Source organism: Microbacterium maritypicum (assembly GCF_008868125.1).
Classification (GTDB): domain Bacteria; phylum Actinomycetota; class Actinomycetes; order Actinomycetales; family Microbacteriaceae; genus Microbacterium; species Microbacterium maritypicum.
Genome location: NZ_WAAQ01000001.1, coordinates 110676 through 558742 on the forward strand (window position 1 = coordinate 110676; position 448067 = coordinate 558742).

Sequence of the window (448067 nt, forward strand, 5' to 3'; positions counted from 1 at the left end):
GACTTCCAGCGGGCCACACAGCCGCTGTCCGGGATGCTGGAGGCACTGCTTCGAGGGTCGGACAAGTACCAGGTGACCGAAGAGCTGCAGCGGTATCTGCGCGACGTGCTGGATCACACCCTGCGCGTGAGCGACCGCGCGACGACGTTCCGCACCGTGCTCGACAACGCGCTCACCGTCGAATCGACCATCGTCGCACGCCGCCAGAACGAGGAGATGCGGCGGATGACGGAGCTCAGCATCCGTCAGAACGACGAGGTCAAGAAGATCTCGGGATGGGCGGCGATCCTGTTCGCGCCGACGCTGGTCGGCACCATCTACGGCATGAACTTCGACCACATGCCGGAGCTGCACTGGCTGCTCGGCTACCCCATGGCGGTCGGCATGATGATCGCGCTGGGCTTCGGCCTGTACGCCGCGTTCAAACGCAAGGGCTGGCTCTAGGTCTGTCCGGATCCCTGCGGTCGTCGGCAGTGTGCGGTCTTGTCCGCGTCCGCGAGGGCGGGCACGATGAGCGCATGACCTCTTCTTCCGACACCGCCCTGCTCGTCATCGATGCGCAGGAGTCCTTCCGCCGGCGTGTCGACGACTGGGCGGCCACGGCGAATCCTGCCGTGATCGACAACATCGCGCTCCTCGTCGCCCACGCGCGAGAGGTCGGCGACCCGGTCGTGTGGATCACGCACTCCGAGCCGGGGAGCGGAGGTGTGTTCGACCCCGCATCGGGCTTCGTGCGTGTGATCGAGGACCTCGATCCGCGCGAATCCGAAGCAGCCCTCACCAAGACGACGGTCAACTCGTTCGGCTCGACGGACCTCCATGACAGGTTGCAGGGGGCGGGGGTGCGTCGCGTCGTGATCTGCGGCATCCGCACCGAGCAGTGCTGCGAGACGACGGCCCGCGTCGCCGCCGACCTCGGCTACGAGGTGGAGTTCGTCACCGATGCGACCACGACCTCGGCGATTCCGGCGCACGGCGGGCTGGCCGCCGTGTCGGGGGAGGACATCATGCGCCGTACGGAGAGCATCCTGGCGGCCCGCGGATTCGCGACCATCGCGAGCACGAGCGAACGGATCGGAGCGGTCCGGGCGCCCGGTCTCCCCTAGAAGCGCCGCCCGGATTCCCCACGACGTCGGCGCCCACCGACAGATTCCGTCGCGATGCTCGTTGTCCGGAAGGGGCGTTCCCGCGGGGAGATGCGCGGCGTGCCATCGCGTAATCTCATCAGTAGCGGAGGGGGGCGCACTCAGGGGAGTGGGCAATGGGCGAAGCAACGGACCAGGTCGATCGGCGTGTCGTCGATGATCGACGGGCCCGAGAGGCGAACGCGGGGGACCGTGGTGCGGCCGGGGAGTACCTCGCCGAGAATCTCCCGTACCTGTTGTCGATAGCGCGACGGATCTCCAATGGCGTGCTCGATCCCGACGACCTCGCCGCGGACGCCATCGCCGCCCTCCTCGCGCTGTGGGCCGAGGGTAGGGGACCGACCTCGAACCCCAACGCCTATCTCTCGCGAGCGATGAGGAACCGTCTGATCGACGAGTACCGTTCACCGCGCTCCCGCGTCGGCGGCATCCTCGATGCCGATGAGGAGCTCCAGCCGCACTTCGACTCGACCAGGCGCACCGATCTTCACCGCGAGTACGCGTATGTCGCCGCCGCTCTGCAGTCCCTCCCGCCGGATCAGCAGCTGGTGCTGAAAGCCGTCGTCGTCGATGGGCGCAAGCCGGGAGACCTCGAGGGAGAACTGGCGCGGCGGGCGCCGGCGATCTCGTCCCTGCTGCGGCGCGCCAAGCTCAGCCTGCGCCGGGCGACGCTGCGGGTGGTCCTCGAAGAAGACGCGCCAGCGGACTGCCGTCGCGCCGCCGGTGACCTCCCGGAGTCGGTCGCGGTGCAGATGGAGGATGTCCCTCGATCGCGCGGCATGGCGCACATCCGCACGTGCGATCGGTGCAGGGCCGCCTGGGGCCGGTTCGGCGCCCTCACCTCCGCGCTCGGCACGGTCGCGCTCCTCGTCGCCGGAAGCGTGCTCAGCCCGTCCGGCTCTGCCGAGGCCGATGATCGTCCGCGGGGGACGCCGACCGCGCCACCGTCGGTGGCCCGACGGCTCTCCGGCGCGCGACGGATCTCCCTGGTGCCGCAGATCATGGCGATCGCCTCGGTCGTGGTGGGGGTGCTCCTGATCGCGCTGGCTCTTCCTGCGGTGCAGAACCTCCTCTCGGGAGGGCCGGTCGGTGGGCTCCAACTCGCCGTCGCCTCACGAGCGCTTCCGGCCGAGCGTGCCGAGATCGACGTGGACCTGCGGCTGGGAGACACCGAGGACGTCGTGGTCGAGCTCCTTCTTCCGCCCGGACTGAGCGTTCTGAGCACTCCCGAGGCATGGGACTGCTCGCCCTCCTCGACGGGTGCCATCTGCCGGGGGGATGCGACCTCCCGCGTCACCTTCGCCCTCGTCGACTCCCGCCCTGATGAGGCCGGCGGATACCGGCTCCTGCTGGCCGGGCATCGCGGGGACCGCGCGGTCAGCGGTGTCGCCGAGGGGCAGGTGCGTTCCGAGACGCAGACCGTCACGGCGACGGTCGGCTGACACCGACAGATTCCTTCGGCTCGCTCGTTTGTACCTCCGAGGGGTCACGCCGGCTGGCGTGCCTGCGAATTCGCACTATCCACGTAATGGAAAGCGCCCGAACGGAGTCTCTCCTTTCGGGTGTGTCGCGGGGACAACGCCCGAAGATGCTGGGGGTCAGCAATGTCTACTGGGAACACACACGTCCGTCGTCGCCTGGCAGGTGCCGTGGTCATCGGCGTCGCCGCGGCTCTCGCGGTTCCGACCGCGGGGTGGGCCGCGCCCACACCCGACTCCGGCCCGGTCGCCGGAGGAACCACGGTTCTCATCGAATGCGCGGACGTCTCGCCGATCGAGATGTTCGCCGCAGGCGGGATGAACGCCATGATTGTCACGAAGGAGGAGAAGGTCCTCACCTGGGGCGCGTGGCAGTACGGATCCAACGGGAACGGCGGGGGATCAGGCCCCGGGCAGATCTCGCAGGGGGCGATCCCCGCGGATGCCGACATCGTCGACGCCGACTACGACCAGTACGCCGGCTACGTGGTCGCCGCCGACGGTGCGATCTACGCCTGGGGCATGAACTCCTCCGGCCAACTCGGCATCGGCGGTTTCAACCCGCAGGAATCGGCGACGCCCGTGAAGGTGAACCAGGGGCAGATCCCGGCGGGAGTGAAACCGGTGTCGATCGCCGCCGGCTCGGGGCGTGCCGCCGTGCTCGCCGACAACGGCTGGGTGTACAGCTGGGGCGAGCCGTCGAACGGAGAGGGCACGAACAACTGGCGTCCCGAGCCCGTCGCGCTGGCGCAGGGGCAGATCCCCGCAGGTGTCACCCTCACCCAGCTCGCCAACGGCAACGGCAACACCTACGCGCTCGGCAGCGACGGCTGGATCTACTCCTGGGGCGGCAGCTTCATGGGCGGCAACGGCGATGGCAACGTCGGTGGAGCCGACCGGCTCGCCCCGGTGCGGATCGCACAGGGGGCGGTTCCCGCCGGCGTCACGTTCACCCAGGTCGCTGCCGGCTCGTATGTGGGCTACGGGCTCGGCACCGACGGAAAGATCTACTCCTGGGGGTACAACGGCAACGGCCGCCTCGGCATCGGTGACACCGGTGTGACCGCCGTCGGAGCCCCCGTGCTCGTCTCCGCGGGCGACATGCCCGCAGGCCTCAGCATCAAGAAGATCGTCGCGAGCGAGTTCCACGTTCTCGTGCTCGCCGACGACGGGACCATGTACAGCTGGGGCTACAACCCCGACGGTCAGCTCGGCATCAACTCGGTCGTCGACGCGGCGGCGCCCGTCAAGGTCGACACCAGCGACATCCCCGCCGGTGTCATCGCCACGGATGTCGAGATCGGGCTGCAGGCGTCGTTCGCGCTGGGTTCGGACGGTCGTCTCTACAGCTGGGGAGGAATGCGTCCGACCTGGGGCAGCATCTCCGGTCCCGCACAGCTCGGCAGCTACGCGAGCGAGGGGCGGATGCGGCCGGGCCTCGCGCTCAGCTTCGGGGTGACCGAGGTCACCTTCGACGGCATCCCCGGCACCGACCTCGACGCGTCGGGGTGCCCGATCAGCGTCGTGACCCCGCCGCACGTTCACGGTCCCGTCGACGTCGTCGTCCGCACGGGCCTGATCGCGGGGACCACCGCCACGCCGTATCAGTCCGCGACGACCTACCCCGGCGGGTTCACGTACCTCGAGCCGCCGGTCATCGTCACCTCCTCCCTCCCGGACGGGACGGTCGGGACCATCTACACCGCGACGGTCGAGGCGACGGGACCGGGGCCGATCACGCTCGCGGTCACCACGGGCTCGCTGCCCCCGGGGCTCGTCCTGGATCCGGCCACGGGGGCGCTCACGGGCACCCCGACGACCGCGGGCACCTACACGTTCACGGTGACGGCGACGAATCAGTACGGGACCGACACCCAGGAGTACGTGGTCGTGATCCGCGAGCGGACGGTGATCCCGACGATCGATCCGATCGATCCGACCGACCCGACCGGCGCGCCTCGCGGAGGAAGCACGTCCGGCGGCAGCGCCTCGCTCGCCGTCACCGGCGGCACCGCTGCGTTCGCGGCGTACGCGGCCGGGGCCGGAGCGCTCCTGATCGTCGGCGGCAGCGGCTATCTGCTGTTCACCAGGAGCCGTCGACGGGTGTGACGCGTCGGCGCTGCAGGCGCCGACAGATTCCGCCCGGACATCCGTTGTTCTAGATGAGTCCTCCCCGGGCTCGGTGACACCTCCCCGTCACCTGGTGCACAGCACCTCCCCAACAGGGGCGGCACACCCCCACGTGCCGCCCCTACCTCCTTCCGGCTCGGCCCGAGCCCGACCGGATGCGTCAGTCCTCGGAATCGGCCTCGGGCATTCCCGGGCCGGGTCCCGGACGCACAGGCGCCTCCGAGGCGATGTCGATGCGGGTGTTCCCGTCGTGCTCACTGACCTCGATGCGGGGCGCGGCATCGGCCTCGGTGGCCTCCGGCGCCGCCGTCAGCTGGTCGTGTCGCTTCTGCGCGCTCGTCATCTCTTCGTCGGATGCGTGCTCAGGCGTGCTCATGGTTCTCCTTCGGGTTGCCGACGGTGTCGCCGCCGGAAGTGTCGTTCCTCTTCCCGGTGTGCTTCCTGCCCCACAGCGCCAGCAGGTAGAGCACACCACCGACGGCGAGCAGGATCCCGCCGAAGAGCCAGACGGCCGGACGCTGCTGGGTGAGCAGCAGGATGCAGGAGCCGATGCCGAGCACAGGGACGAAGGTCCACACGCGGAAGTGATCGTTCTCGACGCGGTCCCGACGCAGCACCAGCACGGACACGTTGACGCTGAGGAAGACGACCAGAAGCAGCAGCACGACGGTCTCGGCGAGCGTCGCCAGATCCCCGACGAGGGTCAGGCCCATCGCCACGAGGGTGGTGGCGAGGATCGCGACCCAGGGAGTCCGCCTCTTCGGGAGCACGCGGCCGAGGGTGGCGGGCAGGAGGTTCTGCTCGGCCATGCCGTAGGTCAGGCGGCTGACCATGATCATCGTCAGCAGTGCGCCGTTGGCGACGGCGACGAGCGCGATGAGGCTGAACAGCCAGGAGGGGATGCTGGCGCCGGTGGCCTCCACGACGGCGAGCAGGGGTCCGCTCGACTCCTGCAGTGCTGCGGGCGGGAGCGCGATCGCGCTCGCCAACCCGACCAGCACGTACACCGCTCCGGCGGTGAACAGAGCGCCGAAGAGGGCGCGGGGGTACGTGCGGCGCGGATCCTTCACCTCTTCGATCATGTTCGCGGAGGTCTCGAACCCGACGAACGAGTAGTAGGCGATGACGGCGCCCGACAGCACCGCGATCGCAGCATTCGTGCCCTCCGGCACCTCGGTGACACGGGAGAGGTCACCGCCACCACCGCCGACGAAGATCGCGACCACGGCGACGACGATGACGAGGCCGCTGAGCTCGATCGCCGTCATCACGAGATTGGCTCCCATGGACTCCCGGATGCCGCGGGCGTTCAGGAGGCCGACGAGGGCGAGGAACGCGATGGCGACCGGGATCGTCGGCAGGTCGAGGAACGTGCCCAGGTAGTCGCCCGCGAACGCGATGGCGAGTCCGGCCGCGCTCGTGACGCCCGCCGCGAGCATGCTGAATCCGACCAGGAACGACACCAGGGGGCTGTGGAAGGCGCGCTCGGCGAAGACCGCTGCACCACCGGCACGAGGGTACTTGGTGACGAGCTCGGCGTACGAGCCTGCGGTGAGCATCGCGAGAAGCAGCGCCAGGAGCAGGGGCGCCCACAGCATCCCGCCGACCTTCTCGGAGAGCACGCCCATCAGCGCGTAGATGCCGGCGCCCAGCACGTCGCCCAGAATGAATGCGAACAGGAGAGGCCCGGTGATCGCCCTCCGCAGCCGGGGCGAGGTCTCGGCGGCGGGCGCGGTCTCGGTCGTCATCCTCGAAAGCTACGGGGGAGAGGCGACAGCGGCCACGGGGTTGACATCCCGGCGCCGTGGCCTCCTCGCCGACCGACCGCTCGCGGATCGTCGTCCGTTTCCAGGCTCAGCGAATTCACAGAAAGTCCGCGCGGCTCCCGGAATTCCGCGGGATCCGGCGATAGCGTCAGTGCCGCAAGAGGCTCGGTCGACCGGAGTATGCGGGCAGGACGGGCTTCCTCTCTCTCGAATCTCCGATACAAAGGGCACTCTCATGACCGGTACGGCACGCAAGGCGCTCGCAGAGGCGCTCGCCACCTTCCTCTTCGTCCTCGCGATCATCGCGGCAGTGAACAGCGGCAGCCCGCTGACTCCGCTCGCGATCGGCTTCACCCTGATGGTGCTCGTGTTCTCGACGGGCCACATCTCGGGTGCACACCTCAACCCGGCCGTCTCGGTCGGCGTGTTCCTGCGCGGCGGCCTCAGCGTCGCCGACTTCATCTCCTACCTCATCGCCCAGTTCGTCGGTGGCGCACTGGCCGCGCTCGTCAGCATGTCCGTGTGGCCCGTCGGCGAGAAGGCCATGATCGTCGAGGTCGGCCCTGCGTTCCTCGTCGAGGCGCTCTTCACGCTGATCCTCGTGTGGGTCGTGCTCAACACCGCCACGTCGAAGGACACCGCGGGCAACTCGTTCTACGGTCTCGCCATCGGTGCGACCGTGTTCGTGGGCGCGGCGACCGTCGGCTCGATCTCGGGTGGCGGCTTCAACCCGGCCGTCGCGCTCGGTCTCTCGGTCAGCGGTCACTTCGCCTGGAGCTCGCTGTGGCTCTACCTCGTCGCCCCCGTCGTCGGAGCCGTGATCGCGGCGATCCTGTTCCGGGTGCTCAACACGGACGACGCCAAGAAGATCGCCGCAGCGGAGTAGTCCTCCCGCGTGCCCGAAGCGCCGCATCCTCCTCGGAAGGTGCGGCGCTTCTGCGTGCGGAAGCGACGATCATCACGACGCGATTCCGGGGCTGATCGAAACGGATGTACGGTCTTTCCGTGACCACCCCCTCCCGCACGCTCCTCGTCGGCTCCGGCAAGATCGCCGCCCGCCTCGCACCGCTGATCCTCGCGCACGGCGAGGTGTTCGCGCTGCGCAGGAGCGACGCCGAGCCGCCCGCCGGCGTGACCGGGATCCGCGCCGACCTTGCGGCGCCGCTCGCCTCGCGACTTCCCGCGGTCGACGCGATGGTCGTCACGCTTCCGCCCGGCGAGGGCGTGTCGGCCTACCGCACGGCGTTGACGCATCTCGCCGAGGCTCTGCCCGCGATCCCGGCCCGCACCGTGTTCGTGTCGTCGACCGGGGTGTTCGACGGTCCAGGGGCCGCGCGGCCGATCACCGAGCAGGACGATCCGGAACCGACGAGCGCGCGCTCGCGAGGACTGCGCGACGGCGAGCGGGCGGCCGTCGAGATCTTCGATGCGGTCGTGGTGAGGCCGGCCGGCATCTACGGACCCGGCCGCGACTTCCTGCTGCGGAAGGTGCGCGAAGGCGCGGCGGTCGAACACGCGCGGCGCACGAACCGCATCCACGAGACCGACCTGGTGCGCACCCTCGAACTGCTGCTGCGGACGCCCGCCCCTCCACGGCTCGTGCACGCCGTCGACGAGAGCCCGGCACCGCTGGGAGAGGTCGTCGGGTTCATCGCGCGCGAGCTCGGTGTCGATGTGCCTCCCGACATCGACTCTGCGGACCCGGGCGGCTTCGTGTACGACGGGTCGTTGCTGCGGTCGCTGCTCGGCACCCTCGAGTATCCGACCTATCGCGAGGGATACGCCGAGATGATCGCGGGCCCCACCGCGAGCTGAGGCGCCGTCGTCGGCAGCGCCGCGTAGCCTGGGGCCATGACGAGCACAGCTGCGCGCACCGCCATCGAGGTCGTCGACTGGCGGCGCCGGGTCTTCGCCCTGTACGACGCCGTGCGGATCGCGGACTCCCCGGAGGAGGCGCACGAACTCTGGCGGATCGAGCGGGACGACCTGATGCTCCACCACCCGGCCACTCCGTTGCTGCCCGAGGACAGGGCGCTGTTCGAGGGGCTCCCGATCGCCTCGTACGACCCGCAGTGGCGCTTCGAACTGCCGGTCCTCCCCGCAGATCCCGGCGGCTTCGAGTTCGCGACCGGCACCGACGGCATCGTCCCGTTCGAGCGGATCGGCCGTGTGGAGATCCCGGATGCCGGATCGCTCGACGTCTGGCGGCTGGCCTCCTACGGTGGCGGTCTCTTCATCCCGGTGCGTGATGCGCTGGCCGGCCGCCCCGGCGGAACCTACGGCGGCGGACGCTACCTGATCGACACGGTCAAGGGCGCCGACCTCGGATCCGACGCCCGGCGCGGCACGATCGTGCTCGACTTCAACTTCGCCTACAACCCCTCGTGCGCCTACGACCCGGCGTGGGCCTGCCCACTCGCGCAACCGGGGAACGTACTCACGACCGCCGTCCCGGTCGGGGAGATGTACGGGGTCGGGAGCGCCTGAGCGCCTGGTCTTCCGGGCTCCTGCACGGATCCGGAACGACTTTGTGACGAATCGACGTGCGCGCACGTCCTATCTCCGAGCGAGCATTTCGCTCCCGGCGGGAGTCTCACACGGGACCCGCGTCCGGTCTTCAGATCGAGATGGGACACCTCATGGCAAACCAGGACCAGAACACCCCCGCTCCGGCCGAGAAGGAGCTCGCTCAGGCTGCTCCGAAGGCTGCCGGCGCCTCCGCGTCGCGCGTCGACCGGTCGAGCGGATTCTCCGCTTCGCGCGTCCCCGCCGACGAGAACGCCGCGGGTAAGACGACCATCGCTGACGGTGTGGTGGCCAAGGTCGCCGGCATCGCCGCGCGTGAGGTCCCCGGCGTCTACGCGCTCGGCGGCGGCGGAGCCCGCGCCTTCGGCGCCATCCGCGACGTCATCAACGCCACCGACCTCGCTCAGGGCGTCAAGGTCGAGGTCGGCGACACGCAGGCTGCAGCCGACCTGACCATCGTCGTCGAGTACCCGGCACCCATCCAGGATGTCGCGAACAACGTCCGTGCTGCTGTCGCCGGTGCGATCAGCCGCCTGGTCGGCCTCGAGGTCGTCGAGGTCAACGTCGAGGTCAACGACGTGCACGTGCCCGGCGACGACAACGACGACGAGGAGTCGCGCGTCTCATGAGCGCCACAACGGTCGGCGCCCTGATCGGCGCTCTGCTGGCCCTCGCCGCCCTGCTGTTCGGGTTCTGGGGGTTCCTCCTCATGGCCGTGTTCGCGGGCATCGGGGCGCTCGTGGGCCGAATCGCCTCCGGCAAGCTCGACGTCCGCGGTCTCGCAGACGTCTTCACCGGGCGGCGCACCTCCTGATGCGTGCCGACCAGCACATCGCCGGCGGCGACGCTCTCTCGGGAGTCGCCGCCGGCGGGGCCGCCCTCCGCGGTCGCGTCGAGGTGAAGGAGCGTGTCTATCGCACGGTCACCGAGAAGGCGTCCGCGACGTTGATCGGGGTGCCTCGCAGCGACGTGAAGGTCGATGTCGCGGAGCACCCCAGGGGGATCACGGTGCGCATCGCCGCGCCTCTTCCCGTCCCCCGCCTGGATGACACGGCCGCGATCGCTCAGACCCTGCCTGTTCTCGAGCGGGCGCGGGATCTGCAGGAGCAGTTGCAGCAGCACCTGAGCGCGATCCTCGGACGCAACGTCATCCGCATCAACCTCACCGTCACCGGTGCCACCATCCCGGAAAGGAGACGAGTGCAATGAGCACCCCGGTTCTGCGCCGCGTCATCCGACGCGAGACGCACTCGCCGCGGACCGTCGCGATGTTCGTCGCGGTGATCCTGCTCATCCTGGCCCTCGCATACATCGGGCTCGAGATCGTGTTGAGCCTCGCCGCGCAGCCCGCGCTCCTGATCGGTCCGGCCGCAGCCGGAGGGTGGCTCATCGGGCTTCCCACCGCGCAGCCCGCCGGGCTCGTGATCGCCGGCAGCGTCGTCCTCGCCCTCATCGGCGTGATCTTCATCGTGCTGGCCATCACCCCGGGGCGGCTCTCGAGGCATGTCCTGGACGGGGGTGGACGGGCCGTGGTCGTGGACAACGGTGTGATCGCCAGCGCGCTGGCCCAGCACCTCGCAGAGGAGACCGGCCTCGCCCGCGACAGCATCACCGTCGGCGTCGGTCATCGCACCGTCGACGTGACCGTGCGCCCCGGCATCGGCATCCCGCTCGACAAGGCCGACGTGGCCTCGGCCGCCGAGGCGGAGCTGCAGACCTACCGGCTGGCCCACCGGGTCCGCACCCGGGTGCGCATCGAGCGACCCGCCGAGAAGGAGGACGAACTGTGAACAACACCAATCGTGCGTTGAATCGCACCCTGCTCCTGATCATCGGGGTGCTGTTCCTCGGGCTCGGCGCCCTCGGCATCGCCATCATGAGCTGGCCGACGGCGTCGGACATCTGGGCCGCAGGTGGCGAGGACGCGCAGTCCTGGCTCGACCAGGCGATCGCCGCGACCGCGATCGCCGGTGGCGGCCTGTCATGGATCGGCATCGGCGCTGTCGTGGCGATCGTGGTCGTCATCGTCCTGCTGATCCTCGCGCTCACGAGCATCGCGGGTCGCCGCTCGAAGACCGTGCTCCGCTCGACGGGAGCACAGAACCCTCTGGGCCGCGTGACCGTCAACGAATCGTTCGTGTCGGATGCGGTGAAGAACTCCCTCACCACTCGGGACGAGGTCCTCTCGGCGCAGGTCACGGCCAACGACGTGCGCCGCCGGCCGGTGCTGCACGTGTCGGTCACCCCGCGGCAGAACACCGATCCGCGCGAGCTCGTCGACCATGTCGACCGACTGCTCGCCAACCTCGCGGTCCTGACCGGCCGCGACACCGAGACGTTCGTCTCGGTCCACACGAGCCTTCGGGCCCGCCTCGCGCACGACCAGCGTCGACTCTCCTGAGCGCGCGGGTCGCCGCACCTCCGCAGAAAGCAGGCATCATGCGCAACAAGATCCTCCTCGTCGTCGGCGTCGCCTTCGTCGCATACGTCCTCGGCAGTCGGTCGGCGACCGTGCAGATCAACAAGGGCGAGTCGGTGAGGCATCAGCTGGTGCGGATGTGGAACGACCCGAAGGCCAGGAAGCAGCGCCACAAGGCCGCCGAGAAGGCGGCCAAGAAGGCGCGCAAGGCACTTCGCGGCTGACCGAGGCGCCGTCGCCTCAGACGACGTGCGTGTTCGGCAGCGGGCTCACCGTCGGGCGGGCGTAGGTGCGACGTCGGGCAGAGACGTCGGTGGGCCGGGCCGCGCGCGGCACGCCGCGGTCGACCGCGATCACCTCGAACTCCTGGATCTGCGCTGGCCGCACCGGGGTGAGGTGGATCATGCAGATCAGCTCGCCCCGCTCGGCGGGGATTGACCACGTGATGTCGGCCGGAGTCGCCGAGGAGACGATCTCCGGTGCTCCTGCATCCTGGCGCAGCGGACCCACCTGGGCGATGAGCTCATCGATCGCGGCGCGGCGCTGAGGAAGCGGACGATCGAAGTCGATGTTGTCGGCGAAGATCTCGGCGGCCGCATCGTCATCCCAGGAGCGGACCAGCGCGTCTGCTGCCGCCATCAGTCGCCGCGTCTCCGGCCACGGCCGCACGGTCCGGGCGGGGGTGTCGTGCACGGCGAGGGCGCGGAACAGCGCATCCTCCGACAGAGACACGGGGTTGCCCCGGTGGCTGTTGGTGAGCACGACCACACCGGTACCGGAATCGGCGTGCCACACCATGTTCAGGATGAACCCGGGAAGACCGCCGCTGTGCGTGACGATCCGGCCGCGGTGCAGGTCTTCACGCACGAAGAGGCCGAGCGCGTAGCCGCCCGTGACGAACTTCCAGGTGCCATCGGGTCGCGCCTGGAGGGAGGGGATGTCGACCTGATGGATGCGCTGCAGCTCGCGCCGTGAGGCCCGGCTGACGACCGCGTCGCCATCGTCCGCACTGGCCGTGGCTGGTCGGGTGGCCGCGGCGAGGAAGCGCACCCAGACGCTCAGGTCGGTGATCGTCGACTGCATGCCTCCTGCCGCGGCCATGGCGTCGGACACGGCCGGAGGGAACCCCGCCCATTCGCCCTCGGTGTTCAGCGAGTAGCCGACCGCCCGGAGAGTGCCGCCCTCCGGGGCGCGGTTGTCGAACCACGTGCTGTTCATCCCGAGCGGCCGCAGGATCTCGTCGGTGACCCAGTCCTCCACGCGCCGACCGACGGCCTTGCCCACCGCGAGCCCCGCCATCGTGAAGCCGATGTTCGAGTACTCGAAGGCGCTGCCGGGGTGGTTGCTGTAGTTGAAGCCCGGTCGGATCCGCTCGACGAGCTCCGCTTCGGACAGGCCCAGGAACGGGTCGACCCACGAGTTGTCCTCGGTGAGACCGCCGCCCATGCTGAGCAGCTGCCGCAGGGTCGGGGCGACAGCAGGCTCCTCGCCCACGGTGCCGTGCCACTGCGGATAGAAATCGGTGATGGGGGCGTTCAGGTCGAGGAGTCCGCGGTCGCGGGCGAGCAGCGCGCCGAGCGCCACGAAGCTCTTGGTCATCGACGCGATCGGGAAGACCGTGTCGGCGTCGGGGGCGTTGCCCTGGTCGTCGGCGGTCCCGAACCCCCGGGTGTGCTCGAGGCCGTCAGCCCCGACGAGTCCGTACACGAGTCCCGGTGACTGGCCCGCCGCCGTGTACTGGCCGAAGAAGGCATCGAGCTGATCGATGAGCGGCACCACGAGGGTTTCGCTGGACATGGAGACTCCCTTGTTCTGGGGTGGCAGGAACGCCGGTTCGTCTCCAGCCTCTCGTGCCCCGCGCATGAAGTCATGTCCGCGGGAACCGAGTGTCGCGACCGGATGTGTGCGGGGTCACGAAGGCGGCTGCGCGCTGCGGGGCCGGTACCTCGGCGGCGCTTCTCTCCACGACGCCGCGGGGTTCACGGCGCACGCAGAGGCGCCGCGAACCCCGCGTCGGGCTCACGCCATCTGGGCGGCGTACTTGGCGGGGTCCGAGTCGAAGGCCGGACCGCACCCGGCGCAGCAGAAGTAGTATCGCTCGCCCTCGTGGTCACGGTAGAGGCCGGCGGCCTCCGCGGCCGTCTTGCTGACCGGGTTGCCGACCATGACCGGGCAGGTGGTGAGGTCATCGCCTGCTGTGCTGGTCAACAGGTTCTCGCGGCCGTTGCCTGCGGCGGCGGGGTTGATGGCGCTGGTGCTGCAACAGCTGGGAGCGGCCTCGGTGTTGTTCGTCATGCGGGATGGTTCCTTTCTCGAGTGCTTCTGGTGGAGGGAGATGGTGCGTGTCATCACTTGGCGATGCTCTTGAACCCGCGCAGGCGCAGGCTGTTGCCGACGACGAAGACGCTGGAAAGCGCCATCGCCGCGCCGGCGAGCATGGGGTTGAGCATTCCGAGTGCGGCGACGGGGATCGCCGCGACGTTGTAGGCGAAGGCCCAGAACAGGTTGGTCTTGATCGTTCCGAGTGTCTTTCGCGACAGCCGGATCGCGTCGACCGCGCTGCGCAGATCGCCGCGCACCAGGGTGATGTCGGATGCTTCGATCGCGACATCCGCGCCGGTACCCATCGCGAGTCCGAGATCGGCCTGTGCGAGCGCGGGGGCGTCGTTGACGCCGTCGCCGATCATCGCGACCACCTTGCCTTCGCGCTGCAATCGGGTGACGACATCGACCTTGTCCTTCGGGAGGACTTCGGCGATGACTTCCTCGATACCCACCTCGGCCGCGATCTGCCGGGCCACGGCCTCGTTGTCTCCGGTGAGCAGGATGGGGGTCAACCCGATCGCCTTGAACTGAGCGATCGCTTCGGCGCTGCTCGGCTTCACGGTGTCGGCCACGACGAGAATGCCTCGGGCCTGACCGTCCCACCCCACGGCGACGACGGTCTTTCCCTCGCTCTCGGCGCGGGCCTTCGTCGACGCGAGTTCACGGCTCAGCTGCTGCGACCACTCGGCGAGGAGCGAATCGCGGCCGACGAGCACGGCGTGGCCGTCGACGATCCCCTGTACTCCCTTGCCCTCGATGTTCGCGAAGTCCGAGGGGGTCGGCAGAGAACCGACCTCCTGGGTCGCCCCCTTGGCGATCGCCTGTGCGATGGGGTGCTCCGAGGCATCCTCCAGGGCGCCGGCCAGCCGCAGCAGTTCTGCACGATCTGTGCGGTCCTCTGTGAAAACGCCGACGAGCGTCATCTTGCCGGTGGTGACGGTGCCGGTCTTGTCCAGCACGACGGTGTCGACCTTGCGGGTGGACTCCAGAACCTCCGGGCCCTTGATGAGCACGCCCATCTGCGCGCCGCGACCAGTGCCGACCAGAAGCGCCGTGGGGGTCGCCAGACCGAGCGCGCACGGGCAAGCGATCACGAGCACGGCGACCGCCGCCGTGAACGCCGCGGTCACGGGGAATCCTGCCCCGAGCCAGCCGCCGAGGGCCACGAAGGCGATCACGATCACGATCGGCACGAACACCCCGGAGATCCGGTCGGCGAGGCGCTGCACCTCGGCCTTCCCGGTCTGGGCGTCCTCGACCAGCTGTGCCATCTGTGCCAGTTGCGTGTCCGAGCCGATTCGCGTCGCACGGATCACGAGTCGGCCGCCGACGTTCGTCGTGGCACCGGTGACGGCGTCGCCCTCGGCCACCTCGACCGGGACGGCCTCTCCGGTGAGCATGGATGCGTCCACGGCCGAGGTGCCGGAGACGACCACACCGTCAGTGGCGATCTTCTCCCCGGGGCGCACGATGAACTCGTCGCCCACCTGGAGATCCTCGACGGGGATCTTCGTCTCCACACCGCCACGCAGGACGGCGACCTCTTTCGCGCCGAGTTCGAGGAGAGCGCGCAGGGCCGCGCCGGCCTGCTTCTTCGACCGCTTCTCGAAGTACCGCCCGGCGAGGATGAACATGGTCACCCCTGCGCCCACCTCGAGGTAGATGTTCGCCGCCCCGTCGGACGGGGCCAGCGCGAACTCGAACGGGTGCGTCATGCCTGGCGTGCCCGCTGTGCCGAAGAACAGTGCGTACAACGACCACAGGAACGCGGCCGAGGTGCCCATCGAGATGAGCGTGTCCATCGTGGCGGCGCCGTGCTTCAGGTTGGTCCATGCGGCCTTATGGAAGGGCCATGCCGCCCAGAGGATCACAGGAGCAGCCAGCGCGAGCGAGGCCCACTGCCAGTACGTGAACTGCAGCGCGGGGATCATCGCCATCGCGATCACGGGCACGGTCAGCACGATCGCGCCGATCAGTCGGTTGCGCAGTGACCGCAACTCAGGATCCGCGTCGTCGGCGTCACCGGCGGCCGCCCCGTCGTTCCTCTTCCCCTTCGGGGCGGGCAGGGCCGCGGAGTACCCCGTCTTCTCCACCTCGGCGATCAGCACCGCAGGGTCGTAGCCGTCAGGGACCGTGATCTTCGCCTTCTCGGTCGCGTAGTTCACGGTCGCCACGACACCCTCGAGCTTGTTCAGCTTCTTCTCGATCCGCATCGCGCACGACGCGCAGGTCATCCCGCCGATCTCCAACTCGACGCCTGACCCCATGCTCGGAGGTGCTGATGTACTCATGTGCTTTTCCTTCTGTCGGCTGTGTGTGCGGGTAGCAGCGCGGAGCTGCCGCAGGGCGATGCTCGTCGCTCAGTGCCCGTCGTCGTGGGAGTCGCCGTCGGACACGGCCGCGTCATCCCCCGAAGCGGCGTCGACCACGAACTCGGCGGTGTGCACCTGTCCGTCGACCTGGAAGTCGAGGTACAGGAAGTACCGGCCGGCGGTCGGCGCCTCGGCGGCGAACTCGATCTCGGGCCCTGAGGTCTCGCCGACCTCAGGCTCTTCCCCCTTGGCGTGCACGTGCAGGTAGGCGAGGTCGCCGTCGCGCAATGCGACGAGGTGGCCGAAAGCCCCCAGGTAGGGCTCCAGAGCGGTGACGGGCTTGCCGTCTCGCGTCACGGTGAGGGTGAGGTCTTTCGCTGTTCCCGCCGTGAGGTCGCCGTCGAGCGAGACCGTGAAGTCGCCGACCTGTGCGGTCTGCGTCGGCTGCGGCGCCACCGGGGTGAACTCGCCCGCCACCTGGACCGTGCGCGTGAGAGTGAGCGAAGGGGCATCCGTGCCGGCGGGGGTGAAGTCCGCGAAGACGCGATAGGTCCCGGCTTCCGTCCATTCCCACGGCAGTGACCACATGCCCGTGCTCTCATCCAGCGTCGGGTGGACGTGACGGAACAGGCTCCCGTCCGAGCGCACCACGATCAGGTGCAGGTCCTTGTCATGCGCGGTCGTGTAGTCCGTGACCGGGGTGCCTGCGGCGTCGAGGATCTGGAACTGCAGCTCGCCGGAGGTTGCGACGGCTCCCGGCGCCTCGACCGGCGACAGGACGTATCCTTCCAGGCCGAGCGAAAGGCCTTTCAGGCTGTCCGCAGCGACATTCGCAGACTCCTCCGCGGCCGTCGTGGCGGCATCGTGGCCGCCGTCGTGACTGTTCATCTCCGTACCTTCCTTCCACTCGCTGACAACGCTCGGGGGAACGATGGCGCTGGCGAGGCCGAAGGCCCCACCGAACGCCACCACCACGCCGATTCCGTAGATCGTGAGGCGCGCCCCGGCGTTCATACCGTCCGCACCGCCGAGTACCCCGCCTCCGCGACGGCAGCCAGAATCTGCGCATCGTCGAGGGAACCGGAGCCGGTGACGACGAGCGTGCCCGTCTGTGCGCTCACCTGGATGTCTTCGACACCCGGGACTTCGGAGACCTCTTCGCGGATCGACATCTCGCAGTGTCCGCAGGTCATGCCGGTCACCTGGAACTCGTTCGTGGTCATCGCGTTTCCTCTTCTCGTGGTCAGTACCCGTATGGGGTACTAGTCATAACCGTATACCCCGGTGGGGTATTCCTCAAGATCCTCGGAAGACGCGCAGAAAGACGTCGACGGCGCAGATCACGGTCGTGACCTGCGCCGTCGACGAGGAGGCGTTCGTGCCGGGCTACGGCGATGAGGTGCGCTGAGGGTCTATGCGGCCTTCTCGCGCACGGCCGGCCGCGTGAGCCGCGGGATCAGGGAGGGCGTGTTCTCGCGGTAGGCGATGTAGTCGGCGCGATCGCCCCACTTCTTCTCGGCGCGCGCCTCCAGCAGCGGGATGCCGCTGACCCGGGTGAGCAGCAGGATCACGAACAGCGGCGAGAGGAGTGCGACCCACTGCCATCCGGCGAGCACCGGGGCGGCGGTGACGAAAACGCCCACCCAGATGACGATCTCGCCGAAGTAGTTGGGGTGGCGCGACCGCGACCACAGGCCGGTGCGGATGAACTCGTCCCGGTTCTGCGGGTCTGCGCGGAACGCCGACTTCTGCGCGTCGGCGACGATCTCGATCGCCATGCCGATGACCCACACGATGATGCCCACGACGGTCAGCCACCCGATGGGGGCGCGGGCACCGGCATCCGTGCTGATCGCGATCCAGGCGGCGGCCGCGGTCAGCGACACCCACGCGCCCTGGATCACCCACACCTGGAGAAAGCGCAGCGGGGAGCCCTTGATCTCGTCGAAACGGCCGTCTGATCCGGCCTTGTGCACGCGCAGGGCCAGGAAGGATCCGAGGCGGGCGGCCCACAGCATCACCATCGCCGCGAGGATCCAGCTGCGCACGTCGGGCAGGGGCGACAGGAGGACGAGTGCGGCGGAGATCACGAGGAAGGTGAGGCTGCCGGTGAGATCGAAGAACCGCTCGGTCTGCAGGATCATCGCGGGGATGAAAGCGATGACCTGGATCGCGAAGGCCGCGGCGACGGCCAGGGCGAACAGCGGGATGCCGCCGAGCGTCGCACTGTTCTGGCTGCCGGCGAGCGCGACGAGTGCGCCGATCACGAGCGCGGCGATGATCGCGATGAGAGAGGAGCGGGAGGACTTGGGGGCTGTGGGTGCGGGGGAGGACATGGCGTGCTTTCTGTTTCTCAGAGGTACAGGTCTTCGACGGTGACGGCTGCGCGATCCAGCACGACGTTCCGCTTGAGTTTCATGGTCGGTGTGACGAGCCCGCGGTCGTCGAGGTCGGCGAAGACCACGCTGAACCGGCGGACCTGCTCGCTGCGCGCCACGAGGGCATTGGCGGCGTCGACGGCGCGCTGCAGGTGGGCGCGCAGCGCCGGGTCGTTCACCGCACGGATGTCGGACGGCGCGGCCACGGGGATGCTGGTGCCTTCCGCGGCGGCCCACGCCCTGGCCTGCTCCGGGTCGAGGACGAGCAGCGCGGAGAGGTACGGCTTGCCCTCGCCGACCATCACCGCGTGCGAGACGAGCGGATTCGCTTCGACCGCGCTCTCCCAGCGGGTCGGCACGATCGTCTTGCCGTTCGACGTCACGATCACGTCCTTGAGCCGGCCTTCGAGGATCAGCCTGCCCTGCTCGTCGAGTCGCCCGAGATCGCCGGTGCGGAAGAAGCCGTCGACGAAGGCGCCCTCGTCGTGGGCCGGGTTGCGATAGCCGCTGAAGACGCCGAGGCCGCGGGCCAGAACTTCGCCCTCATCGCTGATGCGAACGGTGAGCCCCGGCAGGGGCGAGCCGACGCTGCCCGAGGCGATGCGACCGGGCAGGTTGCCGGTGAGCGGCGCCGTCGTCTCGGTGAGGCCGTAGCCCTCGATGACGGGGACCCCGATGCCGCGGAAGAAGAGCGAGAGCTCGGTGTCGAGGGCCGCTCCGCCCGACAGGATGTACCCGACCCTCCCACCCATCACGGTGCGAAGACGCCGGTAGAAGAGGGCGTCGAAGACGCGGTGGCGCACGCGGAGGCCGCGGTTCCTGGCGATGCGCCTGCCGGCGTCGATCCGCTCGGCGCGGCGGCCCCACGCGATGGCCGTGGCCTCGGCCTTCGCCCAGACTCCCGCGAGGCCCTTGTCGGCGGCTTTGCCCGCGGCGGCCGCCCGGATCTTCTGCAGCACCCGCGGCACGACGACCAGGAAGGTCGGGCGCAGGGTGTCGAGGGTGGCGACGACCGTCGACGGGTCGGACAGGTGCGCGATGCGCATGCCGCTGGCCAGGCAGATCAGCTGAAGCCCGCGCGCCAGCACATGGGCGAGGGGCAGGAAGATGACGGTGTTGCCGTCTTCGTTCACGATCTCGCTGTACGCGGCGGCGATGTTGAGCACCTGACCGAGGAAGTTCCGGTGGCTGAGCACGACGCCCTTGGGCTCGCCCGTGGTGCCCGAGGTGTAGACGATCGTCGCAGGATCGTCCTGGGTGGCGGTCGTTCTGCGGGCCTCGAGTTCCTCGTCGGTGACGCCGACACCGCCCGCGACCAGATCGGCAAGGGTGCCGGTCGTCTCGGCATCCATCGTCCACGCGCCGAGCGTGACGGTGTTCGTCTTCGCGAGCGCGTCCCGCAGGAGCGCCGTGTGCTCCGCGGTGCCGCCGATCGCCAGACGCACATCGGCGTCCGCGACGATGGCGTTCACCTGTGAGGGCGAGGAGGTCTCGTAGATCGGCACGACGACGGCGCCGGCGAACCAGGCCGCGAGGTCGGCGACGGCCCACTCGTAGCGCGTGGGCGCCATGATCGCGATCGGGTCGCCTGCCTGGATGTCCTGGGCCATGAAGCCCTTCGCCAGAGCGCGCACCTCCTCTTCGAAACCACGCGTCGTGATCGGTCGCCACGAGCCGGTCGACGGGTCTTCGACCTCGAATGCCACGTGGCCCGGGGCGGCGGCGGCCCGCGCCACGAGCAGGTCGGTGACGTTGCGGTAGCCGTCGAGGGCGGCAAGCGGCGGGGTCGATGACTCGAGCATCGGGGCTCCTCTCGGTCGTGCGGGCGGCTCGGAGGGCGCGCGAGCATCGCCCATCCGCCCTTGTTCGGAACCGATGACGATTCGGATGGGATGTCCTGCCGGGCGCGAAGTGGTCGACCCGACGACAAAGCCCCCGGGGTCCGGGGGCTTCATGGATGTCACTTCCAGATGATACGGCTCGATCCACTGTCCGCCGACGATGGGCGTCGTGGGCAGGCCTCATACTCCCAGCGCTTCGAGCACGTGGAAGGTCAGGTAGACGGGCCAGACGGCTGCCTGGAGAAGGCCGAGGACGACATCCCAGAACGCCCCGCCGGAGCGTGAGATGAAGTAGATGGCAGCGCCCACGTAGGCAAGGAGGAAGAAGAACCCCCACGGGCCCGCCTTCTCGACGACTTTGATCGTGCTCCGTTCTTCACCCATGGAGCAATCGTCGGGCGGATTCGCTCGGGTCGTCGGGCCGAAGGTCCTGTTCATGCGCACTCGGATTCTCCGAGTGTGTCCATGTCCGTAGGACGTTCGCCCCTCGTTCCGGCTGTGAGCCGCCCAAGCTGGACGCATGACTATGACGGGTCCGGTAGACCGGCCTACGACGGCCTACACGGTTCATGCGAGCGTTACAGAAGCAGGGGCGGCCGTCATCGAGGCGGGGACACAGCGGATCGCCTTCGATGCCAGTTGGGGCCGCCCGCAGCCGGTAGCTCTCCCGGGGCCTGCGGATCTGCTCGCCTCCGCTCTGGCAGCGTGCCTGCTGAAGAATGTCGAGAGATGCTCCGCACTCCTTCCGTTTCGGTATGAACGCGCCGATGTGGTGGTCACGGCACATCGCCAGGACCGGCCACCGTCCTTCACGCGACTCTGGTACGAGCTCTCGCTGGTGACGGACGAGTCCCCGCGTCGCATCGAACTGCTGCACGAGAATCTGCGCCGCTACGGGACCGTGTACAACACGCTGGCCGTCGTGTGTGAGCTCGACGGGACCGTCGTCGCCGCCACCGAGCCGTCGGGGCACTGACGGAGCCCGGACGAGTTCCGCGAGATCGTGCGCGCCCTCGGCGACCCCACCTGAGGGACCCGCGGGACCTCTGGCCCTATGACCACCGTCCGGCATCGGAGCACACTGAGCGCGGCTCTTCGGGGCGGGCGATACCGATGGGAGCGTCGGTGCTTGTCTGTCCTGCGGCGGCGTCAGGCGGCGTCCGGGTGTGGGTCACTGAGAGGTCATGACATGCGCAACAGTTCTCGCACGGTGAGGCGAATCGCCCTTGCTCTCACGCTCGGAGTGCTCGTCATCGGAACCGGGGCAGGCGCTGTCGCCTCTCCTCGGGCGCCGGCGACAGCAGCGGATGTGGGCGTGCGCGCGGCTGCCGGCGACCAAGACGGGCCGCAGTTCTATTCCGGCGTGACGGTCGACGTCTCCGGAGTCGTGAACGGTGACGTCTACGCTGCCGGTCAGAGCGTCACGATCAGCGGGGACGTCACCGGAGACGTCATCGCCGCAGCGCAGACCATCACGATCACCGGGACGGTCGATGGAAATGTGCGGCTCTCCGGGCAGGCGGTCACGATCAGCGGCGAGGTGTCCCGCAGCGGGACGATCTTCGCAGCCGACGTGACGGTCACCGAGACCGGCTCCTTCGGCGATGATCTCGTGGGTGCCGCGGGCGACATGCGCGTCGCCGGCACCGTGGGCCGGGATCTGATGCTCAGTGTCGGAACCCTCACCATCGATGGAGCGGTCGGCGGAAGCCTGACCTATCACAGTGACCGGGAGGCGCGGATCGCGGAAGGGGCGGTCGCCGGCACCGTGCAACGCATCGCCCCGGCCGAATCGCCCCGAGTGGAGATCTCCCCGTGGGCTGTCGTCTTCGGGTGGTTCCTGGGCCTGCTCTATGCCCTGGTGGCCTTCAGTCTCGTCACGCTCGTGGCGGGTCTGGCGTTCCCGCGCTGGCTGGACCGCGTGACGGGCCATCTGCTCCCCTCGCCGTGGAAGGCGCTGCTCGTGGGCTTCGTCGCAGCGATCACCGTTCCCATCGTGCTCCTCTTCCTTCTCGTCACCGTCGTCGGCGCTCCGCTCGCACTCATCGGTGCCGTGGTGTGGCTGGCGATGACGCTCGCCGCATTCCCCTACGTCGCGCACTACGTCGGCCGGCTGGTCTTCCGAGACAGGCGGCGGCCCGTGGTCGAATCCCTGCTCGGCGGCCTCATCCTGATCGCGGCGCTGCAGGTTCCCTGGCTCAACATCGTGGTGTGGCTCGCGATGGTGTGCTTCGGCCTGGGCGCCCAGCTCTTGGAGATCCATCGCCAGAGGCCGTGGGCCGCGTCGAGGGACTCGGCCCAGGAGCGGTCGGAACGCCCCGGCCCGACGGAGGACACGTCTCCGGCGTCCGACTCGTGATCCGCCACGGCGGTCGAATCGTGCAGGGAGACGTCAGAGGATCAGCGACGGCATCGAAACAGGAGCAGGAAACATGGCTGAACGGCTGCGGAACACCGCCTTCTGGTCCCTGGTCGCGCTCGCCGGGTTTCAGGCAGCGTCAGCCATCAGCGGCGGGGTAGGCCTCATGGCCACCGCGGGGCTCGGGATGCCCTCGTCCTTCCTCGCGACCGGTCCGTTCTCGAACTTCATAGGGCCGGGTGTCATCCTGCTCGTCGTCGTCGGGGGCACTCAGGTGATCGCGATGGGGCTGCTGCTGGCTCGGAGGGAGGCGGGACTGTTCTGGTCCGCAGTCGCGGGTTTCGGAATGATCCTCTGGATCTACGTCGAGACGGGGATGATCAGAGGGACGTCCTGGCTTCAGGTGCTCTACCTCGCCACGGGCATCGCTCAGCTCATCCTCGTGATGGCTCTGCTCGGCGTCGCCGCCTGGCTCCCGCGCGCACCACTACCTGCCTCACGGTCTTCCCAGGACCGGCGGTAGAACACGCCGGACATTGCGCGCGGGACCTTCGGCTCTGATGACTGCTGCCGTTGAGGGTCGACTGGAGCCGACGGCCCGCTGACCGCATCGGCGAAAGACGTGTGAGGGGGTGGTGAGGATGACTCTCCCTGATGGCGTCCCCGCCGGGCGGAAAGCCGTGGGCGATCCCGCGGCCGAGGACCAAGAAGCGACGGCGGATGCCGTGGAGGCGGAACAGGAGACGGATGTCACGCTCGCGCGACTTCTCATCTGCCTGGAGAGCGCCGCGTACTGGTACGACAAGATGCCGGCGTATGCCGATGCAGAGAGACGGGCAGGCAATAGATGGGCCATCTGGGCGGGCGCCCTCGCGGCGTTGACCGGTCTTGCCATCTGGCCCCTGATCACCGAGCAGGCCCCGCCGCTGGTCGCCGGGATCGTCGTGTCGGGGGTGGCGTTCGCTTCGGCCATATGCGCACTCGTGTCGAAGGTCAACCGCTACACGGAAATGGCCGAACGCGGCCAGGAGCTGGCCGGACTCTACGGTCAATCATTGGGCCTGCTCATGGACCTGACCACTGCTGGCGGCGTGATCAAGCAGCCGAAGGCGCATGCAGCCGTCGTCCTGTTCCAGCAGACGAAGATCAGGAAGGACAAGCTCTACCGAAACCCGCCCCGTGGGGAGGGTGAGACGTCGAAGGTGACCGACTTCGTGAGCCGCCTCCGGACCGCACGCAAGATGGTGGAGATCGCTCGCCAGCAGGGAGCCGGGCAACAGGGAGACCCCGCCGGGCCTTCGGGAGTATCGTGAGCGCATGGTCGACAGCGCCGAGGAGAGCATGAACGAGCAGCACTGGTCCGGCGCAGGGACTCCGACGGACCCCTGGGTCCTGAAGACCGCGCCCTTGTCGTCCGAGTACACGATCTTTCGGGATGACGACACCGATCCGGCCCTCTTGGTCTGCCAGGTGGGGTCGACCAGGCTCACCTACCTCGCGCGCGCGATCGATGACCTCCACGCAGAACTGCTCCGACGCGGCGACTGGGTGACGCTGGGCGCCGCCGACGAGAAGAAGGAGCCGGCGCCGGACTCGGTCGAGGCATGGGGTCGCGCTGAGGACAACCCCGTGGGTGGCTGGTACGGCCAGCGGAAGGGGTATCGAGGCCGTTTCGGCATGTACCTGCCGCCTCTTCTCGAAGCCCTCGGCCTCGTCGAGCTCGAGCACAATGCTCGCAACAATCGCGTCAGGGCGATCGCGCGCGCATAGGGCCGCCGCCGGTGCAACCCGTCGTCGGCGACGGTTTCCTGCTTCGACGAACCCGGATCACCAGCGGCCCGCCGCGCTGCCCCTTCGCACCACAGCGGACCGCCGGCTACGCAGCGCTCCTGCACGCCCTCCCCGGGCAAGCAGTACCGACTGCGGCCAGCAACGCTAGACCCGCGCGACGCAGATGGTAAGGGGGTGTCCAAACCCCGCCGTCGGCGCTATGGGCCTGGATGGCCGGCTTCTTCATGAGGGAAGCTCTGTGTGGAGGGGCTGACGGGAATCGAACCCGCGCTATCTGCTTGGGAAGCAGAAGTTCTACCATTGAACTACAGCCCCGTACTCGCATCCGAGGAGCGAGCGAAGGCCAGCCTACCTGTACGCCGCCCGATGGCCAAAGCACGGGACGCGTCGGAGTGCCATCGCAGACGGTGGTCTGCGATGGCACCCCATGATCGCGTCGATCAGCGGTGGACGCCCCGTCGTCGGGCGAACGCCAGGCCGCCGGCCGCGAGCAGCAGCGCCGCGAGGGCCAGCGCCGAGGTGAGCCCGGCGGCGTCGAGTCCGGTGGAGGCCAGGCCGCCGACACCGGCGGCGCCGGAGCCGGTTCCGGTGGTGGTCCCTCCGCCGACTCCGCCGGTCCCCGGCTGTGCGGCCCGCACCGTCAGGGGCGCCCGCACCTCGGTGCCGTCGGCGCGCGTCATCACGACGTGGTGCTGTCCTGCGGCCACATCGGTCGGCACGCGCCAGGACAGCGTCCCGGCTCCGGATCCGTCCGCCGTGACGGTTCCCATGTCGATCGGGTCGGAGTGCAGCGCGAACGACACCACCTCATCGGGCGCCAGTCCGGCGACGTCGACGGTGATCCGGTCACCGGCCGTGATGGCATCCGCGGAGAGCGTGACCCGCGCAGGCTCCGGCGTCGTCGCCTCGTCGAGCGTCACCATGATCCAGCTCACCTGCACGTCGGCGTCGCGAGTCGGCTGCAGCACGAGTTCGATCTGGCCCTCGTCGCCCACGGCGATGTCGCCGTAGCTGCGCACCTCGTCGGCCGCGCCGTAATCGTGGTCCTGCTCGACGACGGTGCCGTTCACACTCACCTTCGCGCCGCGGTCGTCCCACTGGTCCCAGGGGTCCGCGTAGCCGACATGCACGCTGTACCGACCGGGCTCGAGGTCGCCGAACCGGTAGGCGATGTCGCGATCGTCGACCGCGTATCGCATGGTCGAGAAAATCGTTCCGTCGACGGTGCCCGCGCTCTTGCTGCCCTCGCTGACGTATCCCCACGACGCGCCGCTCGCGGCATCCTCGGCATACGCCTGATCGGCACGGCTGTTGAGCAGGTCGCCCTCGTCCTCGGCGGCGTCCCGCAGGGCCAACCAGTCCGCGGTCTGCTGTCCACCGGCGTTGACCGCGTAGCGCAGCCCCTCGGGAACGACCGCGATCGTGCGGGTGAACGTGCGTCCGCCGAACTCGGGGAGGGTGCCCGTCGCGGTGACGATCCCCGGTGCGTCGAACGAGCCGGCCATGCTCCAGGTCACGGGCTGCTCGGTCATCATGCCGTTCTGGGTGACGTTGACCACCGGTGTGTCGAGTGCGCCCCCGACCTGCACCGTCTCGGGCACGGCCGAGACATCCCACGCCGACCACTGGTCGAGCTGGTCGAGCGTCCACTCGTCGTGCACCTCGACCGCCAGCGAGTCGCCGCCTTCGCCCATGTTGATCGGCAGCCACACCATCTGCGCGTTCTTGAGGTCGCCGCCGCCGTTCCATCGGTCGCCCATGTAGATGTACTTGCCGTGCTCGCGATCCACCGGGATCACCGAGCTGGGCTGCGAGTTCCAGGAGTTGCTCTGCGCCCACCAGGGGAACGGGTCTCCCATCTCGGTCCACGCGCCCATGATGTCGCTGGAGCTCGCCCACCGTGAGGGGTTCGGGCTCCATCCCGTGGTGCCCGAGGTGATCAGGAAGTACCGCTCGTCGTGCTTGAAGATCGCCGGGGATTCCCTCGACTGGTTCACGAAGATGCGGTTGTAGTCCACGCCGAGCACGGCCTCATCGGCGGGAGTCGCCAGGTCGGTGTAGTCGTCGTTGAGCTTGGAGATGAACATGGTCGCGTTCTCCTCGCTCGAATAGATGATGTAGCCGGTGCCGTCGTCGTCGACGAACAGGTTCATGTCGCGCGCCATGCCACGGTTGTTCGGGGCGTGGTTGGTCGGTTCGGCATCGTCGGGTGCGTAGTGCAGCCGGTAGCTGTCGATGTACTTGAAGGGACCGAACGGCGAGTCCGCCACCGCGACCCCGGCGTTGGCCTTGGCGTACTGCGCGGACGACGTCGCCGACGGGCCGTCCATGTGCGCCCACATCACCCACTTGCCGGTCTTCTCGTTGAAGATCACCTTCGGACGTTCGATGATCGGCGGGGTCACGCCGTCGACGGGCACTGTGCCGAGATCGCGGTAGACGGCGTCCTGCTGGGCGGCGGAGTAGTCGCCGTACAGCGCCTCGAAGTAGGGATCGTCCTCGAACTGGTCCTTCGACGACAGCGCCCGCAGCGCCACTCCGCGGTCGTCCCAGTTGTACAGGTCGTACGAGCTGTAGACGTGCACGCCGGGAGCCGAGTGGTACCCGTTCGTGCGGTCTTCGCCGTAGAGGTAGTAGATGGTGCGACCGTCGGCATCCTTCGACGGCACGACCTGACCGCCGTGCGCCTGGATCACCTCGCCGTCGGAGTCGAGCCATTCCTGTCCTGGGCGGAAGCTCGCGTACGGGGCGATGTCGTCGCGTGCCGACTCGAGCCGCCACAGCTGGTTGGCGCCCCAGTTCGACTGCCACACCCCGACGCTCGCACCGACCGAGGTCGAGGAGCCCCCGACATCCAGCACGGCACCGCGTCCGGCGTTCAGCAGGCTGAACTCCGCGCCGTCGGTCGAGGTCATCATCCACAGCGAGGCCGTCCAGGTCTGCACGGGGATCAGCTCGGGATCCCTGGCGCTGCCGAGGAGGGCGCCGTCATCGGAGGCGGTCAGTGCATGCCCGCTCTGGACGCCGGTGATCGTGTAGGTCTCACCGTCGCGGAGCGCCGGTGCCTCGGCGGCGATGCCTTCGACGCCGGAGACGACGAAGGTGGTCACCGACTTCGCGGGAACCGTGAGCACGGCGGTCCCGTCTGCGCCGACCGCGACCGCTGTCCCGGTGCGCAGAGCGTTCGCCGTCGGGTCGGATGCCGGAGACTCCGTCGTCACGACGGGGGTCACCGTGGCGCCCTGATCGATGTCGCCGAACAGCGACAGGTCGATCGTGAGCGTGCGGGCCTGGTCGCTCTCGTTCGTGTGCACGAGCGTGGCGCCGGAGCCGTCGCCGTCGATGGCCGCCGTGGTGTCGTTGTCGGCGACCCGCACCAGCTGGTCGCCGGGTTCGATGTAGTGCGTGAAGTTGCGCAGGGTGTTGTACTTCGCGTTCGTGCGGACGTGGCATCCCGCGTCCGCGTCGCCGTCGGCCAGGCGACGGGCGGAGTCGCCCTCGGCGTTGCAGTCGAAGTCGATGAACACCGAGCCCCAGTTCTTCTTCTCGACCTTCTCCATGTTGTAGAGGTCTTCGACCGGTTGCCACAGCACCCAGGCCTCCGGCTCCAGCTCGCGCAGGTCGGAGCTGACGAGCTGGGCGATGCCGAGCCCGTTCTCGATGGCATCCGGGTTCCAGCTGTCGCCGCCCCAGTTGCCCTCGACCTCACTCATCCACAGCGGCTTGGCCGCGCTCTTCGCGATGTCACGAGCCAGGTGGCGGCCTCCCGTGGAGTAGGTGTGCACGTTCAGCTGGGCGACGGCGTCACGTGCCGCGGTGTCCCATCCGTTCCAGTCCTCCACGAATCGCTGCGGATTCGTCTCGTCGGGGCCGGAGATCACGGCGTCGGTCGTGGTGTCGGAGGCGGCCAGCTCAGCGGCGAGCGCCTTGATCACGTCAGCCTGCAGCGCGGGGCCGGCGTGGGCACCCTCCTGCCTGCTCGCGCTCGTGGGCCAGCCGTCGCCACCGATCGTGGTGCCCCAGTAGTTGGTGTTCGGCTCGTTCAGCGGGTCGATCGTGTCGAACGAGATGCCCTGGGTGTCTTCGACGTGCTCGACGACGGTCTTGAGGTACGTCGCGAACGTGTCGAGGGAGTCGCGGCGGATCTGGTCGGCCCAGGGGTCGGTACCGCCGCTGACGAAGCCGCTCTCGGTCATGAAGTAGGGCGGGGAGTTGCTGAAGGCCTCCCAGGTGTCGACCTGGTCCTTGATGGCCGAGACCCAGGCGAGCTGTGCGGCATCGGCCGAGAAGTCGTAGTCGCTCGCGTTCTCGCCCGTCCACGCGGCGCGGAAGCGGTCCCGGTCGGCGAAGCTCGACGTGATCGCGCCGTCGTCGTCGGTGAGCGGAGCATCCGGGTTCCACCACCCTGGGACCGCTCCGCCGGGGCGCAGGTAGTCGGGCACATCGGTCGCGTTGCCGCCGCCGATGTTGTAGCGCGCGATGTTGAGGTTCAGGCCCTCGTCGCCGAAGACCTTGTCGATGAGCTCATCGCGCAGCTCTGCCGGGTACGAGCCGGTCGCGTTCGCCATCCACACCAGACTCGAACCCCACCCCTTGAAGGGGGCGCCCGCATAGGCGGGATTGGGGGTCAGGGTGACATCGGATTCGGCAGCCGTGGCCGCCTGCGGGAAGGCGGCGAGACCGCTAGCGGTCGCGGCGAGCACCGCGGCCATGGCGAGTGCGCGCCGGGATGTGGTCGCTGTTCTTGCAGACATCGTTGTCCATTCAGATTGTGTTGACGTTAACATGTCGACGTCAACACAATCTAGCGGATCTTGATCGGCCGGACAAGTTCCCGCTCGCGACAACTAGGCTGGTGCCGTGCTTCTCAGCGACCGCGACATCAAGGCAGAACTCGCATCCGGCCGCATCGGCCTCGAGCCTCGCGAAGACGGGATGATCCAGCCGTCGAGCATCGACGTGCGCCTGGACCGGTACTTCCGGTTGTTCGACAACCACAAGTACCCGTTCATCGATCCCTCGGTCGACCAGCCCGAGCTCACGCGCCTGATCGAGGTCGACCCCGACGAGCCCTTCATCCTGCACCCCGGGGAGTTCGCACTCGGCGCCACGTTCGAGCAGGTCACGCTGTCCGACGACATCGCGGCGCGCCTCGAGGGCAAGTCGTCCCTGGGGCGCCTCGGGCTCATCACGCACTCCACCGCAGGGTTCATCGACCCGGGCTTCACGGGGCACGTGACGCTCGAGCTCGCGAACGTCGCGACCCTGCCCATCAAGCTGTGGCCGGGGATGAAGATCGGGCAGCTGTGCTTCTTCCGGCTCACGTCTCCCGCCGAGAACCCGTACGGCTCCGGCCCCTATGGCAACCGGTACCAGGGGCAGCGCGGACCGACGGCCTCGCGGTCGTTCCAGAACTTCCATCGAACGGATGTCGGCAGCACCGACATCGGAGCAGTCGGAGGCTGAGATGAGCGACGTCAGCGGCACACCGCCGGAAGAGCCCGTCGTCCCCGAGGGGGCGGACCTTCCCGACGCGCGGGAGGCCATGCCGGATGAGCCGCTGATCCCGCCCGCCGACGTCGTCATCCCGCCTCCGCCGCCCGAGATCCCGATTCCGGAGGGATTGCTGGCGGAGCCTGCGTCGGACATCCCCTCGGACGTGTCGTCCGTCGATGCGGTCGTCCCGCCGCCACCCGCGACGCGTCGTGGTTCCGACCGTGCACGCCCGACCCCCGCCATCCTCGAAGGAGAGCCGCCCGCCGCAGTGGCGGACGACTGGTCCCAGCCGTCGGTCGCGCCCGAGGCGCCGACATCCGGCGGCTATCGCGTGCTCACCGTCGTGATCTTCGCGTTCCTGTTCGTGCTCCTCGTCGCCGCGATCATCGTCGGGGTGTACCTGCTGAACACGACGACCTTCCCCTTCGCGGGTGCCGACGAGGCCGCCACGACGGCGATCACCTTCGCGCTGCGTTCCTGACCCTGGGCGCAGGCGAACTCAGGCGCGTGTGCGTCCCCGCCGACGCCGAAGCGCCGCCGATGCCACGGCGACGAGAGTGCCGATGGCCACGCCGATCACGGTCTCGATCGCGCGGTCCTGAAGGAGCATGTCGACGGGGGTGGGCGCGGCGAGGTGCACCATGAGCAGCGCGAGTGGGGTGATGAACACCATCGCGATGCCGTAGTTGCGGCCGACGAACAGCTCGGCGGCGGCCTGCAGCATGACCACGAGCGCGATGACGGCGAGCGGCGGCAGATCGATCGCGAGGATCGCCGCCGCGACGAGCACGCCGAGAAGGGTGCCGACGAGGCGCTGGATGCCGCGGATCACCCGGGCGTTCAGCTGCGGTCCGCTCACGGCGGCGACCGCGCCGACGGCTGCCCAGTACCAGTGGGAGTCCATGATCAGCAGGCCGGCGAAGCCTGCTCCCACGATCGCCACTCCGACCGATGCCGCCATCTCTCCGGCTATGGGGCCCACGGGTTGCCGGGACCTCGACGACGCATCGGCCGTGCTGCGCGTGAAGACGCCGATGAGGGCGGTGATGGCCAGCCCGAACAGCACGCTCGGACCGCCGACCAGCAGCACGTCGCCGAAGGAGGCGGTTGCCGCCGGGATCGTGGCGCATGCCCCGACCGCGAACACCGGGAACAGCGGCCCTGGAGGGTGCCACCGCATCGTGTAGGCGAGCAGGGTGACGGCGGATGCGATGACCGCGACGACGAGGATGCTGACCGGGGCGGGAGCGGCGAGGACCGACAGGGCGGTGCCGACGAGCATCGAGGCGAGGATCACCCCGCCGGCGGTGGCCTGCATCCGCAAGCGATCGCGGAACACGTCATGGCGCCCGTAGAGCGCGGCGAAGGCGCCGAAGCTCGCATAGATGCTGAGGTCGAGGCGCCCCAGCATCCAGAGCACGAGGAGGGGGACCGCGACGCTGATCGCGGCGCGGAGCGCGACCCGGTGGTCACCGCGGTGCGGTTCGACGCGCAGAACGCCCGTCCACACTCTGCCCCGCGAATCCGCTACCGATCCAGCCTACGTCCGAGCCCGGGCCTCCATCGCGGCTGGGCCTCCATCTCGGCCGGGCGGTCGCTCGATACACGAAACGCCCCACCCGGATGTCGGGAGAGGCGTTTCGAGGGTGGTGCGGATGTCAGGCGTCGCGGCCGCGGGTGAATCCCGCGTCGAAACCACGCTCGAACGCGTGCTGAGCGATCCGCTCTGCACGGTGCGCGCCGTGTCCGTGTCCGTGTCCGCCGTGTCCGTGTCCGTGTCCGCGGCCGTGACCGCGGTGACCGGCGCCGGGCTCGCCGTGGCGGCATCCGTTCTCGGCGTCCGTGTGCGGGCCGAAGCCGTGTCCGGGGCCGAAGCCGGGCTCACGGTCGTGTCCGAAGCCGTGCTCGGCCTCGCGCTCGGGGCCGCGGCCGAAGCCTCGGCCGAACGGGCGTCCGAAGCCGCGGGGAAAGCCGCGACCGTGGCGGGGGCCGCCGAAGCCGTGCCGACGTGCGCGGGGGAGAGGGGTCTCCTCGTCCCAGCCGAACGCACGGGCGATCTTCTCGAGTGAGGCCAGCGTGGTGGCCATGTCCTCGGGGGACACGGCCTCGGTGACCGTGGTGCGGATCTCGTCGACGAGGGTGCCGAGGCGTTCCTTCGCCGCGCGGCCGTCGTCGGTGAGCGTCCAGCCCTCTCCGTCGGGGGAGACCCAGCCGCGCTCGACGAGTCGATGCAGCTTGTGGCCGTTCAGCGGGCGGTCGGATGCGACGGTGCCGTCGACGATGTTGAGCAGGCGCCAGTCGCGGCGACTCGCGTGCTCGCTGTCGAACGCGGTGGCGAACTCGGCCGCCATGAGGCGGTCGGCGGCCTTCAGCCAGTAGCCGAAGGGGCGGGAGGTGTTTTCGGGGTTCTGTGATTCAGGGGTGTTCATGGGAAGTCCTTCGTGTCGGGGTGACTTTGTTGTCAGCGTGCATGTGTATGTCACAGTGCATGTACATGTAGTGTGACATGGACTCGCAATGCATGTCAAGTCGCATGTAAAATCGATCCGTGACCACCGAATCGAACGATGCCGCGAACGACGCCGCACCGGACGCGGCCCAGCGGGATTCCGCACAACCGGATTCCGCACAGCCGGACTCCGCCGAGGCCATCGCGCAGGCGCTGTCCCGTCTGCGGGGACGCCGACCGGGGGAGAGGGGCGCGGGCGAGCGGGGCCAGGGCGGCCGTGGTCATGGCGGACCGCGCGGATGGCACGGAGGGCCCCACGGCGTCGCGCCGGGGGAAGATCCTCGCGACCACTTCGAGCACCATCGCGGTCACCCCGTGATGCCGCCGTGGATGGCCGACCCCTCGGGTCGCCTCGGCGGCCCCGCCCGCATGCGGATGCTGGAGGCGCTGGCCGCGGCATCAGCGCCGCTGAGCGTGAGCGACCTCGGCGCCGCGATCGGGGTCGATCAGCCCCGCGCGTCACGGCTCGTGCAGCAGGGCGTCGAACGCGGTTACGTGCGCCGCGAGGCCGACCCCGATGACGCGAGGCGCACGCGTATCGCGCTGACGGACGAGGGGCGTCGCCTCGCCAGGGGCATGCGCGGCGAACGTCGCGAGATGCTGGCGACGGCGCTCACCTCCTTCACGGAAGAGGAGCGCGTCGAGCTCGCCCGGCTGCTGAACAAGCTCGCCGACAACTGGCAGCGCTGACCCGCGACCCCGGTCATGCCCTCATCCCGCGCCCGGCGGCCGGGCTCGGATCAGCGCGGCGCCTTCACCGGGAGCAGGAGCAGGAAACCGGCGATCAGGACGATCACGATGCCCAGGATGCCGAACGCGGTCTGGGCCGTCAGCACGATCAACAGGGTCCAGGCGCCGGAGGCCATCCAGCTCGCGGCCCGACCGGTCGTGGCGTACAGGCCGAAGATCTCGCCCTCGCGGCCGGCCGGGGTGACCCTGGCCAGGAACGACCGTGCCGCCGCCTGCGCGGGGCCGACGAACGCGCAGAGGATGAGTCCGCCGATCCAGAACACGATGGCGCCCGCGTCCCTCAGGAAGAAGACCGCGAGGCCGGCGACGATCATCGACCCGATCGAGGCGAGGATGATCCGCTTCGGCCCCAGGTAGTCGTCGAGTCGTCCGGCGGCGATCGTCGAGACCCCCGCGATCAGGTTCGCGGCGATGCCGAAGATGATGATCTCCTGCGTCTCGAACTTGAACACTGCTGTGCCGATGATCGCACCGAAGGCGAACACGCCACCGAGGCCGTCGCGGAACACGGCGCTCGCCAGCAGATACCAGAAGGTGGGCCGGGTCTCCGGGTCGCGGTACAGACCGGCGACGTCCTTCACCAGCAGCGGGTACGAGGCGAAGAATCCGACTCTGCGCTCGGGGCGTCCGAGTGAGGGTTCCGGCACGTTGAGGAAGATCGGGATGCTGAAGATGATCGCCCAAACCGCGCATCCGACCGCGATCAGCCGGTAGGCCAGGCCGTTGTCGGTCGACATGCCGAACCAGTCGAAGGTGTCCAGCACGACCACGATCACGAGGGCGATGATGCCGCCGAGGTAGCCGAAGCCCCAGCCGAGGCCCGAGATGCGACCGACGTTCTTCGGGTTCGCGATGCCGATGAGCATCGCGTTGGAGTTCACCGCCGCGATCTCCTGGAACACCGTCGCGGCCGAGATCAGGGCGACTCCCAGCCAGAACAGGCTCGGCGTGGGTTCGACGAACCACAGGCCCAGCATGCACATGACCAGTGCGCCGGTGCCGATTCCGAGCCACAGCTTCTGGCGCCCGGCGGCGTCCGCGCGCTGACCCAGCACGGGGGCCAGCAGCAGGATGCCGAAGGCAGCGATCGTCGACCCGAGGCCGAGACCGGCCGCGAGATCCGCCTCGGCGGCGAGTCGGACCGGGTCGTCCACATCGAGCGACGCGACCTCTGGTGGCAGGAAGCCCTCGCCGACGAGATACAGCGCCGTGAACACGAACGTCAGGATGACGGTGTTGAAGGGCTGCGTCGCCCAGTCCCACAGCGCCCAGGAGTACACCTGCTTCTTCGGCGCGGGTGTGTCGCCGCGCAGATCCAGGCCGACGACGGCCACGGCGCCGCTGTTCGCGGTCGCCACGGGCTCGGGAACGCCCTGGCGAGGTTCGGGTTCGCTCATGGGGGAAGTCTGGCGGGCCACGGTGAACGCCCGGTGACGGCGCGCCGCGCCAGGGGGCAGAGATCGGAGCCGCAGCGATGCTCAGGCGTAGAGCAGATCCGCCTCGACGGCCGCGGGCCAGTTCGGTACCGCGAGTGTCGCCGGGTCGTTCCAGCTCCCGTCGGCGATCTGGCGGAATGCGCCGCGCACGCCGAAGAGCTTCTCCAGCGGCGACCAGTTCGACTCTCCCGGCATCGGGATCAGCGACCGCTCGGCGAGGGACTCCGGGTACATCTCCGCCAGGAGTGACAGGAGGCGCACCCCGGTGTGCACCGGCCGCAGGGCCGCGGCATCGGTCACGTGCAGGATCACACCCTCGCACTGCGCGCCGGCATGGTCGCGCACGAGGGGGGTGAATCCGTAGGGGGAGGCGGTCACCCCGGGGAGATCGAGGTCGACCACCGCCTGCGCATAGTCCTCGGCGTCGATGAAGGGTGCCCCGATCACACGGAACGGCACCGCGGTGCTGCGCCCTTCGGAGACGTTCACGCCCTCGGCGAGGCACGTCCCGGGGTAGAGCAGGGCTGTCGCCGCGCTCGGCAGGTTCGGTGACGGCGGCATCCAGCGGAGCTCTTCGCGACCGATCGCGGTGTCCCCGCGTCGCCAGCCGTCGAGCTCGACGACGTCGAGCTCGACATCGATGCCGCGGGTGCGCACCCAGTGCCGAGCGAGTTCTCCGATGGTGAGTCCGTGACGGATCGGCATCGACCAGCGCCCGACCAGCGATTGCGCCGCCTCGTCGAGCATCGGACCCTCTGCCTGTTCGAGGAGACCGCCGAGCGGATTGGGGCGGTCGAGCACGATGACGGCGACCCCCGCATGCGCGCAGGCTTCGAGCATGTGGCTCATGGTCCAGATGTAGGTGTAGAAGCGTGCGCCGACATCCGGGAGATCCACCAGGACGACGTCGAGGTCGGCGAGGTCTTCCGCGGAGGGGCGCACGGAGGGGCCGTACAGGCTGCGCACGGGAACGCCCGTGACGCGGTCTCGCACGTCGTCGATGAGCGCTCCCTCTTTCGCCCGTCCGTCCATCCCGTGTTCCGGGCCGAAGAGCAGGTTCAGCGACCACCCCTCCGCCACGAGCGCGGCCCGCCCACGCGTGAGCTGCGACGTCAGCGCCAGGTCGTTGGTGAGCATCCCGATCCGCGCGGTGCGCAGCGTGGTCAGCAGGCGCGGGGGCAGGTCGTGCCGGAGGAGCCGGTCGATACCGAGGTGCATGGTCAGTCGATTCTGTGAGTGGTGACGGCGTCGAGGGTGCGCTGCAGGTTCGCCGAGATGGTGTCGTAGTCGGCCTGCGCGATGCGGGTGTAGAGGAAGTCGAGGATCGCGAGCTGCGCGATGCGGCTCGCCATCGCGCCGGAGCGGAACGTCGATTCCGACACCGCGGTGACGAGCACCAGGTCGCACGCTCTGGCCAGAGGCGACTTCGGGTTGTTCGTGATGGCGATCGTGGTCGCCCCGGCTCTGCCCGCGACCTGCGCCGCCTGCACGATCTCGAGCGTGCGTCCGGAATGGGAGATGGCGATCGCCACATCCCGCCCATCCAGCAGCGCGGCGCCCGTCAGCGCGAGATGGTGGTCGGTGCGGGCCTGGGCGACGAGTCCTGCGCGGTGCAGCTTCTGCTCCAGATCCTGGGCGGCGAGTCCGCTGGAGGCGGCACCGTAGATGTCGATGCGTCGCGCGTCTCGGACCTCGGCCACGCAGCGTTCGAGCTCGTCGAGATCGATCTGGCGGGCGGTGCGTTCGATCGCGGCGGCCTCCGCGAAGGCGATCTTGCGCACGGTCGTCGCGACGTCGTCGTAGCGGCTGACATCGCCCGCAGAAACCTGGAACCTCTCCTGGTCGGAGGCGCTGCGGCTGAGCTCGGTCGCGAGCGCCAATCGCATGTCCGGGTAGCCGCCGAAGCCGACGCTGCGGGTGAAGCGGGCGACGCTGGCGACGGAGACCTCGCACTCCTCGGCCAACCGGGTGATGGAGCTCTCCACGACGGCCTGGGGCTCGGCGAGGACGTACTCGGCGATACGGCGCTCGGTCGGGGTCAACTCGGAGAGACGCTGATGGATGGCTGTCACGACACTGTTCGGCACGTGCCCATGATGTCAGGCCGAAACCCACTTCGGAAGAAATTTTCAGATTTGCTTGCATTTCTGTAAGAGATTGCCCAAAGTGGGCATGTCGGCATCTCCCACAACCACGGGAGTGCCGCATGACATCGACGTCACGCGACGTGTCCTCAGCACCGAGGGCACTTCGAAGGGCGTTCCCCCCGAAGTAACGGCAGCCCACGACGTGCCAGGCAGCTGCCACCGTCCGAGAGGAACATCATGCGAAACCGCCCCGTCCGCCTCGCATCCACAGCAGGCATTCTCGTCGCTGGGCTCGCTGTCGCGGGCTGTGCCCCCGCCGCGTCCAGCGGTGAAGCCGAGAGCGATGTCACGCTCACGATCTGGTCGTGGCAGGCTTCCTCCTCGCCCAAGTGGGAGGCCGTCTTCGACAAGTACGAAGAGTCCCACCCCGGGGTCACGATCCAGTTCGAAGGCTTCCAGCCGACCGAGTACAACCAGATCCTGGCGACCGGTCTCGAGGGGAGCGATGGGCCGGACATCGCCATGCTCCGCGCGTACGGCGGCATCCAGCCGGCGATCCAGTCGGAGCAGATCGTGCCGATCGACGACATCGTCGACGGACTCGATCAGTTCGATCCGACCGTGCTGCGGGCAGCTCAGGGCAAGGACGACGGGAAGACCTATGGGGTCCCGTTCGCGTACCAGACGATGCAGATGTTCTACAACAAGACCATGTTCGACGAGATGGGTCTCGAGGAGCCCACCGACTGGGACGAGTTCATCGACCTGCAGGAGACCTTGCTGAAAGAGGGCGTGACCCCGATGGCACTCGGTGCCCGCGAGGACTGGGTGCTGCCGATGTTCCACGACATCATGGGCTCGGCGAACTACGGCGGATCCGAGTTCGAGGAGAAGGTGCTCGCCGGCGACATCGACTTCACCGACCCGACGTACGTGTCGTCGCTGCAGATCGTCAAGGACATGCAGAAGTACCTCGACAAGAACGTCAACGCGATCGCCGTCGCCGACGCCGTGCTGCAGTTCACCTCGGGGCAGGCGGCCCAGTGGCCCGGTGGATCGTTCGATCTGCCGACGTTCCAGAACTCCGCGCCCGACACGGAATGGGGCGTGTACGAGGTGCCCCCGGCCCCCGGCAGCGCTCTGGACCATGCGGTCACCCCGGGCTACGCCGACGGCAGCTTCGGCATCAACGCCTCCAGCGAGAACCAGGAGGCGGCGGCAGAGCTGCTGAACTGGATGACGACCTCGGAATTCGGTCAGCTCGTCGCCGATGAGGTGGACCAGTTCTCCGCCCTCCCCGGAGTGAAGTACTCCGACCCGCTCATGCAGGAGATGAACGAGCAGTACACCGCCAACCCGGCGCCGTACCTGCTGCTCGTCGACTTCCGCTACGGCGACCCGACCGGAACCGCGGTCCTGGGCCCGGACATCCAGGCGATGTTCCTCGGCGACAAGACGCCGGAGCAGCTCGGTGCCGACCTGCAGTCCGGGGTCTCCACCTGGTTCACCCCTGGTTCCTGATCCGAACACGAGGGGGCGTCGATCCGGCGCCCCCTCGCGGAGTGAAAGACACACCATGGCACTGACCATCCCCGTCCGGCGCGACCCCGCGAAGCGCGAGGGCACGAAGCGACGCACACGCGCAGGCATCGCCCTGTCCACCCCGACGGCCACCCTGTTCGTGCTGCCGGCCGCCGTGCTGTTCGCCGTGCTCATCCTCTATCCGATGCTCGCTGCGCTCAGCTATTCGTTCTTCGACTGGCAGGGCACGAAGCAGGGCGGTTTCGCAGGGGTCGCGAACTACATCACCCTCCTCACGAAGGAGCCCTACGCCTCCGAGCTGTGGAACGCCTTCGGGCACAACCTGCTGCTGTTCGCGGGTGCGCTGGTCTTCCAGAACTCGCTCGGCCTCGGTATCGCCACCCTGCTGCACCGCCGCAAGCGCACCAAGCGCTTCTTCCAGACGATCTTCGCGCTGCCCTACCTGGTGAGCCCCATGGTCATCGGCTACCTGTGGTCGCTCATGCTCTCGCCGCTGTTCGGCCCGGTGAATGCGATCCTCCGCGGTGTGGGCCTCGAGAGCCTCGCCCTTCCCTGGCTCGGCGACCCGCAGCTCGCGATCTGGGTGATCGTGCTCGTGAGCGCCTGGCAGTGGATCGGCTTCCCGATCCTGCTGTACGGCGCCGCCCTCGGCGGGATCCCGGAGGAGATCGAAGAGGCCGCCTCGCTCGACGGGGCGACCGCGGCGAAGCGTTTCCGCTACATCACGCTGCCCATGCTCACGCCCACGATCGGCATCATCACGGTGCTCACCTTCATCGGCAGCATGGAGGCGATGGCCATTCCATTCGCGCTCGCCGGCTCGAACGGGGCGCCCGCCGGGTCGACCGACGTCATGATGCTCCTCTTCTACCGGACCGCCTTCGAATCGGGGAACCCGAACTCGATCGGCGTCTCCTCCGCGCTCGCGACCGTCCTGTTCATCTTCATCATGGTGATCTCGGTCGTGATCACCTCGACGATGCGTCGCGCTGAACGAAAGCTGTTCTGATGAGCACTGCCCTCGACACCCGTCCGGAGCCCACCACCGAAGCGATCGTCTCCGGTCGTTCCTCCGCCTCACGCCGCCGCTCCAGCCGTACCGCCGATGCCCCGTTCATCGGGCGGTTGTTCGCGAACGTGTTCCTCTGGGGCTACGCGCTCGTCGCCATCGGCCCGCTGCTGCTGATGGTCAACAACTCGTTGCGCACACAGCAGCAGATCGCGACCGAGCCGCTCGGACTCCCGGTCCCGCCGACGTTCACGAGCTTCCAGAGCGCGTGGATCACCGCGTCGTTCGACACCTACTTCCTCAACTCGATCACCGTCACCGTCGGCTCGGTCATCGTCACGACCGTCGTCTCGGTGCTCGCCGCGTACGCGTTCGCGAGGGCTCGGGCGAAGTTCTTCCGTGGCATCGAGGCGGTCTTCCTGTCCGGGCTCATGCTGCCGGTGCACCTGGCGATCCTGCCGCTGTTCTACCTGCTCGACTCGCTCAAGATGACGAGCAACGTGTTCAGCCTGATCCTCGTCTACGGAGCCCTCGGCATTCCGTTCACGACGTTCGTGCTGACGGTCTTCTTCCGCGCGTTGCCGATCGAACTCGAAGAGGCGGCGCGCATCGACGGCGCCGGTCCGTTCCGCACCTTCGTGCAGATCCTGCTGCCGCTCGTGCGTCCGGCGCTCGCGACCGTGATCGTCTTCCGCTTCGTGCCGGTGTGGAACGACTTCTTCTACCCGCTGATCCTGCTGCGCGACCGGGACTCGTACACCCTTCCCGTCGGACTCACCCGCTTCTTCGGCGAGTACTCCACCGACTGGCCGCAGCTGTTCGCCGGGCTCACGATCGCGACGATCCCGCTCATCGTGCTGTTCCTGCTTGCGACCAAGCAGATCATCAACGGACTCACCTCCGGCATGAGCAAGTGACGGGAGAGCGGCCGTGGTGAACGGGGCGCCGGGGTCGGCGTGGGCCTCCCTGCGCACGACGCCGGGGCGGGGAGTCGACGAGCTGCTGATCCTCGGCACCGCGGCCCACGACGATCGGACGCCTCTGAACGAGCGGCACCTGTTCGATCTCGCGTCGCTCACGAAGGTCTTCACCGCAGTCGCCGCACTGCGGCTCGTCGACCAGGGCAGGGTCGACCCCGACGCGCCCGTCGCGCCGGTCCTGGATGCCGGTTCGGGTGAGGGCGCTGGACGCATCACCCTCCGCCACCTCCTCACGCACAGCTCAGGGCTGCCGGCCGAGGGACGCGAGTGGCGGGACGGGATCCGCGGCGATGAGTTGCGCGCGCGGGTGCTGCAGCGACCGCTCGGATATGAACCCGGTGGTGGTCACCTCTACTCCGACGTCGGGTTCATCGCCGCAGGGGAGTACCTGGAGCGCGTAGAGGGGAGACCCCTCGCCGAGCTGTGGGCGGAGGTGGCGACGGCCATCGGCGCGGGGTCGCTGACATCGTCGCCCGATCCGCGCGAGGCCGTGGCGACGGAGGATCAGCCGCACCGCGGTCCGGTGCGCGGAGACGTGCATGACGAGCTGGCGCACGCGCTCGAACGCCCGGCGGGTCACGCCGGGCTGTTCGGGTCGGTGCACGACGTCGCCGCATTGGCGCGGATGATCCGTGAGGACGGGCAGGGGCCGCGGGAGCGCGTGCTGTCCACGGACTCCACGCGCGCACTCCGCGTGCCGACCGTGCGTGCCGATGCCGGTTACGGCCAGGCGATCGGGTTGCGGGTACGGGACGAGTCGTGGATGTCCGGCATCGACGCGGTGGGGCATACCGGATTCACGGGCACATGCTTCGCCGTCCACACCGGTTCCGGCGGCTTCGGTGTGCTGCTCGTCAACCGCGTGCATCCATCGCGTGAAGACGCCGACATCGCCGCCGTCCGTCGCGCCTTCCTCGCACCGCTCGCGTCCTGAACCTCAGTCCGTGCGCAGTGGACGCAGCGTGCGCGCGTAGTCCTCCTTCAGCACGGCGAGGTGCAGCCAGGCCTCGATGCGCGTCACCCCCGGCAGCGCGCGCAGCCGCTCGAGGCTGGCGTACAGCGCCCCCGCCGAGGGCTCGACCAGCGTGGCCACGGCGTCGAACCGGCCGAGCGTGCGGGCGGCGAAGTCCACACCGCGCCCCCTTCGCAGTTCGTCGATCACGGCCTCGTCGTCGTCGCCGAGCGTCATGCCCACCCCCATCGACAGCTGCCGGTGGGCGAGCCCGCGCGCCTCGACCGCGCTGATCTTGATCACCCCGGCGTCGATCAGCCGCTGCACCCTGGTCGCGACGGCCGAGGGCGACAGGCGCACCTCCTCGCCGAGCGCGCGGAAGCTCTTGCGTCCGTCGGCCTGCAGCTGTTCGATCAGCGCCTCATCGATCGTGTCGAGGGTGACACCGCCGTGGTACTCCGAGACGAAGAAGCCCTTGATCACGGTCGAGTAGATGATCGTGCTGATGTCGAGCACGCCGTCGATCGCACGGATCAGGGCCAGCAGGTCGTGCAGCTCCGACATCGAGCCCACGCGCACCTCGGTGACCACGTCGTGCGCCCCGCCGACGGCCGACACCAGCACGGTCTCGCTCATGTCGCGCAGGTGCTCTGCTACGAGCTCGACCGAGCCGTCGGTGCGGATGGAGACGTGGGCGAGCACGTGCTGACCGAGAAAGACCGGGTCGACGGCGGCGACGACCCGCACCGTGCGGTCGGCGAGCATCGTGCGCAGCCGCGCGGCGACGGCGGCCCGAGACTGCCCGAGTCGCTGTGCCAGCGAGAGGATGCTGGCGCGACCGTCTTCCTGCAGCGCACGGATGAGTTCGGCGTCGAAATCCATGGTTCCGCTCGATTCGGTCAGTTTCCCGCGATCGCACGCTTCGTGGTGCGTAAAGCCAGTGTAGGAGCCTTCTCAGCGACCGGGTAGGCGCGCATTGCACGAATGCGCGATCATATATTCAGTGAATCCGCGTTATCACTGGAGTTCTGTGCTTGCTGGCCGGGCCGCACGTCCGTAGCATCCTTCGCTATCCGACATCTTCCGCAAAGGAGCGGGCACCCCATGACCACTACCCCCACCAGCGGCACCCACAGCCGGGCGCGACGCGCCGGCATCGCCGCCTTCGTCGGTACCACCATCGAGTGGTACGACTTCTACGTCTACGCGACCGCCGCGGCGCTCGTCTTCGGTCCGCTGTTCTTCCCGAGCGGCGACCGGCTGGCCGAGACCGCAGCGGCCTTCGCGACCTTCGCCGTCGCCTTCCTCGTCCGCCCGCTGGGTGGCATCATCTTCGGCCACATCGGCGACAAGCTCGGTCGGCGCACGTCGCTGGTCATCACGCTGGTGATGATGGGCGCGGCCACGGTTCTCGTCGGCTGCCTGCCGACCTACGAGAACATCGGCATCCTCGCCCCGATCCTGCTGATCCTGCTCCGTGCGGTGCAGGGGCTCGCCGTCGGCGGCGAGTGGGGCGGTGCGGTGCTCATGAGCGTCGAGCACGCCCCCGAGAAGTCCAAGACCTTCTACGGCGGCTTCACGCAGCTCGGCAACCCGGCCGGCGCGCTGCTCGCCTCTGGCATCTTCGCGATCATGACCCGCATGGGCGACGACTTCATCATCAACGGCGGCTGGCGCATCCCGTTCCTGCTGTCGATCGTGCTGGTCGGCGTCGGCTTCTGGGTGCGTTACCGCGTCGAGGAGACCCCTGTCTTCGAGGCGAAGGTCGAGGGGCGCAAGCAGTCGATGCCGTTGGCCTTCGCGCTGCGCACCAACTGGCGTCCGATCCTCCTCGGCATCGGCATCCTGCCCATCTCGACCGGCGGCTACTACCTGGCCACCACCTTCGCCACGGCGTACGCCACCGGTGACACGGTCGCCATCAGCGAGCAGGTGATCCTGGACGCCATGACGATCGCCTCCTTCGTGGAGTTCGTGGTGACCCTCCCCGTCGCCTGGCTGGGCGACAAGTGGGGCCGCAAGAACGTCATGTACATCGGTCTGATCACCTCGGTGCTGACCTTCGTGCCGTTCCTGCTGATCCTGCCGGGGCGCGTGGAACCGCTCATCTTCCTGTTCGCCTCGCTGGTGCGCATCGCGATGAGCGCGACGTACGCGCCGATCGCTGCTCTGCTCTCGCAGATGTTCCGCCCGCAGGCCCGCTACACCTCGATCGCGCTGTCCTACGGCGTCGGCGCGGCGGTCTGGGCCGGCTTCTCGCCCTGGTTCGCGACGCAGCTCATCGCCTGGACCGGAAGCATCTGGTCGGTGATCGCGATGTTCATCGGCATGGCCGTCATCGCCGGCATCTGCACGCGCCTCGCACCGCAGCACTCCGACGAGGCCCCCGTCACCGCCTCCTTCACCGCCCGCACCGACACGACCGCGAACAGGCTGCCATGAGAAAGCTCACCCCCTTCGACCGCTCGGCCCAGACGGCACCCGTCCTTCTGACCGCGCACACGATCCACACGGCGGATGCCGCCGCTACGACGGCCACGGCGATGCTGACCGACCGTGGGCGGATCCTCGCGATCGGCACCCCCGCCGAGTGCGAGGCGGCGGCCGAACGGGGTGGGCTCTCTCCGGAGCGCATCGACCTCGGCGACGCCGTCGTCGTCCCGGGCTTCGTCGACGCCCATGCGCATCCGCTCATGTTCGGGCAGATGATGAGCTGGGTCGACTGCGGGCCGGAGAAGGCCGGGAGCATCCCCGAGATCGTGGCCCTGCTGAAGGCGGCGGCCGCCGCCCTCCCTGAGGGGCGCCCCGTGCGCGGCTACGGCTACGAACAGCGCAACCTCGCCGAGAAGCGGCACCCCACCCGTTTCGAGCTCGACGAGGTCGCGGCCGATCGCGAGGTGTACCTCATGAACGCGTCGGGTCACGGCGGCGTCGTGAACTCGCACACCCTCACCGTCAACGGCGTCGATCGGGACACCCCGAACCCCGACGGCGGCGAGTTCTTCCGCGACGCGGAGGGCGAGCTGACCGGAGAGCTCTCGGATGCCGCGTGCAACATCCTCACGGGTGTGCACGGCGTGAAGATCGGTCACCACGGTCCGAACTTCCACTTGGCCGATGAGCCGGAGGAGCACCTGCGCCAGCTGGATGCGGCGACGCAGCGCTTCCTCGCAGGCGGGGTCACCTCGATCGGCGACGCCCAGGTCACGCGTCGGGAGTTCGACATGTACCTGCGCCTGGCCGAGGCCGGACGCCTGGAACTGCGCGTGTCGATGTACCTGCTCTCGCACCTGCTCGACGAGGCCCTCGAGATGGGACTCGTCGGCCAGTTCGGCAACGCCCACCTGAGCTTCGCGGGCATCAAGTTCTACGCCGACGGCACGCTCGGCGGCTGGACCGCGTACTTCCCCGACGGCTACGTGGGCGACCCGTGCCGCACCGGCCAGCTGTACCACGAGCCCGCGGAGTACGCCGGCCTCATCCGCAAGGCGCACGCCGCCGGTCTCCAGACCGCCACGCACGCGCAGTCGCCCACCGCGATCGAGATGGTCGTGTCGGCGATCGAGGCCGCGCTCGCCGAGCATCCGGATGCGGACGCCCGGCACCGCATCGAGCACTGCGGGCTGCCGACCCCCGAGCAGATCGGGCGGATGGCCGCCTCGGGCATCCGCCCGGTCAACCAGACCCAGCACTACTTCAACTGGGGCGAGGGCGTCGAGGAGGCCATCGGCACTCCGGGCGAGCGCTTCAACCCGCTGGGCGAGTTCGAGCGTGCGGGCGTGCCCTTCACGATCTCCTCCGACGCGCCGGTCGCCGAGCCCATCCCGCTCGAGGCCATCCAGACCGCCGTCACCCGCGTCACCCGCCGCGGGCACAAGCTCGGCCCCGACGATCTGCGCGTCTCCGCGCTCGCAGCCCTGCGCGCCCACACGATCGAGGGCGCCGTGTCGATCGGGCGCGAAGACGACCTGGGCTCGCTCGAGGTCGGCAAGTACGCCGACTTCGCGGTGCTCTCCGGCGACCCGCTGGCTGTTCCCGCCGAGGAGATCTCGGCGATCACGGTGCGCGAGACCTGGGTCGACGGCGTTCGCCGTCACCGGGTGTGAGGATGATCCGATGAACTCCGAGCAGTACACCGACACCGCCGGCCGCGCGGTGCTGGAGACGATCCGCGCCTACGGCGTGACCGCGATCTTCGGCATTCCCGGCACCCACAACCTCGAGCTCTACCGGCCGCTCGCCGACCTCGGCATCCGCGCGGTGACGAACCGCCACGAGCAGGGATCCGGCTACGGTGCCGACGGCTGGGCGCAGCAGACGGGTCTCCCCGGCGTCGTCATCACGACCTCAGGCCCCGGTCTGCAGAACGCGATGAGCGCGATCGGCACGGCGTTCTGCGAGTCGCGACCGCTCATCGTCCTCTCGCCCGGTGTGCCGCTCGGCGCGGAGTTCGCCGACGTGGGCACGCTGCACGAGACGAAGGATGCCACGGCCATGGTCGGCGCGATCGCCGAGTGGTCGCGCCGCGTGACCAGCGCCGCCGAGGCGGTCGATGCCGTGCACGATGCGTTCGCCCTGTTCCGCACCGGTCGCCCTCGTCCCGTGCACATCGAGATCCCCCTCGACGTGCTGGAGGCGCCGGCCGGGGTTCCCGCCGAGGCGCGGCGGCCGCGTCCGGTCCCCGCGCGGATCTCCGGCGATCCGCAGGCGCTGGCCGAGGCCGCACGCCTGTTGGCCGGAGCGAAGACCCCGGTGATCGTGGCGGGTGGCGGAGCGGTGGATGCCGCGCACGAGGTCACGGTCGTCGCCGAGCGCCTCGGCGCGCCGGTGCTGACGACCCTGAACGGCAAGGGCGTGGTGGATGAGCGGCATCCGCTCGCGCTCGGCTCGAACCTGCGTCTCGCCGCGGCGCGCACGGTCGCAGAGGACGCGGACGTGCTGCTCGTGGTCGGCTCGAAGCTCGGTGAGGCCGAGCTCTGGGCACCGCGACTCGAGGCGCGAGGATCCGTGATCCGCATCGACATCTCGCCGGCGCAGCGCGACAAGAACCTCGCAGCGACGGTCGGGATCGCCGGCGACGCGGCCGCGGTTCTGGAAGCGCTGCTCGCGCTCCTCCCCGCAGAGACCCGCCCGCCGCGTGAGCTGACCGCAGAACGCGCCGCGATCGCCGCCGAGATGCGGGAGACCGCCCCCGAGACGGTCGCGCTGGCCGAGATCATCGCCGACGCCCTGCCCGACGACGCGATCGTCGCCGGCGACTCGTCCCAGATCGTCTACATGGCGCTGGGCAGCGTGCTGGCGTCGGCGCATCCGCACTCCCTGCTCTACACCCCCACCTACGCGACCCTCGGCTACGGCCTGCCCGCGGCGATCGGCGCACGGGTCGCGCAGACCGAGCATCCGGTCGTGACCGTGATCGGCGACGGCGCGCTGATGTTCTGCGTGAACGAGCTGGTCACGGCGATCGAGCAGCGTCTCGACCTCACGATCGTGTGCGTCGACAACGGCGGCTACGCCGAGATCCGGCAGAACGAGCTCGACAGGGGGATGACCCCGATCGGCGTCGACCTGGTGCAGCCCGACTGGGCGGCCCTCGCCACGGCCTTCGGCGCGACCGGGCGGCGGGTGGAGAACCGCGATGACATCGCCTCCAGCATCCGCGCCGCGATCGCCGACGGGGGAGTGCAGCTGGTGCACCTCCCGCAGAACGCCCTCTGACCTCCAGCCGCTGGAACTCTCCCTCACCCCGACGAACAGGAACGAGCAATGACCGAGAACGTGGGCCCCATCGACGCGTCCGTGAACCCCCGCTACTCCGGCATCGCCACCTTCGCGCGCCTGCCGCGGATCGAAGACGTGCCGCGCGCCGACATCGCCGTCGTCGGCATCCCCTTCGACTCCGGCGTGAGCTACCGGCCGGGCACGCGGTTCGGTCCGTCGCATGTGCGCGAGTCGTCGCGACTGCTGCGCCCGTACAACCCTGCGCAGGACGTGTCGCCGTTCGCGATCGCGCAGGTGGTGGATGCCGGTGACATCCCGGTCAACCCGTTCGACCTCACCGAGGCCGTGAGCGAGGTCGAGCGCGCGGCACTGGCCCTCGGCGAGCAGGTGCAGCGCATCGTCACGATCGGTGGCGACCACACCGTCGCGCTGCCGCTGCTGCGGGCTGTCGCCGCGAAGCACGGCCCGGTCGCTGTGCTGCACTTCGACGCCCACCTCGACACGTGGGACACCTACTTCGGGGCGCCCATCACGCACGGCACACCCTTCCGTCGCGCGAGCGAGGAGGGGCTGATCGACCTCACCGCGAGCTGCCACGTCGGCACCCGCGGACCCCTGTACTCGAAGCAGGATCTCGAAGACGACGAGCGCCTCGGCTTCTCCATCGTGTCGAGCGAGTACATCGAGGAGCACGGCGTCGAGGCCGGTATCGCCCGCATCCTGCAGCGCATCGGCGACAAGCCGCTGTACGTGTCGATCGACATCGACGTGCTCGACCCCGCCCACGCGCCCGGCACCGGCACACCCGAAGCGGGCGGGCTGACCAGCCGCGAACTGCTGCGCATCCTGCGCGCCCTGTCCTCGCAGAACATCGTCGGCGCGGATGTGGTCGAGGTCTCGCCCGCCTACGACCACGCGCAGATGACCGGCATCGCCGCGAGCCACGTGGTCTACGAGCTCGTGTGCCTGCTGGCAGCCCGCGTGGGGTCTGACTCTCAGTAAAGCGCGGCGAGGAGCTCGGCGAACAGCTCCTCGGCGTCGCATTCGACACGGCGGCGGGTGAACCAGTCGCAGATGTTCACGCAGTCGCGATGCAGCAGATCGAGCCCCTGCGGGTTCGCGATGATGTCGACGATCTGCGGCAGGTCGATCACGCGCACCCGCCCCTCGTGCACGAGCAGGTTGTAGGCCGAGAGGTCGCCGTGGGCGAACCCCGCCGCCGCGAAGATGCGCATCAGGTCGACGACCTGCGCGTAGAACCCCTGCAGCTCGGTGCGGTCGCCGCGGGTCTGGGCGAGGCGGGGTGCGGCCGTGCCGTCGGCGTCGCCGAGGAACTCCATCAGCACCTCGGTGCCGTTGACCTGCACGGGATACGGCACCGGGGCCCCGAGCTCCCACATCCGGCACAGCGCCTCGAACTCGGCGAACGACCACTGCGCGGCGGCCACCTCCCGGCCGTGGTCCGACTTCTTGACGAGGGCGCGCGCGTCGCGGGTGTTCCGGATGCTGCGCCCCTCTGTGTAGACGGATGACCGGTGGAAGCTGCGATGCTCCGTGCTGCGATAGCGCTTCGCTGCGAGGAGGGTGTGCCGGCTCGGGTCGCCCGGCACGCCGCGTTCGAGCAGGAACACGTCGGCCTCCTTGCCGGTCTTGAGGATTCCGCGCTCGGTGTCGAGTGCGCCGGCCGAGGTCACCACCCATGCCGGCCACGGCTCGGGGCCGCGCTCGGACGGGGTGATCGCCGGCCACGTGGACCAGCGCTGGCCCTCGCCGGGGTCGACGTCGGCGAAGGCGAGCTCGGTTTCGAGGGAATCGAATGCGGCGGCGTCGAACGAGGGTGTGTCGAACGAGGGTGCGTCGAAGGACGCGGCTTCCGAGGAAGCGAAGGGATCAGACAAGATGTGGCTCCGGGAGCAGGAGGCCACACCAGGATCAGGAGCGGGTGGCCTCGAAGGGAAGGTGGTCGGCGGAGAGCGCGACAAAGACGGTGTTCATGTCCTCGGCTCCTTCCGCTCGGGCTTCCCGGGCCGGTCCCGGTGCGTCGTCGAGCCTAGGGCGTCGATGCGCCGCTGTCCACAGGCGGGGGTCAGCCTCCGACGGGCGGGGTGAGGCGGATGAGCACTCCGTCGCCCTCGCCGCCGGTCGCGACCACCCACGACCCACCCGTCCACGCGGCGGCGTTCGCGCCGCACAGGAACGGCAGCGGATGCTGTCCGGCGGCGTCGCCGAGACGGAGGGCGTCGTCGCGGCGGAGGATGTCACCGTTCGAGGTCTCGGCGCAGTGCAGGCGGCGTTCGACCGCCGTCCGCGCGTCGGGGGAGCCGCCGACGATCACACCCTGAACGTCGCTCTGCTCCAGCTCTCCGCCCCACCACAGCGCCGTGCCGTCGGGAGCGACGGCGACGAGGGGGTGCTCAGCGACCTGCCGATCCCGACTCAGCTCGGTGCCGTCGGCCGCGAGCACGATCCGTGCGGAGGGGGTCGCCAGATACACCCGTCCCGCGCTGTCGACGTCGATGCCGATCGGTGGGATGCCGGGTCGAGCGCTCGGCGCCTCGTCGAGTGCGACCGGGCCGCTGTGCAGCAGGGTCCGTGTCCCGCTCTCGAGATCCACGCGCAGCACCTCGTAGTCGAGGTAGGCGTCGGGAGGGCGCGGCTGGTAGCGCACCACGATGGCGTCGCCGTCGTGCACGGCCACATCGCCGAACTCGAAGTCCCCGTAGTCGAAGTCGCCCTGGTCGCCCACGACATCGCCCGGCAGGTCCCTCATCGTCATGGTGGTGGTGTCGAGCACCGAGATCATCGGCATCACGTGGGCGCGGTCGCCCTGCAGCACGACGAGCTCGGTGGCCGAGAGCGGAGCCATCGCCCCGATCCGCGAGACCGGGGCGCCGGGATCGGTGTCGAACCTCGCGAGCGTCTCGCCATCAGCGCCGACGTGCAGCCACGATCCGGAAGATGTGGCCCAGAACCCGCCTGCGCCGTCGGCCGACAGCACGTGCATCCCGTACGACAGGTCGGTCGGGGGCCCGGCGGGGGCGGCCTCCGGTCCGGAACCGACGAAGGAGCTCTGGAACGAGATCGGTTCGAGAGCCCAGTCGTCCGGGCCGGCGGCGCGCTGCCCGGTGCATCCGGAGGTGAGCACGACCGCCGCGACAGCGGCGGCACCGCACAGCAGGCGCGCCCGTCTCCGTCTCCGATCCCGCATACTGACACTCTGCAAGCTCGGGCTGGGAACCGACCGGGAGCACGTCGGACGAATGGTCGGATGCCGCGGACGACCGGTCGGGCGACGGCCTCCGGGTGCTGCGAACGTGGAACCATGACCACGACAGCGCCCGTTCCCACCATGCCGCCCTCCGCGGCGTCCCGCATCCGCTACGGCGGACTCATCGTGCTGATGCTGATGGGCTTCCTGCTGGTCACGGCCGAGTTCCTCCCCAACGGCGTGCTCACCGAGATGGCCGACGGGCTGGGGGTCACTCCGGGTCAGGCCGGACAGACCGTGACCGTGACGGCGCTGGTCGGACTCATCGTCGCGCCGACCGTCGGACTCATGTTCCCGCGGCTGGATCGGCGGTCGCTGCTGGTGTGGATGGCGCTCGCCGCCGCCGTGTCGAACCTGATCGTGGCGATCGCGCCGAACCTGATCATCGTGCTGCTGGCGCGGTTCCTGCTGGGTGCCGCCATCAGCGCCTTCTGGGCGATGTCGATCACGGTCGCTGCGCGCCTGGCGGGACCGGAGAATCTCGGACGCGGTGTCATGTTCACCTCGGCGGGAGTGTCGCTGGCGACCGTGGCCGGTGTGCCGTTGGGTGTCATGCTGAGCGAACTCGTCGACTGGCGGATGGTCTTCGCCATCGTGGGCGTGCTGATGGTCGTGCTCGCGGTGGTGCTGCGGTTCGCGCTGCCGTCGGTGCCGGCCGAGCGGGCGTCGAGCCTGCGCCTGCTCGTCGACACGCTGCGCCGCCCCGGCATCGGTCTCGGCATGGTCGGCCACGTGCTCGTCGTGCTCGGGCACTTCCTCGCCTACACGTACGTGCGGCTCGCGCTGGAGCGGATCCCCGAGGTCGACGCCTCGACCATCGTCGTGCTGCTCGCGCTGTTCGGCGTCGGCGGCCTCCTCGGCAACATCACGATCGGGCTCGTGATCGACCGCACGTTCGCCTTCTTCGCGGTGTTCGCGCCGCTCGTGATCGCCGTGTCCGTGATGTCGATGATCCTGTTCTCCGGGTCGATCGTGGGTGTCGGCATCGTCGTGCTGGTGTGGGGCTTCTTCTTCTCGTCCTGGCTGATCGTGGCGAACACGTGGGTCGGACACCGGATGCCGGATCGGCTCGAAGCCGGCGGCAGTCTCGTCGTCGTGGGGTTCCAGGGGGCGATCACCCTCGCGGCCGGCATCGGCGGACTGCTCGTGGACACCCTGAACGTCGAGCTGGTCTACGTGATCGGGGCGATCGCGCTGCTCGCCGGCGCGGTGCTGTTCGGCGCGTCCAACCGCGTCAGCAGCAGGGCCTGAAAGGCCGAGATCCTCAGGCCGAGATCCTCAGGCCGAGATCGGCGTGCGGTTCGCCAGACGCCACGACGAGGGGGTCTGCCCGGTGCGGCGGCGGAAGGCCCGGCTGAACCCCTCGTCGGAGGCGTAGCCCAGCTCGCGGGAGATGTCCGAGACGCTTCGCCCAGCCTCGAGCATCCGCTTGGCCGCGTCGACGCGCACCTCGGTGACGTAGTCGGCGGGGGAGCGGCCGACGGTGCTGCGGAACCGTTCGGCGAAGGTCGAGCGCGACATGGCGCCGATGCCGGCGAGGCGCTCCACCGTCCAGTCCCGACCCGGTTCCTCGCGGATGGCGTCGACGACGCGGTCGAGGAACGGGTCGTTCGACAGCGAGGGCCAGCCCGTCGGGGCACAGCCGTTCGCAGCCCAGGCGCGGATGACCGACAGCAGCACGGTCGTCGCCATCATGCGGCAGATGATGGGGTCGCCCTGGCGGGCGGGCATCACCGTGTCGCCGAGCACCCCCATGTTCAGCGCCAGGGCGGCGGCGGCGGGCTCCACGGCGTCGAACCCGGTGACGGTGAGGAACGGCGGCAGCAGGGCGGGCAGCGGCGAGGCCGCATCGGCGAGCTCGATGTCGGCGATCATCAGGCTCGTGTCGTCCCGCGCTTCGAGCACGAACGGCGAACGGCCGAGGGTCAGGAACGCGTCGCCCGCCACGAGCAGGTCATGGCGGGCCTTCGTGTCGACCCTGAGTCGCTGCGAGTCGGGATCGACGTCGAGGCGGCAGCCGTCTCCGAGCGGAGGATGCCCCTGCACAGCGCCCTCGGCGATGTAGACCAGGGTGATGGTGTCGGCGGGGATCGGCAGCAGCGCTCCCGCAGCTACCGAGGTGCGACGGCCGATGCCGACGCGCAGGTCGACCGCACCGAGCACGTTCGAGAGCGCGTCCGCATCCACTGTCACCATGCCTTCGGCAACGTCGTCGCGCGGCGTGCTATTCCGCCGTCGGCCCCGTCGATGTGCGAAACGGGTCGCGTCGTGCTGGCGGACTCAACCATTCGGTTGATTCGAAGGGGGTGACCGCCGGATACGGTGGAGGGACACCACCCGAGGAGTACCGTGTTCCGCACCCCCGACCGACTGTTCCGAGTTCTCGCGATCGCGGAGGCGATCACCTGGACGATCCTGATCGCCGCGATCATCGCCCGTGCCGTCGGCGCCCCCGGAGTCGTGGTGACCGTGGGTGGAGGCATCCACGGGTTCATCTTCCTGAGCTACGCGGCGACGGCGATCCTGGTCGCGCTGAACCAGCGCTGGCATGTCGGTGTAGGTGTTCTCGCCGTCGCCAGCGCCGTCATCCCGTACGCGACGATCCCGACCGAGATCTGGCTGCACCGCACCGGGCGGCTCACCGGGGCCTGGCGTCTCGAGGCGACCGACGACCCGCGCGATCGCCGCTGGTACGACCGGCTGATGCGGTGGTTCCTGCAGCGGCCGTGGGTTCTCGCGCTGCTTCTGGTCGTCGGCATCGTCGCGCTGTACGTCATCCTGCTGCTGGTGGGTCCTCCCGGCGGCAAGTGACGCCCGGCGGGGTCTGCTCCCTCGCCGGGTTCAGGGCGTGACGACGACCGCGTTCTCCTCGTTGATCGCAGCCAGCGTCGCCTCCGCATCCGCGGCGGTGCAGTCCACGACCACCGACAGGCCCACCCCGGTCTGCGTGAACGCACGCGCGGCCATGAGCCAGGTGCGGCTGCCGTCCACGCCGACGACCTGGCGCGTCTCGACGCCTCCGTTGCCGCCCGCCATGTAGCTGAACTCGCCGGTCGTGGCGAGCGGGGTGACCTCGCTGGTCGGAGTCTGCAGCAGCACACCGAGGATCGCGTCGGACGAGGCGCTGTCGTCTCCGGCGACCACGGGAACGTCGGTCGTGTACCCCTGCCAGAACCGTGCCGTGCAGGTGCCGTCGACCGTGCCGTACGTCCAGCCGCCGTTGCCGTCGTCGGGCGAGACGATCTTCCAGCCCTCGTCGACCACGAGCCCGTCGCCCCATTCGATGTAGGTGTCGCTCGCGAGGTCGAGGCCTTCGGCGAAGGTCAGGGTCGAGCCGGACCGCTCGTCGCTCGGCGCATCGGTCTCCGGGCTCGACGAGGGGGCGCCGGTGGGTGACCCCGCCGGGATCTGCGCGTACAGGCATCCGCTCAGTGACAGCACGGCCACAGCGGCGATCGCGGTGCTGGCCAGGCGCAGGGGGATCGAGAAGGAGGTGCGCGTCATGCCGGTCAGCCTAGTCCCGGACCGTCATCGTCTCCGGTCCACGGTTCCACCCCGGCCGACTGATCAGTGGGCGCTGACGACGCCGATCGAGTCGTGCACGATGACCGTCGCGACCCGAGCGCCGGCACCCGCCGCGACGATGAGCTGCTGCGGACCGGGTGTCGCGGCGTCGCCCGCGGCGTAGAGCCCCGGCACATCGGTGCGACCGGAGCGGTCCGTGCGCAGATGCCCGGCGTGATCAAGCGTGGGCGCGATCCCGTCGAGGAACGTCAGCGCGTTCTCCCACTCGGGCCGCACGAAACCGCCGTCGACCGGGACCGATGTGCCGTCGGCCAGACGGATGGCGTCGAGGCTTCCCCGCTCACCCACGAGCTCGACGATCGTCTCGCGACGCACGTCGATGCCGGAGGCGGCGAGCTCCGCCTCCTCGTCCGCGGTCACGACGTCCGCCCCGTGCGTGAACACGGTGAGGCTCTCGGTCCAGCGTCCGATGAGTCGCGCGCGGTCGGCGATGTCGGGCGTCTCGCCGATCAGGGCGAGGCGGCGGCCCTGCAGCTCCCACGCATCGCAGGTGGCGCAGCTGAACAGGCTCATGCCGTAGTACCCGCGCAGGTTCGGGACATCGGGGAGCGTCTCACGCAGCCCGGTGGCCAGCAGCACCGCCCTGGCCGTGACGGTGGTCTCGGTATCCCGCCGGCCGATGTCCGCCGCGAACACACCTCGATCGCCGTGCGGTCCCGTCCCCTCTCCGTCCGTCTGCCGGAGGGCGGTGACGCGCGTCCGCGATCGCACCTCCACGTTCGGATAGGCCGCGAGCTCTTCTCTGGCGAGGCGCCGCAGCTCGTGCGGCGGGATGCCGTCGCGGGTCAGGAACCCGTGCGATCGCAGCGTCGCCGCATTGCGCGGACGATCGGCGTCGATCACCAGCACGCGTGCGAGCGCGCGGCCGAGGTTGAGGGCGGCGGAGAGACCGGCCGGTCCGCCGCCCACGATGAGCACGTCGTAGTCGGCACGCTCGTTCATGTCCGCCATCGGTGATGTCATCCGCACGGTCCTTCCGAGAAAGGGGCGGATCCATCGCGCGGCGTCTGCCGGGGCGACACCGCCGGGCGGCCGCTAAGGCTCGCCTTACTCTCATTTTGCCACTGTTCGACGCTGTCTCGGTCGGTTCGACGGTGTCTCGGGCACCCGAGGCCAGGGACCCGTGCTCGCTAGGATCCCCCTATGCGGCTCCGTGCCATCGACCTCGTCGACGTCCTGATGTACCTGATCGTGCTCGGCACGTTCAGTCAGCTGTTCCCCGCGGTCATCTCCGAGACGTTCCTGCTGTCGCTTCTGACGGCGATCCTCCTGAAGATCGTCCTCGAGGCCGTCGTCTGGGTGAAGGGGAGGGCGATCGCCCACATCCGATCCGACGGCACGGCGGCCAGGCGAGCGGTCGGTGTCGTCGTGCTGCTGCTGATCCTCCCCGGCAGCAAGTTCCTCGTGCTGGAGCTGGTGGACGTCGTGTTCGGAGATGCCGTCCAACTCGGCGGGTTCTTCCTGGTGACCCTGCTGATCGTCGTCCTGATGCTCGCGCGCGGCGCCGCGCGACGGCTCCTCTCGCCAGCGCCGACCGTCGAGAGCGCCGCCTGAGCGCGAAGGGCTCGGTGCGCTCAGCTGCGACGGACGGGCTGCTGCAGCTCGGTGACCCAATCGGACTGGTCCTCGGAGACCGCGCGCACATACAGCTCGCGACACGGGCCGTCGTGCACCAGGCCCCGCGCGAAGATCTCGGTGTGGATCGCGTGCCAGCTCTCGGCGATGTGCTCCATCGATCCGAGATGGATGCCGCACACGGCCTCCGTCGCCGCGGGGAGCTCGACGATCTCGAAGCCCTCGCGCGCGGGGCCGCTGTACGTGTAGCCCGCGATGACCTGCAGCCCGTCGTCGAGAGTCTCGTACTGGGCGATCGGGGTGGCCAGGGAGTGCGTGTCGCCGATGATCTCGGCCACGGCGTCGAACGCGGGCCCGACCACTCCGGCGACGGCCGGCTGGTCGGCCACGACCGTGCGGATGGCAGCGAGGCGCACGGCGGGGAGGGGCTTGTCGATGATCTCGATCTGGGACATGTGCTTCTCTCTCTCGATGAGGTGGAGGCGCCTCTCCACGTCGACGAGTCTCTCCGCGGCGATCCGATGCTCCTGCTCGACTTCTGCGCGACGGATCCTCAGCAGGGCGGCGATGCGTTCGGCATCGACGCCGCGTTCGAGGATCGCCGAGACGTCATCGAGACCGAAACCCAGCTGGCGCAGGGCGACGATCCGGTGCAGCCGTTCCAGCTGCGAGGGATCGTAGGAGCGGTATCCGGTGAACTCGTCCACGTGGGCGGGCTCGAGCAGGCCGGCCGTGTCCCAATGCCGGAGCATCCGGTGGGTCACCTGGCCGATCTGCGCGAACGCTCCGATGGACAACATGTCTCAGTTCTCCCGTCTGCCACTGTGTCAGAGTCAAGTATCGCGTCGATGCGGGCGCCCTGCGGCGTCGCGCGCTGCCGGTCCGAGGAGCTCCCGAACGGAGTTCCGGTATATCGTTTTTAGGCTCTGATCTGGGCCTTTGAATGTCGGTGGCCCCAGGTTCACTGAAGGCATGACGGCACTGGCGGATGCGACTCGCGAGCAGGTGGCTGCGCTCGCTGCGCTCACCGAGATGCTCGTCGAGGTCGAGCGCACGATCAGCAGTCTGCAGGCCGCACGCGACGGCATCCTGGCGGTGGGCTCGCGGCTCGCACTCGAAGTCGCTGAGCAGGCGGAGCATCCCGATCAGGGGGAGATGTCTGCGCGCACCGTCGCCGCGGAGTTCGCCACAGCCCTGCGGGTGAGCGATCGGACGGTGCAGCGGCGGATGGCGGATGCGGCGTGGGTCGTAGAGCGCTTCCCGATGGTCTGGGAAGCGCAGGGCGCTGGTCGTATCAGCGCGGCGCATGCCCGCGTCGTGTGCGAAGCGGGCGAGCACCTCGACGATGCGGCGAGCCGCGATGCCTACGCGACGCAGATGATCGTCTTCGCCGAGACCGAGTCTCCCGCCCGCGTCGGCCGCATGGCTCGGCGGGTGGCCGAGCGGTTCCAGGCGCGGTCGATCGAGGAGCGGCATCTCGACGCGCGGGAGAAGAGAGCCGTGTGGGTGAAAGACGTCGGCGACGGTATGACACAGCTCGGGGTGCTCGGTCCCTCGGCGCTCGTTCACGGTGTCTTCGATCGCCTGACGCAGATGGCCGAGGCGATGCAGGAGCCAGAGTCCCCGGAGCCCGAGTCCCCGGAGCCCGATTCCCCGGAGCCCGATCGGCGCACCATCGCGCAGCTCCGCGCCGATCTCGCCCTCGACCTGCTCCTCACCGGTGCCCCGGTCGGGCACGACGGCTCGGAGGGGCCCCTCGCGGCGATCCGCGGAACGGTGTCGATCACTGTTCCCGTCATGACCCTGATCGCGGGCGACGCGACACCGGCCGAGCTGAACGGCCGCACCCCGATCGACCCCGTGACCGCCCGCCGGTTCGCCGGTGCGGCATCCGGATGGGACCGTGTCCTCACCCATCCCATCACCGGGACGGTCCTCGCGGTCGACCGTTATCGGCCGGGTTCGGATCTGAGGCGACATCTTCGCGCCAGGGATCAGCGCTGCAGATTCCCCACCTGCGGGTATCCGTCCACCGATTGCGACATCGATCATCATCGCGATGCCGTGCTCGGTGGCTCCACCGACGAGTCGAACCTCGGCCATCTGTGTCGACGCCATCATGTGCTCAAGCACCATTCGCCGTGGACGGTCGAGCCTCTGGGCGGTGGCCTCTACGCCTGGACGAGCCCGACCGGCAAGGTCTACATCGACCGGCCGCCTCCCCAGAACACCGTCACCTTCACCGAGGATCCCGAGGTCGCCCCGTTCTGAGTGATGCCGCTGAGCACCCGGAACAGCGCCGTATCTCAAAGTTGAGCCAATTCATATCAAGTTCATTTGACTCCTTCTCGACCCCTGGGTACACTTGAGTCATCGCGACTCAGGTTTTCCTGATCGCCGCAGATCTTCCGAACCACAACGAACTTCCAACAAAGGAGAGAACACATGGCACGTGCTGTCGGTATCGACCTCGGAACCACCAACTCCGTCGTCAGCGTCCTCGAGGGTGGCGAGCCCAAGGTCATCGCCAACGCCGAGGGCTTCCGCACGACCCCCTCGGTCGTGGCCTTCACCAAGGACGGGGAGGTGCTCGTCGGTGAGACCGCGAAGCGCCAGGCCGTCACCAACGTCGATCGGACGATCGCTTCCGTCAAGCGCCACATGGGCACCGACTGGAGCTTCGACGTCGACGGCAAGAAGTGGACGCCGCAGGAGATCTCCGCGCGCATCCTCATGAAGCTCAAGCGCGACGCCGAGGCGTACCTGGGTGACACGGTGACCGACGCGGTCATCACCGTCCCCGCGTACTTCAACGACGCCGAGCGTCAGGCCACCAAGGAGGCCGGCGAGATCTCGGGCCTCAACGTGCTGCGCATCATCAACGAGCCGACCGCGGCCGCGCTCGCCTACGGCCTCGACAAGGGCAAGGAAGACGAGCTCATCCTGGTCTTCGACCTGGGTGGCGGAACGTTCGACGTCTCGCTGCTCGAGGTGGGCAAGGACGACGACTTCTCCACGATCCAGGTGCGCTCGACCGCCGGTGACAACCGTCTCGGTGGAGACGACTGGGACCAGCGTCTCGTCGACTACCTGATCAAGCAGTTCAAGGAGACCACGGGCGTCGACGTCTCGGGTGACAAGATCGCCCTGCAGCGTCTCAAGGAGGCTGCGGAGCAGGCGAAGAAGGAGCTCTCCTCCTCGACGTCGACGAGCATCAACCTGCCCTACCTGTCGCTGACCGAGTCGGGCCCGGTGTCGCTTTCCGAGACCATCACCCGCGCGAAGTTCGAGGACCTCACGAAGGACCTTCTCGACCGCACCAAGAAGCCGTTCGAGGACGTCATCCGCGAAGCCGGCATCAAGGTGTCCGAGATCGACCACATCGTGCTCGTCGGTGGATCCACGCGTATGCCTGCGGTCGCCGAACTCGTCAAGCGCGAGACCGGCAAGGACGCGAACAAGGGCGTCAACCCGGATGAGGTCGTCGCCGTCGGCGCCGCGCTCCAGGCCGGTGTCCTCAAGGGTGAGCGCAAGGACGTTCTCCTCATCGACGTCACCCCGCTGAGCCTCGGTATCGAGACCAAGGGCGGCATGATGACCAAGCTCATCGAGCGCAACACGGCCATCCCGACCAAGCGCAGCGAGACCTTCACCACGGCAGACGACAACCAGCCGTCCGTCGCGATCCAGGTCTTCCAGGGCGAGCGTGACTTCACGCGCGACAACAAGCCGCTCGGCACGTTCGAGCTGACGGGTATCGCTCCGGCTCCCCGCGGCATCCCGCAGATCGAGGTCACCTTCGACATCGACGCCAACGGCATCGTGCACGTGTCCGCCAAGGACAAGGGCACCGGCACCGAGAAGTCGATCGTCATCTCCGGCGGCTCGTCGCTGTCGAAGGAAGACATCGAGCGCATGGTGCGCGAGGCCGAGGAGCACGCCGCTGAGGACAAGGCGCGCCGCGAGGCCGCAGAGGTCCGCAACCAGGCCGAGACGCTCGCGTACTCGATCGACAAGCTGATCACCGAGAACGACGACAAGCTGCCCGAAGACGTGAAGACCGAGGTCAAGGCCGACGTCGACGCGCTCAAGACGGCGCTGGCCGGCGAAGACGACGAGGCTGTGAAGACCGCGTTCGACAAGCTCAACCAGTCGCAGTCCAAGCTCGGCGAGGCCATCTACGCCTCCTCGCAGGCGGATGCCGCTGCCGGCGCTTCGGCTGACGGCGAGGCCCCGGCCGGTGACGCTCCCTCCTCCGAGGAAGACGTCATCGACGCCGAGGTCGTCGACGACGAGGACGAGAAGAAGTAATCATGACGGACAAGAACTTCGACGAGAACCAGTTTCCTGAGTCCGCCGAAGGTCGCAGCGAGGGGTCGGATGCTCAGGCATCCGGCCCCGTGCCGCAGAACCCGGACTCCACCGAGGCGAAGGCCGCCGAGGGGTCGGACGAGACTCCTGACGACGGCGCCGATGACCTCACGGTCGACGACATCCTCGGTGCCACGCAGACCGGTGAGGCCGCGGCGGAAGACGCCGTGCTCGCCGACCTCGAGTCCACGCTGCTGAACGACCTCAAGCGCCTCCAGGCCGAATACGCGAACTACCGTCGCCGCACCGAAGAGCAGCGTCAGGTCGAGATCGAGCGAGCGAAGGGCGAGGCCGCCAAGGGCCTGGTCCCCGTGCTCGATGACCTCGACCGCGCGGCTCAGCACGGTGATCTGGTGGAGGGCACGCCCTTCGCCGTGATCGCCGACAAGGTGCGCACGGTCGTGGAGCGTCTCGGAGTGGTCGCGTACGGCGCGAAGGGCGAGGAATTCGACCCGCAGCGCCACGAGGCCATCTTCCAGCAGCCGACCCCCGGCGCCGAGAAGACCACGATCCTCGAGGTCGTCGAGGTGGGCTACCGCCTCGGAGACGTCGAGCTGCGCCCCGCGAAGGTCGTCGTCGCTGTCCCTGCGGAGTAGGTGATCGATGGCCAGCCAGGATTGGTTCGACAAGGACTTCTACAAGACCCTCGGGGTCTCCAAGGACGTCAGTGATGCGGATCTGAAGAAGACGTATCGCAAGCTTGCGCGGAAGTACCACCCGGACTCCAATCAGGGTGATGCCAAAGCCGAAGCGAAGTTCAAGGAGATCAGCGAGGCCTACTCGGTGCTCTCCGACACCGAACAGCGCAAGGAATACGACGAGATCCGCGCCATGGGATCCGGCGCTCGCTTCACGGCGAGCGGTGCGGGTACCGGCGGCTTCGAAGACGTGTTCAGCCGGTTCGGACAGCAGGGCCGCGGACAGACGGCGGACTTCGAAGACATCTTCGCGATGTTCAACCAAGGGCAGGGCGCGAGCTTCGGCAACGGACGCTTCGGGCAGCCGAGCGGCGGATACCGCGGCTTCGGCGGCCCGCAGCGCGGAGCCGATGTCACGGCCCGCACCACGCTCGACTTCGTCACCGCCGTGCAGGGCGAGACCATCTCCCTGCAGGGCGAAGACGGCAAGCCCTTCAAGGTGAAGATCCCGGCGGGCGTCGCCGACGGACAGAAGATCCGTCTCCGCGGTCGCGGTCGTCCTTCGCCCGATGGGGGAGAGAGCGGCGACATCGTCGTGCAGATCGCGGTGCGCCCGCACCCGGTCTTCACGCGCGACGGACTCAACCTGCGCGTCGTGGTGCCTGTGACGTTCACCGAGGCGACTCTCGGTGCGACCATCGAGGTCCCGACCCTCGGCGGCGACGTGGTCAAGCTCCGCGTCGCACCCGGCACTCCCTCCGGGCGGGTGCTGCGGGTCAAGGGCCGAGGGGTTGCGACCTCGAAGGGCACGGGCGACCTGCTCGCCGAGCTCCAGGTCGCGGTGCCGACGCACCTCGACGACGCCGCGCGTGCGGCTCTGGAGAAGTTCCAGGAACTCGAGCCCGACGAGAACCCGCGGGCCGAGCTGATGGCGAAGGCGCGGCGATGACCGATCGTCGAAGCGGGCACCGGGGGCGGAGGCGTTCATGATGAATGCTGACACCCCGGTGTTCGCGATCGCGGCCGCCGCCGAGCTCTCCGGCCTTCATCCCCAGACGCTGCGGCAGTACGACCGCATCGGGCTCGTCGTCCCCGGACGCACTTCCGGCGGTTCGCGCCGGTACTCCCCCCGGAACATCGAGCAGCTGCGCGAGGTCGCCCAGCTCTCTTCCGAGGGCGTGAGCCTGCCCGCGATCGCCCGTCTGCTCGACCTCGAAGACGAGAACAGGGCGCTGCACAACCGCATCGCCGTGCTCGAGAGTGCGTTGCGCACCGAGCGCGAGAGTCGCCCCGGAGTCCGCGTGTTCGCCGCGGGTTCCGCCGGAGTCGTACCCATGCCGACCGGACGGCGCCTGCGTCGCTCGACGGAGGTCGTGCTCTGGGACCCGCGCGGGAGCGCCTAGGCCCAGGCGCCGCCGTGGTGTGTATCCTGTCAACTGTTAACAGGAGGTCACCATGACGCAGACCGTCACGCGCGGAGAATCCCTCGGCGCCCAGGTGGCGCGGGTGCTCCGCCAGCGCATCGTGCGCGGCGAGCTCGCCCCCGGCGCGCGCATCACCGAAGAGGCGCTCGCCGAGGAGTTCTCGGTCAGCCGCGGACCGGTGCGCGATGCCCTCACCCAGTTGAGTTTCGAGAAGCTCGTCGAGGTGCAGCGTCCGCGCGGGGTCTACATCGTGGGGCTCACGCATGACGACGTCGATCAGCTGTACAGCCTGCGCGGTGCCCTCGAACAGCTCGCCCTCTCGCGCGCCATGCGTGTCGACGACGATGCGCGCTGGGCGGCGATGGCTGCGGCGGTCGGACGCATGGGCGAGGCCGCGGATGCCGGTGACCACGCCGCTTTCGTGGCGGCCGACCTCGAGTTCCACTCGCAGATCTACGCGCTCGCCGACCATCCACGCCTCGAGGGGGCGTGGAACCAGTACCTCCCGACGTTCACGGCGCTCCTCGAGGTCACGATCAACCACGATGAAGATCTGCACGAGTCGTCCGGCGACCACGTGAAGCTCATGGACGTGATGCGCAGCGGTACGCCGACGCAGGCGGCGAAGGTGCTGTCGGAGCACCTCGACGGCGCCCGCGAGCGCATGCTGAGCGAGATCGCCACCCGCGCCTGAGCGGGGCGGTCCTCTGCCCGTCGGGGGAGGGGCGCACGTTTGTCAGTGTTGACTGTTAACAGTCAACACTGCTACGGTCGGGGAGTCGACAACAAGGTCGACCCACGTAGAGGAGCAAAGATGCCCCGCAAGCGCATCACCCGGGCGGCTGCCGCGATCGCCGCCCTCGCAGCCACCGCTCTCATCGTCTCGGCCTGCACCAAGGTCGAAGAGGGCGAGGAAGCCGGATCGGCGTTCCCCGAGAACGACATCCGACTCATCATCCAGGCCAACCCCGGCGGAGGATCCGACCTCTCGTCGCGCGCGCTCGCCACGGAGCTCGAGAAGATCCTCGGCGTCAGCGTCATCCCGGAGAACATGCCCGGTGCCGCTGGCGCCCTCGCGATGGAGTACGTGGGCGCGCAGGATGCCGACGGCTACGTCATCGGATTCGCGCCCGTCGAGATCGCGATGCTCAACACCACGCAGAGCGCGAACGTGCTGCCGGACGACTTCGACCTGCTCGGCCAGATCATGCTCGCCCCCGGGGTCGTCACGGTCGGCGCGAACAGCGGCATCGAGACGCTCGAAGACCTCGTCGCCCAGGCGAAGTCCGGCGCCGTCACGGTCGCCAACTCCGGTGCCGGCTCCATCTGGGAGGCGGCGACCCTCGGACTCGGCGCCGCGACCGACGCCGACTTCACCCCGGTCCCCTACGACGGCGGAGCGACAGCCGTCGCTGCAGCCGCATCCGGTGAGACCGTCGCGGCCGTCTCCGGCCTCGGCGAGGCCCTGGCGCAGGGCGAGGCCGTGCGCATCCTCGCCGTCATGAACGACGAGCGTCACCCCGACGCGGAAGACGTCGAGACGGTCGAAGAGGCCATCGGCGAAGACGTGGTCTTCGGTGGCTGGGGCGGCATCTATGCCCCCAAGGGTCTGCCCGACGACGTGAAGTCGACGCTCGAGGCCGCGGTCAAGGAAGCCGTCGAGTCCGACGGATACCAGAAGTTCCAGGCCGATGCCGGAAACCTCGTCGTGTACCGCGACTCCGCCGAATGGACGACGTTCGTCGACGAGCAGTTCGACCTCTTCAAGGATCTCCTGGGCTGAGAACACTGCGGGGCCGGTGCAGACCGGCCCCGCAGTCGTTCCCCTTCGACGAAGGAGAAGGAGCATGATGTCCACCCCCGACACCGCTGCAGAACCGGCAGGCCGCGACGAATCCGCCGGTGACGAGTACGAGGGCGCGCCCGCGTCGCGAACTCTCGAGATCGTGTTCGCCGTCGTCGCCCTGGCGTTCACCGCCGGATACCTGTTCCTCTCGACGCAGATCCCGCTGCGCCGTGAGGCAGCCCCCGGGCAGATCGACGCCCGCTTCTGGCCGCTCGTGATCGGGGTCACCGGAGTCGTCGTCGCCATCGCGCTGCTCGCCGTCGCGATCACCCGCCCGGCACCCACCCGCGAAGACCTCGAACGCATCCAGCCCGGCGGCTACCTCCGCGTCATCGCCACGCTCGCGATCACCGGCGCCTTCATCGTGCTGTGGTCGCTGGGCTCGGTCATCCTCTTCGGCTACCGCATCGAGGTCTTCCCGATCGCCGCAGCTCTGCTGATGGCCTCCCTCATGCTCCTCTACGGCCACCGCCGCTGGCTGAGCCTGATCATCTACTCCGCCTCCGTCACGGCGTTCGTCTACGTCGTGTTCGGGATGCTCCTGAGGATCCCCCTGTGAACGCGCTCATGGAGGGGCTGAACTCGCTCCTCGACATCTCGATCCTGCTCTACATGCTCGTCGGCCTCGTGCTCGGCTTCATGGTCGGCGCCTTTCCCGGCATCACCGCGACCATGGCGGTCGCGCTTGCCGCCGGCTTCACGATGACCCTCGAGCCCGTGCAGGGTCTCGCGGTGCTGCTGACGATCTACGTCGCCGCGAACTTCGGCGATCGGGTGCCCTCGATCCTCATCAACACCCCCGGCACTCCCGCGTCCATCGCGACGACGCTCGACGGCTATCCCATGGCCAAGCAGGGGCGGGCCGGTCTCGCCCTGACGATCTCCGCGATCGTCTCGGCCGTCGGCATCCTCGCCTCGCTCGTGCTCTTCGCGGTCGCAGCTGTGCCGATCGCCAGCTTCGCCCGCGACTACTTCAAATCCCCGGAACTGTTCGCCCTGGTGGTCTTCGGCATCTCGATCATGATCGGCATCTCGTCGAAGTCGATGCTCAAGGGCATCCTCGCCGGGCTCTTCGGGCTCATGCTCGGCAGCGTCGGCACGTATGCGGCGACGGCCGATCAGCGCTTCACCTTCGGAGTGCTCGAACTCGTCGAGGGCGTGAACTTCATCGCCGTGATCATCGGGCTCTTCGGCATCGCCGAACTCTTCGACCAGCTGCTCACGCACCGGAAGTCGCACGTGCGGCCCATCTCGAGCCTCGGCCGCTGGTGGCCGAACCGGGCCGAGCTGAAGCAGAGCGGTCGGGCCACGGCGGTCGGCGGTGCGGTCGGACTCGGTGTCGGGCTCATCCCCGCGGCCGGCGGCGACATCGCGGGACTCATCGGGTGGGAGCGGGCGCGCAAGGTGTCCAAGCACCCCGAGATGTTCGGCAAGGGATCGATCGAGGGCGTCGCGGCCTCCGACACCGCCTCGAGCGCGACGCTCGGTGGCTCGCTCACCACGACCATGGCGCTGGGCATCCCCGGCGACTCCGTGATGGCCGTGATGATCGGTTCGATGATCATCTGGGGCATCACGCCCGGTCCCACGCTGTTCACGAACCGCCCCGACCTGGTCGTCTCGATCGTGGGAATCATGCTGATCGCGACGATCCTGTCGCTCGTTCTGAGCCTGATCCGCATGAAGGGCATGGTCAAGCTGCTCGACGTGCCGCAGCCGTATCTGTGGAGCGGCATCCTGATCTTCTGCATCATCGGCACGTATGCCACCTCGAACAGCCTCTCCACCGTCGTGACGATGCTCGTCTTCGGTGTGATCGGAGTGATGCTCAAGCGCATGCAGGTGCCGGCGGGCCCCGTGGTGCTCGGGCTCCTGCTCGGACCGCTCGCTGAGGAGAACCTCGCCCGGACGCTGGCGATCCTGCCCACGCGTCCGTTCTTCGAGGTCGTCAGCCCCATCGCGCTCGTGCTCCTCGCCCTGGCCGTGCTGTCGATCGTGATGCCGGCGATCCGTGCCGCCCGTCGTCCCCGTGCCGAGCGCGCCTCGCTCGCGGACTCGATCCTGCACGACGACAGCATCCAGCAGATCGAGAAGGCGCACGACGAGCTCGCCGCGCAGCCGGACCTGCTCACCTCCACCGTCCGCAACGTCGACGCCCCGCGGCGTCGTTCCCGCAAGCCCCGCAAGAACTCCGAGGAGACCGAGAAGTGACCCGCTACGACATCCTGACCGCCGTGCCCACCGCGTTCCACCGCGACGGCGCCCTCGACATCGAGGGTTCGCGTGCGATCTTCCGATTCGTCGCCGACTCGGGGAACGAGGGAGCATTCGTGCTCGGCACGACGGGGGAGTTCCCCGCGGTGGATGCCGAGGAGTTCGCGGCCATTGTCGAAGCGGCGCTGGCCGAGCTGCAGGGGCGCATGCGCGTCGTCGTGCACGTCGGCCGCCCCAGCACGTTCGAGGCTGTGCGGCTGACCCGCATCGCCCGCGAACTGGGCGCCGTGGAGTTCGCCGCGCTGACGCCGTACTACCTGCGAGCCACCGACGACGCGATCTTCGACTACTACCGCGCGGTGTCGGATGCCGTCGGCGACGGTCGCCTGTACGTGTACATCTACCCGGCTCGCAGCGGCAACCCGGTCTCGCCGGAGCTTCTGGTGCGGCTCGCCGAACTGCCCAACGTCGTCGGTGCCAAGATCAGTGAACTCTCGCTCGACGACATCGCCGCGTACCGGGCCGTCGTGCCTGCCGACTTCGACCTCTACACCGGCGCCGATCGCGACCTGATCGCCGCCGTCGAGGTGGGCGCGCAGGGCGTCGTCTCCGGGGTGTCGTCGGTCACACCGAAGCCCTTCCGCGCGCTCGCCGACGCGGGCCGAGCGGGAGACGCGGCGGCCATCGTCGCCGCCCAGGCCGCCGTCGACGACGTCGTCGCGCTCATCGGGGGCGACATGGCGCGCATGAAGGAGGCGTACCGCGTGCTCGACGTCGTCGACACGCACTGCCGCATGGCCATCGCCGAGCCGAGCGCCGCCGAGCGCACCGCCGTCGCCGAGGTGGTCGCCGCGCACCGGTGACCCGGTCACAGGAGATGGAAATGTCGCCTTCCTAGCGTGGAAGCAGGGAACGACCCTGCTCCGCGCCTGGCGCGCGGGTGTCCTGCCACGAAGGAAGAACTCCTCATGACGAACACCAAAGCCCCATCCGCCGCACCCTCGCTGGGACTCCTGGTCCTCCGCGTGGTCGTCGGTGCGATCTTCGCCGCACACGGCGCACAGAAGATCTTCGAGTTCACGCTTCCCGGGACGATCGGCAGCTTCGCGGGCATGGGGGTCCCTCTGCCGGAGATCGCCGCTCCGGTCGTCGCCTTCGTCGAGCTCATCGGCGGCATCCTGCTGATCCTCGGGCTGCTCACCCGTCCGGTCGCCATCCTGCTGGCGATCGACATGATCGTCGCCCTCGTCGCCGTGCACCTTCCCGCCGGTCTCTGGATCGGTGACGGCGGCTACGAGTTCGTCGCGGTCCTCGGCGCGGCAGCTCTCGCCCTCGCGCTCACGGGTGCGGGGAGGTTCTCCCTCGACGGAGCGTTCCTGCGAGGACGCGCGCCGGCCTGGCTGAGCTGAAGAACCGCTGGCTGCACAGCGCACGCAGGACGGATGCCGCGACCGAGGGGTCGCGGCATCCGTCGCGTGGGCGGGTGAAGATGTGCGCGGCATCGATTTCACCGAGGCGCTGATCCTCGGCCACCGCGCGATACTGTTGCAGCACCCGCCGCGCTCGGCGGGAGCAGGAGTCCGCGGGGGAGCAGGGGAGCGCATGGCAACGATCTACGACGTCGCCGAGCTCGCGGGGGTCTCACCCGCGACGGTCTCGCGCGTCTTCAACGGCACGAGCGTCTCCGACGAGAAGGTGGCGGCCGTCCGTGCGGCCGCGGCGACGCTCGACTTCACCCCCAACCGCGCCGCCCGCTCGCTGCGTCGACAGAGTTCCGAGGTCATCGCCCTCGTGATCCCCGACATCGAGAACCCGTACTTCACCGAGATGGCGCGCGGGGTCGAGGACGTCGCCTCCGAAGCCGGATACTCCGTCGTGCTCTGCAACTCCGACGCGCAGGTGGAGAAAGAGGCGACGTATCTCCGCATCGCGATCGCCGAGAACATGTCCGGCGTCATCATCGCGACAGCCGACGAGCACTCCGACCTCGACGGCATCCTCGCCACCGGCCGGCCCGTCGTGGCCGTCGACCGCAGCACGGCCTACGACATCGACGGCGTCACGATGGCCAATCGCGCGGCGGGTACGTCGGCCACGCGGAGCCTGATCGATGCGGGCCACCGTCGCATCGCCTACATCGGCGGCCCCGCGCACATCGACACCGCCGCCGAGCGCGCCGCGGGGTGGCGCTCCGCGCTCACCACGGCCCACCCCGCCCTCGACCTCGACGGGCTCGAGCGCTTCACGACCTTCCGCGTCGACGGTGGCCGGTCGGCGATGGAGGAGCTGCTCGCGCTGCCCGAGCCGCCGGATGCGGTGGTGGCCGGCAACAACCTGATCGGGGTCGGCGCCATCCAGGTGCTCACGGAGCACGGGCGCACTCCGCCGGATGTCGGTGTCGCGGTGATCGGCTCCCTGCCGTTCACGACACTCTCGCCGACGGCCGTGACCGTGGTGCGACTGCCGGCGCGGCACATGGGCGTGACCGCGGCGCGGATGCTGCTGGATCGCATCAAGGGTGACACGCAGCCGGCGCGGACGGTCGTGCTGCGCAACGAGCTCCAGCCCGCGAGCGCGACGCGGAGCTGAGCGGGCGGTCGGGCGGGGCGTCGGGCGGACTACTGTGAGCGCCAGAACCGCGTCGCGAGGTTCGCCACCTCTTTGTCGAGGCTGTCGACCTTATGCTCCAGGGCGTCTATGCGGCCGGTGAGCCGGCCCTCGAGGCTCTCCAGCCGCCCGCTCAGATCGCCGCGCAACCCGCCGATCTCACCTCGCAGCTCGCCGCGCAGACCACCGATCTCGGCGCGGATCACGCGGCTGAACTGCATCGTCATGAGGGTCATGCCGCCGAGCATCATCGTCGTGAACACGCCGATCAGCGTCCATACCTGCGGGTCGTCCAAGCGCATGCCTCCAGTCTGATTCGGGGTGCCCAGAATGTCACGGTATTCCGGTGCTGGTCAGCCAGAAAGCCGCTCTCGGTGGGCAGATCACTCTCTGGCGCGAGTGGTGCAGGACTACTCGCGCCTTGCGGCATGAAATCGATTTCGCGTACAGTGGCGATCAGACCGAGGACTCCGTCGTCCCGGCACGAGGAGGACTCCATGCGCTGCACCCTGGGGGTGGACATCGGCACGTCCAGCAGCAAGGGCGTGCTGGTCGGTGCCGACGGCGGCATCCTGGCGACGGCGACCAGGGCGCATGACGTCGAACGCCCTCGCACGGGCTGGGTCGAGATGGACGCCGCGATCTGGTGGGACGAGTTCGTCGCGATCGCGCGCGAACTGCTCGCCGGAGTCCCCGATGCCGAGATCATCGGTGTGGGCGTCAGCGGCATGGGGCCCTGCATCCTGCTCGCCGACGAACGCGGCGAACCCGTGCGCCCGGCCATCCTCTACGGCGTCGACACCCGCTCGACCGCGCAGATCGAGCGCATGACCGCCGAGCTCGGCGTCGACGAGATCACGCGCATCGGCGGATCGACCTTGACCTCGCAGGCGGGCGGGCCGAAGATCGCCTGGATCGCGGAGGAGGAGCCCGAGGCGTGGGAGCGAGCTAGGCGGCTGTACATGCCCGCGTCCTGGCTCGTGCGCCGGCTCACCGGTGCGTACGTGCTCGATCACCAGTCCGCCAGTCAGGTCTCTCCCCTCTACGACATCGAGGGCGAGTGCTGGCACGACCCGTGGTGGGCGCGATACGCGGGCGAGATCGAGCGGCCGCGGCTGCACTGGGCGGGCGAGGTCGCCGGAGATGTCACGGCCGAGGCGGCAGCCCTCACCGGGATCCCCTCGGGCACGTCCGTGATCGCCGGGACGATCGATGCCTGGACCGAAGCCGTCAGCGTCGGCGCGCACGAGGTCGGCGACCTGATGCTGATGTACGGCACGACCATGTTCCTCGTGGCCACCGGCGAAGAGACCCTGCGGACGCCGTCGATGTGGACCACGGCCGGGGCCTTCGCCGGCACCCGCAACCTCGCCGGCGGCCTCTCGACGTCCGGCGCTCTCACCGCATGGCTCAAAGGCCTGACCGGTGCCGACTATCCCGAACTGCTCGCCGAGGCTGCCGCGTCGGGCGCCGGCGCGAACGGCCTCCTCGTCCTGCCCTACTTCGCGGGCGAGCGCACGCCGATCCAGGATCCGGACGCTCGGGGCGTGATCGCGGGCCTCACCCTCGCGCACACGCGCGGCGACCTGTACCGTGCGGCGCTGGAGGCGACCGCCCTGGGGGTGCGGCACAACGTCGAGACCATGCGGGCGGCAGGTGCCGACATCCGCCGCATCGTCGCGGTCGGCGGCGGAACGCAGGGGCGGTTGTGGCTGCAGATCGTCTCCGACGTCACCGGCCTCGTGCAGGAGGTGCCTGCGACGACGATCGGCGCGAGCTACGGCGCGGCCTTCCTGGCGGCGATCGCGACCGCTGCTCCGGGCGAGGTGCCGACGATCACCGCCTGGAACCCGATCTCGGAGCGCATCAGCCCGGATGAGGCGCTGAGGCCGCTCTACGACTCCCTGTTCGAGCGCTACGTGCGCCTCTATGAGGGATCGAGATCCGTCGTGCACGAACTGGCCGCCGCGCAGCGCGGTGCCGCCCCAACCGCCCCGACCACCACCCCCATAGCCCCGGAGGCATCATGACCACGTACACCCTGCCGACCGCGGCTCCCCGCCCCGCCACCGCGCCGAAGACCGCGTACATCATCACGTCCGGCGACCTGCGCGAGTCGGCGAACGTCGCCGGCTGGCCGACCCAGGTCGAGCTCGAGAGCGGCGTCGCCGGAGTGCTGAACGCGCTCGGCTGGGAGGTCATCCGTCCGTTCGGGGTGGACCCGCAGACCGGGCACGGCTTCATCTCGAGCCAGCGCATGGGCCTCGAGGTGTTCAAGGGCATCCCCGTCGATGCTCCTCTGATCGTCGCGATCGCCAACTGGCAGTACTCCCACCACGTGCTCGCCGGTCTCCGGTCGCATGAGGGGCCCATCCTCACGGTCGCGAACTTCGCGGGGGACTGGCCCGGCCTCGTCGGGCTGCTCGGTCTGAACGCGGGGCTCACCAAGATGGACAAGCCGTACGCGACGACCTGGTCGGTCGACTTCACCGACGAGTGGTTCACCGACGGGATCAGGGAGTGGACCGAGACCGGCGCCATCACGCACGACGCCTCGCACGTGCGGGCGCTGCCCGCGCTGCCGGACAGCCCCGAGAAGCAGCTGGGTGAGGCGCTCGCGGCAGAGCTGCTCGCCGAGAAGGCCATCATCGGCGTCTTCGACGAGGGTTGCATGGGCATGTACAACGCGATCTTCGACGACGAGCTGCTCAACCAGACCGGCATCTACAAGGAGCGCCTGTCGCAGTCGGCGCTGTACGCCGAGATGCTGAACGTCACCGAGGACGAGGCGGATGCCGCCTACGACTGGCTGATCGAGGCGGGCATGACCTTCCGGTACGGCGAGGACGCCGCCACCGAGCTCACGCGCGAGCAGGTGCAGTGGCAGTTGAAGATGTACATCGCTGCGCTCCGCATCGCCGACGACTTCGGGCTCGACGCGGTCGGCATCCAGTACCAGCAGGGGCTGAAGGACCTGGTGCCGGCATCCGACCTCGCCGAGGGCATCCTGAACTCCACCGAACGCCCGCCGGTGACCTCGCGCGACGGCTCGCGCGTGCTGCACGAGGGCCGCGCCTTCCCGCACTTCAACGAAGCAGACGAGGGCGTCGCGGTCGACGCGCTCGTCACCGACCGGGTGTGGCGCGCGATGGGTCTCGTGCCCGACAACACCCTGCACGACGTGCGCTGGGGCGAGGACTACGACGGTCGGTTCGTCTGGGTCTATGAGATCTCCGGCTCGGTGCCCGCCTCGCACCTGGGCGGGTGGCAGAACGCCGAGGGCTGGCGTCAGGGCCACGTGTTCTTCCCTGCGGGCGGTGCCACGATCAACGGTGTCTCGAAGCCCGGCGAGATCGTGCTGTCGCGCGTCTTCATCGCCGAGGGCATCCTGCAGGCCGACATCTTCCGGGCGTCGGTCGTGGAGCTGCCGGAGGAGGAGACGCAGCGCCGCAAGGACGCCACCAACCCAGAATGGCCGATCGCCCACGTGGTGCTGCACGGCATCTCGCGCGACCAGTTCATGGCCCGCCACAAGGCCAACCATGCGCAGCTGGTCTACGCCCCGGATGCGGAGACGGCGGACAAGGCCCTGATCGCGAAGGCCGCGATGTTCGCCGGGATGGGCATCAAGGTCAACCTGGTGGGAGATGTGACGGTCTGACCCGCCGGTGAGCCTCTCGGCTCGGGCCGTCTCAGTGAGAAACCGCTGCGGCATCCTGCCGCTCGATGAGCCGAGTGCTCCACGAGAAGTCGGACTCGTTGATGGTGTCGTCGCCGGGGACCTTGCCGTCGCGGTCCACGGCGTAGGAGAAGATGCCGGCCTTGGTCGCGCCCGTGGGCTGCCAGTCGGCGTACCGGGCGGCGCGGGAGGTGTCGAAGGGCTCCGTCGTGTCGCCCCAGTCCTGTCCGCGCTCCTCGTAGAACGAGAACCCGATCAGGTACTGGCACGCGTCGAAGTAGGGCGCGTAGCTCTCCCACGTCGATTGCAGACCGGAGACCGAGCGGCCGTAGGACTGCACGAGGACGTAGGAGACGTAGGGGGCGATCCCCGCCGTGAGCGGGTGGGTGCCCTCCTGGTTCGTGTCGTAGATGAAGAGCCGCTCAGTGCCGGACTGCGGTCCGAGGTGCTCTGACAGGGCCCGGAAGACTCCGGTCACGCGAGCGACCTGGGCGGCCGTGAGAGAGCGCTCCATGTCGACGTCGAGGCCGTCGAGGCCGTCGTCGGTGACGTATTCGGCGAGGATCTCGTCGGCTGCCGCGGCATAGGCGGCCGGGGTGTCGGCCGTGGGCGCGTCGAGGATCACACCGATGTCGATCGTGCGGACGACCCGGGTGCCCTGAGCATGCAGGTTCGGCACGTACTCGTTCTTCAGCACGTCCCAGAACCCGGAATCGTCGCTCACATAGGCGTTGAACACGAAGGCGACGTCCACGCCGTCGGGGAGATCGTCCATCCGCTGAGTGTTGTCCGCCGGGTTCTCCGGGTCGTTCTCGCTGCCCGGCCAAGATGCGTTCGCGTCACGCCACGTGCGGTAGTAGGCGAAGTACTGCGGGTCGGCTGCGCACGAGGCGGCGGATGCGCCGTCCGTCGAGGCAGTGTCTCCGGTTGCGGTAGCGGACGCGGGCGCGACGGCTACCAGCAAGGACGCGGCGAGCCCTACGGCTGCTGCGGCGGACCATGACTTCTTCATCTTCACACTCCAGACTTCGTCGTCGGATCGCAGTGATTAAGCGATTTAGTAGCACGGTAGCAGCGTTGGACTGTTGTGCACAGTCCAAGAACCGCCTCAGACCTGTATCGCTACAGTTGGGGCATGTCCAAAGCGAAGCGCGTGACCATCACGGACATCGCCCGGCTGGCAGGGGTGTCGCCGGGAGCCGTGTCCTTCGCGCTCAACGGCCGCCCGGGCGTCAGCGAGCAGACGCGGCAGCGCATCCTCGACATCGCCGAGGAGCACCAATGGCTCCCCAGCTCCGCCGCCAGGGCACTCGTGGGGGCCCGCGCCGGCGTCGTCGGATTCGCGGTCAACCGCCCGGCCGACACTCTCGGCACCGAAGCCTTCTTCACCGACCTGATCGCCGGAGCGCAGTCCGCTCTCGCCGCCAGACACATCGCGATGCAGATGGTGCTGGTCTCCTCGATCGAAGAGGAGGTGGCGACCTACAGGCGCTGGCGCAGTGCGAATCAGGTCGACGGAGTGATCGTGATCGACCCGCGGGACGACGATCCCCGCCTCCCCGTCCTGCGCGACCTGCCGCTCCCGGCGGTCGTGATCGGCAGTGACGCCTCGGAGGACGGGCACCCCGCGACGATCTGGCTGGATGACAGTCAGGTCGCCCACTCGCTCTTCGACTACCTCGTGGCCTTGGGGCACCGTTCGATCGCCTACGTCGCCGGGCCCGCAGAGTTCCAGCACACGCGTCTGCGCACCGATGTGCTCCACGGGCTGAGCGGCCGCGGCGTCACGGGCGAGACCATCGCCACCGACTTCTCGCCGGCCGCAGCCTCCGCCACCATGCGTCGTCTGCTGAGCCGTGCCGACCGGCCCACCGCCGTCGTGTTCGACAACGACGTGATGGCGATCGCCGGATTGCGCGTGGCTCAGGAGATGGGGCTGGCCGTGCCGTCCGATCTCTCCATCGCCTCGTTCGACGATTCCGTCGTCGCCGGACTCGTGCACCCTTCGATCACCTGCATCACCCGCGACACGTTCGGGCTCGGGGCGGATGCGGCGGAGTTCCTGCTCGAACAGATCGACGCCGCCGAGATGCTCCCCGATCGGGTGGCCGCAGTCCCGCAGCTCACGGTTCGCGAGAGCACGGCCGCGCCGCGCTGAGGGGGAGAGCTCAGACGACGGTGTTCCGTGAGGCGTACTCGGTGCGCTCGACGACAGGTCTGATCAGTTCGGTGATCCCGCGCGCGGCGAGCACCTCGGGCCGGGCAGCGTCGCTCGACGTGACGATGGCGGGGTCCGCGCCCGCTTCGCAGGCGTCGACCCAGGCCTGGAAGATCGTGCCGCCGGGGCTCATCGCGCCGCGGCTGACGGGCGTGTCGTTCTCATCGACCTCCACGACGATGCCGACGGGGCGGGCGGGGGCGGGTCTGCGCTCGCGCAGTTCGGGGATGAGCTCGGCGAAACGGCGGCCGATCGGCTTGGCCTCGCCGTTCTGATCCACGAGCCCGAGCGTGTACTCGAGCTCGGGGAAGTCGGCGAGACTGCGGCTCACGTCGTGCGAGCACCACCAGGTCACACCCCAGAGGTTCTCGGTGCGGGCGACCGAGCGCAGGGTCGCCTCGAGGAAGTCGGGGGTCTGCGCGGGCGTCAGGCAGTTCGACGGGGCGCCGACCTCCTGCAGCCAGATGGGTTTCGCGGGGTCGGTGGCGAATCCGCGGGCGAGCTCGATCATGTACTCGGCGTGGCGGTCGGACGCCACCGACCGCCCGCCGTACCTCTGCGCGGTGCCGTTGAAGATCCACGAGTGCACGGTCGTGATGTCGCCCAGGCGCGAGGCCAGTGCGGGGGTGAAGCCGTGTCCGTCCATGTACCAGGCGGCGTCGTATTCGCTGTGCACGTGCTGCTGCACGGGGGCCGCGGCGTGCGCGGCGGCCAGGAGCGTCGTGATCCAGTTCGCGGCCTCCGCCTCGGTGACCGGCCACGGGGAGGGATGCGTCTGCGCCGAGAACTGGTTGGTCTCGTTGCCGAGCGTGAAGCCCAGGAAGTTGGAGGCGCCTCCGAGTCTCTCGCCGAGGCGGGTGACGAGTTCGGCTTGGCCGCTGAGTGCATCCGGGTGCGTGAACATGTTCTTGTCATGCCACGTGAACAGCCACGACGGGATGAAGTCGAAGCTCGACAGGTGTCCCTGGATCACGTCGACGCTCGCATCCAGCCCGAACTCGGCAGCGACATCGACCACGGCCCGCACGTCGTCGACGGCCTCGTCGCGGATCAGCGTGCGGTTCGGCTGCAGAACGGTCCACAGGGGGAAGATGCGCAGGTGGTCGAGGCCCAGGTCGGCGAGGGCGGCGAAGTCGCGGCGCACCTCGTCGAGATCCAGCGACATCCACGCGTGCATCCACTGGGAGCGCGGGGTGTAGTTGGCGCCGAAGCGCAGCGGGGCGGCGGAGGTGGTCATCGCTGTCCTTTCCGGGACCGACGGTGGGGGAGCGGCGTGCGGCGGGGCTGGACCCCGAGCGCGCCGTTATGGCATGCTATGGTCACTATATCGTTTTAGTAGGGGTTGTCACAGCGACTCAACGAGACGCCGCAGCCTGGATCACTTCGAAGGAGAATGTCCATGAAGATCCGCACCAGTGTCGCCGCAGGCATCGCGGTGGCCACAGCATTCGCGCTCACGGCCTGCACGGGCGGGGCCTCGACCTCCGGCGGATCGGCCGCGGACGGGGAGGTGGGGGGAGAGATCTCCTTCCAGACCTGGTCGCTCAAGAACGACAAGTTCACCCCGTACTTCGAGGGCGTCATCGATGCCTTCGAGAAGGAGAACCCCGGCACCACGGTGAAGTGGATCGACCAGCCCGCCGACGGGTATGAGGACAAGATCCTGCAGCAGGCCGAGTCCGGCGAGCTGCCCGACGTCATCAACCTCCCGCCCGAGTATGCCTACTCGTTGGCCTCGGCGGACCAGCTGCTCGACCTGGGCAGCGCCTCGAAGGTCATCGGCGACTACGTCGACGGTGGTGTCGAGGCCTACACCTACGACGGCATCGACGGGTCGTTCGGCTTCCCGTGGTACCTCGGCACCGAGCTCAACTACTGGAACACGGCGCTGCTCGCGCAGGGAGGCGTCACCGCGACTCCGCAGACGTTCGAGGAGACGATGGATGCGGCCGAGCAGCTCGCCGCCGCCGGCATCCAGACCATCTCCGACGTGCCGAGCCCTAAATCGCTCCAGATCATGGTGTCCGACGGCGGGGGCACGCAGGATGTGTACAAGGACGGGAAGTTCGTCTTCAACACTCCCGAGGCCGTCGCGATCGTCGACCGCTATGCGGAGCTCTACAAGGCCGGCGCGATCTCGCCGGAGGCGCTGCAGAACGCCGGTACCGCGAATGCCAACATCAACAACTTCAACAAGGGCACGGTGGCCTGGGCGACCGCAGGCCCGAACTACATCGACAAGGACATCGCGGTCAACGCCCCGACACTGCTCCCCGACGTCGACGTGACCAACGGCTTCGGCAACCCGCCGCTGTTCGTGCAGGGCATCAGCGTCTCGGCGAACTCCGACAACGCCGCCACCGCTGTGGCCTTCGCCGAGTTCCTCACGAACACCGACAACCAGATCGAGTTCGTGAAGCTCGCCACCGGGTTCTTCCCCGGCACCAAGGCCGCGAACGAGGACCCGTCGGTGTTCGCCGAGACCGCCCAGAACGAGATGCAGGCCACGGCCAACGACCTCGCCGCCTCGCAGATGAACGACGCGCGGATGCTCGGCGCCCCGCAGTTCACCGAGGCCATGGAGACCTACGCCAAGCAGCAGATCGCTCTCGCGGTCAAGGGCGACATCACGGCGCAGGAGGCCCTGGACAAGGCGGTCGAGTACGCGGAGCAGAACGTCGTCGGCTGAGCCGATGACGCGGAGATGAAGGGGGTGGATGCCTCATGAGACGACAGCGCTGGTACACGCCGTACCTGCTCGTGCTCCCCGGTGTGATCTGGGTGTTCGTGTTCGCCCTCTGGCCGTTCCTGAACACGATCGCCCTCGCGTTCACGGATGCCCGCCCCCTTCGTCCCGCGCAGTTCGTGGGACTCGACAACTTCGAGAAGATGCTCGGCGACGACCGGTTCGGCTATGCGCTGACGACGTCGCTCGTCTACGTCGTGGTCTGCGTGCCGCTGCTGACGTTCCTCCCGCTGCTGCTCGCGCTCCTCGTGCACAGCAAGATCCCGGCGATCGGCTTCTTCCGCACCACGTTCTACTTCCCCGTGATCGCATCGGCGGTCGTCGTGGCGATCGTGTGGGAGTTCCTGTTCTCCGGAAGCGGCACGATCAACTCGGCGCTGAGCTTCTTCGGGCTGATCGATCGGCCCGTCGAGTTCCTCTCCGATCGGTGGCTCCTGATCGGCTGCGCCATCGGACTCACGGTCTGGAAGGGGCTCGGGTACTACATGGTCGTGTACCTCGCCGCGCTCGGAAACGTCGGACGTGAGCTGCATGAGGCCGCGGCGATGGACGGAGCCGGACGCTGGCGCCGCTTCTGGTCCGTCACCGTTCCGGGTGTGCGCGGTCCGATGATGCTCGTGTCGGTGCTGGTGTGCGTGGGGGCGATGCGGGTGTTCACCGAGCTGTACGTGCTCTCGGGCGGCTCCGGCGGCCCCGGCGGACAGGCGATGAGCATGGTCATGCTCATCCAATCGATGGGCAAGGGCCTCAACGGTCAGGTCGGCTACGCATCGGCCATCTCGCTCGTGCTGTTCCTGCTCACCCTGGTGCCCCTGGCGATCGTGGGCGTCGCGAACAACAGCGACACGATCAAGGAAGCCCTCGCCGGACGGCGCGCGGCCAAGGACGCGAAGCTCGCCAGACTCGCGGCGGCAGAGGAGGCCAGGCGATGACGACGACGCGAGCGATGGTCACCCAGGAGAGCACTCCGAAGGAGCGGCGTGACCGGCCCTACCGCACGCGCGGTTCCGCCGACATCATGAAGCCGTCGCTCGGCGGTCTGATCGGCAAGTACGCACTGCTCATCGGCGTGCTCGCCATCATGGTCTTCCCATTCCTGTGGCAGATGTCGACCTCGTTCAAGGGCGCGGCCGAGAACATCTACGACTTCCCGCCGTCGCTGATCCCGAGCGCGCCGACCCTGGACAACTACGCCGAGGTGTTCCGCACGATCCCGGTGCTCGACTACGCGTGGCACTCGCTCCTCGTGGGCGTCGGCACCGTGCTCACCAACGTGGTCTTCGCCACGATCGGCGGCTATGCGTTGGGCACCATGAAGTTCCGCGGCAAGTGGGTCGTGCTCGCGATCTTCTTCTCGACGCTGCTCCTGCCCGGCGAGGTCACGCTGACGAGCCAGTACCTCACGGTCAAGTCGCTCGGCCTCGCGAACACCCTGTGGGGCGTGTTCCTCCCCGGAGCCATCGCGGCGATCAACGTGTTGCTGATGATGGCCGCCTGCCGCATGATCCCCCCGGACACCCTGGATGCGGCGACCATCGACGGCGCCAACACGATGCAGCGTCTGCGCCACATCGTGTGGCCGAACGTCCGCGGCATGGTCTCGGTCGTCGCGCTGTTCGCCTTCATCGGCGCCTGGGACGACTTCCTCTGGCCGCTGGTCGTGCTGTCGGATCCCGCGAACTACACGCTGACCGTCGGCATGCAGTATCTGAGCTCGAACTTCGCCGCGAATCCGCGCGTGATCGCGGCGGGGACGATGATCGCGCTGGTGCCGATCATCCTGCTGTTCGCGGTACTGCAGCGGCAGTTCTTCAAGGGCGTCGAAGAGGGAAGCGTCAAGGGGTGACCGCACTGCACGACACCGGCCGCGCCGACAGCCCGCGTCCCTGGCTCGCGATCCCGCAGCCGACGACGGCGGAGCTGTCGAGCGGCGCATGGAGACCCTCCACGGTCAGGGTCGCGGCCGATGACCCGATGCTCGCTCGGGAGGCGGTGCGGTTGACCAGGGAGCTCGCAGCCCTCGGCATCCCGGACGGCGAAGGCCCTGTCGTGTGTCTGCGGAGAGACGACAGGCCCGATGAGTCGTTCGAGATCACGGTCGGCGAGGACATCGCGGTGTTCGCAGGCACCGCGGCCGGGGCGTTCCGGGCGACACGTCAGCTGCTGCACAACCTGCGGGCGCAGGGCCTCGTGCCGCACGGCCGTGTCTGCTCCGCGCCCGTGGTCGCGGAGCGCGGGTTCCACCTCGACGCCGCCCGCAAGCACTTCCCCGCGCCGTGGATCGTCGACCTGCTGCACGCGCTGGCCGACGTCGGCATCACGACCTTCCAATGGCACGTGTCCGAGAACGAGGGCTTCCGGATCGGCTCGGAGGCGTTCCCCGAGATCGTCTCGAGCGCTCATGTCACCCGCGCCGAGGCCCTGGTCGTGGCCGACACCGCCGCCGACCTGCACATCGACATCGTGCCCTCCCTCGACATGCCGGGCCACCTCCGCCACGCCCTCGCCGCGCATCCGGAGCTCCGCCTGCCGGACGCCGGCGGCCTGCCGACCGATCATGCGCTGGACATCACCCGCACCGCGGCGATCGACTTCGCCGCGGCGCTGATCGACGACGTCGCCGCGCTGTTCCCGCGCAGCACGCGCTGGCACCTCGGCGGCGACGAATTCGTCGACTTCGCGCGCATCGAGGAGTATCCCGCGCTGGCCGCCGCCGCCAGGGAGAAGCACGGGCCCCGCGCCACTGGCTTCGACCTGCTGACCGCGTTCGTGAACGCCATGTCGGCGCACCTCCGTGCACGCGGCCTCGTCCCGCGCGTCTGGAACGACGGGATGCTCCGCAGCGAGGTCGTCGCCCTCGACCCGGATCTCGTGCTGACGTGGTGGACGAACTGGCACGTCGAGATGCGGCCGCTCGCTGCCGCCGTCGACGCGGGGAACCCTCTCGTGAACTTCCACGACGCGCTGTTGTACTACGTCCTCGGAGAGAAGGCGGGCTACACGTATCCGACGAGCGCGCGCATCTGGGAGTCCGAGTGGCATCCGGGTCTGTTCCCTGCGCTCCCGGACCGCACCCGGCAGGAGATCCCGATGCCCTACCCCGCTCGGCTCCTCGGGGCCTCGTTCTCCGTCTGGTCCGACGACGCTTCGGCGCAGAACCCCGAAGAGGTCGCCGACGGGGTACGCAGGCCGCTGCGGGCGATGGCCGAGCGCGCGTGGAACGGCACCAGCGCACTCTCGCACGATCAGTTCTGCGAGATCGACGCGGCGATCGGTGTCGCGACCGCCCCGGGGCCGTGCGCCCGGTAGCGTCGAGCCGTCTGCACCGATCCGAGTCATCCCCGTTCAGAACCCCGTCCCCCACCCACCGTCGAGCCCGGAGACCCACCCATGCATGACGACACCTCGCTCACCGTCGGCCGCGTCAAGCGCGTGCTCGAGGAGCGCATCCGCCCCGCGATCCACTCCGCTTCCGTGCCGCTGGGCGTCGAGATCCACGAGCTGCCGGGTGAGCCGATCGCTCCTGCCGAGGGACTCGCGCTCGACTTCGAGCCCGGTGCGGTCGGCGCTCCCTGGGGGCCGGCCTGGGGCACCACCTGGTTCAAGCTCACCGGCCGCGTGCCGGCCGAGTGGGCGGGGCGTCGTGTCGAGGCTCTCATCGATCTCGGCTTCGACGTGAACATGACCGGCTTCCAGTGCGAGGCGCTGGCCTATCGCCGGGGCGCCACGGATTCCGATCCGATTCCCGTGAAGAGCATCAATCCGCGCAACCAGTGGGTGCCGATCGCCGAGGCCGCCGCGGGCGAAGAGCCCGTCGAGCTGTATCTCGAAGCGGCATCCAACCCGGTGCTGCTCGATTACCACCCCTTCCTGCCGACGCAGGAGGGCGACATCCTCACCTCCTCGAAGGAGCCGCTCTACCGCACGCGCCGGATGGATCTGGCGGTGTTCGAGGAGGAGGTCTTCGACCTCTCCCTCGACCTGGAGGTGCTGTTCGAGCTGCAGGCCGAGCTGCCGGCGACCTCGCCGCGGCGCATGCGCATCCTGCAGGCCATGGACGACGCGCTCGACGTGCTCGACCTGCAGCGCATCGTGGCTACCGCGCCCGCTGCCCGCGCCCGCCTCGCCGACGTGCTCGCCGCGCCCGCCGAGGCGAGTGCGCACCGCATCTCGGCCGTCGGACACGCGCATATCGACTCGGCGTGGCTGTGGCCGGTGCGGGAGACGATCCGCAAGGTCGCGCGCACCACGTCGTCGATGACGACGCTCATCGACGAGCATCCGCAGTTCCAGTACGGGATGTCGAGCGCGCAGCAGTACGCGTGGATCAAGGAGCACCGCCCCGAGGTGTGGGAGCGGGTCAAGGCCGCGGTTGCCGCGGGGCGCTTCCTGCCGCTCGGCGGCATGTGGGTCGAGTCCGACACCGTGATGCCGACGGGGGAGTCGCTCGTGCGGCAGTTCTCGCACGGGCAGCGGTTCTTCGAGCGCGAGTTCGGCATCCGCTCGAAGGGCGTCTGGCTGCCGGACAGCTTCGGGTACTCGCCGGCCCTGCCGCAGCTGATGCGCCGCGCCGGGTTCGAGTGGTTCTTCACGCAGAAGATCTCCTGGAACCAGCAGAACGTCTTCCCGCACCACTCCTTCCTGTGGGAGGGCATCGACGGTTCGCAGGTGTTCACGCACTTCCCCTCGATGGACACCTACAACTCGCAGCTCAGCGGCATGGAGGTCGCGAAGGCCGCTCGCCAGTTCAAGGAGAACCGCCTCAGCTCGCGGTCGATCGCCCCGGTCGGCTGGGGTGACGGCGGCGGTGGCACGACCCGCGAGATGACGGGCAAGGCCGAGCGCCTGCGCGACCTCGAGGGCAGCGCGCAGGTCGTGTGGGAGCACCCGGACGACTTCTTCGACGCCGCCAAGGCCGAGCTGCCGAACCCGGCGGTGTGGGTCGGCGAGCTGTACCTCGAGCTGCACCGCGGAACGCTCACCAGCCAGCACGCCACCAAGGCGCTGCACCGGTGGGCGGAGCACGCGCTGATCGAGGCCGAGCTGTGGGCCGCGACCGATGCCGTGCGCACCGGCGCCGCGTATCCCCAGGCCGAGTTCGACCGGCTGTGGCAGGCCGTGCTGCTGCACGAGTTCCACGACATCCTCCCCGGCACCTCGATCGCGTGGGTGCACCGCGAGGCTGTCGCGGTGCTGTCGGATGTGCTCTCGGACGCCCGCGACATCGCCGTCGCCGCCCGCCGTTCTCTCGCCGGCGAGGGTGATCGGGAGCTGCAGTTCGAGCCGACATCGGTCGGCCGCGGCCGCGCACTCGGGGCGGCCTTCGTGGCCGAGTCCACGGCGGCGCCGGTCTCGCTCACCGAGGAGGACGGCGGCTGGCGCCTGGAGAACGAGCTCGTCTCGGTGCTCGTCTCCGCCGATGGCCTGATCGTCTCGGCCGTCGACAAGGGCACCGGTCGCGATGCCGTCGCGCCGGGCAAGGCCGCGAACCTGTTCCAGCTGCACCAGGACTTCCCGAACATGTGGGATGCGTGGGACATCGACCGGTACTACCTGGGCAGCGTCGACGACCTCACGGCCGTCTCGTCGATCGAGGCCTCGATGGTCGGCGGCTCCGCCCGGATCGTGGTCGTGCGTCCGTTCTCGGAGTCGACCATCGAGCAGACGATCATCCTCCAGCCGGAGTCGCGCACCGTGCTGCTGCGCAACGAGATCGACTGGAACGAGACCGAGAAGCTGCTCAAGCTCGCCTTCCCGCTCGACGTGCAGGCCGCGCACACCGACGCCGAGACCCAGTTCGGCTATCAGTCGCGCGTCACGCACACGAACACCAGCTGGGAGGCGGCGAAGTTCGAGACGTCGATGCACCGCTTCGTGCTGGTGCGCGAGCAAGATTTCGGCGTGGCCCTGGTGAACGACTCGATCTACGGCTACGACACCTCGCGCGAGGTGTCCGACGACGCGGTCGTGACGACCGTGCGGCTCTCGCTGCTGCGGGCGCCGCGCTTCCCCGACCCCGACACCGACCACGGCCACCACGAGATCGAGGTCGGCTTCGTGGTCGGAGCGGATGCCGCGATCGCGACGGCCGAGGGCATCCGGATCAACGCGCTCCCGAGCGTCGTGCGCGGTGAGCGCGAGGTCGAGCCCCTCGTGTCGGTGGAGGGAGAGGGCATCGTGGTGTCGGCGGTCAAGTTGGCCGACGACGGCTCGGGCGACGTGATCGTGCGCGTGTACGAGGCGCTCGGACGGCGTGCGGCCGGCGAGGTCTCTGTCGGGTTCGAGCACCGCGAGGTACGCGAGGTGAGCCTGATCGAAGACGACATCGACGAGGCCCGGACCGGTGGCGAGTTGAAGCTGCGTCCGTTCGAGGTGCGGACGCTGCGCATCGTGCGCTGAGAGGGGCGTCCTGGTCGGGAGTCGTCAGAGGGACGCGCGGAAGGCCTCGTAGTCGGCGAGCGACACCGCGGCGTAGGCGCGGGCCCACTCGAGCAGCGCCTGCCCGAGCACCCGCCCGTTGCCGATGTAGCCGGCGACCTCGGTGGCGGTCAGCGACTGGCTGTGGGCGCGGGCGATGGTCGCGGCGCACGCCTGCCCGTACGTGATGAACGGCCCGTCGTCGAGGTCTTCGACGTCGATGCTGCCCTTCATGTCGTGGAACTGCCGCACGTAGAAGTCGGCGCTCGTGTTGCGCATGTGCCCGAGGAACGGGTCGGAGAGGGCCTGCAGGATGCGCTGCATCGCGACGACGCGCGCTCCTTCGCCGTCGGCGTCGATCACCTCCTGCAGCGCGGTCGGCTGGGGGATGCGGCCGTACTCCACCAGCACGCTCTGCGACGCCTGCTTCGGCTGCATCAGGATCGTGGCCCCCTCGCCATCCTGGAAGAGCACCAGGTAGCAGCGCGTGCCCACGCTGCCGACGCCGACCACGCGGCGTGCGACGTCGCTCACGGTGAAGTGGTCGAACAGCAGGGCGATGTCGGGGCTCGTGGTGCGGCGATACTGCGACAGCAGATCGTGCACGGCGTCGAGGAGTGCGGGGCCGACCGCGGTGGTGGTCGGTTCGTCGGGCACGAAGCGACGGCGGCCGTCGGCATCCTCCACCGTGAGCCGGCGCACCGCACGCTCGCCGGTGCGTCGCTCCGCCTGCTTCACCGCCCGGCGGATCGCCTTCTGCGAGGCCTTGTCGAGCATGGTCCGTGACGAGGCGACGTCGAAGTGCGTGAAGTAGCGGGCGGTCGGGCTCAGCTCGGTCGCGCGTGCGATGCCGCGGGCGTAGCCGGAGACGGCGGTGAGGACGGCGGTGTCGATGACCTCATCGGAGCGGCCGCTCGCCCTGCCTCCGACGACGATGCTCGCGACGAGCCTCTTCACATCCCACTCCCACGGCGCCCATGCGGCTTCATCGAAGTCGTTGAGGTCGAACATCAGTCGTCGTTCGGCCGAGGCGTAGAACCCGAAGTTCGACACGTGGGCGTCGCCGCAGGAGGCGACGAGGATGCCGCTGTGCGGCGCATCCGCGAGGTCGGCGGCCATCAGCGCCGCGGTACCGCGATAGAACGCGAAGGGACTCGTCGACATGCGTTCGGCCCGCAGGGGGAGCAGCTCGGGGATGCGGGAGCTGTTCTGTGCGGCCAGGATGCCGAGGGGATCGCGCGTGCCGCTCGCGAGTTCGGCGAGGGCTCGTCGTGGCGCGCGCTTTCGGGCCTCCTCGCCGCGTTCGACGAGTTCGCGATGCGACAGCGGGCGTGTCCAGGCGGGGCGCATGAGGACATTGTGGCAGGACCGCGGGCACCGAGCCCGGGTCCGCGCGCTCAGGCGGGATCGAGTCGCAGCACGTCGGGCGATTCCCCACCCGCGAGGTCGTCGGCGATGCGGAGGCTGCGCGCCAGGTCGTCGAGTGCACCGATCAGCGTGCCGAAGCGTTCCTTCTCGCTGCACACCGCCGTCAGGGTGACCAGGTGCGTTCCCGTGTCCCAGGTGTAGGTCGCGAAGGGCGGTGACGCCGGCGAGGGCGGCATCGGGACCAGCAGCTTCTCGCCCACCCCGAGCCGGGTGGGGAACGACTCGGTGTCGTCGTAGTCCATCGGCATGGATGCACGTGCGATGCGCACGTCCGGGGTCAGCACCTGCGCGGTCGCCATCGCCACGACCAGTTCGGGCTCCGCCTTCCACGTCCACACCAGCACGCGGCCGTCCGCCCGCTTCATGAGCATCGGCGCCGCCTGGCTCATCGCCCACGCGCCGAACTTCGACCCCGGCCGCTCGGTCGCACCCACGGCCGCGTTCACCTGGCCGAGCAGCATCCGGATCGCCGCCTTGCGGTGGCGGCGCCCCTTCCAGCCGAGCGAGTCCGTCACGGGAATCCACAGCTGGGGATCGGCCTCGGCAGTCAGTCGCATGGCTCCACGGTATCGGCTGCGCCTGGGCGATGGCCGGTACGCCTCGGCCGTGCGATCAGGCCCCTCGGGTAGAGTGGCCAGCGCCCGACCAGGGCTCTTCCTTGGCCGCCACATCGTAAGGCAGCATGTCTGTGACCTCCTCCGACGATCCGATCGATCCGTCGAGCGGCTCCGCCGCCGAATCCTCGCCCCGACCGTTGAAGATCGTGATCGGCTGCGACACCTTCTCGCCCGACATCAACGGCGCCGCCCGCTTCGCCGAGCGTCTCGCCGCCGGCCTGGTGCAGCGCGGCCACGACGTGCACGTCGTGGCCCCCAACCAGGCGTATCGGCGTACGCAGCCGCACACCGAGGTGATCGAGGGCGAGCCGATGACCCTGCACCGGCTGCCGTCGCTGCGCTGGGCTCCGCACGACTGGCTGCGGTTCGTGTGGCCGTGGCGCTCGAAGCACTACGCCCGCAAGGTTCTCGACCAGGTGCAGCCGGATGTCGTGCACATCCAGTCGCACATCGTGATCGGCCGCGGACTCGCGTACATCGCGAACGAACGCGGCATCCCGGTCATCGCGACCAATCACGTGATGGCCGAGAACATCCTCGACCACACGACGATGCCGAAGTTCATCGACGACCTGGTGCTCAAGTTCGCCTGGGCGGATGCGAAGCGCACGTTCGACATGACCCGCGCCATCACCACGCCCACGCGCCGCGCCGCCGACTTCCTCGAGAAGACCGTCGAGGTGGAGGGCGTCATCCCGGTCAGCTGCGGCATCGACCGCACGCAGTACACGCCGGTGATCGCCCCGCGCGAGAAGAACAGGATCATCTTCGTCGGCAGGCTCACCGCCGAGAAGCAGGTCGAGGTCATCCTCAAGGCGATGACGAAGCTCGACCCGGCACTCGCCACGACGTTCGACATCGTCGGCGGCGGCGATCAGCGCAAGCAGCTGGAGCATCTGACGGCGCAGCTCGGCCTGGCCGATCGCGTCACCTTCCATGGCCGCACGAGCGATGAGGAGCTTCGCGCGCTGCTCTCGCGAGCGAGCCTGTTCGTGATCGCCTCGATCGCCGAGCTGCAGTCGATCGCGACCATGGAGGCGATGGCCTCGGCTCTGCCGATCGTCGCCGCGGATGCCGTCGCCCTCCCGCACCTCGTGCACGACGGCGAGAACGGGTACCTGTTCGAACCCGGGAACGTCGATGAGCTCGCCGCACGTCTGACCGACGTGCTCACTGCGGAGCCTGCGGAGTACGAGCGGATGCAGCGGGCCTCGCTCGACGGCGTCGCGATCCACGACATCAACCGCACCCTCGACACGTTCGAGGCGCTGTACCGCGACGAGCCGCTGCCGGAGTAGCCCGCCATGCACATCGTCTTCTTCGGCGATCAGCACCTCGACTCCCTCGGCGGAGCGCAGGTGTCGATGCGACTCCAGCGCGAGTTCCTCGAGCGCGCCGGACACACCGTCACGGTCGTCGCTCCGAAGATGCACGGGTCGCGCTCCTCGTCCGGCTCGCACGGCGGGGCGTACGTCGATCTGCCCTCGATGCCGATCACGAGCGACCGCGAGTACTCGATGAGCTGGCCGGGTCGCGCGACCGACCGTTTCCTCGACAAGGCGATGACCCGCCGGCCGCCCGTGGAACTGGTGCATGTCCAGGCCGACTTCTGGGGCGCGTTCATCGGGCACCGCTACGCGCAGCGTCACGGCATCCCCGTCGTGCACACGATGCACAACCGGGTCGATGTCGGCATCGCGGCCGTCACTCCGCTGCATCGTCCGGTGCTCGCCGCATTGAACATGTGGCGCGGCATCGCGATGCGCGGCGTCGCCACGAGCAGCGGTCGCGACCGGGTGCGCGGCAGCGACGGGTGGGCGTTCCTGCGCGGCCTGGCCGCCGGGGCCTCCGCCGTCACGGCGCCGTCGACGCACTTCGCCCGACGCCTCGAACAGCACGACGTCTTCCCTCACGTCGACGTGATCTGGAACGGCATCGACGACGACCTGCGCGCGCAGACGCTGGCACAGGGCCCCGCCGAGCGTGCCCCCGGGCGTCCACGGTTCGTCTGGCTCGGTCGGATGAGCCCCGAGAAGCGGCTGCTGCCGTTCCTCGAGGCGTTCGTCGCCTCGGGGGTCGACGCCGACCTGGAGATCATCGGTGGCGGGGCCCAGCGTGCGGCCGCCGAGAAGATCGTCCGCGGACGCGACGGCGTGCACTTCGCCGGACGGCTCACCTACCCGCAGACCCTGGCGCGGATCGCCGCCGCCGACGCGCTGGTGCAGACGTCGATCGGCTTCGAGACCCAGGGGATGACCCCGTTCGAAGCCGCCACGCTGGGGACGCCGTCGGTGATCTGCGACCCCGACATCGCCGCCGAGCTGGGGGGCGGGCTCTGGGCTGTTCCTGATGCCGCCGGTGAAGACCGGCGGACCGCCGCGCTCGCCGAGACCCTGCGGCAGGCCGCATCCGACATCGCCGACGGCACGGCTCCGACGCCCCTTCCGGGGGTCGCCGAGGCGTTCCGGCAGTCATCGCGCACGGCGGCGATGGTCGAGGTCTACGAGCGGGTGCTCGCCGGCGGCTGACCCGGTGGCTTCCCGGAGCGGGCGCCGGCTCAGTAGTACTGGTACAGGGCGATCGTGAGACCGGTGAATGCGAGCCCGATGGCACCGGCTCCGGCCACCCCGATGGCGATCCCGGCGAGCAGTCGCGCGGAGGAACGGCGCACCGCCACCAGTGCCAGCACCAGCGCCACGACGTAGGTGAAGAAGCTGAGGATGCCGATGCCGTTGTCGAGGGCGAGCATGAACTCGAACCCTCCGTCGCCGCTGTAGACCAGCGGCCGGGCGACGGCACCGAACAGGTTGACGGCGAGAGTGGCCACCGCGATCACGAAGGCCGTGACGCCGAGCGGGTTGCCCTCACGGGCCTGAGGCCGGTACGCGAGGTGACCGGGGAACAGCGGGCTCGCGGGCGGGGAGGCCGGGGAACCGGGCGCGGGCGTCGGGTACGCGGTCGGGTGTGCCGTGGGAGGAGCCGGGGCTCCGGCAGCTGGGGCGGGGTGCTGCGCGGCGGTCGAATATGGCGGAGCGGTGGGGTGCGGGACCGCCGGGTACTGCGGCGCGGCGGGCAGATGCACGGCGGGCGGAACGGGAGGCTGCTGAGGCTCGCTCATGACGACGAGCGTAGCCCCGGGTGCTGTGTCGTGCACGGCGACGAGCGCCGGTGCGGTCTCAGCTCTTGGCGCCGCTGAGGGCGAGCGTGCCCCCGAGCCCGATCATCATCACGCCGCCGGTGCCGGACAGCGTGGACATGCGGCGGGGCGAGCGGGCGAACCAGGTGCGCGCGGTTCCGGCGGCGAGGGCCCACACGCTGTCGCAGACGAGCGCGAGCGCTTGGAAGAGGAGTCCGAGCAGCAGCAGCTGGGCCCACACCGGGCCGGTCGACGGGGAGACGAACTGCGGGAGCACCGCGACGAAGAAGGCGATGGTCTTGGGATTGGTGATCCCGACGATGAACCCCTGGCGCAACAGCCTTCCCGTCGAGGCCGGTGTGCGGTCCGCGTCCGTCGTGTGGGCATGGCGGTGGCGGATCGCCTGCACCCCGAGCCACACGAGGTACACGGCGCCGATGATCTTGATCACCGTGAACGCGACCACCGACGAGGCGACGATCGCACCGACTCCGAAGGCCACGGCGAGCACAGCGGGCACGGTGCCGAGGGCGTTGCCCACGACGCTGAGCACACCTGCGCGGCGACCGAGCGAGAGGGACCGACCGATCACGAACAGCACGCTCGGTCCGGGGATCGCGATGATCACGACGGAGGCGACGGCGAACGCGACGAGGTTGTCGAGCGGGATCATGAGCCGACGATACACCGCACAGCACCCGGAGCGTCCGGGTGCTGTGCCGGGGTGATCAGCGGTAGACGTGGCCCGATTCGGCCCGCTGGTCGATGTCGCGGCCGGCGACGCGCGTCCAATCGGTGGGGGTGCGTCGGTAGCCGTCGCGGCGCAGCTCGATGACGGTGGCGACGGTGGCCCACGCGGCGAGGATGAGGAGTGCGATGAGGAGTACCATGGCAGAAACGCTACGTTCGATGTCGAACCGCCACGAGTGGCAGGATTGACTATCAACGTCAGAAAACCGCCAACGGGAGTGTGAGTATGAAGACGGTCGCCTGCGTCATCCAAGACGGATTCGCACCCTTCGAGTTCGGCGTCGCCTGCGAGGCGTTCGGCCTGGACCGCGCCGATGACGGCGTGCCGAACTTCGACTTCCGCATCGTCGCTCCCCGTGCCGGGGTCGTGACCTCGAAGATCGGCTTCTCGGTCAACGTCGAGCACGATCTGGCCTTCGCGTACGAAGCCGACCTCGTGGTGTTCTGTCCCCTTCCTCGCGAGCGGTGGGGCGACATCGACCCGCTCCTGCTCGACGTCGCCAGGCACGCGGTCGACCGCGGCGCCTGGGTGATGAGCGTCTGCAGCGGCTCGTTCATCCTCGCCGCGGCAGGAGTGCTCGACGGTCGGCGCGCCACCACGCACTGGATGTACGCGCACGTCATGGCAGAGATGTACCCGGAGATCGACATCGACCCCGACGTGCTGTTCGTGCAGGACGGCAAGATCATCACGAGCGCGGGAACGGCCGCAGGGATCGACGCCTGCCTGCACCTGCTCCGGCAGGAGGTGGGCGCCGAGCTCACCAACCGCATCGCCCGCCGGATGGTCGTGCCGCCCCAGCGCGACGGTGGCCAGGCGCAGTTCATCGACCGTCCGATCCCGGTGGTACCGACCGACTCGCTCGCCGCCGTCGCCGACTGGGCGGTCGCGAACCTCCGCGACGACCTCGGCGTCGACCAGCTCGCGGCCAGGGCGTTGATGTCGCCGCGCACCTTCGCCCGCCGCTTCAAGGCCGAGTACGGTGCCACGCCCGCGGCCTGGCTCGCGCGTCAGCGCATCATCCACGCGCAGCGGATGCTGGAGCGCACCGACCTCCCGCTCGAGCACATCGCCGACGAGTGCGGATTCGGCTCGGCGGCCGTGCTCCGGCAGAACTTCGCCAGGGTGCTCGGCCTCACACCGACGGCCTACCGCGCGCGGTTCTCCTGCGCCGAGGAGTCGGCGGTGCCCGCAGCCTGAGTCCGGGTCGGGTCGGACGATCCGCAGGTCGCGCCGGCTATTCGGTCCAGTGCGCCGGGGTCGGGAGGGTGACGTCGCGCACCTCGACACCGTCGCCGGTGACCGTGGCGACGCAGTAGAGCAGTGACTGCGTCGGGTAGCCGTGCGGACGGTTGTCGCGGATGATCGCCCGGTCGTCCTCCGGGGCCAGGGCGGTCGAGGATGCGAGCAGCGCGGTCCACTCGGCCGTCCAGTCCGCGCTGTCAGCGGTCGGCCCGAGGGCGCGGAACTCCGGCAGCCAGGCCTCGATCCGCGGGGTCGTCACATCGTCGAGGTCGTCGTGAGCGATCATGTGCGTGCCCGGATCGATGGGTGTCTCACGCAGGTCGACGCCGTCCCACGACAGCACCCTGGCGCCCTCCGGCCGCACTTCGAGCAGATTGAAGCCATGCATCGACAGCGGTGCGACGGGGGAGCGGGCGCTGACCGACTCCAGCGCGAGGGCTCCGCGCGAGACGACGTGCGTCTCGGGGAGGCCCTCCACATCCGCGCGGTTCAGCAGTACGGCGAGGCGACGTTCGGCGGGGTTCACGGCGAGCCAGGCCCCACCGGCCCGACGGTCGCGGATCCCGATCACGCCGGGGTGCTCCTCGGGCCACCAGGCTCCGAGGGAGTCCCACGCCCGCAGCGGGTCTTCGTCCCGGACCGCGAGAAGTCGTGCGGAGCCGGCATTCTCGACATCGATCACGACCGTGCACACGGTGCCAAGTCTAGGTCGAGGACGCCGACGTCGGCCCACGACGGCGGATGCTGGGGCAGAATCGAGACGTGAACATCGTCGTCGGAGTCACAGGCGGCATCGCCGCGTACAAGACGGTGCACCTCGTGCGCCTGCTCACGAAGGGCGGGCACGACGTGACCGTGGTGCCCACCGAGGATGCACTGCGCTTCGTGGGTCTGCCCACGTGGGAGGCGATCAGCCGGCACCCGGTGACCACGAGCGTGCACGACGACGTGGCGAAGGTGCGGCACGTCGCCCTCGGCCAGGCCGCCGAACTCGTGATCGTCGCCCCGGCGACCGCGAACTCGATCGCGAAGATCACCGCGGGCCTCGCCGACGACCTCCTGGGAACGACGGTGCTCGCCACCGAGGCCCCGGTGCTGCTCGCCCCGGCGATGCACGCGGAGATGTGGCGGAACCGGGCGACGCAGGCGAACATCGCCACCCTGCGGGAGCGCGGGGTACATCTGGTCGGACCCGCCGACGGCGAGCTCGCCGGCGGCGACAGCGGTCCCGGCAGGATGTCGGAGCCGGAGGAGATCTTCGCCGCCGCGCAAGCGCTGCTGACTCCTGGCGACCTCGCCGGGGTGCGCGTCGTGGTCTCGGCCGGCGGCACGCGGGAACCGATCGATCCGGTGCGCTTCCTCGGCAATCGCTCCAGCGGAAGGCAGGGGGTGGCGCTCGCCGCCGAGGCCGCCGCCCGTGGGGCCGAGGTCACCCTGGTGTCGGCCCATATCTCCGGCGATGTGCTCGCCGAGGCGCGGCATCCGTCGATCCGCATCGTGCCCGTCGGCGCCGCCGCTGACCTCGCCGAGGCGATGACGCGTGAGTCCGAGGTCGCCGACGTCGTCGTGATGGCGGCGGCGGTCGCCGACTACCGACCGGTGCAGGTGTCGGAGCGCAAGCTCACGAAAGAGGGCGGCGGGGGGCCGGCCATCGAACTGATCGAGAACGAGGACATCGTGGCGGCTCTGGCCGCGGCGCGGCGACCGGGGCAGCTCGTCGTCGGCTTCGCCGCGGAGACTCCTGAGGATCAGGCCGAGATGCTCGCCCGTGCACGCGCCAAGCAGCAGCGCAAGGGTGTCGACCTCCTCGTGGTGAACGAGGTCGGGTGGGAGCGCGGCTTCGAGTCCGTCGAGAACGCGGTGCACATCCTCGGACCGGGCGGCGTGGAGGCGGGTGCGGCTTCGGGATCCAAGCGGGCGGTCGCCGCCGCGATCTGGGATGTCATCGCGGAGGAGCGCGTGCTAAACTTGAGTCAACAACACTCAACTTTGATCCCGTCTTCCGATCCGGCAGGCGGGAGACGACCAGAAGGAGCATCTCCAGGAGGAGCGCATGACCACCCCGCAGACCGGTAACCAGAATCAAGAGCAGCAGTCCGCCCTCGAGCAGTTCGGCATCAACCTCACCGACCGTGCCCGCGAGGGCAAGCTCGACCCCGTGATCGGACGCGACAGCGAGATCCGTCGCGTCAGCCAGGTGCTCACCCGCCGCACGAAGAACAACCCCGTGCTGATCGGTGAGCCGGGCGTCGGCAAGACCGCCGTCGTCGAAGGACTCGCCCAGCGCATCGTCGCGGGCGACGTCGCCGAGTCCCTCAAGGACAAGGAGCTGGTCACGCTCGACATCTCGGCACTCGTGGCCGGCGCCATGTACCGCGGGCAGTTCGAAGAGCGGCTGAAGCAGGTGCTCAAAGAGATCACCGAGTCCGACGGTCAGGTCATCACGTTCATCGACGAGCTGCACGTGCTCATGGGTGCGGGCGGCGGCGAGGGCTCCGTGGCTGCGTCGAACATGCTCAAGCCCATGCTGGCCCGCGGTGAGCTGCGCCTGATCGGTGCGACCACGCTCAACGAGTATCGCGAGTTCATCGAGAAGGACGCCGCTCTCGAGCGCCGCTTCCAGCAGGTGTACGTCGGCGAGCCGACGGTCGAGGACACGATCGCGATCCTCCGCGGCCTCAAGGGGCGGTACGAGGCGCATCACGGTGTCACGATCTCCGACAGTGCCCTGGTGGCCGCGGCTGCACTGTCGAGCCGGTACCTTCCTGCGCGCCAGCTTCCCGACAAGGCGATCGACCTGATCGACGAGTCGATGTCGCGGCTCAAGATGGAGATCGACTCGTCGCCGGTCGAGATCGACCAGCTCAAGCGCCAGGTCGACCGGATGAAGCTCGAGGAGCTCGCGCTGAAGCGGGAGAAGGACGCCGCCTCCAAGGAGCGCCTGAGCACTCTGCGTGAGCAGCTCGTGGGCATGGAGCGGCAGCTCGCCGAGCTCGAGGCCCGCTGGGCGCGCGAGCGTCAGGGGCTCAACAGGGTCGGTGAGCTGAAGAAGCAGCTCGACGACGCGATCACCCAGCGCGATCTCGCGATGCGCAACGCCGACTACACGAAGGCCTCGAAGCTGGAGTACGAGACCATCAAGCGGCTGGAGCGCGACATCGCCGAGGCCGAGCAGGCCGAGGCGGCGACCCCCGCCGAACCCCGCATGGTCAACGAGCAGGTGACCGATGAGGACATCGCCGCCGTGATCGCCGCGTGGACCGGCATCCCCGTCGGGCGTCTGCTTCAGGGCGAGAGCGAGAAGCTGCTGCACCTGGAGAACGAGCTCGGCAAGCGCCTGATCGGTCAGAAGGACGCCGTCAAGGCGGTGTCGGATGCGGTTCGACGCTCGCGCGCGGGCATCAGCGACCCCGGTCGCCCGACCGGTTCGTTCCTGTTCCTCGGACCGACCGGTGTGGGAAAGACCGAGCTGGCCAAGGCCCTGGCCGAGTTCCTCTTCGACGACGAGCACGCCATGGTGCGCATCGACATGTCGGAGTACGGCGAGAAGCACTCGGTCTCGCGGCTCGTCGGTGCCCCTCCCGGGTACGTCGGCTACGAGCAGGGCGGTCAGCTGACCGAGGCCGTGCGGCGTCGTCCGTACAGCGTGATCCTGCTCGACGAGGTCGAGAAGGCGCACCCCGAGGTGTTCGACGTGCTACTGCAGGTGCTCGACGACGGTCGACTGACCGACGGGCAGGGCCGCACGGTCGACTTCTCGAACGTGATCCTGATCCTGACATCGAACCTGGGATCGCCGATCCTCATCGACCCGGTGCTCGCACCCGATGAGAAGCGCGACCAGGTCATGGCCCTCGTGCGACAGGCGTTCCGTCCGGAGTTCCTGAACCGTCTCGACGACATCGTGATGTTCTCGGCTCTGAGCGAAGACGACCTCGCCCAGATCGTCGAGCTGTCGATCGATCAGCTGCACAAGCGTCTGAAGGATCGCCGGCTCACGCTCGCAGTCACCCCGGACGCCCGGTCGTGGCTCGCCGAGCGCGGGTACGACCCGATGTTCGGCGCCCGACCGCTGCGCCGCCTCATCCAGAGCGAGGTGCAGAACAAGCTGGCCACCGCGCTGCTCTCGGGCGGCGTGCACGACGGTGACACGGTGCGGGTGGATGTGGCCGCCGACGGGATGGGCCTCGTGCTCACCTCGACGACGCCCGAACCCGCGGCCGACGACGATGTGATCGAGGCCGAACTGCTCGAGGACTGAGCTGCTCGAGGACTGAGCATCACCCCCGTGCACAAGAGCGCCGCCCCGGATGAAACCGGGGCGGCGCTCTTGTCCGTGCGGTCTGCGCTCAGGCGCTGAGGATGACCGTCTCGGTGATGGGGCGACGCACGCGCGGGGCGACCTCGCGCTCCTGCAGCACCTCAGGAAGGGCTTCGATGTCGCCGAACTCGCCGACGGCGAAGACGGTGAAGGGCACGAATCGCTCTTCGAGGTCGGCGAACTCGCGGACGACCTCCGGGTCGAAGCCGCTCATCTGGTGAACCACCAGTCCGTCGTGGTGGGCCTGCACCGAGAAGTGCGCAACGGCCTGGCCGAGGTCGTAGAGGGCGTGGGTGATCGGGGTGCCGGAGGCGTCGGCCGTCTCGGCGATCGCGACCACGAGCACGGCGGCGTTGCCCGCCCATGCCTGGTTGAAACCCATCAGGGCGTCGACGACCTGCGCGTGCAGTGCCGTGCCACGGCGGGCGACGATGAAGCGCCAGGGCTGCGAGTTGTTGGCCGAAGGGCTCCAGCGGGCGGCCTCGAGGGCGGTGGCGAGCTTGGCCTCATCGATCGAGTTCTGCGCATCGAAGGCGCGGGGGCTCCAGCGACCGGCGAGTACGTCGAGGACGGGGTGCTCGGTCGGTGCGGTGCGGTCGATGACGGGAGTGCTCACAGAAGTGCCTTTCGAAAGGAGTGGATCGGACTCCTTCGTCCGGGTACACGGGTGTGAACAGATGCATGTGCATGCATATTCCCGCTGGGTGCCTCTGCGTCTGCTCAGACGGGCAGGTTGTGGGATGCCGCGTCGGCCAGCGCGCTGCGCACCGCGCGGATGGAGGGGGCGTCGGCCGACACCCGCCGCGCAGAGGAGAAGATCTCGCGGCGGGGCTCGTGGGGGAGCGGCGCCAGATCGACGGTCGGAGTGTCGCCCGCCCACACGAGTTCCGGCAGCAGCCCGACCGCGAGCCCGGCGTGGATCAGCCGCACGTGCGCGGTGAGGTCGGCGATCTCGAACCGCACGTCGGGTTCGAACCCCGCTGTGCGGCACAGCTGCTCGGCCCAGGCGCGCGAGGCGGTGCCTGCGGGCTCGAGCACCCAGGGCTCCTCCCGCGTCGACCACAGTGCAGCGAGGGCGTCGGCGTGCGCGGGGGTTCCGGGGCGTCGGGCGAGCGCGATCGCGTCGTGTGCGAGCACCACCCGGTCGAGGTCGGCGTGGATCGGACGTGTGCGGCCCGGGTACTGCTCGGCGAGGATCAGGTCGAAGTCGCGGCTGGACACCCCGACCAGTCCGGTCTCCGGGTCGCACTCGGTGACTTCGACCCGCAGCGCGGGGTGCCGGTCCTTGAGGGCTTCGAGCGCGCGGGGAAGCAGGGAGTGCGCCGTCGACTGGAACACCGCGATGCGCACGGTGCCGGTCACTTCGGTGAGCGATTCGGCGACGGCGACCTCGGCGTGCTCGAGCTGATCGAGGATGCCGATGGCCTCGGCCACGAGCACGTTCCCCTGCGGGGTGAACTGCACTCCGCGCCCCACCCGGCGCAGCAGCGGCACGCCCACATCGCGCTCCAGCGCGCTCAGCTGCTGCGACACCGAGGCCTTGCTGTACGACAGGGCGTCGGCGACGGCCGACAGCGTTCCGCGGCGCGAGAGCTCCACCAGCATCCGGAGTCGATTCACATCCAGCACGGCGGCATCCTTCGTTCAGCTTGAGTGAACAGAATCCACGCAAATCGGTTGATAGACGGAGCCTACCGAGCGGCAGGACAATGATCCAGCCCGCACACGAAATCCCGGTGTGCGCTCTCTTGGAAGGTCCCACCGATGCCTGTCGCCGCCGACACCACCACTCCCCGTACCGAAGACGTCGCCGCCCTGGTGCAGCGCTGGCTCGTCGAGAGCGAGACCCACCCCGTCGAGCCGGCCGCCCAGCGCCTGTCCGAAGTGCTCAAGGACCCGAACGGACTCGCGTTCACGGTCGGCTTCGTCGACGGCGTGATGCGTCCGGAAGACCTGCGCGTCGCCGGCCGCAAGCTCGCCGAGCTGAGCGACATCACCCCGGCGCTGCTGCCCGGCTACCTGCGGGCCGCGATCAAGACCGGCGGCTTCTGGGCGCCGAAGATCCCCGGCGTCGTCGTCCCGATCTCGCGTCGCGTGCTGCGCGCCATGGTCGGGCACCTCGTGCTGGATGCCACGCCCTCCAAGCTCGGCCCCGCGATCGCGAAGCTGCGCAAGAGCGGCAACCGCCTGAACCTCAACCTCCTCGGCGAGGCCGTGCTCGGCGAGCGCGAAGCGGGGCACCGTCTGCAGGGCACCCGCGACTTCCTCGCCCGCGACGACGTCGACTACGTCTCGATCAAGGTGTCCAGCGTCGTGAGCCAGCTGTCGATGTGGTCGTTCGACGAGGCGGTGGCCGATGTCGTCGAGAAGCTCACTCCTCTCTACGAGCTCGCCGCCCGAGCTGAAGCCCAGGGCAAGGCGAAGTTCATCAACCTCGACATGGAGGAGTACCGCGACCTCGACCTGACGATCGCGGCCTTCACGAGCATCCTCGACCAGCCCGGCCTGGAGGACCTCGAAGCCGGCATCGTGCTGCAGGCCTACCTCCCCGACGCCCTCGGCGCCATGCAGCACCTGCAGGAGTGGGCCGCCGCCCGCCGTGCGAAGGGCGGAGCCCCGATCAAGGTGCGCGTGGTCAAGGGCGCGAACCTCGCGATGGAAGAGGTCGACTCGAAGGTGCACGGCTGGCCGCTCGCGACCTACGGCACCAAGCAGGACTCCGACACGAACTACAAGCGCGTGCTGGACTGGGCGATGACGCCCGAGCGGCTCGACGCCGTGCGCATCGGCGTCGCGGGTCACAACCTGTTCGACATCGCCTACACCTGGCTGCTCGCGCAGGCGCGCGGTGTGGCCGACCCGACCGGCGCCGACCCCCTCGTCGAGTACGAGATGCTGCTGGGCATGGCGACGGGTCAGGCCGAGGCGGTCCGCAAGGATGTCGGACGCCTGCTGCTGTACACACCGGTGGTGAACCCGGCCGAGTTCGACGTCGCGATCGCGTACCTCGTGCGCCGCCTCGAGGAGAACGCCAGCCCCGAGAACTTCATGTCCGCGGTGTTCGAGCTGGCCTCGAACCCGACCCTGCTCACCCGCGAACGGGAGCGCTTCGAGCGCTCGCTGGCCGCGCTCGCGACCGATGAGGCGGGATTCGTCCCCGGCCCCCACCGCGTGCAGGACCGTACCGTCGAGGCTCCCTCCGGAACCACCACCGGCTTCGAGAACCAGGCTGACACCGACCCCGCCATCGCCGCGAACCGCGCCTGGGGTCGTGAGATCCTGAGCCGCTCGGTCGGCTCGACGCTCGGTCTCGACACCATCGCGCTCGCCAAGGTCGACACGGATGCCGAGCTCGACGGCATCTTTGCCGCAGCGACCGCCGCCGCCGAGAAGTGGGCCGCGTTGCCGGCCGCCGACCGCGCCGCCGTCTTGCACCGCGCCGGAGACGAGCTCGCCGCGCGCCGCGGTCAGCTCATCGAGATCATGGCGAACGAGGCGGGCAAGACCATCGCCGAGGCCGACCCCGAGATCAGCGAGGCCATCGACTTCGCGCACTACTACGCCGAGCGCGCGAAGGATCTCGAGACCGTCTCGGGTGCGGAGTTCGTGCCGTCGAAGGTGACCGTGGTCACCCCGCCGTGGAACTTCCCGGTCGCGATCCCCGCCGGCGGCGTGCTCGCGGGGCTGGCCTCCGGCTCCGCGGTCATCATCAAGCCGGCCAAGCTCACCCAGCGCTGCGGCGCCGTCATGGTCGAGGCGCTGTGGGCCGCCGGTGTGCCGCGCGACCTGCTGGCCCTCGTCGACCTGGCCTCGCGCGACCTCGGAAAGCGCCTGGTCGCCGGCCCCGCGGTGGACCGCGTGATCCTCACGGGAGCGTACGAGACGGCACAGCTGTTCCGCTCGTTCCGCTCCGACCTGCCACTGCTGGCCGAGACCAGTGGCAAGAACGCGATCATCGTCACCCCCTCCGCCGACCTCGACCTCGCGGCCGCCGATGTGGCGCGCAGCGCGTTCGGCCACGCGGGGCAGAAGTGCTCCGCCGCGTCGCTGGCGATCCTCGTCGGATCGGTCGCCGACTCGAAGCGGTTCGAGCGTCAGCTGGTGGATGCCGTGACCTCGATGCGCGTCGGCCTGCCCGATGACCCGGCCACGCAGATGGGTCCGATCATCGAGCCCGCGAACGGCAAGCTGCTCACGGCGCTCACGAAGCTCGAGAAGGGCGAGCGCTGGCTGGTCGAGCCGCGCAAGCTCGACGAAGACGGGAAGCAGTGGACGCCCGGCGTCAAGACCGGCGTGCGCGAGGGCTCGTACTTCCACCTGACCGAGTTCTTCGGCCCGGTGCTCGGCATCATGCACGCGAAGGACCTGGATGAGGCCCTGCGCCTGCAGAACGCGGTCGACTACGGCCTGACCGCCGGCATCCACTCGCTCGACTCCGAGGAGGTCGCCACCTGGCTCGATCGCGTCGAGGCCGGCAACCTGTACGTGAACCGCGGCATCACCGGGGCGATCGTGCAGCGTCAGCCGTTCGGCGGCTGGAAGCGCTCGGCTGTCGGAGCGGGTGCGAAGGCCGGTGGGCCGAACTACCTCTTCGGACTGGGCGAGTGGGCCCCGGCCGACCTTCCGGCTGCGGCGCCGAGTGCGGCCGTCGTACCCGTGGTCGCTGCGCTGCTGGATGCGGCCGGAGTCGAGGTCGACGCGGCAGAGGCCGAATGGCTGCACCGCGCCGCGGCGTCCGACGAACGGGCCTGGGTCGATGAGTTCGGCGCGGTGAGCGACAAGTCCGGGCTCGGGGTCGAGCGCAACCTCTTCCGCTACCGTCCGGTCGCGGTCGACGTGCGCATCGCCGAGAACTCCCCGCTCGTCGACGGCATCCGCGTGCTCGCCGCCGCCCTGCGCAGCGGCAGCCCGTTCACGGTGTCGGCGCAGGCGTTGCCCTCGCGCATCGAGAAGGCGCTGCGTGCGCACGGCGTGAGCGTGAAGCACGAGTCGGATGCGGCATGGACAAAGCGCTACGCGAAGGCGGCGAACTCCTGGCACCGCGTGCGTCTGGTCGGTGGCGACGCCGCCGCTCTCCACGAAGCGCTCGACGGAAGCCCCGACGTGGCGGTCTGGTCGCACGCCGTGACCGGTGCCGGTCGCGTCGAGATGCTGCCGTTCCTGCACGAGCAGGCCGTGTCGATCACGAACCACCGTTTCGGCAACCCGACGACCCTCGCCGACGGCGTGATCTGACCCGCGGGTCGCCGATCCGCTGAGACGAAGAAGCCCCCTGCCCCGCGCGATGCGGAGCAGGGGGCTTCTGTCGTCTGCAGCGTCAGCCGCGCAGCGCCTCGGAGAGCTTGACCCGGGATCCCATGCGCAGCAGCGAGTTCTCGTAGATCTTCGCGCCGATGACGATCGCGGCCACGCAGCTCGCGAGCAGGATGACCAGGCTCAGCAGCGGCTCCCACCACTGGGCCTCCCCGACGAAGAGGCGCATCGGCATGCCGACCGGGGCCGAGAACGGCACGTACGACATGATCGTCAGCACCAGCGGGTTGTCGTTGAACACGATCACCAGGATGTACGGCGCCATGATCAGCATCGTGATCGGGGTGGTCGTGGAGCCGATGTCCTCCTGGCGAGAGACCATGGAGGCCGCGGCCGCGAACATCGCCGCGAGCAGGATGAAGCCGAACAGGAAGAACACGGCGAACCAGATGATCGGCGCGCCCAGCGTGGTGAGCACCTCGCGCTGACCGGTGACGATCAGCCCGATCGTGGCCACGGCTGCCAGGGCGAGGATCTGCCCCATCGCCAGCACCGTGTTGCCGATGACCTTGCCCGCCAGCAGTGTGCGCGCCGGGATCGCCGACAGCAGCACCTCGACCACGCGGGTCTGCTTCTCTTCCACGACGCTCTGCGCGATCGTGCCGCCGAACGTCGCCGCGGCCATCATGAAGACCAGTCCGAACGCGATCGCGATGAAATACCGCAGCAGCGGGTTGGTGGTGGCCGGCTCCAGGATGACGACCTCGGGAGAGATCGACAGCGCGGACATGATCGAACCAGGGGCATCCTGCAAGGCGATGACCGTGTAGCCGGAGGGGCTGTCGCCCGGCAGCACTGCGGCGTCGACCTTGTCATCTCGTACGAGCTTCTCGGCCTCGGCCTGGTCGGCGACCGTGGTGACCTCGACGTTCGGGATGGCCGAGACGGCGGCCGCGGTCTCCGCCGTCGCGGCGATCGGCGTGGTGTCGGTGTTCTTGCTCGCGAAACCGCCGAACAGGATGCCGGCGAGCGCGAGGACCAGCAGGATGCCGGTGGAGATCAGGAACGCCTTGCTGCGCAGCTTCGATCCGATCTCGCGCTCGGCGACGAGCCAGATGCCGTTGGAGGCGCGGACGGGGGTGGGGGCGCTCACTGGATGACCTCCTTGAAGATCTGGGCGAGGGACGGATGCTTGGGGGCGAAGCTCGCGACATCGCCGCGCTGCACGGCGGACTGCAGCACGCGCTGCGCCGTCTCGGGGCCGTCCGCGTCGAACAGCGCGTAGCCGCCTTCGAAGTCGACGACCGTCACTCCGGGCTCGGTGCGCAGCCATCCGGCGTCGCCCGCGGAGACGAGCTCGTAGCGGTCCCTGGCGTGCTCGGAACGCAGCGCCTCGCGGGAACCGGACGCACGGATCGTGCCACCGGCGAGGATGACGAGGTCGTCGCACAGGCGCTCGACCACGTCGAGCTGATGGGAGGAGAACAGGATGGAGGCGCCCTTGGCGGCACTGGCCTGCAGGACTCCCGCGACCACGTCGACCGCGAGCGGGTCGAGGCCCGAGAATGGCTCGTCGAGGATGAGCACCTCGGGGTCGTGCACGAGAGAGGCGGCGATCTGCGCGCGCTGCTGGTTGCCGAGCGAGAGCGACTCGATCGTGTCGTTCAGCCGCTCGCCGAGTCCGAGCTCCGTGAGCAGGGCGCTCGCCCGCTCCGTGGCCTCCTGCTTGCTGAAGCCGTGCAGGCGGGCGAGATAGACGATCTGCTCGAGGACCTTCATCTTCGGGTAGAGCCCGCGCTCCTCGGGCATGTAGCCGAAGCGGCGGCGGTCCTCGGCGGTGAGGGCGGCACCGTCCAGGTCGACCGTGCCGCCGTCGGAGGACAGCAGGCCGAGGACGATGCGCATGGTGGTGGTCTTGCCGGCGCCGTTGCCGCCGACGAAGCCCGTCAGCCGCCCGGGGGCGACGGTGAAGGACACGTCATCGAGCACGCGCCGAGAGCCGTAGCTCTTGGTGATGCCGGAGAGTTCGAGCATTCCTGTGGTCATACCCTCACGCTACGGAGCGCAGGCATCGCGGGGCATCCCCCCTGCGACGGACGCGAGGGGATCACCCGTCAGGGGGAGGGGAGGATCAGCGGCGGCGGGTGTGCAGCACAGTGCGCACCAGGAGCCCTGCCACGAGGGCCCAGAACGCGGCGCTGACACCGAGGACGGCGATCCCGGATGCGGCCACCAGGAAGGTCACCACGGCGGGGATCCGCTCGTTCGGATCGTCGATCGCCTGCTGCACCGCCGAGCCGAACGCGGCGAACAGAGCCAGCCCCGCGACGGCGGGGATCACAGCGGCGGGCGCGAGCACCACGAGGGCGGCGAACGCGGCGGAGAACGCGGCGAGCACGAGGTACGACGCCCCGGTCGAGACCCCGGCGACCCACCGTCGCCTTGGGTCGGGATCGGCGTCCGGCGACGCGGCGAGTGCGGCGCTGATCGCGGCGAGGTTGATGGCGTGTCCGCCTGCCGTCGCTCCCAGGGCCGTGCCGATCCCGGTCACCAGCATGGCCGGACGCCACGGCACCTCATACCCGAAGCTGCGCATGATCGCGATGCCCGGCACGTTCTGGGAGGCCATCGTGACGATGAACAGCGGCAGCGCGAGGCCGACGAGCGCGCCGACCGTGAACGTCGGTGCCGTGAACTCGAGGCGCGGGAGGAGCAGTGCGGGGTCGAACGGTGCGCCTTCTCCGATCAGCGACACGGCAACCACGACGGCCGCGGCGACGAACGCGAACGGCACCGCCCAGCGCGGTGCGAGACGGGCGAAAAGCAGCCAGGTGAGCACGACCGGCACCACGCCCCAGGGGTTCGCGACGATACCGGTGATCGGTGCGAGACACAGCGGCAGCAGGACGCCGGCGAGCATCGCCTGCGCGATCGAGGGCGGGATGCGGGCGATCAGCGCACCGAGCGCCGGCCAGAGAGCGGTGAGCAGGATGAGGGCCGCGGTGATCAGGAAGGCGCCGACCGCTGCCGACCACCCGCCTTCGACAGCGCCGGTTGCCACGAGGAGGGCGGCACCGGGCGTCGACCAGGCGACCGTGATCGGCATCCGATACCGCCAGGCGAGCACCACGCAGGCCAGGCCCATCGTGAGACTGACGGCGAGGAGTCCGCTCGCCGCCTGCGCCGCGTTCGCCCCGACGGCGTCGAGCCCGGTCAACACGACCGCGAACGAGCTGGTGAAGCCGACCAGTGCCGTCACCACCCCCGCGAGGATCGGGCGGGACAGGGGTGCGGCGTCGGACATGGCTCCGAGGTTATCGCGGAGCGGGAGGTCGGCGCGGAGCCCGGGTGCGCCGCGCTACGCGAGCCCCATGCGATGAGCCAGCACCACCGCCTGCACGCGATCCCGGGCACCCAGCTTCTGCAGGACGCGCGAGACGTGCGTCTTCACGGTCGCCTCGCCGATGAACAGCGCCTGCGCGATCTCGGCGTTGCTGCGGGCATCGGCGAGCAGCGTGAGCACCTCGGCCTCACGGTCGGTGAGGGGCTCGGCGAGTGCGACTTTCGGGAGGGCGCCGCTCGTGGCCGATGCGGCGGCGGGAGCGGGTGTCGCGGCGAAGCGCGCCAACACGCGGCGGGTCACCTCGGGGGCGAGCATGCCGTCGCCCGCGGCCAGTGCCCGCACCGCCGCGATCAGATCCTCGGCGCCGGCGTTCTTGAGCAGGAACCCGCCGGCCCCCGCGTCCAGAGCCCGGTACAGGTAGTCGTCGCGGTCGAACGTGGTGACGATCGCGATGGCCGCGTCGACGCCCGGGTCGGCGACGATGCGCCTGGTGGCCTCGATGCCGTCCATGTCGGGCATCTGCACGTCCATCATGATGACGTCGGGATGCAGGGCCGCGGCCTGCGCCACCGCCTCGGCCCCGGAGGATGCCTCCCCGACCACGGCGATGTCGGTCTGCGTGTCGAGGATCGTGCGGAAGCCGGCGCGCAGCAGTGCGTGATCGTCGACGAGCAGCACGCGGATCGGGGCGGTCATCGGTTCACGCTCGATTCGCTCGTGAAGGGCAGGGGCACACGGGCGCGCACGCGCAGCCCGCCGAATGGTCGGGGGGTCACCTCGAGGGTGCCGCCGGAGGCCGCGGCACGCTCGCGCATCCCGAGCTGTCCGAGTCCTGGGCGCACCTGGGCGACCGGGCGCCCGGTGTTGACGATCTCGACCTCGACGCCGTCATCGTCGTAGCGCACGCGGAAGTCGGCGGTCGCATCGGGCCCGGCATGGCGGCGGGCGTTCGTCAGCGACTCCTGGGCGATGCGATACAGATTCACGGCGACGAGCGAAGGCACGGGCGTCGGGTCGCCGATCACCGTGTACGCCGTCGGCAGCCCCGCCTCGGTCGAGGCGTCGACGAGTTCGGGGATGTCGTCGAGGGCCAGGGTCGAGGCGGCATCCGTCGTCTCTCCTCCGGGGGTCCGCAGAGTCTCCAGCAGCTGGCGCAGCTCGTGGATGGCGTCACGCGCCGACCCCTCGATCCCGGTGAGGATGCGTGCGGACTCTGCCGGGTCCCGGTCGAGCACCAGGCGCGCGGCTCCCGCCTGCACGCCCATGACCGACACGTGGTGGGCGACCACGTCGTGCAGCTCCCTGGCGATGCGCACCCGGTCGAGGGCGACCGCCTGTGCCGCGGTGACCTCGCGTTCGCGCTCGAGCTCGGCCGTGCGCTGCTCGAGCACCGCGAGCTGTGTCGCTGCAGCCCATGACCGCTCGCCGAAGTAGTAGGCCCCGCCGAAGTAGAGCACGTTCAGCAGCAGCTGGATGAGCATAAAGGCCACGTAGGGAGACATGGCTCCGGCGATGACATCCGCCTTGTCGGCTTCGAGGATCGCATCGCGGTACATCGTGATCAGCAGCCACACGAACATGCTCACGATGATCCCGATGCGGACGATGACCGCGCGGCGACGATCGTTCATCCACGCCCCCGCCGTGTAGATCGCGATGAACATCGCGATGTTGCCGACGTAGATCTCGGGGACGCGGATCGTCACCGCGATGAAGTACGCCACGACCACGATGATGGCGACCGTGCCGGGCCAGCGGCGGCGGACCGCGAGAGGAGTGGTCACGACGACCGCGTACACGAGTGCGGTCCACAACGGAGCCTGTTCGTCGCCGTACACCTGGGCGATCGAGGAGAGCCCGGCGCTCAGCACGGCTCCCACGAACATGACCACGGCGAGGACGATGTCGCCGCGCCGTTCGCGCTCGGTCGGCGTGCGGAGGAACGGGACAGCAGGCATCCCTCCACCGTAGGGCGGGGCGTGACGGCGTCGCATCCCCCGTGCGGGGGATCGGGAGTCACTTGCTCTTGACAAGCGTGGTTGTCTTTTGCAAGCTACTCGCACGGGCTCACCGACCGATGAGCGCGCATCGACGGAGGAGTCATCATGACCAAGGTGTTCGTCAACCTGCCCACCAGCGACCTTGAGCGCGCGAAGGCGTTCTACACGGCGCTCGGCTGCGAGATCAATCCGCTGTTCACCGACGAGAATGCCGCGTGCGTCGTCTGGACGGAGGATATCTTCTTCATGCTCCTCACGCGCGAGTTCTTCGCCACGTTCACCGACAAGCCGATCGCCGACCCGAACGAGGTCGCCCAGGTGTCCGTCTCCTTCAGCCGCGATTCGCGCGAAGACGTCGACGACATCCTGGCCAAGGGGCTCGCGGCCGGTGGTGCCGAGCCCAAGCCGGCCCAGGACTACGGCTTCATGTACTCGCGCGACCTGGACGACCCCGACGGCAACTCGCTCGGCTTCCTGTTCATGACCGAGGAGGCCGCCGAGAACGGACCCGAGCACGTCGCGGAGCAGAGCGCCGGATCCTGACATGGCGGCGCGGAGCTACGGCCAGTACTGCGGTGTGACGACGGCCGTCGAACTGATCGGGGAACGGTGGGCGCTGCTCATCGTCCGCGATCTGCTCGTCGGTCCGCGTCGGTACACCGACCTCAGGCGGGGCCTGCCGCGCATCCCGACCAACATCCTCTCCACCCGGCTGAAGGAGCTGCAGGAGGGTGGGGTCGTGCGGCGGGTGCCGTTGTCGAACTGCGGCCTCGTGTACGAGCTCACCCCCTACGGCCGCTCGATCGAGCCGATCGTGCTCGCCCTCGGACGGTGGGGCTTCCAGGCGATGGGCGACCCAGAACCGGGGGACGTCATCACCGCGGACTCCCTCACGATGGCGCTGCACACGGCGTTCATGGCCGATCGTGCCGTGGACGCCGAGTACGAGCTGCACGTCGGCGACGTCGCCCTGCGCGCGTCGGTGCGCGAGGGGGAACTCCGGGTCGCGCAGATCGCACCGCCGGCCCCGCCGGTCGGCGGAAGTCTTCCCGACGCAGAGCCGGATGCGGTGATCGTCGCCGGTCCCGGCATCCGGCACCTGATCGGCGGCGAGGTCACGCCGGCAGAAGCGCTCGCCGCGGACATCGTCGCGGTCGTCCGCGGTGAGGCATCGCTGCTGGACTCGTTCGCCGAGACCTTCCACATCGCCGCGCCTGGCGTGGGAGGTGCGCGGGAGGCGCAGGAGGTCGGGGCGTTCGACTGATCACGACAGGGTAACTCCCGTGTATCGACTATTCCCTTCCTATGTCTTGCGCACGTAGGCTTCGAGGGATACGTTGCCGTGCGATCGGCACTGGCTCGAGGCCGACCGCGACTTGCTTCGCTGCGTCGTCCTCCTTCGGAGGGTGGGGACATGGCGCGACGACGCGCATTCATTCGTGCGGTGCTCGGGGGAGCGGCGGCACTCGCTCTCGCTCTCGGCGGTGTGACGGCGGCCGCGGCAGAAGATCCGGTCGTCGCCGGGTCGATCTCCGGGACGGTCGTCCGGGACGACGACGGAACACCCGTCGCCGGAGTCACGGTCTCCGCAGACGGACCGACGGGGGCTTCGGTCACCACGGATTCGACGGGGACCTACACGCTGCCGAACCTCGCCGCGGGCTCGTACATCGTGAGCTTCTTTCCCGAGGGGACCGACCTGAAGCGCGAGTACTGGAAGGACGCCTCCGACTACTCCCAGGCGATCCCGGTCGTCGTCGGTGAGGGGGAGGCGGTCTCAGCGATCGATGCTTCGCTCGTGCAAGGCGGTTCCATCCAGGGCATCGTGACCCGTGAAGACGACGGCTCCGCGATCGCCGGCGCCGAGGTGCAGGCTCTCGACAGCAACAATGAGATCGTGGCGGCGGCGACGGCAGGAGCGTCAGGCGAGTACATCCTTGGCGGCCTCCCCACCGGCTCGTACCGCGTGCGGTTCGCCTCGTCGGACGCCGAGCTGCTGCCCGAGTACTGGAAGGACGCCTACGGCTGGGACGCAGCGACGCTCATCGCCGTCACAGAGCCGCAGGGCATCACGGACATCGACGCCTCGCTTGCTGAGGTCGGCTACATCAGCGGCACGGTGACGCGAAGCGCCAGCGATGAGCCGCTGAGCGCGTCGGTGGCGTTCTATGCCGCCGGCACGGGACTCGACGTGTTCTTCGTCGACACGAACTCCGACGGCACGTTCCGCATTCCTGTCGTGGCGGGAACCTACCGGGTGCTCTTCCATTCGAACGAGCGCGGGATCATCGAGGAGTACTGGAAGGATGCTTTCCTGTGGGAGAACGCGACGCTGCTGACGGTCGCACCGGGTGAGGAGGTCGCCGGCATCGATGCGGCGCTCGGCAAGCCGGCCCAAATCACCGGCACCGTAACGATCGACTCCGATGCTGCGGACGACGTCCGCGTGGAGGCGTGGAGCAACGGCACGATGGTCAACGACACCCGCGCCGACCCCGTCACCGGCGCATACTCGCTGACGGTCCCCCATGGGACATACATTCTGAAGGCCAGCCCCACGTTCAGCGACGGTACGACGACCGCGAAGCCGCAGTTCTTCGACGGTGTTGCTACGGCAGCCGAGGCGACTCCGGTGTCAGTACTCGAGGGGGAGGCGATCTCCGGCATCGACTTCGCACTCACGGTCGACACAACACCTGAGGTGAAGCCGACACTGACTCTGTCCGCCGGCTCGATCCGCGCCGGCAAGGACATCACGATCTCGGGCACCGGATTCGCGCCGGGAGCGACGATCGCGTTCGAGCTGCACTCCGACCCGATCACACTCGGAACGCTGACGGCAGACGCTGATGGCGTGCTCCAGGGCACGCTGCGCATTCCGGCGAGTGCGCCCGCAGGTGCGCACACCCTGGTGGCGCTGTCGGGCACCAAGGTTCTCGCCAGCACGGCGTTGACCGTGACCGCGGCCGCCGGCACCGGGACCGGAAGCGGCGGTCAGACCGGTGGCGCCACAGCTCCGGGCGGCGGGCTGGCAAGCACCGGTGCCGATGCGCCGATCGCGATCGTCGCGATCGGCGTCCTCCTGGCCGTGATGGGCGGAATGCTCGTGCGTCGGCGCCGCGTGGAGAGCTGAGGCTTCACCGACTGGGGCTGGGTGCCCTGATCGTGAGAGAAGGGGCTCATCCCCACGTGCTGATCCTCAGCCGAGCAGCCGCTCGATCACCTGCGCCACACCGTCTTCGTCGTTCGACGCGGTCGTCTCGTCGGCCGCGTCGTGCACGAGCGGCTCGGCGTCGGCCATGGCGACCCCGTGCCCTGCCCAGCGGAGCATCTCGACGTCGTTGAGCGCGTCGCCGAAGGCCACGACGTCGGCGCGGTCGATGCCGAGGTGCTCGCACAGGCGGGCGAGACCCGTGGCCTTGGTGACGCCTTCGGCCATGACCTCGACGAACGGCGCACCCGAGAGCGTGACCTCGAAGCCGGTGAGCCCGAGCGAGCGCACCGTGTCGAACAGGGCGGCCGGGGCGAGCTCGGGGTGGCGGATCACGAACTTCAGGCTGGGGGCGGCGAGCACCTGCTCGAGCGGAACGCCGCCCATGGTGGCGGGGTCGCGCTTGTGGTCGGCGAGAGCGGCGATCGCGGCATAGCCGTGCTGGGCCACGAACGTCTCGCCGGCGTCGCGCACGCTCGCGAACAGCAGGTCGGGGATGCTCGCGCGGAGGGCCTCGGCCAGGGAGCGGATCGTCTCGGGCGGAAGCTCTTCGGCGAACAGCATCCGCCCGTCGTCGAGGCGCACGGCGTAGGCGCCGTTGCTGCACAGAGCCCAACCGTCGAAGCCCGCATCCGCCGCGATGGCACGCAGCCCGATCGGCTGACGCGCCGTGACCGGCACGACGTGGATTCCGCGCTCCCGGGCCGCGTCGAGGGCCGCACGGGTGCGTGCGGTGACGGCGGGCGTCGAGTCGAGAAGGGTGCCGTCGAGATCGGTGGCGATCAGCCGCACGCTCATGGGATCGGCACTCAGGAGAAGATCATCGGGAGGTCGTCGTCGTCATCGGCGCCACCGAAATCGAGGTCGACGACCACCGGGACGTGGTCGCTGGGCTGCTCGCCCTTGCGCTCGTCGCGGTGGATGGACGCGCCCTTCACCGCTTCTGCGAGAGTGCGCGAACCCAGCACGAAGTCGATGCGGACACCCTCGTTGCGGGGGAACTTCAGACGCTGGTAGTCCCAGTAGGTGAAGCCCTCGGGGATGAGCGGGCGCACGACGTCGGTGACCCCGGCGTCTTGGAACGCGAAGAACGCGTCGCGCTCCTGCGGGGAGACGTGGGTCGACCGACCGATCACGATGTCGGGGTCGCCGTTGTCGACATCGAACGGGATGATGTTGAAGTCGCCCACCAGAGCGAGCGGAAGGTCGGGGTTCGCCGACAGCTCGGCGGCCGTGGACTTCTTCAGCTGCTCCAGCCAGTGCAGCTTGTAGAGGTAGTGCGGGTCATCGAGTGCACGGCCGTTCGGCACGTACAGGCTCCACACCCGCACCCCCTCGACCATCACGCCGAGCGCGCGGGCCTCGAGCGGCGCATCCGGCCCCTCATGCCCCTTCGCGAAGCCCGGCATCCCGTCGAACGACGTGCGCACATCGGTGACCGGCAGTCGACTCGCGATCGCGACGCCGTTCCACTGATTCAGCCCGTGCACCTCGACGTGGTAGCCGGCCTCTTCGAACGGAGCGTAGGGGAACTGCTCGGGCTTGCACTTGATCTCCTGCATCGCCAGCACGTCGATGTCTTCTCGGACGGCGAACTCGACGGTGCGGGTGACGCGGGTGCGGATGGAGTTGACGTTCCAGGTGGCCAAGCGCATGCCTCAAGCCTAGGGCCCACCTCCTACACGGATCACCGCCGCACGAACGTCCCTCGCCGACATCTGCATGAGTGCTGGACGGGCGCATGAGCGGTGCGGCCTCGGTTCTCATGCATCCGGTCGGGCCTCATGCATCCGAAGGCTCGGATCCCGTCGACGCCGGCTTGCCTCCTACACTGGATGCCGTGACCGCACTCGACGCAGACCGCCAGACACTTCTCGACCTCATCAAGGCGGAGGCGGTGTTCCACGGCGACTTCACCCTCTCCAGCGGCAAGCAGGCGACGTACTACGTCGACATGCGAAAGCTCACCCTGGACCACCGCGCCGCTCCCGCGATCGGTCGCATCATGCTCGACCTGATCGGCGACCTCGATGTCGCGGCGGTCGGCGGCCTCACCCTCGGTGCGGACCCGATCGCGAACGCGGTGCTGCATGCGTCGGTCGCCACCGACACCCCGCTCGACGCCTTCGTCGTGCGCAAGGAGCCCAAGGACCACGGGCGTGGCCGTCAGATCGAAGGCGCAGACGTCAAGGGCAAGCGCGTCGTGGTGCTCGAAGACACCTCGACCACCGGACAGTCGGCGCTCAAGGCCGTCGAAGCCCTGCGCAAGGAAGGCGCCGAGATCGTCGCGGTCGCCGTGATCGTCGACCGCAAGACCGGCGCACAGACCGCGATCGAAGCCGAGGGCCTGGAATGGCGCGCGGCCTTCGACCTCGACGACCTCGGGCTCGACCCCCAGTGACGCGCTACGCGCTCGCCGTCGATGTGGGCGGCACGAAGATGGAGGCCGCGCTCGTCGCGGAGGACGGTCTGCTCGTCGAGGGCAGCAGGAGCCGGCAGGCGACCGGTCGCGAAGCCACGCTCGCGTCGCTCACCGCCTCGGTCGTCACCATCGTCGAGCACGCCCTCGCGGCTCTTCGCGCGGACGCCGAGCTCGTCGGAGCGGGAGTCGGCAGCGCCGGACCCATCGACCGCACAGCCGGCGCGATCATGCCGGTGAACATGCCCCTCGCCCGCGGCTTCGGCCTCGAAGAGGCCGTGCGTGCTGCGGCATCCACCGTCCTCGGACGCGACGTGCCCACCGTGCTCGGTCACGACGGCGGTGCACTCGCGCTCGCCGAGTCGTGGCTCGGTGCCACGCAGGGCGCCGGCGCCTCGCTGTCGATCGTCGTCTCCACCGGTGTCGGCGGCGGGTTCGTCGCCAACGGCGCCTATATCCCCGGTGCCACCGGCAACGCCGGCCATCTCGGTCAGGTGCGTCGTCACGGTGGCCTGACCCTCGAGGAGATCGCCTCGGGGCCCGCGAGTGCCGCCTGGGCGCAGCAGCAGGGCTGGACAGGAGCGACCGGCGAGGATCTGGCTCGCGATTCGGCTGCAGGCGACCCGGTCGCACGGGCGGCGATCGAGCGTTCGGCCCGCGAGGTGGGCGAGGCTCTCGCAGATGCTGCCACCCTCGTCGACCTCGACGTGGTAGCCATCGGCGGCGGATTCTCACGGGTGTCGGCGGACTACATCGACCTCGTGCAGCAGGCTCTCACCGCGAGCGCCGCGCATGAGTACTCGCGCCGAACCAGGGTCGTGCGCTCGGGGCTGGGCGACGAGGGGCCGCTCATCGGCGCCGCCGCCCTCGTGCTCCGGTAGGCGCTTCCACGCGCGCTGCTCAGCGGCGCGCGGTGAGCAGGTGCCGGGGCGGTCCTTCGAGCCGCGCCACGGAGATCTTGAGGTCGGTCACGTCGGCGGCGACAGCATCGATGCGGGCGGTCAGCTTCTCGTCGACGGCGTCGATGCGGGTGCTGAGTTTCTCGTCGACAGCGTCGATGCGGTCGTCGATGCGGCGCACCATCCAGGCCCCCGCGGCGAACAGGCTGGTGCCGAGGGTGAGCACGATGCCGATCGCGCTGATGACGATGGTGAGGGTTTCGGTAGTCACGGCGTCATCTCCTTCCCGCGGTGAGCAGGTGCCGGGGCGGTCCTTCGAGCCGCGCCACGGAGATCTTGAGGTCGGTCACGTCGGCGGCGACGGCGTCGATGCGGGTGCTGAGTTTCTCGTCGACAGCGTCGATGCGGTCGTCGATGCGGCGCACCATCCAGGCCCCCGCGGCGAACAGGCTGGTGCCGAGGGTGAGCACGATGCCGATCGCGCTGATGACGATGGTGAGGGTCTCGGTGGTCACGGTCTCATCCCCGTCCCGTCGTGAGCAGGTGCCGTGGTGGCCCTTCGAGTCGTGCGACGGAGATCTTGAGGTCAGTCAGGTCGGCGGCGACGGCGTCGATGCGGCGGACCATCCGGGCGGCGCCGACGAACATGCTCGTGCCGAGCGTCACCACGACGCCGAAGCCGCTGATGATGATCGCGAGGACCTCCGTGGACACGCGTACTCTCCTTGCTCGGATGGGTGTGTCGACGACGTTACGCCGCCCTCACCGGTGTGCGCGCCGGTATTCCAGCATCTGTGAAGAGGTCGTCGGCGGTGCGAGGTGTGGAGGAGGTGTCAGTTCACCGTCGAGGTCCGCTGCGGCGACCGCGCGGCGACCAGCACCATCGCCGGCACGAGCGCGCACAGAGCAGCGGACACCAGGAAGGTCGTGCTCGATGCCGGGTCCCGTCCGATCAGCAGGATCATGGTCGGCACGAACGTGCCGCCGACCGCACCGCAGGCGACGAGCGCGCCGGTCACCGCGGCGCTGCGAGCGGGATCGAGGCGGTCGAGGGCGAGTCCCAGGATGAGGCCGTAGCTGGGAGCGAGGAGCACGACCACGGCGGCCAGTGCGACGAGCGCGCCTACGGGAGCGGAGTCCACCAGCATCCCCGCGGCGGCCATCAGGAGGGCGGCGACGCTCGTGGCGCCGGCGAGGATCACGATCGGCGATACGGACAGTCGCCGCAGACCCGCTGCGCCGAAGCGGCCGATCGCCATGAGCGTCCAGAACGCCGAGGTTCCCAGTGCGGCGAGGCCGGGATCGACCGCGAGGATCCGCTCCGGGATCACCGCCGACCAACCGGACAGCACGGTCTCGACGCCCACGTACAGCGGCAGCGCCACGGCGAACGGCAGGAGGACGAGCAGCCCGCGCACGTCGCGCTGCGCGGGAACCTCGGCGCGGGAGGAAGGGGCTGCCGCTCCGGAGAGGATCGCGACGGTGAGAAGCGGCACGATCGCCAGGATGCCGAGCAGCGCACGTGCAGGCGACCCCACGGCGACGAGCAGCGGGGTGACGGCCGCGCAGACGGCGACCGTGCCGAGCAGGGCGCTGAGCAGTCCCGTCGCGCTGCCGGTGGCCAGGGACTTCGCGGCCACGGATCCGGAGGCCTCGACCAGTCCGAACCCGACCCCGGCGATCGCGGCCGCGACGATGAAGACCGCGGGAGTGCTGGAGAGTGCCACCACGACGACGGCGGCGGCCTGGAGGGCGCTGCCGAGCATCAGCGCGGTGCGCGGCGGCTGTCGCGTCAGCAGCGGGCCCGACGCCAGGACCCCGACCAGGAGCCCGGCGAAGAGTGCGGGCACGGCGGCGCTGAGGTCGGCGGTCATTGCGCGCTCGGCGGAGGGGAGGATCGCGGGTACGAAGGCAGCCGTGACCCCGAGGCCCGCGAATGCGGTGAACAGCCCCGCTCGCGCGCGTCGGGTGTCGTCGGTCACGCCCCCGCCGTACGCACGCGGTGCACGGCGGCGAAGGTGTCGCGCAGCGCCTCCATCGAACGGTCGTAGTTCGACTGGGCGACGCCGATGAAGATGCAGTCGACCACCATGAGCTGAGCGATCCGGCTGCCCAGTGCGCCCGAGCGAAAGCCGGTCTCGCGGGCGGCGGTCGTCAGCACGATGTCGGCTTGATCGGCCAGGGGAGCGCCCGCGTGGTTCGTGATCGCGATGGTGGTGGCTCCGGCCTGACGGGCGAGCAGCAGGAACTCGATCGTGTCGGTGGTGGCGCCGGTGTGCGACACCGCGATCGCGACGTTGCCGGGCCCGAGGGTCGCCGCCGACGTCCACGCGGCATGCGGGTCCGACCAGTCCAGAGCGGTGCGCCCGATGCGGGTGAGCTTGCGCTGCAGGTCGAGACCGACGATGGAGCTCGCGCCCACACCGAAGATGTCGACCCTGGTCGATGAGGTGATGGCGTCGACGGAGGCCCGCAGCGACTCGGTGTCGAGCACCTTGGCGGTGTCGGCGAGGGAGAGGGTCTCGGCGAGCGAGACCTTCGCGACGATGTCGGCCAGGGTGTCGTTGCGGTCGATGTCGCCGGAGACGGCGGGCAGCGCGGCCGTGTCGAACGTCTCGCGCTCGACGTCGCGCAGCACGTGGTTGCGGAGCTCCCGCACGTGCTCGTAGCCCAGGCGCTTGCAGAATCGCACGACCGAGGTGGTCGACGTGTCGCAGCGCTGGGCGAGTTCGGCGACGGACAGGCCAGCGGTCCCCGCGGGATCGGCGAGGAACAGGTCGGCGATGCGCTGCTCGCTCGGACGCAGTTCGGGGCGGATCGCACGCATGCGGACGAGCACGGGGTGTGCGCCGGCGTCGTCGCGGGCGGCTTCATGGGGCATGGGGTCTCCGATCGCTGTTCATAACAGTAGAGGAACTTCTGTTACATCAGTAGTGTCTGTCGTGTACTTTTAGTACCAACCAAGACCGACGATGTTCGCGGGGCGGCAGGCAACAGCGCCTGACCCGACGCCACGGCGACGCGTCCCAGCCAGGAGGAATCAGCAATGAGCACAGCACGGCGGGCGTCATTCGGCGCTCTCACTGCCACGGGTGTCGCTTTGGCGCTCGTGATCACAGGTTGTTCCGCACCCGCATCCGACCCCCAGCCGTCAGCGGGTGCTGCAGGCGGCGACCTCGTCATCGGCGTCACCAGCGACCCAGACACGCTCTTCCCCTGGAAGGCGACCCAGTTCCAGGCTGTCAACGTGCTGCAGAACCTGTACGGCACCCTGACCGAGTTTGACGAGGACCTCAACGTGGTCCCCGGCCTCGCCGAGTCCTGGGACGTCTCGGAAGACGGCCTCACCCTGACCTTCCACCTGCGGGAAGGCGTCACGTTCGCCGACGGCAGCACGTTCGGATCCGAAGACGTGAAGTACTCGCTCGATGCGATCGCGGCCGAGGCCACCGCCGCTGTGTCGCGCAGCTCTCTCGCCTCCGTCACCGCGGTCGAGGCCACCGACGAGAACACCGTCACCCTCACCCTCAGCGCTCCCGACGCCGCGCTTCCGGCGAACCTCGCCGTGATCAACATGGCGATGCTGTCCTCGGACGACACCGAAGAGGGGCTGAACACCACCCCGAACGGCACCGGTCCCTTCATCCTCGACGACCGCAAGGCGAGCCAGTCGATCACGCTCGCCAAGAACGAGGACTACTGGGGAGACACCGCGCTGCTCGACACCGTCGAGTTCCGCGTGATCCCCGACGAGTCCTCGATCGTCTCGGCGATGCAGTCCGGCAACGTGCAGCTGGCCGTGTTCGATGACCCGCTGGTCGCGCAGACCGCCGAAGGTGCGAACGTCGAGGTCGCCACGACCCCGCAGCTGAGCTACCACGCGCTGCAGCTGAACGCCACGCGCGGCGACCTCACCGACGTCAACGTGCGCCTCGCGATCCAGTGCGCGATCGACCGCCAGGAGGTGCTCGACACCGCAGCCCTCGGCGAGGGCGAGGTCACCGGTCCCATCACGTCTCCCGCGTACAAGTCCGACCCCGACGCACGCCCGTGCCCTGAGCGCGACCTCGACAAGGCGGCCGAGTACCTGAAGAAGGCGGGCAAGGAGGACGGCGTCACCATCAAGACGATCGTCTCCCAGGGCGAGTACGCGACCTCGGTCAACGAGGCGCAGAACCTGAAGGCGCAGCTGGCCGACGCGAACATCACGCTCGACCTCGAGGTGCTCGAGTCCGGTGCCTTCGTCGATCGCTGGATCGCGGCCGACTTCGACGCCGCTGTCGCCCTCAACGGCGGTCGTCCCGACCCCGACGGCATGTACGGCCGGTACTTCACCAGCACGGGCAACCTGAACAAGGTCGCCGGCTACTCCTCGCCCGAGCTCGACGCGCTGTTCGCCGAGGGCCGCCAGACGGCCGACCCGGAGAAGCGCAAGGACATCTACGCGCAGGTCTCCGAGAACCTCGAGGACAACGCCGCGTGGATCTGGCTGTTCACGAGCTACACCTACACGGCGACCGCGTCGAACGTCGACGGCTTCGTCCCGATGGTGAACGGCTCGCTGCAGTACCTGCGGACCACCTCCATCAAGTAGCGGATCGAGGGGGCGCGGCCACCCCGCGCCCCCTCCCTCCCCGACGACAGGCACCCACACACGCGCATGTTCAGACAGATCCTCCGCAACAGCGTGCTGCGACGCATCCTCGCAGCCCTCGGCACGCTCCTCGGCGTCGCCATCTTCGTCTTCCTGATGCTGCGCGCCATCCCCGGCGACCAGATCAGTTCCGGCCTTGGCACCGAGGCCGCCGCCCTCACGCCGTCGCAGCGCGCCGCCCTCGAGTCGTACTACGGTCTCGACCAGCCGCTCTTCGTGCAGTTCTTCTCGTGGTTGGGCAACATCTTCACCGGCAACCTCGGCTTCTCGTCGCGGGCGCAGACGAGCGTGCTCGATCTCACCGCCGCCGCCCTCCCCGTGACGTTCGAGCTCGCGATCTTCTCGATCGTGATCGCGCTGGCCATCGGCATCCCGCTCGGAATGCTCTCCGCCTCGAAGCCCGACTCGTTCCGCGACGGCGTCGGACAGGTGGTCGGCCTCGCCGGTCTCTCGATCCCCGCGTTCCTGCTCGGCACGGCGCTGCTGGCGATCCTCGCCTCGTCGTTCGGCTTCAACCCCAACGGCCAGGCCTACGCCACGCTGTTCGAGAACCCGCTGCTGAACCTCCAGCAGATGCTGCTGCCCTCGATCGTGCTCGGCTTCGGCATCGCCGCGCCGATCATGCGCACCACCCGCACGGCCGTGCTCGAGATCCGCTCCAACGACTTCATCCGCACCGCCAGGGCGAAGGGCGTCCCCCCGCGTCGCCTGCAGGTGCGCCACGTGCTCGGCAACGCGCTCGTGCCCATCGTCACCATGACCGGGTTGCAGTTCGGCTACCTCCTCGGCGGTGCCGTGGTGGTGGAGCAGATCTTCTCGCTCCCCGGCATCGGGCGTCAGGTGCTGCTGGGCATCCAGCAGAAGGAGTACGCGCTCGTGCAGAGCACCGTGCTCGTGATCGCGCTCGCCTTCGTCATCGTCAACCTGCTCACCGACCTGCTGTACCGGGTCATCGATCCTCGGGTGCGTGCCGCATGACCGACATCTCTCAGACCCCGGCCCTCGCCCCCGGCGGCGGGCGCACCATGGAGCGCGTGCGTCTCCTGCTGCGCAGCCGCAGCGGGCTCACGGGACTCATCATCGTCGCACTGCTCGCCGTGCTGAGCCTCGTCTCGGCGTTCGGGCTGCTGCCGTTCGACCCGCTCGCGCAGGATCCGCCCTCCCGCCTGCAGCCGCCGTCGGCCGTGCACTGGTTCGGCACCGACCAGTTCGGTCGCGACGTGTTCTCCCGCGTCGCCGCCGGCGTCGCCAACTCGGCGCTGATCTCGGTCGTCGCCGTGGCCTTCGCCACCGTGGTCGGCACCGTGTGCGGGCTCATCGCCGGCTTCTACCGCGGCTTCTCCGACGGCGCGATCACCGCGGTCACCAACGTGCTGTTCGCCTTCCCTCCGCTGCTGCTCGCGCTGTCGCTCGCCTCGGTGTTCGAACGCAACTGGTTCACCATCGCCGTGGCCATCGCGATCGTCTACGTGCCGATCTTCATCCGCGTCACCCGAGGGCCGGTGCTGTCGCTGCGCGAGGTCGAGTACGTCAAGGCCGCCAAGAGCACGGGTCAGAGCCGCATGGCGACCATGTTCCGGCACGTGCTGCCGAACATCACGTCGATCATCATCGTGCAGGTGACGCTCTCGCTGTCCTGGGCTGTGCTCACCGAGGCCTCGCTGAGCTTCCTCGGCCTCGGCACACCTCCGCCCGCGCCCTCGCTCGGCTCGATGATCTTCGAGGCGCGCACGCTCGTGACGATCGCCCCGTGGACCATGATCGCGCCCGGTGTGATCGTGGTGCTCCTCGTCGTGGGATTGAACCTGCTCGGCGATGGCCTGCGCGACAGCCTCGACCCCCGGAACAGAGGAAAGCGATGACCATGGAGGACCTCGGCGCACTGGCGACGGAGGCCAGCGATCCCCGCTACGCCGAACTCGACCTGATGAGCGTGGCGGAGCTCGCGCAGACCATGAACGAGGCGGATGCCACGGTGCCGGCCGCCGTGCAGCGCGCACTCGGGGAGATCGTTCCGGCGATCGAGGCCACGGCCGCCCGTATGGCGCAGGGCGGACGCCTGGTCTACGTCGGCGCGGGAACCCCCGGCCGCATCGGCGTGCTCGACGCCTCGGAGTGCCCTCCCACGTTCAGCACTCCGCCGGAGCTGGTGTTCGCGATCATGGCGGGCGGTCCCGGCGCGATCGTGAACCCCGTCGAGGGCGCGGAGGACGACGCGGAAGCGGGCGCTGCGGCCATCGACGCGGCGGGCATCGGCCCGCTCGACACCGTGATCGGCATCGCCTCGAGCGGACGCACGCCGTATGTGATCGCCGCCGTCCGCCGCGCGCGCGAGCTCGGAGCGCTCAGCATCGGCCTCTCGTGCAACGTCGGTACAGCTCTCAGCGCGGCGGCGGAACACGGGATCGAGGTCGAGGTCGGCCCCGAGGTGCTCTCCGGTTCGACCCGCCTCAAATCGGGCACGGCGCAGAAGCTCGTGCTCAACATGTTCTCGACCATCTCGATGGTGCGAAACGGCAAGGCCTACGGCAACCTGATGGTGGATGTGAAGGCCACCAACCACAAGCTGCGCGAGCGTGCGATCCGGATGGTGCAGACCATCGCCGAGGTCGACCGCGACGCGGCGGTGGCTGCGCTGGAGGCCGCCGCCTACGACGTGAAGCTCGCGTCGATCATGATCCGCCGCGGTGAGGATCTCGCCGCGGCGACCGCTCGACTGGGCGCCGCCGACGGTCGGCTGCGCACCGCACTGGAGGAGAACTGATGCGCGTCCTCGGACTGATCTCCGGCACCTCGCACGACGGGATCGATGCCGCCGTCGTCGACTTCACGACCAATGGCGGCTTCACCGCGCACGGGGTGGATCTGCACGGCACGGTGCTCGCCGCCACGAGCGTGCCCTACGCGCCCGAGCTGCGGGCGCGGCTGATCGCTGCGCTGCCACCGGCGCAGACCACCCTCGCCGAGGTGTGCGAGCTCGACACCCTCATCGGACAGGCGTTCGCCGAGGTCGCCGCCGACATCGCCGCAGAGGTGGGCGGTGTCGACGCTGTCTGCTCGCACGGGCAGACCGTGTACCACTGGGTCGACGGAGCGCACGCGCTGGGCACCCTGCAGATCGGGCAGCCCGCCTGGATCGCGGAGAAGGTCGGTGCCCCCGTGGTCTCCGACATCCGCATCCGCGACATCACGGTCGGCGGGCACGGTGCCCCGCTGGTGTCGTTCCTCGACGAGCTGCTGCTGCGCTCGCGCGCCGGAGTGTCGGCGGCCCTGAACCTGGGCGGCATCTCGAACATGACGGTGGTGCGGCAGGACGGCCTTGTCGCCTACGACATCGGCCCCGCGAACGCGCTGGTGGATGCGGTCATCGTGGAGCACGGCCTCAACCCGCTCGGCTATGACGACGACGCCGCGATCGCCCGCACCGGTCAGGTCGACGAGGCGCTGCTGGCCGCGCTGCTGGAGGACTCGTACTACGCCCTCACGCCGCCCAAGAGCACGGGCAAGGAGCACTTCCACCTCGGCTACGTGCAGGAGCACCTCGCCGCGCAGGGTCGCGAGATCGCCGTCGCGGATGTCGTGCGCACCCTGACCGAGCTCACGGTCCGCACGGTCGCGCGTGATGTGGAGGCTGCAGGTATCGGTTTCCTCGCCGTGTCGGGCGGCGGCTGCCGCAACCCGCTGATCCTCGACGGACTGCGCGCCGCGCTCCCTGCGACCGAGGTCGTGCTGGCCGACGAGCTGGGCGCGGCCGCCGACAGCAAGGAGGCGATCCTCCTCGCGCTGATCGGCTGGTCCACGATGCACGGTGTTCCCGCGATCGTCCCGGGGGGAACAGGTGCGCGCGAGTCGCGCATCCTGGGCACCATCACCCCGGGTGTCGGTCCTCTGCAGATGCCGGAGCCGGTCGCCGCCATCGACTCCCTCGTGCTCACGGAGGCCGCAGCATCGTGAGCCTCCAGGTGCGCCCCGCCACCCCGGACGACCTGTCCGGGGTGATCGAGGTGTTCCTCGCCTGCTGGCGGGAGAGCTACCGCGGCGTGCTGCCCGATGGGGCGATCGATGCCATGACCGACGAGCGCGCCGAGGCGCTGTGGCAGCGGGTGCTCGCCGATCCGGTGGGCGTCGTGCTCGTCGCGGAGCGCGATGGCGGGATCGTCGGACTCACCCGGTACGCCGCGACCGCAGGCAGCGAGGGGCGGATCGACGGTGCCGTGCACTCCCTGTACGTCTCGCCCCGTGCCCACGGCGGGGGAATCGGCGGCGCGCTGCTGGCACGGGCGACCGCTGACCTGCAGGAGGCCGGGGCCGAGGCCGCGACGCTGTGGGTGTTCGCGGCCAACGCGCCGTCGATCGGCTTCTACGAGGCGAAGGGCTGGCACCCCGATGGAGCCACCCGCACGCAGCCGGAGTTCGGAGAACCCGAACAGCGCATGCGCAGGGAGTGGACATGAGCGGGGTATCGCCATGAGCGCGGTGATGCGCCTGCGCGTGCTCCGGGTGCCGTCGCCCCTGGTGCGGCCGTTCATCACAGCCGTGCGCCGCACCGATCGCCTCGACGTCGTGCTCGTCGAGGCGACCGACGCCGACGGGCGCCGCGGATACGGTGAGGCCGCCACGAGCTGGCGCGTCACGGGGGAGAGCCCGCAGAGTGTCGCCGCCGCCGTCGCAGGTCCGCTCGCCGAGGCCGTACGCGGTCGCGACGCCGGCGACCCCGGGCTTGCTGTCGCCGTCGCGCGGTCGATCTGGGGAAACGCCGCCGCCCGCAGCGCGGTCGAGTGCGCCGTCGCGGACCTCGCCGCACAGCAGCAGGGGGTCTCGCTCGCGGCCGACCTGTCTCGCGCGCACGCCGTGCACGACTCCTCGAGGACGTCGCGCATCCGCACCGACATGACCCTGTCCGTGGGGGAGCCGGATGCGGTGGCAGCGCTTTCCGAGGAGTACGTCACCGCGGGGTTCGGGTGTCTCAAGCTCAAGGCCTCCGCTGTGCACGACACGGTCGCCGGACTCCGCGCCGTTCGTTCCGCGGTCGGGCCCGACGTCACGCTGCGGATCGACGCGAACCAGGCCTGGGACGCCGAGACCGCGATCCGCGTGATCCGTGCCGCCGAAGACGCAGGCCTCGGGATCGAACTCGTCGAGCAGCCCGTCGCCGCGCACGATCTCGATGCTCTCGCCGCCGTGACAGCGGCCGTCGACACCCCGATCATGGCCGATGAGTCGGTGCGCACGGCCCAGGACGTGCGCAGGGTCGCCGAGCGCGGAGCCGCCGATCTCGTGAACATCAAGCTCGCCAAGACGGGTGGACCGGCCGAGGCCCTCGCCGCCGCGGAAGCCGCACGAGAGGCGGGCCTGGGTGTCGTGATCGGCTGCATGATGGAGTCGCATGTCGGAGTGAGCGCCGCCGCCCACCTCGCAGCTGTCGTCGCCCCCGGTGTCGTGCACGACCTGGATGCGGCGTTCTGGCTGCAGCGGTCGCCGGTGATCGGCGGCGTCGTGCCGTCCGGAGACGTTCTGCTGCTGGAGGCGGACGCGGGTCTCGGCATCAGCGCCCTCGCCGCGGATGCGCACCCCGAGGTCCTGCTCGACCTCCCCGTCGGTGCGGAGGTGCGCGCATGACCGCCGCCGAAGCCGTCGGCGCCGTGCTCGCCATGGAATCCGCCCCTCGCGGCGTGGTCGCGGGTGTCGTCACCGATGCCGGGCGGGACATCGCCGCCGGCGGTCTGGTGGACCTCGCCGGAACGGCGATGACCACAGAGACTGCGTTCGACATCGCCTCGGTGTCGAAGGTCGCCGCGACCACCACCGCGATCCTGCGACTCGTGAGCCGGGGCGAGCTGGGCTTCGACGACCCGGTCGAGCGGTTCGTCCGCGGCACCGCGTGCGCGGCGGGAACCACCGTGCGCCACCTCCTGCAGCACCGCGCAGGACTCTGGGAATGGCAGCCGCTCTACCTCGATCGTGAGCACGCCGGCGACCCCGCCGCCGCGGTCGATGCGATCCCGCTGCGCTACGGCCTGGACGAAGGCCGCCACTACTCCGACCTCGGCTTCATGCTCCTCGGCCGCATCATCGCGGCCGTCACCGGCGCGCCGCTGGGTGCCGCCGTCCGCGAGCTCGTGACCGCACCCCTCGGCCTCGACCGCACCGGATACGGCCCGTTCGCCCCGCCCGTCGCCTCCTCCGCCGTCGGCGATGCCGCCGAGCGTCGCATGGTGGCCACGGGTGAGCCCTATCCGATCCTCACGACCGCGCGGGAGTTCGCTTGGCGCGACGACGAGATCGCCGGCGTCGTGAACGACGGCAACTGCTTCCACGCCCTCGGCGGCGTCGCAGGTCACGCCGGACTCTTCAGCACCGCCGGTGATCTGCTGACCCTCGGTGCTGCGCTGGCCGCGCCCGAGCGGCACCCTGAGCTGTGGGATCCGGATGCCGTCGCCGAGCTGTTCCGGGACGGACCGGACCCCGGACAGGCACTGGGCTGGCGCAGCGATGCGATCGCGGTCGCCGGTGGGCGGACCCGTCTGCTCTGGCACCCCGGCTACACAGGATGCGCGCTCGGACTCCTTCCGGGCACCGGCACGGCCGTGGTGCTGCTGAGCACCCGCCTCTTCGCCGCCGAGCCCGCACCGACCGAGGCGCTCTGGCGCACGGCACTCCCCGCGCTCGTGCCCGACGACAACGATCCCGACGACCACGATCCCGACGACAACGATCCCGACGACAACGAAGGAACGAGAACACCATGAGCACCACCGAGCCCGTGCTGAGCATCAGCGGCCTCGCCGTCGCCTTCCGGACCGGTTCCGAGCTGGTCACCGCGATCAGCGACGTCAACATCGACATCGCCGCCGGTGAGACCGTCGCGATCGTGGGGGAGTCGGGGTCGGGCAAGTCCACCACCGCGGCCGCGGTCAACCGTCTGCTCCCCGAGAACGGGGTGATCACGGCCGGCAGCATCCGCTTCGACGGGCGCGAGCTGACCGACCTCCCCGAGAACGCCATGATCTCGCTCCGCGGTGCCGGGATCGGCCTCGTGCCGCAGGACCCGATGTCGAACCTCAACCCGCTCATGCGCGTGGGCGAGCAGATCGGCGAGGCGCTCGAGGTGCACGGCCACACGCACGGCGACGCCACCAAGGCCCGAGTCGTCGAGCTTCTGGAGATGGTGGGGATCGCGGATGCCGCGCAGCGCGCCCACCAGTACCCGCACGAGTTCTCCGGCGGCATGCGCCAGCGCGTGCTGATCGCGATGGGCCTCGCCTGCAAGCCGCGCCTGCTGATCGCCGACGAGCCCACCTCCGCCCTCGACGTGACGGTGCAGCGCCGCATCCTCGACCAGCTCGACACGCTCACCGACGAGCTCGGCACCGCGGTCTTCCTGATCACGCACGACCTGGCCCTCGCCGCCGAGCGCGCAGATCGCATCGTCGTCATGTTCCGCGGTCGGGTGGTCGAGGAGGGCACCTCGGCGCAGGTGCTCGGTGCCCCGCAGCACGAGTACACCAAGCAGCTGCTCGCTGCGGCGCCCAGCCTCGCCTCGCGCCGCGATGTCCTGCCGCAGCGCGAGGCCGCCACGGGCACGCCGTTCGTCGAGATCCGCGACCTCCGCAAGGAGTTCGCCCTCCGCGCCCCCAAGGCCGGGGAGCCGCAGACGTTCACGGCGGTCGACGGCGTGAGCTTCGAGATCCGCCGCGGCACCACGGTGTCGATCGTGGGCGAGTCGGGCTCAGGCAAGTCGACCACGGCGAACATGGTGCTCGGACTCGAAGACGCCACGTCGGGGTCGATCCTGTTCGACGGGCTCGACCTGACCACGCTCCGCCGCAAGGAGCTGTTCGCCCTGCGCCGTCGCGTGCAGCCGGTGTTCCAGAACCCCTACGCCTCGCTCGATCCGCGCTACACGGTCGAGCAGTCGATCGCCGAGCCGCTGCGCGTGCACCGCATCGGCACCACGGCGTCGCGGCATGCCCGGGTGCTCGAGCTGCTGGAGCAGGTCGCGCTGCCCGCGGCGATGGCGGAGCGCCTACCGCACGAGCTGTCGGGTGGGCAGCGCCAGCGTGTCGCGATCGCCCGCGCCCTGGCGCTCGAACCCGAGCTCGTGGTGCTCGACGAGGCGGTGTCGGCGCTCGACGTGCTGGTGCAGGCGCAGATCCTCGACCTGCTCGCCGACCTGCAGAAGCGCCTGGGGCTGAGCTACCTCTTCATCAGTCACGACCTCGCCGTGGTGCGGATGATCTCCGACGAGGTGCACGTCATGCAGCGCGGCGTCGTGGTCGAGAGCGGCACGCCGGAGCGCATCTTCGACGCCCCGCAGCATCCCTACACGCGCGAGCTGCTCGCGGCGATCCCTGGAGCCTCGCTGGCGTCCTGAGCGAAGTTCTCCGGCGACCGCAGGCTCAGCGCCTGCGGTCGTCGTCGTCCCAGGGGCCTTCCCACCAGCCGGCGCGGCCGTCGTCCGAGCCGCCGCGTCCGCGGCGCGAGCGCACGAACTGCACGACGAACACCGTCAGCGAGCTGAGCAGGATCAGGAAGACGACGAGGAACAGCAGGTCGTTCTGGTTCATGGACGTTTCCCCTCCGCGGCATCCGCCACGATCTTCGCGATGCGGGCGGTCTTCGTCTCCGGCCGCTTGGCCATCGCGATCTGCGTGAGACCGAACTTCTTGATCGACTTCGGGAACGCATCCCAGTTCGCACGCGCGACGGGCACGGCATCGAGCGCGGCGGTGAACTCGTCGGGCTCGATCCCGGCCTCCGGTCCGTCGAGCAGCGTCCAGGAGCCGTTCGCCTTCGCCGCCTCGAGCACGCGGATGCCGGCCGGGGCGAGAAGCCCTGCTGCTTCGAGTTCGGCGATGCGCGCCTTGTTCGTCGCCGCCCACCCGCTGCCGGGGCGACGAGGGGAGAACCACTGCCCGGAGGCGCGGTCGTCCGTCCCGTCGTCGAACACACGCACGGGCCCGTCGATCCAACCGAAGCAGAGGGCGTGCCGCACGGCATCCTCGTAGCCGACGCCGTCGGAGGCGCCTCGCACGCTCAGCAGCCAGACGCCTCCCGTGCGCTCGTGGTTCTCGGCGAGCCAAGCGCGCCAGGCCGCGGCATCCGCCGCCCTGATCCGCTCGCCGTCGTCCAGTGCGCCCATGGGCTACTTCTTGGTCTTCACCGTCGTGATCGTCTCGGTGATCCGCGGCAGCAGGTCGGCCACCGACTGCACGATCTCGTCGGGGCGGAAGGGGTACTTCTCGATCTCGGCCTGGTCGCTGATGCCGGTCAGCACCAGCACGGTGTGCAGGCCCGCCTCGATGCCGGCCACGACGTCGGTGTCCATGCGGTCGCCGATCATGCCCGTGCGCTTCGAGTGCGCGCCGATCTTGTTCAGTGCAGAGCGGAACATCATCGGGTTCGGCTTGCCGACGACGTAGGGCTCCTTGCCCGTGGCCTTCGTGATGAGGGCGGCGATCGCGCCAGTGGCCGGGAGCGGTCCGTCGGTGCTCGGGCCCGTGGCGTCCGGGTTCGTGACGATGAAGCGCGCGCCGCCGATGATGAGGCGGATCGCCTTGGTGATCGCCTCGAACGAGTAGTTGCGCGTCTCGCCGACGACCACGAAGTCGGGGTTCGTCTCGGTCATGATGAAGCCGGCGTCGTGCAGCGCGGTGAGGATGCCGGCCTCTCCGATCACGAACGCCGAGCCTCCGGGAAGCTGCTGCTTCAGGAAATCGGCGGTCGCGAGCGCCGAGGTCCAGATGCGCTCCTCCGGCACGTGCAGTCCGCTGATGCGCAGGCGTGCCGACAGGTCGCGAGCGGTGAAGATCGAGTTGTTGGTGAGCACCAGGTACGGGATCCCCGCGCTCTCCCATCCGGCGAGCAGTTCGGACGCTCCGGGGATGGCGTCGTTCTCATGGACGAGCACGCCGTCCATGTCGGTGAGCCAGCATTCGATGTCATCACGTTGTGCCATGTGCACAGCCTAGAGGGCAGGGGTGACGCGCACCTGACCGTGTTGCAGAGGGAGCTAGGCGCTGAGCCAGACCACCTGTGCCGCCTCGTCGGGAAGCGCCGTCTCCGTGCCGTCGATCTCGACCCCGGATGCCGTGACCGTCACGGTCGATGCGACCGTCAGCCCGAGGGGCTCGAGGGCTCGAAGCAGCTCGGGGTCGCGGTCGTCGACCCGCAGCACGCGCCCCGTGTGCCCGACCGGCGCATCCGCGAGCAGCACGAACGGCTCGCGCTCGATGCGGCCGTCGGCGTCGGGGATCGCATCGCCGTGGGGGTCGAAGCGGGGGCGTCCCAGACGGGCGTCGATGCCCTCGAGCAGCCGGTCGCTGATGGTGTGCTCGAGCACCTCGGCCTCGTCGTGCACCTCGTCCCAGCCGTAGCCGAACTCCTGTACCAGCCAGGTCTCGACCAGCCGGTGCCGGCGCACCATGGCGAGGGCGCGGGCCGTGCCGGCCTCCGTCAGTCGCACCGCACCGTAGGGCACGTGCGACACGAGTCCGGCGGCGGCGAGCTTCTTCACCATTTCGGTGACCGACGACGGAGCGATGCCGAGCTTCGCGGCGAGCACCGAGGGAGTGATCGGTGCGTCCTGCCACTCGGTGTGCGCGTAGACGGTCTTCAGATAGTCGTCAGCTGCAGGGGATGCCACCGGACCAGCCTACGTGGTGCTCTCGCGTGCCCATGCGGTGAGTCCGTGGATGAGGGCGCGCACGCCGATCTCGAACGTGCGCCGGGCGGGATCCGTGCTGAGCCGCGCGCGGGCGGCCTCGGCCTCGGCGAAGGTGGGGAACTGCGCAGCGAGCGCGCCCGGAGCCATGTTGTCCGCCGGGGCGAGGGCATCCAGTGCGGAGCCGATGATGAACGACTCCAGGGCGACGATGGCGTCCACGATGGTGTCGGTCGGCCAGCTGTCGGCGGCGAGCAGTCGGGCGATCTGCTCGTAGTCGGCGAACGAGCCCTCGTCGGCGTCGATCGGCGAGGTCGCGAGCATGACCATGGCCTCCGGTGCGGCGATCGCGGCCTCACGGTAGCTGTGCGCCCAGGTGAGAAGCGCGTCTTCGACCGGCATCTCGTGGAGCACGGGGGAGACGAGTGCGCGGCTCACCTGCCCGCGCATCGCCCGGATCACGGCGTCCCGGTTCGCGAAGTGGTGGTAGAGCGCCGAGGTGCGGACACCCAGCGATTCGGCGAGTGCGGTCATCGTGAACTGGCGCGGAGTGCGCTGAGCGCTGAGCGCGAACGCGGCCTTCAGGATGCGCTCCTCGGTGAGCACCTGGGTCGACGGGCGACCGACTCTGCGCGGAGATTTCGTCATCGTGCTCGATTCTGCTCAGGCGTCTGGTATTTTATTGAAACTCTTTCAATACCGAACGATTCACCACGACGAAGGTACAGCCCATGACCGGTTTCGACGCCGACACCATTGTCACCGGCGCGCACGTGGTGACGATGGACCCGCGCCGCCCGCACGCCACAGCCTTCGCCGTGCGCGACGGCCGCTTCCTCGCCGTCGGCGACGACGACCTGGTGCGTGAACTGCGCGGACCCCACACCGTCGTCCACGATCTCGGCGGCGCAGCGGTGACCCCCGGACTCATCGATGCGCACCTGCATCCCATTCAGGGCATCGAGCTGACGGCGGGGATCGACCTCGGCGGCCTGACCACCGGCTCCGCTCTCCTCGCGGCGCTTCGAGCCGAAGCCGATCGCGCGCTCGCCGAGGACCCCGACCCGTGGGTGCGCGGCTGGAACCTCGACTACGACGTGTTCCACGAGCTGCCGATGACGGCGGCGGCGATCGAAGACGCGGTGCGCGGACTCCCGGCGCTGCTGATCGTGTTCGACGGGCACACCGCCCTCGCCAGTCGTGCGGGACTCGCGCGTGCGGGCATCACCGGCGCGCGCGCGTTCGAGGACTCGTCGTGCGTGGTCGTCGATGCCGATGGCCGCCCCACCGGGGAGCTGCGCGAGCTCGGCGCCTACGAGCCCGTGCGGCTGAGCGCCCCTGCGCTGACCCGCGATCAGACCCTCGCCGTCGGACACGAGCTGCTGCGTGGCCTGCGCGACTCCGGCCTCACCGGCGGCACGATCATGGACGGCGGCTTCGCCACGCTCGACCTGCTCGACGCCCTGGAGCAGGGGCCAGGACTGCCGATCCGCATCGTGTCGGCCATCGACCACGAACCCGGTTTCGACGACGAGCGCACGGTCGCCAACCTCGCCATGCGCGACCGGCGCGGCGACCGGTGGCGCGGCGGGGTGGTCAAGCTCTACGCCGACGGCGTGGTCGAGACCGGAACCGCCTGGCTCCACGAGCCGGATACCGCAGGGGCGGGCCTGGAGCCGTTCTGGAAGGATGCCGCCGCGTACGCCCGCACCGTGCGGCGATACGCCGAGGCCGGGTTCCAGGTGGCGACCCACGCGATCGGCGATCGTGCCGTCGGGGAAGTCGTCGACGCCTATCTCGCCGCCGGTGTGCGCAGCGCCGGTGGAGCCCCGCACCGCATCGAGCACCTCGAGACGACGACCGACCGCGACGTTGCACGCATCGCCGCTGCGGGGATCACCGCCTCCATGCAGCCTCTGCACATGCAGTGGCGCAAGGCCGACGGCTCGGATGACTGGTCGCACCGGTTGGGTCCCATTCGCGCCGCCCGCGCCTGGCGAGTGCGCGACTACTGGGAGGCCGGAGCACCCCTCGCCCTCGGATCCGATTGGCCCATCGCGCAGAACGACGCCCGCATCGGCCTCGCGTGGTCGATGCTGCGCCGGCGTCCCGGCGACCCCGACGCCCCGGTGTTCGAGCCCGCCCAGGCGCTCACCCCCTACCAGGCGCTGCACGGCTACACCGTGGGCGCCGCCCTGGCCCAGGGAGATGCCGACCTCGGCCGCATCGCCCCCGGGTTCCGCGCCGACTACGCCGTGTGGGCGGAGAACCCGCTGCACGTCGCCCCGGACGACCTCCCCGACCTTCCCGTACAGGGGACGGTCGTCGGCGGCGTCGAGCCCTGACCCCCGGCTCGACCGCACCACTCGCACGCTCTTCGCACCCGCATCCCTTCACACTGAGGTGACTCCCATGCCTGAATTCGGCGCACTCGCGCTCCTGCCCATCGTGGTGATCCTGATCGTCGCGGTCGCCACCCGCCGCACCCTGTTCGCCCTGTTCTGCGGCACCGTAGCCGGGGCGCTGATCCTCGGTGGCTGGGGTGGCTTCGACGTCTGGGTCGAGTACACGGGCAAAGCCCTCTCCAACGCCACGGCGCAGTGGCTGCTGCTGATCGTCGCGCTGTTCGGCATCCTGATGATGCTGTTCGAGAAGTCGGGCATCGTCACCGACTTCGCACGCTGGGCGGAGCGATTCGTCACCTCGCGGCGCAAGTCGACCGTGCTGACGTTCCTGCTCTCGGTCGTGCTGTTCGTCGACGACTACCTGAACGTGCTGACCACGGGTACCTCGATGAAGCCCGTGACCGATCGCTACCGGGTACCCCGCACCCAGCTCGGCGCGATCATGAAGATGACGGCCGCACCCATCGCCGTGCTCGTCCCCGTCTCGACGTGGGCGCTGTTCTTCTCCGGTCTGTTCGAGGCGCAGGGCGTCACGGTCGGCGGCACGGGGTTCGGCGCCTACCTGCAGGCGATCCCGTTCATCTTCTTCGGGTGGGCGGCACTCGCCGTCGCCCTGCTGATGAGCATCGGCTGGCTGCCGAAGCTCGGCGTGATCAAGCGCGACGCGATCCGAGCGGAGCGAGACGGCGACGTCTTCCCGCTCGGCACCACCGACGACGAGCGGCGGGCCGAGGGGGCCGCTCTCCTCGCCGAAATCAAGGCCGACGACCCCGACGGATCGACCGCGCAGCGGGTGGCCACCGCGCTCGCGACCTCTGCCGACACCGGGCGCAAGCCGCAGCCCTGGGGCTTCCTGATCGCGATGGCCGTGCTGGTCGGGGTGACGATCGCCACCAACGCGAACGTCGTGGCCGGCACGGCCGCGGCTCTCGCCGTCACTCTGGTGATCGTGCTCGTGCAGCGCCGACTCAGCATCCGCGGGGTGCTGGATGCCGCGCTCGAGGGTATCGAGAGCATGCTGTTCGTGATGATCCTCACGGTCCTCGCGTTCATGGTGCAGGAGATGAACATCACCCTGCAGCTCGCGGAGTTCGTGATCCAGGTCACCGAGCCGGTGCTCACCCCGGCACTGCTGCCGGCGATCGTGTTCGCAGTGTGCGGCATCTACGCGTACGCCACCGGATCGTTCTGGGACCTCGCCGCGGTGATCACCCCGGTCGTCCTGCCGCTGGCGCTCGCGCTCGGCGCCGACCCGATCCTCGCGGGCGCCGCGGTGTTCTCGGGAGCGGCGCTGGGCAGCACCACCTGCCTCTACGGCGACGGCATCATCCTCGCGTCGAGGTCGATCGGCATCAAGCCGATCAACCTCATGCTCGCGATCCTGCCGTACGCGGGCATCGCCGCAGGGCTGTCGTTCGTGCTCTACCTGGTCACGGGCTTCGTCACGGCGTAGTCCACGCCGACCCGATCCTCGCGCGGATCAGCCCAGTGTCGTCAGGATGATGAAGGCGGCCTGACCGGCGAAGAACAGGACGAGGAATCCGAGGAGGGCGGCGGCCAGTGACAGTCGGCCGTCGAACCCCTCGACCTCGGCCATGCCGATCTTGCGCGCACGGAATGCCATCACGAGCGTGGCGACGCCGAGCGCGACCTGCACCCAGGGGCTGGCGAGGCCGATGACCGTGGGGAAGGCGATCAGCAGGCCGCCGATCACGCCGGTCGCGAAGCCGATCCAGGTGAGGATGCGGACGTTGCGGCGGGCGCTCTCGGCAGACATGCATCGAGCCTATCCGGGCTCAGGCTCCCGTCAGCACCAGCCAGAGCAGGGCGCCGTTGAGCGCGATCAGCAGCATAGAGGCGAGGACCCCCGCCGCCGTCGTCCACCGTCGGTTGACCCAGGCGCCGAGGGTGCGTCGCTGCGCGGTGAGCACGACCAGGGGGATCAGCGCGAACGGGATGCCGAACGACAGCACCACCTGGCTGAGGACCAGGGCGAGCGTCGGGTCGAAGCCGATGCCGAGGATCACGAGCGCGGGGATCAGCGTCACCAGTCGACGCACGAGCAGCGGGATGCGCACATGCAGCAGGCCGTGCATGATCTCCGCCCCGGCGTAGGCGCCGACCGAGGTCGAGGCCAGGCCCGAGGCGAGCAGACCCACGGCGAAGAAGGTCGCCACGACCGGTCCGAGTCCGGCGGCGAGGGCGGCATGGGCCCCCTCCAGCGAGTCGGTGCCCTCGACACCGGCGAGGTTCGCTGCCGCGAGCAGGAGGATGCAGAGGTTGACGGAACCGGCGATCACCATGGCGATCGAGACATCCCAGCGGGTGGCCGTGAGCAGGCGGCGGATGCGCGAGGTCTCGGTGCGCACGGCCTCGTCGCCGGCGTGGGAGGTTGTCGCACCGAAACGGTCGCGGGCGAGCGAGGAGTGCGCGTAGATCGCGTGCGGCATGATGGTCGCCCCGAGGATGGACGCGGCCAGCAGGACCGAACCGGTGTCCTGGAAGCGGGGGACCATCCCGCCGATGACTCCTGCCGGGTCCGGTGGTGCGACGAAGACTCCGGCGACGAAGCCGATCGTGATGATGGCCATGAGCCCGATGATCACGAACTCGAACGGACGGGCGCCGCGCCGGCTCTGCACCGTGAGCAGGATCATCGAGACCGCACCGGTGATCAGGCCGCCGAGCAGCAGCGGCACGTCGAACAGCAGATTGAGGGCGACCGCGCCGCCGATGACCTCGGCCAGGTCGGTGGCCATCGCGACGAGCTCGGCCTGCAGCCAGTAGGCGCGGCGCGCCCAGGGCCGCTTCAGCCGTGCGCCCAGCACTTCGGGAAGGCTCTGCCCGGTGACGACCCCCAGCTTGGCGGAGAGGTACTGGATCAGCCACGCCATCACGTTGCCGGCGAGCACCACCCACACCAGCAGGTAGCCGTACTGCGCGCCTGCGGTCATGTTGCTGGCGACGTTGCCGGGGTCGAGGTAGGCGACGCCGGCGACGAGGGCGGGTCCGAGCAGCCACAGGCTCCGCGGAGCCCGGGCCGCGGGCGCGGCGGGAGCCGTCATCGGGAGTGAGGAATTTTTAGGCACACCGAAACCGTAGCGCATTTTTCGGTACACCTAAATATCTCGGGCGCTCATTGCTCGGGTCGCGTTCGCAGGGGCGAGGGCAGGCAGGAGTGCGCGGCGGCGATAGCCTGGCGGGATGGAAGACGCCGCGCCGGACAGCACGACCCCCGACGTTCCCGCGGACGCGGTGAGCACGGGTTCGATCGCCCAGCCCGGCTACGGCGTCGGCCCCTGGCCGGGGGGCGAGGATGCGTGGCCGGCCGGTGAGCAGTACGACCCCGAGCTCCTCGCTGCAGGAGACACCCGCAACGTGATCGACCGCTATCGCTACTGGCGGATGGAGGCGATCGTCGCCGACCTCGACACGCAGCGGCATCCGTTCCATGTCGCGATCGAGAACTGGCAGCACGACATGAACATCGGGTCGATCGTGCGCAGCGCCAACGCCTTCCTCGCCGACACCGTGCACATCATCGGTCGCCGTCGATGGAATAAGCGGGGGGCCATGGTCACCGACCGCTACCAGCACGTCGTGCACCACGAAGACGTCGAGACGTTCGCCGCCTGGGCCGCCTCCGAAGCGCTCCCGATCATCGCAGTCGACAACGTCGAGGGTGCGGTGCCGGTCGACAGAGCCGACCTGCTGCAGCGCTGCGTGCTGCTGTTCGGTCAGGAGGGACCGGGGCTCTCGCACGAGGCGCTCGCCGCTGCCTCCGCGCACATCGAGATCACCCAGTACGGCTCGACCCGTTCGATCAACGCCAGCGCGGCAGCCGCCGTGATCATGTACGAGTGGTGCCGGAGATACGCGGGCTGAGCCCGCGCAGAGACCCTCTCGACAGGGGGTGACCGCGGGCGTAGCGTGAGTGCCGATCGAGGAGGCCGACATGGCAGGCGTCACACCCATCCGTCCGTATCTCTGGTTCGTCGACAGTGCGCAGGAGGCGATGGACTACTACGTCTCGGTGTTCCCGAACTCGTCGATCGACAGCGTGACCCTCTACCCCGACGAGAACCTCAGCGAGCATTTCGAAGGGATGACCGGGAAGGTCATCAACGGCGAGTTCACCCTGAACGGCACGAGGTTCGGCTGCATCGACGGCGGGCCGAAGTTCGCCTTCAACGAGGCGATCTCGTTCGTGATCGAGTGCGCCGACCAGGCGGAGATCGACCACTACTGGCGGGCGCTGTCCGCGGTCCCCGAGTCGGAGGCGTGCGGGTGGTGCAAGGACCGGTTCGGTGTGAGCTGGCAGGTCATCCCCGCCGGGCTCGACCTTCTGCAGCAGCGGCCGGAGCAGATCCAGGCCCTGATGCACATGAAGAAGATCGTGATCGCGGAGCTCGAGATCGCCTGACCGGTCAGCGTCGCACGGCGTCACCCGCGGTCGATGCCGAACAGGTGACGGTAGATCGCGTTGACGTCGCGATCCAGGTGATCGATTCGCCCGTGCACCGCTCCGATCTCTGTCCGCACATTCGCGAACTCGCTCCGCATCTCGGTGCGTACGCTCGCGAACTCGTTCCGGAACTCGGTCCGCACGCTCGCGAACTCGTTCCGCATCTCCGTCCGCACGCCGTCGAACCCGTTCTGCATCGTGCGAAGGAACATCGTCGAGATCAGCGTGATGGTGCCGAACATCCCCGCGGCGAAGACGCCGATCAGTGTCCAGACCTGTGGTTCCGTCATCCCCAGCATCCCTTCAGTGTCACCCGATCATCGTCGAAGGCGCCAGGGGTCGGCGACGTAGTATTCCGCGGATTCCGGCGGTTGTGGAGAAGTGGTGAAGGTGCAGATCAGTGCAGCATGAGACCACTCGCCGTCAGGCCGCGGCGGCAAGCCAGCGCCCCGATCGCACGCGCCACCCCAGGGTGCCGAGCCGTGCGAGAAGGTAGACGCCGAAGAAGGCGAGCGCGAGCCAGACGAGACCGGCGGTGCCGTCGACCCCGGTCGCGGCCACGATCCAGAGCGCGGGCAGGAACGGCACCAGGTTGAGGCCACCAGCGATCGCGAGGTATCGGGCGTCGTTCGCCCCCATGAGCACCCCGTCGAGCACGAAGACGACACCGGCGATCGGCTGGGCGACTGCGAGCACGAGCAGCGCGGGCTGCACGAGCGCCGCGATCTCGGCATCGCCCGTGAAGACGATTCCGAGCACCCCGGAAGCTGCGGCGATCAGTCCGCCGACGATCACGCCGAACCAGGCTCCCCAGGCGACGGTGCGGGCGAGCACACGGTGCACCTGCTGCTCGTCTCCGGCTCCGAGCTCCTTGCCGATGAGCGCCTGGGCCGCGATCGCGAGCGCGTCGAGGGCGAAGGCCGCCGCCGAGAAGATCGTGAACACGATCTGCCATCCGGCGAGCTCGTCGGTGCCGATGCCGGTCGCCACACCCACGGTCGCGAGCAGGGCCACGCGCAGGCTCACGGTGCGCAGGAACAGCCATCCACCCGACGTCGCGGTGTTGCGCAGGCCCGCGCTCTGCGCGCGCAACGAGGCGCTGTGACGCGTGGCGAGGCGGCGGACGACCAGCACGTAGGCGGCGACCATCCCCCACTGCGCGGTCACGGTTCCGGCGGCGGATCCGGCGATGCCCCAGCCGAGTCCGTAGATGAACAGCCAATTGAGCAGGGCGTTCGCGCCGAAACCGAGTCCCGCGATCCACAGCGGCGTCATGGTGTCCTGCATGCCGCGCAGCAGTCCGGTCGCGGCGAACACGATGAGCATCGCCGGCAGGCCCCACATCGAGATCACCAGGTACTCGTTCGCCTGAGCGGCGACGGCTTCACCCGCACCGAACAGGGAGACCAGCCAGGGAGCGGAGACGGCGCCGATCACCGCGAGCACGGCGCCGAGCCCGAGCGCCAGCCACATGCCGTTGACGCCGACGGAGACGGCCTCGCCGGGCTGCCCCGCACCGAAGCGTCGAGCGACAGCGGGGGTGGTCGAATAGGCCAGGAAGACCATGAGCCCGACGATCGTCTGGAGCACGGCGCCCGCGATGCCGAGACCGGCGAGTGGGGTGGTTCCGAGGTGTCCGACGAGCGCGGCATCCACGATCAGGAACGCCGGCTCCGCGATCAGAGCGCCGAGGGCCGGGACGGCCAACCGCAGGATGTCTCGATTGAGGGAGGCACGCGCGGTCATCCTCCGAGCCTATGACCTGGGACCGACCCCGCCTTCCGTGCTGCCTCCGTCTGCGACCGCCGTCATAGGGTGGGAGGGAGCTCGGATGCACGGAGGTGCCTCATGACGGATCCCCGAGACGCGGCGGCGCGGTATCTCGCGAGCAGGCAGAACGGCGAGAGCGCCGACGGCGACGAGGAGTCGGGTACGCCGCCGGGGATCGCCGCGGCGGTCGATCGTGCCGCGTTCATCGAGACGGCCATCCAGGTGGCGATCCGCCGCGGAGAGTTCGACGACCTGCCCGGCGCGGGCAAACCCCTCGAAGGACTCGGCACCCACCACGACCCCGACTGGTGGATCCGCCGGAAGATCGAGACCGAGAACCTGACCGGTCTCGGGCCCCCGGCGATCCTGCTGCGCACGGAAGACCGGGAACTGAACGACCAGCTCGATCTGCTCGGTCGCGAGTCGGATGTGCGCACCGTCGTCGAAGACTTCAACCGGCGTGTGCGGGAAGCGCGCCGCCAGCTCCAGGGCGGTCCGCCTGTCGTCACGTCACCCCGCGACGTCGACGCCGAGGTGGCCGCCTGGGCGGAGCGTCGGGCGGCGCGGCCGAACGCCGCCCCCGCCGAGCAGCCGCGACGCCGACGCTTCCGCGTGCGGCGCCGCAGCTGACGGATTCACCCGGGTCTCCGCCCGGTCGCTCGCGACCGACGTGCACGAAACCATCCGTCCATCCCGAACCGTCCCGAACCGGGCAGGAGGAGGACGACCGCGGAGAGCACGACCATCGCCGGATACTGTGCGATCAGCTGATCGGCGCTCCAATAGAGCATCAGCGTCCCGATCGACACGAAGGCCGCGATCCTGGTCAGCGATCCCGCGACCAGCAGCACTCCGAGAACGACCTCGAGAGCGGGCATCACCACACCGAACAGAGCCGGCGCCGTCCCCATGACCGACCCGAGCGGCTCGAAGAACCACGGCACCCGAGGGTTCCCCTCCGTGCTCTGCGCCACCAACTCGATGTCGGCCGCCCCGAATCCGGCGCGGTACTTCAGGAAGCCCTCGATCATCCAGAGCACCCCGACCGCCACCCTGGCCCCGCCGCCGAGCAGCGACAGGGTCAGGGCGCCTGCGGGTCGCGATCCGGTCATGAGAGCTCGGCTGCTCCGAACACGGCCTTCGCCTTGTCGCAGTGGATCACGACATACGAGTACTTCGAGGTGTCGACACCGTCGAGCGTGAAGGTCTGCGTGGCGGTGTCGAACGAGACGGCGTCGACGAGCATGCCGGCGGAGACGGCGGCCTCATCGGTGCCGTCGGTGAGATAGACGTGCAGATCGGGACCCTCGTCGGACGAGAAGCCGGACAGGGTGATCGCGTCGTCGGTCACGGTGACGGTGCCGGACACCGTCTTCTCGTTCAGGCCCATGAACGCCCCGGTCTTCTCTGCCATCGTCATCGCGGCACCCGAGTCCGCGCTCTGCGACGCCGATGACGAGGGCGTGGTGTCCTCGGTCGCTGCGGGCGAGCTGCACGCCGACAGGGCGAGGGCGAGGGCGAGGGTGAGGGCCGCTGTGGCGGCGAGAGCGATCTTGCGCATGAGGTTCTCCTGTTCACTGTGTGTGCGACGGTGTGGCCGCGACGACGGATGCCGCGGCGGATCGCACTTCGAAGAACGCTATGAACGAGACGAGCGCCGCGGGGAAGACCTTTCGGGACCGTAAGGAACCGCACGATGGCGCGGATCGCGCGACTAGTGTCGACCCCATGCAGGAGGCAACCGAGGTCGTCGTGGTCGAAGACGACCCCACCGTCAGGGAGGCGGTGGGGGCGTACCTGCGGGCCAACGGCTACGCGGTCTCCAGCTTCGGTGACGGGGTCTCGGCGCGCACGGCGCTGCGTGACACCGTCCCCGATGTGGTGATCGTCGATCGAATGCTGCCCGGCATCAGCGGCGACGAGCTGTGCCGCGATCTGCGCTCGTTCTCCGACGTGCCCATCATGATGCTCACCGCGCTCGGGCAGGTGGATGACCGCATCGAGGGCTTCGAGTTCGGCGTCGACGACTACCTCGCGAAGCCGTTCTCGCTGCGGGAGCTTCTCCTGCGGGTCGGGGCGCTCGTGCGCCGCTCGCAGGTGGTGCAGGCCTCGGTCGGCGAGGTGCGCGCCGGCGTCTTCGTGATCGATCCCCTCCGGCGTCGGGTCTGGGTGCGCCAGGAGGAGGTCCCCCTCACCGCGCGCGAGTACGACCTGCTGCACTTCCTGGTGCGCAACCAGGGGCGCCCGCTCGGGCGCGACGAGATCCTCCGTGAGGCCTGGGGGTGGAGCTTCGGTGAGGCCTCGACGGTCACCGTGCACGTGCGCCGGCTGCGGGAGAAGATCGAGGTGGATCCTCGAGACCCCATCCACCTGCGCACGCAATGGGGCGTCGGCTATCGATTCTCGGCGGAGGGGGACCGCTCGTGATCATGCTCTCCGCAGCCGACGTGCTGCTGATCGTGCTGACGTGCCTGCTCGTCGCCGCGTGCGTCGCGGCGCTCACCCTCGTCCTGCTGCGGGTTCTGCGCCGCCGGTCGTTCCGTGCGCAGCTGATGCTGGTCGCGAGCGCGGGTGTCGTCGCGATGGCGGCATCCGTCGTCGCGATCTCGCTGGAGATGTACATCTCCACGCATGACCTGACCGTGCTCCTCGCCGTGATCGCGGTGTCCCTCATCCTGGGCCTCGCGACGGCCTGGGTCGTGGCCAGGGCGATGCGGTCGTCGTTCGATCGCCTGTCCGCATCGCTCGACGAGGTCGGCCGCGGCGGCGTGATCGTCGCCGAGCAGGGCGGGTCCCGCGAGCTGGACGACCTGTCGGCGCAGCTGGCCGAGGTGTCGGGGAAGGTGGACGCCGCGAGTGCCGAACTGGAGCGGCTGGACTCGGCGCGGCGGCGGTTCTTCGCCTGGATATCACACGATCTGCGCACTCCGTTGACGGCGGTACGCGCGCTCGCCGAGTCGATCGAGGAGGGGGCTGCCGATGCCCCTGAGCGCTTCGCGGGGCAGGTTCGGGTGCAGGTCGACACCATGAGCCGCATGGTCGACGACCTGTTCGAGCTGTCCACGTTGACCTCCGGAGCGGTGCAGCTGCAGACGCAGCAGGTCGACCTGCTCGATGTGGTCTCGGATGCCGTCGCGGATGTCGCGGCCGCCGCCGCCCGCCACGGCGTGCGCATCGTCGAGCGCGGGGTGGGCGCGCACGTGCTCTGGGCGGATCCGCATCAGCTCGGACGGATCATCGTGAACCTGCTGACCAATGCGATCCGGCACGCCCCACGCGGCACGGAGATCGTCATCTCGGCCACCGAGATCGACCGGAACCGTCTCGTGCTCGGCATCCTCGATCACGGCGCCGGGGTCGCGGTGGAGGATCTGGACCGCATGTTCGACGTCGGCTGGCGCGAGGATGCGGCGCGCACGGCTCCGACCGATCGCGACGGGGTGGCCTCCGGCGCGGGCCTCGGGCTGTCGATCGCGCGCGGTCTCGCACGTGCTCACGGCGGGGAGGTGTTCGCCGAGCGCACCGATGAGGGGTTCCGCATGAACGTGCTCCTGCCGTCCGGGGGAGGCGGGTCATAGGCTGGGGAGCATGACTGACGTTCTTCCCGTGGGCCTCGCCCTTGATGAGTTCAGCTCCGACATCCGCCCGCAGGACGACCTCTATCGTCACGTGAACGGCGCCTGGCTCGCCCGCACCGAGATCCCGGGCGACAAGGCGCGCTGGGGCTCGTTCCATCTTCTCGCCGAGCAGGCAGAGAAAGACGTGCGCGCGATCATCGAGGAGTCGCAGGATGCCCCGGAGGGCACTCTCGCCCGCAAGATCGGCGACCTGTTCGCGAGCTTCATGGACACCGCGCGCATCGATGCCGCCGGCGTCGCGCCGCTTGCCGACACGCTCGCCGAGATCGATGCGATCGCCGACGTTCCGACGTTCCTGCGCACGGTGGGCGCCTACGACCGCGACGGCCGTGCGTCGATCATCGGCCTGTACGTCGACGGCGATCCCGGCGACCCCGAGCGCTATGTTCCGGTGCTCGTGCAGGCCGGTCTGTCGCTGCCCGACGAGAGCTACTTCCGTCTCGACACCTTCGCCGACACCCGGGCCGCGTACCGTGCGCACCTCGAGCGTCTGCTCGGCCTCGCGGGCGTGGCCGATGCCGCCGTGAACGCCGACCGTGCGATCGCGCTCGAGACCGAGCTCGCCGGTCATCACTGGGACAACGTGCGCAGCCGCGATGCGGTGGCGACGTACAACCTCAAGACGTGGGAAGAGCTGCAGGCGCTCGCCGACATCGACCTGACTCCGTGGCGAGAGGCGGTCTCGCCGTCGAACCCCGCGGCCTTCGACGAGGTCGTCGTCTCGCAGCCCAGCTTCTTCGAAGGACTCGGGTCGCTGCTGACCGCCGAGCGCCTGGACGACTGGAAGGCATGGCTGCGCGCCAAGGCCGTGCACGCCGCGGCCCCGTACCTGACCGACGATCTCGTGCAGGAGAACTTCTCGTTCTACGGCACCGAGCTCACCGGCGTCCCCACCATCCGCGAGCGCTGGAAGCGCGGCGTCTCGCTCACCGAGGGTGCGCTCGGAGAGGCGATCGGCAAGGTGTACGTCGAGCGCCACTACCCGCCGACGGCGAAGGCCGCGATGGACGAGCTGGTCGCCCACCTCATCGAGGCGTACCGGCAGAGCATCACCGAGCTGGAGTGGATGACGGCCGAGACCCGCGAGCGCGCACTCGCCAAGCTCGACTCCTTCACCCCGAAGATCGGGCACCCCGAGGTCTGGCGCGACTATTCGAGCCTCGAGATCGACAGGGCCGACCTGTTCGGCAACGTGCGCCGCGCCTCGATCTTCGAGCACGACCGCAACATCGACAAGGTAGGCACGCCCATCGACCGCACCGAGTGGCACATGCCGCCGCAGATGGTCAACGCGTACTACAACCCGTCCATGAACGAGATCGTGTTCCCCGCGGCGATCCTGCAGTACCCGTTCTTCGACGCCGGTCGTGACGCGGCGGCGAACTACGGCGGCATCGGTGCGGTCATCGGCCACGAGATCGGCCACGGCTTCGACGACCAGGGCAGCCGCTACGACGGCGACGGACGCCTGCAGGACTGGTGGACGGATGCCGACCGGTCGGCGTTCGAGGAGCGCACCAAGGCGCTGATCGCCCAGTACGATGCGCTGGTGCCCGAGGGCCTCGACGCCGAGCACCACGTGAACGGCGCGCTCACGATCGGTGAGAACATCGGCGACCTCGGCGGCCTCGGGATCGCGCTCAAGGCCTATGAGCTCTCGCTCGGCGGCGCGGAGGCCCCGGTGATCGATGGATACACGGGCGTGCAGCGCCTGCTGCTCTCGTGGGCGCAGGTGTGGCAGCAGAAGAGTCGTGACGCCGAGACGCTGCGCCTGCTGACGATCGACCCGCACTCGCCGAACGAGTTCCGCTGCAACCAGATCGTTCGCAACATCGACGCGTTCTACGAGGCGTTCGGTGTGAGCGAGAACGACGCCCTCTGGCTGCCTGCGGCGTCGCGAGTGACCATCTGGTGACCAATCGTCACACTCTGTGAACCGTCCCCCGGCGGTGGGGTTACGATAGCCCTGCCGCTGGGGAGCGTCTCCCCTCGGTATCCCGCACATCCACCCCCCTAAGGATCAGCGTGGGCGCTCTCGAGCCTGGTGAAGGTCTCCGAAACTCCTCGGCCCCCGAGTCTCTCGGCGCTGCCCAGGAGGCCTCCGGTGCGGGTCGCCGCTCGCAGCGCACCAGTCGCCGGCTTCCCCGACGCGCCGCTGCCGGACGCCGGTCGTTCACCGCCACGCTGCGTTCGCTGGAGGGCCTGGTCGACTCCGGGGCGCAGGTCTCGGTGCACGTCGTCGACCTCGACAACCATGTGCACGTGCTCGCCGGCGACGACCATGTCACGATGCCGATCGCGGGTCTCGGAGTGGTGCCTCTGCTGATCGAGGTGGCTGCCGGCTTCCAGAGCGGTGCTCTCGATCCGTTCGAGATCGTCGAACGCGAAAGCCTCGAGCCGGTGGAGACCTCGGGTCTGTGGCGGCATCTGCACGCACCGGCCCTGCCGTTGGAAGACCTCGCCGTGATGGCGGCGACCGCGGGGGATCCCATCGCGGTGAACGCTCTGCTTCACAAGGTCGGCCACGACCGGGTGCGCGAGCGCATCGAGTCGCTGGGTCTGCGCCGCACGGCCCTTCTCGACCGCTTCCGCGACCGCCGCGGTCCTGACGACGCCCCGCAGGTGGCCGTGGGATCCGCACGCGAGCTCGCCGGACTCTTCTCCGCCCTCGTGAACTCGCAGGTGGTCGATGCCGCCGTCAGCGCACAGGTGTCGGAGTGGTTGAGCCTGAATCAGGACCTGAGCCTGGTCGCGGCATCCACGGGTCTCGATCCGTTCGCGCACGATCACGATGCCCACGGCCTGCTGTTCGTGAACAAGACCGGCCGCGATCGCGGGGTTCGGGCCGAGGCTGGTGTGCTGGCCGGGCCCCGCGCCGGCGTCGCCTACTCGCTCATCGTGTGCTTCGACGATCTCTCGATCACGCACCGCCTGCGTGCGCACGACGCCTTCCGGGTGCTCGGCGTCGAGCTCATGGAATACACGCACTGACGCCGTCGTCACGTCGCTAGCATCGAGGGATGCCACGACCTGACTGGACCCCGCACCGCCGCGACGACGGCGAACTGCTCGGATGGATCCACCCCGCCGGCGACGACTGGGTCGGCGTCGATGTGCTCGGGCGGCCCGTCACCGCAGCGACGGAGTGGCTCGAAGCCGAAGCGGCGCTGGAGGAGCACGGGATCGCCTGGCTTGCCGATCCGTGGATGCTGGAGGGCGAGGACGAGCGCCCCTTGCGGGTGCGCATCCTCGAGGTGACGCCCGACGAAGACGGTGCGCCGGGGCGGATCGTCGTCAAGATCGACGACTTCGGCGACATGACGCGGCCTGCGACGGCGCAGTTCATCCTGGCGTGGCCGATCCCTGACCGGCTGCGCACACCGCGCGACGACGACCCCGACCCGCGCACGATATCCCGCTGAACGCGCGAGGTGTCCTCACCCCGGCAGCGACGGATGCTGCTCGGACGCGCGCTGCTTCGGGATGAACAGCGACAGCACCATCGCGATCACCCCGGCGGCGATCGCGAGCCAGAAGCACACCTCGAAAGCGGCCCTGGTGGGCACGGCCACGCCGTCGATGTCGATGCTCATCGCGGCGAGCACGCCGCCCATCACGGCCGAGGCTCCCGACGTTCCGATCGAGCGGAACAGCGCGTTCAGGCCGTTCGATGCGCCGGTCTCGTTGGCCGGGACCGAGCGCATGATGATCATCGGCATCGCGGCGAACGTGAACCCGATGCCCACGCCGATCAGCAGGTTCGCGACGAGGACGTGCCACACCTCGGAAGACCACAGCAGCACGAAGACGTAGGCGAGCACGATCGCGGTGGCGCCGACCGTGAACAGCGGGCGCGGACCCACGGTGCGCTCCAGCCAGCCGGAGAGCGGCGAGATCACCATCATCACGAGGCCCGCAGGCATGATCACGAGCGACGCGGCGACCATGTCGAGGCCGAAGCCCCCGCCGATCGACGGAGCTTCGAGCAGCTGCGGGAACGTGACGTTCGAGGCGAAGAGCGCGAATCCCATGCCGATCGCAGCGATGTTCGTGAAGAGCACGGCGGGTCGCGCGGCGACCCGGAGGTCGAGCAGAGGATCCTTGGTGCGCAGCTGATACCAGCCCCACACCAGCAGTACCGCGAGTCCGCCGAGGATGCAGGCGAGGGTCAGCGGCGAGGTCCAGCCCCACTGCGCACCTCGGGAGACGAAGAGCAGGACGCCGGTGAGGCCGATCGCGAGGCCGATGGCGCCGATCACGTCGAGGCGGCCGGGGGAGCGCAGCACGTCTTCGGGGATCACCGCCAGCACGAGGACGAGGCCGACGACGCCGAGGGCTGCCGCGAGCCAGAAGAGCATGTGCCAGTCGGCGTTCTGGGCGAGGAGGGCGGCGACCGGCATGCCGATCGCTCCGCCGACACCCATGGTGGCGCTCATGAGGGCCACGGCGGTGCCGAGTCGTTCCGGAGGCAGCACGTCGCGCATGATGGCGATGCCGAGCGGGACGACCCCCGTCACCGCACCCTGGAGTGCGCGACCGATGATGACTCCGACGATCGAACCGGAGACCGCGGCGATCACGGAGCCGAGGATCAGGATCGCGAGCAGCGCGATCACGACCCGGCGCTTGCCGTACATATCGCCCAGCCGGCCCGAGATGGGGGTGGCGACGGCGGCGACGAGCAGCGTGATGGTGACGACCCAGGTGGTGTCCTCGCGGGAGGCGTTCAGCAGCTGCGGGAGCTCGGCCTGCAGCGGGACGACGAGCGTGAACATGAAAGAGGAGCACAGGCCCGCGAAGGCGAGCACGGCGACGATCGCCCACTTGGGTGGGGTCCGGGAGAGACGTTTCCTGGCTCTGTCCTCGCTCGCACCCACCGACTCAGGCTATCGGCGATCAGGTGGCGCGGGGTCGAACACCCGGGCTCGATCGACCGGGCGGCACGCGGTCCGTGATTGCATGGGGAGATGAGCGAAGACGCCACGATCGACCAGCATCCCGCCGATTCCGCGTTCCACCGCAGGCTCCCGATCGGCGAGGCACTCGACGCCTCTGCCGTCGCCGAGGGACTGCCGTGGGCCTTCGAGACGATCACGATGCGACCGCTCGAACCGATGCTGGTGCCGGAGAAGCCCCGCGGCGGCGAGCAGGACCCGGCCGAATGCGGACCCTGCGCCCCGAGCGAGTTCACGATCTGGCACGACGAGCACTGGCAGGTGCGCGCGGGGTGGGAGATCGGTGGGCTGCCGTTCATCGGCGCGATCGCCCCGCGTGAGCATTGGCTGCTCGAGAACGCGCCGGTCGAGGTGCTCGCGGCGCTCGGGCCCCTGATGCAGCGGGTCTCGCAGGCGGTCAAGAGCGTCCCCGGTGTCGCGCGGTGTCACTTCGGGCGGTGGAACGACGGCTCGGCGCATCTGCACCTGTGGGCGATGGGACGCCCCGCCGGCATGATGCAAGGGCGAGGTGCGGTGCTGTCGTTCTGGGACGGGATCCTGCCGCCGATCCCGCAGGAGATGGCCGAGGAGCACATCCGCATCGTCGCCGAGGCGCTCGCCGCGGGTGGGGGAGAGGCGTTCCCGATGCGGTGACATCGGGGTTCCGATTCCTCGAACGGGCCGAGGAGGGGCAGACTGGGTGCGTGCGAACCATCCGTGACCTCGACACCGTTGAACTCATCCTCGACGCCCAGGGCCTGCTCGACTCCATCCGGGGTCCGCAGCGCGTGGTGGATGCCGGAACCCTGCGCGCCCTGCAGCAGTCGGGCAACTACGTCGTCGGCTTCTTCGACGGCGAGGGTGACGAGGAGCGCATGGTCGGCGCGTCGATCGCGTTCTTCGGCGAGCCCGCCCGCCGTGCGATGCACTCCCATATCACCGCGCTGCTGCCCGAGTACCGCGGTCGCGGCTGGGGTCGCGAGCTCAAGGAGCACCAGCGGCAGTGGGCCTTCTCCCGAGACGTCGGCCGCATCACGTGGGTCTTCGATCCGCTCGTGGCACGCAACGCCCACTTCTTCTTCACCGTGCTGGGCGCCCGTGCGACCGGCTACTCGGTGAACCGCTACGGCATCTTCGGCGGCGGCGACGCGGGCGATGAGAGCGACCGACTCGATGTCGAGTGGGCGCTCGCCGACATCGCCAAGCCCCCGGCCGATGACGCGGTCGTGGAGACTCTGGCCATCCCCGCCGACATCGAGGCGCTGCGCGAGTCCGACCCGGCAGCCGCCCACGAGTGGCGTCTGCGTCTGCGGGCGCAGATGGAGGGCCTGCTCGGCAGCGGGTTGCGCATCGCCGGCTACGACACCGCGCGGGGCTACCTCTTCACCGCGTGAGCACGCTCTTCACGGCGTGATTCTCGTGGCCCGTGTGCTCAGCGCACTCCGCGCATGAGCTTCAACACGGGCTTGACGCTCAGCAGCAGTCCGATGCCGACCACGATGGCGATGCCCCCGAGGATCGAGAAGAACGGCACCTCGTCGGTCGGATCGTAGAACCGGACGAGCTCGCCCGAGATGGCGGTGCCGAGCGCGATCGACAGGAAGAAGAGCGCGACCATCTGCGTGCGGAACACCGTCGGTGCGAGCTTGGTGGCCGCCGACAGGCCGACCGGCGAGATGAGCAGCTCGGCGACCGTGAACACGAAGAGGATCCCGACGATGGCCAGCAGCGGCGTGGAGTTCGCCCCTCCGCCGGCGAACGGCAGGAAGAGCAGGAACGCCGATCCCATGATGATCGCCGCCAGAGCGAACTTCACGGGCGTCGAGGGCTGACGCTTTCCCAAGCGGGTCCAGATCGCCGCGAAGACGCCGGACAGGATGATGATGAACACCGGGTTGATCGACTGCACCCAGGACACCGGCATCTCCCATCCGAACAGATTCCGATCCAGGCGCTGGTCCGAGTAGATCGTCAGCACCGTGAACTGCTGCTGGTACAGCGACCAGAACGCGACGCTGGTGATGAACAGCGGCAGGAAGGCCCACACCCGCGATCGCTCGGTGGCGTCGATGCGACGGCTGCCGAGGATCACCGAGAAGTACGCGACCGCGGCGACGATCGTGACGACGATCACCAGGGTGGCCAGATTGTCTGCGCGGATCACACCGGTGAGCACCAGGACGGCGATGGCCACGATCGCGGCGCCGGCGATGAGCCCGACCAGGCCGTAGCGGGACTTCGGAAGCGGGTTGGGCACCTCCCGTGCCGAGGCGGGAAGGGCCTTGCGGCCGAACGAGTACTGGATGAGTCCCAGGGTCATGCCGATGGCGGCGAGCCCGAAGCCGTAGTGGAATCCGAGAGACGACTGCAGGATGCCGGTGAGGATCGGTCCGAGGAACGCGCCGAGGTTGATGCCCAGGTAGAAGAGCGAGAAGCCGGCATCCCGCCGGGGATCTTCCGCGCTGTAGAGGCTGCCGACGACCGAGGTCGCGTTCGCCTTGAGTCCGCCGGAGCCCAATGCGACGAGCACCAGACCGACGCCCACCCCGACGGCGCCAGGCAGGAACGCGAGAGCCAGGTGACCGGCCACGATCACCATCGCGCTGACGAACAGCACCCGCTCGGAGCCGAACAGTCGGTCGGCGAGCCAGGCGCCGAGGATCGTCGACAGGTAGACCGAGCCCCCGTAGGCACCGACGATGCCGCCCGCGACCGCCTCGGGGATGCCGAGGCCGCCCTGTGTGACCGAGTAGTACAGGTAGATGAGCAGGATGCCCTGCATGCCGTAGAAGCTGAAGCGCTCCCACATCTCCACGCCGAAGATGTGCACCAGGGCCCACGGTTGCCCGAAGAAACGGGTGTCGTCGTCGCGGGTCCGCGGTGTTCGCGCTGCAGTGCTCATCCCAAGGACGGTACTCTGACGCAGCCGCCGAGGCCAGGGAGCGCGCGGGAACCACGGATAGAATGAGGTGCCCGTGTTCACGGGTTTTTCCTCCCGCATCCGACCATTGGAGCCACCATGGCCGAACAGTCCCGCCTCGACAAGGTCATCGCCCTCGCCCGCCACCGCGGGTTCGTGTTCCAAGCGGGTGAGATCTACGGCGGTTCCCGGTCGGCCTGGGACTACGGCCCCCTCGGCACCGAGCTCAAGGAGAACATCCGCCGCCAGTGGTGGCAGACGTTCGTGCGCGGCCGCGGCGACATGGTGGGGCTGGACTCCAGCATCATCCTGCCCAAGCGCGTCTGGGAGGCGTCGGGTCACGTCGCGACCTTCACCGATCCGCTGGTCGAGTGCCTGCAGTGTCACAAGCGCTTCCGCGCCGACAACCTGATCGAGGACTTCGAGGCGCGCAAGGGCCGCAAGGCCGAGAACGGGCTCGCCGACATCCCCTGCCCGAACTGCGGCACCAAGGGGCAGTACACCGAGCCCAAGGCCTTCTCCGGTCTGGTGAAGACCTACCTCGGCGTCGTCGACGACGAGTCGGGCCTCTACTTCCTGCGCCCCGAGACCGCGCAGGGCATCTTCGTGAACTTCTCGAACGTGCTCACCGCCAGCCGCAAGAAGCCGCCGTTCGGCATCGGCCAGGTCGGCAAGGCGTTCCGCAACGAGATCACGCCGGGTAACTTCATCTTCCGCACCCGCGAGTTCGAGCAGATGGAGATCGAGTTCTTTACGCCGCCCGCCGAGGCGCAGGAGTGGTTCGAGCACTGGGTCGAGGCGTGCTGGAACTGGTTCATCGACCTGGGCATCGACCCCGAGAACATGCGCCAGTTCGACGTGCCGGAAGACGACCGCGCGCACTACTCGGCCGGCACGATCGACGTCGAGTACAAGTTCGGCTTCGCGGGCAAGGAGTGGGGCGAGCTGATGGGCGTCGCCAACCGCACCGACTACGACCTCTCCAGCCACAGCGAAGCGTCCGGCCAGAGCCTGACGTACTTCGACCAGGCCACCGGCGAGCGCTACACCCCGTACGTGATCGAGCCGTCGTTCGGTCTCACGCGCGCGATGATGGCTTTCCTCGTCGACGCGTACCGCGAGGAGCAGGTGCCCAACGCCAAGGGCGGCACCGACGTGCGCACCGTGCTCAAGCTCGACCCGCGCCTCGCTCCGGTCAAGGCCGCCGTGCTGCCGCTGTCGCGCAACGAGAACCTCTCGCCTCTCGCTCGCGAGGTCGCCGACACGCTCCGCAGCTCCTGGGCCGTCGACTTCGACGACGCGGGGGCGATCGGCCGCCGCTACCGTCGCCAGGACGAGATCGGCACCCCGTTCTGCGTCACGGTCGACTTCGACTCGCTCGACGACCGTGCCGTCACGGTGCGCGACCGCGACACCATGGCGCAGGAGCGCGTGTCGATCGACGAGTTGCACGCGTACCTCGCGGAGCGCCTGCGCGGCGCCTGAGCACCCTCAGTCATCGTCGAGACCCATCCTCATCGCCGAGACCCATCGTGGTCAGCGGGTGTGGGAGTGGGTCTCGACGGGGAGTGTGGGTTTCGACGTGCCTCATGATCTCGCCACGGCGCGCGCGTAGCGCTCGGAGAGCAGCTGCAGGCGGGGGAGCAGCTCGGGTGGGCTCTCGACCGTGAAGTCCATCATCAGCATGCCGATGTAGGCGGCGACGGTGTCGAGGCTGTCCGCACCCGTGACGAGGATGCAGTGCTCGTCGTCGACCGGCTCGACGATCCCGACCGCAGCGTGGATCCGGTCGAGCACGGCCGCAGCCGGCGCGTCGATGCGCAGCCGGGCATGCACGATCCACCCGCTCACGGCGATGGTCCGCATGGCGAAGGCCGTGTAGTCACCCCCGGGCAGCGGCTGCGGCGTGAAGGAGCGTCGCGTCGGCATCCGCAGCTGCATCCAGTCGACCCGGTACGTGCCCCATTCGTCGGTCTGCGGATCGCGTGCGACCAGGTACCAGCGCCGCACCCAGGTGAGCAGTCGGTACGGCTCGACCAGCACGGGTGCGCCCTCGTAGTCGAAGCGCAGCCACTCCTCGTCGCGGATCGCACGTGCGATGGCCTGCAGTGACGCGGCGTCGACCTCGGGGTCCGGGGCGTCGGTGTCGTTGTTCTCCGGGGCGCGGTCGACGCTCGAGCGGAGCGCATCGACCGTGGGGCGCAGGTGCGATGGCAATACCTGTTCGAGCTTGGCGAGCGCCCGTGCTCCGGCCTCCTCGACGCCGGCGATCCCGGCTGCGGCCCGCAGGCCCACGGTGACGGCCACGGCTTCCTCATCGTCGAGCAGCAGCGGAGGGAGCTTGCCACCGGCGCCGAGGCGGTAGCCGCCGACGGATCCTCGCGTGGCGTCGACGGGGTAGCCGAGGTCGCGCAGCCGCTCGACGTCGTGCCGCACCGTGCGGGAGGAGACGCCGAGCCGGGCGGCGAGGTCGCTTCCCGAGCGCTCGGGGCCGGTCTGCAGCAGAGCCAGCAGTGCGAGCAGTCGTGCGGTCGGATCGGCCATCGGAACTCCTCGAAAAGTCAGGCATCCATTAGGAAGGAATCTATCCTAATGCCCTCGTACCTTCGAGATATGGATAACACGACGCTCGCCTTCCGCCCCTTCACCGTCTCGGTCTCCGCCGCCGAGGTGGCCGATCTCCAGGATCGCCTCGCCCGCACCCGCCTTCCGCAGCCGTCGCCGACGGATGACTGGGATGCCGGCACTCCCAACTCCTACCTCCGCGAGGCCGTCGCCGCCTGGCGAGAGTTCGACTGGGCCGCAGCCCAGGAGCGGATCAACGCCGTCCCGCACTTCACCACCGAGATCGACGGCCAGACGATCCACTTCCTCCACGTGCGCTCGGCTCACGAGGGTGCGACGCCGCTGCTGCTCGCGCACACCTACCCCGGTTCGTCGGTCGACTACCTCGACGTGATCGATCGCCTCGTCGACCCCGTCGCGCACGGCGGCCGTGCCGAAGACGCGTTCGACGTCGTGATCCCGGATGCTCCGGGCTACGGCTTCTCGCAGCCGCTCGCCTCTGCCGGGTGGACAACGGCGCGGGTCGCGGCGGCCTATGACCGTCTGATGCGCGGGCTCGGCTACGACAGCTACGGCATCCACGGCTCGGACAACGGCGCCATGGTCGCGCGTGAGCTGGGCCTGCTCGAGCCTGCGGGCTTCCTCGGACTGCACGTGCTGCAGCTGTTCTCGTTCCCCTCGGGCGACCCGGCCGAGTTCGAGAAGCTCGAGCCCGCGGACTACGCCGGCCTCGAGCACATGCAGTGGTTCCAGTCGGTCGGCGGGTACAACACGATGAACTCTTCGCGCCCGCAGACCGTGTCGGTCGGGATCAGCGATTCCCCGGTCGGGCTGCTCGCCTACAGCGAGCTGTTCAACTCGTTCGGCAACGGCACCTCTCTGGTTCCGCTGGAGAAGATCCTGCTCGAGGTGAGTGTGAACTGGTTCGCGAACGCGGCATCCGGCATGAACCGCAGCTATCTGGAGAACGCCAGGGCCGACGCCGCGGCCGACGCCGCCGAGGATGCCGGGCCGCGGATCAACGCCGCACGCACGGGGGTCGCCGTGTTCGCGGACGACTTCCAGACGATCCGGGTCTTCGCCGAGCGCGACAACGCGAACATCGTGCACTGGAGCCGCTTCGATGAGGGCGGGCACTTTGCCGCTCTGGAGCGTCCCGACCTGCTCGCCGACGACATCCGGGCGTTCTTCGCCGACGTCCGCTGACTGTCGAACCCCACTCTGCTGCCCAGACCCACCCGTGCGTCCGTCGCACGGGTGGGTCTAGCATGTCGGCATGTTCGAGCCGTGGAGCGAGTTCAACGTCGCGATGGCGGGGGCGACGGCCGCGCTCGCCGGACTCGTGATCGTCGCCGCGAGTGTGAACATCGCCGAGATCGTCAAGTCCCGCACTCTGACAGCACGGCTCCTCGCCGGGATCGCCGCCCTGCTCCTGGCGCTCGCGGTGTCGGCGCTGGGGTTGATCCCCGACATCGACGGCCCCTGGTTCGGCGCGGCCGCCGTCGTCGCGTCGCTGCTGGCTGCCGTGTTCCAGGTGCACGCGACGCGCCTCATCGCGACCGATCCGAGCCCCGAGGATCGCGCCCGTCCGCTCAAGTACCTGGTCGGCTTCCTGCCGATCTTCGCCTATCTCGCCGCGGGCGTGCTGGTGTGGATTGGGCATCCGGCCGGGCTGTACCTCGCGGCGGCGGGCTGTCTGCTCGCGATCGTCTCGGCCGTGGTGGTGTCGTGGGTGGCGCTCGTCGAGGTCCTGCGCTGAGCGGGTACGCGGAGAGGGATCTCGCGCGTCAGCCCGTGACGGTGAGCTGCACCTCGGCGGTGCCGCCCGCCTCGACCCAGGCGAGTGAGCGTTCCAGGATGCCGCGCAGCACGTCGAGGTCGATCTGCTCCAGGTCCTTGATGTAGAGGCACCCGACGCCCGTGGTGTGCGGTCCGAGCTTCGCCAGGGCTTCGGTGTGCGCGCCGACCCCGTCGAGCAGATAGATCGTGGTCGCGGCCTTGAGTGGAGCGAAGCCGAGCAGTCCGCTGTCGCCTTCGGTCCCTGTCGGGTAGCGGTAGTGGCAGGAGCCGAACCCGATGATCGTGCCCCACGTCTGCGGTTCGCGTCCGGTGACCTCCTGCATGAGCGCGGTCAGCGTCTCGGCGTCCCTGCGGCGCACGGCGGGGGAGGAGCGGGCGATGAGCCCGGCGACGTCGTCTCCCGTGGGCTTCACTTCGGGGCCTTCGCCGCGGCCTTCATCGCCTTCTTGTGCTCGCGCACCTTCGCGAGCGAGTCGGGCGAGACGATGTCGGCGACGCTCCGGTACGAGCCGTCCTCGCCGTAGGGAGCGGATGCCTCGCGCCAGCCCGCGCCCGTGAAACCGTACTGCTTGCCGAGGAGGGCGAGGAAGATCTTCGCCTTCTGCTCGCCGAAGCCGGGGAGGGCCTTCAGTCGCTTCAGCACCTCGGGCCCCGACGGGTCCCCCTCGGTCCACAGGGCTGCGGCATCGCCGTCCCAGTCGTCGACGAGGGTCTGGCACAGCGTCTGCACGCGCGTCGCCATGGACCCGGGGAACCGGTGCACCGCGGGGGTCTGCTTGAACGCCTCGAGGAACTCGTCCGGTGCCATGTGGGCGATCGTCGCGGCGTCGGTCGCGCCGGTGCGCTGCTCGATCTTGAGCGGACCGGCGAACGCTGTCTCCATCGGAACCTGCTGGTCCAGCAGCATCCCCACCAGCAGGGCAAGCGGATTGTCGGTCAGCAGCTCGTCGGCGGCGGTGTCTCCGGTGATGTGAAGGGCCATGCCTCCAGTGTGCCACCGGTGAACGGAGCGTGTCAGGCGGTCGCGGCGTCGTCTGCAGCGTCGGCTTCGGGGGCGATGCCGTACAGGGCGGCGAGCGCCGCGGTGAACTCGTCGGCGCGGCCGGCCGCGGCGAGCTCGTGGGCGCGCACGGTCGGGGTGTGCAGGAGCACGCCGGAGAGGTGACGCAGGGCCTGCTCGACCTTGCCGTCCTCGTCGCCGCGCGCGCGGGCACGGTCGATCTCGCGTTCGAGGAGCTCGAAGATGTGCGACCGCAGCGCCACCACCGACGGCGTGACGCTCTGGCGGGCGCCCACGACGTGGAAGGTCTCGGCGGCTTCCCGGACCACGCTGCGCGCGGCATCCGTCGCCTGCAGCTCTTCGAGCGGTGCGTGCAGACGGATGGTCTCGAGATCGAGCAGGGCCACACCCTCGAGGCCGGCGATGGCGGGGTCGACGTTTCGCGGCATGCCCAGGTCGACGACGAGCTGACGGTGTGCGCCCACGGGGCAGCCCGCCGCGGCGGGGCCGGTCGGCAGCTGCAGGTGCTCGGGGCCGAGCACGGGCTCCGTCGCCGTGGTGCAGGTGATGAGCAGGCTCGACCGTGCCGCGGTGCGGGCGTACTCGTCGGCGGCGATCGGACGGATGCCGTGCTTCGCGGCGAACACCTCGGCGCGGCCGGAAGGTGAGTACACCGAGATGTTCACGGCACCGCGTTCGCGGAGCGTGGCGAGGGTGACCGCGGCGTAGGCACCGGTGCCGACCAGCAGCACGCGTTCGGCGGACCAGTCGGCGATGCGGCTGTCTGCCAGCTCGAGCGCGAGACGCACGAGCGAGCGGCCGGCGCGACCGAGGGCCGTGACGTTCTTGACCTTGCGCTGGGCCTGGCTGGCGCGCTGGAAGAGGCGCTCGAGCTCGGGCGAAGTGGTGCCGTCCTTGCGGGCGGACTTGAGAGCGCGGCGGACTTGCCCTGCGATCTCGCCCTCGCCGGAGACGACGGACTCGAGACCGGACGCGACGGAGAAGAGGTGCTCGGCGACGCGGCGCCCCGAGTGCACGGTGTAGGCGCCGTCGAGGTCGGCGGCCGAGATTCCGGTCGCGGACTCGACAGCTTCGATCACGGCTTCGACGCCGATGGCGCCGGCGGCGGTGACCGGTTCGTCCATTTCCACGTACGCCTCGAACCGGTTGCACGTCGCCAGCACGACCGCACCCTGCACGCACGGCGTCATGCCCACGATGGTGGGAGCGACGTCGTCGGGGGTGCGGCTCAGGCGTTCGAGCAATTCGAAGGAGGCGGTCTTGTGACTCGCCGTCACACACAGCAGCACACATCGATTGTACCGGAGGGTCTGCGGGGGAGGGTTCGACCGGTCGACTCGGCGGCTCCATAAGGGTCGGGTGGGAGGATGGACGCATGGCCCTCTCCGACGCCCCGCTCCTGCGCGCCCTCGCCGGCGACCGTCCCCCTCACGCCCCGGTGTGGTTCATGCGGCAGGCCGGCCGGTCGCTTCCCGAGTACCGCGACCTGCGCGTCGGGACCCGGATGCTCGACGCCTGCCTCACCCCCGATCTCGCCGCCGAGATCACCCTGCAGCCGGTGCGCCGCCACGGGGTCGACGCGGCCGTGTTCTTCAGCGACATCGTCATCCCGCTGCGCCTGGCCGGCGTCGAGGTGGAGATCGAGCCCGGTCGCGGCCCGGTGTTCGCGAACCCGGTGCGCACGGCGGCCGACGTCGACCGCATCACCGCCATCGACCCGGACGACCTGGACGGCACGGCGATCGCCGAGGCTGTGCGGCTCGTCACGGCCGAGCTCGGCGACACCCCGCTGATCGGATTCGCAGGAGCGCCCTTCACGCTCGCGGCCTACCTCGTCGAGGGCGGCCCCTCGAAGGAGCACCTGCGTGCGCGGGCGATGATGCACTCGGATCCGGCGTCCTGGAACCGGCTCGCCGGCTGGCTCGCCCAGGTCTCGCGCCGCTTCCTGGAGACCCAGCGCGATGCCGGGGCGTCCGTCGTCCAGCTCTTCGACAGCTGGGCCGGGTCCCTCAGCACCGCCGACTACCGCGCCTTCGTCGCCCCGCATTCGCACGCGGCGCTTGCGGGCATCGGACTGCCGACCATCCACTTCGGCGTCGGGACCGGACCGTTCCTCGCCGATATGCGCCTCGACGGTGTGGCCGATGGCGTCGGCGTCGACTGGCGCCAGCCGCTCGACGAAGCCGCCGCGATCCTCGGACCGGACGTGACGGTGCAGGGCAACATCGACCCCGCGCTGCTCTCAGCCCCCTGGTCGGTGCTGGAGGCGCACGTGCGCGACGTCGTCGAGCGCGGCCGTGCGGCGCGCGCCCACATCCTCAACCTCGGCCACGGCGTGCCCCCGGAGACCGACCCCGACCAGCTCACCCGCATCGTCGAGCTGGCGCACACGATCTGACGGTCAGGCCACGCGCCGAGAGCTATCTAGCGAAGGTGCTATATTGCAACCATGACTGACAGCGCGACGGACATCTTCGCGGCGCTGGCCCACCCCACACGACGTCAGATCCTGCAGGACCTGAAAGACGGTGAGCTCGCGGCCGGCGAGATCGCGTCGCGCTTCTCCGCGAGCGGCCCCACCATCTCCCGTCACCTGAGCGTGCTCCGCCAGGCGGGACTCATCAGCGAGCGGCGCGATGCCAACCGCATCCTCTACTCCCTCGTGGGTGAGCGGCTCGCGCTCTCGGTCGGCGACTTCCTCTCGACGGTGTGCCCCGAGCAGATCGTGCTGCGCGAGGTCCGCAAGCGCGGACGCGGAGCCTCCGAGCCCGTCGAGGCCTGAACCGCCCCGGTGCGAGAATTGAGGGCATGAGCCCCGAGCCCTCCTCCGCCGAGCCGTCCGACCTCGCCGCCCGCGCGGCGCACACGCATGTCGTCGTCGTGGGCGGTGGCATCGGGGGTCTCGTCGCTGCGCGGGAGTGCGCGAAGGTCGGAATGCGCGTCACCGTGCTCGAGGCGGAGGAGACGCTGGGCGGCTCGATCCGCCGGGTCGACCTCGACGGTGTCACCATCGACGCCGGGGCCGAGAGCTACGCCACCAGGGGTGGACTCGTGCGCGCCCTCGTGGAGGAGCTCGACCTGGCCGACCGCATCGTCTTCCCGAAGCCGGGCGGGGCATGGCTGGCCGGAATCCCCGGTGTGGGTGCGGCGCCGCTCCCTGTGGGCGGCATCCTCGGCATCCCCGCCAATCCGTTCCAGCCCGACGTCCGCCGCATCATCGGATGGGCGGGCGTCTGGCGCGCCTACCTCGACCGCGTGCGTCCGCCCCTCACGATCGGGCACCAGCTCAGCCTCGGAAAGCTCGTCGCATCGCGCATGGGGGTGAAGGTGCGGGATCGACTCGTCGCCCCCGTGACGACCGGCGTCTACTCGGCGTCTCCCGACGATGTCGACATCGACGTCGCAGCCCCAGGGCTCAACGCCGCACTGACCAGGGTGGGTTCCCTCTCCGGCGCGGTGCAGACGCTGCGCGATGACGCCGCGGAGAAGGCCTCGGAAGCACAGGCGGCGGCGAAGACACCGGGAGCGGCCGTCGAGGGGCTCTCGGGAGGCATGAGCACGCTGGTCGATGCCCTCGCCGCCGACCTCGTCCGCCTCGGTGCCGAGGTGCGCACGGGAGTGCGGGTGCGCACCGTGCGCAGGACCGGGGCGCGCTGGTCGGTCGAGGCCGAGGCTGAGGTCGCGGCTGAGGTCGAGGTGAGGGCGGAGGAAAGCGGCGAGAGCGCCGCAACGGATCCTCTGGAGCCGGTGGTCGAGGAGCTCGACGCTGACGCCGTCATCATCGCGACGCCCGAGTCGGCCGCACGGAAGCTCCTCGCCTCCGTGGTGCCGGCCCTCGCCACGACGGAGGCCGCGTCATCGCCCGAGATCGAGATCGTCACCCTCGTCCTCGACGCGCCGGAACTCGCCGCCGCCCCGAGGGGAACCGGCGTGCTGACCGTTCCGGGCAGCCACACCGCCAAGGCGCTCACCCACTCGACCGCCAAGTGGGGCTGGGTGCGCGACGCCGCGGGCGCCCGGCAGATCGTGCGGGTGTCGTTCGGCGCCCAGGGGGAACCCGCAGCGACCGCGGGCCTGGACGACGCCGCGGCGGCAGACCTCGCACGGCGCGAAGCCGCCGCCCTGCTGGGAGTCGCCATCGCCCCCGAGGCTGTCATCGCCTCGCATCGCGGCCGTTTCATCCAGTCGCAGCCCGCCTCGATCATCGGCTCAGGGGGGCGGCGTACCGCAGCACGCGCAGCGGTCGAGGCCGTGCCCGGTGTGGCCGCGGTCGGCGCCTGGCTCGCGGGGACCGGACTCGCCCAGGTTATCCCCGACGCACGGGACGAGGCCGACCGTCTGCGCCGCGCCCTGTTGTGGGACGGGGAGTCCTGAAGTGCGGGAGCGGTCTGTGTCAACCCTCTGACCCATAGATGCCGAATTCGGCATACGGGGTTACGCTGGGTACCTGGTCGCGGGGGGCGAATGCCTGCGGTCGGTCCCAACCGGGCGAATCTGGCCGGACTACCGGAACAAGGTGAGGAGACCCCATGAAGGGGAAGATCGGACTCGTCGTCGGGCTCGGCGTGGGCTACGTGCTCGGCACCCGTGCCGGACGTGAGCGCTACGAGCAGATCAAGACGCAGTGGCTCAAGGTGTGGCACCTCGACCCCGTGCAGGAGCAGGTCACCAAGGTCAAGGGTTTCGTCGGCGACAAGGCCGCGGCCGTTCCCGGTGCGCTCTGGACCGGTGTGGTGAAGGTCGCGAAGTCCGTCACCGGCTCGGGCACGCCCGGTCAGCGACTCGACTCCGCCATCGCCACCGGCCGTGAGGCGGCAGAAGATCTCGCCGAGGCGACCGAGGAAGCGGTCGAGGCTGCGAAGTCCACCGCGACGTCGACCAAGCCCGCTGCGAAGAAGCCCGCCGCGAAGAAGCCGGCGGCCAAGAAGCCGGCGGCCAAGAAGCCGGCTGCGAAGCCCGCCCCCAAGAAGTCCGGCGCCTGAGATGCCCCGCGGATACCGCGATCGCGCCGACGACAGCCTGCTGACTCTCCTCGGAGATCTGCCGGAACTCGTCACGAATCTGGTCAAGGCCGAGATCGACGCCGCCAAGGCGTGGGTCTCGCGCACCTCGAAGGATGCCGGCATCGGTTCCGTGTGGTTCCTCGTCGCGCTGTTTTTCCTGTTCTGGGCCGTGCCTGTCATCCTCGTCTTCGCGATCGCCGGGCTGTCGTCCTGGTGGCCGGTGTGGCTCTCGGCGATCGCGGTGTTCGGCATCCTGATCCTCGCGGTGCTGCTGTTCGCGTTGCTCGGGATCCTCAAGTTCCGCAAGGTGCTCGCGCGCCAGAACCCGGCGCAGGCCGTCGCCGAAGACATCCGACTCGTGAAGGAGGCCGGCGATGACGAGTTCTGAGTCGCTGCCGCGCACCGCCGTTCCCGGCGGGATCGTCGACCCCGTCGCTTCGGCCCGTGCCGAGCTGAAGGCCGCCCTCGCGGCGATCGAGGTCAAGGGGAACATCCCGCGCCGGGTCGAGAAGGCGTCGACACGTGCGGTGGCGAAGGCCCGCGTGTTCGCCGATCGGAACCCGATCGGCGCGATCGCCGCCGCCGTCGGAATCGCTGCCGCAGTCGGAGGCGCGGTCTGGGCGGTCGCGCGCTTCATCTCGCGCTGAGGCGCAGCATTCCGGGAAGCCGCGAGCAGCCCTCCGGGGTGATTAGCGGCTCCTGCGCAAACGAGGCAGACTGGGGAGCATGATGTCCGAAGAGCGCGATGAGAACCCGTCCGGCTTCACCCTCTGGGCTGTCTGGCGACGAAACCCCGACCTCCCCGTGACGGAGAACGACTCGACCGAGCTCGAGACGATCGTCTCCTACATTGAGGACTCGGGTGTCACCGTCCGCGGCTTCTACGACGTCTCCGGACTCAAGGCCGACGCCGACCTCATGGTGTGGCTGCACGGCGACACCGCCGAGGAGCTGCAGAAGGCGCTGCGTCGCCTGCGTCGCACCGAGCTGCTGCGTTCGCTCCTCCCGGTGTGGAACGTCATGGGCGTGCACCGCGATGCGGAGTTCAACCGCTCCCACGTCCCGGGCTTCCTGCGGGGTATGGACCCCAAGGACTGGCTGTGCCTGTACCCGTTCGTGCGCACACCGGAGTGGTACCTCGCCCCGGAGGAGGAGCGTCGCAAGATGCTCGCCGACCACGGACGCAAGGGCGCCGCGTTCACGGGCGTTCTCGCCAACACCGTCGCCTCTTTCGCTCTCGGCGACTACGAATGGCTGCTGCCGCTCGAAGCCGATGAGCTCACCGACCTCGTCGACATGATGCGCGATCTCCGCTACACCGACGCTCGCATGTACGTGAAGGAGGAGGTGCCCTTCTACACCGGGCGCAGGCTCCGGTTCGACGAGATCGCGGACGTGCTCCAGTAAGCCCATGAGTACCCCCATTCGTCTGGGCACCCGCCGCAGCGCGCTCGCGCAGGCGCAGTCGGGTCACGTCGCCGCAGCCCTCGAGAAGCTCTCGGGGCGCCGGGTCGAGCTCGTCCCGATCACCAGCGAGGGCGACACGAATCGTGCCTCGCTCTCCGAGATCGGCGGTCAGGGCATCTTCGCCACGCGTCTTCGCGAGGCTCTGTTCGCGGGCGAGTGCGACTTCCTCGTGCACTCCCTGAAGGATCTGCCGACCGCCGTCCCCGAGGGTCTCGTGATCGCGGCGACGCCGAAGCGCGAGGATCCGCGCGATGTGGTCCTCACCCGCGACGGCACCCCGCTGCACGAGCTGCGCTCCGGAAGCACGGTGGGCACAGGGTCGCCGCGTCGCATCGCGCAGGTGCATCGACGCGCGCCGAAGGCCGAGGTCGTCGACATCCGCGGGAATGTCGACTCCCGTCTCGCCCGGGTCACATCGGGTGAGCTGGATGCGGTCATCCTCGCGGCGGCAGGTCTCTCCAGGCTCGGCGCGGAGACGCCGCTACGGCGCGAGGAGCTCGGTCTCGCCGAATGGCCGACCGCGCCAGGGCAGGGCTCGCTCGCCGTCGAGACCCGCGCGGATGCGCCGGAGGAGCTGCTCGCGGCCCTTGCCGGTCTCGACGACACCGATACTCGTCTGGCCATCACGGTGGAGCGCGCGATCCTGCAGGGATTGGACGCAGGATGCCAGGCGCCGATGGCCGCGCATGCGGTGGTCGAAGGCTCCTCGATCCGGGTCAGGACGGTCGTCTATGCCGCCGACGGCGGGCGCCGGATCGGCCTCGACGTCACGGAAGACCTGAACGGGGAGTATATTCGTCGGAACGGCAGTGGCAATGGAGCGGATGCTGCCGATGGTGCAGACCCGATGCACGCAGCGCGCGAGCTCGGGTTCACTGTTGCCCGTCGGCTGCTCGATCAAGGGGCGGCCGGCCTCGTATCCCGAGAGCAATCCTCATGACCACTTCCGAAATCAAGCAGGACCGACCGTTGGACGGCTGGCGCATCCTCGTGCCCCGTGGCGGGCCGTGGGGCGACAGCGTCGCCGCGAGTCTGCGGGCGCTGGGCGCCGTGCCCGTCGTCGCACCACTGATCAACTTCGCCCCGACCACGGATCAGGCGACGCTCGACACCGCGCTGGCGCAGTTGGCCGCGGGCGAGTTCGACTGGCTGACGGTCACGAGCGCCACCACCGTCGACGTGCTCTTCGCCCACCGGGCGGCGGTGCCGCGGGAGACCAAGATCGCCGCCGTGGGGGAGACGACCGCGGCGGCGCTGCAGGCGGTCGGCTACGAGGTCACGCTGGTCCCCGAGCAGGACAACTCGGCAGAGGGTATGGCGCAGCAGCTCATCGCCCTCGAGAAGGAGCCGCGTCGCATCCTCGCCCTTCGCAGCGAGATCGCGAAGCCCGTGCTCAGCAGACTGCTCTCCGAGGCGGGGCATGACGTACATGGCGTCGTCGCCTATCGCACGGTCGGTGTGCCGGTCACGGAACGGATCCGCCGCGACGTCGAGAACGGCCGGATCAACGCGATCCTCATCACCAGCGGCTCTGTCGCCGAGCAGGTGCGCGAGCAGTTCCCGGAGATCCCCGATGACACGCTGCTCGCGGCGATCGGACCACGCACGGCGAATGACGCCCAGCGTGCCGGTCTGCCGGTGTCGGTCGTCGCCGACCGTCAGACCATCGACGCCCTGATCGATGCGGTCTCGCACTTCACGCTTCCGCACGCGGCCGACGAGTTCGCGCCGTGAGCTTTCCCGATGTCCGGCTGAGGCGAGTGCGTCAGTCTCGTGCGGTGCGCGACCTCGTGCGCGAGACCTCGCTGCAGCCGCGGCAGCTCGTGCTGCCCCTGTTCGTGCGCGAAGGCATCGCCGAACCCGTGCAGATCGGGTCGATGCCCGGTGTCGCTCAGCACTCGCTCGACTCGCTGCGCGCAGCCGCGGTCGAGGCCGCGGAGGCGGGGGTCGGCGGCGTGATGCTGTTCGGCGTGCCCGCGGTGCGCGATGCCGTCGGCTCCGGCGCCGATGATCCGCGAGGCATCCTGAACGTCGCGACGGAAGCGCTGGCCTCCGAGGTCGGCGACGCGCTCGTCGTGCAGACCGATCTGTGCCTGGACGAGTTCACCGATCACGGCCACTGCGGCGTGCTCGCCGGCGACGGGTCCGTCGACAACGACGCGACGCTCAAGCGGTACACCTCGATGGCGCTGGCGCAGGCCCGTGCCGGCTCTCAGCTGCTGGGGCTGTCCGGGATGATGGACGGCCAGGTCACGGTGATCCGCAGGGCGCTCGACGCCGAGGGTTTCACCGACACGCTTCTGCTCGCCTACGCCGCGAAGTACGCGAGCGCCTTCTACGGACCCTTCCGCGAGGCGGTCGACTCTCAGCTGAAGGGCGACCGTCGCACGTACCAACTCGATCCGGGCAACCGGCGCGAGGGCGTGCGCGAGGCTGTCGTCGATGAGGCCGAGGGCGCCGACATCGTCATGGTGAAACCGGCCATGGCCTTCCTCGACGTGCTGCGCGAGGTTCGCGACACGGTGAGTATTCCCGTGTGGGCATATCAGGTGTCCGGCGAGTACGCGATGATCGAAGCCGCCGGCGCGAACGGCTGGATCGACCGTCGTGCGGCCATCCTCGAATCCCTTCTCTCCATCCGCCGCGCCGGTGCGGATGCGGTGCTCACCTACTGGGCCACCGAAGCGGCCGGCTGGCTGCGCGACTGACTTCTCCGAGGAGCTCTCCTTCATGACCGACCGCAATGACGACCTGTTCTCCGCTGCCCGCGCGGTGATCCCCGGTGGGGTCAACTCGCCGGTGCGCGCCTACGGTTCGGTCGGCGGGACGCCGCGGTTCCTCGCCTCCGCGAAGGGGGCGCGGGTCACTGACGCGGCTGGTCGTGAGTACGTCGACCTCGTCGCTTCGTGGGGTCCTGCCCTGCTCGGTCACGCGCACCCTGAGATCGTCGCGGCGGTGCAGGAGGCGGCGTCCCGCGGCCTGTCCTTCGGCGCGCCGACCGAGGGCGAGGTCGAGCTCGCCACGCTGATCGCCGACCGCGTGCGGTTCGGCGAGGTCCGTCCTGTCGAGCGCGTGCGTCTGGTCTCCACCGGAACCGAGGCGACCATGACGGCGATACGCCTCGCGCGGGGCGCCACCGGTCGCGACCTGCTCGTGAAGTTCGCCGGGCACTACCACGGTCACTCCGACGGTCTTCTCGCCGAAGCGGGTTCGGGTGTCGCCACGCTCGCCCTTCCCGGTTCTGCCGGGGTTCCGGCGCCGATCGCGGCCCAGACTCTCGTGATCGGCTACAACGACCTGGATGCGCTGGCTGCGGTGTTCGCCGAGCATGGTCAGCGCATCGCCGCCGTCATCGTCGAGGCATCGGCGGCGAACATGGGCGTCGTCGCGCCGATGCCCGGGTTCAACCGGCTGATCGCCGAGACCGCCCACGCGCACGGTGCCCTGATGATCATCGACGAGGTGCTCACCGGATTCCGCGTGCACCCGGCAGGGTTCTGGGGTCTGCAGGCCGCAGCGGGCGAGGACTATCTGCCCGACATCTTCACCTTCGGCAAGGTCGTCGGCGGGGGGATGCCGTTGGCGGCGCTGGGTGGACGAGCCGAGATCATGGACCTGCTGGCTCCGCTCGGACCGGTGTACCAGGCAGGGACGCTGTCCGGGAACCCGCTCTCGGTCGCTGCGGGGCTCGCGACGCTGCGGCTCGCGACGCCCGAGGTCTACGCGACCGTCGACGCGGCGGCCGCACGGGTGTCCGCTGCTCTCGATGCCGCTCTCACATCAGCGGGTGTGACGCACGCGGTCGCCACCGCCGGCAACCTGTTCAACGCGTCCTTCCGGGCATCGGCGCCGAGGGACTACGCCGAGGCTCAGGCGCAGGAGTCGTACCGCTATGCGCCGTTCTTCCACTCGCTGCGTGAGCAGGGCGTGGCTCTTCCGCCGAGCGTGTTCGAGGCCTGGTTCCTCACCGCAGCGCACGGCGAGGAAGAGCTGCAGCAGATCGAGGCCGCCCTCCCCGCTGCTGCGGCTGCCGCGGCAGCTGCGCGCCCGTAACGCGACTCCGGTCAGAAGGACATCGGTCGGCGCCTCGCGCTGATCGGTGGCATTCGCGCACCCGGCAGTGAATCGAGTATGGTACATATGTTCGAATCACGGGGAAGAAATCATGATGACTGGTGCTGATCGACAAGGGATCGTTGCGTTCCTGTGAACAACTTCCAGACAACTGGCAGGACGGCGCTGGCAGACTGGGTGACATGGTGACGTTGTTGCTGGACCAGACGCAACTCGAGGTCGTTCTCTCGCCGATCGAACGTGCCGCCACCTTCCACCGCGACAACCTCCGGATCGCGCGCGACACCATCACCAAGGTGCAGCTGACAGAAGATGCCTGGACCTGGCTGCGTGGAGTCCCCAACCCCGGGACGCACATCCCCGGTGTGCTCGCTGCGGGCAGCTGGAAGGCCGCGGGCAGCCTCGACTTCGTGCTGATCCGCCGGCGTCGCCCGAGTGTCGTGATCGACCTCGAGGGCGATGAGCAGTACCGACGGCTGATCCTCACCACGAGTCACGGGCTCGCGCTCACGCAGGCACTACGCCTCGACGTGACCGACGAGCCGGCGAACGTCGAAGAGATCGTGGCGACCGCACCGGTGCCTGTCTCGAAGGGCCGCCGTCGGCCCGTCATCCGGCCCCGACCCGCCTGACCTGCAGCTTCGGGGCGCACGCCGGGTGCGGCGACCTCCTCTGAACGAAGAACGCCCTCCAGACCTGCGGGTCCGGAGGGCGTTCCATGTCAGCTGAAGCTCAGTTGTGGTGGTGCTCGTCGCCGTCGTGGTTGTCGTTGTCGGCATGGTTCTGATCGACATCGGCAGGGCCGGATTCCTCGGTGCCGGACTCCGGGTGCTCTGACGTGTCGTGACCGGCTTCGTCCGTCTCGGAGTGACTCGAGGACTCCGCGAGCGGCACGGTGTCGATGATGCCGGTGGATGCGACGGTCCAGTGCGCGCCCTCTGCGGGGGTGTCGTCGCTGCCCGCCGTCTCGCTCTCCGCGCTCAGCGGGTAGTCCTTGGGCTCGTCCTCGTAATACGCACGCGCCGCCGCGGCGAGCATCGAGCTCACCGCCGCAGAGCGGGGGTCTTCGTCGTCGACGTCGACAGGGGAGGAGTCGGCGTCGGCGTCGGACGCGGGGGCCTGGTCATCCTCGGATGCGTCGTGGAGATCGGCGAAGATCTCGACACCGCTGTGGTCCTCGTCGCCGTGCACCTCCTCGGATCCGGGGGCGTCGACCGATACGGCGGTAACGCCGTCGGCGTCCTCGGCAGAGGCGTCGTTCACCGCGGTCGGTGCTGCAGCACCGAACAGGATCTCATCGAACGACCGTTCCGGGGCCTCCTCGAAGGAGACCGCGTCGTCCTGAACGTCGTGACCCGGCTCGCCGTCGGTCTGCTCGCCGTCGGTCTGCTGGTCGTCAGTCTCCAGTCCGTCGACCACCGCGGCGTCCGCGGATGCGTCGCCTTCAGCAGCATCGCCCGCCTCTTCGGTCGCCGCGTCCACATCGGTATCCACGTCCACGTCGGCGGCAGGAGCGTCAGGCTCATCCGCGACCTGCTCGGTGTCGACCTGCTGGGTGTTTTCCTGTTCCGTGCGGTCGTGGTCCGTGTCGACGGATGCGGCGAGGTCGTCGGCCACGGCTGCGCCCGCAGGAGCGGCGGCGGCCTCGGCCGCCCACGCGGCAGCTGCGGCGACAGGGATGGCGACAACCGAATCGGCGGGAGCCGGTGCGGAAGCGTCTGCCGCTTCCTCGGAAGCACTCTCGTCGGCAGCGGCCTCTTCGGAGATCGCCTCCGAGGGTGCCGGCGCGGCGAGCTGCGGCGGGGTCGTCGCAGCGTTCGGTGCGAAACGGCCCCCGCGCATCAGATCGATGAAGACGTCTTCGAGCGTCGGTCCGCGCTGCACCAGGGTGCTCAGCGCGATGCCCGCTTCGGCGGCGACGGCGCCGACCGTGCCGGCATCCCCGCCACGCACCGTCAAGCCCGAACGCAGCACCTCGATGTCGAATCCGGCCGCCATGAGCGAAGCCGTCAGCGCGGCGCGATCAGCGGCGTCGACGATGACGGAGCCGCCCTTGGGGTCGGCGAGAGTCTCGATGCCGCTGGCAAGTACGAGCGTGCCCTTCGAGAGCACGAGCACGTTGTCGGCGACCTGCTCGACCTCGCTGAGGACGTGCGACGACACGAGCACGGTGCGTCCCTCGTCGGCGAGACGTCGCATCAGCAGGCGCATCCAGCGGATGCCCTCGGGGTCGAGCCCGTTGGCCGGCTCGTCGAAGACGAGGGCGCCGGGGTCGCCGAGGAGCGCGTGGGCGACGCTGAGCCGCTGACGCATGCCGAGGGAGAAGCCGCCGATGCGGGAGTCGCCCTCGCCCTCGAGGCCGACCAGCGAGAGCACCTCGCCGACGCGCGACAGGGGGATGCCGTTCGCCTTGGCGGCGATGGTCAGCTGGCGTTCGGCGGTGCGGCGAGGACGGTAGACCGTCTCCTCGAGCACCGCGCCGATCGTACGCAACGGCTGGCGGAGCTCGGCGTAGGTGGCGCCGCCGATGGTCGCCGTGCCGGATGTGGCGCGCACCTGACCGAGCAGGATGCGCAGCGTCGTGGTCTTGCCGGCTCCGTTCGGGCCGAGGAAGGCGGTGACGGCACCGGGCTCGACGCGCGCGGAGAAGTCCGAGACGGCGGTCACCTCATTGAAGCGCTTCGTCACGTGCGTGAACTCGAGCACCTGTCCTTCAGGCATCCGTGACCTCTCGTCGCATTTTGAACAGTTCCTCCCTATCCTGCCGGAAAAGCCTGTCGGATCCCGCATTTCGCGCGGAATACCGCCGTTTGCCGAAAGGGGTAGCCTGGCGAGCGTGACCGATTCTCACGCTGCATCCCGTGTCCTCGTCCGCACCGAAGGGGCGCTCGGGCGGCTCACGCTCAATCGCCCTGAGGCGATCAACGCCCTCGACGTCGAGATGATCCAGGCCCTCACCGCGGCGTTGAACGCCTGGCGCGACGACACCGACGTGCAGATCGTGCTGCTGGACGGGGCAGGCGGGCGTGGCATGTGCGCCGGCGGCGACGTGCGCGCACTGCACGCGCAGATCGTGGCAGGGCAGGCCGAGCAGACCGCCGAGTTCTTCCGCGCCGAGTACGCGTTGAACGCCATGATCGCCGAGTACCCCAAGCCGGTGGTGGCCCTCGCCGACGGCATCACGATGGGCGGCGGGATCGGGCTCGCCGGTCACGCGGCGATCCGCATCGTCACGGAGCGCTCCCAGCTCGCGATGCCCGAGACGCGGATCGGATTCACGCCGGATGTCGGCGGCACCTGGCTGCTCGGCCGTGCGCCCGGACGGCTCGGCGAGTACTTCGGCCTCACCGGGGCAGTGATGAATGGAGCGGATGCCGTCTATCTCGGGTTCGCCGATCACTACGTGCCGTCGGAGCGCCTCGAGGCGCTGAGCGAGGCTCTCGCGTTCCGCGCCGACCCGACGAGCCCCAGCGAGATCGTGCTGCTGTTCGACGAGACGCCCGAGCCCTCGCAGCTGCCCGCGTCGAGGGAGTGGATCGACGAGGCCTTCTCCGCTCCCACCGTGAGCGAGATCATCGAACGCCTGCAGGCGCAGGGCACGACGGATGCCGCCGCAACCGCGGATCTCCTCGAGGGTCTCGCGCCGACCGGCCTCACGGTCACGCTCGATGCCGTGCGCGAGGCACGCGACCTGCCGGGGCTTCGCGCGGCGCTGGAGGGCGAGTACCGCCGCGTGATGTGGTTCGTGAACGAGCACCCCGACCTCGTCGAGGGCATCCGCGCGCAGATCGTCGACAAGGATCGCAACCCGAAGTGGGACCCGGCGACCCTGGCCGAGCTCGCTCCGGACGCCGGTGCCCCTGCGCGCGCGTACGTTCCGCAGCCCGCCCTGTTCTGAGCCCGGGTTGTTCTGAGCCCGCCCTGTTCTGAGCGAGGGCGTGTTCACCTGTCGGGAGGATGCACGGTTGTCGGGCAGAACGGGCGGTTTCGTCACGCGAGACGCCGGAACTCCCGACGGACGAACTCCGGTGAGCTCGAGGTCGTACGTCACGGGGCCGGTTTGCCGGAAACTCGTTGTTCGTCCGAGTGGAGAAACCGCTGATCGGAGCGGGAGGCGGTTCGCTGTGAGCGAAGGTCCACCGTGAGGGGGATACGAATGTCCGTGGATCGTGGCACTCTGTCTTGTGGCCGATTGTCGGTCGGCATCCGTCTGCCGAGAAATCCGCCGCTTCATCCTTCCTAGAAAGTCCGCCTGTGCTGGGAAAAATCCTCCTCCGCTATCTCTCCCGATACCGATGGCTGCTGCTCGCGGTGCTGGTCTTCCAGCTCGCCAGCGTGGCGGCGACCCTCTACCTCCCGCGCCTGAACGCCGACATCATCGACAAGGGCGTCGCCCGCGGTGACACGGCGTACATCTGGAGCACCGGTCTGTTCATGCTCGCGGTCTCGCTGGGGCAGATCATCGCCTCCGTCACCGCGACCTACTTCGCCGCACGCGCCGCGATGGGCGCCGGCCGCGACATCCGTGCCGACGTGTTCGGCAAGGTCAGCGGCTTCTCCGAGCGCGAGGTGTCGCAGTTCGGCGCCGGCTCGCTCATCACCCGCAACACCAACGACGTGCAGCAGGTGCAGATGCTCGCCATGATGGGCGCCACCATGCTCGTCACGGCCCCGCTGCTCGCGATCGGCGGCATCATCTTCGCCGTGCAGACCAATGTCGGCCTGAGCTGGCTCATCGCCGTCTCGGTGCCGCTGCTGCTGATCCTGGCCGCCGTCGTGATCGGGCGCATGGTGCCGCTGTTCCGCAGCTACCAGGGCAAGCTCGACAACGTCAACCGCATCATGCGCGAGCAGCTCACGGGTGTCCGCGTCGTGCGCGCCTTCGTGCGCGAGCGCATCGAGGAGGAGCGCTTCCGCGGCGCCAACACCGACATCATGGTGGTCGGGCGCAAGGTCGGCTCGCTCTTCGTGCTGCTGTTCCCGCTGTTCATGCTCATCCTCAACGTCACCGTCGTCTCGGTCATCTGGTTCGGCGGCATCGAGGTCAACAACGGCACGGTGCAGGTGGGCACGCTGTTCGCCTTCATGCAGTACATCGGCCAGATCATGGGCGGCGTCATCATGGCCAGCTTCATGGCGATGATGATCCCGCGCGCCGCGGTCTCGGCCGAGCGCATCGGCGAGGTGCTCGACTCCGAGTCCACTCTGGTCCGCCCCGAGAACGGCGTCACGGAGTTCCCGGTCCCCGGTGCCGTCGCACTCGACGACGTCGAGTTCACCTACCCCGGAGCCGACTCCCCGGTGCTCACCGGCATCAGCTTCGCCGCGCAGCCGGGCGAGACGGTCGCGATCGTCGGATCCACCGGATCGGGCAAGACGACCCTCGTGTCGCTCATCCCGCGTCTGTTCGACGTCTCGGGTGGTGCCGTGCACGTCGGCGGCACCGATGTGCGCGAGGCCGACGTCGAGTCCCTCTGGGACAGCATCGGCCTGGTGCCGCAGCGTCCGTTCCTCTTCACCGGCACCGTCGCGTCGAACCTGCGCTACGGCCGCGAAGAGGCGACGGACGAAGAGCTCTGGCATGCGCTCGACATCGCTCAGGGCCGCGACTTCGTCGAAGAGATGCCCGACGGCCTCGAGTCCCGCATCGCCCAGGGCGGCACGAACGTCTCCGGCGGTCAGCGTCAGCGACTCGCGATCGCCCGTGCGATCGTGCACCAGCCGCAGATCCTCGTCTTCGACGACTCGTTCTCGGCCCTCGACCTCACGACGGATGCCCGGCTCCGCCAGGCACTGTGGCGGGAACTCCCGCACGTGACGAAGATCGTGGTCGCCCAGCGCATCTCCACGATCACGGATGCCGATCGCATCGTCGTCCTCGACGGCGGCACCATGGTCGGCGTCGGCACGCATGAGGAACTGCTCGAGACGAGCGACACCTACCGAGAGATCGTCGAGTCGCAGCTGGGGGTGGACGCATGAGCGCGCAGGACAACGACCAGGCCAAGGCCAAGCGCGGCCGCGGCAAGGCGGCACCCGCCGTGGCCGAGGTCGAGCTGAGCGCCGAGGAGAAGTACGAGGCCGAGCTCGCCGAGCAGGCGCGTCAGAACTCCGGCGATTGGGACAGTGTCGCACCCGGCAAGGCCGACAACTTCGGCCCCAGCTTCGCGCGCATGATCGGGCTGCTGAAGCCGTCGGCCATCTGGTTCGTCTTCGTGTCGATCCTGGGCGCGATCGGCGTGGTCCTGACGGTCGCGGCGCCCAAGGTGCTCGCCGAGGCGACGAACCTCGTCTACAAGGGCTTCATCTCGATCCAGCTCGGACAGCCGACCGACGGATTCCCCGGCTTCCCCGCCGGCACGTCGCAGGACGTCGTCGTCGAGGCCCTGCGAGCCGGCGGCCAAGACGACTTCGCGAACCAGGTCGGGGCGCTGGGTGACTTCACCGTCGGCCAGGGCGTCGACTTCGACGCGCTGCGGCTCGTCATCGCGGCGGTCCTCGGGATCTATGTGGCCGCGGCCTTCCTCACCTGGATCCAGGGCTACGTCATCAACGTGATCATGGTCCGCACCATGTGGCGACTGCGCGAGTCCGTCGAGGCGAAGATCAACCGCCTGCCGCTGGCCTACTTCGACAAGGTGCAGCGCGGCGAGCTGATCTCCCGCGTCACGAACGACATCGACAACATCACGCAGACGATGCAGCAGTCGCTCTCCGGTGCCCTCACCTCGGTGCTCACCGTGATCGGCGTGCTCGTCATGATGTTCTCGATCTCGTGGCAGCTCGCGCTCGTGGCCCTGGTCACGCTGCCGCTCATGGGAGTGATCTTCGGCATCATCGGACCGCGGTCGCAGAAGGCCTTCGGCATGCAGTGGCGCAAGGTCGGTCGACTGAACGCCCGTGTCGAGGAGGCATTCTCGGGCCACGCGCTGGTGAAGGTCTTCGGACGCGAGAAGGATGCGCTTGACCGGTTCCAGGTCGAGAACGAAGAGCTGTTCCAGGCGAGCTTCAAGGCGCAGTTCCTCTCCGGCATCATCATGCCGGCCATGATGTTCGTCGGGAATCTCAGCTACGTGGGCATCGCGGTGCTCGGCGGTCTGATGGTCGCGAACGGTCAGCTCCGTCTCGGTGACGTGCAGGCGTTCATCCAGTACTCGCAGCAGTTCACGCAGCCGCTGTCCGAGCTGGGTGGCATGGCCGCGGTCGTGCAGTCCGGAACGGCATCGGCAGAGCGTGTCTTCGAGCTGCTGGACGCCGACGAGCAGGAGGCCGATGACGCCGACGCTCCCGATCTGGTGGAGGGCAAGGGCGTGATCGAGTTCGAGAACGTCGCGTTCTCCTACACGCCGGAGCGTCCGCTCATCCGTGACCTGTCGTTCCGGGTCGAGCCCGGGCAGACGGTCGCCATCGTGGGGCCGACCGGGGCGGGGAAGACCACGCTCGTCAACCTGATCATGCGCTTCTACGAGCTCAGCGGCGGGCGGATCATGCTCGACGGCCAGGATATCGCCGAGGTCACCCGCGACGAGCTGCGCTCACGCACCGGCATGGTGCTGCAGGACCCGTGGCTGTTCGCCGGCAGCATCCGCGAGAACATCCGCTACGGACGCTCCACCGCGACCGATGACGAGGTTCTCGCCGCCGCCAGAGCGACGTACGTCGACCGCTTCGTGCACGCCCTCCCCGAGGGCTACGACACGGTGCTCGACGAGGATGCAGCGAACGTGTCAGCGGGTGAGCGCCAGCTCATCACCATCGCGCGAGCCTTCGTCGCGCAGCCGTCGATCCTCATCCTCGATGAGGCCACCTCGGCGGTCGACACCCGCACCGAGCTGCTGCTGCAGCACGCGATGGCCGCGCTCCGTGAAGGACGTACGTCGTTCGTGATCGCGCACCGTCTGTCGACGATCCGCGACGCCGACCTCATCCTGGTGATGGAGCACGGCGACATCGTGGAGAAGGGCACGCACGACGAGCTGATCGCCGCGCAGGGCGCCTACTGGCGTCTGTACCAGTCGCAGTTCGAGCAGGCGGCGACCGACATCGACGCCGACGACGCTCTCACCGGGGCGACCCCGGTCGTCGTCACGGGTGAGGCGACCGACTCCGAAGGCGCCGCTGCGGAGGCCGCTGCCGCCGTGGCCGGAGCCTCGGTGGGTGCCCAGGTGCCGGCCGCGGAGACGGCGGCCGCGCAGGCTCTGCTGGAAGACGGAGCGGACGGCTCCGCCCGCCGCTCCTGATCTGCGGGCACAGCACAGACGACGCCCCATTCCGCTCACGCGGGGTGGGGCGTCGTCCTGTGCTGGTCACGCGACCGGGAGGCGAACGACGCGCTCGGGAGATGCGTGAGCGGAGAGGGTGGTCAGGAGCGGTCGGTCGTGATGCCGAGCAGTTCCAGCGGGTGGGTCAGACGCCACCACGGGCTCGGGCCCTCGACGTCTTCGGCCAGCACCAGAGGCGTCGTGATGGTGTTGAGGGGGCCGGCTGTGGTGAGCGTCCCCACCGCGTCGTCCTGCTCACGCTCGTCGCCGAGGGCGAAGTCCGCCGTGGCCGTGGCGGTCGCTGCGTTCCAGAGCACCACGTCGGCGTCGGATTCGGTGATGACGTCGACCTTCTCGCCCCAGGGGGTCGTGACCTGACCGACGACCGTGTTCTTCGCGACGGCCGGGGCCTGAGCTTCCAGCGCGGCTTCCGCCTCGGTGAACAGGGAGCGGGTGAGGGCGAGTCGCTGGTCGTTGCCGGCCTGGTTCAGGGCCGCGGCGTAGAGATGCACGGTCGTGTCGCCGATGACCACATCCTTCGCGGTGAGCAGGTTCCAGCCCACGAGCGTGCCGGTCTTGATGCCCACGACACCGGGGTCGTCGAGCATTCCGTTCGTGTTCACGACGGTGCCGGCACCCGGAAGATCGACCGACCTGGTCCCCACGATCTCTGCGAACACCGGGTTCTGCATGGCGCGCTCACCGAGGGCGATCAGGGCCTCGGGAGTGGCGACGTTGCGTTCGTCGAAGCCCGACGGCGTCACCACGGTGATGCCGGTGAGCCCGCGTTCTCGCAGCCAGACCTCTGCGGCACGGGCGAACTCGCGATCGGAACCCCAGATCTCGGTTGCCAGGCGGTCGATGTAGTTGTTCGCCGAGCCCATGAGCGTGCCCTGCAGCAGCTGATACTCCGTCAGAACGCCGCCGATCGGCACATCGAGGGCGGACTGGTCGCTGCGGCGGTAGTCCCAATACTTCACGCTGTCGGCGCGGGTGAACGAGAACTCGGGGCCCTGCTCGCCGAGCGCGAGCGGCATCCGGTCGAGCACCATCAGGCTGCTCACCACCTTGGTGATGCTCGCGATGCTCACCGCATCGGGGACCGATGCCGCGGTGCCCATGCCGGCGATCCCCACGGCGCCGGCGCCCTCGGTCGGCCAGGTGACCGTGGCAGCGGCGGCGGGCGTCGTCGCAAAATCGACCGACTGCACCGTGGGCGGCACCTCGTGCAACGGCCACAGCAGCGTGGTGCCGGCGTACACGGCGACGATGCCGACGAGCGTGGCCAGAGGCGCCAGGATTCCGGGGCGGGCGATGGCCGGACGAAGACGCGCCCCCCGCAGCAGGCCGTCGGTCGGTTCGGCTTCCGACATCTCGTCGAGAGTCGCGGCATCGGTGCCGGCGGCGGCCGTCGCGGTGTCCACCCATGTCAGAGCTGTGGCGGTGGTGGTGTCATCCGCCCACCGGGGTGACGCGCCGTCCAGCAGGGCGAGGGCGTCGTCAGAGGTCTCTGCGGCGACGGGCTCGCGAGGAACGAAAGGCGGCTTGGTCAGGGCGGGGGTCGCCGGTTCCGGCGACACCACCGGCTCCGGCGGCACGACGGGATCCGGTACGAGGGGATCCTGCGCGACCACCGGCTCCGCGGCGAGCGCGGGTGTCGACGTCTGCTCGGCCGTCAGCACCGAACCGGCTGCCGCAGCATCGACAGGTCCGGAGGGGGAGGCGTTCGCCGGGCCGTCGTCGCCGACGACGCCCGTCGCCTCGTCGGCGGGATCTGAAGCGGTCACTCGTTTACGGTACCCAATCCCGGGCGAGTTCCGCGGTGCGCGGCCTTGTCGCCGTGCGGGTGTCGCCGGCGGTAGGATCGTCAGCACAACCACGGGAGTCCGGCGAGCCGGGCTGAGAGGGAGCGAATCGCGCTTCGACCGTCGAACCTGATCTGGGTCATGCCAGCGCAGGGAGGAGTTCAGATGAGTACGTCCACGTCCACGTCCACATCCGCGACCGCGAAGACGCAGGGGAACACCCCGGGCCGGAGCTACCTGCGCTGGCGGATCGTCGACATCGTCGTCGCCAGCGTCCTCGGAGTCGCAGCCGGCTTGATCTTCCTGGCCTGGAACGTCGGGTACCTCGGGCCGAAGGCCCTGCTCGAGCCGCTGCTCCCCGGCATCCAGGGCCTCCTCGACGGCCCGTGGCTCTTCGCCGGCGTGCTCGGCGGACTCATCATCCGCAAGGCCGGGGCGGCGATCTACGTCGAGCTGCTCGCGGCGGTCGTCTCGGCGCTCATCGGCAACCAGTGGGGCGGGTTCCTCACCCTCGAGGCCGGACTCGTGCAGGGGCTCGGCGCCGAGCTGGTCTTCCTGCTCTTCTTCTACCGCCGCTGGTCGCTGCCCGTCGCGATCCTCGCAGGGGCCGGCGCCGCCCTTGCCGGTGGCATCAACAATCTCGTGCTCTGGTACGCCGGTTCCGGTCCCGCCTTCACCACCATCTACCTGATCAGCACGGTCATCTCGGGTGCCGTCATCGCGGGTGCTCTGTCCTGGGTGCTGGCGCGCGGCATCGCCGCGACCGGGGCTCTGGACCGGTTCGGCTCCGGGCGCGAGGCGCGCGTCCGCGTCTGATGTCGGCCGATCAGACGGCCCCCGCCGCCGTCGAGGCCCGCGGCTGGGGGTGGCGTCACGCGAGTCGCCTCGCCTGGGCGCTGCGCGACATCTCCTTCCGCATCGAGCCCGGTGAGCGTGTGCTCGTGCTCGGTGCGTCGGGTGCGGGCAAGTCGACCCTGCTGCACGGCCTCGCCGGCGTGCTCGGGGGTGAGGAAGAGGGCGAGAGCGAGGGCACGCTGATCGTCGACGGTGCTCCTGCCGTGGCCACCCGCGGACGTGCGGGGCTCGTGCTGCAGGATCCCGACTCCCAGGTGATCCTCGCGCGAGTGGGCGATGACGTGGCGTTCGGCTGCGAGAACCTCGGAGTCCCGCGAGCGCAGATCTGGCCGCGGGTGGAGGCGGCCCTGGATGCCGTCGGCCTCGATGTGCCGCTCGGGCACCCGACCAAGGCCCTGTCCGGTGGGCAGAAGCAGCGGCTGGCGCTCGCCGGGGTGCTGGCGATGGGGCCGGGTCTGGTGCTGCTCGATGAACCGACGGCGAATCTCGATCCCGCCGGGGTCATCGAGGTGCGCGATGCCGTGGAGCGGATGTTGCAGGCTCAGCCGTCGACGCTCATCGTCGTCGAGCACCGCCTCGAGGTCTGGTTGCCGCTCATCACGCGCGTGATCGTGATCGGGAGCGGCGGTGTGGTCGCCGACGGGGCACCGGCGGAAGTTCTCGGAGTCCGTGGTGCGCAGCTGGCCGCGGACGGCGTCTGGGTGCCGGGGCATCCTCCCGCCGCGCCACCGCCCCCGCTCTGGCCGCCAGGGGCAGGGGAGACCCTGCTCTCGGCGCGCGACCTGGCCGTCGCCCGCGTCAAGGGGCGTCCTGTCGCCACCGGTATCGACCTCGATGTGCACGCGGGGGAGGCGCTCGCGATCACCGGACCCAACGGGGCGGGCAAGTCGACGCTCGGTCTGACCCTCGCCGGGCTCCTTCCTCCAGCGAGTGGCGCGGTCGAGGCATCCGCGCTCCTCGCGAACGGTGCGGAGTCCGCGCCGATCCGCTGGAGCTCGCGGGATCTGCTGACCCGCATCGGCATGGTGTTCCAGGAGCCGGAGCATCAGCTGCTCGCGAAGACCGTGCGCGAGGAACTGGCCGTCGGGCCACGGGCGCTCGGCATGACCGACGACGAGATCACCGCTCGCAGCGACGAGCTGCTCGCCCGTCTGCGCCTCGCCCACCTCGCCGCCGCCAACCCGTACACGCTCTCCGGCGGTGAGAAGCGCCGGCTCACGGTGGCTGCGGCCATCGCGACCAGACCGCGCGTGCTCGTGCTCGACGAGCCCACGTTCGGGCAGGATGCCCGCACCTGGGCCGAACTCGTCGCCATGCTCGCCGCGCTCCGGGACGAGGGAGCCGCCATCGTCACGATCACGCACGACCTCGAGGTCGTGCGCGCCCTGCACGCCGCACGGTTCGAGCTGGGGGGTGCGTCATGAGCCTTCTCGAGACACGGGCACGCACCGGAGCGCTCGCCACGGTCAACCCGGTGGCCAAACTCGGGGTGAGCGCGCTCATCGCGGTACCCCTGATCCTGACTCTCGATCCGGTCTCGGCCTCCGTCGCCCTCGCCCTGGAGTTCGTGCTGTTCCTGTTCGCCGGGATCGGCTGGCGCGAGTTCTGGGTGCGCACCTGGCCGGTGTGGCTCGCAGCGCCCCTCACCGGTCTCACGATCGCGCTCTACGGTCAGACCAGCGGCGTCGTCTACGTCGACTGGTTCGTGCTGCGCATCAGCGAGGGATCGCTCGCGCTGGCGCTCGCGACGATGCTGCGTGTGCTGGCGATCGCGCTGCCGTCGGTGGTGCTCTTCATCACCGTCGATCCGACCGACCTCGCCGACGGTCTCGGCCAGATCGTCCGTCTGCCCGCCCGATTCGTGCTCGGCGCACTCGCGGGCCTCCGGATGGTAGGCCTCTTCCTCGACGATTGGCGTGCGCTCGAGCTGGCGCGTCGGGCCAGGGGTGTGGCCGATCGCGGCCGCATCCGTCGCTTCCTGGGGATGGCCTTCGCCCTGCTCGTGCTCTCCATCCGTCGCGGCGCCAAACTGGCGACGGCCATGGAGGCGCGGGGTTTCGGGGCGCCTGGCCGGCGCACCTGGGCGCGAGAGTCACGCTTCGGGGCGGCCGAATGGCTGCTGCTCGCCGTGGGCGCGGCCATCTCCGGCATCGCGGTCGCTGCCGCCGTCGTCACCGGGGCGTGGAACTTCATCCTCGGTCCCTCGGCCTGAGTCAACGCAACTGCGCGAACCTCTCGACCTTCGTGGTCGGACCGACGACGAGCACGGTGTCTCCTTCGCCCAGCACGGTGTCGGCCTCGGCGTTTCGCCATTCCCCTCGTTCGGGTCGATACGCGGCCACCGTGATCCCGTGGGTGCTGCGCACGGCGGCCTCTCTCAAGGTGATGCCCTGCAGGTGCCGGGGTGCGACGGTCTTGACGATCGCGTAGCCGCGGTCGATCTCCAGGTAGTCGGCGGCGGCGCCGCGCACGAGGTGGGCGACGCGTCGGCCCATGTCCTTCTCCGGATAGATGACGCGATGCACGCCGAGCTGTTCGAGGACCGCCCCGTGCTGCTCGTCGACCGCCTTGGCCCAGATCACGGGTACCTGCAGCTGGAGCAGCAGGGACGCGGTGAGGATCGACGCGGTGATGTCGTTGCCGATCGCGAGGACGACACGATCGAACTCGCCGACCGCGAGCTGTCGGAGCACGTCGAGCCGCGTCGAGTCCGCTCTGACCACCTGCGTGAGCTCGCCGTTGAGGGACTGCACGATGTCCTCGTCGGCGTCGATGCCGAGGACCTCGGTGCCCGACGACATCAGTTCGAGCGCGAGGGAGGTCCCGAAGCGTCCGAGGCCGATCACCGCGACGGAATCGGCTTCGGCGATGCGCCGGGCGTCAGGGGTGAAGGAGAGGAACTTGGTCATGTGGTGTCCTTGTCGTCGAGCGATCGTGGGGGGAGACCGGTCAGCCGATCGCCGGGCGCTCCTTGGGCAGCTCGTACGCCGTCTGCCGTTGGCGCAGGGCCAGTGCGGAACCCAGCGTCAGCGGTCCGAGCCGGCCGAGGAACATCAGGAGAACGAGGATGAGCTGCGCGGCCGCCGGCAGATCGGCCGTGATGCCGGTAGACATGCCGACGGTACCGAACGCCGAGACGACTTCGAAGAGCACGCGATCGAGGTCGAGATCCGTCATCGCGAGTATCGCGATCACTGCGCTCATCACCGCGGCGAGGGCGACGATCACCACGGTGATGGCCTCCCTGTGCACAGACCGCGAGAGCCGCTTGCCGAACACGTTCACCGCGGTCCCGCCGCGGAACTCGGTCCACATGATGAACAACAGCACGGCGAAGGTCGTCACCTTGATGCCGCCGGCGGTGCCTGCCGGTCCGCCTCCGATGAACATCAGCACATCTGTGACGAGCCAGGTCTCATCGTGCATGAGCGAGGTGTCCACGGAGTTGAAGCCGGCCGTGCGGGCCTGCACCGAATGGAAGAACCCCGCCAGCATGCGGGAGGCGGGATCGAGCGGTCCCAGCGTGCCGGGATTGTTCCACTCCACGACCACCGTGAACCCCGTGCCGAGGGTGAGCAGGACGAGGGTGGCGACGAGCACGATCCGCGTGTTCATCGACCAGTGCAGCGGGTTCCTGAACTCCTTCCGGAGCTGTCGAAGCACGGGGAAGCCGAGCCCGCCGAGGATGATCGCGATGCAGATCGGGATGCAGATCCACGGGTCGGACACGAACCCGATCAGGCTGTCGGTGTACAGCGCGAACCCCGCGTTGTTGAAGGACGACACGGCGTGGAAGACGGCGTGCCAGGCGGCTCGGCCCACGTCGTAGTCGTAGCCGGTCCAGAAGCGGACGAACAGGACCGTCGCGACCGCCGCCTCGATGATCAAGGTCGTGATCAGGATGCCGATCGCGGTGCGCTTCATGTCGCCCACACCCGTGGACTTCGTCTCGGTGCCGGCGAAGATCCGTGAACGCACGCTGAGCTTGCGAGCGAGCGCGAAGCCGATCAGGGCCGCGAAGAGCATGATGCCGAGCCCGCCGAGCTGGATCAGGAGCAGGATCACGACTTTGCCGAACGGGCTCCAGTAGGTCGCGGTGTCGACCACGATGAGTCCCGTCACGCACACCGCAGAGGTGGAGGTGAAGAGCGCATCGACGAAGTTCGTCCAGACGCCGCTGCGCGACGAGAACGGGAGCATCAGAAGCGCGGTGCCGACGAGGATCGCCGCCCCGAAGCCGAGGGCGATCGCCTGGGCGGGGGCGAAGCCCCGCCGACGCGGGAGGCGACGCGCCGGAGCGGGGAGGGTCAACACGAGAAGTGACGTTACTCCTCGAGACGATCATCCGGGTGCCGCCGGGCGGACGGAGACGGTGCACGACGGCCTCGACGGCCGCCTCGGAGAGGTCCGGGTCAGGTCTCGTTCCAGAGCCGCCGGTAGTACGCGAGTCGGTCGCGGTCGGGGTCGACGCCGTACGCCTCGATGAGGGTGTCCTCCCATCCGGTGCCGAAGTTCCACATGGTGCTCATCGATGCCACGGCGATGTCGGCCCAGCGGTCGGCGACTCCGAGGGCGGCGAGATCGACGAAGGCGGTGGGGCGTCCGTCGGCGTCGAGAAGCGTGTTGGGCATGCAGGCGTCGCCGTGGCACACCACCGGCCGGTCGATCGGCGGTGCCTGGAGCAGGTCTTCGGCCACGATCGTGCCGCGCTCCGCGGCGTCGGCGATCCGCTGGTGCGTGCTCCATTCCCAGGGGCACTCGGCCACCGGAAGTGCATCGTGGAGCGCGCGAAGGCCGACGCCGACCGCTCGCACCGCGGTCTCCGGTTCGGCGGCCCAGCGAGGGTCGACGGCACTGCTCGCATCGATCGCGACCGTGACGAGCCACTCGTGCGCGTCATCCTGGCCCTGCTCGAGCACCTCGGGCACCGAGATCCAGGTACGCGCCCACCTCATGCGCTCGGCTTCGTCGCGCATGTTCGCCTCGTCGTCGAGCGGCCCCCACTTGATGTACCGGCCGTCGTCGGTGCGGAAGGTCAGCCCCCCGATCCCATTGAGCCAGACCGGTGTGAGCGCGGCGCCGCGGGCGAGCTCGCGAACCCGCACCGGGACGTCGACGGAGGTGGAGGGGATGCTCATCCGTCCATCCTGCCCGACCACGATGAGCGGGATCCTGCCATCGATCCAGGCGGTGTCGTAGGCTCGCTCTCGATGCAGTTCCCCCGGTCGTGGTGAAACCAAGAACCACGTAGGCTGATACTGCGTTCCATCAATGCATGTCGCACGACGACGTTCGAAGGAGAACATCAGATGCAGATCAGCGGACAGGGTGCACTCATCACCGGTGGGGCCTCGGGGCTCGGACTCGCCACGGCGCGTCGGCTGGTCGCCGCGGGAGCGCACGTCACGATCATCGACCTCGCCTCGTCGAAGGGTGCCGAGATCGCGGACGAGCTCGGCGGGCTCTTCGTCGCGGCGGATGTGACGAACGCCGATGAGGTGCAGGCGGCCGTCGCGGCCGCGCAGGCGGCAGCTCCGCTGCGCGTCGTCGTGAACTGTGCAGGGATCGCTCCGCCCGCGAAGGTGCTCGACCGCGAGGGCAATCCCGCCGTGCTCGCCGACTTCGAGCGCGTGATCCGCATCAACCTGGTCGGCACGTTCAACGTCATCTCGCAGGCCTCTGCCGTGATCGCCAAGAACGAGCTGCACGACGAGGAACGCGGCGTCATCGTGAACACCGCGAGCGTCGCCGCGTTCGACGGCCAGATCGGCCAGCCCGCCTACTCCGCATCCAAGGGCGGCGTGCACGCCATGACCCTCCCCGTGGCGCGCGAGCTCGCCCGCTACGGCATCCGGGTCTGCACGATCGCTCCCGGCATCATGGAGACGCCGATGCTGATGGGTCTCCCGCAGGCCGCTCAGGACTCCCTGGGCCAGCAGGTCCCCTTCCCGTCGCGGCTCGGTCGCCCCGACGAATACGCCGTGCTCGTGCAGCAGATCGTCGAGAACGGCTATCTCAACGGCGAGACCATCCGCCTCGACGGCGCCATCCGCATGGCGCCGCGCTGACCCCGCGGCTGCCTTTCCCTTCGCGATCGAGAACCCAGGAGAACCCATGTCCCTTGCAGGCAAGACCATCCTGATGTCGGGCGGCAGCCGCGGCATCGGCCTCGCGATAGCGCTGCGGGCTGCCGCAGACGGTGCGAACATCGCGATGCTCGCGAAGACCGACACCCCGCATCCGAAGCTCGAGGGCACGATCCACACCGCCGCCGAGCAGATCCGTGCGGCGGGTGGCCAGGCCCTGCCGATCGTCGGCGACGTGCGCGACGACGACGACATCACCGAGGCGGTCATGAAGACGCAGGGTGAGTTCGGCGGCATCGACATCGTGATCAACAACGCCAGCGTGATCGACCTGTCGCGCTCGCTCGACCTGAACGCCAAGAAGTACGACCTGATGCAGGATGTCAACGTGCGCGGAACATTCATGCTCTCGCGCGCGGCGGTGCCGATCCTGAAGGATGCCGAGAACCCGCACATCCTGTCGCTGTCGCCGCCCTTGAACCCCACCCCGAAGTGGCTCGGCGCGCACACCGGGTACACGCTCGCCAAGTTCGGCATGACCATGGTCACGCTCGGCCTCGCCGCCGAGTTCGCGCGCGACGGGATCGCCGCCAACACGCTCTGGCCGCGCACCACGATCGCGACCGCTGCGGTGCAGAACCTCCTCGGGGGCGACAAGGTCATGGCCGCCAGCCGCACGCCCGACATCTACGCCGATGCCGCCTACGCCGTGCTGCTCAAGCCCGCGGCGTCGTTCACCGGGCAGACGCTCATCGTCGAGGACGTGCTCGAAGCCGACGGCGTCACCGATTTCTCCGGCTACGCCGCGATCCCCGGCACCCCCGACGACGCGCTCTTCCCCGACATCTTCCTCGACTGAGACGCGGGGGATCTCCCTAGAACAGCAGGTACACGGCGCCGACGATCGTGAGGACGATCACGATGCGGTCGAACACCCGCTGATTCATCTTCCGCGCGACCCACAGGCCCAGGAGCGCACCGGCCACGACGAGCGGGGCGAGGACGGCATCCATCAGCAGCACGGGTGTCTCGAACAGACCCAGGCCTGCGAGGAACGGCACCTTGATCGCGTTGATGATGGCGAAGAACCATGCCGACGTGCCGAGGAACACCTGCACCGGGGTGCGTGTGGCCAGGAAGTACATCGACATGACCGGCCCCCCGGCGTTCGCGACCATGGTGGTGAAGCCGCCGAGCGTGCCGTAGGTACCGGCGAGCACGATGCCACCGGACGGCGGAGCCGCGGCGTCCGCCCTGCTCTGCCGCCACCGGCGCCACAGCGTCACCGCGATCATCAGCAGCAGGATCACCCCGATCGCGCGGCGGACGATGCCGTCGCCGGCGAGCGCGAGGAAGGCGAATCCGACCAGGAGGCCGGCGATGACCGCGGGGGCGAGGCGCAGCAGCGTGGGCCAATGCGCATGCCGACGGTAGGCGATGAGCGCGAACACGTCGCCGACCATGAGCAGCAGCAGCATCGCCGCCGTGGAGGTGTGTGCGGGCAGGACCGCCGCGAACAGCGCGATCGCGAGGATGCTGCCGCCGGGAAGCGCCGTCTTCGAGATGCCGATCGTCACCGCGGCCAGGGCGAGCGCCGACCAGGCCCACGGATCGAGCGCGATCACCTCTCGAGCTCGGCGACGATCGCGTCATAACCGCGCGCTGCGGCGAGCAGATCGCGGGTGGCGTCGATCACAGTGGCCTCCTGGGTCGGCGGGTGCGGGGCGATCAGTCTCGCGTGGCGGCGAGAGCCGCCGCGAACCGTGCAGCGCGCTGCTCGATGTCGGCCCAGTCGGCAGCCTTGATCGACGCGCCGTTCGCGAGGTCGCCCCCGGCGCCTACCGCTACCGCGCCGGCGGCGAACCACGCGGCGAGGTTGTCGGGGCTGACGCCGCCGGTGGGCATCAGTGGAGCGTCGGGGAACGGTCCGCGCAGGGCGCCGAGGTACGAAGGGCCGCCGAGGGAGGCCGGGAAGATCTTCACCACGTCGACGCCGAGCTCGAGTGCGGCCATGACCTCGGTGGGCGTCATGGCTCCGGTCATCACGACGCGACCCGTGTCGAGCATGCTGCGGGTGAGGTGGGGCAGCGTGCCGGGGCTCACCAGGAACTCGGCGCCCGCCTCGGCGGCCTGCTCCGCCTGCGCTGCCGTGGTCACGGTGCCGGCGCCGATGTGGGCGGCGTCGCCGTGGCGTGCGATGAGCTCGCGGATGACGGCGGGTGCATCGGGCGTGGAGAAGGTCACCTCGATGCCCGTGACACCGCCGCGGATGATCGCCTCGGAGGCCTCGAGCGCCAGTTCAGGGGAGGGGGCGCGGAGAACGGCGAGGATGCCGGTGGTGCGGGCGCGGTCGAGACGGTCGGGCATGGGGCTCCTTCATCGGGCGGGCTCGTCCATTCTCCCGGGCGCAGCCTGTAACGACAAGTTGGTCAGGAGGCGTGGGTGCGCGGCCAGGCCTCGATCAGTTCCTTCGACTCCTTGAGGCCGAGTCCGGTGTGTTGGCGCAGCGTCTTGATCGCGGCGATGGCGGAGTCGCCGGCGACCATCCTGTCGATCTCGGTGGCGACCGACGGCGGCAGCGACGCGCGCACAGACGACGGGGTCATGGCGGTCGGGGTGATCGAGGAGCGTGTGGCCGTGGCGTTCGACACGGCTGCGAGGTGCGGCGCCGTGGTGCTGACCGACCAGTGCTCTATGCGGTCCTTCGCCTCCTTGAGGCCGACGCCCGAGTGGTCGCGGTAGAGCTTGATCGCGTGGATCTTCTGCCCGGCTGAGACGAGCCGGTCGATCTCGGCGATCACGGTCGGCGTCAGACCGGAGACCGACGCCGACGCCGACGAGGCCGGAGCCGTGCGCGCGGTCGTGGGCGACGGGGTGAACACCTGCGGCTCCGGCAGCTTCGGGCGCATGCCGCGCAGTGCGACCGCGAGGATCGCGACGACCACGATCAGGCCGACGACGATCGCGATGATCCACAGCACGGCATCCATGGGCTCAGTCTAGAGAGGTCGCCTCCCGCGCCCCAGGGCGTTCCCATCCGCCACCGCGTACCCTGGAGGGTATGACCGAGACTCCCCGCACGCGCGAGACGCGCCCCGCAGCATCCGCGTCCGCCCCGCAGGGTCGGCCCGCCCAGGGCAAGGTCCGCGAGACGCGCACGGCGCAGGTGCGCCCCGCGACCGAGGGGTGGACCCAGCAGAAGGATGCCGAGGGGCGTCCGCTGCTGCAGTTCGCGAGCCCCAAGCGCGGCAAGCCGCCGGTGCACCTGGCCGACCTCACCCCGGCCGAGCGCACCGAGAAGGTCAAGGAGCTCGGGCTTCCGGGTTTCCGCGCGAAGCAGCTGTCGACGCACTACTTCCGTCACTACACGTCCGACCCCGAGCAGATGACCGACCTCCCGGCCGACACCCGGGAGCAGCTCGTCGCCGGCATGCTCCCGCCTCTGCTCACCGAGGTGCGACGCCTGGAGACCGACCGCGGCGACACGATCAAGTTCCTGTGGCGCCTGCACGACGGCGCGCTGGTCGAGTCGGTGCTCATGCGCTACCCCGGCCGCATCACGCTGTGCGTGTCGAGCCAGGCCGGCTGCGGCATGAACTGCCCGTTCTGCGCGACCGGACAGGCGGGGCTCACCCGCAACATGTCGACGGCCGAGATCATCGAGCAGATCGTCCGCGCCAACCGTCTGATCGCCGAAGGTGGGCTCGGCGGCAAGAAGGCCGATGACCACAGCATGGAGCGCGTCTCGAACATCGTCTTCATGGGCATGGGGGAGCCGCTTGCCAACTACAAGCGCGTGATGGATGCGGTGCGCTCGATGGTCGCCCCGCAGCCCGACGGCCTCGGCATGAGCGCGCGCGGCATCACGGTGTCGACCGTGGGCCTCGTGCCCGCGATCAAGAAGCTCGCCGACGAGAACATCCCGGTCACGTTCGCGCTGTCTCTGCACGCGCCCGACGACCACCTGCGCGACGAGCTCATCCCCGTGAACTCGCGGTGGAAGGTCGACGAGGCCCTCGATGCCGCCTACGAGTACTACGCCAAGACCGGTCGCCGCGTCTCGATCGAGTACGCACTCATCAAGGACATGAACGACCACGCCTGGCGTGCCGACCTGCTGGCCGAGAAGCTCAATCAGCGTGGCCGCGGCTGGGTGCACGTGAACCCGATCCCGCTGAACCCGACGCCCGGCTCGATCTGGACCTCGTCGGAGATCCCGGTGCAGAACGAGTTCGTGCGCAGGCTCAACGACGCCGGTATCCCCACGACCCTCCGCGACACCCGCGGCAAGGAGATCGACGGCGCCTGCGGTCAGCTCGTCGCCACGACCGAGGACGAGGCCGCTTCCGCTGCGATCGGCTGAGGCGCACCCGCTCGGCGTCCGTCCGCGGCGCCCAGCCGTTCGGCGCGGTCGAGCCACCGCGTGATGGTGGCATCGCTCGCGTCCTTCACACCGAGCATGCGGTGCGTGCGCACCGAGCGGATCCCGCAGAAGCGCATCGTCCCTCGGGCGACGTGGGTCTGCGCGGGCAATCCGGTGAACGGCACGAAGTACCAGGGTGTGTCCGCGAGCAGGAGCAGGCGGCCGTGGCGTGCCGGCAGCAGGCCCTCGACGAGACCGAGCTTCGTGTACCGGTACTCCTGCTGCGGCAGCAGGGCGCGGTCGAAGAAGCCCTTCAGCAGGGCGGGGACCGACCCCCACCACAGCGGCGTCGCGATGACGACCGTGTCGGCGCTCTGCAGTGCGCGCTTCGCCTCGACGAGGTCGGGCTCGAGCGTCATGCGCTCGCGGTAGCCGAAGCGCAGGTTCGGGTCGAAGTCGAGGTCGCGGAGGGCGAGCACGCGCGCGTCGCCGTGGGCTGCGGCGTAGCGCTGCGCGAGCGCGGCGGTCAGGGAGCGGGCATCGGGATGGCCGTCGAGCACGAGAGCGGACATGGCGGGATTCCTATCTGGACAGTGTCAAGCTGGTGGACACTGTCAAGATAGGAGAGGATGTTGCTCATGTCAAGTTCGAAGGACGGCTACCACCACGGCGATCTCGCCCGTGCGCTGGAAGACGCCGCGATGCAGCTGCTGGAGCGCATGCCCGCGGCGGAGATCAGCCTGCGCGAGGTCGCTCGGGCCGCGAACGTCAGCCACAACGCTCCCTATCACCACTTCTCGGACCGGCTCGGACTGCTGAAGGCGATCGCCGAGCGCAGCATGGCCGACCTCCTCGACCGGGTCCGCGCCGCCGCCGAGAACGCCCGCACCCCGCGGGCCGCGCTCACCGAGGGGGGATCCGCGTACATCCGTTTCGCGGTCGAGCATCCGCACGCGTTCGATGCGGTCTACGACCCGACCGTCTGCGTGCCCGGGGCTCCGACCCCGACGATGGCGCCTCTGATCGACGGGCTCGAGGCCGTGCTCGCCGAGAGCGCAGCCGCCGCGGGCCTGGACCGACCGACCGATGTCGTCGCGCTGTGGGGTCTGATCCACGGGCTCGGCACGCTGGCCGCCGCCGGGCACTTCACGCTCGACGACGGGCTCTCCGCCTATGCCGCCGCCCTCGATCGGCTTCTGCCGGCAACCTGATCCGCCCGGTTCCGCCGCCCAAGCTGTGAGTCGCTCAAAGCACTCTTCCACGCGATGCACAGGCGACCTTTCGTAGATTGTTCGGATGCCCTATTCCGCCCATCGACCGGGTCGCTACGACTCGCAGGGTCGGATCATCCTCGACAGCGACCCGAACGCCGTCACGGATGACCTCGACTTCCTGCGCGAATTCGAGCCCACCGGCACGGACAACGCCACCCGTGAGGCGTCCGCATCCGTGCCGTCGGAGGCGACTCCGATCGCCGATGCCCTCGTCTCAGAAGAGCCCGCCCCGGTGAAGCCCGCGCGTGAGCCGCGCGCGCGCCGGCCCCGCAAGACGCGCGCACCGCGCACTCCCGGTTCGCGCGCGCGGACCCTCGCGATCCTCGGAGGAGCGGAGGGCGAGATCCTCGACCGCGTCCCCGGCGAGACGCCGCGCTTCGTGCAGATGTTCTTCGTGCTCGCCGGCACCGCGCTCGTCTCGGCGATCTCGATGCTCTTCGCCCTCACCACCGGTGTGCAGGCGGCCATCTGGCTGGCCGTGCCGCTGGCGCTCGTGTGGGCGCTCATCATCTTCAACCTCGACCGCTTCCTCACATCGACCATGAGCTCGACGAGGAACGTCTGGCGCCTCATCGGCCTCGCGATCCCGCGTGTGATCATGGCCGCGATCATCGGCTTCGTCGTCGCCGAGCCGCTCGTGCTGCAGATCTTCCACAACGACATCGCCCGCGAGGTCGCCTCCACCAACATCACGCAGTCGCAAGCCGACCAGGAGGCTCTCGAATCGGGCCCGGAGAAGATCGCGCTCGACGCGGCATCCGCCAAGGTGGCCGAGCTCGAGAACCAGGCGGCGACCGGCATCGTCGCGGGAACGGATGCATCGTCGGCCACGGAGTCCGCCGCCCAGGCCACGGTCGATGACGTGACCGCGAAGATGACCGCTCAGCAGGCGGTGATCGACCAGGCTCGTGTGCTGTACCAGTGCGAACTGACGGGTGAGGGTGCCGGCACCGTTCCCGGCTGCACCGGCGTCAACGGCCAGGGTGCCAGCTCGAATGCCGCCAAGGCGCAGCTCGCCGAGGCCCAGCAGACCTACGACGCGCTCGCCGCGCAGCTGCGCACCGCGAACGAAGAGCTCGCCGCTGCGGGAACCGCCGCGAAGGAGAACACCTCGTCGTCGGAGGCGCAGAACCGCGAGCAGGCGAAGTCGCAGCTGCCGACCGCCCGCGACTCCTACGACCAGGCACTCGCCGCGTACAACGCGCGGGCCGACGCCGTGGCGCAGGGCAACGCCGGGGCCGTCGGGCTGCTCAGCCAGATCAGCGGACTCAACCGGCTGAGCGAGAAGGAGCCCTCTATCCTGTGGGCGCACATCCTGATCGCCGCGCTGTTCTTCATGATCGAGCTGCTGCCGGTGCTCGTGAAGGTGCTCACGAGCTACGGTGACCCGAGCCTCTACGAGAAGGCCGCGGCGATCCGCAAGCAGGTCGCACTCGATCGGGTGACGGCCGAGGGGTTCCGTGACCGCGCCAAGATCGTGACGGACCAGTCCCAGGAGGTACAGGCCGAGGCCGGCTCCGGTGAGCCGCAGACGCGTGCGGAACGCCGAGAGGCGGCCGAGGCGCAGGAGCGGGAACGGGCGGAGAAGCGCGCGCAGGCGCAGACGCTCGAGGAGCAGGAGCAGCTGGTTCGTCCGACGATCGGCTGAGCCGGGCACCGCGGTGCGGCGAGGCTCCGCGAGGCTCCGGTCAGGCGAGTTGAGGAATGCGCTCCGGCATCCGTGGCGCCTGCTGCGGGGAGAGCTCGCTGATCCGGATGCTTCCCCGCGCCGGGTCGTCGCGGACAGCGGCGGCGATCGAGCGGATCAACGCAACGGTGGACGGGGTGCGTGCCCAGCGCGCTCCGGTCAGCAGTGCCTCGATGCGGGCGAGCGGATGCTGAAGCGTCACATCGTGCTGGCGGACATCATCGCTGAGCCACTCCAGGAGCTGTGCGATGGTCCAATCGGGGTTGATTGGTCCAGGCTCTGAAGGACTGCTGGCGAAATGCGTGTTCATTGGTCCAGAATCGGTTCTCATGAGCGTGAAAGACAGGGCCAATGGCGGGCCAATGGATCAGGTATCGGCCATTGCTGCGGGACGAGCGGCATCTCTCGTGCACGCAGGTGACGTGTCGTCGGAGGCGCTCTCGGCACGGCTCGGCCGCTGGACACAGGGAGACGGCACTCTCGCCGCCCGGCTCTCGAGGGGCATCGAGAGCCTCATCGCGAGTGGCGAGCTGCGCCCGGGGGACCGGCTGCCCGCGGAGCGCGCACTGGCAGCCGCAGGCTCCGTCTCGCGCGGCACGGTCGTCGCCGCGTACGCCGACCTCGCCGAGCGCGGTCTCGTCGACCGGCGGCAGGGGAGCGGCACCCGCATCGCCGGGACAGCCGCAACCGCCGTGCCCGCCCAGCGACCGGGGCGAGGAGAAGCCCTGTTCTCCGCACTGCCGAACGCGATCGATCTCCTGCGCACCGTGCCGCAGATCTCCGACCTCGGGGTGCAGCTCATCCGCGATCACAAGCCGCGGCTCGACCTCGCTCTGCTGCCCGAGACCGACCCTGCGGGCCTGCCTGCCCTGCGCGCCCTCATCGCCGACATGTACACCGCGGAGGGGACCCCGACCACACCGGAGCAGATCCTCGTCACCCACGGCGCGCAGCAGGCCATCAGCCTCGTGGTGAATGCGCTCGTGGGGCCCGGCGACATCGTGCTCGCCGAGGAGATCACCTGGCCGGGAGTCACCGACTCGGTCGGACTGCGCGGTGGCACGGTGCACGGCGTCCCGATGGGGGACGACGGTCTCGACGTCGACGCGCTGGAGCAGGCGCTCGCCCGACTGCGCCCCGTGCTCGTCGCGCTGAACCCGCATCACCAGAATCCCACCGGGTCGCGCCTGCCTGCCCCCGCGAGACACCGGGTGGCCGAGCTCGCCGCGCAGTACGGCGTTCCCGTCATCGAAGACCGCGTGCTCGCGGGCATCTCCTTCGACGGGGTCGTGCCGCCCACGCTCGCGGCCGAGCGCGCGGATGCCCCCGTCATCGTGGTCGAGTCGGTGTCGAAGTGGGTGTGGGCGGGGCTGCGGATCGGCTGGTTGCGCGCCGACCCCGTGCTCGTGCGACGGCTGCGCGGTGCGCGCCAGCTCGCCGACCAGTCCACCAGCGTGCCGGCCCAGCTGCTCGCGCTCGACCTGATCGCCCGCGCCGACGACCTGCGCCGGGCGAACAGCCGCATCCACCAGGAACGGCTGAGACTGCTCCAGGCGCTCATGGCCGAGCACCTGCCCGACTGGACGGTCGAACCGCCCCGTGGCGGGCTCTCGCTGTGGGTGCGGTTGCCCGCGGGGTCGGCGGCGGCGCTCGCCAGGACGGCCGCAACGCACGGCGTCTCGGTCGCGGGGAGCGCGGCGTTCGCGGTATCCGCGTCGCCGGACGACCACATCCGCATCCCGTTCACCGCCCCCGACGACGTGCTGGCAGAGGGGATCCGCCGACTCGGAGCGGCCTGGCGCGAGTATCGGGAGACTCTCGGGATGTCCTCTTAGGCTGACCCGCATGACTCGGATGCAGCGTCGGACCATGCGGACGCAGACGCTGTGGATCTCGATCGTCGGCGTGCTCGCCGTCACGATCTATGCCGCGCTCGCCGCGGTGCAGATCCTGGTGTGGACGCCTCTCGCGTCCGCTCCCGGGCTCACCCTCGACCAGATCCGCGCTGAGCTGAGCGGAGCGGGTGAGTCGCTCAACGCGCCGACGGCCATCATGATTCTCGGGGTGGGAGTCGTGCTCGCCCTCGCCCTCGCTGTGATCGTGATGACGTCGAGGGCCGTTCCGATGATCGCGGCTGCCGGTTTCCTGAGTCTGCTCATGCTCGGAGCGCCGGGCTTCTTCATCGCCTCGTTCGGTCCTGGCATGGCGCTGGCCGATACCTTCATGATCTCGGCGGGCATCTATCTCCCCGGAGTGCGAGCGTTCTATATCACCAGCGCCTCCGCGGCAGCCCTGCTGGTGCTCGGCGGGGTGGTCGCCGTGCTCCGGGCACGCTCCGCTCCTGCGACCGCCTGACCTCTTCCCTCGCATCCGGCCCGGCCATAGGGGGCAGCCAGTAGCGTTGATCCATGGTCAACTATCGCTATCTCGGCAACAGCGGTCTCAAGGTCTCGGAGATCACCTACGGCAACTGGGTCACCCACGCCTCACAGGTCGGCGACGACGCCGCCGTGAAGACCGTGCATGCCGCCCTCGACGCCGGCATCACCACCTTCGACACCGCCGACACCTATGCCAACACGGCCGCGGAGGTCGTGCTCGGCAAGGCGCTGGAGGGTCAGCGCCGCGAGGGGCTGGAGATCTTCACGAAGGTCTACTTCCCGACCGGCCCCAAGGGACCGAACGACACCGGCCTGAGCCGCAAGCACATCTTCGAGTCGATCAACGGCTCGCTCACGCGCCTCGGCACCGACTACGTCGACCTGTACCAGGCGCACCGCTTCGACTACGAGACCCCGCTCGAGGAGACGTTCCAGGCCTTCGCCGACGTCGTCCGCCAGGGCAAGGCGCTCTACATCGGCGTCTCGGAGTGGACCGCGGAGCAGCTGCGCGAAGGGCATGCTCTCGCCAAGCAGCTCGGCATCCAGCTCATCTCGAACCAGCCCCAGTACTCGATGCTGTGGCGTGTCATCGAGGGCAAGGTCGTGCCGGCATCCGAAGAGCTCGGCATCTCGCAGATCGTCTGGTCGCCGATGGCGCAGGGCGTGCTCAGCGGCAAGTATCTCCCTGGTCAGCCGGTGCCGGAGGGTTCGCGCGCGACCGACCCCCACAGCGGCGCCGACTTCATCAAGAGCTTCCTGCAGGACGACATCCTCACCGCCGTCCAGCGCCTCAAGCCGATCGCCGAGCAGGCGGGCCTGTCGATGCCGCAGCTCGCGATCGCGTGGGTGCTGCAGAACCCGAACGTGGCAGCGGCCCTTGTCGGAGCCTCGCGTCCGGAGCAGCTCGCCGAGACCGTCAAGGCCTCTGGCGTGAAGCTCGACGTCGACACCATGACCGCGATCGACGAGGCCCTGGGTGACACGGTCAACCGCGACGCGGAGGCGACGTACTCGACCTCCCCGAAGACGCGCCTGGTCTGAGTGCCCTGATCTGACGCCGAGACCCATCGGTAGCGTCGAGGCCCACCCCCGCTGACGTATGCGCGGGTGGGTCTCGACGTTGGGCGTGGGTCTCGGCGCTCGTCTTACTCCTTGACGGCGCCGGCGGTCAGGCCCTGCACGATCCAGCGGCTCGCGAGAGCGAACATCGCCATGGTCGGCAGGATCGTCAACACCGCGGCGGCACTCATCGAGCCCCAGTCGATGTTGAAGGTGGAGATGAAGCCGTTCAGCGCGGAGGGCACGGTGCGGTTCGCGTCGGTGTTCATCAGCACGACCGACAGGAACAGCTCGTTCCAGCAGTTGACGAAGTTGAAGATGAACGCCGCGATGATGCCGGGGGTCATCACCGGGACGAGCACGCGGAACAGAGCGCCCAGGCGTGAGCATCCGTCGATCATCGCCGCCTCTTCGAGCGCATCCGGTACGTTCTCGAAGAAGCCCCGCAGCATGACGGTCGAGAACGGGATGCAGATCGCGATGTACACGAGGATGAGCCCCGGCTTGGTGTCGACCAGGCCGAGGTCGGTCATCATCGAGTAGAGGGGCCCGAGCGCGATGAACGCCGGGATCATCTGGGTCAGCAGGAACGCGATCAGGATCGCGCCCTTGCCGCGGAACTCGAACCGGGCCAGCACGTAGGCGCTCAACAGGGCGATGAGGGTGGCCACGGCACCGCCGACGACCGCGACCAGGGCGGAGTTGCCGAGGAAGACCCCGAACGAGCTCTTCTGGAACAGGCTGATGTAGTTCTCGAGCGACGGCTCGCTCGGCCAGTACTCGATCGGGAAGCGGTTGATCGTGTCCGGCGACTTGATCGACGTCAGCGCGATCCAGTACAGCGGGAACAGTGTGATCACGACCCAGAGCCCCAGGCCCACGACACGGACGATGCCGCCGATCGTGACGCGCGGCTTCGGGCGCGGTGCGGATGCCGGGTCGGGCACGGTGATGCGGCGGGTCTCGGTGATCGAGGAGCCCGTCCGCGAGGCGTCTGTCATGGTCATCGCTGCACTCTCCGCATCGCCATCAGGTAGAACGCGCAGAACACGAACAGGACCGCCATCACGATGAGGCCGATCGCGCTCGCGAAGCCGTAGTTGCCCTGTTGGGTGTAGTTGATCATCCAGGTCGTGATGATGTGCGTCTGGTTGGCGGGTCCGCCGTTGGTCATCGCGTAGATGATGTCCGGGAAGTTGAAGATCCAGATCACGCGCAGCAGGATCGTCAGCAGCAGCGTCATCGAGATGTACGGGATGATGATCGAGAACAGCTGACGGAACTTGCCGGCGCCGTCGAGGCTCGCCGCCTCCAGCATCTCGTCGGGGACCGACTGCAGGGCCGCGAGGATCATGATCGCGAAGAACGTCACCCCGTACCAGACGTTCGCGACGATCACCGCGAACATCGCGAGCTTCGGATCGGCCAGCCAGGGCAGCGGCGCATCGATCAGCCCGGCCTTCATGAGCAGGTCGTTGACCACGCCGAACTCGGCGTTGAACATCCAGCGGAACAGCATGCCGATGAGGAAGCCCGACACCGCCCACGGGAAGAACACGAGCGCCTGGTAGAGCCCGCGGAAGCGGAACCTCTTGCGCAGGGCGAGCGCGATCAGGAACCCGATCACGAGCTGCGGAACGAGCGAGCCGACGACCCACAGCACGGAGTTTCCCGCGACGGTCGGGAAGGCCGGATCGCGGAACACCGCGAGGAAGTTGTCGAAGCCCACGAACGGCGTCGACGTGAGATCCCACAGGTTCCAGTCGTGGAAGGCCATGCGCGCGCCCTGCAGCATCGGCCAGTAGGTGAACCAGCAGACGAAGACGATCGCCGGCGCGAGGAAGGCCAGCAGCGTCCATGCCTGGCGGCCGCGGAACGGGCGCCGGCGCGATGCCGGGGAGGCCCCGACGGCTGGCTGCTGCGAAGCAGTGCCGACGGAGCCTCCCTTCTGAGCGGTGCGGGCCACAGGTCAGCCCTTTTCCGCGGCGTACTTCTCGGTCCAGAACGCATCCCACGACGCCAGCAGGTCGCTGGTCGACATGTTGCCCAGCAGCACGTTCTGCACGTCCTGGTCGGACTTCTGGATCCACTCGGTCCACCAGCTGACCCCGCGCGGCTGACGCACGTTGACGTACGTCTCCGGGTCTTCCGTCATGGTGACGTAGCTGGTCCACGGGCCCGACGAGTAGAAGTCATCATCTGCCGCGGCCGTGATGATCGGCACCAGGCTGTTGGCCTGGGCGAACTCGGTGGCGGGCTCGGACGATGAGAGGAACTCGACCAGCTTGACGGCCGCCTCCTTGTTCTCGCTGTTCTCGGCCACACCCCAACCGGCGACGGCGAGCGGCTGGGCGGCCTTGCCCGACGGGCCGACGAGCAGCGGAGCGGTGTCCCACTGGTCCTCGGTCAGCGAGGAATCCTGCACGGTCGCGATGACCTCGGGGTCCTGCAGCAGGAAGGCGGTGGTGCCGTTCGTGAAGCCGGCGACCATCTCGGGGTAGCCCCACGAGACGGCGGAGGGCGGGGAGGCCTTCTTGAAGAGGTCGAAGTAGTCGTCGACGGCATCCTGCGCCTCGGGGGCGGCGAAGATCGTCGAGCCGTCCTCCATCAGGAACGCATCGTCGACGTCGAGTCCGTCGATCGTGTACGCCTCGATGGCCGCGACTACGTTGCTGTTGGCGTTCTGGCCGCCGCGGAAGGCGTAGCCGTAGATGTTGTTCGACGGGTCCTGGATCGCACTGGCCTGCTCGAGCAGGTCCTTCCAGCTGTGCGGCGGGCCGTCGAACCCGGCGTCCTTCACGAGGTCGGTGCGGTAGAACAGCGACAGCCCGTAGAAGCCGTAGGGAACGAAGTAGCTCTTGCCGTCGGCGGCGACCGAGGCGGACTGGGCGTTGTCGGTCAGGGCGTCCCAGCCGTCCCACTTCTCGAGGTCGGGGCCCAGGTCGTACAGCCAGCCGTTGTTCGCGAACGGTCCGACGGTGATGTCGCGCACCTCCAGCACGTCGACGCCCTTGCCGGACTGCAGCATCTGCTGGATCTTCGCGTCGGCCTGCTCGGTGGGAGGGGAGACCAGGTTGACCGTGATCTTCGGGTTCGCCTTCTCGAAGTCGTCGAGCAGCCCGCGCAGGAGCTCGGTGCGGGCGGGGTTGGTCAGGCTCTCGACCATCTGCAGGGTGACGGCGCCGTCGGCGGACGGGCCGGAACTTGCGGAACAGCCGGTGAGAGCGAGGACGGCGACGGTGCCGAATCCCGCTGCGGTCGTCAAGATCTTGTTCTTCACGATGTGCCTCTCGGTGGGGTGGGGGTGGATGTTGCGGTCGGGCGGGGGATGGACGCGGTCAGGGAAGGACGAGGGAGTCGGCGCGGCGGATGCCGGCACGGCTGAGGATCTGCGGGACGCAGCGCTCGACGAAGGCCTCGTAGTCGGCGGCCTCGTTGTAGAGGTGGGCGGAGAGTCGGAAGTAGCCGACGCCGCGGAAGCTGGTGAAGGCCGTCTCGACGCCCACCTCGTCGAGCAGGTCCATGCGCAGGGCATCGGCCTCTTCGCGGGTCGCGCCGAGCCCGAGCGGAAGGCGCACGAGTCGCATCGACGGCACGGGCGAGGGGAGCGGGGTGAGCGGGTCTTCGTCGCCGTAGGGGCGCAGGGCTTCGGCGATCACCGCGGCACCGGCATCCGCGATCTCCGCCATCGCCGTGCGCGCGGCCGCCCAGCCGAACTCGCTCTCGATGAAGTCGATCGCGGTCGGGGTCGCCAGGTAGGTCGTGGCGTCGATCGTGCCCTGGGTGTCGAAGCGGGTGGGATACGGCTCGCGCGCGGACCAGGAGTCGATGAGCGGCCAGAGCTCGTCGCGGTCGGGGGCGGTCGTGACGAGCAGGGCAGAGCCGCGCGGGGCGCAGGGCCACTTGTGCAGGTTGCCGAACCACCAGTCGCCCCCCGCGACCGCTGCCGCGTCGGGGATGAGGCCGGGGGCATGGGCGCCGTCGACGAGTGTGCGTACGCCGCGCTGGGACGCGGCGTCGGCGATGCGCCGCGTGGGCAGCAGCCGCGCGGTGGGGGAGGTGATCTGGTCGACGACGATCAGGCGGGTGCGGGGCGTGAGCGCATCGGTGAAGAGCTGCACGATCTCGTCGTCGGAGGCGAGCAGGGGCAGGGCGACGGTGCGGACCGTCGCACCGAACCGGCGGGCGAGGCGCTCGGCTCCCATCGTGATGGCCCCGTACCCCTGGTCGGTCACGAGGATCTCGTCACCGGTCTCGAGCTGCAGCGCGTTGTAGACCACGGTCGCCGCCGCGGAGGCGTTCGGCACGAAGGCGCTGTCCTCCGCACGCGCGCCCACGAACGGGGCGGTGCGCTCGCGAGCCTCCTGCACGCGTTCGGCGATGCGCGGGAACCACTCGACGGGGCTGAGATCGGCGCGGCGGCGCAGGGCGTCCTGATGCTCGACGACGACGGACGGGACCGCGCCGAAGGATCCGTGGTTGAGGTGGATCACTTCCCGGTCGAGGGGCCAGGCGTCGCGCGCTCGCATGCCGGAGTTCAGCGTGAGCGGTGCGGGGAACAGCGGTGCGGGCATCAGTCCTCATCGATGAGTCGGGCGAGTTGTTGCACAACTTTGCCACATGCCGTCGAAAACTGCCACGAAAAGGTGAAGATGAAACATAGTTGTCATACGAGTTCCCTGCGAAGGGGAGTTCCGACAGACTTCACGAGGGGCGGGGGAGTGTCAGAGAGGATGACGATGAGCGCACTCGACACGGCGCTGCACGGGCTGCGGGCACTGATCGCCGACGGCGCGCTGCGGCCCGGCGACCGGCTGCCGAGCGAAGGCGAGCTCTGCGAACGGCTCGGCGTCTCCCGGGGATCCCTGCGCGAAGCGATCCGGATGCTGGCCGCTCTCGGTGTGCTCGACACCCGTCACGGCTCCGGCAGCTACGTCAGCGAGCTGCGTGCCGCCGATCTGATCGGCAGCCTGTCACTCACCGTCGGACTGCTGCCGATGGCCGGAGTGCTGGAGCTGACCGAGCTGCGCCGCGTGCTCGAACCGCATGCCGCCGCGCTCGCCGCAGCCCGCATCGACGAGGACACGGTGGCGTCGCTGGACCGTGTGCTCGACGAGATCGAGGCGACCACCGACTTCGAGGCGCAGTCGCGGCTCGACCACGAGTTCCACATGGCGATCTCCGGCGTTGCGGGGAACGAGGCGCTGACCAGTCTGATCGACGTGCTGCGTTCGCGTTCGAGGGCCTATCGGATCTCCGACCCCGAGGACGCCGCCGAGCTGAAGGTGCACTCGGATGCCGGCCACCGTGCGATCCTGCGCGGACTCGCCGCCGCCGACCCCGTCGCCGCGAGTGCTGCGGCCTCGGCGCACGTGGCGTACACGGAGTACTGGGTGCGGAGGTACTCCGGCCTCGAGGACTGACGCGCGTCTCGTCTCCGACACCCACCTCCGACACCCATCGTCGTCGCCCAGACCCACGCCCAGCGGCGGCTTTTGCCGTGGGTCTCGACGAGGAGCGTGGGTCTCGGCGTCGCGAGAGGCTGGGGAGTACTTAGCCGAGGGTGATGTCGACCTGGATCTCGGCGGCGATGCGCTCGAGGTCGGCACGCAGGGCGTCGAGGTCGACGGAGGCCGGGACCTTCGCGGTGACCGATGCCTCGAACAGGCGCCCGCCGGCCATCGCGGCATCCCTGGTCTCGGTGGCGAGCTCCTCGATACTCAGGGCATGCGCGCTCAGCACGCCGGAGACTTCGCGCACGATGCCGGGGCGGTCGTTGCCGAGCACCTGGATCTCGAGCAGCTGATCGTCGTCTGCGGCGGCATCCGGGGTGCCGGTGAGCACGGCGAGCGTGAGGAGCCCCTGGCCCTGGAGGCCGCGCAGAGCGCTCTCGAGCTCCGCCGCCTGCTCGGTCGGCACGGAGACCTCGATGACGCCCGCGAACGTGCCGGCGAGCTCAGCCAGCGAGCTGTTCTCCCAGTTGCCGCCGTGCGCATCCACGACATCGGCGACGGCGGCCACGAGGCCAGGACGGTCTGCACCCGCGACGGTGAGGATCAGAGTAGTCATGCGGCCAGCGTAGCCCGCAGCCCTCACTCCACCCAGACGCCGGACTCCAGGAACCCGTCGAGTCGTGCCCGGTGCGGGGCGAGGTCCCAGCCTTGGGCCGCGACCCACTCGTCGGAGTAGTAGGTGCCGGCGTAGCGGACGCCGCTGTCGCAGATCAGGGTCACGACGCTGCCGGTCTCTCCCGCGGCCCGCATGCGGGCGATGAGCTGGAACGCGCCGTAGAGGTTCGTGCCCGTCGAGCCGCCGGCCCAGTGCAGGGTGCGTTCGCGCAGCAGGCGGATCGCGGCGATCGAGCCGGCATCCGGAACCTGGATCATCTCGTCGATCACGGTGGGCACGAACGAGGCCTCGACCCGGGGGCGGCCGATGCCCTCGATGCGGCTCGGCCGCCCGGCCGGCGGGTCCACGGTGCCGGCCCATCCGTCGTAGAAGGCCGAGCCCTCGGGATCGACGACCGCGACCTTGGTGTCATGCCGGCGGTACTTCACGTAGCGGCCGAACGTCGCGCTCGTGCCACCGGTGCCGGCGCCCGTGACGATCCAGGAGGGGATCGGATGCCGTTCCTGGGAGAGCTGGCTGAACACGCTCTCGGCGATGTTGTTGTTGCCGCGCCAGTCTGTCGCGCGCTCGGCGAAAGTGAACTGGTCGAGGTAGTGGCCGGTGCAGTCGGAGGCGAGGCGCTGGGCCTCGGGCGACATGTCCTCTGCCCGGTCGACGAAGTGGCAGGTGCCGCCGTAGAACTCGATGAGGTCGATCTTCTCCTGCACGGTCGAACGGGGAACGACCGTGATGAACGGCAGCCCCAGCATGCGCGCGAAGTACGCCTCGGAGACGGCGGTCGATCCGCTCGACGACTCCACCAGCATGGTGTCTTCGCGGATGCGTCCGTTGACCAGGCCGTAGAGGATCAGCGAGCGCGCGAGGCGATGCTTGAGGGAGCCCGTGGGGTGCACGGACTCGTCCTTCAGGTAGAGGTCGATGCCCCACTCCGAAGGCAGCGGGAACAGGTGCAGGTGGGTGTCGGCGCTGCGGTTGGCATCGGCTTCCAGCAGGGCGATCGCGGTGCTGGTCCAGTCACTCATGCCCTCGACATTACCGGCCGCTCAGCCGACCGTCCCGGCACGGGACGCCCCGCCTTCGCCATCGACGTGCAGCAGCGAGGCCTGCGACTGCTCCTGCTGCAGCTGGAACTCGAAGCGCGAGCGGTCGCCGCGGTGATACGCGATGAAGTACTCGATCGGCGTGCCGTCGGAGCTGCGGCTGATGCTGCGCAGACGCAGCAGGGCCGAGCCGGCGCTCACTCCCAGGTGCTGTGCCTGCTCGTGCGTGGCCACGGTCGCCTCTGCTGAGCGCACGCCGTGCGTCGCGACGATGCCGTTGTCGGCGAGCAGTCGGTACAGAGAGCCCTCGGTCAGGTCGGCGCCGAGCGTCACGGAGCCGACGGCCTCCGGCATCCAGGTCGTCGACAGCGACCACGGCTCGCCGTCGACATGGCGCAGACGCTCCAGCACCACGACGGGCGACCCCACGGGCACCTCCAGCGCCAGGGCGACCTCTTCATCCGCCGTCGTCTGCTCGTGCCGCAGCACGTCGCTGTGCACATGGCCGCCGCGGCGCTCGACATCGTCGTACAGACCGACCAGCGTGTGCACCAGGCTCTCGCTCGTGCGGGGACGGGAGACGAAGGTGCCCTTGCCCTTCACCCGCTCGACGAGTCCCTCGTGTTCGAGCTGGGCGAGCGCCTGGCGCACGACGGTGCGCGAGATGCCGTAGCGCTCGCACAGCCGATGCTCACCGGGCAGCGGGTCGCCGGGCTGCAACCCATCGCGCGCGATGCCGTCGATGATCAGCTGGCGCAGCTGGTCGTACATCGGCGCGGCGGAGTGCCGGTCGATCGCGTCGTCGACGAGGGCCATCAGTACGCCACCCCCGCGTGCAGGATCACGTTCGCGTAGGGGGTGAACTCCCCCGACCGCACGAATGCGCGGGCGCCGTGGCTGAGCTTCTTGAACTCGACGTGCGGGAGGAGTTCGATCTCGAATCCCATCCCGGCGAACCGCTCCCGCAGCGCGGCCAGCACCTCCGGGCTCTTCTCGGCGACCTCTGCCGAGACCGTCGCTCCCTCCACGACCAGCTCGGCGAGCACGGTGTCGAGCACGTCGAGGAAGGCCGGAGCCCCCGGCCGATACGCCAGGTCGATGCGCTCGGAGCCCGAGGGGATCGGCAGGCCCGCGTCGGTGACGACGAGCAGGTCGGTGTGGCCGGTCTCGCTGATCACGCGGGAGAGCGCGGGATTGATCGTGGTGGCTGTCTTGCGCATGTGGCTCCTCGGTGCTCCGCAGGTTCGGTTCGCGAGTTCAGTTCGCGACGGGTGCGGCCGAGCGCTCCGTCAGGAACGCATCGACCTCGGCGCGGTGGGGAAGGCTCGGCGACGCCCCCTGCTTGGTGACGGTGAGCGCGCCGGCCGCGGTGGCCAGGCGCACGGCATCCGCCAGGGTGCTGCCGTTCGCGAGCGCTGCACCGAGGTATCCGGCGTAGGCGTCGCCCGCCGCGGTCGTGTCGACGGCCTCGACCGGGAACGGAGGGATCACGGATGCGCCCTCGGCCGTGACGACGCACGACCCCTGGCCCGCGAGGGTGATCACGGCGGCGCCGACGCCCTGGGCGAGGAACCAGCGTCCGGCGCGTTCCGCCGATGCGGCATCCGTCACCTCGATGCCGCTGATCAGCGTCGCCTCGGTCTCGTTGGGGGTGACGATGTCGATGCTCCGCCAGATCTCCGCATCGAGCTCGGCGGCCGGTGCCGGGTCGAGGATCACCGTCATCCCGTGCTCGCGTCCGCGCGCAGTGATGTGCGCCGTGAGTGCCGACGGCGTCTCGAGCTGGGTGAGCAGCACCGAGGTCGTGGGGGCGAGAGCTGCGAACGCCTCGTCGATCTGCGCGGCGCTGAGGGCGGCGTTGGCGAGCGGCACCATCACGATGTCGTTCTGCGCCGAGGAGTCGACCCGGATGTGCGCGATGCCGGTCGGGCCGGGAACCGTGCGCAGGTGCGTGAGGTCGACGCCCGCTGCCGTGAGCCCGTCGACGACCAGGTCGTGGAAGAGGTCGTCTCCCACGCAGCCGACGAAGCTCGTGCGTGCACCGGAGCGACCGGCGGCGACGGCCTGATTCGCGCCCTTGCCCCCCAGCATGAGGGTGAACTCGTCGCCGAGGATCGTCTCGCCTCTGGCCGGCAGGCGCCCGGAGAAGGTGGTCACATCGGCCGTGACGCTGCCGACGATGACGACGCCGGTGCGGTCCTCGGGGTGTGCGGGGGTCATCTCGCTCCTGATCTTCCTCGACGGCAGGCATGGCCGTCGCTTTGACAGACCGCGATGGCTGTCATTACATTAGCCGAATCCGCACCTGTAACGACAGGTTGTCCGCGAGGAGACCCCGATGACCCCGATCGCGCCACGCCTGTACGTCGACAGCGCCGATGTCGACCGTGTCTCCCCGCTGCTCGCCGCGGGGGTGGTGCACGGCGTCACCACGAACCCGACCATCCTCGAACGCGGTGGCCGCACCGCCGCCGAGATCCCTGATCTCTACGCCCGCTGGGAGTCGGAGGGGGCGCGCGAGATCTTCTTCCAGACCTGGGGTGGCGACACCGCCTCGTTCCTCCGCAACGCCGAGGGCATCCGCGCGCTGGGTGACCGGGTGGCCGTGAAGGTGCCGGCGACGGCTGAGGGTTTCGCCGCCGCAGCCGCGCTCGTGCGCGAGGGGGCGACCGTGCTGGTCACCGCCGTGTACTCGGTCGCGCAGGCCCTGGCGTGCGCGTCGATCGGCGCGCAGTACATCGCCCCGTACCTCGGACGCATGCGCGATGCCGGGCTCGACGGCGACGCGACGATCGCCCGCATGCAGGAGGTGTGCGCGGGGAGTGCGTCGAACGTGCTCGCCGCATCCCTGCGCTCGCCGGATGACATCACGGGCCTGCGACTGGCGGGGATCCCCTACTTCACCGCGGCTCCCGATGTGCTGGACCGGCTGCTCTTCCATGAGGTGAGCGACAGCTCGGCGGCCGAGTTCGACGCCGCCATGGTGCGTCTGGGGGCGTGAGCGGCTGCTCCCGCCGGCGTCAGCTCGCTGCGGCCTGACGCAGCCAGCGCTCGACGCCCGCGATGTGCGCCGTGGCCAGAGAGGTCGCGAGGGCGGAGTCATGCTGGGCGATCGCGTCGGCGATGGCCCGGTGCTCCGACAGGGTGCGCTCGACAGCGCCGCCCTCGGTGAGGCCGCGCCAGACGCGGGCGCGGACGGTCTGGCTGCTCAGGTGCTCGATCAGGCTCGCGAGGTAGGCGTTGCCGGACATCGCGACGATCTCGCGGTGGAAACGGATGTCGTGGTCGACCAGGGACTCGATCGTGACCGCCGCATCGATGGAGTCGACCTCATCCTGCAGCTCGGCGATCTGCTCATCTGTACCGAGTGTCGCCGCGAGCCCGGTCGCCTGCGACTCCAGCATGCGCCGCACCGCGAAGATCTCGAGCATCGAATCGTCGTCGTGCATGTCGACCACGAACGAGATCGCCTCCAGCAGCAGATGTGGCTCGAGGCTCGTCACGTAGGTGCCGTCGCCGCGACGCACGTCGAGGACCCGGATGACCTCCAGCGCCTTGACCGCTTCGCGCATCGAGCTGCGGGACAGGCCGAGTCGTTCGGACAGCTCCTTCTCGGGGGGAAGCCGATCACCGGGGGAGAGCTCGCCCGCCACGATCATGGCCTTGATCTTCTCGATCGCCTCGTCGGTGACTGCCATGGCGTCATCCTAGCGATTGATCGGATGTCTCCGGCAGGATGGAGCCATGCGCGTTCTCGATTCACATCTGCACCTCTGGGATCCGGAGGTTCTGACGTACACCTGGCTCGAAGGGCCGATGGCCTATCGGTTCGCCGACCTCGAGCTCGAGCATGCCCGCCTGGGCCTGGCCGAACCGGAGAGGTCGGTCTTCGTGCAGGCGGAGACGATCGAAGACGACTTCCTCGCCGAGGTGGACTGGGTCGCAGGCCTCGCCCCCGCGCTCGGCATCGTCGGGATCGTCGCGGGCGTCCGCCTCGACAGGGGAACCGACACGGTCGCGCACCTGGAGGGACTCCTGGCCGAACCCCTCGTCGTGGGCGTGCGGCACAACCTGCAGGGTGAGCCGGACGGACTCGCGGTCTCGGCGGCGTTCGTGACCGGTGCCAGGGAGGTCGCCGCTCGTGACCTGAGCTTCGACGTCTGCGTGCGCGAGAACCAGCTGCCCGACATCGCCCGCCTCGCCGGAGCGATCCCCGAGCTGCGGCTCGTGCTCGATCACCTCGGAAAGCCCGCCGTCGGTACGGCGGCGTCCCCGCTCGCGCCGTCCGCGGAGTGGGCGCGCGACCTCACCGAGCTGGCGCGGCATGCGAACGCCTTCTGCAAGCTCTCGGGGCTGCCGGGAGAGGCGGGCGGCGACTGGAGCGCCGAGCAGCTCGAGCCGTTCCTCGACGTCGCGGCGGATGCCTTCGGCGTCGAGCGGCTGATGTGGGGGAGCGACTGGCCCGTCTCCGTGATCGGCCCGGCCGAGGACGGCGACCCGCATGCGCCGGAGGATGGGTCCGCCACCTACCAGGCGACGGCGCGATCGCGCTGGGCCGACACCGTGATCGCCTGGGCGCAATCGCGTGGGCACGACCTCGATGCGCTCCTGTGGCGCAACGCCGAGCACTTCTACCGCACCGATCGGCCGCGGCAGCTGCCGACGGACAAGACTCCGCGCTCTGGCCTCCGGGGCTGGCTCCGCGGCCACCGCGGCTGAGCGCCGTCTGACCGGCGTTCCGGTCGCAGTTGCTGCCATCCCCGCACGTCGGATGCGGCGTCAACTGCGACCGGAAGGAGGAAGCGGGGGCTACTCCGCGCGCAGGCGCAGCTGGGCCATGCCGCCGTCGACCTCGATGAAGGTTCCGGTGGTCGAGCCCGCAGCGGGGCTCACGAGGTAGGCGACAGCCGCGGCGACCTCGTCGGGGCTGACCAGTCGCCCGTGGGGCTGGCGTGCCTCGAGGGCTGCACGCTCGGCGGCGGGGTCGGTGGCCGAGTCGAGCAGGCGTCCCACCCACGGAGTGTCGGCCGTGCCCGGGTTGACCGCGTTCACACGGATCCCCTCGCGCAGGTGGTCGGCGGCCATCGCGCGGGTGAGAGCGGAGACGGCACCCTTCGACGCGCTGTAGAGCGCGCGCTGCGGCAGCCCGGTGGTCGATGCGATGGATGCCGTGTTGCACACCGCCGCCGACGGGGACTTCCGCAGCCACGGGAGAGCTGCCGAGGTGACACGGGCGATGCCGGTGACGTTGACGGAGAGCACTCGCGCCCACTCGTCGTCGTCGTTCGCGGCGATGTCGCCCTGCGCGCCGATGCCGGCGTTGTTGACGACGATGTCGATGCGCCCGAACCTCTCGGCCACGGCGGCCACCGCCTCGTCGACGCTCGCGCGGTCGGAGACGTCTGCGGTGAAGGCGGTGAAGGCGGGGTCGGCCGCTGCGGTGTCGCGGTCGAGCACCGCGATGGTCGCGCCGTCGGCGTGCAGGCGCTGCGCGATCGCCGCGCCGATTCCGGATGCTCCGCCGGTGACGATCGCCACCAGTCCGTTCAGTGCGCTCACTTCTGGGCCTCCCATGCCACGAACTCCTGTCGCTGACGGCCGAGGCCGTCGATCTCGATCTCGACCACGTCGCCCGCGGCGAGGTACGGGTACTTGCCCGAGAGGGCGACGCCCTGCGGGGTGCCGGTGAGGATCAGGTCGCCCGGCTCGAGCGTCACGTACTGCGACAGGTGGTGCACGATGTGCTCGACCGTGAAGATCATGTCGCTCGTGTTCGAGTCCTGCCGCGGCTCGCCGTTCACGAAGCTGCGAAGTCCGAGCGCATGGTGGTCGACCTCGTCGGGGGTGACGAGCCAGGGGCCGGTCGGGTTGAAGCCGGGCGCGATCTTCCCCTTGGACCACTGGCCGCCGGAGACCGTCATCTGGAAGTCGCGCTCGGAGACGTCGTTCGCGGCGACGAAGCCGGCGACGTGCGCGAGCGACTCCTCGGGACTGTCGAGATAGGCGGTGCGGGTGCCGATGACGATGCCGAGCTCGACCTCCCAGTCGGTCTTCTCGCTGCCCCGCGGGATCGTGACCGTGTCGTTCGGGCCGACGACCGTGTTCGGGGTCTTGAGGAAGAGGATCGGAATGGTGGGCGGCTCCGAGCCGGACTCGGCCGCGTGGGCCGCGTAGTTCATGCCGATGCAGATCACGGCGCTCGGGCGGGCGATCGGGGCGCCGATGCGCATCGACGCGGCGTCCGCGAGCTCGGGGAGCTCTCCGCCTTCACGCGCGGCCGTGACCCGGGCGACGAAGTCGCTCTCGAGGAAATCGCCGTTCACGTCGGATGTTACGGAGCGGAGGTCGAGGTATCGGTCGCCCTCCACGAGGACGGGGATCTCATTCCCGGGGGTGCCGAGCCGCGCGAACTTCATGTTTCTCCTGATCGGTCGGGAGGCCGCGATAAGGCGGCCGGTCTCGTTGACAGTATAGACATCCGATGTTTACACTCCAAGAGATCCGCACGGAAGAAATCACCCGTGCATGGAGAGGAATCCCGTGAGCCGTATCGTCGCCCTCGACACCACCGACATCCGCTTCCCCACGTCCCTGAGCCTGGACGGGTCGGACGCGATGAACCCCGACCCCGATTACTCGGCCGCGTACGTCATCGTGCGCACCGACGCCGACGACGACATCGAGGGGCACGCGTTCGTCTTCACGATCGGTCGAGGCAACGACGTGCAGGTCGCGGCGATCGACGCGCTCGCCGGGCACCTCGTCGGGCGCGAGATCGAGCCGCTGCTCGACGACATGGGCGGCACGTTCCGCGACATCATCGGCGACTCGCAGCTGCGCTGGCTCGGCCCCGAGAAGGGGGTCATGCACATGGCCATCGGCGCGGTCATCAACGCGCTGTGGGACATCAAGGCCAAGCGCGCGGGGCTTCCGCTCTGGCAGCTGCTCGCCCGTATGACGCCGGAGGAACTCGTCGACCTGGTCGACTTCCGCTACCTCACCAACGCCCTCAACCCCGAAGACGCCCTCGAGATCCTGCGCGCGGCCGAGCCCGGACGAGCTGAGCGCGAGCAGCAGCTGCTGGCCACCGGATACCCCGGCTACACCACGAGCCCCGGCTGGCTCGGCTACTCCGACGAGAAGCTCGAACGCCTCGCCCGCGAGGCCATGGCCGACGGCTTCACCCAGATCAAGCTCAAGGTCGGCGCCGACCTCGACGACGACATCCGCCGCTTCCGCAAGGCGCGGGAGGTGTGCGGACCCGACTTCCCCATCGCGATCGACGCCAACCAGCGCTGGGAGGTGTCGGAGGCGATCGAGTGGGTGAACGCGCTCGCCGAGTTCCATCCCGCCTGGATCGAGGAGCCCACGAGCCCCGACGACGTGCTCGGCCACGCCGAGATCGCCAGGGGCGTCGCGCCCATCCGCGTCGCGACGGGTGAGCACGCGCAGAACCGTGTCATCTTCAAGCAGCTGCTGCAGGCCGACGCCATCTCGGTCATGCAGATCGACGCCGTGCGCGTGGCCGGGGTGAACGAGAACATCGCGAACCTGCTGCTCGCCGCCAAGTTCGGCGTGCCCGTGTGCCCGCACGCCGGTGGTGTCGGCCTGTGCGAGGCCGTGCAGCACCTGTCTATGTTCGACTTCGTCGCGGTCACCGGCACCCGCGAGGGCCGCATGATCGAGTTCGTCGACCACCTGCACGAGCACTTCGTCGTGCCCACCGACATCCAGGGCGGCTCGTACATGGCGCCGACCGCGCCGGGAACGGGCATGGAGATGAAGGCCGACAGCATCGCGACCTACACCTGGACGGGTGCACATGTCGGTGCCTGATCGCGGGGGAGTGCGCGACCGCCTGGAGATTCCCGCCCTCGGGTACGGCGCCGCGAACGTGGGCAACCTGTTCCGTCCGCTCAGCGACGACGAGGCGTGGGCCGTGCTGGATGCCGCGTGGGAGAGCGGCATCCGCTTCTACGACACCGCGCCGCACTACGGTCTGGGCCTGTCGGAGCGCAGGCTCGGGGCGTTCCTGCAGACCAAGCCGCGCGACCAGTACGTGCTCTCGACCAAGGCCGGGCGCCTGCTGCGGCCGAACCCCGACCACTCCGGCGGCCTCGACACCGCGAACGACTTCCACGTGCCGGACGACCTGCAGCGCGTGTGGGACTTCTCGGAGGCGGGCATCCGCGCGAGCGTCGACGAGTCTCGCGAGAGGCTCGGCATCGAACGCATCGATCTGCTCTACCTGCACGACCCCGAGCGGCACGACCTCGACCTCGCGCTCGCCGAAGCCCTGCCCGCGATGGAGCAGCTGCGTGCCGACGGCGAGGTCACCGCGATCGGCATCGGCTCGATGGTGTCGGATGCTCTCGCCGCAGCCGTGCGTGCCGCCGACCTCGACCTGATCATGGTGGCCGGCCGGTACACGCTGCTCGAGCAGCCCGCCGCCGTCGACGTGCTGCCCGCCTGCCGTGAGACCGCGACCGGGATCGTGGCGGCGTCCGTCTTCAACTCGGGGCTGCTCGCATCGAGTGAGCCGCGCCGCGACGGACGCTACGAGTACGGACAGCTTCCCGACGAGCTGTGGGACAGGCTCGTGCGCATCGCCGCCGTGTGCGCCGATCACGGTGTGCCGCTGCCCGCTGCGGCCATCCAGTTCCCCCTGCAGTCCGACGTCGTGCGCTCCGTGGTGGTGGGCGGCAGCCGGCCGGCGCAGCTGCAGCAGAACGCGGAGTATGCCGCGCTCGAGATCCCGGCGGCGCTGTGGGAGAACCTGGCCGCGGAAGGGCTCATCCCGGCGGCCTGAATCCCCCGCCGTCTGCGGCAGGAAGTTGTCCACGGCGGCGGCGGGCCGAGACCGAGCGCCTCAGCGCCCGACGGTCGACTCCCGCACGATGAGCTCGGCGGGGAACGGGGTCGTCGCGGGCGGCGGTGCGCTGGGGTCGGCGAGCTGCTGCAGGAGCGCTGCTCCCGCGGCGCGGCCGATCTCGTAGCCGGGCTGCCGCACGCTCGTGAGCGGAACGACGCTCTGGTGCGCCTGGGCGACGTCGTCGAAGCCGACGAGCGCGATCTCCTCCGGCACCCTGATGCCGTGGCGCAGCAGCTGCGTGAGCACGCCGACCGCCACCATGTCGTTCGCCGCGAACACGGCGTCGGGGCGCTCGGCGGCGGGCATCGCGATGATCTGCTCACCGGCGAGGAGCCCGTCCTCCGTGGCCAGGTGCGGCACCTCGATCGTCGTCACGGTCGCCGCGGTCCCTGCGACCGCTTCCCGGAGCCCTGCCAGACGGTCGTTCGACTGGCTCACCGCCGGATTGCCGAGGAACAGGATGCGCCGTCGGCCGAGTGTCACGAGATGCTCTCCTGCGAGTCGCCCGCCGTCTCGGTCGTCGAACAGCACGGATGCGACCTTCGAGGAGTCGGGGATCGGGCCCACCACGACCGAGCGGATGCCGCGATCGGCCAGGGCTTCCAGGCGCGGCACCACGTCACCGAGCGGGTAGATGACGATGCCCTGCACCCGGTGCGCCTCGAACATGTCGAGGTTGCGCCGCTCCTGTGCGTCGTCGCGGTTGCTGTTGCTGAAGAACAGCGACCAGCCGCCCTCTCGGGCGACGTCTTCGACCCCGCGCGAGAGGTCGTGGAAGTAGGGCAGCCAGGCATCGAGCAGGATGAGGGCGAGCGCCTTGCTCGATCCCGCACGCAGCTGCCGAGCCGACTCGTTGGGCACGAAGCCGAGCTGCTCGATCGCCGACCGCACCCGTTCGCGGCTCGCGGCTCCGAGCACGTGCGGGTGGTTGAGGTAGTTCGAGACGGTGGAGGAGGAGACTCCGGCGAGGGCGGCGACGTCCTTGACGCTCGCGGGCATGGGACTCCTTGGTCGGGCCGCGTCGATCGGGGTTCCTGACGGCGTCGGCGGCATCAGGATATCGGAGGACTTGCAACGTGCCAAGAAAGTTCTTGACAGGGGTCGGTCGACCGACGTAGCGTGACTCGCACGCCGGAGTTGCAACGTGCCAACCCCGGGACGGCGACGGTGCCGCACACCCGCTGCGAGAGGTCTCATGAACATCGGCTGCCACGGGCTCGTCTGGACGGGGAACTTCGATGCCGAGGGCATCCGTCTGGCGGTGCACAAGACCAGGGAGGCGGGTTTCGACCTCATCGAGTTCCCGCTCATGGATCCGTTCACGTTCGACGTCTCCGTCGCGAAGGATGCGCTGGAGGAGTACGACCTCGCCGTCAGTGCTTCGCTCGGACTCTCCGAGGCGACCGATGTCACCAGCGCCGATCCGGCGATCGCGGCGGCGGGCGAAGCGCTCCTGGTCAAGGCTGTCGACGTGCTCGCCGACCTCGGTGGAGAGCATTTCTGCGGGGTGATCTACAGCGCCATGAAGAAGTACATGGAGCCCGTGACCCCTGAGGGTCTCGCGAGCAGCAAGGCCGCGATCGCCCGGGTCGCCGACCATGCGGCCGCGCGCGGGGTGTCGGTCTCGCTCGAGGTCGTGAATCGCTACGAGACGAACGTGCTCAACACCGCACGACAGGCCCTCGCCTACATCGCCGAGGTGGATCGCCCGAATCTCGGGATCCACATCGACACATATCACATGAACATCGAGGAGTCGGATATGTTCACGCCCGTCCTCGATGCGGCACCGGCGCTGCGCTATGTGCACATCGGGGAGAGCCACCGCGGCTATCTCGGCACCGGAACGGTGGACTTCGACACCTTCTTCAAGGCGCTCGGTCGCATCGGTTACGGCGGCCCCATCGTGTTCGAGTCGTTCTCGTCGGCGGTCGTCGCGCCTGACCTGAGTCGCATGCTCGGCATCTGGCGGAACCTCTGGAACGACAACGACGAGCTCGGCGCGCACGCCAACGCGTACATCCGCGACAAGCTCGTCGCGGTCGATTCGATCCGCCTCCACTGAGCGGAATCGCGGGGGAAGGAGAGCGGAAGATCAAGATGTCATTACAGGTCTTCCCAATCTCTCCGACCTTAGATACATTTAGATACAACTTGCGCTGGCCGTGGCGCAGGACGCAGAATTGATCCGATGTTTGCGGCGGAATGATCCGCCGACATCGAAGCAGAACCTTCAAGGAAGCAGGTGAGCGCATGAGTGGACCCATCCTCCGGGTCGAGGGGATCAGCAAGGGATTCCCCGGCGTGCAGGCGCTGAAGGACGTGCACCTCGAGGTGCACGCCGGCGAGGTGCTCGTGCTCGTGGGCGAGAACGGCGCGGGAAAGTCGACGCTGATGAAGATCCTCTCCGGGATCTACACCAAGGACGAGGGCACGATCACGTTCGAGGGTCAGGAGGTGGAGCTCACCAGCCCCCTCCAGGCGCAGGAGCTCGGCATCACGATCATCCATCAGGAGCTCAACCTGATGCCCGATCTGACCGTGGCGCAGAACATCTACGTGGGGCGAGAGCCCACCACCGGGCCGTTCCTGTCGGAGCGCAAGCTGAACGCGCAGACCGCGGAACTGCTGCAGCGCCTGGACATCCACCTGAACCCCCGGCAGCTCGTCGGCGAGCTCACGGTGGCCGAGCAGCAGATGGTCGAGATCGCCAAGGCGCTGTCGTTCAACGCCAAGGTGCTCATCATGGACGAGCCGACCTCCGCCCTCACCGACACCGAGGTCGAGACGCTCTTCGTGCTGATCGAGCAGCTCAAGGCGCGCGGCACCGGGATCGTCTACATCTCGCACCGCATGGACGAGCTGCGCCGTCTGGCCGACCGGGTGACCGTCCTCCGTGACGGCACATACATCGGATCACTCGACAGGTCCGAGATCACCATCCCAACCATCATCGAGATGATGGTCGGACGTGTGATCGACGAGGGTACCCGTCCGCAGGCCCGAGAGCACGCGAACGATCCCGTTGTCCTCGAGGTGCAGGGTCTGTCGACCAAGAACCTCCTGAAAGACGTCTCGTTCCAGCTGCACAAGGGCGAGATCCTCGGCTTCGCCGGGCTCATGGGCGCCGGGCGCACCGAGACCGCGCGTGCCGTGATCGGCGCCGATCACCGCGACAGCGGCACGATCGCGATCGACGGTCGCACGGTGCGGATCGCCCAGCCCGCCGACGCCGTGCAGCACGGCGTCGGATACCTCTCGGAGGACCGCAAGCTCCTCGGCCTCATGCTCGAGCAGGACGTGACGTTCAACACCGTGCTCGCCTCGCTCGGCTCCTACGCCAACGCGATCGGGTGGATGGGCGACAGCAAGGCGAAGAACCGCACCAAGGAGTACGTGCAGCAGCTGCGCGTGAAGACCCCCTCGGTCAACCAGGTCGTCAAGCTCCTCTCCGGAGGGAACCAGCAGAAGGTCGTCATCGCCCGCTGGCTGATGCGCGACTGCGACATCCTCATCTTCGACGAGCCGACCCGAGGGATCGACGTCGGCGCGAAGGAGGAGATCTACCGCCTCATGCAGCAGCTCGCTGATGCAGGCAAGTCCATCATCGTCATCTCATCCGAGCTCCCGGAGATCCTCCGTGTGGCGAACCGCATCGCGGTCTTCGCCAACGGCCGCATCACCGGGACGCTCCGCAACGAGGAAGCAAGCCAGGAGAAGATCATGCAACTCGCAGCCCACGGGGAGGAAGACTGATGAGCGCTCCGCAGCAGCCCGGATCGTCGACGACGACGATCATCCAGACCGCCGTGAACGAGAACACCGACAAGAGAGACGTCGGCGCGTTCCTGAAGCGGCAGTTCCAGCAGTCGCTGGCGTTCGGCACGCTCATCGTGCTGATCATCTTCTTCTCGATCGCCAGCCCCAACTTCTTCACCTTCAGCAACATCGCCACGGTGCTGCTGTCGACCGCCGTCATCGGCATCCTCGCCCTCGGCACGACCTTCGTCATCATCACCGGCGGCATCGACCTGTCGATCGGCACCGGCATGGCGCTGTGCGCCGTGATGACGGGTGTGTTCGTGACGAACATGGGGCTCCCGGTCTGGGTCGGCGTCATCGGCGGCATCCTCACCGGTGTGCTGATGGGCCTGATCAACGGTGTGAACATCACGTTCCTCCGGCTCCCGCCGTTCATCGCGACCCTGGCGATGATGATGATCGCCGGTGGCCTCGCCCTCGTGATCTCGGGTGTCGCGCCGATCTACTTCTCGACGTCGGCCCCCGACTTCAAGAAGATCGCCCTCGGCGTGATCATCCCCGGCATCCCGAACGCCGTTCTCGTCACCGCCGTGCTCGCGATCATCGCGTACCTCGTGCTGTCGAAGACGCTGCTCGGCCGGTACACCTTCGCGATCGGCTCGAACGAAGAGGCCACGCGCCTCTCGGGCGTCAACACGCGTCGCTGGACGATCCTGATCTACATGTTCGCCGGGGCGTTCACCGGCGTCGCGGGCATCGTCATCGCCTCCCGCCTCGACTCGGCGCAGCCGCAGATCGGCACCGGGTACGAGCTGCAGGCGATCGCCGCGGTCATCATCGGCGGAACCTCGCTGCTGGGCGGACGCGGCTCGATCCTCGGCACCGTGATCGGCGCCCTCATCATGAGCGTGCTCGTGAACGGTCTGCGCATCATGTCGATCCAGTCCGAATGGCAGAACATCGTCGTCGGCGTCGTCGTGCTGCTCGCGGTCTTCCTCGACTCGCTCCGCAACCGACAGCGCACCTGAGACCTGGACGGCGACGAAACCCGTGCCCGTCGTCGTCCTCCGGCCACGGCCGGCTTCCGCGGAGACATCCGCACAGGCACCTGGAATGTCCACAGCGCCGGCTCGTCCGGCATCCACACAGAACAAACCGAGTCGTACCCAAACAATGGAGTTTTCATGAAATTCGGGAAGAAGACCGCACTCGTGGCCCTCATGGCCGCATCCGCACTGGTGTTCGCCGGCTGTGCCGGTGGCGGCGACGTGATCGAGGAAGGCTCGAGCAGCGGGGGCAGCAGCGACGGCGAGATGTACATCGCCATGGTCTCGAAGGGCTTCCAGCACCAGTTCTGGCAGGCCGTGAAGAAGGGCGCCGAGGACAAGGCGAAGGAGCTCGGCGTGAAGATCACGTTCGAGGGTCCTGCCGCCGAGACCGAGATCGCCGCGCAGCTGGAGATGCTGACCGCAGCGATCGACAAGAACCCGAGTGCCATCGCCTACGCCGCCCTCGACCCCGAGGCGTGCGTCGCCCCGCTCGAGCAGGCCAAGGCGAAGGACATTCCCGTCGTCTACTTCGACGCCCCCTGCAACGGCGACGTCGGGCTCAGCCTGTCGGCCACCGACAGCAAGGTCGCCGGTGCGCTCGCCGCCGAGCACATGGCCGAACTGATCGGCGGCGAGGGCCAGGTCGCGATCGTCGGCCACTCGCAGATCAACTCCACCGGTGTCGAGCGTCGCGACGGCTTCGTCGACAAGATCAAGGCGGACTACCCCGACATCGAGATCGTCGACATCCAGTACGGTGACGGCGACCACCTCAAGTCGGCTGACATCGCCAAGACCCTGATCGCGGCCCACCCCGACCTCAAGGGCATCTACGGCACCAACGAAGGCTCCGCCATCGGTGTCGTGAACGCCGTGAACGAGCTGGGCCTCGAGAAGGGCAAGATCACGATCGTCGGCTTCGACTCCGGCGCCGCGCAGATCAACGCCATCAAGGACGGCACCATGGCCGGCGCGATCACGCAGGACCCGATCGGCATCGGCGCACAGGTCGTGCAGGCCGCGTACGACGCCGCCAACGGCAAGTCGGTCGAGAAGTTCTACGACACCGGCTCGTACTGGTACGACAAGACCAACATCGAAGACCCGAAGATCGCGGGCGTGCTCTACGAGTGACACCGCATCGTCGAAGAAGCCCCTCACCTTCGGGTGGGGGGCTTCTTCATGTGGGAGTGATGGTCGAAGGTCAGACGCGGCGGAGGAAGGTGAGCTGCGACGACGGTTCGACGATCAGCTCCTGCAGCGCCGCGTTGAAGGGGATGCCTGCGGGGGCGGCGATGTGCGCCTGGAAGGCCGCTTCGTCGCGATAGACCTCGTAGACGAAGAAGCGGTCGGGGTCGTCGACGAGCCGGGTCGCATCGAAGACGACGTTGCCCTCCTCGGCGCGCACGACCTCGGCGAAATCGCGCAACAGGGCCGCCACGCGGTCGCCCGTTCCGGGCTGGGCGGTGAAGGTGGCGTGCAGGATGATCGGCTCGGACACGGTGTCTCCTCGGGGATGTCGGGCGTGGAGTCGGATGCTCATGGTCATGCTCGTGCGCAGGGGGAGAAGATCACGGCGCGAGGGTCAGCAGGCGGGCCGGGGTGGTCACGAGCATCCGGTGCACGGCGTCGTCGCCGACGGCCGCGCGGAGGCGCGGGAGGTAGCGGTCGCCGAGGTAGGCGAGTCCGGGCATGCCGCCGTAGGCGATGTACCGCGTGCGCCGGGCGACGTCGCCGCCGAGCACGATCCGGTCGCCGGCCCCGCGCTCCACCACCGCGACCGTCAGGGCGAGCAGCTCGGCGTCGGAGCGGGTGCGCGGACGCGCGAAGCCGTCGTAGCCGAGGTGGGCTCCACGTTCGGCGAGCGACACGTGCAGCCCGGAGTCGGGGTCGCGGTCGGCGTGCGCGAGCACGACCCGATCGGCGGACACGCCCTCGGCGTCGAGCAGGTCGAGCACCTCATGGGCCGCGGTGCCGAACTCCAGATGCACCATGACCGCAGCGCCCGTCGCGCGGTGCGCCTCGGCCACGGCGATCAGGGTGGTGCGCTCGAACGCACTGATGCGCCAGTAGTCGGCGCCGCCCTTGAGCAGACCTGCGCGCACGGGTCCGCCATCGGGCGCGGCAGCGAGGGACACCTCGGGCGTCTCGAAGATCTCCCCGTCGTCGGCGGGCATCCCGCGCGTGATGTCGGCGATGAAGAGGGCGGCCAGACGCTCGGAGGCCCACACCTGCATCGGATGATCCGCGCCGTAGTGCGCCTCGCGGTGTCGGCCGGTCGTCGCGACGATGTGCAGTCCGGTCGTCGCACTGATCCGGGCCAGGGCTGCGGGGTCGCGGGCAAGGCCGAACGGTGTGGCATCCACCATCGCCTCGAACCCGCTCGCCTGCAGCAGGGCTGCTTCTTCGCCTGACGCCCGCTCGTCGTCGAGCTCGTCGCCCGGGAGCAGCGGCGACACCTGGAACAGGTGCTCGTGATAGTCCACCCGCCCGAGCAGCGCCGGGTCGATATCGCCGAGCACCGTGCGGACGAGGGCGGACATCAGCGCACCGACTCCGCGGCCTCGGCGAGCCGTTCGACGATCTCGGGCGTCAGGTCGAGATCGAACACATCGGCCACGACCTGCGACCAGCCGTGGATGAAATACCGCCAGCCGTCGACCACGTGCAGCCCGCGTGCGAACGCTTGCGCCTCGGCCTGGTGGAGGAACTCGAGCGAGCCGCGGTAGTTGAACTCCCATGCATACGCGCCCTCGGGGAACACCACCGCGTCGGTCAGAGGAGAGCCGGGCCGGTCCTTGCCGAGCCCCGTCGCGTTGGCGATCACCGATCCTGCGGGGGCGGCGGCCACCAGCGCGTCGGCATCTTCGGCGGAAGCGGTCACGACGTACTCGATCAGCCCCTCCCTGGTGCCGTGCTGGCGGTGCACATCGCGCAGGTGGTCGAGCTTGTCCTGTGTGCGGGCCGTCACCGTGATCTTCGCCGGGGCGTCTTCGCGTTCGGCCAGCGCCCAGCTCAGGGCGGTGCCCGAACCTCCGGCGCCGAGGATCACGACTGCGGCCCCGGTGCGGGCGAAGTGGTCGGCGGGAAGGAAGTCGTTCAGGGCGAGGGCGACCGTGATCGGGTCCTTCGCCCGCCCCGACAGGACCGCGCCCCGTTTGGAGATGCTGGAGATCTCGCAGCACGACACCGCGAACGGGTCGAGCTCGTCGAACAGGTCGGAGGCCGCGGCGTACACGTTCATCTTGTGCGTGGTCACGAGCGCCCCGCGGTGATGCGGGTCGTCGCGGATCTGCTCGACCATGGCGCGGTACTGCGCGGGCTCGGCATCCATCGGCAGGTCGTGGCCGAGCAGGGTGCGGGTCGGCAGGCCCAGGATGTCGGCCCAGAGCGGGAAGACCTTCATGATCGACGATGACGCGGTGGTCACCCCGACGAACCCCATGTAGTCGGCGGATGCCGTGGCCGGTGTCGCGGCCTCTGTGCGGACGGCGTCGATGGTCATCGGGTCTCCTCGGGGACGGGGACGGGGACGGGGGCGGGGATGGAGATGGAGGCGTTGGGCACGGGGTGGGCGGGCTCGGCGCCCGACAGCACGGCGATCACGTCGGCGAGCGAGAGGGAGCCCATGTTGTCGACGGCCTGCGTGGTCTGCGCGCCCAGGTGCGGGGTGACGATCACGCGATCGGCGAGTTCGGGCGCGAGCAGCGGACTGTCATGTGCGGCCGTGTCGCCGTCGAGGGTGTCGGCCGCGTAGCCGGCGAGGATACCGTCGTGCAGCGCCCGTGCCACGGAGGCTTCGTCGATCAGATCGCCACGGGCGGTGTTGACCAGCACGGTTCCCGGTCGCATGTCGGCCAGACGCTCGGCGTCGACCAGTCGCTGGCCCCCGGGGGCGTGCAGGGTGATGACGTCGGCTCGGCGGAACAGGTCGTCGAGCGCGACGGGTTCCGCACCGCGAGAGCGCACCACGTCGTCGGGCAGGAACGGGTCGGCGGCGAGCACGCGCGGCCCGAAGCCGCGCAGTCGCGCGGCGACCCCCTGGCCGATCCGTCCGAAGCCCACGATCCCGACCGTGGCGGCCCCGAGTTCCCGCCCGCGACGCACGGTCCAGTCGCCGGCGCGCACGCGGCGGTCGCCGTCGGGGACGAAGCGGAGGGCGGCGAGCATGAGCCCGACTGCGTGGTCGGCCACCGCATCGGCGTTGGCGCCCGGAGTGTTGGTCACCGGGATGCCGCGGTCTCGCGCCGCTGCCAGGTCGACCGACTCGGTGCCGACGCCGTACCGGGCGACGACCTTGAGCTTCGGAGCCGCGGCGAGATGCTCCTCGGTGATCGCGCCGGTGCCGGCGATCCACGCGTCGGCACCATGCAGCAGCGACCGCAACTCGTCGAGGTCGTGGTGCGCCGGACCGCGGAGGATGCGGTGTCCCGCCTGAGCGGCGCGTTCCACCAGATCCAGGTCGCCGTCCGAGAACGAGCGGCTGGTGACGAGGATGACGCCCATCAGCGCGGCCGTCCGGCGAACCACGGCGCGAGGGCCGTGTAGGCGTCGACGAAGCGGGCGTGCCGCTCGGCGTAGACGGCGTGGCGCCCGGCATCCGGGGTGAACTCGGCGGTGACCTCGCTCAGGGCGCGGGCGGCAGAGAAGTCGGTGAGTCCGAGCCCGACCGCGGCGGTGACCGCGGCACCGAGGCTGTTCGCCTCTTCCACGATCGTGCGTCGGCGCACCGGCACTCCCCACACATCGGCGAGCACCGAGAGGTACACGTCGCTCTGGGCTCCGCCGCCGACGGCATCGATGCGGTCGATCACGGCGCCTGATTCACGGAACGCCTGGATGCAGCTGAGCAGGTTGAACGCCGTGCCCTCCAGCACGGCCCGCACGAGGTGCGCCCTGCCATGGTGGCGGGCCAGCCCGAGGAACGCACCCCGGGCATCCGGGTCCCACATCGGGGAGCGTTCCCCGAGCAGGTAGGGGAGGAAGTAGAGGTCGTCGGTGTCGACGTCGACGGATGCCTCGGCCGTCAGGCGCGCGGTCTCGGGGTGCGCGGGGTCGGGCGAGAGCGCCTCGGCGATCCACTGCACGGAGGCGCCGCCGGCCTGCATGGTGGCGGTGGGCACGAACGAGCCGGGAACGACGTTGTCGAACGTGAACGTGCGCATCGCGGGGTCGTGCAGCGGGGCGTCGGCCGCGAACGAGATCCACGACGAGGTGCCCAGGCACACGTACGCGCCGTCTTCCGGGGCGACCACACCCGAGCCGACGGCGGCGAGCGGTCCGTCGCCGCCACCCATCACCACGCGCACTCCCGTGTGGAGTCCGAGAGCAGCGGCGGCGGCCTCGGTCAGTGCGCCGGCGATCTGCGTGGATTCCAGGATCTCGGGGAACAGTGCGGGGTCGAGGCGCGCGGCCTGCAGCACCTCGTCCGACCAGGTGCCGCGCGCCTGGTCGTAGGCGTTGGTGCCGGATGCATCGGAGCGGTCGGTCGCGAGGCGCCCGGTCAGACGCAGCACGATGAAGTCCTTCGCGACGCACACCCGACGCACGCGCGTCCAGGTGTCGGGCTCGTTGTCGCGCACCCACATGATCTTCTCGACCGAGTAGGTGGGGTTGAGGCGGTGGCCCAAGATGCCGTAGGCACGCTCGGCGCCGATCGCGGCCTCGAGCTCGCGTTGCTGGGCGCCGGCCCTGGTGTCGGCCCAGATGATCGCCGGACGGGCGGGTTCGCCGTCGGCATCGAGCAGCACGGCCCCCATCATCTGGCCGCTGACCACGAGTCCGGCGATGTCGGTCGCGGCCGTGCCGGTGCGCGCGATCAGGTCGCGCGTGGCGGCGACGACCGCGTTCCACCAGTCCGCAGGGTTCTGCTCGGCGACCCCGCCCGCGGCGAAGTGCGCGGGGTAGGGGACGGTGACCGAGGCGACGAGACGGCCGTCGTCATGATGCAGCGAGGCCTTGTTCCCGGTCGTACCCAGGTCGTGCGCGATGATCATGGCCGGAGCCTATTCCGCGTAGGGACGCAGGTCGACGCCGGAGGCTGCGCGATAGGCACGCGAGCCCATTCCGTGCTCCAGCACCCAGCCGTAGTCGTGCCCTGCTCCTCCCGGATACACCGCGAGGAAGGCGTAGGGCTCGTCGCCGGTGTTGACCGAGCGGTGCGCCCAGCCCGGCGGGATGTAGCCGATGGTGCCGGGGAGCATGTCGAGCCATTCGGTGCGCTCGCCGTCGAACATGAGCAGGCCGCCGCGGCCCTGCAACGCCAGGTAGATCTCGCCCTGGTGGTTCGGGTGCTGGTGCCCCTTGGTCATCCAGAGCTCGCCGCCGGTGTCGCCGGGCATGATCGTGGTGATCGACTGCGGCAGCTCGCGGTCGGCCTCGGGCACGGGGGAGCTCACGACCGTGTAGACGACGGGGTTCTCGCCGGCGGATGCTTCGGCCCAGGCCTCGGCGTCGAGGAAGAGCCCCTCGAGGTCGGACATCCGCCGGGTGAGGGTCGGCCCCTCGGGCGAGAGCGTCAGCTTCTCGGCATCGAAGGCGATCGCCATCGGAGAGATCGGCGGGGTGTGGAACTCGGGCATCGGTGCTCCTCGTAACGGTGCTGCGGCGCTGCGCAACCTGTAATGACAAGTTCACTGTACCTGTTATGACAGGTGGCGTCCAGAGGTGCATGCCTGTTGCCGCTTCGGTCGCCGTTGATGCCGCCCGATCGTGAAGAATCCGGCAGGAAGTGCGACCTGAGCGCGGAGGGGCCGTCGGCGTCAGTGCCGGGTCACTCGGCGGTGCGCCTCGCGCGGTACGCGGCGACGGCGTTGCGGTTCGCGCACGTCGTGGAGCAGTAGCGCTTCGAGCGGTTGCGCGAGAGGTCGAGCGCGATCGACTGGCAGGTGTCGTCGTCGCACACGGAGAGGCGCGAGCCCTCGTCGGCGCGGATGACGTCGATCAGGGCCATCGCGGTCTCGATCAGGATGCGCTCGGCGAAGGGCTGCTCATCGGCGACGGCGTGCAGGTGCCAGTCCAAGCCGTCATGGCGACGCAGCGCCGGGGTGAGCCGGGACTCCGCGAGCGCGTCGTTGACGTGCGCGGCCATCTCGTCACGCGGTGCCAGCAGCATGGCGCGCAGGCGCGGACGCAGATCGCGCAGCGAGGCGACCTCGACCTCATCGCGGTCGAGGCGCCCGGTGTAGGGGAACTCGCGGAGGAAGGCGTCTTCATCGTCGAGGTCGTTCAGCGTGTCCGGCTGTTCGGCGGAGTTCGCGAGCCAGACGGCGGAACGCAGCGCCTCCTCCGTGTCATCGGTGAAGATCATGTTGACATCTTACAGCGCGCGCGAGTAGCGTCATCGATCATGAGCAAGGTGAGAAGTGACACGGTGGTCTCCTCCGCACGAGACGTGCGCCTCGGACTGCCGCTCGCGCTCGCCGCGGCCTTCGCCTTCGGCATGTCGGGCGGGTGGGCGCGAGGGCTCATAGATGCCGGATGGACGCCCGGGGCTGCCGTGACCGCCCGCATCTGGGTGGCCGCTCTCGTGCTGCTGATCCCGACGATCCTGTCCCTCCGAGGGCGGTGGGTGCTGCTGCGGCGCAACGCCGGCATGATCCTCGCCTACGGACTGCTGGCTGTCGCCGCGACCCAGCTCTTCTACTTCCAGGCCGTGGCCGTCATGGACGTGGGTCTGGCTCTGCTCATCGAGTACACCGCCCCGGTCGCGGTGCTGCTGTGGCTGTGGCTGCGAAGGGGTGAACGGCCGACCCGCCGCAGCATCCTCGGCGCGGCCATCGCCTTCGTCGGGCTCGTGCTCATGCTCGACATCCTCACGGGGGCCGACGTGAACGTGGCCGGCATCCTGTGGGCACTCGGGGCGATGGTGGGCGCGGCGACCTACTTCGTGCTCTCGGCCAAGGTCGACACCGGGCTGCCGCCCATCGCCCTCGCCGGGAGCGGTCTGCTTCTCGGCGCGGTCGGGCTCACCGTGGCCGGTGCGATCGGCGTGCTGCCGATCGCGTGGACCACCGACGACATCGCGTACCGGTTCGGCAGCGTGCCCTGGTTCGTGCCGGTGCTGGCGATGGGGGTCGTGGCGACCGCGCTCGCCTACCTGCTCGGCATCGCCTCCACGCGGATGCTGGGTTCGCGGCTCGCCTCCTTCGTCGCACTCGCCGAGGTGGTGGCGGCCCTGCTGTTCGGCTGGCTGCTTCTCGGGCAGCTGCCCGACCTGCTGCAGGCGCTCGGCGGCGTGCTCGTGCTCGTGGGCGTCGTGGTCGTGAAGCTGGGTGAGCCCGTCGCGGCGAAATTCGTCGAGCCGATACCCGCGGGGGCGCCGGCGCTTCCTGCGAAGAATGTATACGAGAAGCCCGCTGAGAAAGAACTCTGACCCTTCAATCTCGGTTTATGTATACACTGAGGGCATGACCCTCGCCGTGGAACGCACCTCCGCGAGTGATCGCGCGTACGCGGCTCTGCTCGATGGCATCCAGTCGGGCACGCTCCCGGCCGGTTTCGTGCTCGGCGAGGTCGAACAGGCCGAGCGCCTGGGTGTGAGCCGCACCCCGATGCGTGAAGCGCTGCGTCGACTCATCGCGGATGGGCTCGTCGTGCAGCAGTCGCCGCGGGTCACCGTGGTCGCCGATCTGGATGCCGACGACATCCGCTCCCTCTTCGAGATCCGCCGCGCGCTCGAGGAGAGCTCAGCCCGCCTCGCCGCCACCAGGGGAGACGCCGCCCTGTTCGCCGCACTCGCCGACGAGTTCGCGCACGTCGACCTCGACGCCGTCGAAGGCCGTGACGCCTACTACGCGCTGATCGCCCGCTTCGACGTCGCGCTCGACGCGGCCGTCGCGAACGACTACATCGCCTCGGCGCTGCGCACCGTGCGCACCCACCTCGTGCGTGTCCGCCGGATGGCTCGCGACAAGCCCGCCCGGCTCGCCGCCTCCGCCGCCGAGCACCGCACCATCGCCGAGGCGCTCGCCGCCCGCGACGGCGACCTCGCCGCCCACGCCACGCACGTGCATCTGCACAACGCGCTCACCGGCATCCTCGATTCCCTCGAATCCCGCAACAGTGAAGGATAAGAAATGACCGTCACCCACCACGTCCGTGTGCACCGCAGCGACGAGAACCTCGCCAGGGAAGACCAGCTCGCCTGGAAGATCGCCGAGGTCGCCGCCGACCAGGTCGAGGTCGAGCAGGACGTCGTCGACATGATCATCAACCGCATCATCGACAACGCTTCGGTGGCTGCGGCCTCCCTCACCCGTGCGCCCATCAACGCGGCCAGGGCCCAGGCGTTCAGCCACCCCGTCTCGACCGGCGGCGTCGGTGCGAACCTGTTCGGTGCGGCGCTCGATCACCGCACCAGCCCCGAGTGGGCCGCCTGGGCGAACGGCGTGGCCGTGCGCGAGCTCGACTACCACGACACGTTCCTCGCCGCGGAGTACTCGCACCCCGGCGACAACATCCCGCCGATCCTCGCGGTCGCGCAGCACACCGGGAAGGACGGGCGGGCGCTCGTGCGCGGCATCGCCACCGGCTACGAGATCCAGATGGACCTGGTGCGCGCGATCTGCCTGCACAAGCACAAGATCGACCACGTCGCCCACCTCGGCCCGTCCGCCGCCGCCGGCATCGGCACCCTGCTCGGCCTCGACGTCGAGACCATCTACCAGGCCGTCGGGCAGGGCCTTCACACCACGACCGCCACGCGCCAGAGCCGCAAGGGCGAGATCTCGACCTGGAAGGCGCACGCTCCGGCCTTCGCCGGCAAGATGGCCGTCGAAGCCGTCGACCGGGCGATGCGCGGACAGACCAGCCCCGCCCCCATCTATGAAGGCGAAGACGGCGTGATCGCCTGGATGCTCGACGGCAAGGACACGTCGTACGACGTGCCGCTGCCCGCCGCCGGCGAGCCCAAGCGCGCGATCCTCGACTCGTACACGAAGGAGCACTCGGCCGAATACCAGGCGCAGGCGCTGATCGACCTCGCCCGCAAGCTCGGGATCGAGAACCCGGCGCTGCGCGACCCGGAGAACATCGATCAGATCGTGATCCACACCAGCCACCACACCCACAACGTGATCGGCTCCGGCGCGAACGACCCGCAGAAGTACGACCCGACCGCGTCGCGAGAGACGCTCGACCACTCGGTGCCGTACATCTTCGCGGTGGCCCTGCAGGACGGCGGGTGGCACCACGTCGACTCCTACGCCCCCGAGCGCGCGGGCCGTGCCGACACGGTCGCGCTGTGGCACAAGATCACCACGGCGGAGGATGCCGAGTGGACCCGCCGTTACCACTCCGAGGACCCGGCCGAGAAGGCGTTCGGCGGTCGTGTGGAGATCCGCCTCGCCGACGGCTCGACCGTGGTCGACGAGATCGCCGTGGCCGATGCGCACCCGCTGGGGGCTCGTCCGTTCGCCCGAGAGAACTACATCGCGAAGTTCCGTCTGCTGGCGGAGCCCGTGCTCGAGCCCGCCGAGATCGAGCGGTTCCTCGCCCTCGTGCAGCGCCTGCCCGAGCTGACGGCTGCCGAGGTCGGCGAGCTCTCGATCGTCGCGAAGCCCGGCCTGCTCGAGGCTGCTCCTGCTCCTGCGGGACTGTTCTGATGCTGTACTCCACCGTCACGCCCGCCGAGAAGCGCCGACTGTTCCGCGAGCGCCTCGCGAGCGGGGAGCTGCTGCGCTTCCCCGGTGCGTTCAACCCGCTGAGCGCGCGCCTGATCGAGCAGAAGGGCTTCGACGGCGTCTACATCTCCGGCGCCGTGCTCTCGGCTGACCTTGGCCTGCCCGACATCGGCCTCACGACGCTCACCGAGGTGGCCGGACGGGCGAAGCAGATCGCCCGCATGACCGACCTCCCCGCGATCGTCGACGCCGACACCGGCTTCGGCGAGCCGATGAACGTCGCCCGCACGATCCAGGAGCTCGAAGACGCGGGCCTCGCCGGCACGCACATCGAGGATCAGGTCAATCCGAAGCGCTGCGGCCACCTCGACGGCAAGGCCGTGGTCGACGAGAACACCGCGATCAAGCGCATCCGTGCCGCAGCCGACGCTCGTCGCGACGAGAACTTCCTCATCATGGCGCGCACCGACATCCGCGCGGTCGAGGGTCTCGACGCCGCGATCGACCGTGCCAAGGCGCTGGTCGACGCCGGTGCCGACGCGGTGTTCCCCGAGGCCATGCGCACTCTCGCCGAGTTCGAGGCCATGGCCGCGGCGCTCGACGTGCCGATCCTGGCGAACATGACGGAGTTCGGCAAGAGCGAGCTGTTCTCGGTCGACCAGCTGCGTGACGCGGGTGTGAACCTGGTGATCTGGCCCGTGTCGCTGCTGCGCATCTCGATGGGGGCCGCAGGCCGCGCACTGGATACTCTGAACGAAGAGGGGCACCTGACCTCCACGCTCAGCGAGATGCAGCACCGCGCCGATCTCTACGATCTGATCGACTACGAGTCGTACGACCACTTCGACTCTGGCGTCTTCAACTTCACCATCACGAAGGAGTGACCATGACCGAGCCGGACATCAAGAAGGGCCTCGCGGGCGTCGTCGTCGACACGACCGCGATCTCGAAGGTCAACCCCGAGACGAACAGCCTGCTGTACCGCGGCTACCCCGTGCAGGAGTTGGCGGACACGCAGCCGTTCGAGGCCGTCGCCTACCTGCTGTGGAACGGCGAGCTGCCCACTCCGGAGGAGCTCGCAGCCTTCCGGCTCGAGGAGCGCAAGCACCGGACGCTCGCCGACAACGTCAAGACCGCGATCGACTTGGTCCCGCTGGATGCGCACCCGATGGACGAGGTGCGTACCGCGGTCAGCCTGATCGGCGCCTCCGACCCCGGCGCCGGCGGCTCGGTGCTCGACGCGGGCGGCAGCCCCGAGCAGAACCTCGAGCGCAGTATCCGCCTGTTCGCCGCGCTTCCTGCGATCGTCGCCTACGGTCAGCGTCGTCGTCGCGGCCAGGAGATCATCGCTGCACGCTCCGACCTCGACTACTCCGCGAACTTCCTCTGGATGACGTTCGGCGAAGAGGCGGATGACGTCGTGGTGGATGCCTTCAACCGCTCGATGATCCTCTACGCCGAGCACTCCTTCAACGCCTCCACGTTCACCGCGCGCGTGATCACCTCGACCCTGAGCGACATCTACTCGGCGGTCGTCGGCGCGATCGGCGCGCTCAAGGGTCCGCTGCACGGTGGCGCCAACGAGGCCGTGCTGCACATCTTCGACGACATCGGCACGGCCGAGAACGTCGTGCCGTGGCTCGACAAAGCACTCGCCGAGAAGCGCAAGATCATGGGCTTCGGGCACCGCGTCTACAAGAAGGGCGACTCGCGTGTGCCGACCATGAAGGCCGCGCTCGACACCCTCGTGGAGCATTACGACCGCGCCGACGTCGCCGCTCTGTACGACGCTCTCGAGTCGGAGTTCGTGGCGCGCAAGGGCATCTACCCGAACCTCGACTACCCCTCGGGCCCGGCCTACAACCTGATCGGCTTCGACACGCTGACCTTCACGCCGCTGTTCGTGGCGGCGCGGGTGACGGGCTGGACCGCGCACGTGATCGAGCAGGCCGGATCCAACGCGCTGATCCGTCCGCTGTCGCACTACGACGGCCCGGACGAGCGGCACGTCGCGGTCTGAGCGTCGCGGTCAGCGGGTGAGCCAGCTCCGCAGGGACCGGGTCACGAACGGCAGCACCCAGTACGCCATGATCGGCGTGAGCACGAGGGTGGTGGCCAGCACCCGCGCCCAGATCGGCAGCTCGTTCCACCCCGGCACGGGGCTCATCGCGTAGGTGAACGCGAGGTTCACGGGGAAGAAGCCCAGCCAGATCGAGGTCGCCTGCTTCCACCGCGGGGGAGCGGGGGCGACGGTGACCGTCTCGGTCGTGCCGTCGGCGGACGGCAGCGTGATCGTGCCGGTGGTCGGCTCGTCGAACCAGCCCTCGATCCCGGTGCGGCGCTTGGAGCGCTCGCTGCGCACGAAGCCCTGGCCCATCGACAGCCACCAGGCCCGCTCTGCCGACTGCTCCCAGGCGGTGAGCGAGTCCTCGCTCGCGAACCGGTAGAGCATGTGCCACACCTGCGAGTCCTCGCCGGCGCGCACCCAGCCGGAGCCGAGGAAGCCCGGGTACTTCGTCGCGAGGTTCACCCCCGTCTGCACCCAGGCGGTCGCCTCGACGATGCGCTCGGGGTCGACTTCGCGGCGAATGGACACGGTGAGGGGTTCGGACATGGTGGGGTCCTCGGGGGAACGGGCGCCCGGGGTCGGGGCGTCGAAGCGGATGCGCCAAGGGTGGCGGCGCACCGTCGATTCTAATTCGGATGCGGCGTGCTCCCGGCCGCTCCCGCCTCCACGAGGAGGACCCCCGCCGACCCGATTCGGCGGGGGTCTCGCGGCGTGGAGCCGCGACGGGAGCGAGAGCGCTCACCGTGTGCGCGGTAGACGTGACACCCGATCCGGTCTGAGTCTCTGTCCGCGCACCTGCAGTTGTACCCGGGCGAGATGACGCGGCGGTGAACGCGGCGCGAACAACCTCGATCGACGCAGACGCAGCCGTGCGCGAGGAATACAAGGATGTCCTAGTAAATGTCCGGCCCTCCGAGTAAACTCCCCAATGTGCCAACGACGGCACGGAGGGATGTCACACAATGACTCGTACTATCCCGCACTTCGTGGGCGGATCGCTTCTCACTCCCGACTCCGGTCGGTTCGCCGACGTGTTCGATCCGAGCACCGGTGCCGTGCAGGCGCGCGTGCCGCTCGCCTCGGCCGACGAGGTGCGCCGCGTGATCGCGAACGCAGAAGAGGCGCAGGTCGCGTGGGCCGCGACCAACCCGCAGAAGCGCGCTCGCGTGCTGTTGCGGTTCCTCGACCTGGTGCAGCGTGAGATGACGTCACTGGCCGAGCTGCTCGCGAGCGAGCACGGCAAGACGGTCGACGATGCGAAGGGCGACATCCAGCGCGGCCTCGAGGTCATCGAGTTCGCAGCCGGCGCTCCGCACCTGCTCAAGGGCGAGTACTCCACCGGTGCGGGAACGGGCATCGACGTCTACTCGATGCGGCAGCCGCTCGGGGTCGTCGCCGCGATCACCCCGTTCAACTTCCCCGCCATGATCCCGCTGTGGAAGGCCGGCCCCGCGCTCGCCGCCGGCAACGCGGTGGTGCTCAAGCCCAGCGAGCGCGACCCCTCGGTGCCGGTGCGCATCGCGGAGCTCTTCCTCGAAGCGGGTCTCCCCGCGGGTGTCCTCAACGTCGTGCACGGCGACAAGGAGGCGGTCGACACGCTGCTCACCGACGAGCGCATCCGCGCCGTGGGCTTCGTCGGATCGACCCCGATCGCCGAGTACATCTATGCGACGGCCGCGGCGAACGGCAAGCGCGCGCAGTGCTTCGGCGGCGCGAAGAACCACATGATCGTGATGCCCGACGCCGACCTCGATCAGGCCGTCGACGCGCTGATCGGCTCGGGGTACGGCTCGGCGGGCGAGCGCTGCATGGCCATCTCGGTCGCTGTCCCGGTGGGACAGGAGACAGCCGACGCGCTGGCCGCCAAGCTCACCGAACGCGTCGCCCAGCTGCGGGTCGGCCCCTCTCTCGCGGCCGACGTCGACTACGGCCCGCTGGTCACACGGGCGGCCGTCGAGCGGGTCGAGGGCTACATCCAGCAGGGCATCGACGAGGGGGCGACACTCCTCGCCGACGGTCGCGGCTTCACCGTGGAAGGGCACGAGGAGGGCTTCTACCTCGGACCGACCCTGTTCGACCACGTCACCACCGACATGGCGATCTACCGAGAGGAGATCTTCGGCCCCGTGCTGGTCATCGCCCGCGCCGCCGACTACGAGGAGGCGCTGCGGATGGCCTCGGAGCACGAGTACGGCAACGGCGTCGCGATCTTCACGCGCGACGGCGACGCGGCCCGCGACTTCGCCGCCCGCGTCGAGGTGGGGATGGTCGGTGTGAACGTGCCGATCCCGGTCCCGATCGCGTACTACACGTTCGGCGGCTGGAAGCGCAGCGGATTCGGCGACCTCAATCAGCACGGAACCGACGCCTTCCGGTTCTACACGAAGACCAAGACGGTGACGAGCCGCTGGCCCGCAGCAGGCATCCGCGATGGTGCCAGCTTCGTCATCCCGACCATGCACTAGCCCCGGAAACCTCGCACAAGGAAACCACGATGACCATGACCACCGTCACCACCACCGCCGAGGAGCGCGAGGCGATCATCGGCGCCGTCCGCGAGTTCGCCGAGACCGAGCTCGCCCCGTACGCCGCCGAGCGCGACGAGAAGCACCTGTTCCCGCGGGAGTCGCTCAGCCGGGCCGGCGAGCTCGGGCTCGGCGGCATCTACGTCGACGAGGAGTTCGGCGGCAGCGGCCTCAGCCGTCTCGACACCGTCGCGATCTTCGAGGAGCTCGCGAAGGGCGACCCCGCGGTCGCGGCCTACATCTCCATCCACAACATGGTCGTCTGGATGATCGACACCTACGGCGACGACGCCCAGCGCGCGCACTGGCTGCCGATGCTGACGGCCATGTCGGAGTTCGGCGGCTACTGCCTCACCGAGCCGGGCGCAGGATCGGATGCCGCGAACATCGCGACCAGCGCCGTCCGCGACGGCGACGACTACGTGCTCACCGGAGTGAAGCAGTTCATCTCCGGAGCGGGCGAGGCTGCCGTCTACGTCGTCATGGCGCGCACGGGGGAGCCGGGCGCGCGCGGCATCAGCGCCTTCCTCGTCCCCGGCGACTCCGAGGCGTTGAGCTTCGGCGCCCCGGAGAAGAAGATGGGCTGGCACGCGCAGCCCACCCGCCAGGTGATCCTCGACGGTGTGCGGGTTCCCGCCTCCTCCATGCTCGGCGACGAGGGTCGCGGGTTCGCGATCGCGATGTCCGCGCTCAACGGAGGCCGTCTCAACATCGCCGCCTGCTCGCTCGGGGGCGCCCAGTGGGCACTCGATCAGGCCGTGAAGTACGTGCACGAGCGGATGGCGTTCGGCGAGCCGCTCGCCGAGAAGCAGTCCATCCTGTTCGCGATCGCCGACATGCGCACCGACCTGCACGCGGCACGACTCATGGTGCGCGACGGCGCGCAGGCGGTCGACGAGCACGCACCCGACGCGACGATGCGCTGCGCCATGGCCAAGCGCTTCGCGACCGACGCCGGCTTCGACGTCGCCAACAGGGCTCTGCAACTGCACGGCGGCTACGGCTATCTGCAGGACTACGGGATCGAGAAGGTCGTCCGCGACCTGCGCGTGCATCAGATCCTGGAGGGGACGAACGAGATCATGCGACTGATCGTCGGACGTGAGATGCTGCGGCCGGCGGGTTCCGCCTCCCTCCAGCGCAACGGCGGAGATCAGATGCGGAGCGGATCATGACGGCGCCGTCCTCCCCGGTGGTCGTCGCGTTCCTCGGCCTCGGGCACATGGGACTGCCGATGGCGAAGAACCTCCTCGCCGCGGGACATGAGGTGCACGGCTTCGATCTGGTCCCCGCGGCCATCGAAGCGGCGCAGACGGCCGGCATCCCGGTGGCGGCGAGCGGCGCGGATGCCGTGGCCGACGCGGATGTCGTCATCACCATGTTCCCCGCCGGAAAGCACGTGATCGAGGCCTATCGCACCGAACTGCTCGCGGCCGCCCGCCCCGGCACGCTCTTCATCGAGTCGTCGACCATCGCCGTCGATGAGGCTCGGGCCGCCCACGCTCTCGCGCTCGCCGCCGGGCACCGCAACGTCGACGCTCCGGTGTCGGGAGGCGTGGTCGGCGCGGAGAACGGCACCCTCGCCTTCATGGTCGGCGGGTCGGACGACGACTTCGCAGCCGCCCTCCCGCTGCTCGAGGTCATGGGAAAGCGCATCGTGCACTGCGGCGGTCCCGGCCTCGGGCAGGCGGCGAAGGTGTGCAACAACATGGTGCTCGCGGTCTCGCAGATCGCGGTGGCCGAGGCGTTCGTGCTAGGGGAGCGGCTCGGGCTCGAGCATCAGGCGCTGTTCGACGTCGTCTCGCAGGCCTCGGGCCAGTGCTGGTCGATCACGACCAACTGCCCCGTGCCCGGCCCTGTGCCCACGAGTCCTGCCAACCGCGACTATCAGCCGGGTTTCGCCGGGGCGTTGATGGCGAAGGATCTCGGCCTCGCGCTGCAGGCGATCGAGCAGACGTCGACGGATGCCAGGATGGGCCGTCTCGCGCAGGAGATCTATGCCGCGTTCGCGGCCGGCGACGGCGCGGGGCGCGATTTCTCCGGGATCATCACCGACATCCGCGACGACCGCGTGTGATGATCGGTATTTCGACGGAGAGGGTGACATGACCGAGTACGAGACGATCCTGGTCGAGCAGCGCGGACGAGTCGGGTGGATCACCCTGAACCGTCCGGAGGCGCTGAACGCGTTGAACAGCCGGCTCGCGGAAGAGGTCACCGCCGCGGCCGTGGCCTTCGACGCCGACGAGGGCGTCGGCGCGATCGTGGTGACCGGATCCGAGAAGGCCTTCGCCGCCGGCGCCGACATCAAGGAGATGGAGGGCATGTCCGCGGCGCAGATGCTCGAGACCGATCATTTCGGGGTCTGGCACGAGTTCGCCGCGGTGCGCACGCCCGTGATCGCCGCGGTCTCCGGCTTCGCCCTGGGCGGCGGATGCGAGCTGGCGATGATGTGCGACATCATCCTGGCCGCCGACAACGCGAAGTTCGGACAGCCCGAGATCAACCTCGGCGTCATCCCCGGCATGGGCGGAACCCAGCGACTGATCCGCGCGGTCGGCTACTACAAGGCGGCGGAGCTGGTGCTCTCCGGCCGATTCATGGGAGCGGAGGAGGCCGAGCGCTCCGGCCTCGTCTCCCGCGTCGTCGCGGCATCCGACCTCCTCGCCGAGGCGACGAAGCTGGCTGACACGATCGCGTCGAAGTCGCTGCCGTCGGTCTATGCCGCGAAGGCCGCGCTGGATGCGGCCATGGAGACGCCCCTGGCCGAGGGACTCGCGCACGAGAAGCGGGCCTTCGCCGCCCTGTTCGACACCGCGGATCAGAAGGAGGGCATGTCGGCCTTCCGCCAGAAGCGGTCGCCCGACTTCCAGAACCGCTAGCGCGTCGTGAACAACTCCTCGGAACAGAGTGCGCCTCGCCGGAAGCGGCTCTCAGCGCCGTGCCCGACGAGAATTCCTGCGGAGTCGTGCACCACCTCAGCCGCGGAGCGCGTCGACGATCTTCGCGATCCGGCGCTCGCGCGTCGCTTCCTGCTTGGCCTCGGCCACGCTGCGCGCGTGCTCCTTGCGCACGGTGTACGACAGGGCGTCGAAGGCCGCGCGCACAGCAGGGTCGGCATCGAGGGCCGCGGCGAGTCCCGGCGGTACCTCGACCGTGCGCTCGGCCGAATCCACCCGGATCACGGCGTCGACCTCCTGGCCGATCTCGAGCCCCAGGTCGGCACGCACGGCTTTGCTGAAGCCGATCATGTTCTCGCTGCCCATCCGCGCCAGGCGCAGGCGGGCGGTGCGTCCGCCGACGGTGACGGCCACGGGGAAGGCCTTGCCGGCACCGAGGGAGGCGACCTGCTCATCCGTGAGGAGGATCGCCGCAGCGGGGCCACGGCCGGTGAGGACGGTGTGCAGGCGCAGTTCGCTCATGCCGAAAGAGTACGCCCGGGACCCTCGAGTTCGGCGGTGAGAATCGCGTTGCGCTCCGTGATGAGGCGGCGCATGTACTCCCGCATGAACAGCGCGTCGACGAGCCGGCCGAGCGGGCCGAACGGCGAGCGGAAGGTCACCGTGTCGTGCATGAGCGTGCCGGACGGGTGCTCCTCGAACCGGTGCTCGTGCAGGAACGCCGCGAACGGGCCCGAGATCTGCCGGTCCGAGAATCCGTTCGGGGGATCGATGTCGAACACGATGGAGCGCAGCCGGAACGGGACGCCGAAGTGGCGTGCCCGCCAGGTCGCGGTCGTGCCCTCGGTGAAGACGCCGCCGGCCGGTGCCTCGATCATCGTCTCGCCGAATCGGGCCATGCTCTTCACGTGCAGTGCAGGGTCGAGCGAGGCGGCGAACACCTCGGCGGGGGCCGCACCGATGACCGTCTCGAGTGCGAACCGGGCCATGTCAGAGGGCTTCGGGCTGCGGACGCGGATCGGCGAAGTCGCCCGCGTCCTTGCGCAGCCTGGCCACGATCGCGACGAGTTCGGCCGCGTCGTCGCGGCTCAGACCGGGCTGGGCGAAGACATCGGCGTTGAGGGCATGGGTGGCGCGCTCGACCAGTTCCCGGCCGGACTCGGTCAGGACCAGGAGCGCGGCGCGTCCGTCGTGCGGGTGCGGTTCACGCGCGATCAGGCCGTCGCGCACCAGCCGCTCCGCCGTGCTCGTGACCGTGGTCGGGTGTACCTGCAGTCGGGCGACCACGCTCGAAAGCGGAAGGCTCCCCGCGCGGCTGAAGGCCAGCAGGCGCAGCACCTCGTAGCGGGCGAAGCTCAGAGCGAAGGGCTTGAGGGTCGCATCGACGCGGGCGAGCAGCAGCTGCTGGGCGCGCATGACGGAGGTGACCAGGGCCATGCCGTCGGCGGCATCCGTCCATCCGTGCGCGAGCCACTGCCGCTTCGCCTCGGCGAGCGGATCGATGGGGAGCGGACGGGGTCGGGCCATTTCTCTACGGTAGTGGCGGGAGGGTGGGGTGCGGCGACGGCGCGCGACGCATCCTTCGCTGTGGCCGCTGAGTCTCAGTCGCATGTGAGCTGGAACTCAGTATCGCGGTCTAGAATTGCAGCAGTCGTGAGGAGCAATCGATGAAGATCTTCGTCCTGGTCAAAGAGGTGCCGGACACCTATGGCGATCGCAAGCTGAATCTCGAGACCGGACTCGCTGATCGCGCGGCGGGGGATGTGGTCCTCGACGAGATCACCGAGCGCGCTCTCGAAGTCGCCCTCAGCTACGCCGACAAGAACGACGGCACCGAGGTGGTGGCCGTCTCGATGGCTCCGGAGGGCTCGACGGCCTCCCTTCGCCGGGCGCTCGCGATCGGTGCCGGCTCCGCCGTGCACATCGCCGACGAGCAGCTCGCCGGTGCCGACCTCGGCCTCACCGCCGAGGTGCTGGCCGCGGCGATCCGCCGCGGCGCCCCCGACCTCGTGATCACCGGCAACCTGTCTACCGACGGCTCCGGTGGTGTGATCCCCGCGATGATCGCCGAGCATCTCGGGTTCGCGCAGGTCACCGCCCTTTCCGCGGTGGAGATCACCGCAGACGGCGTCTCGGGAGTCCGAGGCGCGGACGCCGGCAGCCAGCCGGTCTCAGCGCCGCTGCCCGCCGTGATCTCGATCACCGAGGCGCTCCCCGACGCCCGATTCCCCAACTTCAAGGGGATCATGGCGGCGAAGAAGAAGCCGCTCGAAGTGCTCTCGCTCGCCGACCTCGATGTGTCGGCAGATCCGTCCGCCGCCCCGCGGACCATTATGACGACCGTGTCGGAGAAGCCCCCGCGGGCTGCCGGCGTGAAGATCACCGATGAGGGCGACGCGGCCGACAAGCTCGTCGACTACCTCGTGCAGAACAGGCTGGTGTGAGATGACTTCCTCCGAGAACCCGATCCTCGTCCTCATCGACGTCGATCCTTCCGGCTACGTCGCGAGCAGCACGGCGGCGCTCCTCGGCGCTGCTTCCACGATCGGCTCGCCCGTGGCTCTGATCGTCGGCGGGAGCCCCGCCGCGGTGGACCAGGCTGCCGCGGCAGGAGCATCCGTCGTGCTGACCGCCGACGGCGACCCCGCAGCGCTCACCGTGCCGATCGTGGACGCCCTGCAGGCCGCAGCCGCGCAGGTGCGCCCCGACGCCGTGCTGATCTCGAACTCCATCTCCGGTCGTGATGTGGCCGGACGCTTCGCTGTGCGCACGAAGAGCGCGCTGTCGGTCGACGCCGTCGGGGTCTCACGCGACGACGAGGGAGTGCTCGCGCATCACTCGGTCTACGGCGGGGCGTACCTCGTCGACTCGGCTCCCACCTTCGGCACCCCCGTGATCACGGTGCGTCAGGGCGCGGTGGATGCGCGTGCCGAGGCCGTGCCGTCGCACTCGGTCGAGGTGCTCGATGTCACGCCGTCCGGGGCCGTCGCGGCGACGGCAGGTCCGGTCGAGGCGGTCGAGGTCGCCTCCTCCCGTCCCGAGCTGCGCGGAGCGACGCGCGTCGTCTCCGGCGGTCGGGGCCTCGCGTCCAAGGAGAAGTTCGTGCTCGTCGAGGAGCTCGCCGACGCACTCGGCGCGGCCGTCGGCGCCTCCAGGGCAGCCGTCGACGCCGGGTACATCCCGCAATCGCACCAGGTCGGTCAGACCGGGGTGTCGGTGTCGCCGCAGCTGTACGTCGCGCTCGGCATCTCCGGAGCGATCCAGCACCGCGCGGGCATGCAGACGTCGAAGAACATCGTCGCGATCAACAAGGACCCCGAGGCGCCGATCTTCGACGTCGCGGACTTCGGCATCGTCGGCGACGTGTTCGCCGTGGTCCCGCAGGTGATCGCCGCCCTCGAGGCGCGGAAGAAGTAGCCATGGCGACGCGGATGCTGCGACGCGGTCTGCCGCGCGTGCCGGGTGGAGAGCCCTGGCCTCCCGCTGATGCGGTGGCCGTCGACGCGGCCGCAGCGGAACCGGAGGCCGGTGCGGCCCCGGAGCCGGTGGCGCACGCGGTGACGCCGGCTGCGGTCGCCGCGGTCGACACCGGGGTGACGACCGGTGCGGTGGATCCGGCACGGGCGGACGCTCCCGCGCCGCCCACGGAAGCCGCTTCTCCGGCGACCTCCGGAGCACTGCGCATCCGTCGCGGTCTGCCGCGGGTCTCGGGCGGCGAGCCCTGGCCGCCGTCGCAGACCCCCGCCGCCCTCGCTGCCGCGGCCCCCGCTCCGCACACGACGACGGCGGAACCGGCCGCAGAGGCAGCATCTCCCGTGTCGACGGCGATGGCGACCGCGCCGGAGGCGGCCGCCGCATCGACCGCCCCCTCGTCCGCAGTCGCCGAACCCGAGGCGCAGCCCGCCGCGGCCGGCGGTGTCCGTCGTGGCCTGCCCCGAGTGGTCGGTGGCGACCCCTGGCCGCCCGCGGACACTGTTCCGCTCGTGCGGACAGCCGCAGGATCCGCTCTTCTCGAGCCCGTCGCCTCCGAGAGCACGCCCGCTGCCGCCGTGGAAGCGACAGCCGTGGAAACGCCCGCAGCGGCCGCGACCGCCGTGGCCGTCGCCGGCTCTGCTCCGGCCATCGCCGACGTCTCGACGCCTCTGCCCTGGACCCGCACGGTGTGGAACGGGCGCGCACCGCGTCACATCCTTGCCGCACCGGCGCCGGCAACCGTCCGCCGTCGTCCGACCTGGACGCAGGCGATCGGCGTGCTGTTCGGCGCCGCCGCGCTCGGAGTGCTCGCAGGAGCGGCGATCGCCTTCGTGCGGACGCTCCTGAGCTTCCCGTTCATGCAGGACTTCCTCGCAGCCTTCCCTGGCGAGTACGAACCCGCGATCGCGGTCGAGCCCGGGTTCTCGCCCTGGATCGGCTGGCAGCACTTCTTCAACATGTTCCTGATGGTGCTGATCATCCGCTCGGGCCTGCAGGTGCGCACCGAGAAGCGGCCGACCGTGTTCTGGACGCCCCGGGGCAACCCCAAGGGGAAGATCAGCCTCAACCTCTGGTTCCACCAGTCGCTCGACATCCTGTGGCTCGTGAACGGCGTGATCTTCGTGGTCCTTCTGTTCGTCACCGGGCACTGGGTGCGCATCGTGCCGACGAGCTGGGAGGTGTTCCCGAACGCGCTGTCGGCGGCACTGCAGTACGTCTCGTTCGACTGGCCGCACGAGAACGGCTGGAACAACTACAACAGCCTGCAGCAGCTCGCCTACTTCGCGACCGTGTTCATCGCCGCACCGCTCGCGGCGATCACCGGGTTCCGCATGTCGGGGCTGTGGCCCAAGAAGGCCGAGAAGCTGTCGAAGGCGTACCCGGTCGAGTGGGCGCGGGCGCTGCACTTCCCGATCATGCTCTACTTCGTGGCGTTCATCATCGCCCACGTCGCGCTCGTGATGCTGACCGGATTCCTGCGCAACCTGAACCACATGTTCGCGGCGCAGGATGCGGTCACCTGGACCGGATTCTGGGTGTTCGTCCTCTCGCTCGTGGTGATCGCGATCGCGTGGGTGGCCGCCCGCCCGCTGGTGCTCGCCCCCATCGCGAAGGCGTTCGGGAAGGTCTCCGGACGCTGAGCCGGAGCTAGCCTGAGGGAGTGAGTGACAGCATCGACATCGAGACCTTCTGGCGACGGGCGAGGGCGGCTGATCCCCGCCTGCCCGAAGCGCAGCCGGAGGCGTGGGGTTTCGGTGCCACACCGCAGCAGGCCGACGAGCTTCTGGCGCTGGTGATCAGCGGAGTGAAGGTGGGTACCGCCTCCGCGCTGTGGGACTACGAACAGGCCGGGGAACCGCTGCCGCGCGTGGGCGAGCTGAGCATACTCCTCGACGGTGCCGAGGTGCCGCGAGCCGTGATCGAGACCGTCGCGGTCGAGGTCGTGCCGTTCGACGAGGTCGATGAAGAGCACGCTTTCGCCGAGGGCGAGGGCGACCGCACGCTCGCGCACTGGCGTGAGGTGCACGAGCGCTTCTGGCGACTGCACTCCGAGAACCCCCGCGGATACGAGCCGGACATGCCAGTGGTGTGCGAGCGATTCCACCTGCTCCTCCCGTCGGATGCCGCGACTGCACCCACACGGTGAAGGATCATTCTCGACGACGGAAGGAAGATCATGGCCGAGGCGTACATCATCGATGCGGTCCGCTCCCCGGTCGGACGGCGCGGCGGATCGCTCTCCGGCATCCATCCGGCTGATCTCGGCGCGCACAGCCTCCGCGCGCTGGTTGATCGGGTCGGGATCGACCCCGGGGTGATCGACGACGTGGTGCTGGGGGCGATCGACGCGATCGGCGGACAGGCGGGGAACGTGGCACGCACCGCCGCCCTGGTCGCCGGATTCCCCGAGCATGTGCCCGGTGTCACGATCGATCGCCAGTGCGGATCGAGCCAGCAGGCCGTGCACTTCGCGGCGCAGGCCGTGAAGAGCGGCGTGAACGACCTCGTGATCGCGGGCGGTCTGCAGAACATGTCGCAGGTGCCCCTGCTCGCTGCGGCCATCGTGGGGGAGGCCTACGGATTCACCACCCCGTATGCGGAGTCGCCGGGGTGGCGCGAGAGGTACGGCGACCAGGAGATCTCGCAGTTCGCTGGTGCGGAGCTGATCGCCGAGAAGTGGGACATCTCCCGCGAGGAGATGGAGCAGTTCGCCCTGGAGAGCCACCGCCGCGCGGCCGTCGCGCAGGACGAAGGTCGCTTCTCGAACGAGATCGCCCCGCTGAACGGTCTCGACCACGACGAAGGCGTGCGCCGGGACACGACCCTGGAGCGGATGGCACAGCTCGCGCCGCTCAGGGAAGGCGGACGGATCACGGCCGCCGTGTCGTCGCAGATCAGCGATGCCTCCAGCGCCGTGCTCATCGCGAGCGCACGGGCCGTGCGCGAACACGCACTCACGCCGCGCGCACGCATCCATCAGATGACGGTCCGCGGCGCCAGCCCCGTGCTCATGCTCACGGCGCCCATCCCGGCGACCAGGCACGCTCTGGAGCGTGCGGGGCTCGGCATCGGCGACATCGACCTGTTCGAGGTGAACGAGGCTTTCGCTCCCGTGGTCCTCGCCTGGATGCGCGAGCTCGACGCCCCCTACGAGAAGGTCAACGTCAACGGCGGCGGCATCGCGCTCGGCCACCCGATCGGTGCGACCGGCACGAGGCTGCTCGCGACCATGCTGAACGAACTCGAGCGCACCGGCGGACGCTACGGCCTGCAGGCGATGTGCGAGGGCGGTGGTGTCGCGAACGTGACGATCATCGAGCGCCTCTGACCTGCCGTCGCGCGAGCACCAGCGCAGACAGCGAGAGCGGGCCGCCTCCCCGGGGAGACGGCCCGCTCTCGCGTGTGCGATCGATCAGGGGCGGACGAAGCGGACCTCGGTCAGCGTCTCGCCCAGGAACGGCTCGGTGTGCGATGCGCCGTCGAGGCGGAAGCCGTTGCGCGCGTAGAACCGGTGCGCGCGGGGGTTGTCCTCGGCGACCCACAGATACAGCGGCTCGTCCTTCTCGACGGCCGCGTCGAACAGCTTCTGGCCGATGCCGGTGGAGTGCCACGCATCGAGCAGGTAGATGAAGTAGAGCTCGCGGAACGCGGGAGCGTCCTTGTCGCGCGCGGGACCGGAGCCGACGAAGCCGACGATCTCGCCGTCGACGAGCGCGGCGTTCATCGTGAACTCGGGGCCCTGCGAGGCCCAGTGCGTCCACAGCTCGGCCATGCGGCGGGGCGAGACCTTCTCCAGCGCCGCCTTGCTGATCAGGTGGTCGTAGGTCTCGTGCCAGCACTGCGCGTGCACGCGACCGAGGGCTTCCGCATCCACATCACGGACCGGACGGACGATGACTTCAGGCTGGGCTTCGGCGCTCATGTTCGTGACTCTACGCGCGGCGTCCACGAAGAGGAAATCGAGTGGATGTTCGATGACACCCGATGCGCGGGCATGGAGGGTTCGCACAACGATGTTCGCCGATCGTGCGCTCCTGGCTACGATCGATCCTCGTGAACGTGATCTGGCGGACCCTCCTGGTAATCCTCGGCGCTCGCCGCCGCGTGCGACGGGGGAAGACCCTCGATGCGTCGGCGGTCAGCAGCATCCGCCTGACCACGCTGCCGACCGACATCGATATCCTGCGCCACATGAACAACGGGCGCTACCTGTCGCTCTTCGACCTCGGACGCTGGGATCTGCTGATACGAACCGGGCTGTTCGACGCGATGAAGGAGCACGGCTGGTACGCGGTCGTGTCCAGCGAGACCGTGACGTTCCGCAAGTCGCTGCAGCTGTGGCAGCGCTTCGACGTGCAGTCGCGCTTCATCGGCCACGACGACAAGGCGGTGTTCCTCGAGCACAGGGCCGTCGTCGACGGAGAGATCTACGCGCGGGTGATCGTGCGCTCGCGCATGCTGCGCCGTACCGGGGGCACCGTCAGCAACGAAGAGCTGTTCGCCGCCGTGGGCAAGCCCGAAGGCGTGCCGGAGATCGATGCGTGGGTTCACGACTGGGCCGCGGCGTCCGCCCTCCCTCCCGTGCGGGTGAAGGCTCCGAGCGTCTGGGGGTGAAAGAAGCGACGGGGTAGCCGCCCCGGGACGGGCCTGTATACCGTGCAAACCAGAGCACGGACCTAGGCTGAAATCCATGGCTGACTCCCTGTCGGATGCCGTGGCATCCGCACCCCTCGCAGACCGTGCCGTCGAGCTCGCTCGTCGGTGGGCGATCGAGGCCGCGGCGATCGAACCCGACCCTGCCGCCGCCCGGCTCGCCGGGGTGCTGCAGGACGTCAACGGTCTGCCGTTCACGCTCGGCTTCGTCGACGGCGTCATGCGCCCGGAGAGCCTCACCGCCGCGGCCTCGCAGCTGCACCGGATCGCCCCGATCGTGCCTGAATTCCTGCCCTGGTACCTGCGCTCGGTGGTGCGTCTCGGCGGCGGTGTCGCGCAGATCCTGCCCTCGCCCGTGGTGCCGATCGCCCGCTGGGTGCTCCGCGACATGGTCGGCCACCTCGTCGTCGACGCGCGCCCAGCGAAACTCGGAGCGGCGATCGAGCGGATCAGGGCGAACGGCTCCCGTCTCAACCTCAACCTGCTCGGTGAGGCCGTGCTCGGCGAGACGGAGGCGCGGCGGCGGCTCGACGGCATCCACGCGCTCATCCAGCGCCCGGATGTGGACTACGTCTCGGTCAAGGTCTCGGCGATCATCAGCCACCTCTCGATGTGGGCGTTCGAGGAGGTCGTCGACGAGGTGGTCGCTCGCCTCCTGCCGCTGTACGTCACCGCAGCGGCCGACGGCACCTTCATCAACCTCGACATGGAGGAGTACCGCGACCTCGACCTCACGATCGCGGTCTTCACGCGCATCCTCGAAGACCCGCGCCTGACCGGGCTCGAGGCCGGGATCGTGCTGCAGGCCTACCTGCCCGACGCCCTGCCCGCCCTGCAGGAGCTCACCGCCTGGGCGCAGGACCGCGTCGCGCACGGCGGCGCCCGCATCAAGGTGCGACTCGTCAAGGGCGCCAACCTCGCGATGGAGCACGTCGAGGCGCGCATGCACGGCTGGACGCCCGCGACCTACGACACCAAGCTCGACACCGACGCCAACTACCTGCGCTGCCTGGACTGGGCGCTGCAGCCCGAGCGCGCCGCGGCCGTGAAGCTCGGCGTCGCGGGGCACAACCTCTTCGGCATCGCCTACGCGTGGCTGCTGGCGGGGGAACGGGGTGTGCGCGAGGCCGTCGAGTTCGAGATGCTCCTCGGCATGGCACAGGGACAGGTGCAGGCCGTCTCGCGCGAGGTCGGCCCGGTGCTGCTGTACGTGCCGGTCGTGGAGCCCGCCGAGTTCGACGTGGCCATCAGCTACCTGGTGCGCCGGCTCGAGGAGAACGCCTCGTCGGAGAACTTCCTCTCCGCCGCGTTCCGCCTCGGCGAGGACGAGTCGCTGTTCGTGCGGGAGCATGACCGCTTCCTCGATGCGCTCGACAGAGCGGGCGACCCCACGCTGCGTATCGGGCCGCGTCGCACGCAAGACCGCAGCGCGCCCGTGCACGAGTCCGTGCGGACGGCCCCCGCAGCCGCGATGCCCGAGACCGAACTCACCAAGGCGGTGCTCGGCATCTCGCGCGGCTCCGACGACGGAGGACGGGAGGCGTTCCTCGAGACCGCCGTGTACTCCGCCCGTGAGCTGGATCAGGATGCCGGCGGAGCGCCGGGCTTCTCGAACACCGCCGACAGCGACCCCGCCCTCCCTGCGAACCGCGAGTGGGCGCGTGAGGTGCGCGAGCGCATCCCCGCATCCGACCTCGGCGCCGCCACGATCACGGTCGCGCGGGTCTCGGATGCGGAGGATCTCGAACGGATCGTGCAGGGCGTGCATCGCGCGGCCCCGTCTTGGGGCGTGCGGCCCGCCGCCGAACGCGCCGAGGTGCTGCTGCGCGCTGCGGCCGCGCTCGAATCGCGCCGGGGGGATCTCATCGAGGTCGCGGCCTCCGAGACGGGCAAGGTCTTCGCCGAAGCCGACGTCGAGGTGAGCGAGGCGGTCGACTTCGCCCGCTACTACGCGGCCAAGGCGCGCGAGCTCGACGCGATCGCCGGAGCCGTGTTCGTCCCGGCGGCGGTCACCGTCGTCGCACCGCCCTGGAACTTCCCCCTCGCGATCCCCGCCGGTGGCGTGCTCGCCGCGCTCGCCGCAGGTTCCGGCGTCGTCTTCAAGCCCGCGCCGCAGGCCCGCCGCTGCGCTGCCGTGATCGCCGAGACCCTGTGGCAGGCGGGGGTGCCGCGCGACCTCCTCGCACTCGTCGACATCGAGGAGGGCGAGCTCGGGCGCGCGCTCATCACGAACGACGCCGTCGATCGCGTGATCCTCACCGGAGCGTGGGACACGGCCGCGCTGTTCCGTTCGTGGCGGCCCGACCTGCCGCTGCTCGCCGAGACCAGCGGCAAGAACGCCATGATCATCACCCCGTCGGCGGATCTCGACCTCGCCGTCGCCGACCTCGTCAAGAGCGCCTTCGGGCATGCCGGGCAGAAGTGCTCGGCGGCGTCGCTGGTGATCCTCGTGGGTCCGGTCGGACGCTCGGCTCGGTTCGCCCGCCAGCTGGCCGACGCCGTGCGCTCGCTGCACGTCGGGCAGCCGACCGATCCGTTGGCCGAGGTGGGCCCTGTGATCGAGCGGCCTCACGGCAAGCTCGCCTGGGCGCTGAGCGAGCTCGAAGGCGATGAGCAGTGGCTGATCGAGCCCGCGCTCGCACCGGGAGACGACGGCAGCGGGCGGCTGTGGCGGCCCGGCATCCGTGTCGGTGTGCAGCCGGGGTCGCGCTTTCACGCCGAGGAGTTCTTCGGACCGGTGCTGGGGGTGATGCACGCGCCGACGTTCGCGCGCGCCGTGGAGATGCAGAACGCCGTCGCCTACGGGCTCACCGCAGGTCTGCACACCCAGGACCCGGAGGAGCTGTCGTACTGGCTCGGACGGGTGCAGGCCGGCAACCTCTACGTGAACCGGGGCATCACCGGGGCGATCGTGCAGCGCCAGCCGTTCGGCGGGTGGAAACGTTCCTCGGTCGGTCCCGGTGCCAAGGCCGGTGGCCCGAACTACCTCATCGGCCTGGGGTCGTGGCGTTCGCAGCCGGGCGGACCGGCCTCCAGCACCCTGCATCTGCGGGGGCTCGACTCCCGCATCACGGCCCTGATCGAATCGGCCCAGTCGTCGCTCGCCTACGAGTCGTTCGAGTGGCTCCGGCGCTCCGCGCTGTCGGATGCGCTCGCCTGGGACCGGGAGTTCGGGCAGGTGCGCGACGTCTCGCGTCTGGGCGTGGAGCGAAACCTCTTCCGCTACCGGCCGGTGCCCGTCGAGGTTCGCGCGACCGACGATGCGGCTCTGCAGGACCTGCTGCGCGTCGTGATCGCCGGAGTGCGCTCGGGTGCGAAGTTCGTCATCTCGACACCGGTGGGGGTGCCCGCCGACGTGCGTCGAGCCCTCAGCGACCTCGATGCCCCGGTGTTCCTGGAGAGCGACGACGAGTGGCTGCAGCGGATGCTGGGGCAGGATGATGCCTCCGACGGCGTCGCGCTGCCGGCGAGCGATCGGGTGCGGCTGGTCGGCGGCCGTGACGGGGTCGCCGCTCTTCGCGCGAAGCTCGCCACCGCCTCGGCCGGTGATCCCGATCTCGCGGTGTACGACGGCGAGGTGACGGCCGCCGCGCGCATCGAGCTGCTGCCGTTCGTGCACGAGCAGTCGATCTCGATCACCGCGCACCGTTACGGCAACCTCGACCCGTGGAGCAGCGACGTGATCTGATCTTCGTGTAAAGAATTCTTGACACACCTCCGGCGTCGACGTACGCTGAGCGTGTCAACAATCTTTTACATCGGAGTCGTCATGGTCTTTGAAGAACGCAACGCCTGGGCCGGGCTGATCGTCAGCCCCATCGTGATGGTCGCGTACGTCGTGCTGGTGCTCCAGAACGCCGGGGGAGGCCCGCTCACCGACGTCGATTGGTTCCCGCTCATGCTGTGGGTGATCGGTGGGGGCATCGTCGCCACGATCGTGGTCAGCATCGGCTGGGGGCTCATCGCCGGGATCAAAGACCCCGACGGCGTCGGTCGCTCCGACATCCGCGACCGCGACATCAGCCGGATGGGCGGCCGTGTGGAACAGGGCTTCGTGGTGATCGCCGGACTCGGCGTCATCGCGCTGTGCGCGGTCGGCGCCGATGTCTTCTGGATCGCGAACACGATGTTCGCGGGCTTCGCGGTGTCGGCCTTCATCGGCTGCATCGCCCGGGTGATCGCCTACCGGCGGGGCCTCGTCTGATGGTCAAGCCCACCCGCGTCTCGAACACCATCCGCATGCATCGCGAACAGGCCGGACTCACCCAGGCCGAGCTCGCGCGCACGGTCGGCGTGACGCGCCAGACGCTCATCGCGATCGAACAGCAGAAGTACTCGCCGACGCTCGAACTCGCATTCCAGATCGCCCGCGCCTTCGGCGTCGGCCTCGACGACATCTTCGAATACCCCGACACGTCAGGAGCAGCATCATGAACCGATCGATGAAGGCGTGGAGCCGAGAGACCTACGGTTCGGCCGACGGCGTCGCGCTCGAGCGCATCCCGGTGCCCGTGCCCGGTCGCGGGGAGGTGCTGCTGCGAGTGCGCGCCACGGCCCTGAACGCGGGCGATGTGCGCCTCCTGCTCGGGGATCCTCTGCTGGTGCGGCCGGTGTTCGGCATGACCCGTCCCAAGTACCCCGTGCGCGGCATCGAGGTCGCCGGCACCGTGGTCGCCGTCGGTCCCGACGTCGTCGGCGCCGAGATCGGAGAGGAGGTCGTCGGCGAGCTGGTCGGCGGTGGCGGGCTCGGAGAGCACGTGACCGTACCCGCGTCGCGACTCGTGCCGATCCCCACCGGCGTCGAGCCGGAGGCCGCCGCATGCCTCCCCGTCGCGGGAGGAACCGCGTGGCAGGCGCTGGATCTCGCCGGGTTGGGCATCTCGGAGGGCGTTCGTTCCGGCGGTGCCACGCCGCGGGTCCTGATCATCGGCGCCTCCGGAGGCGTCGGCACGTTCGCGGTGCAGCTCGCGGCCCTTCGTGGCGCCGAGGTCTGGGCGAGCTGCCGTGACCGAAACGCTCCCCTGGTCGAGCAGCTGGGCGCCGTGCGCACGTTCGATCACCGGGTGTCGCCGCTGAGCGCGCTACCGGACGGGCGATTCGACGTGATCATCGACATCGCCGGAGGCATCCCGCTTCGAGAGCTGAAGCGCCTGGTGGTTCCCGGCGGCAACGTCGTGCTGGTCACGGGTGACGGCGGACACGTGCTCGGTCCTCTGCCGCGGATGCTGCGCGCCGTGTTCCTGTCTATCGGCTCGCGGAGCATCCGACCGCTCGCCGCGTCGCCCCGCGCCGAGGTGCTGGCGAAGCTCCTCGAGCTCGTCGCCGAAGGTCGCGTGGTGCCGGTGATCGAGCGCGAGTACCCCTTCGGCGAAGCATCCACCGCCCTCGCGCGGCTGGAGGCCGGTCACACCGTCGGCAAGGTCGTGGTCACCGGCTCCTGATCCCGCCCGGATGGGGGTGGCACCGCACGGCGCTCTGGCGGCGCACAGGGGGCGGGTGACACAATGGACCTCGGCGTGCCCGAGTCGCATCTTCCCCGAAGCCCGCTCTGAACGAGTGAAGGGTCGAAGGACCGCCGGGCCCCTGGACAGCGTCCGCCGCGCCCGTCCTCCGAGGAGAGCACCCATGTCGACGCCTGAAGCCGCCGTCTCCACCGCCCCCGCCCGCACCGCGCACCACCGCCGCTATCTCATGTGCAAGCCGGAGCACTTCACCGTCAACTACTCCATCAACCCGTGGATGGAGCCGACGAAGCCCACCGACACCGCCAACGCGGTGGCCCAGTGGCAGAAGCTCTACGACCTCTACATCGAGCTGGGCCACGAGGTCGAGCTCATCGAGCCGCTCGCCGGGTACCCCGACATGGTCTACACGGCCAACGGCGGTTTCCTCATCGACGGCCGCGCCTACGTGCCCGAGTTCCGCTTCGTCGAGCGCCAGGGCGAGTCGCCGGCCTTCGCCGAGTGGTTCCGCGCCGCGGGGTACGACACCGTGATGCCGAAGGAGGTCAACGAGGGCGAGGGAGACTTCCTGCTCGTCGGCGACGTGATCCTGGCCGGCACCGGTTTCCGCTCCACGGGCGACAGCCACCGCGAGGTCGGCGAGGTCTTCGGTCGCGAGGTCGTCTCGCTCAACCTGGTCGACCCGCGCTTCTACCACCTCGACACCGCGATCGCCGTGCTCGACCCGGTGCAGGGCACGGAGAACGGCGGCCCGGAGCGCGCGAACATCGCCTACCTCCCCGGTGCCTTCGACGACGCGAGCCGCGCCATCCTCGAGGAGCGCTTCCCCGACGCGATCCTGGTGTCGGACGAAGACGGTTCGGTGTTCGGCCTGAACTCGGCGAGCGACGGCTACAACGTGGTCATCTCGCCGCGTGCGAAGGGCTTCGAGAAGCAGCTGCGCGAGCGTGGATACAACCCCATCATGGTCGACCTGTCCGAGCTGCTGCTCGGCGGCGGCGGCATCAAGTGCTGCACACTCGAACTGCGGGGTGCGAAGTGACCGCGCTCGACGAGACCACCGCGACAGGCGCCGAGCCGCACGTCGCACACAACTACCACCCGCTGCCGGTGAACATCGCCCGCGCGGAGGGGGCATGGGTGACCGACGTCGAGGGCAAGCGCTACCTCGACCTGCTCGCGGCGTATTCGGCCGTGAACTTCGGCCACCGGCACCCGGCCCTCGTCGCGGCGCTCACCGAGCAGCTCGGACGGGTGACGCTCGTCAGCCGTGCGTTCCAGAGCGATCGGCTCGAACCGTTCGCCGCGGCGCTCGCCGAGCTTGCCGGCAAAGACCTCGTGCTGCCGATGAACACGGGAGCCGAGGCCGTCGAGACCGGCATCAAGGTCGCCCGCGCATGGGGCTACCGGGTCAAGGGCATCCCCGAGGGCAAGGCGCGCATCATCGTGGCTGCCGGTAACTTCCACGGCCGCACGACCACGATCGTCAGCTTCAGCGACGACGAGACGGCCCGCGACGACTTCGGCCCCTACACGCCGGGCTTCGACGTCGTGCCGTACGCAGACGCGGAGGCCATCGCCGCGGCCATCACCGACGAGACGGCGGCCGTGCTGGTCGAGCCGATCCAGGGCGAAGCCGGCGTCGTGATCCCGCCGGAGGGGTACCTGCGCCGCATCCGCGAGATCTGCGACGAGAAGAACGTGCTGTTCATCGCCGACGAGATCCAGGCCGGACTCGGGCGCGTGGGCGAGACGTTCGCCTGTGACCGCGAGGGCGTCGTGCCCGATCTCTACCTGCTCGGCAAGGCGCTCGGCGGCGGCATCCTCCCGGTCTCGGCCGTGGTCGGCGACGCCGATGTGCTCGGCGTCATCCGTCCGGGCGAGCACGGCTCTACCTTCGGCGGCAACCCGCTGGCTGCGGCCGTGGGCCTGCGCGTGGTCGAGATGCTGCAGACGGGCGAGTTCCAGGAGCGGGCGCGTGCACTCGGCGCCCATCTCGAGCAGGCGCTGCAGCCGCTGATCGGCCACGGCGTCACCGCGGTGCGCATCGCCGGGCTCTGGGCCGGTGTCGACGTCGATCCCGCCAAGGGCACGGGTCGCGAGATCGCCGAGAAGCTCCTCGAACGCGGCGTGCTCGTGAAGGACACGCACGGACAGACCATCCGCATCGCACCGCCGCTCGTGATCCGCGCGACCGAACTCGACTGGGCGGTGGAGCAGCTCAAGCTCGTGCTGGGCGCCTGATCAGGCGTATCCCGCCTCCGCGTACGCGGGCACGGGCAACGCCACCGCAGGGGAGGGCCGTGGCCTGGGGATGGCGACGGCTGGCGGTGGCGCTGCCCTCGTGCGTGCTCAGGCCGGCGGCGAGTCCGGGTCGAGCGTCTTGAGGGTGTCTTCTTCTGCTTCGTTGTCGGCGTCGAGCTGATCCTCGGTGGTCTCGTCGCCGCCGAGCGCCGCGCGGTGTCCCTGGCCTGCGTCGCCCTGGATGGCGCCGCCGGTCGACTCTCCGCGCGAGCTGTCTCCCTGGATCGCGCCGCCGGTGCCGTCGCCCTGACCGGAGTCCTCGTCGGCTCCTCCGACGCGGCGCGCGCCCTCGGCCGGATCCTGCGGGTGGGGGGTGCGTTCCGTGTTCTCGTCCATGCATCGACGGTACGTCGAGGCGTTCGTCTCGGAGAGGGCGTTGACAAACGCCCCGACGCGGGTCAGTTCTCGCGCTCGCTCTTCTTGGCGCTGCGGATCGGTGTGGTCACAGCCGCTTCGTCGCTGAACTCGATCGGGTCGACCTCGATCACGCGGAGGGGGCGGGTCTCGTCGAGCGTGAGCAGGAAGCGGCGATTCTCATCGCGCCGGAGGCGGCCAGAGGTCGCCACCCAGATCACGCCGATCGCGCACGCGACGAATCCCGCGGTGCCGCCGAGCATGATCGCGGCGCGCGGTCCGAAGGTGTCGGCGACCCATCCGGCGATCGGCGCTCCGACGGGTGTCGAACCCATGATGACCGCCATGTACAGGGCGAGCACACGTCCGCGCAGAGCGGGATCGGTGGTGATCTGCACGTAGCCGTTGGCGGTGGTGAGGAGGGTCACGATCATGAACCCGGTGAAGGTCAGGGTGACGGCGTAGGACGCGTATGTGGGCATGGCCGACGAGACGAAAGCGGCGATGCCGAACCCGCCGGCGGCGAGGATCACCACGCGCACGCGGGCTCGATCGCGTCGGGCGGCGAGCAGGGCTCCGATCAGCGAGCCGATCGCGAGGACCGAGCTGAGCACGCCGTACCCGTCGGCCCCGGCGCCGAACTCGAGAGCCATGGTGGAGGCGAAGATCGGGAAGTTCATGCCGAACGCGCCGATCAGGAACACCGTGACGAACACCACGCGCAGGTCGCTGCGCCCCCACACGTAGCGGAATCCGGCCGCGAGTCCGCCGCGGTTGCGGTTCTTCAGACGCGGAGCGAGCAGGCTCCGGCGCATCAGCATCAGTGCGAGCAGCATCGCCAGGAAGGTCGCCGCGTTCACGATGAAGACCCAGCCCGAGCCGATCGCCACGATCAGCAGGCCGCCGACGGCAGGCCCCACCATGCGGGCGAGGTTGAACGATGCCGAGTTGAGGGCCACCGCGTTGGAGGTGTCGCCGGTGGAGACCATGTCGGAGACGAACGCCTGCCGGGCCGGGGCGTCGAACGCGTTCACGATGCCGAACCCGAGGGCGAAGCCGAACATCATCGGCAGCGTCATGAGGTCGTTCAGCAGCAGTACGCCGACGGCGATGGCCAAGGCGAGCAGTGCCGACTGGGTGGCGAACAGGATGTGCCGTCGGTCGAAGCGGTCGGCCACCCACCCGGTCAGACTCACGAGCACGAGCGGAGGCCCGAACTGCAGGGCCATCGTCACGCCCATCGCGGTGGCGTCGTTGTCGGTCAGCTCGGTGAGCACCACCCAATCCTGAGCGGTGGCCTGCATCCATCCCCCGACGTTGGAGATCAGGGCGCCCGCGAACCAGATCCGGTAGTTGATGTTCGCGAAGGAGCGGAACATGGCGCTCATCGTTCGACCACCCGCCTCATCAGCGCGCTGGCTTCGCGCAGCGTGGTGAGCTCGGCCTCGGTGTATTCGACCTCGCGCAGCATGTCGGCGAGCAGCTCGTCGCGTCGACGGATGGTCTCGGCGACGATCTCGGTGCCTGCCGCGGTGATGGCGACCTGCACACGGCGGCGGTCGTCTTCATCGGGCGTGCGCACCACGTAGCCCTGCTCCTCGAGGCCGTTGATCGTGCTGGTCATCGAGGGGGCCGTGACGCGCTCGCGCTCGGCGAGGGTGGAGACCGTGCGGCGGCCGTTCATGCGCAGGTCGGCGAGCACCGCCAGCTGCGCGTCGCTCATCGAGTCGGCGGCGCGGGCGCAGCGGAGGCGGCGGGCCAGCCGGAACGTGGCCATGCGAAGGTCTGTGGCGGTGAGATGGAGTGATTCATCAGACGCAGACATTACTTAGATAGCCTATCTAATTTTTCGGATGCCGTCTCGGCAGCGGGCACAATGGAGGGGTGACCCGAACGCTCGCTCTCGAAATCGCCGTGCAGGACCCCGCTGGAGTGCGGATCGCCGCAGAAGTCGGCGCCGACCGCGTCGAGCTCGCCACGGCCCTCGCCCTCGGCGGGCTGACCCCGTCTCCCGCGACCCTCGAGCTCGCCGTCGAGGCGGCAGGTGCCGACGGCCCCGAGGTGCACGTGCTGATCCGGCCCCGCGCTGGCGGTTTCCACTACACCGAGGACGAGCTCGTCGTCTCCGAACGCGACGTCCGCCGCGCGGTCGCCGCCGGTGCCGCAGGTGTCGTCATCGGAGCCCTCGACGCCGAAGGGCGCCTCGACCTTGTCGCGATGGCCCGTCTGCGCGACGCCGCCGGGGGCGCGCCTGTCACCCTGCACCGCGCCATCGACGTGACAGCCGATCCTGTCGCGACGCTGCAGAGCGCCCGCGAGCTCGGCCTTCGCCGCGTGCTCACCTCGGGCGGGGCATCCGCCGCGATCGACGGCATCGAGACGCTGCGCGCTCTGGTCGCCGCCGCCGAGGGCGAGATCGAGATCATGGCCGGCAGCGGCGTCGACGTGACCAGTGCTCCGGTGCTGGCGGCGGCGGGCGTCGACGCCATCCACTTCTCCGCGAAGCGCGCTGTGACCGAGGACGGGGGCGTGCGCATGGGGTCCGCCTCCGACGGGGTCGGCGGCTACGAGGTCACCGACCGCGACATCGCCTTCGCGATCCGGGACGCCCTCGCGCGGTAGCCGCCCCCTCGCAGGGTGAGTAGGCTCGCACCGTGATGGATACCCGCGAGTTCACCGACGCCTATGGCGTCGACATCGTCTATGACGTCCATCCTGCGCACGGGACGCCCCGGGGAGTGGTGCAGCTGCTGCACGGCGTCGGCGAGCATGCCGGGAGGTACGGAGCGCTGATCGCCGCGCTCACCGGCGCCGGGTTCCACGTCTACGCCGACGACCACCGCGGGCACGGACGCACCGGCATCCGTCAGCACGGCGGACCCGAGAAGCTCGGACGCCTGGGCAAGGGCGGACTGCGCGCGGCCGAAGAGGCGGTCTGGCAGCTGACCGGCATCATCCGCGAGGAGAACCCCGATCTCCCGCTCGTGCTGCTCGGGCATTCCTGGGGCTCGTTCCTCGCGCAGATGCTCGTCAACGATCACCCGGAAGCCTGGGACGCCGTGATCCTCTCCGGATCTGCACTGCGGATGCCCGGTTCGCTGAACGCCGCGCCGCTCAACGCGCGCTGGGCAGGCGAGGGGGCCACGGGTCTCGAGTGGCTCAGCCGCGATCCTGCCGTGTGGGCCGCGTTCGACGAGGACCCGCTGACCACCGACGTGCCGCTGCTCAAGCTCTTCGGCCCGATCGAGGCCGCGAAGCTCTACGGCCGCCCGGCCAGAGACCTCGGATACGACATCCCGATGCTGCTGCTCGTGGGTCGGGACGACCCGGTGGGCGGACCCCGCAGCGTGCACAAGCTCGCCGACGAGTACCGCAACCGTTCCGGCCTCACCGACGTCACGACGCTCGTGTACCCGGATGCGCGTCACGAGATCTTCGCGGAGCTGCAGCAGGAAGAGGTGCGTGCCGACGTGCTCGCCTGGCTCGACACGCACATCCCCGCGCGCTGAGATTCGCGGCTTCATCGCCGAGACCCATGCTCCTCGCCCATACCCACGGTGGCGACCGCTTGTGACGGTGGGTCTCGGCGGGGACCGTGGGTGCGGGCGTGAGGTGTTCCCGGATGAGGCCGGTGTGACGCGGCGTTACGCGCGGTGAAGACGTGTGACGCTGCTGCCTCGACCGGCGCGGAGCCCCCGTAGATTCGGGGCAATATTCCGCGCATGAGCGAGGAGTGCCCCGTTCTGCGGTGCCCTCGCACGGGAGGGACCGCTCCGATGAGCTTCGTGAAGGACTGGCAGGACTGGCACGCGTCACGCGAGCGCTACGCGGGCTCGGAGTACGGTCCGTCGGCATTGGAGTCGACGAACTGGCTCATCACCGAGGCGGCGGCCGTCGACGGCATCCCCGGTCTCTGGGCGCTCACCGGTGACGGGGGCATCCGCGGCAGCGAGCTCGGTCGGGCGGGATCCACCGTCGTGCTGCGCGGCGGTGAGAGCATCCGCCTCGGACGCCGTGAGCTGCGCGTGTTCGAGCGCCACGGCACGCTCGCCCTGCGTGTGCTGAACCCGGCCCGTCCGCAGCGCGAGTGGTTCACGGCGATCGACGCCTACGCCCCCGACGAGCGCTGGCGGCTGCCGGCCGTGTTCGAGGAGACGCCCGGCGAGCAGATCGTGATCACGTCGGTCGACGGGGATGCGCGGGAGACGCCCGTCGCCGGTCGACTGCGGTTCGAGCTGGCAGGGGCCCCGCAGACGCTGACCGTGACCCGGAGCGCGCAGGGAGCGCTCGGCGCGGTCTTCGCCGACGGCACGAACGGGCTCGAGACGTACCGCTTCCGGTTCCTCCCGGTCGACGAACCCGCCGCCGGCGGCACGGCCGTGATCGACTTCAACCGCGCCTACCTGCCCCCGTGCGCGTTCTCGGACCAGTTCGTGTGCCCGCTCCCGCCCGTCGGCAACCGGTACTCGACGCCCATCCGCGCCGGGGAGCGCGTGGTGGTGCTCGGAGGCTGACCCGCCGGAACCGGGGCTGCGCGCCTTAAGCTGGAACCGTGCACGGTGAATACAAGGTCCCAGGTGGAAAACTCGTCGTCGTCGACCTCGAGATCGAGGACGATCGGATCGCCCGCTTCCGCCTCGCCGGCGACTTCTTCCTCGAGCCCGACTCGGCGCTGGACGACATCAACGCCGCCGTGAACGGACTGCCGGTCGAGTCGGACGCGACCGTGATCGCGAACGCCGTCCGTGGAGCTCTTCCCGACGGCGCCCAGCTGCTCGGCTTCAGCCCGGAGGCCGTGGGCACCGCGGTGCGCCGTGCGCTCGTGACCGCTCCGGGCTGGCGTGACTTCGACTGGGAGATCGTGCACGATGAGGCCGTCTCGCCGCGCATGAACCTCGCCCTCGACGAGGTTCTCACCTCGCGGGTGGGCGAGGGCCGCCGTCGACCCACCCTGCGCATCTGGGAGTGGAACGAGTCGGCCGTCGTGATCGGATCCTTCCAGTCGTACCGCAACGAGGTCGACCCCGAGGGAGCGGCGACGCACGGGTTCGACGTCGTCCGCCGCATCTCCGGTGGAGGGGCGATGCTGATGGCGGCCGGACAGATCATCACGTACTCGCTGTACGTGCCCGCATCGCTCGTCGCCGGCATGACCTTCGCCGACTCCTACGCGTTCCTCGACGACTGGGTGCTGCAGGCGCTGCGCTCGCTCGGTATCGACGCGGTGTACCAGCCGCTCAACGACATCGCGAGTCCGACCGGCAAGATCGGCGGTGCTGCCCAGAAGCGTCTCGCCAACGGGGGAGTGCTGCACCACGCGACCCTGTCGTACGACATCGACGGACAGGTGATGACCGAGGTCCTCCGCATCGGTCGCGAGAAGCTCAGCGACAAGGGCACGACCTCCGCCGCAAAGCGCGTCGATCCGCTGCGCAGTCAGACCGGGCTCGAGCGCGCCGAGATCATCGAGCGTTTCAAGGACACGTTCCGCTCGCTGACCGACGCCGAGACCGGATCGATCTCGGCCGACGAGTACGCCGATGCCGAAGCCCTCGTCGAGTCGAAGTTCGCCACCGAGGCGTGGCTGCATCGGGTGCCGTGACGGCGCCGGATCCCGACCTCTCCGCCGCAGCGGACCCGCCGGACGCCGCGCCGGCGATCGAGCCAGTCGTGCCCGAGCCGGTCGTGACTGATCCCGTCGTGCGCGGTGCGGTCACGATCGTCGAGGGCGACAACCTCGCCGTGGCCGCGACCCTGCCCTCCGGATCGTTCACGCTCGTGTACCTCGACCCGCCCTTCAACACCGGTCGCACGCAGGAGCGGCAGGTGGTCACCGCGCGGCGGACGTCCACAGCTCCTCGAGAGTCCGTACCGGACGTCGACCCAGCCCCGGAATCCGGCGACCGCTCGGGGGCGGCTGGCTCGGATCCGAGGAGTCCTGCACAGGGGACGCCCGAGCCCGAGACCGAGGTGCGGCACGGATTCCACGGCCACGCGTACGAGCGGGTGCGCGGGATGCTGCGCGCCTATGACGACCGCTTCGACGACTACGGCGCCTTCCTCATGCCCCGGCTCGAGGAGGCGTGGCGGCTGCTCGCCGACGACGGCACCCTCTATCTGCACCTCGACTATCGGGAGGCGCACTACGCGAAGGTCATGCTCGACGCGGTGTTCGGGCGGGACTGCTTCCTCAACGAGCTGATCTGGGCGTACGACTACGGCGCCAAGTCGCGCAGTCGCTGGCCCACCAAGCACGACACGATCCTGGTCTACGTCAAGAATCCGCGCGAGTACGTCTTCAACTCCGACGAGGTCGACCGCGAGCCCTACATGGCGCCGGGACTGGTCACCCCTGAGAAGGCCGCGCGCGGCAAGCTGCCCACCGACGTCTGGTGGCACACGATCGTGCCGACGACGGGGCGGGAGAAGACCGGCTATCCCACGCAGAAGCCGGAGGGGATCCTTCGCCGCATCGTGACGGCATCGAGTCGTCCCGGAGACCGTGTGCTCGACCTGTTCGCCGGGAGCGGCACGACGGGAGCGGTGGCCTCGGCGCTGGGCCGGGACGCCGTGCTCGTGGACGACAACCCCGAGGCGGTGCGGATCATGAGGGCGCGGATGCCGCACGCCGAGGCGACGACGCTCGACTGACGCGGGTCGTCAGGACGGACGCAGCAACACGAGGAACTGCTCGATCTCGGCGGCCATGTCGAGGGACGGATCGAGCATCCACGCGGCCTGGAGCCCATCGGCCAGGGCGTGCAGAGTGCGCACCACCCAGGCGGGGTCGAGGTCGTCGCGCATCCGGCCGGCCTTCTGATCCTCGGCGACCTGGGCACGGGTGAGGGACTCGACCCGCTCGGTGCGCTCGCGGAAGTAGGCGTGAGCGGGGTGCGAGGGGTCTCCCGCCTCGGCGGCCAGCTGCGCGTAGAGCTGCACGAGTCCGGGGACGGAGGTGTTGTGGCGCATGACCGCGAGGAAGGCACTGGAGGCGTCTTCGCCCGCGTACTCCTGCTCGTCGCGGTCGTCTCTGGCGCGGAGGATCGCGACGAAGAGCTCTTCCTTGCTGCCGAAGTAGTGCAACAGCCCCGCGGGGCTGAGGCCGGCGGCATCCGCGATCTCCCGCACAGAGGCCTTGCGGTATCCGTGCTCGGCGACGACGGCGAGAGCGGCTTCGAGGATCTCCTCGCGCTTGGCGACGCCCTTCGCATACGCCCCTCGTGTCGCCATGGCTCCAGGGTAACCGGCGCGACGAGATCACAAAAACCAAACAACGTTCGTGAATGGCTTGCGGGGATGACCTGCGATCTGCCAGCATGTCGGATGAATACCGAATAGCATTTGGTATTAACCTGATTCCGCTCGATGAGGAGCCGACATGTCCGTGTCACCGCTCGACCCCGCCGCCGAACTCGCCCCCACCGGCACGATCCGCTCGGCTCCGCCTCAAGCGGGGGAACCGGCGGCGAGTCCGCCCGCGAATCGGCGCCTGCTGCCCAGCCTGTTGATCGCCTCGCTCACCCTCTTCGCGACGTACGGCGGGCTCATCGCGATCCTCCTGCCGAGCCAGGTGCTGATGATCGACGAGGCGAACAAGGTCGCGAACCTCGCCGTCGTCACCACGATCTCCTTCGTGTTCACGCTGTTCGCCCAGCCGATCGTCGGGGCGCTGAGCGACCGTACACGGTCGCGTTTCGGCCGCCGCGTGCCGTGGATGGTGCTCGGTGCGATCATCGGCGGCATCTTCCTGTTCGGCATGGGGTCGCTCACCGACATCCTCTGGATCACGGTGTTCTGGGTGATCATCCAGGTCGCGCTGAACTTCTTCCAGGCACCTCTCACCGCCATCACCGCCGATAGGTTCCCCCGCGCGAAACGCGGTGGGGCGAGTGCGATGATCGGACTCGGCACGCAGGTCGGCATGACGGTCGGCATCATGCTCGCCGGCGCCTTCGCCGCGCAGATCGGCATCGGCTATGCGGTGTTCGGCGGCGCCGTGATCGTGGCGGCGCTGCTGTTCGCGCTCGTGAACCGCGACTGGTCGTCGAAGCAGGCCGCGGTCGACGCGTTCCGCTGGCGCGCGTTCTTCGCCGGCTTCTGGATCGATCCGCGCCGCCACCCCGACTTCGCCTGGGCGTTCGCCGCGCGGTTCCTGCTCATCCTCGGCTACTTCGTCGTCAGCGCCTACCAGCTGTACATGCTCACGGACTACATCGGCCTCCCGCTCGCGGACGCCCAGGGCGCGGTCGTCACCCTCACCCTCGTCGCCTTCGTCCCGACCCTGATCGCGATCGCCCTCTCCGGCTGGTGGAGCGACAGGGTCGGTCGTCGCAAGGTGTTCATCTACGCCGCATCCGTCGTCATGGTCGCAGGATTCGCCATGCCGCTGCTGCAGCCGAACATGACCGGCATGATCCTGATGAGCGTCATCAACGGCATCGGCTTCGGTCTGTACATGTCGGTGGATGCCGCGCTCATGACCGAGGTGCTGCCGGACGAAGGGGCCTCGGCGGGCAAGGACCTCGGAATCCTCAACGTCGCGACCAACGTGCCGCAGGCGCTGAGCCCCGCGATCGGCGGAATCATCATCACGTCCCTCGGCGGCTACGCGATGCTCTTCGTCTTCGCGATCGTGTTCGTGATCCTCGCCGCGGTCGCGACCGCGCCGATCAGGGGAGTGCGCTGATGACCAGGAACGACCGGGAGAATGCTGTCATGACCGATACCGACTTCGAGACGACCGCCGACTATGTCGAGGTGAGCACGAGCGCAGGACGGGTGCGCGGCCGCTGGCGTGCGACCACGGGAGGGCGCGGCAATCCGCGCTCGGCCGGCTTCCTCGGCATCCCGTTCGCCGAGGCGCCGATCGGAGAGCTGCGCTTCCAGGCGCCTGTGCCCAAGGCCCCGTGGGAGGGGGTGCGCGACGCGCTCGAGTTCGCCGCCACCGCGCAGCGCGGGGACCCCGGTGTGACGCTCATCCCCGAGCCGAGCATCGAGGGCGACTCCACTCTCAACGTGAACGTCTTCACCCCGGACCCGACCCGTGCCGAGCAGGGGACCGGTCTCCCGGTGCTGGTGTGGATCCACGGCGGCGGGTACTTCGCGGGCTCACCGGCGAGTTCCTGGTACGACGGACGCAACTTCAACCGCGACGGCGTCGTGACGGTGTCGCTGTCGTACCGCCTGGGCTTCGACGGCTTCGGCTGGATCGAAGACGCACCGTCCAATCGCGGTGTGCGCGACTGGCTGCTCGCCCTCGAATGGGTGCAGCAGAACATCGCGGACTTCGGCGGGGATCCGTCGCGGGTGACGATCGCCGGACAGTCCGCCGGCGGAGGCGCTGTGCTGACCCTGCTCGGGATGGAGAAGGCGCAGCACCTGTTCCAGGGCGTGTACGCGATCTCCGGTGCGCTCGCCGACGTGGCCCCCGCCCGCGCCGAGGCATTCGGGCGTGCACTCGCCGCAGCGGCGGGCGTCGAGCCGACCGTCGCGGGCTTCTCGTCTCTGAGCGAGGAGCGCATCCTCGAGCTGCAGAAGAAGGCGACCGCGCTCGGACCGGCTTCGCTCGGCAGCGTCGTTGAAGACGGCCTGCCGCTCGGGCCCGCCGTCGACGGCGACCTGCTGGCACGACCCACACGGGAGTCCCTCGCCGCGGGGGTCGGGGCCGACAAGCCGCTCGTGCTCGGTGCGACCGACGACGAGTTCACGATGGTGTTCGCAGGTTCCGAGAAGAAGCTGCGCTGGGTGCCGAGGTCGCTCCTGCTGAACAGGCTCGGGCTGCCGAAGAGCGTGCGACGGGAGTACCTCGCCGCCAACTCCGACATCACCGGGCTCGGCAACGCCAGGGTGGCCGGTCGGCTGTTGACGGACCGGATGTTCCGCTCGGCGCTGCTGAAGATCGTCGCCGACCGTGGCGATGCCCCCACCTGGCTGTACCGGTTCTCCTGGCCGTCGGGCCACTTCGGCTTCGCCGAGCACTGCCTCGATGTGCCGTTCTTCTTCGACTGCCTCGACGGTCCGGCCATGGAGCCGCTCGCCGGACCGCATCCGCCCCAGGAGCTGGCCGACGAGGTGCACGGCGCCGCTGTCGCCTTCATCACCGGAGGCGATCCCGGGTGGCCGCGCCATCAGGGGGCGAAGGGCGTCGCCCGGGTCTACGACGTGCCGACGCGCGACGTCGCCGACGCTTACGCCTCGGTGCGGCCGCTGCTGAGAACGTCGCCGTGACCACGGCCGTGGCGGTCGGGGACACCACCCGGCCGGTGGCGGTACTGCTGTGGTGGGCGTTCCTGCCGTGGCTGCGGCGCGATCAGGAGCGTCGGATCCGGTTCCTGCGGAAGGTGGATGCCGCGGGCTGAGGTCCCGGCACGATATCGAGAACGCCGGGAGCTCTCAGGGGCTCCCGGCGTTCTTCGCATCCGGCGTCAGCCCACGCGATGGGCGCGGTAGTGCACCGCGTGGGCCTGGCGCTGCGCGACCGCGATGAAGAGGCTGCGCTGGAGATCCGCGAGTGCAGGTGCAGCGGTCTCCACCTGCACTGTCGTGCGGAAGCAGTAGGAGCGGGGATCGACGTCCTCGCCACGGCCCAGCCTTTCGAGCACCTCGGGCGATCCCGTGCGCAGGCCTTTCGCATGCAGCAGCAGGAGCGCGCCCGATGCGGTGCGCGCCGAGTAGCGGCCGTCGATCTCGATCGTGCCGTCGGGGCGGACGAGCTGCCAGTCGGCGCCGCCGAGAAGGATCTCGGCCTCGACGGTGCCGGTGATGCGGCCGCCGAGGATCGGGACCACGCGGCGGTGCCCGGCACTGGTGGCGCCGTGGTCCTCCAGCACCCCGAGGTCGACGGAGACGTCGAAGGCGGCCTCGAGCGTCGGGGCGGGCAGCAGGTCATGCAGGGTGCTCACGGGGTGTCCTGACGGTTCGACGAAGTGGTGGCATCCGGCCCGGTGAGCGCGGCGCAGAGGCGTTCGAGTGCGGGGAGTGCGGCGTCGAGCGCAGCGCGATCCGCGTCGTCGAGTTCGCGGCCCACCCGTGCGACGAGGGCGGAGTTCACGGCATCGAAGCGGTCGAACAGGTCCAGCGCCCGGTCGGAGGCGCGCACCACGACTCGACGTCCGTCGGAAGGATCGGGGCCACGCTCGATCAGGCCATCCGCTTCCATCGAGCTGAGCAGGTTGCTCACCGTCGGTCGGCTCAGGCGCAGCTGCGCGGCGATCTCCGCCGGACCTCGGCTCGCACCCGTCGGAAGGGTGCGGAGGACATCGATCTGCGCTTCCGAGAGCTCGGGGAGACCGGCTTCCGCGCGCGTCGCGGCCAGCAGTGCGCGACGCAGCGGAGAGATGACGGCGGCGAGTCTGGCGGCGTCCAGCCCGGTCATCGGCGCGCCTGCGTCGGAGTCGACGAGCCAGCAGAGGGCGGGGTGAGCGACGGCCGGTCGTTGAGCAGCTCGGGCAGGAATCCGGCCGCGACCTTGTAGTCGGTCGCGATCTGTCGACGCTCGGCGAGGGAGATCACCTGCTCGATGTCGTCGAAGCCCTGGGGTGCGCGCTCGCGGGCGAGCTGCATCACCCGCTCGGGCCCGGTGGCCCTGGTGCCGGCTAGCAGCGCGGTCATCGCGGGGCGACGAGCGTCTTCATAGCGGGCGAGCGCCTCCTCGATGCCGGCGGCGGAGTCGTCGGAGGCGGCAAGGTGGAACGCCAGCGTGCGAGCGTCGAGGATCGCCTGTGAGCCGCCGTTCGACCCGTTCGGGTACATCGCGTGCGCGGCGTCGCCGAGCAGGGTGGTGCGCCCGTGGGTCCACTGCGGGAGGGGATCGCGGTCGACCATCGGATACTCGAGGATCTCTTCGGCACGCGCGATCGCAGCGGGGATGTCGAGCCAGTCGAAGCTCCACTCGCGGAACAGCTCGGCGATCGGCGCCGGGTCGACGGCGCGGTTCCAGTCCGCATCGCCGGTGCCGCCGACGCGGCGCTCGGCGATGAAGTTCACGAGCATGTCGCCCGCGGCATCCTTCTCGCTCAGGGGGTAGGCGACGAACTTCTGCTCGCCGTCGCCGGCCATGATCATGGTGCGGCCGTCGAGGAACGCGGGAATGCGGGTGATGCCGCGCCACAGCGTGAGACCGCTCCAGGGCGGTGCGCCCTCGTCGGGGTAGCTCAGGGCTCGCAGTGCGGAGTGGATGCCATCGGCGCCGATGATCACGTCTGCGGTCTCTTCGACCTCGCCGTCGTCGGTCGCGAAGCGCGCGGTCTCGGTGCCGTCGGCGTTCGATGCCGCGGCGATCAGGCGGTGGCCGAGGCGGATCGGCTCGGCCAGACGGGCCTCGGCGAGGTGGCGCAGGGCGAGCTGGAGACGGCCCCGGTGCACGGAGAGCTGCGGCCAGTGGTAGCCGGCGGCGAGTCCGCGCGGCTCGCTCCAGATCTCCTCGCCGCGGCGGGTGAAGTAGCTGAGTGTCGTGGGAGTGACGCCCTCGGCGGCGATCGAGTCGGCGACACCGAGTTCGGTGAGCTCGCGCATCGCGTGGGGGAGGAGGTTGATGCCGACGCCGAGCCCGCGGATGGTGCTGCTGCGTTCGAACACGGTCACGTCGCGCAACCCCGCCTCGTGCAGGCTGATCGCGGTGGCGAGTCCGCCGATGCCTGCGCCGACGATGATGATCCTCATCGATCTCTCCTGCTCTCCGCTCGCCGTGAGCGGTGAACATAGTTTTGTCACAAAACTATGTGGAGCGCAAGAGGTCAGCGTGTTCAGGCGGCGGCGGTGCGTCTGGCGGAGTCGATGATGAGGTCGACCCCGCTCAGGAAGAGGTCCCGGTCCTGCAGCTCCGAGAGCAGCAGGGAGTGCTGCGCGATGAGCGGGAACCTGCGCGGGTCGGCGAGCAGCGGAGTGTCGAGCCAGGAATCGCCATCGTCATCGCTCGTGTTCTCGGCCCGTGCCCGAGCGATGCCGGCGGCGAGCGAGAGCACGTGCGCGGCCAGCAGGGCGTAGTGCCGCACCAGTTCCTCGCCGTCGAGTCCGCAGCGCTGGAACGCGTCGAGCATCAGCTCGATGGCGGCGAGTTCGCCGGGTCCGTGTGTCGTGAGCGTCATCGCCTCTGCGCCGATCGCCGGGTGCCGGGTGAACAGGTCGAGTGTCGCAAGCGACAGTTCGCGCAGGCGCTCGTCCCACCGCTCCAGCGGCGTCTGCACTGATGCCGCTGCGCGGCCGTTGAGCTCATCCAGGAGCGCACCCATCAGGGCGTCTTTGCTCTGGAAGTGGCGGTAGATCGCGGTGGGGTCGGCACCGAGCCTGGAGCCGAGGTCGCGTACCGAGATCGTCGTGACGCCAGGTGCGCCGGAGAGTTCGAGGCCGGCCTCGACGATGAGGTCTCGATCCAGTCGGGCGCGCTTGGGCGGCTGGTCCTTCTTCGTGACCGCGCTCATCGCCGCCTCCTTCCGTCTCGTCCATCATCGCAGCCCGATCGGATTCCGAGCGTGACGCGACGTCTTCAATCTAGGTCGAGTCCCGAGTGTGGTCAACACTGTTGACACCGGTGTTGTCGGGAGCTAGCGTGATCGCAGTTCCCCCTTCGATGCTGCAGAGAGGCAGAACGATGTCATCCGAGTTCGTCTTCCATGGCGGTGCGGTCTTCACCGGCACCGGCACCCCGCTGACCGGTCACGCCGTGATCGTCCGCGGCAGGCGGATCGCCGCCGTCCTCCCCGACGCAGATGCTTCGGCGCGTGCGGCGGGGGATGCGACCTGGGTCGACCTCGCGGGCGCGCTGCTCAGCCCTGGTTTCCAGGATGCGCACATCCACCCCGTCGGCGGCGGCATCGAACTGCTGCAGTGCAACCTCACCGAGGCCGAGAACGCCGAGCAGACGGCATCCCTCATCCGCGCCTACGCCGAGGCGAACCCCGACGAGGAGTGGATCCTCGGCGGTGGGTGGGGGATGGATCACTTCCCCGGTGGCAACCCGCCCCGCGGCCTGCTCGACGAGGCGGCGGGCGGTCGGCCTGTGCTGCTGCAGAGCCGCGACCACCACAGCACCTGGGCGAGCACCGCGGCGATCGAGCGGGCCGGGCTCACGGCCGAGACGCCCGACCCGGAAGACGGCCGGATCGTGCGGGAGGCCGACGGCTTCCCGGCAGGGACCTTCCACGAGGGAGCGGGCGAGCTGTTCGCCACCGTGCGCCCCGCCACCTCCGACGACCTCGCGTATCAGGGACTCCTGCGTGCACAGGATGAGCTCATCGCCCTCGGCGTCACGGGATGGCAGGACGCGATGGTCGCAGCGAACTCCGGCGGCATCGCCGACCCGCTCCCCGCCTACGAGCGCGCCGCAGCCGAAGGGCGCCTGCTGGTGCACGTCGTCGGTGCGCAGTGGTGGGCGCGCGACGGGGGGATCGACCAGGTCGCGCGGATGGCGGACCGCCGTGCCCGCGCCGCCGCCGAGTACCCCGATCGTCGAATCGATCTCGGGACCACCAAGATCATGGTCGACGGCGTGGCCGAGAATCAGACCGCCGCGATGCTCACGCCGTACCGTGACGAGACGGGGCACGACACCTGCAACCACGGCCTCAGCTTCATCGAGCCGGAGAAGCTGCGCGAATACGTGACGGCGCTCGACGAAGCCGGTCAGCAGGTGCACATGCATGCGCTCGGAGACCGCGCCGTGCGTGAGGCGCTCGACGCCCTGCAGATCGCTCGCGACGCCAACGGCGACACCGATGGCCGGCACCACCTCGCGCACCTGCAGATCGTCGCAGCGGATGACGTCGCGCGCTTCGCGCCGCTCGACGCCGTCGCCAACATCCAGGCGCTGTGGGCCACGCACGAGGATCAGCTCGACGAGCTCACGCTGCCGTTCCTGCAGGATGGACAGGTCGACCGGCAGTATCCGTTCGGCGACTTCGTGCGCGAGAACGTGCGCCTGGCAGCGGGCAGCGACTGGCCGGTCTCCACGGCCGATCCCCTCGCCGCCATCCACGTCGCGGTGAACCGCACCTACCCGGGTTCCGCGCAACCGCCCCTCGGTGGTGAGCAGCAGCGACTCGACCTCGAAACCGCATTCGCCGCGTACACCTCAGGCACCGCATACGTGAACCGGCGCGACGACGACACCGGCAGCATCCAGGAGGGCTACCTCGCCAACCTCGTCGTGATCGAGCCGAACCCGTTCGGCATCCCGTCCGCCGAGCTCCACACGGCACGGGTCGCGTCGACATGGATCGAAGGGCGCCTCGTGTACGACGCCTCCGCATCCGACCCTGCTGTACCCGACACCCACCGCAAGGAGTCCTGATGAACCGCACGCTCCTCTCCCGCCCCCTCGTCCGTGGCAGCGCGGCAGCTCTCGCCGGCCTGCTCGCCATCACCGCGCTCGCCGGCTGCGGCCCCGCCGGCTCGACCGACGCCGGGTCCGACGAACCGATCGACTGGAAGCTGACCGAGACCACGGCCGCACCCAGCGGCGACATCGACTCGTTCACCTTCGCGAGCTACGCCGAGCCGTACTCTCTCGACTACGCGTACGCCTTCGATTACGCCGACAACTCCGTGCTCGCGAACGTCTGCGAATCGCTGCTGCGGTTGAACCCCGACTACTCGCTCAGCCCGGGACTTGCCGAGTCGTTCGAGCACCCGACGCCCGACACCTGGGTCTACACGATCCGCGAGGGCGTCACTTTCCACGACGGAACGCCGCTCACTGCCGCCGATGTGGTCGCGTCGATGAGCCGACACCTGGATCCCGCCGTGGGTTCGTTCTGGTTCTCGGTCTATCAGAACGTGAAGTCCATCGAGCAGACCGGCGACCGTCAGGTGACGGTCACGATGACCGGGCCCGACTCGCAGTTCAACCTCGGCATGGGCGGGTCGGCCGGCGTCATCGAGTCGGCGGCGACGCTCGCCGAGAAGGGCGCCGACTACGGCAACTCGACCGGTGGCGTGAACTGCACCGGCCCGTTCCAGCTGACCTCGTGGGACTCGGGGGAGTCGATCACGATGACCCGCTACGACGACTACTGGGACGCCGATCTCAAGGCCCGCTCGGGCGAGGTGAAGCTCGTCTTCATGACCGACCCGACCGCGCGGATCAACGCCCTGAAGTCGGGCAGCGTCGACGGGTCGTGGATGGTGCCGATGGAGGCCGTGCCCACCCTGCAGTCCGCGGGCAAGGGTGACGTGCTGTTCGGCATGAACACGGCGGTCGGCAACGTCGTCGTGAGCAACCTCGAGGGCCCGCTCGGCGACGTCCGCGTGCGCAAGGCGCTGCTGCTCGCGATGGACCGCGACGGGATCCTCCAGGCCGCGTATCGCGGGGTGGGCGCGACGACCGATGTGATGACCACCGAGTCGGTCTGGCAGGACGCCTCGGATGCGGCTCGCACGGCGGCGTTCGACGACATCGCCTCCTACGACCAGAACGTGGAGGAGGCGAAGAAGCTCATCGCCGAGGCCGGTGCCGAGGGCGCGGAGCTCACCTACGTCACCGCGCCCATCAGCAACGACTTCGCCGTCATCTCGCAGGCGACCGTCGCCGCGGCGCAGTCGATCGGTCTGAAGGTGAAGGTCGAGACCGTCACCCCGAACGCCTACACCGCGCTCTTCTCCGACCCGAGCGCCCGCGAAGGCGTCGACCTGTTCTACACGAGCTGGTACCTCTCCAGCCCGGATGCGCTCGAGATGTACTCGGTGCTGCGCACCGGCGACTTCAGCAACTACGGCGGCTGGTCGAACCCCGAGTTCGACGCGATCCTGCAGGAGGCCGTCACGATCGACGACCCGGCGGCGCGCGGCGAGCTGACCGCGAAGGCGCAGCAGATCGCCAACGAGGAGCTGCCGTGGCTGCCGCTGTACCAGGCGCCGATCTCGCTCTTCATGGGCGAGCGCATCACGGGCGTGCAGCCATCGATCGCTTTCATGTACTACCCCTGGGCCGCCACGATCGGCGCCCGCTGAGCGGCTGCGGCGGCCGCCCCGTAGCGGCCGCCGCACCCGTCACCCCCGGCATCGCCGGAACCTCGACCCCGGAGGAGACCACCCGATGACAGCCGCACGTCGCGTCGCCGGAAAGCTCGGCGGCCTGCTGCTGACGCTGTTCCTGGCGTCGCTGCTCGTCTTCTTCTCGCGCTTCCTGGTGCCGGGAGATCCCGTGAGCTTCCTGCTCCGCGGGCGCAAGCCCAGCCCGGAGGCGGTGGCGCAGGTCACCGCCCAGTACGGGCTCGACCTCCCACCGTGGGAGCAGTACTTCCGGTGGGTCCTCGGCCTGCTGCACGGCGACCTCGGCCGTTCGCTGCAGTATCGGCAGGACGTCACGGAGGTGATCGGCGACCGGCTTCCCGTGACGCTGATGCTCGTGACGATGTCGGGGGCGATCGTGCTCGTGGCCGGCGTCGTGCTCGGTGCCGTCGCCGCGCTGAACCGAGGGAAGGCCCTCGACCGGTTCGTGCTGATCGGACTCACGGTGCTCGGCGCGATCCCGTCGTTCGTCGGAGCGATCGTCCTCATCGCGCTGTTCTCGGTGCAGCTGGGCTGGTTCCCCTCATTCGGGGCCGGCGAGGGCTTCTTCGACATGGTCTATCACCTGACGTTGCCCTCGATTGCGCTCGCGCTGGTGTTCATCGTCCTGGTCGGCAAGGTGACCCGCTCGGCCATGGTCGATCAACTGGGCCGCGAGCATGTCGAGGTGTCGACGAGCCGCGGCGTACGACGCCCGGTGGTCGTGCGCCGGCATGTGCTGCGCAACGCCCTGGGTCCGATCCTGACCGTGAGCGGCGTGCTCGTGGCAGGGCTCATCGTGGCGAGCTCGATCGTCGAGGCCGCGTTCGGGCTGTCAGGCATCGGCTCGCTTCTCGTGCAGTCCGTCGACCGGCTCGACTTCCCGGTCGTGCAGGCCATCGTCCTCCTCGTCGTGATCGCGTTCGTCGTGATGAACGCCATCGTCGACATCCTCGAACCCTGGATCGACCCGCGATCCGCTGCCGGAGCTGGTGCCCGATGACCTCCTCGACCCCCACTCTCGCGATGCGGGTGCTGCGTGCGCCCCGCCGGAAGCGTCCGCGATTCCTGTACCTCGCCAGCGGCGTCGTGCTCGGGGCTGTCGTGCTGGCCGCGGTCTTCGCGCCCTTAATCGCACCCTACGACCCTGATGCGGTGGACTTCACCGCCTTCCTTGCTCCGCCCTCGGCCGCGCACTGGCTCGGCACCGACTCGCTCGGGCGCGACCTGCTCAGCCGGTTGATCTACGGCGGGCGCACGGCGCTCATCGGCCCGCTCCTCGTGGTCGTCTTCTCCACGGTCATCGGCATCCTCTTGGGGCTCTGGGCCGGATGGCGGGGTGGGTGGATCGACGCCGCACTCAGCCGGGTCTTCGACGTGCTGTTCGCATTCCCCTCGCTGCTGATCGCGATCATGGCGGTCGCCCTGTTCGGCAAGGGGCTGGTCGCACCGATTATCGCGATGAGCATCGCCTACGCCCCCTTCGTCGCTCGGCTCACCCGCTCGCTGGTCGCCGCGGAGCGCACCCGTCCGTATGTCTCGGCCTATCGGGTGCAGGGCTTCGGAGGATCGTGGATCGCCCTGCGCCGCGTGCTGCCGAATGTCACGCCGATCGTCGGAGCCCAGTCCACTCTGAACTTCGGCTACGTGCTCGCCGAGCTCGCGGGGCTGTCGTTCCTCGGCCTCGGCGTGCAGGCGCCGACCGCCGACTGGGGCGCGATGATCAACGAGGCGCAGTCGGGGGTGGCGGCAGGGCAGTTCCTGCCGGCGATCGCACCCGCCGTCGCCGTCGTGATCGTCGTCGTGTGCGTGAACATCATCGGTGAGGAACTCTCCGATCGGATCGGCGGAGGGATCCCCGCATGAGCACTCTTCTCGACATCCAGGACCTCACGCTCGACCTCCCGAACGGCACCCGTCTCCTGCACGGCATCTCGCTGCAGGTCGCGCCGGGCGAGACCGTCGGGCTGGTCGGCGAGTCCGGCTCCGGCAAATCGCTCACGGCGCGTTCGGTGCTCGGGCTGCTGCCCGACCGGGCGATCACGGGCGGCACCGTTGAGGTGAACGGGCGGTCCCCGCTCGCGGGTGCGGCCGGTCGGCAGGAGATCCGTCGACACGAGGCGGCGATGGTGTTCCAGGATCCGCGGGCCGGCATCAACCCCATGCGCACGATCGGCGACCACGTCTCGGAGGCGCTGCGACTGTGCGAGGGGTGGGCGAAGGATGCCGCGCACGCACGGGCCGTCGAGCTGCTCACGGCCGTGCGTCTGCCGGCGCCCGCCGACCATCTGTCGCAGCATCCGTACGAGCTGTCAGGCGGCATGCTGCAGCGCGTCATGATCGCCGGAGCGTTGAGCGCGTCGCCGAGCCTGCTGGTGTGCGACGAGCCGACCACCGCGCTCGACGTCACGACCCAGGCCGAGATCGTGCAGGTGCTGCGGGACCTGTGCGCGCAGAGCGGGATGGGGATGCTGTTCATCACGCACGACCTGAACCTCGCTGGCTCCCTGTGTGATCGCCTCGTGGTGATGAAAGGCGGCGCGATCGTCGAGGAGGGCACGGCGCGGGAGGTGCTCACGGCGCCTGCCGCCGAATACACGCGTCGTCTAGTCGCCGCGACTCCGCGCATCTCGGGGTCGATCACGCCGCCGACCGCGGCATCCGGTTCCGAACCGCAGCTCGTGGTGGCCGGAGTCGGCAAGACGTATCGGCGCCGAGGGAAGGATCCGGTCGCGGCCGTCGCCGATGCCGATCTCGTGATCGCCCGTGGCGGATCGCTGGCCGTGGTGGGCGAGTCGGGGTCGGGCAAGTCGACGCTCGCGCGGATGATCGTCGGGCTCGAGGAGCCTGACGCCGGGGAGATCCGCATCGGCGGACGCTCGATGTCGGGCATCCCGCGGTCGCGTGCGGAGCGTCTCGAGCGCGCGAAGAGCGTGCAGATGGTGTTCCAGGATCCGTATCTGTCGCTGGACCCGCGGATCCCTGCGGGGAGAGCGATCGAAGACGTGCTGAAGCTGCACACCGGGCGGACCGGGGCCGATGCCGCTGCCAGGGCGCTCGAGCTGATCACAGCAGTCGGGTTGGGAGAGGAGCATCTCGCCGCCCGACCCCGCACGCTGTCGGGCGGTCAGCGTCAGCGCGTCGCGATCGCCCGCGCACTCGCCGTGGAGCCGGAGCTGCTCGTGATGGACGAGGCGACCAGTGCGCTCGACGTCTCGGTGCAGGCGCAGGTGCTCGACCTCGTCGCCGGGATCCGTCGGGAGCAGGGTCTCACCCTGCTGTTCATCAGCCACGACCTCGCGGTCGTGCGCAAGGTGTGCGCCGAGACGATCGTGATGCGTCGAGGCGAGATCGTCGAGGCCGGTCCGACCGAGCAGCTGCTGGGCGACCCGCAGCACGAGTACACGCGACTGCTGATCGACTCGGTGCCGGTTCCGATCACCTGAGGGCTGTTCGAATCGCGCGAACGGCCCCGTCTCCTCTCGGGATGGGGCCATTCGCGCGATTCGAGCGCGGGGCGGCGGCGTCAGGCCACGTAGATCTTGCGGAGCGTCTCGGTGACGGTCCAAGTCGTGCGCATGCCCTCGGCGAGGCGCACCACCGAGCCGGGGCCGACCTGGAGGTCGGGGAGGCCGGATGAGGCGAACGCGATCGTGGCGCGGCCGGACAGCACGACGAACACCTCGTCGGCCTCGGTGTCGGTCGCGGTGCCCGGGGTCATCTCCCAGATGCCGACCTCGATCCCGCCGAGCGTCGCCAGCTCGTGCACGGCGGTCGTCGGCGAACCGGCGAGCACCTCTTCGGCAGGGAGCGGCTCGTGATCGAGTGCCAGGGCGCCGGCATCCACTCCCGCCCCTGCGGCGAGACCGTTCACGAGTCGAAGCCCATTCCGACGGCGTCGAGCGTCTTGAGGAACAGGTTGCGCTTGCCCTCGTTGTGGTCGGCCTGGTTCATGGCTGCGCGCACGAGGTTGACTCCGATCGAGGCGGCGGGTTCGGGAGGGAAGGGGATGGGCTTCTCGCGCACCATCCGCAACTGGGTGCGCTCGGTCTCCTCGCCGGCGAGCTTGTCGAGCATGACGTCGGCCGCGAAGCGCGCGGCGCCGACGCCGAGCCCGGTGAATCCGGTCGCGTAGGCGACGCGGCCCTTGCGGGCGGTGCCGAAGAAGGCGCAGAAGCGGCTCGACGAGTCGATCGCCCCGGCCCAGCGGTGGGTGAAGCGCAGACCCTCCAGCTGCGGGAAGGTGGTGAAGAAGTGCGAGGCGAGCCGGCGGTGGCTCTCGATGCGGTCCTCGTACTCCGGCCGCACCTTGCCGCCGAAATGATAGACCGCGTCGTAGCCGCCGAACAGGATGCGGTTGTCGCCCGTGAGCCGGTAGTAGTGGAACTGGTTCGCGCTGTCGGCGAGGCCCTGGCGGTTCGACCAGCCGATCGATGCCAGCTGTTCGGTGGTGAGCGGCTCGGTCATCAGCACGTAGTCGTACACGGGCACGGTCATCAGGCGGTTGCGCTTGAGGAGCGAGGGGAAGACGTTCGTGCCGAGGGCCACGGCATCGGCGACCACCCTGCCGTTCGGGGTCACCAGGGTGATCGGTCCCGATCCGTCGCCCTCGATCCCGCGCACCAGGCTGTGCTCGTAGATCTCCACCCCCAGGTCGGCGGCGACGCGGGCCAGCTCCACGCCGAGCTTGGCGGGGTGCACCATCGCGCAGCCGTCGCGGTCCCAGTCCCCGGCCAGGAAGGTGTCGGAGTGCACCTCGGCCTGCACGGCTTCTCGGTCGAGGAAGCCCGGCTCATCGCGGAACCACTCGACCTGGTGCGGCTCGACGGCGACGGCCAGCTGGCCCGTGCGCTCGAACTCCGCATCCATGCCGTACCGCTGGATCGTCTCGCCGATGCCATCGAGGTTCGCGTGGCCCAGCTCTTCGAGTCGGTCGATCTCCTCCGGCCAGCGGTTCACCCCGTTCTCGTGGCCGTGGGTGAGGCTCGACTCGCAGAAGCCGCCGTTGCGTCCGGACGCGGCCCAGGCGATGCGCGAGGCCTCGAGCAGCACGACACGGCGCTCGGGGTCGCGCTCCTTCGCGCGCACCGCCGTCCACAGGCCGGCGTACCCGCCGCCGACGATCGCGAGGTCGGCGCGGACCGTGCCGTTGAGGCGGGGGTGCGTCGGCCGATCCACGTCGTCGAGCCAGAACACCCGCAGGTCGGTGTCGCGGAGCGAGGCGTCGATGACGGACGGCGACGGCGGCTGGCGTTCGAAGACGGTGGTGCCCATGTTCTCTCCGTTGTGTGCGGGGCGCGCCTCAGCGCGTGCCCCAGTTGTAGAGGTCTTTGTAGAGGCCTGCGTAGAGCATGCTCTCGGTGTGGGTGATGCCCGGGATGGTGCGGATGCGGGTCGCGATGAGATCGATCAGGTGCTCGTCGTTCTCGCACACGGCCTCGACGAGGATGTCGAAGGTACCGAGCGTGACGACCACATACGCCAGCTCGGGGATCGTGGTGAGTTCCTCGGCGATCTCGCGCGGGTCGCCCGAGACGCGGATGCCGATCATCGACATGCGGTGGAAGCCGAGCTGCATGGGGTCGGTGACGGCGACGATCTGGATGATGCCGGCCTCGGTCATCCGCTGCACGCGCTGGCGAGCCGCTGCTTCGCTCAGCCCGACCTCGCGCGCGATCTCGGCGTAGGGGCGGCGGCCGTCTTCCTGCAGCAGTTCGACGATGCGCTTCGAGATGTCATCAAGGGCAGGCTGGGACGGCTTCGTGCTCATGTGTCGATATTGTCAGCCGGTTCTGCATTCTGCAACCGATTCAGTTGTTTCGTTTGATCAGATCTTCAGATTCCGTATGGATGTCGATACGATGACCCCATGTCCAGTCACCTCCTGAAGAACTCCGCGCGGCTGCAGAACTTCATCGGCGGCCGCTACGTGTCCGCGAGCGGCGCCGACCGCATGCCGCTCGTCGATCCTGTCACCGAAGAGACCTACGGGGAGCTCCCGGTATCGGACGGCAGCGACGTGGATGCCGCCTACGCCGCCGCATCCGCCGCCTTCCCGATCTGGCGCGACACCACGCCCGGCGAACGGCAGCTGGCGCTGTTCCGCATCGCCGACGAGATGGAGGCGCGAGCGGAGGAGTTCGCCGACCTCGAGTCGCAGGACACCGGCAAGCCGCGTGCCAGCCTCGTCGCGGACGAGATCATGCAGTCCGTCGATCAGCTGCGCTTCTTCGCGGGTGCGGCGCGAAGCCTCGAGGGCAGGGCTGCGGGGGAGTACCTCGCCGGTCACACCTCCTTCGTGCGGCGCGAACCCGTCGGCGTGATCGGCCAGGTCACGCCGTGGAACTACCCGCTGAACATGGCGGTGTGGAAGATCGCTCCCGCGCTCGCCGCCGGCAACACGGTCGTGCTGAAGCCCGCGGAGTCGACGCCGCTCACCACCCTGCTGCTCGCCGAGATCGTCGCGCTGCACACGCCGGCCGGCACGCTCAACGTGGTGCTCGGAGACAGGGACACGGGTGTCGCGCTCGTGGAGCACCCCACGCCGCAGATGGTCGCGATCACCGGTTCGGTGCGTGCGGGCATGGCGGTCGCGCGTTCGGCGGCCGACGACGTCAAGCGCGTGCACCTCGAGCTCGGCGGCAAGGCTCCGGCGATCGTGTTCGCCGATGCGTCGATCGACAAGGCCGTCGAGGGCATCATCACCGGCGCGTTCTTCAACGGCGGACAGGACTGCACCGCTGCCACCCGGGTGCTGGTGCACGCCTCGCGGCACGATGAGCTGATCGCCGCGCTGGTCGCCAGGGCGAAGACCCACGCCCGCACCGGCGGCCCGCGCGAGGAGGGGGTGCTGTACGGCCCGCTGAGCAGTGCGGCACAGCTCGCGCAGGTGCAGGGCTTCATCGATCGCCTGCCCGCGCACGCGACGATCGAGACCGGCGGACGCCGCCAGGGCGACCGCGGCTACTTCTGGGAGCCCACGATCGTGTCGGGCGTGCGACAGGACGACGAGGTCGTGCAGGGAGAGATCTTCGGACCGGTGCTCACGGTGCAGGCGTTCTCCGAGGACGCCGAGGCCCTGGAGATGGCCAACGACGTGCCCTACGCGCTCGCCGCGTCGGTGTGGACGACCGATCATGCCAGGGCGATGCGCTTCTCGCGTGATCTCGATTTCGGCTGCGTGTGGATCAACACCCACATCCCGTTCGTGTCGGACATGCCGCACGGCGGATTCAAGCACTCCGGCTACGGCAAGGATCTGTCGCAGTACGGTTTCGACGACTACACCCGCATCAAGCACGTGATGAGCGCACTCGACTGAGGCGGCGGCCGGCGGCGTGCCCTCAGGCGGTCAGGACCTTCACACGGGGAGTGTCTTCACGCGGCGGTGCTCGCGCAGGGTGAACTGAGGACGCTCCTCGATCTTGATCGCGCCGTCTTCGAGCCAGCCGTGACGGGCGTAGAAGGCGTCGGCGCGCTCGTTGCCGTCGAGCACCCACAGGTAGGCGCGGTCGTGACCGGCCTCGGTGATCCGCTGCTCGGCGGCTACGAGCAGGGCATGACCCGCGCCGGTGGACCAGGCGGAAGGGTCGGCGTAGATGCCGTACACCTCTCCGTCGGCGAGGCCGTCGGGGTCGCGGCCCGAGCCGAGTGACGCCCAGCCGATGAGGCGGTCGTCGCGCACGGCGACGAGCGTGCCCAGGCTCGTCGGCAGCGGCTCGGCGAGTATGCGCCGCCAGCCCGCGGCTCTCTCATCGACGGAGAGGCCGTCGAGCACGGACTGGTCGATGAGTCCTCGATAGGCGGCCTGCCACGAACGCACGTGCACGCCGGCGATGTCTTCGGCGTCTTCGGCGCGTGCGTCGCGGATCACCAGTGCACTCATCCCGCCACCCTACGGTGATCACAGAGGCGGCGTGGGGTCGTGCGGTGCCGGTCAGCTCACGTTCTTCTTGAGCCACGGAAGCGGGTCGACCGCCACCGTGTTGATGTGGACCTCGAAGTGCAGGCACGAACCGAACACGTACCCTGTCGAGCCGACGTCGCCGATGTACTGGCCTTCCTCGACGCAGTCTCCGACCTCGACCGCGCGACTGCCGTAGGTCATGTGCGAGTAGACGGTGCTCACGGCCTGCCCGTCGACGATGCTCTCGATCTGGATCGTGACGCCGTAACCCTGGTAGCTCTCGGTGGACCGCGAGACGCAGCCCTTCATCGCTGCGTTGATGGGGGTGCCGATGGGGGCGGCGAAGTCCTGGCCGAGGTGGGATCGGCCCGGCCGCGAGGCGCCGAAGCCATCGGTGAACGAGTAGGTCCCGTCTGCCATCGGCATCACGATGCGTCCGGCGAGAGGGATGTCCATCGCGCTGGAGAGAGGCATGCCGGCGGCGACGGCAGCGGCAGCGGCGCGGGAGCGGGTCTCCTTGATCTCCTCGGGCGTCGTCGCGGAGAAGTTCCCCCGGGGATCGATCTGGGCCCGGATTCCCGCCTTCGCCGTGTACGACTGCGCGGTTCCTTCGGCTGCGGTGGAGACGCTGGCGCTGGCGTTGGCGGCCTGGCCGCCGACGGGGTTGAGTGCGGGAAGAGCCGCGCCGGAGATCAGCACGCCGATCGCCAGTGTGGCACCAAGTGCCTTCGCCCTCGCCCACCGGCGCTTCTCCCGGCGCACCAGAGCTCGAGAAGTCGGCGCCGTCGGCGCAGCCAGGTGTCGCGGGCGCAGACGAGGATCCCAGGAGCGGGGAGCGCGGGGTGCCTGTGGGGTGGCCGGAGGGGCGTCGGAGGAAGGGGTGGGCGCTGCGGAGGAGGTGGGGGCTGCCTCGGGGGCGAGGGCCGCCTCTGGTGCGGGTGCTGCCTCGGGTGCTGGGGTGGGCAGTGCTGCCTCGGGCGTGGGTGCTGCCTCGGGTGTGGGAGTCGCCTCGGTTGCGGTTGCGGTTGCGGTTGCGGGGGCTGCCTCTGATGCCGGGGTGGGGTCAGCCGCGGAAGGGGTGTCGCGGGCGGAGGAGGCATCACCCGGAGTGGCTGCTTCGAGCGCAGAAGCAGCACGAACTGCATTCGCCCGGCGGGAACTCCGTGTATCCGCGGTGGCGGAGCGCCTCAGGTCGCGCCGCAAGAGCGGTCGCGTCGAGTCAGGGACTTGTGCGGGGGCTTCCGAGGCGTCGTGATCGCGCTCGGGTGGCAGGGAGTTCGTGACGGGGTCCTTCCGGGAGGCAGGTGTGCGCGGCGGGCGATCCCCCCGGATGCCACCGTTACCGATCTGTAATCTAATTCGCGAAGTCGAGAGCGTCAAATCGAGAGCGCATGGATCGAGATCACACGTCGCGGAGGGGTGCTCGGGCTTCGATCGACCTCGGTGCCTGTGTGTTGCGGAGGACGATGCACCGATTCTGCGCCGGGAGCCCGACGTCCGGGCGAGCCGTGGGGCACGATCTGCCGTACGTGGGGAAAGGCGGGAATCCGCCTCGCCTGTGGAGGAGTCGCGGACCTCGTATGAGTTCCGAAATATTGCTCTGAACTGGCCTTATCCGGCAGTGAATGTCGGTGGCCCCGGGTTGACTTGCGCGTATGACAACCCCGGTGGAGATGCTCGGTCAGACGGCCGCTGATCTGGACGCGCTGCTGCGCTCCGACGTGGTGGTGGGGTTGCCGGATGACGCGAAGATGCAGCTCTTGCGTGTGGCGGGGGAGGTGCTGCGGCGCGTGGAGGCGCTGGTCGTGGAGACGGTCGCGTCTGTCGATGCGCGCCCGGCCGGGTCGGGTGCGGTGGCATTCTGCGGTCGATTCGGGTGTCGGACGATGGGCGAGCTGCTGCAGAGGGTGCTGCGGACGGATGCCGCTGGCGCTGGTCGAGTGGTGAAGGCGGCGAAGGCCGTGCGTCGCGAGGTGGAGCTGTCGTCGGGGGTTCGCTTGCCGGCGCGGTGGCCGGCGATGCGGGCGGCGATGCTCGACGGGGCGGTGGGGGTGGCCGGGCTGCTGGCAGCGACAGGACCGGTGGAACACGCTGCGGTCCGGGTCGGTACAGCTGACCGGCTGCTCGCAGATGCGGAGCTTGCGGCGTATGCCCGCGGATGCGCGGTCGCTGCCCAGGGGGCGGACGACGGCCGTCGCGCCGACGCGGATGCGGCTGTCGACGGCGAAGAGGCACCACCGGCGACGCCGGAAGACCTCCGGATCCTGGCGCAGGTGATCGTGCAGTACCTCGACCCCGACGGCGCGGAGCCGGCAGACGACATCGCGATGCGCGCCCGAGGGATCATCCTGGGCCGGGCGAAAGACGGGGTGATCCCGATCCGGGGCGGGCTGCTGCCCGAGGTCGCGGGACAGCTGCAGCGAATCTTCGACGCCTATCTGAACCCGAGAGTCGACGGGCCATCCGCGCCCGGGGTCGTCGTCTTCCAGCCGTCCGTCCTGGTCGACCACGATGAGGCCGCCTTCACCGGGGCGGTGGGGGGGAACAGGCGACGATGCCCTTCCCTCCGACGATGCCCTTCCCTCCGACGATCCCGCCCGGATGGTCGACACCCGGTCCCGCGCACAGAAGCAGCACGACACCCTCGCCGCGGTGCTGGGGATCGCTGCGCGGCACGATGAGATGCCCCGTCTCGGTGGCGCCGCACCGACTCTGGTCGTGACCGTCACCGCCGACGACTACATCGCCGGGCGTGGGTGGGCGCACGTCGACGGTATCGACGTCCCCGTATCCGTGCGTACCGCCGCACACACCGCCTGCGCGGGTGGAGTGCAGCGGGTGCTGTTCGACCCGGCAGGGCGCATCATCGGAATCGACACCTCCGACCGGATCTTCAGCGCCCATCAACGCCGGGCGATCACTCTCCGTGACCGCGAATGCCTGGTCCGGCGGGAGCGCCTCCGCTTCGACGGATGTCACGGGTTAGCGTTTTTGCGATACTTGCGGCTTCCATGAGCCGATTAGCATCGACATCCATTTCCGCCGTGTGTGCGAGAGCAAGTTCTCGCGGAAACTCAATCGAGATTGGTGTTTTCATTGCAGAGAAGACCGGTAGCTCCGCAAGTACGGAACTACCGGTCAATCCTTTCGTTAGCTCATCGAGTAGAACTTGTTCTCGAATCCGCCCATCACGATGCCGCCAGCGATGGCACCGGCGAGTCCGATGGAGCTTGCGGCGGCGATGACGCCGCCCCGGACCTGCCACTTGATTTTCTGGTGGTACGAGTTCCGGAGTCCCGCGTAGTAGGCTCGTTCGCCTGCCACCTGTCCGGCACCGTAGAGCCCCCCGCCGGCCGCCATCGCCCCGGCGATGATTCCGACCACGGCGCCGACCCCGATTGCGCCGTCGATGTTGTCATCCTGACGCCCGGCCAGGCCGCTGACACATGCATGCTGTCCGCGACGCTGGAACAGATCCGCGTGCCGGTCGGACACGGGCGGCCACGCACTCGTCCGGACCGAGTGATGGCCGACAAGGGCTATCCGTCCCGGGCGAACCGGGCATGGCTGCGCGAGCGTGGCATCGCCGCGACGATTCCCGAGCGTGATGATCAGATCGCCCACCGCCGCAAGCGCCGCGGCCGCCCGATCGACTTCGGCGACGAACAACGGCACCGCTACCGCGGCCGCAACGTCGTCGAGCGCTGCTTCAACAAGCTCAAGCAATGGCGCGGCATCGCCATGCGATCAGACAAGCTCGCTCGCAACTACCACGCCGGCCTCTGCCTCGCCGCAACCCTCCATTGGCTCACCAGCACGAGCTGAGCTCAGAACTCCTGGAATGCGGGCGCTTGAGCGCGCTGCGTGGTCGTGGCCTGGACGTTCAAGCCAGTGCGCCAGTTCGGATACACCCGGAACCCACGCTTTCCTGGCCGCCTTCCTGACGTGATGCCGAGTGCAGTGAGACGCGCGCCAGTGAACCGGAACACCCCTCGTCGATCATGTTGCGCCACGAAGACAAGCAGCCCCGCAGCGGGATCGTCATCGCTGAACGGCGTCGTGTTCCCATCCGCGTGTCGTTGCCAGAACGCGACGAAGGCACCCGGCTCGGTCGGGATGTTACGCGCAGTCCGGATATGCCAGACCTCTTCACCGATCTGGACAATCCCGGACTCGTAGTCGCTGTTCTGCATCTCGGGAATCACTTCAGCGGTCACGACCACCTCAGCCGAATACGCCGCGAAGGCATTGAACCGCATGCAGCCACGATATCTTGCCGAGCCGTCAGGCACGGGCCAGCGACCCTGAGCTCCTTTAGCAACACGGCCTAGGACGGCATCCCCCGTTGCCGCGTGGACCCGGTGGATCTTGCCACCTCGTCTCCCCCTCAAACCGCGCCGACCTAGGGTATTGAAGCCGTAGCCCACGGTCTCATCATCATCCGCGTGGGCGAGGTCGCCTCAGGTAAGGCAGGCCACGAGACTCAGCTACGGAGATTCTCTGCGGGGCGAAGACGCGCCGCACGGATCGAGGCCAAGCCACCACCGCCTGCCCCGACAATCATGCCAACGGCGATGGCGAGGGGAAGGAGGACGACATCGAACACGGGCGCCCATCGTTGAGTCACGGTCACCACTAAAATTGCGGCCATACCGAGCAGGAGCCCGGCGACCCCTCCGACGAAGCCGATGTACGCAGACTCGAGAGTGATGAGCGCCCCGATCTGGCGATCCCGAGCCCCGAGCGCCTTGCGCATGCCAATCTCGCCTCGCCGTGCGTTGACGGCCAAGAGCGTCGCATTCATGAGAGCGGCGATAGCCACAATCAGGGCAAGTAGCGTGAACGCTATAAGCGTTGTCTGCACCCCTTGTTCCACTTGTCCTCTCAGCTGAGCAGAATCGGTCGGCGCGGCGACGACGATCTGCTCAGGCTGGAACGGGTTCAGCGCAGAGGGCAATTGCTTAGCGACCTGCTGTGCTGCGCCGGCAGACGTCACAGCCAGCATGGTCACATCGATGGGCCCTCCCGCCGTGAGGTCATCACGAGGTCCGACGACGACTTCGCCTCGCAGCAAGGGGAGTCGCGACGACTCGGTGATGATGCCTGCCACAACGTACGAGATCCCATCGACGAGGATGGTCGGCGCACTGTCGATGCTACTGAGTTGCAGATCCTTCGCGAGGAGGTCGCCAATATAGGCTTCGCCGGCCTCGAGCGGCCCCCGGTGCCATGGCGCCTCGTCGATGGAAAGACGTGCGGCGGCGGCGATATGTCCGATGGCGACATGCGGTTGGATCTGCCGTGATTCGGCGAAGGTCGAGACTGTGCTGGCACGGAGATCGATGACGGCAGCTGCCGCATCCACCCCACTCAGTTGTTCAACTCTCTCCGGGATCGTCTCAAGCGGGGGGGAGTTGGGGACTCCCGTCGACCACCGCGCGGAGACTTCGCGATTGAGATGTGCATCGAAAGTGGCTGAAACCTGTGCCCTGGCCGATGCGGAGAGCCCCAAGGTCGTGATTGTCAATGCCACCGCGATAGCGACAGCTAGACCCTGCCCTAGCGTCTGGAACTTTCGCGACACCACGGACGCCCATGCGTCGCGTAGCATGTCGACGAACCGAATGCGCCCCTTCGACTGAGCATCTTCCTCCTCGCGAGCCCGGGGAAAACGCGAACTGGCTGAGCCCTGAAGAGACTGACCGGCGGAGTCCGACTCCGAATTCGAGCCCGAACTCACCTGTTGCACATCCGAGACAAGTTTGCCGTCTGCGATGTGGATCACGCGACGAGCACGCTCCGCCACTTCGGTGGAATGAGTGACGACGATGACTGTCGCCCCCTCATGATTGATGCGTTGAAGCTCATCCAAGACTCGAGCCGCGTTAGCCGAATCAAGGTTCCCGGTCGGTTCATCGGCGAGGATCAGTTTCGCGTCGCCGGCGATGGCTCGGGCGATGGCAATACGCTGCCGCTGCCCGCCGGATAGCGTCGACGTGCTCTGAAATGCGCGGTCGCTGAGGCCAACCGAGTCAATTGCGCGTCGGACTTTCTCACGGCGCTCCGCGCGTCGCATTCCCCGGTACAACAGATTCAATTCGACGCTGTGCGCGGCCGGTCTGCCCTCAAGCAGGTGGAAGGCCTGGAATATGAAGCCAATCGTGCGAGCGCGTACGCTCGAGGAACGGCGACCATCGCTGGCCCGAGTATCCCCGCCGTCGAGAACGTAGGTTCCAGACGTCGCATCATCGAGCAGACCCAGAATGTTCATCAAGGTGGTCTTGCCCCCACCCGAAGGCCCGACGACGGCGACGAACTCGCCCTGGGTTATGTCGAGGTCGATACCGCGCAGCGCCTCGACATCAGGACTGCCTGGGGAAGAGTAGGTTCGACGCACTCCCCGCAGCCGAATCAATGCCACGTCAACCAACTCGAACCTTGTCGCCGACTTCGAGGGCACCTTCTTTTACCGACTCGACGGCGACCTCACCCTGCAAGGTACCTAGAACGGTAACAGGAACCTCGACGAGCGTCCCATCATCCTGCTGCTTCGTCAGAATGTTCTTGCCGGGCCCCCGATCTGACACCGCGACTATCGGGACAATCAACGCATCCTGCGCCACGACTTGCTGAATCACGGTCACCCGCGCCCGGCCAGTCGACACAGGCAGCGCGGTCTGAGGGACGACGGTGAAGGTGACCTCAGACACCCCGGCTTCTGCTCCACCGGTCGCCCCTTCTTCGCCTGACGACCCACCAGGGGGTGAATCTTCCGAGGCCTCGGTGGCTCCAGTTGAGCCTGGGAAACCAATATCTCCCACGGTGCCTTCCACGGTGACGCCGTCGATGGAGATCGTGGCCGCGTCTCCTGCGACGACGTCGCCAAGATCGGCGGCAGGTACTGTGATCGTGATGACGACATCCGCCGACCCGAGTATGAAATCGGGTTGGCCCTCGACCGCCAGCCTCTGTCCGACAAGCAAGCCTCGAACGATCTGTGCGGATGCGCTGGGCATCGCCAGAATCTCGGCGACAGGAACATACCCCTCGGCAGCCGGCGTCTTCGTGGCCGGCGTCTCCGTGCTGCTCTCCGCAGGCCTGTCGCCCTCCACCGGATCGGTTTTCTCCACCGCCGGCGCACTACGAGTAGGAGCCTCATACCCACTGTCCTGGTACCAGCGCTTGACCGCCGCAGCCGTCGCACTACCAAAGCGTCCATCGGGCACGACCTCGTATGACCGCGCCAACAGCGCGTTCTGTAACGCTTCGACGTCCGGCCCGTGGTCCCCGATGCCCATGTCGCGGTAAAAGGAGAAGGGGGATTGCACGCCGAACAGCGGACGCCCATTGACCTCGGTAAGCACCTGTCCAGCTGAAACGGCCGCCCCCACCTGCAGCGGATGCCCGGTAACCACTGCGAGTGACGCATCCGGAACGGGAAGCACCGTGACTGGAGTCTGCGCTGAGGGGCCTGCCAGACCGGTAAAACTCACCTCTCCCACGAGCGAACCCTGTGTCACCTCCGCAAAGACAGGACCGGCCGCGGGGGCTTTGGCATTCGCTTCCTGCTGCGCCGATGACTGGAACTGCGCGGCGAACCAGAAACCTGCGCAGATGATCGACCCCACCAACACCACAACGAGCACAACAATCCAACGAGATCGTCTGGACTTTTCGGGCACAGTCGGTTCGGTCATCGATCCCTCTTGCTTTCTGATCGCTAGGTCGCCGCAACCAAACTACCGCCTAGTGACGCGGGGGCTACGGGGCTGCTGGCGCGTTCTCCGCCACAATCGTCAGCAACTTCGATTTCCTCTCGGTGGCTTCCGAACGTATCCGGTCTAGTTTGTCCCGGTTCTCCGTGACGAGCCTCTGCTGCTCCTCCCAGGTCTTCTCATACTTGGCAGCGCTCAGCCCACTAGTCTCGCGACATTCCGCGTCGGCAACGGCGGCAGCGAGTTCCTCCACGGAGGGCGCCGGAGTCCCCCCCGTGCCGATCCCCCATTCCTGACCAACAGCCGAGGGAGGCATCTCTGTCCACGGGTCCAGAACCTTCGGAAGCGTGAAGGGCAATTGCGGTTCCAAGCACTCACGCCACTTAGCGGTCGCCTCCACGACGGACTCGTCCTGTAGCGCGACTTGCTCGGCCTGCATAGCCAGCCCCGCAAGATAGTTGACCCCATCGAAATTGACAAAGGAATCCTCATCCTGCTCGCGCACCTCATTCCTACAGTCAAGAAGCGCAGTGTCCAATTCCACGTTCGGGAAATAGGACTCCGTTGTAGCTATGAACTCTCCCCACAAATTCACGCTCTCTTCGTGGACCGGCGTCGCGAAATGGTATCCCCATTTTTTCGCTAATTCTGGCGTGAACAGACGCAATCCAACCGAGTTGAAGTCTTCGGCTAACGGAAACTCTGTGTCCTGCCATGGAACCGGCCATTCATAACCTTGGGAAGTAAGGCAGTCTGCGATGAGGAGTTGTTCGGCATAGTTGTCGAGCGCTACGGGGTACACATGGAACTCGTCCAGGGGCATTGCCCACGCGGCGCGATTCTTGTTCGTGGCCTCGGTTTCGTCGGGCCCCGAGCAGCCAACGACGCCTATAGAGAGGATCACCGCAAGTGCGGCCGCCCCGTAAGAGCGGCCGCACTTGCCCAAGCTGATCACAGGCATAGAGCCCCACCAGCGCTTGCCCGCGTCGTATCGAAGTACCCCGACTCAGCAGTGTCGTTGAAGCTCCGAGATCCGAGATCCGTAGTCCCTCTTCCCACGGCGAACGAGATAGGAGTGCCTGTCTTCGTCTGGCCCGGGTACAGGTACGACACTTGGGTGCGGCCATTGTTGAATGCGGATGATGCGACGTTATTGTACGTCCTCCAACCAATGGCCATATTGTCAGCGCAATTCAGAAACTTATGCGTGGAAGGCTGCTGCCAGGCGTCGTTGCCGTAGTTATAACCAGAATAGCTACAGTGATAGCCCAAACCGCAATCAGCTGGCGCAGCCGACGCAGGCGCCGCGAGCGCGAAGACCCCTGCACCAGAAAGCGCCAGTGCGAACAACGCGCCTGCCACTCTCTTCCGCCAAGACCCGTAGCGCGCTTGTTTTGAAGACATACTCAACCCCCGAAGAACGATTGGAACAAATCGAGACGACCGTCTCAAGTGAGTCTCCTCAGATTTATCAGGGTTTGTCAAGTCGATTTTATTAGATGGATTTCAGCTCAGGATCTTCGCAGCTGAGCATAGTAGGTCTGGACTGGTGGCACTGGCCCGTCGACGTCCAATCTATCTCTCACACACTCGGGCTGGGCGGAGTCGCAGACGCGTGCCGTCTGCGACTCGTTTTCTCTCCACCTGCAGCCGACGATAGATACTTTCGTCTATAGGCCGAAAGGGGGACAGACAGCGTCCCGGGTTCGGTCCTACACTGATTTTCGATCCATCCGTTTCGGCCGTCAGCAATCTTGTCCCCCGAACGGCCTACAACACAGAAGCCCCCAACGGTACGTTGCCCGAGCGGGTAAACCCCATTGTTGAGGATCTTTCCTGAAGCTCAAGATCAATGGTGTAGACCGCGAGAGGAAGAACACGAAACTACGAGCAGTCTTGTTGCCCCCTTGGCATAGTCGCTACGGCGGTCTTAGTTGGAGTGGCGGCACCCTGGACTGCTTCTGAGCCGGATTCCGAGCCAGGTGTCGCAACAACAATCTCGGAGGTTCCTCCCCCGGATGTTGAACGACGCCCTGATGGGCCGAACTGTCGGCGACGAGCTCATCACCTCCGGTGGCAAGTCTCGGACAACGTTCCCCTCTAGCACCGGTTCGATGCTGTCGGAGACGAACAGCACGGGGCACCAATGACGTCGCCGGTGTCAACTCCTTAGCGCCGGGCATCACCTGTCCTCGTGATCCACGAACCGACCACGTACGGCCTACTGTCTTTGCTAGCTCACGAGCGTCACGCCCAGGCATCGTGCTCGGCATCACGAGTCACCTCGTCGAGGTGTCCGTCGCAGAGGAGCTCGATGTTGTCTCGGTGAACTCGAGGGAGTCGAGATCAGCATCCGCGCCGCCGAGGAGAAGCTGGGACAAATGAGTCACATTGTCCGGCTGGCTCTTGAACGACGACGCCCGGGCGGCGCAAACCCTAAACCTTGAGCTCCTTTAGCAGCACGGCCTAGTCGGAAGCCGTCCGGCGTGTGCTCATCCAAGTGCCTGCTGCGATGGCGAAGAACGCCACCACCGCTGCTGACCATGAGAGCCAAAGCTGCCAACCACGGCTCCATAGATGGAGCCTGCCGCAAGGATTACGGTTACTACCGCTGTCACGACGACATGAGGAAGGGACTGCTGACGGTTTGGTTGACTCCAACGCTGTGACGATTTCGGTTCTCACGGAAGGATGGTCAACGTGCCGAAAGCACTCCCCAAAGAGTTCCGGAACGACGTCATCGCGGTCGCGCGTCGGGGCGACGCCCCGATCAGCCGGATCGCGAAAGACTTCGGTGTCTCCGAGTCGTGTCTGCAACGGTGGCTCAAGATCGCGGACGTCGAAGACGGCATCAAGCCCGGTGTGACCCAGGCCGACGCGACCGAGCTGCGCGAAGCCCGCAAACGCATCCGGTTGCTCGAGCAAGAGAACGAGATCCTCCGCCGAGCGGCCGCCTATCTGTCGCAGGCGTCACTCCCTAAATGATGTTCCCGCTGGTCCGCGAACTGGCCGCTGACCGAATTCCGGTCGCGGTGACCTGCCGGGTGCTGGGCTTCAGCAAGCAAGCATTCTTCCAGTGGCGTGCGAACCCCGTCTCGCAACGCGACGGGGACAACGCTCACCTCACAAACGCGGCCGTCGATCTTCACCGCGACGACCCGGCGTTCGGGTATCGGTTCATCGCCGACGAGATCGAAGCGGAGGCCGGGCTGGCAGCGTCCGAGCGGCGCGTGTGGCGGCTGTGCTCGGAACAGAAGCTCTGGTCGGTGATTTCGAAGAAGCGCGGCCTGAACCGAAAAGCGGGACCACCGGTGCATGACGATTTTGTGCTCCGCGACTTCACCGCGACAAGGCCGGACCAACTCTGGCTCACCGACATCACCGAACATTGGACCGACGAGGGCAAGCTGTATCTCTGGGCGATCAAAGACGTCCACTCGAACCGAATTGTGGGCTACTCGCTCGATTCGCGAATGACGGCTGAGCTGGCAGTCGCCGCGCTTCGCAACGCCGTCGCGCTGCGAGAGCCCACCGGAACGACCCTGCACTCGGACCGCGGATCGCAGTTCCGGTCGCGGAAGTTCGTCGAGCTGCTCCGCCAGAGCGGGATCACCGGATCGATGGGCCGCGTCGGTGCATGCGCGGACAACGCAGCGATGGAGTCGTTCTTCGCGCTGCTGCAGAAGAACGTCCTCAACAAGAAGAGGTGGCACTCGAGACAAGAACTCCGCCTCGAGATCGTGACCTGGATCGAGCGAACCTACCACCGCCGCAGGCGACAACGACGACTCGGAAGGCTCACGCCCATTGAGTTCGAGATAATCAACACACCGGCCGCTCACGCGGCGTGAAAAACCCCAAACAAGACGAGTCAACCAAACCGTCAGCAGTCCGGGCGTTGCGCCCGGCTCCGTGTCGGCATCGCGTCGGAACGACACCTGGCGCGGTACACGAAAACCAGACAGGCAACCCAGGGAACAGATGTCCAGACCACTCGCGGGACCGCAGGGCCTGCTGCGCACGCTCAACGGCCGCGCGATCCTGGAGGCGCTCGCTCGCAGCGGGCCGCAGACCCGCTCGGAGCTGATGTCCGCCACTGGTCTGTCACGCACCGCGGTCACGCAGGTGCTGCGGATGCTCGAGAACGCCGGAGCCGTCGCGTCGGCAGGCCTCGACCGGGACACGAGAGGCCCCGCCGCCGGACGGGTCGCCCTGCATCCGCGCCTCGGATTCGCCGTCGCCGTGCACGTCGATCACCATGCCGCCCACGTCGTGCTCGTCGACGCCGGCGGAACCGTGCGGGCGGAGGAGCACGCCCCGTTCACCGAGGCCGAAGATCGCGTGACCCACATCGTCTCCCTCGTCGAGCGGTGTCGCCGCACGGTGAAAGCGGCGAAGGGCGCCGTTCACCTGGCGGTCGTCGGAGTGCCCGGCATCGTCACGGCCGACGGCGGCATCCGCGACGACCTCGGCCCCGACGGCGGCGCATTCCGTGCGGCGCTGTCGACCGCCCTCGACTGTCCTGTGCGCATCGAGAACGATGTGAATCTCGCAGCCCTCGCCGAGCTCACCGCTGGAGAAGGAGCGGTCCTGGCCAGCTTCGCGCTGCTGCTCCTCGACGACGGGCTCGGGGCCGGCATCGTGATCGACGGCGCGCTGCACCGCGGCTTCTCCGGCGTCGCCGGCGAAGTCATGTACCTGCCGCAGACGCCCATCCCGATCGGTGCGCCCCTCGTGGGCGACGCGGTCGTGGGCGACCTGGCCCTCGGCGCCGGCCGCGATCCCGGGGCATCTTTCGCCGATCATCTGGAGGCGGCCGTCCGCGGAGACGCTGCGGCGTTACGGATCGTGTCCGAGATCGCTCGACGCATCGTTCTCGTGGCCGGCAGCGTGGGGCTGGTGCTCGATCCGGAAGCATTCATCCTCAGCGGCGAAGCAGCTCATCCGGCACTCGTCGCCGCGATCGTGCGGATCGCCGGCGAGTACGAGGCGCAGCTTCCCCTGCGGTTCCTCGTCTCCTCCTTCGGTCCGGAGGCTCCGCTGGTCGGCGCCGTCAACGAAGCGGCCGTTGCGCTCCGAGGCGAACTCTTCACCCGCATCCTCACGCCCGCCTCCCAGGCTGGCCGTTGAACACCACCCGTCCGAGCACCGCCGCTCGAATCACCCGACAGGATCCTCGATGACCGCACCTTCCGACCTCGCCGATCGACTCGGTCTCGCGCCCGGTGCGCGGGCGATCATCCTCAATGCGGATGATTTCGGCATGTGCCATGCGGCCAACACCGCCATCATCGACCTGCTCACAGCCGGACGCATCGACTCGACGACCGTGATGGTCCCGTGCTCGTGGTCACCGGCAGCGCTCGCCTTCGCGGCCTCCCGCACTGACCTCGACGTCGGCGTGCACCTCGTTCTCACCAGCGAATGGGCCCGCTACCGGTGGCGCCCGCTGACCGGTACCGCCACGAGCCTCGTCGACGCCGCGGGCTTCTTCCCGACCGACGTGCTGTCCGTCGAGCAGAACGCCACCGATGACGATGTCGCCGCCGAACTCGCCGCCCAGTTGCAGACCGCGCTCGACGCCGGTGTCGACGTGACGCACCTCGACAATCACATGGGCTCGGTCTACGGGCTCGTGACCGGCCGAGGCTTTCTCCGCCCGGTGTTCGAGCTCGCCGCACGACACGGTCTCCCGTTCCGGCTGCCGCGCAGCATGGACGGGGTCGGCGAGGATTCCGCGCTGCAGGCCCAGCTCGACGCTGCCGCGGCAGCCGCCGATGCAGCCGGCGTCGAGATCATCGACCGGCTGTGGTCGCACCCGTTCAAGCTCCTGCGCGAGGGTACACGGGATGAGGAGACGTACGAGCAGATGCGCGACGGCTTCATCGCGCTGCTGCGAGCGGTGCCGGCCGGAGTCACCGAGATCTACCTGCATCCGATGGTCGACGACGACGAGCTCCGCGCGGCTGTCGACTTCAGTGCGGCGAAGCGCGGCTACGAGCTGCGACTGCTGGGCGATCCGGCCGTGCTGCAGGCGATCGAGGACGAGGCGCTCGTGCGCATCGGCTGGCGCGACCTGCGCGACCTGCAAAGGGGAGACGCCCGGTGACGTCGCTGAGCGAGCGGGTGCGCGACCGACGTCTGGACGCGGCGCCGACCAGAGCGCAGACGATCGCGTTCGGAGCCTCCGGCTTCCCGACGCAGCTCATGGCGCAGACCTTCTCGGCCTTCGTCGTCTACTTCTACGTCTCTCACCTCGCCGTCCCCGCCGGGTGGGTGGCGGTCGCGATGATCGCCCACGGCATCCTGAACGCGGTGCTGAACCCCGTCGTGGGCACGGTGTCCGACCGGCTGCGCACACCGTGGGGCCGGCGCATCCCCTGGATCGGCGTGGGTATCGTGCCGCTCGTCGTCGCGTTCGCGCTGGTGTGGATGCCACCAGAGCTCCCCGTGAGCGGCCTCATCATCTGGTTCCTCGTCGTCGTCGCCGTGTACGACGTGGCCTTCGTGGTCGTGGTGCTGAACATCTCCGCCCTGTTCCCCGAGATCTTCCGCACCACCGAGGAGCGCGCCCGCGGCAACGTGCCACGACAAATCTTCGCGATCCTCGGCATGGTCCTCGGAACAGCCGGTGCGCCGGCGCTGTACAGCGCGCTCGGCTGGCCGGGCATGGCCCTGGTGCTCGGCGCCGTCTGCCTGGTGCTGCTCGTGTGGTCGTTCTTCGGGGGGATGATCGAGCGGCGGGTTCCGGAGGCGGCATCGGAGGCCATGCGCTGGGGCGACCAGCTGACGTACACCTTCCGCAACCGCGCGTTCGTCCCCTACGTGCTCGGGTCGCTGTTCGTACAGACCTCGATCGCCGTGATCCTGGCGGCGGTCCCCTTCTACGTCAGGTACTCCCTGCGCGCACCGGAGGGAGAGGGCAGCCTGCTGCTCGGGGTGATCTTCGTCACCGCGATCCCCTCGATCGTGTTGTGGAGCGCGGTCGTCCGCCGCACCTCCCCCCGCACCGCGCTGCTGTGGAGCGTCGCGGTCTTCGGCGCGGCCATGCTCGGCTACCTCGTGGCGGCAGACGTGCCCGGTGCGGTTCTGGTCGGTGTGGCGGTCGGCGTGGGCATCGGCGGCCTGCTGCAGCTGCTCGAGGTCGTGCTCGCGCAGATCATCGACGAGGATGCCGCGCGCACAGGTCATCGTCGGGAAGGCGCCTACTTCGGAGTGAACGGCTTCGTGGTGCGCGGCTCGGTCGTGCTGCAGGCGATCGTCGCCGCGGTGGTGCTGACGGCATCCGGCTTCGACGCCGCTCTCGGCGACGCACAGCCCGAGAGCGTCGACGGCGGTATCCGGCTGATGCTCGCGGTGATCCCGCTCGGGTTCACCGCGCTCGCCTGGTTCTGCTTCTGGCTCTATCCGATCAGGTCCCGCGACCTCTGACCGCTACGGACGAGCAGCCTGGCGCGCCTCCCACCCCGTGCGCACCATCTCGTCGACCGAGTACCGCATGGTCCAGTCGAGGTCGCGCGCTGCGAGCTCGCCCGTCGCCACGATGCGGTCGGGGTCGCCCGGCCGCCGCGGTCCGATCTCGGGGGTGAAGTCGATGCCGGTGACGCGGGCGACGGCGTCCATGATCTGCTTCACGCTGAGTCCGTCGCCGGAGCCGAGGTTGTAGGCGGCTTCGATCGGACGTCCGTCGGAGAGGCGCTGGGCTGCGGCGACGTGGGCTGCCGCGATATCGCCGACGTGCACGTAGTCGCGCACGTTCGTCCCGTCTTCGGTGGCGTAGTCGTCGCCGAAGATTTTGGGGGTCGTGCCCGCGAGCAGCGCCTCGAACACGATCGGGAAGAGGTTGTGCGGGCTGACGTCGTAGACCGTCGGGTCGGCGGAGCCCACCACATTGAAGTACCGCAGCGACGTGTGACGCAGCGGCCGCTCGGAGTCGGCCGTGGCGATGCCCTGGTCGCGCAGCAGCCACTCGCCGATCAGCTTCGATTCGCCGTAGGGGCTCGCAGGCTTCTTGGGCGTGTCCTCGACGACGAGCGCGGCGTCGGGGGTCCCGAACACCGCGGCGGACGACGAGAAGACGATGTTCGAGACGCCAGCGGCCTCCATGGCCTCCAGGACCACGCGCGTGCCCTCGACGTTCTGCGCATAGGTGTGCAGAGGGCGCTGCACCGAGACGCCGGCGTACTTGAATCCGGCGACGTGGATCACCCCCGCGGCGTCGTGATCGCGCAGCGTCTTCTCGACGAGTTCGCGGTCCAGGATGCTGCCCTGCACGAACGCCACCCCCTCGGGCACGAACGATGCGACGCCGCTGGACAGGTCATCCAGCACGACCGGGGTGAGCCCGGCATCGGCGAGGGCGCGCACCACGTGGGCGCCGATGTATCCGGCGCCGCCGGTGACGATCCAGGACATTGCGTTTCCTCTCCCGCCACGACGTCGTCGTGGCTCGATGGGTCATTCTGTCAGGCGTCGCGGCGGGGCCCGGCAGACGGGGTCACCGTGAACAGCAGGGGGGCCGCGAACCGGGAGGCCGCGAAGGCCGCGTTCACGGCATCCGCGACCGCCTCGACGGCATCCTGCTCGATCAGTGCGATCGCGGCTCCGCCGAATCCGCCGCCCGTCATCCGTGCGCCCAGGGCGCCGGCCGCCAGCGCGGTGTCGACCGCGGTGTCGAGTTCGGGGGTCGAGATCTCGAAGTCGTCGCGCATCGATGCGTGCGAGGCGAGCAGGAGATCGCCGATCGCGCGCACACCCTGTTCGCGCAGCACTCGCACCGTGTCGAGCACGCGCTGGTTCTCGGTGACGATGTGGCGTACGCGCCGGAAGGTGACGTCGTCCATCAGCTCCTGGGCGCGCGGCAGGTCGTCGATCGACACGTCGCGCAGCGCGGAAACCCCCATGATCGACGCACCGAGCTCGCACGAGGCCCGGCGTTCGCGGTAGCCGCCCGTGGAGTGCGCGTGCTTGACCCGTGTGTCGATCACGAGGATGGCGAGTCCGGCTTCGGCGACGGCGAGAGGTACGAGCTGGGTCTCCAGCGACCGGCAGTCGAGGAAGATCGCAGTGTCGGGGCGGCCGAGCATCGACGCCATCTGATCCATGATCCCGGTGGGAGCGCCGACGGCCTCGTTCTCGGCACGTCGTCCGATGCGGGCGAGGGTCGTGCCGTCGAGCCCGGTGCCCCACAGCTCGTTCAGAGCGGAAGCCGTGGCCCCTTCGATCGCGGCGGACGACGAGAGCCCCGCTCCCACCGGCACATCGGAGGCGATCGCGATGTCGAGTCCGCTGAACGGGCCGGCCTCCACCGCGGCCTGACGCAGCGCCCAGGCGACCCCGAGCGGATAGGCGGCCCATTCCGGGACTGCCGGATGCGAGCCGGGTGCGGTGGGGAACAGGCGGTCGAGTTCGTCGAGGGCGACCTCGACCGGCTCGTCCGCGAAGGTGGAGCCGACCAGGACGCGACCGCGGTCGTCGTCGCGCCGGCCGACCGCGGCGACCGTGCGTTGCGGGATGGCGAACGGCAGGACGAACCCGTCGTTGTAGTCGGTGTGCTCGCCGATGAGGTTCACGCGTCCCGGTGCCGACCAGAGCCCATCGGGTTCGCGGCCGGTGAGCCGGGTGAAGAGGGTGCGGGCGTCGTGGGCGGCGGTCATACGGATGCTCCGGGGTCGGTCTGGTCGTGCGAGGCGCGTTCGATCGCCTCGCGAAGTCGCGCGGCTCCGACCTCGGGCGGCACCTCGGCTGCCCATGCCCACATCGCGGCCTCGGAGCCGGCGAGGAACTTCAGCTTGTCGGCGGCGCGGCGGGGGCTCGTCAGCTGCAGGTGCAGGCGCACGGTGTCGCGACCGACGTGCACGGGTGCCTGGTGCCAGGCCGCGATGTAGGGGGTCGGGGAGTCGTAGAGCGCGTCGACACCGCGCAGCAGCCGCAGGTACAGCGGGGCGAGCTCGTCGCGCTCCGCCTGGGTGGTCTCGGCGAGGTCGGGCACGTGGCGGTGCGGCATCAGGTGCACCTCGAGCGGCCAGCGCGCGGCGAACGGCACGAAGGCGGTCCAGTGCTCGCCGCGGAACACCACGCGCTCGGACGCCTGCTCGGACTCGAGGATGTGCTGGAACAGGTCGGGGGCCGTGCGATCGATCGACTCCAGCACGCGGGTCGTGCGCGGAGTGACGTACGGGTACGCGTAGATCTGACCGTGCGGGTGGGGCAGGGTGACGCCGATCGCCTCACCACGGTTCTCGAACGGGAAGATCTGCTCGATGCCGGGCAGCGTCGACAGCGCCGCCGTGCGGTCGGCCCAGGCCTCGATGACGGTGCGGGCGCGGGTGACGGACTGCGTGCCGAAGGACCCCGCGTGCTCGGGGCTGAAGCAGACGACCTCGCAGCGTCCGACCGAGGTGCGTGTGCGGCCGAGGCCGAGGGCTGCGAGATCGTCGAGTCCGCGGGGCGCGTTGGATGCCACGGGTGCGGTGCCCACTGCTTCCGCGAGGGCGGGCCCGAACGCGGGCGAGCGGTTCTCGAACACCGCGACGTCGTAGCGCGAGGGCACTTCCGACGGATTGCCCGGAGTCTGCGGCGCGAGCGGGTCGGCGTCGGCGCCGGGCATCATCACGCGGTTCTGCCGGTTCGCGGCGACGGTGATCCAGTCGCCGGTGAGCACGTCGAGGCGCATCGTCGCGGTGTCAGGGCGGGGGTCGAGAACGCGCGCGTCGATGGCTCGATCGGGTCCGAGCGCGGTGCCGGGGTCGTCGTAGTAGATGAGGTCGCGGCCGTCGGCGAGGGTGGTGGCGCGTCGGACGACGCCGGCGCCGAGGGTGTCGGTGCGCAACTCAGGAAGTTCGGGCGTGTTCACGTAAACATGGTACGCACAGAGCCGTGATAACGTCAACATGCCGGAGTCGCGCACCAGCGGTCTGCCGGAGTGTCGAGACGGAGGATGCGGGTGGGCGAGAGCGGACGCGACCGTGTCGAGGAATCTGTCTCCCGCCGGAGGCGTCCGGCGTCCGGTCGCGTGTCGATGGCCATGGTCGCCGCCCGCGCGGGCGTCTCGGGGCAGACCGTCTCGCGCGTCGTCAACGGCAGCTCGCGGGTCGACCCCGACACCCGCGCTCGCGTGGAGCAGGCGATGACCGCACTCGGCTATCGTCCGCACCGCGCAGCGCGAGCCCTGCGCACCGGTCGCTCGCAGACGATCGGACTCGTGGTCACCACCCTGGCGACCGTCGGCAACTCGCGGATGCTGCAGGCGACGGCCGAAGCGGCGGCCGAACGCGGCTACGCGCTCACCCTCGTGACCGCCGCTCACGGGGTCGCCGAGGCCTTCGATCGACTCGCGGAGCAGGAGGTCGACGGCGCGATCGTGCTGAACGAGGCATCGGCCCTGGTCTCCGCCGCTCAGCGCCCCACGGGACTGCGGCTCGTGGTCGTCGACGCACCGACCGGCGCCGGGTTCACCTCGGTGCACAGCGACCACGCGGGCGGGGCCGCCGCCGCCACGCGTCGACTCCTCGGCCTCGGGCACACCACCGTGCACCTCCTCGCCGGTCCTGCCGACTCCTTCGCCGCCGTCGAGCGCGAACGAGGGTGGCGCGAGACCCTCGCCGCTGCCGGCATCCGTCCGCCCGCCGTCGTCCGCGGCGACTGGAGCGCCGACTCCGGGTACGCGGCTGGTCGAGAACTGGCCTCGGCCACTGCCGTCTTCTGCGCCAACGACCAGATGGCGCTCGGTCTTCTGCGGGCCGTCTCCGAGTCGGGTCGCCGGGTCCCGGATGATGTCAGCGTGATCGGCTTCGACGATGTGCCGGAGGCGGCGAACTACCGGCCACCGCTGACCACGATCCGTCAGGACTTCACCGCGCTCGCACAGCGCGCGGTCTCTGCGCTGGTCGATGCGATCGAGGGTATGCCGGAGGCAGAGGGCGCCGCCGTCATCCCGACCGATCTCCTCGAGCGTGCCAGCACCGCGGAGAGCGTGCGGTGACCAGGGTCCTGCTGGCCCCCGACAGCTTCAAGGGCACCATCACGGCAGTCGATGCCGCGGCCGCCCTCGCCGACGGCTGGGCATCGGTCGATCCGACCGCCGAGTTCGTGCATCGGCCGATGGCGGACGGCGGAGAGGGCAGCATGGCCGCGTTCGAAGCGGCCGTGCCCGGCGCCGTGCGGATGCCGCTCACGGTCGATGGTCCGGCGGGGCAGAGGGTCGACACCTGCTGGCTGCTGCTGCCCCCGACGGAGAGCGCCCCGGCGGGCACGGCCGTGGTCGATCTGGGTTCGACCTCCGGCATCGAGCTGCTGCACGAGTTGCGCCCGTGGGACGCCGACACCACCGGTCTCGGACAAGCCGTGGCCGCCGCCCTCGACCACGGTGTCTCGCGACTCGTCGTCGGCATCGGCTCCAGTGCGTCCACCGATGGGGGCACGGGGATGCTCACCGCGCTCGGCGCCCGCTTCCTCGACGCCGCGGGTGCACCTGTCGCACGGGGCGCGCGCGGTCTCGACGACATCGCCTCCGTCGATCTGAGCGCCTTGCGCGCGGCCCCCGAGGTGCGCGTCCTCACCGACGTCACCAATCCGCTCACCGGTCCGCGCGGTGCTGCCGCGGTGTTCGGCCCCCAGAAGGGGCTGCGCGCGGCCGAGGACATCGCTCTCGTCGACGACGGCCTGCGTCGCCTCGCCGACCTGTTGCACATCGACCCTGCCGGTCAGGGCCACGGAGCGGCAGGAGGCACGGGAGCCGCGTTCGCGGCGTGGGGTGGCGTGCTCGCTCCCGGCGCCGCAGAGGTGGCCGCGCTCATCGACCTCGCCGGCGCGATCGCCGACGCCGATGTCGTCATCACGGGGGAGGGGTCGTACGACGGGCAGTCGGGCGACGGCAAGGCACCCTCGTTCCTCGCCGGGCTCGCCGCAGCGGCGGGTGCCCGTGCGATGCTCGCCGCCGGGCGCATCACCGACGACGCCGACACCGCACCGTTCGCCGCGTGCGCTTCCCTCACCGCGCTCGCCGGCTCATCGGAGGCGGCGCTCGCCGAACCGGGGCGCTGGCTGCGCGAAGCGGGAGCCGCCTTGGCGCGCACCGTGGTCTGATCCCGCTCCTGCCGGAGACCCCGGCCACGCGCGGCCGGAGTCGTCGCTCGCTGCGCGGGAGGGGTCAGCCGCCCAGCGCGGCCGACACCACGGCACGGGCCTCGGCCTGCACCTCGGCGAGGTGCTCAGGGCCGCGCAGGCTCTCGGCGTAGAGCTTGTACACGTCTTCGGTACCGGACGGGCGGGCGGCGAACCAGGCGTGCTCCGTCTGCACCTTGAGCCCGCCGATCGCCGCGCCGTTGCCGGGCGCATGCGAGAGCTTCGCGGTGATGTCCTCACCGGCGAGCGTGGTCGCCGTCACGGCTTCGGGGGCGAGCTTGCCGAGGGTGGCCTTCTGCTCCGGCGTGGCCGGTGCGTCGACGCGCTGATAGGCCGAGGCTCCGAAAGCGGTCTCCAGCTCGCGATACCGCTCCGACGGGGTCTTGCCGGTGACGGCGATGATCTCGGCGGCCAGCAGGCACAGCAGGATGCCGTCCTTGTCGGTCGACCAGACCGAGCCGTCCTTGCGGAGGAACGAGGCGCCGGCCGACTCCTCGCCGCCGAACGCGACCGACCCGTCGAGGAGTCCGGGGACGAACCACTTGAATCCGACCGGCACCTCCAGCAGGCGCCGGCCGAGCGATTCGGCCACGCGGTCGATGATCATCGACGACACCAGCGTCTTGCCGATCGCGGCGTCGCGCGGCCAGCCCTCGCGGTGCGAGAAGAGGTAGTCGATGGCGACGGCGAGATAGTGGTTCGGGTTCATCAGCCCGGCGTCCGGGGTCACGATGCCGTGCCGGTCGGCGTCGGCGTCGTTGCCGGTGAGGACGTCGTAGGAGCCCTTCTTCGCCACCAGCGAGGCCATCGCGGAAGGCGACGACGGATCCATCCGGATCTTCTCGTCCCAGTCCAGAGTCATGAAGCGCCAGGTCGGGTCGACCTCGGGGTTCACGACCGTGAGGTCGAGGTCGTGCATCTCCGCGATCAGCGCCCAGTACTCGACGGAGGCTCCACCGAGCGGGTCGGCGCCGATGCTGACACCGGCCGAGCGGATGGCGTCGATGTCGATGATCGACGGCAGGTCGCGCACGTACGCGTCGCGGAAGTCGTAGCCGGTGAGGGAATCCCAGTCGATGTCGGCGAAGCGCTCCAGCTTCACACCCTCGAGGCCGGCGGCGATGAGGGCATTCGCGCGGTCGGCGATCCAGCCCGTGGCGTCGGTGTCGGCGGGTCCGCCGTGCGGCGGGTTGTACTTGAAGCCGCCGTCGCGCGGGGGGTTGTGCGAGGGGGTGACGACGATCCCGTCTGCGCGACTCGGGTCGTCGCCCGCCTTGCCGCGGTTGTACGTGAGGATCGCGTGGCTGAGCGCCGGCGTGGGCACCCACGAGTCGCGGGAGTCGACGCGCACGTCGATGCCGTTCGCGAGCAGCACCTCGATCGCACTGCGCTCGGCGGGAAGCGACAGCGCGTGGGTGTCGCGGCCGAGGAAGAGCGGACCGGTGATGCCCTGCGCATCGCGGTAGTCCACGATCGCCTGCGTCGTGGCGAGGATGTGGTTCTCGTTGAAGCTGTTCGACAGCGAGGATCCGCGATGGCCGCTGGTGCCGAAGACGACCCGTTCGGCCGCGACCTCGGGGTTCGGTGTGCGGTCGTAGTAGGCGGCGATCAGTTCATCGACGTCGATCAGGTCACTTTCCTCCGCGGGGAGGCCGGCACGGCTGGTCATCCCCTCAGTCTGCCCCCTGATCGGCCCGATCGCATCCGAGAAGTCACCAGGAAGAGCGGTCGGCCCGCCGAGGGCTAAGGTGAAACCCGTGACTGAACGCCGCACCTACAGCTATCTCGGCCCTGCCGGAACCTTCACGGAGGCGGCGCTCGATCAGGTGGCCGAGGCCCGCGGCCAGGACTGGCGCCCCGTGCACAACGTGGGTGAGGCTCTCGCCGACGTGCTCGAGGGCCGCAGCGACGCCGCGATGATCGCGATCGAGAACTCGATCGAGGGCGGCGTCTCCACCACGCAGGATGCTCTCGCGACGCTCCCAGGGCTCCGCATCATCGGCGAGTACCTGGTGCGGGTGAACTTCGTGCTGGTGGCCCCTCGGGGGACGACCCTCGATCAGGTCGAGGTGATCGCGGCGCATCCGGTGGCCTACGCCCAGTGCCATGGCTGGCTCGGCGCGAACCTGCCGTCGCACTCGCACGTGCCCGCATCGAGCAACGTCGCCTCCGCGATCGGCGTCCTCGACGGCACGCTGGCAGCGCAAGCCGCGATCGCCGCCCCCGGCATCGTGAATCACTACGACGTAGACGTCCTGGCAGAGGGCATCGGCGACAACGCGCAGGCCGTGACCCGCTTCGTCCTGGTCACCCGCACGACCCGCTCGCCCGAGCCGACCGGCGCCGACAAGACCTCCCTGATCGTCGAGCTCCCGCACGACCACCCGGGTTCGCTCCTCGAGATGCTCGAGCAGTTCTCCACCCGCGGCATCAACCTGTCGCTCATCGAGTCGCGGCCCATCGGTGACGAACTCGGCCGCTATCGGTTCGTGATCGACGCCGACGGCCACATCGAGCACGAGCGCATGGCCGACGCGCTGCTCGGCATCCGCCGCTTCAGCCCGCGTGTCGTCTTCCTCGGCTCGTATCCGCGCGCGGACCGGCAGATCGTGCAGTACCCGGACCGCTACTCCGACGACGTGTTCGTCGAGGCGCGCGATTGGTTGCGCGGCATCCTCTCCGGCGAGCCGGAGGCCTGACGCCGCCCGCCCCCGCCGCCCGGTGCGGCCGGGGCGTCGCGTGTCTCAGTGCTCCTGGAAACGCGGCCAGTCGCTGCCAGGGGCCATATGGGAGTGCAGGGCACCCTTCGCCGAGGCGAGGCTCGGGTACGTGCCCGTGGCCGCGTCGGATCCGACCATCGTGACCGTGTAGCCGTCTTCGTCGTGGCGGATGCTGCCGACGACGCCGTTGCGGCCGTAGGCGACCCAGAGGGCGAGAGTCTTGGTCGTGCTCATCGTCGAACTCCTTCTGCTGCTGCCGAGAGTGCGTTCGCCGAAGGCGCCGCGCCCCTGTCGACGGCACTGTTCGTGACGCTACGCCTGTGCCGCGGGGAATGCCAGGGGTTGACAGGCGCTCGACATCAGCGGTGCAGGGCGGCGGCGATGAGCTCCAGCGTCTGCGCGCGGCCGGTCGGGACATCGTTCGGCTCGGCGTCGTAGGCACCCGCGACAGGAGAGAGCATGACCTCGTCGACGCCGTAGCGGTCGGCGAAGGCGCGCACCTCGGCCGCGACGCTCTCGCCCGTGCCGACGAACCACCGCGAGCGGGCGGCCTGCACGACCTCGTCGGTCGCGGCGTCAGTCACGGCGGCCGCCGCCTGCTCGACGGTCTCGAGGGCGGCGAGGGGCTGGTTCAGGCGCAGGCGCGCCATCATCCGCAGCTGGGGGAGTGCGCGGGCCTCCGCCTCCTCCTGCGTGGGGGCGGCGACGGCGTTCACGGTCAGGAACGTGCGCGGCTCCGGGTGCTCCTCGCTCGGGCGGTAGCCGGTGCGGTAGAGATCCAGCGCGCGCTCGAGACCCTGCCCCGAGAAGTGGTTCGCGAAGACGTAGGGCAGTCCGTGCGAGGCAGCGAGCTGCGCGGAGTAGTCGCTCGACCCGAGCAGCCACACCTCGGGGGTGCCGGTCGCGGCCGGTGTCGCACGCACCGTGTACTCGCCGCCGGAGGTGAAGCGCACGGTGGCGCCGTCGCCCGAGAGCAGTGCGGCGATGTCCTGCACATGACGCGGGAACTGCTCCACGTCGCTGGTGGTTCCGGAGCCGCGCAGCAGCTGCGTGATCACCGGATCGCTGCCCGGTGCACGGCCGAGGCCCAGATCGATGCGTCCTGGCGCGATCGCCTCGAGGGCGGCGAACTGCTCGGCCACGATGAGCGGTGCGTGGTTGGGCAGCATCACGCCGCCAGAGCCCAGGCGCAGACGCGAGGTGCGGGTGGCCGCAGCGGCGATCAGCACGGGAGGAGTGGTGGATGCCACCGAGGGCATGTTGTGGTGCTCGGCGAACCAGTAGCGGCGATAGCCGAGGCGCTCGGCGGTCTCCGTGAGGGCGAGCGAGGCGGCGATGGCCTCGGCGCTGGTCTGGCCGGTGCGGACCGGAACGAGGTCGAGGACGGAGAGAGCTGTATCGGACATCATGGACCACAACGCGGGCCTGTGCGGCTCCATTCCCCCGCTACCGTGGGGGCATGGAAGCAGGCATCTTCTACGTCCTCGTCGGGTCGGTCGCCGTCGCCGCGTTCGCGCGCTGGCGCGGATGGCCGGCACCGCTGCTCGTGACGGTCGTGGCGCTCGCCGCATCCTTCCTGCCGTTCGTGCCGGAACTCGACATCGACGGGCACCTCCTCCTCAGCCTGGTGCTGCCGCCGCTGCTGTACTCGGCGGCGCTGGACGTGTCGTTCGTCGGATTCAAACGGAGCCTGCCGCAGATCCGCCGCCTCGGCATCTGGCTGGTGCTGCTCACGGCACTCGCCGTCGGTTTCGTCGCGTGGTGGATCCTGCCCTCCCTCACCCTTCCCGGCGCGCTGCTCCTCGGTGCGATCGTGGCCCCGCCGGACGCGGTGTCCGCCGCGGCGATCGGCCGCCGACTCGGGCTACCCCGCCGCATCATGACGGTGCTCTCAGGAGAGAGCCTGATCAACGATGCGACCTCGCTCACGCTGTATCGGGTCTTCGCCGCGATCCTCGCGGGCGCCACCGTCTCCGTGCTGGGCGGCATCGGGCAGTTCCTCCTCGCGGTCGGCGTCGGCGTGGCCGTCGGCCTCGTGTTCGGCATCGTCCTGCACCAGCTGCGCATGCGCATCAGCGATCCGGTCGTGATCGGCACGTTCGGGCTCCTCGCGCCGTTCGGGGCCTACGCGATCGCCGAGCATCTGCTCGGATCGGGAGTGCTCGCCGTCGTGGCGATGGGGCTCTACGTCGGCTACAACTCGCCGCGCACCGACTACACGACGCGTCAGCAGGAGAAGCCGCTGTGGCTCTCGGCCGATCTGCTGCTGGAGAGCTTCGTGTTCGCGTACATCGGCCTCCAGTTCCCGCGCGTGCTCAGCGACCTCGGGAGTGAATCGGTCGGGCAGATCCTGCTGCTCTCCGGGGCGGTTCTGCTCGTCGTCGTCATCGTGCGGCCCCTCTTCATCTACCCGACGAGTGCGTGGTCGAACTTCCAGGATCGCAAACGTCTCGAACGCTGGGATCGCGGTGTCGAATCCGGGGAGTTCGACAAGCGGCACCGCAGGTCCAGGCGCTGGGCGAAGTACACCGCCGACGAACTGCGCAGTCACATCGTGCGCGAGCAGATGGCAGGGCTCCAGCTCACCTGGAAGGACAGCGCCGTCATCTCCTGGGCGGGAATGCGCGGAGTGGTGACGCTGGCGATCGCGGTGGCGGCCGCCGACCTCGCGACCCTCGACACCGAGGCCTCGCACGCGATCGTCGTGGTGGCGTTCATCGTCACGGTGGGCACGCTGCTGATCCAGGGGCTGACGCTGCCGATGCTGATCCGCAGTCTCGGCATCGCCAGCGACGTGGATGAGGAGGAGGATGAGGCAGCCCTCGCCGAGGTCCGCGCGAAGAGCCGCGAGGCCGGGAAGAAGTACCTCGCCGAGAAGCGTATCGAGTGGGAGGGCAAGTACGGCGAGGTCGATCTCAGCGTCTTCGACGCCTTCACCAAGCGCATGACCCGGGTCGAGAGGGACACCGATGAGGCGCAGAAGGTGGAGGACGCCGCGAGCCGGCCTTCGTATGAAGACCTCGTTGCGCTGTCGAAGGGCTGGCTGCAGGTGCGTCGTGAGATCCTCCTCGCCGAGCGGGATGCGGGCAACCTCGACGAAGAGGTCATGCGCGAGCTGATCGCCGCGATGGATGCCGAGGAGCTCGCGCTCGACACCCGTGGAGCCACCCGCCAGCAGAGTCGGGCCTGAATCCCCGCACCCTTGAATCCTTGAACGGCAGAGCGCCTCGCCCCATGAAGGGACGAGGCGCTCTGGCGTCGCGGGGTGAGGTCAGCGGGCGCTGACCGGCTCCTTGTCGGTGGACGCATCCGCCTCGGGGGCGTCGTCGTCACCGGAGTCGTCGGCGAAGGGCAGCCCCTCGCGCGGCGCGTTGTAGAGGTCTTCGTTCAGGATGCCCTCGCGCTTGGCGACGATCGTCGGGATCAGCGCCTGGCCCGCCACGTTGACCGCGGTGCGGCCCATGTCGAGGATCGGGTCGATCGCGAGCAGCAGTCCCACGCCCTCGAGCGGCAGGCCCAGGGTCGACAGCGTCAGCGTGAGCATCACCACGGCACCGGTGGTGCCGGCGGTGGCAGCGGAGCCGACGACCGAGACGATCACGATCAGCAGGTACTGCACGAAGTTCAGCTCGATGCCGAAGAACTGCGCGACGAAGATCGCGGCGATGGCCGGGTAGATCGCGGCGCAGCCGTCCATCTTGGTGGTGGCGCCCAGAGGCACGGCGAACGACGCGTAGGAGCGGGGCACGCCGAGGTTGCGCTCGGTGACGCGCTCGGTGAGGGGCAGCGTTCCGATCGAGGAGCGGCTGACGAAGGCCAGCTGCACCGCGGGCCACACGCCCGAGAAGTACTGCTTGATCGACAGGCCGTGGGTGCGCACCAGGATCGGGTAGACCACGAACAGCACGAGCGCGAGCCCGATGTAGACCGCCGCGGCGAACCAGCCGAGGGAGGCCAGCTTCTCCCAGCCGTACTTGATCACGGCCGAGCCGATGAGGCCGAACGTGCCGAGCGGGGCGATGCGGATGATCCACCACAGCACGCGCTGGATGACCTTGAGCAGCGACTCGGTGAAGACGAGGAACGGCTCGGCCTTCTTGCCGGCCTTGAGCGCGGCGATGCCGACGACGGCGGCGACCACGATCACCTGCAGGATGTTGAAGCCGACGCTCGACGAGAAGGTCCCCTCGGCAGCACCGGGCGAGGTGTTGACGGTGAGGCCGAGGAAGTTCTGCGGGATGAGGCCCAGCAGGAAGTTCCACCAGGTGCCCACGGTGTACGGGTCACCGGGCTCGAGGCCTTCGCCGGCGCGGTTGCCGGGCTGGATCACGAGGCCGAGGACGATGCCGATGATGACGGCGATGAACGCGGTGATCGCGAACCACAGGATCGTCTGGCCGGCGAGGCGCGCGGCGTTCTGCACACGGCGCAGGTTCGAGATGCTGGCGACGATGGCCGTGAAGATCAGCGGCACGACGGCGGCGCGCAGCAGCGTCACGTACGAGTTGCCGATGGTGTCGAGCGTGGCCGACAGCCCTGTCGGGTTCTCGGCGGTGGCGCCGAGCTGGCGGCCGATCAGACCGGCGGCGATGCCGAGGACGAGGGCTGCGAGGATCTGGAAGCCGAACGAGGTCAGCAGCTTCCGGACCGGCCCGCGGGTGTCAGGCGCCTTCTGGGCGCGTGCGGTGGTGCTCATGAGGTGGGGACTCCAGAATCGCGGCGCGCCGAGTACGCGCCATGTGGCCCAACGCTATGGCTGCCTGAGAATTCCCTGGGTGGATATGACGAAGGATGACGCGCGAGCCGGGATCCGTTCGGTGGGGCCGGCGGGGGTTCCCCGTCAGCGCGGCGCGAGCACCAGCAGGTCGCCGACCTCGCACTCGAGCGCCTCGCAGATCGCCCGCAAGGTCGAGTAGCGGATGGCGCGGGCCCGGTCGTTCTTCAGCACCGACAGATTCACGATGCTCACCCCCACCGCGGCGCTCAGCTCCGTGAGCGTCATGCCCCGCTCGGCGAGCAGCTCGTCGAGTCGGCAGTGGATGCCGGTGAACTCGTCGTCGCTCTCGGCCGGGGTCATACCAGTCCTTCCGTTTCCTTCTCGAGCGCGAGCTTCTCGTTCTGCAGCCGGATGCCGCGGCGGAACGCCACCGCGATCAGGCCCACCGTCACCCCGGTGGCGAAGATCGGCGCGACGCTCCAGAACTCGATCGGATGCACCGGTTCCCCGTCGCCGATGCCGAGAGCGGAGGTGACGCCGTTGCGGCCCATCGTCTCGAGCATCACGATCAGGATCGGAGCGCCGACGAGCGTCCAGCCGATCACATCGAAGGCTCGCGCGTTCGGACGGACGAAGAAGCGTCCGCGCAGGAAGTTCCAGGCGACCAGCGTCACCGCCGCGATGACCGCGACGGCCGCGAGAGCCCACAGCGCGATGGCGGCGATGATGGCCGTGACCGAGGCCGCGTTCACCCCGTCGGCGATGACCATCGCCTCGTCCGCGAACCCCTCGATCGAGATGGCGCCGGAGTCGGTCGTGGCGGAGATCGGCTGCTGGTCGATGGGGACCGTCCAGGCGATCCCCGTTTCGCGGAAGGTGCCGGCGACGCGCAGGATCGTGGCGAATGCGACGGTGACGAGCGCCGCAGCCGCGTAGAGGATCACGGTTATGGCGTCCGCGGTCTCGGAGCGGGTGGCCGGGGAAGTCGTCTTCGTCATGGTCATCAGACCAATCCTTCCGTCTCGCGCTGCAGTCGATCGCCGATCACGAACGTGGTGCCGATGACCGAGATGATGAACGCGGCCAGGATGAAGGTGAACGGCTCGATGCTGATCACCGCATTGTCGACAGCGTTCTCGGTGACCGCGGAGACGGCGGCGTTGGCCAGCATGTTGTCGAAGAACCGCACGGCCGCGAAGCCGAGCAGGCCGACGATGCCGGCGACCATCACGAGTCGCGTGTTGCGTCGGCTGAACACCGTGCCGCTCAGGATGCTGCGCGCCAGCAGCATCAGGCATCCGATCACGACGATGATCGCGACGATCTGGGCGAGCTGTCCGATGACGCCCGCGCCGATCGCGATCCCCGGCAGGGTCGGGGCGGTGAGGATCGCCCTGTCCAGTTCGAGGGTGATGTTCGCACCACCTGCGCCGAGCGGAGCCTCGATCGGCTGATCCATGAACTCGACCATCACCGGGATCATCGTGCCGCTGAGCAGGGTGACGATGCGGATGATCGAGAAGACCGTGATGTACGCCGCGATCGCCACGCCGGCGATGCAGAAGGCGATGAGTGCAGCGGCGTCGCCGCGGGACAGCGTGCCCTGTTTCGTCGAGGTCATGATCGCTCCTTATCGATGATCGTTGTTAGCGATAAACGATAAGATAACGACAATCGATAAGCTCGTCAATCCCCGTCGCTTTCGACACCTCGTCACACCGCCTGCCATAGCCCCGGTATGCCCACGGCGAACACGGGCATACGTGCCCGATGTGGTGGTTACTCTCGATGTACAAGCGCTTCACGCGTCTTCGCCCCGTGCGAATAAGGAGTCACAGCATGTTCGAGAGATTCACGGACCGAGCCCGTCGAGTGGTCGTCCTCGCCCAAGAAGAGGCGAAGATGCTCAACCACAACTACATCGGAACCGAGCACATCCTGCTCGGTCTCATCCACGAGGGCGAAGGTGTCGCCGCCAAGGCGCTCGAAAGCCTCGGCATCTCCCTCGACGCCGTGCGCGAGCAGGTGCAGGACATCATCGGCCAGGGTCAGCAGCAGCCGACCGGGCACATCCCGTTCACCCCGCGCGCCAAGAAGGTGCTCGAGCTCAGCCTCCGCGAGGCCCTGCAGCTCGGCCACAACTACATCGGAACCGAGCACATCCTGCTCGGCCTCATCCGTGAGGGCGAGGGCGTCGCCGCCCAGGTGCTCGTCAAGCTCGGCGCCGACCTCAACAAGGTCCGCCAGCAGGTCATCCAGCTGCTCTCCGGCGCTCCCGGACGCGAGCCGGCCTCCGTCGGCGCGCAGACGAACGACTCGCAGGCCAGCGCCCAGGGCGGCTCCGCCGTGCTCGACCAGTTCGGTCGCAACCTCACGCAGGCCGCGCGCGACAACAAGCTCGACCCGGTCATCGGGCGCGAGAAGGAGGCGGAGCGGGTCATGCAGATCCTCTCCCGCCGCTCCAAGAACAACCCCGTCCTGATCGGCGAGCCCGGCGTCGGCAAGACCGCCGTCGTCGAGGGCCTGGCCCAGGCGATCGTCAAGGGCGATGTGCCCGAGACGCTGAAGGACAAGCAGCTCTACTCGCTCGACCTCGGCTCGCTCATCGCCGGGTCCCGCTACCGCGGTGACTTCGAGGAGCGCCTGAAGAAGGTCACCAAGGAGATCCGCACGCGCGGCGACATCATCGTCTTCATCGACGAGATCCACACCTTGGTGGGTGCGGGTGCCGCTGAGGGCGCGATCGACGCGGCCAGCATCCTGAAGCCGCTCCTCGCCCGTGGCGAGCTGCAGACGATCGGTGCCACCACGCTCGACGAGTACCGCAAGCACTTCGAGAAGGATGCAGCGCTCGAGCGCCGCTTCCAGCCGGTGCAGGTCAACGAGCCGACGCTGCCCCACGCGATCAACATCCTCAAGGGACTCCGCGACCGCTACGAGGCGCACCACAAGGTGCAGATCACCGACGGCGCTATCGTGGCCGCGGCGAACCTCGCCGACCGCTACGTCTCCGACCGGTTCCTCCCGGACAAGGCCATCGACCTGATCGACGAGGCCGGCGCACGTCTGCGTCTGTCGATCCTGTCGAGCCCGCCCGAGCTGCGCGAGTTCGACGAGAAGATCGCCGCCGTGCGTGAGCAGAAGGAGGTCGCCTCCGAGGAGCAGGACTTCGAGAAGGCCGCATCCCTGCGCGATGAGGAGAAGAGCCTCCTCGCCGAGCGTCTGCGTCTCGAGAAGCAGTGGCGTGCAGGCGACGTCGCGACCTCCGCGGTCGTCGACGAGGGGCTGATCGCCGAGGTGCTCGCACAGGCCACCGGCATCCCCGTCTTCAAGCTCACGGAGGAGGAGTCCAGCCGACTCGTCTTCATGGAGAAGGCCCTGCACCAGCGCGTCATCGGTCAGGAAGAGGCGATCGCCGCCCTCTCCAAGACGATCCGTCGTCAGCGTGCCGGTCTCAAGGACCCGAAGCGCCCCTCCGGCTCGTTCATCTTCGCCGGCCCCACGGGTGTCGGAAAGACCGAGCTCGCCAAGGCTCTCGCCGAGTTCCTGTTCGACGACGAGGCTGCGCTGATCTCGCTCGACATGAGCGAGTTCGGTGAGAAGCACACCGTCTCGCGTCTGTTCGGTGCCCCTCCCGGATTCGTCGGATTCGAAGAGGGCGGCCAGCTCACCGAGAAGGTGCGGCGCAAGCCGTTCAGCGTGGTGCTCTTCGACGAGATCGAGAAGGCCCACCCTGACATCTTCAACTCGCTGCTGCAGATCCTCGAAGAGGGTCGTCTCACCGACGGTCAGGGTCGGATCGTGGACTTCAAGAACACGGTCATCATCATGACCACCAACCTCGGTGCGCGCGACATCGCCGGCGGTCCTGTGGGCTTCCAGATCGAGGGCAACGACTCGACCAGCTACGACCGGATGAAGGGCAAGGTGAACGAAGAGCTCAAGCGGCACTTCAAGCCCGAGTTCCTGAACCGTGTCGACGACATCATCGTGTTCCCGCAGCTCTCCAAGAGCGAGCTGGTGCAGATCGTCGATCTGTTCACCAAGCGCCTCGGCGAGCGTCTGCTGGACCGCGACATGACGATCGAGCTGTCGCAGGCCGCCAAGGAGCGCCTCATCGAGATCGGATTCGACCCGGCGCTCGGCGCCCGACCGCTGCGTCGCGCGATGCAGCACGAGGTCGAGGACCGTCTGTCGGAGAAGATCCTGCACGGCGAGCTCAACTCCGGCGACCACGTGAAGGTCGATGCGAAGGACGGGCAGTTCCTGTTCGAGCACGGCCCGCGCGACGGCGGCCCCGTCGCGGTCGGCGTCAACACCGGCGGCGGCGCGATCTCCGGCACCCCCGACCTGGCGGTCGCCAGCGGGGAGTGACCTCGGTTGAATCATGAGAAGGGGCGGATGCTGCGGCATCCGCCCCTTTCCTGTGTCCGGCACAGGCGCCACCGGGTCACGGGTTCTAGGCTTGTGATGTGAGCGAGTACATCGTCCGGCCGGCGCGCAGCGCCGACATCGTCGGCATCCGTGACCTGCTGCAGCCGCTCGTGGAGCAGCGCATCCTGCTCGGCAAAGACCTGGCGGTGCTGTACGGCGCCGTGCAGGAGTTCGTCGTCGCGGAGGCCGACGGGGTGCTGATCGGATGCGGCGCCCTGCACGTGTTCTGGGAAGACCTCGGCGAGGTGCGCACCCTCCTGGTGCGCGACGACTGGCTGCACCACGGCGTCGGACGTGCGATCGTCGACCGCCTGGAGGAGAACGCCGCGACGCTCGGGCTGACCCGCCTGTTCTGTCTCACCTTCGAGGTCGACTTCTTCGGGCGCCGGGGCTACACGCCGATCGGCGAGCAGGTGGTCGACTCCGACGTGTACTCGCAGCTGCTGCGCAGCGGTGACGCGGGTGTCGAGGAGTTCCTCGACCTCGCCCACGTCAAGCCGAACACGCTCGGCAACACCCGCATGCTGAAGGTGCTCTGACTCCGCCTCCGCCCGTGCCGTGGGGCCTCCCAGGCTGAGAGCGGAGGATCGCTTAGCCTGGAGTCATGCCCCGTCGCTCCGCCGCCGTCTACCGTCGTCGGCGACTGGTCGTGATCGGAGGGCTCGTCCTGGCCGTCGCGGCCATCGGCATCGGCGCCTGGCTCCTGATCGCGCGCCCGTGGGCCGCCGCCGACACGGCATCGCCCGCGCCGGCGACGCCGTCGATGTCGCCCTCGCCGTCTGCCGATCCGTCCGCCGGGGGAGAGTCGCCCGCTCCAGAACCCTCAGCTGCGCAGACCCCGGCGATCGTGGCCTGCGAGGCGGCCGACATCGAGGTCACGGCAGTCACCGACTCCGACACGTACGCGGCCGGGGTGCTGCCGAAGCTCTCGATCTCGCTGACGAACAAGGGCGCCAAAGACTGCACGATCGATGTGGGGTCGACGACCCAGGTCTTCACGATCTCCAGCGGCGCCGATGTCTGGTGGCGTTCGACCGACTGCCAGGAGAACCCGAGCAGCATGATCGCCACGCTCACGGCGGGCACCACGGTCACGAGCAAAGACCCCGTCACCTGGGATCGCACTCGGTCGAGCGTCGAGACGTGCGCGCAGGAGAATCGACAGCGGGCACCGGGCGGAGGAGCTTCGTACCACGTGGAGGTTTCGATCGGCGGGTTCACGAGCCCTTCGAGCGCGCAGATCCTGCTCTACTGAGGCCCGCTGAGTTTCGAAGCGAACTCAGAAGACGCTCTTCGAAAATCGTCGCAAGTCGGGGCTGTTGCTACGAAATCGGGCGATGTTTGCCGCCGTCGGTACGCGGTGCTGACAACAGTGACTCTTTGGGATACCATAGAAGCGACTCTCCGCATCTGCGGCACCAAGCCATCCCCAGTGGCGTCGAACTACAGCGTCCCCAGCGCTTCGACACCGCCGCTCGAGAGTCCGAGGGCCCTCTCGAGTACCCCAGTCCCCAATGTGGGACTCGAGAGGGCCCCAATCGTCTCCACGGCCGAATCGGCGCTTCGCGCTTCGTGCCGTGAATAAGCTGGACACATGGCAGCGAAGAAGGCGAAGGCCGCGAAGAACAAGCCCGCACCCGAGGACTTCCGTTCGGATGCCCTGGCGCAGGCCCTGGAGAAGCAGGACGTCGCTGCGGTCGCTCTCGCCCTCCGCCACGGCACCACGGTCGTGCCGCTGATCAAGCCCGGCGCACGCGACAACCCGCTCGACAGCGGCGAGGTGTGGACCTACCGCGACCCGAAGACCGGCGACCTCGCGCTGCTGCTGTTCAGCGACGCGAAGAACAAGCCGGCCAACCTGCCCCCTGGCGTCGGCATCTACGGTGCCGACTGGCTGCGCAAGTTCCTCGCCGCACACCCGATCACGACGGTGTTCCTCGACATCGCCGGCCCTCACCCCATGCAGGCGGACCCTGCCGAGCTGCTCAAGGCGCTCGACGCCTGAGAGCCCCGACGGTTCCCGTCAGAACGGCGGGATGTCGCGATCGGAGCGGCGTGACGTGTTGCGTGCTCGCACATCGCCGAGCGCGGCGCGGAGTGTCTTCGAACGGTCGTCGACCACCTGCTCGTATCCCAGGCGTGCGGCCTCGGACCGTCGCTGCGCCGCCTGGGTGACCGGACGGATCTCGCCGGCGAGGCTCAGCTCGCCCACGGCGGCGACCGTGCGCGGGACCGAGATCTGCTGGATGGACCCTGCCACGGCGATCGCGATCGCGAGGTCGGCCGCCGGCTCGGTGAAGCGCACGCCACCGACCGTCGACACGTAGACGTCGAGACTGCCGGTGGGCACACCTGCGCGACGCTCGAGGATCGCCAGCACCATCGCCACCCGCGAGGAGTCGAGGCCGTGCACGATGCGGCGGGGGTTGGGGGCGTTGCTGGGCACCGTGAGCGCCTGCACCTCGACCGGAAGAGCACGCCGGCCTTCGAGCGAGATCGCGACGCAGGTGCCCGGCTCGGTGGCTCCCTGCGAGAGGAAGAGCCCCGAAGGGTCGGGCACCTCGGCGATGCCATCTCCGGTCATCTCGAAGCAGCCGACCTCGTCGGTCGGCCCGAAGCGGTTCTTGAGGGCGCGGATGAAGCGCAGGGACGTCTGCCTGTCGCCTTCGAAGTGGCACACGACGTCGACGAGGTGCTCGAGCACCCTGGGGCCTGCGACCTGTCCGTCTTTCGTGACGTGGCCGACGATGATGATCGGCAGGTCGCGGTCTTTCGCGATGCGGATCAGCGTCGCCGCGACCTCGCGCACCTGGCTCGGCTGCCCGGCAGCACCGTCGATCAACGACGATGAGACCGTCTGCACCGAGTCGACGATCACGAGCTGCGGCTTCACCTCGTCGATGTGACCGAGGATCGTCGCCAGGTCGGTCTCACTCGCCAGATAGAGCTCGTCGTGCAGCGCGCCCGTGCGCTCGGCACGCAGTCGCACCTGGCCGGGAGACTCCTCGGCGCTCGCGTAGAGCACACGGCGTCCGCCGCGAGCGGCCTGCGCTGCGACCTCGAGGAGGAGAGTCGACTTGCCGACGCCGGGTTCGCCGCTGAGCAGGATCGCCGCGCCCGGCACGATGCCCCCGCCGAGCACACGGTCGAACTCGCCGACGCCACTCGAGCGCCGAGGAGCATCCTGCGTCGTGATCTGGGTGATGGGCCGTGCGGCACGATCGGCCGTCGGTGCGACCGGGCCGACCCGTCGGAGGATGCCGGTCTGCGCCGCCTGTTCCTGGACGGTTCCCCACTGCTGGCACTCGCCGCAGCGCCCGACCCACTTCGCGGTCGTCCACCCGCATTCCGTGCACACGTACGCGGGTGGAGCGGGTTTCCGGGTGGCCATGCCCCCAGGCTATCGCCGGGATCAGACATCCCTATCGGCCAGGTGTTTATTCACGGCCCATCCTCTCTGCAAACTCGCAGTCTCGCGGGATACTGGGTTCATGGCCAACGGCGGGCCCGTTTGCGGGCCGATCTCGAGCTACTCCCGGGTGCAGATCCTGCACTTGCTCTTCGAAGCGGGAAGTTCGCAGACCCGAGGCGAGCTCTCGATCACCGAGCTGTGCGAGGCCACGGGGCTGCACCCCAACACGGTCCGCGAGCACCTGGGGCGCTTGATCGAGGGCGGCTACGTGATCCCGACGATCGAGCATCGCACCACGCGGGGCCGGCCGCGCACGCTGTACAGCGCCGCGACCGGAGCACCGGGCGCCTCCAGCCCCGTCGCCCGCGACAAGGCCAAGGCCGCTGCGCGCCGCGGAGACCTGATGCGGAGCATGCTTCCCGACGTGGCATCCGGTCTCGGCCGAGACGCCACGTACCAGCTCGACGCGCTCGTGGAGCACCTGGAGGAGAGCGGCTTCGAGCCCGTGCTCGACGACCAGCAGCTCACGGTCGACCTCAGCCCCTGCCCGCACGCCGCCGGACGCTCGGAAGATCGTCCGATGCTGTGCCGTGTGCACCTCGAACTCATGCAAGGCGTCCTCAACGAGGCAGGCGGACCACTCGAAGCCGAGTGCGTTCGCGATGCCGTCCTCGCCTCGGACTGCACCGTGCAGCTGCGCGACACCACCGCGTCGCTGATCGAGGGAACGGAGCCGCCGCGTCACCGCACGACGCCGCAGCACCACAGAACAGGAGTCGCGCATGGAATGGCTTGATCCGCTCGCTCTCGCCCGATGGCAATTCGGGCTGACGACCGTCTACCACTACCTCTTCGTGCCGTTGACGATCGGCATGGCGCTGGTCGCCGCGATCTTCCAGACCGCGTGGGTGCGCACCGCCAAGGTGCAGTACCTGCATCTGACCCGCTTCTTCGGCAAGATCTTCCTCATCAACTTCGCCATGGGCGTCGTCACCGGCATCGTGCAGGAGTTCCAGTTCGGCATGAACTGGTCGGACTACTCCCGCTTCGTCGGCGACGTGTTCGGCGCACCGCTCGCCTTCGAGGGCCTGCTGGCCTTCTTCTTCGAGGCGACCTTCATCGGGCTGTGGATCTTCGGCTGGGACAAGCTCCCGCAGAAGCTGCACCTCGCCACGATCTGGTGCGTCTCGATCGGCAGCATCCTGTCGGCGTACTTCATCATCGCCGCCAACGCGTTCATGCAGAACCCCGTGGGCTACACGTTCAACGAGGCGACTAACCGTGCGGAGCTGACCGACTTCTGGGCACTGCTGACCAACCCGGTCGCGCTCGCCGCGTTCCCGCACACGATCTTCGGCGCGTTCATGTTCGCGGCCGGTGTCGTGATCTCGGTCTCGGCCTGGCACCTCTCGCGCGGCCAGCACTTCGACACCATGCGCATCTCGCTCAAGTTCGGGCTGTGGGCCATGATCGTCTCGACCGCCGGCGTGGTGCTCACGGGCGACCAGCTCGGACTCGCGATGTACGCCGCGCAGCCGATGAAGATGGCCGCCGCCGAGGCGACGTTCAACACGGTGTGCGGGCCGGATGCCTCGTTCAGCATCTTCACGCTCGGCACACCGGACGGCAGCTCGGAGCTGTTCTCCATCCGCGTGCCGTATCTGCTCTCGCTGCTGTCGACCCACACGCTCGACGCGTGCGTGCACGGCATCAACGACCTGAACGCCGAGTACGCCCAGACGTACGCCTCCACCGGTCTGACCGACTTCGCCCCGATCCTGTGGATCACGTACTGGGCGTTCCGCTGGATGATCGGCCTCGGCATCGCCGCAGCGCTCGTGGCCGTCGCCGGTCTCTGGGTCACCCGCAAGGGCGCCAAGAAGCCTGTCGCCCCGTGGATGTGGAAGGTCGCGATCTGGTCGTTCCCGCTCGCGCTGGCCGCCAACATCATGGGCTGGGTCTTCACCGAGATGGGAAGGCAACCCTGGATCGTGTTCGGGCTGATGACCACGCAGGACGGTGTCTCGCCGGGCGTCAGCGGGCTCGAGGTGCTGATATCGCTCATCTCGTTCACCGCGATCTACGCGGCGCTCGCCGTCGTCGAGATCCGTCTCATCATCCGGGCCGCGCAGAAGGGGCCCGACACCGAAGAGAAGCCGCATGACGAGACGGCCCAGCTGCCGTCGGTCGTCTACTGAGAGGGAGGAGCATCATGGATCTCGCAACGCTCTGGTTCTTCATCGTCGCCTTCTTCTTCGTGGGCTACTTCGTCCTCGACGGGTTCGACTTCGGCGTCGGCATGTCACTGCCGTTCCTCGGCAAGGACGACGTCTCGCGCCGTCAGGTCATCAACACGATCGGTCCGGTCTGGGATCTCAACGAGACCTGGGTCATCGTCGCCGGCGCCGTGCTGTTCGCGTCGTTCCCCGAGTGGTACGCCACGCTGTTCAGCGGGTTCTACCTGCCGCTGCTGCTGATCCTGCTCGCACTGATCCTGCGCGGGGTGTCGTTCGAATACCGGCACCAGCGCGACAGCGTGAAGTGGAAGGCCGGCTTCGACCGGATGATCGTGATCGGCTCGGTCGTTCCCGCGCTGCTGTGGGGCGTGGCGTTCGGCAACATCGTGCAGGGTGTGGCGATCGATGAGAACCACATCTACGTGGGCGGCTTCTTCGCACTGCTGAACCCGTACGCGCTGCTGGTCGGCGTCACCACGCTGCTGCTGTTCTTCCTGCACGGCGTGCTGTTCGTGGCGCTCAAGACCGACGGGCAGGTTCACGAGGACGCACGGAACCTGGCGAAGAAGGCCGCGATTCCCACGATCCTCGTCGCTGCCGCAACCGTGATCTGGACGGTGTTCATCGCGATGGGCCGTGAGGCTCCGCTGCTCTGGCTGGTCATCGGCACCGGGGCACTCGCGGCGGTCAGCCTGATCGCGGCGGTCGGATTCTCGCTCGTCCGACGCGACGGGTGGGCGTTCTTCTCCGGCATCCTCACGGTGCTGTTCGCCGTGGTCATGCTGTTCTCCGCCCTGTTCCCGTACGTGATGCCCTCGACGATCGACCCGGCGTACAGCCTCACGATCGCGAATGCGTCGAGCACGCCGTATACGCTGCAGATCATGAGTTGGACGGCCCTGATCGCGATGCCGCTCGTGCTCGCGTACCAGGCCTGGACGTACTGGGTCTTCCGCAAGCGGGTCACCCGGAAGTCGATCGAGGGGGCTCCGGCGCACGCGTGAAACCCGTCGATCCGAGACTGCTGCGCTACGCGGGTGCCGCGAGGGTCTTCCTCGCGGCATCCGCGTTGATCGGCGTCATCCAGACGGCGGTCACGATCGCGTTCGCGTGGCTGCTGACCGACGCGATCACCGGTGCGATCGCGGGGCGCGACATCACCTCGTCGCTGCTCTGGCTGCTGCTGGCGGCGCTCCTGCGCGGACTGCTGATCGCCGCGTCCGACGCGGCAGGCACACGCGCCGCCGCGAAGACCGGGATGCAGCTGCGTTCGGCGCTCGTCGCGGCGGTCGGGAAGCTGGGCCCGGGGTGGCTGGCACAGCGGAATCAGACCGAGCTCGCGGTCACCGCAGGTCACGGGCTCGAGGCGCTCGACGCCTACTTCGCCCGGTACCTCCCGCAACTGGTGCTGACCGTGATCGCGACGCCGGTTCTGGTCGCGGTGATGTGGTGGCAGGACTGGCCGAGCGGTCTCACCGCGGTGATCACCTTGCCGCTGATCCCGATCTTCCTGATCCTGATCGGGATGGCGACGCGCACGGTGCAGACGCGCCAGTGGCAGACGCTCCAGCGCCTGGCCGCGCGCTTCGCCGACACGGTGCAGGGACTGTCGACGCTGCGACTGTTCGGACGCGATCGCCGCGCGGCCGATCGCATCGAGGTCACGGCCGACGAGTACCGCCGCGAGACCATGAAGGTGCTGCGGTTCTCGTTCCTGTCGGGCTTCGCGATGGAGCTGCTGGCCTCGATCGCCGTGGCGCTGATCGCGGTGTCGGTGGGGTTCAGACTTCTCTCCGGTGACCTGACGCTCGAGGTGGGGCTGTTCGTGCTGCTGCTCGCGCCTGAGGCGTTTTTGCCGATCCGACAGGTGGGCGTGCAGTTCCACGCGGCGTCCGAAGGAGTCGCCGCGACCGAGGACGTCTTCGACGTGCTCGACGCCGCGGGGGAGCGCACGGGGGAGCGCTCGGAGGAGAGCGCACGGATGCAGGAGCGTTCGACGGATGCAGGAGGAATCGCCGTCGGAACCTCCGACATCCGGGAATCGGTCCTGCATGTGGACCGCACGGATGAGGGAAGCCTCGTGGTCGCGGGGCTGCGCGTGCGCGATCTGCCGCCCGTGTCGTTCACGGCCGCGCCGGGGACCATCACCGTCATCGAAGGGCCGAGCGGGTCGGGGAAGTCGTCGCTGCTCGCGGCTCTCCGCGGCGCGGTCGAGTTCGAGGGGACGGCCGCCTTCGCGGGGAAGGACGTGCGGGGGCTCGCGCCGTCGGCATGGCTCGCGTGGGCGGGGCAGGCTCCCGGTCTGACCCGGGGGACCGTGGCGGCGAACGTCGCGCTCGGCGATCCGGTCCCCGACGCCGACCGGACCCGCGCCGCCCTCGACGACGCCTGCGCCGAGACCGTCGACGCCGATCTCGAGCTCGGTGTGCAGGGAGCGGGGCTCTCGGGCGGGCAGGCCCAGCGCGTGGCCGTGGCCAGGGCGCTGTACCGCCAGGCATCCGCCACCGATCGTGTGCTCGCGCTCGATGAGCCCTCGAGCGCGCTCGACCCCGAGACCGAGGACCGGCTGTGGCGCTCGCTGCGACGGAGGGCCGATGCCGGAGCCATGATCCTCCTCGTCTCGCACCGTCGCACCGCACGGGAGATCGCGGATCAGATCGTGGAGCTGGGGGTGAGCGCATGACCGCACGCCGCGCCGCAGCCGACGCCGTACACCCGCGCACCCACCGGGTCCGCGACATCCTCCGCCTCGCGCAGCCCCCTGTCGGGCGCTTCGTGCCCGGTCTCATCTGGGGTCTGCTCTCGGCCGCTGCCGCCGTGAGTCTGCTCGCGGTCAGCGGCTGGCTGATCGTGAGCGCCTCGATCGTCGACTCGCTCGTGCCGCTGTCGGTCGCCGTCGTGGGGGTGCGCTTCTTCGCGGTCTCGCGCGCAGTCACCCGCTACCTCGAGCGACTGAGCGGACACGATGCCGCGCTGCGTCAGCTCGCCTCGACCCGCGCCGACATGGTGCGCCGGTTGATCCCGCTGTCTCCGGCCGGCCTCGGCTCGACGGATCGTGGTCGGGTGCTCACGGCGCTCGTCGACGACGTCGAGAATCTGCAGAACCTTCCGCTGCGCGTGGTGCAGCCGCTCGGGGTCGCGGCCCTCGTCGCCGTCGGGGCCGTCGGTTTCGTGGCGTTCGTCTCGCCCCCGGCCGCGCTCACCCTTGCGGTGTGCCTGCTCATAGCTGCAGCCGCCGCGATCGGTCTCGGCTGGGTCTTCGGCTCCCGCGCCGAGGTGCTGGTCTCGGCGCGTCGCGCCGACCTCTCCGCCGCTCTCGTCGACTACTTCGGCAGCCTCGACGTGCTCATCGCGTACGGAGCAGAGGAGCAGGCTCGCGCGCGGATCAGCACAGCGGATGCCGCACTGAGAAAGGTCGTCGACCGCGCCTCGTTCGCGCAGGCGATCGCCGCCGGTGTGGTCTCCGCGGTCGCCGGGGCCGCCTCGGTCTGGGCGCTCGCAGCCGCGGCTCCCGGACTCGTCGACGGGTCGATCGACGGCCCGTGGCTGGCGGTGGCCGTGCTCGTGCCGATGGTGGTCTTCGAGATCTTCGGTGCGGTGCCGATCGCTGCCGCATCGTGGCGGAGCGTGCGCTCCAGCGCCGAGCGCATCGTCGACGTGCTGCCGGAGCGGATGCCGGACGAGCTGCGCTCCGACGCCGGCGACGACATCGAGATCGACGGCACCCCGGCCGTGCGTCTGCGCGGCGTCCGGGCGAACTGGCCCGGCGGTGCCCCGGCCCTGAAGGAGATCGATCTCGACCTCCGTCCCGGGGAGCGGGTGCTGGTCACCGGCCCCAGCGGAGCGGGCAAGAGCTCACTGGCCGCGGCCCTCGTCGGCTTCCTGCGCGTGGAGGGCGAGTATCTGATCGATGGGCGCGATGCCGCGGAGCTCTCGGGGCCGGCGCTGCGTCGGGTGATCGGGCTGTGCGAGCAGAGTCCGCAGCTGTTCGACGAGGACATCCGCCAGAACCTGCTCTTCGCCCGGGACAGCGCCACGGACGAGGAGCTGCTGGATGTGCTCGACCGGGTCGGTCTCGGCACCTGGGTGCGTGAGCGCGGAGGTCTGGACGAACGGGTCGGCGACCGCGGCGCGCTGGTGTCCGGCGGCCAGGCGCAGCGGATCTCCCTCGCCAGGGCGCTGCTGCGTGGGTTCCCCGTGCTGGTGCTCGATGAGCCTACGGCCGGGGTGGATCCGGAGGCGTCGGATGCGCTGCTGCGCGACCTGCTGCAGGCCGCCGGCGATCAGACGGTGCTGCTGATCTCGCACGTCGCGCCCCCGGCGGGAACCGTCGAACGCACGGTGCGGATCGAGGGCGGCCGCACGGTCTGAGGGGTGTACGCTTCTGCGACGCCTCAAGCGTTCATGTCGACGGGCGGTTCCATCACGATGCCCTGCGCTTCGAACGCGCGACGGCGCTCCTCGATGCGCCGGTGCAGCTCGACCTGGGCGGCGTCGACGAACTGCGCGTCGAGGTCAACCGTGGGCGGGTGCGGGTCGCCGTGGTTCGCGGCGATGTACGCGTCGAGCTCCGGGCCGCTGGTCCAGGACGTGATGAGCGCGTAGCGCGGCGCCGTGCCGCGGTGCCAGACCGCGTGCCAGAAGCGCTGGGTGTCGACGATGATGCGGGAGCCGGCGCGCAGGGGCAGGCGGATCTCGGTCGCCGGGTCGAAGCGGTCGGCGCGCAGGATCAGCATCGACTCGGTGTCGTCGGAGAGGTTGAAGAACCCGCGGACCACCCAGCCGGTGCCCTCTTCATTGAGGCGGTTGTTGTCGTCCTGGTGCAGGTTGTAGATCGCGTCGGCGTACTCGTTCGGCTGCAGCTCGATCACGCGGCAGCGACCGATGCCGGCACCAGGCTCCTGGGCGCGGCGCTGGAGGGTGGGGGCGATCGCGACCTGCGAGTCGACCCACACGCCATCCTTGTCGGCGCGCGGCGGCGTGTGATTCCAGAAGCCGTTGCAGTCCACGTCGCCCGCATAGCTGGTGAGCGGTGCGAAGCGCGTGACGCCGGAAGAGCGCCAGCCGACGTATTCGAGGGCGAGCCACTCGGCGGGATCGGCGGGACCGGTGTGGTCGTCGAGCACGACGTAGCCGGTCTCGGCCAGCGCGTCGGACGTGATGAAGCCCATGAAGATTGCCCTTCCCGTCATCGCTGCCCCCACAGGCGGCGGGTTATTAGGCCATCCTAACTCGAATGCCCCCGGTGTGAGCGGAGCCGTCGCCGGGGAAAAGTCCGTCGGGGTGCGTCGATATTCTGAGGACATGACTCAGCCCCAGGGCGTCCTTCTCGTGGGCAGCGTGAACTACGACGACGCCGAGACCACGATCCGTACCGCCGCGGACCTGCTCGGCACGCGACTGCGCCGCATCCCCGACGGCGAGGTCGGCAAGCGGTTCCACTGGATCATGTTCCAGCCAGACGTGATCGGCCGGGCCGAGGGCATCGAGCGCATCGGCGACGAACCCATCCCGTTCCCCGCCGGTATCGACGCCCGCGGTATACGCATCGGCGAAGGGGTGGATGTCGCGAGCATCGAGCTGCCTCCGCTCGGCTATGCCGCTGCCGCGATCGAGTCCTACGCGGTGTTCACGCGGCTCCGGGCCGAGGGCGCGGTGCCCGCCGGTGTGCGGTTCCAGGTGTCCTTGCCGACGCCGCTCGCCGTGATCTCCTCGTTCTTCCACGGCGATGACCGCGCGGCGATCGAGCCCGTCTACACCTCCGCGATCGTGCGCGAGCTCGACCGGATCCTGGCCGCCATCCCGCACGAAGACCTCGCGGTGCAGTGGGATGTCGCGAGCGAGATGGGCATCATCGAACGCGCGGCCGGCTACGGCTCCGTCATGGAGGCGTGGTGGCCCGGCGACCCGTTCGACGGTCTCGTCTCGCGCCTGGCCGTGCTGGTCGACGCGGTGCCTGCCGACGTCGAGGTGGGTGTGCACCTCTGCTACGGCGACGCGGGGGAGAAGCACTTCTTCGAGCCGCGGGATGCCGGGAATCTCGTCCGCTACGCGAACGCCGTGGTGGCCGCATCCGATCGTCCGCTCACCTGGCTGCACCTGCCGGTGCCGATCGACCATGACGACGAGGCGTACTTCGCCCCGCTCGCAGACCTCGCGCCGGTCGGCGAGCTCTACCTGGGCCTCGTGCACCGGGAGGACGGTGCGGAAGGTGCCGCCCGTCGCATCGCCGCCGCCGCCCCCTTCGCCCCCGAGTTCGGGGTCGCGACCGAGTGCGGCATCGGCCGCGCGCCCGCAGGATCGACCGAGGGCATCCTGCGCACGCACGCCGAGGTCGCCGCCGCCTGGTGACCTGCGGGTCTCGATTCGCGTGCAGGCCCCGCGTCGCGTAAGCTATTCCGCGGTGACGTGTCCGAGCGGCCGAAGGTGCAACTCTCGAAAAGTTGTGTAGGGTAACCCCCTACCGTGGGTTCAAATCCCACCGTCACCGCCATGGAAACCCCCTCCTCGTGAGGGGGTTTTTCCGTATCTGAGCGCCAGAGGGGGTGCAGGTTTCTGGCCCCTCGTTGTCGAGCGAGGTGGCGAGCACTTGCCGATCAACGCGATGATGCCGTTGTCGTCGCTCCGAAACGACAACGGCATCATCGCAGTGGTCATTCTTCACGTAGGGTGCGCCTACAGTCGAACGTTTACGACTGCTGTGCAAGCCCGCACGCCCGGAACGAGGCAGTAGAGCTTATAGAAGTCCTCGCTTGTATACGCAAGGGTGCCCTCCGAGTAGAGCGGCGACCACCAGAACTGGTGTACCGGCATCCGGTCGTGGGTGCCGTATAGATCCCATGACCGCGGGGTCAACGTCAACTTCATCTGGCCATCGATCGCCGCGGCAAACGGTTCCAGCGGGTTGGTCGCATGCGCGGTGAAGTTGATGGTCGTCGTTGACCCCGAGATCGTCCCCGTTACTGCGAGTTCGTTCAATGAGGCGGTTGTCGTGCCAACGAGCGAGCACTCCGTCGTCTGGCGGAAAAAGTTCGGCCCACAGTGCCAGCGCTTCGTTTCTCCCATGAACTTGGTGGGGAAGATCTGGGTGTCGCCGACATACGCGCGGATGTCGAACTTCGTATGAACATTGTTGACGTCCCACCACGCCCGGTTGGAGCCGTTGTAGACGATAACGGGCTTGAACGGGTCCAAGCTGTGGCCGGGCCCGACGACAACGGCCTCAGGAATGTACGCCTGGTAGGAAAAGACGAACTGAGAGCCGGTCGCTGCGGCTGCCACCGCGTCCGGGACAGCGGCCCCCATCGTCTCTGCGGCCCCTGACGTGCGTAGCGCAGAGCTTTCAGCGGCGGCCACTTCGGGGTGGAGCTCCTCGTAGGCGAGCCGTTGGCGAGCTGCGTCCGAAAGAGTCTGCCCCGGTCGGGGCAGGAACGGCTGCGTGCTCGCGTCGCCTTGGCGCGGTTGCTGCAGATCCTCCGTCCCTCGTACTCCGATTCGAGCCTGCGCCCACGGATCCTGCGTCAGGGGCAGGCTGACGGCGGCGACCGGGAGGCTGGTTCCAGCTATGGGCGTGCCCGACGTGGCTCCACACCCGGATCCCGTGAGTAGGGTCAAGTTGACGACTTCGTACGTCCACTGGACCTCTGGGTCCAATCCGGTCTCCGTGTAGCTCGTGGTGCAAGTGATCGCGACCGTCTGAGGTGGGATCGGCTCGTCACCCAGCATGGCGTAAGGGTCGAACATGGTCCGGACGATCTTCCTCGGCACGCCGGCCTCACCGAGAATGCGGAGGTTGGCTGTGCCGTTCTGAATCGTTCCGGTAATCACAGTTCCGCGATCTGCGGGCGCGTTGTACGTGTTGCTTCGGTAGTACATCCGATCGATTTCGGTGTTCGACGGGCCGAATGCCGCCAGCGTCATGTAGTCAGGTGTTCCGGGCAGAGTGATGGTGGTGCTGGTGGTGGTGGCGATGACGGAGTTGTCCCAATCGAGGACGCTGTACTTCGTCGCACCGGCCCGGGCGGTGAACGTGATCGTGTACGTGCCGGTGCCGAGAGTCGTGTTGGTGACGGTCCATGCCGGGGCGGACACTCTCGCGGTCGCAGATGGCCCTGCGGCGGCGGTGAGCTGCGCGTTGGTCGTAGCGGTGCCGACCAAAGTCAGACTCTTCAACTCCGACTTGAGCAGCTGCAGATGATAGTCGGCGGGGCTGTTCGTCGTGATGCTCGAAGCTGCACCGGCCGGAAGTGTCACTGACCCATCCGCCCGCCCAACGAGCGTGGCGAGTGCAAACGACGCAAGATCGCCGCCGGGCGCGATCGACACGCTGTTGGCGGCCCGGCCCTTTCCGTCGACGTGCAACTGCACGATGTTGTCGTAGGACGAATTCGTGGAGGTGGCGCTGTCCACGAGGAGCTCGCCGTAGTGGTCCGTGTCGTCGGTGTCGAGTTGATCGGAGACTCCGGGATCTCCGGCCAGCGTCACCTTCGGATCAGCGATCGGTGACAGGAAGTCTCTGATGGAGTTCGCCGGTTCCGCGCCAGTCATGACCAACAGGGCGCTGCTCGTCGCCGAACTATAGGAGAGAGCTGCTTCCATTGCGGGAATGTTCGAGCTCTTCGCGATGACGAAAGCGGTCGTGTCGGCGGGAGCGAGTAGCTTTGACCGCTCGAACGGGCTGTTGTTCAGGACCGCCAATTTTGCGGTCACGCGTGAATCGATTGCGTCCCGGTAGCTCTGAGGAAAATCGGTCGCGGACCCGATGAACGTCAGGCCAGTGATGTTCTTCTGCGCGACAACTGTGTTTACGGCCGCCGCGTCGGTGGCCGATGACGAGACGATCACTGCCGCACCCGAGACGTTGGCGAGTGCGGCCGCTTGCGCAATTGCTATTGGATCGCTGGCTGGGCTCACTATTCCCGTCGTGGCGTTGCCAGGATGCGTGATTGCTCGCACGTTGTCCGAAGTGATCGCGACCGTGGATCCTGTGACGAGTCGCGTGATGGGAGCGGCCTGTGCTGGCTCGGCTGATATGGTGTCTACCCCTGTGATCAATCCCGCCAGAAGAAGCACGGTGAGAATGGACGCCGAAGCTTTGCGCATAATGGACCTTTCGGACGAGAAGGCATAAGCCCTAGTCAGAGTGCTGGGATCTCGCAGCTCGTTTGGCTGCAATGCCGCGACCGCCACTTCGCTGAAGCTAGCAGAGAGCTGAAGCTCGTGTCTGTCCGCCAAACGGGGGACACCTCAGCGGTGATGATGCGTGTCCGAATGCGCTCCTGGCGTGTGTTTCTCCACCACGTGTGTATGTTGACCCTGTGAGGATTACTCGGTGGAGCGTGAGCGTTGCTGCAGCCGTCGTGTTGGCGTTGTGCCTCGCTGGTTGCCAGGCGGGCGGGGTCGAGGTTCCACCTGGCGCGGAGCAGCTTTCACCCTGCGAGATCTCAGAGATCCCCATTGACGAACTCGACGAGATGGGCACCCCCGAGTGTGACCTGGCCGGGTCATCACTGGTTCTTTCTGATGGCACACCCACGATCATGATCCCGGCAGTCGGTGCCGCATTCAGTCAAGGCGACGGCAACGGGCGTGAGTTCCGAATTGTCAACTGGGGAGTCCCCGGCGTCCACGTCGCTGCGATTGAAGGTGACCGACTGGTTGGTCTCTGGGCCAGTGGTCCCGAGGCTGAGGATCTCGCGTGGCAGCAATTGGCCGTCGAGAGAGTCGAGACGACTGAGTGGTGCGCTCAGAATTGCTAGGTTCCGGTGATAATTCGACAAGTACGTCCCAGCGAGTGATCTCGGCTCGGTGAGCGTGCTTCATCACGAACCCGCCGGTCGTGGCTACGCTGACTTCGATGAACGGTTCTGTGGAGTTCGACGGGATGATGACGCACCTCCCGGCAATATGCGGTGCCGTGAGCGGTGAGCAGGCGACGACGCGTGAGCAGCTCGTAGCCGAGCTCGCCGCCATCGGGCTGCACGAGGTGCGCTACGACGATGATGAAGACGAAGACGAGGAGGTCAGTCCGTACCTGTGGATTCACGCCCACATGACCGGAGTCGATGATGACGCGGCGGCGGAACGGCGGCTGCGGACAGCGATCTCCCGCCAAGCCGGCAAGACCATCGGATCCGACAAGCACTGGGACTTCGGCCCGTTCACGATGACCGCGCGGGTCATCGGCGGGGAGCTGGAGCTGCAGTTCACGTCGACGTACTCGCTGCGGGCGGTGCGTGCTGCAGCGAAGGACTTTCTGGACGGCGCAGACGGGAAGACCTGGCTGCTGACGCACGGGCTCATAGACGAGGGAGCCGTGCAGAACGACAAGGGATTCTGGCCGAAACCGGCAGGAGTCTCGCAGAATCCGACCGGTCGGATGTTCCCGGACGGTCGTGTGCGCGCCAGTTTGACCTTCCCCGCCAGTCGCCGGCCGCCGGGGCTGATCGCGAAGAGTGACGATGACGCGTACGTGGCGACCTTGACGTACTTGACCGAGGTGCTCGGTGAACGTGACGACCCGAGTCCGAGTCACACGCCGGTGTGGAGCCGGGGGCAGCGAAAGTTCACGTTCTACCGGATGAGTTCCTCATCCCGGTCCGTCACGTTCGAGGAGATCGCCGGGGCGCCCGAGACGGAGGACCCGGCCGGTGAATGATCTGAAGTCGGGCCTGTTCTCCTAGAGAGCTATTGATCGGCCGGAGGAGCTGCCCTTCTTCCGCATTGCACACGGGGGTACATACTCCGGTGTTCCGATCCAGATCGCCTCGGCCGGCGGAGGCCGAGTGCTCCTGGGCTCCAGCGACCGCGCCGCCGGTGAAGCGGGGTTCACGCGAGATGGCCGCAATGAGTGGCGCAAGACGGTCGACCGCTCCGACGCGAACCTGCGGATCGAGACGACGCGGACGCCGGTCCGCGCCCCTTGGCTCACATAGAGGGAGAAGCCTTCACCGCAGGGATTCCCGATCTCCGGCATCCTTGCCCGCGTGCGGCTCGGCGGGACGCTCGGCCTCGACGACCTCAGCCGAGCAGTTCCACCCCGAAGCCGGAGACGACGGTGCGCAGTTCGGCGAGGTAGCGCTGCGCCTGCTCGGTGAGGGGGATCGCCGAGTGGCCGATCCAGCCGATCTCGATCTGTTCGTCGATGTCGAGGGGGATGGCGACGATCTCGGGATCGAGGTCATCGCTGATGATGCCTGTCGAGATGGTGTATCCGTCGAGCCCGATCATCAGGTTGAAGATGGTGGCGCGGTCGGAGACGCGGATGTCCCGCGGGCTCGACAGGGTGGAGAGGATCTCCTCGGCGAAGTAGAAGGAGTTGTTGGCGCCCTGGTCGAAGGTGAGCCTGGGCACGTCGGCGAGATCGGCGAGGGTCACGCGCTCTCGAGCGGCGAGGGGGTTCTTGCGGGAGATGAAGATGTGCGGTTCCGCGACGAAGAGCGGATGGAACGCGAGACCGGAGTCGCGGAGCAGCTTGTCGATGACGTTGCGGTTGAAGTCGTTCCGGTAGAGGATCCCCAGCTCGCTGCGGAGGGTCCGGACGTCTTCGATGATGTCCCACGTGCGCGTCTCCCGCAGCGAGAACTCGTACTCCGCCGCCGAGGTCGCCTTCACCATCCGCACCAGCGCGTCGACCGCGAACGAGTAGTGCTGGGTCGACACTCCGAGCAGTCGTCGCGAAGGCGGTCGGCCGAGGTAGCGCTGTTCGAGGAGTGCCACCTGCTCAACGACCTGCCTGGCGTATCCGAGGAACTCCACGCCGTCGGTGGTGAGCGTCACGCCGCGGGCGGAGCGGAGCAGGAGCGTGCGCCCCACTCTGCTCTCGAGGTCCTTCATCGCGGCGGACATGGTGGGCTGGGCGACGTAGAGCAGGTCGGCGGCGGCGCTGATCGAGCCCTCCGCAGCGACCTCGATGTAGTACGTGAGGTGCTGCAGGGTGATGCCGCTCGAGCGCTTGGCCATAGCCCCAGACTATGTCACGGCATAGTCGCGGCGCATTACCCGATGGGGTCCCTCCGGCAGCACGATGGAGGGATCCCGTTTCGTGAGGCCGAGCCCGGCCGATCACCCTCCGATTGGCCCTCATGGCATCCGAATTCACCTTCCGCATCACGACCACCCGCTTCGACGAGGATTACTCGCCGTCGGACAACTCCCGGATCACCACGAACTTCGCCAACCTGGCGCGGGGGGAGCATCGTCAGCAGAATCTCCGCAACGCCCTGACGATGATCGACCGCCGATTCAACGATCTGGCGCACTGGGACAACCCGGACCGGGACCGCTACACCGTCGAACTCGAGATCGTCTCGGTGGCGGTGCAGTTCGCCGCGGAGGGTGAGGACCAGGAGTTCCCGCTGCTCGAGGTCCTGGACATCCATGTCCTCGACCGTCTCACCGGGTCGCGCAGCCACGGCATCGTGGGGAACAACTTCTCGTCCTACATCCGCGACTTCGACTTCAGCGTGCGACTGCCGGCGGCCAGCGAGGCCGCAGGAGGGTTCAGCGTTCCCGCCGACTTCGGCGAGCTGCACGGCAAGCTGTTCCAGCACTTCCTCGACTCGGAGGCCTATCAGGAGCGCTTCACCGTGTCGCCCGTGATCTGCATCAGCGTCTCGACGAGCAAGACCTACCGTCGCACCGAGAACCACCACCCGATCCTCGGCGTCGAGTACGAGCAGAAGGATCCCTCGCTGACCGACGAGTACTTCGGCAAGATGGGCCTCTCCGTCCGGTACTTCATGCCGCGCGGCAGCGTCGCGCCGTTGGCGTTCTACTTCCGCGGCGATCTGCTCGGCGACTACACGAACCTCCAGCTCATCGGCACGATCAGCACGATGGAGACGTTCCAGAAGATCTACCGGCCCGAGATCTACAACGCGAACTCGGAAGCCGCGAGCATCTACCGGCCGACCCTGGAGCAGCAGGATTACTCGGTGACCAAGATCGCCTACGACCGCGACGAGCGCAGTCGGCTCGCGACCGAGCAGGGGCAGTATGCCGACGCGCATCTCATGAAGCCGCACGGTGCCTTGCTCGAGCAGTGGGCCGCCGACTACTCCGACGCGTGCCTGGTCCCCGTCGGATGACCAACGGAGAATCACCGATCATGCACACACTCCTTCCCACCTCGATCGTCGGCAGTCTTCCGAAGCCGTCGTGGCTGGCCGAGCCGGAAACGCTCTGGTCTCCGTGGAAACTGCAGGGCGACGCCCTGGTTGAGGGCACGCAGGATGCGCTCCGCATCGCCGTTCAGGAGCAGCGCCAGGCCGGCATCGACATCATCAGCGACGGGGAGCAGACGCGCCAGCACTTCGTCACGACGTTCATCGAGCATCTCTCCGGCGTCGACTTCGACCAGCGGGAGACCGTGCGGATCCGCGACCGGTACGACGCCAGCGTGCCGACGGTCGTCGGCGCCGTGAGCCGAGAGAAGCCCGTGTTCGTCGAAGACGCGAAGTTCCTCCGCCAGCAGACTGATCAGCCCATCAAGTGGGCACTGCCCGGCCCGATGACGATGATCGACACCCTCTACGATCGCCACTACAAGAGCCGCGAGAAGCTGGCCTGGGAGTTCGCGACGATCCTCAATCAAGAGGCGAAGGAGCTCGAGGCGGCCGGGGTGGACATCATCCAGTTCGACGAGCCGGCGTTCAACGTCTTCTTCGACGACGTGCAGGACTGGGGCGTGGCAATGCTCGAGCGGGCGGCCGAGGGATTGCGCGCGGAGACCGTGGTGCACATCTGCTACGGCTACGGGATCAAGGCGAACACGGACTGGAAGGCGACTCTCGGCTCGGAATGGCGGCAGTACGAGAAGTCCTTCCCGCTGCTGCAGCAGTCCAGCATCGACATCGTCTCGCTGGAGAGCCACCACTCGCACGTTCCGCTGGACCTGATCGAGCTCATCCGGGGCAAGAAGGTCATGCTCGGAGCCATCGATGTGGCAAGCCACACGATCGAGACCCCGGAGGAGGTCGCCGACACCCTCAGGAACGCGCTCCGCTTCGTCGACGCCGACAAGCTCATCCCGAGCACGAACTGCGGCTTGGCGCCGTTGTCACGTGACCTCGCACGCGGCAAGCTGCGAGCGCTCAGCGCGGGCGCTGCTGTGCTTCGCGAGGAGCTCACCGCCGCCGGGGCCTGATCTACCGGGTCGGATCTCGACGGGTGCACGTCGATCCCCGATCGAGACCCGGCGCCGACACGAGATGCGGCACGCGGGAGCGCGTATTCTCAGACCATGGGAACTCTCGAGTACAACAGCTCTCGTCCTCCGATCGAGGTCGACGATGCGACGTTGGCGCACCTGAAGATCGTGATCGGCACGAAGCTCCGCCGTCACGAGAGCTTCATGATGACCTGGCTGCCCGAGGAGAAGAACCCCGCCGGCCGACTCACCATCTGGATGCATCCGGCGATTCCGCTGATCCTCGCGTTCGACGGCTCGAGGATGCCGGAGATCGACACGAAGCGGATCGAGCGCATGATGGAGAACCTCAACGCCCGCGGAGAACTCGTCCTCGACCAGCTCGGATAGGCGACATCAGCGAGGTGTCAGGGGTCTTCCGCGCGTCGGGGATCCGTCGTTCCCTCAGCCGATCCGCGCTCGCGCTCGTCGTCGGTCTCTTCGTCGGTGCCGCGAGCATCGCCGGCATCGCCGACGCCCCCGCGCTCGCCGCGGAACCCGCCCCCACGGTCACGGACATCTCGGTGGCTCCGTATGAGGCGTCGAATCCGCTGGTCCCCTCGGCTGCCCTGCCCTTTCTCGCCGTCACCCTCACTGTGGAGCGGGAACTCCCGAACGCCGGCGACACCTTCGAAGTGCGCGCGCCCGCCGGCGCCAGGGTCGTCTTGAGCGAAGACGCATCGATCGTGGATTCCTCGGGAGCGGCCCTCGTCGACGTCGTCGTGACCGCCCACGGCGCCGACGGCGACACGATGACCGGAACGTTCACCGAGGCCGCCGCGAACAGCAGGAAGATGAGCGGCACGTTCACGTTCTTCCTCCAGGTCGTCGGCAGCGGGATCCTCGCCGCCGAGGGAGGGATCTACCACGCCGAGTTCGCCGCTGACGGTGCGCGTCACACCGTCGACGTCGCCTACGGGGTGTCCATCGACCTGTTCCAGCACGTCGGTGGGCATTGGGTCCACGGTGCGACGCCTTCCTCGGCCGGGAGGTTCGTCGTCCAGACGAAGGCGGAAGGCGATTCCGCGCTCGCCGCACGGGGCGGACAGTGGGTGACCGCGAGCGCCGACCCGAGCGCTCCGTTCACTGGATCGACACCTGACTGCGACGCCGTGCAGCTGCGCGAGTTCGCCGCAGACCCCGGGCCCGTGAACATCCCCGTCAGCGGCGGCATCGTTCTCGTCGCCGGCTCCGACTACATCCTCGACTGCGACGATTCCCTCGATGGTGTCCCGGTCGTGAGCGCCACGATCCCGAACCCGATCGACGGTGCCTTCTATCTGCTCTCGTCCCCGCGCGAGGTCACGGGTGCCGTCACCTACCTCCCCGCCGACAACCCCGCGGTGCCGGAGGCCGGTCGGTTCGTGGGGCTGTTCAACACCATCGGCAGCGTCTCGGATGCACTCCACGATCCTTCGGGATCGACCCAGACGTCGACCCTGCTGATGTACACGGGGCCAAGCGCAGGCATCGGCGTCACCGAGGCGGCGTCGCCGCGACTCGACCTCGACACGACCGCATCGCCGGCTGAGGGCACGTCGCTGCGTCCGGGCGACCGGGTCGGCTACGAGTTCACGCTCACGAACAGCGGGAACGTACCGCTGACGGATGCGACCCTCACCGCCGATCTGGCATCGCTGCTGCGGGCGGCTCGCATCGATCGTCCGATCAGCGCGACCACCGGCGTCGCCGTTCTCGAGGGAGACGTGCTGCGCTGGACGGGAGCGATCGCGCCCGGAGACAGCGTGACCGTGTCGTTTTCCGCCCTGGTGATCACGGGCGGCGCAGCGATCGTCGTCGACGTGGAGGCCGCGAGCCCTGATGCTCGTGGCGGCGCCGTGCCGGTGGAGCGTCAGACGCTCACGCGCGAGGTCGTCGCTCTCCCGCCTCCGGCCGTCGCACAGGGCAACCAGGCACTTCCCGCAGAGCTCGCCCGCTCCGGCGGGGGCGGCCCCGGGGTCGTCGCGTTCGGAATCGCGCTCGCGTCGGCCGGTGCGATGCTCCTCGTCCGGAGGCGTGCGCGCCACCCGCTCGCCTGAGATCGGCGGGGACCGCCCTCCCTATAGTGGGGGCATGCACCGGCGCTCCGCTCTGATCCTCAGCCTTTCCGCCCTCCTCGTCTTGACGGGGTGCGCCACCGGCGCCGGTGACGATGCCGCAGCCCCGACCAGCGAACCCACCGCATCTCCGAGTGTCGAGACCTCAGGAGTCGATGCCGCCGCGGAGCAGCAGGCGCAGGCGTGGCTGGACGCGGCCGTGGTGCCACCGGGAGCCGTGCGCGTGGCGGACAGCCCCGCCTCGTTCAACTCGTATCAGGGGTGGCCGTGCCGGCCGGTCGCCGAGCTCGAGTGCTACTGGACCCTCGCCGACTCCACAGTCGCGGGGGCTGCCAACTGGCTGCGGGAGAACCCCACGGCAGACCTCGTCAGCACGGCGGGGGGCTCACCGTGGGAGGAGGACCCGAACCTCGACGGCGTGCTCGTGGGCTACATCCCGGCCGATGAGTCGCAGCAGGGCATCGTCTACACCGTCTCGAAGGCGGAGTCGGGCGTCGCGATCCGCGCAGAGGTCGCCGCCCTCAGCGCCTCCGCGACATGTCCGTCCCTCGCCCCCGGGGAGATGTGGGGAAAGCCCGGACAGGGCTGACCCGCCACTGCGTCTCCCGTCCGCGGACGGCTACGGCAGGTCGGCGACGTCGAGGCCTTCGTCGTCGTCGTCTTCCTCGTCGTCGTCGGAGTCATCGGTCGAGGGCATGTCGGGATCGATCCCCTCGGCCTCGACCTCGGTGGTGTCGCCGTCGTGGTTCTGCGGGTCTGACATCAGATTCTCCGATCGATGGATGTGGTGATCGATCAGTCTCGCCTCTGCGAGACGCACCCGCCTGCCCGTTGACAGGCCGGCGCGTCCACCCGGAGAATTCCGTCTGCGCGTGAACCTCCGTCAGGCGGTGGCGAGGGGTGGCAGGTGCGGGATCGGGATCGGACGACCCGCGCGGCGGGGCGCGTGGAAGCGCTGCACGTCTTCCAGCACATCGGCTGCGGACATGTAGGAGCTCGCGAGCGGGAGGTCGCGCAACCAGACGACCTCGACCTCGACGGCATCGACTTGATAGACGCAGGCGACCGTGCGCCGTGAGTCATCCTGGGCATAGCGGTGATCGAGGATCAGCCACTCGGTATCGGTGATCTTCCTCAGCTCGAATCGGGGATCGGGCATCGTGAACATCTCAACACTCCAATCGGTTGGCCGGTATCGGCGGCCGAGGAGCGCACCACCCCCGGGCGGTGCCGGTCGGGCATCCGCGCGGTCAACGGGCGCTCTTCAGCCCGCCAGAATTCAGCAGAATTGTACGTCGGAGCCGATATATTGCTCAACTCGTCCCGTGGTAGCGCAGCGATCGGGAACGCTATGCGGGAGGGATGCAGACCGACGTCGACGTCAAGTGGATCAGCCCATCGAGGCTCGAGGTGTCCTTGATGCCCACGCGTGCCACCGGAAGGCTCTCGCTGTAGCGGATGTCCTCCTGCATCGCCCGGTCCTTCGCATAGCCAGCCTGGTCCCACACCGCCAGAATCCGTTCCAGAGATCGGCTGTTGTCGTCGGTGCGGAACGCGATCTGCACTTCGCGCTGCGTGCCGGGGCCTTCCGGGCAGGGTGTCGACGACAACGGCAGCGAGGAAGAGTCCAGCGGCGCACCCGAGGCATCGACGACCGCTCCCGCAGCGGCGTCGAACGATGCGCCGATCATCTCCCTCATCGCGCCGTCGACGTTCTCCATCGTCAACTTCTCCGTTTCGGGGGAGGGGATCGGCGGGTACGGAGCCTGATCGGCGCTCCTCGCTGTGTGCAGCCCGCACTGCGGCGTGCGGTCGTCGAGAACCGGCAGCGAGAGCGACGTGCCGGAACCGGCCGTGACCCCCGCGCTCGCGACAGGGCGGTTGACGGCGTAGGAGACGGTCAGCATGCCGCGCTCTTCCGTCACGGCGTAGCCGCCCATCGAGAACGGCTGGTGCCCGTTGTCACCGGATGACCACCCGACCTGAGTGACGATGAACGCCCCGTCCTGCCGGTACACCGTGCCGCTCGATCCCATGAGGAACGAGCGCTCGACGACCACGTACCCGGTGTCGCAGCCCCTGTGCAGTACGGGCGTCACGTTCGCGTCGACCGTGAAGACCGCAGCGAGGGCAGCGAGGGCCCCGGCGCACGTGGCCAGCACGACGCCGATGACCTTCAGCGGCAGCATCCTCGGCGGCGCTTCGATGCTCCACAGGCCGACGCCGAGGGAGCCGAAAGCCAGGAGTACAGACAGAGTGAGAAGACTGAGCTCGTCGAGCGGTCCGATCAGGACGGATGCCGCCCCCGAGGAGGCAGAAGACACCGACACGACCCAGAACACGACGGCCGTGGCGCACGCGAAGACACCGCCGGCGATCCACGTGATGGTCCGCCGAGGGGGAGGCGGGGGTGGAGTCACGGGGGAAGCCTATGCGGCAACGGGCGTCGAGCACCGGAATCCCCAGCCGACTCTCGGCTCTCCGACTCTCGGCGGGGCGCCGCGGAACCGCTCCGGGTGGGGTCAGCGGCGCACGCGGGCGCGGGTCTTCGCGACGCTCGCGAGAGTGGCGCGCACCGGGGTGCCCAGGTACAGGCCGAGTGACGCGCCGGATGCCAGGCCGATGCCGATGACCGCGGCATCGATGAGCGACCCGCCGGCGAGCAGCATGCCGGTGGAGGTGCCGGCGGCGTGGACCATCTCGAGCAGTCCCTGGAACACGGCGACACCGGGAACGAGGGGCACGATCGCCGCGGTGGTCACCGCGACCGAGGGCACGTGGAGGTTGCGGGCGATCAGCATCCCGAGGAAGCTCGCGAGCAGGGCGCCGATCGCGCTCGCCGCAGCCGGGTGCAGGTTCAGCGCGACCGAGGCGGAGTAGCCCGCGAGAGTGACGGCGCTGAGCAGCGCACTGACCAGGATGATGCGGAGGCCAGCGCCGTTGAACACGGCCACGGCCACCGCGATGATGATCGCCCCTGCGAACTGGTTCACGAGCGGGCCGAACGGCGCAGGGTCGTCGGGCAGGCCCATGGTGAACCCCAGGACGCCGCCGAGCTCCAGGCCGACGAGGATGCCGATCACCACGCCGAGCGTCTGCATCGTCAGATCGAGGATGCGTCCGCCCGCGGTCAACGCGAAGCCGTCGATCGCATCCTGTGCCGCACCGACCACGGTGAGGCCGGCGAGCATCAGCACGATTCCCGAGGCGACGATGATCGAAGGGCGGATGCCGACGAACGGCTCTATCCCCGCGGTGCCGAGGGCGGAGACCACGACGGCCACGACGGTCGTCACGAACCCTCCGGCGATCTGGCTGAAGAACAGGGGCACGCGCAGTCGGGCGAGACCGGCCTGCGTGAGTGCGGCGCACAGGGCCGCGACGAAGGTGAGGCCGACGATGATCGGCGAGGCGCCCAGCATGATGCTCACGCCCACGGCGAGAAGTGCCCTGGCGACGATGACGACGGGCTGCTGGTAGCGGAACGGCATCCGTCGAATGGCACGGAACGTCGTGCGTGCGGATTCGAGGTCGAGTCCACCGTCGATGTCGGCGACCAGGGCCTGCACGCGCTGCAGCTTCGCGTGGTCGGGGGCGGTGACGCGCACGACGCGCACGAGCGTCTCGGGCCAGACCTCGCCGCTCAGATGGAACGACACCGTGATCGAGTTGTACGTGACGTCGACCTGCACGCCCCGCATCCCGTAGGCGTCGCACACCCGGGTGATGGCGAGCGTGACCTCGTGCGCCGAGGCCCCGACCGCGAACATCGATTCTCCGATGCGCGTGGCGAGATCGAGCACCCGGGGAACCGTGCGCTCGTCGATGACCGGCATGGCCTCGGTGTGCGCGACCGCCGAGGGATCGGTGTGCAGCAGGCGGCGCACGGAGGAGAGCAGCGGCCGGCGGGATCTCGCGGACATATCGTCCATTCTCCCGTCCATACCGTCGATCGGGGGGAAGACTGTCCGGTCCTCCGCGACCCGAACGCGGAGGACCGGCGAAATCGAGTGAGAAGCTGCGCATGCGCACCGACCCCCGGGCCGCATCCCAGACCCGAGAGAGAATCCGAATGCGCGCCGGTTCGACCGACTCAGAGCGCTGAAGCGACTCTTCGTGTCCTCCACGATACGCACGCACGAGGCGAGCGCTCCTATCGTCCGCCGTCCCTTGACGCACGGGCGGCGACGCTGCTATCGCGCGGACGCGAGGGGACTGGCGTCGTCGGCGCGGTGCGCGCCATCCCCTCGGGCGTCCCGCTCATCGACGTCGATCACGGGTCTCGCGCTTCGCTCGCCCGCGGGCTCAGTCCTGGGCGAAGATTTCGGGGTGCGCGCTGATGAGCTCGGCCTGCTCCCTCCACGAGAGCCCCACGATGCTGAGCACGACGCGCACGACGGTCGAGTCGGCGTCGGCAGTGGTGAGCCGCAGCTCGCGCAGCGTGGCTCGCGCCGTCTCCTCGATGAGGAAGGCGAGCAGCTCGGCGGGCATATCGCCGCGGAACGCCCCGGAGTCGACACCGGCCCGGGTCAGATCGCGGATGCGGTGACGCAGCGGCGCGAGGGCGAGCACGGTGTCGGTCAGATGTGCGTCGTCGAGGGCGATGTTGGCCGATGCGCGCACAGCGGAGGCCTCCCGCCACAGACGCGTCGCCATCCGTGCCAGGGTCACCCGGGGGTCGGACTCGTCGGTGGTCTCGGCGATCGCGTTGAAGCGCTGAGCACCCGCGGCGATCACCTCCCGCAGCAGGGTGTCGCGGTCGGCGAAGTGGCCGTAGACGGCTCGGCGGGTGAGACCTGCGGCCTGGGCGATCGCGTCGAGCGACGCCGTGGGGTTGCTCGCGAGCACCGACTGCGCCGCGCGCAGCAGGGCCTCGCGGTTGGCCAGGGCGTCGCGTCGACGCGGCGGATTCGGTGCGGTCACTTCGGGTCCTTTCGCGGAGTCGCGGGGATCAGGACATCAGCTTGGTCGAGGCGAGGGCTTCGACCAGCTTGCGGTTGTACGTCATCAGGGGGCGCCGCAGCACGAGCCCGAGGAGCAGTGCCGGGATGATGAACAGCGCGAGGGCACCCAGCGCCCACCAGAAGTCGGCCTGATAGACGCCGGCGATCGCCGACCTCACCATGTTCACCGCGTAGGTCGCGGGAAGGAACGGGCTGATGCTCTGGAACCAGTCGGGCAGCAGCTGCAGCGGGTACGCGCCGCCCGAGCCCGAGATCTGGATCACCAGGAGCAGTACCGAGAGCGCCTTGCCCGCATTGCCGAAAGCGACCACCGCGGTGTACACGATGAGTGTGAACACGGTCGAGATCGCCCACCCCGCCAGGATCAGCAGAAGCGGATGCGCGGGTTCGACCTGGACGAAGAGGATCAGCCCGAGGGTCAGCAACGTGCTCTGTGCGAGACCGACCAGACCGAAGATGCCGTAGCGGCCGAGGTACTTCTGCGTCGGCGTGAGTTCAGGGCGATCGGGAAGCGTCTCGGCGTTCACATCCACGCGGATCGTCACGGTCATCAGAAGCGCGCCCACCCAGAGGGCGAGGATCATGTACAGCGGCGCCATGGCCGCACCGAATCCCGCCACGGGGAAGACCGCGGTGCGGTCGAGGCGCACCGGCTCGGCGAGAGACGTGGCGAGCACACCGGGGTCGGCGCCGGTCAGTTCGCTGAGGTCGCCGGTGTCGGCGGCCTTCGCGATCGACTGCTGGACGGCGTCGAACCTGTCGGCCATCGTGTTCAGCGATGCCGACAGCTGCGTCGTGGCCTCCTGAGCGCGCGACAGCGTGGACAGCACGGAATCGGAGGCACCGGACAGGCCCGAGGTGATGCCGGACAGGTCGGAGCGGATCGCCGAGACATCGGACCCGATCTGGGAGAGAGTCGTCGACAGTGAACTCAGCTGCGCCTTCAGGCCGTTGTCGTAGGTGCTCCGTGCGTCGGCGAGCGCCTTCTTGGCCTCGGCGATGGCGGCGGAGATCTCCTGGTGGGAGCTCTGCGCCGCGTCGTTGCCGGCGGCGATGTCGGTCGCCGCCGTCTGGAGGCGATCCTGCAGAGCCTGCTGCCGCGCGATCGCCTCGTCGAGTCGGCTGATCAGGGCGTCGAAGTCGGATTGCGCGGATTCCGGCAGGTTCGGTCCGACCTCGGTCTCCAGCGTGTTCTTGAGCGCCGCGTACTGATCGGCCTGCTGCTGCACACGCTCGGCGATTGTGGTGATCGCCTGCACCTGGGCGCCGCTGAGAGTGTCGCCCGCGGCGTACAGCTCATCGATGCGCTGTCCCACGGCGTCGTAGCTGTTCGAGGTCGCCGCGAGGGCATCGGCGAGCGACTGTGCCGCCGTCTGCAGAGTGGACTTCAGCGTGTTCGCCGCGTCCACCCCGCTGCCGAGCGCGCCCGAGGTGTCCGTGAACGCGTCGCCGGCCGTGTCGACCAGGGCCGAGGCGCTGTCGAGCAGCGGCCGGCTCCCCTCTAGCAGAGCCGTGAAGGTGTCGGCCGTGTGCGCACCGGAGCGCAGCTGATCGCCCACACTCCCCAGGCGCGCCTCGACCCGGGTGAGTGCTGCCTGCGTGTCCTCATCCGTGAGGTAGTCCGACAACGACGAGACGAGGCCGAGCGCGACGTCGCCGAGCGTCTGGGCGAACGTGTCGCTGATCTCGGACGACACCCCTTCCGCGCCCTGTCCGGTGATCTTCGGCGCCAGCGCGTTCTTCTTCTCGTTCGTGTAGAGCGCGATGTGCGTGCGGTCGCCCCCATCGGCGTAGAAGGTCAGCATGTCCGCGCTGAAGGTTTCGGGCAGCACGATCGCGGCGTAGTACTCGCCCGACTTCGTCCCGTCGATCGCGTCGTGCTCATCGGTGATGACCCAGTCGAGCTGGTCGTTCCCGCGGAGCTGAGAGAGAACCTGCTCCCCGACGTTCACGCGGATCGGGACGAGGTCGCTCTCGTAGCCGGCATCGGTGCTCGCGACCGCGATCTTCAGGTCCTTCGTGTTCGCGAACGGATCCCAACTGGCGATCACGTTGAACCAGGTGAACAGGGAGGGGATGACGACGAGACCGAAAAGGACGATGCATGCCATCACGTTCTGGGTGGCGTGACGAACGTCGCGCAGTGTCAGGTGCAGGATGTCCTTCACGCGCGGTCCTCTCCTTCTGCTCGCTGGTGCTCGGCCGGTTCGTCCTCTTCCGGTTCGTCCTCTTCCGGTTCCGCCGTTCGTGTCGGTCCCTCGTCCTCCGGGGCGTCCACCGCCGCGGTCGTCTCGGGCTGCACGGGCTCGGCATCCGGTTCGGCGCCGGGGTCCGGTTCCGGGGCGGCGTCGGGCTGTGGTTCGGAAGCGAACCACTCCGTGAGCAGGGCGTCGGCTTCGATACCGGCGGCCGGTTCGTCCCGTTCGGACGTCGCATCCGTCACCGGGGCCTCGGCCGCGGTCGCGGCGATCGGGGCGGATGAGGTCGAAGGCAGCGGTTCGGCTGTCGTGACGGGCAGGACCGCTGCATGGCCGGCGGGGCCCGCGAGGGCGAGCTGACGCAGCTCCGCCTCGTCGAGAGCGGCGACCTCCTCGCCGTTCTGGAAACTGTGCTTGATGTACTCGATGGTCACGAGGAATCCGATGACCAGCAGGATCCAGAGGGTCCACAGTCCCAGCAGCAGTGCCTTCGACTCGGGAAGCGCCCAGGTGAGGACACCGAGCACGACGAGGCCCGCGGCTCCCGTGAGCACCGTCGCCTTCAACAGCGTCGGGTAGCGGCGGGTGAACGGCTCTGCCCGTCGAGCGAGGTCTTCGCGGTACTCGGCGCGGTTCGACAGCGCCCTGATGACGTCGGTGAGCCGGTATCCGCTGCCGACGACCTGCACCTTCTCGCCGATCAGGAGGTCGGTCGAGAGCACCTGGCGGTTGAAGAGCAGGGTGAAGTTGGCGAGACGGCGCCGCAGGACGAGCCCGACGAGGAACGCGAGAGCGACGAACACGGCGAGAGCGCCGAGGAAGCGCCAGTAGTGGCCGCCGTAGAAGCCCCCGATCGTCTCCCGCATCGCGTCGATGCCGTAGGAGAACGGCAGGAGCGGGTAGATCGCACGGAAGAACCCGGGCATCAGCTCGATCGGGTACAGGCCGGACGCGCCGGGGATCTGCATGATCACCAGCAGGATGCACAGGCCCCGGCCGACGTGGCCGAATGCGACGCAGAGCGCGTAGATGATGCTCACGTAGGCGAGGGCGATGAGCACACCGGTGCCGACGAAGGCCGCGGCGCTGACGGTCTGCACACCGATGATGAGGTTGCCGATGCACACGATCAGCGCCTGGCCGATGGCGAGCGTCGCGAAGAGGAAGAAGCGGCCGAAGTAGGCCTGGCGCACGGTGACGTCTTCGACGCCCTCGGTGTCGACCTCGACGCGGAAGATCACCATGAGCACGAAGGCGCCGATCCACAGCGACAGGTTCGTGAAGAGCGCGGCCATCGCCGACCCGTAGGTGTCGACGGGGAACACCAGATGCTCGTCGACCTCGACGGGGGAGGAGATGAACTGGGCGATCTGCTCGGGATCCAGATCGGTCAGGGTGCCGAGCAGACCCCACTCGGATGCGGCGTTGAGGGCGACGACGTCGGTGCGCGACGTCTGCAGTCCCTGCTCGATGCCCGCGAGGTCGTTGTCGAAGCTCTGCAGCGCCGCCGACGTGGCCACGAGCTGCGAGTCCAGCCCGGCGAGCAGCTGATCGGCCTGTGCGAGCACGCCCTTCTGCGCGTCCAGCGCCGCCGAGAACGATCCGACGCTCGCCGACAGCTGCGACATGGCGCTGTTGAGCGAGGGCACGGTGCGGGTGAGGATGTCGCGCATCGCCGCCGAGGCATCCCGGGTGTCCTGCATCGCCTGGTCCACGGCATCGGCCGCCGCCTGAACGGAAGCCACGGTGTCGGAGGCACCGGCCTTCAGGGTCTTCAGATCCGCGAGCAGCTGCTGGTCGGTGGCATTGCGCTGTTGGAGCGAGGCGATGACCTCGGTCAGGCGCTGCTTCGTGTCGTCGCTGAGGTCGGTGTTGTCGAGAAGCGTCTGCAGTCGGGCGGCCGCCGCCTCGTTCGCCTTCAGCACGTTCGAGACGTCGTCGATCCCGGCGTCGATGCGCACGCCCGCCTGTTCGAGGCTCTGGGTGAGACGGGTGATCGAGACGTTCGCCTTCGAGGAGGCGTCGGCGAGCAGGGTGGTGCCCTTCAGGAACGCCGTGGTGGCGCTGTCGGTGAAGGCGATCACCTCCTTCTGCGTCTCGGCGATGATCGACTGCGTCTGGACGAGCGACTTCTGCACGTCGCCGAGCGTCTTGTCGACATCGCCGAGCGTGCTCCGCGCTGACGAGAGGGTGCCGCGGGAGGATGTGAGCCCCTCCTGCGTCTCTGCGAGGTTCTCGCGCGCTGACGAGAGGGTCTGGGTCGCCTGGTCGAAGGCGTTGAGGGTGTTGTCCCTGGCGTTCAGCAGCCGCAGCTCCGTGGAGTCGCCGACGTCTTTGAGGGCGTTCGTCGCTGCGAGCGCCACCTGCTCCTTGAAGGCGGTCGTGACCTGCTTGTCGAGTTCAGAGGCGCCGACGTCGGTGATCTTCGGCGCGATCGCGCCGGCCTTCTCGTTGACGTAGTACTGCAGTGCTGGCTGGGTGAAGTCGCCGCTGGTGATGCTGAGCAGATCTTCACTGAACTGTGCGGGAATGACGATGACGGCGTAGACGTCTCCCTTCTTCACCGCCTCCTGGGCCTCGTCTTCGCCCATGAACTGCCAGCCGAGCTGGTCGTTGTCCTGGAGCTGCTCGGTCACCTGCTCGCCGATGTCGATGTGTCCGGTGAGGTCGGAGGTGGCGCCCTCGTCGAGATCGACCACCGCCACGCGGATGTTCGCGGTGTTGGCGTAAGGGTCCCAGAACGCGTTGATGTTGAACCACGCGTACAGGGCCGGGGTGATGAGCACCCCGATGATGATGATCCAGGCTTTGGGTACGAGGGAGAGTCTCTTGACGTCGCGCTTGTAGATCCGCCAGCTCTGTTTCACGGGACGAGTTTACACGTTACGTGCACACGAACGTGCAAGTTAGCTGAGGGGGTGTGCGCAGACATGGGTCAGCCCAGAGTCGTGACGGTCATCTCGTTCGTGGCGGTGTCGCACATGGTCAGCCGCCACGCGGGCGAGCCGTCTTCCATGACCCGTGCCATCTCGACGATGAGCGGACTCGGGTATTCCTCGCCCGAGAGCTGGGCCGCGCTGTAGGCGCTGCTGCCGTTCATCTGCTGCTCCGCCTCGGTGAGCTCGGTCTCGCCCGTCGTGATGACTTCGAGCGTGCGGACGTCGACTAGTGACTCCCTGCCGAAGGCCGGATCGTCGACCCGTTCGCCGAACATGTCGACCCGGGTGTCGGCGCTGCGCAGCCGCCACACGAAGTCGGAGTCGACCCACTCGAGGCGAAGGCCCACGATGGTGCCGCCGATCGCCTCCGATTCTCCGGGCAGGGACTCGAGGAAGTCGGAGGGCCAGGAGACTTCGGACGGCAGGCAGGTGCCGGGGAAGCCATCGCCGACAGCCGCCGGCGGGCTGGGCATCGCCGCGGAGCAACCGGCGCAGGCCAGCACTCCTGCGACCAGGAGCGCGCTTGCGCGCAGACGTACGGTGCTGGGCATCGGTGCCTCCATGATCGTCGCCGACATTCTGGGATCCTAGCCCGGAGCACCCCGCCGCCTCCGGGCGGCTCGTCGTAGAGTCACCTCATGAACGACATCGCACTGATCACCGGAACGTCATCGGGAATGGGACTCCACGCCGCCGTCGAGCTGGCACGACGCGGGCTGCACGTGGTCGCGACCATGCGCGACACGGCGAAAGCAGGCGCCTTGCGGGCTGCGGCCGGAGAAGCGGGGGTCGAGGTCGATGTGCGCGCTCTCGACGTGGTGGATCATGCCGCCGCGGCACGGCTGGTGGCGCAGATCGAGGCGGAGCTCGGGGGCATCCACGTACTCGTGAACAACGCCGGGCAAGGCAGCGTGGCGACGGCCGAGCAGTTGACGATGGAGGAGGTCCAGGCGCAACTCGACATCAACTACCTGGCGCCGGTCAACCTCACCAAACTCGTGCTGCCGGGCATGCGCGAGCGCGGCAGCGGGCGCATCCTCACCGTGACGAGCGTCGGCGGAGCCGTCGGCCAGCCGTTCGCCGACGCCTACTGCGGAGCGAAGTTCGCGGTGGAGGGTTTCATGCAGTCGCTGGCGGTGGTCGCGGAACGATTCGGCGTCGGGGTCAGTGTGATCGAGCCCGCCGCGGTCGCCAGCGCCTTCGTCGACAACGCCGTCCGGCCGGAGAGCGGTGGCCCCTACGGCTCCCTCCTGGACGCCTACATCTCCCGCACCGCAGGCGCGTTCGCGAATGCGCAGTCCGCCGAATCCGCGGGGGCGGCGATCGCAGACGCGGTCCTGTCCGACGAGTACCGGTTCCGCTGGCAGAGCTCCGAGGGTGCCACCAGGTTCGTCGGGGTCTCCCTCGCGGACACCGACGGCAGCGGGGTGCTTGGCTTCACGCGATCCTGGATCGCCGCCGGCTGATCGGCATCGACTGAAGTGCCCGACTCCAAGGGCGTGGTCCCGATCAGCGGACCTGGGGAGTTCGGCTCGGCGTCAGCCGAGCTCCCCCGAACCGTATGGGCGCACGGGTTGCTGCTTCTGGAATTCGTACTCGCCGCCCTGCCGCCCACCGAACGGGCGTCCGTGGTCGGCGAACTCCTCACGGTAGTAAGCCAGACGCCATGATCCGATCTCGATCCGTGAACCTGTGCGCAGGATCCTCGCGTCGTCGGAACTGTGCGGCAGGTTCGGCCGACCTCCACCGGTCGCGCCATACGAGTAGAGGACGTACTCGTCATCCTCGTTGCGACGCACCTCAGCGTGGATGGCCTTCAAGCCTTCGAGGCGGAGGTCGGCACTGGAATCGGAGCCGATCGTCGTCCGGTCGGGAAGCAGATCGAACTCTCGTGGTCTGCTGCGGTCCCAGTCGCCGTCACCGACGGCGAAGATCAATCGCGGCCTACCTGAACCCGGGAGATAGTGGGTCGTGGTCACTCGCCGCGGTACTCGCCGGTTCAGAGTGGGCACGAGAGGGAACAGTGTGGGTGGGGGAAGCGGGAGCTGGAAGCCATCACCGCGTTCCCGTTGCTTCGCCTCGGACAGCAACGTGGTGAGATGCCCGAGCCGGATGTGCGTGGAGCCCGAGATCGCCCGACCGACCGGACCGGACTTCACGTCGCCGAACTGAACCAAAGTCCCCTTCGGGCCCTCCACACGCACGCGGATACCTCGTCGGGCGAGCCCGTCGGCGAGTGGACCGAGCTGAGTGAGTTCGTGGCGTCCCATCCCTCCGAAGCCGGAGGAGGACTCGAAGGTGATGACGATCTCGCGGCCCGCAGCGTGCACCTCGAACCTCGTCGGAGGGCCGCCGTCCGCGGCGGCTTGCTCCACCTGCAGGTCGATATCGAGATGGATCATCGGCGTCGGTCTTCTCAGTCGGACCGAGATTCGCCCGAGGCGCTGTCGCTGGTGGTGACCCGAAGGGTGCCGTTGAACTTCCAGGTCGCCCGGGGCGCGTCAGGTCCGATGTCTCTGGGCACTTCCACCGTCATGTCCTCGAACGTGTAGTTGACAGCTGCCCCACGACCGGTGAGATAGGACCACATCTCCCGTCCGAGATCCGTCCAGTCGGTGATCGACGCACCGCTGGGACCTGAGGCTGAAGAGAACAGCCCCGAGTCTTCCGATTGGTCACTCATGGGAGCTCCTTCGCTGACGCCATGTCCTGTTGTTCAGATTATGCGCCCGAGAAGCGGGAATTACAATGCAGTCACACCCGTCTCCCGGGCTTCGAGCTATGCAGACGATCCCCGTGCGGAGCGCCCCACTGAGGCCCTCTCCTCAAGCGAGAGAGCAGCACACGATTACGTCGACGTGTTCTCACCGGAACAGCTCGTGGTGATCCACGACGTCATCACCCCCTCCACGTCTGATCGCGTGTGGAGGAGACCTCAGGGCGTGGTGTGGGCCGCGGCGACCTGGCGTCCGATCTCGGCGGACAGGATCACGCCGGGGTGGGCGATCGCCAGGTGGAGGCCGGGCATGGTCGGCACCGGGCCCACGAGCGGCTGTCCGTTCGCCGGCATCGGTCGGTCGGCGATCACGGCATGTTCGAGGCGGACGTCGTCGGCGTCGACGAAGGACCGGCGGATCGCGGCGAGAGTGGCCACGGCGAGCTCTCTCGGGTCACCGGAGAAACCTGCGGGAACGTCTTCCGCGGCGAGGAGCGTGGCGTCGTCCAGCTGGCGGACCTCGAACTCCGGGGCGGAGAGGATGCCCCGCACGAGCGGGCGGGGTGTGGAGAAGCGCAGCAGGCAACAGGGAGACCCCGCGACGTCGATATCGACTCCGACCGACGCGGCGAGGCCGGTCGACGCGGTGCCGGCCGCGAGGACGACGCTCTTCGCGGCGAGCACACCTCGGTCGGTCGCAACCCCACGAACGCGGCCGTCATCGTGAACGATCCGCAGGACGGTGGTGCCGGTGCGCACCTCCGCCCCGTGCTCCTGTGCGCTCTGCAGAAGGGCGCGCGTGAAGGCGACCGGATCGACCCCCACATCGTCGGGGGCGTATGCCACCACGTCTGGCACGTCGCGCAGGCTCGGCTCCCGCATCCGCGCCTCGTGCGCCGTTATCAGCTTCATCCGGTGCCCTGCAGCCTGGTGGTCGGAGACGAAGGAGCGAGTCCGCTCCTCGGACTCCTCCCACGTGAGAGCACCGAACGGACGAAGCCCGATGGGCGCGGTGATCTCGGTGAGGACGCGATCGAACTCCGGCCGCGCACGCTCGCGGAGCGAACCCGCATACGCGTCGGCGGGGCTCTTGGCGATGCCGACCCAGGCGAATGAAGCGGCTGTCACTCCCGTGCCCGGAGTTCCGCTGTCGAGCACGACCACCTCGCGTCCGGCGCGAGCCAGATGGTGAGCGATGGAGGCGCCGATCACACCGGCGCCGATCACGACGATGGGGGCGTTCGCGGGTGCTCGGAGGTCAGACATCGCCTCCAGCTTAAGGAGCGAGGGGATGCTCGTCCGTGCTCAGCACCGCCATGAGGATGGAGTCGACCCATTCGCCGTCCCAGAACATCGTGTCCCGTTGGCGGCCCTCGTACCGGAAACCCGCCTTCTCGTACCTATACCCCGTCGAAGACCGGGCTGAGGAAGCGGCGCTCGTAGCGGCGGATGCACCCGGTCCTGCGGGCGAAGTCGAATGCCTCGACGCACTCCGGGTCGGTCTTCGACGCGGTCCGATAGACCTCGTACTCCGCCAGGGAGGGGAAGGTGAACAGCGCGAAGGCCTCATCGCTGTCGCCTTCGCTCGGCAGGAAGTAGCCGTGGTGGGTGCCGCCATGCTTCTCCACGAGGCGTATCCAGGTGCGTCCGTACGCGGTGAAGTCGTCGAGCTTGTCCGGATCGATCTCGTAGCGCAGATGAACGGTGATCATGAGGATGATCCTTCCAGATCGGCCAGGGTGCCGGGGAACCCCGACACTACGCTGAGCACGTGACGAACTCGCGCGACATGGTTCACATCCCGGGTGGCACGTTTCTGATGGGTTCCGATGACTTCTACCCGGACGAGCGACCGGCCCATCAGCGCGAGGTCGCCCCGTTCTTCATCGATCGCTATGAGGTGACGAACGCGCAGTATGCCCAATTCGTCGAGGCGACCGGATACGTGACGGTCGCCGAGCGCGAGCTCGATCCCGCGGCCTTCCCCGGAGCCGACCCCGCGGACCTGGTGCCCGGTGCGATGGTGTTCACGCCGACGTCCGGCCCGACGGATCTGCGCGAATGGCGCAACTGGTGGCGCTGGCAGCCGGGGGCGTCCTGGCGCCGGCCGTTCGGACCCGACTCCTCGATCGACGATCTGCTGCAGCATCCGGTCGTGCACATCGCGTTCGAGGATGCGGTCGCCTACGCCGACTGGGTGGGGATGCGGCTGCCGACCGAGGCCGAGCACGAATACGCGGCACGCGGGGGAGTGGACGGCGCCCCCTTCGCCTGGGGTGACGAGGCGTACCCGGGCGGCATCGCCCAGGCGAACTCCTGGCTCGGACGCTTCCCCTACGACAACCAGGGCGTGGGCGGCACGGCCCCGGTCGGCTCGTACCCTCCGAACGGCTATGGCCTCTACGACATGATCGCGAACGTCTGGGAGTGGACGACCGATTTCTACACGCCGCGGCACCTCCGCCTCTCCGACGCCCCGGTCGACCCGGGCAAGCGCACGAACCTGCTCGCCGCCGCGAGCGCGCAGGAGGGGTTCCCCGACATTCCGCGTCGGGTGCTCAAGGGCGGATCGCACCTCTGCTCGCCCGACTACTGCCTGCGCTTCCGTCCGGCCGCGCGCTCGCCGCAGGCGGAGGACACCGGCATGTCGCACATCGGATTCCGCCTCACCCGTTCCGAGTGAGGCGCCTCTGGGCGCACCCGTGAGGGAGTGCTTGGCTTCGACGGAGGGCGATCGCCCCCGTTTCGCGGGTCTAGCAAGGAGTCGTCATGGCGGACAAGCCCAACATCCTCATCATCTGGGGCGATGACATCGGCATCAGCAACCTGAGCACGTACTCCGACGGCCTCATGGGCTACCGCACGCCGAACATCGATCGGATCGCCGACGAGGGCGTGAAGTTCACCGACTACTACGGCGAGCAGAGCTGCACCGCGGGGCGCGCGGCCTTCATCACCGGGCAGAACCCTTACCGCACCGGACTCACGAAGGTGGGGATGCCCGGCGCGAGACTGGGTCTTCAGCCGGAGGATCCCACGATCGCCGACGCCCTCAAGCACCACGGCTACGCGACCGGGCAGTTCGGCAAGAACCACCTCGGCGACCGCGACGAGCACCTGCCGACCGCACATGGCTTCGACGAGTTCTTCGGCAACCTCTATCACCTCAACGCCGAGGAGGAGCCCGAGCACCCCGACTACCCGACCGATGAGGAATTCCCCGGCTTCAGTGAGAAGTTCCGTCCCCGCGGCGTGCTCCACTCCTGGGCGAACGCCGACGGCACCCAGCGCATCGAAGACACCGGGCCGTTGACGAAGAAGCGGATGGAGACGGTCGACGAGGAGTTCCGCGATGCGGCCGCGGGCTTCATCCGCACCCAGGCGCAGGACGACATTCCCTTCTTCGTCTGGTTCAACTCGACGCACATGCACTTCCGCACCCACACCAAGGAAGAGAGCAAGGGGCGCGCCGGACGCTGGCAGTCGGATTACCACGACACGATGCTCGACCACGATGACATCGTGGGAAGCCTGCTCGACCTGATCGACGAGCTCGGGCTGGCCGAGAACACGATCGTCATGTACTCCACCGACAACGGCCCGCACATGAACAGCTGGCCGGACGCCGGGATGACGCCGTTCCGCAACGAGAAGAACTCCAATTGGGAGGGCGCCTACCGCGTGCCCGCGATGGTCCGCTGGCCGGGGCGCATTCCGGCGGGGACGACGCTCAACGGGATCGTCAGCCACAACGACTGGTTCATCACGCTGCTGGCCGCGGCCGGAGACGCGGACATCGCCGAGCGCCTGAAGGAAGGCACGGAGCTGCACGGCACGGATTTCAGAGTGCACCTCGACGGGAACAACCAGCTGGACTACATCACGGGTGCCGTCGAACACAGTCCGCGTCGCCACTTCTTCTACGTGTCGGACGACGGCGACCTCACGGCGCTGCGGTTCGAGAACTGGAAGGTGGTGTTCCTCGAGCAGCGCGCCGCCGGCACCCTGCTCGTCTGGCAGGAGCCCTATGTCGAGCTGCGCTTCCCGAAGCTGTTCAACCTCCGCACAGACCCCTACGAGCGGGCCGACATCACGTCGAACACCTACTGGGACTGGGTGCTCGACCACATCTTCCTGTTCGTGCCGGCGCAGGCGTATGTCGCGCGGATGCTGCAGAGTCTCGTGGAGTTCCCCGCGCGGCAGGAGTCGGCGTCGTTCACGATCAACCAGGTGATGGCGAAGCTGGATGCGACGGCCGGCAGCTCCTGACCCACGAGCCGCGCCGATCGTCATGTTCCCGCCCGAGGTCGCGCGTTTCGGCGCGCCGTTCATCCCCGGTGATATCGGCCGCAGGAGGCCGTCAGGTGGAGCCGCTACCCTCAGGCCATGCGCCGAATCGTGGTCCTTCCTCTCGTCCTCGCCGCCGGACTCACCGCCGGACTCCTCTCCGGCTGCTCGCAGGTCACGCAGATGGCGGGCGACGCGATCGGGGTCGACGTCCAGGCGACGTGCACGACGATCGACGACGCCTACGGGCAGTACCAGGCGCTGCTCGACCAGGGCGAGATCTCGGCCGAGCAGGCCGACGCGGCGCGCGACGAGCTCGTCGCATCGCTCGAGGGGCTCGCGGCGAACGTCGACGGACAGCTGGGCGACCTCATCCGCTCCGGCGCCACCCAGATCGGCGGCATGACAGACCTGCAGGCCCCGGAGACGGTCGAGGCGATCGAGCAGCTCAAGGACTCGGCCTCGGCCTTCTGCGGCTGACCCGGCGGCCTGTGAGACGATGCCGGAGATGAGCACTGCGGCTGATGAAGAGCTTCGCGCCCTCCGGGCCCGCGCCTATGGTCCGACGGCGGACATCGAGAGCGATCCTGCCGCCCTGCATCGCCTCCAGCAGCTGGAGGCGATGACGAAGCCGAGGGCATCCGCCGGTGACGCCGACGCCTTCGCGTCGGAGATCGAGCCCGTGCGGCAGCCCGAGCCGATTCGACCACCCGAGCCCCTTCGAAGGCAGGCGCGGCCGGAGCAGAGCGCGCAGGAAGCGGAGAAGGACGAACTCGACGTGTTCGCCGATGCCGCCGTCGATGCGACGGATCCGCTCGCGCCGAAACAGGAACCAGCCGAGAAGCTGGCGGCCTGGTTCACGGTGCGCACGACCAGGATCCTGTGGGTGGTCGCGATCGTGGCGGCGGCCGTGATGTCGGCGGCCGTCACCTTCGCACTCGTGAAGGTCACCCCCGTCGCCTCGTCTTCGGGGGCTCCGCAGATCACCACACTCGACGCGACATCGACCAGGGAGATCCCGGCCGGGTGGATGGGGGTGGGACCGAGCTCCGCCGTGTTCGACTTCTACGGGCTGGTTCTCGTGGAGAGCGCGGGCGGGTACTTCAACGGTTCCGTCGGAGAGGACTGCCTCACCGTCGCCCGCTGGGATCAGGTGCCCGACAAGGATGACTTCGACTCCTCCTCGGGATGGAGCTACGACGGGCCCACGTACACCGGGTGCGCCGTCGGCACGTTCCCCGCGACCGTCGAGGTGCCTTTCGACAGCAATGTCCCCAAGGAGCTGAGCGAGCGCTTCCCCTCAGCGACCGCGCTGCAGTTCGTGTACGACGGTGAACGGGTCGGGGTCTTCCTCGACAGCGAGTAGGCAGCGGACGAGCTCTCCGACGGGACCGCTCGGCGAGCGAAGCCCCCACCGTGGGAGCGGTCCAGCGCGATGTTACGATGGCCGCAGCAGCTGCGGGGGGAGTGACGACCCCCGGCCCTCAGGGGCAGGTGGCGGCTCGCGCGTCCGGCGTATCGACGAGAGGCCGATGAGCGATCGGCGAAGGTGTGGTGGCACCGCGATCTAGCCCCCGCCCGCACCTCCAGGGCTTTCGCCACCTGGAGGAATCATGTCGCCGACCGACCCCGCTCGCACTCTCGCCACTCAGCTTCCCGACACGCCCCCTGGCGTACGGATCACCCTCATGGGACACGTGCACCGGCGCAGGGAACTCGCCACCGTATCGTTCCTGATCCTGCGCGACCGCACAGGACTCGCGCAGATCGTGTTCCGACCCGAGCAGCTCCCGACGGCCGGTCTGCCCGGAGAGGAGACGGTCGTGCGCATCGAAGGCACCGCGACCGCGAACGCGCACGCCCCCGGTGGCATCGAGGTGACAGCACCCGAGATCACCCTGCTCTCGGAGCCCGCCCGCACCCCGGTGGTCGAGCTGTGGCGGCCCACTCTCGACGCCGCGCTTCCCACGGTGCTCGACCATGCGGCGGTGACCTGGCGGCATCCCGCTCAGCGTGCGAAGTGGGAGCTGGCTGCGGCGAGCCTGCGCGGATTCCGTCGCACGCTCGACGCCGAGGGATTCACCGAGATCCAGACGCCGAAGCTCGTCGACTCTGTGACGGAGTCGGGAGCGAACGTGTTCCCGGTCGACTACTTCGGCACGACCGCTTACCTCGCGCAGAGTCCGCAGTTCTTCAAGCAGCAGCTCGTCGGCGTCTTCGAGCGCGTCTACGAGACGGGCCCCGTGTTCCGCGCGGAACCGCACGACACGGTGCGTCATCTCGCCGAGTACGTCTCCCTCGACGCCGAGCTCGGCTTCATCCGCGACCACCGCGATGTGCTCGCGCTGCTGCACCGGGTGCTGCTCGGCATGATCGAGAGCATCCGCACCGAGAGCGGGGACGCGGTCGCGCGCCTCGGCCTCGCGCTTCCCGCGATCCCCGACGAGATCCCGGTGATCCACTTCCAGGACGCGCTGCGGCGGGTCGGAGCCCCGGATGACGAGCCCGACCTGGCACCGGCGCACGAGCGCGCCCTCGGCGAGTGGGCCCAGCAGCGGTACGGCAGCGACGTGATCGCGGTCGAGGGGTACCCGATGCGCAAGCGGCCCTTCTGCACGCACCCGCAGCCGGACGACCCGCGGTGGAGCAACAGCTTCGACCTGATCTTCCGCGGCCTCGAGCTCGTGACCGGTGGGCAGCGACGGCATCGGTACTCCGACTACGTCGCCGCCATCGAGGCGCGGGGCGAGTCGCCCGACGCGTACGCTTCCTACCTCTCGGCCTTCGCGCACGGCATGCCGCCGCACGGAGGGTTCGCGATCGGTCTGGAGCGCTGGGTGTCGCGACTCATCGGGGCGTCGAACATCCGGGAGGTGACGCTCTTCCCGCGCGACCTGCACCGGCTCACCCCGTGAGCCCGCGGTCGCGGTGCGCGATAGCATCTGTGGCATGAACTTCAACCGCTCCGCATGGTGGTGGCTGCGATAGCAGCCGGTTGAAGCATGTTCACGGGCTGCACGGCAGTTCGTGACAGCACCCGAGAACTCCGTGCGGCTCCCGATTCAGGGAGAGACAGATGGATTCGTTCACCGCGACCGCGCAGCGATCGACGGAGGTCGCCGACGCCGTGGCCCGGCACCCGGAGAGGTTCCGTGTGCTCACGGGCGAGCGCCCGACCGGGGCGCTTCACCTCGGGCACTATTTCGGGACCATCCGGGAGCGGGTGCGGCTGCAGGAGGCGGGGGTCGAGACGTTCCTCGTGCTCGCCGACTACCAGGTCATCACCGACCGGGATACGACGGCGCACGTGCGCGACAACGTGCACGGGGCCGTTCTCGACTACCTTGCAGCCGGGATCGACCCGGAGCGGACGACGGTCTTCACGCACTCGTCGGTCCCTGCGCTGAACCAGTTGCTGCTGCCGTTCCTCAGTCTCGTCACCGAGGCCGAGCTGCACCGCAACCCCACGGTCAAGTCGGAGCTCGAGGCCTCGGGGCGTGCGCTGAGCGGGCTGCTGCTGACCTATCCGGTGCATCAGGCCGCCGACATCCTGTTCTGCAAGGGCAACCTGGTGCCGGTGGGAAAGGACAATCTGCCGCACGTGGAGATGACGCGGGTGATCGCCCGACGGTTCAACGAGCGCTACGGCCCGATCTTCCCGGTTCCCGATGCGCTGATCACCGCGACCCCGGAGGTGCCGGGGCTCGACGGCCGGAAGATGTCGAAGAGCTACGGCAACGCGATCGCCCTGTCGATGACGGCGGACGAGACCGTCGCCGCGATCCGCCGTGCCCGAACGGATCAGGATCGGCGGATCACGTTCGATCCGGAGCATCGGCCGGGCGTCTCGGCGCTGCTGTCGACGACCGCGCTGTGCCTCGACGTCGCGCCGGAGGAGCTGGCGGATCGCATCGGCGACGGTGGCAGCAGCGAGTTGAAGACGCTCGCCGCCACCGCCGTGAACGAGTTCCTCGCGCCCCTGAGAGAACGGCGCCGAGGATTCGCTGCGGATCCCGACCTCGTGCGCTCCGTCCTCCGGCGCGGGAACGAGCGCGCCCGTGACATCGCCGACGCGACCCTCGACGAGGTGCGCGAGGCGATGGGGACCGTGTACTAGGCGGCCTGCGCGCCGGCGGCCGCCCGCGCGCTCGACATCCCAAGCACAGGCACCTTGTCGTCGCCGCTTCGGTCGATTGGTCTGATCTGCAACTTGGGCGTCTTCACATGTCTTTGGTATGCCATGCTTTGTTCAAGCGCTAGGACCGCCCGCGCCCGTGAGCTTTCAGTCCTCCGTCGCCACGATATCTCGACGGTGTTCCTTACTGTCGGACGCCTTGCATTCAAGGGGCCGGCTGTTTCTTATGACTGTGCCAGGTCTCGCCAGTATGTGAGAGGAAGCTAGTGAAGAAGCACCGTTGGGCAATTCCTGTCGTTCTCGGAGTAGCGGGACTTATCGCGTCGGCGGTAGCAGGACCCGCTTCCGCATCGCCCCTTTCTGGCGACTGCGCTGCGGGCAGCTCGATGTATGTTGTGGCGCATCAGGACGACACGCTCTTCTTCACCAATCCGCAGCTCGCTCATGATGTGGGGTCGAAGATGTGCGTGACGACCGTTTTCGTCACCGCAGGTGACGCGGGCAAGGGAAATGCATATGCGACGTCCCGAGAAAAAGGCGCCGAGGCGGGATACTCGGTGCTGAGCGGTGTTAGCAATAGCTGGACATATACGAATACAACGATCGGTGGCTCCACCCTTCGAAGAGCTACTCTCGATGAGAACCCGCGTGTCACGCTGACCTATCTCCGGTTACCCGACGGCGGCTTCCCCGACGGCCTTGGGTATCCCGTCACGGGAGATCAGAGCATCCGGAAGCTGTGGACGGGTGCCCAATCGACGATCACCGCGGTCGACGGCTCGGCGACGTACACGCGCGACACGCTCATTGCCAGCCTGTTGGCGCTGATGAATGAGGCGAAGCCCTCCGTGATCGCTACCCAAAATACGCAGGGTTCCTACGGTGGCCCCGATCACCCTGATCACCTCACGACCGCGTTCTTCACTCGACAAGCCCAGCTCGCGTACGCAGCACCTCACGTACTGCGCTCGTATCAGGGGTACGACGTCGTCGGCAAGCCTGCCAACGTGGGAGGCGGCGATCTTCTGGGCAAAGAGGCCGCGTACTACGCATACACGCCATACGACTCGAACACGTGCGGAACTCCGGCCGCGTGTGCCGCCGATGGCTCCGATCAGTGGCTGAGGCGGCAGTACACAACGAACAACTCAATCAGCGGCAATCTCGCGGAACTTGCCACGGTGACATCATCGTCGCAGAACACGGCAAGTGGCCAGAGCGCCGCAAACGTAGCCGACGGCGTCATCGGGGGATATCCGGCCGACCAATACGCCGAATGGGCTACCATCGGCGGAGCAGCTGGCAGCTGGGTGCAGATGTCGCTGCCGTCGGCATCAACGGTCAGCCGCGTGACTCTCTACGACAGACCGAATCCCAACGACAACGTTCTCTCGGGCACGCTTGCGTTCTCCGACGGATCGGTCGTCGCGGTGGGTGCGCTCCCCAACGATGGCTCGGCGTTCGGGGTGTCGTTTCCCGCACGGTCGACGACAAGCGTTCGGTTCACGATCAACTCGGTATCATCGACAACGCTGAATGTCGGGCTGTCCGAGTTCCAGCTATGGCAGGCGATGTCGCCCTCGCCGACGACTCTGGCAGGTAATGCGGCCACGGCGAGCGGCGCTGACTGGACCGGTCAGGACCTGAGCGTCGGGAGATACGTGGCGGTCGACAGCGGCACCGCTGGACACATCGAAGCCCAAATAGCGAACGCTGGCACGGGGCGCCTCAAGGCCGCGGTGTATTCGGATATCGCCGGATCTCCGGGGACCCTCCTGGCGCAGACATCAGAGCTCTCCGACTATGCCGCCGGCATCAACACATTGTCGTTGACCTCGGGCGTGGATCTGACTGTCGGGACCGCCTACTGGATCGCTATCTGGTCAGACTCGCCATCGCTGCGGGTGCTCGCGGATCCAGGAGGCAATGGGCGATATGTCGCAGTACCCTACGGGGCATGGCCGACTACGATGCCTGGAACTTCGACGAACGGCCATCTTTACAACCTCGGGCTCAAACCCTGATCGCGGGGGTGGGGTTCTCGAAGGGCACGGGAGCCTCGCCCAGTGGGTGCTCCCAGCCACGACCATCACCTTCGATGCCGCACAGAATCTCGCCCCGTGTCCGCGACCGGCACTCGATAATCCGGCTGGAATAGTCGTGGCTACATTGGCTCGACCCTATGGTCGTCTGATGCCAGAATCGTGTTCGACCAGGCTGTGCGCGCTGGTGCTCTCCGGCTAGAGCAGCCTGCGTAGGCGCTCTTCGGTTAGAGCAGACGTGAGCCTGTGCCTCGACATCGGCGACCATCCTCGCTCAATCGCCCGGCGAGGTCGTCCACGGTGGAGACTGTGTCTGAGTGCCGAGCCGTGCAGGGGAGGAGAACGATGACGACCGAGTTCCCGCGTTCCGTCTCCGTCGTCATCCCGGTGCGCGACGACGCCCGCCTGCTTGAGGTGTGTCTGAGCGCCCTCGCCCGGCAGACCCGGAAGGCCGACGAGATCGTGATCGTCGACAACGGCAGCAGCGATGACACGGCCGCCGTCGCCGAGCGGTTCGGCGCACGGGTCGTGAGCGAGCCGATCCGGGGGATTCCTCGCGCATCGGCGGCCGGCTACGACGCGGCGACGGGCGACATCATCGCCCGGCTCGACGCCGATTCCCGCCCGGGGCCGGATTGGATCGCGCGGATCGAGCGGACGTTCCGCACCCGCGGCGACGTCGACTTCGTCACGGGGGAGCCGCGCTTCTACGGTGCGACGCCCCTGGTGCACTGGATGGGGGCGCACCTCTACATCGGCGGCATGTACGCCGCGATGGGTCCGCTTCTCGGGCATGCGCCCCTCTACGGATCGAACATGGCGATGCGCGCCGCCGCCTGGCGGATGCTGAGCGGGGAGGTGCACCGCGAGGAGCAGAACATCCACGACGACTTCGACCTGTCGTTCCACGTGCGGCCGGGGATGACGGTGCTGCGCGATCGAAGCCTCGTGGTCGAGGTCTCGGCGCGGCCGTTCCAGGACTGGGCGTCGCTCCGACGGCGGTTGAGCTATGTGGTGCCCACCGTGCGGCTGCACCTGTCGGAAGAGCCTCTGCACCGGCGGCGCCAGGCTCGCCGCGAGGCCGAGCGCTCTTCGGTCGGCCGGTGACGCCGTCGGTGGCTCAGTCGCGAGCCCGCGCGTAGAGATCGAGCAGGTCGGCGGCGAGCTGATGCGGGGTGGTCTCGCTCGGGCTGTGGCCGGTCGCATACGAGCGGAACTCGGCGTCGATGTCGCGGGCGTACTGCTCGTGGGCGGCGAGGGGCCACAGGTCATGCGACCCGGCGACGACGAGCTTGGGCACGGGCAGATCCCGCACGCGGCTGCGCACATCGGGCGCGATCATCATGAGGCCGACGATCTCGTCGACGCTGCGCCTGCTCGTGAGCGCGAACCGTGAGCGCACGAACTCCAACCGTCGGGGTGGGACCCGGTTTTTGTTCGTCACGATCCCCCAGATCATGAGGCCGGCTCCGCGCCGTGGGCTCGCGATCGGGGCGAGGGGACCCAGCCACTTCATGCTCGCGAACACGTTGCCGGACCCCGGAGGTGTGGTGAGCAGCGCGAGGGAGAGCACGAGGTCCCGGCGGTGGACGGCGACCAGCTGAGCAACCGTGCCGGCGAACGAATACCCCAGCAGATGTGCGGGTGTGCCCGCTTCGAGGAATGCGACCAGGTCGCCGATGAACAGCCCGTAGGTGTAGGCGGAGTTCGCACCGGCGGCGTGCGACTCGTACTGCCCAGCGAGGTCGAACGACTGCACGAAGTAGCCGGCCTCCGCCAGCAGCGGCAGGATCAGAGCGAAGTCCTCCTTGGACCCCGTCGCCCCCGGCACCAGTACCACCCGCGGATGTCCCGGGTCGCCGATCGAGATCACGGACAGCTCACCGCTCGGGGCGGAGAACCGCGACCGCACCGACCCGGGGGGAGGCGTCGTCCAGTCGATGTCGCCGATGGCCGCGTCGAGGGAGGCCGGGGTGCGGGATGCCCGCTCGCTCCTCGAATCTGTCGACACGCTCACAAGCTACCCCTCGGCTCCCTCGTGCAGAAGCACATCGGGAGTGTCTCGCCTTTAGTTGCACTTTGGCAACTAAAGGCGTATGGTTGACCTCGATCAACTTTCTACGCAGGAGCGCCACCCCGTGACAGACACCCCATCCGCACCCCCTGAGACGACCCGTTCGGCCCGCGAGGTCTTCACCGCGATCTCCGGTCTCGTCGTCGGTATGTTCGTCGCCGTGCTCTCGGGCACGGTCGTGTCGACCTCGATGCCGGTCATCATCGCCGACCTCGGCGGCACGCAGTCCCAGTACACCTGGGTCATCACCGCGAGCCTTCTGGCCACCGCCGTCTCCACCCCGATCTGGGGCAAGCTCGCCGACCTGGTCGACCGCAAGGTCCTGGTCCAGATCTCCCTCATCCTCTTCACGGTCGGCACCGTGATCGCCGGCTTCTCGACCGATACGAACATGCTCATCGCTGTGCGCGTCGTCCAGGGCATCGGCGTCGGCGGCCTGATGTCGCTCGTCATGATCGCCGTGGCCCTCATCATCTCCCCGCGTGAGCGCGGCAAGTACATGGGCGTCGTCGGCGGCATCATGGCCCTGGGCACCATCGGCGGCCCTCTGCTCGGAGGACTCCTCACCGACGTATGGGGCTGGCGCTCCAACTTCTTCGTCGGCGTGCCCTTCGCGATCCTCGCCCTCGTGCTGCTGCAGTTCACGCTGCACCTGCCCAAGCCCCAGCGAGACACCAAGGTCTCGATCGACTACTTCGGCATCGTGCTCCTCGCCGTCGGCGTCTCGACCCTGCTCATCTGGGTCTCCATGGGCGGCAACCAGTTCGACTGGGACTCCTCGACGAGCATCATGCTTGTGGTCACCGCCGGCGTCGCGATCGCCGCGTTCATCACGGTGGAGTTCTTCGTCAAGGAACCGATCGTGCCGATGTCGCTGTTCCGCAACCGCACCTTCACCCTGTCGGTCATCGCTTCGATCGCCATCGGCGTCTCGATGTTCGCCACGTCGGTGTTCCTCGCGCAGTACTTCCAGCTCGCCCGTGGCGCCACGCCCACCGAGTCGGGCCTCATGACCATCCCGATGATCATCGGCCAGATGGGGGCGTCGATCATCATCGGCCAGCTCGTGAGTCGCTTCGGCAAGTGGAAGGGCTGGATGGTCACGGGCTCGATCCTCACGACGATCGGCGTCAGCCTGATGGCAACCCTGCGCTACGACACCCCGTTCCCGCTCGTGGCCGTGTACATGTTCGTGCTCGGCGCCGGCCTCGGCATGGTCATGCAGAACCTCACGCTCATCGTGCAGAACGACACCGCGCCGCAGCAGCTGGGTGCCGCCTCGTCGAACGTCAACTTCTTCCGCACGATCGCCGGCACCATCGGCGTCACCGTGATGGGTTCGCTGCTGTCGACCAGTGTCGCGAACTACATCACCGACGCCCTCGACGGCTTCGTGCCCTCCACGCCGGCCGAGATCGACGCGCTCGAGCACCTCGCCTCCGGCGACGTCCCGAAGGTCGGTCAGCTGCCCGATACGATCCGCGCGATCGTCGAGAGCGCCTACGGTCACGGCATCGCGGACTCCTTCATCATCGCGATTCCGCTCGCCGTGATCGCCATCATCGCGATCGCGTTCATCAAGAACAAGCCGCTGTCGACGAAGAACGCCGCCGAGCAGATGCTCGAGCAGGCCGAGGAGTCGGTGATCGAGGTCTCCGAGGCCGAGGTCGGAGCCTCGCTCTCCACCGGATCCATCCGGATTCAGGGCGCGAGCAGCGGGCCCACGACCGGTTCGGTCCGCGTTCTCGAGCGCGAAGACCGTGAACGCGAAGACCGGGACGGGGAGCGCTGAGGTCGTGGCCTCGGCAGCGGTCGCGCCGTCGGATGTCGACAGTGCTCTCGGCGACCTCCAGGCGCACCTGAACCTCATCTTCGCGAGGACCCGGTCGCTGTGGAGGGAATCCGCGGCCCGGGTCCATCCGGAGCTTCAGGTGGGCGGCTACAAGCTGCTCACGTTCATCGATCGGGCGGGCACCGCGAACGCGCATGAGCTCGCCGAGCGGTTCGAGATGGACAAGTCGGTGATCAGTCGTCAGGTGCGGATGCTCGAGGAGCTGGGGCTTCTCGAGTCCCGACCCGATGAGCGCGACGGGCGGCTCCGGGTGCTGAGCGCGACGGCCTCGGCCTGCAGCGCACTCGCCGAGGTGCGCCGCGACTACGGCTCCCGTCTCCAGGCCGTGATCGACGAGCTGACGCCCGAGGAGATCAGGGCGGCCTCCAAGGCCTTCCGGCTGCTCGCCGAGGTGTGACTCGAAGCCCCGCTGTCCCGATCGACAGCGGGGCTTCGCCGTACACTGGCGATCATGAGCGCCTCCTCCGACGCCCCCTCCGAGACCCCCGCATCCGCGTCAGCGCCGGGCCGCCTGGGAGACGACGACCTCGATCAGGCTGTCACCAGAGTGGAGCAGGAACTCGGACGGCTCTTCGCGCGGATCCGCATCGGCTGGCGGGAAGCCGCCGCCACCGTGCATCCCGACCTGCAGCCGCTCGGCTACCAGGTGCTGACCTCCATCGCGACGGGCAAGGCGACCTCGGCCGGCGCGATCATCGAACGGCTGCAGACCGACAAGTCGGCGGTGAGCCGCCAGGTGCGACAGCTCGAACAGCTGGGACTCGTCGAGAGCGTGCCCGACCCCGAGGACCGCAGGGCCCGCGTGCTCGTGGCCACAGAACTCGCCCAGGAGCGGGTGGCTCTCGCCCGCTCGCGCTATGAGGGTCGCATCGGTGAGAGGCTGCGCAACTGGACCGCCGCCGACCTCGACCACTTCGCCGACCTGCTCGCCGGCCTCGGCGGCTGACGGGAACCGACCGGGCGGAAGCAGCCGCGGGAATACGGCGCACCGCTCGCGCCTTACCTCCCTCTGTGAGTCTCTACGAACCGGCCGTCTTCGGCGCCCTGCAGCTGTCCAACCGCGTCGTGATGGCGCCTCTCACCCGCACCCGTGCCGACGACGACGGTGTTCCGACCACCACCATGGCGGAGTACTACCGCCAGCGTGCCGGGCAGGGACTCATCATCTCCGAGGGCACGTGGCCGGCGGTCGAGGGCAAGTCGTATCCCGGACAGCCGGGCATCGTGACACCCGCGCAGATCGAGGGGTGGAAGCCGATCACCGCGGCGGTCCACGATGCGGGCGGAACGATCGTCATGCAGCTCATGCACGGCGGCCGTGTGGGCCACCCCGCGATCTCGGGGGAGCCGCGGGTCGTCGCACCCAGCGCGCTCGCCGCGCCCGGACAGACGCGCACGCCCGAGGGCAAGGCAGACCTCCCCGTCGCACACGCGCTCACCCTCGACGAGATCCCCGAGGTGATCGAGCAGTTCGCCCAGGCGGCGCGCAACGCGATCGCGGCCGGGTTCGACGGCGTCGAGGTGCACGGTGCGAACGGCTATCTCGTGCACGAGTTCCTGTCTCCGGTGTCGAACATCCGTGATGACCGCTACGGCGGGTCGCCCGAGAACCGCGCCCGCTTCGCGATCGAGGTCACCGCGGCCGTCGCCGCGGCCGTCGGCGCCGACCGCACCGGCATCCGTCTCTCGCCGCAGCACAACATCCAGGGCGTGCTGGAGGAGGACGACGCGGATGTCCTCGCCACCTACACCGCCGTCGCCGAAGGGCTCGCGTCGCTCGGTCTCGCCTTCATCGACGTGCTCAACGCGCACCCTGCCGGTGAGCTCGTGCAGCACATCCGCCGTACAGGCGGCGCGCCTCTGATCGTCAACACCGGTTTCGCGACCGAAACCACCAAGGATGAGGCCGAGGCCCTCGTCGCCGACGGATGGGCGGATGCCGTCGCCGTCGGCCGACCCGTGATCGCCAACCCCGACCTGGTCGAGCGTTGGATCCAGGGGGCGGAGCTCAACGAGCCGCGGCCAGAGCTGTTCTACGGCCGGACGGCGGAGGGATACAGCGACTACCCGTCGCTGGAGTCGGTGCGCGCCGGAGTCTGAGGTCGCGCAGGACAGCGTGGCCGTTCTGTTCACGACCGCGTCCGTGAACCGGTCGTAGCGTGGGGGCATGACATTGAAACTCGGCTTCATCGGCATCGTGACCCACGACATGGCGGCCTCCCTCGCCTTCTACCGCGCCCTGGGCGTCGACATCGCGCAGGGCCAGGACGACGCTGCGCACGTAGACGCGAAGCTCGATGACGGCGTGACCCTCGCCTGGGACACGATCGAGACGATCCGTGGTTTCGACCCCGGCTTCGTGCCGGCGACCGGTGGGCATCGCATCGCCCTCGCCTTCGACAAGGGGACGGCGGCGGAGGTCGATGCCGCGTTCGCCGCTCTCGTGAGCGCCGGATACACGGCGCACGTCGAGCCCTGGGACGCGCACTGGGGTCAGCGCTACGCGACGCTTCTCGATCCCGACGGGAACTCGGTCGACCTCTATGCGGAGCTCGCCACGAACTGACCGGGACTGACACCGACCAGCCGTCGGAACTCGCGCGAGAGATGCGGCTGGTCGGCGAAACCGGCCTCGGCGGCGGCTGCGACGAGGGGTGCTCCTCGTCGCAGCAGCGCCTGTGCGCGGCGGGAGCGCTCGAGGCGCACGAGCGTGGCGTATCCGTAGCCGAAGGTCGAGAGCATCCGCCTCCGGAAGGAGCGCTCCGAGGTCCCGTATCCCGCGGCGGCACGGCCGGCCGGCTCGGCAGCCGCTGCCGAGCGGTGCACGGCGGCGGACCAGCGGCTCGATTCCGAGGCCTGCACTGCGAGTGAGGACAGCGCGCCCGTGGAGTGCGCGCCGTCGGCGAACGGCGCCATCGCCGCACGCAGGCGCTCGGCACGCCCGTGGGAGGTGAGGTCTTCGAGAGGGACGAGCTGGTCGGCGATCTCCTCGAGGTCGAGGCCGAGCAGGTGGCCGGCGCGCCCAGGGGGCAACCGGAACCCGAACGAGTCGCCAGCCCCATCGCCACCCGCCGTGATCCACCGCGTGGAGGGACCGGCCACCGAGACGCGACCGTCACGCAGTATCAGGTCCACGCAGCCGTCTGCAGGGATGGGGCCCCCACCCGCGCTGCCACGGGAGCGCCACAGCGCTGATCCGTGGGGAAGGCGTGTCTCGGAGTACATCACGTCATTGTCTCAGGCGTGGTCTCAGGGGTGGGTGACCGGCATCAGAGCACGATGTCGCCCGCCGAGTCGAGGGCCCGCCATGCGGTCTCGCGGGCGCCCGGCCGCATGAGCACGTCGGCCGTGATCATCGCGGCGAGGTCGATGCCGGTCAGCGCCGCGATGTCGGCGATCGGCACCTGGAACGTGCGGAAGCCGCCGAGCGGCGCGACGTCGAGCGTCCCCTCCCGTGTGTCGACCAGGGCGGACTGATCGAGCACGAAGCCGGCTGCGGCAAGGCCGTCGTGGCCGTGCCAGGCCGCGATCTTCCAGAACCGGAGCGGCACGCGGATGCCGCGGTAGCTCGGATCGTTCTCGGCGAGGACCGGGGCGGTGAACACCGACACGCGCTGCTCGGTGGTCTCGGCGTAGGCGAGCACGTGGTCTTCTAGGCCGAGCCAGAGCTGCTTCGACTGGTTGAAGCCGGCGGCCTGCGGTGCGGCGTTGGGATAGAAGAACGTCGCCTCGCTCGCCGCGCGCGCGGTCGCGACCGCTCCCCACCCCGGGTCGCGTCGACGCACGAGGTGCCCGCGATCGAGGTCGTTGCGGGCGTACACCTCGGGCCCCGCCTGCTCATCGGGCGGAAGGCGCTCGTCGAGTCGCCAGTCGCCGGTGCGCGGCAGGTTCTGCAGCGTGGAGCCGTCGATGTTCACGGCCGTCACCGCGGCGAGCCGCCGCTCGGGGTCGAGCAGCACCGTGAACCGGGGATACGGGAGTGTGCGCACGGTCTGGGCGGGGAGAGGGAGGGGGAGTCGCGTGCCGAGGAAGTCCACGTCGTAGCCGTCGGTCATGATCCCATCGTGCACGGTGCCTCCGACGCCTGCACCTGTCAGCGCGGATCGACGATGACGTCGAGGGCCACGCCAGCGCACGCCACGCGCGGCAGGTCGGCGAGTCCGCTGCCGCGGACCGAGTCGCCGGTTGCCCAGCGCGGATCGGTCGAGACCACGACGCGGCCGACGCCGTTGGTCAGGGTGACCTCGCACCCCAGGGCGGCGAAGCGGTGCGTCAGATCCTGTTCGACGCACGACACGAGCAGGTCGAGGCCGGCGACGCCGATGCGACGGCCGTCGACCTCGGCGGGGACGGCGATCGTGATCGTGTACTCGTCGCTGCAGAGGTAGTCGACGTAGGGTCCGGCGACGTGCGGTTCGCCGGTGGCCATCGGCACGCGGAACCACTCCAGGGCGCTGTAGTCGATGTTCTCCTTGTTCAGCGACTGCGAGGCGAGCACGAGCTGCCGGCGGTCCTCACCCTGCCACCACGCGAGATGGCTGTGGGCATCGGAGAGGAGGTCGATCGCGGCGATGAAGCCCGCGCCGTAGACCGGGACGCCGGGGAGGTCGAGTGTCCTCAACGCATGCGGTTCCACGAGCGCGTCGATCCTCGAGCGCGTGAGCGGCCCGGCTGCCCTGGCGTCGAAGACCTCCGCGGCGAACGGGTCCACCCAGTCGAGCAGGGTGCGCACGGGCGCCGTGAAGTAGTCCTCCACGATCGCGGCTGCTGCCTGGATGGCGGTGTCGGTTGCTGTGTTCATCGCGTCCTCCTGTGCACGTCGATGCTGGTCCTCTGATCTACCCGGTCGCTGCCTGGAGCCGGATCAGCGCGTCGATGGTCTCGGCGGCCATGAGCTCGGTCCTCGCCCCGGCGGCATCGGGATCCCCGGCCTCCACGGCGTCGATGACGGCGGCCAGGTGGGCTCCCTGGCGCCGAAGGTTCTCTGTCTCGTGCGCGACGAGACGCAGGAAGGGCGAGAGCTCTGCCTGCAGCTTCATCTGCTCGCGGGTGAGGCGCGCCGACTGGCTCAACGCGACGATCTCGATCTGCACGTCGTCGAGCAGACGGCGCTGCGCTTCCGGGTCGAGCTCCTCGATCCGCTCCAGCCGGCGACGCACCCGCTGCGTCTCGCTGGGGTCGGCGCGTCGCGCCGCGAGGCGCACGCAGGCTCCGGTGATGGCGGCGTAGTGGGCGCCGAGGTCGCGCAGGGCCAGGCGCGATGTGCGGCGCACGGCCTCTCTGGCGAAGGTGAGGGGATCGGCGTGCGCGGCGACGAAGCTGCCCCCGTTGCGCCCACGGCGGGTGACGACCAGGCCGCGTCCGCGGAGAGCCAGGAGTGCTTCGCGCACGGTCACCGGAGCGACGCCGAGACTCTTGCTGAGATCGGCTTCCGACGGGAGGCGCTCGCCGGCGCGGAGGTGTCCGCGGGTGATGGCGTCGACGAGGCGGCGCTCGACGAGCTCCGCCCGTCCCTCATCGCCGATGGGCTGGAACAGCGCGCCCTGAAGACGGTGCGGCTGCTCGTGCTCGGGTTCGTGCTCGAGTTCCAGGGAGCGCTCAGCGGAGGCGTGCGTCGGGTGCGTCGTCGAGCTCGATGCCATCCTGCGATTCTCCCTTCCGTGATCACGATACCCAAGAAGTTCCTGTTGACATATTACCTCTGGGTTTATATGTTTTGGTGAATCTTCCCCGTTCGACGACGATCCGAGGAGCGCAAGATGATCGCCACGGCCCCCGCAGCACCCGCAGCCCCCGAGGCCACCCGCCCGGACGGGACGGTGACACTGAGCAGCGTCACGAAATCCTTCGGCGAGTTCACCGCCGTCCGCGACCTCGACCTCGAGGTCGCCTCGGGGGAGTTCCTGTCGATGCTCGGGCCCTCGGGCTCGGGCAAGACGACGGTGCTGCGCATGATCGCCGGCTTCGAGGACGTCACCGGTGGCAGCATCCGCCTCTCCGGCGTGGACGTGACACGCACGCCGCCGCACGCACGTCCGGTGAACACGGTGTTCCAGGACTACGCACTCTTCCCGCACCTGACCATCGCCGACAACGTCGGCTACGGTCTCCGCGTCCGCGGTGAGGGGAAAGCCGCCCGCGCCGCCCGGGTGCAGACCTCGCTGGAGCAGGTGCGACTCGACCACGTGGCCGATCGCCTGCCGCACCAGCTCTCCGGCGGCCAGCGTCAACGCATAGCCCTGGCCCGCGCGCTCATCCTGCGTCCGCAGGTGCTGCTGCTCGACGAGCCGCTCGGCGCGCTCGACAAGCAGCTCCGCGAGCAGATGCAGATCGAGCTCAAGCAGATCCAGCGCGAGGTCGGCATCACCTTCATCTTCGTCACCCACGACCAGGAGGAGGCGCTCACACTGAGCGACCGGGTCGCGGTGTTCAACGGCGGTCGGATCGAGCAGATCGGCACCGCGCGCGACGTCTACGAGCGCCCGCAGACCGAGTTCGTCGCGCGCTTCCTCGGGCTCTCGAACCTCATCGGCGGAGACCTCGCCGAGCGCCTCACCGGCGACCGCCGAACCATGAGCGTGCGTCCGGAGCGGATGCGGCTGATCGATCGTGAGGGCACGCTCGCCGCGGGCGAGGTCGCTCTCGACGGGACGATCAGCGAAATCGTCTACACCGGCCCGGCCACCCGCTACCTGGTCGCGACCGATGCCGGGATCGACCTGATCGCCGAACGCCCCAACACCCGACACGGTGCCGATGACGATCTCGCTCGAGGACACCACGTCCGTGCCGCTTGGTCTCCCGGCCACGCGGCACGGCTTCCCTGAAACACCGCAACATCCCCACCCCCAGCACTGATCACAAAGGAGCGATCCATGCGTAAGAAGATCCTGGCCACCACGGCGATGGCGGCCGTCGCCGTCCTCGCCCTCTCCGGCTGCGCCACCGGAGGCGAGACGGCATCCGAGGGCTCCGGCGAACTCCAGATCGACGTTCCCGACATCGCCATGCAGGAGGAACTCGGCGACTACGAGGGCGAGGTGAACATCGTCGCCTGGAGCGGATTCGTCGAGCCGGCGTGGAGCGACGCGTTCACCGCCGAGACCGGATGCGTGGTGAACCGCCGCGTCGCCGGAACCAGCGATGAGATGGTGCAGCTCATGCGCACCGGCGACTACGACCTGGTCTCCGCCTCGGGCGACGCGAGTCTGCGCCTGATCGCGGGCGGCGACGTGCAGCCGCTCAACCTCGAGCTCATCCCGAACTTCGGCGACGACATCGTCGAGGGCATGAAGGGCCAGATCTACGACACCATCAACGGCAAGTCGTACGGCATCCCGATCGGCCGCGGCGCGAACATCCTGCAGTACAACAGCGACGTCGTCACCGAGGAGCCCACCAGTTGGGATGTCGCATGGGAGAAGGACAGCCCCTACGCGGGTAAGGTCATCGCCTACGATGCCCCGATCTACATCGCCGACGCCGCGGTGTACCTCATGGCGCACGAGCCCGACCTCGGCATCACGAACCCGTACGCGCTCGACGAGAAGCAGCTGAAGGCCGCCGTCGAGCTGCTCAAGCAGCAGAACGAGATCGTGTCGGAGTACTGGTCCGACCCCGCCGCGCAGATCACGTCGTTCGCGGGCGGCACCACGGTGCTCGGCACCTCATGGGAGGTGCTGCGCAAGCTCACGGAGGACGACAGGTTCAAGAGCGTGCTGCCCGAGGAGGGCTCGACCGGCTGGTCGGACGCCTGGATGCTGGCCGCCGAGTCGAAGAGCCCGAACTGCGCGTACGCATGGATGGACTACTCGTCCTCGCCGGAGGTGAACGGCGCGATCGCGATGAACTTCGGCATGGCCCCGGCCAACGCCGCGTTCTGCGACACCAGCGAGGAGGCGAAGGCGCACTGCGACTACTTCAACGCCACGGATGAGGAGTACTTCAAGAAGGTCTGGTTCTGGACGACGCCGATCGAGCAGTGCATCGACGGCCGCACCGACGTCACCTGCACCAACTTCCAGCAGTGGACGGACGCCTGGCTCTCGGTCAAGGGCTGAGCCGCATCGAGGGGGTGGGTCCTGCCGACCCGCCCCCTCACCCTCCCGCATCTTCCGCAACCACGAACGGGATCGACATGAAGCGCCGCCTCCGGATCGCCGGGCTCCTGGCCCTTCCGATGACCTGGCTCATCGGGATCTACATCTTCTCGCTGGTCATGCTCCTCGTGACCGCCTTCTGGATCACCGACCCCTTCACCTCCAAGGTGAAGCCGGGGTTCACGCTGCGCAACTTCGAGCAGCTCTTCGTCAACCCCGCCTATCTGTCGACGTCGATGCGCACGCTGGGCATCGCCCTCGCCGTGACGGTGCTCGCCATCCTCATCTCGGTGCCCCTCGGCATCTTCATGGCCAAGGTCGCGTCGCCGTGGCTGCGGGCGCTGTTGGCCGTGTCGATCACCCTGCCGCTGTGGGCCGGGTACCTGGTGAAGGTCCTCGCGATGCGGATCACGTTCACCGAGCAGGGGTTCGCGAACTGGCTGCTGGCGCCGTTCGGTCTCTCCGGACCGGGTTTCAGCGTGCTCACTGTCGTGCTCACCCTGACCTACCTGTGGCTGCCGTACATGGCCGTGCCGGTGTACACCGCGATCCGCCAGGTGCCGCCGAACCTCTTCGACGCTTCCGCCGACCTCGGTGCCGGGTCATGGCGAACGATCGCATCGGTGGTGCTGCCGATCATCAAGCCGGCCCTCATCGCCGGCTCCGTCTTCACGTTCTCCCTGAGCCTCGGGGACTATCTGGTCGCCCGGTTCGTCGGCGGAGACACCCAGATGATCGGCAGCGTGATCGCATCGAACATCAACCTGAACCCCCCGCTGGCGGCCGCGTACTCGCTGGTACCCATCGCGTTCGTCGTCATCTACCTGGTGAGCGTGCAGCGCACCGGCGCACTGGAAAGGATGTGAGTCGCGCATGCTGAGACTGTCCCGCACCTCCAAGATCGTCCTCGGGGTCATCGTCGCGATCGTCCTCGCGTTCATGTACATCCCGCTCGCGCTGGTCGTGCTCAACTCCTTCAACTCCGCGCGTATCGTCAGCTGGCCGGTGAGCGGGTTCTCCCTCGAATGGTGGGGCAAGGCGTTCACGAGCGAGCCTGTGCGCGCCGCGCTCCTGAACTCGGTACTCGTCGCATCCGGGGCGACCGTGATCGCCGTCATCCTCGGCACCCTCGTGGCGTTCGCGCTGCAGCGGTACTCGTTCTTCGGACAGCGCGCCGTGAACCTCCTGGTGGTGCTGCCGATCGCTCTCCCCGGCATCGTCACCGGCGTCGCCCTGAACAACACCTACAACCAGCTGCTGGAGCCGATCGGCATCCAGGTCGGCTTCTACGGCATGATCATCGCGCACGGCACCTTCTGCATCGTCATGGTCTTCAACAACGTGCTCGCGCGGCTTCGGCGGATGAACCCGAGCATCGAGGAGGCCTCGCAGGACCTCGGTGCGAGTCCGTGGCAGACCTTCCGGCTCGTCACGCTCCCGCAGTTCCGCAGTGCGCTGATCGCGGGGGCCATCCTCGCCTTCGCGCTCAGCTTCGACGAGGTCTACGTCACGATCTTCACCGCCCCGCCGGGCGTCGACACCCTGCCTCTGTGGATCATGAACCAGATGGCCAGGCCCAACGAGGCGAACGTGGTCAACGTGGTCGCGACGGTCGTCATCGTCGCCTCCTTCCTCCCGGTGTGGATCTCGCAACGGCTGGGGAAGGAGGTCGACGAGCGCGACTGACGCAGGGACACCGCTCAGTCGTCGGTGCGGAAGCCTGTCGCCTTGTGGGTGCCGTCGCAGAACGGCTTGAGGGCGGAGAGTCCGCATCGGCACAGGGCCACCGTGCGGCGGTGGGGTGCGATCGGCTCGCCCTCGGTCGTCTGCAGCTCCACGTCGCCGCGCACGAGCAACGGGCCGTCGGGGTACGGCGTGATCGTCGGGCGGTCGTGGCCGGCGCTCATGACGGCATCCGCGTGCGAAGCGAGGAAGTGCCCGTGGACCAGGCGTCCAGGATGTGCGCGCCTCCCCATCCGTCGACGGTCAGGCACGCGGCGGCACCGAACATGATGTCGGGCAGCAGCTCGGGGTGATCCTCGGCGAGGCTGCCGGCGAGGTCTCGCGCGGCGATCTGCTCGTGCACCGCGTCGGCTTCGACGTGCTCGTCGAAGTAGTCCGAGACGTCGGAGCCGAAGCCCAGACGACGCAGGCCGTCGGCATACAGACGGCACGGGATCGACGAGGTCATCTCGTAGGCGGCGAGGTGGCCGACGATCGAACCCACCAGGCGGCGGTTGAGGCCGAACATCGACATCATGTTGAGGGAGGCGAGAGTGACGGCGGGCAGGTCGTCGACATACGCACCGTAGGTGTCATCGAGACCTGCCGCCCGCATGGCGCGCGCGAAGAGCGCAGCGTGCACACGGTGCGGACGGCCACCGCCGTATTCGTCGGACTGGATCTCGACGAGCGCGGCCTTGGCGCGTCCGTCCAGTCGGGGGATAGCCCAGGAGTGCGGGTCCGCCTCGCGCAGCGTGTATGCCGAGCGCTGGATGAGCATCTCCTGCGCCTGCGTCGCGGTGGCCTTCTTGACGAAGTACCGGGAAAGGCTCGGCCCCGTGTCGGCCTCCGCGAGAGCGAAGAGCGACCGACCGACGGCATCGACGGTCGGCTCCGGCAGGCTCGGCATCGGCACGCCGGCACGCAGTTCGCGCTCGAACGCCGCCTCGAGGATGCGCCGGGTGGTCACAAGCGCGGGGTCCCATTCCAGATCGGGGTCGAGCTGCGGGAGTGACCCGTACGCGGAGGCGTAGAGCACGAACAGTGCCAGCTGGATGTCGTCGTCGCGGGCGATGTCGGCGCTCGCCGCGACGGCCTCCTCGGCGAGTGCCGCGTGGCCGGATCCCTCGCCGGAACCGGTGAGGTGCGCGATCACGGCGCGGCTCAGCGCCCCTCTGTCGGAGAACGCGAGAGGCGGGGTGGATGCCGGGGTGGATGCCGGGGCGGATGAGGTCATGTGTCGGGGTTCCCAATCGATGCGCACATCCGTATCCTGCGGGCGAGGAGCAGATCCGGCCAGGGACTTGACGGGCCGCGCCGCGCGGGGCATGCGCGCGGGTACCCGTCTCGGCGTCGGAGTCGGCGGCGGGCGCGGGGATAGGCTGACGTCGATGACGCAGCCGTCCTCCTGGTCCCACTACGCCGCACCGCGACATGCGATGCGGCGACTGCTGATCTCGTGCCACGGTGCGGGGGAGCAGTCGGGCCCGCAGCCGCCGTTTCGTCGACGGTCGCTTCCGACCCGCGGCCTGGTCTACATCTCCGAGGGGCACGGGGAATACGAGGAGTACGAACCGCACGGCCGGAAGGTGCCGGTCCTGGGGCCGGCGGTGATCTGGCTGACCCCCGGAACGCTCCACGGGTACGGCTCCGACGCCCGGGGATGGTCCGAGCACTGGGTGCTGTTCGAGGGCGAGTCGTTCGCGGCGTTCGAGGCGAGCGGACTGGGAGGACACCATCGCCCGGTGCAGGCGCTCGCGCGTCCGGTGGACGACGCGGACGAGATCTTCGATCAGCTGCGAGAGGCCGTGGGTGCGGTGGGTCCGCGAGCGGAGATCGCCGCCTCCGTCGCGACCCAGCGGCTTTTGCTCGCCATCCTCGAGGCCGCCGATCCGGTGGAGGGGACGACGGACGGCGCGAGCGTCATCGACCTCGTCAGCCGCGACGCCACCCGCACCCTGTCGGTCGCCGCGCGCGCCGCCGCGGTCGGGCTCTCCACCCGCGAGCTGGGGGTGCTCGTGCGGGCCGCGACCGGGCTCACCGTGAACGACTTCGTCATCGAGGTGCGCATCGCGCGGGCGCAGTCGCTCCTGGCGGAGACGGCTCTCGATGTCGGTCAGATCGCCGCGCAGGTCGGCTACGACGACGCTGCCTACTTCTCCCGCATCTTCCACCGCCGCACAGGAGCTGCGCCCTCGGCGTTCCGGCGACAGCAAGCCCGAGAACATATTGACGAGAATCGTCCAAGTCGTGCCGAGAGCGTCCCGGAAAATCCAATTATCTGACGAGAAAGTCCATGGACGGAAGTCCAGGTCTCCCTGATCCTGGAATCATGTTCACCTCCAACGGATACACGCTCGACGACTCGCCGTCTCGGCTCGGGTGGATCGAGCCCGTGCCGGACGCCATCCGCACCGACAAGCAGGCGCTGTGGAGCCGCCTGCGCAGGGACGGCTACCTGTTCCTGCCGCAGCAGCTCGATCCGCAGCTCGTCACCGCGTTCCGCGAGCACTACTTCACCGCGATGGCGGACACCGGGATCGTGGAGCCGGGCTCCGATCCCGCCGTCGGCGTCGGAGCGCAGGGAGCGATCGACAGGGCGAAGATCCGCGCGGTCCTGTTCGACGACATCGTTCCCGGTGAGCGGTACGCGGCGCTGACCGCACACCCCGACATCCGCGGATGGTTCGAGTGGTTCCTCGGCGACGACGTGCATCTGCACCGGCGCAAGATCATCCGCCACGTCCGTCCCGGCGAGTCGGGGATCGGCACGGCCACGCAGGCCCACTACGACCTCGTCTATCTGCGCGAGGGCAGCGAGCGCGTGCTCTCGATGTGGATCCCCCTGGGAGACTGCCCCGCCGAGCAGGGCGGCCTCACCTACCTCGAAGGCAGTCATCACTGGGCGCTCGCCGAAGAACGCGCGCGCGGCGACAGGCGCCCGGCCGCATCGATCACGGCCGACCTCCCCGCGCTCGCCGACGCGCGCGACGCCCGCTGGCTGATGGCGGACTATCGCGCGGGCGACGTGATGGTGCACTCCTCCTACATCGTGCACGCCAGCACCGACAACGTCGATCCGCAGGGGCGCATCCGCCTCTCCACCGACATCCGCTATCAGCGGGCGTCCGAGCCGATCGACTGGCGCTGGCAGGAGCACTGGCACGAGGATGACGGTCTGTGAGGAGAAGTGCCGCTCAGTCGCAGGTCTCGAACGCGTAGGCGTCGTCGTCGGGAGTGACGAGGTCACGGTCGCGGAGCACCATGGAATCCGGAGAGCTGTCGTCGGCGCACATCTCGGCGAAGGGGCGCGGAAGCTCGTCGGTGTACTCGATGTCGATCACATGGTCGGCGTAGACCGCGGTGTAGGCGCCGCACTCTTCATAGGCCGCGCACTCCTCGGTGACCGCGAAGTCGAAACCGGCCCGCTCGTGGAGCAGCGCCGCATCCTCTGCGGCGTTCTTCTGGCCGGCGGCGAGCCCCACGGCGTGCGCGGCATCGACGAGCAGCGCGGCCAGGGCCAGGTTGTCATCGAGCGAGAGGGAACCACCCGACCGCGAGTACGAGTCGAGATTGTCGAACTCGACCGCGTCGAAGCCGGCATCCGCGCAGCCCTCGATCCAGGGGATCACCGTGTCGGCGATCTTCTCCCGGTGCGCCGCACTCGAGGTGTCGATGAGTGCCTCATCGGGCCAATCCGGATCGAAGACGACCTCGCCGTCGCGCTGCAGCAGCAGCTCGCGGGGCCAGGCATCGAGTTCACCGGGCTGCGTCTGGAAGCCGTTGACGTAGCAGATCGAGTACACGCCGGGTGCGGGCTCCGCGCCCCGGTCGCGCCCCACGATGCCGACCTCTGGCGAAGGGTCGTAGGCGCCACCGAGCTGGTAGTCGGGCACGGCGCCCGAGGGCGGGAGGGCGATGGCGGGCGACGGAAGGATCGTCGATGCTGCGGAACACGCCGTGAGGACGAGCGCCACGACGCCGATCAGGACCGCGCGCCCCCACGCGCGAGTCTTCGATTCGACACGGTCAATGCGGGGCAGGATCGGTCGCCGCCGCGTCGACCGGCGCCGGCGCGGCCGGATTGCGACGGATGCCGATCCACGAGACCACGCCGCCGATCACGAGCAGCATCGCCGTGAACCACGCGGCGTTGTGGAAGCCGTCGAGGTCGAGCGTGCCGCCGACGATGGTCGACAGCATGGCCACGACGAGCAGACCGGCGACGCGGGAGACGGCGTTGTTCACGGCCGAGGCGATGCCCGAGTGGTTCTCATCGATCGCCCCCAGGATCGCGGCCGTCAGCGGGGCGACCGTGAGGGAGAGTCCGAGACCCATCACGATCATGGCCGGCAGCACCTGCCACCAGTAGTCGAAGTCGGTGGAGACGAGAAGCAGCATCAGGGCGCCGACGGCCATGAGCAGCGGCCCGACCGTCATGAAGATACGCGGTCCCCATCGGCCCGCCCACTGACCCGCGCGCGAGCTGACGAGGATCATCAGGATCGTCATGGGGAGGCTCGCCAGGCCCGCGGCGGTCGCGCTGAGCCCCGCGCCCTGCTGCAGGTAGACGCCGACCACGAAGCCGTTGAGCGACAGCGCGGCGTACACGAAGAACGTGGCGAGGTTGCCCCAGCCGAAGTCGCGCACGCGGAACAGCCACAGCGGCATGAGGGGCGACGCTGAGCGCTGCTGGCGCCACAGGAACAGCGCGAACAGGGCGGCGCCGGCCACCGCGGGGATCCAGATCGCGGGCGACTGCCATCCCAGGTTCGGCTGCTCGATGAGCGCGAAGACCACGGCGCCGAGACCGATCGCGCACAGCGCCCCGCTCCACCAGTCGACGGTGATGCCGCGGGGATGCTCGGGCAGACGCAGGCGGGAGAGCAGCAGGAGCGTGATCCCGATCGGGATGACGTTGATGAGGAACACGAATCGCCAGGAGAGGTAGTCGACGAAGAGCCCGCCCAGCAGCGGACCGACCAGTTGCGCACCGGTGGTGAAGGCGGTCCAGACTCCGATGGCCCGCGACTGCACGTCGGCGCGCATCGTGGCGGTGATCAGGGCGAGCGAGCTGGGCACCAGCAGCGCCCCCGCGGCTCCCTGGGCGGCGCGGGCGATGATCAGTGTGAGCGGATCGAACGCTGCGGCGACCGCGATGGAGGCGACGCCGAAGGCGATCAGTCCGATCCGCATCACGAGCACACGGCCGTAGGCGTCCGACACCGAACCGGCGAGCAGGATCAGAGCGCTCAGAGTGATGAGATACGCGTCGACGACCCACTGCTGGGTGGTGATGCCGCCGCCGAGCTCACGACTGATCGCGGGTAGCGCGACGTTCACGACCGTGCCGTCGAGGAAGGTCACGAATGACGCGAGCACCGCGATGGAGATGACGAGCCGCTGGAGCGGAGCGAAGGATGCCACAGGCCGACACTACCCCCGGCAGCCGACGTCGGGGCGGTTTGGCCAGGTCGGTCAGGGGTTCGGCGCGGTCACGCGCGGAGCTGCCGGCGGGGAGGCGGGGAACGGGGCCGGTGTCCCCGCGCGCAGGAGCTCGGCGAGTGCGGGCGCTCCACCGTCGTGGACGGCGCGGCGTTGCCGGTCGGCGCCGGTGCCGAGTGTGCGCAGGCGCTCGAAACCCTCCCACACTCGATCCTCGTCGCCGAGTTCGCGGAGGGCGGGGGCGATCGATGCCCGCATCCGGTCGGCCACGGTCCAGGCATCCTCGATCTCGCCCGTCGTCGGATCGATCAGGCGCGCACCCATGCCTCTGCGGGCCGCCGTCCACAGCGAGGCGTCGATGCCGTCCACTCCGATGTCGGCGAGGGGCTGATCGTCGGTGAGCACGATCGCTCGGGAGAGGAGAGCAGCGAACACCGCGTCCTCGGCCGTCAGCTGCGCATCGAAGACCCGCACCTCGACGGTGGGGTAGCGCTCCGAGATCCGTGCCGACCACGACAGCGATGCCGCATCGGCGAGGGCTCCGACGTCGACGAGGCGCTGTACACCTGCCCGGTACTCGTCGTAGTCGCGGAACCGCGGCGGCGCCCAAGACGAGGGCAGGCGACGGATCAGGATGCTGCGCCAGCTGGCGAAGGAGGAATCCCGTCCGTTCACGAAGGGGCTGTTGCCGGTGAGCGCCAGCAGCACGGGGAGCCAGCCGCGCACGCGATCGAGCGCGCGGACCCTGTCCTCGTCATCGGTGACCTCGACGTGCACGTGCAGCCCGTTGACCTCGTGATCGCGTGTGAGGTGTCCGAGCTGCTCGGCCACCTCGTCGTAGTGGGGCGAGGGCGACACGGTGGAGGAGCGGGTCGTCGCGAACGGCGTGCCGGTACCGGCGGCGATCGCGTGCTGCTCCCGGGCATGCCAGCCGATGAGCCCGCGCAGGTGCCTCAGCTGCGCCTCGGCATCCATCGCACTCGCGACCGGCTCGGTCAGGCACTCGATCTGCGAGGTCAGATACTCCGTGGTGACCTCTCCGCCCGTGCGGAGGCGCGTGATGCGCTCGCGAGTGCCGGAGGCGAGGGCCACGGGCACCAGCGAATGCTCATCGAGGAAGAGGAACTCCTCCTCGATGCCGAAGCGCGGCATCGGCGGCCTCAGTGATTCCTGAGCGCGGAGATCAACTCGGACTTCCGCTTGCCGCTGTAGCCGGTCAGCCCCAGCTCCTTCGCGCGCGCACGCAGCTGGGGAACGGTCCAGTCCTCATAGTCGCCGTGCTCGCCGCCGCGACGCCCCACGGCGCTGCGCCCCTCCTTCGCCGCGGCATTCGAGATGCGCGCAGCCTTCTCTTTGGAGGCCCCGTCTTTCCTGAGCTCTTCGTACAGCTCGGGATCCTTCAGCGCGTTGTCGCGTCTTCCTGGCATGTTCCCATCTCCTTCGCGCACTCGGAGGGCGGAAGTCAACCCCCTCGGACAGAACTCCCACCGCGGCTAACGTGGGGGCACCACAGTCGGGCGTTCGCGCCTGCCGAAAGAAGGGAAAGACCGATGAACATCCTCCTGATCATCGTCATCGTCATCGCAGTGATTCTTGCGATCACCGGAGGACTGGTGCAGTCGCTCCAGTTCCTCCTGTGGGTCGGGCTCGTCCTCCTCGCGATCGCCGTGATCGCCTGGTTGATCCGAGCGATCAGCGGCAGCCGCAAGGTCTGACGACACCACACGTCTGACCCATCGAGGTGAGGCCCGCCCTTCGGCGGACCTCACCTCTTCGGTGTGTGGGGCGTCTTACTTCTCGAACGCGTCCCGGACGCTGTCGCCGGCCTTGCCCGCGGCGTCCTTCACGTTCTCGCCGGCCTGCTTGGCGGAGGCCTTGACCTGATCCGCCTTGCCCTCGGCTTCGAGCTTCTCGTTGTCGGTGAGCTTTCCGACGCCTTCCTTGACCTTTCCGGCGGCCTTCTCGGCGGCGTTCTTGATGTCGTCTGCGGCACTCATGTGCGGCTCCTCTCGTAGGCGGATCGATTGCCTCCGACACTCTCACTCCTTCGGAGAAGCGGCCACGGGATTGACAATCCGCCCGGGCCGTGACAACGTTCGGTCGCCATCGACTCACGCCTCGCGAAGGACTAGCCTGGCGCCAGGCGGGTGGTCCTGCCCGCGGACCTCGACCAAGGAAGCGGTGTGCGATGGACTCGATGATGATGGGCGCCATGTCGAAGAGCATGGAGTCGATGCCCGACATGCAGATGATGGACATGTCCGTCATGCAGGCGTGCATGGATGCGTGCGCCGCATGCGAACAGGCCTGCACGGTGTGCTCGACGCAGATGATGGACTGCTCTCCCGCCTGCATGAACTGCGCCGACATGGCAGGCACCATGATGCGGTCGATGATGCGGATGCAGGGGATGACCCCGGCGTCGATGATGGCGATGCTCAACGCCTGCATCGCGATGTGCAAGACGTGCATGGACGCGTGTGCGCGGCATGCCGACGAGAGCGACGTGTGTCGGATGTGCGCTCAGGCGTGCCAGGCCTGCATGGACGCCTGCTCGGCCATGAAGGACATGCTGATGGCGAGCGCCTGAACCGGAGGCGGGCTCAGGAAGAACGATCAGACGGCGGCGACGTTGAACTGCGTGCCGCCGACGGCGAGCACTCCGTAGCGCGCGTGCAGCGCGACGGGGGTGCCGGGGGCGGCCTCGAGGGCGGCACCGGAACCGTTCCACAGCGCATGTGCTTCGCCCTCGAGCGTGCGCACCACGAGGTCACCGGAGCTGGCGTCGGCGGACTCGACGAGGGCGTCGATCCACCCGGCGGGCGTCGCCGAGGCGATGCGTGCCTGGATGAGGTGCAGAGCATGGCCGGGGGCGAAGGAGGAGCACCGGCCGCCGTGGCTGCACATGCACGCCGCACGCTCACGCACCGGGAGGGGCGAAAGGCGGTTCAGCGGCGTGGACACGGTGGTCTCCTTCTGGTCGGACGTTCCGGAAAGACTAAGACGCCCTTCGCGTGGTGCCCAGGCGGGCCGACATGGAGTGAAACAAACGGGTGTAGGCTCGCCGGGTGCTGTCGTCGATGAGCGCCCTCGGGGCGCAGAGCGGAGCTGCAGGCGCTTCCCGCGCCGCAGGCAGAGGCTGAGGACCCACCGGAGGCGGAACCCCCGTCCCCGGTGTCGCGACGTACCCGGCCACCGTGTCCGGGATCCTTCCTCTCATCGACCCGCCTTCGCGGCGACCACTCCGAAAGCACCACTCCCATGCGTCCCATCGACGAGCGCGCCATCCGCGCCTCCTTCCTCAACGCCTCCCGCAAAGAGGTCTCCGACCTGACCCTTCCGCCCGGATTCGCCGAGATCGACTTCGACCGGCTCGACTTCCTCGGGTGGGCCGACCCGAAGATGCCCCGCCGGGCCTACGTCGTCACCTGGATCGATGACGCCCCGGTCGGTGTCTTCCTGCAGCGCGCCGAGCAGCGCGTGATCGCCAGAGCGCAGTGCTCGTGGTGCGAAGACGTGACGCTCCGCAACGACGTGCAGCTGTATGTGGCGCGCAAGGCCGGACCGGCCGGGCGCAAGGGCGACAGCGTGGGTGTGCTCACCTGCGCCGAGTTCGGCTGCAACCACAACGTGCGGGTCCTGCCGCCGCTGGCCTACCAGGGGTTCGACCGCGAGTTCGCGCGCGACCTGCGAATCCTGCGACTGCAGGAGCACGTGGCGGGCTTCCTCGCCGAGGTCGCGGGGCGGGCGGGTTAGACGATCCGGGCGCGCACGTGCGCCCAGGCGGGTGCTGTCAGCGCCGCCGACCGGCGGGCGAACTCGTCGAAGCTGTCACGACCGGGCCAATCGGCCGGCAGCATCGACGGGGGAAGCCCCGGATCGGTGTACGGCAGCACCCGCCAGCGGTCGATCAGCTGCACGTACGCGGCGAACGGCTCCGCGGGCAGATCTGCGAGCGACGCCTGGAAGGCGAGGTGCTCGTCGCGCAGCGCATCCAGATCCCACCACTGCGCCGCAGCGTCGACGAGGCTGCCGGCGGGAACGGGGGCGGATGCCGGGAACAGCGTCGCCCACGGGCGCGCATCGAGTTCGTCGAGGATCTGCACCACCTCGTCCTGAAGGTGGCCGGGGCAGATCCACAGGGCGGGCGACACGACTCCCGCACCGATCCACTGCAGTCGTCGACGCAGCTGATGGCGCACGCTCCTCGCGCTCTCGGGGATCGAGAACGAGACCAGGCACCACGTGTCGGCGTCCGTCATCTCGCGCATCTCGAAGATGCGCCGATCGCCGCGTTCGAGCATCGGGATCGCTGCCGGGTTCAGCCGGTAGCCGATCTGCTTCTCACGGGCGGCGAGCAGCAGGCCCTTCTGCTTGAGGCGTGCGACACCGGTGCGCGCCGGGGCCGGTTCGATGCCGAGGTCGCCGGCGAGGGCGACCAGGTCGGCGGCGGAGATCCACCCGCCGAGCGGGCGCAGGAAGACGCCGATGAACGTCCGCAGCAACGATGCGGTGCTGCCGGGGCGCGCATCGATGTCGTCGAGGACGGGCGCGGCGGCACGGTCAGAAGTCACCGGACTCCAAGGCGTCGCGCACCGCGAGCACGCCGGTGATGGTCTCGACGTGCGAGGTGCTCAGCGGAGAGAGTCCGAGGCGGATGCCGTCGGGGAATCGGAAGTCCGGGATGATGCCGTCGGCCCACAGGCGACGTGTGACGTCGCGGAAGTCCGGATGCCCGATCGTCACGTGTCCGCCTCGCAGCTCGGCATCGCGAGGGCTGAGCAGTCGCACACCGAGAGGGGCGAGCACCTCGTCGTAGGCACGCACGGCGAGATCGGTCAACGACTGCGACTTGGCCCGCACGCCCTCGATCGTCGAGTGCTCGATGAGGTCGAGCATCCCCTGCATCGCGAGCATCGATGTCACCGGGGGAGTGCCGCTGAGCAGCTGGCGGATGTCGCCGGACGGTACGTACTCCGGCCCCATCGCGAAGATGTCGGCCGCGCTCCACCAGCCCTGGATCGGCTGGCGCAGCACACCCTGCAGTCCGTGTCGGAGGTAGGCGAAGGCGGGGGAGCCCGGCCCGCCGTTCAAGTACTTGTAGGTGCAGCCGACAGCCATGTCGACACCCCACTCGTCGAGCTGCATCGGCACGACGCCGGCCGAGTGGCACAGGTCCCACATCATCAGGGCGCCGGCCTCGCGTACCGTCGCGGTGATACCCGGCATGTCGGCCAGGGCTCCCGAGCGATAGTCGACATGGCTCAGCGACACCAGGGCGGTGCGTGTGGAGACGACGGCCTCGACATCGGCGATGGTCACCCCGTGCACCGGGTCGGGTTCGATCCACCGCAGCGTCATCCCCGTCTCGGCGGCCACGCCCTCGGCGAGGAACCGGTCGGTGGGGAAGTTGCCCGCCTCGATCACGAGCTCGGTGCGGTCCGGGTCGGCCGACGTGGCGGCGCGCATGAGCTTGTAGATCAGCACGCTGGTCGAATCGGCCACGACGGTCTGGCCGGGGGCGGCGCCGAGAGCGACCCGTCCGATGCGGTCGCCCAGCTCCATCGGCAGCGCCATCCACTGCTCGTCCCACGAGCGGATCAGCCGCGTGCCCCAGTCGTCCCGCACGAAGGCGGCGATCTTCTCGGGGACATCGCGCAGGGGACGCCCGAGCGAGTTGCCGTCGAGGTACGCGGTGACGCCAGGAGCCTCGGCGAAGGCATCGAGGTGGGCGCGCAGCGGGTCGGCCGCATCGAGAGCGCGGGCGAGTTCGAGGAGTGAGGAGTCGGGCGTCATGGTCATGTCACACCTTCAGGTCTGCGGGGGTGAGGGGGCGGGCGTCGAGAGGATCGGCGCTCGACGGGGTTCCGCCGTGGATGAGGAGGAGAGCGGAGTGGGGTTCGCGCGGGTCCACGGGGGCGAGAGCATGCAGCAGGGCGGCATCGTCGAGTCCTGCCTCGCGGAGAGCGGCGACCTCGTGCGGGTTCAGATCGACCGGCATCGGTCCGTTGCCCAGGTCGGTCCCGTAGAGCACGCTGCCGCCTGCGGTGCGGAAGCGGCGCACGTTGTCGATCGCGATCGCACGCTCGGGGTCGTCATGGATGGCGAGCGTCGAGATCCAGGAGGCGGAGGCGGCCTGGCGCGCGATCTCGTCATCGTCGAGTCGCTCCGTGAACGGGGCGTGGGCGAGCCGGGCGGCTCCGAGACCGACCACACGCCGCGCTTCGCCTGCCCCTTCGGCGTGGGCGACGACGGGGAGATGGCGAGCGGAAGCGAGCCGCACGATCGTGCGGAACAGATCGTCGGTGAGGACGGGTCCTGCGGCACTGTTGCTGGTGACCTTGATGCAGGTCGCGCCGGCGTCGGCCATCTCCGCGACGGCGTCGGCTGCGGCCGCGGCGTCGGCGATCTCGCGCACCGAGCCCTCCGGCGCCCAACCGCGGTCGGAGGGGTACCCGCCGGGGGTGGTCAGGAAGGCTCCGGCGAAGTGGACGGACACCGGTTCCGGCACGGCGATCAGACGCAGTGCCTCGGGGTTTCCGCCCAGGTCGACCACGCGGCCGAGGCGTGAATCTGCCAGCACGCCATGCTCGATGAGCTGGAGGTGCACGTGGTGGTCGGTGAATCCGCCCACGATCACACCATCGAGCCGGGGAGCTCCCGACGCGGGCACCGCATCGCGCAGCCGCAGGTGCCCGTCGACGAACTCGACGACGCCCTCGCGCCACTCGACTCCGTCGAAGAACGTCGCGGCGTGCATCAGCTGCCGATCTCGGTGCGCACGGTGTAGAGCTCGGGGAAGAAGGTCAGATCCAGCGCGCGCTGCAGGAAGCCGACGCCGCTGGAGCCGCCGGTGCCGACCTTCATGCCGATCGTGCGCGCGACGGTCTTGAGGTGTCGGAAGCGCCAGAACTGGAAGTTGTCCTCGAGGTCGACCAGGTCTTCGCACGCCTCGTACAGGTCCCAGTACCGGCTCGGGTCCTGGTAGATCTCGCGGATCGCGGGCACCAGCTCCGGGGTCTCCCGGTAGGGCTCGCGCACATCGCGCTGGAGGATCGAGCTCGGGATCGGCAGCCCGCGGCGGGCGGCGAAGCGGAGGAACTCGTCGTAGAGCGTCGGCTTCTCCCACTCGGCGGTGAGCAGAGCGAGGTTGGCGGGGTGGTCGGCGAAGACGCTCAGCATCTTCTCGTTCTTGTTGCCGAGGGCGAACTCCACCGCCCGGTACTGCACGGACTGGAAGCCCGACGAGTTGCCCAGTGCCCCGCGGAACTGCGCGTACTCGGTGGGGGTGAGGGTCGCGAGCACGGACCACTGCTGCGTCATCACGTCTTGGATGCGCTTGACCCTGGCGATGCGCTTCAGCGCCTCGCGGAGGTCGTCGCGGGCGAGCAGCTCACGCGCCGAGGACAGTTCATGCAGCAGCTGCTTGAGCCACAGCTCGGTGGTCTGGTGCTGGATGATGAACAGCATCTCGTCGTGGTGCTGCGGTTCGCTCACCGGATGCTGCGCGGTGAGCAGCTGGTCCAGCGCCAGGTAGGAGCCGTACGTCATCCGGCCGGAGAGGTCGGTGACGATGCCGGATTCCAGGGCGCGTTCGTTCTCGGTGTGCATGCGCCGAATATATCACTTTCGTGGCGAGCGTCACAGGAGTGATATGTTCTGCGTCGACGTCCCTCAGAGCGCGGGGGTGCGCGGCGGCGGCGTGCGACGCGTGCCAGGGCCGCATGTCGCTTCGAACGCCGCCGCGAGGCGCAGCAGACGCGTGTCGTCATATGCCCTACCTGCGAAGGTGAGGCCGATCGGCATGCCGATGTCGCTCATCACCCCCATCGGGACGGTGACGGTCGGGATGCCGAGGTGGCGCACGGCGAGGTTGCCGTTCGCGATCCAGACGCCGTTGCGCCAGCCGCGGTCGGCGGATTCGGGGTTCACGTCCATGTCAGCCGGACCCACATCCGCGACCGCCGGGAAGACCACGGCATCGAGCCGCAGCACATCCATCCACACCTCCAGGTCGCGACGACGGGTCTCCTCCAGGCCGCGCAGGCCGTCTTCGAGTTCGGGCATGTCCGTGAACGAGGCATCGGGGTGGCGGCGCACCCAGCCCGGATACTCGGCGATGTCGTCGTCGAAGCCCGTGTAGCGGTCGGGGAGTGCGCCCTGGGGGTGGGGGAAGATCGTGGCGCCGTCGACGTCGACGAGCGAGTGCAGAGCGGGGTCGGCGTTCGCCTGCAGGAAGTCCTCCCACGCCCACGCCGAGAGATCGACGATCTCGCGGCGCAGGTACTCCGGCGACACCAGGCCGCGGGTCGCGATGGTGTGCGCCCCCGGACGGTCGCCCTCGTAGTTGGACACCACGGGGAAATCGACCTCGATCACGGTCGCTCCGGCGGCGGTGAGGTCGCGGCGGGCGGCCTCCCAGCGCTCGATGATGCTCGCCCGTGTCTCGATGCGCCGGCCGGTGGGCCCGCCGATGCCGGGGTTCTCGGCAGTGCCGGCATCCGGGTCCGCATTGATGTACATCCGGGGGATCCCGATACGCGCGCCGACGAGGGCGAGGGGGCCGCCTGTCGCGAGTGCCGGATACGATTCCGGTCGCACCGTCGATGCCGCAGGCAACGCCACCCACGGCTGCGCGCGCCAGAAGTCGCCACGGGTCTCGGCGTCGTCGGCGACGATGACCTCGAGCACTTCGAGCAGGTCGGCCATCGAGCGGGTGTGCGGCACCACGACATCCATGGTCGGCACGAGAGGCCAGTTGCCGCGGGTCGAGATCACCCCGCGCGAGGGGGTGTAGGCGCACAGCGCGTTGTTGGTCGCCGGACCACGGCCGCTCGACCAGGTCTCCTCGCCGAGGCCGAAGGCGGCGAAGCTCGCCGCCGTCGCCGTGCCGGAGCCGTTCGACGAACCGGAGGCGAAGGGCGCCGTGAGGAAGGCCGCGTTGTAGGGACTCTCGGCGCGACCGTAGACGCCGCGCTGCATGCCGCCGTTCGCCATCGGGGGCATGTTCGTCAGTCCGAGGCAGATGGCGCCGCCCGCGCGCAGCCGCTCGATCGTGAAGGCATCGCGCTGGGCCACGAGCTCTGCGAAGGCGGGACTCCCCGCGGCGGCGGTGAGGCCGCGCACGAGGTAGCTGTCCTTCGCGGTGTACGGGATGCCGTCGAGGGGCCCGAGCGTCTCCCCGCGGGCGTGACGAGCGTCGGAAGCGGCGGCCTCACTCCGCGCGCGGGGATTGGCGACGACGACCGCGTTCAGGGCGGTCTCGGTGCCGGGGGCGTCGAAGGCGGAGATGCGCGCGAGGTATGCGTCGACCAGTTCGACGGCGGTCGTGTCTCCGGCGTCGAGGGCGCGCCGCAGATCGGCGATGGACGCCTCGACCACGTCGAACATCAGCGGCTTCCGCCGAGGGCGGGCTGCTGCTGGGTGATGCAGTGGATGCCGCCGCCGCGGGCGAACAGCGGGCGCGCATCGACCGTGACCACACGGCGTCCGGGGTAGGCATCGGCGAGGATCTCGCGCGCTGCGGCATCGGCCTTCTCGTCGCCGAAGCCGCAGGCCACGACGCCGTCGTTCGTGACGAGGTGGTTGACGTAGCTCCAGTCGACAGGGCCCTCATCGTCGGAGAGCGTCGAAGGAGCGGGCAACCCGATCACCTCGAAGCGGCGGCCGGCGGCGTCCGTCTGCTCCGCGAGCAGGCTGCGCAGCTCGCGCGTGACCGCGTGATCGGGGTGGTCGGGGTTCTGCTGGTCGTGCAGCAGCAGCCGCCCGGGCGACACGATGGTGGCGACGATGTCGACGTGACCGTTCGTCCCGAAGTCGTCGTAGTCGCGAGTGAGCCCACGGGGGAGCCAGATCGCCGTGGTCGCGCCGATCGTGCGGGTCATCTCGGCCTCGATCCGCTGCTTGTCGGCGTAGGGGTTGCGCCGGGGGTCCAACTGCACGGTCTCGGTGAGGAGCACGGTGCCCTCGCCGTCGACGTGGATGCCGCCGCCCTCGTTCACGAGCGTCGAACTCACGAGCTCGGCGCCGACGGCGTCCGCCACGATGCGTGCGTGCTGTGCGGCCTTGCGCCACTCGGCCCATTCCGGGGCGCCCCAGCCGTTGAAGATCCAGTCGACCGCGCCGAGCACGCCAGGACGCTCGTCGTCGACCACGAAGGTCGGCCCCGAATCGCGCATCCAGAACTCGTCCACGGGCGCGATCTCGATCTCGATGCTGCTGCTGAGCATGCGCCGGGCCCTGGCGGCCTCGCTCGGATCGACCAGCATCGACACGGGCTCGAACTCGGCGACGGCGTGGGCGACGGCGGTCCAGGTGGCGTAGCCCTCCTCGCGGGCGGCGTCGGTGTCACCGAGGGTCTCGCCCTCCGCGGGGAACGCCATCCAGGTGCGCTCGTGACGTGCGGTCTCGGTGGGCATGCGCCAGCTCATCGTGATCTCCTCGCTGCTGCCGGTTCGTCTATTGAACATGCGATCAACAGGTGTTACGGTAACCCCTGATGAAGACCACGTCAACAGGTACGTCCACTCGGCGGATGTCGCCGGAGGAGCGCGATCAGTCGATCCTCGACGGTGCGATCGGCCTTGCCCGCGAGAGCGGACTCGAGAGCCTCACCGTCCGCGCGGTCGCGGCTCGCGTCGGGGTCACCCCCGCACTCGTGGCGCACTACCGGCCGGGGATGGACACCTTCGTCGCCGACGTCTTCGGGCTGATCGTGGCGGCCGAGCGCGAAGAGGTGATCGCCGCGTTCGACGACACCGACGACCTGCGCGAGAGCCTGCTGCGACTCATCGAGACGCTCCTCGATGCCGACCGCGACGACGTCACCCTCATCTGGGTGCAGGCCTGGGCGCTCGGAGCCCGGAACGATGCGCTCGCCGCGCGCGTGCGGCAGGAGATGGACGGGTGGCAGAGTGCGCTCGAGCAGATCTTCGCCCGTGCCGCTGCGGCCGGAGCCATCGCCGCCGGTCGTGCCGACACCGCAGCCTGGCTGCTGCTCGCGATGGTCGACGGCATGAACGCGCACTCACTGGTGAAGTGGGCGCCCCGCGACCGTGCCGACCTCGCCAGGCGGGCGCTCGCTGCGGTGCTCGACAGCGCGACGCCCGAGGCCGAGGTCACCGGCTCGCGCGCCACCGTCTCGCATTCCCCCGACCCCCGACCCACGGACCCCCGATCCGATGACAAGTAAAGGAACGCCCATGGATGCTGTGCGCATGCACGCGGCCTCGCCCGAATCGACCGCGATCGTCGACGCCGTGCTCGACTATTCGCGCCGCCGCATGCTCGCCTCCGACGTGCCGCTGGACAAGCCCCAGTCCGAGGCGGAGCTGAACCGTCTGGTCGGGCCCACGATCACCGATGCGGGACTCGGCGCGGCGCGCGCCCTCAGCGTGTTCGAGCACGTCCTCGCTCCGGCCTGCCTGACCACGAGCCACCCGCTGTACCTGTCGTTCATCCCGACCGCGCCGACCATGGCCGCGATCGCGTTCGACCTGGTCGTTTCCGCGTCGGGGCTGTACGGCGGAAGCTGGCTCGAGGGCGCGGGGGCCGTGCACGCCGAGAACGAGGTGCTGTCGTGGCTCGCGAGCGAGTTCGGGCTGCCCGAGACCGCGGGCGGGGTGTTCGTGCAGGGTGGCACGATCGGGAACCTGTCGGCGCTGGTCGCGGCACGCGAGGCCGCGAAGGCCCGGCTGATCGCAGAAGGCAAAGAGCTGCCCACCCGGTGGAGGATCGTGTGCAGCGTCGAGGCGCACTCCTCCAACAAGTCGGCCGCGAAGATCATGGACGTCGACGTGCTGCTGGTCCCGGCAGGCGACGACGGCGTGCTCCGCGCCGATGGCGTGCGCGAGGCCCTCGTCGAGCACGGCGACGAGATCTGCGCGGTGGTCGCCACCGGCGGGTCGACCAACTTCGGCATCGTCGACGACATCAAGGGAATCGCCGCGCTCAAGGACGAGTTCGACTTCTGGCTGCACATCGACGGCGCCTACGGCCTCACCGCCATGCTGGCACCGGAGGCGCGACACATCTTCGAGGGCGTCGAGCGCGCCGACTCGGTCATCGTCGATCCGCACAAGTGGCTCTTCGCGCCGTTCGACTGCTGCGCTCTGATCTACCGCGATCCCGACAGCGGACGACGGGCGCACACGCAGCACGCCGAGTACCTCGACATCCTGACCGAGGTCGACGAGTTCAGCCCCTCGGACTACTCGATCCAGCTCACGCGCCGCCCGCGAGGCCTGCCGATGTGGTTCTCGGTCGCGACGTACGGCGTCACCGCCTACCGTGATGCCGTGAGTGCGGGACTCGCGCTGACCCGACGCATCGCCGACGAGATCGCCCGTCGCCCCGAGCTGCGACTGGTGCGCGATCCGCAGCTGTCGATCGTCGTGTTCGAGCGGGAAGGGTGGGAGCGCGCCGATTACGACCGGTGGTCGGCGGCGCTGCTCGATTCGCAGCGCGCGTTCGTGGTGCCGAGCTCGCACGCCGGGCGCCCGAACACGCGATTCGCGATCCTGAACCCGCTCACCACGTTCGAAGACCTCGTCGGCATCCTCGACACGATGAAGTAACCCCGCCGCCGCTGGTGCGCGCGCCGGTGGGGTCATGCCCGTGCCCGTTGCGGCTCAGCCGGCCATCCCGGCGGTGAGTCGACGCAGGCCGTACTCGAAAGCGCGGTCGACGTCGCCGCCGAGGCGGAACGCTCCGGACAGCTCCATCTGCAGGAACCCGGTCGCCCAGGCGGTGAACAGGCGGGCAGCGTCCAGCGCGTCCTCTTCGCCGACCAGGGCGGATGCTGCGCGGATCAGCGGAGCGGCCGAGCGCTCGAGGGCATCGTGCGGCGCGGCGATCGTGAACATGAGGCGGAAGCCCTCGGGGTGCTCCTGTGCGAAGCCGCGATAGGCGTGCGCGAGCGCACCGATGTCGTCGCCCGCAGCTTCGAGCCGCGCGGTGAGAGCGTCGATCGACGCGGTGGCGACGGCGGCGTGCAGGGCGTCCCGATCCCGCACCCGCTTGTAGAGCGAGGGGGCGCGGACGCCCACCCGATCCGCGACCGCCTGCATCGTGAGGCCCGAGGGGCCGGCGACCTCGAGGATCTCCCGCCCCGCCGCGACGATCTCCTCGGTGGACGTGCGTTCGGGTGTCGGCATCGGATCCTCCTGGATGGCTATTGACAATAGCCATCATAGCTACGTAACGTAGCCATCGCAATCATCCCGAGAGGATCCGTCATGAAGCTCGCACCCCGCCTGCACCGCCTGGGCAACGACATCGTCGCCTCGTACCTCATCGACCTGCCGGAGGGGATCACCCTGATCGATGCGGGCCTTCCCGGGCATTGGCGCGACCTCCAGCGCGAGCTCGAACTGATCGGTCGTCCGCTGTCCGATATCCGCGGCCTCGTCCTGACCCACGGCGACGGCGATCACATCGGCTTCGCCGAGCGGCTGCGCACCGAGGCGGAGGTGCCGGTGTACATCCACACGGCCGACGCGCATCGAGTCCGCACCGGAGAGAAGCCCAAGACCGCGATGGGACCGGCGAGGATCGGGCCCACGCTCGGCTTCTTCGCCTACGGCCTGCGCAAGAGCGCCCTGCGCACACCGCACGTGTCCGTCGTCACGGAAGTCGCCGACGGCGACGTGCTCGATCTGCCCGGTGCTCCGGTCGTCATCGGAATGCCCGGCCACTCGCCGGGGAGCATCGCGGTGCACGTGCCGGCCGTCGACGCGGTGTTCGTCGGCGATGCGCTGACCACCCGGCACGTGCTGACAGGGCGGACCGGGGCTCAGCCCGCGCCGTTCACCGACGAGCCGGAGCGGGCGCTCGCCTCCCTCGACAAACTGGCGGGAGTCTCAGCATCGTGGGTGCTTCCCGGCCACGGAGCGCCCTGGCACGGCTCCCCGGCCGACATCGCCGCCGCGGTGCGGGCCTCGGCCTGACGCTCGCGGTCAGGGGGTGCCGAGCACGGTATCGGTGTCGCTGACGATGATCTGCGGGGGATACAGCCCCATCACCTGCAGGGCGGCCGCATGGTTCTCGGCGCTCGATCCGGCGCACGCGTCGGCCGCGATCGTGACGTGAGCGCCGGCGTCGGCGGCGGCCAGTGCCGTCGAGATCACACAGCAGTCGGTCGAGACCCCGGCGAGCACGAGATGCCCTCCGCGTCCGACGATCGCCTCGAGCTCGGGCCCCCACTTGCCGAACGTCGGCAGGTCGATGCTCGGATGCGGGGAGAGGCCGGCGGCTTCGGGCACCAGGGCGAACAGCGGGTCGCTCGGCGGCTGGTCGGCGAACGGCCATGCCGCGAAGTAGTCACCCCACGAGGTGGACCGATCGGGCGTCGGCATCCAGCGGGTGACGAGCACACGGTCGCCGAACGCGTCCGCGAGGGCGCGGATGCGTGGCATCGCCTCGCCGAAGAACGGTGAACCCCACGCGGAGTCTGGCGCGGCGAAGATCGCCTGCGGATCGATCACCACGAGCCAGGTGTCCCCGGTCGCCGGAGCGCTCACACCGCCTCCTGGCGCCGGATCTTCGCCGCCCTGGCGAAGTAGGTCACGAGGAACGACAGCACCAGGGCGAAGAACACCCCGAGGTTCGCATACGCCCACTCGCCGTCCCTGCCGCCGATGAGGAACAGCAGGTAGCCCTGCCAGTTGTTCCACGCGGCATCCTCGGCGAAGTTGTTCACGACCAGGCCCCAGCCGATCACGCTCGTCACAACCAGGGTGCCGATCGAGGTCCAGTCCCACGCGCCGTAGCGACCGTTCTGATCGAACAGGGCCTCTTCGTCGTAGTCCTTCTTCCGGCGCAGGATGTCGGCGATCAGGATTCCGGCCCACGAGGCGAGCGGCACACCGAGCGTGATCAGGAAGCTCTGGAACGGACCGAGGAAATCGGTGGCGAAGAACACCACGAAGACGGTGCCGATCGTGAGGATCACGCCGTCGATCGCCGCGGCCGACGGACGGGGGATGCGGATGCCGAGGCTGAGCAGCGTCAACCCGGAGGAGTAGATGCCCAGCACCGCTCCCGAGACGAGCGCGAGCACGGCGGTGAGCAGGAAGGGCACGAGCACCCACGTCGGCAGGATGGAGGCGAGCGCGCCGATCGGATCCGCAGCGATCGCGTTCATGAGATCTTCGTCGGATCCGCCCAGCAGCAGACCGAACACCACGAGGATCACCGGTGCCACCGATCCTCCGATCGTGTTCCAGGCGACGATCGCTCCGTCGGATGCCGTGCGCTTCTGGTAGCGCGACCAGTCGGCGGCGATGTTGATCCAGCCGAGGCCGAATCCGGTCATCACCATCACGAGCGCCCCGATCACCTGGCCGATGCCGCCGTCGGGTCGGGCCAGCACGGCGGCGAGGTCGATCGCCGGTGCGGCGAGGATGATGTAGAGCACGGTCACGACGCCGGTGATCCACGTGAGCACCGACTGCAGCTTCATGATCGTGTGATAGCCGAGCACGGATGCCGTGACGATCAGTGCGGCGACGATCGCGGTCGCGACGACCTTGAGCCACACGCTGTCGCCGTCGCCTCCGAGCTGCGTGATGACGGTCGCGGTGGCGAGCACGGCCAGGATCGCGAGGAACGTCTCCCACCCGATCGAGGTCAGCCACGAGACGATGCCCGGCACCTTCTGGCCCTGCACGCCGAAGGCCGCGCGGGATAGCACCATGGTGGGCGCCGAGCCGCGCTTGCCGGCGATGGCGATGAGCCCGCAGAGCAGGAACGACACCACGATGCCGATGACCGAGACGATGGTCGCCTGCCAGAACGAGATGCCGAAGCCGAGCACGAACGACCCGTACGACATGCCGAACACCGACACGTTCGCGGCGAACCACGGCCAGAAGAGGTCGCGAGGCTTCGCGGTGCGCTCGGACTCGGGGATGATCTCGATGCCCGCACGCTCGATGAGGGCCGGCTTGATGTCCGTCATCCTCACATCCTGGCACTGCCGGGGAGCGGCCGGGTGGCTTTCGTGAGGGGGTGGATCCGCCGCCGGCGTCAGCCGGCGAAGAACGACTGCGCCGTGCGGGCCAGATCGTGAAGGTCGCTGACCCCGGCGAGCTCTCGTGCGGAGTGCATCGACAGGATCGGGATGCCCACGTCCACCGTGCGGATGCCGAGGCGGGTCGCCGTGATCGGGCCGATCGTCGAGCCGCACGGCACGCTGTTGTTCGACACGAACTCCTGCGTCGCGACGCCGGCGCGCTCGCACCAGGTCCGCCACGACGCCGTGCCGATCGCATCCGTCGCGTAGCGCTGGTTGGCGTTGATCTTCAGGATGGGGCCGGAGCCGAGCACCGGCTGCACCACGGGATCGTGCTTGGCGGCGTAGTTGGGGTGCACCGAGTGGCCGACGTCGCTCGACAGGCACCACGACGAGGCATAGGCCTGGCGCCGTGCGGATCCGTCGGCGCCGAGTCCCGCGTACAGGCGCTCGAGCACGTCTTCGAGGAAGGGGCCGGCGGCGCCCGAGCGCGATTCCGAGCCGAGCTCCTCGTGGTCGAAGGCGGCGAGCACGGCGATCGGCGCTCCGGGTGCCGGTTCCTGCGCCTCGAGGGCGACCACACCGGCATGCACCGAGGCGAGATCGTCGAGGCGGCCCGAGGCGAAGAACGCGCTGTCCTTGCCGAAGACCGCTCCGCGTGCGGAGTCGGCGGCGACCACGTCGTAGCCGCGGATCTCGGACGCGGAGACGTCCGCAGACGCGGCGAGTTCCGCGAGGATGTCGGCGTCTGTCGCCTCTCCCAGTCCCCACACCGGCTGCGTCTCGGTCTGCTTGTCCAGGGCCAGGCCGTTGTTCACGCCGCGGTCGAGGTGGATCGCCAGCTGCGGCAGTCGCAGCAGCGGACCGGTGTCCGCAAGCACGACACGGCCGTCCGCCAGGGCCAGTCGCCCGGCGAGGCGCAACTCGCGGTCGAGCCACGAGTTCAGCAGCGGGCCGCCATACACCTCGACGGCGGCCTGCAGCCAGCCGCGCGAACCGGTGGTCGGCTGCGGCTTGAGCTTGAAACCGGGGGAATCGGTGTGCGCACCGAAGATCTGCACGGGTGTGGTCGCCACGGCATCCGCGGGCACGACCCAGGCGATCGCCGCACCGTCGCGCACGACCACGTACCGACCGCCGGCCGGTGTCGGCCAGGCATCCTCTTCGCGCAGCCGCGTGAACCCTGCAGCTGCCAGCCGTCGAGCGACCTCCTCCGCCGCGTGGTAGCTCGAGGGCGACGCGGCGACGAAGTCGGCGAGATCCTCGGCGTGGGCGAGGGCTGCGGGGGTGACGGGCATGTCGTGACCTTCCTGAAGAGCGCGGTCCTTCGAGCGTAGTCGCGGTCTCCGTTCGGCAACGGCGCTATCGTTTTCGCGCCCGCCCGGGTTAGCCTTCCACTGGGGGAGACGCCGGTTCGGGGTCTCCGGTATTCGGGGAGAAGCTTTCACATGCGTGCGAACACACGTCTGTCCATCCGTCGTGCCGTCGCGGGGGCCACATCAGCACTGCTGCTGGCAGCAGGCCTCACCATCGTGACCGATGCGATCGCACCGACACCGGCCTCGGCCGCGCAGGACCCAACGAGCTGTCAGGGAACGGTGGCGCTGGTCAACGGCGGTTTCGAGGCGCCGGTGCTCCCGAACGCCTCGGTGTCGCTGACGTCGGCCCCACTGGTTCCCGGGTGGTCGACCACCGACAGCCTGAACCAGATCGAGCTCTGGAGCAGCGGTTTCAACGGCGTCACCGCGGCCGCGGGTCGGCAGTTCGCCGAGCTCAACGCCAACTCTCCGAGCAGGCTCTTCCAGGATGTCGCGACGACCCCGGGGCAGACGCTCTCCTGGTCGCTGAAGCACCGAGGCCGCAGCGGCACCGATGTGATGCGCGTCGTGATCGGGTCGCCCACCGGCACTCTCGTGCAGAACGGCCCCAACCTCTCCGACGGGAGCACGGCCTGGGGCTCCCACACCGGCACCTACACCGTTCCCGCAGGGCAGACGGTGACGCGCTTCGGCTTCCAGGCGGTCAGCTCGGCGGGGGGCGTCGCCTCCGTCGGCAACTTCCTCGACGACATCACCTTCGGAACCGGGCCGTGCCTGATCACGACCAAGTCGGTGACCAACCTCACGCGCGGGGGCACCACCGCCGAAGTGGGAGACACGCTGCGTTACACGGTCACGACGAACAACGGCGGCGGAAACCCGGCCCTGCAGTCGGTGTCGTCCGACGTGCTCGCCTCCGGGATCGACTTCGTGCCCGGCTCCCTCAAGATCATCAGCGGCGCGGGCACGGGCTCGCTCACCGATGCCACGGGCGACGACCGGGGCTCGTACACCTCGGGCAACCGCACGGTGCAGGTGCGTCTCGGCACCGGCGGCACCGCCACCGCCGGTGGATCCATCGGCGTGGGCGCGAGCACCAGCTACACCTTCGACGCCAAGGTCAACCTCTCGGCTGCGGCGAGCACCATCGTCAACGAGGCGCGGGTCGCCTTCCGCGACGACGTCGTGGGCCAGGACCGCACCTCTGTCAGCCCGGAGACCCAGACGCCCGTGGGCGCGGCGGCGGATCTCGCCATCACCAAGTCGCTCGACACCGATCCGCTCGTCGCCGGACAGCCGGTCACGTTCTCGATCGGTGTGACGAACAACGGTCCGCAGACGGCGACCGGGGTGACCGTGACGGACCCGATCCCCTCCGGTGTCACGAGCGTCTCCGCCACCTCTCCCGGCGCGACCTGCACGGTCGCGGCGACGGTCAGCTGCGCCGTCCCCGACATGGCCGTCGGGCAGAGCGTGCAGATCCAGGTGACGGGCACGCTCTCGCCGTCGAGCGATCCCGGAGCCTCGCTGTCGAACACGGCCACCGTCTCCGGCACCCGCACCGACCCGAACCTCGGCAACAACACCGCGAGCGTCATCGGCACGCTGACGACGGCGACCGACGTGTCGATCATCAAGGCGTTCTCCCCGTCGGACCCGGTTGCCGGCCAGAACGTGACCTACACCCTGTCCGTGTCCAACGCCGGGCCGTCCGAGGCGCGCAACGTCGTGATCTCCGACCCGCTCGACCCCGAGTCGACCTTCATCAGCGCCACTCCCGAACAGGGAGCGTGCACGGTGGACGCCTCGGTCGTCACGTGCCAGATCGGAACGCTCGCGCCGGGTGCGACGGCCGTCGAGACCGTGGTGGTGGTGCAGGTCGCCTCCGGTGCCACAGCCGTCCTCCAGAACACGGCGACGGTGACGACGAGCACGACCGACACGAACCCCGCGAACAACGTGTCGTCGACCAGCTTCGAGCCCGACATCATCGCGGACATGTCCGTCGTCAAGACGGCCTCCGCGGCGCAGGTCTCGGCGGGCGATGCGATCGACTTCACCCTCGCGGTGCGCAACCTCGGTTCCTCGGACGCCGTCAACGTCGTGCTCGCCGACACCATGCCGGACGGCTTCTCCGTGACCGGAGTGGATGCTCCTCCCGGCGCGACGTGCACGTCCACCGCGAGCTCGATCACGTGCAACTGGGCCTCGTTCCTCGTCGGAGGGCCGTCGAACGTCGTCGTGCACGCCGTCGTCGCCGCGGACGCCCCCATCGGCACCGTGACGAACACCGCGGCGGTCGCAGCCCCCGCCGACGACCGGGACACCACGAACAACGCCAGCTCCGTCGACGTCGAGGTCGTCCAGAGCGCCGACCTGAGCATCGTCAAGACGGCTCCGGCGACCGGCGAGCCCGGCAGCGCCTTCACCTACACGCTCACGGTCGCGAACGGCGGTCCATCCGTCGCCCGTGGCGCCTCGCTCACCGATACGCTGCCCGCCGGTTTCCTGGATGCCACCGTCAACGGCTCCGGGTGCTCGATCGTCGGCGGAACCGTCGGGTGCGAACTCGGCGACATCGCCCCTGGTGGGTCGGTGGTCGTCCAGGTCACCGGCACCTGGAGCACGACGGCCACCGGGATCGTCTCGAACACGGCGACGACCACATCGGCGACGCCCGACCCGAACACCGGCGACAACACCTCGACCGTCGACGTCACGCTCGCGCCGAACACCGATGTGCGCGTCGTCAAGACGACCTCGACCCCGTCCGTCCCGCTCGGCGGAACGGCCACGTTCGATGTGACCGTGACCAACGAGGGCCCGTCTGCCGCCTCCGGCGTCGTGCTGAACGAGCTCATGCCCGCGGGCTTCATGCTCACCGGGGCCACGCCGTCGGTCGGCGCCTGGTCGATGGAGGATGCGCGCTGGACGGTGGGGACGCTGCTTCCCGGAGAGTCGGCGTCGATCACCGTGACCGCGACCGTCCACGTGGAGGGGCAGCTGGTCAATACGGCCGTCGCGTCCTCGCAGACGCCGGATCCCGACACGTCGAACAACACCGGCACGGCGACCGTGACCGTCACGCCGTCCGCCGACCTCGCGATCGTGAAGACGATCTCGGCGAACCCTGCTCCGCTCAACGGCGCCGTGACCTACACGATCGTCGTGACCAACAACGGACCGAGCGTCGCCTCCGCCGTCACGGTCGCCGACGCGCTCCCCGCCGGGTTGCTGAACCCGTCGACCGCCACCTCCGGATGCACCGTCACGGGATCGCAGCTCGAGTGCACGCGGCCGACGCTCGCCGTCGATGCCACCTTCACGGTGACCGTGACCGGCACGGTCGACCCGTCGACCTCGGGCACGACGCTGTCGAACACCGCGACGGTCACCTCGAGCACGCCCGATCCCGACCCGAGCGACAACACCTCGACCGTGACCGTCCCCGTCTCCGGTGCGCCGCAGGTCGAGCTCGTGAAGAGCGCGGGCATCCCGACCGACACCAACGGGGATGCGCGCATCGGTGCCGGCGACACGGTCGCCTACACCTTCACGATCCGCAACACCGGTGATGTCACGCTCACCAGTGCGGCCATCACCGATCCGCTCCTCGGCGGCGCTGTGGCCTGCGCGGCGTTCTCCGCTCCGCTGCTGCCCGGCGGCTCGGTCACGTGTGCGCCGGTGTCGTACACGCTCACACAGGCGGACGCGGATGCCGGAACGGTGCGCAACACCGCGTCGGTGACCGCGCAGTCCGCCCAGGGGCCCGCGACCGACGATGCCGAGGCGAATGTCACCATCGCGGCGACCAACAGCATCAGCCTCGCCAAGGTCCCCTCGACCGTGGTCGACGTGGACGGCGACACGGCCGTCGGCGCGGGTGACACCGTGGACTACACGTTCACCGTGACGAACAACGGAACCACGACGTTGCGCGATGCCGCGATCACCGACGCGATGCTCGGCGGAACCGTCACGTGCCCCGAGCTGAGCGCAGTCGCACTCGCACCGGGGCAGTCGGTGTCGTGCACGCCGATCACCTACACGCTCACCCAGGAGGACGTCGACGGCGGCCTGGTGCACAACGAGGCCTCCGTCACCGCGAACGCCCCGATCGGCACGGTGACCGACACCGCGCAGGCCGACGTCGACATCACCGGCACGGCCACGATCGAGCTGCTCAAGAACGTCGGGCGCTTGCTCGACGTCAACGGCGACGGCTTCATCGGCGCGGGTGACACCGTCGATTACACCTTCTCGGTGCGCAACCGCGGCACCACGACCCTCAGCGATGTGGTGATCTCGGACCCGTTGCTGGGCGCCGGCACACTGTGCACGATCGGTACCCTCGCCGTGGGCGCAGCGGCCGACTGCGGTCCGCTCACGTACACGCTGACGCAGGCCGACGTGGAGGCCGAGATCGTGCGCAACACGGCGACGACGACGGGGACGAGCCCGCTCGGACCGGTCGCCGATGACGCCTCGGCGGATGTCGTGATCACGGGCACGAGCGCCATCGAGCTCACCAAGACGGCCGGAGCGATCGTGCTCGGAGCGGACGGCAGGGCGGGCGCCGGAGACACGGTCGGCTACACGTTCAGGATCCGCAACGCGGGCACCACGGTGCTCCGTGACATCGTGCTCGACGATGCGCTCCTCGGCGGTGCGGTCGACTGCGCCGCGCTCGACGGCCTCGCGTTGAACCCGGGCGACGAGGTCACCTGCGGACCGGTCGACTACACGCTCATGCAGCAGAACGTCGACGACGGGACCGTGCACAACGTGGCCACCGTGGAGGGGCAGTCGCGCAACGGCAGTGCCGATGACGAGGATGAGGTCGACGTGCGCGTCGCCGGCACCGACGACATCTCCCTGCTGAAGTCTGCCGCTGCCGTGGTCGACGCCAACGGCAACGGACGCACGGATGCCGGTGACACGATCGCCTACACGTTCACCGTGACGAACGCGGGAACCACGACCCTCACGGGCATCGCCGTCAGCGACCCGCGTCTCGCCGGGGTCATCACCTGCGATGCGACCGAGATCGCCCCGGGGGAATCGACCGTCTGCTCGGCAGGATCGCCCGCGGTGCTCACGCAGGCGGAGATCGATGCCGGGGAGATCGAGAACACGGCGACGGCGACGGGCACCGGCACCTCGGAGATCCCGCCGGTGGCCACCGACACCGTGGTGACGCCGCTCGTGGCGCAGCCGGCCATCGCCCTGACCAAGACCGGCGGCGACTACGTCGACGTCGATCGCAACGGGAAGATGAACGCCGGGGACACGATCGCGTTCCGGTTCTCCGTGACCAACACGGGAGCGGTGACCCTGACCGACGTGAAGATCGACGATCCGAAGCTGGGCGGCGCCCTCGATTGCGTGATCCCGGATCTCGCGCCCGGTGCGACCGCGAACTGCGGCCCGGTCACCTACCGCCTCACCACGGCCGACGTCGCGGCGAGCACGGTCGTGAACGTCGCCACAGCGAGCGCGACCGGCGGGGCGGTGACGGTCACTGCAGCCGCGACCGCCATGGTCGACCTGAACGGGCTGGCGGCCACGGGTGGCGTGATCACCGGGATCGGGTGGGCGCTCGCACTGCTGGCGGTCGGAGCCCTGGTGCTGCTGATCGCCCGTGTGCGTCGTCGCGAGATCGAGGTCTGATCCCGCACCATCCGCACGAAGCGCCCCGCCCGATGATCGAGCGGGGCGCTTCGTCGTTTCCCTGGCGTTCATCCTGGCGCGATAGGGTCGTCCCGATAGCGCCTAGGGTTCCGGGGGTCGCACCCGTCTGGTCCGAGCGGCGCCACGGCACTCCTCCGCAGGAGAGCCGTCATCTGACAGGACAAAAGCCCGGAGGACCCTGTTCGTCGCGCCGTGCGCCGGACGGAAGGGTCTCGTCATGTCCTCACTCGCATTCGTCCTGGTGTTCGGTGCGGCCATCGCCCACGCGGCATGGAACATCATCGCCCACGGCATCAGCAGGGCCGGCGCTCCGTTCCTGTGGTGGGGTGCTGTCGCCAGCACGGTCGTCTGGATCGGCGCCGTGCCGTTCACCGGCGGTCTCGGCGCCGACGATCTGTGGTCGTTCGCCCTCGGTGTCGTCGTCTCATCGGTGCTGCACGTCGGGTACATGGCCGTGCTGCAGCGCGGCTACCGCGAGGGCAACCTCTCCACGGTCTATGCCACCGCGCGGGGCACCGGACCGTTCCTCTCGGTGATCGTGGCGGTGCTGCTGCTCGGCGAGCGTCCGTCGTTGGTCGCTCTCGTCGGCGTCGCCGCCGTGATCGTGGGCGTCGTCGCCATCGGCCTCGTCGACAGGGGGAGAGGAGCGGGCGCACGCCGACTCGATCCCGGCATCGTGTTCGGTCTGCTCACCGGGGTCGCGATCGCGGTCTACACGATCTGGGATGCGCACGCCGTGCGCACCTGGAACCTCTCGCCGGTCGCCTTCATGGTCGGCACCACGCTGCTGCAGATCCCGTTCTACTCGATCGCGGTGCGCAGGCGCTGGAGTGCGATCCGCGCGCTCGGGCGCACGCAGTGGCGCCGCATCCTCGCCTTCGGCATCCTGTCGCCGCTGTCGTACATCCTGGTGCTGACGGCGATCCAGATCGCCCCGGTCGCGCTGGTGGCGCCGCTGCGCGAGGTCAGCGTCGTACTGGTGGGCCTGTTCGGGGTGTTCGTGCTGCGGGAATCGCGCCCGGCCTGGCGGATCGCGGCATCGCTCGTCGTGGTCGCCGGGATCGTGCTGCTCGCGTGGTGATCAGCGGAAGCTGACGAGACCGGCGTGCGCGGCGGTCACGAGGATCTGCACGCGGTCGCGCAGGTGCCACTTGGACATCATGCGTCCGAGGTGGGCTTTCACCGTGCCCTCGGAGACGATGAGCGCCTTGGCGATCTCGGCGTTCGACATGCCCTGTGCCAGGCAGTGCAGCACCTCGACCTCGCGCTCGGTGAGCGGCTCGAGTGCGGCGGCATCCGCCGCCACGGGGGTCGAGTCGCGCACGTGCTTGATGAGCATCGAGGCGATGCGAGGGGAGAGCGAGCTGGCACCGCTGTGTACCTCGCGGACGCCGGTGACGATGTCGTCGGCGCTGGAGTCCTTGAGCAGGTAGCCGGAGGCGCCGGCGCTCAGCATCGGAAGCACCGTGTCGCTGCCATCGAGCGTCGTGACGGCGAGCACACGAACGTGAGGCCAGCGTTCGGCGATCACACCGGTGGCTTCGATGCCGTCCATCTCGGGCATCTGCACGTCCATCATCACCACGTCGGGCTGCTCGCGTTCGACGGTGGCGATCGCCTCCACGCCGTCTTCCGCCTGTGCGACCACAGTGATCTCCGGGTCGCGCGACACGAAGTGCGACAACGCCGAACGGACCAGTGGATCATCGTCGACGATCACGACACGGATTTCCTGCATAGGGGGAAGCCTAACGGCGAGAGCGCCCGGACGACGTCATGTAGACCTTTGGCCAAAAACCTCTGGACGTGAGACAGATGTGCGCCACGCAGATCGCCGAGAAGATGAATACAGACATCGACAAACGACTACATAATGGAGGTGAATGTAATGACTTTCTGGCAGCAGGTTGGCAAGTTCTTCGGTCTTCACCGCTAGAGTACCTGGCGAAAAGGAGATAGTGAACCATGGCCTTCGACCAATCCACTCGAGGATCGGCGGATACGCTCCGCTTGACCCGCGGTGAGAAGCTCAGCGCGATCGAGCGCATCGTCGTCTTGGTCATCGTCACAATCACCGTCGCCACGGACCTCATAGGCTTCTTCACCACACCGGGTGTCAACCCGGTCGCACTGTTGGTGAGCGTTGCATCCACTGCAGCGTTCGTCCTCTACCTCTGGAAGCCGCTCATCGCGACATGTGCCCTCGGGGTCGTGTTCGCATCGTCTTTCCTCACCGGATCAGAGCTCCAGGTCCTGACAGCCGCCGCAGTCGCGGCCGGCTTCGTCATGAGACTGGGGTGGACATCGCTGATCCTCTCTTACACCGGCGTTTTCCTGGTCGCGGCGGCCATCGTGGCCAACGGCGACGCCGATTCCGGCGTCAACGTCGCGCTGTATCTCATCTTCGCCACCGTGGCAGGAGCCGTCGGGTTCGCCCTTCGGCTCGCCTTCGCCCGGGGGAGTCGTCTCGAGCGCGAGCTCGAGGAGAGAGCCGAGCAGGAACGTCAGGCCGTACTCGCCGAGCGGCGATGGATCGCCGGTGAGCTGCACGACAGCATCGCGCACCACCTCACGGTGGTGGCGCTGCACGTGCAGATGCTCGAAGACCCCGAGACCAGCAACGACTCGCAAGAAGCGATCCGCGTCGCCGCGCGCAAGGCGATGACAGATCTCCGCTTCGTGATCGAACTCGCGGACGACGGTCCGCAGTCCTCCAGTGTGCAGACCGGCGACCTCGCGGCAGCGATCGACGAGGCGCAGGGCGAGTTCGAATCGGCCGGTCACTCCGTGGCCCGCGAGGGAGACCCTCGCGACGAGCGCATCCCGCGTGCGGTCGAGATCGTCCTCGCGCGCATCGTGCGCGAGTCGGCCACCAACATCCTGAAATACGCAGGCCCCGGCGAGGTGCAGATCGACCTCGCCGTGGACGACGAGGTCGCGCACCTCACGCTGCGCAGCCCCCTCCCGACGACCCCACGCCGCGAGCTCTCCTCCAGTCGCACCGGCCTCGGCCGGATGGCGGAGCGGGTGATGGGAGCGAGCGGCGAGTTCAGCGCCGGCGAAGTCGACGGATTCTGGGTCGTGTCGGCCCGACTTCCCGTCGTCTGATGCTCTAGAGTGTGTGAGCACCCTTTCCGCGATCCGCGAGAACCTAGACGAAAGTCTAGAGAAGTCTCGACGTTCGACCCTGTGGAACGCGTTGCGATCAGCCGTAATCTGAAAGCTCCCCAGATAAAGCGTCCCCAGCGCTGCGATCGCGGGCGCGGTCTTTCTGGCTTCTGAAACACTTTGCGCGCTCGCGATCGCCTTCTGCGTTAAGGGCCGATTCTCCGGCCTCCCGCCACGGGGTTCCGCATGCCCGGCTAGCCGCCCACCGCTCGCATGTAGTGGCCGTCCGTGGAGATCCCCGAGGCTGCGACCGTGAAGCGCACCACCTCGCTGAGGTACCGATCCTCCGAAGCCTCGAAGATCCGTCCCTCCGCGTCGCGCGATGTGCGGGTGAGACGCAGGATGGGCGTGCCCCGGGGCACCCGCAGCAGCGCGGCATCCTGATCGTCGGCGGCCACGGCATCGATCACGTGCTGCAGGGTGACGATCGGATGCCCGACCGATGACAGGTACTCCGTGATGGAGACCTCGTCGAGGTTCACCTCGAACAGCCGGCGTCCGGCGACCTCCGTGTAATTGAGGCGCTCCAACATGGTGGGCCTGCCGTCGAGCAGGCGCAGCCGCACCACGCTCACGATCGTGTCGCTCGCGTCGACGCCCAGCGCCGCTCCCAGCTCGCCGGCACGGCGCAGGCTCAACTCCTGCGTCTGGGCGCCGGGGGTGACGCCCAGCTCGCGCGCCCACCGCGTGAACGGCACCGACACGTCGACGGCCTGGTTGGCTTTGCGGGCGACGACGCGAGCGGGTCTGCCGCGGCTCGTCTCGATCAGGCCCTCGCCGCGCAGCGCGGCCAGGGCGTTGCGGATCGGCCCGCGCGAGGTATGCCACCTCTCGGCGAGGTCGGCCTCGGTCGGGACGTCGTCGCCGGGACGCAGCGCGCCCGCAGCGATCTGCGCGCGAAGGTCATCGGCGATCTGGGTGTACACAGCTTCAGCCACATAGGTACATTACTTCGTCAGTTCGAGCGGCGCGACCGCGTTCCGGGAGTGTTCATCCAGAAGAATGCTCGGTAAACGAGCCCTGAACTCTTCCGAGTTAGGTACATATCTCGCCTCGGCACCTGAGAGAGTCTTCCGTGGATCACCCCTCACACCCTGAAAGGTCCTCATGAAGCTTCGCGCTCTCCCCGCCCTCGCCGGCGTCGCGCTCCTCGCCCTCGGCCTCGCCGCGTGCTCCGGCTCGGCAGATGCCGCCGGCACTCCCGGCGCCGACGAGTCGTCCTCCGCCAGCGGATTCGCCGTCGATGAGAACACGCTCGTCTTCGGCGTCGTGCCCGACTCGGTCGACACCGAGACCAACTACCAGCCGCTCATGGACTACATCGCCGAGATCACCGGCAAGACGGTCGAGTACCACGAGTCCACCGACTACGCCGCCCTGATCGAGGCCGCCGTCGCCGGCAAGGTCGATGTCGCGTCGTTCTCCGGCTTCACCTACGTCACCGCCACCAACAACGGCGCCAAGCTCACCCCCATCTCCTCGATCGTGACCGAAGAGGGCCAGGAGCCCGGTTACTACTCGCAGGCGATCGTGCCCGCGGGCAGCGACATCACGAGCATCGAGGACTTCAAGGGCAAGAAGGTCTGCTTCGTCGACCCGTCCTCGACCTCCGGCTACCTGTTCCCGTCGTACAACCTGCTCAAGGCCGGCATCGACCCCAAGACCGACATCACCCCGGTCTTCGCCGGCAAGCACGATGTCAGCGTCACCAAGGTCGGCGAGGGCGTCGAGTGCGAGGCGGGCTTCGCCGAGGACTCCGAGGTCGAGAAGTCGGACAAGGTCAAGGTCATCGACGAGACGATGGTCCCCGGTGCGCCGCTGGTCTACTCGTCCACTCTTCCCGACGACGTCTCGAAGAAGCTCATCGACGGTCTCTCCGAGATCACGATCGACGACATCATCGCCGCCGGGGTCGACGGCGCGGACACCGATGCCTTCCGCAGCGTCTTCTACGCCACGAAGCCGGTCGACGACGCGTACTACGACCTGATCCGCGACATCTGCAAGGAGACCGAAGCGGAGCAGTGCCAGGGCTGAGCCCGGCCTGACCCCTTCGCCATACCCGGCGCCCTCCGTCTCGTCCGCCTCTCGTGCGGGCGAGACGGAGGGCACCACCGCACGACTCACGACACCACAGGAGCTACGACATGACCGCCTCGGCATCCGACGCCCTCATCCGCCTCGACGGCGTGACGAAGACCTTCGGGACGACCACTGCACTCAAGGGGGCCTCTCTGGAGGTGTCCCGCGGCGAGATCGTCGTGCTCCTCGGCCTCTCCGGCTCGGGGAAGTCGACCCTGCTGCGCCACCTCGACGGCCTGGAGATCCCCACCTCCGGCTCGGTGGAGGTGCTGGGCTCCCAGGTCCCGACGCTGAAGGGGCGGGCGCTGCGCGACCTCCGCAGCCGCGTGGGCTTCATCTTCCAGCAGTTCGAGCTCGTGCCCTCCCTGACCGTGCTCGAGAACGTGCTCACCGGTTCGCTGTCGGGTGTGCGCGGGCCGCGCCTCGGCCTCTGGGGCTACTCGCGAGCAGCGAAGCTCACCGCACTCGAGCACCTCGACCGCGTCGGTCTGCTCGACCGCGCCTACCAGCGCAGCGACACCCTCTCGGGCGGGCAGCAGCAGCGCGTGGCCATCGCCCGCGCTCTCATGCAGAAGCCCGCGATCCTGCTCGCCGACGAGCCGGTCGCCTCGCTCGACCCCGAGTCGAGCGAACAGGTCATGGCCCTGATCCGCGAGGTCGCCGCCGATGAGGGGCTCACCGTGGTGTGCAGCCTGCACCAGGTCGACCTCGCCATCTCGTGGGCTGACCGCATCGTGGGGCTCCGCCACGGTGAAGTGGTGCTGGACACCCCGACCGGAGACCTCACCAAGGCCGAGGTCATGGAGATCTACGGTCGCGTGGCCACCACGACGGCCGAGATCCGCGCCGTGCAGGAGGAACTGGTCGAGGCAGCGGCGCAGGTGGCCGCATCATGACGGCGCTCGACGCGTCGACCGACTCCGCGACCCGCGGTGGCGGATCGTCCCACCAGGGGAGCGGGCCGACGGTCGCCGAACGCGCCCCCCGGCGCCCGATCTCGCCCGAGCGGATCGCCGCCTCCCTCACGCTCACAGCCCTCGTGGTGCTCGGGATCCTCGCCGTCCGCGACGTCGACATCTCGATCCCGGCGATGGTGCAGAGCTGGGGCAATGCCGAGAACTTCATGGCCCGCGTCGGCGGACTCAGCTTCCCGGCTCCCGGCGACCTCGCCTGGCTGATCGCGCTCACGGTGGGTCTCGTGCTCGTCGGCACACTGCTCGCGGCCGTGCTGTCGGTGCCGATCGCCTACCTCGCCGCCTCCAACACGACCCCGGGCAACGGATGGCGAGCCGCCGCGAGGTTCATCGGCGTGCTCACCCGGGCTCTGCCCGACGTGGTCCTCGCGATGGCGTTCGTGCTGATGTTCTCCCTCGGTACCCTTCCCGGCATCCTGGCCATCGGCATCCACTCCATCGGCATGATCTCGAAGATGTTCGCCGACGCGATCGAGCAGATCGACGAAGGACCGCGCCTCGCGATCCGTGCCGCCGGCGGTTCGAAGATGCAGGAGTTCACCTCCGGCATCCTGCCGCAGGTGCTGCCCAGCTGGGTGGCCACCGTGCTGCACCGCAACGACATCAACCTGCGGGGCAGTGTCGTGCTCGGCTACGTCGGCGTCGCCGGGCTCGGCCTCGAGATGTCGTACGCGTTCAAGTCGCTGAACTACGGCAAGGGCCTCGGCATCGCCCTGGTGATCTTCATCCTGTGCGTCGCGATGGAGATCGTCTCCAGCATGGTCCGCGGGGCGATGCTCGGGGAGCAGGCGCACACCCGGTCGTGGATCGACAGGATCCTGCATCCGCGCCTCGGCAGCCGGTCTGCGTCCGCAGCCGTCGGCCGCCCCGCCTGGGCCGCGAGCCCGCAGACGGCGGTGCGCCGGCCCTGGACCGCACAGCGCGTGCGCCACACCATCGCCGGTGTCGTCGCCGTGCTCGTGGTGATCGGCAGCGTGGTCGTCAGCCAGATCAACTGGATGGACCTCATCACCTTCTGGGCCAAGCTGCCCGAGGTCGCCGGGAAGTTCTGGCCCCCGTCGTTCGGCAACTATGACGCCAGCGCCATGTTCCAGGCGATGCGTGAGACCGTCGCGATCGCTCTCGCCGCCACCGTGCTCACCCTGCTCCCCTCGCTCCTGCTCGGCTCGCTCGCGGCGCGCAACGTCGCCCCGAGCTCTGGCGCCCGAGGGACGGCGCGACTCCTGCTCGTCGGCATCCGCGGGATCCCGGAGCTGATCCTCGCGATCGTGCTCGTGGTCATCACCGGTCTCGGGGCCCAGGCGGGTGTCATCGCCCTCGCGATCGGCGGTATCGGACTGCTGGGCAAGCTCATCGCCGACTCGTTCGAAGAGGTCGATCGCGGACCGGAGCGGGCGCTGCGCGCGGTGGGGGCGACACGTCTGCAGACCTACACCTCGGCCACCGTGCCGCAGGGGATGCAGGCGCTCATCGGTCACAGCTTCTACATGCTCGACACGAACATCCGCGCGGCGACGATCCTCGGCATCGTCGGCGGCGGCGGGGTCGGCTACTACCTCCTCAACGCCAGCCAGGGCTCCCGCTACGAGACCGTGACGGCGATCGTGCTGATGATCCTCGCCACCGTGCTCGTGGTCGAAGGACTCGCGATGTGGATGCGGAAGGTGTTCCGATGAACCGCCCTCTCGACACGGCGGATGTGGTCGTCGTCGGCTCCGGCATCGTCGGGCTCGGAGCGGCGTACGCGGCGGTCCGGCGCGGCCTGCGCGTGATCGTCGTCGATCGCACCGATGCCCCGGTCGGGGCGACGATCCGCAACTTCGGACACCTCTGCATCGGCGCGCAGGGCGGGCAGGCGCGGCACTACGCCGACGTGTCCCGCGAGCTGTGGCTGCGTCTCTCCCGGGACGCGGGCTTCTGGCTGCGCGAGTCGGGCACGCTGGTCGCCGCCCGGCACGATGACGAGCTCGCCGTGCTCGACGCCGCATCCCGCGAGGGCGGGATCCGGCTGCTGGAGGCGGACGAGCTGCGGCGCCTCGCTCCGCTGCGCGCCGAGGGCCTCGTCGGTGGAGCGCACATCGAGAGCGATCTGCAGACCGACCCCCGCACGGCCGCCGACGCGATCGTGCGCCACCTGGCGGGACTCGGCGTCGACTTCCGGTTCCGCACCGCGGTGACCGCAGTAGGGGAGGGGCACGTGGAGACGACGCGCGGTCAGATCACCTGCGGCAGCGTCGTCGTCGCCGTGAACCACGACATCGATCAGCTGCTCCCCGACGTCGCGGAGCGGCACGGGGTCGTGCGCTGCGCCCTCGACATGATGCGGGCTGCCGTGTCGTTCCGGCATCCGCTCGCAGCTCCCCTGCTCACCGGCTGGTCCCTCGTCCGGTACGGCCGTTTCGCCGACGGGCCGGAAGCCGGCGCCCTGCGCGAGCGCCTGCACGCCGAGCGCCCCGACCTCGCCGCGATCGACCTCAATCAGATGTACACGCAGCTTCCCGACGGGACGCTCATCATCGGCGACTCGCACTCCACCGCCACAGCCCCGGCGCCGTTCCAGCCCGAGGCCGCGTTCACCGCCTTCCTCGCGGAGGCCGAAGCGCTGTTCGACGCCCCGGCGCCGCGCGTGATCGAGCGCTGGCAGGGCGTGTACGCGAAGGGGCCGCAGGAGTTCCTGATCGATCGTGGCGACGACGGCGTGCTGGTGCTCGCCGCGACCACCGGCATCGGGATGACCACGGGCCTGGGACTTGCCGAAGAGAACCTCGCCGCCGCCTTCGGGTGGGCGGCAGCAATGGAAGGAACATCATGACCACTCCTCTCGAACTCGTCGTCCTCGACATGGCGGGAACCACAGTGCTCGACGACGGCGTCGTCGAGCAGGCGTTCCAGCGTGCCGCCGAGCGCACCGGCGTCGCGGACCGGATGCCGTGGGACGAGGCTCTGGACTACGTGCGCGTGACCATGGGGCAGTCGAAGATCGACGTCTTCACGCACCTCTCCGGCGGCGATGCCGAGGCGGCAGCACGGGCGACGGCCGCCTTCGAGGGCGCCTATGCCGAGATCGTGTCCGAGCAAGGCGTCTCCGAGATCCCCGGCGCCGCCGACGCGATCCAGGGGCTGAAGGACTCCGGGCTGAAGGTCGTGCTCACCACGGGTTTCGCTCCGGTGACCCGGGATGCCCTGCTCGACGGCCTCGGCTGGCGCCAGCTGATCGATCTCGCCCTGTCGCCGATCGATGCCGGTCGCGGGCGTCCCGCACCCGACCTCGTGCTGACGGCGCTGCTGCGCACGCAGACCTCGTCGGTGCACGCGGTCGCGGTCGCCGGCGACACCGTCAGCGACGTCGAGTCGGGACGTCGGGCCGGCGCCGGCTTCGTCGCGGGTGTGCTGACCGGCGCGCACGATCGCCCGGCTCTGAGCGCCGCGGGGGCGGATGCCGTGCTGAGCGACGTCACCGCTTTGCGCGGTGTGCTCGCCCAGCGCGACCTGCTCCCGCTCGTCGCGACCTCCTGAGAGGACTCGACATGGGAACGCTGCTGATCCGTCCTCCCGGCCATCGCCGGGACGTCGCGCTGCGCCCTGCCGCGACCGCGATGGTGTGGGTCGGCGAAGGCCATCCGCACGAGACGATCGCCGTGCCGGGCGTCGCGCTCGGTGACGGCGACGTGCTCGTGGCCGTCGAGATGTCGACGATCTGCGGCTCGGATGTGCACACCGTGCAGGGGCGCCGCTCGGCCCCGACTCCTCTGGTGCTCGGACACGAGAGCGTCGGACGGGTCATCGCGACCGGTGACGGCGGGGCGCACACGGTGGACGGCACTCCGCTGCGCATCGGCGACCGGGTGGTCTGGTCGGTGACGGTGTCGTGCGCGAGCTGCGACCGGTGCCTGCAGGGGATGCCGCAGAAGTGCCGCGACCTGGGGAAGTACGGGCACGACAGGGTCGGGGCGCACGGCGACCTCACCGGAGCCTTCGCGAGTCACGTGCAGCTGCGAGAGGGGACGGCCATCGTGCGGGTTCCCGAGGCGCTCCCCGCCTCCGTTCTCGCGCCCGCGTCCTGCGCCACGGCGACAGCCTGGGCTGCGGTGGCCAGGGCCGCGAAGGACCGCGATCTCGACGGAGCGCGTGTGCGGATCCACGGCGCGGGACTGGTCGGACTCTCCGCCGCGGCCATCGCCGCCGAGCAGGGTGCGACCGTGGAGGTGCTCGATCCCAACCCCGAGCGACGTGCCCTTGCCGCACGCTTCGGTGCGACCGGCCTCGACGGCGAGCCCGACGTCGTGATCGAAGCCTCGGGGCACGCGGTGGGCGAGGCTCTCTCGGGCGTCGCGGTCGGGGGAACCGTCGTGCTCGTCGGCAGTGTGTTCCCGGCCGATCCGGTGCCGTTCGACGCCGAGAGCATCGTGCGGCGCCTGGTCACCGTCGCCGGCATCCACAACTACACGGGGGCCGAACTCGCCGAAGCCGTGGCCTTCCTCGCCGGACGAGGGCGGGCGTACCCGTTCGCGGACGCGGTCGGCGCGGTGCGCGGACTCTTCGAGATCGACGCGGCGCTCGTGGAGGCGGCCTCCCCGGGGGCTCCGCTTCGGATCGGACTCGTTCCGGGGCAGTGACGCGCCCGGGACACAGGCCCTAGACGCCGTCGTCCTGCCCTCGTCGGGGGCCGAGTGGGCGCAGCCCTTCGGCGTGGAAGGCGAGCAGGCCGACGGCCGCATCGACGGTCGCGGCCAGGATCTCCTCGGGGTCGCCGACCAGGGCGAGCCTGCGGTGGCCCTGGTCCTCGGCGGTGGCCCAGCCCAGGAAGACGGTCCCTGCGGGATGCCCGCCCTGCGCGTCGGGGCCGCCGACGCCCGTGGTCGACACGGTGAGGTCGGCGTCGAACAGGCGACGTGCCCCCACGGCGAGCTGCTCGGCGCACGCCGCCGAGCACGGATCCGTCCCGGGCGTCAGCCCGAGAACGCGCTCCTTCACGGCGGTCATGTAGGCGACGATGCCGCCGGCGAACCACTCGGAGGCACCCTCGCCGGCGCCGATCGTGTGCGCGAGCATGCCCGAGGTGAGCGACTCCGCCACGGCGATGCGCAGCCCCCGGGCGGCGGCGAGTTCGCTCAACCGTGCGATGTGGCCGCGCGTATCGGGGCCGCTCATCGCCTCGGCGCCGGGGTCCTGCGAAGCATCGGGGGTGTCGTCGTGCAGGTTCACCGCGAGATGCTCTCCACGGTCTTGCCGGTCGTCGATGCGGACAGCGAGCGTGCGACGTCGGCCTGACTCACGATGCCGACCAGACGACGGTCGGTCATCACGGGCAGCCGTCGCACCTGGTTCTCCTGCATCCGGTCGAGGGCCACGCGGATGTCGTCATCCGCATCCACCGTGACCGGCTTGCCCTTAGCGAGCGCTGACGCCGGGGTGGTCTCCGGGTCCATGCCCAGGCCGATCGCACCCACCACGATGTCGCGGTCGGTGAGCATGCCCTTCAGCTTGCCGTCCTCGCCGCAGATCGGCAGGGCTCCGACATCCAGATCCGCCATGACCGAGGCGGCGATGCGCAAGGAATCGTTCACCCCGATGCAGCGCGGCCTCGGAGTCATGAGGTCGCGCGCGGTGGTCATCGCTCTTCGCCCTCGTCGTAGTCCGGACGCGGCGGCTGCAACGGCTGGTCGGAGTACTCCCCACCCGCACGGCCTCCGTACGGCCGTCCGTGATCGGCGAACTCCTCGCGTGCGAAGACCAGGGTCCACGGGCCCGCCGTGAAGTGCGCTCCGGTGCGCAGCGTCTCGGAGTTCTCGTCGGCGTGGGTCGCGTCAACGCCCAGGCTCGCGTTCGTCTCACCCTCGCCGTGCAGCGTCAGCACGTACTCGTCGCGGTCGTCGTGTGTGATCGTGGCATGCACGGGATCGGTGTCGGCCAGGCGCAGCTCGTTGTCCTCGGCGGAGCCGATCCGCACCACGTCGTCGCTCAGCGCGAACTCGGTTCGCTCGTCGTCCCTGGTGATGCGCAGTCGGGGGTTGCCCGCGCCCCAGGCGGCGTGCGTGGTCGTGGGCGTGTAGCCCTCGTCGGGACGGTCGTCGATGTGTCGGTCGTTCATGGCAGTGCCCTTCGAGTCGAGTGTCCCGAGGCTAGGCTCCGGGCGACGTCTCGCCGAGGGGGTTGACTTCGGGGCGTCGAGTGGGCATCGGGCGCGACCGCGGGGACAGGAGGTATCCGGCGGCGGAGTGCGCGAGAATGGAGCGAAGCCGTCGTCCCGGCCAGGCAACGACCAAGGAGCACCACCAATGGGAAAGTTCGTCTACGAAGGCGGCGTGAAGACCGAGATCGAGGACCGCGCCCTCACCCACCTGCAGCTCGTGATCACCGCGAAGCTGCGGCGCGGGGAGCCCTTCCCCTTCAGCTGGCGCGAAGACGCGAGCGTGGGTGGCGGGCGCACCACCGTGTGGATCCAGCCCGGCAGCTCTCTCGTGTTCAAGTACTTCGGCAGCCGTCAGCCCTCCATCAACCGGGCCTGGATCGAGGCGCTCGCGTTCACCGCGAACGCGCCCAGCGGTCTCTACCTCGTTCCCGAGCCCGCCGAGGCGGGCGAGGAGCCCGGCGCCGGCGAGGTCCCGGTCACCCCTCCTCTCTGACCTTCGGGCTCGCCTCGAGACCCACCTGCATCGTCGAAACCCACTCGTGGACGCGCGTCCACCGGTGGGTTTCGTCGTCGAGCATGGGTGTCGACGAGAGCTGGTCGGTCGGCCGGAGCTGTCAACCCCCTGACGGAGCACGAGACGATCGGAGAGGGTGGGACCCATGACCGACGACACCACCGACCCCCGCCACGCGCACCGCGAAGAGGGCTTTCCCGCACAGCACCAGAATCAGCCGGGCCTGACCGAACAGACCCGCCCGGAACCGGACCACGGCGAACGTACCTACGTCGGCCATGGTCGTCTGGAGGGACGCCGCGCACTCATCACGGGCGGAGACTCGGGCATCGGACGAGCCGTCGCGATCGCCTTCGCACGGGAGGGCGCCGACGTCGCCATCGCGCACATGCCCGAAGAGCAGGACGACGCGGAGGACACGCTCGCTCTGGTGCGCGAGACGGGGCGTGCAGGAGTGGGCTTCGCGGGTGACCTGCGCGACGAGACGTTCGCAACCGACATCGTCGCCCGGACGCGGCGCGAACTCGGCGGACTGGACGTGCTCGTGCTGAACGCCGGCTACCAGCACGACATCGACGGCTTCGAGACCCTGGAGACGGAGCGGATGCGCCGGGTGTTCGACACCAACCTGGCCGGCATGCTGTTCTCGGCACGGGCGGCCTATCCCGACCTCCCGCCGGGAGCGAGCATCATCGTGACGGCATCCGTCCAGGCCTACAACCCCTCACCGGGACTCATCGACTACGCCATGACGAAGGCCGCGCAGGTGGCGTTCGTGAAGGCCCTCGCGGAAGAGGCGGGCCCGCGGGGCATCCGCGTCAACGCCGTCGCACCCGGCCCGATCTGGACGCCGCTGATCCCGGCGACCGGATGGGATGCCGAACGGCTGGCGACCTTCGGCGCCGACACCCCGCTGGGGCGGGCGGGCCAACCCGCGGAGCTCGCCGGTACCTACGTGTACCTGGCGTCGGCGGAATCGTCGTACACCTCCGGATCTGTCATCGCGGTCACCGGCGGCAAGTCCCTCTGATCCGCGCCGAGGCGGCGGCCCGGATAGGGGCCGCCGCCTAAGCTTGTCTGGTGCAGAAGCCCGCCGCGTCCAGCCCCCTCGTGGGGGTCGCACTCGTCATCGGCTCCTGCCTCTCTCTTCCCTTCGGGGCCGCGGTCGCCGCTCAGCTGTTCCCGGTTCTGGGGCCCTGGGGTGTGACCTCGCTGCGCGTCGCGATCGCCGCGGTCCTGCTGGTCGTCATCGTGCGGCCGCGGCCGCGGAAGTGGACCCGCCCGCAGTGGTTGGCCGCCGTGCTCTTCGGCGTCTCCCTCGCCGCGATGAACGGCTTCTTCTACGCCGCGATCGATCGCATCCCCCTGGGGCCGGCCGTCGCGATCGAGTTCCTCGGGCCACTGGTGCTCGCCGCCGTGCTCACCCGGAAGCTCTCGGACTTCACCTGGGTCGGCGTGGCCCTGCTCGGCATGGTCGTGCTGGGCATCGACGGCCTGATCGGCGCCGAACCGCTCGACCCGCTCGGGGTGGTGTTCATCCTCATCGCCGCCGGCTTCTGGGCCATGTACATCCGGATGAGCGCCCGCGTCGGCGCGCTCATCCCCGGCAGCAGCGGCCTGGCCATGGGGCTCGTGGTCGCCGCGGTGCTGCTCATCCCGGTCGGCATCCCGGCCGCATCGACGGTGGCGATGGATCCGCAGCTCCTGCTGCTCGCGGCGATCACCGCGGTGCTGTCGTCGGTGATCCCCTACAGCTTCGAGCTCGCGGCGCTGCGCCGTCTGCCGCAACGGGTGTTCGGCGTGCTGCTGAGCCTCGAGCCCGCCTTCGCCACCCTCGCCGGATGGCTCATCCTCGGGCAGGATGCGACCCCGCTGCGACTGCTGGCCATCGCCCTCGTGATCGCCGCGAGCGTGGGGACCACGCTCGGTGTGCGGAGGGACCGCCGCGACGGAGGTCCCTCCGGCCCCTTCACCGCGCCGATACCGCTGCCCGACTGACCACCGGGGTCGGCAGCGGGAACCGCCGACGCAGGATGATGCGCTGCACGAGCGTCCAGACCACCGTGACGGTGAGGTACAGCGCGGCGGCGAGCGGCACGAACACGGCGAAGACCGCGGTCACGTAGTGCATCGCCGAGACGACGCGCAGCATGACGGGGGAGTTCAGCGGGGAATCGTCGGCGTCGACCGGTGTCGGGCGGAACATACGGCGGGTGACCTCTGCGGCCGCGATCATCACCGCCAGGAGCACCCCGAAGACGAGGAACGTGGCCGCAGTCGCCGTGCCGCCGAAGAGCGCCGCGATCAGACTCGTGCCCAGAGGTGCGCCGAACAGGTCGTGCGCGAGCAGCTCGTTCGCGTGTCCCGCGATCTCCGGGCGCAGGAACAGCGTGTACAGGATGCCGACGACGGGGGCCTGCGCCAGCACCGGGAGCATCCCCGCGAACGGCGAGGTGTTCTCGGCGCGGTACAGCGCCATCGTCTCCTTCTGCAGACGCTCGGGGTTCTTCTTGTGGCGGCGCTGGAGCTCGCGCAGCTTCGGCGCGAGGCGCGCCCTGGTCTGCTCGGCCTTGGCCTGGGAGATGCCGACGGGGATGAGCAGCGCCCGCACCAGCAGGGTGACGAGCATGACGGCGAGGGCGGCGGCCGAGGCTCCGGCGAGAGGGGTGAGCAGGTCGGAGAGTCCGGTCAGGGCGCCGTAGGCGGCGTCGAGGAGGGCGGCGAGAGGGGGAAAGGCGAAGATGTCCATGCAAGAGTCCGTTCGTGGCGTCGGGAAGGGTCGGCGAAGGCCGCGTGATCCCGTCGTGTGAACGGACTACGCGGCGCTCGCGACTCCCGGCGCCCGAGGCCGTGGGTGGCCTGCGGCATCAGGATCGCTCTGCGTGAGGAGGGTGCCGATGTCGATCGCCCGCAGCGGATGCGGGGCGTCTGCGGTGGCTTCGGGGCGCACGCTCAGCACGATCGCGAGCGTGAGGGCCGTGACCGCGAGCACCGCGATCGCGAGGCCGAGAGCTGCCGCATCGGGCATCGAGACGAGCCCGAGCGCGGTCGCGACGAAGCTCAGCATCTGCCCGAACCACTCGCTCATGTGCGCTCTCCCTCCTGCAGCGAGGGTATCACCGGGGTCTGCAGGTCGGACCCGTCACGGTCGACCCCGGGGGTGCGGCGCGGGCGTAACGTCGAAGCATGAGTGACCTTCGCGCCCTGCTCGGGATCGAGCATCCGATCATCCTCGGCCCGTTCGGCGGGCTCTCCTCGACCGCGCTCACCGCGGCGGTGAGCAACGCCGGCGGACTGGGCTCATTCGGCCTGTACGGCTACGAGGGCGACCGCATCCGCGCGACCGGAGCCGAGCTGCGTGCGGCGACCGATCGGCCGTTCGCGGTGAACATCTGGCTTCCCACGGGCGACGAGGTCGACCCCAACCCGCAGCACACGGTGTTCGCCCAGGCGCTGCAACCCTTCTACGAGGCCGTGGGTCTCGACGTGCCGAGCAGACCGGAGCGCTACACCCCCGCCCTGGAGGAGCAGCTCGACGCGATCTGGGAGATCGAGCCCACGGTGCTGAGCGTGGTGTTCGGGGTGCCGTCCGCCGATGTGGTCCGAGAGGCGCACCATCGCGGTATCCGGATCGTCGGCACGGCGACCACCGTGGCCGAGGCGGTCGCGCTCGCCGCAGCGGGAGTGGATGCCGTGGTCGCGACCGGGGCGGAGGCCGGCGGGCATCGGGTGTCCTTCCTGCGCCCTGCCGAGGAGTCGCTCGTCGGGACCTTCGCCCTGATCCCGCAGGTCGTCGATGCGGTGGACGTGCCCGTGATCGCGGCCGGAGGCATCGCCGATCGACGCGGTGTGGCCGCGGCGTTCGCTCTCGGGGCCGCGGGCGTGCAGGTCGGGACGGCCTTCCTCGCCGCCTCGGAGTCGGCGACCAACCAGGCGCACCGCGACGCGATCCGCTCGACCGCTGCCGACGAGACCGTGCTCACGCGGGCGATGAGCGGGCGTCTGGCCCGTGGCGCGCGCAACCGCGTCGTGCGCGCCATCGAAGCCAGCGGCACGATCGCGCCGTTCCCGATGCAGAACTGGCTCACGGGTCGGTTCCGCGCTGCGGCGGGGGAGCAGAACCTGGGCGCGCTGCAGTCGCTGTGGATGGGGCAGGGCGCGCCACTTGTGCGCCATGAGGCCGCCGCGGACGTGTTCGCCGAACTGGTCGCGGGGGCTCCAGTCGCTCCCTGATGCTCATCGACGAACGAGACGGGGAAGAGCCTTCCTGGTGGCGAAGTATCATCGAGTGCTACATAGCCAGGTTTCTGGCTAACATGGACATATGAGCAGTCACAATGTTCTCGACGCGCGCAACAGTCTCTCGAGGCTGATCGCGGACTCTCAGGCGGGCGAAGACGTCGTCATCACCAAGCGGGGGAAGCCGGTAGCGAAGCTCGTCCCGATCGGGCCGGTCGATCTCGTCCGCAGCGGGCGGCTCCTCGTCGAGTGGCTCGAGCGCGACCCGTTGCCCGGGCGGCTGGCCCGTTCGGCCGCCGAGCTCGACGCGCAGATCGCGGAAAGCCGAGACGCCTGGGAATGATCTACCTCGATTCCTGCATCCTGATCTACGCCATCGAAGACGACGGGCCTCGGGGTGACGCCGTCCGAAACGCACTCCGAGAAGTGGACGTCGCGGTGGCCTCGAGCCCTCTGGCGCTTCAGGAGTGCGTGGTCGGCCCGCTGCGCGGGCGCAATCCCGAGCTGCGCGACCGCTACCTCGCGATGTTCGAACACCTCGAAGAAGTAACGCTGGACGCGACGGTCTTCATCCGTTCCGCGGAACTCCGGGCGGATTTCGAGTTGAAGACGCCAGATGCCGTGCATCTCGCTGCGGCTCAGATCGCGGGCTGCACCGAACTGTGGACGAACGACAGACGCCTCGCAGCTGCTTCCCACGGGCTCGCGGTCGACGTGATCGGTGCCCGATCCTGACGCGGCCCCGCTGAGGATTCTCTGTGTTCGCGAGGCGGTACGCTCGCTCCTCTAGAGGATGACCGTGGACTTGCCGTGCACGATCACGCGATCCTCGGCATGCCACTGCACGGCGCGCGCGAGCACCAGACGCTCGACGTCGGCGCCGCGGCTCTGCAGCTCGGCGGCCGACTCGGAGTGGGTCACGCGCGTGACGTCCTGCTCGATGATCGGCCCCTCGTCGAGGTCGGCCGTCGCGTAGTGCGCGGTCGCACCGATCAGCTTGACGCCGCGATCCTTGGCCCGCGCATACGGGTTCGCACCGATGAACGCGGGCAGGAACGAGTGGTGGATGTTGATCACCGGGGCCTCGAGCCGGGTGATGAAGTCGTCGGTGAGGATCTGCATGTAGCGCGCGAGCACGACGAGATCGACGTTGCCGCGCAGCAGCTCCAGCTGGCGCTCCTCCATGGCGGCCTTGTCGCCGGAGGGGATGTGCACGAACGGCACGCCGAACGACCGGACGGCCTCGGCCAGGTCGGGGTGGTTGGAGACGACCATCGTGATGTCGATGTCGAGCTGCCCGCGCTGAGTGCGCCACAGCAGCTCCATCAGGCAGTGGTCGTACTTCGAGACGAAGATCGCGACGCGCTTGCGCCGGGCCACGTCGTGCAGCGACCACTCCATGCCGAAGCGCTCGGCGACGCCGGCGATGTCGGCTTCGAGCGCGGGGCGCGCGGCCGAGAGCCCGTCGAGGTGGATGACGGTGCGCTGGAAGAAGCGTCCGCCCTCGGAGTCCGTCGAGTGCTGGTCGAGGGAGATGATGTTCGCCCCGTGCTGAGCGAGCACGCCGGCGACGGCGGCGACGATGCCGGGCTGATCGTCGCAGGCGATAAGCAGGCGGGCGGTATCGGGCTGAGACATGGGGACTCCTCGAGGGTGTGCATCGATTCTGCCGTGGATGCGCCGAGCGGGCGAATCGCGAGAGCACCGCGCGATGCCCTGCACCCGCGCGACGGCCGCCTCACCTACCCTGAGAGCATGGAAGCGAGCGACCTCGGCCTGGTGCTGGTGCCCCTGCTGGCTGTCGCCGCACCCCTGCTCGCCCGTGGCGTGCGGCCGGTGGTCCGGGTGCCGATCGTGGTGTTCGAGCTCGTTCTCGGCATCCTCATCGGTCCCGCGGTTCTCGGCTGGGTCGAGACGGGACCGCTGCTGGAGAAGCTCAGCGACTTCGGCCTGGCGCTGCTGTTCTTCGTCGCGGGCACCGAGATCGACTTCACGAAGGTCGCGGGCAAGCCGCTCGCCCGGGCATCGCTCGGGTGGCTGCTCAGCGTGATGCTGGGCATCGGCCTGGGTTTCTTCTTCGCGCCGGGTGAGGGGATGGTGGTGATCGGGATCGCCCTCAGCTCGACGGCGCTGGGAACGCTGATGCCGATCCTGCGCGACGCCCGAGAGCTCGACTCGCCCTTCGGTCGTGCGATCAGCGCGATCGGTGCGGTCGGCGAGTTCCTGCCGCTCATCGCGATCTCGATCTTCCTGAGCACGCGGACCACTCCGATCGCCACCGCTGTGCTCCTGACCTTCGTCGTGCTCGCCGGTCTCGCCGTGCTGTTGGCCACGCGCGTGTCGCACGGACGGCTGCACCGTATCGTCCGCGCCACCCTGCACACCTCCGATCAGTTCGGCGTGCGCTTCGTGATCCTCCTCATCGCCGCCCTCGTGGGGCTCAGCGTCATGCTTGACCTCGACATGCTGCTGGGAGCGTTCGTGGCCGGCGCGATCTGGCGCATCATCATGGCGCGCGCGCCGAAGAAGGATGCGGAAGAGGTCGAGAGCAAGATCGAGGCGATCGCCTTCGGATTCCTCGTGCCGATCTTCTTCCTCTACACGGGTGTCACGTTCGACCTGCAGGCGCTGCTCACATCGCCGTCGGCGCTGGCTCTGGTGCCGATCTTCCTGATCGCCCTGCTCGTGATCCGCGGATCGGCGGCGCAGCTGTCGGCCCCGCCCGGAGCGAGTGCTCGCGATCGCGTGGCCCTCGGGCTCCTCGCCGCGACCGGTCTGCCGATCATCGTCGCCGTGACGGCGATCGGTGTCGACCAGGACATGATCGACAGCGGCACGGCCGCGGCGCTGGTCGGCGCCGGCATGCTGTCGGTGCTGCTGTATCCGCTCATCGGCATGACTCTCCGCGGCGACCGCGCGGAGGTCGTCGGGCCGGAGCGGGCCGCCGAGTCCACGCAGGGAGAACTGTGACCACCGCATCCGCACTCTTGACCCAGGCCGTGAAGGATCTGCAGGACACCCCGAAGGAGGGACTCGGCGAGCAGCGCGATTCCCGGTGGCGCGGGCGTCGCATCGTGCGGGTCGGAGACGCCTGGCACCTGGGCGTGCTGCTGCTGACAGAGACGCACGCGCTGGCGACGGCGGAGGTGCTGCGCGCGGCCGACCCCGGGCGCCGCGGCTACACCGCGGAGTCGGCCAGGGAGCGTGCCGAGCGCCGAGCCGAGGCACTGCGCGGTGGCTTCGGCGAGGGTGAGGTCGTGCACGTGGGGTGGAGCGTCATCGACGTCGACGGGGTGGATGCCGGAGGCTCCTCCGGGCCGCTCGCCCTGATCGACGGGGTGCCGTCCGTGCGCTGGAGCACCGCGGGCGGTTTCATGCCGCTGGAGGCATATCTGCGCGAGCGTGTGGCGCTGCTGCGGGACGCGACCGCGAGCTGACGCGGGTTCCCCGACTCAGGCGAAGGTCTCGGCGAAGCGGCGCAGGAGCGCTGCGCCCTCGGTCACCGATGCCGCGAGCACCTGCTGCTGCACCGCGTCGAACTCGTCGGGGTCGAAGTAGCCGGTGGTGCGGTAGAACGTCATGCGGTCGGCGAAGTCGCGCGGAGTGGGCTCGGGGTGGAACTGCGCCGCGTACAGGTGCGTGCCCACGCGGTAGGCCTGCACCGGACAGGTCTCGTTCGTCGCCAGCAGCACGGCACCGGGAGGGGTGCTCGCTGCGCTTTCCTTGTGCGCCGTGAAGACCGTGAGAGCCGAGCCGCTGGGGCCGAACACGGGGTCGGCTGCACCGGCTGCGGTCGTGTCGATCACGGTGGCGCTCGCGGGTTCAGGGGTGTCGGTCACGACCTCGCCCCCGAGCATGCGGGTGACCACGCCGATGCTGAAGCAGGTGAAGAACACCGCGATCTCGGCCGCCATCGCCGCGTCCGCCAGCGTGCGGAGGTCGGCTTCGACCCGCAGCTGCTCCGCGGACTTCACCGTGTCGGAGACGTTGAACGGCGAGCCCCCGACCACGACGCCGCGGTACCCCCGGAGACGCTCGATGTGCAGCGGCGTCTGCAGCAGATCGAGCCGGTCGACCACGTCGACACCGAGGGCCCGGCGGAAAGAGGCATGCTCGGCATCCGCCGCCCCGATCTCGGGCCGCACGCAGACGTAGAGAAGCGAGGCCATCAGGAGATTCTAACGATCGCGCGAGGCCGGGCCGACGCGGTCACCGCGAGGAGTTGGTCGTGCGACCGCGGACGATGCCGACGAAGGTCTCGACGTCGGGCGTGGTGCGCTCGCGCGGCCAGACCAGAGCGACCGTCGATGTCGGTCCGTCCGTGAGGACGCGGTGGTCGGCGTCTTTGCGGTGGTGCAGGCGGGCGAGGGACATCGGGACGACCACGATGCCGACTCCGGATGCCGCCGTCGCGACAGCCTCGCCGGTCGGCAGTGCGGCGAAGGTCGCCGGGAGGGTCCCGGGGAGATCGAGCGGGCCGAGCACGTCGTCGGTCAGCCCGATCAGGACTTCGCCCTCGAGGTCGGAGCCCGTGAGCTCAGCGGCCGCCATCAGGTGCGAATCGACCGCGGCGACGACGACGGGGAGCTCGTCGTACAGGGGGATGATGTGCAGAGCATCGTCGGTGAGCGGCAGACGCACCAGCGCCGCGTCGACCCCGTCGAGCGCGGCCCGCTGTGTAGCGGCCTCGATCGGAACGAGCTCGAGCGGCACTCGTGGCATCCGCTGCTTCCACGCATCGATCCACTTGCCGGGTGTCGCCCCTGGCACCGCGCCCAGACGGAAGGTGCGCGGCGCTTCCGGCTCCGGCTGAGGAGCGTCGAAGACGACCTTGGCGGTCGGCTTCTTCGGCTTCTGTGGGGGGAATCGCTCGGCGGGGGCGGCCTTGTTCCGGCGCACAGGCGTGCCCCTGCTTGCGCCCTTCGCGGGCCGTCTTCCCTGATTCGCCATGGGGTCAAGGTTACTCGGCGAGCGGTTCCGGCACCTCGTGCAGCGGCGCCGGTGCCGTGGCAGCGAGCGTGCGCTGGGCGCGGCGGATCAGCCCGACGGCTCCGCCGACGAGCAGCAGCACACCGATCGTCAACACGACGATCATGTTGACGGTGGTCGGGGTCAGGGCCAACAGCCCGTCTGCGAGGGTCTCGCGTCGGTCGTCGTCGGCGAGCATCCAGAGGGCGCTCGCCGCGACGGAGGAGAACAGGAGGCCCCAGATGATGGCGGCCCAGCGGGTGCGGGGCGGGGTGGCCGGTTCGATGATCGTGGGCGTGCTCATCACTGGTCTTCCTTCACGGGCTCGTAGATGGTGACGTTGATGGCACCACTGGTCTGATCGATGGTGACGGGCTGGACGGTGGTCGCAGACACACGGTCCGAGGAGATGTCCTGGACGATGACGGACTCGCCGCCGCGGTCCTCGAAGGACCAGACGCCGCTGTCGATGATGGTCGCGGTCTCACCCTCCACCCGCGTCCAGTGCGCCGTCCCGGTGTCGAGCGTCGCGCGAAGCTCGAGCTCCACTCCCGCATCGACGTAGATCTCGGTGGTGCCGGAACCCTTCTCGATCACGATCGGCCGGGGCGCGCCGTCATGCTGGTTCAGCGAGAGATAGAGGTCTCCGAACGGCTGACGGATGTGCTCCGCCCGGTTGTTGGAGATCGACGCCCAGCCGAGCGTGAAGCCCTGAAGGGTCGAGAATGCACCGGCCACCAGTCCGCCCATCAGCGTGAGCACGGTGACGAAGGCCAGGAAGCCGCTGCGGCGACGGAACGCTCCGGCGACGATCATGCCGAGCGCGAGGATGAGTGCGGCGGCGAGTAGTCCCAGCGCTCCGCCGAGGGACTCACCGCCGGTGACGAGACCGACGGCGGCACCCGTGATGATGGCGAGACCGATCATGGTCGCGGCGAAAGCGAAGCCCGCCCGCGGGTTCGATGCCCGGCGGATGCGACGGCGCTCGGCCGCCTCTGCGGCGAACACCGCGGCCTCGGCCTGGCGCTCGCGGCGCAGCTGGTCACGGGCAGCCCGTTCGACATCCTGCTGCTGGCGCCGCCATGCCTGGTCCTGCTCCTTCCAGGCGGCGTGCTGAGCGCGCCAGGCCTCGAGGGCCGCAGGGTCTTGAGAACCGGGCGGCAGCGGAACCGGCGGTGCGGGCGGGGTGAGGGCGAGCGAGGCATCCGGTGCCGCAGGCTCCGCGACGGTGTCGGCCGCGGCGTCTGCCTCGATCGGGAGAGTGGCATCCGCCCCCTCGGCGGTACCCGAACCGGCGAGGGGGGCGGATGCGGCCGGGGCCGCCTGATCTGCGGAAGCCACCGGCAGATCCGGCGCGGAAGCACCCGGGGTGCGGCTGGCAGCACGCACGATCAGGAAGAGCAGGCTGGCGACGAGCACGAGCCCGAGGATCCAGCTGATGAGGGAGAGAGCCGACCAGCCGTCGTATCCGAGTCCGAACAGGCGGCCCGCGAGCGGAGCCGTGGGGAACAGGCCGATGACGGCCATCGCCAGGATGCCCCACTGCACGGGCTGGTAGTCGCGGCGCAGCAGGTCGCGCACGTGCACCCGTCCGTCGACGTCGGGCAGCAGCGCCCAGGCGGCGGCGTAGAGGAAGATCACCGGCAATCCGAACAGTGCGGCGACCACGAGCACCCCCCGCACGATCAGCGGGTCGATGCGCAGGCGCGCGGCGATGCCAGCGGCGACCCCGCCCAGCCAGCCCTCGGAGCGGGCGACGCCGAGACCGGCGACCCAGAGCAGGAAGCGATCGGCGCCGCGCGGGATATCTGTGCCCTCAGCGCCACCGGCCGGAGCGGCGGGTTCGGCAGGGGGCGGGGGCGCAGTCGGAATCGTCATGCTTCGATCCTGGCGGCCGCAGGGGGATGCCTGCCATGGGGGGAACCCCTGAGCGGCCCCTGATTCTGGGCAGGGGAGCACCCCGAGCGGGCGCGCGGGTGATTGGATTGCCCCATGTCCTCTTCGGCGCACGCTCCTGCGCGGCCCCCGCGCGTGGCCGCTCCACCGCGCCCGCCGCTGACCCGGGATCGTGAGTGCCTGGTGGCCGGCGTCAGCACGGGGCTCGCCCGCCATCTCGGTGTGCGGGTGTCGTTGGTGCGGGCGCTGTTCATCGCCCTCACGCTGTGCGGCGGCGCCGGCATCCTCCTCTATGCATGGTGCTGGATGTTCACGCCCTGGGCGGAGGGCGAGAGCGCGCCGACCAGACGGATGCCGGTGGCCTGGCTGCTGCTCGCCCCTGCCGCGGTCGGGATGCTCGTCGTCCTCGTCTGGCGAGGAGGCAGCGACTGGCTAAGCGGATCGATCCCGCCCGGCACCGCGGCCGTCGTCGTCGGCGGCACCGTGGCCTTCGCGACGGGTGCCGGTCTCTGGGCCACGCTCATAGATCGCACCGACACCGCGCGCGGGCCCCGGCACACCCTGAGCATCCGGATCCTCTCGATCCTGCTGCTCGCCCTGCTGGTCACGGTTCTGCTGTCCTGGCCGGTGGCGCGGTCGGGTGTGGCGCTGGTGCTCCTCCCACTGGTCGGGCTCGCCGCCGTGGTGTCGTCGACGCTGATCCCGCGGTGGCGGGAGCTGTCGGGTGAGCGGGTGCGCCGCATCCGCGAGGAGCAGCGCAGTCAGATGGCCGCCCACCTGCACGACTCGGTGCTGCAGACACTGGCGCTGATCCAGAACAGGGCGGGGGCCTCCAGCGAAGCCGCGCGGCTTGCCAGGGCGCAGGAGCGCGAGCTGCGTGCCTGGTTGTACGACGGCGATGCCCCCGCCGACAGTGATCTTCCGACCGATCTGCGCGACTATGCGGGAGCGCTCGAACTCGACTACCCCGTGCGCATCGACGTCGTCTCGGCCGGGCTGTCGACCGAGCGGGCGAGCGGGGAGCTCGCCGCGGCGGCGCGGGAGGCGATCCTGAACGCGGCCCGGCACGCGGGTGGCGAGATCTCCGTGTACATCGAGGGAAGCGCCTCGGGGGTGGACGTTTTCATCCGCGATCGGGGGGCGGGATTCCGACTCGACGACGTGCCCAGCGATCGCCTGGGGGTGCGGGAGTCGATCATCGGCCGCATGCGCCGTGCGGGCGGCACCGGAGAGGTCCGCAGCGATGGGAACGGCACCGAGGTGCGCCTTCGCATCACCACGAGCGTGCTCCAGGATCGACCGGCGCCGCGCCCGACCTCTTCCCGGGAGGAGAACCATGGCTGACAGCATCCGGGTCGTGATCGTCGACGACCACTCGATCTTCCGCTCCGGGCTGCGCGCCGACCTCGACGCGAGCGTCGACGTGGTCGGAGAGGCCGCCGACGTGCCGTCCGCGATCGCGGTGATCGGCGAGACGCAGCCCGATGTCGTGCTCCTCGACGTGCACCTGCCAGGGGGTAGCGGAGACGATGCGGCCGGAGGCGAGGCCGTGATCCGCGGCTCGTCTCCCACCGCCGCCCGGTTCCTCGCCCTGAGCGTGTCGGACGCGGCGGCCGATGTCGTGCGCGTGATCCGCGCCGGCGCCAGGGGCTACATCACCAAGGGGTCGTCGGGTGTGGAGGTCAGCAGCGCGGTGCGCGCAGTGGCCGACGGGGATGCGGTGTTCTCTCCGCGGCTCGCCGGCTTCGTGCTGGACGCGTTCGGTGCGGTGGCCGGTGAGACAGCGACGGCGACCGACGAACTCGACCGGCTCTCGGCGCGCGAGCAGGAGGTCATGCGCCTCATCGCCCGCGGCTACGCGTACAAGGAGGTCGCATCCGAGCTGTTCATCTCGATCAAGACGGTCGAGACGCACGTGTCATCCGTGCTGCGGAAGCTGCAGCTGTCGTCGCGTCACGAGCTCACGGCCTGGGCCTCGGAGCGGCGCCTGCTGTGACCCGGCTCTGCGCTCGGATTCCTCAGGCGGCGAGCCACAGACCCTTCTGATCCGTCGCGATGGTGAGCCCGGCGGCAACCGTCTCGTCGTCGCCGATCCTCGCGCCGCGCACGATGCGCGCCCCGGCGCCGATGTCGGTGCGCACGCCCACGTAGGCGTGATCGCCAATCGCCGCGCCGTGGCCGACGTGCGCGTGCGCGTCCACGAACGCGCCCTCGCCGATCACTGCGTCTTCGTCGATCCAGGCGCCGCGCGCGATTGTCGCGCCGGCGCCGACGCGCGCTCCCGGTTCGATATAGGCACCCGCCTCGATATGCGCCTTCGGGTGCACCTTCGCGCCATGCGCGACGAGACCCCGGCCGTTCGCGTGCTTGCGGTACCGCAGCGTCGCGCCCTGGTCGTTCTCGATGTCGACGTAGTTCTTGCCCACGATTCCTCCCGTGCTCCGGAGTTCTCCGGATATACCAACAACCACGGCGAGGTCGGATTCATTCCCGCGGATGGATGTTGTCAGCGTTGACAGGACGGGCACCAGAAGGTGACGCGCTCTCGGGTCGGATCTGCGCCCTGCTCACCGCGCCTGATGAGGGTGCCGCAGCGTCGGCACGGGCGTCCGGCGCGGCCGTACACCCAGGTGGTCTGGCCGCCGCGATTGACGCCGGTGAACGTACGGTCGGCGCGATCGCGGTTCGCCCGGATCGTGCGCACGCCGAGGTCGAGGAGGGCGGCGACATCGACCTCCGGCGTCGGCGTCGTCGGCAGGATTCCCCGCAGGAACAGGAGTTCTGCGGCGTACTCGTTTCCGAATCCCGCGACGTTGCGCTGATCGAGGAGGGCGACATGGATGCTGCGGGTGTCGGCCCCGAGGCGCCGGACCGCCTCTGCCGCATCCCAGTCGGCGGCGAGGGGATCCGGACCCAGGTGGCCGACGAGCTGGTCTTCGTCCCGGGTGGGGACGACCTCGATCTCGGCGATGTCCACGCCGACGGCTTCGCGGTGCGCCGTGCCGACGATCGCGCGCACCTTGAAGGCCGGGTGACGCCACTTCTCGCCGGGTCGGTAGACGAACCAGGCCCCGTCCATGCGCAGATGCGAATGCAGTGTGCTGTCGCCCACACGCAGCAGCAGGTGCTTGCCGCGCGCGAGTGCACCGTGCACCGGCTGCCCGGTCAGATCGAGGGTCGCGAACCGGGGGACCCGGAGGTCGAATCGGGTGACCTCCGCACCCGACAGGGCCTCGTCGAGGCGCCGTGCGGTGCGGAAGACGGTGTCGCCCTCGGGCATCAGGGCGCTCCGAGGGGCGCGTGGGGCGGGTGCGGTGCCTGCGGTGCTGCGGGTGGTGGCGGGGTCGCCGGCAGGCTCGGTGCGGTGGCGCCCGTGCGGGCGAGCATGTCCCGCGCGAGCATGGTGCTGCCGGCGACGGCGGCGGGCATGATCGCGACCGCGCCGCCGGGGATCAGGAAGCAGAGCTGGGTCGCGACGCCGAAACCGAGGACCCGCGCCCGGCTGCCCGAGAACAGGGCGGCGCGATCGGCCGGGCTGAGCTCGCGCGCGTCGAAGGCGCGCCCCGTGAGCTCGCGGGCGAGCAGCCGACCGGTGAGCACCACACCGGAGATGGCGCCGAGGAACCCGCCGACCGCCGGGATGAGGCCGATCAGGAGCACGAGGATCGCGATCAGGATGCCGAGCAGGATCAGCCGGAGCCCCTCGCCGAGCGTTGTCCAGAAGCTGCCGCCGTCCGCCGGAGGCGCCTCGCCCAGGTCGACCTCGACCGCGTGCCAGATGCGCTGGTAGAAGGGGTCGCCGATGGTCAGGGTCAGGGCGCTGAAGACGACGCTGGCGAGCGCGAGTGCGGCCGCCACGATCACGAGGCCCACGGCGGCGCGCAGCAGACCCCTCCACGGCTCGAACCATCCCTCGGCGAACGGGGTCAGCCAGACGGACAGCGATGGCATGCTGAGCACCAGTGGGATGAGGGCGGCCGCGAGCACGACCACGGCGATGATCGCGGGGATCAGCCCGAGCATCATGAGACCGGGCCTGGTGCGCCACAGCCCGAACCCGCGCAGCAGGGTGCGGATGCCGGTCGCGAACTCTCGGATCATGGCTTCCAGCGTAGGTGCATCGCTCAGACGGCCTTGCGGAGCGTGTACCCGCGCGGAGTCGCCACGAAGCCGGCCTCCTGCAGGGCGAGGGCGAGTTCCGTGCCGTAGACGCCCACGCCGTTGATCTTCTCGACGGTCAGGGTGTCGAGGCGGCGACTGCGCGCGGTGGTCGCGAGGTCGGCGGCTGCGGCGCGCAGCACCTCGGGGTCGTCGCTGAACGACAGCACCGTGCGGCCGCCGCGTTCGAGGGAGAGCACGAGGGTGCCGTCGACGAGCACGACCAGAGCGCCCGCCTTGCGCCCGGGGCGGTGCGACACCCCGTCGAGCTTGGGCCAGCCGAGCGCGGCACCGTAGGGGTTCGCGGGATCGGTCGCCGCGAGGGTCACGGCCTTGCGGGGAGGCGGGTCGGCGAGTCCGGCGTAGGTGCGCAGACGATCGACCGTTCCGGAGGCGGCGAACTGCGCGGCTCCCAGCTTCTCGATCACGTAGCCGCGGCGGCAGTGGCCGGCTTCCTCGAAACCGGCGAGCACCCGGTAGGCCTGGGCGAAGCCACCGGGAACGCCCTCGGCCTGCACGGCGCCGCGGGTGACGACGCCGTAGCGGTCGAGCAGGAGCCCGGCGGTGACGGTCGCCCGGCGGGCGGGATCGGTCTCGAGTGCAGGCAGCAGCGACCAGCGCCCGCCGATCGAGGGCGGCCGGGGAGCTGCGGCACCCGTGAAGGACACGCCACGGTAGGTGCGGGCACGGGGAGCGCGGCGTTTGACCTTGTGCGCCTGCGAGCCGCCCGCGAGAAGGGAGCGGATCGGGGCGAACGTGTCGTTGGTGACGTGGCCCGACCACGTCAGCGACCACAGCGCCTCGAGCACGGACTGCTCGTTCTCGGCCGCCGCCATCTCTTTCAACTGCCCGGCGAAGTAGGCACCGCCCACGTCGAGGGCGACGAGGATGCGCGACTCCAGGGAATCGGACGCGATCTCGGCGTCGCGCTCCGGCAGGGTGAAGGGCGCGAGGTCTGCCGGATGCAGCGACACCCAGCCGTCGCGCCCCGGCAGCGTGCCGTGGCCTGACCAGATGACCTCTCCGGCGGCCGTCAGCTCGTCGAGCATCGCGGGCGAGTAGTCGCGCACCCGGGAGGGGAGCACGAGCGACTCCCACGCGCTCGCGGGGATCGGCACGCCCGCGAACTGCTCGATCACGGTGAGCACGCCGTCGACGCCTTCGAGCGGTCGTCCGATGTGCTGCCAGTCCGGCAGGAATCGGGCATAGGCCTCGGGGGAGACGGGCTCGACCGATCCGCGGATCGCGGCGAGCGAGCGCATCCGAAGGCGGCGCAGCACCTCGGCGTCGCACCATTCGATGGCGTCTGCGCTGCCGGCCGCCTCGGGCAGGAAGTACCCGCTCGTGATCCGGCCTGCGGTCTCGAGGCGTTGCAGCGTGTGCCGGGCGACGGCGGCGCCGAGTCCGAACCGCGTGGCGACGGCATCCGTGGTGAACGGGCCGTGCGTGCGGGCATGCCGGGCGACGAGGTCGCCGAGGGGATCGGCGACGGGTTCGAGGAACGCCACAGGGATGCCGGTGGGCAGCGCCGCTCCCAGCGCATCGCGCAGACGCCCCGCATCCTCGATCGCGGCGACGCGGCTCGTGCCGGCGATCGTGACGGGGATCGCCCGGCGCGCGGTGATCAGCTCGTCGAGCAGCGCTCCGGCCGAGGCGTCGGCCATCGACTCGGGGTCGAGGCGCGCGGCCACCTCGTCGGCGTCGAGCGGCCCGAGCATCCGCAGCAGGTCGGCGACGCCCTCGAGCCCGCGTGCCCGGCGATCGGGGTCGAGACGCTGGGCCTCGCGCTCGAACTGGGCGATCACATCGGGGTCGAGCAGTTCGCGCAGCTCGACCGTGCCCAGCAGCTCGCCCAGCAGCGCGGGGTCGACCGAGAGCGCGGCCGCTCGGCGCTCGGCGAGAGGGGAGTCGCCCTCGTACATGAACGCGCCCACGTAGCCGAACAGCAGGTCGCGGGCATAGGGCGACGGCTGCCCGGGCTCGGTCTCGACCAGGCGGATGCGGCGATCCGCGATCGACGTCGCGAGTGTGCGCAGCGAGGGGAGGTCGTAGACGTCCTGCAGCACCTCGCGCAGCGTCTCCAGGATCACCGGGAACGTCGGATGACGTCTGGCCACCTCGAGCAGTTGCGCCGACCGCTGCCGCTGCTGCCACAGCGGCGTGCGCTTGTTCGGGTTCATGCGCGGCATGAGCAGCGCGCGCGCCGCGCACTCGCGGAACCGGGAGGCGAACAGGGCGGAACCGCCCACCTCCTCGGTGACCAGGTGTTCCAGCTCGTCGGGGTCGAACACGAACAGCTCGGCGCCGGGCGGCTCGGCCTCGGCGTCGGGGATGCGCACGATGATGCCGTCGTCGCTCGCGACCGCCGACCCCTCGACGCCGAGACGCTCGCGCACCCGCGCGTTGATCGCCAGCGCCCAGGGGGCATGCACCTTCATCCCGTACGGGGAATGCAGGATGACGCGCCAGTCGCCGACCTCGTCGCGTCCCCGCTCGACCGTCAGGGTGCGGTCGGTGGGCAGCGTGCCCGTCGCCTCGCGCTGCTCGGTCAGGTGGGCCATGAGGTTCGCCCGTGCCTGCTCGTCGAGCCCGGCATCGATGAGTCGCTGCGCCGCCTTCTCGGGGGTGGCCGCCGACACCTCGCGGGAGAACGCGCCCAGCGCCTCGCCGAGTTCGAACGGTCGGCCGATGCCGTCGCCGTGCCAGAACGGCACCTTGCCCGGCTGGCCGTAGGCGGGGATCACGTTGACGCGGTCGTGGGTGATCTCAGCGATCCGCCAGCTCGTCGTGCCGAGCGTGAACACATCTCCCACCCGAGACTCGTAGACCATCTCCTCGTCGAGCTCGCCCACGCGTGCTCCGGTCGTCTCGCCGGCGACGAAGACCCCGAACAGGCCGCGGTCGGGGATCGTGCCGCCACTGGTCACCGCGATGCGCTGCGCACCGGGGCGTCCGGTCAAGGTGCCGGCGTCGCGATCCCACACCAGTCGCGGCCGCAGCTCCGCGAACTCGTCGGAGGGGAAGCGCCCGGCGAGCAGATCGAGAGTCGCCTCGTAGGCCGAACGCGGAAGGGCCTGGAAGGGCGCCGACCGGCGGACCGTCTCGAACCACTCCTCCACGCCGATGGCGCCGAGCGCGCTCGCCGCGACCGTCTGCTGGGCCAGGATGTCGAGCGGGTTGCGTGGCACCTGGATGGCCTCGATCTTGCCCGCCAGCATCCGCTCGGTCACGATCGCGGTGTGCAGCACGTCGCCGCGATGCTTCGGGAAGAGCGCGGCGCGACTGATCTCGCCCACCTGGTGCCCGGCGCGGCCGACGCGCTGCAGGCCCGAAGCGGCGGACGGGGGCGCCTCGACCTGGATCACGAGATCGACCGCACCCATGTCGATGCCGAGTTCGAGACTGCTCGTCGCCACGACGCAGCGCAGCACCCCCGACTTCAGCTCCTCTTCGACCTGAGCCCTCTGCTCCTTCGAGACCGACCCGTGGTGCGCCTTCGCGAGCACGGGATCGGCGCCCGCGGTGGCTCCGGCCTGCGCCATCATGGCGGCGGGTATGGTCGCCGCCGGCAGCTCGATGCCGATGCGCTCGGAGTAGATCTCGTTCAGTCGGCCCGTCAGGCGCTCGGCGAGCCGGCGGGAGTTGGCGAACACGATCGTCGAGTTGTTCTGCAGGATGCGGTCGACGATCGCCTCCTCGACATGCGGCCAGACGGATCCGGTGACCTCGGAGTATTCGGCATCGGCCGCGTCCCCCGGCACACCGGGAGGGGGCGGCGGGTTGGTCATGTCGTCCATCGGCACGACCACGCCGAGCTCGAAGGTCTTGGATGCGGGAGGTGCGACGATCTCGACCGGAGCCGACCCGCCGAGGAACCGCGCGACCTCGTCGATCGGACGCACCGTGGCCGAGAGCCCGATGCGCTGCGCCGGCTTCTCGATGCCGTTCGCGCGGCGCAGGGCGTCGAGACGCTCGAGACTCACGGCGAGGTGTGCGCCGCGCTTGGTGGCGGCGACGGCGTGCACCTCGTCGATGATCACGGTGTGCACCCCGCGCAGGGTCTCGCCCGCCCGGCTCGTGAGCATGAGGTAGAGCGACTCGGGGGTCGTGATGAGGATGTCGGGCGGATCTGACACGAGCTTGCGCCGGTCGCTCGAGGTCGTGTCGCCCGATCGCACGCCGACCGTCACCGCAGGCGAGGGCACTCCGAGCCGTCTCGCCGACTGCCCGATGCCGATGAGCGGGGAGCGGAGGTTGCGCTCGACGTCGACGCCGAGCGCCTTCAGCGGGGAGATGTAGAGGATGCGCGTGCGCGGCTCGCCCTTCGCAGGCGCGGAGGTCTCCGCCATGCGCTCGCGGAACACGCTGTCGATCGCCCACAGGAAGGCCGAGAGCGTCTTGCCCGAGCCGGTCGGGGCCACCACGAGGGCGTGCTTGCCTGCGGAGATCGCGTCCCACGCGCCCGCCTGAGCGGGAGTGGGCGCGGGAAAGGCACCCCGGAACCAGTCCTGCGTCGCGGGGGTGAAGCGGTCGAGCACATCGCTCATCCCTCCATCTTCGTGCAGGCCGGGGACATCGGGGTCGTGACGATGTCGGCGGAGGGCGACCTCGACACCTTCATCGAGGTCGCCGAGGTCTGTCCGGCAGAGCAGGCCACCTGCGCCGGGGCGTCGTACCGCAGTACGACGCCCCGGCGCAGTGGGCACTTCGGGCCGACGCGACGGGGCGGCCTGCGCTCATACCGTCTCCCTATGCCCACCGGAAACACCGTCTCCCATCCCGCAGGAACCGCGTTGCGCGTCATCGCCTCGATCGTCGGAAGCGTGCTCGTCGCCGTCGCGCTGAGCATCATCGGGATCGCCAGGTTGAGCATCGATCGGGTCCTGTACGTGAGTGGTCTCGGCGCAGACGGCGAGCCGACCGCCGGATGGTTCGAACTCGCGCTGCTCCTGCTCGTCGTCGGGGGCTTCGCTGTGGCCTGGGCCGCGCGCGGGCTGCGCTCCACGGTGCCGTGGCTGAGCGTCTGGTCGCCGTCGTTCTCGGTGGCGATGGCGTCGTCGCTGTTCCTGGTGGCCTCGCAGGTCACGTGCACGACCGGATGCCCGCTGCCGGTCGGGCCCGCGTTCACGTGGCAGGACCTCGTGCACACGACCGTCGCCGTTCTCGCCTTCGCGCTCACCGCCTTCGCGATGCTCCAGGTCTCGTTCGTGGAGGGTCGACGGCGGCTGCGGGTGCTTTCGCTCGGCGCCGGTGTCTCCACCGCAGCGATCGCGGCGGCCGGCGGCATCCTCTCGCTCCTGCAGTTCCGCACCGACATCGGGAGCATCCTCGAACTCGTCGCGACCACCATCGGGATGGGGTGGCTCGCGATCCTCGGAATGGACACCGCGGTCGCGCAGCGGCGGGTGCGGCGCAAGACATGGAAGCCGGTGCTGCAGGCCGTCGAAGTCCACAGGAGCACCGCGCGCAGCACGGGAACGATCTCTCTCGTCGCCGTCTCCCGCTGAGGGAGCCGCGAGTGCGGTGCGTAGAGTCGTCACATGCGAGAGTCAGCACCGGCCGGCGATGGAGGGGTCCGTGCGGTGGACCTGCCACGGCCACCGGGAGTGGTGCGGCGGTTCTGGGGGAGTCACCCCTGGCTCTTCGACGGGCTGCTCGCCTTCTTCTATCTCCTTCTGAGCGGGTTCTGGGTGCTGGTCACCCCGTTGTCGTCGGGAAAGTGGTCGCCGCTCCCACCGATTCTCATCCCGCTGATCCTCGCGCTCGTCGGCGCCGCGGGCCTGCTCGTCCGGCGCCATCGTCCCTGGATCACCTTCGCGGTGTTCGTCATCGTCGCGGTGATCACGATCGTGATCGACACCCCCGCCGACCCGATCGGCATCGCCCTGGCGCTGTACGCCGTGTTCGTCTATCGCTCGAACCGCAGTGGTTGGATCGCCTTCGGGATCACGGTCCTCGGCGGCATCCTCGTGTTCCCGCTGCTGGACGGCCTGCGGCGGGGCGACCTCGGCGGCTCGTTCTCCGTGGCGGTGAGCCTGCTCTTCCTCGTCGTGATGCTGATCGCCGCGCTCCTCGGAGTGACCGTGGGTGACCGGCGCCGCTACATCGGGGCGATCCTCGACCGCGCCAATCAGCTCGCGCGCGAACGTGACCAGCAGGCGAGGATCGCGACACTGGCCGAGCGTGCGAGGATCACCCGCGAGATCCACGATGTCGTGGCGCACAGCGTGTCGGTCATGGTGTCTCTCGCGGACGGTGCGAGCGCGCTGGCCGAAAAGGACCCGCAGCGGTCGCGGAGTGCCGTTCAGGAGATCGGCGAGGTCGGTCGGCAGTCTCTCATCGAGATGCGGCAGCTGCTGGGAGCCCTCGGAGACGACACCGTCGACGCGGACGAGCAGAGTCCGCTGCGCCCCAATCCCGGACTGAGCGAGCTCACCGTTCTGGTCGAGACCTTCCGCACGGCCGGGCTGCCGGTCACGGTGCGCACGCAGGGAGCGGCGCCCTCATCACCGGCTCTGCAGAACACGATCCACCGCATCGTGCAGGAGGCGCTCACGAACGCGCTGCGCTACGCGAAGGATCCGCGCGAGGTGCTCGTGAACCTCGACTTTCGTGGAGAGGTCCTGATGGTCGAGGTCTCGGATGACGGACGGCAGGGCCCACCGGCGGCATCCGTCGGGTCGGGACGCGGCCTCCTCGGAATCCGGGAGCGTGCACGACTCGCAGGCGGAACCGTGCAGGCGGGCCCCGCACCCGGCGGCGGATGGCGCGTGCGGGTGGAGATCCCCGAGCAGGAGGAACAGCGATGACCGAGGAACGAATCCGACTCCTCATCGTCGACGATCACGAGCTGATCCGGCGCGGTATGCGAATGGTGCTCGACGCCGAGGACGACATGCAGGTGGTGGGCGAGGCGGTTTCCGGTGCGGAGGCCGTGCACATGGCCGCGGATCTGCGACCCGATGTGATCCTGATGGACATCCGGATGCCGGAGATGGACGGCATCGAGGCGACCCGCCGCATCGTCAGAGGCACGCCGTCGAGCCGCGTGCTGGTGCTCACGACCTTCGACCTCGACGAGTATGCGTTCGGGAGCCTCCGCGCAGGAGCGAGCGGATTCCTGCTGAAGAATACGCCTCCCGGGCAGCTGACCACCGCTATCCGAGCGATCGCCGCGGGTGACGCCCTGGTCTCGCCGCGTGTGACCCGATCGATGCTCGACCTGTTCGCCACACGCCTGCCCCGGGAGTCCGAGACGGTGGATCCGCGGTTGGGGGTGCTGACCGAGCGGGAGCGCGAGGTGTTCCTCGCGATCGCCAAGGGCTACAACAACACCGAGATCAGCAAGAGCCTGTTCGTGTCCGAGTCGACCGTGAAGACCCACGTCGGCCGCATCCTGTTGAAGCTCGATCTGCGCGACCGCGTGCAGGCCGTCATCCTCGCCTACGAGGCCGGGGTGGTCTGACAGCACGGGTCCCGGGAAGGCGGGTGGGGGAAATCCCTCTCCTCCACACCCGCCTCTCCCGCGCGTCACGCTTCCAGCGAGACTTCCTGAAGAGCGCCCTCGGCATCGATCTCGAGTGTCAGGTCGAGATCCAGCCGCCGCAGGAACGCATCGTCATGACTCACGATGAGCACCGCGCCCCGGTACGCGCGGAGGGCCTCGACGAGCTGGTCGACCGTGTCGAGGTCGAGGTTGTTGGTCGGCTCGTCGAGCACCACGAGGTGCGGTGCGGGGTCGGCGAGCAGCAGCTTCGCCAGCGCGACGCGGAAGCGCTCGCCGCCGGAGAGGGCGGCGACCGGACGCTCCGCGGTGGCCCCGCGGATGAGGAACCGGGCGAGCCGGTTGCGCAGCTCCTTCTCCGGCACGTGCGGCGCCGCGGCGGCGATGTTCTCGAACACCGACCGCCGCTCGTCGAGGCCGTCCACCCGTTGCGGCAGGTAGCCGATCAGATCGGTGTGGGCTTCGGCATGCAAAGGCGGCCGCGCACGACCCAGGGCTTCCGTCCCGGATCCGACGCGCTCCGCCCCCTCTGGCCCGTCGGGAGCCGTTCCTTCCGAGTCGTGAACACCGGCGGCGATCAACCGCTCCAACAGCGTGGTCTTCCCGGCACCGTTCCGGCCGATCAGCGCGACACGCTCCGGCCCCTGGATCACCCAGGCCCGTTCGTGATCGCCGATCGTCGCGATACGGCGGCCGCGCGACACCTGCGGGTCGGGCAGTTCGATCTTCATCGAAGCGTCGGAGCGCACACGTCGCCCGGCCTCGTCGAGCACCGATCGCGCGGCATCCTCCTTCGCCCCGACCTCGGTGCGGAGCTTGCCCGCTGAAACCTCGGCGGCCATCTTGCGGCCGTGCGCCACGATCTTCGGGACGCGCTTCTCGATCTCCGCCTTCTTCGCGGTGCGGGTGCGGTGGGCGAGCTTCACCTCGGCCTCGATCCGCTGGCGCTTCTCCTTGCGGAACGCCTGGGCGGCGGTGACCTCGGCCTGCCTCGCAGCATCCTGCTCGGCGTCCAGCCAGGCGCGCCACTGCGAATAGGGGCCACCGAACACGCTCAGCGTCTGGGCGTACAGCTCGGCGGTGTCATCCATCAGCTCGAGCAACGACAGGTCGTGACTGACGACGATGAGCGTGCCCTTCCAGGCCTGCACCATCGCCGCGAGCTTCGTCCTGGCGTCGCGGTCGAGGTTGTTGGTCGGCTCGTCGAGGAGCGTGATCGGTGCACGGCGCAGGCGGATGCCGGCGATCGCGACGAGCACCGCCTCGCCGCCGGACAGCTCGCCGACCCTGCGGTCGAGGAACTCCGGAGCGAGCCCGGCCTCCGCCAGCGACGCCTCGGCGCGCGCCTCGATGTCCCAGTCGTCGCCGACCGCATCGAAGTGGACGGGGTCGACGTCGCCCGCGCTGATCGCCCGCACGGCGTCGAGTGCCGCGGACACGCCGAGGAGCTCGGCGACGCGGCGGTCGACGTCGAGAGTCAACTGCTGCGGAAGGTACGCGACCTCGCCGGATGCCGTGATGGCGCCCGATGTGGCTTCGAGCGAGCCTGCCATCAGCCGCAGCAGCGTGGATTTGCCCGCGCCGTTGCGACCTACGAGGCCGGTGCGTCCCGAGCCGAATGCGCCCGAGACGCCGTCGAGCGCGATCGAGCCGTCGGGCCAGGTGAAGGTGAGTCGGTCGAGCACGACCGATGGGTGAAGAGCGGTGGGGGTTGACATGAGTGTCTCCTGTCGAGTGCATGGGTGCACTGACACCGAGCCCTACCGGCTCGTGACACGCGTCACAGGATGCGGAGGGGAGGGTCTGCCGTGGAGTCGGCGATCGTCGGGTCAGCGCGCGGGAAGAAGAGCGCGGAGGCGACGGATCAGATCAAAGGACTTCCAGACACGGCGGACAGGACTCCCCGACGATACCCGGGCGTGTCGCATTCCCGCAACCCCGGGCGTGTCGGTTCGTGGCTCGGTCGTCGACCACGACGATGTGGCTAGCTCGCGGCGACCCCGTCGAGCCACTTCGTGAGGAACCGGTGCACGTCGGTGAGCTCCTCCTCGGAGATGCTGTGGGTGAGCCCGGTGTACACCCGGCCCGACAGCTCTGAGTGCGTGGGCAGCCACTGCGCGGTGTGATCGATCAGCGCGGGTGGGATGACGTCGTCGTGCGTTCCTCGGCCCCAGAACACGGGTGGGCGCAGCTCTTCCAGGGCCTCGTCGTTCGGAAGCTCTCCCGGGGACGCATAGCCGCTCAGCGCCACCACCGCGCCGAACCGCTCGGGTGCCAGCCGCAGGGCCTGCAGCGACACCGCCGCGCCCTGCGAGAAGCCGAGCAGCGCGATCGAGGGGGCCTCGGTCGCCGCCGTGTCGAGCCAGTGCAGGAAGGACTCCGCCGCGAGGGTGACGGCCGCGGAGTTGCGCCCGTCGAGTCCCTCGATCGGATACCACGAGCGCCCTGGCATCGGCCACGGGGGTGCGAGGGGCGCGGCGACGGATGCGACGGCGATGCCCTCGGGGAGGTAGGGGACGAGTCCGAACAGGTCGTGCTCGTCGGCACCGTAGCCGTGGAGCAGGACCAGCAGCGGCATCCCGCCGCGGTCGGGGGATGACCATCTGGTCGCGGTGTCGTCGATCGTCAGGTTCTCGCTCACATCGTCATCCTGCCAGGGGCGACCGACGTGCACACGGTGTCGGTTCAGGAAGGCGGCTGGTAGAAAGGACACATGGCGGTCCGCACACCTGATCCCGAGCCGGAGCCCGACGACGAAGGTCTCGGCGCTTTCCGGGAGTCGAACCCGCCCTCCCCGGATGCGAACCCCGGCTGGCTGAGCGAATTCGAGCTCGCAGAGGCGCGACGCCGTCTGCCGATGCTCTACGTCGAGGCGATTCCCGTGCGCACCGACGGCTCCGGCCAGGTGACCGAGATAGGCATCCTCCTGCGCTCCACGCCGATGGGGGAGATGACGCGCACGATCGTGTCGGGGCGCGTCCGCTTCGGGGAGACGGTGCGCGACGCCCTGTTCCGGCATGTCGAGAACGACCTCGGTCCGATGGCCTTCCCGTTGATGCCGCCGCAGCCGCTGCCCTTCACCGTCGCGGAGTACTTCCCGATGCCCGGCGTGAGCGCCTTCCATGACGACCGGCAGCACGCCGTGTCCCTGGCCTTCGTCGTGCCGGTCACCGGTACGTGCGAGCCGCGCCAGGATGCCCTCGAGGTCACCTGGTTCTCGCCGGAGGCCGCCGCATCCGATGCAGTCGCCGCCGAAATGGAGAACGGTCGCGGCACGCTCATCCGCCAGGCTCTCGCGAGCCTCGGCCTCCTGCGCTGACTTCTCCGGAAGCTCAGGCCGTGGTGAGGCGGGCGAGTTCGGCGACGAACGCGTCGACGTCGGCTTCCTCGGTGTCGAAGCCGCACATCCAGCGCACCTCCTTGCGCGCCGCGTCCCAGTCGTAGAAGCGGAACGAGTCGCGGAGCCGGTCGGCGACGCCGTCGGGGAGCGTGGCGAACACGCCGTTGGACTGGGTCGGCTGGGTGAATTCCACACCCCGGATGGATCCGTCGGCGATCCCGGCCTCGATCTCGGAGCGCAGGCGCGCCGCCATGGCATTGGCATGCCGGGCGTTGCGCAGCCAGAGGTCGCCCTCCAGCAGCGCGATCAGCTGGGCGGAGACGAAACGCATCTTCGAGGAGAGCTGCATGTTGAACTTGCGCGAGTAGGTGAGACCGTCGGCGGCTTCGGGGTTCAGTACGACGATCGCCTCGCCGAGCATGGCGCCGTTCTTGGTTCCGCCGAAGGTGAGCACGTCGACGCCGGCGTCGCGGGTGAATGCACGCAGCGGCAGATCGAGGGCGGCGGCGGCGTTCGACAGACGGGCGCCGTCGAGGTGCAGCTTCATGCCGCGCTCGTGCACGTGGTCGGCGATCGTGCGGATCTCCTCCGCCGTGTACAGCGTGCCGAGCTCCGTGGTCTGGGTGATCGAGACGACCAGCGGCTGCGCGCGGTGCTCGTCGCCCCAGCCCCACGCCTCGCGGTCGATCAGCTCCGGGGTGAGCTTGCCGTCGTCGGTGGGGACCGTGAGCAGCTTGAAGCCGCCGATCTTCTCGGGGGCCGCGGCCTCGTCGACGTTGATGTGCGCGGTGGAGGCGGCGATCACCGCGCCCCAGCGCGGCAGCATCGACTGCAGGCCGGTCACGTTGGCGCCGGTGCCGTTGAACACCGGGAACGCCTGCACGCCGTCACCGAAGTGCTCCTGGAACACCTCCTGGAGGCGCGCGGTGTACGCGTCCTCCCCGTAGGCGCTCTGGTGGCCGCCGTTCGCCGCGGCGATCGCCGCGAGGACCTCGGGGTGGATGCCGGAGTAGTTGTCACTGGCGAAGCCCCGGATCGCGGGGTCATGCTGGATGCTCACCTCCCCAGCCTAATTGTCCCGGCGCTGCTCTCGGTCCGGTGACCGCGCCTCCGACTCGGTGGGGACTTCCCAATGTCGGTGGGCGGTTCTACCCTCGAAACCATGGAGCGCACCTCAGCGAAGAGGGCTTTCGCCAACGTCCTCGTCAACACGCTCATCGCGAACGTGACGACGAGCTTCCTATGGTTCGCGCTCACGTTCTGGGTCTACATCGAGACGCGGTCGGTGCTGGCCACGGGCATCATCGGCGGCGCCTACATGCTCTTCGTCGCGTTCTTCGCGATGGCGTTCGGCACGATCGTCGACCGCAACCGCAAACACACCGTCATGGTGATCTCGAGCGTGATCTCCGCCGGCGCGTTCCTCGTGGCCGGAGCGCTCTACCTGTGGCAGCCCGAGGCCGCACTTCTCGATCTGGGAGGGCCCTGGTTCTGGCTGTTCTCGGGTGTCATCCTGTTCGGCGGTGTGATCGAGCAGCTGCGCAACATCGCGCTGTCGACGACGGTCACCCTGCTCATTCCTGAAGAGAAGCGCGCGAACGCCAACGGCCTGGTCGGCACGGTGCAGGGCATCGCCTTCTTGGTGACGAGCGTCTTCTCGGGGCTCTCGATCGGCTTCCTCGGCATGGGGTGGACGCTCGCGATCGCCATCGCGGCCATGGCGATGACGTTCGTGCATCTGCTGTTCGTGCGCATCCCCGAGGGGACTCCCGAACCCGACCCGAATGCCTCCAGCGCACTCGACTTCCGCGGAAGCGTGCGCGCCATCCGTCTGGCTCCCGGGCTCTTCGCGCTGATCATCTTCTCCACGTTCAACAACCTCATCGGCGGCGTCTACATGGCGTTGATGGATCCCTACGGACTGACCCTCTTCGACGCGCAGACGTGGGGCTTCGCGCTGGCGTTCGCCTCGACGGGATTCCTGGTCGGCGGCGGGCTGGTCGCCAAGTTCGGTCTGGGGCCCAGACCCATGCGCACGATGCTGCTCGTGGTCATCGCGATGGGGCTGCTCGGGTCGGTGTTCATGCTGCGGGAGTGGTGGCCGCTGTACGTGGTCGGCATGTGGGTGTACATGGCTCTGGTGCCGCCCGTCGAGGCCGCCGAGCAGACCGTGATCCAGAAGGTCGTGCCCTTCGAGCGGCAGGGCCGCGTCTTCGGCGTGGCTGCCGCGATGGAGGCCGCCGCCGCGCCGATCACGGCGTTCATGATCGCCCCGATCGCCGAGTTCCTGATCATCCCGTACATGAACACCGCCGAGGGGCAGCAGCAGTGGGGGTGGCTGCTCGGTGAGGGCGAGGCCCGGGGCATCGCCCTCATCTGCCTGTTCGCCGGACTGATCATGGTCGTCGCCGCCACGCTGGCGTTCTTCACCCGGTCGTACCGCAGGCTCACCGACCTCTATGCCGAGGCTCCGGAGCAGGTGGTCGAGGCGCCAGGGAACGAGAGCGCGGGCGAGACCACGGCCGCGCTCGACCGCGAGAACGGTCATTCCGCGACCAGGTACGCCGACGCTCCGCCCGTCGTCCCGGGGATGCCGCCCGAAACCCGATGACGGAGCAGGCGCACGAGGCCGTGATCACACCGGCGGCTCAGCCCAGATCGAACACCCGGTCGTTGAGCTCGGCGGCGTCCTCGGCCCACAGGGCGACGATCCGTGCGGCCAGGGCCTCGGGATCGAGTGCCTTCGCGCGGAACACGACGGATGCTGCGCGCAGCCGTTCTCCGGACTCGCGTGCGGCCTTGGCGTAGCCCTGAGCGACGGCTCTGGTCCAGGCCTCACTCGCGGCCTTGACGGCGGCATAGTTCGCCCCACCGGCTAGGGGACGTGCGACAGACGTCGACGACACGATCGCGAAGCGTCCGGCATCGGAGGCGCGCAGCGCGTCGTCGAAGGCCCGGCTTGTGGCGCGAACGGCGTGCAGGGCCGGCAGCAGGGCGGCGAAGTCCCCATCGGATTGCCCGGCCAGGCCCCCGCCTCCGCGCCAGCCTCCGACCAGCGGCACCACCGCGTCCACGGGCCCGATCCGGGAAGCCAGGGCGGTCATGTCCTCGAAGGAGGTCGCATCCGCGATTTCGATCTGAGCACCGGCGTCGGCGAGCTCCTGCAGTCGTTCGACCGAGCGACCGGTGGCGATGACGCGGGCGTTCGCAGCGATCAGCGCACGCGCGGTGGCGAGACCGGCCGCGCTGGTGGCTCCGGCGAGGACCACGGTGCGCGTGGAAGCCGTCGAGTCGGTGTGTTCAGCCATGTCTTCCACTCTTCCGGGTCGGAGGGGCTTCTGCGGCCGGAACCCGCGGAGGTATCCGCAGAACAGGTTCCGGCCGCAGTGCGGTGCGCCCCAGCGTCACACTCGGAACGCGCGCGGTGCGCGCGTGATCGTCAGTCGTCGGTGCCGCGGATGCCCACGGTCGACTCGATGATCGGCTTCATCTTCTTGTCGAGGGTCTCGAAGAACATCGACAGCGGGAACTCGTCGTCCATCACGGCATCCGTGTAGCCCTTCGGTGCGCCGGCGAGGATCTCGTCCAACAGGCCGCGGGCCCACTGCGATGCGGGGTGCGGGGTGAGAGTGCCCCGGACGAGCTCGTACGCGGCGAGCCAGTGCGCGACCTTGGGACGGTCGATCGAGTGCCAGTACAGATCGTCGATCGCATCGCCCAGAGCGACCACGGCGTCGGGCACGTTGTCCCAGTCGAACGCGAGAGCGGTGTCGGTCCAGTGCAGCACACCGCGCTGGTGCAGCCACGCGAACAGCAGCTGTCCGCCGACCGCGTCGTAGTTGCGCGTGCGGGTGCCCGTGATCGAGAAGCGGAAGATCCGGTCGAAGATCACCGCGTACTGCACGAGGTGCGCGTAGTCGTGCATCTCCTGCTCGGTCTCGGTGAGCTCTTCACCGGCGGCGATGCGGGCAGCGAGAGCGCGCTCGATCTTCACCGATTCCCGGAACGCCGTCATGTCGCAGCGCATCTCCTCCAGCGAGTAGAGGAAGAACGGCATCCGCTGCTTGATCATGAACGGGTCGAAAGGCAGGTCGCCGCGCATGTGGGTGCGGTCGTGGATGATGTCCCACATCACGAAGGTCTTCTCGGCCACCTGCTGGTCGTCGAGCATCGCGCTCGCGCGCTCCGGCAGGTCGAGGTTGGTGATCGCGGCAGCGGCGCGCGTGACGCGGCGGTACCGGGCGGCCTCGCGGTCCTGGAAGATCGCGCCCCACGTGAATGTCGGGATCTCGCGCATCGCGACGGTCTCGGGGAACAGCACAGCCGAGTTCGTGTCGTAGCCGGGCGTGAAGTCGACCAGGCGCAGCGAGACGAACAGCTTGTTGCCGTAGTCGCCGGCCTCGAGCGCCGCGATGAACTCCGGCCAGATCGTCTCGACGATCAGCGCCTCGACCAGGCGGTCGCTCGATCCGTTCTGCGTGTACATCGGGAAGACCACGAGGTGGCGGATGCCGTCGACACGGTGCTGCTGCGGCTGGAAGGCCATCAGCGAGTCGAGGAAGTCGGGCACCCCGAAGTCCGAGGCGGCCCAACGGTCGAAGTCGACCACGGATGCGGCGAGGTACTCGGCGTCGTGCGGGAAGGCGGGGGCCAGAGCGCGGATCGCGGCAGTGAGCGCACCGACCAGCTCACGGGCCGCGGCGTGGTGCGCGACGTCCGGGATCGAGCCGTCCTTGATCTGCATCTCGCGGATCGCGATCGCGGCGTCCTTGAGCTGCGCCCAGGCGGCGGACTGCTCGGCGATCGATGCGTCCTCGACGACCTCGGGTTCGCCGACGATGGCCTGGACAGCGGAACTGTTGGCGGAAAGAAGGGACATCGGGACCTCCGATCGGAGTTTTTGACGGAAAGATTCCTGTGCAAACGGAATCCTGACGATAATCTTACAGCTATGGATGACTCTGTCGACCGCGCGATCCTGACCGCCATCTCCCGCGACGGCCGCGCCACGCTCTCCCAGCTCTCGGACGCCGTCGGCCTGTCGGTCTCTGCGGTGCAGTCGCGCCTGCGCCGACTGGAGACGAGGGGGGTCATCTCCGGATATCAGGCGATCCTCGACCCCGAGCAGGTGGGCACCCCGCTCTCGGCGTTCATCGAGATCACGCCGCTCGACCCCGCCCAGCCGGACAACGCCCCCGAGCTGCTCGAGCACCTCGACGCGATCGAGGCCTGCCACTCCATCGCCGGCGACGCCAGCTACATGCTGTTCGTGCGGGTGCCGTCCCCCCGTGCGCTCGAAGAGCTGGTGCGCGATGTGAGACTCGCGGCGAACGTCAGCACCCGCACGACCGTGGTGCTGCAGACCTATTACGAGCACCGACCGATCATCCCGGTGGGCTCGACCGAGTAGGCGCCGGGAGTCAGAGCACCGCGCCCACCATCGCCTCACCCAGCGGGGTGCGCAGATGGAGCATCCTGGTGCCGTCGCGTTCGCTGGCGATCAGTCCTGCACCGCGCAGCACGGCCAGGTGATGCGAGGCGGTCGATATCGCGAGGCCGGCATCACGGGCGACCTGCGACGTCGTGCGGGCGGTGCCGGCGCGCAGCAGCATGCCCGCTCGTGCCGGACCCAGCAGGGCGCTGAGAGCGGCGGTGATGTCGGCGGCGTCGCGGGCCCAGCCGGCGGTGACGCCACGGGCCGGATAGAACAGGGTGGGCTGCGCTGGTGGCTCGGTGAGCACCATGCAGCCCCACGCCGACATGACCGAGGGGACGAGCACCAGGCCACCTCCCCGGCAGTCGACCTGTTCGCTGTGGCGTCGCAGCGAGACGCGGACCGCACCCGACCCCCAGGTCACCTGTCGGTGCAGATCACCGGCCATGCCCGCGATGCCCGTGCTCGCGATCGTGCGCGTGCGGACGGCGATGTCAGCACGCAACAGTCGTTCGAGCTGCGGCCACACCGGAGAGAGCACCGCTTCCCACACGGCGGCCCAGGCATCGGCGATCATCCCGCGAGCCCGCTCGGGGTGATCCTGCATCTCGCGCAGAGCCTGTTGCCTGGTTCCGCTCGATCGCACCACCATCTTCCGGAAATCGACGCGCATGGGGTCGAGAGGGGCGGTTCGCAGCTCGTCGAGCTCTACCTCGGGCGTCAGGTCCCAACGGGGTGCGGTCGTCAGAAAGTCGGGCAGATAGCCGTCGTCGCCGATCACGGTCGTGAGCAGCGCGAAGTCCTCGCGCGGCAGGCGGTCGCGCACGGCTCGCAGCCAGCCCCACTGCAGCGGATGCGCGGCGGGGCGTCGCAACACCCGAACGGCGTGGGCCAGCTCGTGCCCGGGCGAGATGCCGAACCGCACCGCCTCGACGTCGCCCGGGCTCAGATGGAACTCGACGCGATGGTCAGGGTGCTCGACGCCCTCGATCGGGCCGGAGTTTCGATCCACATCGAAACTTTAGGGGCTGCTCGCGAGGCTGTCGAGACTGGAATCATGAACAGCACATCACCTCATTCGGGGATCGTCGCCGGGAGTGACATCCGCATCGGCTCGGGGCGCAGCCGCAGGTTCGTCGGGGCCGAGCACGGTGCCGAGGTGTCGTACTTCTTCGTCGAGAACCAGCCGGGGGAGGGGCCGGGGCTGCACTGGCATCCCTATCCTGAGACCTGGGTCGTGATCGAGGGTGTTGCCTCCATCACAGTGGGCGAGGAGACTTTCGTGGCCGGAGCGGGAGACACCGCCACCGGCCCCGCTTTCATCCCGCACCGCTTCACCAACGTGGGGGACGGGGTTCTCACGATCATCGGCGTCCACGCCTCCGCCACCATCATCCAGACGTTCCTCGACGAGGACTGACCATCAGGAGCACACATGTCCTTCCAGGCATACCTCGACAACATCGAGACCAAGACCGGTCTCACCCCGCGGCAGTTCATCGAACTCGCCACCGAGAAGGGGTTCGACCAGACGACCAAGGCGACGCCGATCGTCGCCTGGCTGAAAGCGGACTACCAGCTGGGTCAGGGGCACGCGATGGCACTCGTGCACGTGATCACCAAGGGGCCGCAGATCAGCGACAAGCACGTGGGCAAGGGTGGCGCTCATGGCGATGCGTCCGACACCCTGTGGCTCGACGGCAAGGACAGCAACCCGAACGCCTGATCCGTCGTCCCGCTGAGGTCGGGCATGGGCCCGGCCAGTAGGATTCCCTGCGTGGCAGCATCCTCCCAGCGCAAGAAGAAGACCCCGACCGCGAAGCGCACGCCGGTCCGCACGAGCGGCAACCCGGCGAGGCGTCCGGCCGTCGAAGCAGGCCCGGTGACGGCTGCCGACTGGATCGGGGCGGCTCGTCTGCGCACCCTCCCTCTCGCGATCGCACCGGTCGTGATCGGCACGGGAGCCGCGCGCAGCACCGGCCCCGAGTTCCACTGGGTCATCGCGCTCGCCTGCCTCGCCGTCGCGGTGCTGCTGCAGATCGGCGTGAACTTCACGAACGACTACAGCGACGGCGTCCGCGGCACCGACGCACATCGGGTCGGTCCCGCGCGTCTCACCGCCTCCGGGCGGGTGAAGCCTCGCACGGTCCTGATCATCGGACTGGTGTTCTTCGCGCTTGCCGGCCTCGTGGGTCTGGCGATCGTGGTGCGCACCGGTCAGTGGTGGATGCTCGCGGTGGGCGCGGCCTGCATCGTCGCCGCATGGTTCTACACCGGCGGCAAGCGCCCCTACGGCTACGCCGGACTCGGCGAGGTCTTCGTTTTCGTCTTCTTCGGGCTCGTCGCCACGCTCGGCACGACCTGGGTGCAGATCTTCTCCCTGCCGCAGCAGGCCTGGCTCGGTGCGATCGCCGCGGGGCTGTTCGCCTGTGCGGTGCTGCTCGCGAACAACCTGCGCGACATCGACCAGGACCGCGAGGTCGGCAAGCGCACCCTGACGGTGCTGATCGGGCGCAGGGCGACCCAGGTGCTGTTCACGCTCTTCGTGCTCGCGCCGTTCGGCATCGCGGCCTTCCTGGCCCTGCTGTTCCCGATCGCGTGGATCTCGCTGCTGGCTCTGCTGGCGGGGCTCCCGGCGATCGCGATCGTCTGGTCCTACCGTCAGCCGAAGGAACTGGTCACCGCACTCGCACTCACGTCGCTGACGTCGCTGCTGTACGCAGGCGCCCTGTTCTGGGCGTTCGTGGGCTGAGCCGACCTCAGGCCTTGGCGTCGCCGTCGACGGGGTCGGTCGAGCCTTCGATCGCCTCGTCCTCGGCGTCCGCGTCGGCCTGGCCGCCGGAGGAACGGCTCTCGCGGCGCTCCTGCAGCCGGGCGGAGGCATCCGTCAGCGGCGTGCGCAGGAACAGCATCGAGATGCTCATGCCGATCAGTGCGGCGAAGATCGCGGCCAGCCACCAGAACTCTCGGAAGATCGGGAAGATCCAGAGGATGGCGAGCGGGACGAGGAACGCCAGCAGCCGCAGCACGGTGTAGACGAGGAAAGGCGCGGGCTTCTTCACCTCTCCAGTCTACGTTCGCCGCGAAGAGGCTCCGTCGCCGGTGCCGGAGGCGATGCCGAGACGGTTGAGCGGGATACCGCGCACCACGCGCCGCCACGGGTGCTCTCCGAGCGACCACAGCAGCCCGGCCTCGAGGTCGAGGGCCAGGTCCTCGCATCCCACCGGGAGCCGGACGGGATCCGGGGTCAGCGCGTCGCGCCGACCGCTCCACAGTGTGCCGGGGTGCAGGCGGTCGGACTGTGAGACGAAGTGGTGGTCCCCCCGGCGGACCGCGCCCTGCATCCGTTTGATGCCGGGGGTGAAGCGGTCCACCTCGGTGAATGCGTCGTCGACGTGCTCGGCGATCGAGAACTCACCGATCCGTCCGCTCTCATCCGTGCGGTGCTCGCCGATGAGCACGCGGGGGAGGGGGTTGCCGCCGTCGTCGAACACGCGGCCGATGTACGAGCAGCGCAGCGGGATCGGATGCACCCGGGTGCGCACCGCGATGAGCGCGGTGCCGCGACCGCCGCGACGACGGGCCCCGGCGAGCCGGTGGGCCCGTGCTCCCTGCACCTCGCGGATGTCGGAGAGGTCGAACTCCCAGATGCCGCGGCCGGTCGCCGCCGCGAACAGCCGATCCCCGAACCAGGCGAGCCCGCCGGCGTGGATCCGCGCCGGCTGGAGTTCGCCATCGTCGTCGATGACCGCGAGCAGGACGTCGAGATGACGGGAGCGCGCCAGGTCGATGAGGGTCACACGGGAGGCGAGATGCTCCCCCGAGAGCTCCTGTCGGAACCAGCTGACGGCCAGGGTGCGCCGCCCGCGCCATTCGCCGACGTCGATCCCCTGCGGGTACCAGCGTCTGGTCCAGGTCCTCGCGCTGAGCCATCGCAGATCGACGGTGTCGCGACGCCGCTGACGCACGGGGCGCCAGGTCGATCCGAAGGGCCAGAGCATGCTCCCCATCGTCGCCGATGCGGCGAGCGCGTGCGAACCGAACCGCCCACATCATTTCAGCGGGTATTATTTTACCGTGGCGCCGCGTTCGTCTTCTCGGAGTCGACGCGGCGACCACAACGGTCTCGGGGTCGCCTGATGGGGGTCAGGCGGCCGCGTGGCAGGCGGGATCGCATCTGCGCGATCCCGCATCCCGAACGTGTCACGTTCGGCAGTGCTGAGCACTGGAAGGTGTGGTCCCGTTCGGGTACGGGACCACACCGCAGTGCCGGCCCCGCGCATGTCTCGCGGACACTCGTCGTTCACCTGCGCGTCCCCATCCGGCAACGACCGCCTGGCACCATTCCCGGACACCGTCCGTCTCCGGGAGTCCTGTGCGCACACCCCTCGTCACCGTCATCCTGCCCGCGAAAGACGCCGGGGAGTACATCGGGACGACGCTCGAGACGCTCACCCGGCAGTTCGACGATGCCGCAGCCGTCAAGCTCGTCGCGATCGACGACGGATCCCGCGACGACACGGGTGCTCTCATGCAGCAGTATGCGCAGCGGTTTCCGCACGCCACGGTGCTGCGGAATCCGACGGCACGCGGGCTGGCGACGGCCCGCAACCAGGGGCTCGTGCACGTCGAGGGCGATGCCTTCTGCTTCCTCGACGGTGACGACTGGATGCAGCCGCGACGGCTCGAGGTGCTGGTGTCGCGGTTGCGCGAACTCGAGTGCGACTTCGTGCGCACCGATCACGTCACGGTCACCGGCGGCGAGCGGGCGCTCATCCGCGCACCGCACCCGTGGCGCGACCGGGTGACCTCGCCGCGAGACGCGATCCTGCCCGAGAACGAGTCGACCATGGTCGACTATCCCTATGCCTGGGCCGGGCTCTTCCACCGCAGGGTCATCGACAGCGGCTTGGCGGCATTCCCCGAGGGACTGTTCACGGCGGAGGACCGGCCCTGGATCTGGCGACTTCACCTGCAGGCCGAATCGTTCGCCGTGGTCGATGCGCCCGCCCTCCTCTACCGCCGTGGCGTCGCCACATCGCTCACACAGGTGCGTGACCGTCGGCAGCTCGACTTCGCCAGGGCGATGAACGAGGTCATCTCGGTGGTCGAGCAGGATGCGGAGGCCGAGCGCTTCCTGCCGAAGGTCGTCTGGACGGCGCTCGCCCTCAGCTCCCACCATCTCGTGCGGGCCCGCCGGATGAGCCCGCCGCTGCGCCGGGAGATGCGGGCCGCGATCCGCGACATGCTCGGTCGTCTGCCCGCTGACGACGTGTCCGCGGTGCTGGGACGCTTCGACGGGCCGCGCCGCCGCGTGCTCGCGCGCATCCTCCGGCAGACGGGCAGGGCGGCATGACGCAGATCTTCGCCCTGCACAGCGGCTACGGCCTCGCGACCGCCGCCGCCGCGATCGATTCCGGACTCCTCGATGCCGCGTCCTCCGTGTCCGCGGGCGAGCGCCTCCTGGTTCCCTTCACCTCCTCCCGTGTGCCCGAGACCGTCGTGGGGATCGCGGAGGACCCGGGGTTGCGCTCGCTGCGGGCGCGCTTCGACCGCATCGAGCCACTGGCGGACCTGCTCGGGCCGCTGCATCCGAGCTCCTGGGAACCGGTCGATGCCGACCTCCCCCTGCTGGAGCGGCTGTTCGCTCGCGCCTGGCACATCGACCCCCGTGACCTCGAGCTGTTCGTGCAGAGCCCGCAGGTCGCGCCGGCCCGCACCCTGATGGCGCTGTTCCCCCACGCGCGGATCACGATCGTCGGCGACGGCCTCATGACCTACTCGCCGATGCGCGTGCGGTTGCCGTACCCTGTCGCCGCGCGCATCGAGCGGGTCGTGCACGCCGACGTCGTGCCGGGAGTGCGACCCCTCCTCGGGTCTCCCCGTGCAGAGGTCGTGCCGGTGCCTCCGGCGTCGTTTGCCGCGGCCCTGCGGGAGACGGATGCCACCGCGTGCGATCCTGTCGACGACGGTGCCTCCACGGTGCTCGTGCTCGGCCAGTATCTGTCGGCCCTCGGGCTGATGACGGCGGCAGAGGAGATCGATCTGCAGAGGCTCCTGATCGACCGTGCCGCGCAGTGGGCACCGCAGCGCATCGTGTTCAAGCCGCATCCGGCCGCGCCGCCCCTGGTGACCGCAGCCGTCAGAGGGCGCGCGGCCGCGCACGGTATCGAATTCGTCGAGTACAGCGGGCCTCTCGCCGCCGAACTGCTCGCCGAGCGGCTGGACGCGGTGGCCGTCGTCGCGGGGTTCTCCACGGCGCTGCCGACCGTGCACACCCTCTTCGGACGGGCGATCGGCTCGGCGGGGAACGACACCGTCCTCGCCGCACTGACGCCGTTCGAGAACAGCAACCGGATTCCCGCGACCCTGGTCGACGCCCTCACGCGCGAGGGCTCTCCGTATGCCGATCCCGCGCGGCTGCAACTGCTGATCGACGCCGTCGGCTATGCCATGCAGCCGGAGATCGCCGGGCATCTGCGCGGTCGCGCCGAGGAACTGCTGCGCGGACTCGACCCGGATGAGCGCGATCGGTACTTCACGCCCCGACGGCTCGCCGAGCTGCGACTGCCCGGCGAGCCGATCGAGAACGCCGTGCGTCGTGCACTGCGTCCTGCTGGGGGAGTGGGCAGGATCGAGGAGTGGCGGCTCCACGCCCTCGGCGCGCGGCGACGCGCAGGGCGCGCCTGGCGGGCGATACGCGGACGATGACGACGACGATGACGACGACGAGGATGTGGACGATGGACGAGCAGAAGCCCCGCACGGTGGCGATCATTCCGGCGCGCGGAGGGTCGAAGCAGGTGCCGCGCAAGAACCTGCAGCGCGTCGGCGGGGTGCCGTTGGTCGAGCGCGCGGTTCGCGCCGCGGCCGCAGCTTCCGGCATCGACCTGGTCGTGGTCTCCACCGACGATGACGAGATCGCAGAGGTGGCGACGGCTGCGGGCGCCCGTGTCATCCGCCGCCCTGCCGAGCTCGCTGGAGACACGGCGACCTCGGAGAGCGCGCTCCTGCACGCGCTGGACGAGCTCGAGGCACGCGGAGACAGCGTCGGGATCGTGGCGTTCCTGCAGGCGACATCACCGTTCATCCCGAGCGACGCGCTCGCCGCGGCGGTGGAGGAGATCCGCGCAGACCGGGCCGACAGCGTGTTCGCCGCCCACGAGACGTACGGGTTCCTGTGGCGGGAGGATGACCGCGGTGACGCGGTGGCGATCAATCACGAGGCCGCGCACCGCCCGCGCCGACAGGACCGCGAGCCGCACCACCTCGAGACCGGCGCGTTCTACGTGTTCCGTGCGGCGGGCTTCCGCGAGAGCAGGCATCGCTTCTTCGGCAGGACCCGCATCGCCGCGGTGCCGGAATGGACAGCGATCGAGATCGATGATGCGGATCAGCTCCGCGCCGCCCGTGCACTCGCTTCGCTGCATGAGGTTCTCGGCCCCATCCCGGTCCGCGCCGTCGTGACCGACTTCGACGGCGTTCACACCGACGACACCGCGATCATCGACGCCGACGGTGGCGAGCGGGTGCGGGTGAGCCGTGAAGACGGCATGGGGGTGGCGCTGCTGCGCCGAGCGGGTGTGCCGCTGCTGATCCTGTCGACCGAGGTCAACCCGGTGGTCCGCGCCCGCGCCGACAAGCTCCGGGTGCCAGTGCTGCACGGCATCGACGACAAGGAGAAGGCGCTGCGCAACTGGGCGCGGGACAACGAGATGCCACTCGCCGACATCGCCTACCTCGGCAACGACGTCAACGACCTGCCGGCGATGCGGATCGTGGGGTGGCCGGTCGCGGTCGCGAACGCGCATCCGCTGGTGCTGGAGGAGGCCCGCGTCGTGCTGAGCCGTCGGGGTGGAGAAGGCGCCGTGCGGGAGCTGATCGAACGGGTGTTGTCGAGCTGACCGATCCCGGTAACCCGGTGGTCGCCCAGTGTTCATCCTCGGCCCGTACTCAGGAGGGAGGGGTTGCACCAACGCTCGAACACCGGAGGAATCATGACTGTCAGCATCGGCTCACGAGTGATCGGCGGCGGGCGTCCTGCCTACGTCATCGCGGAGATCGGCCTGAACCACAACGGTGACGTGGACATCGCCAAGAAGCTCATCGACGTCGCGGCTCGCGCCGGTGCCGACGCCGTGAAGTTCCAGAAGCGCACGCCGGAGATCTCCACTCCTGAGCACATGCGCGATGTCCCTCGCGAGACGCCGTGGGGCGTGATGAGCTACCTCGACTACCGCCGCCGGGTCGAGTTCGGCCGCGACGAGTACGTCGAGATCGGCGACCACGCCACGATGCTCGGCCTGGACTGGTTCGCCTCGCCGTGGGACGTGCCCAGCGTCGCCTTCCTCGAAGACCTGGGCGTCGTGGCGCACAAGGTCGCCTCGGCCAGCCTCACCGACACCGAGCTGCTGGTCGCCCTGCGCGAGACCGGAAAACCCGTCATCCTCTCCACGGGCATGTCGACCATCGAGCAGATCGACCGGGCGCTGGACACCCTCGGCACCGATCGCGTGGTCCTCATGCACGCCACCTCGACCTACCCGCTGGAGCCTGAGGAGGCGAACCTGCGGGTGATCGCCACACTGCGCGACCGTTACCCCGGTGTGCCCGTGGGCTACTCGGGGCACGAGCGCGGACTCCAGATCTCGCTCGCCGCCGTGGCCATCGGCGCCGTCGCCGTCGAACGCCACATCACGCTCGATCGCACCATGTGGGGCTCCGATCACGCGGCCTCGCTCGAGCCGACCGGCCTCGAGCACCTCGTGCGCGACATCCGCGTGATCGAGCGTGCGACCGGAGACGGGGTCAAGCGCGTGTTCGACAGCGAGCGCGCGCCGATGGCGAAGCTGCGCCGCATCTCGGTATGAGCGGTGCCACCGGCATCCGTGTCGTCGCGATCGCGGACGCCGACTCCTTCGTGAAGTGGGCCGCCGCCCTGCTCGGCTCCGTGCCGGGGCTGCGTCCGCACCTGCTGCTCGTGCGCACCCCGCTCACGGCCAGCGTCGAGCAGCAGCGCACCGCGCTCGCGGGTACGACGCTCGGGCCGCGGGACGTCACCCGCATCGGGTTCGCGCAGACGGCGGCCTGGCTGGCGGAACAGCGGCCCGACGTGGTGCTGCTCGCGGGGCGCGGACCGTTCGTGCGGCTGATGGGACGCGTGATCGACACGTTGGAGCATCGGCCGGTCACGGTCTCCGGGCTGCCCGGGATGGCGATCCCTGCCCAGCGCGGGGCACTCGACTATCGCCGCCACACCGACCTGCTGGTGGTGCACTCCCACCGTGAGGTGCGGGCCTTCGAGGACCTCGGCCGCAGGATCGGTGTGCAGACGCCGGTGGCGCTCGCAACCCTCCCGTTCGCCCGGCGGAGGGAGCGGATGCTGCGGCCCGAACGCATGAGGATCGACGCCGCGGCCGCGCGGCGCGGTGGTGTGGCGGTCGCCGAACGCCCTCCGCAGACCGCTCCGGTCAAGCCGCCGGCGACCGACATCGTCTTCGCCGCGCAGGCGCTCGTACCCGTCGCGAGGGAGGAGCGCGCCGAGATCGCGGCCATGCTCGTGCGGGCCGCCGAAGCGGAGCCAGGACGCCGCGTGGTGGTGAAGCTGCGGTCGCGGCCGGGGGAGTCGGAGACGCATCGGGAACGTGACCCGTACGCCGGGCTGCTGCCGTCGCGTGTTCCGAAGAACCTCGTCTACTCCTACGACTCGATGAGCACCGCGCTGGAGACGGCGGCGGGTCTGGTCACGGTGAGTTCCACGGCCGCGATCGAGGCCACGGCGCTCGGCGTGCCCGTGATCGCGCTCGACTCCTTCGGCGTGAGCAAGAGCCTGCTGAACACGGTGTTCGTGGGCAGTGGACTGCTCGGCGGCCGCAGCGAGGTCGTGGCCGGGCGCTTCCGGCATCCGCATCCCGACTGGCTTCGAGACAACTACTTCCACCCCGAGGGCGAGTCGACGTGGTGGGAGCGGGTCGAACGGCTCGTGGCGCTGCGGCGCTCCGGGGCTCTGCCGGCCCGTCGTGTGCCCGCGGCCCGCGGCGGCTCACTGCACGAGGCCTGGCATCGGGCGAGTGTGCTCGGTGCGGAAGACCCCACGGTGCAGGGGGCTCTGGCGCTCGCCGTGGGCTCTCCGGCGACCAGGGCACTCGCCGCGCTGCGTCGGCGCAGGCCGTCGTCGGACGGCGGCACCTGGGCCGACGCCTCGACCGACTACACGCTCGAGCCGAACCCGTTCGACGACTCCCTCCGGCGCTGAACCTTCGGCGCTGAACCTTCGGGGCGACGGTGCGCTCAGCCTCCGAGGTGCGCGCATCCTGCGCTCCGCGGATGTCCGGTGTCCGTCATCCACGGACTCATGGTGTTATCCCAGGCAATGATCCTGGCGGGAAAGATCACGGCCGGGTAACGTCGATCCCATCGCGGCGATCCGGGCGGTCCCGGGCCTCAGTTCATACCTGAAGGCGTTGCGGGTTCGACTCCCGCCGTCGCGTCCACTTCGACAGTCTCGGCCCCTGAGAAGTCAAGGTTTGCCGGGCTTCCTCGTCGCTACGGCGCCATCCGGTGACAACAGATTGGCGGCCTGCATAAGGATCTCCGCGCGACGTTGCTGGCATCTCGATAACTCGAATGTCCGCGGCCGCACCCCCGCGATCATCTACGACGTGCGCGCTCTCGACGGCGAGGGCGGGCATCTGAAGACCGCGAAGATGGCTCGCGGCCATGGAGGTGTGCTCAAGGTGCCTACATGAGTCATCGTCGACGTGCGCCAGGGGACGGAGCTGACCGTGCGTGAAGCCGGACCGGAATCGAGGGAACAGACGAACAAGAGGGACAGGCGATCCTCTGATGGCAGTGGGGCCAACCTGGCGGAACAGCAGAGAGTCGAATAGGGTTGGAACAAATGGATCGGGAATGCTCGATCGGCGTTCGGCCTCCGGGAATCTCGGAGGCCTTTCGCTTTTTACGGGTACACCTTGAGCCCGTATCCCTCTATATGCCCCTTGCTGGAGCGGACCAGCTTGGTGCTGATCAGATCCCATGCGCGATTCGGTTGCTCGGGGCGCATCACGTGAAGCCCGATCGGCCGCGCCGTCATGTCCGCGATCTGCAGACCGGAACAGCGCCAGCGGTATACAACGCTGGCATCCTCCGATGGCGAACGCCGGTTCACAACCCCAGTTGGTCCAGCCGCTCCTCGAAGCGCACCTGCACGTCTTCAGGCTCATCGCCGTCGGCATCGGCCCAGATCGCGTCCAGCTCCTTCTGCACGGAGTCGGGGAGCGCAGCGAACTTCTCGTCCCAGGCGGCGACCGGCGTCCAGTAGCCGACGACCTTGAAGCGGGTCGCGGGCAGACCGAGCTCCTTGCGCAGGTACTTGCGCACGTCGCGCAGTGCCACGGTCTCACCGGCTACCCACACATAACCCTCGTCGAGCGGGAGGCGGTCGTCGACGATGCCGCGCACGAGCGGACCGAGCGCGCTGGGGCCATGGCCGTTGCCGCCGACCACCCAGGTGACCTCGACATCCGCGCCCGTCGTGAGGGCGACGCGATCCGCCTCGCTCGGCACCTCGAGCACGACCCGGGTGCGCACGCCCTCCGGAGCCTCGGCGATGATGCGCGCCACGGCCGGAAGCCCGGTCAGATCGGCGACGAGCACCTGCCACGTGATGCCCTCCGGCGGTGAGTACAGGCCGGTCGGGGAGTTCAGCCCGAGCACGTGTCCCGGCTCCGCACGCGCGGCCCAGGGACCCGCGACACCCGCCTCATGGATCACGAAGTCGATGTCGAGCTCGCCGGCATCCGGGCGCACACCGCTGATCGTGTAGGTGCGCATCGGCGCCTCGGGGGCTCCCTCCGGCGTCTCCCACCAGTCACCCGCCGGCACGGGCAGCGACACATCCTTCGGGTCGTCACCGTGCGGGAAGAACACCCGCACGTACTCGTCGCCGATGCCGGTGCTGAGGAAGTCGGCGACCCCCTCGCCGCCGAGTGTGACGCGGACGAGGGTCGGGGTGAGGGTGGTCGTGCTGCTGACGATGCCGCGGTGGATGCTCACGGTGTCTCCGTCTCTGGGCCGGGGTTCTGACCCGTGGGGATGGGGGAAGGGGGGATAGGAGTGGTGCGGGTCTGGGCGAGCCAG

The 448067-nt window shown here is 69.2% G+C and carries 435 protein-coding genes, 3 tRNA genes and 1 riboswitch (2 of these 439 cut by a window edge); of the genes, 246 read left to right on the forward strand and 192 right to left on the reverse strand.

Annotated elements, in window-relative coordinates; genetic code table 11:
* The 4 genes from corA to F6W70_RS00565 all read left to right on the forward strand — a co-directional run.
* On the forward strand, nt 1–444 hold the end of the coding sequence (gene corA, locus F6W70_RS00550; protein ID WP_055866495.1) for a magnesium/cobalt transporter CorA. The gene continues 573 nt to the left of window position 1, outside the view; the window shows 444 of its 1017 coding nt (coding positions 574–1017); its start codon lies off the left edge, out of view; the stop codon is at nt 442–444.
* Between the two features lie 74 nt (nt 445–518).
* Nucleotides 519–1106, forward strand: coding sequence for a cysteine hydrolase family protein (locus tag F6W70_RS00555; protein ID WP_127483197.1), 588 nt, complete (start codon nt 519–521; stop codon nt 1104–1106).
* 155 nt (nt 1107–1261) lie between these two features.
* Nucleotides 1262–2587, forward strand: coding sequence for an RNA polymerase sigma factor (locus F6W70_RS00560; protein WP_151485630.1), 1326 nt, complete (start codon nt 1262–1264; stop codon nt 2585–2587).
* 162 nt (nt 2588–2749) lie between these two features.
* A complete protein-coding gene (locus F6W70_RS00565; RefSeq protein WP_151485631.1) occupies nt 2750–4732 on the forward strand; it encodes an RCC1 domain-containing protein in 1983 nt (660 codons plus the stop codon).
* A 181-nt stretch (nt 4733–4913) separates the two neighbouring features.
* On the opposite strand, the gene F6W70_RS00570 is transcribed toward F6W70_RS00565, so the two are convergent.
* Nucleotides 4914–5129: a multidrug transporter gene (locus F6W70_RS00570; protein ID WP_151485632.1), complete on the reverse strand. Its 216-nt coding sequence runs from the start codon at nt 5127–5129 to the stop codon at nt 4914–4916.
* A complete protein-coding gene (locus F6W70_RS00575) occupies nt 5116–6501 on the reverse strand; it encodes an APC family permease (protein ID WP_151485633.1) in 1386 nt (461 codons plus the stop codon). Before F6W70_RS00575 ends, F6W70_RS00570 begins: the two co-directional genes overlap by 14 nt.
* 253 nt (nt 6502–6754) lie before the next feature.
* Here F6W70_RS00575 and F6W70_RS00580 point away from each other — a divergent pair, with 253 nt between their 5' ends.
* From F6W70_RS00580 to F6W70_RS00620, 9 genes are all read left to right on the forward strand, one after another.
* A complete protein-coding gene (locus F6W70_RS00580) occupies nt 6755–7405 on the forward strand; it encodes an MIP/aquaporin family protein (RefSeq protein WP_017829708.1) in 651 nt (216 codons plus the stop codon).
* 119 nt (nt 7406–7524) lie between these two features.
* Complete coding sequence (locus tag F6W70_RS00585; RefSeq protein ID WP_318278764.1) at nt 7525–8334, forward strand: sugar nucleotide-binding protein; 810 nt, start codon at nt 7525–7527, stop codon at nt 8332–8334.
* 36 nt (nt 8335–8370) lie between these two features.
* Nucleotides 8371–9006 (forward strand): DUF1684 domain-containing protein, encoded by a 636-nt coding sequence (locus F6W70_RS00590; RefSeq protein ID WP_151485635.1) that lies wholly within the window; start codon nt 8371–8373, stop codon nt 9004–9006.
* Between the two features lie 152 nt (nt 9007–9158).
* A complete protein-coding gene (locus F6W70_RS00595) occupies nt 9159–9674 on the forward strand; it encodes an Asp23/Gls24 family envelope stress response protein (protein ID WP_151485636.1) in 516 nt (171 codons plus the stop codon).
* Nucleotides 9671–9859 (forward strand): DUF2273 domain-containing protein, encoded by a 189-nt coding sequence (locus F6W70_RS00600; protein WP_017829702.1) that lies wholly within the window; start codon nt 9671–9673, stop codon nt 9857–9859. The genes F6W70_RS00595 and F6W70_RS00600 overlap by 4 nt, the downstream gene beginning before the upstream one ends.
* Entirely contained in the window at nt 9859–10254 is a 396-nt protein-coding gene (locus F6W70_RS00605) for a hypothetical protein (protein ID WP_151485637.1), read from the forward strand. The genes F6W70_RS00600 and F6W70_RS00605 overlap by 1 nt, the downstream gene beginning before the upstream one ends.
* The gene (locus tag F6W70_RS00610; protein WP_151485638.1) at nt 10251–10835 is read left to right on the forward strand and encodes a DUF6286 domain-containing protein; all 585 of its coding nucleotides are present in this window, start codon (nt 10251–10253) and stop codon (nt 10833–10835) included. The genes F6W70_RS00605 and F6W70_RS00610 overlap by 4 nt, the downstream gene beginning before the upstream one ends.
* On the forward strand, nt 10832–11446 hold the full coding sequence (locus tag F6W70_RS00615) for a hypothetical protein (protein WP_055866412.1): 615 nt from the start codon (nt 10832–10834) through the stop codon (nt 11444–11446). Before F6W70_RS00610 ends, F6W70_RS00615 begins: the two co-directional genes overlap by 4 nt.
* Nucleotides 11447–11484: 38 nt before the next feature.
* Nucleotides 11485–11688 carry a hypothetical protein gene (locus tag F6W70_RS00620; protein ID WP_017829698.1) on the forward strand — a complete coding sequence of 68 codons (204 nt, stop codon included), beginning with the start codon at nt 11485–11487 and terminating at the stop codon, nt 11686–11688.
* A gap of 16 nt (nt 11689–11704) precedes the next feature.
* Here the strand turns inward: F6W70_RS00620 and F6W70_RS00625 are convergent, their stop codons facing one another.
* The 8 genes from F6W70_RS00625 to F6W70_RS00660 all read right to left on the reverse strand — a co-directional run bounded on the left by F6W70_RS00625 (nt 11705) and on the right by F6W70_RS00660 (nt 20704).
* Nucleotides 11705–13261, reverse strand: a complete 1557-nt coding sequence (locus F6W70_RS00625; protein WP_170287834.1) for a serine hydrolase domain-containing protein — start codon at nt 13259–13261, stop codon at nt 11705–11707.
* A 222-nt stretch (nt 13262–13483) separates the two neighbouring features.
* Nucleotides 13484–13759, reverse strand: coding sequence for a YHS domain-containing protein (locus F6W70_RS00630; protein ID WP_151485640.1), 276 nt, complete (start codon nt 13757–13759; stop codon nt 13484–13486).
* A gap of 53 nt (nt 13760–13812) precedes the next feature.
* Nucleotides 13813–16080 carry a heavy metal translocating P-type ATPase gene (locus F6W70_RS00635; protein WP_127483183.1) on the reverse strand — a complete coding sequence of 756 codons (2268 nt, stop codon included), beginning with the start codon at nt 16078–16080 and terminating at the stop codon, nt 13813–13815.
* Between the two features lie 69 nt (nt 16081–16149).
* Complete coding sequence (locus tag F6W70_RS00640; RefSeq protein ID WP_055874936.1) at nt 16150–17115, reverse strand: DUF8832 domain-containing protein; 966 nt, start codon at nt 17113–17115, stop codon at nt 16150–16152.
* The gene (locus tag F6W70_RS00645; RefSeq protein ID WP_055866402.1) at nt 17112–17324 is read right to left on the reverse strand and encodes a heavy-metal-associated domain-containing protein; all 213 of its coding nucleotides are present in this window, start codon (nt 17322–17324) and stop codon (nt 17112–17114) included. Before F6W70_RS00645 ends, F6W70_RS00640 begins: the two co-directional genes overlap by 4 nt.
* A gap of 189 nt (nt 17325–17513) precedes the next feature.
* Entirely contained in the window at nt 17514–18437 is a 924-nt protein-coding gene (locus F6W70_RS00650) for a DUF1295 domain-containing protein (RefSeq protein ID WP_151485641.1), read from the reverse strand.
* A 17-nt stretch (nt 18438–18454) separates the two neighbouring features.
* The gene (locus F6W70_RS00655) at nt 18455–20281 is read right to left on the reverse strand and encodes an AMP-dependent synthetase/ligase (protein WP_151485642.1); all 1827 of its coding nucleotides are present in this window, start codon (nt 20279–20281) and stop codon (nt 18455–18457) included.
* Between the two features lie 219 nt (nt 20282–20500).
* Entirely contained in the window at nt 20501–20704 is a 204-nt protein-coding gene (locus F6W70_RS00660) for a hypothetical protein (protein ID WP_151485643.1), read from the reverse strand.
* A gap of 142 nt (nt 20705–20846) precedes the next feature.
* On the opposite strand from F6W70_RS00660, the gene F6W70_RS00665 reads away from it, so the two are divergent.
* The 5 genes from F6W70_RS00665 to F6W70_RS00685 all read left to right on the forward strand — a co-directional run bounded on the left by F6W70_RS00665 (nt 20847) and on the right by F6W70_RS00685 (nt 24449).
* Nucleotides 20847–21296 (forward strand): OsmC family protein, encoded by a 450-nt coding sequence (locus F6W70_RS00665; RefSeq protein WP_288968557.1) that lies wholly within the window; start codon nt 20847–20849, stop codon nt 21294–21296.
* Between the two features lie 213 nt (nt 21297–21509).
* Nucleotides 21510–22679, forward strand: coding sequence for a bactofilin family protein (locus F6W70_RS00670; protein ID WP_151485645.1), 1170 nt, complete (start codon nt 21510–21512; stop codon nt 22677–22679).
* Between the two features lie 73 nt (nt 22680–22752).
* On the forward strand, nt 22753–23202 hold the full coding sequence (locus F6W70_RS00675; RefSeq protein ID WP_151485646.1) for a hypothetical protein: 450 nt from the start codon (nt 22753–22755) through the stop codon (nt 23200–23202).
* Between the two features lie 118 nt (nt 23203–23320).
* Nucleotides 23321–23992 (forward strand): hypothetical protein, encoded by a 672-nt coding sequence (locus F6W70_RS00680; protein WP_151485647.1) that lies wholly within the window; start codon nt 23321–23323, stop codon nt 23990–23992.
* 4 nt (nt 23993–23996) lie between these two features.
* The gene (locus F6W70_RS00685) at nt 23997–24449 is read left to right on the forward strand and encodes a DUF6855 family protein (RefSeq protein ID WP_151485648.1); all 453 of its coding nucleotides are present in this window, start codon (nt 23997–23999) and stop codon (nt 24447–24449) included.
* Nucleotides 24450–24711: 262 nt separating this feature from the next.
* Here the strand turns inward: F6W70_RS00685 and F6W70_RS00690 are convergent.
* Both F6W70_RS00690 and F6W70_RS00695 read right to left on the reverse strand, forming a co-directional pair.
* A tRNA-Gly gene (locus tag F6W70_RS00690) sits at nt 24712–24785 on the reverse strand.
* 125 nt (nt 24786–24910) lie between these two features.
* The gene (locus F6W70_RS00695) at nt 24911–29224 is read right to left on the reverse strand and encodes a glycoside hydrolase (protein ID WP_151485649.1); all 4314 of its coding nucleotides are present in this window, start codon (nt 29222–29224) and stop codon (nt 24911–24913) included.
* A 106-nt stretch (nt 29225–29330) separates the two neighbouring features.
* Between F6W70_RS00695 and dcd the strand changes: the two genes are divergently transcribed.
* Nucleotides 29331–29936: a dCTP deaminase gene (gene dcd / locus F6W70_RS00700; protein WP_055874903.1), complete on the forward strand. Its 606-nt coding sequence runs from the start codon at nt 29331–29333 to the stop codon at nt 29934–29936.
* Nucleotide 29937: 1 nt separating this feature from the next.
* A complete protein-coding gene (locus tag F6W70_RS00705; protein ID WP_151485650.1) occupies nt 29938–30447 on the forward strand; it encodes a hypothetical protein in 510 nt (169 codons plus the stop codon).
* 18 nt (nt 30448–30465) lie between these two features.
* On the opposite strand, the gene F6W70_RS00710 is transcribed toward F6W70_RS00705, so the two are convergent.
* Both F6W70_RS00710 and F6W70_RS00715 read right to left on the reverse strand, forming a co-directional pair.
* Entirely contained in the window at nt 30466–31476 is a 1011-nt protein-coding gene (locus F6W70_RS00710) for an FUSC family protein (protein ID WP_151485651.1), read from the reverse strand.
* Between the two features lie 148 nt (nt 31477–31624).
* On the reverse strand, nt 31625–32395 hold the full coding sequence (locus F6W70_RS00715) for a winged helix DNA-binding protein (RefSeq protein WP_151485652.1): 771 nt from the start codon (nt 32393–32395) through the stop codon (nt 31625–31627).
* A gap of 119 nt (nt 32396–32514) precedes the next feature.
* Between F6W70_RS00715 and F6W70_RS17915 the strand changes: the two genes are divergently transcribed.
* Entirely contained in the window at nt 32515–33165 is a 651-nt protein-coding gene (locus tag F6W70_RS17915; RefSeq protein WP_318278765.1) for a MarR family winged helix-turn-helix transcriptional regulator, read from the forward strand.
* A 50-nt stretch (nt 33166–33215) separates the two neighbouring features.
* Here F6W70_RS17915 and F6W70_RS00725 read toward each other — a convergent pair whose 3' ends face one another.
* The 3 genes from F6W70_RS00725 to F6W70_RS00735 form a co-directional block, all read right to left on the reverse strand.
* Nucleotides 33216–34622 carry an MFS transporter gene (locus tag F6W70_RS00725; RefSeq protein ID WP_164743723.1) on the reverse strand — a complete coding sequence of 469 codons (1407 nt, stop codon included), beginning with the start codon at nt 34620–34622 and terminating at the stop codon, nt 33216–33218.
* A gap of 81 nt (nt 34623–34703) precedes the next feature.
* A complete protein-coding gene (locus F6W70_RS00730) occupies nt 34704–35879 on the reverse strand; it encodes an exo-beta-N-acetylmuramidase NamZ family protein (RefSeq protein WP_151485653.1) in 1176 nt (391 codons plus the stop codon).
* Between the two features lie 2 nt (nt 35880–35881).
* A complete protein-coding gene (locus F6W70_RS00735; protein ID WP_051056561.1) occupies nt 35882–36748 on the reverse strand; it encodes a MurR/RpiR family transcriptional regulator in 867 nt (288 codons plus the stop codon).
* 237 nt (nt 36749–36985) lie between these two features.
* Between F6W70_RS00735 and F6W70_RS00740 the strand changes: the two genes are divergently transcribed.
* Genes F6W70_RS00740 through F6W70_RS00755 form a run of 4 tightly spaced genes read left to right on the forward strand, consistent with a single transcriptional unit; the run spans nt 36986 to nt 41213 of the window.
* The gene (locus F6W70_RS00740) at nt 36986–38269 is read left to right on the forward strand and encodes an ABC transporter substrate-binding protein (RefSeq protein ID WP_055866357.1); all 1284 of its coding nucleotides are present in this window, start codon (nt 36986–36988) and stop codon (nt 38267–38269) included.
* A gap of 55 nt (nt 38270–38324) precedes the next feature.
* Nucleotides 38325–39299, forward strand: coding sequence for a carbohydrate ABC transporter permease (locus F6W70_RS00745; RefSeq protein ID WP_055866355.1), 975 nt, complete (start codon nt 38325–38327; stop codon nt 39297–39299).
* On the forward strand, nt 39299–40216 hold the full coding sequence (locus F6W70_RS00750; protein ID WP_151485654.1) for a carbohydrate ABC transporter permease: 918 nt from the start codon (nt 39299–39301) through the stop codon (nt 40214–40216). Before F6W70_RS00745 ends, F6W70_RS00750 begins: the two co-directional genes overlap by 1 nt.
* Nucleotides 40217–40229: 13 nt before the next feature.
* Nucleotides 40230–41213 carry a serine hydrolase domain-containing protein gene (locus tag F6W70_RS00755; RefSeq protein WP_151485655.1) on the forward strand — a complete coding sequence of 328 codons (984 nt, stop codon included), beginning with the start codon at nt 40230–40232 and terminating at the stop codon, nt 41211–41213.
* Nucleotides 41214–41216: 3 nt separating this feature from the next.
* On the opposite strand, the gene F6W70_RS00760 is transcribed toward F6W70_RS00755, so the two are convergent.
* A complete protein-coding gene (locus tag F6W70_RS00760) occupies nt 41217–42113 on the reverse strand; it encodes an Lrp/AsnC family transcriptional regulator (protein WP_017829669.1) in 897 nt (298 codons plus the stop codon).
* A 222-nt stretch (nt 42114–42335) separates the two neighbouring features.
* Between F6W70_RS00760 and F6W70_RS00765 the strand changes: the two genes are divergently transcribed.
* Genes F6W70_RS00765 through speB form a run of 4 tightly spaced genes read left to right on the forward strand, consistent with a single transcriptional unit; the run spans nt 42336 to nt 47954 of the window.
* The gene (locus F6W70_RS00765) at nt 42336–43673 is read left to right on the forward strand and encodes an MFS transporter (RefSeq protein WP_055874885.1); all 1338 of its coding nucleotides are present in this window, start codon (nt 42336–42338) and stop codon (nt 43671–43673) included.
* Nucleotides 43670–45337: an amidohydrolase gene (locus F6W70_RS00770; RefSeq protein WP_055874882.1), complete on the forward strand. Its 1668-nt coding sequence runs from the start codon at nt 43670–43672 to the stop codon at nt 45335–45337. The genes F6W70_RS00765 and F6W70_RS00770 overlap by 4 nt, the downstream gene beginning before the upstream one ends.
* A gap of 10 nt (nt 45338–45347) precedes the next feature.
* Entirely contained in the window at nt 45348–46949 is a 1602-nt protein-coding gene (locus tag F6W70_RS00775; RefSeq protein ID WP_151485656.1) for a thiamine pyrophosphate-binding protein, read from the forward strand.
* 48 nt (nt 46950–46997) lie between these two features.
* Nucleotides 46998–47954, forward strand: a complete 957-nt coding sequence (speB, locus tag F6W70_RS00780; protein WP_017829665.1) for an agmatinase — start codon at nt 46998–47000, stop codon at nt 47952–47954.
* Here the strand turns inward: speB and F6W70_RS00785 are convergent.
* Nucleotides 47948–48850 (reverse strand): serine protein kinase RIO, encoded by a 903-nt coding sequence (locus F6W70_RS00785; RefSeq protein WP_151485657.1) that lies wholly within the window; start codon nt 48848–48850, stop codon nt 47948–47950. The genes speB and F6W70_RS00785 overlap by 7 nt on opposite strands.
* 188 nt (nt 48851–49038) lie before the next feature.
* A complete protein-coding gene (locus F6W70_RS00790) occupies nt 49039–50160 on the reverse strand; it encodes a hypothetical protein (RefSeq protein ID WP_151485658.1) in 1122 nt (373 codons plus the stop codon).
* Nucleotides 50161–50274: 114 nt separating this feature from the next.
* Here F6W70_RS00790 and F6W70_RS00795 point away from each other — a divergent pair, with 114 nt between their 5' ends.
* Entirely contained in the window at nt 50275–51471 is a 1197-nt protein-coding gene (locus F6W70_RS00795; protein WP_151485659.1) for an MFS transporter, read from the forward strand.
* Between the two features lie 27 nt (nt 51472–51498).
* Here the strand turns inward: F6W70_RS00795 and F6W70_RS00800 are convergent, their stop codons facing one another.
* Nucleotides 51499–52416, reverse strand: a complete 918-nt coding sequence (locus F6W70_RS00800; RefSeq protein WP_151485660.1) for a helix-turn-helix domain-containing protein — start codon at nt 52414–52416, stop codon at nt 51499–51501.
* Between the two features lie 153 nt (nt 52417–52569).
* Between F6W70_RS00800 and F6W70_RS00805 the strand changes: the two genes are divergently transcribed.
* Nucleotides 52570–53031 carry a DUF3817 domain-containing protein gene (locus F6W70_RS00805; RefSeq protein WP_017829660.1) on the forward strand — a complete coding sequence of 154 codons (462 nt, stop codon included), beginning with the start codon at nt 52570–52572 and terminating at the stop codon, nt 53029–53031.
* Nucleotides 53032–53061: 30 nt separating this feature from the next.
* On the opposite strand, the gene F6W70_RS00810 is transcribed toward F6W70_RS00805, so the two are convergent.
* Both F6W70_RS00810 and F6W70_RS00815 read right to left on the reverse strand, forming a co-directional pair.
* Nucleotides 53062–53724, reverse strand: a complete 663-nt coding sequence (locus F6W70_RS00810) for a hypothetical protein (RefSeq protein ID WP_151485661.1) — start codon at nt 53722–53724, stop codon at nt 53062–53064.
* 63 nt (nt 53725–53787) lie between these two features.
* Nucleotides 53788–54768, reverse strand: a complete 981-nt coding sequence (locus F6W70_RS00815; protein ID WP_318278766.1) for an NAD(P)/FAD-dependent oxidoreductase — start codon at nt 54766–54768, stop codon at nt 53788–53790.
* 180 nt (nt 54769–54948) lie between these two features.
* On the opposite strand from F6W70_RS00815, the gene F6W70_RS00820 reads away from it, so the two are divergent.
* A complete protein-coding gene (locus F6W70_RS00820; RefSeq protein WP_055866330.1) occupies nt 54949–55359 on the forward strand; it encodes a hypothetical protein in 411 nt (136 codons plus the stop codon).
* Between the two features lie 20 nt (nt 55360–55379).
* Here F6W70_RS00820 and F6W70_RS00825 read toward each other — a convergent pair whose 3' ends face one another.
* Entirely contained in the window at nt 55380–56180 is an 801-nt protein-coding gene (locus F6W70_RS00825) for a MerR family transcriptional regulator (protein ID WP_127483159.1), read from the reverse strand.
* A 172-nt stretch (nt 56181–56352) separates the two neighbouring features.
* On the opposite strand from F6W70_RS00825, the gene F6W70_RS00830 reads away from it, so the two are divergent.
* The 12 genes from F6W70_RS00830 (at nt 56353) to F6W70_RS00885 (ending at nt 68462) form a co-directional block, all read left to right on the forward strand.
* The gene (locus F6W70_RS00830) at nt 56353–57651 is read left to right on the forward strand and encodes an HNH endonuclease signature motif containing protein (protein WP_151485662.1); all 1299 of its coding nucleotides are present in this window, start codon (nt 56353–56355) and stop codon (nt 57649–57651) included.
* A gap of 174 nt (nt 57652–57825) precedes the next feature.
* Nucleotides 57826–59691 carry a molecular chaperone DnaK gene (dnaK, locus tag F6W70_RS00835; RefSeq protein WP_055866321.1) on the forward strand — a complete coding sequence of 622 codons (1866 nt, stop codon included), beginning with the start codon at nt 57826–57828 and terminating at the stop codon, nt 59689–59691.
* Between the two features lie 2 nt (nt 59692–59693).
* Nucleotides 59694–60347, forward strand: coding sequence for a nucleotide exchange factor GrpE (locus F6W70_RS00840; RefSeq protein ID WP_055866319.1), 654 nt, complete (start codon nt 59694–59696; stop codon nt 60345–60347).
* A 7-nt stretch (nt 60348–60354) separates the two neighbouring features.
* Nucleotides 60355–61338 (forward strand): DnaJ C-terminal domain-containing protein, encoded by a 984-nt coding sequence (locus tag F6W70_RS00845; protein ID WP_151485663.1) that lies wholly within the window; start codon nt 60355–60357, stop codon nt 61336–61338.
* 40 nt (nt 61339–61378) lie between these two features.
* A complete protein-coding gene (locus F6W70_RS00850; RefSeq protein ID WP_164743761.1) occupies nt 61379–61792 on the forward strand; it encodes a heat shock protein transcriptional repressor HspR in 414 nt (137 codons plus the stop codon).
* Nucleotides 61793–61844: 52 nt separating this feature from the next.
* Nucleotides 61845–62507, forward strand: a complete 663-nt coding sequence (locus F6W70_RS00855) for a GntR family transcriptional regulator (protein WP_055866313.1) — start codon at nt 61845–61847, stop codon at nt 62505–62507.
* A gap of 120 nt (nt 62508–62627) precedes the next feature.
* Complete coding sequence (locus F6W70_RS00860; RefSeq protein ID WP_055866310.1) at nt 62628–63596, forward strand: tripartite tricarboxylate transporter substrate binding protein; 969 nt, start codon at nt 62628–62630, stop codon at nt 63594–63596.
* 64 nt (nt 63597–63660) lie between these two features.
* Nucleotides 63661–64218, forward strand: a complete 558-nt coding sequence (locus tag F6W70_RS00865) for a tripartite tricarboxylate transporter TctB family protein (protein ID WP_017829648.1) — start codon at nt 63661–63663, stop codon at nt 64216–64218.
* Entirely contained in the window at nt 64215–65870 is a 1656-nt protein-coding gene (locus F6W70_RS00870) for a tripartite tricarboxylate transporter permease (RefSeq protein ID WP_055866307.1), read from the forward strand. Before F6W70_RS00865 ends, F6W70_RS00870 begins: the two co-directional genes overlap by 4 nt.
* Nucleotides 65867–66736, forward strand: a complete 870-nt coding sequence (locus F6W70_RS00875; protein WP_151485664.1) for a dihydrodipicolinate synthase family protein — start codon at nt 65867–65869, stop codon at nt 66734–66736. Before F6W70_RS00870 ends, F6W70_RS00875 begins: the two co-directional genes overlap by 4 nt.
* 105 nt (nt 66737–66841) lie before the next feature.
* Nucleotides 66842–67282 (forward strand): DoxX family protein, encoded by a 441-nt coding sequence (locus tag F6W70_RS00880; protein WP_151485665.1) that lies wholly within the window; start codon nt 66842–66844, stop codon nt 67280–67282.
* An 82-nt stretch (nt 67283–67364) separates the two neighbouring features.
* On the forward strand, nt 67365–68462 hold the full coding sequence (locus tag F6W70_RS00885) for a LacI family DNA-binding transcriptional regulator (RefSeq protein WP_318278767.1): 1098 nt from the start codon (nt 67365–67367) through the stop codon (nt 68460–68462).
* 29 nt (nt 68463–68491) lie between these two features.
* On the opposite strand, the gene F6W70_RS00890 is transcribed toward F6W70_RS00885, so the two are convergent.
* Entirely contained in the window at nt 68492–68782 is a 291-nt protein-coding gene (locus F6W70_RS00890) for a hypothetical protein (protein WP_017829636.1), read from the reverse strand.
* A gap of 195 nt (nt 68783–68977) precedes the next feature.
* Between F6W70_RS00890 and F6W70_RS00895 the strand changes: the two genes are divergently transcribed.
* Nucleotides 68978–70510, forward strand: coding sequence for an FGGY-family carbohydrate kinase (locus F6W70_RS00895; protein WP_151485666.1), 1533 nt, complete (start codon nt 68978–68980; stop codon nt 70508–70510).
* Complete coding sequence (locus tag F6W70_RS00900) at nt 70507–72141, forward strand: fucose isomerase (RefSeq protein ID WP_151485667.1); 1635 nt, start codon at nt 70507–70509, stop codon at nt 72139–72141. The genes F6W70_RS00895 and F6W70_RS00900 overlap by 4 nt, the downstream gene beginning before the upstream one ends.
* A 31-nt stretch (nt 72142–72172) precedes the next feature.
* On the opposite strand, the gene F6W70_RS17720 is transcribed toward F6W70_RS00900, so the two are convergent.
* A complete protein-coding gene (locus F6W70_RS17720; protein ID WP_170287835.1) occupies nt 72173–73171 on the reverse strand; it encodes an EndoS/ChiA family endoglycosidase in 999 nt (332 codons plus the stop codon).
* A 123-nt stretch (nt 73172–73294) separates the two neighbouring features.
* Here F6W70_RS17720 and F6W70_RS00910 point away from each other — a divergent pair, with 123 nt between their 5' ends.
* Nucleotides 73295–74317, forward strand: coding sequence for a LacI family DNA-binding transcriptional regulator (locus F6W70_RS00910; protein WP_151485668.1), 1023 nt, complete (start codon nt 73295–73297; stop codon nt 74315–74317).
* A gap of 10 nt (nt 74318–74327) precedes the next feature.
* Here F6W70_RS00910 and F6W70_RS00915 read toward each other — a convergent pair whose 3' ends face one another.
* Nucleotides 74328–75614: a glycoside hydrolase 5 family protein gene (locus tag F6W70_RS00915; RefSeq protein ID WP_151485669.1), complete on the reverse strand. Its 1287-nt coding sequence runs from the start codon at nt 75612–75614 to the stop codon at nt 74328–74330.
* A gap of 162 nt (nt 75615–75776) precedes the next feature.
* Here F6W70_RS00915 and F6W70_RS00920 point away from each other — a divergent pair, with 162 nt between their 5' ends.
* The 5 genes from F6W70_RS00920 (at nt 75777) to F6W70_RS00940 (ending at nt 83522) form a co-directional block, all read left to right on the forward strand.
* A complete protein-coding gene (locus F6W70_RS00920) occupies nt 75777–77066 on the forward strand; it encodes an ABC transporter substrate-binding protein (RefSeq protein ID WP_151485670.1) in 1290 nt (429 codons plus the stop codon).
* Between the two features lie 35 nt (nt 77067–77101).
* Nucleotides 77102–78055, forward strand: a complete 954-nt coding sequence (locus F6W70_RS00925) for a carbohydrate ABC transporter permease (RefSeq protein WP_055866286.1) — start codon at nt 77102–77104, stop codon at nt 78053–78055.
* Nucleotides 78052–78969 (forward strand): carbohydrate ABC transporter permease, encoded by a 918-nt coding sequence (locus F6W70_RS00930; RefSeq protein ID WP_151485671.1) that lies wholly within the window; start codon nt 78052–78054, stop codon nt 78967–78969. The genes F6W70_RS00925 and F6W70_RS00930 overlap by 4 nt, the downstream gene beginning before the upstream one ends.
* Complete coding sequence (locus tag F6W70_RS00935; protein ID WP_151485672.1) at nt 78966–80432, forward strand: family 20 glycosylhydrolase; 1467 nt, start codon at nt 78966–78968, stop codon at nt 80430–80432. Before F6W70_RS00930 ends, F6W70_RS00935 begins: the two co-directional genes overlap by 4 nt.
* Before the next feature lie 81 nt (nt 80433–80513).
* Nucleotides 80514–83522 (forward strand): alpha-mannosidase, encoded by a 3009-nt coding sequence (locus tag F6W70_RS00940; protein ID WP_151485673.1) that lies wholly within the window; start codon nt 80514–80516, stop codon nt 83520–83522.
* 24 nt (nt 83523–83546) lie between these two features.
* Here the strand turns inward: F6W70_RS00940 and F6W70_RS00945 are convergent, their stop codons facing one another.
* Complete coding sequence (locus F6W70_RS00945; protein ID WP_151485674.1) at nt 83547–84890, reverse strand: DUF2252 domain-containing protein; 1344 nt, start codon at nt 84888–84890, stop codon at nt 83547–83549.
* Nucleotides 84891–84937: 47 nt separating this feature from the next.
* On the reverse strand, nt 84938–85525 hold the full coding sequence (locus F6W70_RS00950) for a hypothetical protein (protein WP_151485675.1): 588 nt from the start codon (nt 85523–85525) through the stop codon (nt 84938–84940).
* Nucleotides 85526–85650: 125 nt separating this feature from the next.
* Between F6W70_RS00950 and F6W70_RS00955 the strand changes: the two genes are divergently transcribed.
* Together F6W70_RS00955 and F6W70_RS00960 are read left to right on the forward strand one after the other, a co-directional pair.
* A complete protein-coding gene (locus F6W70_RS00955) occupies nt 85651–86883 on the forward strand; it encodes a glycosyltransferase (RefSeq protein WP_017829618.1) in 1233 nt (410 codons plus the stop codon).
* 6 nt (nt 86884–86889) lie between these two features.
* Nucleotides 86890–88113, forward strand: a complete 1224-nt coding sequence (locus F6W70_RS00960; protein ID WP_151485676.1) for a glycosyltransferase — start codon at nt 86890–86892, stop codon at nt 88111–88113.
* Nucleotides 88114–88142: 29 nt separating this feature from the next.
* On the opposite strand, the gene F6W70_RS17725 is transcribed toward F6W70_RS00960, so the two are convergent.
* Genes F6W70_RS17725 through F6W70_RS17730 form a run of 3 tightly spaced genes read right to left on the reverse strand, consistent with a single transcriptional unit; the run spans nt 88143 to nt 89611 of the window.
* Nucleotides 88143–88703, reverse strand: a complete 561-nt coding sequence (locus F6W70_RS17725) for a hypothetical protein (RefSeq protein WP_170287836.1) — start codon at nt 88701–88703, stop codon at nt 88143–88145.
* 58 nt (nt 88704–88761) lie between these two features.
* Complete coding sequence (locus F6W70_RS00970) at nt 88762–89394, reverse strand: LysE family translocator (protein WP_151485677.1); 633 nt, start codon at nt 89392–89394, stop codon at nt 88762–88764.
* A 55-nt stretch (nt 89395–89449) separates the two neighbouring features.
* Nucleotides 89450–89611, reverse strand: coding sequence for a hypothetical protein (locus F6W70_RS17730; RefSeq protein ID WP_170287837.1), 162 nt, complete (start codon nt 89609–89611; stop codon nt 89450–89452).
* Between the two features lie 86 nt (nt 89612–89697).
* Between F6W70_RS17730 and F6W70_RS00975 the strand changes: the two genes are divergently transcribed.
* Entirely contained in the window at nt 89698–90672 is a 975-nt protein-coding gene (locus F6W70_RS00975) for a GlxA family transcriptional regulator (protein WP_151485678.1), read from the forward strand.
* A gap of 37 nt (nt 90673–90709) precedes the next feature.
* On the opposite strand, the gene F6W70_RS00980 is transcribed toward F6W70_RS00975, so the two are convergent.
* Complete coding sequence (locus F6W70_RS00980; protein WP_151485679.1) at nt 90710–91411, reverse strand: NRDE family protein; 702 nt, start codon at nt 91409–91411, stop codon at nt 90710–90712.
* Nucleotides 91412–91458: 47 nt separating this feature from the next.
* On the opposite strand from F6W70_RS00980, the gene coaBC reads away from it, so the two are divergent.
* A complete protein-coding gene (gene coaBC, locus F6W70_RS00985; protein ID WP_151485680.1) occupies nt 91459–92793 on the forward strand; it encodes a bifunctional phosphopantothenoylcysteine decarboxylase/phosphopantothenate--cysteine ligase CoaBC in 1335 nt (444 codons plus the stop codon).
* On the forward strand, nt 92771–94978 hold the full coding sequence (locus F6W70_RS00990; RefSeq protein ID WP_017829611.1) for an ATP-dependent Clp protease ATP-binding subunit: 2208 nt from the start codon (nt 92771–92773) through the stop codon (nt 94976–94978). Before coaBC ends, F6W70_RS00990 begins: the two co-directional genes overlap by 23 nt.
* Before the next feature lie 88 nt (nt 94979–95066).
* Here the strand turns inward: F6W70_RS00990 and F6W70_RS00995 are convergent, their stop codons facing one another.
* Both F6W70_RS00995 and F6W70_RS01000 read right to left on the reverse strand, forming a co-directional pair.
* Nucleotides 95067–95654, reverse strand: a complete 588-nt coding sequence (locus F6W70_RS00995; protein WP_151485681.1) for a nitroreductase family protein — start codon at nt 95652–95654, stop codon at nt 95067–95069.
* A gap of 104 nt (nt 95655–95758) precedes the next feature.
* On the reverse strand, nt 95759–96667 hold the full coding sequence (locus F6W70_RS01000; RefSeq protein WP_151485682.1) for a LysR substrate-binding domain-containing protein: 909 nt from the start codon (nt 96665–96667) through the stop codon (nt 95759–95761).
* Between the two features lie 135 nt (nt 96668–96802).
* Between F6W70_RS01000 and F6W70_RS01005 the strand changes: the two genes are divergently transcribed.
* A complete protein-coding gene (locus tag F6W70_RS01005; protein WP_151485683.1) occupies nt 96803–100273 on the forward strand; it encodes a proline dehydrogenase family protein in 3471 nt (1156 codons plus the stop codon).
* Nucleotides 100274–100355: 82 nt separating this feature from the next.
* On the opposite strand, the gene F6W70_RS01010 is transcribed toward F6W70_RS01005, so the two are convergent.
* The 5 genes from F6W70_RS01010 to F6W70_RS01030 all read right to left on the reverse strand — a co-directional run bounded on the left by F6W70_RS01010 (nt 100356) and on the right by F6W70_RS01030 (nt 105592).
* The gene (locus F6W70_RS01010) at nt 100356–101444 is read right to left on the reverse strand and encodes an ABC transporter permease (protein WP_127483139.1); all 1089 of its coding nucleotides are present in this window, start codon (nt 101442–101444) and stop codon (nt 100356–100358) included.
* Nucleotides 101441–102325 carry an ABC transporter ATP-binding protein gene (locus tag F6W70_RS01015; RefSeq protein ID WP_055874783.1) on the reverse strand — a complete coding sequence of 295 codons (885 nt, stop codon included), beginning with the start codon at nt 102323–102325 and terminating at the stop codon, nt 101441–101443. The genes F6W70_RS01010 and F6W70_RS01015 overlap by 4 nt, the downstream gene beginning before the upstream one ends.
* 97 nt (nt 102326–102422) lie before the next feature.
* Nucleotides 102423–103595, reverse strand: coding sequence for a benzoate/H(+) symporter BenE family transporter (locus tag F6W70_RS01020; RefSeq protein ID WP_151485684.1), 1173 nt, complete (start codon nt 103593–103595; stop codon nt 102423–102425).
* A gap of 54 nt (nt 103596–103649) precedes the next feature.
* Nucleotides 103650–104330, reverse strand: coding sequence for a response regulator (locus tag F6W70_RS01025; RefSeq protein WP_055866254.1), 681 nt, complete (start codon nt 104328–104330; stop codon nt 103650–103652).
* Nucleotides 104327–105592, reverse strand: coding sequence for a sensor histidine kinase (locus tag F6W70_RS01030; RefSeq protein ID WP_151485685.1), 1266 nt, complete (start codon nt 105590–105592; stop codon nt 104327–104329). The genes F6W70_RS01025 and F6W70_RS01030 overlap by 4 nt, the downstream gene beginning before the upstream one ends.
* 147 nt (nt 105593–105739) lie before the next feature.
* Between F6W70_RS01030 and F6W70_RS01035 the strand changes: the two genes are divergently transcribed.
* The 3 genes from F6W70_RS01035 (at nt 105740) to F6W70_RS01045 (ending at nt 108767) form a co-directional block, all read left to right on the forward strand.
* Complete coding sequence (locus tag F6W70_RS01035; RefSeq protein WP_318278769.1) at nt 105740–106177, forward strand: VOC family protein; 438 nt, start codon at nt 105740–105742, stop codon at nt 106175–106177.
* A gap of 1 nt (nt 106178) precedes the next feature.
* On the forward strand, nt 106179–106898 hold the full coding sequence (locus F6W70_RS01040) for a winged helix-turn-helix transcriptional regulator (RefSeq protein ID WP_151485687.1): 720 nt from the start codon (nt 106179–106181) through the stop codon (nt 106896–106898).
* 150 nt (nt 106899–107048) lie between these two features.
* On the forward strand, nt 107049–108767 hold the full coding sequence (locus F6W70_RS01045) for an MSCRAMM family protein (protein ID WP_151485688.1): 1719 nt from the start codon (nt 107049–107051) through the stop codon (nt 108765–108767).
* Nucleotides 108768–108833: 66 nt separating this feature from the next.
* Here the strand turns inward: F6W70_RS01045 and F6W70_RS01050 are convergent, their stop codons facing one another.
* Both F6W70_RS01050 and F6W70_RS01055 read right to left on the reverse strand, forming a co-directional pair.
* A complete protein-coding gene (locus F6W70_RS01050) occupies nt 108834–109643 on the reverse strand; it encodes a Cof-type HAD-IIB family hydrolase (RefSeq protein WP_151485689.1) in 810 nt (269 codons plus the stop codon).
* Between the two features lie 11 nt (nt 109644–109654).
* Complete coding sequence (locus F6W70_RS01055; protein WP_055866246.1) at nt 109655–110500, reverse strand: exodeoxyribonuclease III; 846 nt, start codon at nt 110498–110500, stop codon at nt 109655–109657.
* Nucleotides 110501–110685: 185 nt separating this feature from the next.
* Here F6W70_RS01055 and pyrE point away from each other — a divergent pair, with 185 nt between their 5' ends.
* The gene (pyrE, locus tag F6W70_RS01060) at nt 110686–111246 is read left to right on the forward strand and encodes an orotate phosphoribosyltransferase (RefSeq protein ID WP_151485690.1); all 561 of its coding nucleotides are present in this window, start codon (nt 110686–110688) and stop codon (nt 111244–111246) included.
* Nucleotides 111243–112145 (forward strand): ROK family protein, encoded by a 903-nt coding sequence (locus tag F6W70_RS01065; RefSeq protein WP_151485691.1) that lies wholly within the window; start codon nt 111243–111245, stop codon nt 112143–112145. Before pyrE ends, F6W70_RS01065 begins: the two co-directional genes overlap by 4 nt.
* 19 nt (nt 112146–112164) lie before the next feature.
* Here the strand turns inward: F6W70_RS01065 and F6W70_RS01070 are convergent, their stop codons facing one another.
* The 5 genes from F6W70_RS01070 to F6W70_RS01090 all read right to left on the reverse strand — a co-directional run bounded on the left by F6W70_RS01070 (nt 112165) and on the right by F6W70_RS01090 (nt 115044).
* Nucleotides 112165–112434, reverse strand: a complete 270-nt coding sequence (locus F6W70_RS01070; RefSeq protein WP_151485692.1) for a hypothetical protein — start codon at nt 112432–112434, stop codon at nt 112165–112167.
* A gap of 4 nt (nt 112435–112438) precedes the next feature.
* Nucleotides 112439–112678 (reverse strand): hypothetical protein, encoded by a 240-nt coding sequence (locus F6W70_RS01075; RefSeq protein ID WP_151485693.1) that lies wholly within the window; start codon nt 112676–112678, stop codon nt 112439–112441.
* A 4-nt stretch (nt 112679–112682) separates the two neighbouring features.
* Complete coding sequence (locus F6W70_RS01080; protein WP_151485694.1) at nt 112683–112877, reverse strand: hypothetical protein; 195 nt, start codon at nt 112875–112877, stop codon at nt 112683–112685.
* A gap of 119 nt (nt 112878–112996) precedes the next feature.
* The gene (locus F6W70_RS01085; RefSeq protein ID WP_151485695.1) at nt 112997–114145 is read right to left on the reverse strand and encodes an MFS transporter; all 1149 of its coding nucleotides are present in this window, start codon (nt 114143–114145) and stop codon (nt 112997–112999) included.
* Nucleotides 114142–115044 (reverse strand): MurR/RpiR family transcriptional regulator, encoded by a 903-nt coding sequence (locus F6W70_RS01090; protein WP_017829590.1) that lies wholly within the window; start codon nt 115042–115044, stop codon nt 114142–114144. Before F6W70_RS01090 ends, F6W70_RS01085 begins: the two co-directional genes overlap by 4 nt.
* 165 nt (nt 115045–115209) lie before the next feature.
* On the opposite strand from F6W70_RS01090, the gene F6W70_RS01095 reads away from it, so the two are divergent.
* The 9 genes from F6W70_RS01095 (at nt 115210) to F6W70_RS01135 (ending at nt 125191) form a co-directional block, all read left to right on the forward strand.
* On the forward strand, nt 115210–116757 hold the full coding sequence (locus tag F6W70_RS01095; RefSeq protein ID WP_017829589.1) for an ABC transporter substrate-binding protein: 1548 nt from the start codon (nt 115210–115212) through the stop codon (nt 116755–116757).
* 66 nt (nt 116758–116823) lie between these two features.
* A complete protein-coding gene (locus F6W70_RS01100) occupies nt 116824–117795 on the forward strand; it encodes an ABC transporter permease (protein WP_017829588.1) in 972 nt (323 codons plus the stop codon).
* On the forward strand, nt 117792–118679 hold the full coding sequence (locus tag F6W70_RS01105; protein WP_017829587.1) for an ABC transporter permease: 888 nt from the start codon (nt 117792–117794) through the stop codon (nt 118677–118679). The genes F6W70_RS01100 and F6W70_RS01105 overlap by 4 nt, the downstream gene beginning before the upstream one ends.
* Nucleotides 118676–119581, forward strand: coding sequence for an N-acetylmuramic acid 6-phosphate etherase (gene murQ, locus F6W70_RS01110; RefSeq protein WP_017829586.1), 906 nt, complete (start codon nt 118676–118678; stop codon nt 119579–119581). The genes F6W70_RS01105 and murQ overlap by 4 nt, the downstream gene beginning before the upstream one ends.
* Entirely contained in the window at nt 119581–120771 is a 1191-nt protein-coding gene (locus tag F6W70_RS01115) for an anhydro-N-acetylmuramic acid kinase (protein ID WP_151485696.1), read from the forward strand. The genes murQ and F6W70_RS01115 overlap by 1 nt, the downstream gene beginning before the upstream one ends.
* Nucleotides 120768–121271, forward strand: coding sequence for a GNAT family N-acetyltransferase (locus F6W70_RS01120; RefSeq protein ID WP_170287838.1), 504 nt, complete (start codon nt 120768–120770; stop codon nt 121269–121271). The genes F6W70_RS01115 and F6W70_RS01120 overlap by 4 nt, the downstream gene beginning before the upstream one ends.
* Before the next feature lie 13 nt (nt 121272–121284).
* Complete coding sequence (locus F6W70_RS01125) at nt 121285–122436, forward strand: mandelate racemase/muconate lactonizing enzyme family protein (RefSeq protein WP_170287839.1); 1152 nt, start codon at nt 121285–121287, stop codon at nt 122434–122436.
* Complete coding sequence (locus F6W70_RS01130; RefSeq protein ID WP_151485699.1) at nt 122433–123566, forward strand: serine hydrolase domain-containing protein; 1134 nt, start codon at nt 122433–122435, stop codon at nt 123564–123566. The genes F6W70_RS01125 and F6W70_RS01130 overlap by 4 nt, the downstream gene beginning before the upstream one ends.
* Complete coding sequence (locus F6W70_RS01135) at nt 123563–125191, forward strand: ABC transporter ATP-binding protein (RefSeq protein WP_151485700.1); 1629 nt, start codon at nt 123563–123565, stop codon at nt 125189–125191. The genes F6W70_RS01130 and F6W70_RS01135 overlap by 4 nt, the downstream gene beginning before the upstream one ends.
* 25 nt (nt 125192–125216) lie before the next feature.
* Here the strand turns inward: F6W70_RS01135 and F6W70_RS17735 are convergent, their stop codons facing one another.
* From F6W70_RS17735 to F6W70_RS01155, 5 genes are read right to left on the reverse strand one after another with little or no spacing between them, the layout of a single operon-like run.
* Nucleotides 125217–125384, reverse strand: coding sequence for a hypothetical protein (locus F6W70_RS17735; protein ID WP_167497469.1), 168 nt, complete (start codon nt 125382–125384; stop codon nt 125217–125219).
* Nucleotides 125381–125959: a YdeI/OmpD-associated family protein gene (locus F6W70_RS01140; protein WP_055866232.1), complete on the reverse strand. Its 579-nt coding sequence runs from the start codon at nt 125957–125959 to the stop codon at nt 125381–125383. Before F6W70_RS01140 ends, F6W70_RS17735 begins: the two co-directional genes overlap by 4 nt.
* Before the next feature lie 3 nt (nt 125960–125962).
* Complete coding sequence (locus F6W70_RS01145; RefSeq protein ID WP_021198233.1) at nt 125963–126775, reverse strand: HAD-IIA family hydrolase; 813 nt, start codon at nt 126773–126775, stop codon at nt 125963–125965.
* 54 nt (nt 126776–126829) lie between these two features.
* A complete protein-coding gene (locus tag F6W70_RS01150; protein ID WP_141388066.1) occupies nt 126830–127462 on the reverse strand; it encodes a metal-dependent transcriptional regulator in 633 nt (210 codons plus the stop codon).
* 9 nt (nt 127463–127471) lie between these two features.
* A complete protein-coding gene (locus F6W70_RS01155) occupies nt 127472–128128 on the reverse strand; it encodes a TetR/AcrR family transcriptional regulator (protein WP_151485701.1) in 657 nt (218 codons plus the stop codon).
* An 83-nt stretch (nt 128129–128211) separates the two neighbouring features.
* On the opposite strand from F6W70_RS01155, the gene F6W70_RS01160 reads away from it, so the two are divergent.
* Both F6W70_RS01160 and F6W70_RS01165 read left to right on the forward strand, forming a co-directional pair.
* Nucleotides 128212–129825, forward strand: a complete 1614-nt coding sequence (locus F6W70_RS01160) for an amidohydrolase (protein ID WP_151485702.1) — start codon at nt 128212–128214, stop codon at nt 129823–129825.
* A 67-nt stretch (nt 129826–129892) separates the two neighbouring features.
* Nucleotides 129893–131338, forward strand: coding sequence for a Na+/H+ antiporter NhaC family protein (locus tag F6W70_RS01165; RefSeq protein ID WP_151485703.1), 1446 nt, complete (start codon nt 129893–129895; stop codon nt 131336–131338).
* A 27-nt stretch (nt 131339–131365) separates the two neighbouring features.
* On the opposite strand, the gene F6W70_RS01170 is transcribed toward F6W70_RS01165, so the two are convergent.
* Entirely contained in the window at nt 131366–131662 is a 297-nt protein-coding gene (locus tag F6W70_RS01170) for a hypothetical protein (protein WP_017829573.1), read from the reverse strand.
* Nucleotides 131663–131681: 19 nt separating this feature from the next.
* Nucleotides 131682–132950 carry an Nramp family divalent metal transporter gene (locus F6W70_RS01175; protein WP_151485704.1) on the reverse strand — a complete coding sequence of 423 codons (1269 nt, stop codon included), beginning with the start codon at nt 132948–132950 and terminating at the stop codon, nt 131682–131684.
* A gap of 139 nt (nt 132951–133089) precedes the next feature.
* On the opposite strand from F6W70_RS01175, the gene F6W70_RS01180 reads away from it, so the two are divergent.
* Together F6W70_RS01180 and F6W70_RS01185 are read left to right on the forward strand one after the other, a co-directional pair.
* Nucleotides 133090–133770, forward strand: a complete 681-nt coding sequence (locus F6W70_RS01180; protein WP_318278770.1) for a TrmH family RNA methyltransferase — start codon at nt 133090–133092, stop codon at nt 133768–133770.
* Between the two features lie 70 nt (nt 133771–133840).
* Nucleotides 133841–134308, forward strand: coding sequence for a VOC family protein (locus F6W70_RS01185; RefSeq protein WP_151485705.1), 468 nt, complete (start codon nt 133841–133843; stop codon nt 134306–134308).
* A 20-nt stretch (nt 134309–134328) separates the two neighbouring features.
* On the opposite strand, the gene F6W70_RS01190 is transcribed toward F6W70_RS01185, so the two are convergent.
* The gene (locus F6W70_RS01190; protein ID WP_055866925.1) at nt 134329–134640 is read right to left on the reverse strand and encodes a hypothetical protein; all 312 of its coding nucleotides are present in this window, start codon (nt 134638–134640) and stop codon (nt 134329–134331) included.
* A gap of 133 nt (nt 134641–134773) precedes the next feature.
* Nucleotides 134774–136096: an MATE family efflux transporter gene (locus tag F6W70_RS01195; RefSeq protein ID WP_151485706.1), complete on the reverse strand. Its 1323-nt coding sequence runs from the start codon at nt 136094–136096 to the stop codon at nt 134774–134776.
* A gap of 102 nt (nt 136097–136198) precedes the next feature.
* Here F6W70_RS01195 and F6W70_RS01200 point away from each other — a divergent pair, with 102 nt between their 5' ends.
* Complete coding sequence (locus F6W70_RS01200) at nt 136199–136750, forward strand: DnaJ family domain-containing protein (RefSeq protein ID WP_151485707.1); 552 nt, start codon at nt 136199–136201, stop codon at nt 136748–136750.
* A 5-nt stretch (nt 136751–136755) separates the two neighbouring features.
* Here the strand turns inward: F6W70_RS01200 and F6W70_RS01205 are convergent, their stop codons facing one another.
* Both F6W70_RS01205 and F6W70_RS01210 read right to left on the reverse strand, forming a co-directional pair.
* Nucleotides 136756–137232 (reverse strand): DoxX family membrane protein, encoded by a 477-nt coding sequence (locus F6W70_RS01205; protein ID WP_151485708.1) that lies wholly within the window; start codon nt 137230–137232, stop codon nt 136756–136758.
* Nucleotides 137229–137681, reverse strand: a complete 453-nt coding sequence (locus F6W70_RS01210) for a DM13 domain-containing protein (RefSeq protein WP_151485709.1) — start codon at nt 137679–137681, stop codon at nt 137229–137231. The genes F6W70_RS01205 and F6W70_RS01210 overlap by 4 nt, the downstream gene beginning before the upstream one ends.
* Nucleotides 137682–137848: 167 nt before the next feature.
* On the opposite strand from F6W70_RS01210, the gene F6W70_RS01215 reads away from it, so the two are divergent.
* From F6W70_RS01215 to F6W70_RS01235, 5 genes are all read left to right on the forward strand, one after another.
* The gene (locus F6W70_RS01215) at nt 137849–138547 is read left to right on the forward strand and encodes a response regulator transcription factor (RefSeq protein ID WP_151485710.1); all 699 of its coding nucleotides are present in this window, start codon (nt 137849–137851) and stop codon (nt 138545–138547) included.
* Between the two features lie 2 nt (nt 138548–138549).
* Nucleotides 138550–139698: a sensor histidine kinase gene (locus F6W70_RS01220; RefSeq protein ID WP_151486602.1), complete on the forward strand. Its 1149-nt coding sequence runs from the start codon at nt 138550–138552 to the stop codon at nt 139696–139698.
* Between the two features lie 10 nt (nt 139699–139708).
* The gene (locus F6W70_RS01225; RefSeq protein WP_151485711.1) at nt 139709–141673 is read left to right on the forward strand and encodes a M13 family metallopeptidase; all 1965 of its coding nucleotides are present in this window, start codon (nt 139709–139711) and stop codon (nt 141671–141673) included.
* A gap of 110 nt (nt 141674–141783) precedes the next feature.
* The gene (locus F6W70_RS01230; RefSeq protein ID WP_017829562.1) at nt 141784–142749 is read left to right on the forward strand and encodes a serine hydrolase; all 966 of its coding nucleotides are present in this window, start codon (nt 141784–141786) and stop codon (nt 142747–142749) included.
* Between the two features lie 29 nt (nt 142750–142778).
* Entirely contained in the window at nt 142779–143180 is a 402-nt protein-coding gene (locus F6W70_RS01235) for a hypothetical protein (RefSeq protein WP_127483111.1), read from the forward strand.
* A gap of 15 nt (nt 143181–143195) precedes the next feature.
* On the opposite strand, the gene F6W70_RS01240 is transcribed toward F6W70_RS01235, so the two are convergent.
* Nucleotides 143196–144635, reverse strand: coding sequence for an MFS transporter (locus F6W70_RS01240; protein ID WP_082524284.1), 1440 nt, complete (start codon nt 144633–144635; stop codon nt 143196–143198).
* A gap of 90 nt (nt 144636–144725) precedes the next feature.
* On the opposite strand from F6W70_RS01240, the gene F6W70_RS01245 reads away from it, so the two are divergent.
* Nucleotides 144726–145346: a hypothetical protein gene (locus F6W70_RS01245; RefSeq protein WP_151485712.1), complete on the forward strand. Its 621-nt coding sequence runs from the start codon at nt 144726–144728 to the stop codon at nt 145344–145346.
* A gap of 50 nt (nt 145347–145396) precedes the next feature.
* Complete coding sequence (locus F6W70_RS01250) at nt 145397–146086, forward strand: GNAT family N-acetyltransferase (protein ID WP_055866209.1); 690 nt, start codon at nt 145397–145399, stop codon at nt 146084–146086.
* Nucleotides 146087–146124: 38 nt separating this feature from the next.
* On the opposite strand, the gene F6W70_RS01255 is transcribed toward F6W70_RS01250, so the two are convergent.
* Nucleotides 146125–147594, reverse strand: coding sequence for a peptide MFS transporter (locus F6W70_RS01255; protein ID WP_151485713.1), 1470 nt, complete (start codon nt 147592–147594; stop codon nt 146125–146127).
* A 117-nt stretch (nt 147595–147711) separates the two neighbouring features.
* On the opposite strand from F6W70_RS01255, the gene F6W70_RS01260 reads away from it, so the two are divergent.
* Nucleotides 147712–149097 (forward strand): glycine--tRNA ligase, encoded by a 1386-nt coding sequence (locus F6W70_RS01260; RefSeq protein ID WP_017829557.1) that lies wholly within the window; start codon nt 147712–147714, stop codon nt 149095–149097.
* A gap of 102 nt (nt 149098–149199) precedes the next feature.
* On the opposite strand, the gene F6W70_RS01265 is transcribed toward F6W70_RS01260, so the two are convergent.
* The gene (locus F6W70_RS01265) at nt 149200–150156 is read right to left on the reverse strand and encodes a helix-turn-helix transcriptional regulator (protein ID WP_055874696.1); all 957 of its coding nucleotides are present in this window, start codon (nt 150154–150156) and stop codon (nt 149200–149202) included.
* Nucleotides 150157–150225: 69 nt separating this feature from the next.
* Here F6W70_RS01265 and F6W70_RS01270 point away from each other — a divergent pair, with 69 nt between their 5' ends.
* The gene (locus F6W70_RS01270; RefSeq protein WP_055866205.1) at nt 150226–151383 is read left to right on the forward strand and encodes an epoxide hydrolase family protein; all 1158 of its coding nucleotides are present in this window, start codon (nt 150226–150228) and stop codon (nt 151381–151383) included.
* Nucleotides 151384–151453: 70 nt separating this feature from the next.
* A complete protein-coding gene (locus F6W70_RS01275; protein WP_017829554.1) occupies nt 151454–151936 on the forward strand; it encodes a hypothetical protein in 483 nt (160 codons plus the stop codon).
* A 28-nt stretch (nt 151937–151964) separates the two neighbouring features.
* Here the strand turns inward: F6W70_RS01275 and F6W70_RS01280 are convergent, their stop codons facing one another.
* From F6W70_RS01280 to F6W70_RS01290, 3 genes are read right to left on the reverse strand one after another with little or no spacing between them, the layout of a single operon-like run.
* Entirely contained in the window at nt 151965–152390 is a 426-nt protein-coding gene (locus tag F6W70_RS01280; protein WP_151485714.1) for a DUF1801 domain-containing protein, read from the reverse strand.
* Nucleotides 152387–152959, reverse strand: a complete 573-nt coding sequence (locus F6W70_RS01285) for an HhH-GPD-type base excision DNA repair protein (RefSeq protein ID WP_151485715.1) — start codon at nt 152957–152959, stop codon at nt 152387–152389. The genes F6W70_RS01280 and F6W70_RS01285 overlap by 4 nt, the downstream gene beginning before the upstream one ends.
* Nucleotides 152960–152991: 32 nt before the next feature.
* Entirely contained in the window at nt 152992–154287 is a 1296-nt protein-coding gene (locus F6W70_RS01290) for a glutamyl-tRNA reductase (protein WP_055874691.1), read from the reverse strand.
* An 86-nt stretch (nt 154288–154373) separates the two neighbouring features.
* On the opposite strand from F6W70_RS01290, the gene hemE reads away from it, so the two are divergent.
* The 12 genes from hemE to F6W70_RS01350 all read left to right on the forward strand — a co-directional run bounded on the left by hemE (nt 154374) and on the right by F6W70_RS01350 (nt 164174).
* Nucleotides 154374–155396, forward strand: coding sequence for a uroporphyrinogen decarboxylase (gene hemE / locus F6W70_RS01295; RefSeq protein ID WP_151485716.1), 1023 nt, complete (start codon nt 154374–154376; stop codon nt 155394–155396).
* A gap of 51 nt (nt 155397–155447) precedes the next feature.
* On the forward strand, nt 155448–155780 hold the full coding sequence (locus tag F6W70_RS01300; protein ID WP_017829549.1) for a metalloregulator ArsR/SmtB family transcription factor: 333 nt from the start codon (nt 155448–155450) through the stop codon (nt 155778–155780).
* 26 nt (nt 155781–155806) lie between these two features.
* Nucleotides 155807–157372 (forward strand): protoporphyrinogen/coproporphyrinogen oxidase, encoded by a 1566-nt coding sequence (locus F6W70_RS01305; protein ID WP_151485717.1) that lies wholly within the window; start codon nt 155807–155809, stop codon nt 157370–157372.
* A 155-nt stretch (nt 157373–157527) separates the two neighbouring features.
* Nucleotides 157528–157980, forward strand: coding sequence for a hypothetical protein (locus F6W70_RS01310; protein WP_151485718.1), 453 nt, complete (start codon nt 157528–157530; stop codon nt 157978–157980).
* A gap of 1 nt (nt 157981) precedes the next feature.
* A complete protein-coding gene (locus tag F6W70_RS01315; protein ID WP_017829546.1) occupies nt 157982–158389 on the forward strand; it encodes a phage holin family protein in 408 nt (135 codons plus the stop codon).
* Entirely contained in the window at nt 158376–158648 is a 273-nt protein-coding gene (locus tag F6W70_RS01320) for a hypothetical protein (protein ID WP_151485719.1), read from the forward strand. Before F6W70_RS01315 ends, F6W70_RS01320 begins: the two co-directional genes overlap by 14 nt.
* A gap of 79 nt (nt 158649–158727) precedes the next feature.
* A complete protein-coding gene (gene hemQ / locus F6W70_RS01325) occupies nt 158728–159408 on the forward strand; it encodes a hydrogen peroxide-dependent heme synthase (protein WP_017829544.1) in 681 nt (226 codons plus the stop codon).
* A gap of 4 nt (nt 159409–159412) precedes the next feature.
* On the forward strand, nt 159413–160408 hold the full coding sequence (gene hemC / locus F6W70_RS01330; protein WP_055866189.1) for a hydroxymethylbilane synthase: 996 nt from the start codon (nt 159413–159415) through the stop codon (nt 160406–160408).
* Entirely contained in the window at nt 160405–161202 is a 798-nt protein-coding gene (locus F6W70_RS01335) for a uroporphyrinogen-III synthase (RefSeq protein ID WP_017829542.1), read from the forward strand. The genes hemC and F6W70_RS01335 overlap by 4 nt, the downstream gene beginning before the upstream one ends.
* Nucleotides 161199–162176 (forward strand): porphobilinogen synthase, encoded by a 978-nt coding sequence (gene hemB, locus F6W70_RS01340; protein WP_151485720.1) that lies wholly within the window; start codon nt 161199–161201, stop codon nt 162174–162176. Before F6W70_RS01335 ends, hemB begins: the two co-directional genes overlap by 4 nt.
* A gap of 22 nt (nt 162177–162198) precedes the next feature.
* The gene (gene hemL, locus F6W70_RS01345; protein WP_151485721.1) at nt 162199–163521 is read left to right on the forward strand and encodes a glutamate-1-semialdehyde 2,1-aminomutase; all 1323 of its coding nucleotides are present in this window, start codon (nt 162199–162201) and stop codon (nt 163519–163521) included.
* 203 nt (nt 163522–163724) lie between these two features.
* Nucleotides 163725–164174 carry a hypothetical protein gene (locus F6W70_RS01350; RefSeq protein ID WP_017829539.1) on the forward strand — a complete coding sequence of 150 codons (450 nt, stop codon included), beginning with the start codon at nt 163725–163727 and terminating at the stop codon, nt 164172–164174.
* A 100-nt stretch (nt 164175–164274) separates the two neighbouring features.
* Here F6W70_RS01350 and F6W70_RS01355 read toward each other — a convergent pair whose 3' ends face one another.
* The gene (locus F6W70_RS01355; protein WP_151485722.1) at nt 164275–166263 is read right to left on the reverse strand and encodes an ATP-binding cassette domain-containing protein; all 1989 of its coding nucleotides are present in this window, start codon (nt 166261–166263) and stop codon (nt 164275–164277) included.
* Between the two features lie 115 nt (nt 166264–166378).
* Between F6W70_RS01355 and F6W70_RS01360 the strand changes: the two genes are divergently transcribed.
* The 3 genes from F6W70_RS01360 (at nt 166379) to F6W70_RS01370 (ending at nt 171782) form a co-directional block, all read left to right on the forward strand.
* Nucleotides 166379–167440 carry an enoyl-CoA hydratase/isomerase family protein gene (locus F6W70_RS01360; protein ID WP_151485723.1) on the forward strand — a complete coding sequence of 354 codons (1062 nt, stop codon included), beginning with the start codon at nt 166379–166381 and terminating at the stop codon, nt 167438–167440.
* A 356-nt stretch (nt 167441–167796) separates the two neighbouring features.
* Nucleotides 167797–169524 (forward strand): ABC transporter ATP-binding protein, encoded by a 1728-nt coding sequence (locus tag F6W70_RS01365; RefSeq protein ID WP_055866173.1) that lies wholly within the window; start codon nt 167797–167799, stop codon nt 169522–169524.
* Nucleotides 169521–171782 carry an ABC transporter ATP-binding protein gene (locus tag F6W70_RS01370; RefSeq protein WP_151485724.1) on the forward strand — a complete coding sequence of 754 codons (2262 nt, stop codon included), beginning with the start codon at nt 169521–169523 and terminating at the stop codon, nt 171780–171782. The genes F6W70_RS01365 and F6W70_RS01370 overlap by 4 nt, the downstream gene beginning before the upstream one ends.
* 122 nt (nt 171783–171904) lie before the next feature.
* Here the strand turns inward: F6W70_RS01370 and F6W70_RS01375 are convergent, their stop codons facing one another.
* Nucleotides 171905–173590, reverse strand: a complete 1686-nt coding sequence (locus F6W70_RS01375; RefSeq protein WP_151485725.1) for a D-alanyl-D-alanine carboxypeptidase family protein — start codon at nt 173588–173590, stop codon at nt 171905–171907.
* An 81-nt stretch (nt 173591–173671) separates the two neighbouring features.
* Nucleotides 173672–173783: riboswitch (TPP riboswitch) on the forward strand.
* Between F6W70_RS01375 and F6W70_RS01380 the strand changes: the two genes are divergently transcribed.
* The 3 genes from F6W70_RS01380 to F6W70_RS01390 all read left to right on the forward strand — a co-directional run bounded on the left by F6W70_RS01380 (nt 173774) and on the right by F6W70_RS01390 (nt 176675).
* Entirely contained in the window at nt 173774–174424 is a 651-nt protein-coding gene (locus F6W70_RS01380; RefSeq protein ID WP_055874660.1) for an ECF transporter S component, read from the forward strand. It overlaps the preceding riboswitch by 10 nt.
* The gene (locus F6W70_RS01385; RefSeq protein ID WP_318278771.1) at nt 174424–175887 is read left to right on the forward strand and encodes an ABC transporter ATP-binding protein; all 1464 of its coding nucleotides are present in this window, start codon (nt 174424–174426) and stop codon (nt 175885–175887) included. The genes F6W70_RS01380 and F6W70_RS01385 overlap by 1 nt, the downstream gene beginning before the upstream one ends.
* Complete coding sequence (locus tag F6W70_RS01390; RefSeq protein ID WP_055866164.1) at nt 175884–176675, forward strand: energy-coupling factor transporter transmembrane component T family protein; 792 nt, start codon at nt 175884–175886, stop codon at nt 176673–176675. Before F6W70_RS01385 ends, F6W70_RS01390 begins: the two co-directional genes overlap by 4 nt.
* A 1-nt stretch (nt 176676) precedes the next feature.
* Here F6W70_RS01390 and F6W70_RS01395 read toward each other — a convergent pair whose 3' ends face one another.
* The 3 genes from F6W70_RS01395 to F6W70_RS01405 all read right to left on the reverse strand — a co-directional run bounded on the left by F6W70_RS01395 (nt 176677) and on the right by F6W70_RS01405 (nt 179601).
* Nucleotides 176677–177372: a potassium channel family protein gene (locus tag F6W70_RS01395; RefSeq protein ID WP_082531386.1), complete on the reverse strand. Its 696-nt coding sequence runs from the start codon at nt 177370–177372 to the stop codon at nt 176677–176679.
* Between the two features lie 40 nt (nt 177373–177412).
* Nucleotides 177413–178777: a TrkH family potassium uptake protein gene (locus F6W70_RS01400; protein WP_055866162.1), complete on the reverse strand. Its 1365-nt coding sequence runs from the start codon at nt 178775–178777 to the stop codon at nt 177413–177415.
* A 98-nt stretch (nt 178778–178875) separates the two neighbouring features.
* Complete coding sequence (locus F6W70_RS01405; protein WP_055866159.1) at nt 178876–179601, reverse strand: aminoglycoside 3'-phosphotransferase; 726 nt, start codon at nt 179599–179601, stop codon at nt 178876–178878.
* Between the two features lie 171 nt (nt 179602–179772).
* Here F6W70_RS01405 and F6W70_RS01410 point away from each other — a divergent pair, with 171 nt between their 5' ends.
* Both F6W70_RS01410 and F6W70_RS01415 read left to right on the forward strand, forming a co-directional pair.
* Nucleotides 179773–180531, forward strand: a complete 759-nt coding sequence (locus F6W70_RS01410; protein WP_055874651.1) for an SDR family NAD(P)-dependent oxidoreductase — start codon at nt 179773–179775, stop codon at nt 180529–180531.
* A 46-nt stretch (nt 180532–180577) separates the two neighbouring features.
* Nucleotides 180578–181408: an SDR family oxidoreductase gene (locus tag F6W70_RS01415; RefSeq protein WP_017829524.1), complete on the forward strand. Its 831-nt coding sequence runs from the start codon at nt 180578–180580 to the stop codon at nt 181406–181408.
* Nucleotides 181409–181424: 16 nt separating this feature from the next.
* Here F6W70_RS01415 and F6W70_RS01420 read toward each other — a convergent pair whose 3' ends face one another.
* The 3 genes from F6W70_RS01420 to F6W70_RS01430 form a co-directional block, all read right to left on the reverse strand.
* A complete protein-coding gene (locus F6W70_RS01420) occupies nt 181425–182174 on the reverse strand; it encodes a sulfite exporter TauE/SafE family protein (protein ID WP_151485726.1) in 750 nt (249 codons plus the stop codon).
* A gap of 103 nt (nt 182175–182277) precedes the next feature.
* A complete protein-coding gene (locus F6W70_RS01425) occupies nt 182278–182916 on the reverse strand; it encodes a bifunctional 4-hydroxy-2-oxoglutarate aldolase/2-dehydro-3-deoxy-phosphogluconate aldolase (protein WP_055866152.1) in 639 nt (212 codons plus the stop codon).
* Between the two features lie 62 nt (nt 182917–182978).
* A complete protein-coding gene (locus F6W70_RS01430) occupies nt 182979–183539 on the reverse strand; it encodes a ribosomal protein L7/L12 (protein ID WP_055874643.1) in 561 nt (186 codons plus the stop codon).
* Between the two features lie 71 nt (nt 183540–183610).
* On the opposite strand from F6W70_RS01430, the gene rlmN reads away from it, so the two are divergent.
* On the forward strand, nt 183611–184912 hold the full coding sequence (gene rlmN / locus F6W70_RS01435; RefSeq protein ID WP_174799585.1) for a dual-specificity RNA methyltransferase RlmN: 1302 nt from the start codon (nt 183611–183613) through the stop codon (nt 184910–184912).
* Here rlmN and F6W70_RS01440 read toward each other — a convergent pair.
* A complete protein-coding gene (locus F6W70_RS01440; protein ID WP_151485727.1) occupies nt 184861–185484 on the reverse strand; it encodes an NAD(P)H-dependent oxidoreductase in 624 nt (207 codons plus the stop codon). The two genes, rlmN and F6W70_RS01440, sit on opposite strands and share 52 nt — an antisense overlap.
* 66 nt (nt 185485–185550) lie before the next feature.
* Here F6W70_RS01440 and F6W70_RS01445 point away from each other — a divergent pair, with 66 nt between their 5' ends.
* Nucleotides 185551–186123: a TetR/AcrR family transcriptional regulator gene (locus F6W70_RS01445; RefSeq protein WP_055876064.1), complete on the forward strand. Its 573-nt coding sequence runs from the start codon at nt 185551–185553 to the stop codon at nt 186121–186123.
* 85 nt (nt 186124–186208) lie between these two features.
* Nucleotides 186209–187834, forward strand: coding sequence for a DUF4407 domain-containing protein (locus tag F6W70_RS01450; protein WP_151485728.1), 1626 nt, complete (start codon nt 186209–186211; stop codon nt 187832–187834).
* A 40-nt stretch (nt 187835–187874) separates the two neighbouring features.
* On the opposite strand, the gene F6W70_RS01455 is transcribed toward F6W70_RS01450, so the two are convergent.
* On the reverse strand, nt 187875–188183 hold the full coding sequence (locus F6W70_RS01455) for a hypothetical protein (RefSeq protein ID WP_055874635.1): 309 nt from the start codon (nt 188181–188183) through the stop codon (nt 187875–187877).
* A gap of 52 nt (nt 188184–188235) precedes the next feature.
* On the opposite strand from F6W70_RS01455, the gene F6W70_RS01460 reads away from it, so the two are divergent.
* Genes F6W70_RS01460 through F6W70_RS01470 form a run of 3 tightly spaced genes read left to right on the forward strand, consistent with a single transcriptional unit; the run spans nt 188236 to nt 191295 of the window.
* Nucleotides 188236–189708, forward strand: a complete 1473-nt coding sequence (locus F6W70_RS01460; protein ID WP_318278772.1) for an aminotransferase-like domain-containing protein — start codon at nt 188236–188238, stop codon at nt 189706–189708.
* 10 nt (nt 189709–189718) lie between these two features.
* The gene (locus F6W70_RS01465) at nt 189719–190228 is read left to right on the forward strand and encodes a hypothetical protein (RefSeq protein WP_151485729.1); all 510 of its coding nucleotides are present in this window, start codon (nt 189719–189721) and stop codon (nt 190226–190228) included.
* A 53-nt stretch (nt 190229–190281) separates the two neighbouring features.
* Entirely contained in the window at nt 190282–191295 is a 1014-nt protein-coding gene (locus F6W70_RS01470) for an aldo/keto reductase family protein (RefSeq protein WP_151485730.1), read from the forward strand.
* A 104-nt stretch (nt 191296–191399) separates the two neighbouring features.
* On the opposite strand, the gene F6W70_RS01475 is transcribed toward F6W70_RS01470, so the two are convergent.
* From F6W70_RS01475 to F6W70_RS01490, 4 genes are read right to left on the reverse strand one after another with little or no spacing between them, the layout of a single operon-like run.
* Nucleotides 191400–192320 carry a carbohydrate ABC transporter permease gene (locus F6W70_RS01475; RefSeq protein WP_318278773.1) on the reverse strand — a complete coding sequence of 307 codons (921 nt, stop codon included), beginning with the start codon at nt 192318–192320 and terminating at the stop codon, nt 191400–191402.
* A complete protein-coding gene (locus F6W70_RS01480) occupies nt 192317–193279 on the reverse strand; it encodes a carbohydrate ABC transporter permease (RefSeq protein ID WP_055874626.1) in 963 nt (320 codons plus the stop codon). The genes F6W70_RS01475 and F6W70_RS01480 overlap by 4 nt, the downstream gene beginning before the upstream one ends.
* A 3-nt stretch (nt 193280–193282) precedes the next feature.
* Entirely contained in the window at nt 193283–194593 is a 1311-nt protein-coding gene (locus tag F6W70_RS01485; protein WP_151485731.1) for an ABC transporter substrate-binding protein, read from the reverse strand.
* A 58-nt stretch (nt 194594–194651) separates the two neighbouring features.
* The gene (locus F6W70_RS01490) at nt 194652–195887 is read right to left on the reverse strand and encodes an aminotransferase class V-fold PLP-dependent enzyme (RefSeq protein ID WP_055866133.1); all 1236 of its coding nucleotides are present in this window, start codon (nt 195885–195887) and stop codon (nt 194652–194654) included.
* A 165-nt stretch (nt 195888–196052) separates the two neighbouring features.
* On the opposite strand from F6W70_RS01490, the gene F6W70_RS01495 reads away from it, so the two are divergent.
* On the forward strand, nt 196053–196736 hold the full coding sequence (locus F6W70_RS01495; RefSeq protein WP_055866131.1) for a FadR/GntR family transcriptional regulator: 684 nt from the start codon (nt 196053–196055) through the stop codon (nt 196734–196736).
* A 130-nt stretch (nt 196737–196866) separates the two neighbouring features.
* Here the strand turns inward: F6W70_RS01495 and F6W70_RS01500 are convergent, their stop codons facing one another.
* Genes F6W70_RS01500 through F6W70_RS01520 form a run of 5 tightly spaced genes read right to left on the reverse strand, consistent with a single transcriptional unit; the run spans nt 196867 to nt 200702 of the window.
* On the reverse strand, nt 196867–197382 hold the full coding sequence (locus tag F6W70_RS01500; RefSeq protein WP_017829507.1) for a glycine cleavage system transcriptional repressor: 516 nt from the start codon (nt 197380–197382) through the stop codon (nt 196867–196869).
* A 23-nt stretch (nt 197383–197405) separates the two neighbouring features.
* On the reverse strand, nt 197406–198464 hold the full coding sequence (locus tag F6W70_RS01505) for a PLP-dependent cysteine synthase family protein (protein WP_151485732.1): 1059 nt from the start codon (nt 198462–198464) through the stop codon (nt 197406–197408).
* A 21-nt stretch (nt 198465–198485) separates the two neighbouring features.
* The gene (locus F6W70_RS01510) at nt 198486–199298 is read right to left on the reverse strand and encodes a GntR family transcriptional regulator (protein WP_151485733.1); all 813 of its coding nucleotides are present in this window, start codon (nt 199296–199298) and stop codon (nt 198486–198488) included.
* On the reverse strand, nt 199298–199702 hold the full coding sequence (gene rbsD / locus F6W70_RS01515; RefSeq protein WP_151485734.1) for a D-ribose pyranase: 405 nt from the start codon (nt 199700–199702) through the stop codon (nt 199298–199300). The genes F6W70_RS01510 and rbsD overlap by 1 nt, the downstream gene beginning before the upstream one ends.
* 37 nt (nt 199703–199739) lie before the next feature.
* Complete coding sequence (locus tag F6W70_RS01520; protein ID WP_151485735.1) at nt 199740–200702, reverse strand: ribokinase; 963 nt, start codon at nt 200700–200702, stop codon at nt 199740–199742.
* A 118-nt stretch (nt 200703–200820) separates the two neighbouring features.
* Between F6W70_RS01520 and F6W70_RS01525 the strand changes: the two genes are divergently transcribed.
* Nucleotides 200821–201483, forward strand: coding sequence for a transaldolase family protein (locus F6W70_RS01525; protein WP_151485736.1), 663 nt, complete (start codon nt 200821–200823; stop codon nt 201481–201483).
* A gap of 19 nt (nt 201484–201502) precedes the next feature.
* Here F6W70_RS01525 and F6W70_RS01530 read toward each other — a convergent pair whose 3' ends face one another.
* On the reverse strand, nt 201503–202180 hold the full coding sequence (locus tag F6W70_RS01530) for a FadR/GntR family transcriptional regulator (protein WP_017829501.1): 678 nt from the start codon (nt 202178–202180) through the stop codon (nt 201503–201505).
* A gap of 46 nt (nt 202181–202226) precedes the next feature.
* Here F6W70_RS01530 and F6W70_RS01535 point away from each other — a divergent pair, with 46 nt between their 5' ends.
* Nucleotides 202227–203201, forward strand: a complete 975-nt coding sequence (locus tag F6W70_RS01535; RefSeq protein ID WP_151485737.1) for an amidohydrolase family protein — start codon at nt 202227–202229, stop codon at nt 203199–203201.
* A gap of 90 nt (nt 203202–203291) precedes the next feature.
* Here F6W70_RS01535 and F6W70_RS01540 read toward each other — a convergent pair whose 3' ends face one another.
* Together F6W70_RS01540 and F6W70_RS01545 are read right to left on the reverse strand one after the other, a co-directional pair.
* Nucleotides 203292–204056: an SDR family NAD(P)-dependent oxidoreductase gene (locus tag F6W70_RS01540; protein ID WP_151485738.1), complete on the reverse strand. Its 765-nt coding sequence runs from the start codon at nt 204054–204056 to the stop codon at nt 203292–203294.
* On the reverse strand, nt 204038–204898 hold the full coding sequence (locus F6W70_RS01545) for a fumarylacetoacetate hydrolase family protein (RefSeq protein WP_017829498.1): 861 nt from the start codon (nt 204896–204898) through the stop codon (nt 204038–204040). The genes F6W70_RS01540 and F6W70_RS01545 overlap by 19 nt, the downstream gene beginning before the upstream one ends.
* Before the next feature lie 124 nt (nt 204899–205022).
* On the opposite strand from F6W70_RS01545, the gene F6W70_RS01550 reads away from it, so the two are divergent.
* Complete coding sequence (locus F6W70_RS01550) at nt 205023–206318, forward strand: L-fuconate dehydratase (RefSeq protein WP_151485739.1); 1296 nt, start codon at nt 205023–205025, stop codon at nt 206316–206318.
* Nucleotides 206305–207291, forward strand: a complete 987-nt coding sequence (locus tag F6W70_RS01555) for an aldo/keto reductase (RefSeq protein WP_151485740.1) — start codon at nt 206305–206307, stop codon at nt 207289–207291. The genes F6W70_RS01550 and F6W70_RS01555 overlap by 14 nt, the downstream gene beginning before the upstream one ends.
* A 60-nt stretch (nt 207292–207351) precedes the next feature.
* On the opposite strand, the gene F6W70_RS01560 is transcribed toward F6W70_RS01555, so the two are convergent.
* A complete protein-coding gene (locus tag F6W70_RS01560; RefSeq protein ID WP_151485741.1) occupies nt 207352–208353 on the reverse strand; it encodes a LacI family DNA-binding transcriptional regulator in 1002 nt (333 codons plus the stop codon).
* A 196-nt stretch (nt 208354–208549) separates the two neighbouring features.
* Here F6W70_RS01560 and F6W70_RS01565 point away from each other — a divergent pair, with 196 nt between their 5' ends.
* The 4 genes from F6W70_RS01565 (at nt 208550) to F6W70_RS01580 (ending at nt 213299) form a co-directional block, all read left to right on the forward strand.
* A complete protein-coding gene (locus tag F6W70_RS01565) occupies nt 208550–209419 on the forward strand; it encodes a sugar phosphate isomerase/epimerase family protein (protein WP_151485742.1) in 870 nt (289 codons plus the stop codon).
* A 188-nt stretch (nt 209420–209607) separates the two neighbouring features.
* Complete coding sequence (locus tag F6W70_RS01570) at nt 209608–211110, forward strand: sugar ABC transporter ATP-binding protein (protein ID WP_017829493.1); 1503 nt, start codon at nt 209608–209610, stop codon at nt 211108–211110.
* The gene (locus F6W70_RS01575; protein ID WP_318278774.1) at nt 211110–212144 is read left to right on the forward strand and encodes an ABC transporter permease; all 1035 of its coding nucleotides are present in this window, start codon (nt 211110–211112) and stop codon (nt 212142–212144) included. The genes F6W70_RS01570 and F6W70_RS01575 overlap by 1 nt, the downstream gene beginning before the upstream one ends.
* A gap of 156 nt (nt 212145–212300) precedes the next feature.
* Complete coding sequence (locus tag F6W70_RS01580; protein WP_151485743.1) at nt 212301–213299, forward strand: ABC transporter substrate-binding protein; 999 nt, start codon at nt 212301–212303, stop codon at nt 213297–213299.
* A gap of 70 nt (nt 213300–213369) precedes the next feature.
* On the opposite strand, the gene F6W70_RS01585 is transcribed toward F6W70_RS01580, so the two are convergent.
* From F6W70_RS01585 to F6W70_RS01615, 7 genes are all read right to left on the reverse strand, one after another.
* Complete coding sequence (locus F6W70_RS01585; protein ID WP_318278775.1) at nt 213370–213666, reverse strand: putative quinol monooxygenase; 297 nt, start codon at nt 213664–213666, stop codon at nt 213370–213372.
* A gap of 70 nt (nt 213667–213736) precedes the next feature.
* The gene (locus F6W70_RS01590; RefSeq protein ID WP_151485745.1) at nt 213737–214708 is read right to left on the reverse strand and encodes a phosphotriesterase family protein; all 972 of its coding nucleotides are present in this window, start codon (nt 214706–214708) and stop codon (nt 213737–213739) included.
* Nucleotides 214708–215670: a shikimate dehydrogenase family protein gene (locus F6W70_RS01595; RefSeq protein ID WP_151485746.1), complete on the reverse strand. Its 963-nt coding sequence runs from the start codon at nt 215668–215670 to the stop codon at nt 214708–214710. Before F6W70_RS01595 ends, F6W70_RS01590 begins: the two co-directional genes overlap by 1 nt.
* Complete coding sequence (locus tag F6W70_RS01600) at nt 215667–216695, reverse strand: phosphoglycerate dehydrogenase (protein ID WP_151485747.1); 1029 nt, start codon at nt 216693–216695, stop codon at nt 215667–215669. The genes F6W70_RS01595 and F6W70_RS01600 overlap by 4 nt, the downstream gene beginning before the upstream one ends.
* A complete protein-coding gene (gene xylB / locus F6W70_RS01605) occupies nt 216671–218161 on the reverse strand; it encodes a xylulokinase (RefSeq protein WP_151485748.1) in 1491 nt (496 codons plus the stop codon). The genes F6W70_RS01600 and xylB overlap by 25 nt, the downstream gene beginning before the upstream one ends.
* Before the next feature lie 9 nt (nt 218162–218170).
* Nucleotides 218171–218746 (reverse strand): glucose-6-phosphate isomerase family protein, encoded by a 576-nt coding sequence (locus tag F6W70_RS01610; RefSeq protein WP_017829485.1) that lies wholly within the window; start codon nt 218744–218746, stop codon nt 218171–218173.
* 191 nt (nt 218747–218937) lie between these two features.
* Nucleotides 218938–219474 (reverse strand): CGNR zinc finger domain-containing protein, encoded by a 537-nt coding sequence (locus F6W70_RS01615; RefSeq protein WP_127483074.1) that lies wholly within the window; start codon nt 219472–219474, stop codon nt 218938–218940.
* Nucleotides 219475–219513: 39 nt separating this feature from the next.
* On the opposite strand from F6W70_RS01615, the gene F6W70_RS01620 reads away from it, so the two are divergent.
* The 5 genes from F6W70_RS01620 to F6W70_RS01640 are packed head-to-tail and all read left to right on the forward strand — an operon-like array spanning nt 219514 to nt 224807.
* Nucleotides 219514–220539 carry an EamA family transporter gene (locus tag F6W70_RS01620; protein ID WP_151485749.1) on the forward strand — a complete coding sequence of 342 codons (1026 nt, stop codon included), beginning with the start codon at nt 219514–219516 and terminating at the stop codon, nt 220537–220539.
* 34 nt (nt 220540–220573) lie between these two features.
* A complete protein-coding gene (locus F6W70_RS01625; protein WP_151485750.1) occupies nt 220574–221239 on the forward strand; it encodes a GntR family transcriptional regulator in 666 nt (221 codons plus the stop codon).
* Nucleotides 221240–221242: 3 nt separating this feature from the next.
* On the forward strand, nt 221243–222769 hold the full coding sequence (locus F6W70_RS01630) for an MmgE/PrpD family protein (protein ID WP_151485751.1): 1527 nt from the start codon (nt 221243–221245) through the stop codon (nt 222767–222769).
* The gene (prpB, locus tag F6W70_RS01635; RefSeq protein WP_151485752.1) at nt 222769–223671 is read left to right on the forward strand and encodes a methylisocitrate lyase; all 903 of its coding nucleotides are present in this window, start codon (nt 222769–222771) and stop codon (nt 223669–223671) included. The genes F6W70_RS01630 and prpB overlap by 1 nt, the downstream gene beginning before the upstream one ends.
* Before the next feature lie 2 nt (nt 223672–223673).
* The gene (locus F6W70_RS01640; protein WP_151485753.1) at nt 223674–224807 is read left to right on the forward strand and encodes a bifunctional 2-methylcitrate synthase/citrate synthase; all 1134 of its coding nucleotides are present in this window, start codon (nt 223674–223676) and stop codon (nt 224805–224807) included.
* A 9-nt stretch (nt 224808–224816) separates the two neighbouring features.
* On the opposite strand, the gene F6W70_RS01645 is transcribed toward F6W70_RS01640, so the two are convergent.
* Nucleotides 224817–225401 carry an antibiotic biosynthesis monooxygenase gene (locus F6W70_RS01645; protein ID WP_055866086.1) on the reverse strand — a complete coding sequence of 195 codons (585 nt, stop codon included), beginning with the start codon at nt 225399–225401 and terminating at the stop codon, nt 224817–224819.
* Nucleotides 225402–225817: 416 nt separating this feature from the next.
* Here F6W70_RS01645 and F6W70_RS01650 point away from each other — a divergent pair, with 416 nt between their 5' ends.
* Genes F6W70_RS01650 through F6W70_RS01665 form a run of 4 tightly spaced genes read left to right on the forward strand, consistent with a single transcriptional unit; the run spans nt 225818 to nt 230262 of the window.
* Complete coding sequence (locus F6W70_RS01650) at nt 225818–227320, forward strand: CoA-acylating methylmalonate-semialdehyde dehydrogenase (protein WP_055866083.1); 1503 nt, start codon at nt 225818–225820, stop codon at nt 227318–227320.
* Nucleotides 227321–227349: 29 nt separating this feature from the next.
* Nucleotides 227350–228555, forward strand: coding sequence for an acyl-CoA dehydrogenase family protein (locus F6W70_RS01655; RefSeq protein ID WP_151485754.1), 1206 nt, complete (start codon nt 227350–227352; stop codon nt 228553–228555).
* A complete protein-coding gene (gene mmsB / locus F6W70_RS01660; RefSeq protein ID WP_151485755.1) occupies nt 228552–229457 on the forward strand; it encodes a 3-hydroxyisobutyrate dehydrogenase in 906 nt (301 codons plus the stop codon). The genes F6W70_RS01655 and mmsB overlap by 4 nt, the downstream gene beginning before the upstream one ends.
* Before the next feature lie 28 nt (nt 229458–229485).
* Nucleotides 229486–230262 (forward strand): enoyl-CoA hydratase-related protein, encoded by a 777-nt coding sequence (locus F6W70_RS01665; protein ID WP_127483066.1) that lies wholly within the window; start codon nt 229486–229488, stop codon nt 230260–230262.
* Between the two features lie 96 nt (nt 230263–230358).
* On the opposite strand, the gene F6W70_RS01670 is transcribed toward F6W70_RS01665, so the two are convergent.
* From F6W70_RS01670 to F6W70_RS01680, 3 genes are read right to left on the reverse strand one after another with little or no spacing between them, the layout of a single operon-like run.
* A complete protein-coding gene (locus tag F6W70_RS01670; RefSeq protein ID WP_055866074.1) occupies nt 230359–230802 on the reverse strand; it encodes a YdeI/OmpD-associated family protein in 444 nt (147 codons plus the stop codon).
* A complete protein-coding gene (locus F6W70_RS01675; RefSeq protein ID WP_151485756.1) occupies nt 230799–231269 on the reverse strand; it encodes an SRPBCC family protein in 471 nt (156 codons plus the stop codon). Before F6W70_RS01675 ends, F6W70_RS01670 begins: the two co-directional genes overlap by 4 nt.
* A gap of 1 nt (nt 231270) precedes the next feature.
* Nucleotides 231271–231807 carry a MarR family winged helix-turn-helix transcriptional regulator gene (locus tag F6W70_RS01680; RefSeq protein WP_151485757.1) on the reverse strand — a complete coding sequence of 179 codons (537 nt, stop codon included), beginning with the start codon at nt 231805–231807 and terminating at the stop codon, nt 231271–231273.
* Nucleotides 231808–231947: 140 nt separating this feature from the next.
* On the opposite strand from F6W70_RS01680, the gene F6W70_RS01685 reads away from it, so the two are divergent.
* The 5 genes from F6W70_RS01685 to F6W70_RS01705 are packed head-to-tail and all read left to right on the forward strand — an operon-like array spanning nt 231948 to nt 237082.
* On the forward strand, nt 231948–232724 hold the full coding sequence (locus tag F6W70_RS01685; RefSeq protein ID WP_017829470.1) for an electron transfer flavoprotein subunit beta/FixA family protein: 777 nt from the start codon (nt 231948–231950) through the stop codon (nt 232722–232724).
* 1 nt (nt 232725) lies between these two features.
* Entirely contained in the window at nt 232726–233697 is a 972-nt protein-coding gene (locus F6W70_RS01690; RefSeq protein WP_055866071.1) for an electron transfer flavoprotein subunit alpha/FixB family protein, read from the forward strand.
* A 2-nt stretch (nt 233698–233699) separates the two neighbouring features.
* The gene (locus F6W70_RS01695) at nt 233700–235394 is read left to right on the forward strand and encodes a cytochrome b/b6 domain-containing protein (RefSeq protein ID WP_151485758.1); all 1695 of its coding nucleotides are present in this window, start codon (nt 233700–233702) and stop codon (nt 235392–235394) included.
* 20 nt (nt 235395–235414) lie between these two features.
* Entirely contained in the window at nt 235415–235900 is a 486-nt protein-coding gene (locus F6W70_RS01700; RefSeq protein ID WP_151485759.1) for an ASCH domain-containing protein, read from the forward strand.
* Nucleotides 235901–235930: 30 nt separating this feature from the next.
* Nucleotides 235931–237082 (forward strand): acetyl-CoA C-acetyltransferase, encoded by a 1152-nt coding sequence (locus F6W70_RS01705; protein ID WP_151485760.1) that lies wholly within the window; start codon nt 235931–235933, stop codon nt 237080–237082.
* Between the two features lie 84 nt (nt 237083–237166).
* On the opposite strand, the gene F6W70_RS01710 is transcribed toward F6W70_RS01705, so the two are convergent.
* Nucleotides 237167–237676, reverse strand: coding sequence for a GNAT family N-acetyltransferase (locus F6W70_RS01710; protein WP_031205707.1), 510 nt, complete (start codon nt 237674–237676; stop codon nt 237167–237169).
* A gap of 131 nt (nt 237677–237807) precedes the next feature.
* On the opposite strand from F6W70_RS01710, the gene F6W70_RS01715 reads away from it, so the two are divergent.
* The 7 genes from F6W70_RS01715 (at nt 237808) to rocD (ending at nt 246113) form a co-directional block, all read left to right on the forward strand.
* Nucleotides 237808–238368: an acyl-CoA thioesterase gene (locus F6W70_RS01715; RefSeq protein ID WP_031205706.1), complete on the forward strand. Its 561-nt coding sequence runs from the start codon at nt 237808–237810 to the stop codon at nt 238366–238368.
* 76 nt (nt 238369–238444) lie between these two features.
* Nucleotides 238445–242095 (forward strand): proline dehydrogenase family protein, encoded by a 3651-nt coding sequence (locus F6W70_RS01720; protein WP_151485761.1) that lies wholly within the window; start codon nt 238445–238447, stop codon nt 242093–242095.
* Nucleotides 242096–242176: 81 nt separating this feature from the next.
* A complete protein-coding gene (locus tag F6W70_RS01725) occupies nt 242177–242611 on the forward strand; it encodes a hypothetical protein (RefSeq protein ID WP_055874546.1) in 435 nt (144 codons plus the stop codon).
* Nucleotides 242611–242841: a helix-turn-helix transcriptional regulator gene (locus F6W70_RS01730; RefSeq protein ID WP_055866058.1), complete on the forward strand. Its 231-nt coding sequence runs from the start codon at nt 242611–242613 to the stop codon at nt 242839–242841. The genes F6W70_RS01725 and F6W70_RS01730 overlap by 1 nt, the downstream gene beginning before the upstream one ends.
* Nucleotides 242838–243848 carry an NAD(P)-dependent alcohol dehydrogenase gene (locus F6W70_RS01735; protein WP_151485762.1) on the forward strand — a complete coding sequence of 337 codons (1011 nt, stop codon included), beginning with the start codon at nt 242838–242840 and terminating at the stop codon, nt 243846–243848. Before F6W70_RS01730 ends, F6W70_RS01735 begins: the two co-directional genes overlap by 4 nt.
* A 184-nt stretch (nt 243849–244032) precedes the next feature.
* Entirely contained in the window at nt 244033–244911 is an 879-nt protein-coding gene (gene ddaH, locus F6W70_RS01740) for a dimethylargininase (protein ID WP_127483051.1), read from the forward strand.
* Nucleotides 244908–246113, forward strand: coding sequence for an ornithine--oxo-acid transaminase (gene rocD / locus F6W70_RS01745; protein WP_151485763.1), 1206 nt, complete (start codon nt 244908–244910; stop codon nt 246111–246113). Before ddaH ends, rocD begins: the two co-directional genes overlap by 4 nt.
* Nucleotides 246114–246221: 108 nt before the next feature.
* Here rocD and F6W70_RS01750 read toward each other — a convergent pair whose 3' ends face one another.
* From F6W70_RS01750 to F6W70_RS01760, 3 genes are all read right to left on the reverse strand, one after another.
* Nucleotides 246222–246509 (reverse strand): hypothetical protein, encoded by a 288-nt coding sequence (locus F6W70_RS01750; protein WP_055866047.1) that lies wholly within the window; start codon nt 246507–246509, stop codon nt 246222–246224.
* Between the two features lie 62 nt (nt 246510–246571).
* The gene (locus F6W70_RS01755; RefSeq protein ID WP_082524278.1) at nt 246572–247906 is read right to left on the reverse strand and encodes an MFS transporter; all 1335 of its coding nucleotides are present in this window, start codon (nt 247904–247906) and stop codon (nt 246572–246574) included.
* Between the two features lie 5 nt (nt 247907–247911).
* Nucleotides 247912–248304 carry a MarR family winged helix-turn-helix transcriptional regulator gene (locus F6W70_RS01760; RefSeq protein ID WP_256934870.1) on the reverse strand — a complete coding sequence of 131 codons (393 nt, stop codon included), beginning with the start codon at nt 248302–248304 and terminating at the stop codon, nt 247912–247914.
* A gap of 107 nt (nt 248305–248411) precedes the next feature.
* On the opposite strand from F6W70_RS01760, the gene F6W70_RS01765 reads away from it, so the two are divergent.
* From F6W70_RS01765 to F6W70_RS01785, 5 genes are all read left to right on the forward strand, one after another.
* Nucleotides 248412–249149: a copper homeostasis protein CutC gene (locus tag F6W70_RS01765; protein WP_151485764.1), complete on the forward strand. Its 738-nt coding sequence runs from the start codon at nt 248412–248414 to the stop codon at nt 249147–249149.
* 35 nt (nt 249150–249184) lie between these two features.
* Nucleotides 249185–250036 carry an alpha/beta fold hydrolase gene (locus tag F6W70_RS01770; protein ID WP_141387140.1) on the forward strand — a complete coding sequence of 284 codons (852 nt, stop codon included), beginning with the start codon at nt 249185–249187 and terminating at the stop codon, nt 250034–250036.
* Between the two features lie 267 nt (nt 250037–250303).
* Entirely contained in the window at nt 250304–251041 is a 738-nt protein-coding gene (locus tag F6W70_RS01775) for a DUF1684 domain-containing protein (protein WP_151485765.1), read from the forward strand.
* 38 nt (nt 251042–251079) lie between these two features.
* Nucleotides 251080–252129, forward strand: a complete 1050-nt coding sequence (gene lplAB, locus F6W70_RS01780; RefSeq protein WP_055866034.1) for a lipoate-protein ligase LplAB — start codon at nt 251080–251082, stop codon at nt 252127–252129.
* Entirely contained in the window at nt 252108–253178 is a 1071-nt protein-coding gene (locus tag F6W70_RS01785; protein ID WP_373695288.1) for a DNA-methyltransferase, read from the forward strand. The genes lplAB and F6W70_RS01785 overlap by 22 nt, the downstream gene beginning before the upstream one ends.
* A gap of 9 nt (nt 253179–253187) precedes the next feature.
* On the opposite strand, the gene F6W70_RS01790 is transcribed toward F6W70_RS01785, so the two are convergent.
* Complete coding sequence (locus tag F6W70_RS01790) at nt 253188–253757, reverse strand: TetR/AcrR family transcriptional regulator (RefSeq protein WP_151485766.1); 570 nt, start codon at nt 253755–253757, stop codon at nt 253188–253190.
* A gap of 148 nt (nt 253758–253905) precedes the next feature.
* Between F6W70_RS01790 and F6W70_RS01795 the strand changes: the two genes are divergently transcribed.
* Genes F6W70_RS01795 through F6W70_RS17920 form a run of 3 tightly spaced genes read left to right on the forward strand, consistent with a single transcriptional unit; the run spans nt 253906 to nt 256885 of the window.
* Nucleotides 253906–255213, forward strand: coding sequence for an MFS transporter (locus F6W70_RS01795; protein WP_151485767.1), 1308 nt, complete (start codon nt 253906–253908; stop codon nt 255211–255213).
* A gap of 29 nt (nt 255214–255242) precedes the next feature.
* Nucleotides 255243–256754, forward strand: a complete 1512-nt coding sequence (locus F6W70_RS01800; protein ID WP_151485768.1) for a carboxylesterase/lipase family protein — start codon at nt 255243–255245, stop codon at nt 256752–256754.
* Nucleotides 256751–256885, forward strand: coding sequence for a hypothetical protein (locus F6W70_RS17920; protein ID WP_268775990.1), 135 nt, complete (start codon nt 256751–256753; stop codon nt 256883–256885). Before F6W70_RS01800 ends, F6W70_RS17920 begins: the two co-directional genes overlap by 4 nt.
* Nucleotides 256886–256951: 66 nt before the next feature.
* On the opposite strand, the gene F6W70_RS01805 is transcribed toward F6W70_RS17920, so the two are convergent.
* The 4 genes from F6W70_RS01805 to F6W70_RS01820 form a co-directional block, all read right to left on the reverse strand.
* Complete coding sequence (locus F6W70_RS01805; RefSeq protein WP_318278776.1) at nt 256952–257428, reverse strand: DUF3237 domain-containing protein; 477 nt, start codon at nt 257426–257428, stop codon at nt 256952–256954.
* On the reverse strand, nt 257425–257901 hold the full coding sequence (locus tag F6W70_RS01810) for a MarR family winged helix-turn-helix transcriptional regulator (protein ID WP_055866028.1): 477 nt from the start codon (nt 257899–257901) through the stop codon (nt 257425–257427). The genes F6W70_RS01805 and F6W70_RS01810 overlap by 4 nt, the downstream gene beginning before the upstream one ends.
* Nucleotides 257898–259187 (reverse strand): flavin-dependent oxidoreductase, encoded by a 1290-nt coding sequence (locus F6W70_RS01815; protein ID WP_055874512.1) that lies wholly within the window; start codon nt 259185–259187, stop codon nt 257898–257900. Before F6W70_RS01815 ends, F6W70_RS01810 begins: the two co-directional genes overlap by 4 nt.
* An 83-nt stretch (nt 259188–259270) precedes the next feature.
* Nucleotides 259271–259945: a TetR/AcrR family transcriptional regulator gene (locus F6W70_RS01820; RefSeq protein ID WP_055866024.1), complete on the reverse strand. Its 675-nt coding sequence runs from the start codon at nt 259943–259945 to the stop codon at nt 259271–259273.
* Nucleotides 259946–260115: 170 nt separating this feature from the next.
* Here F6W70_RS01820 and F6W70_RS01825 point away from each other — a divergent pair, with 170 nt between their 5' ends.
* The 5 genes from F6W70_RS01825 to F6W70_RS01845 all read left to right on the forward strand — a co-directional run bounded on the left by F6W70_RS01825 (nt 260116) and on the right by F6W70_RS01845 (nt 266956).
* Complete coding sequence (locus tag F6W70_RS01825; RefSeq protein WP_055866022.1) at nt 260116–261813, forward strand: amidohydrolase; 1698 nt, start codon at nt 260116–260118, stop codon at nt 261811–261813.
* A complete protein-coding gene (locus F6W70_RS01830) occupies nt 261813–263471 on the forward strand; it encodes an ABC transporter substrate-binding protein (protein ID WP_151485769.1) in 1659 nt (552 codons plus the stop codon). The genes F6W70_RS01825 and F6W70_RS01830 overlap by 1 nt, the downstream gene beginning before the upstream one ends.
* 85 nt (nt 263472–263556) lie before the next feature.
* Nucleotides 263557–264513 carry an ABC transporter permease gene (locus F6W70_RS01835; protein ID WP_055866018.1) on the forward strand — a complete coding sequence of 319 codons (957 nt, stop codon included), beginning with the start codon at nt 263557–263559 and terminating at the stop codon, nt 264511–264513.
* Nucleotides 264510–265376: an ABC transporter permease gene (locus tag F6W70_RS01840; RefSeq protein ID WP_151485770.1), complete on the forward strand. Its 867-nt coding sequence runs from the start codon at nt 264510–264512 to the stop codon at nt 265374–265376. Before F6W70_RS01835 ends, F6W70_RS01840 begins: the two co-directional genes overlap by 4 nt.
* Nucleotides 265373–266956: an ABC transporter ATP-binding protein gene (locus tag F6W70_RS01845; protein WP_151485771.1), complete on the forward strand. Its 1584-nt coding sequence runs from the start codon at nt 265373–265375 to the stop codon at nt 266954–266956. Before F6W70_RS01840 ends, F6W70_RS01845 begins: the two co-directional genes overlap by 4 nt.
* Nucleotides 266957–267036: 80 nt before the next feature.
* On the opposite strand, the gene F6W70_RS01850 is transcribed toward F6W70_RS01845, so the two are convergent.
* From F6W70_RS01850 to F6W70_RS01860, 3 genes are read right to left on the reverse strand one after another with little or no spacing between them, the layout of a single operon-like run.
* Nucleotides 267037–267384 carry a cupin domain-containing protein gene (locus F6W70_RS01850; RefSeq protein WP_151485772.1) on the reverse strand — a complete coding sequence of 116 codons (348 nt, stop codon included), beginning with the start codon at nt 267382–267384 and terminating at the stop codon, nt 267037–267039.
* Nucleotides 267381–268784 (reverse strand): NAD(P)/FAD-dependent oxidoreductase, encoded by a 1404-nt coding sequence (locus F6W70_RS01855; protein WP_151485773.1) that lies wholly within the window; start codon nt 268782–268784, stop codon nt 267381–267383. Before F6W70_RS01855 ends, F6W70_RS01850 begins: the two co-directional genes overlap by 4 nt.
* 28 nt (nt 268785–268812) lie before the next feature.
* Nucleotides 268813–269280 (reverse strand): Lrp/AsnC family transcriptional regulator, encoded by a 468-nt coding sequence (locus tag F6W70_RS01860; RefSeq protein WP_017829446.1) that lies wholly within the window; start codon nt 269278–269280, stop codon nt 268813–268815.
* Between the two features lie 99 nt (nt 269281–269379).
* Here F6W70_RS01860 and F6W70_RS01865 point away from each other — a divergent pair, with 99 nt between their 5' ends.
* Nucleotides 269380–270831 carry a gamma-aminobutyraldehyde dehydrogenase gene (locus F6W70_RS01865; protein ID WP_151485774.1) on the forward strand — a complete coding sequence of 484 codons (1452 nt, stop codon included), beginning with the start codon at nt 269380–269382 and terminating at the stop codon, nt 270829–270831.
* A gap of 39 nt (nt 270832–270870) precedes the next feature.
* On the opposite strand, the gene F6W70_RS01870 is transcribed toward F6W70_RS01865, so the two are convergent.
* Together F6W70_RS01870 and F6W70_RS01875 are read right to left on the reverse strand one after the other, a co-directional pair.
* Entirely contained in the window at nt 270871–271395 is a 525-nt protein-coding gene (locus tag F6W70_RS01870) for a GNAT family N-acetyltransferase (protein WP_151485775.1), read from the reverse strand.
* Between the two features lie 51 nt (nt 271396–271446).
* Nucleotides 271447–272178 (reverse strand): M23 family metallopeptidase, encoded by a 732-nt coding sequence (locus tag F6W70_RS01875; RefSeq protein WP_017829443.1) that lies wholly within the window; start codon nt 272176–272178, stop codon nt 271447–271449.
* Nucleotides 272179–273071: 893 nt separating this feature from the next.
* On the opposite strand from F6W70_RS01875, the gene F6W70_RS17740 reads away from it, so the two are divergent.
* On the forward strand, nt 273072–274097 hold the full coding sequence (locus F6W70_RS17740) for a DUF222 domain-containing protein (RefSeq protein WP_170287840.1): 1026 nt from the start codon (nt 273072–273074) through the stop codon (nt 274095–274097).
* Nucleotides 274018–274431, forward strand: a complete 414-nt coding sequence (locus tag F6W70_RS01885) for a DUF222 domain-containing protein (RefSeq protein WP_170287841.1) — start codon at nt 274018–274020, stop codon at nt 274429–274431. Before F6W70_RS17740 ends, F6W70_RS01885 begins: the two co-directional genes overlap by 80 nt.
* 135 nt (nt 274432–274566) lie before the next feature.
* On the opposite strand, the gene F6W70_RS17925 is transcribed toward F6W70_RS01885, so the two are convergent.
* A complete protein-coding gene (locus F6W70_RS17925) occupies nt 274567–274911 on the reverse strand; it encodes a hypothetical protein (protein ID WP_218026616.1) in 345 nt (114 codons plus the stop codon).
* On the opposite strand from F6W70_RS17925, the gene F6W70_RS17930 reads away from it, so the two are divergent.
* Nucleotides 274867–275241, forward strand: coding sequence for a transposase (locus tag F6W70_RS17930; RefSeq protein WP_141387019.1), 375 nt, complete (start codon nt 274867–274869; stop codon nt 275239–275241). The two genes, F6W70_RS17925 and F6W70_RS17930, sit on opposite strands and share 45 nt — an antisense overlap.
* 2 nt (nt 275242–275243) lie before the next feature.
* Here the strand turns inward: F6W70_RS17930 and F6W70_RS01900 are convergent, their stop codons facing one another.
* From F6W70_RS01900 to F6W70_RS01915, 4 genes are all read right to left on the reverse strand, one after another.
* On the reverse strand, nt 275244–275675 hold the full coding sequence (locus F6W70_RS01900) for a MepB family protein (RefSeq protein WP_141387017.1): 432 nt from the start codon (nt 275673–275675) through the stop codon (nt 275244–275246).
* A gap of 224 nt (nt 275676–275899) precedes the next feature.
* Nucleotides 275900–277837 carry an ABC transporter ATP-binding protein/permease gene (locus F6W70_RS01905; RefSeq protein WP_229779072.1) on the reverse strand — a complete coding sequence of 646 codons (1938 nt, stop codon included), beginning with the start codon at nt 277835–277837 and terminating at the stop codon, nt 275900–275902.
* Between the two features lies 1 nt (nt 277838).
* A complete protein-coding gene (locus F6W70_RS01910; protein ID WP_141388340.1) occupies nt 277839–279113 on the reverse strand; it encodes a peptidoglycan-binding domain-containing protein in 1275 nt (424 codons plus the stop codon).
* A 64-nt stretch (nt 279114–279177) separates the two neighbouring features.
* A complete protein-coding gene (locus F6W70_RS01915; protein ID WP_151485777.1) occupies nt 279178–280092 on the reverse strand; it encodes a hypothetical protein in 915 nt (304 codons plus the stop codon).
* 1739 nt (nt 280093–281831) lie between these two features.
* On the opposite strand from F6W70_RS01915, the gene F6W70_RS01925 reads away from it, so the two are divergent.
* The 4 genes from F6W70_RS01925 (at nt 281832) to F6W70_RS01940 (ending at nt 286562) form a co-directional block, all read left to right on the forward strand.
* A protein-coding gene (locus tag F6W70_RS01925) for an IS3 family transposase (protein ID WP_373695311.1) occupies nt 281832–282982 on the forward strand; the annotation gives its coding sequence in 2 pieces (ribosomal slippage) (nt 281832–282111 and nt 282111–282982; 1152 coding nt in all).
* A 130-nt stretch (nt 282983–283112) separates the two neighbouring features.
* Nucleotides 283113–284261, forward strand: a complete 1149-nt coding sequence (locus F6W70_RS01930; RefSeq protein ID WP_151485779.1) for an ROK family transcriptional regulator — start codon at nt 283113–283115, stop codon at nt 284259–284261.
* Nucleotides 284262–284310: 49 nt separating this feature from the next.
* The gene (locus F6W70_RS01935; protein ID WP_151485780.1) at nt 284311–285240 is read left to right on the forward strand and encodes a polysaccharide deacetylase family protein; all 930 of its coding nucleotides are present in this window, start codon (nt 284311–284313) and stop codon (nt 285238–285240) included.
* A complete protein-coding gene (locus F6W70_RS01940) occupies nt 285237–286562 on the forward strand; it encodes an MFS transporter (RefSeq protein ID WP_127483040.1) in 1326 nt (441 codons plus the stop codon). The genes F6W70_RS01935 and F6W70_RS01940 overlap by 4 nt, the downstream gene beginning before the upstream one ends.
* A gap of 3 nt (nt 286563–286565) precedes the next feature.
* Here F6W70_RS01940 and galE read toward each other — a convergent pair whose 3' ends face one another.
* From galE to galT, 3 genes are read right to left on the reverse strand one after another with little or no spacing between them, the layout of a single operon-like run.
* Nucleotides 286566–287546, reverse strand: coding sequence for a UDP-glucose 4-epimerase GalE (gene galE, locus F6W70_RS01945; protein ID WP_151485781.1), 981 nt, complete (start codon nt 287544–287546; stop codon nt 286566–286568).
* Nucleotides 287547–287596: 50 nt separating this feature from the next.
* Nucleotides 287597–288787, reverse strand: a complete 1191-nt coding sequence (gene galK / locus F6W70_RS01950; RefSeq protein WP_055874480.1) for a galactokinase — start codon at nt 288785–288787, stop codon at nt 287597–287599.
* Nucleotides 288784–289986, reverse strand: coding sequence for a galactose-1-phosphate uridylyltransferase (gene galT, locus F6W70_RS01955; RefSeq protein ID WP_127483038.1), 1203 nt, complete (start codon nt 289984–289986; stop codon nt 288784–288786). The genes galK and galT overlap by 4 nt, the downstream gene beginning before the upstream one ends.
* 165 nt (nt 289987–290151) lie before the next feature.
* Between galT and F6W70_RS01960 the strand changes: the two genes are divergently transcribed.
* Nucleotides 290152–291114, forward strand: coding sequence for a LacI family DNA-binding transcriptional regulator (locus F6W70_RS01960; protein ID WP_170287884.1), 963 nt, complete (start codon nt 290152–290154; stop codon nt 291112–291114).
* Nucleotides 291111–292217 (forward strand): glycerate kinase, encoded by a 1107-nt coding sequence (locus tag F6W70_RS01965; protein ID WP_151485783.1) that lies wholly within the window; start codon nt 291111–291113, stop codon nt 292215–292217. Before F6W70_RS01960 ends, F6W70_RS01965 begins: the two co-directional genes overlap by 4 nt.
* A 64-nt stretch (nt 292218–292281) precedes the next feature.
* Here the strand turns inward: F6W70_RS01965 and pgm are convergent, their stop codons facing one another.
* Complete coding sequence (gene pgm / locus F6W70_RS01970; RefSeq protein ID WP_151485784.1) at nt 292282–293925, reverse strand: phosphoglucomutase (alpha-D-glucose-1,6-bisphosphate-dependent); 1644 nt, start codon at nt 293923–293925, stop codon at nt 292282–292284.
* 79 nt (nt 293926–294004) lie between these two features.
* Here pgm and pheA point away from each other — a divergent pair, with 79 nt between their 5' ends.
* The gene (gene pheA / locus F6W70_RS01975) at nt 294005–294955 is read left to right on the forward strand and encodes a prephenate dehydratase (protein WP_017829431.1); all 951 of its coding nucleotides are present in this window, start codon (nt 294005–294007) and stop codon (nt 294953–294955) included.
* A gap of 45 nt (nt 294956–295000) precedes the next feature.
* On the opposite strand, the gene F6W70_RS01980 is transcribed toward pheA, so the two are convergent.
* Both F6W70_RS01980 and F6W70_RS01985 read right to left on the reverse strand, forming a co-directional pair.
* Nucleotides 295001–295210 (reverse strand): hypothetical protein, encoded by a 210-nt coding sequence (locus F6W70_RS01980; RefSeq protein ID WP_017829430.1) that lies wholly within the window; start codon nt 295208–295210, stop codon nt 295001–295003.
* 125 nt (nt 295211–295335) lie between these two features.
* Nucleotides 295336–296382 carry an LLM class flavin-dependent oxidoreductase gene (locus tag F6W70_RS01985; RefSeq protein ID WP_200942446.1) on the reverse strand — a complete coding sequence of 349 codons (1047 nt, stop codon included), beginning with the start codon at nt 296380–296382 and terminating at the stop codon, nt 295336–295338.
* A gap of 53 nt (nt 296383–296435) precedes the next feature.
* Between F6W70_RS01985 and F6W70_RS01990 the strand changes: the two genes are divergently transcribed.
* Nucleotides 296436–298166: a cation:proton antiporter gene (locus F6W70_RS01990; protein ID WP_151485785.1), complete on the forward strand. Its 1731-nt coding sequence runs from the start codon at nt 296436–296438 to the stop codon at nt 298164–298166.
* Nucleotides 298167–298247: 81 nt separating this feature from the next.
* On the opposite strand, the gene F6W70_RS01995 is transcribed toward F6W70_RS01990, so the two are convergent.
* The 4 genes from F6W70_RS01995 to F6W70_RS02010 all read right to left on the reverse strand — a co-directional run bounded on the left by F6W70_RS01995 (nt 298248) and on the right by F6W70_RS02010 (nt 301314).
* Nucleotides 298248–299672 (reverse strand): dicarboxylate/amino acid:cation symporter, encoded by a 1425-nt coding sequence (locus tag F6W70_RS01995; RefSeq protein ID WP_318278777.1) that lies wholly within the window; start codon nt 299670–299672, stop codon nt 298248–298250.
* Between the two features lie 144 nt (nt 299673–299816).
* Nucleotides 299817–300053: a helix-turn-helix domain-containing protein gene (locus tag F6W70_RS02000; protein WP_151485786.1), complete on the reverse strand. Its 237-nt coding sequence runs from the start codon at nt 300051–300053 to the stop codon at nt 299817–299819.
* Entirely contained in the window at nt 300050–300697 is a 648-nt protein-coding gene (locus F6W70_RS02005; protein ID WP_151485787.1) for a hypothetical protein, read from the reverse strand. The genes F6W70_RS02000 and F6W70_RS02005 overlap by 4 nt, the downstream gene beginning before the upstream one ends.
* Nucleotides 300697–301314 carry a DUF2975 domain-containing protein gene (locus tag F6W70_RS02010; protein ID WP_151485788.1) on the reverse strand — a complete coding sequence of 206 codons (618 nt, stop codon included), beginning with the start codon at nt 301312–301314 and terminating at the stop codon, nt 300697–300699. The genes F6W70_RS02005 and F6W70_RS02010 overlap by 1 nt, the downstream gene beginning before the upstream one ends.
* A gap of 218 nt (nt 301315–301532) precedes the next feature.
* Here F6W70_RS02010 and F6W70_RS02015 point away from each other — a divergent pair, with 218 nt between their 5' ends.
* The 4 genes from F6W70_RS02015 (at nt 301533) to F6W70_RS02030 (ending at nt 306132) form a co-directional block, all read left to right on the forward strand.
* Entirely contained in the window at nt 301533–304067 is a 2535-nt protein-coding gene (locus tag F6W70_RS02015) for an ATP-dependent Clp protease ATP-binding subunit (RefSeq protein WP_055865971.1), read from the forward strand.
* A gap of 98 nt (nt 304068–304165) precedes the next feature.
* Nucleotides 304166–304666: an amino-acid N-acetyltransferase gene (locus F6W70_RS02020; RefSeq protein ID WP_017829419.1), complete on the forward strand. Its 501-nt coding sequence runs from the start codon at nt 304166–304168 to the stop codon at nt 304664–304666.
* A gap of 65 nt (nt 304667–304731) precedes the next feature.
* The gene (locus F6W70_RS02025) at nt 304732–305382 is read left to right on the forward strand and encodes a hypothetical protein (protein ID WP_017829418.1); all 651 of its coding nucleotides are present in this window, start codon (nt 304732–304734) and stop codon (nt 305380–305382) included.
* A gap of 339 nt (nt 305383–305721) precedes the next feature.
* Nucleotides 305722–306132, forward strand: a complete 411-nt coding sequence (locus tag F6W70_RS02030) for a hypothetical protein (RefSeq protein WP_017829417.1) — start codon at nt 305722–305724, stop codon at nt 306130–306132.
* Nucleotides 306133–306150: 18 nt separating this feature from the next.
* Here the strand turns inward: F6W70_RS02030 and radA are convergent, their stop codons facing one another.
* A complete protein-coding gene (radA, locus tag F6W70_RS02035; protein WP_017829416.1) occupies nt 306151–307518 on the reverse strand; it encodes a DNA repair protein RadA in 1368 nt (455 codons plus the stop codon).
* Nucleotides 307519–307618: 100 nt separating this feature from the next.
* On the opposite strand from radA, the gene F6W70_RS02040 reads away from it, so the two are divergent.
* From F6W70_RS02040 to cydC, 5 genes are read left to right on the forward strand one after another with little or no spacing between them, the layout of a single operon-like run.
* Nucleotides 307619–308335: a helix-turn-helix transcriptional regulator gene (locus F6W70_RS02040; RefSeq protein ID WP_151485789.1), complete on the forward strand. Its 717-nt coding sequence runs from the start codon at nt 307619–307621 to the stop codon at nt 308333–308335.
* A complete protein-coding gene (locus F6W70_RS02045; RefSeq protein ID WP_055865967.1) occupies nt 308322–309737 on the forward strand; it encodes a cytochrome ubiquinol oxidase subunit I in 1416 nt (471 codons plus the stop codon). Before F6W70_RS02040 ends, F6W70_RS02045 begins: the two co-directional genes overlap by 14 nt.
* 14 nt (nt 309738–309751) lie before the next feature.
* Nucleotides 309752–310780, forward strand: coding sequence for a cytochrome d ubiquinol oxidase subunit II (gene cydB / locus F6W70_RS02050; RefSeq protein WP_127483027.1), 1029 nt, complete (start codon nt 309752–309754; stop codon nt 310778–310780).
* A complete protein-coding gene (gene cydD / locus F6W70_RS02055) occupies nt 310777–312459 on the forward strand; it encodes a thiol reductant ABC exporter subunit CydD (protein ID WP_151485790.1) in 1683 nt (560 codons plus the stop codon). The genes cydB and cydD overlap by 4 nt, the downstream gene beginning before the upstream one ends.
* Nucleotides 312456–314147 carry a thiol reductant ABC exporter subunit CydC gene (gene cydC / locus F6W70_RS02060; RefSeq protein ID WP_151485791.1) on the forward strand — a complete coding sequence of 564 codons (1692 nt, stop codon included), beginning with the start codon at nt 312456–312458 and terminating at the stop codon, nt 314145–314147. The genes cydD and cydC overlap by 4 nt, the downstream gene beginning before the upstream one ends.
* A 23-nt stretch (nt 314148–314170) precedes the next feature.
* Here cydC and F6W70_RS02065 read toward each other — a convergent pair whose 3' ends face one another.
* Entirely contained in the window at nt 314171–314947 is a 777-nt protein-coding gene (locus F6W70_RS02065; protein WP_055865960.1) for a hypothetical protein, read from the reverse strand.
* A gap of 133 nt (nt 314948–315080) precedes the next feature.
* Between F6W70_RS02065 and F6W70_RS02070 the strand changes: the two genes are divergently transcribed.
* Together F6W70_RS02070 and F6W70_RS02075 are read left to right on the forward strand one after the other, a co-directional pair.
* Nucleotides 315081–316127 carry a hypothetical protein gene (locus F6W70_RS02070; RefSeq protein ID WP_151485792.1) on the forward strand — a complete coding sequence of 349 codons (1047 nt, stop codon included), beginning with the start codon at nt 315081–315083 and terminating at the stop codon, nt 316125–316127.
* Nucleotides 316128–316178: 51 nt separating this feature from the next.
* Nucleotides 316179–316269, forward strand: a tRNA-Ser gene (locus F6W70_RS02075).
* A 182-nt stretch (nt 316270–316451) separates the two neighbouring features.
* Here the strand turns inward: F6W70_RS02075 and F6W70_RS02080 are convergent.
* Nucleotides 316452–318848 (reverse strand): hypothetical protein, encoded by a 2397-nt coding sequence (locus tag F6W70_RS02080; protein ID WP_151485793.1) that lies wholly within the window; start codon nt 318846–318848, stop codon nt 316452–316454.
* 266 nt (nt 318849–319114) lie between these two features.
* Between F6W70_RS02080 and F6W70_RS02085 the strand changes: the two genes are divergently transcribed.
* Nucleotides 319115–319534: a hypothetical protein gene (locus F6W70_RS02085; RefSeq protein WP_151485794.1), complete on the forward strand. Its 420-nt coding sequence runs from the start codon at nt 319115–319117 to the stop codon at nt 319532–319534.
* A gap of 98 nt (nt 319535–319632) precedes the next feature.
* Nucleotides 319633–320433: a hypothetical protein gene (locus tag F6W70_RS02090; RefSeq protein WP_151485795.1), complete on the forward strand. Its 801-nt coding sequence runs from the start codon at nt 319633–319635 to the stop codon at nt 320431–320433.
* A gap of 362 nt (nt 320434–320795) precedes the next feature.
* On the opposite strand, the gene F6W70_RS02095 is transcribed toward F6W70_RS02090, so the two are convergent.
* Nucleotides 320796–321737, reverse strand: a complete 942-nt coding sequence (locus tag F6W70_RS02095) for a LysR family transcriptional regulator (protein ID WP_055865946.1) — start codon at nt 321735–321737, stop codon at nt 320796–320798.
* Nucleotides 321738–321859: 122 nt separating this feature from the next.
* Between F6W70_RS02095 and F6W70_RS02100 the strand changes: the two genes are divergently transcribed.
* The 5 genes from F6W70_RS02100 to F6W70_RS02120 all read left to right on the forward strand — a co-directional run bounded on the left by F6W70_RS02100 (nt 321860) and on the right by F6W70_RS02120 (nt 326610).
* Nucleotides 321860–322864, forward strand: coding sequence for a DUF1852 domain-containing protein (locus tag F6W70_RS02100; RefSeq protein ID WP_055865944.1), 1005 nt, complete (start codon nt 321860–321862; stop codon nt 322862–322864).
* 20 nt (nt 322865–322884) lie between these two features.
* Complete coding sequence (locus F6W70_RS02105; protein WP_151485796.1) at nt 322885–323922, forward strand: methionine synthase; 1038 nt, start codon at nt 322885–322887, stop codon at nt 323920–323922.
* Between the two features lie 96 nt (nt 323923–324018).
* Nucleotides 324019–324315, forward strand: a complete 297-nt coding sequence (locus tag F6W70_RS02110) for a DUF7882 family protein (RefSeq protein WP_017829372.1) — start codon at nt 324019–324021, stop codon at nt 324313–324315.
* A 14-nt stretch (nt 324316–324329) separates the two neighbouring features.
* Nucleotides 324330–326003, forward strand: a complete 1674-nt coding sequence (locus F6W70_RS02115) for a DUF7927 domain-containing protein (RefSeq protein ID WP_151485797.1) — start codon at nt 324330–324332, stop codon at nt 326001–326003.
* Nucleotides 326004–326037: 34 nt separating this feature from the next.
* Entirely contained in the window at nt 326038–326610 is a 573-nt protein-coding gene (locus F6W70_RS02120; protein WP_151485798.1) for a hypothetical protein, read from the forward strand.
* Between the two features lie 30 nt (nt 326611–326640).
* Here the strand turns inward: F6W70_RS02120 and F6W70_RS17750 are convergent, their stop codons facing one another.
* From F6W70_RS17750 to F6W70_RS02155, 8 genes are all read right to left on the reverse strand, one after another.
* Nucleotides 326641–326784 (reverse strand): hypothetical protein, encoded by a 144-nt coding sequence (locus F6W70_RS17750; protein ID WP_170287843.1) that lies wholly within the window; start codon nt 326782–326784, stop codon nt 326641–326643.
* A 120-nt stretch (nt 326785–326904) separates the two neighbouring features.
* On the reverse strand, nt 326905–327180 hold the full coding sequence (locus F6W70_RS02125) for a hypothetical protein (protein ID WP_314473027.1): 276 nt from the start codon (nt 327178–327180) through the stop codon (nt 326905–326907).
* 190 nt (nt 327181–327370) lie between these two features.
* Nucleotides 327371–328441 carry a hypothetical protein gene (locus F6W70_RS02130; RefSeq protein ID WP_151485799.1) on the reverse strand — a complete coding sequence of 357 codons (1071 nt, stop codon included), beginning with the start codon at nt 328439–328441 and terminating at the stop codon, nt 327371–327373.
* A 102-nt stretch (nt 328442–328543) separates the two neighbouring features.
* A complete protein-coding gene (locus tag F6W70_RS02135; protein WP_127483012.1) occupies nt 328544–329944 on the reverse strand; it encodes a threonine/serine exporter family protein in 1401 nt (466 codons plus the stop codon).
* 382 nt (nt 329945–330326) lie between these two features.
* On the reverse strand, nt 330327–330944 hold the full coding sequence (locus F6W70_RS02140) for a TetR/AcrR family transcriptional regulator (RefSeq protein WP_055865929.1): 618 nt from the start codon (nt 330942–330944) through the stop codon (nt 330327–330329).
* Between the two features lie 28 nt (nt 330945–330972).
* A complete protein-coding gene (locus F6W70_RS02145) occupies nt 330973–333153 on the reverse strand; it encodes a YhgE/Pip domain-containing protein (protein WP_151485800.1) in 2181 nt (726 codons plus the stop codon).
* The gene (locus F6W70_RS02150; RefSeq protein WP_151485801.1) at nt 333150–336050 is read right to left on the reverse strand and encodes a YhgE/Pip family protein; all 2901 of its coding nucleotides are present in this window, start codon (nt 336048–336050) and stop codon (nt 333150–333152) included. Before F6W70_RS02150 ends, F6W70_RS02145 begins: the two co-directional genes overlap by 4 nt.
* Nucleotides 336051–336118: 68 nt before the next feature.
* On the reverse strand, nt 336119–336673 hold the full coding sequence (locus F6W70_RS02155; RefSeq protein WP_151485802.1) for a hypothetical protein: 555 nt from the start codon (nt 336671–336673) through the stop codon (nt 336119–336121).
* An 87-nt stretch (nt 336674–336760) separates the two neighbouring features.
* On the opposite strand from F6W70_RS02155, the gene F6W70_RS02160 reads away from it, so the two are divergent.
* Nucleotides 336761–337588: an SDR family NAD(P)-dependent oxidoreductase gene (locus F6W70_RS02160; protein ID WP_055865919.1), complete on the forward strand. Its 828-nt coding sequence runs from the start codon at nt 336761–336763 to the stop codon at nt 337586–337588.
* Between the two features lie 72 nt (nt 337589–337660).
* On the opposite strand, the gene F6W70_RS02165 is transcribed toward F6W70_RS02160, so the two are convergent.
* From F6W70_RS02165 to F6W70_RS02185, 4 genes are all read right to left on the reverse strand, one after another.
* Nucleotides 337661–338524: an FHA domain-containing protein gene (locus F6W70_RS02165; RefSeq protein ID WP_055865917.1), complete on the reverse strand. Its 864-nt coding sequence runs from the start codon at nt 338522–338524 to the stop codon at nt 337661–337663.
* 14 nt (nt 338525–338538) lie between these two features.
* Complete coding sequence (locus F6W70_RS02170; RefSeq protein ID WP_055865915.1) at nt 338539–338805, reverse strand: hypothetical protein; 267 nt, start codon at nt 338803–338805, stop codon at nt 338539–338541.
* 252 nt (nt 338806–339057) lie between these two features.
* Nucleotides 339058–340104 (reverse strand): NAD(P)/FAD-dependent oxidoreductase, encoded by a 1047-nt coding sequence (locus tag F6W70_RS02175; protein WP_151485803.1) that lies wholly within the window; start codon nt 340102–340104, stop codon nt 339058–339060.
* A 134-nt stretch (nt 340105–340238) separates the two neighbouring features.
* Nucleotides 340239–340550, reverse strand: coding sequence for an NIPSNAP family protein (locus F6W70_RS02185; RefSeq protein ID WP_151485804.1), 312 nt, complete (start codon nt 340548–340550; stop codon nt 340239–340241).
* Nucleotides 340551–340609: 59 nt separating this feature from the next.
* Between F6W70_RS02185 and F6W70_RS02190 the strand changes: the two genes are divergently transcribed.
* The 8 genes from F6W70_RS02190 to F6W70_RS02225 all read left to right on the forward strand — a co-directional run bounded on the left by F6W70_RS02190 (nt 340610) and on the right by F6W70_RS02225 (nt 350409).
* Nucleotides 340610–341521 (forward strand): formylglycine-generating enzyme family protein, encoded by a 912-nt coding sequence (locus F6W70_RS02190; RefSeq protein WP_507236964.1) that lies wholly within the window; start codon nt 340610–340612, stop codon nt 341519–341521.
* Between the two features lie 86 nt (nt 341522–341607).
* A complete protein-coding gene (locus F6W70_RS02195) occupies nt 341608–343107 on the forward strand; it encodes an arylsulfatase (protein ID WP_151485805.1) in 1500 nt (499 codons plus the stop codon).
* A gap of 117 nt (nt 343108–343224) precedes the next feature.
* The gene (locus F6W70_RS02200) at nt 343225–343605 is read left to right on the forward strand and encodes a hypothetical protein (RefSeq protein ID WP_055874389.1); all 381 of its coding nucleotides are present in this window, start codon (nt 343225–343227) and stop codon (nt 343603–343605) included.
* A gap of 28 nt (nt 343606–343633) precedes the next feature.
* Nucleotides 343634–344491 (forward strand): hypothetical protein, encoded by an 858-nt coding sequence (locus F6W70_RS02205; RefSeq protein WP_151485806.1) that lies wholly within the window; start codon nt 343634–343636, stop codon nt 344489–344491.
* A 247-nt stretch (nt 344492–344738) separates the two neighbouring features.
* Nucleotides 344739–346040 (forward strand): aspartate--tRNA(Asn) ligase, encoded by a 1302-nt coding sequence (gene aspS, locus F6W70_RS02210; protein WP_151485807.1) that lies wholly within the window; start codon nt 344739–344741, stop codon nt 346038–346040.
* A 161-nt stretch (nt 346041–346201) separates the two neighbouring features.
* Nucleotides 346202–347242 (forward strand): tryptophan--tRNA ligase, encoded by a 1041-nt coding sequence (gene trpS, locus F6W70_RS02215; RefSeq protein WP_151485808.1) that lies wholly within the window; start codon nt 346202–346204, stop codon nt 347240–347242.
* Nucleotides 347243–347526: 284 nt separating this feature from the next.
* Entirely contained in the window at nt 347527–349284 is a 1758-nt protein-coding gene (locus tag F6W70_RS02220; protein ID WP_151485809.1) for a PIG-L family deacetylase, read from the forward strand.
* A 363-nt stretch (nt 349285–349647) separates the two neighbouring features.
* Nucleotides 349648–350409 (forward strand): glycosyltransferase family 2 protein, encoded by a 762-nt coding sequence (locus F6W70_RS02225; protein ID WP_151485810.1) that lies wholly within the window; start codon nt 349648–349650, stop codon nt 350407–350409.
* 13 nt (nt 350410–350422) lie between these two features.
* Here F6W70_RS02225 and F6W70_RS02230 read toward each other — a convergent pair whose 3' ends face one another.
* A complete protein-coding gene (locus tag F6W70_RS02230; RefSeq protein ID WP_151485811.1) occupies nt 350423–351319 on the reverse strand; it encodes an alpha/beta fold hydrolase in 897 nt (298 codons plus the stop codon).
* A gap of 121 nt (nt 351320–351440) precedes the next feature.
* Between F6W70_RS02230 and F6W70_RS02235 the strand changes: the two genes are divergently transcribed.
* From F6W70_RS02235 to F6W70_RS02255, 5 genes are all read left to right on the forward strand, one after another.
* Entirely contained in the window at nt 351441–353168 is a 1728-nt protein-coding gene (locus F6W70_RS02235; protein ID WP_082524276.1) for a DHA2 family efflux MFS transporter permease subunit, read from the forward strand.
* Nucleotides 353137–353625 carry a MarR family winged helix-turn-helix transcriptional regulator gene (locus tag F6W70_RS02240; protein WP_055874372.1) on the forward strand — a complete coding sequence of 163 codons (489 nt, stop codon included), beginning with the start codon at nt 353137–353139 and terminating at the stop codon, nt 353623–353625. Before F6W70_RS02235 ends, F6W70_RS02240 begins: the two co-directional genes overlap by 32 nt.
* A 54-nt stretch (nt 353626–353679) precedes the next feature.
* On the forward strand, nt 353680–354174 hold the full coding sequence (locus F6W70_RS02245) for a MarR family winged helix-turn-helix transcriptional regulator (RefSeq protein WP_017829344.1): 495 nt from the start codon (nt 353680–353682) through the stop codon (nt 354172–354174).
* A gap of 65 nt (nt 354175–354239) precedes the next feature.
* On the forward strand, nt 354240–355328 hold the full coding sequence (locus tag F6W70_RS02250; protein ID WP_151485812.1) for an alkene reductase: 1089 nt from the start codon (nt 354240–354242) through the stop codon (nt 355326–355328).
* A gap of 67 nt (nt 355329–355395) precedes the next feature.
* Nucleotides 355396–355794, forward strand: a complete 399-nt coding sequence (locus F6W70_RS02255) for a VOC family protein (RefSeq protein ID WP_151485813.1) — start codon at nt 355396–355398, stop codon at nt 355792–355794.
* On the opposite strand, the gene F6W70_RS02260 is transcribed toward F6W70_RS02255, so the two are convergent.
* From F6W70_RS02260 to F6W70_RS02275, 4 genes are read right to left on the reverse strand one after another with little or no spacing between them, the layout of a single operon-like run.
* Nucleotides 355770–356453 carry a helix-turn-helix domain-containing protein gene (locus tag F6W70_RS02260; RefSeq protein WP_151485814.1) on the reverse strand — a complete coding sequence of 228 codons (684 nt, stop codon included), beginning with the start codon at nt 356451–356453 and terminating at the stop codon, nt 355770–355772. The genes F6W70_RS02255 and F6W70_RS02260 overlap by 25 nt on opposite strands.
* Before the next feature lie 44 nt (nt 356454–356497).
* Nucleotides 356498–357283, reverse strand: coding sequence for a DNA/RNA non-specific endonuclease (locus tag F6W70_RS02265; RefSeq protein WP_151485815.1), 786 nt, complete (start codon nt 357281–357283; stop codon nt 356498–356500).
* 38 nt (nt 357284–357321) lie between these two features.
* On the reverse strand, nt 357322–358029 hold the full coding sequence (locus F6W70_RS02270) for a cache domain-containing protein (RefSeq protein WP_151485816.1): 708 nt from the start codon (nt 358027–358029) through the stop codon (nt 357322–357324).
* 37 nt (nt 358030–358066) lie between these two features.
* The gene (locus tag F6W70_RS02275; RefSeq protein ID WP_055874353.1) at nt 358067–358870 is read right to left on the reverse strand and encodes a FadR/GntR family transcriptional regulator; all 804 of its coding nucleotides are present in this window, start codon (nt 358868–358870) and stop codon (nt 358067–358069) included.
* A gap of 117 nt (nt 358871–358987) precedes the next feature.
* Between F6W70_RS02275 and F6W70_RS02280 the strand changes: the two genes are divergently transcribed.
* From F6W70_RS02280 to F6W70_RS02295, 4 genes are all read left to right on the forward strand, one after another.
* A complete protein-coding gene (locus F6W70_RS02280; RefSeq protein WP_055865853.1) occupies nt 358988–360055 on the forward strand; it encodes an ABC transporter ATP-binding protein in 1068 nt (355 codons plus the stop codon).
* A 48-nt stretch (nt 360056–360103) separates the two neighbouring features.
* Nucleotides 360104–361288: an extracellular solute-binding protein gene (locus F6W70_RS02285; protein WP_055865850.1), complete on the forward strand. Its 1185-nt coding sequence runs from the start codon at nt 360104–360106 to the stop codon at nt 361286–361288.
* A gap of 77 nt (nt 361289–361365) precedes the next feature.
* Nucleotides 361366–362193 (forward strand): ABC transporter permease, encoded by an 828-nt coding sequence (locus F6W70_RS02290; RefSeq protein WP_017829335.1) that lies wholly within the window; start codon nt 361366–361368, stop codon nt 362191–362193.
* Between the two features lie 7 nt (nt 362194–362200).
* Nucleotides 362201–363013 (forward strand): ABC transporter permease, encoded by an 813-nt coding sequence (locus F6W70_RS02295; RefSeq protein ID WP_055874351.1) that lies wholly within the window; start codon nt 362201–362203, stop codon nt 363011–363013.
* Between the two features lie 14 nt (nt 363014–363027).
* Here the strand turns inward: F6W70_RS02295 and F6W70_RS02300 are convergent, their stop codons facing one another.
* Complete coding sequence (locus F6W70_RS02300) at nt 363028–363234, reverse strand: CDGSH iron-sulfur domain-containing protein (protein ID WP_055865842.1); 207 nt, start codon at nt 363232–363234, stop codon at nt 363028–363030.
* Nucleotides 363231–364286 (reverse strand): iron-containing redox enzyme family protein, encoded by a 1056-nt coding sequence (locus F6W70_RS02305; protein WP_151485817.1) that lies wholly within the window; start codon nt 364284–364286, stop codon nt 363231–363233. Before F6W70_RS02305 ends, F6W70_RS02300 begins: the two co-directional genes overlap by 4 nt.
* A 154-nt stretch (nt 364287–364440) precedes the next feature.
* Here F6W70_RS02305 and F6W70_RS02310 point away from each other — a divergent pair, with 154 nt between their 5' ends.
* Together F6W70_RS02310 and F6W70_RS02315 are read left to right on the forward strand one after the other, a co-directional pair.
* The gene (locus F6W70_RS02310; RefSeq protein WP_170287844.1) at nt 364441–365334 is read left to right on the forward strand and encodes a helix-turn-helix domain-containing protein; all 894 of its coding nucleotides are present in this window, start codon (nt 364441–364443) and stop codon (nt 365332–365334) included.
* A gap of 47 nt (nt 365335–365381) precedes the next feature.
* Complete coding sequence (locus F6W70_RS02315) at nt 365382–366233, forward strand: phytanoyl-CoA dioxygenase family protein (RefSeq protein WP_151485819.1); 852 nt, start codon at nt 365382–365384, stop codon at nt 366231–366233.
* A gap of 13 nt (nt 366234–366246) precedes the next feature.
* On the opposite strand, the gene F6W70_RS02320 is transcribed toward F6W70_RS02315, so the two are convergent.
* From F6W70_RS02320 to F6W70_RS02335, 4 genes are read right to left on the reverse strand one after another with little or no spacing between them, the layout of a single operon-like run.
* The gene (locus F6W70_RS02320) at nt 366247–367026 is read right to left on the reverse strand and encodes an endo alpha-1,4 polygalactosaminidase (RefSeq protein WP_318278778.1); all 780 of its coding nucleotides are present in this window, start codon (nt 367024–367026) and stop codon (nt 366247–366249) included.
* Nucleotides 367027–367078: 52 nt separating this feature from the next.
* A complete protein-coding gene (locus tag F6W70_RS02325; RefSeq protein WP_151485821.1) occupies nt 367079–368476 on the reverse strand; it encodes an MFS transporter in 1398 nt (465 codons plus the stop codon).
* Nucleotides 368477–368527: 51 nt separating this feature from the next.
* Nucleotides 368528–369646 carry a carboxylate-amine ligase gene (locus tag F6W70_RS02330; protein WP_151485822.1) on the reverse strand — a complete coding sequence of 373 codons (1119 nt, stop codon included), beginning with the start codon at nt 369644–369646 and terminating at the stop codon, nt 368528–368530.
* Nucleotides 369647–369654: 8 nt separating this feature from the next.
* A complete protein-coding gene (locus F6W70_RS02335) occupies nt 369655–369921 on the reverse strand; it encodes a DUF7218 family protein (protein WP_017829326.1) in 267 nt (88 codons plus the stop codon).
* 123 nt (nt 369922–370044) lie between these two features.
* On the opposite strand from F6W70_RS02335, the gene F6W70_RS17755 reads away from it, so the two are divergent.
* A complete protein-coding gene (locus F6W70_RS17755) occupies nt 370045–370209 on the forward strand; it encodes a hypothetical protein (protein WP_017829325.1) in 165 nt (54 codons plus the stop codon).
* Between the two features lie 75 nt (nt 370210–370284).
* On the opposite strand, the gene F6W70_RS02340 is transcribed toward F6W70_RS17755, so the two are convergent.
* Nucleotides 370285–370491, reverse strand: coding sequence for a CsbD family protein (locus F6W70_RS02340; RefSeq protein ID WP_017829324.1), 207 nt, complete (start codon nt 370489–370491; stop codon nt 370285–370287).
* A gap of 236 nt (nt 370492–370727) precedes the next feature.
* Here F6W70_RS02340 and F6W70_RS02345 point away from each other — a divergent pair, with 236 nt between their 5' ends.
* Nucleotides 370728–371084 (forward strand): four-helix bundle copper-binding protein, encoded by a 357-nt coding sequence (locus F6W70_RS02345; RefSeq protein WP_167497454.1) that lies wholly within the window; start codon nt 370728–370730, stop codon nt 371082–371084.
* 26 nt (nt 371085–371110) lie between these two features.
* Here F6W70_RS02345 and F6W70_RS02350 read toward each other — a convergent pair whose 3' ends face one another.
* Entirely contained in the window at nt 371111–371458 is a 348-nt protein-coding gene (locus F6W70_RS02350; RefSeq protein WP_055865820.1) for a hypothetical protein, read from the reverse strand.
* Nucleotides 371459–371755: 297 nt separating this feature from the next.
* Between F6W70_RS02350 and F6W70_RS02355 the strand changes: the two genes are divergently transcribed.
* Nucleotides 371756–372250, forward strand: coding sequence for an FBP domain-containing protein (locus tag F6W70_RS02355; RefSeq protein ID WP_055865818.1), 495 nt, complete (start codon nt 371756–371758; stop codon nt 372248–372250).
* On the opposite strand, the gene F6W70_RS02360 is transcribed toward F6W70_RS02355, so the two are convergent.
* The 6 genes from F6W70_RS02360 to F6W70_RS02385 all read right to left on the reverse strand — a co-directional run bounded on the left by F6W70_RS02360 (nt 372247) and on the right by F6W70_RS02385 (nt 378924).
* The gene (locus tag F6W70_RS02360; RefSeq protein ID WP_055865816.1) at nt 372247–373068 is read right to left on the reverse strand and encodes a PaaX family transcriptional regulator; all 822 of its coding nucleotides are present in this window, start codon (nt 373066–373068) and stop codon (nt 372247–372249) included. The two genes, F6W70_RS02355 and F6W70_RS02360, sit on opposite strands and share 4 nt — an antisense overlap.
* Entirely contained in the window at nt 373058–374296 is a 1239-nt protein-coding gene (locus F6W70_RS02365; protein ID WP_318278779.1) for a kynureninase, read from the reverse strand. Before F6W70_RS02365 ends, F6W70_RS02360 begins: the two co-directional genes overlap by 11 nt.
* Before the next feature lies 1 nt (nt 374297).
* The gene (locus F6W70_RS02370) at nt 374298–375254 is read right to left on the reverse strand and encodes an amidohydrolase family protein (protein ID WP_151485823.1); all 957 of its coding nucleotides are present in this window, start codon (nt 375252–375254) and stop codon (nt 374298–374300) included.
* Nucleotides 375254–376105 carry a tryptophan 2,3-dioxygenase gene (locus F6W70_RS02375; RefSeq protein WP_055865810.1) on the reverse strand — a complete coding sequence of 284 codons (852 nt, stop codon included), beginning with the start codon at nt 376103–376105 and terminating at the stop codon, nt 375254–375256. The genes F6W70_RS02370 and F6W70_RS02375 overlap by 1 nt, the downstream gene beginning before the upstream one ends.
* A gap of 63 nt (nt 376106–376168) precedes the next feature.
* Nucleotides 376169–377884, reverse strand: coding sequence for an amidase (locus F6W70_RS02380; protein WP_151485824.1), 1716 nt, complete (start codon nt 377882–377884; stop codon nt 376169–376171).
* Complete coding sequence (locus F6W70_RS02385; RefSeq protein ID WP_151485825.1) at nt 377884–378924, reverse strand: agmatine deiminase family protein; 1041 nt, start codon at nt 378922–378924, stop codon at nt 377884–377886. Before F6W70_RS02385 ends, F6W70_RS02380 begins: the two co-directional genes overlap by 1 nt.
* A 68-nt stretch (nt 378925–378992) precedes the next feature.
* Between F6W70_RS02385 and F6W70_RS02390 the strand changes: the two genes are divergently transcribed.
* Both F6W70_RS02390 and F6W70_RS02395 read left to right on the forward strand, forming a co-directional pair.
* Complete coding sequence (locus F6W70_RS02390; RefSeq protein WP_151485826.1) at nt 378993–379685, forward strand: TetR/AcrR family transcriptional regulator; 693 nt, start codon at nt 378993–378995, stop codon at nt 379683–379685.
* A gap of 10 nt (nt 379686–379695) precedes the next feature.
* Complete coding sequence (locus F6W70_RS02395; RefSeq protein ID WP_151485827.1) at nt 379696–381069, forward strand: pyridoxal phosphate-dependent decarboxylase family protein; 1374 nt, start codon at nt 379696–379698, stop codon at nt 381067–381069.
* Nucleotides 381070–381123: 54 nt separating this feature from the next.
* Here F6W70_RS02395 and F6W70_RS02400 read toward each other — a convergent pair whose 3' ends face one another.
* On the reverse strand, nt 381124–381648 hold the full coding sequence (locus tag F6W70_RS02400) for a TetR/AcrR family transcriptional regulator (protein WP_127482984.1): 525 nt from the start codon (nt 381646–381648) through the stop codon (nt 381124–381126).
* Between the two features lie 81 nt (nt 381649–381729).
* Here F6W70_RS02400 and F6W70_RS02405 point away from each other — a divergent pair, with 81 nt between their 5' ends.
* Complete coding sequence (locus F6W70_RS02405; RefSeq protein ID WP_055874317.1) at nt 381730–382440, forward strand: MBL fold metallo-hydrolase; 711 nt, start codon at nt 381730–381732, stop codon at nt 382438–382440.
* A 9-nt stretch (nt 382441–382449) separates the two neighbouring features.
* Here F6W70_RS02405 and F6W70_RS02410 read toward each other — a convergent pair whose 3' ends face one another.
* From F6W70_RS02410 to F6W70_RS02420, 3 genes are all read right to left on the reverse strand, one after another.
* Nucleotides 382450–383013, reverse strand: a complete 564-nt coding sequence (locus F6W70_RS02410) for a cysteine hydrolase family protein (RefSeq protein WP_151485828.1) — start codon at nt 383011–383013, stop codon at nt 382450–382452.
* Entirely contained in the window at nt 383010–384452 is a 1443-nt protein-coding gene (locus F6W70_RS02415) for a purine-cytosine permease family protein (RefSeq protein WP_055865793.1), read from the reverse strand. Before F6W70_RS02415 ends, F6W70_RS02410 begins: the two co-directional genes overlap by 4 nt.
* A 68-nt stretch (nt 384453–384520) precedes the next feature.
* Nucleotides 384521–385804 (reverse strand): M18 family aminopeptidase, encoded by a 1284-nt coding sequence (locus tag F6W70_RS02420; protein ID WP_151485829.1) that lies wholly within the window; start codon nt 385802–385804, stop codon nt 384521–384523.
* Between the two features lie 150 nt (nt 385805–385954).
* On the opposite strand from F6W70_RS02420, the gene F6W70_RS02425 reads away from it, so the two are divergent.
* A complete protein-coding gene (locus F6W70_RS02425) occupies nt 385955–391495 on the forward strand; it encodes a CLIPPER-2 domain-containing protein (protein WP_151485830.1) in 5541 nt (1846 codons plus the stop codon).
* A gap of 238 nt (nt 391496–391733) precedes the next feature.
* Nucleotides 391734–392597 (forward strand): EamA family transporter, encoded by an 864-nt coding sequence (locus F6W70_RS02430; protein ID WP_151485831.1) that lies wholly within the window; start codon nt 391734–391736, stop codon nt 392595–392597.
* Here the strand turns inward: F6W70_RS02430 and F6W70_RS02435 are convergent, their stop codons facing one another.
* Nucleotides 392598–393254, reverse strand: coding sequence for a response regulator (locus tag F6W70_RS02435; protein WP_031205669.1), 657 nt, complete (start codon nt 393252–393254; stop codon nt 392598–392600).
* 272 nt (nt 393255–393526) lie between these two features.
* On the opposite strand from F6W70_RS02435, the gene F6W70_RS02440 reads away from it, so the two are divergent.
* Nucleotides 393527–394624, forward strand: a complete 1098-nt coding sequence (locus F6W70_RS02440) for a sensor histidine kinase (protein ID WP_235562458.1) — start codon at nt 393527–393529, stop codon at nt 394622–394624.
* Nucleotides 394625–394878: 254 nt separating this feature from the next.
* On the opposite strand, the gene F6W70_RS02445 is transcribed toward F6W70_RS02440, so the two are convergent.
* Nucleotides 394879–395622: a GntR family transcriptional regulator gene (locus F6W70_RS02445; RefSeq protein WP_031205666.1), complete on the reverse strand. Its 744-nt coding sequence runs from the start codon at nt 395620–395622 to the stop codon at nt 394879–394881.
* Nucleotides 395623–395791: 169 nt separating this feature from the next.
* Here F6W70_RS02445 and F6W70_RS02450 point away from each other — a divergent pair, with 169 nt between their 5' ends.
* The 6 genes from F6W70_RS02450 (at nt 395792) to F6W70_RS02475 (ending at nt 402356) form a co-directional block, all read left to right on the forward strand.
* Nucleotides 395792–396721: a phosphate/phosphite/phosphonate ABC transporter substrate-binding protein gene (locus F6W70_RS02450; protein WP_055865779.1), complete on the forward strand. Its 930-nt coding sequence runs from the start codon at nt 395792–395794 to the stop codon at nt 396719–396721.
* Between the two features lie 110 nt (nt 396722–396831).
* The gene (phnC, locus tag F6W70_RS02455; RefSeq protein ID WP_151485832.1) at nt 396832–397662 is read left to right on the forward strand and encodes a phosphonate ABC transporter ATP-binding protein; all 831 of its coding nucleotides are present in this window, start codon (nt 396832–396834) and stop codon (nt 397660–397662) included.
* A complete protein-coding gene (gene phnE, locus F6W70_RS02460) occupies nt 397659–399416 on the forward strand; it encodes a phosphonate ABC transporter, permease protein PhnE (RefSeq protein WP_151485833.1) in 1758 nt (585 codons plus the stop codon). Before phnC ends, phnE begins: the two co-directional genes overlap by 4 nt.
* Nucleotides 399413–400552, forward strand: a complete 1140-nt coding sequence (locus F6W70_RS02465; RefSeq protein WP_151485834.1) for a TIGR03364 family FAD-dependent oxidoreductase — start codon at nt 399413–399415, stop codon at nt 400550–400552. Before phnE ends, F6W70_RS02465 begins: the two co-directional genes overlap by 4 nt.
* Nucleotides 400549–401256 (forward strand): phosphonatase-like hydrolase, encoded by a 708-nt coding sequence (locus F6W70_RS02470; protein ID WP_151485835.1) that lies wholly within the window; start codon nt 400549–400551, stop codon nt 401254–401256. The genes F6W70_RS02465 and F6W70_RS02470 overlap by 4 nt, the downstream gene beginning before the upstream one ends.
* Nucleotides 401257–401267: 11 nt before the next feature.
* On the forward strand, nt 401268–402356 hold the full coding sequence (locus F6W70_RS02475) for an alcohol dehydrogenase catalytic domain-containing protein (RefSeq protein WP_151485836.1): 1089 nt from the start codon (nt 401268–401270) through the stop codon (nt 402354–402356).
* 19 nt (nt 402357–402375) lie between these two features.
* Here the strand turns inward: F6W70_RS02475 and F6W70_RS02480 are convergent, their stop codons facing one another.
* The 3 genes from F6W70_RS02480 to F6W70_RS02490 are packed head-to-tail and all read right to left on the reverse strand — an operon-like array spanning nt 402376 to nt 403831.
* A complete protein-coding gene (locus tag F6W70_RS02480) occupies nt 402376–402945 on the reverse strand; it encodes a CinA family protein (RefSeq protein WP_151485837.1) in 570 nt (189 codons plus the stop codon).
* A complete protein-coding gene (locus F6W70_RS02485; protein ID WP_151485838.1) occupies nt 402942–403355 on the reverse strand; it encodes a CBS domain-containing protein in 414 nt (137 codons plus the stop codon). Before F6W70_RS02485 ends, F6W70_RS02480 begins: the two co-directional genes overlap by 4 nt.
* Nucleotides 403352–403831 (reverse strand): FHA domain-containing protein, encoded by a 480-nt coding sequence (locus F6W70_RS02490; protein ID WP_055874289.1) that lies wholly within the window; start codon nt 403829–403831, stop codon nt 403352–403354. The genes F6W70_RS02485 and F6W70_RS02490 overlap by 4 nt, the downstream gene beginning before the upstream one ends.
* A 187-nt stretch (nt 403832–404018) precedes the next feature.
* Here F6W70_RS02490 and F6W70_RS02495 point away from each other — a divergent pair, with 187 nt between their 5' ends.
* The 3 genes from F6W70_RS02495 to F6W70_RS02505 all read left to right on the forward strand — a co-directional run bounded on the left by F6W70_RS02495 (nt 404019) and on the right by F6W70_RS02505 (nt 406385).
* On the forward strand, nt 404019–404366 hold the full coding sequence (locus tag F6W70_RS02495) for a DUF7882 family protein (RefSeq protein ID WP_017829293.1): 348 nt from the start codon (nt 404019–404021) through the stop codon (nt 404364–404366).
* A 166-nt stretch (nt 404367–404532) separates the two neighbouring features.
* Nucleotides 404533–405417 carry an SDR family oxidoreductase gene (locus F6W70_RS02500; protein ID WP_055865759.1) on the forward strand — a complete coding sequence of 295 codons (885 nt, stop codon included), beginning with the start codon at nt 404533–404535 and terminating at the stop codon, nt 405415–405417.
* Between the two features lie 50 nt (nt 405418–405467).
* On the forward strand, nt 405468–406385 hold the full coding sequence (locus F6W70_RS02505; RefSeq protein ID WP_055865756.1) for an EamA family transporter: 918 nt from the start codon (nt 405468–405470) through the stop codon (nt 406383–406385).
* Here the strand turns inward: F6W70_RS02505 and F6W70_RS02510 are convergent.
* A complete protein-coding gene (locus F6W70_RS02510; RefSeq protein WP_151485839.1) occupies nt 406357–407136 on the reverse strand; it encodes a YidC/Oxa1 family membrane protein insertase in 780 nt (259 codons plus the stop codon). The genes F6W70_RS02505 and F6W70_RS02510 overlap by 29 nt on opposite strands.
* A gap of 66 nt (nt 407137–407202) precedes the next feature.
* The gene (locus F6W70_RS02515; protein WP_055874279.1) at nt 407203–407475 is read right to left on the reverse strand and encodes a DUF6412 domain-containing protein; all 273 of its coding nucleotides are present in this window, start codon (nt 407473–407475) and stop codon (nt 407203–407205) included.
* Nucleotides 407476–407573: 98 nt separating this feature from the next.
* Between F6W70_RS02515 and F6W70_RS02520 the strand changes: the two genes are divergently transcribed.
* The 3 genes from F6W70_RS02520 (at nt 407574) to F6W70_RS02530 (ending at nt 409361) form a co-directional block, all read left to right on the forward strand.
* Nucleotides 407574–408620 carry an NAD(P)H-dependent flavin oxidoreductase gene (locus F6W70_RS02520; RefSeq protein WP_151485840.1) on the forward strand — a complete coding sequence of 349 codons (1047 nt, stop codon included), beginning with the start codon at nt 407574–407576 and terminating at the stop codon, nt 408618–408620.
* A 91-nt stretch (nt 408621–408711) separates the two neighbouring features.
* Nucleotides 408712–408969 (forward strand): type II toxin-antitoxin system Phd/YefM family antitoxin, encoded by a 258-nt coding sequence (locus F6W70_RS02525; protein ID WP_017829287.1) that lies wholly within the window; start codon nt 408712–408714, stop codon nt 408967–408969.
* Complete coding sequence (locus tag F6W70_RS02530; RefSeq protein WP_151485841.1) at nt 408966–409361, forward strand: type II toxin-antitoxin system VapC family toxin; 396 nt, start codon at nt 408966–408968, stop codon at nt 409359–409361. Before F6W70_RS02525 ends, F6W70_RS02530 begins: the two co-directional genes overlap by 4 nt.
* 51 nt (nt 409362–409412) lie before the next feature.
* Here F6W70_RS02530 and purU read toward each other — a convergent pair whose 3' ends face one another.
* Complete coding sequence (gene purU, locus F6W70_RS02535; protein ID WP_017829285.1) at nt 409413–410264, reverse strand: formyltetrahydrofolate deformylase; 852 nt, start codon at nt 410262–410264, stop codon at nt 409413–409415.
* A gap of 117 nt (nt 410265–410381) precedes the next feature.
* Here purU and F6W70_RS02540 point away from each other — a divergent pair, with 117 nt between their 5' ends.
* Both F6W70_RS02540 and F6W70_RS02545 read left to right on the forward strand, forming a co-directional pair.
* Nucleotides 410382–411596, forward strand: a complete 1215-nt coding sequence (locus tag F6W70_RS02540) for a cation:proton antiporter (protein ID WP_151485842.1) — start codon at nt 410382–410384, stop codon at nt 411594–411596.
* Nucleotides 411593–412063, forward strand: a complete 471-nt coding sequence (locus F6W70_RS02545) for a glutaminase (RefSeq protein WP_151485843.1) — start codon at nt 411593–411595, stop codon at nt 412061–412063. The genes F6W70_RS02540 and F6W70_RS02545 overlap by 4 nt, the downstream gene beginning before the upstream one ends.
* Nucleotides 412064–412078: 15 nt before the next feature.
* Here F6W70_RS02545 and F6W70_RS02550 read toward each other — a convergent pair whose 3' ends face one another.
* The 4 genes from F6W70_RS02550 to F6W70_RS02565 all read right to left on the reverse strand — a co-directional run bounded on the left by F6W70_RS02550 (nt 412079) and on the right by F6W70_RS02565 (nt 415472).
* A complete protein-coding gene (locus F6W70_RS02550) occupies nt 412079–412795 on the reverse strand; it encodes a glutamine amidotransferase-related protein (protein WP_055865736.1) in 717 nt (238 codons plus the stop codon).
* 40 nt (nt 412796–412835) lie between these two features.
* A complete protein-coding gene (locus F6W70_RS02555) occupies nt 412836–413525 on the reverse strand; it encodes a substrate-binding domain-containing protein (protein ID WP_151485844.1) in 690 nt (229 codons plus the stop codon).
* Nucleotides 413526–413586: 61 nt separating this feature from the next.
* On the reverse strand, nt 413587–413898 hold the full coding sequence (locus F6W70_RS02560) for a hypothetical protein (RefSeq protein WP_055874257.1): 312 nt from the start codon (nt 413896–413898) through the stop codon (nt 413587–413589).
* Nucleotides 413898–415472, reverse strand: a complete 1575-nt coding sequence (locus F6W70_RS02565) for a PspC domain-containing protein (RefSeq protein ID WP_170287845.1) — start codon at nt 415470–415472, stop codon at nt 413898–413900. Before F6W70_RS02565 ends, F6W70_RS02560 begins: the two co-directional genes overlap by 1 nt.
* Nucleotides 415473–415586: 114 nt before the next feature.
* On the opposite strand from F6W70_RS02565, the gene F6W70_RS02570 reads away from it, so the two are divergent.
* Together F6W70_RS02570 and F6W70_RS02575 are read left to right on the forward strand one after the other, a co-directional pair.
* A complete protein-coding gene (locus F6W70_RS02570; protein WP_151485846.1) occupies nt 415587–416834 on the forward strand; it encodes an ATP-binding protein in 1248 nt (415 codons plus the stop codon).
* Complete coding sequence (locus F6W70_RS02575) at nt 416827–417486, forward strand: LuxR C-terminal-related transcriptional regulator (RefSeq protein WP_055865721.1); 660 nt, start codon at nt 416827–416829, stop codon at nt 417484–417486. The genes F6W70_RS02570 and F6W70_RS02575 overlap by 8 nt, the downstream gene beginning before the upstream one ends.
* 22 nt (nt 417487–417508) lie before the next feature.
* On the opposite strand, the gene F6W70_RS02580 is transcribed toward F6W70_RS02575, so the two are convergent.
* The 4 genes from F6W70_RS02580 to F6W70_RS02595 all read right to left on the reverse strand — a co-directional run bounded on the left by F6W70_RS02580 (nt 417509) and on the right by F6W70_RS02595 (nt 424195).
* Nucleotides 417509–417916: a DapH/DapD/GlmU-related protein gene (locus F6W70_RS02580; protein WP_017829277.1), complete on the reverse strand. Its 408-nt coding sequence runs from the start codon at nt 417914–417916 to the stop codon at nt 417509–417511.
* 80 nt (nt 417917–417996) lie between these two features.
* Nucleotides 417997–418770: a DNA-formamidopyrimidine glycosylase family protein gene (locus F6W70_RS02585; protein ID WP_151485847.1), complete on the reverse strand. Its 774-nt coding sequence runs from the start codon at nt 418768–418770 to the stop codon at nt 417997–417999.
* Complete coding sequence (locus tag F6W70_RS02590; protein ID WP_151485848.1) at nt 418770–419591, reverse strand: EI24 domain-containing protein; 822 nt, start codon at nt 419589–419591, stop codon at nt 418770–418772. The genes F6W70_RS02585 and F6W70_RS02590 overlap by 1 nt, the downstream gene beginning before the upstream one ends.
* Nucleotides 419592–419614: 23 nt before the next feature.
* The gene (locus F6W70_RS02595; RefSeq protein WP_151485849.1) at nt 419615–424195 is read right to left on the reverse strand and encodes an ATP-dependent helicase; all 4581 of its coding nucleotides are present in this window, start codon (nt 424193–424195) and stop codon (nt 419615–419617) included.
* Between the two features lie 204 nt (nt 424196–424399).
* Here F6W70_RS02595 and F6W70_RS02600 point away from each other — a divergent pair, with 204 nt between their 5' ends.
* The 3 genes from F6W70_RS02600 to F6W70_RS02610 are packed head-to-tail and all read left to right on the forward strand — an operon-like array spanning nt 424400 to nt 427113.
* Nucleotides 424400–425155: a DUF998 domain-containing protein gene (locus tag F6W70_RS02600; protein WP_318278780.1), complete on the forward strand. Its 756-nt coding sequence runs from the start codon at nt 424400–424402 to the stop codon at nt 425153–425155.
* A 33-nt stretch (nt 425156–425188) separates the two neighbouring features.
* Entirely contained in the window at nt 425189–426457 is a 1269-nt protein-coding gene (locus F6W70_RS02605; protein ID WP_151485850.1) for a sensor histidine kinase, read from the forward strand.
* A complete protein-coding gene (locus tag F6W70_RS02610) occupies nt 426454–427113 on the forward strand; it encodes a response regulator (protein ID WP_055865708.1) in 660 nt (219 codons plus the stop codon). The genes F6W70_RS02605 and F6W70_RS02610 overlap by 4 nt, the downstream gene beginning before the upstream one ends.
* Before the next feature lie 65 nt (nt 427114–427178).
* Here F6W70_RS02610 and F6W70_RS02615 read toward each other — a convergent pair whose 3' ends face one another.
* Both F6W70_RS02615 and F6W70_RS02620 read right to left on the reverse strand, forming a co-directional pair.
* Nucleotides 427179–428870 carry an ABC-F family ATP-binding cassette domain-containing protein gene (locus F6W70_RS02615; protein WP_151485851.1) on the reverse strand — a complete coding sequence of 564 codons (1692 nt, stop codon included), beginning with the start codon at nt 428868–428870 and terminating at the stop codon, nt 427179–427181.
* A 266-nt stretch (nt 428871–429136) separates the two neighbouring features.
* On the reverse strand, nt 429137–429793 hold the full coding sequence (locus tag F6W70_RS02620; protein ID WP_318278781.1) for an alpha/beta hydrolase: 657 nt from the start codon (nt 429791–429793) through the stop codon (nt 429137–429139).
* A 72-nt stretch (nt 429794–429865) separates the two neighbouring features.
* Here F6W70_RS02620 and F6W70_RS02625 point away from each other — a divergent pair, with 72 nt between their 5' ends.
* Nucleotides 429866–430471, forward strand: a complete 606-nt coding sequence (locus tag F6W70_RS02625) for an NUDIX hydrolase family protein (protein WP_017829271.1) — start codon at nt 429866–429868, stop codon at nt 430469–430471.
* Nucleotides 430472–430484: 13 nt separating this feature from the next.
* Here F6W70_RS02625 and F6W70_RS02630 read toward each other — a convergent pair whose 3' ends face one another.
* Nucleotides 430485–431552 (reverse strand): threonine aldolase family protein, encoded by a 1068-nt coding sequence (locus F6W70_RS02630; RefSeq protein ID WP_151485852.1) that lies wholly within the window; start codon nt 431550–431552, stop codon nt 430485–430487.
* 102 nt (nt 431553–431654) lie between these two features.
* Here F6W70_RS02630 and F6W70_RS02635 point away from each other — a divergent pair, with 102 nt between their 5' ends.
* A complete protein-coding gene (locus F6W70_RS02635) occupies nt 431655–433103 on the forward strand; it encodes an MFS transporter (RefSeq protein WP_151485853.1) in 1449 nt (482 codons plus the stop codon).
* 37 nt (nt 433104–433140) lie between these two features.
* Here F6W70_RS02635 and F6W70_RS02640 read toward each other — a convergent pair whose 3' ends face one another.
* A complete protein-coding gene (locus F6W70_RS02640; protein ID WP_151485854.1) occupies nt 433141–433800 on the reverse strand; it encodes an SDR family NAD(P)-dependent oxidoreductase in 660 nt (219 codons plus the stop codon).
* Between the two features lie 131 nt (nt 433801–433931).
* Nucleotides 433932–435371 (reverse strand): DUF6421 family protein, encoded by a 1440-nt coding sequence (locus F6W70_RS02645; protein ID WP_151485855.1) that lies wholly within the window; start codon nt 435369–435371, stop codon nt 433932–433934.
* A 72-nt stretch (nt 435372–435443) separates the two neighbouring features.
* On the opposite strand from F6W70_RS02645, the gene F6W70_RS02650 reads away from it, so the two are divergent.
* A complete protein-coding gene (locus F6W70_RS02650; protein ID WP_017829260.1) occupies nt 435444–435902 on the forward strand; it encodes an Lrp/AsnC family transcriptional regulator in 459 nt (152 codons plus the stop codon).
* A 10-nt stretch (nt 435903–435912) separates the two neighbouring features.
* Here the strand turns inward: F6W70_RS02650 and F6W70_RS02655 are convergent, their stop codons facing one another.
* On the reverse strand, nt 435913–436938 hold the full coding sequence (locus tag F6W70_RS02655) for an ArsR/SmtB family transcription factor (protein WP_082524270.1): 1026 nt from the start codon (nt 436936–436938) through the stop codon (nt 435913–435915).
* Between the two features lie 45 nt (nt 436939–436983).
* Between F6W70_RS02655 and F6W70_RS02660 the strand changes: the two genes are divergently transcribed.
* Genes F6W70_RS02660 through F6W70_RS02670 form a run of 3 tightly spaced genes read left to right on the forward strand, consistent with a single transcriptional unit; the run spans nt 436984 to nt 438678 of the window.
* On the forward strand, nt 436984–437346 hold the full coding sequence (locus F6W70_RS02660; protein WP_017829258.1) for a cupin domain-containing protein: 363 nt from the start codon (nt 436984–436986) through the stop codon (nt 437344–437346).
* 15 nt (nt 437347–437361) lie between these two features.
* A complete protein-coding gene (locus F6W70_RS02665; RefSeq protein ID WP_151485856.1) occupies nt 437362–437652 on the forward strand; it encodes a DUF4287 domain-containing protein in 291 nt (96 codons plus the stop codon).
* 51 nt (nt 437653–437703) lie between these two features.
* Nucleotides 437704–438678, forward strand: coding sequence for a 1,4-dihydroxy-2-naphthoate polyprenyltransferase (locus F6W70_RS02670; RefSeq protein ID WP_017829256.1), 975 nt, complete (start codon nt 437704–437706; stop codon nt 438676–438678).
* Between the two features lie 7 nt (nt 438679–438685).
* On the opposite strand, the gene F6W70_RS02675 is transcribed toward F6W70_RS02670, so the two are convergent.
* A complete protein-coding gene (locus F6W70_RS02675; RefSeq protein WP_055865688.1) occupies nt 438686–438988 on the reverse strand; it encodes a DUF4229 domain-containing protein in 303 nt (100 codons plus the stop codon).
* A gap of 9 nt (nt 438989–438997) precedes the next feature.
* Complete coding sequence (locus F6W70_RS02680; protein WP_151485857.1) at nt 438998–439927, reverse strand: hypothetical protein; 930 nt, start codon at nt 439925–439927, stop codon at nt 438998–439000.
* A gap of 374 nt (nt 439928–440301) precedes the next feature.
* Here F6W70_RS02680 and F6W70_RS02685 point away from each other — a divergent pair, with 374 nt between their 5' ends.
* The 6 genes from F6W70_RS02685 to F6W70_RS02710 all read left to right on the forward strand — a co-directional run bounded on the left by F6W70_RS02685 (nt 440302) and on the right by F6W70_RS02710 (nt 446419).
* Nucleotides 440302–441282: a glycosyltransferase family 2 protein gene (locus F6W70_RS02685; protein ID WP_151485858.1), complete on the forward strand. Its 981-nt coding sequence runs from the start codon at nt 440302–440304 to the stop codon at nt 441280–441282.
* Complete coding sequence (locus F6W70_RS02690; RefSeq protein ID WP_151485859.1) at nt 441279–442637, forward strand: polysialyltransferase family glycosyltransferase; 1359 nt, start codon at nt 441279–441281, stop codon at nt 442635–442637. Before F6W70_RS02685 ends, F6W70_RS02690 begins: the two co-directional genes overlap by 4 nt.
* 32 nt (nt 442638–442669) lie before the next feature.
* The gene (locus F6W70_RS02695; protein ID WP_151485860.1) at nt 442670–443830 is read left to right on the forward strand and encodes an acylneuraminate cytidylyltransferase; all 1161 of its coding nucleotides are present in this window, start codon (nt 442670–442672) and stop codon (nt 443828–443830) included.
* 93 nt (nt 443831–443923) lie between these two features.
* Entirely contained in the window at nt 443924–444796 is an 873-nt protein-coding gene (locus F6W70_RS02700) for an N-acetylneuraminate synthase family protein (RefSeq protein ID WP_017829251.1), read from the forward strand.
* Nucleotides 444793–446181: a DUF6716 putative glycosyltransferase gene (locus F6W70_RS02705; protein ID WP_151485861.1), complete on the forward strand. Its 1389-nt coding sequence runs from the start codon at nt 444793–444795 to the stop codon at nt 446179–446181. The genes F6W70_RS02700 and F6W70_RS02705 overlap by 4 nt, the downstream gene beginning before the upstream one ends.
* Nucleotides 446182–446343: 162 nt before the next feature.
* Nucleotides 446344–446419 (forward strand) — tRNA-Met (locus F6W70_RS02710).
* 673 nt (nt 446420–447092) lie between these two features.
* Here the strand turns inward: F6W70_RS02710 and F6W70_RS02720 are convergent.
* Together F6W70_RS02720 and F6W70_RS02725 are read right to left on the reverse strand one after the other, a co-directional pair.
* On the reverse strand, nt 447093–447983 hold the full coding sequence (locus F6W70_RS02720; RefSeq protein ID WP_127482939.1) for a siderophore-interacting protein: 891 nt from the start codon (nt 447981–447983) through the stop codon (nt 447093–447095).
* Nucleotides 447980–448067 carry the final stretch of an ABC transporter ATP-binding protein gene (locus F6W70_RS02725; RefSeq protein ID WP_151485862.1) on the reverse strand. 1727 nt of this gene lie beyond the right edge of the window, so the window shows 88 of its 1815 coding nt (coding positions 1728–1815); its start codon lies beyond the right edge, outside the window — the gene reads right to left on this strand; its stop codon occupies nt 447980–447982. The genes F6W70_RS02720 and F6W70_RS02725 overlap by 4 nt, the downstream gene beginning before the upstream one ends.

Coding starts and splice junctions, on each gene's coding strand:
- F6W70_RS02490 (WP_055874289.1), bottom strand. CDS start 403,831: ATGAACGACCGACACATCGACGACCGTCCCGACGAGGGCTACACGCCC.
- F6W70_RS02300 (WP_055865842.1), bottom strand. CDS start 363,234: ATGAGCGCCGGCCACGACCGCCCGACGATCACGCCGTACCCCGACGGC.
- F6W70_RS01645 (WP_055866086.1), bottom strand. CDS start 225,401: ATGTCCGAACCCCTCACCGTGTCCATTCGCCGCGAAGTCGACCCCGAG.
- F6W70_RS00575 (WP_151485633.1), bottom strand. CDS start 6,501: ATGACGACCGAGACCGCGCCCGCCGCCGAGACCTCGCCCCGGCTGCGG.
- F6W70_RS01650 (WP_055866083.1), top strand. CDS start 225,818: ATGACTCGTACTATCCCGCACTTCGTGGGCGGATCGCTTCTCACTCCC.
- F6W70_RS01505 (WP_151485732.1), bottom strand. CDS start 198,464: ATGAGTGACTGGACCAGCACCGCGATCGCCCTGCTGGAAGCCGATGCC.
- F6W70_RS01380 (WP_055874660.1), top strand. CDS start 173,774: ATGAGTACGTCCACGTCCACGTCCACATCCGCGACCGCGAAGACGCAG.
- F6W70_RS01210 (WP_151485709.1), bottom strand. CDS start 137,681: ATGCGCAAGATCGCTCTCGCCGCCACAGCGGCCCTCACCCTCGCCCTC.
- hemC (WP_055866189.1), top strand. CDS start 159,413: ATGAGTACCCCCATTCGTCTGGGCACCCGCCGCAGCGCGCTCGCGCAG.
- F6W70_RS02270 (WP_151485816.1), bottom strand. CDS start 358,029: ATGAACACAGCAACCGACACCGCCATCCAGGCAGCAGCCGCGATCGTG.
- F6W70_RS17730 (WP_170287837.1), bottom strand. CDS start 89,611: ATGGTACTCCTCATCGCACTCCTCATCCTCGCCGCGTGGGCCACCGTC.
- F6W70_RS02530 (WP_151485841.1), top strand. CDS start 408,966: ATGATCTACCTCGATTCCTGCATCCTGATCTACGCCATCGAAGACGAC.
- F6W70_RS01840 (WP_151485770.1), top strand. CDS start 264,510: ATGACCTCCTCGACCCCCACTCTCGCGATGCGGGTGCTGCGTGCGCCC.
- F6W70_RS00890 (WP_017829636.1), bottom strand. CDS start 68,782: ATGCGCTTGGACGACCCGCAGGTATGGACGCTGATCGGCGTGTTCACG.
- F6W70_RS01405 (WP_055866159.1), bottom strand. CDS start 179,601: ATGAGCATCCCCTCCACCTCCGTCGACGTCCCGGTGCGGGTTCGCGAG.
- F6W70_RS00920 (WP_151485670.1), top strand. CDS start 75,777: ATGAAGATCCGCACCAGTGTCGCCGCAGGCATCGCGGTGGCCACAGCA.
- F6W70_RS01160 (WP_151485702.1), top strand. CDS start 128,212: ATGACCGGTTTCGACGCCGACACCATTGTCACCGGCGCGCACGTGGTG.
- F6W70_RS02065 (WP_055865960.1), bottom strand. CDS start 314,947: ATGGGCTTCATCACGTCCGACGCGCTGGCCGAGACCGGCTACGTCGTG.
- F6W70_RS01440 (WP_151485727.1), bottom strand. CDS start 185,484: ATGTCCGCTCTCGTGCTCGACGGCCATCCCGATGCCCGCTCCCTGACC.
- F6W70_RS01190 (WP_055866925.1), bottom strand. CDS start 134,640: ATGACGGAACCACAGGTCTGGACACTGATCGGCGTCTTCGCCGCGGGG.
- F6W70_RS02430 (WP_151485831.1), top strand. CDS start 391,734: ATGTCCTCACTCGCATTCGTCCTGGTGTTCGGTGCGGCCATCGCCCAC.
- F6W70_RS00555 (WP_127483197.1), top strand. CDS start 519: ATGACCTCTTCTTCCGACACCGCCCTGCTCGTCATCGATGCGCAGGAG.
- murQ (WP_017829586.1), top strand. CDS start 118,676: ATGACCATGGAGGACCTCGGCGCACTGGCGACGGAGGCCAGCGATCCC.
- F6W70_RS00620 (WP_017829698.1), top strand. CDS start 11,485: ATGCGCAACAAGATCCTCCTCGTCGTCGGCGTCGCCTTCGTCGCATAC.
- F6W70_RS02265 (WP_151485815.1), bottom strand. CDS start 357,283: ATGACCGACGGCTACGACGTGGACTTCCTCGGCACGCGACTCCCCCTC.
- F6W70_RS00960 (WP_151485676.1), top strand. CDS start 86,890: ATGCACATCGTCTTCTTCGGCGATCAGCACCTCGACTCCCTCGGCGGA.
- F6W70_RS00560 (WP_151485630.1), top strand. CDS start 1,262: ATGGGCGAAGCAACGGACCAGGTCGATCGGCGTGTCGTCGATGATCGA.
- F6W70_RS01855 (WP_151485773.1), bottom strand. CDS start 268,784: ATGGGCACCACCGTCTTCGAACGCCAGCCGCCGTCGCCGTCCGTCATC.
- F6W70_RS02205 (WP_151485806.1), top strand. CDS start 343,634: ATGAGCACTGCGGCTGATGAAGAGCTTCGCGCCCTCCGGGCCCGCGCC.
- F6W70_RS01680 (WP_151485757.1), bottom strand. CDS start 231,807: ATGGCCCGACCCCGTCCGCTCCCCATCGATCCGCTCGCCGAGGCGAAG.
- F6W70_RS02595 (WP_151485849.1), bottom strand. CDS start 424,195: ATGAGCGATGTGCTCGACCGCTTCACCCCCGCGACGCAGGACTGGTTC.
- F6W70_RS01625 (WP_151485750.1), top strand. CDS start 220,574: ATGACCCTCGCCGTGGAACGCACCTCCGCGAGTGATCGCGCGTACGCG.
- F6W70_RS02660 (WP_017829258.1), top strand. CDS start 436,984: ATGAACAGCACATCACCTCATTCGGGGATCGTCGCCGGGAGTGACATC.
- F6W70_RS02515 (WP_055874279.1), bottom strand. CDS start 407,475: ATGAGCGAGTGGTTCGGGCAGATGCTGAGCTTCGTCGCGACCGCGCTC.
- F6W70_RS01355 (WP_151485722.1), bottom strand. CDS start 166,263: ATGCCTGAAGGACAGGTGCTCGAGTTCACGCACGTGACGAAGCGCTTC.
- trpS (WP_151485808.1), top strand. CDS start 346,202: ATGGATTCGTTCACCGCGACCGCGCAGCGATCGACGGAGGTCGCCGAC.
- F6W70_RS00840 (WP_055866319.1), top strand. CDS start 59,694: ATGACGGACAAGAACTTCGACGAGAACCAGTTTCCTGAGTCCGCCGAA.
- F6W70_RS01770 (WP_141387140.1), top strand. CDS start 249,185: ATGGATACCCGCGAGTTCACCGACGCCTATGGCGTCGACATCGTCTAT.
- F6W70_RS02700 (WP_017829251.1), top strand. CDS start 443,924: ATGACTGTCAGCATCGGCTCACGAGTGATCGGCGGCGGGCGTCCTGCC.
- F6W70_RS02585 (WP_151485847.1), bottom strand. CDS start 418,770: ATGCCCGAGGGCGACACCGTCTTCCGCACCGCACGGCGCCTCGACGAG.
- F6W70_RS02340 (WP_017829324.1), bottom strand. CDS start 370,491: ATGAGTGCCGCAGACGACATCAAGAACGCCGCCGAGAAGGCCGCCGGA.
- F6W70_RS01175 (WP_151485704.1), bottom strand. CDS start 132,950: ATGACGGCTCCCGCCGCGCCCGCGGCCCGGGCTCCGCGGAGCCTGTGG.
- F6W70_RS01025 (WP_055866254.1), bottom strand. CDS start 104,330: ATGACCGCCCCGATCCGCGTGCTGCTCGTCGACGATCACGCACTGCTG.
- radA (WP_017829416.1), bottom strand. CDS start 307,518: ATGGCCACCCGGAAACCCGCTCCACCCGCGTACGTGTGCACGGAATGC.
- F6W70_RS00775 (WP_151485656.1), top strand. CDS start 45,348: ATGAACTCCGAGCAGTACACCGACACCGCCGGCCGCGCGGTGCTGGAG.
- F6W70_RS02165 (WP_055865917.1), bottom strand. CDS start 338,524: ATGATCCATCTCGATATCGACCTGCAGGTGGAGCAAGCCGCCGCGGAC.
- F6W70_RS02625 (WP_017829271.1), top strand. CDS start 429,866: ATGGCGGTCCGCACACCTGATCCCGAGCCGGAGCCCGACGACGAAGGT.
- F6W70_RS00970 (WP_151485677.1), bottom strand. CDS start 89,394: ATGATCCCGCTCGACAACCTCGTCGCGTTCGCCGTCGCCTCCGTCGTG.
- F6W70_RS00850 (WP_164743761.1), top strand. CDS start 61,379: ATGAATGCTGACACCCCGGTGTTCGCGATCGCGGCCGCCGCCGAGCTC.
- rbsD (WP_151485734.1), bottom strand. CDS start 199,702: ATGCGCAAGACAGCCACCACGATCAATCCCGCGCTCTCCCGCGTGATC.
- F6W70_RS02105 (WP_151485796.1), top strand. CDS start 322,885: ATGCACACACTCCTTCCCACCTCGATCGTCGGCAGTCTTCCGAAGCCG.
- F6W70_RS01885 (WP_170287841.1), top strand. CDS start 274,018: ATGGTCGACACCCGGTCCCGCGCACAGAAGCAGCACGACACCCTCGCC.
- F6W70_RS01155 (WP_151485701.1), bottom strand. CDS start 128,128: ATGACGAAATCTCCGCGCAGAGTCGGTCGCCCGTCGACCCAGGTGCTC.
- aspS (WP_151485807.1), top strand. CDS start 344,739: ATGTCGCCGACCGACCCCGCTCGCACTCTCGCCACTCAGCTTCCCGAC.
- F6W70_RS01335 (WP_017829542.1), top strand. CDS start 160,405: ATGACCACTTCCGAAATCAAGCAGGACCGACCGTTGGACGGCTGGCGC.
- F6W70_RS02570 (WP_151485846.1), top strand. CDS start 415,587: ATGTCCTCTTCGGCGCACGCTCCTGCGCGGCCCCCGCGCGTGGCCGCT.
- speB (WP_017829665.1), top strand. CDS start 46,998: ATGACCGAGAACGTGGGCCCCATCGACGCGTCCGTGAACCCCCGCTAC.
- F6W70_RS02380 (WP_151485824.1), bottom strand. CDS start 377,884: ATGTTCGACGTGGTCGAGGCGTCCATCGCCGATCTGCGGCGCGCCCTC.
- F6W70_RS02295 (WP_055874351.1), top strand. CDS start 362,201: ATGCTGAGACTGTCCCGCACCTCCAAGATCGTCCTCGGGGTCATCGTC.
- F6W70_RS01960 (WP_170287884.1), top strand. CDS start 290,152: ATGGCCATGGTCGCCGCCCGCGCGGGCGTCTCGGGGCAGACCGTCTCG.
- F6W70_RS01260 (WP_017829557.1), top strand. CDS start 147,712: ATGGCCGAACAGTCCCGCCTCGACAAGGTCATCGCCCTCGCCCGCCAC.
- F6W70_RS01425 (WP_055866152.1), bottom strand. CDS start 182,916: ATGCCCGACCGTCTCGACCGCGCCCGCACCACCGGCATCCTCGCCGTT.
- F6W70_RS00800 (WP_151485660.1), bottom strand. CDS start 52,416: ATGGTGACAGTGGATGCGGACGCGCTCTCGAACGTGCTCGGTGCGGTC.
- F6W70_RS01570 (WP_017829493.1), top strand. CDS start 209,608: ATGAGTGGACCCATCCTCCGGGTCGAGGGGATCAGCAAGGGATTCCCC.
- F6W70_RS01540 (WP_151485738.1), bottom strand. CDS start 204,056: ATGGGAGGCCCAGAAGTGAGCGCACTGAACGGACTGGTGGCGATCGTC.
- F6W70_RS01675 (WP_151485756.1), bottom strand. CDS start 231,269: ATGGCCCGGTTCGCACTCGAGACGGTCATCGGTGCGGCCCCCGCCGAG.
- F6W70_RS02315 (WP_151485819.1), top strand. CDS start 365,382: ATGTTCACCTCCAACGGATACACGCTCGACGACTCGCCGTCTCGGCTC.
- rlmN (WP_174799585.1), top strand. CDS start 183,611: ATGACCGAGACTCCCCGCACGCGCGAGACGCGCCCCGCAGCATCCGCG.
- F6W70_RS00795 (WP_151485659.1), top strand. CDS start 50,275: ATGACCACGACAGCGCCCGTTCCCACCATGCCGCCCTCCGCGGCGTCC.
- F6W70_RS02125 (WP_314473027.1), bottom strand. CDS start 327,180: ATGCCCGATCCCCGATTCGAGCTGAGGAAGATCACCGATACCGAGTGG.
- F6W70_RS01055 (WP_055866246.1), bottom strand. CDS start 110,500: ATGCGCTTGGCCACCTGGAACGTCAACTCCATCCGCACCCGCGTCACC.
- F6W70_RS01105 (WP_017829587.1), top strand. CDS start 117,792: ATGACCGACATCTCTCAGACCCCGGCCCTCGCCCCCGGCGGCGGGCGC.
- F6W70_RS02400 (WP_127482984.1), bottom strand. CDS start 381,648: ATGCCGACACCCGAACGCACGTCCACCGAGGAGATCGTCGCGGCGGGG.
- F6W70_RS01285 (WP_151485715.1), bottom strand. CDS start 152,959: ATGGCCCTTCACATCACCGGAGACACCGCCGCCGACGAGCTGCTGACC.
- F6W70_RS02375 (WP_055865810.1), bottom strand. CDS start 376,105: ATGCACACCGAGAACGAACGCGCCCTGGAATCCGGCATCGTCACCGAC.
- F6W70_RS02370 (WP_151485823.1), bottom strand. CDS start 375,254: ATGCACGCCGCGACGTTCTTCGACGGAGTCGAGTGGCGCGAGGGCGTC.
- F6W70_RS00760 (WP_017829669.1), bottom strand. CDS start 42,113: ATGGATTTCGACGCCGAACTCATCCGTGCGCTGCAGGAAGACGGTCGC.
- F6W70_RS02405 (WP_055874317.1), top strand. CDS start 381,730: ATGAAGCTCGCACCCCGCCTGCACCGCCTGGGCAACGACATCGTCGCC.
- F6W70_RS01760 (WP_256934870.1), bottom strand. CDS start 248,304: ATGGCCACGTTCCGGCTGGCCCGCCGCCTCCGCTGCGCCCGCGCCGCC.
- F6W70_RS01390 (WP_055866164.1), top strand. CDS start 175,884: ATGAGCCTTCTCGAGACACGGGCACGCACCGGAGCGCTCGCCACGGTC.
- F6W70_RS01865 (WP_151485774.1), top strand. CDS start 269,380: ATGTCCAGTCACCTCCTGAAGAACTCCGCGCGGCTGCAGAACTTCATC.
- F6W70_RS00825 (WP_127483159.1), bottom strand. CDS start 56,180: ATGTTGTCCATCGGAGCGTTCGCGCAGATCGGCCAGGTGACCCACCGG.
- F6W70_RS00645 (WP_055866402.1), bottom strand. CDS start 17,324: ATGACCACGAACGAGTTCCAGGTGACCGGCATGACCTGCGGACACTGC.
- F6W70_RS02665 (WP_151485856.1), top strand. CDS start 437,362: ATGTCCTTCCAGGCATACCTCGACAACATCGAGACCAAGACCGGTCTC.
- F6W70_RS00725 (WP_164743723.1), bottom strand. CDS start 34,622: ATGAGCGAACCCGAACCTCGCCAGGGCGTTCCCGAGCCCGTGGCGACC.
- F6W70_RS00860 (WP_055866310.1), top strand. CDS start 62,628: ATGCCCCGCAAGCGCATCACCCGGGCGGCTGCCGCGATCGCCGCCCTC.
- F6W70_RS02120 (WP_151485798.1), top strand. CDS start 326,038: ATGCACCGGCGCTCCGCTCTGATCCTCAGCCTTTCCGCCCTCCTCGTC.
- F6W70_RS02560 (WP_055874257.1), bottom strand. CDS start 413,898: ATGAGCACGCCCACGATCATCGAACCGGCCACCCCGCCCCGCACCCGC.
- F6W70_RS01655 (WP_151485754.1), top strand. CDS start 227,350: ATGACCATGACCACCGTCACCACCACCGCCGAGGAGCGCGAGGCGATC.
- F6W70_RS02365 (WP_318278779.1), bottom strand. CDS start 374,296: ATGACCATGACGCCCGACTCCTCACTCCTCGAACTCGCCCGCGCTCTC.
- F6W70_RS01350 (WP_017829539.1), top strand. CDS start 163,725: ATGGTGACGTTGTTGCTGGACCAGACGCAACTCGAGGTCGTTCTCTCG.
- F6W70_RS01465 (WP_151485729.1), top strand. CDS start 189,719: ATGACTCGGATGCAGCGTCGGACCATGCGGACGCAGACGCTGTGGATC.
- F6W70_RS00790 (WP_151485658.1), bottom strand. CDS start 50,160: ATGCGGGATCGGAGACGGAGACGGGCGCGCCTGCTGTGCGGTGCCGCC.
- F6W70_RS01135 (WP_151485700.1), top strand. CDS start 123,563: ATGAGCACCACCGAGCCCGTGCTGAGCATCAGCGGCCTCGCCGTCGCC.
- F6W70_RS02030 (WP_017829417.1), top strand. CDS start 305,722: ATGGCAGCGAAGAAGGCGAAGGCCGCGAAGAACAAGCCCGCACCCGAG.
- F6W70_RS01410 (WP_055874651.1), top strand. CDS start 179,773: ATGCAGATCAGCGGACAGGGTGCACTCATCACCGGTGGGGCCTCGGGG.
- F6W70_RS01450 (WP_151485728.1), top strand. CDS start 186,209: ATGCCCTATTCCGCCCATCGACCGGGTCGCTACGACTCGCAGGGTCGG.
- F6W70_RS02095 (WP_055865946.1), bottom strand. CDS start 321,737: ATGGCCAAGCGCTCGAGCGGCATCACCCTGCAGCACCTCACGTACTAC.
- F6W70_RS00730 (WP_151485653.1), bottom strand. CDS start 35,879: ATGCACCTCGGTATCGACCGGCTCCTCCGGCACGACCTGCCCCCGCGC.
- F6W70_RS02305 (WP_151485817.1), bottom strand. CDS start 364,286: ATGACCTCATCCGCCCCGGCATCCACCCCGGCATCCACCCCGCCTCTC.
- mmsB (WP_151485755.1), top strand. CDS start 228,552: ATGACGGCGCCGTCCTCCCCGGTGGTCGTCGCGTTCCTCGGCCTCGGG.
- F6W70_RS00915 (WP_151485669.1), bottom strand. CDS start 75,614: ATGACCACCTCCGCCGCCCCGCTGCGCTTCGGCGCCAACTACACCCCG.
- hemL (WP_151485721.1), top strand. CDS start 162,199: ATGACCGACCGCAATGACGACCTGTTCTCCGCTGCCCGCGCGGTGATC.
- F6W70_RS01490 (WP_055866133.1), bottom strand. CDS start 195,887: ATGCCCGCACCGCTGTTCCCCGCACCGCTCACGCTGAACTCCGGCATG.
- F6W70_RS02090 (WP_151485795.1), top strand. CDS start 319,633: ATGAACGGTTCTGTGGAGTTCGACGGGATGATGACGCACCTCCCGGCA.
- F6W70_RS01130 (WP_151485699.1), top strand. CDS start 122,433: ATGACCGCCGCCGAAGCCGTCGGCGCCGTGCTCGCCATGGAATCCGCC.
- F6W70_RS01015 (WP_055874783.1), bottom strand. CDS start 102,325: ATGCTCGAACTCTCCGGCATCACCAAGAGCTACGGCTCTCGGCGCGTG.
- F6W70_RS00665 (WP_288968557.1), top strand. CDS start 20,847: ATGACGGGTCCGGTAGACCGGCCTACGACGGCCTACACGGTTCATGCG.
- F6W70_RS02465 (WP_151485834.1), top strand. CDS start 399,413: ATGAACCGCCCTCTCGACACGGCGGATGTGGTCGTCGTCGGCTCCGGC.
- F6W70_RS00590 (WP_151485635.1), top strand. CDS start 8,371: ATGACGAGCACAGCTGCGCGCACCGCCATCGAGGTCGTCGACTGGCGG.
- F6W70_RS00865 (WP_017829648.1), top strand. CDS start 63,661: ATGATGTCCACCCCCGACACCGCTGCAGAACCGGCAGGCCGCGACGAA.
- F6W70_RS01035 (WP_318278769.1), top strand. CDS start 105,740: ATGACCAAGGTGTTCGTCAACCTGCCCACCAGCGACCTTGAGCGCGCG.
- F6W70_RS01610 (WP_017829485.1), bottom strand. CDS start 218,746: ATGCCCGAGTTCCACACCCCGCCGATCTCTCCGATGGCGATCGCCTTC.
- F6W70_RS02610 (WP_055865708.1), top strand. CDS start 426,454: ATGACCGAGGAACGAATCCGACTCCTCATCGTCGACGATCACGAGCTG.
- F6W70_RS01835 (WP_055866018.1), top strand. CDS start 263,557: ATGACAGCCGCACGTCGCGTCGCCGGAAAGCTCGGCGGCCTGCTGCTG.
- F6W70_RS01730 (WP_055866058.1), top strand. CDS start 242,611: ATGGTCAAGCCCACCCGCGTCTCGAACACCATCCGCATGCATCGCGAA.
- F6W70_RS01720 (WP_151485761.1), top strand. CDS start 238,445: ATGGCTGACTCCCTGTCGGATGCCGTGGCATCCGCACCCCTCGCAGAC.
- F6W70_RS00815 (WP_318278766.1), bottom strand. CDS start 54,768: ATGACATCACCGATGGCGGACATGAACGAGCGTGCCGACTACGACGTG.
- F6W70_RS02575 (WP_055865721.1), top strand. CDS start 416,827: ATGGCTGACAGCATCCGGGTCGTGATCGTCGACGACCACTCGATCTTC.
- F6W70_RS01180 (WP_318278770.1), top strand. CDS start 133,090: ATGGAAGACGCCGCGCCGGACAGCACGACCCCCGACGTTCCCGCGGAC.
- F6W70_RS01310 (WP_151485718.1), top strand. CDS start 157,528: ATGAAGGGGAAGATCGGACTCGTCGTCGGGCTCGGCGTGGGCTACGTG.
- pgm (WP_151485784.1), bottom strand. CDS start 293,925: ATGACCAGCCGTGCCGGCCTCCCCGCGGAGGAAAGTGACCTGATCGAC.
- F6W70_RS02540 (WP_151485842.1), top strand. CDS start 410,382: ATGGAAGCGAGCGACCTCGGCCTGGTGCTGGTGCCCCTGCTGGCTGTC.
- F6W70_RS02395 (WP_151485827.1), top strand. CDS start 379,696: ATGGATGCTGTGCGCATGCACGCGGCCTCGCCCGAATCGACCGCGATC.
- F6W70_RS00610 (WP_151485638.1), top strand. CDS start 10,251: ATGAGCACCCCGGTTCTGCGCCGCGTCATCCGACGCGAGACGCACTCG.
- F6W70_RS01385 (WP_318278771.1), top strand. CDS start 174,424: ATGTCGGCCGATCAGACGGCCCCCGCCGCCGTCGAGGCCCGCGGCTGG.
- F6W70_RS01045 (WP_151485688.1), top strand. CDS start 107,049: ATGGCGCGACGACGCGCATTCATTCGTGCGGTGCTCGGGGGAGCGGCG.
- F6W70_RS00655 (WP_151485642.1), bottom strand. CDS start 20,281: ATGCTCGAGTCATCGACCCCGCCGCTTGCCGCCCTCGACGGCTACCGC.
- F6W70_RS02010 (WP_151485788.1), bottom strand. CDS start 301,314: ATGACCTCGACGAAACAGGGCACGCTGTCCCGCGGCGACGCCGCTGCA.
- F6W70_RS01595 (WP_151485746.1), bottom strand. CDS start 215,670: ATGACCATCGACGCCGTCCGCACAGAGGCCGCGACACCGGCCACGGCA.
- F6W70_RS01005 (WP_151485683.1), top strand. CDS start 96,803: ATGCCTGTCGCCGCCGACACCACCACTCCCCGTACCGAAGACGTCGCC.
- F6W70_RS01270 (WP_055866205.1), top strand. CDS start 150,226: ATGGATAACACGACGCTCGCCTTCCGCCCCTTCACCGTCTCGGTCTCC.
- F6W70_RS01620 (WP_151485749.1), top strand. CDS start 219,514: ATGAGCAAGGTGAGAAGTGACACGGTGGTCTCCTCCGCACGAGACGTG.
- F6W70_RS01530 (WP_017829501.1), bottom strand. CDS start 202,180: ATGGCAGTCACCGACGAGGCGATCGAGAAGATCAAGGCCATGATCGTG.
- F6W70_RS02110 (WP_017829372.1), top strand. CDS start 324,019: ATGGGAACTCTCGAGTACAACAGCTCTCGTCCTCCGATCGAGGTCGAC.
- F6W70_RS00910 (WP_151485668.1), top strand. CDS start 73,295: ATGTCCAAAGCGAAGCGCGTGACCATCACGGACATCGCCCGGCTGGCA.
- F6W70_RS01590 (WP_151485745.1), bottom strand. CDS start 214,708: ATGTCCGCCCTCGTCCGCACGGTGCTCGGCGATATCGACCCGGCGCTG.
- F6W70_RS01915 (WP_151485777.1), bottom strand. CDS start 280,092: ATGCCTGTGATCAGCTTGGGCAAGTGCGGCCGCTCTTACGGGGCGGCC.
- hemE (WP_151485716.1), top strand. CDS start 154,374: ATGGCCCTCTCCGACGCCCCGCTCCTGCGCGCCCTCGCCGGCGACCGT.
- F6W70_RS17720 (WP_170287835.1), bottom strand. CDS start 73,171: ATGAAGAAGTCATGGTCCGCCGCAGCAGCCGTAGGGCTCGCCGCGTCC.
- F6W70_RS00940 (WP_151485673.1), top strand. CDS start 80,514: ATGCATGACGACACCTCGCTCACCGTCGGCCGCGTCAAGCGCGTGCTC.
- F6W70_RS01900 (WP_141387017.1), bottom strand. CDS start 275,675: ATGCGGTTCAATGCCTTCGCGGCGTATTCGGCTGAGGTGGTCGTGACC.
- ddaH (WP_127483051.1), top strand. CDS start 244,033: ATGTCGACGCCTGAAGCCGCCGTCTCCACCGCCCCCGCCCGCACCGCG.
- F6W70_RS02680 (WP_151485857.1), bottom strand. CDS start 439,927: ATGCTCTGGCCCTTCGGATCGACCTGGCGCCCCGTGCGTCAGCGGCGT.
- F6W70_RS02590 (WP_151485848.1), bottom strand. CDS start 419,591: ATGATCCGAGAGTTCGCGACCGGCATCCGCACCCTGCTGCGCGGGTTC.
- coaBC (WP_151485680.1), top strand. CDS start 91,459: ATGCTGGGGCAGAATCGAGACGTGAACATCGTCGTCGGAGTCACAGGC.
- F6W70_RS01825 (WP_055866022.1), top strand. CDS start 260,116: ATGTCATCCGAGTTCGTCTTCCATGGCGGTGCGGTCTTCACCGGCACC.
- F6W70_RS01800 (WP_151485768.1), top strand. CDS start 255,243: ATGACCGATACCGACTTCGAGACGACCGCCGACTATGTCGAGGTGAGC.
- F6W70_RS02040 (WP_151485789.1), top strand. CDS start 307,619: ATGGCCAACGGCGGGCCCGTTTGCGGGCCGATCTCGAGCTACTCCCGG.
- F6W70_RS02260 (WP_151485814.1), bottom strand. CDS start 356,453: ATGTACTCCGAGACACGCCTTCCCCACGGATCAGCGCTGTGGCGCTCC.
- F6W70_RS01320 (WP_151485719.1), top strand. CDS start 158,376: ATGACGAGTTCTGAGTCGCTGCCGCGCACCGCCGTTCCCGGCGGGATC.
- F6W70_RS01415 (WP_017829524.1), top strand. CDS start 180,578: ATGTCCCTTGCAGGCAAGACCATCCTGATGTCGGGCGGCAGCCGCGGC.
- F6W70_RS01300 (WP_017829549.1), top strand. CDS start 155,448: ATGACTGACAGCGCGACGGACATCTTCGCGGCGCTGGCCCACCCCACA.
- F6W70_RS02185 (WP_151485804.1), bottom strand. CDS start 340,550: ATGATCACCGTTCATCTGCGCTACGAGATCGATCCGGACAAGCTCGAC.
- F6W70_RS01735 (WP_151485762.1), top strand. CDS start 242,838: ATGAACCGATCGATGAAGGCGTGGAGCCGAGAGACCTACGGTTCGGCC.
- F6W70_RS01235 (WP_127483111.1), top strand. CDS start 142,779: ATGCCACGACCTGACTGGACCCCGCACCGCCGCGACGACGGCGAACTG.
- F6W70_RS01640 (WP_151485753.1), top strand. CDS start 223,674: ATGACCGAGCCGGACATCAAGAAGGGCCTCGCGGGCGTCGTCGTCGAC.
- F6W70_RS02100 (WP_055865944.1), top strand. CDS start 321,860: ATGGCATCCGAATTCACCTTCCGCATCACGACCACCCGCTTCGACGAG.
- F6W70_RS00880 (WP_151485665.1), top strand. CDS start 66,842: ATGACGAACACCAAAGCCCCATCCGCCGCACCCTCGCTGGGACTCCTG.
- F6W70_RS02425 (WP_151485830.1), top strand. CDS start 385,955: ATGCGTGCGAACACACGTCTGTCCATCCGTCGTGCCGTCGCGGGGGCC.
- F6W70_RS02255 (WP_151485813.1), top strand. CDS start 355,396: ATGACATTGAAACTCGGCTTCATCGGCATCGTGACCCACGACATGGCG.
- galE (WP_151485781.1), bottom strand. CDS start 287,546: ATGTCCTGGATCGTCACCGGCGGCGCCGGATACATCGGCGCCCACGTG.
- F6W70_RS01195 (WP_151485706.1), bottom strand. CDS start 136,096: ATGACCGCGCGTGCCTCCCTCAATCGAGACATCCTGCGGTTGGCCGTC.
- F6W70_RS00745 (WP_055866355.1), top strand. CDS start 38,325: ATGGCACTGACCATCCCCGTCCGGCGCGACCCCGCGAAGCGCGAGGGC.
- F6W70_RS01750 (WP_055866047.1), bottom strand. CDS start 246,509: ATGGACGAGAACACGGAACGCACCCCCCACCCGCAGGATCCGGCCGAG.
- F6W70_RS02435 (WP_031205669.1), bottom strand. CDS start 393,254: ATGCAGGAAATCCGTGTCGTGATCGTCGACGATGATCCACTGGTCCGT.
- F6W70_RS02385 (WP_151485825.1), bottom strand. CDS start 378,924: ATGAGCTGGCGCATGCCCACCGAGACCGCACGTCACGAGCGCACCTGG.
- F6W70_RS02705 (WP_151485861.1), top strand. CDS start 444,793: ATGAGCGGTGCCACCGGCATCCGTGTCGTCGCGATCGCGGACGCCGAC.
- F6W70_RS01665 (WP_127483066.1), top strand. CDS start 229,486: ATGACCGAGTACGAGACGATCCTGGTCGAGCAGCGCGGACGAGTCGGG.
- F6W70_RS02355 (WP_055865818.1), top strand. CDS start 371,756: ATGCGTCCCATCGACGAGCGCGCCATCCGCGCCTCCTTCCTCAACGCC.
- F6W70_RS02525 (WP_017829287.1), top strand. CDS start 408,712: ATGAGCAGTCACAATGTTCTCGACGCGCGCAACAGTCTCTCGAGGCTG.
- F6W70_RS01255 (WP_151485713.1), bottom strand. CDS start 147,594: ATGAGCACTGCAGCGCGAACACCGCGGACCCGCGACGACGACACCCGT.
- F6W70_RS17735 (WP_167497469.1), bottom strand. CDS start 125,384: ATGAACCAGAACGACCTGCTGTTCCTCGTCGTCTTCCTGATCCTGCTC.
- F6W70_RS01315 (WP_017829546.1), top strand. CDS start 157,982: ATGCCCCGCGGATACCGCGATCGCGCCGACGACAGCCTGCTGACTCTC.
- F6W70_RS01115 (WP_151485696.1), top strand. CDS start 119,581: ATGCGCGTCCTCGGACTGATCTCCGGCACCTCGCACGACGGGATCGAT.
- F6W70_RS02005 (WP_151485787.1), bottom strand. CDS start 300,697: ATGACCATGACGAAGACGACTTCCCCGGCCACCCGCTCCGAGACCGCG.
- F6W70_RS01870 (WP_151485775.1), bottom strand. CDS start 271,395: ATGAGTGCACTGGTGATCCGCGACGCACGCGCCGAAGACGCCGAAGAC.
- F6W70_RS02285 (WP_055865850.1), top strand. CDS start 360,104: ATGCGTAAGAAGATCCTGGCCACCACGGCGATGGCGGCCGTCGCCGTC.
- F6W70_RS00900 (WP_151485667.1), top strand. CDS start 70,507: ATGACCACGTACACCCTGCCGACCGCGGCTCCCCGCCCCGCCACCGCG.
- F6W70_RS01630 (WP_151485751.1), top strand. CDS start 221,243: ATGACCGTCACCCACCACGTCCGTGTGCACCGCAGCGACGAGAACCTC.
- F6W70_RS01995 (WP_318278777.1), bottom strand. CDS start 299,672: ATGAGCACCACCGCACGCGCCCAGAAGGCGCCTGACACCCGCGGGCCG.
- F6W70_RS01140 (WP_055866232.1), bottom strand. CDS start 125,959: ATGGGCGCACTGGACGACGGCGAGCGGATCAGGGCGGCGGATGCCGCG.
- F6W70_RS02070 (WP_151485792.1), top strand. CDS start 315,081: ATGACTCAGCCCCAGGGCGTCCTTCTCGTGGGCAGCGTGAACTACGAC.
- F6W70_RS01225 (WP_151485711.1), top strand. CDS start 139,709: ATGACTGACGTTCTTCCCGTGGGCCTCGCCCTTGATGAGTTCAGCTCC.
- F6W70_RS01395 (WP_082531386.1), bottom strand. CDS start 177,372: ATGACCAAGTTCCTCTCCTTCACCCCTGACGCCCGGCGCATCGCCGAA.
- F6W70_RS02475 (WP_151485836.1), top strand. CDS start 401,268: ATGGGAACGCTGCTGATCCGTCCTCCCGGCCATCGCCGGGACGTCGCG.
- F6W70_RS01185 (WP_151485705.1), top strand. CDS start 133,841: ATGGCAGGCGTCACACCCATCCGTCCGTATCTCTGGTTCGTCGACAGT.
- F6W70_RS01815 (WP_055874512.1), bottom strand. CDS start 259,187: ATGAGGATCATCATCGTCGGCGCAGGCATCGGCGGACTCGCCACCGCG.
- F6W70_RS00975 (WP_151485678.1), top strand. CDS start 89,698: ATGAAGACGGTCGCCTGCGTCATCCAAGACGGATTCGCACCCTTCGAG.
- F6W70_RS01565 (WP_151485742.1), top strand. CDS start 208,550: ATGAACATCGGCTGCCACGGGCTCGTCTGGACGGGGAACTTCGATGCC.
- F6W70_RS00765 (WP_055874885.1), top strand. CDS start 42,336: ATGACCACTACCCCCACCAGCGGCACCCACAGCCGGGCGCGACGCGCC.
- F6W70_RS01370 (WP_151485724.1), top strand. CDS start 169,521: ATGAGCGCGCAGGACAACGACCAGGCCAAGGCCAAGCGCGGCCGCGGC.
- F6W70_RS01040 (WP_151485687.1), top strand. CDS start 106,179: ATGGCGGCGCGGAGCTACGGCCAGTACTGCGGTGTGACGACGGCCGTC.
- F6W70_RS02390 (WP_151485826.1), top strand. CDS start 378,993: ATGAAGACCACGTCAACAGGTACGTCCACTCGGCGGATGTCGCCGGAG.
- F6W70_RS02200 (WP_055874389.1), top strand. CDS start 343,225: ATGCGCCGAATCGTGGTCCTTCCTCTCGTCCTCGCCGCCGGACTCACC.
- phnC (WP_151485832.1), top strand. CDS start 396,832: ATGACCGCCTCGGCATCCGACGCCCTCATCCGCCTCGACGGCGTGACG.
- F6W70_RS02470 (WP_151485835.1), top strand. CDS start 400,549: ATGACCACTCCTCTCGAACTCGTCGTCCTCGACATGGCGGGAACCACA.
- F6W70_RS01265 (WP_055874696.1), bottom strand. CDS start 150,156: ATGGCCGATCCGACCGCACGACTGCTCGCACTGCTGGCTCTGCTGCAG.
- F6W70_RS01520 (WP_151485735.1), bottom strand. CDS start 200,702: ATGACCCCCGCACACCCCGAGGACCGCACCGGCGTCGTCATCGTCGGC.
- F6W70_RS01930 (WP_151485779.1), top strand. CDS start 283,113: ATGTCCAGACCACTCGCGGGACCGCAGGGCCTGCTGCGCACGCTCAAC.
- F6W70_RS01705 (WP_151485760.1), top strand. CDS start 235,931: ATGGCCGAGGCGTACATCATCGATGCGGTCCGCTCCCCGGTCGGACGG.
- hemQ (WP_017829544.1), top strand. CDS start 158,728: ATGATGTCCGAAGAGCGCGATGAGAACCCGTCCGGCTTCACCCTCTGG.
- F6W70_RS02520 (WP_151485840.1), top strand. CDS start 407,574: ATGAGTGACCTTCGCGCCCTGCTCGGGATCGAGCATCCGATCATCCTC.
- F6W70_RS02025 (WP_017829418.1), top strand. CDS start 304,732: ATGCCCCGTCGCTCCGCCGCCGTCTACCGTCGTCGGCGACTGGTCGTG.
- F6W70_RS00895 (WP_151485666.1), top strand. CDS start 68,978: ATGCGCTGCACCCTGGGGGTGGACATCGGCACGTCCAGCAGCAAGGGC.
- F6W70_RS01845 (WP_151485771.1), top strand. CDS start 265,373: ATGAGCACTCTTCTCGACATCCAGGACCTCACGCTCGACCTCCCGAAC.
- F6W70_RS01090 (WP_017829590.1), bottom strand. CDS start 115,044: ATGCCCCATGAAGCCGCCCGCGACGACGCCGGCGCACACCCCGTGCTC.
- F6W70_RS01500 (WP_017829507.1), bottom strand. CDS start 197,382: ATGACTACTCTGATCCTCACCGTCGCGGGTGCAGACCGTCCTGGCCTC.
- F6W70_RS02345 (WP_167497454.1), top strand. CDS start 370,728: ATGCCCGACATGCAGATGATGGACATGTCCGTCATGCAGGCGTGCATG.
- F6W70_RS02495 (WP_017829293.1), top strand. CDS start 404,019: ATGGGAAAGTTCGTCTACGAAGGCGGCGTGAAGACCGAGATCGAGGAC.
- F6W70_RS01615 (WP_127483074.1), bottom strand. CDS start 219,474: ATGATCTTCACCGATGACACGGAGGAGGCGCTGCGTTCCGCCGTCTGG.
- F6W70_RS02650 (WP_017829260.1), top strand. CDS start 435,444: ATGGATGACTCTGTCGACCGCGCGATCCTGACCGCCATCTCCCGCGAC.
- F6W70_RS00810 (WP_151485661.1), bottom strand. CDS start 53,724: ATGACGCGCACCTCCTTCTCGATCCCCCTGCGCCTGGCCAGCACCGCG.
- F6W70_RS01275 (WP_017829554.1), top strand. CDS start 151,454: ATGTTCGAGCCGTGGAGCGAGTTCAACGTCGCGATGGCGGGGGCGACG.
- F6W70_RS00605 (WP_151485637.1), top strand. CDS start 9,859: ATGCGTGCCGACCAGCACATCGCCGGCGGCGACGCTCTCTCGGGAGTC.
- F6W70_RS01535 (WP_151485737.1), top strand. CDS start 202,227: ATGCGCGTTCTCGATTCACATCTGCACCTCTGGGATCCGGAGGTTCTG.
- F6W70_RS01555 (WP_151485740.1), top strand. CDS start 206,305: ATGTCGGTGCCTGATCGCGGGGGAGTGCGCGACCGCCTGGAGATTCCC.
- F6W70_RS01980 (WP_017829430.1), bottom strand. CDS start 295,210: ATGAGCACGACCAAGACTCTCGCCCTCTGGGTCGCCTACGGCCGCAAC.
- F6W70_RS01670 (WP_055866074.1), bottom strand. CDS start 230,802: ATGAGCGAACTGCGCCTGCACACCGTCCTCACCGGCCGTGGCCCCGCT.
- F6W70_RS01215 (WP_151485710.1), top strand. CDS start 137,849: ATGCAGGAGGCAACCGAGGTCGTCGTGGTCGAAGACGACCCCACCGTC.
- prpB (WP_151485752.1), top strand. CDS start 222,769: ATGCTGTACTCCACCGTCACGCCCGCCGAGAAGCGCCGACTGTTCCGC.
- F6W70_RS00600 (WP_017829702.1), top strand. CDS start 9,671: ATGAGCGCCACAACGGTCGGCGCCCTGATCGGCGCTCTGCTGGCCCTC.
- F6W70_RS00945 (WP_151485674.1), bottom strand. CDS start 84,890: ATGCGCCCCGCCTGGACACGCCCGCTGTCGCATCGCGAACTCGTCGAA.
- F6W70_RS02605 (WP_151485850.1), top strand. CDS start 425,189: ATGCGAGAGTCAGCACCGGCCGGCGATGGAGGGGTCCGTGCGGTGGAC.
- F6W70_RS00635 (WP_127483183.1), bottom strand. CDS start 16,080: ATGAGTACATCAGCACCTCCGAGCATGGGGTCAGGCGTCGAGTTGGAG.
- F6W70_RS00565 (WP_151485631.1), top strand. CDS start 2,750: ATGTCTACTGGGAACACACACGTCCGTCGTCGCCTGGCAGGTGCCGTG.
- F6W70_RS00855 (WP_055866313.1), top strand. CDS start 61,845: ATGACGCAGACCGTCACGCGCGGAGAATCCCTCGGCGCCCAGGTGGCG.
- F6W70_RS00845 (WP_151485663.1), top strand. CDS start 60,355: ATGGCCAGCCAGGATTGGTTCGACAAGGACTTCTACAAGACCCTCGGG.
- F6W70_RS00820 (WP_055866330.1), top strand. CDS start 54,949: ATGCGGCTCCGTGCCATCGACCTCGTCGACGTCCTGATGTACCTGATC.
- F6W70_RS01685 (WP_017829470.1), top strand. CDS start 231,948: ATGAAGATCTTCGTCCTGGTCAAAGAGGTGCCGGACACCTATGGCGAT.
- F6W70_RS01725 (WP_055874546.1), top strand. CDS start 242,177: ATGGTCTTTGAAGAACGCAACGCCTGGGCCGGGCTGATCGTCAGCCCC.
- F6W70_RS01145 (WP_021198233.1), bottom strand. CDS start 126,775: ATGGCACAACGTGATGACATCGAATGCTGGCTCACCGACATGGACGGC.
- F6W70_RS01695 (WP_151485758.1), top strand. CDS start 233,700: ATGGCGACGCGGATGCTGCGACGCGGTCTGCCGCGCGTGCCGGGTGGA.
- F6W70_RS00650 (WP_151485641.1), bottom strand. CDS start 18,437: ATGTCCTCCCCCGCACCCACAGCCCCCAAGTCCTCCCGCTCCTCTCTC.
- F6W70_RS02485 (WP_151485838.1), bottom strand. CDS start 403,355: ATGACCACCGCGCGCGACCTCATGACTCCGAGGCCGCGCTGCATCGGG.
- F6W70_RS01470 (WP_151485730.1), top strand. CDS start 190,282: ATGGTCAACTATCGCTATCTCGGCAACAGCGGTCTCAAGGTCTCGGAG.
- F6W70_RS01690 (WP_055866071.1), top strand. CDS start 232,726: ATGACTTCCTCCGAGAACCCGATCCTCGTCCTCATCGACGTCGATCCT.
- F6W70_RS17725 (WP_170287836.1), bottom strand. CDS start 88,703: ATGAGCGAGCCTCAGCAGCCTCCCGTTCCGCCCGCCGTGCATCTGCCC.
- F6W70_RS02415 (WP_055865793.1), bottom strand. CDS start 384,452: ATGACGGACATCAAGCCGGCCCTCATCGAGCGTGCGGGCATCGAGATC.
- F6W70_RS02000 (WP_151485786.1), bottom strand. CDS start 300,053: ATGACCCCGGCCGAGAGCGACGACGAGTTCACCGGCATCCACTGCCGA.
- purU (WP_017829285.1), bottom strand. CDS start 410,264: ATGTCTCAGCCCGATACCGCCCGCCTGCTTATCGCCTGCGACGATCAG.
- F6W70_RS01510 (WP_151485733.1), bottom strand. CDS start 199,298: ATGGCCCTCGTCGACGACGCGATCGACCGGCACTCCGCCGCGCCGATG.
- F6W70_RS00570 (WP_151485632.1), bottom strand. CDS start 5,129: ATGAGCACGCCTGAGCACGCATCCGACGAAGAGATGACGAGCGCGCAG.
- F6W70_RS17750 (WP_170287843.1), bottom strand. CDS start 326,784: ATGTCAGACCCGCAGAACCACGACGGCGACACCACCGAGGTCGAGGCC.
- F6W70_RS00705 (WP_151485650.1), top strand. CDS start 29,938: ATGAGCGACGTCAGCGGCACACCGCCGGAAGAGCCCGTCGTCCCCGAG.
- F6W70_RS01305 (WP_151485717.1), top strand. CDS start 155,807: ATGAGCCCCGAGCCCTCCTCCGCCGAGCCGTCCGACCTCGCCGCCCGC.
- F6W70_RS02175 (WP_151485803.1), bottom strand. CDS start 340,104: ATGTCTGACCTCCGAGCACCCGCGAACGCCCCCATCGTCGTGATCGGC.
- F6W70_RS02615 (WP_151485851.1), bottom strand. CDS start 428,870: ATGTCAACCCCCACCGCTCTTCACCCATCGGTCGTGCTCGACCGACTC.
- F6W70_RS00595 (WP_151485636.1), top strand. CDS start 9,159: ATGGCAAACCAGGACCAGAACACCCCCGCTCCGGCCGAGAAGGAGCTC.
- F6W70_RS01795 (WP_151485767.1), top strand. CDS start 253,906: ATGTCCGTGTCACCGCTCGACCCCGCCGCCGAACTCGCCCCCACCGGC.
- F6W70_RS00695 (WP_151485649.1), bottom strand. CDS start 29,224: ATGTCTGCAAGAACAGCGACCACATCCCGGCGCGCACTCGCCATGGCC.
- F6W70_RS01755 (WP_082524278.1), bottom strand. CDS start 247,906: ATGTTCCGCTCCTTCGCGAACATCAACTACCGGATCTGGTTCGCGGGC.
- F6W70_RS02310 (WP_170287844.1), top strand. CDS start 364,441: ATGACGCAGCCGTCCTCCTGGTCCCACTACGCCGCACCGCGACATGCG.
- F6W70_RS01860 (WP_017829446.1), bottom strand. CDS start 269,280: ATGAGCACGAAGCCGTCCCAGCCTGCCCTTGATGACATCTCGAAGCGC.
- F6W70_RS01810 (WP_055866028.1), bottom strand. CDS start 257,901: ATGACCGGGCTGGACGCCGCCAGACTCGCCGCCGTCATCTCTCCGCTG.
- F6W70_RS01455 (WP_055874635.1), bottom strand. CDS start 188,183: ATGAACACGCATTTCGCCAGCAGTCCTTCAGAGCCTGGACCAATCAAC.
- F6W70_RS02280 (WP_055865853.1), top strand. CDS start 358,988: ATGATCGCCACGGCCCCCGCAGCACCCGCAGCCCCCGAGGCCACCCGC.
- F6W70_RS01445 (WP_055876064.1), top strand. CDS start 185,551: ATGTCAAGTTCGAAGGACGGCTACCACCACGGCGATCTCGCCCGTGCG.
- F6W70_RS02330 (WP_151485822.1), bottom strand. CDS start 369,646: ATGCCGCGCTTCGGCATCGAGGAGGAGTTCCTCTTCCTCGATGAGCAT.
- F6W70_RS00770 (WP_055874882.1), top strand. CDS start 43,670: ATGAGAAAGCTCACCCCCTTCGACCGCTCGGCCCAGACGGCACCCGTC.
- dnaK (WP_055866321.1), top strand. CDS start 57,826: ATGGCACGTGCTGTCGGTATCGACCTCGGAACCACCAACTCCGTCGTC.
- F6W70_RS00580 (WP_017829708.1), top strand. CDS start 6,755: ATGACCGGTACGGCACGCAAGGCGCTCGCAGAGGCGCTCGCCACCTTC.
- F6W70_RS02335 (WP_017829326.1), bottom strand. CDS start 369,921: ATGCCAGGAAGACGCGACAACGCGCTGAAGGATCCCGAGCTGTACGAA.
- F6W70_RS01560 (WP_151485741.1), bottom strand. CDS start 208,353: ATGCCCGCGAGCGTCAAGGACGTCGCCGCCCTCGCCGGAGTCTCCTCC.
- F6W70_RS01775 (WP_151485765.1), top strand. CDS start 250,304: ATGAGCTTCGTGAAGGACTGGCAGGACTGGCACGCGTCACGCGAGCGC.
- F6W70_RS02450 (WP_055865779.1), top strand. CDS start 395,792: ATGAAGCTTCGCGCTCTCCCCGCCCTCGCCGGCGTCGCGCTCCTCGCC.
- F6W70_RS02245 (WP_017829344.1), top strand. CDS start 353,680: ATGAGCGCCTCCTCCGACGCCCCCTCCGAGACCCCCGCATCCGCGTCA.
- F6W70_RS01990 (WP_151485785.1), top strand. CDS start 296,436: ATGGAAGCAGGCATCTTCTACGTCCTCGTCGGGTCGGTCGCCGTCGCC.
- F6W70_RS02290 (WP_017829335.1), top strand. CDS start 361,366: ATGAAGCGCCGCCTCCGGATCGCCGGGCTCCTGGCCCTTCCGATGACC.
- F6W70_RS00630 (WP_151485640.1), bottom strand. CDS start 13,759: ATGACGAACAACACCGAGGCCGCTCCCAGCTGTTGCAGCACCAGCGCC.
- F6W70_RS02155 (WP_151485802.1), bottom strand. CDS start 336,673: ATGCCCAGCACCGTACGTCTGCGCGCAAGCGCGCTCCTGGTCGCAGGA.
- F6W70_RS02690 (WP_151485859.1), top strand. CDS start 441,279: ATGACGCAGATCTTCGCCCTGCACAGCGGCTACGGCCTCGCGACCGCC.
- F6W70_RS01020 (WP_151485684.1), bottom strand. CDS start 103,595: ATGTCCGACGCCGCACCCCTGTCCCGCCCGATCCTCGCGGGGGTGGTG.
- F6W70_RS01790 (WP_151485766.1), bottom strand. CDS start 253,757: ATGGCGACACGAGGGGCGTATGCGAAGGGCGTCGCCAAGCGCGAGGAG.
- F6W70_RS00625 (WP_170287834.1), bottom strand. CDS start 13,261: ATGTCCAGCGAAACCCTCGTGGTGCCGCTCATCGATCAGCTCGATGCC.
- F6W70_RS01575 (WP_318278774.1), top strand. CDS start 211,110: ATGAGCGCTCCGCAGCAGCCCGGATCGTCGACGACGACGATCATCCAG.
- F6W70_RS00680 (WP_151485647.1), top strand. CDS start 23,321: ATGACTCTCCCTGATGGCGTCCCCGCCGGGCGGAAAGCCGTGGGCGAT.
- F6W70_RS01580 (WP_151485743.1), top strand. CDS start 212,301: ATGAAATTCGGGAAGAAGACCGCACTCGTGGCCCTCATGGCCGCATCC.
- xylB (WP_151485748.1), bottom strand. CDS start 218,161: ATGATCATCGCGCACGACCTGGGTACGACCGGGAACAAGGCCTCGCTG.
- F6W70_RS02275 (WP_055874353.1), bottom strand. CDS start 358,870: ATGGCATCGAGCTCGACGACGCACCCGACGCACGCCTCCGCTGAGCGC.
- F6W70_RS00955 (WP_017829618.1), top strand. CDS start 85,651: ATGTCTGTGACCTCCTCCGACGATCCGATCGATCCGTCGAGCGGCTCC.
- F6W70_RS01475 (WP_318278773.1), bottom strand. CDS start 192,320: ATGACCATGACAGACGCCTCGCGGACGGGCTCCTCGATCACCGAGACC.
- F6W70_RS02420 (WP_151485829.1), bottom strand. CDS start 385,804: ATGCCCGTCACCCCCGCAGCCCTCGCCCACGCCGAGGATCTCGCCGAC.
- F6W70_RS00925 (WP_055866286.1), top strand. CDS start 77,102: ATGAGACGACAGCGCTGGTACACGCCGTACCTGCTCGTGCTCCCCGGT.
- F6W70_RS01495 (WP_055866131.1), top strand. CDS start 196,053: ATGAGCGCACTCGACACGGCGCTGCACGGGCTGCGGGCACTGATCGCC.
- F6W70_RS02550 (WP_055865736.1), bottom strand. CDS start 412,795: ATGGCCTCGCTTCTCTACGTCTGCGTGCGGCCCGAGATCGGGGCGGCG.
- F6W70_RS00715 (WP_151485652.1), bottom strand. CDS start 32,395: ATGAACACCCCTGAATCACAGAACCCCGAAAACACCTCCCGCCCCTTC.
- F6W70_RS00990 (WP_017829611.1), top strand. CDS start 92,771: ATGACCACCCCGCAGACCGGTAACCAGAATCAAGAGCAGCAGTCCGCC.
- F6W70_RS00740 (WP_055866357.1), top strand. CDS start 36,986: ATGCGAAACCGCCCCGTCCGCCTCGCATCCACAGCAGGCATTCTCGTC.
- F6W70_RS02635 (WP_151485853.1), top strand. CDS start 431,655: ATGGAGCGCACCTCAGCGAAGAGGGCTTTCGCCAACGTCCTCGTCAAC.
- F6W70_RS01710 (WP_031205707.1), bottom strand. CDS start 237,676: ATGAGCGCCGAAGCCCAGCCTGAAGTCATCGTCCGTCCGGTCCGTGAT.
- F6W70_RS01525 (WP_151485736.1), top strand. CDS start 200,821: ATGACCCCGATCGCGCCACGCCTGTACGTCGACAGCGCCGATGTCGAC.
- F6W70_RS02500 (WP_055865759.1), top strand. CDS start 404,533: ATGACCGACGACACCACCGACCCCCGCCACGCGCACCGCGAAGAGGGC.
- F6W70_RS01100 (WP_017829588.1), top strand. CDS start 116,824: ATGTTCAGACAGATCCTCCGCAACAGCGTGCTGCGACGCATCCTCGCA.
- F6W70_RS17755 (WP_017829325.1), top strand. CDS start 370,045: ATGAACATCCTCCTGATCATCGTCATCGTCATCGCAGTGATTCTTGCG.
- F6W70_RS01910 (WP_141388340.1), bottom strand. CDS start 279,113: ATGACCGAACCGACTGTGCCCGAAAAGTCCAGACGATCTCGTTGGATT.
- F6W70_RS01125 (WP_170287839.1), top strand. CDS start 121,285: ATGAGCGCGGTGATGCGCCTGCGCGTGCTCCGGGTGCCGTCGCCCCTG.
- F6W70_RS00640 (WP_055874936.1), bottom strand. CDS start 17,115: ATGAACGCCGGGGCGCGCCTCACGATCTACGGAATCGGCGTGGTGGTG.
- cydB (WP_127483027.1), top strand. CDS start 309,752: ATGGATCTCGCAACGCTCTGGTTCTTCATCGTCGCCTTCTTCTTCGTG.
- F6W70_RS17930 (WP_141387019.1), top strand. CDS start 274,867: ATGCTGTCCGCGACGCTGGAACAGATCCGCGTGCCGGTCGGACACGGG.
- F6W70_RS00670 (WP_151485645.1), top strand. CDS start 21,510: ATGCGCAACAGTTCTCGCACGGTGAGGCGAATCGCCCTTGCTCTCACG.
- F6W70_RS01165 (WP_151485703.1), top strand. CDS start 129,893: ATGCCTGAATTCGGCGCACTCGCGCTCCTGCCCATCGTGGTGATCCTG.
- F6W70_RS01095 (WP_017829589.1), top strand. CDS start 115,210: ATGAGCACAGCACGGCGGGCGTCATTCGGCGCTCTCACTGCCACGGGT.
- F6W70_RS02170 (WP_055865915.1), bottom strand. CDS start 338,805: ATGAGTGACCAATCGGAAGACTCGGGGCTGTTCTCTTCAGCCTCAGGT.
- F6W70_RS01430 (WP_055874643.1), bottom strand. CDS start 183,539: ATGGATGCCGTGCTGTGGATCATCGCGATCGTCGTCGGCCTGATCGTG.
- F6W70_RS01820 (WP_055866024.1), bottom strand. CDS start 259,945: ATGAGCGCGGTCACGAAGAAGGACCAGCCGCCCAAGCGCGCCCGACTG.
- F6W70_RS00830 (WP_151485662.1), top strand. CDS start 56,353: ATGACGGCACTGGCGGATGCGACTCGCGAGCAGGTGGCTGCGCTCGCT.
- F6W70_RS01830 (WP_151485769.1), top strand. CDS start 261,813: ATGAACCGCACGCTCCTCTCCCGCCCCCTCGTCCGTGGCAGCGCGGCA.
- F6W70_RS00930 (WP_151485671.1), top strand. CDS start 78,052: ATGACGACGACGCGAGCGATGGTCACCCAGGAGAGCACTCCGAAGGAG.
- F6W70_RS01030 (WP_151485685.1), bottom strand. CDS start 105,592: ATGCCTGCTGTCCCGTTCCTCCGCACGCCGACCGAGCGCGAACGGCGC.
- F6W70_RS02135 (WP_127483012.1), bottom strand. CDS start 329,944: ATGTCCGCGAGATCCCGCCGGCCGCTGCTCTCCTCCGTGCGCCGCCTG.
- F6W70_RS02640 (WP_151485854.1), bottom strand. CDS start 433,800: ATGGCTGAACACACCGACTCGACGGCTTCCACGCGCACCGTGGTCCTC.
- F6W70_RS02160 (WP_055865919.1), top strand. CDS start 336,761: ATGAACGACATCGCACTGATCACCGGAACGTCATCGGGAATGGGACTC.
- phnE (WP_151485833.1), top strand. CDS start 397,659: ATGACGGCGCTCGACGCGTCGACCGACTCCGCGACCCGCGGTGGCGGA.
- F6W70_RS00750 (WP_151485654.1), top strand. CDS start 39,299: ATGAGCACTGCCCTCGACACCCGTCCGGAGCCCACCACCGAAGCGATC.
- F6W70_RS01050 (WP_151485689.1), bottom strand. CDS start 109,643: ATGAGCGTGCGGCTGATCGCCACCGATCTCGACGGCACCCTTCTCGAC.
- F6W70_RS01460 (WP_318278772.1), top strand. CDS start 188,236: ATGGATCAGGTATCGGCCATTGCTGCGGGACGAGCGGCATCTCTCGTG.
- F6W70_RS02565 (WP_170287845.1), bottom strand. CDS start 415,472: ATGACGATTCCGACTGCGCCCCCGCCCCCTGCCGAACCCGCCGCTCCG.
- F6W70_RS01170 (WP_017829573.1), bottom strand. CDS start 131,662: ATGTCTGCCGAGAGCGCCCGCCGCAACGTCCGCATCCTCACCTGGATC.
- cydC (WP_151485791.1), top strand. CDS start 312,456: ATGACCGCACGCCGCGCCGCAGCCGACGCCGTACACCCGCGCACCCAC.
- F6W70_RS01935 (WP_151485780.1), top strand. CDS start 284,311: ATGACCGCACCTTCCGACCTCGCCGATCGACTCGGTCTCGCGCCCGGT.
- F6W70_RS01985 (WP_200942446.1), bottom strand. CDS start 296,382: ATGTCCGATACAGCTCTCTCCGTCCTCGACCTCGTTCCGGTCCGCACC.
- F6W70_RS00685 (WP_151485648.1), top strand. CDS start 23,997: ATGGTCGACAGCGCCGAGGAGAGCATGAACGAGCAGCACTGGTCCGGC.
- F6W70_RS00950 (WP_151485675.1), bottom strand. CDS start 85,525: ATGCGACTGACTGCCGAGGCCGATCCCCAGCTGTGGATTCCCGTGACG.
- F6W70_RS17740 (WP_170287840.1), top strand. CDS start 273,072: ATGACAACCCCGGTGGAGATGCTCGGTCAGACGGCCGCTGATCTGGAC.
- F6W70_RS02645 (WP_151485855.1), bottom strand. CDS start 435,371: ATGTCCCTTCTTTCCGCCAACAGTTCCGCTGTCCAGGCCATCGTCGGC.
- F6W70_RS01545 (WP_017829498.1), bottom strand. CDS start 204,898: ATGAAGTTCGCGCGGCTCGGCACCCCCGGGAATGAGATCCCCGTCCTC.
- F6W70_RS01245 (WP_151485712.1), top strand. CDS start 144,726: ATGAGCGAAGACGCCACGATCGACCAGCATCCCGCCGATTCCGCGTTC.
- galK (WP_055874480.1), bottom strand. CDS start 288,787: ATGACCGCCGCCCACGACGCCCGCACCCTCTTCACCCGGCTCACCGGC.
- F6W70_RS02695 (WP_151485860.1), top strand. CDS start 442,670: ATGGACGAGCAGAAGCCCCGCACGGTGGCGATCATTCCGGCGCGCGGA.
- F6W70_RS01205 (WP_151485708.1), bottom strand. CDS start 137,232: ATGACCGGATCGCGACCCGCAGGCGCCCTGACCCTGTCGCTGCTCGGC.
- F6W70_RS01220 (WP_151486602.1), top strand. CDS start 138,550: ATGCTCTCCGCAGCCGACGTGCTGCTGATCGTGCTGACGTGCCTGCTC.
- F6W70_RS02195 (WP_151485805.1), top strand. CDS start 341,608: ATGGCGGACAAGCCCAACATCCTCATCATCTGGGGCGATGACATCGGC.
- F6W70_RS02510 (WP_151485839.1), bottom strand. CDS start 407,136: ATGGACATCTTCGCCTTTCCCCCTCTCGCCGCCCTCCTCGACGCCGCC.
- F6W70_RS02015 (WP_055865971.1), top strand. CDS start 301,533: ATGTTCGAGAGATTCACGGACCGAGCCCGTCGAGTGGTCGTCCTCGCC.
- F6W70_RS00660 (WP_151485643.1), bottom strand. CDS start 20,704: ATGGGTGAAGAACGGAGCACGATCAAAGTCGTCGAGAAGGCGGGCCCG.
- F6W70_RS00675 (WP_151485646.1), top strand. CDS start 22,753: ATGGCTGAACGGCTGCGGAACACCGCCTTCTGGTCCCTGGTCGCGCTC.
- F6W70_RS02600 (WP_318278780.1), top strand. CDS start 424,400: ATGCCCACCGGAAACACCGTCTCCCATCCCGCAGGAACCGCGTTGCGC.
- F6W70_RS02225 (WP_151485810.1), top strand. CDS start 349,648: ATGACGACCGAGTTCCCGCGTTCCGTCTCCGTCGTCATCCCGGTGCGC.
- F6W70_RS02045 (WP_055865967.1), top strand. CDS start 308,322: ATGGAATGGCTTGATCCGCTCGCTCTCGCCCGATGGCAATTCGGGCTG.
- F6W70_RS01200 (WP_151485707.1), top strand. CDS start 136,199: ATGACGGATCCCCGAGACGCGGCGGCGCGGTATCTCGCGAGCAGGCAG.